General features: G+C 66.8%; 348 protein-coding genes, 3 tRNA genes, 7 pseudogenes and 1 other annotated feature. Of the genes and pseudogenes, 175 read left to right on the top strand and 183 right to left on the bottom strand.

What is annotated here, in order from left to right; all coding sequences use genetic code 11:
• Together ASG27_RS27070 and ASG27_RS24235 are read right to left on the bottom strand one after the other, a co-directional pair.
• Positions 1 to 93 (bottom strand): annotated as a pseudogene (locus tag ASG27_RS27070) (5-dehydro-4-deoxyglucarate dehydratase); the annotation flags it as partial.
• A gap of 50 nt (positions 94 to 143) precedes the next feature.
• The gene (locus tag ASG27_RS24235; protein ID WP_056417122.1) at positions 144 to 1,115 is read right to left on the bottom strand and encodes a Bug family tripartite tricarboxylate transporter substrate binding protein; all 972 of its coding nucleotides are present in this window, start codon (positions 1,113 to 1,115) and stop codon (positions 144 to 146) included.
• A 335-nt stretch (positions 1,116 to 1,450) separates the two neighbouring features.
• On the opposite strand from ASG27_RS24235, the gene ASG27_RS24230 reads away from it, so the two are divergent.
• The 3 genes from ASG27_RS24230 to ASG27_RS24220 all read left to right on the top strand — a co-directional run bounded on the left by ASG27_RS24230 (position 1,451) and on the right by ASG27_RS24220 (position 4,809).
• On the top strand, positions 1,451 to 2,557 hold the full coding sequence (locus tag ASG27_RS24230; RefSeq protein ID WP_056417124.1) for a lactonase family protein: 1,107 nt from the start codon (positions 1,451 to 1,453) through the stop codon (positions 2,555 to 2,557).
• 154 nt (positions 2,558 to 2,711) lie between these two features.
• On the top strand, positions 2,712 to 3,731 hold the full coding sequence (locus tag ASG27_RS24225; protein ID WP_056417140.1) for an SMP-30/gluconolactonase/LRE family protein: 1,020 nt from the start codon (positions 2,712 to 2,714) through the stop codon (positions 3,729 to 3,731).
• Between the two features lie 85 nt (positions 3,732 to 3,816).
• Positions 3,817 to 4,809, top strand: a complete 993-nt coding sequence (locus ASG27_RS24220; protein WP_056417125.1) for a Bug family tripartite tricarboxylate transporter substrate binding protein — start codon at positions 3,817 to 3,819, stop codon at positions 4,807 to 4,809.
• A gap of 70 nt (positions 4,810 to 4,879) precedes the next feature.
• On the opposite strand, the gene ASG27_RS24215 is transcribed toward ASG27_RS24220, so the two are convergent.
• The 4 genes from ASG27_RS24215 to ASG27_RS24200 form a co-directional block, all read right to left on the bottom strand.
• Positions 4,880 to 5,188 carry a helix-turn-helix domain-containing protein gene (locus ASG27_RS24215; RefSeq protein ID WP_056417127.1) on the bottom strand — a complete coding sequence of 103 codons (309 nt, stop codon included), beginning with the start codon at positions 5,186 to 5,188 and terminating at the stop codon, positions 4,880 to 4,882.
• Between the two features lie 231 nt (positions 5,189 to 5,419).
• Entirely contained in the window at positions 5,420 to 7,249 is a 1,830-nt protein-coding gene (locus tag ASG27_RS24210) for an ABC transporter ATP-binding protein (protein WP_056417129.1), read from the bottom strand.
• A gap of 337 nt (positions 7,250 to 7,586) precedes the next feature.
• A complete protein-coding gene (locus ASG27_RS24205; protein WP_056417132.1) occupies positions 7,587 to 8,054 on the bottom strand; it encodes a CopD family protein in 468 nt (155 codons plus the stop codon).
• Between the two features lie 264 nt (positions 8,055 to 8,318).
• Positions 8,319 to 9,692, bottom strand: a complete 1,374-nt coding sequence (locus tag ASG27_RS24200) for a sensor domain-containing protein (protein ID WP_056417136.1) — start codon at positions 9,690 to 9,692, stop codon at positions 8,319 to 8,321.
• 1,146 nt (positions 9,693 to 10,838) lie between these two features.
• Between ASG27_RS24200 and ASG27_RS27065 the strand changes: the two are divergent.
• From ASG27_RS27065 to ASG27_RS24175, 7 genes and pseudogenes are all read left to right on the top strand, one after another.
• A pseudogene (locus ASG27_RS27065) lies at positions 10,839 to 14,786 on the top strand (Ig-like domain-containing protein); the annotation flags it as partial.
• A pseudogene (locus tag ASG27_RS27735) lies at positions 14,683 to 20,346 on the top strand (Ig-like domain-containing protein); the annotation flags it as partial. The pseudogenes ASG27_RS27065 and ASG27_RS27735, both read left to right, overlap by 104 nt.
• 28 nt (positions 20,347 to 20,374) lie before the next feature.
• Positions 20,375 to 20,878: pseudogene (locus ASG27_RS28055) on the top strand (Ig-like domain-containing protein); the annotation flags it as partial.
• A gap of 204 nt (positions 20,879 to 21,082) precedes the next feature.
• Positions 21,083 to 24,010, top strand: coding sequence for an Ig-like domain-containing protein (locus tag ASG27_RS27940; protein ID WP_442854370.1), 2,928 nt, complete (start codon positions 21,083 to 21,085; stop codon positions 24,008 to 24,010).
• A 170-nt stretch (positions 24,011 to 24,180) separates the two neighbouring features.
• Positions 24,181 to 25,482: a TolC family protein gene (locus ASG27_RS24185; RefSeq protein WP_156371491.1), complete on the top strand. Its 1,302-nt coding sequence runs from the start codon at positions 24,181 to 24,183 to the stop codon at positions 25,480 to 25,482.
• A 197-nt stretch (positions 25,483 to 25,679) separates the two neighbouring features.
• On the top strand, positions 25,680 to 27,812 hold the full coding sequence (locus ASG27_RS24180; RefSeq protein WP_082493107.1) for an ATP-binding cassette domain-containing protein: 2,133 nt from the start codon (positions 25,680 to 25,682) through the stop codon (positions 27,810 to 27,812).
• A gap of 14 nt (positions 27,813 to 27,826) precedes the next feature.
• On the top strand, positions 27,827 to 29,056 hold the full coding sequence (locus tag ASG27_RS24175) for an HlyD family type I secretion periplasmic adaptor subunit (protein WP_082486144.1): 1,230 nt from the start codon (positions 27,827 to 27,829) through the stop codon (positions 29,054 to 29,056).
• 246 nt (positions 29,057 to 29,302) lie between these two features.
• On the opposite strand, the gene ASG27_RS24170 is transcribed toward ASG27_RS24175, so the two are convergent.
• From ASG27_RS24170 to ASG27_RS24145, 6 genes are all read right to left on the bottom strand, one after another.
• Positions 29,303 to 30,166 (bottom strand): isocitrate lyase/PEP mutase family protein, encoded by an 864-nt coding sequence (locus ASG27_RS24170; protein WP_056412324.1) that lies wholly within the window; start codon positions 30,164 to 30,166, stop codon positions 29,303 to 29,305.
• A 9-nt stretch (positions 30,167 to 30,175) separates the two neighbouring features.
• Positions 30,176 to 31,366: a 2-methylaconitate cis-trans isomerase PrpF gene (gene prpF, locus ASG27_RS24165; RefSeq protein WP_056412321.1), complete on the bottom strand. Its 1,191-nt coding sequence runs from the start codon at positions 31,364 to 31,366 to the stop codon at positions 30,176 to 30,178.
• Between the two features lie 189 nt (positions 31,367 to 31,555).
• Entirely contained in the window at positions 31,556 to 31,939 is a 384-nt protein-coding gene (locus tag ASG27_RS24160; protein WP_056412319.1) for an endonuclease domain-containing protein, read from the bottom strand.
• Between the two features lie 134 nt (positions 31,940 to 32,073).
• Entirely contained in the window at positions 32,074 to 34,761 is a 2,688-nt protein-coding gene (gene acnD, locus ASG27_RS24155; RefSeq protein WP_082486152.1) for a Fe/S-dependent 2-methylisocitrate dehydratase AcnD, read from the bottom strand.
• A 104-nt stretch (positions 34,762 to 34,865) separates the two neighbouring features.
• The gene (prpC, locus tag ASG27_RS24150; RefSeq protein ID WP_056412316.1) at positions 34,866 to 36,029 is read right to left on the bottom strand and encodes a bifunctional 2-methylcitrate synthase/citrate synthase; all 1,164 of its coding nucleotides are present in this window, start codon (positions 36,027 to 36,029) and stop codon (positions 34,866 to 34,868) included.
• Positions 36,030 to 36,045: 16 nt separating this feature from the next.
• Positions 36,046 to 36,435, bottom strand: coding sequence for an acyl-CoA thioesterase (locus ASG27_RS24145; RefSeq protein ID WP_056165784.1), 390 nt, complete (start codon positions 36,433 to 36,435; stop codon positions 36,046 to 36,048).
• A gap of 117 nt (positions 36,436 to 36,552) precedes the next feature.
• Here ASG27_RS24145 and ASG27_RS24140 point away from each other — a divergent pair, with 117 nt between their 5' ends.
• The 7 genes from ASG27_RS24140 to ASG27_RS24110 all read left to right on the top strand — a co-directional run bounded on the left by ASG27_RS24140 (position 36,553) and on the right by ASG27_RS24110 (position 52,243).
• Positions 36,553 to 38,040, top strand: coding sequence for a short-chain fatty acyl-CoA regulator family protein (locus ASG27_RS24140; RefSeq protein WP_056412314.1), 1,488 nt, complete (start codon positions 36,553 to 36,555; stop codon positions 38,038 to 38,040).
• Between the two features lie 252 nt (positions 38,041 to 38,292).
• Positions 38,293 to 41,436 (top strand): bifunctional diguanylate cyclase/phosphodiesterase, encoded by a 3,144-nt coding sequence (locus tag ASG27_RS24135; protein ID WP_056412311.1) that lies wholly within the window; start codon positions 38,293 to 38,295, stop codon positions 41,434 to 41,436.
• 48 nt (positions 41,437 to 41,484) lie between these two features.
• Positions 41,485 to 42,567 carry a GGDEF domain-containing protein gene (locus ASG27_RS24130; RefSeq protein WP_056412308.1) on the top strand — a complete coding sequence of 361 codons (1,083 nt, stop codon included), beginning with the start codon at positions 41,485 to 41,487 and terminating at the stop codon, positions 42,565 to 42,567.
• Positions 42,568 to 42,853: 286 nt separating this feature from the next.
• Positions 42,854 to 46,378, top strand: coding sequence for a chromosome segregation protein SMC (gene smc / locus ASG27_RS24125; protein ID WP_056412305.1), 3,525 nt, complete (start codon positions 42,854 to 42,856; stop codon positions 46,376 to 46,378).
• 183 nt (positions 46,379 to 46,561) lie between these two features.
• Complete coding sequence (locus ASG27_RS24120) at positions 46,562 to 47,701, top strand: hypothetical protein (protein WP_056412302.1); 1,140 nt, start codon at positions 46,562 to 46,564, stop codon at positions 47,699 to 47,701.
• An 81-nt stretch (positions 47,702 to 47,782) separates the two neighbouring features.
• Positions 47,783 to 49,888 carry an NAD-dependent DNA ligase LigA gene (gene ligA, locus ASG27_RS24115; RefSeq protein ID WP_056412300.1) on the top strand — a complete coding sequence of 702 codons (2,106 nt, stop codon included), beginning with the start codon at positions 47,783 to 47,785 and terminating at the stop codon, positions 49,886 to 49,888.
• A 27-nt stretch (positions 49,889 to 49,915) separates the two neighbouring features.
• The gene (locus ASG27_RS24110; protein ID WP_056412296.1) at positions 49,916 to 52,243 is read left to right on the top strand and encodes a penicillin-binding protein 1A; all 2,328 of its coding nucleotides are present in this window, start codon (positions 49,916 to 49,918) and stop codon (positions 52,241 to 52,243) included.
• 67 nt (positions 52,244 to 52,310) lie between these two features.
• Here ASG27_RS24110 and ASG27_RS24105 read toward each other — a convergent pair whose 3' ends face one another.
• The 3 genes from ASG27_RS24105 to ASG27_RS24095 all read right to left on the bottom strand — a co-directional run bounded on the left by ASG27_RS24105 (position 52,311) and on the right by ASG27_RS24095 (position 54,003).
• Complete coding sequence (locus tag ASG27_RS24105; protein ID WP_056165809.1) at positions 52,311 to 52,535, bottom strand: DUF1737 domain-containing protein; 225 nt, start codon at positions 52,533 to 52,535, stop codon at positions 52,311 to 52,313.
• Positions 52,536 to 52,594: 59 nt separating this feature from the next.
• Positions 52,595 to 53,146 carry an NUDIX hydrolase gene (locus ASG27_RS24100; protein ID WP_056412293.1) on the bottom strand — a complete coding sequence of 184 codons (552 nt, stop codon included), beginning with the start codon at positions 53,144 to 53,146 and terminating at the stop codon, positions 52,595 to 52,597.
• Positions 53,147 to 53,307: 161 nt separating this feature from the next.
• Positions 53,308 to 54,003: a fumarylacetoacetate hydrolase family protein gene (locus tag ASG27_RS24095; protein ID WP_056165815.1), complete on the bottom strand. Its 696-nt coding sequence runs from the start codon at positions 54,001 to 54,003 to the stop codon at positions 53,308 to 53,310.
• Positions 54,004 to 54,197: 194 nt separating this feature from the next.
• Between ASG27_RS24095 and ASG27_RS24090 the strand changes: the two genes are divergently transcribed.
• From ASG27_RS24090 to ASG27_RS24080, 3 genes are all read left to right on the top strand, one after another.
• Complete coding sequence (locus tag ASG27_RS24090; RefSeq protein ID WP_056412289.1) at positions 54,198 to 54,653, top strand: MarR family winged helix-turn-helix transcriptional regulator; 456 nt, start codon at positions 54,198 to 54,200, stop codon at positions 54,651 to 54,653.
• Between the two features lie 88 nt (positions 54,654 to 54,741).
• On the top strand, positions 54,742 to 55,410 hold the full coding sequence (maiA, locus tag ASG27_RS24085) for a maleylacetoacetate isomerase (protein ID WP_056412285.1): 669 nt from the start codon (positions 54,742 to 54,744) through the stop codon (positions 55,408 to 55,410).
• On the top strand, positions 55,407 to 56,303 hold the full coding sequence (locus ASG27_RS24080) for a polyphenol oxidase family protein (RefSeq protein WP_056412282.1): 897 nt from the start codon (positions 55,407 to 55,409) through the stop codon (positions 56,301 to 56,303). The genes maiA and ASG27_RS24080 overlap by 4 nt, the downstream gene beginning before the upstream one ends.
• On the opposite strand, the gene ASG27_RS24075 is transcribed toward ASG27_RS24080, so the two are convergent.
• On the bottom strand, positions 56,223 to 56,588 hold the full coding sequence (locus ASG27_RS24075) for a hypothetical protein (RefSeq protein ID WP_056412278.1): 366 nt from the start codon (positions 56,586 to 56,588) through the stop codon (positions 56,223 to 56,225). The two genes, ASG27_RS24080 and ASG27_RS24075, sit on opposite strands and share 81 nt — an antisense overlap.
• 134 nt (positions 56,589 to 56,722) lie before the next feature.
• On the opposite strand from ASG27_RS24075, the gene ASG27_RS24070 reads away from it, so the two are divergent.
• From ASG27_RS24070 to phbB, 3 genes are all read left to right on the top strand, one after another.
• Positions 56,723 to 58,423: a PHA/PHB synthase family protein gene (locus ASG27_RS24070; protein WP_056412276.1), complete on the top strand. Its 1,701-nt coding sequence runs from the start codon at positions 56,723 to 56,725 to the stop codon at positions 58,421 to 58,423.
• A 119-nt stretch (positions 58,424 to 58,542) separates the two neighbouring features.
• Positions 58,543 to 59,721, top strand: a complete 1,179-nt coding sequence (locus tag ASG27_RS24065) for an acetyl-CoA C-acetyltransferase (protein WP_056412273.1) — start codon at positions 58,543 to 58,545, stop codon at positions 59,719 to 59,721.
• A gap of 289 nt (positions 59,722 to 60,010) precedes the next feature.
• On the top strand, positions 60,011 to 60,748 hold the full coding sequence (gene phbB / locus ASG27_RS24060) for an acetoacetyl-CoA reductase (protein ID WP_056412270.1): 738 nt from the start codon (positions 60,011 to 60,013) through the stop codon (positions 60,746 to 60,748).
• Positions 60,749 to 61,355: 607 nt separating this feature from the next.
• Here phbB and ASG27_RS24055 read toward each other — a convergent pair.
• The 7 genes from ASG27_RS24055 to dapC form a co-directional block, all read right to left on the bottom strand.
• A complete protein-coding gene (locus tag ASG27_RS24055) occupies positions 61,356 to 63,389 on the bottom strand; it encodes an ABC-F family ATP-binding cassette domain-containing protein (protein WP_056412268.1) in 2,034 nt (677 codons plus the stop codon).
• The gene (locus ASG27_RS24050; RefSeq protein WP_156370944.1) at positions 63,386 to 65,926 is read right to left on the bottom strand and encodes a DUF7657 domain-containing protein; all 2,541 of its coding nucleotides are present in this window, start codon (positions 65,924 to 65,926) and stop codon (positions 63,386 to 63,388) included. Before ASG27_RS24050 ends, ASG27_RS24055 begins: the two co-directional genes overlap by 4 nt.
• 132 nt (positions 65,927 to 66,058) lie before the next feature.
• The gene (gene prmB, locus ASG27_RS24045) at positions 66,059 to 66,928 is read right to left on the bottom strand and encodes a 50S ribosomal protein L3 N(5)-glutamine methyltransferase (RefSeq protein ID WP_056412263.1); all 870 of its coding nucleotides are present in this window, start codon (positions 66,926 to 66,928) and stop codon (positions 66,059 to 66,061) included.
• Positions 66,925 to 68,106: a succinyl-diaminopimelate desuccinylase gene (dapE, locus tag ASG27_RS24040; protein ID WP_056412259.1), complete on the bottom strand. Its 1,182-nt coding sequence runs from the start codon at positions 68,104 to 68,106 to the stop codon at positions 66,925 to 66,927. Before dapE ends, prmB begins: the two co-directional genes overlap by 4 nt.
• Before the next feature lie 20 nt (positions 68,107 to 68,126).
• Entirely contained in the window at positions 68,127 to 69,290 is a 1,164-nt protein-coding gene (locus ASG27_RS24035) for a PilT/PilU family type 4a pilus ATPase (RefSeq protein ID WP_056412256.1), read from the bottom strand.
• Positions 69,291 to 69,370: 80 nt separating this feature from the next.
• Positions 69,371 to 70,204 (bottom strand): 2,3,4,5-tetrahydropyridine-2,6-dicarboxylate N-succinyltransferase, encoded by an 834-nt coding sequence (gene dapD / locus ASG27_RS24030; RefSeq protein WP_056412253.1) that lies wholly within the window; start codon positions 70,202 to 70,204, stop codon positions 69,371 to 69,373.
• Between the two features lie 59 nt (positions 70,205 to 70,263).
• Positions 70,264 to 71,469: a succinyldiaminopimelate transaminase gene (gene dapC / locus ASG27_RS24025; protein WP_056412250.1), complete on the bottom strand. Its 1,206-nt coding sequence runs from the start codon at positions 71,467 to 71,469 to the stop codon at positions 70,264 to 70,266.
• Between the two features lie 150 nt (positions 71,470 to 71,619).
• Between dapC and ASG27_RS24020 the strand changes: the two genes are divergently transcribed.
• Positions 71,620 to 73,110 (top strand): methyl-accepting chemotaxis protein, encoded by a 1,491-nt coding sequence (locus ASG27_RS24020; RefSeq protein WP_056412375.1) that lies wholly within the window; start codon positions 71,620 to 71,622, stop codon positions 73,108 to 73,110.
• 67 nt (positions 73,111 to 73,177) lie between these two features.
• Here the strand turns inward: ASG27_RS24020 and rsxB are convergent, their stop codons facing one another.
• The 5 genes from rsxB to dusA all read right to left on the bottom strand — a co-directional run bounded on the left by rsxB (position 73,178) and on the right by dusA (position 78,724).
• Complete coding sequence (gene rsxB / locus ASG27_RS24015) at positions 73,178 to 73,903, bottom strand: electron transport complex subunit RsxB (protein ID WP_056412372.1); 726 nt, start codon at positions 73,901 to 73,903, stop codon at positions 73,178 to 73,180.
• Entirely contained in the window at positions 73,903 to 75,609 is a 1,707-nt protein-coding gene (locus ASG27_RS24010) for a polyhydroxyalkanoate depolymerase (RefSeq protein WP_056412248.1), read from the bottom strand. The genes rsxB and ASG27_RS24010 overlap by 1 nt, the downstream gene beginning before the upstream one ends.
• A gap of 207 nt (positions 75,610 to 75,816) precedes the next feature.
• Positions 75,817 to 76,923 (bottom strand): GTP pyrophosphokinase, encoded by a 1,107-nt coding sequence (locus ASG27_RS24005; RefSeq protein WP_056412244.1) that lies wholly within the window; start codon positions 76,921 to 76,923, stop codon positions 75,817 to 75,819.
• A gap of 193 nt (positions 76,924 to 77,116) precedes the next feature.
• Positions 77,117 to 77,641 (bottom strand): GNAT family N-acetyltransferase, encoded by a 525-nt coding sequence (locus ASG27_RS24000; RefSeq protein WP_235503913.1) that lies wholly within the window; start codon positions 77,639 to 77,641, stop codon positions 77,117 to 77,119.
• Between the two features lie 45 nt (positions 77,642 to 77,686).
• A complete protein-coding gene (gene dusA, locus ASG27_RS23995) occupies positions 77,687 to 78,724 on the bottom strand; it encodes a tRNA dihydrouridine(20/20a) synthase DusA (RefSeq protein WP_268751112.1) in 1,038 nt (345 codons plus the stop codon).
• 374 nt (positions 78,725 to 79,098) lie between these two features.
• Between dusA and ASG27_RS23990 the strand changes: the two genes are divergently transcribed.
• Entirely contained in the window at positions 79,099 to 79,686 is a 588-nt protein-coding gene (locus ASG27_RS23990; protein ID WP_056412238.1) for a lysophospholipid acyltransferase family protein, read from the top strand.
• A gap of 107 nt (positions 79,687 to 79,793) precedes the next feature.
• Here the strand turns inward: ASG27_RS23990 and ASG27_RS23985 are convergent, their stop codons facing one another.
• Positions 79,794 to 80,240, bottom strand: coding sequence for an Lrp/AsnC family transcriptional regulator (locus ASG27_RS23985; RefSeq protein ID WP_056412235.1), 447 nt, complete (start codon positions 80,238 to 80,240; stop codon positions 79,794 to 79,796).
• 178 nt (positions 80,241 to 80,418) lie between these two features.
• Between ASG27_RS23985 and ASG27_RS23980 the strand changes: the two genes are divergently transcribed.
• Both ASG27_RS23980 and ASG27_RS23975 read left to right on the top strand, forming a co-directional pair.
• The gene (locus ASG27_RS23980) at positions 80,419 to 81,585 is read left to right on the top strand and encodes a saccharopine dehydrogenase family protein (protein WP_056412232.1); all 1,167 of its coding nucleotides are present in this window, start codon (positions 80,419 to 80,421) and stop codon (positions 81,583 to 81,585) included.
• A 55-nt stretch (positions 81,586 to 81,640) separates the two neighbouring features.
• Positions 81,641 to 82,600 carry a GSU2403 family nucleotidyltransferase fold protein gene (locus ASG27_RS23975; protein WP_056412230.1) on the top strand — a complete coding sequence of 320 codons (960 nt, stop codon included), beginning with the start codon at positions 81,641 to 81,643 and terminating at the stop codon, positions 82,598 to 82,600.
• Here the strand turns inward: ASG27_RS23975 and ASG27_RS23970 are convergent.
• The gene (locus ASG27_RS23970; RefSeq protein WP_056412227.1) at positions 82,597 to 84,468 is read right to left on the bottom strand and encodes an AMP-dependent synthetase/ligase; all 1,872 of its coding nucleotides are present in this window, start codon (positions 84,466 to 84,468) and stop codon (positions 82,597 to 82,599) included. The two genes, ASG27_RS23975 and ASG27_RS23970, sit on opposite strands and share 4 nt — an antisense overlap.
• A gap of 441 nt (positions 84,469 to 84,909) precedes the next feature.
• Here ASG27_RS23970 and ASG27_RS23965 point away from each other — a divergent pair, with 441 nt between their 5' ends.
• Positions 84,910 to 86,073, top strand: a complete 1,164-nt coding sequence (locus ASG27_RS23965; protein ID WP_056412224.1) for a GGDEF domain-containing protein — start codon at positions 84,910 to 84,912, stop codon at positions 86,071 to 86,073.
• Positions 86,074 to 86,130: 57 nt separating this feature from the next.
• Here ASG27_RS23965 and ASG27_RS23960 read toward each other — a convergent pair whose 3' ends face one another.
• Positions 86,131 to 86,766 (bottom strand): GntR family transcriptional regulator, encoded by a 636-nt coding sequence (locus tag ASG27_RS23960; RefSeq protein WP_056412221.1) that lies wholly within the window; start codon positions 86,764 to 86,766, stop codon positions 86,131 to 86,133.
• A gap of 144 nt (positions 86,767 to 86,910) precedes the next feature.
• On the opposite strand from ASG27_RS23960, the gene scpA reads away from it, so the two are divergent.
• The 9 genes from scpA to ASG27_RS23915 all read left to right on the top strand — a co-directional run bounded on the left by scpA (position 86,911) and on the right by ASG27_RS23915 (position 96,571).
• On the top strand, positions 86,911 to 89,097 hold the full coding sequence (gene scpA, locus ASG27_RS23955) for a methylmalonyl-CoA mutase (protein ID WP_056412368.1): 2,187 nt from the start codon (positions 86,911 to 86,913) through the stop codon (positions 89,095 to 89,097).
• Positions 89,098 to 89,139: 42 nt separating this feature from the next.
• Entirely contained in the window at positions 89,140 to 89,610 is a 471-nt protein-coding gene (locus tag ASG27_RS23950; protein ID WP_056412219.1) for a GNAT family N-acetyltransferase, read from the top strand.
• On the top strand, positions 89,607 to 90,623 hold the full coding sequence (meaB, locus tag ASG27_RS23945) for a methylmalonyl Co-A mutase-associated GTPase MeaB (protein ID WP_056412216.1): 1,017 nt from the start codon (positions 89,607 to 89,609) through the stop codon (positions 90,621 to 90,623). Before ASG27_RS23950 ends, meaB begins: the two co-directional genes overlap by 4 nt.
• 52 nt (positions 90,624 to 90,675) lie before the next feature.
• Positions 90,676 to 92,208 (top strand): acyl-CoA carboxylase subunit beta, encoded by a 1,533-nt coding sequence (locus tag ASG27_RS23940; protein WP_056412213.1) that lies wholly within the window; start codon positions 90,676 to 90,678, stop codon positions 92,206 to 92,208.
• 24 nt (positions 92,209 to 92,232) lie between these two features.
• Positions 92,233 to 92,694, top strand: a complete 462-nt coding sequence (locus ASG27_RS23935; protein ID WP_056412211.1) for a PH domain-containing protein — start codon at positions 92,233 to 92,235, stop codon at positions 92,692 to 92,694.
• A 21-nt stretch (positions 92,695 to 92,715) separates the two neighbouring features.
• The gene (locus ASG27_RS23930; protein WP_056412209.1) at positions 92,716 to 94,764 is read left to right on the top strand and encodes an acetyl-CoA carboxylase biotin carboxylase subunit; all 2,049 of its coding nucleotides are present in this window, start codon (positions 92,716 to 92,718) and stop codon (positions 94,762 to 94,764) included.
• Positions 94,765 to 94,859: 95 nt separating this feature from the next.
• Positions 94,860 to 95,618: a YdcF family protein gene (locus tag ASG27_RS23925; RefSeq protein ID WP_235503912.1), complete on the top strand. Its 759-nt coding sequence runs from the start codon at positions 94,860 to 94,862 to the stop codon at positions 95,616 to 95,618.
• A gap of 37 nt (positions 95,619 to 95,655) precedes the next feature.
• Positions 95,656 to 96,126, top strand: a complete 471-nt coding sequence (locus tag ASG27_RS23920) for a VOC family protein (RefSeq protein WP_056412207.1) — start codon at positions 95,656 to 95,658, stop codon at positions 96,124 to 96,126.
• An 88-nt stretch (positions 96,127 to 96,214) separates the two neighbouring features.
• On the top strand, positions 96,215 to 96,571 hold the full coding sequence (locus ASG27_RS23915; protein WP_200912389.1) for a hypothetical protein: 357 nt from the start codon (positions 96,215 to 96,217) through the stop codon (positions 96,569 to 96,571).
• Between the two features lie 80 nt (positions 96,572 to 96,651).
• Here the strand turns inward: ASG27_RS23915 and ASG27_RS23910 are convergent, their stop codons facing one another.
• Positions 96,652 to 97,095 (bottom strand): hypothetical protein, encoded by a 444-nt coding sequence (locus tag ASG27_RS23910; protein ID WP_056412360.1) that lies wholly within the window; start codon positions 97,093 to 97,095, stop codon positions 96,652 to 96,654.
• 457 nt (positions 97,096 to 97,552) lie between these two features.
• Here ASG27_RS23910 and bioB point away from each other — a divergent pair, with 457 nt between their 5' ends.
• A complete protein-coding gene (gene bioB, locus ASG27_RS23905) occupies positions 97,553 to 98,617 on the top strand; it encodes a biotin synthase BioB (protein ID WP_056412204.1) in 1,065 nt (354 codons plus the stop codon).
• Between the two features lie 74 nt (positions 98,618 to 98,691).
• Here the strand turns inward: bioB and ASG27_RS23900 are convergent, their stop codons facing one another.
• Positions 98,692 to 100,386 carry a histidine kinase famiy protein gene (locus tag ASG27_RS23900; RefSeq protein ID WP_056412203.1) on the bottom strand — a complete coding sequence of 565 codons (1,695 nt, stop codon included), beginning with the start codon at positions 100,384 to 100,386 and terminating at the stop codon, positions 98,692 to 98,694.
• A gap of 264 nt (positions 100,387 to 100,650) precedes the next feature.
• On the opposite strand from ASG27_RS23900, the gene ASG27_RS23895 reads away from it, so the two are divergent.
• Genes ASG27_RS23895 through ASG27_RS23870 form a run of 6 tightly spaced genes read left to right on the top strand, consistent with a single transcriptional unit; the run spans position 100,651 to position 106,119 of the window.
• A complete protein-coding gene (locus ASG27_RS23895; RefSeq protein WP_056412199.1) occupies positions 100,651 to 101,499 on the top strand; it encodes an STAS domain-containing protein in 849 nt (282 codons plus the stop codon).
• Between the two features lie 17 nt (positions 101,500 to 101,516).
• Positions 101,517 to 101,891, top strand: a complete 375-nt coding sequence (locus ASG27_RS23890; RefSeq protein WP_056412195.1) for an STAS domain-containing protein — start codon at positions 101,517 to 101,519, stop codon at positions 101,889 to 101,891.
• On the top strand, positions 101,881 to 102,285 hold the full coding sequence (locus tag ASG27_RS23885) for an anti-sigma regulatory factor (RefSeq protein WP_056412191.1): 405 nt from the start codon (positions 101,881 to 101,883) through the stop codon (positions 102,283 to 102,285). The genes ASG27_RS23890 and ASG27_RS23885 overlap by 11 nt, the downstream gene beginning before the upstream one ends.
• Positions 102,286 to 102,314: 29 nt before the next feature.
• Positions 102,315 to 103,286 carry an ATP-binding protein gene (locus tag ASG27_RS23880; protein WP_056412189.1) on the top strand — a complete coding sequence of 324 codons (972 nt, stop codon included), beginning with the start codon at positions 102,315 to 102,317 and terminating at the stop codon, positions 103,284 to 103,286.
• A gap of 10 nt (positions 103,287 to 103,296) precedes the next feature.
• Complete coding sequence (locus ASG27_RS23875; protein WP_056412186.1) at positions 103,297 to 104,157, top strand: sensor histidine kinase; 861 nt, start codon at positions 103,297 to 103,299, stop codon at positions 104,155 to 104,157.
• 3 nt (positions 104,158 to 104,160) lie between these two features.
• Positions 104,161 to 106,119, top strand: a complete 1,959-nt coding sequence (locus ASG27_RS23870; RefSeq protein ID WP_056412183.1) for a hybrid sensor histidine kinase/response regulator — start codon at positions 104,161 to 104,163, stop codon at positions 106,117 to 106,119.
• A 184-nt stretch (positions 106,120 to 106,303) separates the two neighbouring features.
• Here ASG27_RS23870 and ASG27_RS23865 read toward each other — a convergent pair whose 3' ends face one another.
• On the bottom strand, positions 106,304 to 107,188 hold the full coding sequence (locus tag ASG27_RS23865; protein ID WP_056412181.1) for an MBL fold metallo-hydrolase: 885 nt from the start codon (positions 107,186 to 107,188) through the stop codon (positions 106,304 to 106,306).
• A gap of 74 nt (positions 107,189 to 107,262) precedes the next feature.
• On the opposite strand from ASG27_RS23865, the gene ASG27_RS23860 reads away from it, so the two are divergent.
• The 3 genes from ASG27_RS23860 to ASG27_RS23850 are packed head-to-tail and all read left to right on the top strand — an operon-like array spanning position 107,263 to position 108,468.
• Complete coding sequence (locus ASG27_RS23860) at positions 107,263 to 107,583, top strand: ArsR/SmtB family transcription factor (protein WP_056412178.1); 321 nt, start codon at positions 107,263 to 107,265, stop codon at positions 107,581 to 107,583.
• Between the two features lie 3 nt (positions 107,584 to 107,586).
• Positions 107,587 to 108,021, top strand: a complete 435-nt coding sequence (locus ASG27_RS23855) for a YeeE/YedE family protein (protein ID WP_056412175.1) — start codon at positions 107,587 to 107,589, stop codon at positions 108,019 to 108,021.
• 9 nt (positions 108,022 to 108,030) lie between these two features.
• Positions 108,031 to 108,468 carry a DUF6691 family protein gene (locus tag ASG27_RS23850; RefSeq protein WP_056412172.1) on the top strand — a complete coding sequence of 146 codons (438 nt, stop codon included), beginning with the start codon at positions 108,031 to 108,033 and terminating at the stop codon, positions 108,466 to 108,468.
• Positions 108,469 to 108,602: 134 nt separating this feature from the next.
• Here the strand turns inward: ASG27_RS23850 and ASG27_RS23845 are convergent, their stop codons facing one another.
• On the bottom strand, positions 108,603 to 109,202 hold the full coding sequence (locus tag ASG27_RS23845) for a hypothetical protein (RefSeq protein ID WP_056412169.1): 600 nt from the start codon (positions 109,200 to 109,202) through the stop codon (positions 108,603 to 108,605).
• A gap of 153 nt (positions 109,203 to 109,355) precedes the next feature.
• Here ASG27_RS23845 and ASG27_RS23840 point away from each other — a divergent pair, with 153 nt between their 5' ends.
• Complete coding sequence (locus tag ASG27_RS23840; protein WP_056412166.1) at positions 109,356 to 109,949, top strand: acyl-homoserine-lactone synthase; 594 nt, start codon at positions 109,356 to 109,358, stop codon at positions 109,947 to 109,949.
• Here the strand turns inward: ASG27_RS23840 and ASG27_RS23835 are convergent.
• The gene (locus ASG27_RS23835) at positions 109,912 to 110,313 is read right to left on the bottom strand and encodes a DUF4902 domain-containing protein (protein WP_056412162.1); all 402 of its coding nucleotides are present in this window, start codon (positions 110,311 to 110,313) and stop codon (positions 109,912 to 109,914) included. The two genes, ASG27_RS23840 and ASG27_RS23835, sit on opposite strands and share 38 nt — an antisense overlap.
• Before the next feature lie 33 nt (positions 110,314 to 110,346).
• Between ASG27_RS23835 and ASG27_RS23830 the strand changes: the two genes are divergently transcribed.
• Entirely contained in the window at positions 110,347 to 111,081 is a 735-nt protein-coding gene (locus tag ASG27_RS23830; RefSeq protein WP_082486142.1) for a LuxR family transcriptional regulator, read from the top strand.
• A 396-nt stretch (positions 111,082 to 111,477) separates the two neighbouring features.
• Here ASG27_RS23830 and ASG27_RS23825 read toward each other — a convergent pair whose 3' ends face one another.
• From ASG27_RS23825 to ASG27_RS23770, 12 genes are all read right to left on the bottom strand, one after another.
• Positions 111,478 to 112,059, bottom strand: coding sequence for a cytochrome b (locus tag ASG27_RS23825; protein ID WP_056412156.1), 582 nt, complete (start codon positions 112,057 to 112,059; stop codon positions 111,478 to 111,480).
• 59 nt (positions 112,060 to 112,118) lie between these two features.
• A complete protein-coding gene (locus tag ASG27_RS23820) occupies positions 112,119 to 112,682 on the bottom strand; it encodes a TetR/AcrR family transcriptional regulator (protein WP_082486141.1) in 564 nt (187 codons plus the stop codon).
• A 268-nt stretch (positions 112,683 to 112,950) separates the two neighbouring features.
• On the bottom strand, positions 112,951 to 113,514 hold the full coding sequence (locus ASG27_RS23815; protein ID WP_056412150.1) for a DUF6891 domain-containing protein: 564 nt from the start codon (positions 113,512 to 113,514) through the stop codon (positions 112,951 to 112,953).
• A 673-nt stretch (positions 113,515 to 114,187) separates the two neighbouring features.
• Positions 114,188 to 114,652: a helix-turn-helix domain-containing protein gene (locus tag ASG27_RS23810; protein ID WP_056412148.1), complete on the bottom strand. Its 465-nt coding sequence runs from the start codon at positions 114,650 to 114,652 to the stop codon at positions 114,188 to 114,190.
• An 85-nt stretch (positions 114,653 to 114,737) separates the two neighbouring features.
• Positions 114,738 to 116,072, bottom strand: coding sequence for an MmgE/PrpD family protein (locus tag ASG27_RS23805; protein ID WP_056412145.1), 1,335 nt, complete (start codon positions 116,070 to 116,072; stop codon positions 114,738 to 114,740).
• Positions 116,073 to 116,100: 28 nt separating this feature from the next.
• The gene (locus tag ASG27_RS23800) at positions 116,101 to 116,958 is read right to left on the bottom strand and encodes an alpha/beta fold hydrolase (RefSeq protein ID WP_235503910.1); all 858 of its coding nucleotides are present in this window, start codon (positions 116,956 to 116,958) and stop codon (positions 116,101 to 116,103) included.
• A complete protein-coding gene (locus ASG27_RS23795; RefSeq protein ID WP_056412139.1) occupies positions 116,955 to 117,932 on the bottom strand; it encodes a tripartite tricarboxylate transporter substrate binding protein in 978 nt (325 codons plus the stop codon). Before ASG27_RS23795 ends, ASG27_RS23800 begins: the two co-directional genes overlap by 4 nt.
• Positions 117,929 to 119,134: a 3-oxoadipyl-CoA thiolase gene (gene pcaF / locus ASG27_RS23790; protein ID WP_056412136.1), complete on the bottom strand. Its 1,206-nt coding sequence runs from the start codon at positions 119,132 to 119,134 to the stop codon at positions 117,929 to 117,931. Before pcaF ends, ASG27_RS23795 begins: the two co-directional genes overlap by 4 nt.
• A gap of 10 nt (positions 119,135 to 119,144) precedes the next feature.
• Positions 119,145 to 121,199 (bottom strand): 3-hydroxyacyl-CoA dehydrogenase NAD-binding domain-containing protein, encoded by a 2,055-nt coding sequence (locus tag ASG27_RS23785; RefSeq protein ID WP_056412133.1) that lies wholly within the window; start codon positions 121,197 to 121,199, stop codon positions 119,145 to 119,147.
• Positions 121,199 to 123,283: an acetate--CoA ligase family protein gene (locus tag ASG27_RS23780; RefSeq protein WP_056412130.1), complete on the bottom strand. Its 2,085-nt coding sequence runs from the start codon at positions 123,281 to 123,283 to the stop codon at positions 121,199 to 121,201. Before ASG27_RS23780 ends, ASG27_RS23785 begins: the two co-directional genes overlap by 1 nt.
• The gene (locus ASG27_RS23775) at positions 123,280 to 124,092 is read right to left on the bottom strand and encodes an enoyl-CoA hydratase/isomerase family protein (RefSeq protein ID WP_056412126.1); all 813 of its coding nucleotides are present in this window, start codon (positions 124,090 to 124,092) and stop codon (positions 123,280 to 123,282) included. The genes ASG27_RS23780 and ASG27_RS23775 overlap by 4 nt, the downstream gene beginning before the upstream one ends.
• A 24-nt stretch (positions 124,093 to 124,116) precedes the next feature.
• Positions 124,117 to 125,100 carry a tripartite tricarboxylate transporter substrate binding protein gene (locus tag ASG27_RS23770; RefSeq protein ID WP_056412123.1) on the bottom strand — a complete coding sequence of 328 codons (984 nt, stop codon included), beginning with the start codon at positions 125,098 to 125,100 and terminating at the stop codon, positions 124,117 to 124,119.
• A gap of 132 nt (positions 125,101 to 125,232) precedes the next feature.
• On the opposite strand from ASG27_RS23770, the gene ASG27_RS23765 reads away from it, so the two are divergent.
• A complete protein-coding gene (locus tag ASG27_RS23765) occupies positions 125,233 to 126,054 on the top strand; it encodes an IclR family transcriptional regulator (protein WP_056412120.1) in 822 nt (273 codons plus the stop codon).
• Positions 126,055 to 126,139: 85 nt separating this feature from the next.
• Here the strand turns inward: ASG27_RS23765 and ASG27_RS23760 are convergent, their stop codons facing one another.
• Both ASG27_RS23760 and ASG27_RS23755 read right to left on the bottom strand, forming a co-directional pair.
• Positions 126,140 to 126,955 (bottom strand): DJ-1/PfpI family protein, encoded by an 816-nt coding sequence (locus tag ASG27_RS23760; protein WP_235503909.1) that lies wholly within the window; start codon positions 126,953 to 126,955, stop codon positions 126,140 to 126,142.
• Between the two features lie 111 nt (positions 126,956 to 127,066).
• Positions 127,067 to 127,468 carry a hypothetical protein gene (locus tag ASG27_RS23755; protein WP_235503908.1) on the bottom strand — a complete coding sequence of 134 codons (402 nt, stop codon included), beginning with the start codon at positions 127,466 to 127,468 and terminating at the stop codon, positions 127,067 to 127,069.
• 180 nt (positions 127,469 to 127,648) lie between these two features.
• Here ASG27_RS23755 and ASG27_RS23750 point away from each other — a divergent pair, with 180 nt between their 5' ends.
• The gene (locus ASG27_RS23750) at positions 127,649 to 129,913 is read left to right on the top strand and encodes an ATP-binding protein (RefSeq protein ID WP_235503907.1); all 2,265 of its coding nucleotides are present in this window, start codon (positions 127,649 to 127,651) and stop codon (positions 129,911 to 129,913) included.
• A gap of 386 nt (positions 129,914 to 130,299) precedes the next feature.
• Here the strand turns inward: ASG27_RS23750 and ASG27_RS27060 are convergent, their stop codons facing one another.
• On the bottom strand, positions 130,300 to 130,557 hold the full coding sequence (locus tag ASG27_RS27060; RefSeq protein ID WP_156371489.1) for a hypothetical protein: 258 nt from the start codon (positions 130,555 to 130,557) through the stop codon (positions 130,300 to 130,302).
• 74 nt (positions 130,558 to 130,631) lie between these two features.
• On the opposite strand from ASG27_RS27060, the gene ASG27_RS26315 reads away from it, so the two are divergent.
• The 3 genes from ASG27_RS26315 to ASG27_RS23740 all read left to right on the top strand — a co-directional run bounded on the left by ASG27_RS26315 (position 130,632) and on the right by ASG27_RS23740 (position 133,030).
• On the top strand, positions 130,632 to 131,099 hold the full coding sequence (locus ASG27_RS26315) for a helix-turn-helix domain-containing protein (protein ID WP_082493104.1): 468 nt from the start codon (positions 130,632 to 130,634) through the stop codon (positions 131,097 to 131,099).
• Between the two features lie 309 nt (positions 131,100 to 131,408).
• On the top strand, positions 131,409 to 131,570 hold the full coding sequence (locus tag ASG27_RS23745; RefSeq protein WP_200912387.1) for a hypothetical protein: 162 nt from the start codon (positions 131,409 to 131,411) through the stop codon (positions 131,568 to 131,570).
• A 653-nt stretch (positions 131,571 to 132,223) separates the two neighbouring features.
• Positions 132,224 to 133,030, top strand: a complete 807-nt coding sequence (locus ASG27_RS23740; protein WP_056412110.1) for an SDR family NAD(P)-dependent oxidoreductase — start codon at positions 132,224 to 132,226, stop codon at positions 133,028 to 133,030.
• A gap of 127 nt (positions 133,031 to 133,157) precedes the next feature.
• Here the strand turns inward: ASG27_RS23740 and ASG27_RS23735 are convergent, their stop codons facing one another.
• The 4 genes from ASG27_RS23735 to ASG27_RS23720 are packed head-to-tail and all read right to left on the bottom strand — an operon-like array spanning position 133,158 to position 136,920.
• Positions 133,158 to 134,591, bottom strand: coding sequence for an MATE family efflux transporter (locus ASG27_RS23735; protein WP_056412107.1), 1,434 nt, complete (start codon positions 134,589 to 134,591; stop codon positions 133,158 to 133,160).
• Positions 134,588 to 135,112, bottom strand: a complete 525-nt coding sequence (locus ASG27_RS23730; RefSeq protein ID WP_082486139.1) for a MaoC family dehydratase — start codon at positions 135,110 to 135,112, stop codon at positions 134,588 to 134,590. Before ASG27_RS23730 ends, ASG27_RS23735 begins: the two co-directional genes overlap by 4 nt.
• A gap of 55 nt (positions 135,113 to 135,167) precedes the next feature.
• Positions 135,168 to 136,448 (bottom strand): MFS transporter, encoded by a 1,281-nt coding sequence (locus tag ASG27_RS23725; RefSeq protein WP_056412100.1) that lies wholly within the window; start codon positions 136,446 to 136,448, stop codon positions 135,168 to 135,170.
• On the bottom strand, positions 136,438 to 136,920 hold the full coding sequence (locus tag ASG27_RS23720) for a MarR family winged helix-turn-helix transcriptional regulator (protein WP_056412097.1): 483 nt from the start codon (positions 136,918 to 136,920) through the stop codon (positions 136,438 to 136,440). Before ASG27_RS23720 ends, ASG27_RS23725 begins: the two co-directional genes overlap by 11 nt.
• A 78-nt stretch (positions 136,921 to 136,998) precedes the next feature.
• Between ASG27_RS23720 and ASG27_RS23715 the strand changes: the two genes are divergently transcribed.
• Positions 136,999 to 137,550, top strand: coding sequence for a PaaI family thioesterase (locus ASG27_RS23715; protein WP_056412095.1), 552 nt, complete (start codon positions 136,999 to 137,001; stop codon positions 137,548 to 137,550).
• On the top strand, positions 137,547 to 137,960 hold the full coding sequence (gloA, locus tag ASG27_RS23710) for a lactoylglutathione lyase (RefSeq protein ID WP_056412092.1): 414 nt from the start codon (positions 137,547 to 137,549) through the stop codon (positions 137,958 to 137,960). The genes ASG27_RS23715 and gloA overlap by 4 nt, the downstream gene beginning before the upstream one ends.
• Before the next feature lie 150 nt (positions 137,961 to 138,110).
• Here the strand turns inward: gloA and ASG27_RS23705 are convergent, their stop codons facing one another.
• Positions 138,111 to 138,662, bottom strand: coding sequence for an OmpA family protein (locus tag ASG27_RS23705; protein WP_056412089.1), 552 nt, complete (start codon positions 138,660 to 138,662; stop codon positions 138,111 to 138,113).
• A 129-nt stretch (positions 138,663 to 138,791) separates the two neighbouring features.
• Between ASG27_RS23705 and ASG27_RS23700 the strand changes: the two genes are divergently transcribed.
• Together ASG27_RS23700 and ASG27_RS23695 are read left to right on the top strand one after the other, a co-directional pair.
• Positions 138,792 to 139,385: a gamma-glutamylcyclotransferase gene (locus ASG27_RS23700; protein WP_056412085.1), complete on the top strand. Its 594-nt coding sequence runs from the start codon at positions 138,792 to 138,794 to the stop codon at positions 139,383 to 139,385.
• A gap of 119 nt (positions 139,386 to 139,504) precedes the next feature.
• On the top strand, positions 139,505 to 140,032 hold the full coding sequence (locus ASG27_RS23695) for a superoxide dismutase family protein (protein ID WP_056412083.1): 528 nt from the start codon (positions 139,505 to 139,507) through the stop codon (positions 140,030 to 140,032).
• 131 nt (positions 140,033 to 140,163) lie between these two features.
• On the opposite strand, the gene ASG27_RS23690 is transcribed toward ASG27_RS23695, so the two are convergent.
• Together ASG27_RS23690 and ASG27_RS26310 are read right to left on the bottom strand one after the other, a co-directional pair.
• Positions 140,164 to 140,718, bottom strand: a complete 555-nt coding sequence (locus ASG27_RS23690) for a nucleotidyltransferase family protein (protein ID WP_056412079.1) — start codon at positions 140,716 to 140,718, stop codon at positions 140,164 to 140,166.
• A 225-nt stretch (positions 140,719 to 140,943) separates the two neighbouring features.
• Positions 140,944 to 142,491, bottom strand: coding sequence for a CSLREA domain-containing protein (locus ASG27_RS26310; RefSeq protein ID WP_162240457.1), 1,548 nt, complete (start codon positions 142,489 to 142,491; stop codon positions 140,944 to 140,946).
• Between the two features lie 85 nt (positions 142,492 to 142,576).
• On the opposite strand from ASG27_RS26310, the gene ASG27_RS26305 reads away from it, so the two are divergent.
• Complete coding sequence (locus tag ASG27_RS26305) at positions 142,577 to 145,564, top strand: TIGR03032 family protein (RefSeq protein WP_082486137.1); 2,988 nt, start codon at positions 142,577 to 142,579, stop codon at positions 145,562 to 145,564.
• A 175-nt stretch (positions 145,565 to 145,739) separates the two neighbouring features.
• On the opposite strand, the gene ASG27_RS23675 is transcribed toward ASG27_RS26305, so the two are convergent.
• The 3 genes from ASG27_RS23675 to ASG27_RS23665 all read right to left on the bottom strand — a co-directional run bounded on the left by ASG27_RS23675 (position 145,740) and on the right by ASG27_RS23665 (position 149,275).
• Positions 145,740 to 148,028 carry a xanthine dehydrogenase family protein molybdopterin-binding subunit gene (locus ASG27_RS23675; protein WP_056412074.1) on the bottom strand — a complete coding sequence of 763 codons (2,289 nt, stop codon included), beginning with the start codon at positions 148,026 to 148,028 and terminating at the stop codon, positions 145,740 to 145,742.
• A 23-nt stretch (positions 148,029 to 148,051) separates the two neighbouring features.
• Positions 148,052 to 148,513, bottom strand: coding sequence for a (2Fe-2S)-binding protein (locus tag ASG27_RS23670; RefSeq protein WP_056166251.1), 462 nt, complete (start codon positions 148,511 to 148,513; stop codon positions 148,052 to 148,054).
• A gap of 189 nt (positions 148,514 to 148,702) precedes the next feature.
• The gene (locus ASG27_RS23665; RefSeq protein ID WP_056166258.1) at positions 148,703 to 149,275 is read right to left on the bottom strand and encodes a TetR/AcrR family transcriptional regulator; all 573 of its coding nucleotides are present in this window, start codon (positions 149,273 to 149,275) and stop codon (positions 148,703 to 148,705) included.
• Positions 149,276 to 149,390: 115 nt separating this feature from the next.
• Here ASG27_RS23665 and pdxH point away from each other — a divergent pair, with 115 nt between their 5' ends.
• Together pdxH and ASG27_RS23655 are read left to right on the top strand one after the other, a co-directional pair.
• Positions 149,391 to 150,032: a pyridoxamine 5'-phosphate oxidase gene (pdxH, locus tag ASG27_RS23660; RefSeq protein WP_056412071.1), complete on the top strand. Its 642-nt coding sequence runs from the start codon at positions 149,391 to 149,393 to the stop codon at positions 150,030 to 150,032.
• Positions 150,033 to 150,242: 210 nt separating this feature from the next.
• A complete protein-coding gene (locus ASG27_RS23655; RefSeq protein ID WP_056412070.1) occupies positions 150,243 to 150,803 on the top strand; it encodes a hypothetical protein in 561 nt (186 codons plus the stop codon).
• Between the two features lie 66 nt (positions 150,804 to 150,869).
• Here the strand turns inward: ASG27_RS23655 and ASG27_RS23650 are convergent, their stop codons facing one another.
• Positions 150,870 to 151,826 (bottom strand): AEC family transporter, encoded by a 957-nt coding sequence (locus ASG27_RS23650; protein ID WP_056166555.1) that lies wholly within the window; start codon positions 151,824 to 151,826, stop codon positions 150,870 to 150,872.
• A 307-nt stretch (positions 151,827 to 152,133) separates the two neighbouring features.
• On the opposite strand from ASG27_RS23650, the gene ASG27_RS23645 reads away from it, so the two are divergent.
• Complete coding sequence (locus ASG27_RS23645; protein WP_056166272.1) at positions 152,134 to 152,676, top strand: DUF1697 domain-containing protein; 543 nt, start codon at positions 152,134 to 152,136, stop codon at positions 152,674 to 152,676.
• A 410-nt stretch (positions 152,677 to 153,086) separates the two neighbouring features.
• Here the strand turns inward: ASG27_RS23645 and ASG27_RS23640 are convergent, their stop codons facing one another.
• The 15 genes from ASG27_RS23640 to ASG27_RS23570 form a co-directional block, all read right to left on the bottom strand.
• Positions 153,087 to 153,773 (bottom strand): HAD family hydrolase, encoded by a 687-nt coding sequence (locus ASG27_RS23640; RefSeq protein WP_056412066.1) that lies wholly within the window; start codon positions 153,771 to 153,773, stop codon positions 153,087 to 153,089.
• A 31-nt stretch (positions 153,774 to 153,804) separates the two neighbouring features.
• Positions 153,805 to 154,902: an ABC transporter ATP-binding protein gene (locus tag ASG27_RS23635; RefSeq protein WP_056412064.1), complete on the bottom strand. Its 1,098-nt coding sequence runs from the start codon at positions 154,900 to 154,902 to the stop codon at positions 153,805 to 153,807.
• A gap of 13 nt (positions 154,903 to 154,915) precedes the next feature.
• The gene (locus ASG27_RS23630; RefSeq protein WP_082493101.1) at positions 154,916 to 156,406 is read right to left on the bottom strand and encodes a sensor histidine kinase; all 1,491 of its coding nucleotides are present in this window, start codon (positions 156,404 to 156,406) and stop codon (positions 154,916 to 154,918) included.
• 5 nt (positions 156,407 to 156,411) lie between these two features.
• Complete coding sequence (locus ASG27_RS23625; protein ID WP_056412063.1) at positions 156,412 to 157,113, bottom strand: response regulator transcription factor; 702 nt, start codon at positions 157,111 to 157,113, stop codon at positions 156,412 to 156,414.
• Between the two features lie 230 nt (positions 157,114 to 157,343).
• On the bottom strand, positions 157,344 to 157,577 hold the full coding sequence (locus ASG27_RS27055; RefSeq protein WP_156370942.1) for a hypothetical protein: 234 nt from the start codon (positions 157,575 to 157,577) through the stop codon (positions 157,344 to 157,346).
• On the bottom strand, positions 157,574 to 157,969 hold the full coding sequence (locus ASG27_RS23615) for an MAPEG family protein (protein ID WP_200912386.1): 396 nt from the start codon (positions 157,967 to 157,969) through the stop codon (positions 157,574 to 157,576). The genes ASG27_RS27055 and ASG27_RS23615 overlap by 4 nt, the downstream gene beginning before the upstream one ends.
• Before the next feature lie 296 nt (positions 157,970 to 158,265).
• Positions 158,266 to 159,702 (bottom strand): SMI1/KNR4 family protein, encoded by a 1,437-nt coding sequence (locus tag ASG27_RS23610; protein WP_056412054.1) that lies wholly within the window; start codon positions 159,700 to 159,702, stop codon positions 158,266 to 158,268.
• 293 nt (positions 159,703 to 159,995) lie between these two features.
• Positions 159,996 to 160,358, bottom strand: coding sequence for a hypothetical protein (locus ASG27_RS28050; RefSeq protein WP_056412345.1), 363 nt, complete (start codon positions 160,356 to 160,358; stop codon positions 159,996 to 159,998).
• A gap of 871 nt (positions 160,359 to 161,229) precedes the next feature.
• Positions 161,230 to 163,371: a TonB-dependent receptor domain-containing protein gene (locus tag ASG27_RS23600; protein WP_056412342.1), complete on the bottom strand. Its 2,142-nt coding sequence runs from the start codon at positions 163,369 to 163,371 to the stop codon at positions 161,230 to 161,232.
• Between the two features lie 321 nt (positions 163,372 to 163,692).
• The gene (locus ASG27_RS23595; protein WP_235503906.1) at positions 163,693 to 164,241 is read right to left on the bottom strand and encodes a hypothetical protein; all 549 of its coding nucleotides are present in this window, start codon (positions 164,239 to 164,241) and stop codon (positions 163,693 to 163,695) included.
• A 74-nt stretch (positions 164,242 to 164,315) separates the two neighbouring features.
• On the bottom strand, positions 164,316 to 164,912 hold the full coding sequence (locus ASG27_RS23590) for a DUF3299 domain-containing protein (RefSeq protein WP_056412049.1): 597 nt from the start codon (positions 164,910 to 164,912) through the stop codon (positions 164,316 to 164,318).
• Positions 164,913 to 165,131: 219 nt separating this feature from the next.
• Positions 165,132 to 165,389, bottom strand: a complete 258-nt coding sequence (locus tag ASG27_RS23585) for a hypothetical protein (protein ID WP_056412046.1) — start codon at positions 165,387 to 165,389, stop codon at positions 165,132 to 165,134.
• 57 nt (positions 165,390 to 165,446) lie between these two features.
• Positions 165,447 to 166,682, bottom strand: a complete 1,236-nt coding sequence (locus tag ASG27_RS23580; protein ID WP_056412043.1) for an ABC transporter permease — start codon at positions 166,680 to 166,682, stop codon at positions 165,447 to 165,449.
• On the bottom strand, positions 166,679 to 167,359 hold the full coding sequence (locus ASG27_RS23575) for an ABC transporter ATP-binding protein (protein ID WP_056412039.1): 681 nt from the start codon (positions 167,357 to 167,359) through the stop codon (positions 166,679 to 166,681). Before ASG27_RS23575 ends, ASG27_RS23580 begins: the two co-directional genes overlap by 4 nt.
• The gene (locus ASG27_RS23570) at positions 167,356 to 167,781 is read right to left on the bottom strand and encodes a Fur family transcriptional regulator (protein WP_056412339.1); all 426 of its coding nucleotides are present in this window, start codon (positions 167,779 to 167,781) and stop codon (positions 167,356 to 167,358) included. Before ASG27_RS23570 ends, ASG27_RS23575 begins: the two co-directional genes overlap by 4 nt.
• 161 nt (positions 167,782 to 167,942) lie before the next feature.
• On the opposite strand from ASG27_RS23570, the gene ASG27_RS23565 reads away from it, so the two are divergent.
• Positions 167,943 to 168,197 carry a hypothetical protein gene (locus tag ASG27_RS23565; protein ID WP_156370940.1) on the top strand — a complete coding sequence of 85 codons (255 nt, stop codon included), beginning with the start codon at positions 167,943 to 167,945 and terminating at the stop codon, positions 168,195 to 168,197.
• A gap of 95 nt (positions 168,198 to 168,292) precedes the next feature.
• Here ASG27_RS23565 and msrA read toward each other — a convergent pair whose 3' ends face one another.
• The 15 genes from msrA to ASG27_RS23490 all read right to left on the bottom strand — a co-directional run bounded on the left by msrA (position 168,293) and on the right by ASG27_RS23490 (position 183,840).
• A complete protein-coding gene (gene msrA, locus ASG27_RS23560) occupies positions 168,293 to 168,835 on the bottom strand; it encodes a peptide-methionine (S)-S-oxide reductase MsrA (protein ID WP_156370938.1) in 543 nt (180 codons plus the stop codon).
• A 93-nt stretch (positions 168,836 to 168,928) separates the two neighbouring features.
• Entirely contained in the window at positions 168,929 to 169,792 is an 864-nt protein-coding gene (locus ASG27_RS23555) for an isocitrate lyase/PEP mutase family protein (RefSeq protein WP_056412333.1), read from the bottom strand.
• Positions 169,793 to 169,797: 5 nt separating this feature from the next.
• A complete protein-coding gene (locus tag ASG27_RS23550; RefSeq protein ID WP_056412028.1) occupies positions 169,798 to 171,204 on the bottom strand; it encodes an FAD-dependent oxidoreductase in 1,407 nt (468 codons plus the stop codon).
• Positions 171,201 to 171,839 (bottom strand): cysteine hydrolase family protein, encoded by a 639-nt coding sequence (locus ASG27_RS23545; protein WP_056412027.1) that lies wholly within the window; start codon positions 171,837 to 171,839, stop codon positions 171,201 to 171,203. The genes ASG27_RS23550 and ASG27_RS23545 overlap by 4 nt, the downstream gene beginning before the upstream one ends.
• A complete protein-coding gene (locus ASG27_RS23540) occupies positions 171,836 to 173,878 on the bottom strand; it encodes a hydantoinase/oxoprolinase family protein (RefSeq protein WP_056412024.1) in 2,043 nt (680 codons plus the stop codon). Before ASG27_RS23540 ends, ASG27_RS23545 begins: the two co-directional genes overlap by 4 nt.
• Positions 173,875 to 175,590: a hydantoinase B/oxoprolinase family protein gene (locus ASG27_RS23535; RefSeq protein ID WP_056412021.1), complete on the bottom strand. Its 1,716-nt coding sequence runs from the start codon at positions 175,588 to 175,590 to the stop codon at positions 173,875 to 173,877. The genes ASG27_RS23540 and ASG27_RS23535 overlap by 4 nt, the downstream gene beginning before the upstream one ends.
• The gene (locus ASG27_RS23530; protein WP_056412017.1) at positions 175,583 to 176,086 is read right to left on the bottom strand and encodes a LeuD/DmdB family oxidoreductase small subunit; all 504 of its coding nucleotides are present in this window, start codon (positions 176,084 to 176,086) and stop codon (positions 175,583 to 175,585) included. The genes ASG27_RS23535 and ASG27_RS23530 overlap by 8 nt, the downstream gene beginning before the upstream one ends.
• Positions 176,083 to 177,360 (bottom strand): 3-isopropylmalate dehydratase large subunit, encoded by a 1,278-nt coding sequence (locus ASG27_RS23525; protein WP_056412014.1) that lies wholly within the window; start codon positions 177,358 to 177,360, stop codon positions 176,083 to 176,085. The genes ASG27_RS23530 and ASG27_RS23525 overlap by 4 nt, the downstream gene beginning before the upstream one ends.
• A complete protein-coding gene (locus ASG27_RS23520) occupies positions 177,357 to 178,316 on the bottom strand; it encodes a tripartite tricarboxylate transporter substrate binding protein (protein WP_056412012.1) in 960 nt (319 codons plus the stop codon). Before ASG27_RS23520 ends, ASG27_RS23525 begins: the two co-directional genes overlap by 4 nt.
• A 15-nt stretch (positions 178,317 to 178,331) precedes the next feature.
• The gene (locus ASG27_RS23515; protein ID WP_235503905.1) at positions 178,332 to 179,099 is read right to left on the bottom strand and encodes an ABC transporter ATP-binding protein; all 768 of its coding nucleotides are present in this window, start codon (positions 179,097 to 179,099) and stop codon (positions 178,332 to 178,334) included.
• Entirely contained in the window at positions 179,096 to 179,857 is a 762-nt protein-coding gene (locus ASG27_RS23510) for an ABC transporter ATP-binding protein (RefSeq protein WP_056412006.1), read from the bottom strand. The genes ASG27_RS23515 and ASG27_RS23510 overlap by 4 nt, the downstream gene beginning before the upstream one ends.
• The gene (locus ASG27_RS23505; protein WP_056412005.1) at positions 179,847 to 180,818 is read right to left on the bottom strand and encodes a branched-chain amino acid ABC transporter permease; all 972 of its coding nucleotides are present in this window, start codon (positions 180,816 to 180,818) and stop codon (positions 179,847 to 179,849) included. The genes ASG27_RS23510 and ASG27_RS23505 overlap by 11 nt, the downstream gene beginning before the upstream one ends.
• Positions 180,815 to 181,687 (bottom strand): branched-chain amino acid ABC transporter permease, encoded by an 873-nt coding sequence (locus tag ASG27_RS23500; protein WP_056412002.1) that lies wholly within the window; start codon positions 181,685 to 181,687, stop codon positions 180,815 to 180,817. The genes ASG27_RS23505 and ASG27_RS23500 overlap by 4 nt, the downstream gene beginning before the upstream one ends.
• 98 nt (positions 181,688 to 181,785) lie before the next feature.
• Entirely contained in the window at positions 181,786 to 182,988 is a 1,203-nt protein-coding gene (locus ASG27_RS23495; protein ID WP_056166363.1) for an ABC transporter substrate-binding protein, read from the bottom strand.
• Positions 182,989 to 183,030: 42 nt separating this feature from the next.
• Positions 183,031 to 183,840, bottom strand: a complete 810-nt coding sequence (locus ASG27_RS23490) for a GntR family transcriptional regulator (RefSeq protein WP_235503914.1) — start codon at positions 183,838 to 183,840, stop codon at positions 183,031 to 183,033.
• Positions 183,841 to 184,178: 338 nt separating this feature from the next.
• Between ASG27_RS23490 and ASG27_RS23485 the strand changes: the two genes are divergently transcribed.
• The 6 genes from ASG27_RS23485 (at position 184,179) to ASG27_RS23460 (ending at position 191,831) form a co-directional block, all read left to right on the top strand.
• Positions 184,179 to 184,877, top strand: a complete 699-nt coding sequence (locus ASG27_RS23485; protein ID WP_056411999.1) for a TetR/AcrR family transcriptional regulator — start codon at positions 184,179 to 184,181, stop codon at positions 184,875 to 184,877.
• Between the two features lie 2 nt (positions 184,878 to 184,879).
• Positions 184,880 to 186,055, top strand: coding sequence for an efflux RND transporter periplasmic adaptor subunit (locus tag ASG27_RS23480; RefSeq protein ID WP_056411994.1), 1,176 nt, complete (start codon positions 184,880 to 184,882; stop codon positions 186,053 to 186,055).
• A gap of 14 nt (positions 186,056 to 186,069) precedes the next feature.
• Positions 186,070 to 189,264: an efflux RND transporter permease subunit gene (locus ASG27_RS23475; protein ID WP_056411993.1), complete on the top strand. Its 3,195-nt coding sequence runs from the start codon at positions 186,070 to 186,072 to the stop codon at positions 189,262 to 189,264.
• 41 nt (positions 189,265 to 189,305) lie between these two features.
• Positions 189,306 to 190,019 (top strand): protein-L-isoaspartate O-methyltransferase family protein, encoded by a 714-nt coding sequence (locus ASG27_RS23470; RefSeq protein ID WP_056411990.1) that lies wholly within the window; start codon positions 189,306 to 189,308, stop codon positions 190,017 to 190,019.
• 36 nt (positions 190,020 to 190,055) lie between these two features.
• The gene (locus ASG27_RS23465) at positions 190,056 to 190,397 is read left to right on the top strand and encodes a rhodanese-like domain-containing protein (RefSeq protein ID WP_056411988.1); all 342 of its coding nucleotides are present in this window, start codon (positions 190,056 to 190,058) and stop codon (positions 190,395 to 190,397) included.
• Positions 190,398 to 190,481: 84 nt separating this feature from the next.
• Positions 190,482 to 191,831, top strand: coding sequence for a TolC family outer membrane protein (locus ASG27_RS23460; RefSeq protein WP_056411985.1), 1,350 nt, complete (start codon positions 190,482 to 190,484; stop codon positions 191,829 to 191,831).
• 86 nt (positions 191,832 to 191,917) lie between these two features.
• Here the strand turns inward: ASG27_RS23460 and ASG27_RS23455 are convergent, their stop codons facing one another.
• From ASG27_RS23455 to ASG27_RS23445, 3 genes are all read right to left on the bottom strand, one after another.
• Entirely contained in the window at positions 191,918 to 193,300 is a 1,383-nt protein-coding gene (locus tag ASG27_RS23455) for a 3-deoxy-D-manno-octulosonic acid transferase (protein WP_056411983.1), read from the bottom strand.
• Entirely contained in the window at positions 193,297 to 194,088 is a 792-nt protein-coding gene (locus ASG27_RS23450) for a carbon-nitrogen hydrolase family protein (protein WP_082486135.1), read from the bottom strand. Before ASG27_RS23450 ends, ASG27_RS23455 begins: the two co-directional genes overlap by 4 nt.
• Before the next feature lie 72 nt (positions 194,089 to 194,160).
• Positions 194,161 to 195,549: a phosphomannomutase/phosphoglucomutase gene (locus tag ASG27_RS23445; protein ID WP_056411976.1), complete on the bottom strand. Its 1,389-nt coding sequence runs from the start codon at positions 195,547 to 195,549 to the stop codon at positions 194,161 to 194,163.
• A gap of 158 nt (positions 195,550 to 195,707) precedes the next feature.
• Between ASG27_RS23445 and ASG27_RS23440 the strand changes: the two genes are divergently transcribed.
• The 4 genes from ASG27_RS23440 (at position 195,708) to ASG27_RS23425 (ending at position 202,926) form a co-directional block, all read left to right on the top strand.
• Positions 195,708 to 197,321, top strand: coding sequence for a DNA-3-methyladenine glycosylase 2 family protein (locus ASG27_RS23440; RefSeq protein WP_442854069.1), 1,614 nt, complete (start codon positions 195,708 to 195,710; stop codon positions 197,319 to 197,321).
• Positions 197,322 to 197,385: 64 nt separating this feature from the next.
• On the top strand, positions 197,386 to 197,985 hold the full coding sequence (locus ASG27_RS23435; RefSeq protein WP_082486134.1) for a methylated-DNA--[protein]-cysteine S-methyltransferase: 600 nt from the start codon (positions 197,386 to 197,388) through the stop codon (positions 197,983 to 197,985).
• On the top strand, positions 197,982 to 198,908 hold the full coding sequence (locus ASG27_RS23430) for a DMT family transporter (protein WP_056411970.1): 927 nt from the start codon (positions 197,982 to 197,984) through the stop codon (positions 198,906 to 198,908). The genes ASG27_RS23435 and ASG27_RS23430 overlap by 4 nt, the downstream gene beginning before the upstream one ends.
• Before the next feature lie 160 nt (positions 198,909 to 199,068).
• The gene (locus tag ASG27_RS23425; RefSeq protein ID WP_056411967.1) at positions 199,069 to 202,926 is read left to right on the top strand and encodes a sensor domain-containing protein; all 3,858 of its coding nucleotides are present in this window, start codon (positions 199,069 to 199,071) and stop codon (positions 202,924 to 202,926) included.
• A gap of 73 nt (positions 202,927 to 202,999) precedes the next feature.
• Here the strand turns inward: ASG27_RS23425 and ASG27_RS26300 are convergent, their stop codons facing one another.
• The 4 genes from ASG27_RS26300 to ASG27_RS23405 form a co-directional block, all read right to left on the bottom strand.
• A complete protein-coding gene (locus ASG27_RS26300) occupies positions 203,000 to 203,656 on the bottom strand; it encodes a MalM family protein (protein WP_082486133.1) in 657 nt (218 codons plus the stop codon).
• Entirely contained in the window at positions 203,653 to 204,369 is a 717-nt protein-coding gene (locus tag ASG27_RS27050; RefSeq protein ID WP_156370936.1) for a hypothetical protein, read from the bottom strand. Before ASG27_RS27050 ends, ASG27_RS26300 begins: the two co-directional genes overlap by 4 nt.
• Positions 204,370 to 204,453: 84 nt before the next feature.
• Positions 204,454 to 205,614 (bottom strand): pyridoxal phosphate-dependent aminotransferase, encoded by a 1,161-nt coding sequence (locus tag ASG27_RS23415; RefSeq protein ID WP_056411960.1) that lies wholly within the window; start codon positions 205,612 to 205,614, stop codon positions 204,454 to 204,456.
• Between the two features lie 1,055 nt (positions 205,615 to 206,669).
• A complete protein-coding gene (locus ASG27_RS23405) occupies positions 206,670 to 208,649 on the bottom strand; it encodes a propionate--CoA ligase (protein ID WP_156370934.1) in 1,980 nt (659 codons plus the stop codon).
• A gap of 460 nt (positions 208,650 to 209,109) precedes the next feature.
• Here ASG27_RS23405 and chrA point away from each other — a divergent pair, with 460 nt between their 5' ends.
• Positions 209,110 to 210,483 (top strand): chromate efflux transporter, encoded by a 1,374-nt coding sequence (gene chrA / locus ASG27_RS23400; protein ID WP_056421336.1) that lies wholly within the window; start codon positions 209,110 to 209,112, stop codon positions 210,481 to 210,483.
• Between the two features lie 274 nt (positions 210,484 to 210,757).
• Positions 210,758 to 211,951: a GAF domain-containing sensor histidine kinase gene (locus ASG27_RS23395; RefSeq protein ID WP_082486132.1), complete on the top strand. Its 1,194-nt coding sequence runs from the start codon at positions 210,758 to 210,760 to the stop codon at positions 211,949 to 211,951.
• A gap of 15 nt (positions 211,952 to 211,966) precedes the next feature.
• Here the strand turns inward: ASG27_RS23395 and ASG27_RS23390 are convergent, their stop codons facing one another.
• Positions 211,967 to 212,428 (bottom strand): nuclear transport factor 2 family protein, encoded by a 462-nt coding sequence (locus tag ASG27_RS23390; protein WP_056421337.1) that lies wholly within the window; start codon positions 212,426 to 212,428, stop codon positions 211,967 to 211,969.
• 112 nt (positions 212,429 to 212,540) lie between these two features.
• Between ASG27_RS23390 and ASG27_RS23385 the strand changes: the two genes are divergently transcribed.
• Positions 212,541 to 213,362 carry a helix-turn-helix domain-containing protein gene (locus ASG27_RS23385; protein WP_056421338.1) on the top strand — a complete coding sequence of 274 codons (822 nt, stop codon included), beginning with the start codon at positions 212,541 to 212,543 and terminating at the stop codon, positions 213,360 to 213,362.
• 250 nt (positions 213,363 to 213,612) lie between these two features.
• On the opposite strand, the gene ASG27_RS23380 is transcribed toward ASG27_RS23385, so the two are convergent.
• Both ASG27_RS23380 and ASG27_RS23375 read right to left on the bottom strand, forming a co-directional pair.
• The gene (locus ASG27_RS23380) at positions 213,613 to 214,215 is read right to left on the bottom strand and encodes an isochorismatase family protein (RefSeq protein WP_056421339.1); all 603 of its coding nucleotides are present in this window, start codon (positions 214,213 to 214,215) and stop codon (positions 213,613 to 213,615) included.
• Between the two features lie 89 nt (positions 214,216 to 214,304).
• A complete protein-coding gene (locus ASG27_RS23375; RefSeq protein ID WP_082486131.1) occupies positions 214,305 to 215,456 on the bottom strand; it encodes a PQQ-dependent sugar dehydrogenase in 1,152 nt (383 codons plus the stop codon).
• A gap of 227 nt (positions 215,457 to 215,683) precedes the next feature.
• Here ASG27_RS23375 and ASG27_RS23370 point away from each other — a divergent pair, with 227 nt between their 5' ends.
• Positions 215,684 to 216,253 (top strand): C40 family peptidase, encoded by a 570-nt coding sequence (locus ASG27_RS23370; RefSeq protein WP_056421341.1) that lies wholly within the window; start codon positions 215,684 to 215,686, stop codon positions 216,251 to 216,253.
• A 56-nt stretch (positions 216,254 to 216,309) separates the two neighbouring features.
• On the opposite strand, the gene ASG27_RS23365 is transcribed toward ASG27_RS23370, so the two are convergent.
• Positions 216,310 to 216,699, bottom strand: coding sequence for a hypothetical protein (locus ASG27_RS23365; RefSeq protein ID WP_056421342.1), 390 nt, complete (start codon positions 216,697 to 216,699; stop codon positions 216,310 to 216,312).
• A gap of 104 nt (positions 216,700 to 216,803) precedes the next feature.
• Here ASG27_RS23365 and ASG27_RS23360 point away from each other — a divergent pair, with 104 nt between their 5' ends.
• From ASG27_RS23360 to ASG27_RS23350, 3 genes are all read left to right on the top strand, one after another.
• On the top strand, positions 216,804 to 217,472 hold the full coding sequence (locus ASG27_RS23360; protein ID WP_056421343.1) for an adenylate/guanylate cyclase domain-containing protein: 669 nt from the start codon (positions 216,804 to 216,806) through the stop codon (positions 217,470 to 217,472).
• Between the two features lie 152 nt (positions 217,473 to 217,624).
• Positions 217,625 to 217,876 (top strand): GlsB/YeaQ/YmgE family stress response membrane protein, encoded by a 252-nt coding sequence (locus ASG27_RS23355; RefSeq protein WP_056421481.1) that lies wholly within the window; start codon positions 217,625 to 217,627, stop codon positions 217,874 to 217,876.
• Between the two features lie 98 nt (positions 217,877 to 217,974).
• Positions 217,975 to 218,487, top strand: coding sequence for a hypothetical protein (locus tag ASG27_RS23350; RefSeq protein WP_056421344.1), 513 nt, complete (start codon positions 217,975 to 217,977; stop codon positions 218,485 to 218,487).
• Between the two features lie 18 nt (positions 218,488 to 218,505).
• Here the strand turns inward: ASG27_RS23350 and ASG27_RS23345 are convergent, their stop codons facing one another.
• The 3 genes from ASG27_RS23345 to ASG27_RS23335 form a co-directional block, all read right to left on the bottom strand.
• The gene (locus ASG27_RS23345) at positions 218,506 to 220,218 is read right to left on the bottom strand and encodes a DUF6351 family protein (RefSeq protein WP_056421345.1); all 1,713 of its coding nucleotides are present in this window, start codon (positions 220,216 to 220,218) and stop codon (positions 218,506 to 218,508) included.
• A 255-nt stretch (positions 220,219 to 220,473) separates the two neighbouring features.
• A complete protein-coding gene (locus ASG27_RS23340; RefSeq protein ID WP_056421482.1) occupies positions 220,474 to 221,496 on the bottom strand; it encodes a Bug family tripartite tricarboxylate transporter substrate binding protein in 1,023 nt (340 codons plus the stop codon).
• A gap of 87 nt (positions 221,497 to 221,583) precedes the next feature.
• On the bottom strand, positions 221,584 to 222,060 hold the full coding sequence (locus tag ASG27_RS23335) for a DUF3237 domain-containing protein (RefSeq protein ID WP_056169004.1): 477 nt from the start codon (positions 222,058 to 222,060) through the stop codon (positions 221,584 to 221,586).
• Between the two features lie 148 nt (positions 222,061 to 222,208).
• Here ASG27_RS23335 and ASG27_RS23330 point away from each other — a divergent pair, with 148 nt between their 5' ends.
• Together ASG27_RS23330 and ASG27_RS23325 are read left to right on the top strand one after the other, a co-directional pair.
• Positions 222,209 to 223,147 carry a helix-turn-helix transcriptional regulator gene (locus ASG27_RS23330; RefSeq protein WP_200912478.1) on the top strand — a complete coding sequence of 313 codons (939 nt, stop codon included), beginning with the start codon at positions 222,209 to 222,211 and terminating at the stop codon, positions 223,145 to 223,147.
• Between the two features lie 152 nt (positions 223,148 to 223,299).
• Positions 223,300 to 226,134 (top strand): DEAD/DEAH box helicase, encoded by a 2,835-nt coding sequence (locus ASG27_RS23325; protein WP_056421346.1) that lies wholly within the window; start codon positions 223,300 to 223,302, stop codon positions 226,132 to 226,134.
• Between the two features lie 104 nt (positions 226,135 to 226,238).
• Here the strand turns inward: ASG27_RS23325 and ASG27_RS27195 are convergent, their stop codons facing one another.
• Positions 226,239 to 226,751 carry a DUF3592 domain-containing protein gene (locus ASG27_RS27195; RefSeq protein ID WP_056421347.1) on the bottom strand — a complete coding sequence of 171 codons (513 nt, stop codon included), beginning with the start codon at positions 226,749 to 226,751 and terminating at the stop codon, positions 226,239 to 226,241.
• A 399-nt stretch (positions 226,752 to 227,150) separates the two neighbouring features.
• Between ASG27_RS27195 and ada the strand changes: the two genes are divergently transcribed.
• The 3 genes from ada (at position 227,151) to alkB (ending at position 229,852) form a co-directional block, all read left to right on the top strand.
• Positions 227,151 to 228,287, top strand: coding sequence for a bifunctional DNA-binding transcriptional regulator/O6-methylguanine-DNA methyltransferase Ada (gene ada / locus ASG27_RS23315; RefSeq protein WP_056421484.1), 1,137 nt, complete (start codon positions 227,151 to 227,153; stop codon positions 228,285 to 228,287).
• Positions 228,284 to 229,039, top strand: coding sequence for a 2OG-Fe(II) oxygenase (locus ASG27_RS23310; RefSeq protein ID WP_056421348.1), 756 nt, complete (start codon positions 228,284 to 228,286; stop codon positions 229,037 to 229,039). Before ada ends, ASG27_RS23310 begins: the two co-directional genes overlap by 4 nt.
• A 162-nt stretch (positions 229,040 to 229,201) precedes the next feature.
• Positions 229,202 to 229,852 (top strand): DNA oxidative demethylase AlkB, encoded by a 651-nt coding sequence (gene alkB, locus ASG27_RS23305; RefSeq protein ID WP_056421349.1) that lies wholly within the window; start codon positions 229,202 to 229,204, stop codon positions 229,850 to 229,852.
• Between the two features lie 34 nt (positions 229,853 to 229,886).
• Here alkB and ASG27_RS27045 read toward each other — a convergent pair whose 3' ends face one another.
• The gene (locus ASG27_RS27045) at positions 229,887 to 230,060 is read right to left on the bottom strand and encodes a hypothetical protein (RefSeq protein ID WP_156370930.1); all 174 of its coding nucleotides are present in this window, start codon (positions 230,058 to 230,060) and stop codon (positions 229,887 to 229,889) included.
• Between the two features lie 159 nt (positions 230,061 to 230,219).
• On the opposite strand from ASG27_RS27045, the gene ASG27_RS27040 reads away from it, so the two are divergent.
• The 3 genes from ASG27_RS27040 to ASG27_RS23300 all read left to right on the top strand — a co-directional run bounded on the left by ASG27_RS27040 (position 230,220) and on the right by ASG27_RS23300 (position 232,696).
• Complete coding sequence (locus tag ASG27_RS27040) at positions 230,220 to 231,116, top strand: hypothetical protein (RefSeq protein WP_156370928.1); 897 nt, start codon at positions 230,220 to 230,222, stop codon at positions 231,114 to 231,116.
• Entirely contained in the window at positions 231,113 to 231,907 is a 795-nt protein-coding gene (locus ASG27_RS27035) for an ankyrin repeat domain-containing protein (RefSeq protein WP_156370926.1), read from the top strand. The genes ASG27_RS27040 and ASG27_RS27035 overlap by 4 nt, the downstream gene beginning before the upstream one ends.
• A gap of 291 nt (positions 231,908 to 232,198) precedes the next feature.
• A complete protein-coding gene (locus ASG27_RS23300) occupies positions 232,199 to 232,696 on the top strand; it encodes an EVE domain-containing protein (RefSeq protein WP_056421350.1) in 498 nt (165 codons plus the stop codon).
• Between the two features lie 109 nt (positions 232,697 to 232,805).
• Here the strand turns inward: ASG27_RS23300 and ASG27_RS23295 are convergent, their stop codons facing one another.
• Positions 232,806 to 233,231, bottom strand: a complete 426-nt coding sequence (locus ASG27_RS23295; protein ID WP_056421351.1) for a helix-turn-helix domain-containing protein — start codon at positions 233,229 to 233,231, stop codon at positions 232,806 to 232,808.
• Between the two features lie 87 nt (positions 233,232 to 233,318).
• Between ASG27_RS23295 and ASG27_RS23290 the strand changes: the two genes are divergently transcribed.
• The 3 genes from ASG27_RS23290 to ASG27_RS23280 are packed head-to-tail and all read left to right on the top strand — an operon-like array spanning position 233,319 to position 234,699.
• Entirely contained in the window at positions 233,319 to 233,819 is a 501-nt protein-coding gene (locus ASG27_RS23290; protein WP_056421352.1) for a DUF2938 domain-containing protein, read from the top strand.
• Between the two features lie 41 nt (positions 233,820 to 233,860).
• Positions 233,861 to 234,442: a flavodoxin family protein gene (locus tag ASG27_RS23285; RefSeq protein ID WP_056421353.1), complete on the top strand. Its 582-nt coding sequence runs from the start codon at positions 233,861 to 233,863 to the stop codon at positions 234,440 to 234,442.
• Between the two features lie 32 nt (positions 234,443 to 234,474).
• A complete protein-coding gene (locus ASG27_RS23280; protein WP_056421354.1) occupies positions 234,475 to 234,699 on the top strand; it encodes a DUF2798 domain-containing protein in 225 nt (74 codons plus the stop codon).
• Here the strand turns inward: ASG27_RS23280 and ASG27_RS23275 are convergent.
• Positions 234,686 to 235,672 (bottom strand): class I SAM-dependent methyltransferase, encoded by a 987-nt coding sequence (locus ASG27_RS23275; protein WP_056421355.1) that lies wholly within the window; start codon positions 235,670 to 235,672, stop codon positions 234,686 to 234,688. The genes ASG27_RS23280 and ASG27_RS23275 overlap by 14 nt on opposite strands.
• 336 nt (positions 235,673 to 236,008) lie before the next feature.
• Here ASG27_RS23275 and ASG27_RS23270 point away from each other — a divergent pair, with 336 nt between their 5' ends.
• Positions 236,009 to 236,260, top strand: a complete 252-nt coding sequence (locus ASG27_RS23270; RefSeq protein WP_056168968.1) for a GlsB/YeaQ/YmgE family stress response membrane protein — start codon at positions 236,009 to 236,011, stop codon at positions 236,258 to 236,260.
• Between the two features lie 111 nt (positions 236,261 to 236,371).
• On the opposite strand, the gene ASG27_RS23265 is transcribed toward ASG27_RS23270, so the two are convergent.
• On the bottom strand, positions 236,372 to 236,968 hold the full coding sequence (locus ASG27_RS23265) for an NUDIX domain-containing protein (protein WP_056421485.1): 597 nt from the start codon (positions 236,966 to 236,968) through the stop codon (positions 236,372 to 236,374).
• Between the two features lie 194 nt (positions 236,969 to 237,162).
• Here ASG27_RS23265 and ASG27_RS23260 point away from each other — a divergent pair, with 194 nt between their 5' ends.
• On the top strand, positions 237,163 to 237,924 hold the full coding sequence (locus tag ASG27_RS23260; protein ID WP_056421356.1) for a DeoR/GlpR family DNA-binding transcription regulator: 762 nt from the start codon (positions 237,163 to 237,165) through the stop codon (positions 237,922 to 237,924).
• Between the two features lie 45 nt (positions 237,925 to 237,969).
• Here the strand turns inward: ASG27_RS23260 and ASG27_RS23255 are convergent, their stop codons facing one another.
• Complete coding sequence (locus ASG27_RS23255; RefSeq protein ID WP_056421357.1) at positions 237,970 to 238,908, bottom strand: LysR family transcriptional regulator; 939 nt, start codon at positions 238,906 to 238,908, stop codon at positions 237,970 to 237,972.
• A gap of 154 nt (positions 238,909 to 239,062) precedes the next feature.
• Here ASG27_RS23255 and ASG27_RS23250 point away from each other — a divergent pair, with 154 nt between their 5' ends.
• Positions 239,063 to 239,488, top strand: a complete 426-nt coding sequence (locus ASG27_RS23250; protein ID WP_235504138.1) for a RidA family protein — start codon at positions 239,063 to 239,065, stop codon at positions 239,486 to 239,488.
• Between the two features lie 59 nt (positions 239,489 to 239,547).
• Here the strand turns inward: ASG27_RS23250 and ASG27_RS23245 are convergent, their stop codons facing one another.
• Complete coding sequence (locus ASG27_RS23245; RefSeq protein ID WP_056421358.1) at positions 239,548 to 240,438, bottom strand: LysR family transcriptional regulator; 891 nt, start codon at positions 240,436 to 240,438, stop codon at positions 239,548 to 239,550.
• Between the two features lie 176 nt (positions 240,439 to 240,614).
• On the opposite strand from ASG27_RS23245, the gene ASG27_RS23240 reads away from it, so the two are divergent.
• Entirely contained in the window at positions 240,615 to 241,598 is a 984-nt protein-coding gene (locus ASG27_RS23240) for a DMT family transporter (protein ID WP_056421359.1), read from the top strand.
• Positions 241,599 to 241,689: 91 nt separating this feature from the next.
• Here the strand turns inward: ASG27_RS23240 and ASG27_RS23235 are convergent, their stop codons facing one another.
• The gene (locus tag ASG27_RS23235; RefSeq protein WP_200912479.1) at positions 241,690 to 243,141 is read right to left on the bottom strand and encodes a sigma-54-dependent transcriptional regulator; all 1,452 of its coding nucleotides are present in this window, start codon (positions 243,139 to 243,141) and stop codon (positions 241,690 to 241,692) included.
• The gene (locus tag ASG27_RS23230) at positions 243,138 to 245,021 is read right to left on the bottom strand and encodes a sensor histidine kinase (protein ID WP_056421360.1); all 1,884 of its coding nucleotides are present in this window, start codon (positions 245,019 to 245,021) and stop codon (positions 243,138 to 243,140) included. Before ASG27_RS23230 ends, ASG27_RS23235 begins: the two co-directional genes overlap by 4 nt.
• Before the next feature lie 187 nt (positions 245,022 to 245,208).
• Between ASG27_RS23230 and ASG27_RS23225 the strand changes: the two genes are divergently transcribed.
• Both ASG27_RS23225 and ASG27_RS23220 read left to right on the top strand, forming a co-directional pair.
• Positions 245,209 to 245,943, top strand: a complete 735-nt coding sequence (locus ASG27_RS23225; RefSeq protein ID WP_056421361.1) for a DUF4166 domain-containing protein — start codon at positions 245,209 to 245,211, stop codon at positions 245,941 to 245,943.
• Between the two features lie 11 nt (positions 245,944 to 245,954).
• A complete protein-coding gene (locus tag ASG27_RS23220) occupies positions 245,955 to 247,442 on the top strand; it encodes a TIGR01777 family oxidoreductase (RefSeq protein ID WP_056421362.1) in 1,488 nt (495 codons plus the stop codon).
• A gap of 169 nt (positions 247,443 to 247,611) precedes the next feature.
• On the opposite strand, the gene ASG27_RS23215 is transcribed toward ASG27_RS23220, so the two are convergent.
• The 3 genes from ASG27_RS23215 to ASG27_RS23205 all read right to left on the bottom strand — a co-directional run bounded on the left by ASG27_RS23215 (position 247,612) and on the right by ASG27_RS23205 (position 250,422).
• Complete coding sequence (locus tag ASG27_RS23215; protein WP_162240456.1) at positions 247,612 to 249,213, bottom strand: SEL1-like repeat protein; 1,602 nt, start codon at positions 249,211 to 249,213, stop codon at positions 247,612 to 247,614.
• Between the two features lie 63 nt (positions 249,214 to 249,276).
• The gene (locus tag ASG27_RS23210; RefSeq protein ID WP_056421364.1) at positions 249,277 to 250,173 is read right to left on the bottom strand and encodes an RDD family protein; all 897 of its coding nucleotides are present in this window, start codon (positions 250,171 to 250,173) and stop codon (positions 249,277 to 249,279) included.
• Between the two features lie 3 nt (positions 250,174 to 250,176).
• Positions 250,177 to 250,422: a hypothetical protein gene (locus ASG27_RS23205; protein WP_156370924.1), complete on the bottom strand. Its 246-nt coding sequence runs from the start codon at positions 250,420 to 250,422 to the stop codon at positions 250,177 to 250,179.
• A 572-nt stretch (positions 250,423 to 250,994) separates the two neighbouring features.
• Here ASG27_RS23205 and ASG27_RS23200 point away from each other — a divergent pair.
• Positions 250,995 to 251,339 carry a hypothetical protein gene (locus ASG27_RS23200; protein WP_156370922.1) on the top strand — a complete coding sequence of 115 codons (345 nt, stop codon included), beginning with the start codon at positions 250,995 to 250,997 and terminating at the stop codon, positions 251,337 to 251,339.
• Here ASG27_RS23200 and ASG27_RS26295 read toward each other — a convergent pair.
• The 3 genes and pseudogenes from ASG27_RS26295 to ligD all read right to left on the bottom strand — a co-directional run bounded on the left by ASG27_RS26295 (position 251,315) and on the right by ligD (position 254,233).
• Positions 251,315 to 252,545: pseudogene (locus ASG27_RS26295) on the bottom strand (IS3 family transposase). The gene ASG27_RS23200 and the pseudogene ASG27_RS26295 sit on opposite strands and share 25 nt — an antisense overlap.
• Positions 252,151 to 252,267, bottom strand: a sequence feature (AL1L pseudoknot). It overlaps the preceding pseudogene by 117 nt.
• Positions 252,546 to 253,224: 679 nt before the next feature.
• Positions 253,225 to 253,566 (bottom strand): hypothetical protein, encoded by a 342-nt coding sequence (locus ASG27_RS23185; RefSeq protein ID WP_056423349.1) that lies wholly within the window; start codon positions 253,564 to 253,566, stop codon positions 253,225 to 253,227.
• Between the two features lie 416 nt (positions 253,567 to 253,982).
• Positions 253,983 to 254,233 (bottom strand): annotated as a pseudogene (gene ligD / locus ASG27_RS27930) (non-homologous end-joining DNA ligase LigD).
• 43 nt (positions 254,234 to 254,276) lie between these two features.
• Between ligD and ASG27_RS26280 the strand changes: the two are divergent.
• Positions 254,277 to 254,435 (top strand): annotated as a pseudogene (locus ASG27_RS26280) (DTW domain-containing protein); the annotation flags it as partial.
• Between the two features lie 21 nt (positions 254,436 to 254,456).
• Here the strand turns inward: ASG27_RS26280 and ASG27_RS23180 are convergent.
• Positions 254,457 to 255,749 (bottom strand): ankyrin repeat domain-containing protein, encoded by a 1,293-nt coding sequence (locus tag ASG27_RS23180; protein WP_082486125.1) that lies wholly within the window; start codon positions 255,747 to 255,749, stop codon positions 254,457 to 254,459.
• A gap of 524 nt (positions 255,750 to 256,273) precedes the next feature.
• Positions 256,274 to 257,341, bottom strand: coding sequence for a LacI family DNA-binding transcriptional regulator (locus ASG27_RS23175; RefSeq protein WP_056421488.1), 1,068 nt, complete (start codon positions 257,339 to 257,341; stop codon positions 256,274 to 256,276).
• 271 nt (positions 257,342 to 257,612) lie between these two features.
• Here ASG27_RS23175 and ASG27_RS23170 point away from each other — a divergent pair, with 271 nt between their 5' ends.
• The 7 genes from ASG27_RS23170 to ASG27_RS23140 all read left to right on the top strand — a co-directional run bounded on the left by ASG27_RS23170 (position 257,613) and on the right by ASG27_RS23140 (position 264,340).
• Positions 257,613 to 258,296 (top strand): amino acid ABC transporter permease, encoded by a 684-nt coding sequence (locus tag ASG27_RS23170; protein WP_056421370.1) that lies wholly within the window; start codon positions 257,613 to 257,615, stop codon positions 258,294 to 258,296.
• Positions 258,293 to 258,979, top strand: coding sequence for an amino acid ABC transporter permease (locus ASG27_RS23165; protein WP_056421371.1), 687 nt, complete (start codon positions 258,293 to 258,295; stop codon positions 258,977 to 258,979). The genes ASG27_RS23170 and ASG27_RS23165 overlap by 4 nt, the downstream gene beginning before the upstream one ends.
• 14 nt (positions 258,980 to 258,993) lie before the next feature.
• The gene (locus tag ASG27_RS23160) at positions 258,994 to 259,857 is read left to right on the top strand and encodes an amino acid ABC transporter ATP-binding protein (protein ID WP_442854108.1); all 864 of its coding nucleotides are present in this window, start codon (positions 258,994 to 258,996) and stop codon (positions 259,855 to 259,857) included.
• Positions 259,858 to 259,911: 54 nt separating this feature from the next.
• On the top strand, positions 259,912 to 260,706 hold the full coding sequence (locus ASG27_RS23155; protein ID WP_056421373.1) for a transporter substrate-binding domain-containing protein: 795 nt from the start codon (positions 259,912 to 259,914) through the stop codon (positions 260,704 to 260,706).
• Positions 260,707 to 260,851: 145 nt separating this feature from the next.
• Positions 260,852 to 261,394, top strand: coding sequence for a VOC family protein (locus tag ASG27_RS23150; RefSeq protein ID WP_056421374.1), 543 nt, complete (start codon positions 260,852 to 260,854; stop codon positions 261,392 to 261,394).
• Positions 261,395 to 261,700: 306 nt separating this feature from the next.
• On the top strand, positions 261,701 to 262,978 hold the full coding sequence (locus ASG27_RS23145) for a ribulose-bisphosphate carboxylase large subunit family protein (RefSeq protein WP_056421375.1): 1,278 nt from the start codon (positions 261,701 to 261,703) through the stop codon (positions 262,976 to 262,978).
• 3 nt (positions 262,979 to 262,981) lie between these two features.
• Positions 262,982 to 264,340: a four-carbon acid sugar kinase family protein gene (locus ASG27_RS23140; protein ID WP_056421376.1), complete on the top strand. Its 1,359-nt coding sequence runs from the start codon at positions 262,982 to 262,984 to the stop codon at positions 264,338 to 264,340.
• A 331-nt stretch (positions 264,341 to 264,671) separates the two neighbouring features.
• Here the strand turns inward: ASG27_RS23140 and ASG27_RS23135 are convergent, their stop codons facing one another.
• The gene (locus ASG27_RS23135) at positions 264,672 to 266,093 is read right to left on the bottom strand and encodes an aspartate kinase (RefSeq protein WP_056421489.1); all 1,422 of its coding nucleotides are present in this window, start codon (positions 266,091 to 266,093) and stop codon (positions 264,672 to 264,674) included.
• 380 nt (positions 266,094 to 266,473) lie between these two features.
• Between ASG27_RS23135 and ASG27_RS23130 the strand changes: the two genes are divergently transcribed.
• Positions 266,474 to 267,424: a hypothetical protein gene (locus tag ASG27_RS23130; RefSeq protein WP_056421377.1), complete on the top strand. Its 951-nt coding sequence runs from the start codon at positions 266,474 to 266,476 to the stop codon at positions 267,422 to 267,424.
• 125 nt (positions 267,425 to 267,549) lie between these two features.
• Here the strand turns inward: ASG27_RS23130 and lpdA are convergent, their stop codons facing one another.
• Genes lpdA through aceE form a run of 3 tightly spaced genes read right to left on the bottom strand, consistent with a single transcriptional unit; the run spans position 267,550 to position 273,876 of the window.
• Positions 267,550 to 269,415 carry a dihydrolipoyl dehydrogenase gene (gene lpdA, locus ASG27_RS23125; protein ID WP_056421378.1) on the bottom strand — a complete coding sequence of 622 codons (1,866 nt, stop codon included), beginning with the start codon at positions 269,413 to 269,415 and terminating at the stop codon, positions 267,550 to 267,552.
• Positions 269,416 to 269,430: 15 nt separating this feature from the next.
• The gene (gene aceF, locus ASG27_RS23120) at positions 269,431 to 271,140 is read right to left on the bottom strand and encodes a dihydrolipoyllysine-residue acetyltransferase (protein ID WP_056421379.1); all 1,710 of its coding nucleotides are present in this window, start codon (positions 271,138 to 271,140) and stop codon (positions 269,431 to 269,433) included.
• Between the two features lie 18 nt (positions 271,141 to 271,158).
• Positions 271,159 to 273,876, bottom strand: a complete 2,718-nt coding sequence (aceE, locus tag ASG27_RS23115) for a pyruvate dehydrogenase (acetyl-transferring), homodimeric type (protein WP_056421380.1) — start codon at positions 273,874 to 273,876, stop codon at positions 271,159 to 271,161.
• A gap of 166 nt (positions 273,877 to 274,042) precedes the next feature.
• Here aceE and ASG27_RS23110 point away from each other — a divergent pair, with 166 nt between their 5' ends.
• The 5 genes from ASG27_RS23110 to ASG27_RS26270 all read left to right on the top strand — a co-directional run bounded on the left by ASG27_RS23110 (position 274,043) and on the right by ASG27_RS26270 (position 281,051).
• A complete protein-coding gene (locus ASG27_RS23110) occupies positions 274,043 to 276,604 on the top strand; it encodes a PAS domain S-box protein (protein ID WP_056421381.1) in 2,562 nt (853 codons plus the stop codon).
• Entirely contained in the window at positions 276,601 to 277,227 is a 627-nt protein-coding gene (locus ASG27_RS23105) for a response regulator transcription factor (protein WP_056168907.1), read from the top strand. The genes ASG27_RS23110 and ASG27_RS23105 overlap by 4 nt, the downstream gene beginning before the upstream one ends.
• Before the next feature lie 88 nt (positions 277,228 to 277,315).
• Positions 277,316 to 278,170, top strand: a complete 855-nt coding sequence (gene folD / locus ASG27_RS23100; protein WP_056421382.1) for a bifunctional methylenetetrahydrofolate dehydrogenase/methenyltetrahydrofolate cyclohydrolase FolD — start codon at positions 277,316 to 277,318, stop codon at positions 278,168 to 278,170.
• Between the two features lie 90 nt (positions 278,171 to 278,260).
• Positions 278,261 to 280,306, top strand: coding sequence for a M3 family metallopeptidase (locus ASG27_RS23095; RefSeq protein WP_056421383.1), 2,046 nt, complete (start codon positions 278,261 to 278,263; stop codon positions 280,304 to 280,306).
• An 88-nt stretch (positions 280,307 to 280,394) separates the two neighbouring features.
• Complete coding sequence (locus ASG27_RS26270) at positions 280,395 to 281,051, top strand: glutaredoxin family protein (RefSeq protein ID WP_082486124.1); 657 nt, start codon at positions 280,395 to 280,397, stop codon at positions 281,049 to 281,051.
• A 111-nt stretch (positions 281,052 to 281,162) separates the two neighbouring features.
• Here ASG27_RS26270 and rpiA read toward each other — a convergent pair whose 3' ends face one another.
• Positions 281,163 to 281,852: a ribose-5-phosphate isomerase RpiA gene (gene rpiA / locus ASG27_RS23090; protein WP_056421384.1), complete on the bottom strand. Its 690-nt coding sequence runs from the start codon at positions 281,850 to 281,852 to the stop codon at positions 281,163 to 281,165.
• A 47-nt stretch (positions 281,853 to 281,899) separates the two neighbouring features.
• On the opposite strand from rpiA, the gene ASG27_RS23085 reads away from it, so the two are divergent.
• Positions 281,900 to 282,958, top strand: coding sequence for a quinone-dependent dihydroorotate dehydrogenase (locus ASG27_RS23085; RefSeq protein ID WP_056421385.1), 1,059 nt, complete (start codon positions 281,900 to 281,902; stop codon positions 282,956 to 282,958).
• A gap of 75 nt (positions 282,959 to 283,033) precedes the next feature.
• On the opposite strand, the gene ASG27_RS23080 is transcribed toward ASG27_RS23085, so the two are convergent.
• The 5 genes from ASG27_RS23080 to ASG27_RS23060 form a co-directional block, all read right to left on the bottom strand.
• A complete protein-coding gene (locus ASG27_RS23080) occupies positions 283,034 to 283,366 on the bottom strand; it encodes a hypothetical protein (RefSeq protein WP_056421386.1) in 333 nt (110 codons plus the stop codon).
• The gene (locus tag ASG27_RS23075; RefSeq protein WP_056421387.1) at positions 283,366 to 283,761 is read right to left on the bottom strand and encodes a phage holin family protein; all 396 of its coding nucleotides are present in this window, start codon (positions 283,759 to 283,761) and stop codon (positions 283,366 to 283,368) included. Before ASG27_RS23075 ends, ASG27_RS23080 begins: the two co-directional genes overlap by 1 nt.
• Before the next feature lie 42 nt (positions 283,762 to 283,803).
• Positions 283,804 to 284,109: a DUF883 family protein gene (locus tag ASG27_RS23070; protein ID WP_056421388.1), complete on the bottom strand. Its 306-nt coding sequence runs from the start codon at positions 284,107 to 284,109 to the stop codon at positions 283,804 to 283,806.
• A gap of 138 nt (positions 284,110 to 284,247) precedes the next feature.
• Complete coding sequence (locus tag ASG27_RS23065; protein WP_056421389.1) at positions 284,248 to 285,345, bottom strand: NAD(P)/FAD-dependent oxidoreductase; 1,098 nt, start codon at positions 285,343 to 285,345, stop codon at positions 284,248 to 284,250.
• A complete protein-coding gene (locus ASG27_RS23060; protein WP_056421390.1) occupies positions 285,342 to 286,388 on the bottom strand; it encodes a histone deacetylase family protein in 1,047 nt (348 codons plus the stop codon). Before ASG27_RS23060 ends, ASG27_RS23065 begins: the two co-directional genes overlap by 4 nt.
• Positions 286,389 to 286,754: 366 nt before the next feature.
• On the opposite strand from ASG27_RS23060, the gene atzF reads away from it, so the two are divergent.
• The 15 genes from atzF to ASG27_RS22985 all read left to right on the top strand — a co-directional run bounded on the left by atzF (position 286,755) and on the right by ASG27_RS22985 (position 301,430).
• Positions 286,755 to 288,497 carry an allophanate hydrolase gene (atzF, locus tag ASG27_RS23055; protein ID WP_156370920.1) on the top strand — a complete coding sequence of 581 codons (1,743 nt, stop codon included), beginning with the start codon at positions 286,755 to 286,757 and terminating at the stop codon, positions 288,495 to 288,497.
• Between the two features lie 42 nt (positions 288,498 to 288,539).
• Positions 288,540 to 289,547: an ABC transporter substrate-binding protein gene (locus tag ASG27_RS23050; RefSeq protein WP_056421392.1), complete on the top strand. Its 1,008-nt coding sequence runs from the start codon at positions 288,540 to 288,542 to the stop codon at positions 289,545 to 289,547.
• 11 nt (positions 289,548 to 289,558) lie between these two features.
• A complete protein-coding gene (locus ASG27_RS23045) occupies positions 289,559 to 290,389 on the top strand; it encodes an ABC transporter permease (RefSeq protein WP_056421393.1) in 831 nt (276 codons plus the stop codon).
• Positions 290,386 to 291,207, top strand: a complete 822-nt coding sequence (locus tag ASG27_RS23040; RefSeq protein WP_056421394.1) for an ABC transporter ATP-binding protein — start codon at positions 290,386 to 290,388, stop codon at positions 291,205 to 291,207. The genes ASG27_RS23045 and ASG27_RS23040 overlap by 4 nt, the downstream gene beginning before the upstream one ends.
• Positions 291,204 to 291,413 (top strand): DUF4089 domain-containing protein, encoded by a 210-nt coding sequence (locus tag ASG27_RS23035; protein WP_056421395.1) that lies wholly within the window; start codon positions 291,204 to 291,206, stop codon positions 291,411 to 291,413. Before ASG27_RS23040 ends, ASG27_RS23035 begins: the two co-directional genes overlap by 4 nt.
• A complete protein-coding gene (locus ASG27_RS23030) occupies positions 291,410 to 292,828 on the top strand; it encodes an AtzE family amidohydrolase (RefSeq protein WP_056421396.1) in 1,419 nt (472 codons plus the stop codon). Before ASG27_RS23035 ends, ASG27_RS23030 begins: the two co-directional genes overlap by 4 nt.
• 14 nt (positions 292,829 to 292,842) lie before the next feature.
• Positions 292,843 to 293,220: an oxalurate catabolism protein HpxZ gene (hpxZ, locus tag ASG27_RS23025; protein WP_056421490.1), complete on the top strand. Its 378-nt coding sequence runs from the start codon at positions 292,843 to 292,845 to the stop codon at positions 293,218 to 293,220.
• Between the two features lie 241 nt (positions 293,221 to 293,461).
• On the top strand, positions 293,462 to 294,583 hold the full coding sequence (locus tag ASG27_RS23020) for a BMP family ABC transporter substrate-binding protein (protein ID WP_056421491.1): 1,122 nt from the start codon (positions 293,462 to 293,464) through the stop codon (positions 294,581 to 294,583).
• Between the two features lie 13 nt (positions 294,584 to 294,596).
• Positions 294,597 to 295,697 carry an ABC transporter permease gene (locus ASG27_RS23015; RefSeq protein WP_056421397.1) on the top strand — a complete coding sequence of 367 codons (1,101 nt, stop codon included), beginning with the start codon at positions 294,597 to 294,599 and terminating at the stop codon, positions 295,695 to 295,697.
• On the top strand, positions 295,694 to 296,620 hold the full coding sequence (locus tag ASG27_RS23010) for an ABC transporter permease (RefSeq protein ID WP_056421398.1): 927 nt from the start codon (positions 295,694 to 295,696) through the stop codon (positions 296,618 to 296,620). The genes ASG27_RS23015 and ASG27_RS23010 overlap by 4 nt, the downstream gene beginning before the upstream one ends.
• A 12-nt stretch (positions 296,621 to 296,632) precedes the next feature.
• Positions 296,633 to 297,334 carry a biuret amidohydrolase gene (biuH, locus tag ASG27_RS23005; protein ID WP_056421399.1) on the top strand — a complete coding sequence of 234 codons (702 nt, stop codon included), beginning with the start codon at positions 296,633 to 296,635 and terminating at the stop codon, positions 297,332 to 297,334.
• A gap of 16 nt (positions 297,335 to 297,350) precedes the next feature.
• Positions 297,351 to 298,943: an ABC transporter ATP-binding protein gene (locus ASG27_RS23000; protein WP_056421400.1), complete on the top strand. Its 1,593-nt coding sequence runs from the start codon at positions 297,351 to 297,353 to the stop codon at positions 298,941 to 298,943.
• Positions 298,940 to 299,626: a cysteine hydrolase family protein gene (locus ASG27_RS22995; protein ID WP_056421401.1), complete on the top strand. Its 687-nt coding sequence runs from the start codon at positions 298,940 to 298,942 to the stop codon at positions 299,624 to 299,626. Before ASG27_RS23000 ends, ASG27_RS22995 begins: the two co-directional genes overlap by 4 nt.
• 16 nt (positions 299,627 to 299,642) lie before the next feature.
• Complete coding sequence (locus tag ASG27_RS22990) at positions 299,643 to 300,386, top strand: GntR family transcriptional regulator (RefSeq protein WP_056421402.1); 744 nt, start codon at positions 299,643 to 299,645, stop codon at positions 300,384 to 300,386.
• A gap of 72 nt (positions 300,387 to 300,458) precedes the next feature.
• Positions 300,459 to 301,430 (top strand): MBL fold metallo-hydrolase, encoded by a 972-nt coding sequence (locus tag ASG27_RS22985; RefSeq protein WP_056421403.1) that lies wholly within the window; start codon positions 300,459 to 300,461, stop codon positions 301,428 to 301,430.
• Positions 301,431 to 301,494: 64 nt separating this feature from the next.
• Here ASG27_RS22985 and ASG27_RS22980 read toward each other — a convergent pair.
• The 11 genes from ASG27_RS22980 to uvrB form a co-directional block, all read right to left on the bottom strand.
• Positions 301,495 to 301,569 (bottom strand) — tRNA-Val (locus ASG27_RS22980).
• A gap of 54 nt (positions 301,570 to 301,623) precedes the next feature.
• Positions 301,624 to 301,698, bottom strand: a tRNA-Val gene (locus ASG27_RS22975).
• A gap of 39 nt (positions 301,699 to 301,737) precedes the next feature.
• Entirely contained in the window at positions 301,738 to 302,451 is a 714-nt protein-coding gene (dnaQ, locus tag ASG27_RS22970) for a DNA polymerase III subunit epsilon (RefSeq protein WP_056421404.1), read from the bottom strand.
• Positions 302,452 to 302,536: 85 nt separating this feature from the next.
• Positions 302,537 to 302,875, bottom strand: coding sequence for an ISC system 2Fe-2S type ferredoxin (gene fdx / locus ASG27_RS22965; protein WP_056421405.1), 339 nt, complete (start codon positions 302,873 to 302,875; stop codon positions 302,537 to 302,539).
• Positions 302,876 to 302,956: 81 nt separating this feature from the next.
• Complete coding sequence (gene hscA / locus ASG27_RS22960) at positions 302,957 to 304,828, bottom strand: Fe-S protein assembly chaperone HscA (protein WP_056421406.1); 1,872 nt, start codon at positions 304,826 to 304,828, stop codon at positions 302,957 to 302,959.
• Between the two features lie 77 nt (positions 304,829 to 304,905).
• The gene (hscB, locus tag ASG27_RS22955; protein WP_056421407.1) at positions 304,906 to 305,424 is read right to left on the bottom strand and encodes a Fe-S protein assembly co-chaperone HscB; all 519 of its coding nucleotides are present in this window, start codon (positions 305,422 to 305,424) and stop codon (positions 304,906 to 304,908) included.
• 195 nt (positions 305,425 to 305,619) lie between these two features.
• A complete protein-coding gene (iscA, locus tag ASG27_RS22950) occupies positions 305,620 to 305,943 on the bottom strand; it encodes an iron-sulfur cluster assembly protein IscA (protein ID WP_056421408.1) in 324 nt (107 codons plus the stop codon).
• Between the two features lie 5 nt (positions 305,944 to 305,948).
• Positions 305,949 to 306,350, bottom strand: coding sequence for a Fe-S cluster assembly scaffold IscU (iscU, locus tag ASG27_RS22945; RefSeq protein WP_056421409.1), 402 nt, complete (start codon positions 306,348 to 306,350; stop codon positions 305,949 to 305,951).
• A gap of 34 nt (positions 306,351 to 306,384) precedes the next feature.
• Positions 306,385 to 307,605 carry an IscS subfamily cysteine desulfurase gene (locus ASG27_RS22940; RefSeq protein ID WP_056421410.1) on the bottom strand — a complete coding sequence of 407 codons (1,221 nt, stop codon included), beginning with the start codon at positions 307,603 to 307,605 and terminating at the stop codon, positions 306,385 to 306,387.
• 108 nt (positions 307,606 to 307,713) lie between these two features.
• A complete protein-coding gene (iscR, locus tag ASG27_RS22935; protein ID WP_007851285.1) occupies positions 307,714 to 308,250 on the bottom strand; it encodes a Fe-S cluster assembly transcriptional regulator IscR in 537 nt (178 codons plus the stop codon).
• A 253-nt stretch (positions 308,251 to 308,503) separates the two neighbouring features.
• On the bottom strand, positions 308,504 to 310,594 hold the full coding sequence (gene uvrB, locus ASG27_RS22930; RefSeq protein WP_056421411.1) for an excinuclease ABC subunit UvrB: 2,091 nt from the start codon (positions 310,592 to 310,594) through the stop codon (positions 308,504 to 308,506).
• 105 nt (positions 310,595 to 310,699) lie between these two features.
• Here uvrB and ASG27_RS22925 point away from each other — a divergent pair, with 105 nt between their 5' ends.
• A complete protein-coding gene (locus tag ASG27_RS22925) occupies positions 310,700 to 311,896 on the top strand; it encodes an amino acid aminotransferase (protein WP_056421412.1) in 1,197 nt (398 codons plus the stop codon).
• A gap of 1 nt (position 311,897) precedes the next feature.
• Entirely contained in the window at positions 311,898 to 312,518 is a 621-nt protein-coding gene (locus tag ASG27_RS22920; RefSeq protein WP_235504139.1) for a nucleotidyltransferase family protein, read from the top strand.
• A 31-nt stretch (positions 312,519 to 312,549) separates the two neighbouring features.
• On the opposite strand, the gene ASG27_RS22915 is transcribed toward ASG27_RS22920, so the two are convergent.
• On the bottom strand, positions 312,550 to 313,305 hold the full coding sequence (locus tag ASG27_RS22915; protein ID WP_082486122.1) for a CHASE3 domain-containing protein: 756 nt from the start codon (positions 313,303 to 313,305) through the stop codon (positions 312,550 to 312,552).
• A gap of 299 nt (positions 313,306 to 313,604) precedes the next feature.
• A complete protein-coding gene (gene ygiD / locus ASG27_RS22910; RefSeq protein ID WP_235504140.1) occupies positions 313,605 to 314,465 on the bottom strand; it encodes a 4,5-DOPA dioxygenase extradiol in 861 nt (286 codons plus the stop codon).
• 219 nt (positions 314,466 to 314,684) lie between these two features.
• Between ygiD and ASG27_RS22905 the strand changes: the two genes are divergently transcribed.
• The 4 genes from ASG27_RS22905 (at position 314,685) to ASG27_RS22890 (ending at position 319,801) form a co-directional block, all read left to right on the top strand.
• Positions 314,685 to 315,605: a CoA transferase gene (locus tag ASG27_RS22905; RefSeq protein ID WP_056421415.1), complete on the top strand. Its 921-nt coding sequence runs from the start codon at positions 314,685 to 314,687 to the stop codon at positions 315,603 to 315,605.
• A 14-nt stretch (positions 315,606 to 315,619) separates the two neighbouring features.
• Positions 315,620 to 316,327 (top strand): DUF1294 domain-containing protein, encoded by a 708-nt coding sequence (locus tag ASG27_RS22900; RefSeq protein ID WP_056421416.1) that lies wholly within the window; start codon positions 315,620 to 315,622, stop codon positions 316,325 to 316,327.
• A gap of 184 nt (positions 316,328 to 316,511) precedes the next feature.
• Complete coding sequence (locus ASG27_RS22895; protein WP_056421493.1) at positions 316,512 to 316,979, top strand: hypothetical protein; 468 nt, start codon at positions 316,512 to 316,514, stop codon at positions 316,977 to 316,979.
• Between the two features lie 323 nt (positions 316,980 to 317,302).
• Positions 317,303 to 319,801 carry an EAL domain-containing protein gene (locus ASG27_RS22890; protein WP_235504141.1) on the top strand — a complete coding sequence of 833 codons (2,499 nt, stop codon included), beginning with the start codon at positions 317,303 to 317,305 and terminating at the stop codon, positions 319,799 to 319,801.
• Here ASG27_RS22890 and ASG27_RS22885 read toward each other — a convergent pair.
• Positions 319,785 to 322,208, bottom strand: a complete 2,424-nt coding sequence (locus ASG27_RS22885) for a YgiQ family radical SAM protein (RefSeq protein WP_056421417.1) — start codon at positions 322,206 to 322,208, stop codon at positions 319,785 to 319,787. The genes ASG27_RS22890 and ASG27_RS22885 overlap by 17 nt on opposite strands.
• A gap of 191 nt (positions 322,209 to 322,399) precedes the next feature.
• Between ASG27_RS22885 and ASG27_RS22880 the strand changes: the two genes are divergently transcribed.
• Positions 322,400 to 323,383, top strand: a complete 984-nt coding sequence (locus ASG27_RS22880) for a bifunctional helix-turn-helix transcriptional regulator/GNAT family N-acetyltransferase (RefSeq protein ID WP_056421418.1) — start codon at positions 322,400 to 322,402, stop codon at positions 323,381 to 323,383.
• Positions 323,384 to 323,514: 131 nt separating this feature from the next.
• Positions 323,515 to 324,039: a GNAT family N-acetyltransferase gene (locus ASG27_RS22875; protein ID WP_056421419.1), complete on the top strand. Its 525-nt coding sequence runs from the start codon at positions 323,515 to 323,517 to the stop codon at positions 324,037 to 324,039.
• A gap of 49 nt (positions 324,040 to 324,088) precedes the next feature.
• Here ASG27_RS22875 and ASG27_RS22870 read toward each other — a convergent pair whose 3' ends face one another.
• The gene (locus ASG27_RS22870; protein WP_056421420.1) at positions 324,089 to 324,283 is read right to left on the bottom strand and encodes a hypothetical protein; all 195 of its coding nucleotides are present in this window, start codon (positions 324,281 to 324,283) and stop codon (positions 324,089 to 324,091) included.
• A 364-nt stretch (positions 324,284 to 324,647) separates the two neighbouring features.
• Between ASG27_RS22870 and ASG27_RS22865 the strand changes: the two genes are divergently transcribed.
• The 3 genes from ASG27_RS22865 (at position 324,648) to ASG27_RS22855 (ending at position 327,122) form a co-directional block, all read left to right on the top strand.
• Entirely contained in the window at positions 324,648 to 325,235 is a 588-nt protein-coding gene (locus ASG27_RS22865) for an IMPACT family protein (RefSeq protein WP_056421421.1), read from the top strand.
• Between the two features lie 87 nt (positions 325,236 to 325,322).
• Positions 325,323 to 326,738 carry a dihydrolipoyl dehydrogenase gene (locus tag ASG27_RS22860; RefSeq protein ID WP_056421422.1) on the top strand — a complete coding sequence of 472 codons (1,416 nt, stop codon included), beginning with the start codon at positions 325,323 to 325,325 and terminating at the stop codon, positions 326,736 to 326,738.
• A 168-nt stretch (positions 326,739 to 326,906) separates the two neighbouring features.
• Positions 326,907 to 327,122, top strand: a complete 216-nt coding sequence (locus tag ASG27_RS22855) for a YjfB family protein (RefSeq protein WP_056421423.1) — start codon at positions 326,907 to 326,909, stop codon at positions 327,120 to 327,122.
• A 145-nt stretch (positions 327,123 to 327,267) separates the two neighbouring features.
• Here the strand turns inward: ASG27_RS22855 and ASG27_RS22850 are convergent, their stop codons facing one another.
• The 4 genes from ASG27_RS22850 to ASG27_RS22835 form a co-directional block, all read right to left on the bottom strand.
• Positions 327,268 to 328,431, bottom strand: coding sequence for an NAD(P)/FAD-dependent oxidoreductase (locus ASG27_RS22850; protein WP_056421424.1), 1,164 nt, complete (start codon positions 328,429 to 328,431; stop codon positions 327,268 to 327,270).
• A 42-nt stretch (positions 328,432 to 328,473) separates the two neighbouring features.
• Positions 328,474 to 330,039 (bottom strand): amidase, encoded by a 1,566-nt coding sequence (locus ASG27_RS22845; protein ID WP_056421425.1) that lies wholly within the window; start codon positions 330,037 to 330,039, stop codon positions 328,474 to 328,476.
• A gap of 35 nt (positions 330,040 to 330,074) precedes the next feature.
• A complete protein-coding gene (locus tag ASG27_RS22840) occupies positions 330,075 to 331,058 on the bottom strand; it encodes a Bug family tripartite tricarboxylate transporter substrate binding protein (protein WP_056421426.1) in 984 nt (327 codons plus the stop codon).
• Positions 331,059 to 331,158: 100 nt separating this feature from the next.
• Positions 331,159 to 332,532, bottom strand: a complete 1,374-nt coding sequence (locus ASG27_RS22835; RefSeq protein ID WP_056421495.1) for a D-serine ammonia-lyase — start codon at positions 332,530 to 332,532, stop codon at positions 331,159 to 331,161.
• A gap of 153 nt (positions 332,533 to 332,685) precedes the next feature.
• Between ASG27_RS22835 and ASG27_RS22830 the strand changes: the two genes are divergently transcribed.
• The 8 genes from ASG27_RS22830 (at position 332,686) to ASG27_RS22795 (ending at position 340,097) form a co-directional block, all read left to right on the top strand.
• Entirely contained in the window at positions 332,686 to 333,663 is a 978-nt protein-coding gene (locus ASG27_RS22830) for a LysR substrate-binding domain-containing protein (protein ID WP_056421427.1), read from the top strand.
• A gap of 58 nt (positions 333,664 to 333,721) precedes the next feature.
• Positions 333,722 to 334,030, top strand: a complete 309-nt coding sequence (locus ASG27_RS22825; protein ID WP_056421428.1) for a helix-turn-helix transcriptional regulator — start codon at positions 333,722 to 333,724, stop codon at positions 334,028 to 334,030.
• A 49-nt stretch (positions 334,031 to 334,079) separates the two neighbouring features.
• Positions 334,080 to 335,444 carry a type II toxin-antitoxin system HipA family toxin gene (locus tag ASG27_RS22820; RefSeq protein WP_056421429.1) on the top strand — a complete coding sequence of 455 codons (1,365 nt, stop codon included), beginning with the start codon at positions 334,080 to 334,082 and terminating at the stop codon, positions 335,442 to 335,444.
• A gap of 220 nt (positions 335,445 to 335,664) precedes the next feature.
• On the top strand, positions 335,665 to 336,999 hold the full coding sequence (locus tag ASG27_RS22815) for a DUF2254 domain-containing protein (protein WP_082486147.1): 1,335 nt from the start codon (positions 335,665 to 335,667) through the stop codon (positions 336,997 to 336,999).
• 215 nt (positions 337,000 to 337,214) lie between these two features.
• Positions 337,215 to 337,499, top strand: coding sequence for a DUF6150 family protein (locus ASG27_RS22810; RefSeq protein WP_056421430.1), 285 nt, complete (start codon positions 337,215 to 337,217; stop codon positions 337,497 to 337,499).
• A 277-nt stretch (positions 337,500 to 337,776) separates the two neighbouring features.
• Complete coding sequence (locus tag ASG27_RS22805) at positions 337,777 to 338,382, top strand: chromate transporter (protein WP_056421431.1); 606 nt, start codon at positions 337,777 to 337,779, stop codon at positions 338,380 to 338,382.
• Complete coding sequence (locus ASG27_RS22800; protein ID WP_056421432.1) at positions 338,379 to 339,017, top strand: chromate transporter; 639 nt, start codon at positions 338,379 to 338,381, stop codon at positions 339,015 to 339,017. The genes ASG27_RS22805 and ASG27_RS22800 overlap by 4 nt, the downstream gene beginning before the upstream one ends.
• Positions 339,018 to 339,140: 123 nt before the next feature.
• The gene (locus ASG27_RS22795; RefSeq protein ID WP_056421433.1) at positions 339,141 to 340,097 is read left to right on the top strand and encodes an aldo/keto reductase; all 957 of its coding nucleotides are present in this window, start codon (positions 339,141 to 339,143) and stop codon (positions 340,095 to 340,097) included.
• Between the two features lie 138 nt (positions 340,098 to 340,235).
• Here ASG27_RS22795 and ASG27_RS22790 read toward each other — a convergent pair whose 3' ends face one another.
• The 5 genes from ASG27_RS22790 to ASG27_RS22775 all read right to left on the bottom strand — a co-directional run bounded on the left by ASG27_RS22790 (position 340,236) and on the right by ASG27_RS22775 (position 344,358).
• Positions 340,236 to 341,402, bottom strand: a complete 1,167-nt coding sequence (locus tag ASG27_RS22790; RefSeq protein ID WP_056421434.1) for an ABC transporter substrate-binding protein — start codon at positions 341,400 to 341,402, stop codon at positions 340,236 to 340,238.
• A gap of 385 nt (positions 341,403 to 341,787) precedes the next feature.
• Entirely contained in the window at positions 341,788 to 342,513 is a 726-nt protein-coding gene (locus tag ASG27_RS22785; protein ID WP_056421435.1) for an SIR2 family NAD-dependent protein deacylase, read from the bottom strand.
• A 159-nt stretch (positions 342,514 to 342,672) separates the two neighbouring features.
• Positions 342,673 to 343,419: a 23S rRNA (guanosine(2251)-2'-O)-methyltransferase RlmB gene (gene rlmB, locus ASG27_RS22780; RefSeq protein ID WP_056421436.1), complete on the bottom strand. Its 747-nt coding sequence runs from the start codon at positions 343,417 to 343,419 to the stop codon at positions 342,673 to 342,675.
• Between the two features lie 44 nt (positions 343,420 to 343,463).
• On the bottom strand, positions 343,464 to 343,616 hold the full coding sequence (locus ASG27_RS27030) for a hypothetical protein (protein WP_156370918.1): 153 nt from the start codon (positions 343,614 to 343,616) through the stop codon (positions 343,464 to 343,466).
• Between the two features lie 25 nt (positions 343,617 to 343,641).
• Positions 343,642 to 344,358 carry an ABC transporter ATP-binding protein gene (locus tag ASG27_RS22775; RefSeq protein ID WP_056421437.1) on the bottom strand — a complete coding sequence of 239 codons (717 nt, stop codon included), beginning with the start codon at positions 344,356 to 344,358 and terminating at the stop codon, positions 343,642 to 343,644.
• A gap of 15 nt (positions 344,359 to 344,373) precedes the next feature.
• On the opposite strand from ASG27_RS22775, the gene ASG27_RS22770 reads away from it, so the two are divergent.
• Positions 344,374 to 345,069 (top strand): arylesterase, encoded by a 696-nt coding sequence (locus tag ASG27_RS22770; RefSeq protein ID WP_056421438.1) that lies wholly within the window; start codon positions 344,374 to 344,376, stop codon positions 345,067 to 345,069.
• Between the two features lie 2 nt (positions 345,070 to 345,071).
• On the opposite strand, the gene ASG27_RS22765 is transcribed toward ASG27_RS22770, so the two are convergent.
• The 4 genes from ASG27_RS22765 to ASG27_RS22750 form a co-directional block, all read right to left on the bottom strand.
• Positions 345,072 to 345,260: a hypothetical protein gene (locus tag ASG27_RS22765; protein WP_056421439.1), complete on the bottom strand. Its 189-nt coding sequence runs from the start codon at positions 345,258 to 345,260 to the stop codon at positions 345,072 to 345,074.
• Between the two features lie 245 nt (positions 345,261 to 345,505).
• Positions 345,506 to 346,408 (bottom strand): DUF2189 domain-containing protein, encoded by a 903-nt coding sequence (locus tag ASG27_RS22760; RefSeq protein WP_082486120.1) that lies wholly within the window; start codon positions 346,406 to 346,408, stop codon positions 345,506 to 345,508.
• Between the two features lie 116 nt (positions 346,409 to 346,524).
• A complete protein-coding gene (locus ASG27_RS22755) occupies positions 346,525 to 347,754 on the bottom strand; it encodes a PLP-dependent transferase (RefSeq protein ID WP_056421440.1) in 1,230 nt (409 codons plus the stop codon).
• A gap of 86 nt (positions 347,755 to 347,840) precedes the next feature.
• Positions 347,841 to 348,332 (bottom strand): BON domain-containing protein, encoded by a 492-nt coding sequence (locus tag ASG27_RS22750; protein WP_056421441.1) that lies wholly within the window; start codon positions 348,330 to 348,332, stop codon positions 347,841 to 347,843.
• Positions 348,333 to 348,477: 145 nt separating this feature from the next.
• Here ASG27_RS22750 and ASG27_RS22745 point away from each other — a divergent pair, with 145 nt between their 5' ends.
• From ASG27_RS22745 to ASG27_RS22730, 4 genes are all read left to right on the top strand, one after another.
• On the top strand, positions 348,478 to 350,163 hold the full coding sequence (locus tag ASG27_RS22745; RefSeq protein ID WP_056421442.1) for a SulP family inorganic anion transporter: 1,686 nt from the start codon (positions 348,478 to 348,480) through the stop codon (positions 350,161 to 350,163).
• An 83-nt stretch (positions 350,164 to 350,246) separates the two neighbouring features.
• Positions 350,247 to 351,017 carry a GGDEF domain-containing protein gene (locus ASG27_RS22740; RefSeq protein WP_056421443.1) on the top strand — a complete coding sequence of 257 codons (771 nt, stop codon included), beginning with the start codon at positions 350,247 to 350,249 and terminating at the stop codon, positions 351,015 to 351,017.
• Between the two features lie 10 nt (positions 351,018 to 351,027).
• Positions 351,028 to 351,882 (top strand): MinD/ParA family protein, encoded by an 855-nt coding sequence (locus ASG27_RS22735; RefSeq protein ID WP_056421444.1) that lies wholly within the window; start codon positions 351,028 to 351,030, stop codon positions 351,880 to 351,882.
• 174 nt (positions 351,883 to 352,056) lie between these two features.
• Positions 352,057 to 352,899 carry a sulfurtransferase gene (locus tag ASG27_RS22730; protein WP_235504143.1) on the top strand — a complete coding sequence of 281 codons (843 nt, stop codon included), beginning with the start codon at positions 352,057 to 352,059 and terminating at the stop codon, positions 352,897 to 352,899.
• Between the two features lie 176 nt (positions 352,900 to 353,075).
• Here ASG27_RS22730 and ASG27_RS22725 read toward each other — a convergent pair whose 3' ends face one another.
• The 5 genes from ASG27_RS22725 to ASG27_RS22705 all read right to left on the bottom strand — a co-directional run bounded on the left by ASG27_RS22725 (position 353,076) and on the right by ASG27_RS22705 (position 356,425).
• Positions 353,076 to 353,966 carry a pirin family protein gene (locus ASG27_RS22725; RefSeq protein ID WP_056421445.1) on the bottom strand — a complete coding sequence of 297 codons (891 nt, stop codon included), beginning with the start codon at positions 353,964 to 353,966 and terminating at the stop codon, positions 353,076 to 353,078.
• A gap of 61 nt (positions 353,967 to 354,027) precedes the next feature.
• A complete protein-coding gene (locus tag ASG27_RS22720; protein WP_056421446.1) occupies positions 354,028 to 354,435 on the bottom strand; it encodes an OsmC family protein in 408 nt (135 codons plus the stop codon).
• Between the two features lie 86 nt (positions 354,436 to 354,521).
• Positions 354,522 to 355,076, bottom strand: a complete 555-nt coding sequence (locus ASG27_RS22715) for a flavodoxin family protein (protein ID WP_056421447.1) — start codon at positions 355,074 to 355,076, stop codon at positions 354,522 to 354,524.
• Between the two features lie 163 nt (positions 355,077 to 355,239).
• Positions 355,240 to 355,653: a DoxX family protein gene (locus tag ASG27_RS22710; RefSeq protein WP_056421448.1), complete on the bottom strand. Its 414-nt coding sequence runs from the start codon at positions 355,651 to 355,653 to the stop codon at positions 355,240 to 355,242.
• A gap of 70 nt (positions 355,654 to 355,723) precedes the next feature.
• On the bottom strand, positions 355,724 to 356,425 hold the full coding sequence (locus ASG27_RS22705) for a pirin family protein (RefSeq protein WP_056421449.1): 702 nt from the start codon (positions 356,423 to 356,425) through the stop codon (positions 355,724 to 355,726).
• Positions 356,426 to 356,530: 105 nt separating this feature from the next.
• Here ASG27_RS22705 and ASG27_RS22700 point away from each other — a divergent pair, with 105 nt between their 5' ends.
• The 5 genes from ASG27_RS22700 to ASG27_RS22680 all read left to right on the top strand — a co-directional run bounded on the left by ASG27_RS22700 (position 356,531) and on the right by ASG27_RS22680 (position 361,578).
• A complete protein-coding gene (locus ASG27_RS22700; protein ID WP_056421450.1) occupies positions 356,531 to 357,469 on the top strand; it encodes a LysR family transcriptional regulator in 939 nt (312 codons plus the stop codon).
• Positions 357,470 to 357,580: 111 nt separating this feature from the next.
• A complete protein-coding gene (locus ASG27_RS22695; RefSeq protein ID WP_156370916.1) occupies positions 357,581 to 358,723 on the top strand; it encodes an NAD(P)/FAD-dependent oxidoreductase in 1,143 nt (380 codons plus the stop codon).
• Complete coding sequence (gluQRS, locus tag ASG27_RS22690; protein ID WP_056421451.1) at positions 358,720 to 359,733, top strand: tRNA glutamyl-Q(34) synthetase GluQRS; 1,014 nt, start codon at positions 358,720 to 358,722, stop codon at positions 359,731 to 359,733. Before ASG27_RS22695 ends, gluQRS begins: the two co-directional genes overlap by 4 nt.
• Entirely contained in the window at positions 359,730 to 360,494 is a 765-nt protein-coding gene (gene trmB, locus ASG27_RS22685) for a tRNA (guanosine(46)-N7)-methyltransferase TrmB (RefSeq protein WP_056421452.1), read from the top strand. Before gluQRS ends, trmB begins: the two co-directional genes overlap by 4 nt.
• 34 nt (positions 360,495 to 360,528) lie before the next feature.
• Positions 360,529 to 361,578: a GGDEF domain-containing protein gene (locus ASG27_RS22680; protein ID WP_056421453.1), complete on the top strand. Its 1,050-nt coding sequence runs from the start codon at positions 360,529 to 360,531 to the stop codon at positions 361,576 to 361,578.
• Positions 361,579 to 361,655: 77 nt separating this feature from the next.
• On the opposite strand, the gene ASG27_RS22675 is transcribed toward ASG27_RS22680, so the two are convergent.
• Positions 361,656 to 364,655 (bottom strand): HD domain-containing phosphohydrolase, encoded by a 3,000-nt coding sequence (locus ASG27_RS22675; protein ID WP_082486118.1) that lies wholly within the window; start codon positions 364,653 to 364,655, stop codon positions 361,656 to 361,658.
• A gap of 420 nt (positions 364,656 to 365,075) precedes the next feature.
• Positions 365,076 to 367,703, bottom strand: coding sequence for an alanine--tRNA ligase (alaS, locus tag ASG27_RS22670; protein WP_056421454.1), 2,628 nt, complete (start codon positions 367,701 to 367,703; stop codon positions 365,076 to 365,078).
• Positions 367,704 to 368,048: 345 nt separating this feature from the next.
• On the opposite strand from alaS, the gene ASG27_RS22665 reads away from it, so the two are divergent.
• The 7 genes from ASG27_RS22665 to ASG27_RS22635 all read left to right on the top strand — a co-directional run bounded on the left by ASG27_RS22665 (position 368,049) and on the right by ASG27_RS22635 (position 375,250).
• Positions 368,049 to 368,966: a dihydrodipicolinate synthase family protein gene (locus ASG27_RS22665; RefSeq protein ID WP_056421455.1), complete on the top strand. Its 918-nt coding sequence runs from the start codon at positions 368,049 to 368,051 to the stop codon at positions 368,964 to 368,966.
• Between the two features lie 95 nt (positions 368,967 to 369,061).
• On the top strand, positions 369,062 to 370,210 hold the full coding sequence (locus ASG27_RS22660; RefSeq protein ID WP_056421456.1) for a branched-chain amino acid ABC transporter substrate-binding protein: 1,149 nt from the start codon (positions 369,062 to 369,064) through the stop codon (positions 370,208 to 370,210).
• Positions 370,211 to 370,435: 225 nt separating this feature from the next.
• Positions 370,436 to 371,392: a 4-hydroxyproline epimerase gene (locus ASG27_RS22655; protein WP_056421457.1), complete on the top strand. Its 957-nt coding sequence runs from the start codon at positions 370,436 to 370,438 to the stop codon at positions 371,390 to 371,392.
• A 175-nt stretch (positions 371,393 to 371,567) separates the two neighbouring features.
• Positions 371,568 to 372,689 (top strand): NAD(P)/FAD-dependent oxidoreductase, encoded by a 1,122-nt coding sequence (locus tag ASG27_RS22650; RefSeq protein ID WP_056421458.1) that lies wholly within the window; start codon positions 371,568 to 371,570, stop codon positions 372,687 to 372,689.
• A complete protein-coding gene (locus ASG27_RS22645) occupies positions 372,686 to 372,964 on the top strand; it encodes a 2Fe-2S iron-sulfur cluster-binding protein (RefSeq protein ID WP_056421459.1) in 279 nt (92 codons plus the stop codon). Before ASG27_RS22650 ends, ASG27_RS22645 begins: the two co-directional genes overlap by 4 nt.
• Positions 372,961 to 374,403, top strand: a complete 1,443-nt coding sequence (locus ASG27_RS22640; protein ID WP_056421460.1) for an NAD(P)/FAD-dependent oxidoreductase — start codon at positions 372,961 to 372,963, stop codon at positions 374,401 to 374,403. The genes ASG27_RS22645 and ASG27_RS22640 overlap by 4 nt, the downstream gene beginning before the upstream one ends.
• A gap of 172 nt (positions 374,404 to 374,575) precedes the next feature.
• Positions 374,576 to 375,250 carry a GntR family transcriptional regulator gene (locus tag ASG27_RS22635; protein WP_056421461.1) on the top strand — a complete coding sequence of 225 codons (675 nt, stop codon included), beginning with the start codon at positions 374,576 to 374,578 and terminating at the stop codon, positions 375,248 to 375,250.
• Positions 375,251 to 375,423: 173 nt separating this feature from the next.
• On the opposite strand, the gene ASG27_RS22630 is transcribed toward ASG27_RS22635, so the two are convergent.
• A complete protein-coding gene (locus ASG27_RS22630) occupies positions 375,424 to 376,842 on the bottom strand; it encodes an aminotransferase-like domain-containing protein (RefSeq protein WP_056421462.1) in 1,419 nt (472 codons plus the stop codon).
• A 200-nt stretch (positions 376,843 to 377,042) separates the two neighbouring features.
• On the opposite strand from ASG27_RS22630, the gene gabT reads away from it, so the two are divergent.
• The 6 genes from gabT to ASG27_RS22600 all read left to right on the top strand — a co-directional run bounded on the left by gabT (position 377,043) and on the right by ASG27_RS22600 (position 384,454).
• Positions 377,043 to 378,335 carry a 4-aminobutyrate--2-oxoglutarate transaminase gene (gene gabT / locus ASG27_RS22625; protein ID WP_056421463.1) on the top strand — a complete coding sequence of 431 codons (1,293 nt, stop codon included), beginning with the start codon at positions 377,043 to 377,045 and terminating at the stop codon, positions 378,333 to 378,335.
• Between the two features lie 44 nt (positions 378,336 to 378,379).
• Positions 378,380 to 379,483, top strand: coding sequence for an ABC transporter ATP-binding protein (locus tag ASG27_RS22620; protein ID WP_056421499.1), 1,104 nt, complete (start codon positions 378,380 to 378,382; stop codon positions 379,481 to 379,483).
• A gap of 104 nt (positions 379,484 to 379,587) precedes the next feature.
• Positions 379,588 to 380,631, top strand: coding sequence for an ABC transporter substrate-binding protein (locus ASG27_RS22615; protein WP_056421464.1), 1,044 nt, complete (start codon positions 379,588 to 379,590; stop codon positions 380,629 to 380,631).
• A 46-nt stretch (positions 380,632 to 380,677) separates the two neighbouring features.
• Positions 380,678 to 381,943 carry an ABC transporter permease gene (locus ASG27_RS22610; RefSeq protein WP_056421465.1) on the top strand — a complete coding sequence of 422 codons (1,266 nt, stop codon included), beginning with the start codon at positions 380,678 to 380,680 and terminating at the stop codon, positions 381,941 to 381,943.
• Between the two features lie 32 nt (positions 381,944 to 381,975).
• Positions 381,976 to 382,794, top strand: a complete 819-nt coding sequence (locus tag ASG27_RS22605; protein ID WP_056421466.1) for an ABC transporter permease — start codon at positions 381,976 to 381,978, stop codon at positions 382,792 to 382,794.
• A gap of 169 nt (positions 382,795 to 382,963) precedes the next feature.
• Positions 382,964 to 384,454 carry an NAD-dependent succinate-semialdehyde dehydrogenase gene (locus ASG27_RS22600; protein ID WP_056421467.1) on the top strand — a complete coding sequence of 497 codons (1,491 nt, stop codon included), beginning with the start codon at positions 382,964 to 382,966 and terminating at the stop codon, positions 384,452 to 384,454.
• Between the two features lie 107 nt (positions 384,455 to 384,561).
• Here ASG27_RS22600 and ASG27_RS22595 read toward each other — a convergent pair whose 3' ends face one another.
• The 3 genes from ASG27_RS22595 to ASG27_RS22585 all read right to left on the bottom strand — a co-directional run bounded on the left by ASG27_RS22595 (position 384,562) and on the right by ASG27_RS22585 (position 388,146).
• A complete protein-coding gene (locus ASG27_RS22595; protein WP_056421468.1) occupies positions 384,562 to 385,707 on the bottom strand; it encodes an ROK family protein in 1,146 nt (381 codons plus the stop codon).
• Between the two features lie 166 nt (positions 385,708 to 385,873).
• Positions 385,874 to 387,085 (bottom strand): YeeE/YedE family protein, encoded by a 1,212-nt coding sequence (locus ASG27_RS22590; RefSeq protein WP_056421469.1) that lies wholly within the window; start codon positions 387,083 to 387,085, stop codon positions 385,874 to 385,876.
• A gap of 167 nt (positions 387,086 to 387,252) precedes the next feature.
• Positions 387,253 to 388,146, bottom strand: coding sequence for a sulfurtransferase (locus ASG27_RS22585; protein WP_156370952.1), 894 nt, complete (start codon positions 388,144 to 388,146; stop codon positions 387,253 to 387,255).
• Positions 388,147 to 388,394: 248 nt separating this feature from the next.
• Between ASG27_RS22585 and ASG27_RS22580 the strand changes: the two genes are divergently transcribed.
• A tRNA-Gly gene (locus ASG27_RS22580) sits at positions 388,395 to 388,468 on the top strand.
• A 142-nt stretch (positions 388,469 to 388,610) separates the two neighbouring features.
• Here ASG27_RS22580 and ASG27_RS22575 read toward each other — a convergent pair.
• From ASG27_RS22575 to ASG27_RS22560, 4 genes are all read right to left on the bottom strand, one after another.
• Complete coding sequence (locus tag ASG27_RS22575; RefSeq protein WP_427244227.1) at positions 388,611 to 389,009, bottom strand: nucleotidyl transferase AbiEii/AbiGii toxin family protein; 399 nt, start codon at positions 389,007 to 389,009, stop codon at positions 388,611 to 388,613.
• Entirely contained in the window at positions 389,006 to 389,611 is a 606-nt protein-coding gene (locus tag ASG27_RS22570) for a type IV toxin-antitoxin system AbiEi family antitoxin domain-containing protein (RefSeq protein ID WP_056421471.1), read from the bottom strand. The genes ASG27_RS22575 and ASG27_RS22570 overlap by 4 nt, the downstream gene beginning before the upstream one ends.
• 135 nt (positions 389,612 to 389,746) lie before the next feature.
• Entirely contained in the window at positions 389,747 to 392,437 is a 2,691-nt protein-coding gene (locus ASG27_RS22565; protein ID WP_056421500.1) for an excinuclease ABC subunit UvrA, read from the bottom strand.
• 134 nt (positions 392,438 to 392,571) lie between these two features.
• Positions 392,572 to 393,303 (bottom strand): aspartate/glutamate racemase family protein, encoded by a 732-nt coding sequence (locus ASG27_RS22560; protein WP_056421501.1) that lies wholly within the window; start codon positions 393,301 to 393,303, stop codon positions 392,572 to 392,574.
• Between the two features lie 78 nt (positions 393,304 to 393,381).
• On the opposite strand from ASG27_RS22560, the gene ASG27_RS22555 reads away from it, so the two are divergent.
• Entirely contained in the window at positions 393,382 to 394,206 is an 825-nt protein-coding gene (locus tag ASG27_RS22555; protein ID WP_056421472.1) for a helix-turn-helix domain-containing protein, read from the top strand.
• 24 nt (positions 394,207 to 394,230) lie between these two features.
• Here ASG27_RS22555 and ASG27_RS22550 read toward each other — a convergent pair whose 3' ends face one another.
• Together ASG27_RS22550 and ASG27_RS22545 are read right to left on the bottom strand one after the other, a co-directional pair.
• Positions 394,231 to 396,249 carry a methyl-accepting chemotaxis protein gene (locus tag ASG27_RS22550; protein WP_056421473.1) on the bottom strand — a complete coding sequence of 673 codons (2,019 nt, stop codon included), beginning with the start codon at positions 396,247 to 396,249 and terminating at the stop codon, positions 394,231 to 394,233.
• A 227-nt stretch (positions 396,250 to 396,476) separates the two neighbouring features.
• Complete coding sequence (locus tag ASG27_RS22545) at positions 396,477 to 397,385, bottom strand: pseudouridine synthase (RefSeq protein ID WP_056421502.1); 909 nt, start codon at positions 397,383 to 397,385, stop codon at positions 396,477 to 396,479.
• A 216-nt stretch (positions 397,386 to 397,601) separates the two neighbouring features.
• Between ASG27_RS22545 and ASG27_RS22540 the strand changes: the two genes are divergently transcribed.
• On the top strand, positions 397,602 to 399,959 hold the full coding sequence (locus tag ASG27_RS22540; RefSeq protein ID WP_082486117.1) for an AsmA family protein: 2,358 nt from the start codon (positions 397,602 to 397,604) through the stop codon (positions 399,957 to 399,959).
• Positions 399,960 to 400,103: 144 nt separating this feature from the next.
• Entirely contained in the window at positions 400,104 to 400,619 is a 516-nt protein-coding gene (locus tag ASG27_RS22535; RefSeq protein ID WP_056421475.1) for a M23 family metallopeptidase, read from the top strand.
• Positions 400,620 to 400,644: 25 nt separating this feature from the next.
• Here ASG27_RS22535 and ASG27_RS22530 read toward each other — a convergent pair whose 3' ends face one another.
• The 5 genes from ASG27_RS22530 to ASG27_RS22510 all read right to left on the bottom strand — a co-directional run bounded on the left by ASG27_RS22530 (position 400,645) and on the right by ASG27_RS22510 (position 408,478).
• The gene (locus ASG27_RS22530; RefSeq protein ID WP_056421476.1) at positions 400,645 to 403,929 is read right to left on the bottom strand and encodes an error-prone DNA polymerase; all 3,285 of its coding nucleotides are present in this window, start codon (positions 403,927 to 403,929) and stop codon (positions 400,645 to 400,647) included.
• Positions 403,930 to 404,004: 75 nt separating this feature from the next.
• Complete coding sequence (locus ASG27_RS22525; protein ID WP_056421477.1) at positions 404,005 to 405,510, bottom strand: Y-family DNA polymerase; 1,506 nt, start codon at positions 405,508 to 405,510, stop codon at positions 404,005 to 404,007.
• The gene (gene imuA, locus ASG27_RS22520) at positions 405,470 to 406,360 is read right to left on the bottom strand and encodes a translesion DNA synthesis-associated protein ImuA (RefSeq protein WP_082486116.1); all 891 of its coding nucleotides are present in this window, start codon (positions 406,358 to 406,360) and stop codon (positions 405,470 to 405,472) included. Before imuA ends, ASG27_RS22525 begins: the two co-directional genes overlap by 41 nt.
• Before the next feature lie 197 nt (positions 406,361 to 406,557).
• Entirely contained in the window at positions 406,558 to 406,965 is a 408-nt protein-coding gene (locus ASG27_RS22515; protein WP_056421478.1) for a VOC family protein, read from the bottom strand.
• A 208-nt stretch (positions 406,966 to 407,173) separates the two neighbouring features.
• On the bottom strand, positions 407,174 to 408,478 hold the full coding sequence (locus tag ASG27_RS22510; protein ID WP_056421479.1) for an HD-GYP domain-containing protein: 1,305 nt from the start codon (positions 408,476 to 408,478) through the stop codon (positions 407,174 to 407,176).
• Positions 408,479 to 408,950: 472 nt separating this feature from the next.
• On the opposite strand from ASG27_RS22510, the gene ASG27_RS22505 reads away from it, so the two are divergent.
• The gene (locus ASG27_RS22505; protein ID WP_056168637.1) at positions 408,951 to 409,238 is read left to right on the top strand and encodes a hypothetical protein; all 288 of its coding nucleotides are present in this window, start codon (positions 408,951 to 408,953) and stop codon (positions 409,236 to 409,238) included.
• Positions 409,239 to 409,259: the final 21 nt, after the last annotated feature.

Below are 409,259 nucleotides of genomic sequence, written 5' to 3'. Positions count from 1 at the left end.
CTTGGGGCGGAATTCACCCTGCTCGTCGAAGTCGGTGATGGGGAACGACAGCAGGCCGGAGCCCATGATGGATTTGAGTTCTTGCGGGTTCATGGTCATTGCAACGAGGGGAGAAAGGTGGATGAAACAGATGTGTCAGGGGCTCAGTCGAGCTTGATGTTGGCGGCCTTGACCACGCTGGCCCAGCGCGCGCGCTCCTTGGCGAAGAACTGGTCTTGCTCGGTGGGCGTCATCGTGACGACTTCAGCACCCTGGCCGGCCAGGCGCGAGCGGATTTCCGGAGCGCGGATGGCGGTGATCAGTGCCTTGTTGAGCTTTTGCACCACGGCCTCGGGCGTGCCGCGCGGCACCAGGATGCCTTGCCATGTGCCCGACTCGTAGCCCGCCACGCCCTGCTCGGCGATGGTGGGCACGTCGCCGATCAGCGGCATGCGCGTGGCCTTGGAGACGCCCAGCACCTTGAGCTTGCCGTTCTGCACCTGGGGCAGGGTGGCCAGCATGCCGTTCATCAGCACCTGGGTCTGGCCGGCGACGGTGTCCTGGATGGCGGTCACGCCGCCCTTGTAGGGGATGTACTGCCAGCGCGCGCCGCTGGCGCGCTCCAGCGCCACACCGGCCAGGTGGGGGGCGCTGCCGGTGGCCGTGACGGCAAAGTTCAGGTCGTTCTTCTTGGAGTAGGCGACCAGCTCCTTGAGGTTGCTCACCGGCACGGAGGGGTGCACCACCAGCAGGTGGGGCGAGTAGGCCAGCATGGTTACGCCACGCAGGTCCTTCGAGGGGTCGAACGACAGCTTGGTGTAAACCGAGGGGCTGATGGCCAGCGCGCCCACGTCGCACAGCAGCACGGTGTAGCCGTCCGGTTCTGCCTTGGCGACGAAGTCGGCACCCAGGTTGCCATTGGCGCCGGGCTTGTTCTCCACGATCACGCTTTGCTTGAGCGCTTCGGACAGCGACTGGCTGATGGAGCGCGCAATGATGTCCGAGCTGCCGCCTGGAGGGTAGGGCACCACGATGCGCAGTGTCTTGGCAGGCCATTCAGCGGTCTGGGCCGTGGCGGATGCTGCGGCCAGGGCGGCAGTGCAGGCAAGAAGGATGGCGCGACGCTTCAAAGTCATGGAATGTCTCCGTTCGTTAGGTTGTTGTTAGTCATCGTACAACTAAGCCCAGCAAAGCGCAATGATCAATCCCTCAAACCACGGGTTTACCCGTAAAAAATCAGGGTAATCACTGATATTTCAGGGACGAATTTCCCTGTGCTGTCGAGGGAAAAGGCGCTGGATGGATCGCTGAAAACCTCGGGTAATCCCTTTGTCATGCCCAGCATGTGTGGGGCCACAATGGCGCCCATGTTGTATGACGACATATAACAAACCGACGCCGCATGCAAAGAACCGCGGCCGAACAACGCCTGGCCACGCCGGGACGCAAGCAACAACCAAAGGGGATAGGAATGATCGCAGCACTTCGTACCCACCGCCGTCCGGGACGGCTGGCGCAGCTGGCCTTTGCCGTGGGCGCCGCACTGGCCACCCCCGGTGCCTGGGCCGCCACCTGGGTCTATGTGTCCAATGCCGACAGCCAGGACGTGTCGGTCTATGAGCTGGACCGCAGCGCCGCGGCGCTCAAGCCCGTGGACACCACGGCGGTCGGCGGTATGGCCATGCCCATGTCTGTGAGCCCGGACAAGAGGGTGTTGTATGTGGCGCTGCGCTCGCAGCCTTTTCGCGTGGTGAGCCTGGCGATCGATCCCGCCAGCGGCAAGCTGCGCAAGCTGGGCGAAGCCCCGCTGGCCGACAGCATGGCCAATATCGACACCGATGCCACGGGGCGCTGGCTGTTTGCGGCGTCTTACCCCGGCCACAAGATCACGGTCAACAGCATTGGCAAGGACGGGGCGGTGGGGGCGGTGCAGCAGCTCATCCCGACGGCACCGAACGCCCACGCCATTCACGCCGACGCGACCAACCGCTTTGTGTTTGCCACCAGCCTGGGCGGCGACAACCTGTCGGCCTGGCGCTTCGATGCCGAAACCGGCAAGCTTTCTGCGAACGAGCCCGCCCTCACCACGGTGGCGCCTGAGAAATCGGGCCCGCGCCACTTCGTGTGGGACAAGGGCCAGCGCTTCATGTACGTGCTCAACGAACTGGACGCCGCCGTGCACGTGATGGCCTACGACGCTGCGCGCGGTGGCCTGCGCTCGGTGCAGCGCGCCAGTGCGCTGCCCGCCGGCTTTACCGGCAAGCCGTGGGCGGCCGACCTGCACCTGTCGCCCGATGGCCGCACGCTGTATGCGTCCGAGCGCACCTCCAGCACGCTCAGCAGCTTCCGGGTCGATGCGGCCACGGGCCAGTTGCAGCCGCTGGGCCAGGTGCCCACCGAAAAATCCCCGCGCGGCTTTGCGGTGGACTCGTCCGGCCGCTTCCTCATCGCCGCAGGGCAGGAGTCGCACCAGGTGTCGCTGCACCCCATCGACCCCGCCACCGGTATCCCCGGCGCGCCCACGCGCGCGCCCGCGGGCAAGAACCCCAACTGGGTCGAGATCGTCGACCTGCCCTGAGCCCCGGCGTCCGACAACGCACTGGCACCGAAGCGAACCCCATGACAACCCGAGGAGACACCGCCGCATGAGCCCGCAGCCACAGACCGACCAGGCCTCCAACCCCACAGCCTCAACGGCCCCCACCGCAGCGCCGGCCTCGCGCCGTGCCTTCATGGCCGGCGCCATCGCCGCCACCGCCGCCGCAGGCACCGGCGGCCTGGCGCAGGCCCAGTCCTTCGACTTCAAGCCCCACCAGCGCTACCCCGATCCGGCCGTGCAGGTGCTGGACCCGTCGTTTGCCAAGTACCGCCTGTTCAGCAGCAGCGTGGAGCAGATCGCCACCGGCTTTCGCTGGGTGGAGGGCCCTGTGTGGGTGGGCGACGGCCGCTACCTGCTGTTCTCTGACATCCCCAACAACCGCATCGTCCGCTGGGACGAGGCCACAGGCCAGACAGGCGTGTTCCGCCACCCGGCCAATTTCTCGAACGGCCTGGCGCGCGACCGGCAGGGCCGCCTGCTGGTGTGCGAGCACCTCACGCGCCGCGTGACCCGCACCGAATACGACGGCAGCATCACCGTGCTGTCCGACGGCTTCAACGGCAAGCGCCTGAACTCGCCCAACGACATCGTCTGCAAGAGCGACGGCTCGATCTGGTTCACCGACCCGCCGTTCGGCATCGGCGGCCATTGGGAGGGCGACAAGGCCGCGGCCGAGCTGCCGCATTCCGTCTACCGCATCGACCCGAGCAGCGGCAAGACCGAGCTGGTGCTGAATGACCTGGCCGGCCCCAACGGCCTGTGCTTCTCGCCCGACGAAAAACGCCTGTACATCGTCGAAGGCCGCGCGCAACCGAACCGCTTGGTCTGGGCGTTTGATGTGGGCACCGGCGCACGCCTTGCCAACAAGCGCGTGCACATCGACGCCGGTGGCCCGGGCGCGCTCGACGGCATCAAGTGCGACGAGGACGGCAACCTGTGGTGCGGCTGGGGCAGCAATGGCTCGCCCAGCGCCAGTGCGGCCGACCTCGACGGCGTGATGGTGTTCAACCCCGCGGGCAAGCCCATCGGCCACATCCGCCTGCCCGAGCGCTGCGCCAACCTGGTGTTCGGCGGGCCCAAGAAAAACCGCCTGTTCATGGCCAGCAGCCATTCCGTCTACGCGCTGTACGTGGAGACGCGGGGCGCCGTCTAGGCGCCATCGCGCGCCTGCCTGGCCCTGGGCCCAGCCCCTCATTCCACCCGTTTCATCCCATCATCCACAAACCAGGAGACTTTCCATGCAACGCAGAACCCTCATCCACACGGCCGCTCTGGCCGCCGCTGTGGGCCTCACCGCCATGCCGGCCGCGGCCCAGGGTACCTGGCCCACCGGCAAGACCATCAGCTACGTCGTGCCGTTTGCCGCAGGCGGCACCACCGACACGCTGGGCCGCCTGATCGGCCAGCAGCTGGGCACGGCCCTCGGGACCACCGTCGTGGTCGAGAACAAGGGCGGCGCGGCCGGCAGCATCGGCTCGGAAGCCGCGGCACGTGCCGCGCCCGACGGCTACACGCTGCTGGGCGGCACCGTGAGCTCGCACGCCATCAACGTGAGCCTGTACCCCAAGCTGGGCTACGACCCCATCAAGTCGTTCAGCCCCGTCACGCTGATCGGCACCAACCCGGTGGTGCTGGTGGTGTCGGCCAACAGCCCGCACAAGACGCTCAAGGACGTGCTGGCCGCGGCCAAGGGCAAGGAAGGCGGCCTGTCGTCCGCGTCTGCAGGCACCGGCAGCTCGCAGCATCTGGCCGTGGAACTGCTGGCCTACAAGTCGGGCGTGAAGTTCACGCACATCCCGTACAAGGGCAGCGGCCCGGCCATCCAGGACGTGATCAGCGGCCAGGTCGACATGATGTTCGACACCACCGTGGTCGCCGCCCCGCACATCCAGAGCGGCAAGCTGCGCGCCATCGCGGTGACCTCGCCCAAGCGCCTGGCGTCGATGCCCGACGTGCCCACGGTGGCAGAGTCGGGCGTGAACGGCCTGGCGGACTTTCAGGTGCAATCGTGGCAGGCGATCTTCGCGCCGGCCAACACCCCGGCGCCCATCGTCACGCGCCTGCATGACGAGATCCGCAAGATCCTGGCCCAGCCCGACATGCAGACCCGCCTGAAGGGCTTCGGCATGGAGCCTGCCGACATGACCACCGCCCAGATCGCCACGTTCCAGAAGGCCGAGGTAGACAAGTGGGCCCAGGTGATCAAGGCCGCCAACATCAAGGTGGACTGAGCCACCAGCACTTTTCAGCGATCTCCCTGTAAGTAGGTTGCGGAATGGTCTTCGGGCCATTCCGCTTTTTTTATGGCGCGTCTGCAGGGTGGGCCGCGCCGGCGCGCCGGGCCAGCACGTAGTCGGGGTGCTGCCCCGTGAGCAGCAGGAACATGGCGTACGCGGGCCCCTGCATGTTGCGCTCGTCGGTCGCGCTTTCGAGCGCCTGCCAGGTGCGCGACTGCACGCCGCCCCGGCTGCCGGTCTGCAGCGGGTAACCCATCAGTTCCGCGGCCTGCGCCTGGCTGAGCCCGGCGGCGGTGCGGCTGGCCTTGAGCTGGTCGCCGGTGGGGATGGGCATAGGCATGGCAAGGGGGATGATGGGGGTGGCAGACGTCATGGTGAAGATGGACGTGGGTAATGATTTGCTATGTTTTTGATAGCTGTTTGCGCTTGATGAGCAAGCGGTGACGGCCATTTTCATGCAGATTGCGGCCGCTGCGGGGCCATGTGGCCATGCTGTAGGTCCTGTGCGACAGGGAAGGGCGCCAGCAGGATGGACGCGCGTCGCACCTTTCCGCGCCACAGGTGCGACCCCCAGGTGGGGGAGGCGCTCAGCGCCTTGAGGGGCCTACTCCTCCTCGCCCAGGAACCCGCCGCTCTGGTGGCCCCACAGCCGCGCGTACACGCCGCCTTGCGCCAGCAGTTGCGCGTGGGTGCCTTCCTCCACGATGCGGCCGGCATCCAGCACGATGAGCCGGTCCATGGCCGCGATGGTGGACAGGCGGTGTGCAATGGCGATCACGGTCTTGCCTTGCATCAGGCCGTCCAGGCTTTGCTGGATGGCGGCTTCGACCTCGGAGTCGAGCGCGCTGGTGGCTTCGTCCAGCAGCAGTATGGGCGCGTCCTTGAGCATCACGCGCGCAATGGCCACGCGCTGGCGCTGCCCGCCCGACAGTTTCACGCCGCGCTCGCCCACCTGGGCGTCGTAACCGGAGCGCCCGTGCAGGTCGCTCAGGTTCTCGATGAACTCGGCGGCCTCGGCGCGTTGCGCTGCGGCATGCATGTCTTCTTCCGTCGCATCAGGACGGCCGTACAGGATGTTGTCGCGCATCGAGCGGTGTAGCAGCGACGTGTCCTGTGTGACCATGCCGATGTTGCGGCGCAGGCTGTCCTGCGTCACATGGGCGATGTCCTGGCCGTCGATCAGCACCCGGCCGGCGCGCACGTCATGAAAGCGCAGCAGCAGGTTCACCAGCGTGGACTTGCCCGCGCCGGACCGGCCGATGAGGCCGATCTTCTCGCCGGGCCGGATCGTGAGTTGAAGCTGGTCGATGACGGGGCGGCCGTTGCCGTAGGCAAAGCTCACATTGTCGAAGTGCACCTGGCCTTGGGTCACCTGCAGGGGCTGCGCGTCGGGTGCATCCACCACGGTGCGCGGCTTGGTCAGCGTGTTGATGCCGTCCTGGATGGTGCCGACGCTCTCGAACAGCGTGGTCATCTCCCACATCACCCAGTGGGCATGGCCGGAGACGCGCAGCGTCATGGCGATGACGGCGGCCACCGCGCCTGCGCCCACCTGGCCCTGCGTCCACAGCCACAATGCCGTGCCGCAAGCGCCCAGGATCATGGCTACCACCAGGGCCTGGTTCACGATCTCGAACCGGCTCACCAGGCGCATCTGCGCGTAGCCCGTGAGCTTGAAGGCATCCATGGCCGCACGTGCAAACTCCGACTCGCGCCGCGTGTGCGAGAAGAGCTTGACGGTGGCGATGTTGGTGTAGGCATCGGTGATGCGCCCGGTCATCACCGATCGCGCATCGGCCTGCGCCTTGCCGACCTTGCCCAGGCGGGGCACGAAGTACCAGCAGGCCAGGCCGTAGGCCACGATCCACACCGCGAAGGGCACGATCAGGCGCGCATCGAAACCTGCCAGCAGGATGAGGATGGTGGCCAGGTAGATGCCCATGCCGATCACCACATCGGTCGTGGTGAAGATCATGTCGCGCACCGCCAGCGCGGTCTGCATGATCTTGGTGGTGATGCGGCCTGCGAACTCATCGGCATAGAAGGCCATGCTCTGGCCCAGCATCAGGCGGTGGAAGTTCCAGCGCAGGCGCAGCGGGAAGTTGATGGCCAGCGCCTGGTGCTTGAGGCTGGTTTGCAGCGACACCAGCACCAGCGTGCCCATCAGCAGTGCGACGATGCCCAGGATGGCACCCTTGCGCTCGTCCCACAGCGCGGCCGGCGCCACGGTGGACAGCCAGTCGACCACGTGCCCGAGCACGGCGAACAGCAGCGCCTCGAACACGGCGATCGCCGCAGAGAGGGCCGCCATCGCCACGACGTAGCCGCGCACGCCGCGCGTGCCGTCCCACACGAAGGCCATGAAGTCCTTCGGGGGCAAATGGGGTTCAGCGGGAGGGTAGGGAGAAATTCGGCTTTCGAAATACTTGAACACGTAGCAGGGCTCCTTGGCACCCGTCGCGTGTCTTTTTGGCGATATCAGTCCGAACGTCGGGGCTGTGCGCTACGGGGCTGTGCGGCTTTGCGGCACCGTGTGCTGCATATCTGCGCGCCAGCGTGCATGCCACCGGGGCCGGTGCCCGCGCGGCTTCAAAAAGACAGGGATCAGGTTTGTGAATCCCCGATGGTAGAGGACCCGCAAGGCCGGGGTATGTCAGCAGAGAGCTTGTCCGCCACTTGTGTGGGTGAACCTTGGGGCCGCCTGGCAGCGCCCGCGTTTTTGTGCGCGCAGCCCCATGTCGCCCGCAGCGGACATGATGCCTGGTGCTGCGCTACAGCAGCACGGTGACGACCACGATCACCACGCCCAGCGCCAGGTTCACCCCCACCCACTGGCGGATGCTGGCCATGGCCTGGCCGCCCGCGGGCCAGTCGGACGCTGCCACCGCGCGTTGCAGGCGCTTGAACAGTGCGAAGCGGATGTGGCCGAAGATGGCCATCATCACGATGCCCAGCGTGGCCATGATCGTCCAGTCGAGCGGCATCGCAAAGGCGCCGCCGGACTGCACCGTCTGCTTGGCCACCCGGCCGATCATCCAGAGCCCGCTGGCGAGCGCCACCACGACCGCCACCGTCACGGCCGCCAGAAAGCGCTGCAGCACGTCGTGCATCAAGCGCAGTCGTTGCGGCGGCTCCAGCGATTGGGCAGCGGGGCGCAGGAAGAAATGGGCGAAGACCATGCCGCCGATCCACACGATGATGGACAGGATGTGAGCGAGCTTGAGGGCGTTGTAGAGCATGGTCGTGCGTGGTTGTGGGAGCTTGTGGGGATGCGCCGGCCCGGAGCCGGGGAGGGTGTGCGGACTTTCAGCCCGCTGCCGATTGTGCCGTGGGAGTGCCTTGCAGCCACCCTAGGCAGCGCAGGGCCATATGGATTCGGATGTCGACACCGGGAGGCGGCGGGCAACGTGGCGTGGCGGGGCCGGTAGTGCCAAGGGCTGGACCCCGTTTGCAGGCAGCGTCAATGGGCGCGCCACTGCGGGCGAGCCGGTGATTCACGCGGGTCACGGCGCGGCCATATGGTGCTGTACCGCGACGCACACCTGGTTGCCCCCGTTTTTCTTGGCCATGTACATGGCCTCGTCCGCATGGGTCAGCAGCAGGTGGGCGTCCGTGCCGTGCTTGGGGTAGACGGCTATGCCGATGCTCGGCTGCATGGCCACGCTGTGGCCGCCCAGGTCGAAGGCGTCACCAAACGCCGCCAGAATCTTGCCTGCCACGGCACTGGCGTGGTCGCTCGCGTGGCCGGACTCCAGCAGCACCACGAACTCGTCGCCGCCCAGGCGTGCCACGGTGTCGGAGCCGCGCACGCAGCCTTGCAGGCGCTGCGCCACCCGCTGCAGCAACAGGTCCCCCATCGCATGGCCCAGGGTGTCGTTGACGTCCTTGAAGCGGTCCAGGTCGATGAACAGCAGCGACAGCAGGCGGTCGTCCCGCCGCGCGCGGGCCAGTGCCGTGCCCAGGCGGTCCAGAAACAGCTGCCGGTTGGGCAACTGGGTGAGCTGGTCGTACTGCGCCATGCGTTCGAGACGCTCGTGCATCTGCTTGCGCTCGATGGCTGCCGCCACCTGGGTCGACACGAACTGCAGCAGCTCCTTGTCCTTGTGGGTGTACCGCCCTTGGTCGCTGTAGCTTTGCAGCACGAGCGCGCCCAGCACGCCGTTCTGGGTGGACAGCGGCACGGCCAGCCAGTAGAGCGGGGCGCCCGGCGCGGGTTGCGGCGTGGGGAGGACGCGGTGGGTATCGGGGGTGATGAGCAGGGTGGTGCCGGTGTGGATGACCTCGCGGCACAGCCGGATCTGCTCTTCGGACACGGGCGCCGGCGCCGCAGATGCGGGTGCGTCGCCGGGATGCACGTGGTATGGAAAGCTCAGCGTATCGCTGCCCGCGTCGTACAGCGCCACCGAAAAGTGCGCTGCATGCAGCAGCACGCCCACGATCTCGTGGATGCGCTGGAACAGCGACTCCAGCGTGCGCGCGGCATGCGCGGCTTCGGAGATTTCATAGATCGCCGATTGCATGGACTCGGTGAACTTGCGCTCCGTGATGTCGTGCGCCACCGCCAGGCGCACCTGCCGGTCGGGCAACCAGCGGGCCGTCCAGCGGATGTGGGCCACGCTGCCGTCCTTGCGCACGTAGCGGTTTTCGAACTGCAGCTGCAATTGGCCGTCCATCACACGCTGCGCCTGCTGGCTGGTGGTGGGCAGGTCCTCGGGGTGCACCAGGTCGAGCATGCGCAGCCCGACCGCTTCCTGCGGGGTGTAGCCGAAGATGCGCTCGAACGCCGGGCTCACGAAAACGATGGTGCTGTCCGGCTGGACGATGCAGACCGCGTCCAGCAACAGATCGACGACATTCACGGAGGAGATGCTTTGCATGCGCTGGGCGTTACTGGGTGTGCGAAGGGAGAACGCCCATTGTGCAGTGCTGCGCGGCGATTGCTGTCCCCTGTGTGCGCACAGCCCCCATGCGCTCCGGGCTGGACACTTGTTGAACAACACAAAGTGGTGCCAGATTGCGTGCGCCAGGACGGCTGCGTGCCATTCACTGCTGACGTTGTCCACGCCCTCGCGTGGGATGGCGCTGCCCTGCGCGCCGGCAGCAGTTCAACCGAGTTCCATCAGTGCTGGCACGGCTTGCTGGCGGAACGCTGCAATCACTCCTGCCGTGTGCCTGCATTTGGTAGAAGCTGCGGCGGCAGGGAGTCACGAACAACTGAAATCCTGTTGCGCGGTATTGCAAAACAATATGCCGTTGCACTTGGTTTATTCAGCTAAAAGTGTTTTTTCAAAAAAAATGCCTGTTGCAATCGTTCTCATCAGCACATTGTTGTGTTGATGGCGTCTTTTTGGAATTTGCGGCATCCGGTCCACAAAGATAATTCACTTTCTTGTTGAATCACGGTTGTTGAATCGCTCCATCCTTGACCGCCTCGTTGAATTTTCTGAACCTGCACGGCATGCAGTCATGGCCCATCCTGTCCGGGTGGCCTTGGCCATGTTGGAACGGCTCGCGTTTCATGATTTCGACCATTGCTTTCAGTCCCACGGGTGTGGCAAGTCGCCGTCAGTCACGTGCGGCGCGCCAGGCAGTTGGGTGGTTGATGGCCAGAGCAGATTCATCGTGCCGTAACGATAGCCCCCCCAAATCAGGGCAGGCTCCAACAATAACTGCAGTGCAAAGCCATGGGGCTCCATGCATCGTGAAATCAGCGTTCATGCAGTTTATTTTCAATGCTTCAAACCTCGATTCAACGGCTTTGACCATCTCTTGCGCAAAGCCTGCCGCCAGCGATTTGCAAATGCTTGGCAACTCTGGCGCATGGGGGTTTTAGCTATTTGGGCTGGTTTGTAATCGCGCGTACGAATGGAATGCCAAATAACAAGAACGATCCGTGTGGATCGTTTCATTTGATTTTCATTTTTGCGGCTTCATCAAATTTGTAGTATTGATTTATTTTCCTGCCGCTGCTTATGTCGGTTGGGCAATACTTTGTGCTTATTATATTACCTGATTGAAATAAAATGAACGCTGAAGTCTATGCATCCGTAGTAAAAATAGATAAATCCTCTGCATCTGGCGGGGTCAGCATCGAAAGATCACTGGCGCCGAAAACAGTGGCGACCCCAGGCCAAGGCGTGGCCAGAATCAGCGCACGGGGAGGCGTCACCATCGAACTCATGCAGGCGGACACGCAGAGAGCCCCTCAAGTAGTCAAGGTCCGTCGGGTCGGCACTGATCTGCAAGTGGACTTCCTGGAAGACGGCACCGGCAGTTCCGACCTGATCATCGAGGACTTTTATGACCAGGATGGGTCGCGGTTGGTGGGCTATGGCAAGGACGGTGTCGTCTATGACTACATGCCCCAGGCCGGTGGTGCCGACCAAGGGGTGGCTGGACTGATCGATGGTGGCGAAGGCGCCGTGCAGGTTCTGGGCGATTCGGCTGCGCTAGCCGGTGCGGGCGAGGGGTTCGCCGCCCTGCCGATGCTGCTGGTGGGTGGGGCAGCGCTGTCGACCGTGGCCATTGCCACGCAAAATACCAACCCGCCTCCGGCTGCGGCACCCGTACCCCCCAAGCCCGGCGCGCCCACCAGCTACAACGACAATTCCGCGCCCGTCGTCAATGCCCGCAGCACTTCGGCGGCCACCAACGACACCACGCCTGGGTTGAACATCGGCGCCGGCTTGATCAATCCAAAGCTGTATGTGAATGGCAAGGAGGTCGCAGCTACCTACGATGCGACCACCGGCACACTCACGCCCAACGTGCCCTTGCCTGAAGGCTCCTACAAGCTCACTTACACCTACGCCAACAGCGACGGCGTCTACAGCGAGCAAAGTCCCCCGCTGGAGTTCGTGGTGGACACCACGGCACCGGCCAAGCCGGCCGCGGCCACGGGCTACAACGACAACGTCGGCACAGCGCAAAACGCCAGCAGCACCGCCGCAACGACCGACGACAGCACCCCGGGTCTGAACATCGGCCTGGGCCATGCCGGGGCCAGACTGTACGTGGATGGCGTACAGGTGCCTGCAACCTACGATGCCGAAACTGGCACCCTGACGCCCAGCACCCCGCTGGCGGACGGCGCGCACAAAATCACTTACACCGTCAGCGATGAGGCTGGCAATGAGAGCGTCCAGAGCGATCCGATATCGGTCTCTGTCAACACCGTCACGGTGCCCAAGCCGGCCACGCCCACGGGCTACGACGACAATGCCGCACCCATCATCAATACCCAAAGCGCGGCATCCACCACCAACGACACCACGCCAGGGCTGAAAGTGGGCACGGGCCTGAGCAACCCGAAGCTGTATGTGGACGGCGCCGAGGTCTCCGCCACCTACGACGCAGCGACGGGCACGCTCACACCAACGTCGCCGTTGTCCGAAGGACGGCACAGCCTGACCTATGCCACCACCAACGCCTCGGGCACGTTGAGCGAGCGCAGCGACCCCCTGGTGCTGACGGTGGACACGACGCCCCCGGCCACGCCGACCGCGGCGCCTGTGGGCTATAAGGACGACGTGGGGTCCGTGCAAAGCGCCAGCAGCACCGCTGCCGCGACCGACGACACCAGGCCAGGCGTTCTGGTGGGCCAGAACCTGACGGATGCGCCCAAACTGTATGTGGACGGTGTGCAGGTCACCGCAGTGTACGATGCTGCCACAGGCACGCTCACGCCCAGCACGGCGCTGGCCGAGGGTGCGCACAGCATCACCTACACGCTGACCGACGCGGCCGGCAACGAAAGCGGCAAGAGCCCGGCGCTCAGCCTCACCGTCGACACCAGTGCGCCGGTGGCAGGCAGCGAAGGCACCTTGACGGTGACGGACGACGTGGGCGCTGTCCGGGGCGAAATTGCCCGCGGCGGAGTCACCGATGACGCAAAACCCACCTTCAAGGGCACGGGGACAGGGGCCGACGTGGTCAAGGTCAATGTGTATGACAGCAACACGCTGGTCGGCAGCGCCACGGGCAGCAATGGCAACTGGAGTTTCGAGCCCACGGTGCCGATGAGCAGCGGCGACCACACCCTGACGGCGCGCCCGGTGGACGCGGCAGGCAACGAAGGTCCTGCCAGCACCGGATGGAACTTCAAGGTGCAAGGGGACACGCCGCAGGCACCGTCCATCACGGGCGTGACCGACAACACAGGCAGCGTGACGGGGAGCCTTGCCAGAAACGCAACGACAGATGACACCACCCCCACGGTCACCGGCACCGCGACGGCAGGTGCCACCGTCAAGCTGTATGCCAACGGCCAGGAGGTAGGCTCCACCACGGTGGCGGCCGACGGCAGCTGGACAGTGACAAGCAGCGCGCTCACCGGCGACGGCACCAAGCTGCTGACGGCCAAGACCATCGATGGCGCCGGCCAGTCGAGTGCCGAGGCGGTCGCCTACCCGATCGTGCTGGACACGACCGCCCCGACCAAGCCAGTTGTGGCGGCTGCGACCGACGACCAGGGCGCAGTCGTCGGTACCATCGCCAACGGCGGTTCGACCGATGACACCACCCCGGCGTTGAGCGGCTCGGGCACGCCCGGCGACACCATCAAGGTGTACGACAACGGCACCTTGCTCGGCAGCACGCAGGTGCAGGGCAACGGCACCTGGAGCTTTGCGCCAGCCGCGCCGCTGAGTAACGGCGCGCACGCCATCACCAGCACGGCGACGGATGCCGCCGGCAATACCAGTGCTGCCAGCGACCCCCTGAACATCACGGTGGATACGACCGCGCCTGGGGCAGGTAGCGAGGGGAGCCTCACGCTGCTGGACGACGTCGGTGCCGTCAAGGGCGAGATCGCCCGCGGAAGCATGACCGACGACGCACGCCCCACCTTCAAGGGCATGGGGGCCGGTGCCGACGTGGCCAAGGTGAACGTGTATGACGGCGCCACGCTGCTGGGCAGCGCCACGGTGAGCAACGGCAGCTGGGCGTTCGAGCCCGCAACCCCGCTGGCCAGTGGAGACCACACCCTGACTGCGCGACCCGTGGACGCTGCGGGCAACGAAGGCCCGGCGAGCGCCGGGTGGAACTTCAAACTGCTGGGCGATGCACCGGCGCAGCCGGCCATCACCGGCGTGGGCGACAACGCGGGCGGTGTGCAGGGCAATATCGCCAAGGGCGCGACGACCGACGACGCGACCCCCACGGTCAGCGGGACCGGCACGGCCGGAACCACCGTCAAGCTGTACGCAGACGGCGTGGAAGTGGGCTCGACCACGGTGGCGCAGGACGGCACCTGGAGGGTGACCAGCAACACCCTGTCCGGCGACGGCACCAAGCTGTTCACGGCCAAGGCCATCGACGGTGCGGGCCAGTCCAGCGCCGAGACCGGTGCCTACCCCATCGTGCTCGACACCACGGCGCCCGCCAAGCCGGGCGTGGCCGCAGCGACCGATGACCAGGGAGCGGTGCAGGGCCCCGTGACGAGTGGCAGCACCACCGACGACGCCACCCCGACGCTCAGTGGCTCCGGCACGCCGGGCGACACCGTCAAGATCTACGACAACGGCACGCTGCTGGGCAGCGCCGTCGTGCAGGGCAACGGCAGCTGGAGCTTCACGCCGACGGCGCCACTGGGCAGTGGCGCACACGCCATCACCACCACGGCCACCGACGCGGCAGGCAATACCGGCACGGCCAGCGACCCGCTGAACTTCACGGTCGACACCAGCAACGTCACCGTATCGGTGGGCAAGGCGGTTGACGATGCGGGCAGCAAGCGGGGCGATCTGGCCAACGGCGCCAGCACGGACGACACCACCCCCACGCTGGTGGGTACCGCAGCTGCCGGCGCCACCGTCACCGTCAAGGAAGGCGGTGCCACGCTGGGCACGGCCACCGCCGACGCCAGCGGTGCATGGAGCTTCACGCTGCCAGTGCAGACGCAGGGCCAGCACAACTACACCATCGAGGCACGCAACGCGGCGGGCACCACCGGCAGCACCAGCTTCGCGCTCGCGGTCGACACCACGCCCCCTTCGGCACCAGCCATCGGTGGTGCCAGCCAGCACCGACGACACCACGCCCACGCTGTCGGGCTCGGGCGGAACGGCCGGCGACACCATCAAGGTCTACGACAACGGCTCGCTGCTGGGCACCACCACCGTGCAGGCCAACGGCAGCTGGAGCTTCACGCCGCTCACGCCGCTGACCGACGGCAGCCACCCGCTGACGGTGACTGCCACCGACTCTCAGGGCAACGAAAGCACGCCGAGCGCAGCCTACACGCTGAAGGTGGACACGGCGGCTCCGACAACCCCGGCGGCCGCACCCGCTGGCTACAAGGACGACGTGGGCGCGGTGCAAAGCGCCAACAGCACGGCGCCCGCCACGGATGACACGCGCCCCGGCATCCTGGTGGGCCAGAACCTCACCGATACGCCCAAGCTGTACGTGGACGGCGTGGCCGTGGCGGCCGCGTACGACCCCGCGACAGGCACCCTCACGCCCAGCACCGCACTGGCGGACGGCGCGCACACCTTCAGCTACACGCTGACCGATGCGGCGGGCAACGAAAGCGGCAAGAGCCCCGCACTGAGCCTCACGGTGGACACCAGTGCTCCTGCGGTGGGCAGCGAAGGCACCCTGACCCTCCTCGACGACGTGGGCGCGGTCCGGGGCGAAATCACACGCGGCAGCGTCACCGACGACGCACGCCCCACCTTCAAGGGCACGGGCGCCGGTGCCGATGTGGCCAAGGTCAACGTGTACGACGGCAGCACCCTGCTGGGCAGTGCCGTGGTCAGCAACGGCAACTGGATCTTCGAGCCGGCGACACCGCTGGCCAGCGGCGACCACACCCTGACCGCCCGCCCGGTGGATGCGGCCGGCAACGAGGGCCCGGCCAGCACCGGGTGGAACTTCAGGCTGCTGGGCGACGCGCCGGCAGCGCCAGCGATCACGGGGGTGAGCGACGACGCGGGCAGCGCCACCGGCAGCATCGCCAAGGGGGCGACGACCGATGACACCACCCCCACGGTCAGCGGCACGGGCACGGCGGGCACCACCGTCAAGCTGTACGCAGATGGCGTGGAAGTCGGCTCGACCACGGTGGCGCAGGACGGCACCTGGCGGGTCACGAGCACTGCGCTCGCAGGCGACGGCGCCAAGCAGCTGACGGCCAAGGCCATCGACGGCGCGGGCCAGGCCAGCCCGGAGACCGGCACCTACACGATCGTGCTGGACACCACGGCACCCGCCAAGCCGGGCGTGGCGGTGGCGACGGATGACCAGGGCTCCGTGCAGGGGCCGGTCACCAACGGCGGCACCACCGACGACGCCTACCCGACGCTGAGCGGCTCCGGCACGCCGGGCGACACGGTCAAGGTCTACGACAACAACGGCAGCGGCGCCACCTTGCTGGGCACTGCGCAGGTGCAGCCCAACGGCAGCTGGAGCTTCACCCCCACGGCTCCGCTGGGCGGCGGTGCGCATGCCATCACCACCACGGCGACCGACGCGGCAGGCAACACCAGCGCCACCAGCGACCCGCTGAATTTCACCGTGGACACCAGCAACGTGAGCGTGTCGGTCGGCAAGGCCACGGACAACGCGGGCAGCAAGCAGGGCGACCTGGCCAACGGCGCCAGCACCGACGACACCACGCCCACCCTGGTGGGCACCGCTGCGGCCAACGCCACAATCACCGTCAAGGAAGGCGCCACCACGCTGGGTACCGCCACGGCCGACGCGAACGGAGCCTGGAGCTTTACCCTGCCCACACAGGCGCAGGGTTTGCACAACTACACCGTCGAGGCGCGCAACGCCGCTGGCACCACCGGCAGCACCAGCTTCGGCTTGACGATCGACACCACGGCGCCCGCGGTGGCGTCCATCGGGGACGTTGCGGACGACGTGGGCACGGTGCAAGGTCCGGTCGCCAACGGCGCCAGCACCGACGACACCACGCCCACGCTCTCGGGCACCGGTGCCACGGCGGGCGACACCATCAAGGTCTATGACAATGGCGTGCTGCTGGGCAGCACACAAGTCAGGCCGGGTGGCGGCTGGAGCTTCACGCCGCAGACACCCTTGACCGACGGCAGCCACCCGCTGACGGTGACTGCGACCGACCCGCAGGGCAACGAAAGCACGCCGAGCGCGGCCTACACGGTCCGGGTGGATACGGCGGCTCCGACCACCCCGGCGGCCGCACCCGCTGGCTACAAGGACGACGTGGGAGCAGTGCAAAGTGCCAACAGCACGGCGCCCGCCACCGACGACACCCGCCCGGGCATCCTGGTGGGCCAGAACCTCACCGACACGCCCAGGCTGTACGTGGACGGCGTGCAGGTGGCCGCGGTCTACGACCCCGCCACGGGCACTCTCACCCCCAGCACAGCGCTGGCCGAAGGTGCGCACACCGTCAGCTACACGCTGACCGACGCGGCGGGCAACGAGAGTGGCAAGAGCCCGGCGCTGAACCTGACGGTCGACACCAGTGCACCGACCGCAGGCAGCGAAGGCACCTTGACCCTGCTGGACGACGTGGGCGCTGTCAAGGGCGAGATCACCCCGGGCAGCATGACCGACGACGCGAAGCCCACCTTCAAGGGCATGAACGCCGGCGCCGACGTGGCGAAGGTCAACATCTACGACGGCGCCACGTTGCTGGGCAGCGCGGTGGTGACCAACCGCAGCTGGAGCTTCGAGCCTTCCACCCCTCTGGCCAGTGGCGACCACAACTTCACGGCGCGCCCTGTCGACGCTGCAGGCAACGAAGGCCCCGCCAGCACCGGGTGGAACTTCAAGCTGCTGGGCGACGCCCCGCGGGAGCCCGCCATCACCGGCGTGAGCGACAACGCGGGCGGCGTGCAAGGCAATGTCGCCAAGGGCGCTGCCACCGACGACACCACGCCCACCGTCAGCGGAACGGGCGCCGCCGGCACCACCGTCAGGCTCTATGCCGACGGTGTGCAGGTGGGTTCGACCACCGTGGCGCAGGACGGCACCTGGCAGGTGACGAGCAGCGCGCTGGCAGGCGACGGCACCAAGCTGCTGACGGCCAAGGCCTTCGACGGCGCAGGCCAGTCGAGCACCGAAACCGGTGCCTACGCGATCGTGCTGGACACCACGGCACCGGCCAAGCCGGGCGTGCCCACGGCCAACGACGATCAGGGCGCTGTCCAGGGCCCCGTGGCCAGCGGCGGTACCACCGACGACGCCACCCCCACGCTGAGCGGATCGGGCACCCCCGGCGATACCGTCAAGGTGTTCGACAACGGCAACCTGCTGGGCAGTGCATCGGTGCAGGCCAACGGCAGCTGGAGCTTCACGCCCACATCGCAACTGGCCAGCGGCACGCACGCCATCACCACCACTGCCACCGATGCGGCGGGCAACACCAGTGCGGCCAGCGACCCGCTGAACTTCACGGTGGACACTGGCAATGTGAACGTTTCGGTCGGCAAGGCCACGGACAACGCAGGTACCAAGCAAGGTGATCTGGCCAACGGCGCGAGCACCGACGACACCACGCCCACGCTGGTGGGCACCGCGGCGGCCGGCGCCACGATCACCGTCAAGGAAGGCGGGACCACGCTGGGTACCGCCACCGCGGACGGCAGCGGGGCATGGTCGTTCACGCTGCCGCAGCAGGCGCAAGGCCCGCACAACTACACCGTGGAGGCGCGCAATGCGGCAGGCACCACCGGCAGTACCACCTTCGGCTTGACGATCGACACCACCCCCCCCACGGTGCCGTCCATCGGCGGCGTCACGGACGACGTGGGCACGGTGCAGGGCCCGGTGGCGAGCGGCGCCAGCACGGACGACACCACGCCGACGCTCACCGGCACGGCAGCCACGGCGGGAGACATCATCAAGGTCTACGACAACGGCGCACTGCTGGGCAGCACCACGGTGCAGTCCAACGGCAGCTGGAGCTTCACGCCCACCGCACCGCTGACCGAAGGCAGCCACCCGCTGACGGTGACCGCCACCGACCCGCAGGGCAACGAAAGCACCCCAAGCGCCGCCTACACGGTCCGGGTCGACACGACCGCACCGGCCGCGCCGGCCGCACCCGCGGCCTACAAGGACGACGTGGGCGCACTGCAAAGCGCCAACAGCACGGCACCGACCTCGGACGACACCCGCCCGGGCATCCAGGTCGGCGCCAACCTCACGGAGACGCCCAAGCTGTACGTGGACGGCGTGCAGGTGGCCGCAGCCTACGACCCGGCCACGGGTACGCTCACACCGTCAGCAGGGCTGGCGGACGGCGCACACACCTTCAGCTACACGCTGACCGATGCAGCCGGCAACGAAAGCGCCAAGAGCCCGGTGCTGAACATCACGGTGGACACGAGCGGCCCGGCCGCCGGCAGCGAAGGCACGCTCACGCTGCTGGACGACGTGGGCGCGGTCAAGGGCGAGATCGCCCGTGGCAGCATGACGGACGACGCGCGCCCCACCTTCAAGGGCACGGGTGTGGGTGCGGACGTGGCCAAGGTCAACGTCTACGACGGCTCCACGCTGCTGGGCAGCGCCGTGGTGACCAACGGCGCATGGAGCTTCGAGCCCGCCACCCCGCTGGCCAGCGGTGACCACAACCTGACCGCGCGGCCCGTGGACGCTGCGGGCAACGAAGGCCCCTCCAGTGCAGGCTGGAACTTCAAGCTGCTGGGCGACGCGCCAGCTCAGCCGGCCATCACCGGCGTGAGCGACAACGCAGGCAGCGTGACGGGACCGATCGCCAAGGGCGAAACGACGGACGACACCACGCCGACCGTCAGCGGGACGGGCACGGCCGGCACCACCATCAAGCTGTATGCGGATGGCCAGGAAGTAGGCTCCACCACCGTGGCGGCCAATGGCACCTGGACGGTGACGAGCAATGCCCTGGCCGGCGACGGCACCAAGCTGCTGACGGCCAAGGCCATCGACGGCGCGGGCCAGTCCAGTGCCGAGACGGGTGCCTATGCCATCGTGCTGGATACCACTGGTCCGGCCAAGCCGGGCGCGCCCACAGCCACAGACGACCAGGGCGCCGTGCAAGGCACCGTCGCCAACGGCAGCACAACCGACGACGCCACCCCGACCTTCAGCGGCTCGGGCACGCCAGGGGACACCGTCAAGGTCTACAACAACGGCACGCTGCTGGGCAGCGCCGCCGTGCAAAGCAACGGCAGCTGGAGCTTCACCCCCACCACGCAGCTGGCCAGCGGCGCGCACGCCATCACCGCCACGGCGACCGATGCGGCGGGCAACACCAGCGCCACGAGCGACCCGCTGAACTTCACGGTGGACACGAGCAACGTCACCGTGTCGGTGGGCAAGGCCACGGACAACGCCGGCAGCAAGCAGGGCGACCTGGCCAACGGCGCGAGCACCGACGACACCACGCCCACGCTGGTGGGCACGGCGGCGGCCAATGCGACCATCACCATCAAGGAAGGAGCGACCACCCTCGGTACGGCCACGGCCGACGCCAACGGTGCGTGGAACTTCACCCTGCCGGCGCAGGCGCAAGGCCCCCATAACTACACCGTGGAGGCGCGCAACGCCGCGGGCACGACCGGCAGCACGACCTTTGGCTTGACCATTGACACCACGGGCCAGCACCGACGACACCACGCCCACGCTGTCGGGCTCGGGCGGAACGGCCGGCGACACCATCAAGGTCTACGACAACGGCTCGCTGCTGGGCACCACTACCGTGCAGGCCAACGGCAGTTGGAGCTTCACGCCCACGGCACCGCTGACCGAAGGCAGCCACCCGCTGACGGTGACTGCCACCGACCCGCAGGGCAACGAAAGCACGCCCAGTGCGGCCTACACGGTCCGGGTCGACACGGCGGCACCGGCCACGCCCGCGTCCGCACCTGTGGGCTACAAGGACGATGTCGGCGCGGTGCAGAGCGCCAACAGCACGGCGCCGACCACGGACGACACCCGCCCCGGCATCCTGGTGGGCCAGAACCTGACGGACACCCCCAAGCTGTATGTCGATGGCGTGCCGGTGGCCGCAGCCTACGATCCGGCCACCGGCACGCTCACGCCCACGGCCGGGCTGGCGGACGGCGCACACACCTTCAGCTACACGCTGACCGATGCGGCGGGCAACGAAAGCGGCAAGAGCCCGGCACTGAGCATCACGGTGGACACCGGTGCCCCAGTGGCCGGAGCAGCGCCGACGAGCTACGACGACAATTCCGCGCCGGTCACCAATGCCAACAGCACGGCACCGGCCACCAACGACACCACTCCCGGCATCAACATCGGCACCGGCCTGACCAACCCCAAGCTGTACGTGAATGGCACGGCGGTGGCCGCGACCTACAACGCGGCGACGGGCACACTCACGCCCAACGTCGCGCTGGCCGACGGGACCTACAACCTGACCTACACGTCCGCCAACAGCGCCGGCACGGACAGTGCCCAGAGCGGCCCCCTGGTGCTCAAGGTGGACACTACGCCACCGGCGGCGCCCACGATTGCCTTGGACCAGGACACTGCAGGCACTCAGACGGGTTCGTCGAGCGACGCCTACACAAGGAACGGGAGCTACACCGCAAGCGGCGTTGAGCAAGGCGCGGTCGTCCAGTACAGCCAGGACGGTACCAACTGGAGTGCGAGCAAACCCACCGCGGTAGAGGGGGCCAACACGATTAGCGTTCGCCAGATCGATGCAGCGGGCAATGTGAGCGGCAGCAACTCGGTGTCATTCACTCTGGACACGAGCACCGCTGCGCCCAGTCAGACAACGGCGCAGAACGTCTTCGTTGGTACCACGCCGTCCTTTGTGCTGACTGGACAGCAGGTCAACACCACCACGGCGGGCGACCAGTCCGGTCCCGTCACGGTGAAGACCAGCAACGGCGGCTATTTCACAGCCTGGTACGACAACGCACTGAACGACCCTGCAGGCGCGGTGCACGGGCAGTATTACACCGCCAATGGCATCAAGATCGGCAATGAGCTGACTTTTGGTGGCGGCAACTGGCAGGTCAACGGCAATGGCTATGCCAACATGCCGATGCTGAGCGCCGTGGCGCTGGACAATGGCAAGGTGGTACTGTCGTGGCAGACCGAGGACTCCAACGGCGGTGTGGGTGGCGGCGGCTCCAACGCCACCAGCGAAGTGGCCTATGCAACGGCCACCCTGACAGGCAGCACGGCTTCGGCAGGTGCACCTACGTTGGCGAACACGACACTGGCTGGAAACCAGTCCGGCCCGGCCATGGTGGCCACCAAGGACGGCGGATTCTTCATGGCCTGGTACAACGCGGACGACGCGGACCCTCAAGGCGTAGTGCGTGGGCAGTTCTTTGACGCCAATGGAAGCAAGACCGGTGGGGAGCTCCAACTGGGTAGCTGGCAGGTCAATGGTGATTCCTGGGCTGTGGGTCAGCCACCGCTGAGCGCCGTGACACTCAGCAATGGCAGCATCGCTGTGGCATGGACGGCCGAAGGCGGCACAGCAGGCCCCAACACGGGATCGACCGAAGTAGCCCAGGTCGTGGTGTCCAGCTCGGGCACCGTGGGCCCGCAATCCGTGGCCAACACCACGACAGCAGGCAACCAGGGCGCGCCGGTGATGGTGGCGACCAGCGATGGCGGTTACTTCCTCGCCTGGTTCAACGACGACAGCAGCGTCAAAGGCGGCCAAGGCCAGATCAGCGGCCAGTACTTCAATGCCAGTGGCAGCAAGGTCGGTGGTGAAGTGGCCCTGGGTACCTGGGTGGTCAATGAAAACACCCAGGTCGACATGCCCTTCCTGACGGCCACCGCGCTCAAAGGTGGCAAGGTCGCTGTGGGCTGGCAAACCGAAGACAGTACCAACAACACCGGCCCCACGGATACCAACGAGGCAGCGATGGTGGTGGTGAGCAACAACGCTGGAGCGGTGACGGTGAGTGCCCAAACCATGATCAATACGACCACGGCAGGCAACCAGTCCCCACCGACCGTGGTGGGACTGGACACCGGCGGATTCTTTGCTGCCTGGTATGACGATTCCTGGGCTGACCCCGGAAATTCCGTGATCCGCGGTCAGTATTTCGATGCCCAGGGCGCGAAGGTCGGTAGCGAAATACTGGTGAGCAACTACCGGGCGGAACTCAGCGACGCCGGAGAGCAGCCACCGCTGCACGTCACCGCGTTGGTCGGTGGCAAGGTGGTGGTGTCCTGGAACACCGAGGCTGACGATGCCAGGGACGGCAGCGGTGCCGCTGTCTATCAGGCCATCATCGACATGCCAGCCACGACAGTGGTCAATGGCACGGCGGAACTGAACAGTACGGTGACGCTGAAGGACGGTGCCGGCACGGTCCTGGGTACGACGGTGACCGATGCGCAAGGACAGTGGCAGATCACGACGAGCGATGTGCAGGACAGCACCAAGCCGCTGTATGCGACCGTGGTCGACAAGGCTGGCAACAGCGTGACCAAGCCCATCAACTTCACGCCGCCCGTGGTGCTGGACCTGAACCACGATGGCCGCATCGAATACGGCCATGTGGTGATGGACGTGACCGGCGACGGCGTGGCCGAGCGCACCACCTGGACGGGCGCCCATGATGGCGTGCTGGTGTGGGACAAGCATGGCGACGGCCTGGTGCACGACAGCAGCCAGTACGCCTTCACGCAGTACGGCGGCAGCACCGACCTGCAGGGGCTGGCGGTGGGCTTCGACACCAACCAGGACGGCGTGTTCGATGCCCACGACCGGCAGTTCTCGCAGTTTGCGGTGTGGCGCGACGCCAACCAGAACGGCGTGAGCGATGCGGGCGAGGTCCGGTCGCTGGCCGACTGGGGCATCACCTCCATCGGCCTGACCAGCGATGGCCAGGTGCGGCACAGCGACGGTGTGATCGAGCTGGGCCGCACCTCCGCCACGATGGCGGACGGTTCGTCCATGTTGGTCGCGGATGCGATGTTCGCCCACGAAACGCTGGACTCCCTGCTGCACAACGCCATGGGCACCCAGGGCGCGGATGCGAGCAAGGGCGGGGCGGCGGCCAGCGCGACGGCGGTCACACCTTCGGAGGTCAATGCCTATGCCCTCAAGCCGCTGCTGGTGACGGTGGACGGCCACGATGCAGGGCGACTGGATGACGCTGGCGCGAAGAGCGGGGGTGCGACGGCCTCTGTGGACAACCCCACCCATGAGGCGTGGAACGGCACGTTGGCGCAACTGCTGGTCGACCAGCACGCCACGCTGCACCCGGTCCTCTGACGCTGGGTGCGACCGAAGCCACGGGCCACGAGGCCCGTGGCTGTTTCTCCTCTGTGCATCGAATGCCCGCCAACCCTGCTGTGGGCGCGGACGGGCGCGGCAGGCCAGCATGCAGGCATGTCAGTGAGCAATTGAGCCAGTGAGCAAGCAAGCAAGCAAGTGAGTGCGGATTGAAAAAGAGTAGTGCCTTGGTGGCCGTGGCCGCGGCCGCGCTGCGCGGATGCAGGGGCGTGGGCCTGGTCCTGTGCCTTCAGGTGGGCGGGGCGGCGCTCGCGCAGCCCACCGTCTCCCCGGTGTTGATGAACCTGATCCGGCAGACGGTGGAGTCGCATCCATCGGTGCGGATGGAGTCCGCCTTCGTGCGGGCCGCCAAGGAGGATGTGTCGGCAGCGGATTGGCAGCGTTTCCCCACGCTGGCCGCCCAGACGTCGTCCAACACCCCGCGGCTGTCCACCCAGCTCAGCCTGGAGCAGCCGCTGTGGACGGGCGGGCGCCTGGATGCGCAGCGGGACATGGCCCGGGCGCAAGAGGCTCTGCAGGCGGCCCAGAAGAGGGAGGTGCAGTACCAGCTTGCCTCCAAGGTCGTCGACTCCTGGGTCGCCATGGTGCAGGCGGATGAGCGCATTCGGGAGACCACCCGCACCATCGAGCAGCTCGACCGGTACAAGGCGCTGATACGCCGACGGGTGGAAGCCCAGGTGTCGCCGCAGATCGAGTTCACACTGCTCGAATGGCGCACCTTCCAGGCACGGGTGGACCTGCAGCAGACGCGCACGGCGCGCACGCTGTCCCGCAACCGCCTGCGCCAGCTGGTGGGGCGCGAGCCCGAGAGCGACACCGAGTGGGATGCCGAGCAGCCCCTGGCGGCGCTCGCGCTGGCTGCCTCCGACACCCGGCAGGCGCTGGGCCTGCAGATCGACGACGCCATCGACGTGCACCCCTCGGTGCGCAAGGCCCGGGAGCGGGCGCGGGTGGTGCAGTACCAGGCGGATATTCAGCGCGCCGGGCTCGGCCCCGAGGTGTACCTCAGGGCCCAGTACCGGGCGGGTGGCGCAGCGGTGCCGGGTGAGCGCAGCGTTTTCGTGGGCGTGCGCTACCAGCCGGGTGCGGGCTTGTCCTCGCTCGCGTTGAGCCGGGCAGCCTCGGAACGCGCCCAGGGGCAGGCCTTCGCGGCAGAGACAGTGCAGCGCGAGCTCAACGAGCAGATGCGCACCGATCTGGAGAACATGGCCAGCGCCCAGATGCGCGCCGAGGCCCTGGCCACGGCGGTGGAGTCGTCTGCGGCGGTGCTCGGCTCCAACGAAAAGCTGTTCGTCGCGGGCAAGCGCAGTTGGCAGGAAGTCCTCAACACCGTGCGGGAGGGCGGCGACAACCGCCTGGCGCTGGTCGATGCGCGTGCGGCGCTGCTGGCGGCGTCCTATCGGCTGCAGGTGGTGCGTGGCGACATGGATTGGCAGCGCAATGCCCCGTGATATCGCCATCGTCATCGCGGGTCCGGCGGGCCCCGCGGGCCCTGCAGACGCTCTGGGCCGATCTGGCCCTTCAAGTGCGACGGCACCCGCGCACCCGTCGCTGCTGCGTCTTCTTCGCCGACCTGTGTGGCCGCTTGTCAACCCCCTGGCTGCGCGCGCGATGCGTGTGAGGCCGTGTCCGGCTTGGTGCCTCTGCCATGAATAACAACAAGACCCAGGATTCCCTGGCGTGGGCGCTGGAGCGGCTGGCCCAACTGCAGGGCGTGAGCATCAATGTGATGCGCCTGCGCTCCGCCGTGGAGCGCCCGGCGCGCCTGGGTTCGGCGCCGGACGTGGCGGCGGTGTGCGCCAGCCTCGACCTGTCGGCACCCGTGGCGATGGACCACCCCGACCGCGTGATGCTGCCGCTGCTGTGCAAGACGCGCAGCGATGGCTGGGGCGTGGTCGTGGACCGCGACCCGCAGCAGCGGTGGGTGGTGGAGTTTGCCCACGGCACCCGCCCGGTGGAGGAGGCCGCGCTGAGCCAGACCGCCATGGTGGCGATGCGCCAGCGGGGCGCTGCCGCGCAGTCCGACACCTTCGAGGCGGTGCTCCAGCATGCGCTGCGCCAGTACCGGGGCGTGCTGGTCGAGGCCGCCCTCGCGTCGGTGTTCATGGGCCTGCTGGCGCTGGCGATCTCGCTGTTCTCGATGCAGGTCTACGACCGGGTGATCCCCACGCGCAGCGAGTACACCTTGATCATCCTGGGCCTGGGCGTGCTGCTGGCCATCCTGCTGGAGACGGCCATGAAGTTCGCGCGATCCCGGGTCATGGATTCGCTCACGGCGGGCCTGGACAGCCGGTTGTCGCGGGACATCTTCCAGCGCCTGCTCAGCATCCGCGTCGACCAGTTGCCTGGGTCGGTCGGCAGCCTGGCAGGGCAGATCCGCGGGTACGAGCAGGTGCGGGGGTTCTACACCGGCAGCACGCTGTTCGCGCTGGTGGACTTTCCGATGGCGCTGCTGTTCCTGGCGGTGCTGATGGTGATCGGGCACCCGCTGGTGGCCCTGGTGCCCCTGGTCTGCGGACTGCTGGCCTTGCTGGTCGGCGTGAGCCGGCACCGGCGGGTGAACGCCTTGGCCCAGCAGGGGCTGTCGGCCGCCAGCCGCAAGACCGGCCTGCTGGTCGAGGTGGTGGAGGGCGCCGAGACCATCAAGGCGGGCGTCGGCGGCTGGAAGTTCCTCTCGCGCTGGATCGGGGTGAACAGCGACACCATCCGGCAGGACCTGGACATGCGCCATGTGAGCGAGGGCGCGGGGTACTTGGCGGCCATGCTGCAGCAGTTCAGCTATGTGGGCATCGTGATGCTCGGCTCCTGGGTCATCATCAATGGGGGCATGACGATGGGCGCCCTGATCGCCTGCTCCATCATTGGTGGCCGCATCATGGCGCCGCTGGTGGCGCTGCCGGGCCTGATCGTGCAGCACGCCCACGCGCAGGCGGCGACGCGCTCGCTCGAGAAGCTCTATGCGCTGCAGGCCGACAACCACGGCGTGCCGCGCCCCTTGCTGCCCCACAAGCTGCACGGCCACTATGTGCTGCAGGAGGTGGCGTTCGCCTACGGCCAGAATGCCGGCCCGGCCGTCTCCATCCAGAGCCTGACGATCCAGCCCGGCGAGAAAGTCGCGGTGATCGGGCCCATCGGCTCCGGCAAGTCCTCGCTGCTCAAGCTGCTGGCGGGGCTGTACCGGCCCACCGCGGGCAGGGTGCTGATCGACAGCCTGGACATGGCCCAGGTGAGCCAGCAGGTCATCAGCCAGCACATCGGCTACCTGCAGCAGGAGCACCGCCTTTTTCAGGGCACCTTGCGCGAGAACCTGCTCATCGGCATGCCCGATCCGGGCGACGACGCCATGCAGGCGTCCTTGCAGCGCTCGGGCTTGATCCAGCTGGTGGCGGGCCACCCCCGTGGGCTGGACTTGCCCATCCACGAAGGCGGCAAAGGGCTGTCGGGCGGCCAGCGGCAGCTGGTGGCCTTCACCCGCCTGCTGCTGACGCGCCCGGCGGTGCTGCTGCTCGACGAACCCACGGCCAACATGGATTCGGCGCAGGAAAAGCGCTGCCTGTCGGTGCTGGCCGAGGAAGTGGGCCCGGACAAGACGCTGGTGGTCGTGACCCACAAGCCCTGCGTGCTGCCGCTGGTGGACCGCATCGTGGTCGTGTCCGGCCACAAGGTGGTGATGGATGGACCGCGTGATGCCGTGCTGATGCGCTTGAAGAAAGCCTCGGAGCCCGTACCGGTGCAGCGGCACGATGCAGTAGCACCCGGCGTGGAGACAGTGACCGCATGAGGATCGAACCCAGGATGGACTCCGAAGCAACCGCCCGCGGCCTGGCGGTGCAGCCGCACCGCCACGCTGCCCATGCCAGCGCCGATGCCGACATCGCCGACCTGCTCGCGCCGCAGCGCCGCTCCCGCTGGACGCTGCGCGTGGCCATGGTGGGCATCGTCGCCCTGGTCACATGGGCCGCGTTTTCCAAGATCGACCAGGTCACGCGCGCACAGGCGCAGGTGATCGCCAGTGCCCGCACGCAGGTCATCCAGGCCGTGGACCAGGGGGTGGTGAGCCGCCTGCACGTGCGCGAGGGCGATGACGTGAAGGCAGGCCAGTTGCTGGTGACGCTGGAAAAGGCCCGGGCCGAAGCCGCGGTGGACGACGCGCAGTCCAAGGTCGCCGCCCTGCGGTCCGCGCTGGTGCGCCTGCGCGCCGAGGTGTATGGCGAGCCCCTGAAGTTCGACGCGGAACTGCTGGCCTATCCCGAATATGTGCGCAACCAGCGCGCCCTGTACGAGCGGCGCAAGCAGGCCATCGACGAGGACGTGGCCTCGCTGCGCGGCGCCATGGACCTGGCCAAGCAGGAGCTCGACATGAACCAGAAGCTCGTGGCCACCGGCGACGTGAGCCTGGCGGACGTGCTGCGGCTCAAGCGCACGGTCGCCGAGATCCAGGCACAGATCGCCAACAAGCGGAACAAGTATTTCCAGGACTCCCAGGCGGAGATGACCAAGGCCCAGGAGGACCTGAACACCCAGATCGAAACCGTGCGGGACCGCAAGCAGGTGATGGAGCACACCGAGCTGTTTGCGCCGCTGAACGGCCAGGTCAAGAGCATCCAGCTCACCACCGTGGGCGCGGTGGTCAAGCCCGGCGACGTGATCATGGAAATCGTGCCGACGGGTGAGGACCTGATCGTGGAGGCCAAGATCAGCACGGCCGACATCGCGTTCGTCGAGGTCGGCCAGGTCGCCAGCGTCAAGCTCGATGCCTACGACTACTCGATCTTCGGCACCATGAAGGGCGAGGTCTTCTACGTGAGCCCCGACACGCTGGAGGAAAACCGCCAGGGCAAGATGGAGCCCTACTACCGGGTGCAGATCCGCATCCGGGGCAAGGAGTTCACCAAGGGCAGCGACGTCAAGATCAGGCCGGGCATGACGGCCTCCGTCGACATCAAGGCGATGGAGCGGACGGTGTTGAGCTACCTGACCAAGCCCCTGACCAAGACGTTGTCGCAATCGATGGGTGAGCGGTGAAGGTGACGGTGATGGCTCCCGCGGCTCCCGTCACCGGGGCGGGTTGCCGAGCGCTGCCTTTGGTGTGGCGCGCTGGCGCATTTAAGAGACTGCGGGCATGCGCCGCCACCGCGGCACCGCAGCACCGCGGCACAGCGGCACCGCGGCACCGCGCGAGAGGGCTTGCAGGCAGCGGCGGGGCTGGGCAGGGTTTGCTATCAAATGTGTAGCTGGTTGCGCTTGTTGGACAAGCGATAGCGCCCATTTTTATTCGTACTTCTTCTCCAGCGCATCCCACTGCGGCTTGCACACCAGCCGCTGGCGTTCGGCAAACGGCGCCACCATCGCAGGGTCCTCATCCACACGGCGCTCGTCGCGCAGCACGGTCAGCACCTTCTGCATGCCGGCCACTGCGCCCTGCAATGCCGCGTTGGCGTACAGCACCAGCCCATAGCCCAGGCCCGCCAGCTCGTCGGCGCTGAAGATGGGCGTCTTGCCGCCGATCACCATGTTCATGAGCTGGGGCCGGTCGGCCAGGCGCCGGGGCAGGGCGCGGATCTCGTCGGCCGTGGTGACGGCTTCCACGAACAGGATGTCGGCCCCCGCCTCGCCAAACCGCTGCGCGCGCTCGACCGCCGCCTCGAAACCCTGGGTCGCGCAGGCGTCGGTGCGCGCCATGATCAGGGTGCCCGGGTCGCGGCGCGCGTCCACGGCGGCCTTGATCTTGCCCAGCATCTCGTCGGTGGAGATCACCTCCTTGCCGTTGAAATGCCCGCAGCGCTTGGGCGAGACCTGGTCTTCCAGCTGGATGCAGTCGGCACCCGCGCGCTCCAGCGTGCGCACCGCGTGGTACGTGTTGAGCGCGTTGCCGAAGCCCGTGTCGGCATCGACGATGAGCGGCAGCTCCACCGCGTCGCGGATGCGTGCCGTGTGGTCGGCGATGTCGGTGAGGCCCATGAACGCCTGGTCGGGCAGGCCGAACCACATGTTGGTGACGCCTGCGCCAGTGACGTAGAGCGCCTCGAACCCCAGGTCGGCCACCACACGGGCGGACAGGGCATTGAACGCGCCGGGCACGATGACGCCACGGCGGGCTTCGGCCAGGGCCTTGAGTTGTTGTTTGGTGTTCATAAGGGTGTGTCAGAAGCAGTCGGCGGGGATGCGAATGCACCCTTCCATGAGAATGCGGGCGCTGCGGCTCATCAAGGCTTTGGTCACCGTCCATTGGCCACCGTGATGCGTGGCCTCGGCGCCCACGCGCAGCGTGCCCGAGGGGTGCCCGAAGCGCACCGCGTTGCGCGCCCCACCACCCGCGGCCAAGTTGACCAGCGTGCCAGGGATGGCGGCGGCTGTGCCGATGGCCACCGCGGCGGTCCCCATCATCGCGTGGTGCAGCTTGCCCATGGAGAGCGCACGCACCAGCAGATCGATGTCGTGTGCTTCGATGCGCTTGCCGCTGGAGGCGGTGTAGGCCGCGGGCGGCGCCACGAAAGCGATCTTGGGCGTGTGCTGGCGGGTGGCGGCATCCGCCAGTTCGCGGACCAGACCCATGCGCAGCGCGCCGTGGGCGCGGATGGCTTCGAAGCGTGCGAGAGCCGCGGCGTCACCGTTGATCGCGTCCTGCAGCTCGGTACCGGCGTAGCCCAGGTTGTGGGCATTGAGAAAAATGGTGGGAATGCCCGCGTCGATCAGCGTGGCGGGGAAGCTGCCGACACCTGGTACCTCCAGCGTGTCCACCACGTTGCCGGTAGGGAACATCGATCCCGCGCCTTCCGCACCGTCGGCGGGGTCCATGAATTCGAGTGGTATTTCGGCCGCTGCAAAGGTCACGCCGTCCAACTCGAAGTCCCCGGTCTCCTGCACCTGCCCGTTCGCGATCGGCACATGCGCCACGATGGTCTTGCCGATGTTGGCCTGCCAGATGCGCACGGCCAAGGCACCGTTGCTCGGGATGCGCGCTGCATCGATCAACCCCATGTGGATGGCGCAGGGGCCCACGGCGGCCGAGAGGTTGCCGCAGTTGCCGCTCCAGTCCACGAACGGCTGGTCGATGGACACCTGGCCGAAGAGGTAGTCCACATCATGCCCGGGCCGCAGGCTGCGCGACAGGATCACGGCCTTGCTGGTGCTGGACGAGGCATTGCCCAGGCCGTCGATCTGCTTGCCATACGGGTCCGGGCTGCCCAGAGCGCGCAGCAGGATGGCGTCGCGGGCGGCGCCGGGCTGGCGGGCCGGCGCGGGCAGGTCGTCCAGGCGGAAGAAGAGGCCTTTGCTGGTGCCGCCGCGCATGTAGGTGGCGGGGATTTTGAGTTGGGGTGAGGGGGGTGTCATGGGGTGGCGGGTCTACGTTTGCGGGAAGGGCGTGTGGGCTTTGCCAATGGGTTGGTGGTTGCGCTGAGGCCCCCTCTCCCCCGGCCCCTCTCCCGCGAGGGGAGAGGGGAGGGGTGCATGGCGCTGGTGTTGTTCGGGATGTTCTCTCGGATGATTGAAGTGGGCCCAGCCAATGATCGTCAGCCGTGCTTATCCCGGGAGGCCCCTCTTCCCTCGGGGGAAGAGGGGTTGGGGAGAGGGGGCGGCCCCGCGCAAGGCCGCATAGATGGCTTCAAGCACCGCCTCGGTACTCTGCAGGATGTCGTTGTTCCAAAAGCGCAGCACCGTATACCCCTGGCTCCGCAGCCAGGCGTCGCGGGCTGCATCGTGGTCTGATTCCACATGCTGCGCACCATCGGCCTCCACGATGACGCGACCGCTGAAGTGCACGAAGTCCACGATGTAGGGCCCCATGGGCTGCTGGCGGCGAAACTTCTGGCCGTCCAGGCGGTGGGCGCGCAAGTGCTTCCACAGCAGCTGCTCGGCATCGGTCATGTTCTGGCGCAGTGTCTTGGCGAAGTCGCGTGGGTGCATGTGATGCGGGCCCCCTCTCCCCCGGCCCCTCTCCCGCGAGGGGAGAGGGGAGGTAGGGATGATCTGGGTCGGTGAAAAACGGCTCGTTGGAATGCTAGACGGCTTTGTGCCTGCGGCGATAACCGAATCACGCGTCAAAACCGCAGTTCGCACGGGGAAGTCCCTCTCCCCTCGCAGGAGAGGGGTTGGGGAGAGGGGGCCGCTGCACCACCGCCACCCCGCTCCAGAAAATCCTGCGCAAACCTCTGCAGCACGCCCCCCGCTTCATACACCGACACCTCCTCCGCCGTGTCCAGCCGGCAGGCCACAGGCACCCGCAGCACCTCGCCGCTTCGGCGCCGCACCACCAGCGTCAAGTCAGCCCGCGCCGTGCACAGCCCCTGCACGTCATAGACTTCCGTGCCATCCAGGCCCAGCGTCAGCCGGTTCGTGCCGGGCTGGAACTCCACGGGCAGCACCCCCATGCCGATCAGGTTGGTGCGGTGGATGCGCTCGAAGCCCTCGGCCACCACCACTTCCACACCCGCCAGGCGCACGCCCTTGGCGGCCCAGTCGCGCGACGAGCCCTGGCCGTAGTCGGCGCCGGCGATGATGATCAAGGGCTGGCGGCGGTTCAGGTAGGTCTCCATGGCCTCCCACATGCGCAGGACCTGGCCTTCGGGCTCCACCCTGGCCAGCGACCCGGGCTGCACGCTGCCGTCGGGGTTGCGCACCATCTCGTTTCGGAGCGTGGGGTTGGCAAACGTGGCCCGCATGGCCGTCAGGTGGTCGCCGCGGTGCGTGGCGTAGGAGTTGAAATCTTCCTCGGGCACGCCCATGCGGTGCAGGTACTCGCCGGCTGCGCTGTCCCGCAGGATGGCGTTCGACGGCGAGAGGTGGTCGGTGGTGATGTTGTCCGGCAGGATGGCCAGCGGGCGCATGCCCTGGCGCGTGCGCGGGTGGGCCGCCAGGGCCCCCACGCCGTCGGTGTCCCAGTATGGCGGGCGGCGAATGTAGGTGGACTCCGGGCGCCAGCCGTACTGCGGGCTCACCGCGTCGCCAGTGTCGGCGCGGATCGCGAACATGGGCTCGTAGACGGCGCGGTACTGTGCGGGCTTGACGGCGGCTTTCACCACGGCGTCGATCTCTGCATCGCTCGGCCAGATGTCTTGGAGGCGGATCTCCCGGCCGTCCACCACCGCCAGCACGTCGTTTTCGATGTCGAAGCGCACCGTGCCCGCGATCGCATAGGCCACCACCAGCGGCGGCGAGGCCAGGAAGGCCTGGCTGGCGTACGGGTGGATGCGGCCGTCGAAGTTGCGGTTGCCCGACAGCACGGCGGTCGCGTACAGCTGGCGGTCGATGATCTCTTGCTCTATGGCGGGGTCGAGCGCGCCCGACATGCCGTTGCAGGTGGTGCAGGCAAAACCCACGATGCCGAAGCCGAGGTGTTCCAGGTCCTGCAGCAGGCCTGCTTCCTGCAGGTACAGCTCGACGGCCTTGGAGCCAGGGGCGAGCGATGTTTTCACCCAGGGCTTGCGCGCCAGGCGCAAGCGGTGGGCGTTGCGCGCCAGCAGCGCCGCCGCGATCACATTGCGCGGGTTGGAGGTGTTGGTGCAGCTTGTGATGGCGGCAATCACCACGGCGCCATCGGGCAGGGTGCCTTCGTGGGCCGCCGGCATCTGCCATGCGCGGGCGATGCCGCGGGCCGCCAGGTCGCTGGTGGCCACGCGCGCGTGCGGGTTGGACGGACCCGCCATGTTGCGCACGACGCTGGACAGATCGAAACTCAGCGTGCGCTCGTACACCGCATCGCTCAGCGTGTCGGACCACAGGCCTGCGGCCTTGGCATAGGTCTCCACCAGACGGACCTGGCCCGGCGTGCGGCCCGTGAGCGCCAGGTACTCGAGCGTCTGGTCGTCGATGCTGAACAGGGCCGCGGTCGCGCCGTACTCGGGGGCCATGTTCGAGATGGTCGCGCGGTCGCCGATGGTGAGCCTGGCGGCGCCCTCGCCGTAGAACTCCAGGTAGGCGCCGACCACCTTGGACCGGCGCAGGAACTCGGTCAGCGCCAGTACCACGTCGGTGGCGGTGATGCCGCTCTGGCGCTGGCCGGTGAGCTGCACGCCCACGATCTCCGGCAGCCGCATCCACGACGCGCGGCCCAGCATCACGTTCTCGGCCTCCAGGCCGCCGACGCCGATGGCAATGACGCCCAGCGCATCGATGTGCGGCGTGTGGCTGTCGGTGCCCACGCAGGTGTCGGGGTAGGCCACGCCGCTGTCGGCATGGACCACGGGCGACATCTTCTCCAGGTTGATCTGGTGCATGATCCCGTTGCCTGCGGGGATGACCTGCACATTGGAAAAGGCCTTTTTCGTCCACTCGATGAAGTGAAAGCGGTCTTCGTTGCGGCGGTCTTCGATGGCGCGGTTTCTTGCGAATGCACCGGGGTCGGACCCGCCGCATTCCACGGCCAGCGAATGGTCCACGACCAGCTGCACGGGCACCACGGGGTTCACCTGGGCGGGGTCCCCACCCGCGGCCGCGATGGCGTCGCGCAGGCCCGCCAGGTCCACCAGCGCGGTCTGGCCCAGGATGTCATGGCACACCACACGCGCCGGAAACCACGGAAAGTCGCGCTCGCGCCGGCGCCCGATCAGCTGGCGCAGGCAGTCGTCCACGATGGCCGGGTCGGCCCGGCGCACGATGTTCTCGGCGTGCACACGCGATGTGTAGGGCAGGGTGGCCCACGCGCCGGGCGTGAGGGCATCGACGGCCGCGCGGGCGTCGAAGTAGTCCAGTGCGGTGCCGGGCAAGGGCCGGCGATGTCGGGTGTTCATCATGGTGTTGTGTCGCTCGGCTTCAAATACCTGTCAGTTCGTCACTGTCTTTCGATTCCCCTCTCCCCTCGCGGGAGAGGGAGACGATGCAGCGCTCATGGCTGTCAAACACGGTCCTCGATCCGCACAAACGCCAGATTGTCCGGCCCGGTGTAATGCGCGCTGGGGCGAATGATCTTGTTGTCCAGGCGCTGCTCGATGATGTGCGCCGCCCAGCCGCTGGTGCGCGCGATCACGAACAGCGGCGTGAACATGGCGGTGGGCACGCCCATCATGTGGTAGCTCACCGCACTGAACCAGTCGAGGTTGGGGAACATGCTCTTGGCCTCCCACATCACCGACTCGAGCCGCTCGGCGATGTCGAACATCTTGGTGCGGCCCGCCTCCTCGGACAGGGACCGCGCCACGCCCTTGATGACGCCATTGCGCGGGTCGCTCACGGTGTAGACCGGGTGGCCGAAGCCGATCACGACCTCCTTGGCCTGCACGCGCCGGCGGACGTCGGCCTCTGCCTCGTCCGGGCTGTCGTAGCGCTTCTGGATCTCGAAGGCCACCTCGTTGGCCCCGCCATGCTTGGGGCCGCGCAGTGCTCCGATGGCGCCGGTGATGCACGAATACACATCGCTGCCCGTGCCCGCCACGACGCGCGCGGTGAAGGTCGATGCGTTGAACTCGTGCTCGGCATACAGGTTGAGCGAGGTGTGCATCGCGCGCTCCCAGGCCGCGCCGGGGCGGGCGCCATGCAGCAGGTGCAGGAAGTGGGCGCCGATGGAGTCGTCGTCCGTCTCGACGTCGATGCGCTTGCCCTGGGTACTCCAGTGGTACCAGTACAGCAGCATGGAGCCGAGCGAGGCGAGCAGCCGGTCGGCGATGTCCCTGGCGCCGGGCGTGTTGTGGTCGTCCTTTTCGGGCAGCACGCAGCCCAGGGCCGAGACGCCGGTGCGCATCACATCCATCGGGTGGCTGCTGGCAGGCAGCTTTTCCAGCGCGTCCTTCACGCTGGCCGGCAGGCCGCGCAGGGCCTTGAGTTTGGTTTTGTAGGCCTTGAGCTCGGCGCGCGTGGGCAGCTTGCCGTGCACCAGCAGGTGGGCGATCTCTTCGAATTCGCAGACCTCGGCGATATCGAGGATGTCATAGCCCCGGTAGTGCAGGTCGTTGCCCGTGCGGCCCACGGTGCACAGCGCAGTGCTGCCGGCAGTCACGCCCGACAGCGCGACGGATTTCTTGGGCTTGAAGCCTGCGGTAGGGGTCGTTGTTTCCATGGTCATGGGGTCTCCTGGGGTGTCACTGTGGTGCCAGATAGGCATGGGCGATGGGTGCGGGGCGGCCCTTGGCATCCACCGCCACCATCTCGAACACCCCCTGGAGCACCTCTTCGGCGGGCGAGCCCAGCGCCTGCGCGAAGCCGGCCACGCACACGGTGAGCGAGCTGCGCCCGAGCCGCGTCGCCCAGGCGCGCAGGGTGAGCACATGGCCCACGCCCACGGGCGCCACGAATCGCACGTCGCTCACGCCAGCCATCACCACGTTGCTGCCGGCCGCGCTGCGGGCGGCCAGAAACGCCGCCTTGGACATGAGCAGCAGCGCATGCCCGCCGAACAGGGTGCCGTAGTGGTTGGCGTGCTCGGGAAAGATGATTTCCGTGAGCTCCAGGGTGCCGTTGGGGGTTGTCATGCTTCGCAATCTACGCACAATAGCGGCCCTGCAGAAGGGCTGAATTGGCGAATGTTTGCGAATGAAATCCCCGCAGATTGCAAATTTTGCGAAATTATTTGTTGCCGAGGCCAATCGATGAAAAAGACGTTCATGGGCGTGCGCCTGCGCCGCCTGCGCGAGGAGCGGGGCATGACCCAGGTGGCGCTGGCGCGCGCGCTGGACCTGTCGGCGAGCTACCTCAACCAGCTCGAACAGAACCAGCGGCCGCTCACCGTGCCGGTGCTGCTCAAGATCAACGCGGTGTTCGGCGTGGATGTGCAGCGCTTTTCGGACGATGACGAGGCGCGCCTGATCACAGGCCTGCGCGAGGTGCTGTCCGACCTGCCCGCGGGCCTGGGCGGCGAGGGTGCGGGCGACGCCGTGTCGCTGGCCGAGATCCGCGAGCTGGCCGCCGGCATGCCGGCAGTGGCCCGCACGCTGCTGGCGCTGCACCAGCGGCACCGCCAGGCCCTGGAGCGGCTGGAGGCGCTGAGCGCCCAGAACGCCCAGTGGGGCCTGGGCGACGAGCGTGGCGCGGCGGCGGCGCCGCCGCTGGCGGGCGGCCACCTGCCCATGGCGTACGAAGAAGTACGCGACTTCTTCTTCGCGCGCCAGAACCACATCGCAGAGCTGGACGATGCGGCCGAGCGTTGCGCCGCCGAATGGGCCCTGCAGCCGGGCCGCGCGGGCGAGGCGCTGGCCCAGCGGCTGCTGCAGGCCCACGGGGTGCGGGTGGTGAGCGCGATCGATCTGCCGGGCCAGGCCCAGCGGGTGTTCGAGCCCGGCTCCGGCGTGTTGCAACTCGCGGCCGGGCTGGAGCCCGGGCAGCGCGCTTTCCAGATGGCAACGCAGCTGGCGTTTCTGGAAATGGGCCCGCCGCTGGCGCGGCTCGCGGACGCGGCAGGCTTGTCGAGCGACCAGGCGCGGGCGCTGGCGCGCATCGGCCTGGCCAACTACTTCGCCGGGGCGCTGGTGTTGCCCTACACCGCCTTCTTGCGCGCGGCCGAGGCGGTGCGCTACGACATCGACCGCTTGGGCCACCAGTTCGGCGTGGGTTTCGAGACGGTGTGCCATCGGCTGTCCACCCTGCAACGGCCCGGCGCGCGGGGTGTGCCGTTTTTCTTCATCCGGGTGGACCGAGCGGGCAACATCAGCAAGCGCCAGTCGGCCACCCACTTTCACTTCAGCAAGATCGGCGGCACCTGCCCGCTGTGGAACGTGTACGAGGCGTTCGCCCAGCCGGGCCGCATCGTGCCGCAAATCGCCCGCATGCCCGACGGGCGGGCCTACCTGTGGGTGGCGCGCACTGTGTCGCGCGGCGGCATGGGGTGGGGCTCGCCGGGCAAGGAGTTTTCCGTGGCGCTGGGCTGCGATGTGCGGCACGCGCCGCAGCTGGTCTATTCGCAAGGGCTCGACCTGGCCAACCCCGACGCCGCCGTCCCCATCGGCATGGGCTGCAAGGTGTGCGAGCGGCCGGCCTGCCCTCAGCGCGCCTTTCCGCCCATCGGCCGGGCGCTGGATGTGAACGAGAACCGCAGCCGGTTCGCGCCCTACCCGGTGGCTGCCACCGCGGGGGCAGGGTAGACCCTCGGGCTGGCGATGTACTGGTGCGGGGTCTATGCAGTTTGCTCATGAATTCATAGCGCCTTGCGCATGACCGTATTGCGGTGGACGCGCTTTTGTCTCAATAATGGGTGGTAACCAGTTGTTATCGCGCACCGGGCCCCAAAAGCCCGTTCGATTGCCGCTATCCTGCGCGTGAACACAGGGTTTGAGCCCCCCGATCCGGCCACCGCGACACCCTCGCCGAACACTGCCCGCCCAGCACGCCACGCCATGTCCTCCTTCACCTATTCAGGTAGCTACCGGCATTGGTTGTCCGGGATAGGTGTGGCCACGCTCGGCATCGCGCTGAGCCTGTGGCTGGCCTGGCAGCAGTCCCAGGCCGTGGCCCAGGTCGGGCAGGCGCGGTTCGTGCAGGAGGCCCGGTCGTTCGCCGATGCGCTGGGCCAGCGCATCGAGGGGCACACCGAGGTCGTCAACGGCCTGCGCGGGCTATTCACTGCCAACCCCCACCTCACGCGCGCCGAGTTCGAGCGCGCCGCCAGCGACCTGGAGGTGGGCCAGCGCTACGCCGGCGTGCGCAACCTGTCGTTCACCCGCTGGGTGCCGGGCTCCGAGCGCGCTGCCTACGAGGCCCGGGTGCGCGCCGACCGGTCCATCTCCGCCAATGGCTACCCCGACTTCGCCATCCGCCCGCCGGGGGACCGGGCCGAGTACTTCGTGGCCGAGTACCTCTGGCCCATGTCCGGCAACGAGAGCGTGCTGGGCCTCGACATCAGCGCGCAGCCCACCAACCTGGCGGCCATGCAGTACAGCCGGGACAGCGGCCACACCGTGGCGTCGGCGCCGTTCGATCTGCTGCAGGAAGAAACCCACCGCCCCGGCTTCGTGATCCGCGTGCCGGTGTTCGACTACACCGCGGGCACGCCGGAGCCGCGCTTTCTGGGTGCGGTGGCCTCCACCATTCGGGTGTACGACCTGGTCCAGGCGCTGGGCAGCCAGGGCCTGCTCAACGGCATCGCGGTATCGATGGCCGACCACGGCTCGGTGCGCGTGGGCACGACCGACACCACGGTGCGCACGCTGCTCACGCAGTCGTCCGCGGCGCTGCCGGGTTCGGTGCCCTTCGTGCGGGACCTGCCGGTGCACGACCGGCGCTGGCGGCTGACCTTTCTGCCCACGCGCTCGTTCCTGTCGGCTTCTGAGGCGAGGCTGCCCATCCTGGCCGGGGCGGGCGGGGTGCTGGTGTCGCTGCTGCTGGCATCCACCGTGGGGCTGCTGGTGCGCCAGCGCACGCTGGCCCTCGTGCGGGCCCAGGCGTCCGACGACGCGCGGCGCGAGAGCGAAGAACGCTTTCGCGCGCTGTTCAACCAGGCCAGCGTGGGCGTGGCCATGCTGGACAGCACCACCGGGCGGTTCCTGCGCGTGAACCAGCGCTATGCGGACATCGTGGGCTACACGCCCGACGAGATGCTCGCCCTGAATTTTCAGGCCATCACCCACCCGGGTGACCTGGCGGCGGACGTCCAGCAGCTCGAACGCCTGAAGGTCGGCGAGATCCCGGAGTACCGGCTCGAAAAGCGCTACCTGCACAAGGAAGGGCGCCTGGTCTGGGCGGACCTTACGGTGTCGCCCGGCGCCACGCCTGACAGCCACATCGCCGTGGTGCAGGACATCACCTCGCGCAAGCACATGGAAGACACGCTGCGCACCAACGAGCACCGGCTGCGCGGCATTCTGGAGCGGCTGCCCATGGGCCTGTGCCTGGTCCATCCGGACGGGCGCATCGGCTTTCGCAACCAGCGCTATGTGGAGATCTGCGGCTACACCGAGGCCGAGGTGCCCGACGTGGACACCTGGTGGCAGCGTGCCTTTCCCAATGTGGCCGAGCGCGAGGCCGTGCGCGACGGCTGGCGCGCTGCGGTCAAGCGCGCCGCGGGCGTGGACGGCGTGATCCCCGGTGCCGAATACCTCATCACCTGCCGCGACGGCACCAAGCGCCCGATCGAGGTCTCGGGCGTGCAGGTGGAAGGCGGGCACCTGGTCACCATGCAGGACCTGAGCCAGCGCAAGGCGGCCGAGGAGGAAATCAACAACCTGGCCTACTACGACCCGCTCACCAGCCTGCCCAACCGCCGCCTGCTCATGGACCGGCTGCAGCAGGCGCTGGCAGCGAGCACGCGCCACCACCGCAGCGGGGCCTTGCTGCTGCTGGACCTGGACAACTTCAAGACCCTGAACGAAACCCGCGGCCACGACAGCGGCGACCACCTGCTGCTGCAGGTGGCGCAGCGCCTGCGTGAATGCGTGCACGAGGACGACACCGTCGCCCGCCAGGGGGGCGACGAGTTCGTCGTGGTGCTGGAAGACCTGGGCGACAACCCCGAAGAAGCCGCCGCGCGCAGCGAGGAGGTGGGCCAGCGCATCCTGGCGGCGCTGCGCGCGCCCTACATGCTGCACGGCGCCGCGCACCACAGCTCGCTCAGCATGGGCGTCACCGTGTTCAGCGGCATGCGCGAGACGGTGGACGAACTCCTCAAGCGCGCTGATCTCGCGCTCTACCAGGCCAAGAGCGCAGGCCGCGACACGCTGCGCTACTACGACCCCAAGATGCAGGCCGCCGTGAGCGCGCGGGCCACGCTGGAGCGCGACATGCGCATCGGCCTGGCGCTGGGCCAGTTCGAGCTGTACTACCAGCCGCAGATCGACCGCGGCCGCATCACCGGGGCCGAGGCGCTGCTGCGCTGGCGCCACCCGCGCGACGGCTTTGTCTCGCCCGCGCACTTCATCCCGCTGGCCGAAGAGACGGGCCTCATCCTGCCCCTGGGCGAATGGGTGCTCAAGATGGCCTGCAGCCAGCTGTCGGCCTGGGCGGAACACCCCGAACTGGCGGCGCTGAGCCTGGCGGTGAATGTGAGCCCGCGCCAGTTCCACCAGCACAACTTCGTGGCCCAGGTGCTGCAGGCGCTGGCCAGCTCGGGCGCGCCGGGACACCAGCTCAAACTGGAGATGACCGAGGGCCTGCTGCTGCAGGATGTGGAAGACACCATCGAGAAGATGGGGCAGCTCAAGGGTTATGGACTGGGCTTTTCGCTGGATGACTTCGGCACCGGGTATTCTTCGCTCGCCTACCTCAAGCGGCTGCCACTGGACCAGCTCAAGATCGACCAGAGCTTTGTGCGCGACGTGCTCACCGACCCCAACGATGCCGCCATCGCGCGCACCGTGGTGGCGCTGGGTACCAGCCTGGGCCTGCGCGTGATCGCCGAGGGGGTGGAGACCGAAGCCCAGCGCGAGTTTCTGGAGCGCCACCAATGCCACGCCTGGCAGGGCTACCTGTTCAGCCCGCCGGTACCGGTGGCCGAGTTCGAGGCGCTGGTGCGCAGCACCAACGCCAGCGGGCTGCAGCATGCGTGATGGGCTGCGGCCCTCCGATTGCCACCGCCAGCCAGGGCCCCGACCACCATGTTCCTGTTGAAGAAAAAAGCGGCGGCCCCGCCCGCGGGCCCGTCGGCCACCGACACCGGCGAGTTCGACGCGCAGCGCGAAAAGTCCGCCATCGCCGAGATGCTGCTCAAGCGCTCCGCGCAGCTCATCCTGGGCCGTGGCGAGCTGGAGATCATCCGCGGCATCTGCCAGGCCATCGTCGAGATCACCCCCCACATCCGCCTGGCCTGGACGTGGTTCGGTCCGTCCGACACGCAGACCATCCGCCCGCAGGTGTTCGCCGGCCCGGCGTCAGCCTACGCCGAGTCGTTGTGCATCGAGCGCAACCTGCTCACCCGCATCGGCCCCGCGTTCTCGGCGCTGGACAGCGGCGCGCCGGCCGAGCCCTTCACGGTGTCGCAGTTCTCGCTGTTCGGCCCGTGGCGCGACGCGGCACGCCAGCACGGCATCCACCACGTGGTGGCCTTGCCCATCAGTTCCGCGTTCAACGGCTACAGCGGCATCTTCGTGCTGTACGCGGACCGCGACGGCTATTTCGACGAGGTGGGCGTGAGCCTGTTTGCCACGCTGGCCGAGCTGTTCGGCTCGCTGATGACGGTGGCGTCCGAGCGCAGCGAGCTGCAGCGCGCGGCCTACCACGATGCGCTCACCGGCCTGCTCAACCGCCATGCGCTCGACCTCATCGACCGGCGCGTGTACCGCACCTCGCTGTTCGAGCCGCCTTCGTCGCTGCTCATGCTGGACATGGACCGCTTCAAGAGCATCAACGACCAGCACGGGCATTCGGTGGGCGACCAGGCCCTGCAGGCGGTGGCGCGCACGCTGCAGCATGCCCTGCGGCGCGGCGACGAGGTAGTGCGCTGGGGCGGCGAGGAGTTCATGGTATGCCTGCCGCAGACGCCCCTGCAGGACGCACTGGTCGTGGCCGAGAAGCTGCGCAAGAGCGTGGCGGCCATCACCGACCCGGTGCCGCTCACGGTATCCATCGGCGTGAGCGAGATTCCCTGCCTGCAGCACCTGGCGGACGCCGTGGCCCGCGCCGACCAGGCATTGCTGCAGGCCAAGGCCGACGGGCGCAACCAGGTGTGCGTGCTGCCCTGATGGCCTGGTTGCGCGAGCCGGCATTCCGGGCAGCCACGCGGCACCGAGATGTTCAAAATTGATAGCAGCTGGCGCTTGCACCACAAGCGGTAGAGGCTGTTTTTGCCAAATATTTCCCAGGTGTTTGCTTTTGGAGCGTTGCCGGGGCCGGCCCGTGGGGGAGCCGCCCAGGCGGCGCGGTATCATTCCGGCCTTGCCGCAGCCTGTGCGCTCCTTGCCGGGAACGCCCCTGCGGCACCACTTTTTGCCACTGAAGTCCCGCCCCTCATTGCCCGCCCCCTGACCCGTGCGTCTTACCTCCATCAAGCTTTCCGGTTTCAAGTCGTTCGCTGAACCCACCAACTTCATGCTGCCCGGCCAACTGGTGGGCGTGGTGGGTCCGAACGGCTGCGGCAAGTCCAACATCATGGACGCGGTGCGCTGGGTGCTGGGCGAGAGCAAGGCCAGCGAGCTGCGCGGCGAGTCCATGCAGGACGTGATCTTCAGCGGCACCACCACCCGCAAGCAGGCCAGCCGCGCCAGCGTGGAGCTGGTGTTCGACAACTCCGACCACCGCGCTGGCGGCCAGTGGGGCCAGTACGGCGAAGTGGCCGTGCGCCGCGTGCTCACGCGCGACGGCACCAGCAGCTACTACCTGAACAACCAGCCCGTGCGCCGCCGCGACGTGCAGGACGTGTTCCTCGGCACGGGCCTGGGGCCCCGGGCCTACGCCATCATCGGCCAGGGCACCATCAGCCGCATCATCGAATCGCGCCCCGAAGAGCTGCGCCTGTTCCTCGAAGAGGCCGCGGGCGTCTCCAAGTACAAGGAGCGCCGCCGCGAGACCGAAAACCGCCTGTCGGACACGCGCGAGAACCTCACGCGGGTCGAAGACATCCTGCGCGAGCTCAACGCCAACCTCGAAAAGCTGGAAAAGCAGGCCGAAGTGGCCGCCAAGTACAACGCGCTGAACGCTGACGCCACGCTCAAGCAGCACCAGCTGTGGTTCTTGAAGCGCGCCGACGCGGAAGCCGACCAGACCAAGGTGCGCCTCGATGGCCTGCAGGCCGTGAACGACCTCGAGTCGCGGATGGCCGACCTGCGCGCGGTGGAGTCCGACCTCGAAACCATCCGCCAGGCCCACTATGCGGCCGGCGACCAGGTCAACCAGGCCCAGGGCCGGCTGTACGAAGCCACGGCCGAAGTCGGCAAGCTCGAAGCCGAGATCCGCTACGTGGTCGAAGGCCGCCAGCGCGTGGAGCAGCGGCTGGTCACGCTGGCCGAGCAGATTGCGCAGTGGCAGTCGCGCAGGGAAGAGGCCGACATCGAGCTTGAAAACCTGGCCGGTGCCGGTGTGGATGCCGAAGAGCGCGCCGAGATGCTGGCCGCCCAGGTCGAAGAGCAGGCGATGCAGCTGCCCGACCTGGAAGACGCTCTGCGCCAGGCCCAGAGCCGGGCCAGCGAGCAGCGCGGCAGCGTGGTGCAGGTGCAGCAGCAGATCGGCGTGCTGGCCGCCGAGCAGCGCAGCATCGACGAGCAAAGCCGCCAGCTCGACAGCCGCTTCGAGCGGCTGCGCACCGACCGCAACGCGCTGGCCGCCCCGGACGAGGCGCGCCTTGCCAACCTGCGCGAGCAACTGGAAGAAGCCCAGGAGATCGCCGAAACCACCGAAGCCCGCCTGCACGAGCTGCAGGAGTCCGTGCCCCAGCTCGACGACGACCGCCGCACGCGCCAGCAGGCCGTGAACACCGAAAGCGCGCGCCAGGCCGACCTGTCGGCCCGCATGGAGGCCCTGAAGGCGCTGCAGGAAAAGGTCAAGACCGACGGCAAGCTGCGCCCCTGGCTGGCCAAGCATGGCCTGGATGGCCTGCAGGGCCTGTGGAGCCGCATCCACATCGAAAAGGGCTGGGAAAACGCGCTGGAAGCCGCGTTGCGCGAACGCCTGGGCGCGCTCGAAGTCGGTCGCCTGGACATGGTGCGCGGCTTTCTCGGATCGGGCGGCACCGACGCCCCGCCCGCACGGCTGGCGTTCTACAGCGCGCCGTCAGCCGGCCAGCCCGATGCGCCATCGCAGCACCCGCGCCTGTCGGACCTGCTGCGCCTGAACGACGCCGGCCTGCGCGCCGTGCTGACCGACTGGCTGCAGGGCTGCACCACCGCCCCGACGCTGGACGAAGCCCTGAGCCGCCGCGCGAGCCTGCAGCCTGGCGAGGTCGTGTTCGTACCCACGGGGCACTCGGTCAGCGCCCACAGCGTGAGCTTCTACGCCCAGGATTCCGAGCAGTCGGGCCTGCTGGCGCGCGCGCAGGAGATCGAGCACCTGGAGAAAGAGCTGCGCGCCCAGGCCCTGATCGCCGAAGAATCCCGCGCCGCGCTGGTCCGCGCCGAGGCTGCCTATGCCGACGCCTCGCAGCGACTGGTGGCCGCCCGCCGCGAAGCCACCGAAACCCAGAGCCGCGCGCACGAGCTGCAGGTCGAGACCATGCGCCTTGCGCAACTGGCCGAGCAGACTCGGGCGCGCAGCCAGCAGATCGACGCCGACCTGGCCGAGGTGGAGGCCCAGCTGGCCGACCTGCAGGAGCGCCGCGTGGCGGCCGAGGCGCGCTTCGAAGAGCTGGACATGCAGCTGGCCGACAGCCAGGAGCGCGAAGCCCAACTGGGCGACAACGTGATCGAGGCCGAGCGCAAGCTGGCCGCCTGCCGCGAGCAGCAGCGCGCGCTGGAGCGCCAGGCGCAGGAGGCCACGTTCTCCCAGCGCAGCCTGGAGGCACGGCGCGGCGAACTCAACCGCTCCATCGAGACCGCCACCCAGCAGGCGACCGCGCTGGCCGACGAGCAGCAGCGCGCCCGCGACGAGCTGGCCCGCCTGTCCGACGCCGCCGCGCAGGGCGGGCTGCAGCAGGCCCTGGACGTGAAGATGGAGCGCGAGAAGGCGCTGGGCGCCCAGCGCAGCGAGTACGACGACCTCACCACCAAGCTGCGCGCGAGCGACGAACGCCGCATGCAGCTCGAACGGGCCCTGGACCCGCTGCGCGCCCGCATCACCGAATTCCAGCTCAAGGAGCAGGCCGCGCGCCTGGGCCTGGAGCAGTACACCACGCTGCTGACCGACGCACAGGCCGACCTGGACGCCATCGCCCAGTCGATCGGGGATGGCAATGTGCGCGTGACCGGTCTGCAGGGCGAAATCGACCGCCTGCACCGCGAGATCACCGCGCTGGGCGCGGTCAACCTGGCCGCGCTGGACGAACTCAAGCTGGCCAGCGAGCGCAAGATCTTCCTCGATGCGCAGACCGCCGACCTGACCGAAGCCATGAACACGCTGGAAGACGCGATCCGCAAGATCGACGGCGAAACGCGCCAGCTGCTGTCGGGCACCTTCGACACCGTGAACGCGCACTTTGGGCGCATGTTCCCCGAGCTCTTCGGCGGCGGGCAGGCCAAGCTCATCATCACCGGCGACGAAATCCTGGACTCCGGCGTGCAGGTGATGGCGCAGCCGCCCGGCAAGAAGAACCAGACCATCCACCTGCTTTCCGGCGGCGAAAAGGCCCTCACGGCCATCGCGCTGGTGTTTGCGATCTTCCAGCTCAACCCCGCGCCGTTCTGCCTGCTGGACGAGGTGGACGCGCCGCTCGACGATGCCAACACCGAGCGCTACGCGAAGCTGGTGTCCAGCATGTCCAAGGGCACGCAGTTCCTGTTCATCAGCCACAACAAGATCGCGATGGAGATGGCCGAGCAGCTCATCGGCGTGACCATGCAGGAGCAGGGCGTCTCGCGCATCGTGGCGGTGGACATGGAAAGCGCACTCTCGATGGCCGGGGCATGAGCGGAACCCGCATGATTCGCCGTGCACCTGCGCCCGGGCGGGGGTGCCGCCTACGGCCTGCCGGCCCAGCAGCGCCTAAAGTGGCGCGGGTCGGCCTGCGCCGGTGGTGCAACGCGGCGCGCGGGGCTCTCGAAGGTGGCTGGGTGGCACACCGGGCCATGGGATAGCTAGAAAAACATTTTTATGAGCACACTTCAACTCAGTCTGGCGATCATCGGTGGCCTGCTGCTGGCCGGTATCGTGGCCTACAACACCTGGACATCGCGCCGCAACGCCCCCAAGCGCGCGGTGCCCCAGGAGGCCGAGCGGGGCACGCCCGGCAGTGGCATGGCCGAGCCCGCGCTGCGCCAGGAGCCCGGCTTTGAGGGGGGCGGCGCGGTGGAGCTCACGCCCGACGAATTGCAGGCCCTGGACCGCGGCACGGACCCGTCGTCCGAACACGCGGTGGACCCGACCGATGCGCTGCAGATGCCTGTGCCCTCGTTCTCGGTGGAGCGCCGCCCGGGGCTGGATCCGCTCATCGATGTGATCGCGCCGCTGCAGCCTGAGCATGTCGTCTCGGGCGATGCCGCACTGGCGGCACTGCCACCCACGCGGCGCGCAGGCAGCAAGCCCTTTGCCATCGAAGGCTTGAACGAAGCCACCCAGCAGTGGGAGACGCCCGCGCCCGGCCAACGCTACCAGGCCTTCCAGGCGGGGGTTCAATTGGCCAACCGCATGGGCGCGCTCAATGAGATCGAATTCTCGGAGTTCGTGGTCAAGGTGCAGGCGTTTGCCGACGCGATCAATGCCGCGCCCGACTTCCCCGACATGCTGCAGGAGGTGGCCCGCGCCCGCGAGCTGGACCAGTTCGCCAGCGACCACGACGCGCAACTGGCCTTCATGCTGCGCGCCCGCCAGGCAGCCTGGAGCCCCGGCTATGTGCAGCAGAACGCCGGCCGCCTGGGCTTTGTGGCCGGTGCCATGCCCGGCCGGCTGGTGCTGCCCGCCACCAGCGCCGCGGGCCTGCCGCCCCTGCTCACGCTGGGATACGACACCGCCGCCGCACTGGCGGACGACCCGGACCAGTCCGCCATCCGCGACATCACCCTGAGCCTGGACGTTGCCCAGGTGCACCGCTCCGAGCAGCCCTTCGCCCGCCTGCGCGACGTGGGCAAGGCCCTGTGCGACGCCATGGACGGCGTGCTGTGCGACCAGAACGGCCACCCGCTGCCCGCGATGGCCATGGACCCGATCACGGCCGACCTGGAGCTGCTGTACGACCAGCTCGACGGGCGCGACCTGTCGGCAGGGTCGGTGCTGGCGCGCAGGCTGTTCAGCTAGTGCAAGACATGAGCGCAACGCTGGTCCGGCTGGCGCGCAAGGAACCGGGTGTTGCCCAGGAGAATCCCAGTGGGGCACCCCATGACTGAACAATCACAACTCTTTTCGTCTGCAGCGCAGACCAGCCCTGCGCAAGCAGCTATCAAAATAAAAGCACTGCGCGACCAGTTGCAGCGCTGGGCGCACCAGTACTACGTGCTGGACGAGCCCACCGTGCCCGATGCCGAGTACGACCGGGTCTTTCGTGAACTGCAGGCGCTGGAGACCGAGCACCCCGACCTCATCACCTCCGACTCGCCCACGCAACGCGTGATCGGGGCGGTGATGGAGGGCCTGACGCCGGTGCGCCATGCGGTGCCGATGCTGAGCATCCACACCGAAACCGACACCGAGGCGACGGGAGCCCAGGCTTTCGATGCCCGCGTGCGGCGCGAGCTGGGCCTGTCGGACGCCGACCCGGCCATCGAGTACGTGGCCGAGCCCAAGTTCGACGGCCTGGCCATGAACTTGCGCTACGAAAAAGGCCGTCTGGTGCAGGCCGCCACGCGCGGCGATGGCGAGGTGGGCGAGGACGTGACCCACAACATCCGCACCATCCGCCAGATCCCGCTGACGCTGCCCGACGGCGTGCCACCCTTGCTGGAAGTGCGCGGCGAGGTCTACATGCGCCGCGCCGACTTCGACGCGCTCAACGAGCGCCAGCGCGAGCAGGGTGGCAAGACGTTTGTGAACCCGCGCAATGCGGCGGCGGGCGCGGTGCGGCAGCTGGATTCGAACATCACGCTGCAGCGTCCCTTGAGCTTTTTTGCCTACGGCCTGGGCGCCATCACCCCGGCCGCGGAGGGCGGGCCGGTGTTCCGCACGCATTTCGAGCTGCTGCAGACGCTCAAATCCTGGGGTTTTCCGGTCGCAGCGCAGGTCCAGATTGCAACAGGCGCTACAGAATTGGTAGCGTACCACCAGCAGGTGGGCGCGGGCCGCGACGCCTTGCCCTACGACATCGACGGCGTGGTCTACAAGGTCAACGCGCTGCAGCTGCAGCGCGACCTGGGCTTCAAGACGCGCGAGCCGCGCTGGGCGGTGGCCCACAAATACCCCGCGCAGGAGATGGCCACCAAGGTGGAAGGCATCGACGTGCAGGTGGGCCGCACCGGCAAGATCACGCCCGTGGCGCGCCTGGCACCGGTGTTCGTGGGGGGCGTCACCGTGACCAATGCCACGCTGCACAACCTGTTCGAGATCCGCAAGAAGGGTGTGCGCGTGGGCGACACCGTCATCGTGCGGCGCGCCGGCGACGTGATCCCCGAAGTGGTGGGTGTGATGCCAGGCAACCGGGTCGGCTATGTGCCCAACTTCCACATGCCCAAGACCTGCCCGGTGTGCGGCAGCGATGTGATGCGGGTGAAGGGCGAGGCCAACCACCGCTGCACTGGCGGCCTGTTCTGCGCCGCGCAGCGCAAGGAAGCCATTTTGCACTTCGCCGCCCGCCGCGCGATGGACATCGAGGGCCTGGGGGACAAGCTGGTGGACCAGTTGGTCGAGTCCAACGTCATCCGCACGCTGCCCGACCTGTACCGCCTGGGCCTGTCGTCCCTGGTGGCGCTGGAGCGCATGGCCGAGAAGTCTGCGCAGAACGTGCTCGCCGCACTCGAAAAGTCCAAGCAGACCACGCTGCCGCGCTTTCTGTTCGGCCTGGGCATCCGCCAGGTGGGCGAATCCACCGCCAAGGACCTGGCCAAGCATTTCGGCACGCTCGACGCGCTGATGGGCGCAACGCAAGAGACCGCCGCCACCGTGGAGCAACTGCTGGAGGTGCCCGACGTGGGCCCCATCGTCGCGCAGAGCGTGCACACCTTCTTTCAGCAGCCACACAACCGCGAAGTGGTCGAGCAACTGCGCGCCTGCGGCGTGACCTGGTCCGAATCGGCCCGTGCCGACAAGGCACCGCAGGTGCTGGCCGGCAAGACCATCGTGCTCACGGGCACGCTGCCCACCCTGAGCCGTGACGAGGCCAAGGACATGCTGGAGGCCGCAGGCGCCAAGGTCTCGGGCTCCGTCAGCAAGAAGACGAGCTACGTCGTGGCTGGCGAAGAGGCGGGCAGCAAGCTGGCCAAGGCCGAAGAGCTGGGCGTGCCGGTGCTGGACGAAGCCGGCATGCTGGCTCTGCTGTCCGGCCCTGGTGCCTGAGGCACCTTTCATTTTTTCGAGTTTTTGATGCGCACATTGCTGCTTTCCTTCAAGGCCCGTGCCGCGGCGTTCTTCCGCTGGCTGGCGGGCCTGTTCGCCTGGATGCCCCGGCCGCTGCGCCTGGCACTGTTCTGGGGGGCGCTGTCGGTGCCCGCGGCGGTGCTGGTGTACACGCTGGCGCTGATCCCTTTCACGCCGTCCACCGCCGACATCCGCAAGGCCAAGAGCGAGCTGCCCGCGCAGCTCATGTCGGTGGACGGCAAGCTGCTGGCCGAGTACCGCTGGGCGAACCGCGAATGGGTCGAGCTCGACAAGATCTCGCCCCACGTGGTGGACGCGCTGATCGCCACCGAGGACCACCGTTTCTACAACCACTTCGGGCTCGACTGGCGCCGCACGGCGTCGTCGGTGGTTCATACGCTGCGGGGGGACCCGCAGGGCGGCTCCACCATCACGCAGCAGCTGGCGCGCAATCTGTTCCCGGACGAGATCGGCCGTTCACGGGTGTTTCCGCAGGCCTTGACGCGCAAGCTCAAGGAGGCGATCACGGCGGTGAAGATCGAGGCCTCGTACAGCAAGGACGAGGTGCTGGAGACGTACCTCAACACCGTACCGTTTCTGTACAACGCCTACGGCATCGAGATGGCGGCCCGCACGTACTTCGACAAGTCGGCCGACAAGCTCAGTGTGCTGGAAAGCGCCACGCTGATCGGCATGCTCAAGGGCACGGCCTACTACAACCCCGTGCTCAACCCCGAGCGCGCCCAGGCGCGGCGCAACACCGTGCTGTCGCAGATGGTCAAGCGCGGCAAGCTCGAGCAGGCGCAGTTCGACGACCTGCAAAAGCGGCCGCTGCGCGTCAACTTCGAGCGCCAGACCGAGGTCATGGGCCCGGCGCCGCACTTTGCGATGCAGCTGCGCAAGCAGCTCATCGACTGGGCCGACAGCCATGGCTACAACCTGTATGCCGATGGCCTGGTGATCCGCACCACCATCGACTCGCGGCTGCAGAACTTTGCCAACCAGGCCGTGGCCCGCCAGGGCAAGCAGCTGCAAACGGTGGCCGACGCCGCCTGGAGCAAGCGCGACGGCTGGGGGCCGGGCAACGAGCTGGTGCAGACGCTGGTGCGCGAAAGCGCCGAGTTCCGCGCGGCCGTGGACAAGGGCGAGACGCCCGAGGACGCCCAGAAGGCGCTGCTGGCGGACGAGGCCTTCCTGCAGAAGCTGCGCGCCGACAAGACGCGCGTGCAGGCCGGCTTTCTGGCGCAGGACCCTGTCACCGGCCACGTGCTGGCCTGGGTGGGCAGCCGCGACTTCGCGCAGGACCCGTTCGACCATGTGCAGGCAGCGCGCCGCCAGCCGGGCTCCACCTTCAAGCCCTTCGTCTACGGCGCCGCGTTTGCGCAGGGCGCCCAGCCCACCGACATGCTGATGGACGCCGCGGTAGAGATCCCGCTGGGTGGCGGCCGCGTGTGGCGCCCCACCGACGGCGGCCCGCCGAGCGACCAGCCGATGAGCCTGGCCGACGGCCTGGCGCTGTCCAAGAACACCATCACCGCCCAGGTGATGCACCAGGTGGGCCCGGCCCGCGTGGCCGAGGTGGCGCGGGCGCTGGGCGTGCGCCAGTCGCCGCTGGAAGAAGTGCCCTCGCTGGCACTCGGCACGAGCCCGGTGACGCTCAAGGAGATGATCTCGGCCTACAGCAGCATCGTGAACCTGGGCCGCTATGTGGAGCCGGTGCTCATCACCAGCATCGAGGACCGCCACGGCAAGGTGCTGGAGACCTTTGCCAAGCCCGTGCCCGAGGCCGTCTTCGACGCGCGCGCCGCCCAGGTGCTGCGCAACACCATGCGCGGTGCGGTGGACCGGGGCACGGCCACGGCGATCCGCTCGCGCTACGGCATCCAGGCCGACGTGGCGGGCAAGACGGGCACCACGCAGGACAACACGGACGGCTGGTTCATCCTGATGCAGCCCCACGTGGTGGCGGGCGCCTGGGCGGGCTTCAACGACGGCCGCATCACGCTGCGCAGCGACCACTGGGGTCAGGGCGCCCGCAGCGCGCTGCCCATGGTGGGCGACTTCATGCAGCAGGCCATCCGCACCAAGGTGATCGACGGCCAGGAGCGCTTCTTCGACGAGTTCGACACCACGCCGCCGCCGTCGCAGATGCCGCCTCCGGCCGATGCCCCGCTCGGCGCGATGCGCGACTGGATCCGTGGGTTGTTCGGCGGCGACCCGCAGTCGCAGCCCCAGATGCCGGGCCAAGGGCCCGGCGGGCTGCCACCGGTGACGCACGACCCACCGGGTTCGACGGCACCACCGGTGCCCGCCGAGGAACGCACGGGCGGTTAGCGGTCAGACATGCGCAGCGCTGGAGTCATCGCTCTGGTCGTGGCAGCGTTGCCTCGCCGATGCCTGCCTACAGCGTTGTGTGCCGAACGCCCGGCCAGATGACCGCCTGCGCCACGATCACGGTCTGGCCGTTGAACGTGGCTGCGGGCGAGCCGTGCAGCACGTAGCCCAGCGCCAGCGCATCGCTCACCCGGCGGCAGAACGCGGCATCGTCGGGGCCGGTGAGCAACCGGTAGCTGGGCATCCCGTCCGGTGGTGCCGCCGCAGTGGGTGGGGCAGAAGGCAAGGGCATGGTGGGTAGGGTGGGGTGGGGTGCGACCGCCAGCGTGTCGCTGTGCGGCTCGCGGCTCGCTACTCGATGTCGATGCAGTGCAGTCCGAAGCTGCCCGCCTTGCGGTCCGCGAAGTAGGCCTCCAGCGTTTCCTTGACCGTGCGAAAGGCGATCTCGTCCCACGGGATCTCGTCTTCGGTGAACAGGCGCGCCTCGATGGTCTCGAAACCCGGGTTGAACTGGTCGCTGAGCAAGTGGGCCCGGTAGAAGAAATGCACCTGCCCCACGCGGGGCACATTGAGCAGGCTGAACAGCGGGCCCATCTCGATCTGCGCACCGGCTTCCTCATCCGTCTCGCGCGCGGCGCCCTGGGCCGTGGTTTCTTCCAGCTCCATGAACCCGGCCGGCAGCGTCCACTTGCCCCGGCGCGGCTCGATGTTGCGCTTGCACAGCAGCACGCGCCCATCCGCCATGACGGGCACCGTGCCCACCACATTGAGCGGGTTTTCGTAGTGCACGGTGTTGCAGGCAGGGCAGACGGCACGCAGCTTGGTATCGCCGTCGTCGGGCAGGCGGTAGACCACGGCGGTGCCGCAGGCGCGGCAGTGTTGGATGGGGCTGCGGAAGGTCATGCGTGGTTTTTGGTTCAAATAGGCCGCTACCGCTTGTTCAGCATGCGCAAGCAGCTATGAAAAGCATAGTGTAGCGGGCGGCGCGGGCGCCAAGGCCTGTGCGCAGGGCCGGCCAATGCAAGGCCGTCCACAGCGGGCCACGGCGCACGCGCCGTCGGTGGTCACACCACGGTCAGGCGCAGCGTGCCCAGGCCTTCCACGCCACCTTCCAGCACATCACCGCGTACCACGGCGCCCACGCCCTCGGGGGTGCCCGTGTAGATCAGGTCGCCGGGCTGTAGCTCCCAGGCTGCGGACAGGTGCTCGATGGTCTCGGCGATGTTCCAGATCAACTGCGCCACGGTGCTGCGCTGCTTGTCGGCACCGTTGACCTGCAGCCAGATGCCGGCGTTGGCGACGTCGCCCGCCTGGGCTGCGGGCGTGATGGGGCCGATGGGTGCGCTGGCGTCAAAGCCCTTGCCGATGCACCAGGGGCGGCCTTGCTTCTTCATGTCGTTCTGCAGGTCGCGGCGCGTCATGTCCAGGCCCACGGCGTAGCCGTAGATGTGCGAGAGCGCGTCGGCGGCAGCGATGTTCTTGCCGCCCTTGCCAATGGCCACCACCAGCTCGATCTCGTGGTGCAGGTTGGCGGTGAGGGTGGGGTAGGGCAGCTGGCCCGTTTCGCCCGCGTTGACCACCACGATGGCATCGGCCGGCTTCATGAAGAAGAAGGGCGGCTCGCGGCCGGTGAAGCCCATCTCCTTGGCATGCTCTTCGTAGTTGCGGCCCACGCAGTAGATGCGGTGGACGGGAAAACGGTCGCCGCTGCCCACCACGGGCACGCTGGCCACCGGCGCGGGAGAAAACACGTAGCTCATGTCTGCCTTTCTTTTCTTGTGTCGCTCGATGATGTGAATGACGGGCCCGGCCGTTGTCCAGCCGCCACGGGCCGCAACGGGCCGTGACAAGCGCGGCGACGGGGTCTGTGGACCCAGGGGCACCGCAGCCAGCCCGAAAGTGGCAGTGTGCCATGGCTGCAAGGCCCGCGCTGCCAGAGGCTACACTCGCGCCCATGGCAAAGAGCTTCGATTTCCACAACACGCCAGGCCACCTGGTTCGCCGCGCACACCAGCGGACCGTGGCACTTTTCATGGAAGAGACGGCCGGGTTCGATGTGACGCCGGTGCAGTTCGCCATCCTGCACGAGCTGCTGGCCCAGCCGGGCGAGGACCAGGTCACCTTGGCATCGCGCGTCGCATTCGATGCGGCCACGTCGGGCTCGGTGATCGGCCGGCTCGAAAAGCGCGGCTGGATCCGCCGCGAACCCGACACCCGCGACCGCCGCCGCAAGCTGCTGTGGATCACCCCGGAGGGCGAAGTCGCGGCCCTGCAGATGCGCGACGCCGCACAGCGCGTGCAGGAGCGCCTGATGGCCCCGCTCGATGCGCAGGAGCGCAGCGACCTCATGGCCATGCTGACCAAGGTGGTCTACCACCACCAGGACCCCGCGGGCGCCTCGGGCGCCTGATTGCACCCGGCCCGGCGACACGCGCCGACGGCGCACCCCGCCCACCACCCCGGCGTGCAGTGCGCCGTACCCATCCCGAGACCTTCGCATGCAGCTCTACAACTACTTTCGCTCTTCCGCGTCCTACCGCGTGCGCATCGCGCTGGCGATCAAGGGCCTGGACTACGACTACCTGCCGGTGCACCTGGTCAAAGGCGAGCACCGGCAACCGGCCTACGTCAGCCGCGTGGGCGATGCGCTCTTGCCCACGCTGATAACCGACGATGGCGCAGCGCTGGTGCAGTCGATGGCCATCATCGAATACCTCGACGAAACGCATCCCACGCCCGCGCTGCTGCCCGCCGACCCGCTGGCACGAGCACGGGTGCGTGCGCTGGCACAGATGGTGGCGTGCGAGATCCATCCCATCAACAACCTGCGGGTGCTCAAGTACCTGGTGCATGAACTCAAGGTGGACGAGGACGCCAAGAACGCGTGGTACCACCACTGGGCCCGCAGCGGGCTGGAGGCGTTCGAGCGCCAGCTGGGCCTGCTGGCACAGGAGCGCGAGAGCCAGGGCCTGCCGCCGTCGCTGCTGTGCTGGGGCGACACGCCCACGCTGGCCGATTGTTGCCTGGTGCCGCAGATCTTCAATGCCCAGCGTTTCAAGGTGAACCTGGACGGCCTGCCGCTCACCATGGGCGTGCACGTGGCGTGCATGGCACTGCCTGCATTCCAGAAGGCCCAGCCTTCGGCCTGCCCGGACCACGAAGCTTGACCGGCCACACTGCTGCCCCAGGGGCCAGCGCCGACTGGCTGGTGCCCGACTGGCCTGCGCCACCGGGCGTGCATGCGCTGTGCACCACGCGCACCGGCGGGGTCAGCCAGCCGCCCTACGACAGCCTGAACCTGGGCACCCATGTGGGCGACGACCCCGCGGCCGTGCACACCAACCGCCTGCGCTTGCAGGCCCGTGTGCAGGCCGTGTCCGCCGGCGTGCGGCCCGTCTTTTTGAACCAGGTGCATGGCGACGGCGTGGTGCAGCTTGACCACGCCACGGCCGATGGCACCGATGCCGATGCCTGCGTGGCCACGGACACCGGCGTGGCCTGCACGATCATGGTGGCCGACTGCCTGCCGGTGCTGGTGGCACATCGATCAGGCACTGTGGTGGCTGCAGCGCATGCAGGGTGGCGCGGCTTGGCGGGGCAGGGCGGCCAAGGTGTGCTGGAGGCTGTGGTAGAGCGCTTTGGTGCTCTTGCGCTTGCCCATCAAGCGCCAGGCGCTATCAATATCGAAGCAAACGTCCTGGCAGCACCTGCGGGGGCGACCGCTGGTGCCGCACCGGACACCATGGCATGGCTAGGTCCTTGTATCGGGCCCACCGCATTCGAGGTCGGTGCCGAGGTGCGGGCCGCGTTCTGCGACGTGTCTGCGGCTGCGCAGGCCTGCTTCACGCCCCGCGCGGGCATGCCGGGCAAGTACCTGTGCGATCTGGCGGGGCTGGCGCGGCTGCGGTTGCAGGCGCTGGGCATCACCAGCATCTACGGCAATGACAGCAGCGCAGCCTGGTGCACGGTGACCAATGCCTCACGGTTCTTTTCGCACCGGCGCGACAGCGGCACCTTGGGGAGTAGCGGGCGCTTCGCCGCCTGCATCTGGCGCGACTGACCCTGGTGCAGGTGTCAGGTCAACCACATCGCCGTTGACGTCTGCATCCACTGATTTGGCTGCCGCTTGCTGTGCGTCGTACGCAGCCTGCTCGGCCGCCTGGCGCGCCTTGATCTTGCGTTTGCGGGACGGTGTTCCGAGGATGTACACCAGGATGCTCATGGGCAGCAGTCCATACAGCACGAAGGTGACGATGGCCCCCAGCACGGTGCCGACCGGGCTGGTGGCTTCGGCCACGGCCATCATGAGGGTGACGTAGGTCCAGACGATGACGATCAGGTACATTGGTTGCGGGTATTGAACAAGCGGTTGGATGCAAGAGTGGGGTGAAGCCGTTGCCTTGCACAAGCCGGTGGGCAACAATGAAGCCGAGACACACAGCCCAGCCGCTGCGAACGACCAACCACCGAGGAAAGAGCATGAATTCTGAATCACCCTGGGCCGATAGCGCCCAGCAGTTCCAACAGATTTTCGGGCAAAGCTGGTCGCAGGCACTGCAGTCGTTCCAAAAGATGGATCTGGGCGCATCCGCACCCACGGCCCCGCAGCTTCAATTTTCTCCCTCCAAGCTGCAGGCACTGCAGCAGCAGTACCTGGACGAAGCCAAGCAACTGTGGGCGCAGGGCCTGCAGGGCACGCCCGAGGTCAAGGACCGGCGGTTTTCCGGCGAAGGCTGGGCCAGCAACCCGGTGGCCGCATTTTCTGCCGCTGCCTACCTGCTCAACGCCCGCACCCTGATGGGCCTGGCCGACGCGGTGGAGTCCGACGAGAAGACCAAGGCGCGCATCCGCTTCGGCGTCGAGCAATGGATGGCCGCCATGGCGCCCAGCAACTTCCTGGCCTTCAACGCCGAAGCGCAGAAGAAGGCCATCGAAACCAAGGGCGAGAGCATCGCCAAGGGCATGCAGAACCTGCTGCACGACATCACGCAGGGCCATGTCTCCATGACGGACGAGAGCCTGTTCGAAGTGGGCCGCAACGTGGCCACCACCGAGGGCGCCGTGGTGTTCGAGAACGAACTGTTCCAGCTGCTCGAGTACAAGCCGCTCACCGCCAAGGTGTACGAGCGGCCCTTCCTGCTGGTGCCACCGTGCATCAACAAGTTCTACATCCTGGACCTGCAGCCCGAGAACTCGCTCATCCGCTATGCGGTGGAGCAGGGCCACCGCACCTTCGTCGTCAGCTGGCGCAACCCTGACGACACCCTGGCCCACAAGGCCTGGGACGACTATGTGGAAGACGGCGCGATGGCCGCCATCGATGTGGTGCAGAGCATCACCGGGGCCGAGCAGATCAATGCGCTGGGCTTTTGTGTGGGGGGCACCATCCTGAGCAACGCCCTGGCGGTGCTGGCGGCGCGGGGCGAAGAGCCTGTGGCCAGCGCCACCTTCCTCACCACGCTCATCGACTTTTCGGACACCGGCATTCTCGATGTGTTCATCGACGAAGCCTTCGTCAAGTTCCGCGAGATGCAGATGGGCCAGGGCGGGCTGATGAAGGGGCAGGACCTGGCATCGACATTCAGCTTTTTGCGGCCCAACGACCTGGTGTGGAACTACGTGGTGGGCAACTACCTCAAGGGCGAGACGCCACCCCCGTTCGACCTGCTGTACTGGAACAGCGACAGCACCAACCTGCCGGGCCCGTTCTATGCCTGGTACCTGCGCAATTTCTACCTGGAAAACAGGCTGGTGCAACCCGGCAAGCTCACCGTGTGCAGCGAGAAGATGGACCTGGGCCAGCTGACCTTGCCCGTGTACATCTACGGCTCGCGCGAAGACCATATCGTGCCAGCCACTGCCGCCTATGCCTCCACCCAGGTGCTGCCGGGCAAGAAGCGCTTCGTGATGGGCGCATCGGGCCACATCGCCGGCGTGATCAACCCACCCTCCAAAGGCAAGCGCAGCCACTGGATACGCGCCGACAGCAAGTTCCCGGCCACGCTGGACCAGTGGCTCGAAGGTGCCACCGAGCACCCTGGCAGCTGGTGGACCGACTGGTCGGGCTGGCTCAAGGGCCACGCAGGCAAGCAGATCGCCGCGCCCAAGGCGTATGGCAAGGGCACCAAATTCAAGGCCATCGAGCCCGCACCAGGCAGCTACGTTAAGCAAAAGTCCTGAAAAGTCCTGACTTGAAGGCCTGAGAGAATTACCTTACCCGGCGAGACCGCCGTTCACGCCAACCAGACAAGCCCGCCTGTGCGGGCACGCACCGACCCAACCACAAAGAAGGACATTCCATGGAAGACATCGTCATTGTTTCGGCCACCCGCACTGCAGTGGGCAAGTTTGGTGGCGCGCTGGCCAAGACCCCGGCCACCGAGCTGGGCTCTATCGTGATACGCGAAGCCATCGCCCGCGCGGGCCTGTCGTCCGACCAGATCGGCGAAGTCATCATGGGCCAGGTGCTGACCGCCGGCGTGGGGCAGAACGCCGCGCGCCAGGCCTCCATCAAGGCCGGTGTGGCCAAGGAAACCCCGGCGCTGACCATCAACGCCGTGTGCGGCTCCGGCCTCAAGGCCGTGATGCTGGCCGCCCAGGCCGTGGCCTGGGGCGACAGCGAGATCGTGGTGGCCGGCGGACAGGAGAGCATGAGCCTGGCCCCCCACGTGCTGCCCGGCTCGCGCGAAGGCCAGCGCATGGGCGATTGGAAACTCGTCGACACCATGATCGTCGACGGCCTGTGGGACGTCTACAACCAGTACCACATGGGCATCACCGCCGAGAACGTGGCCAAGCAATACGGCATCACCCGCGACATGCAGGACGCGCTGGCGCTGGGCAGCCAGCAAAAGGCGGCCGCCGCGCAGGATGCCGGCAAGTTCGTCGATGAGATCGTGGGCGTGAGCCTGGCGCAAAAGAAGGGCGATCCCATCCTCTTCAACGCCGACGAATACCTGAACCGCAAGACCAATGCAGAAGCCCTGGCCGGCCTGCGCCCCGCGTTCGACAAGGCGGGCAGCGTGACCGCTGGCAATGCCTCGGGCCTGAACGACGGCGCGGCCGCCGTGGTGGTGATGAGCGCCAAGAAGGCGGCGGCCCTGGGCCTCAAGCCCCTGGCCCGCATCGCGTCCTTTGGCACCACCGGCCTCGACCCCGCCACCATGGGCATGGGCCCTGTGTCGGCCACGCGCAGGGCGCTGGAGCGCGCTGGCTGGAACGCTGCCGACGTGGACCTGTTCGAACTGAACGAAGCCTTTGCCGCGCAAGCCTGCGCTGTGAACAAAGAACTGGCCATCGACCCCGCCAAGGTCAACGTGAATGGTGGTGCCATCGCCATCGGCCACCCCATCGGCGCATCCGGCTGCCGCATCCTGGTCACGCTGCTGCATGAAATGCAGCGCCGCGACGCGAAGAAAGGCGTCGCCGCGCTGTGCATTGGCGGCGGCATGGGCGTGTCGCTGGCGCTGGAGCGCTGATCGGGTACCGACCAGGCCACGGAGAAAGCCTCTGCGACCCGCATTGGCCCTGGTCCTGCCATGAGAAAGCCGCGCATTGCGCGGCTTTTTTTGTTTCCGGATGTCGCTATTGCGGGGCTGCCAAACGCACCAAAACAGTGATCAACCGCAGGAGACGGAGATAGGGCTCATGGCGGGCATATCAATATGTCGAAAACGAAAGGGGTTCAGTGTTTTCCTTCACGGCAGTGTCTGATTTCTTGGTTAGAGTGGCGGTGAGCGCTTTACACAACCAACAAGGAGAAATCACATGAGCCAGAAAGTCGCATACGTCACCGGCGGCATGGGCGGCATCGGAACCGCCATCTGCCAGCGCCTGCACAAGGAGGGCTTCAAGGTCATCGCAGGCTGCGGCCCGACCCGTGACCATGCCAAATGGCTGGCTGAACAAAAGGCCCAGGGCTTCACTTTCTACGCATCGGTGGGCAATGTCGGCGACTGGGATTCCACCGTGGAAGCATTTGGCAAGACCAAGGCCGAGCACGGCACCATCGACGTGCTGGTGAACAACGCCGGCATCACCCGCGACCGCATGTTCCTCAAGATGTCGCGCGAAGACTGGGATGCAGTGATCGAAACCAACCTCAACAGCATGTTCAACGTCACCAAGCAAGTGGTGGCGGACATGGTGGAAAAAGGCTGGGGCCGCATCATCAACATCAGCTCCGTCAACGGCGAAAAGGGCCAGGCAGGCCAGACCAACTATTCGGCCGCCAAGGCCGGCATGCACGGTTTTTCGATGGCGCTGGCCCAGGAACTCGCCACCAAGGGCGTGACCGTCAATACCGTGAGCCCTGGCTACATCGGGACGGACATGGTCAAGGCCATCCGCCCCGACGTGCTGGAGAAAATCGTCGCCACCGTGCCCGTCAAGCGTCTGGGTGAACCCAGCGAGATCGCGTCGATCATCGCCTGGCTCGCATCGGAAGAGGGCGGCTACGCCACGGGTGCCGATTTCTCCGTCAACGGCGGCCTGCACATGGGCTGACAGGCCATCGCGAGGACCCCGCTGCCCAGGCGCCCCAAGGCGGCGCGCAGCGGTGGGCCTCGGTTGATCTTGGGGTGGGAGGATGGGAGGCCAAGTGCGCCGCGCAAACCCAGCCTGCTTCCCCAAAAAGCAAAAACCCCGCAGTGCGGGGTTTTTTGTTGGGGGAGTGCATTCATGGATGCAGGGCATCAAAGCCGCTGCTGATGGATACGCCTCCTGGATGAAGCCAGACAGCTAGCCGCACCTGCGCACGAAATGCACGGTCTGCGAACAAGGCTCAGGGCTTGCATGGGTTGGAATCCTTGGATCGGGATTCAGGACAGAGGCCGGACGGCGGTCTTAGAAGCGGGCGGGAGCGCGCTTGCGGTCGCGTTCGTCTTCGGGCCAGGCGGACAAGATTGCGGTGGTATTCATACTGAAAAACTCCTGTGATGTACCAACAACGCGGGCCCATCCGGATGCGTTGACAGCGTTTCGCAAAAAAATGCAACCGCAACGCCCCTGTTCTTCAGCTTCCAAACCGCTACTCTATTTGTAGCAAAAAGTTGTTGCCCAGAAAGCGCTGGATGCCAAAATCATCCAGCATCTCTTACAGGGTTTTACATTTTTATCCGGCGACGGCCGCCTGAATTTCCTCCAGCAGCGAAGAAATTTCAAGCCATCTTTCTTCCAGCCGCGCCGTCTCGTCATGGCCGGCTTTCAGCCGTTTTCCGCAGTCTGCGATGTCTGCCGGGGCGAGCGATTCGGCCAGTTTGTGCTCCAGGGTGGCCCGTTCGGCCGAGAGCGCTGCCAGGCGTTTGTCGATTTGCTCCAGCTCTTTTTTCAGCGGCTTGGTCTTTTCGGCCTGCTGTTGCCGCGCCTGGGCATCGAGCTTGCGCTGTTCCCGTCCATCGCGAGCGAGGGATGGGGCAGCCACAGCAGTGCTCTGCACGGGGGCGGCTGCAGGGGCCGGTGGTGCAGCCGCGGGGGCGTCCGCACGCGCTGTGGACGTCTGCGCCTGATCGGCCAGCCGTGCCTCTTCGCGCAGACGCCGGGATTCATCGAGCAGGTAGCGCTGGTAGGCGTCCAGGTCCCCGTCAAAGGGCCCCACCACGCCGCGGCCCACCATCCAGAAGTCCTCGCAGACCGAGCGCAGCAGCGCGCGGTCATGGCTGACCAGCATGACGGTGCCGTCGAAGTCGTTGAGCGCCATGGCCAGGGCTTCGCGGGTGGCCAAGTCCAGGTGGTTGGTGGGCTCGTCCAGCAGCAGCAGGTTGGGGCGTTGCCAGACGATCATCGCCAGCACCAGGCGGGCTTTTTCCCCGCCGCTCATCGTGCCCACAGCCTGCTTGACCATGTCGCCCGTGAAGTTGAACGTGCCCAGGTAGCTGCGCAAGTCCTGTTCGCGGCTGGGTTGCTTGAGGTCTGGGCCCAGCTCCTTGGCCAGGCGGATCATGTGCTCCAGCGGGTTCTCCGCGGGGCGCAGCACATCGAGCTCTTGCTGCGCGAAGTAGCCGATGTTCAGGCCCTTGCCCTCGGTCACGCTGCCGCCCAGCGCCTTCATGGTGCGCGCGATGGTCTTCACCAGGGTCGACTTGCCCTGGCCGTTGGCACCCAGAATGCCGATCCGCTGGCCTGCCAGCACCGAGCGGTTCACGCCCGAGAGGATGGTGGTGGGCACGCCCTCGTCGTCCACATAGCCGAACGATGCATCGCTGATGGCCAGCATCGGGTTGGGCAGGTTGGCCGGTTCCTTGAACTCGAAGGTGAAGTCGGCCTCGGCCAGCACTGGAGCGATCTTCTCCATGCGGTCCAGCTGCTTGACGCGGCTTTGCGCCTGCTTGGCCTTGCTGGCCTTGGCCTTGAAGCGGTCGATGAATTTTTGCAGGTGGGCCATCTTCTCCTGCTGCTTGGAGAAGCTGGCCTGTTGCAGCTCCAGCTGCTGCGCGCGCAGCTCCTCGAACTTGCTGTAGTTGCCGCCGTAGCGGTTCAACTGACCGGCCTGGATCTGCAGGGTCACGTTGGTGATGGCATCCAGAAACTCGCGGTCATGGCTGATCACGATCATGGTGCCCGCATAGCGCTTGAGCCAGGCTTCCAGCCAGACCAGGGCGTCCAGGTCCAAGTGGTTGGTGGGCTCGTCGAGCAGCAGCAGGTCGCTGGGGCACATCAGCGCGCGCGCCAATTGCAGGCGCATGCGCCAGCCGCCCGAGAAGCTGTCGACCGGGTTGTCGAGTTCGCTGACCCGAAAACCCAGGCCCAGGATCAGCGCCTGCGCCCGCGCGACTGCGTCGTGCGCGCCAGCGTCGTGCAGGTCCGAGTAGGCGTGGGCGATGGCCATGCCATCGTCGCTGGCCTCGGCGTCCAGCAACTGCTGCTGCACTTCGGCGAGGCGCGTGTCACCCTCCAGGACGAAGTCCGTGGCCGACTGGTCGGTTTCGGGCATGTTCTGCGCGACTTCTGCCATGCGCCAGCTGCTGGGGATGTGAAAGTCCCCGCCGTCTTCGTGCAGCTTGCCGCTGAGCAGCGCAAACAGGCTGGACTTGCCCGCGCCATTGCGCCCCACCAAACCGACGTTCTCGCCGGGGTTGATGGTGGCAGACACGCTGTCGAGCACGACTTTGGCGCCGCGTCGCAGGGTAACGTTTTTAAGGGTAATCATTGAGGATGTACTGAAAACCACGCCCAACCGGCGTGCCTCCCGAGCACCCGCAGTTGAGGGTTGTTCATGAATTGATCGGCATCAGCTTCTTTGGTGAGTACCACTTGAGCGCCGGTCGCCTTGAAATCAAAGCGCGCGGCATCAATGGTCACGAACACCGTGTCCGATAGCTGTGAACGGGTACTTACGCGGTATGTGCTCGGAGGTTCGACCTCGCCAGGAGCGAAGAAAAGATGCTGGTAACGATTGACTACTAGGAGATCCGCTTGCGGCAGGTGCATCTCTGCCCACAGTGAAAACTGTGGATAGTAGAAAACACCGTTCACGATCGGGACACCTGCTGAAGCCAGCGACATGGCGGCACGCATGCCGTCATCTATGCCGACCGTTAACACGCGCTTCCATGGAGCGGATGTTCCTGGCTCCGCAATCTGCAGGAAAGGACGTACCGCCGGGTGCAATTGTATTTGACCTGCGCTTTGAGCGATCGGATTGAAGGTCATGGCTGCCATCACGTACAGCAACACGTTGAGCGACAACGCTGCGGAAATTTTGCCCAGGGACAGCCAGTAGGCCATCAAGAAGCCCGCAGCAGCCACCGTTGCCAAGAACAATGGACTGAGCGAGGGATACAGCACATCGGGCAGCGCCAGCAATGCAACCGTGATCAAGCCGGCACTTGCCGCAGCGATCACCAGTGATGAAAAGTGTGATGCCCCCCCATGCCTTTGGTCGCTGGCGGAACTCTTGGCCGGTACCAGTGCCAGCAAAACGGTGCAACCGAGCGCCAGGGCCAGGTCGACTCTGTGGGATGGTACGAAATGCCACATCAATGCCTTGGATAACCAGAGCGGCACGCCAAGAATGACAAATACCAAAGTCCAGGCGCTAAATACACTCCAAGCGATAGCCATCCATCGATGGCGACCCTTGGAGTCCGAGATCAGACGCCAAGCCAGTAGCGCCAATGGAACGGGAAGAAGAAAGTAGCTTCCGAACTCGCTGGCGTTCGTCTCGCTCACCCCCAGATGGCTCAACGAGTCCAGATTCGAGTATCCCCGCGTCAGCCAATACAGTGGAAACTCACCACCTTGTAAAGCTGCCCGTCCCCCCGGATAGACAGTGTTTTGCATGGTGGCTATCGCATCTTTCGCATCGAACCACCACGCTCCAAGCAACAGGCCAGCGATTGCCACCGATAGCAAAAACGCAGGAATCGCCGTCCGCACTGGTCGTGGGCGATGGTCCGCGCACCAAGCGAGCAGCAAGAGACCGCACAACAGAGCCAGGGGAATTTGCCAAGGCGGATACAACACCAGGGCAAATCCCGCTGCGAACAATCCCAACAGCACCGACAGCAGCCAGATGTGTAGCGCTTTGGACGCCTGCACAATCGAGATGACGGCCCACAGTGCTCCCACCGCGAAAAATGCGGTGTACAGAGGCCAGTAAGACCATCCTGTGGCATATGGCGCCAGGCAGAACAGCACTGACAGTGCCAAATTCCGGGTTGAGCGCGTGGGGACCAGTTTGTTGAGAAGTCCCCACAGCGCCAGCCAACAGGCAAACAAAGGGAAAAACCAGTACCAGGCCAACGCGTTGGCGAGGGGGAGTACGAAAAAGCCCCAGGTAGCAGGTCGTGCAATCACGGAAGGATGAAGCACCGGCACCCCGGTCATCCCGATGATCATCATGTTTTGACCATCGGTGCCCAGATGGTGGTTGACCACCGGAAAGGGGGGCTGATGGTGCACCTGGGCCAAGGCACTGGGGGTCACCACCAGCCATTCGTCCGAACGGATCGCGCGTGGGGCGAGCGCAATAGCACGCGTACCGCTTTCCGGCGCCAGAAAGGCGTGCGTTCCGGCCGTGTCGGTATCGCCTGTGAGCAGCTGCAAGGAAACGCCAGTCCATCCCGATGCCACCAACGTCCCGAACATTCCGACCACCAGCAATGCGATCAGGCGGGTGTTTTTCTGCACTGCGCAGTCCAGTTGCTCTACCCACACTGTCATTCGCGCAATGCGTGTGACCAGGAACAGCACCACCAAAAACGCTGTCAGGCATGCTGCGAACCACCAATGCCTTGCGGGGATGGCAACCCCCGAAAATGCTCGCGCTTTGTCTGAAGCGGGGGCCAGTTCTTGCTGGATATCGCCTGACTTGGCGATGACGGAGACTCGGTGGTGACTCCAGTTCAAATCTCTCGGCGTTTGCACGTCGAGAACGAATCCCGCCAAAGCTGGCGACGCGCCTGGAAAACTGGCGTTGACGTCATCGCGCGCGACCTGGTGCCTTGCTGTGATGGTGGCCTCGCGCCCGTCGATACGGACCTCGAAAGATGACGGGGGCTCGGCATTGGCGGCATTGAAACCCCAGCCCTGAATCTGAACCTTCCGCTGGTCGCGGTCATATCTCAGAGAGTCCACCGAGCCGCGAACGACACGCTCCGACGCTGTGGCGTCGCGCGACAACTCCTGCGCCTGCAGGGTAGGGAATGCAAAGAGGGTAAATACGGTGATGGACCATGGGCTCACGCACCATCGCATCAGCGCGTAAATCCACCAATGTACGAGGCTGGTCGCGGTGCGAGCAGGTGCAAATTTGGCCGGTTTCTGACCAGGCTGAGCTACCACGGGCAACACGGGCCCATTGCTATTGGCCACAGATCAGAGCTGCAAGAGGCTGGTTCTATGAATCAGCAGAACTTGGTCTTCCCCAGCGCTGGTATCAAGCCAGTATGCGGGAAGGCTAGGGAACGCTGCTTCAAAGTTTTCACGCTCGTTGCCGATCTCCAGCACGATCACAGCGTCTTCGCTCATGCACGCCGGCGCCGCCGCAAACAGCTGGCGGATGAAGTCCATGCCGTCGCTGCCGCCCGCCAGTGCGAGCTCTGGCTCCGCGCGGTACTCCGCGGGCAGTGCTGCCATGCTGGCTGCGTTCACATACGGTGGATTGCAAAGAATCAGGTCCCATGGGCCGGGCAGGGCGGCGAGGCCGTCGGACAGCTGGAGTTGAATGCGGTCTTGCAGCCCATGTTTATCGACGTTGATGCGCGCCACGGCCAAAGCGTCTGGCGAGATGTCGGCGCCGGTGACTGCGACCTCGGGCCAGGCCATGGCGGCCAGCACGGCCAGGCTGCCGTTGCCGGTGCACAGGTCGAGCACCCGGCGGGTGTTCTCGCTCAGGAATTCGTCCACGCTGCCATCGGCCAGCAGCTCGGCAATGAAGCTGCGCGGCACGATGGCGCGTTCGTCCACATAAAACGGTATGCCCTGCAGCCAAGCCTCTTGCGTCAGGTATGCGGCGGGTTTGCGGGTGGTGATGCGCTCGTTCAGCAGGGCCTCGACCTCGTCGCGCTGCTCGCCAGTGATGGGCATGCCTTCCACGCTATCGAGATCATCGAGCGGCAGCCCCAGCTGCCAGAGCACCAGCCAGGCGGCTTCATCGAACGCGTTGGTGGTACCGTGGCCGAAAGCCACCCCCGCGGCATCCAGGCGCGCGGCGACGGAGTCGATGAGCTCCTGCACGGTCGTCATGCAGCGGCCCTCGCCGCAGCGTCGAGGTTCTCCAGCGTGCGGCGGTAGATGTTCTTGAGTGGCTCGATGTCGGCCACGACGATGTGCTCGTCGATCTTGTGGATGGTGGCGTTGGGCGGCCCCATCTCGATGACCTGGGGGCAGACCTGGGCGATGAAGCGCCCGTCGCTGGTGCCGCCGGTGGTGGACAGCTCGGTTGTGAGGCCGGTTTCAGCGGTGATGGCCTGCTGCACCGCGCTGACCAGCTCGCCGGGCGTGGTGAGAAAAGGCTGGCCGCCCAGCGTCCAGCGCAGGTCGTACTCCAGGCCGTGGCGGTCGAGCAGGGCATGCACGCGCTCGCGCAGGCCTTCGGCCGTGGACTCCGTGGAGAAGCGGAAGTTGAAATCGATCACCACTTCGCCCGGGATCACATTGGTGGCACCGGTGCCACCGTGCATGTTGCTGATCTGCCAGCTGGTGGGCGGGAAGAAGGCGTTGCCCTGGTCCCATTCGGTAGCGGCCAGCTCAGCCAGTGCCGGCAGCGCCTGGTGGATGGGGTTGCGCGCCAGTTGCGGGTAGGCAATGTGGCCCTGAATGCCGCGCACGGTGAGCTTGCCGCTCAGGGTGCCGCGGCGGCCGTTCTTGATCATGTCGCCGGTTCGCTCCACCGATGTGGGTTCGCCCACGATGCAGTAGTGCAGGGGCTCGCCGCGTGCCTGCAGCTGCTCGACCACGACCTTGGTGCCGTCGACGGACGGGCCTTCTTCATCGCTGGTCAGCAGGAACGCCAGCGTGATCAGCGGCTCGGGCGTGGCGGCGAGGAATTCTTCGACCGCCACCACGAAGGCGGCGATCGAGGTCTTCATGTCGCTGGCGCCGCGGCCGAAGAGCTTGCCGTCCCGGTGCGTGGGCACAAAGGGGTCGCTGCTCCACTGTGTCAGCGGCCCGGTGGGAACGACATCGGTGTGGCCTGCAAATACTATGGTTTTGATAGCTGCTTGCGCACGCTCAGCGAGCGCTGCAGGCCTTTTTGCCCATAAATTGCTGACGCGGAAGTCTGCCGGGCCGCTGTCCAGGCGTTCGCACACGAAACCCAGGGGCGCCAGGCGGGCGGCCAGAAGATCCAGGCACCCGGCGTCCTCGGGGGTGATGGAGGGCAGGGCAATGAGCTGTTCGGCGAGGTGCAGTGTGCGGGACATCGGGGCGTGAAAAGTGTCGTTCAGGCGGCGGGCTTGACGTCCAGCACGATCTCGGTGAACGAGGGCTGGTCATCGGGCGCATCGCGCGCTTCCTTCTGGGCCTTGGCGGCGTTGGCCGCCAGGGAAAAGTCGTTTTGCAGGCGCCACATCAGGTTGGTGGGCGAGTCTGCGTAGGCAATGCCTTCCTTGCGGTCGATCTTGGCGTCCATGATGAGCTGGGCCAAGGCTTCTTCGAAGGTCTGGGAGCCTTCGGCCATGGACTTTTCCATGGCTTCCTTCACGCCGGAGAAGTCGCCCTTTTCGATCAGCTCGGAGACGAGCTTGGAATTGAGCATGACCTCCACGGCGGGCACGCGCGAGCCGTCGATCTTGCGCACCAGGCGCTGCGAGATCACGGCCTTGAGCGCGGAAGCGAGGTCGCCCAGCATGGTGGGGCGCACTTCCACCGGGTAGAAGCTCAGGATGCGGTTGAGCGCGTGGTAGCTGTTGTTGCCGTGCAGCGTGGCCAGGCACAGGTGGCCCGACTGCGCGTAGGCGATGGCGGCGGACATGGTCTCGCGGTCGCGGATTTCGCCGATCAGGATCACGTCGGGCGCCTGGCGCAGCGCGTTCTTCAGCGCTGTCTGCAACGACTGGGTGTCGCTGCCGATCTCGCGCTGGTTGACGATGGATTTCTTGTTGCGGAACTGGTACTCGACCGGGTCCTCGATGGTGAGGATGTGGCCGGTGAGCGACTCGTTGCGGGTGTCGATCATCGACGCCAGCGAAGTGCTCTTGCCCGAGCCCGTGGCGCCCACCATCAGGATGAGGCCGCGCTTTTCCATGATGAGCTCACGCAGCACGGGCGGCAGGCCCAGCGAGTCGAACTCGGGGATGTGCTGCGAGATGAAGCGGATCACCACCGCGTAGCTGCCACGCTGGCGCATGGCGCTGACCCGGAACCGGCCCACGCCGCTGAGCGGCACGCCCATGTTGAGCTCACCGGTCTCTTCCAGCTCTTCGATGCGGTCCGGGGGGACCACCTCGGAGAGCAGGTTGCGCGGCGCGTCGGCGGGCAGGATCTGGTTGTTGATCGGCACGCACTCGCCGTTGATCTTGATCAGCGCAGGCGCATTGGCCGACAGGTAGACGTCGGACGCCTTTTTCTCGGCCATCAGGCGAAGAATCCGTTCCATCGTGCTCATGGTGTGTCCCTCTGGTGTCGTTATCGTCTGTGGCGCTGATCGTGCCGCGCGGCGAGTGGTCCGGTCAACCGTTCGATGGCTCAGTCGCGCAGCAGGTCGTTGATGCTGGTCTTGGAGCGGGTCTGCGCATCCACCTGCTTGACGATGATGGCGGCGTACATGCTGTACGGCGCGCCGTTGGCGGCGGTCTTGGGCAGGTTGCCGCTCACCACCACCGAGCCCGAGGGCACGCGGCCGTAGCTGATCTCGCCCGTGGCGCGGTTGAAGATGGGGGTGCTCTGGCCCAGGTAGACGCCCATGCCCAGCACCGAGTGCTCTTCCACGACGACACCTTCGACGACTTCGGAGCGCGCGCCGATGAAGCAGTTGTCTTCGATGATGGTGGGGCCTGCCTGCAGCGGCTCCAGCACACCGCCGATGCCCACGCCGCCCGACAGGTGGACGTTGGCACCGATCTGCGCGCACGAGCCCACCGTGGCCCAGGTGTCGACCATGGTGCCTTCGCCCACGTAGGCGCCGATGTTCACGTACGACGGCATCAGGATCGCGCCCTTGGCGATGAAGCTGCCGCGGCGGGCCACGGCAGGCGGCACCACGCGCACGCCGATGGCCTTCATTTGTTCTTCGGACAGATGCGCGAACTTGGTGGGCACCTTGTCGTAGAAGCCCAGGTCGCCGGCCTTCACGAGTTCGTTGTCCTTCAGGCGGAACGACAGCAGCACGGCCTTCTTGATCCACTGGTGCACGGTCCACTGGCCCACGCCTTCACGGGTGGCCACGCGCAGCGTGCCGTTGTTCAGCTCGGCGATCACGTGCTCGACAGCGTCCTGGATTTCCTTGGGGGCGGCAGCGGGAGAGAGGCTGGCGCGGTTGTCCCAGGCGTTGTCGATGAGGGTTTGCAGTTGTTGTGTCATGGTTGTCGTCGTTCTATCGATCGGTCGGTAAGTCGGTCGTCTGTGGATCAGGGATCGGATCAGGCGGTACGGGATTGGATGAATTGCACGATGCGCAGCGCGGCTTCCACGCATTCTTCGGTTTCGGCCACCAGGGCCATGCGCACGCGTTGGGCGCCGGGGTTGCTGCCCTGGGCCTCGCGGGCCAGGTAGCTGCCGGGCAGCACCGTGACATTGTATTGAGCCAGAAGGGCCCGCGCGAACTCGGCGTCCGTCATGCCCAGGGCGTCGGGCACCTTGGCCCACAGGTAGAAACCTGCGTCGGGCAAGGCCACGTCCATCACGCCCGCCAGCAGGGGGGTGACCTGGGCGAACTTCTTGCGGTAGCGCGCGCGGTTTTCGACCACGTGCTGCTCGTCGCCCCAGGCCGCGATGCTGGCCGCCTGCACGATGGGGCTCATGGCGCTGCCGTGGTAGGTGCGGTACAGCAGGAAGGCCTTGATCAGGGCCGCGTCGCCTGCCACGAAACCGCTGCGCATGCCCGGCACATTGCTGCGCTTGGACAGGCTGGTGAACGAGATCAGATTCTTGAAATCGTGCCGGCCCAGCCGGTGGGCGGCCTGCAGTCCACCCAGGGGAGGCTCGTCGCGGAAGTAGATTTCGCTGTAGCACTCGTCCGAGGCGATGACGAAGCCATAGCGGTCGCTCAGGTCGAACAGCTTTTGCCATTCGGTGATCGGCATCACGGCGCCGGTGGGATTGCCGGGCGAGCACACGAACAGAAGCTGCGTCTGCTTCCAGACGGATTCCGGCACGGTGTCCCAGTTGACCGCGAAGTTGCGGGCCGGGTCGCTGGCCGCGTAGTAGGGCTGCGCCCCCGAGAGCAGGGCCGCGCCCTCGTAGATTTGATAGAAGGGGTTGGGGCAGACCACGAGCGCCTGGCCCCGGGACGGGTCGATCACCGTCTGGGCAAATGCGAACAGCGCCTCGCGCGAGCCGTTGACCGGCAGCACCTGGGTGGCAGGGTCGAGCTGGAGCGCATAGCGCTGTGCGATCCAGCCGGTGAACGCTTCGCGCAGCTTCAAATCCCCCGCGGTGGCCGGGTAGCTGGCCAGGCCATCGAGGTTGTTACTGAGTGCATCCCTGATGAACTGAGGGGTAGGATGGCGCGGCTCCCCCATGCCCAGGCTAATGGGGCCGTAGTTGGCGGGGGGCGTGACCCCGGCAAAGAGCTGCCGCAACCGCTCGAACGGGTAGGGCTGTAGATGGGAAAGCAGGGGATTCATGGGGCGTCATTATGGGCGATGGGTGCGGCCCGCCGTCCGAGGGCCCGGCGCGCGCATTGGTGCAAACCCGCAGCGACGCCCGCTGTCAATTCACAGTAAGTGCGTCCCCCTAGGATTTCGGCCACTGCCAGAAGGATAAGAGGAGACATGATGTCAGCATTTCTGCCGCTGAGGCCGGGACTGGGGTGGATGCGCAGGTGGCGCTTGCCAGGAAAGCTGCTGACGCTGGGCGTGCTGGTGGCGCTGGCACTCGCCGCCGCCGTGGCCGGCGCGCCCTGGTGGCTGCTGGCGCTGGCGGCCGCCGTGGTGCTGTATGCGCTGGTGGCGCTTTACGCCAGCCTGTCGGCCGACCTGAGCACCCTCGCGCAGGCCATCGAGCGCACGCAGGGAGGCGACCTGTGCGCACGTGCCGGTGCCAGCCATGGCAGGGACGAGGTGGCGCAGATGGCCCAATCGCTCGACCGCATGGTGATCACGCTGTCATCGATGGTGGCAGACATCCGCAGCAACGCGGCGCTGGTGGCCCATGCCGGGCAGAGCCTAGCCCAGGGCAACCGCTCGCTGGCCGACCGCACCGAGCAGCAGGCCGCGAACCTCGAGCAGACCGCGGCCAGCGTCGAACAGCTTTCGTCCGCCGTGCAGAACAACGCCCAGACGGCCCAGAGTGCCGACGCGCGCGCTGCCCAGGTGCGGCAGGCGGCCGACCAGGGCGCGCAGGCGATGGACCGCGCGGTGCAGTCGGTGGAGGCGATCCAGCAGGGCGCGCGCCGCATGACCGAGATCATCGGGGTCATCGACAGCATCGCATTCCAGACCAACATCCTGGCGCTCAACGCCGCGGTGGAGGCTGCGCGCGCTGGCGAGCAGGGCCGGGGCTTTGCAGTGGTGGCGGCCGAGGTGCGCACGCTGGCCAAGCGTTCGGGCGATGCAGCCCGCGAGATCCGCGAGTTGATCGGCGCGTCGGTGAGCCAGGTGGAAACCAGCGCCGGCCTGATCCGGTCCGCGGGCGAGGGCATTGCGGACATGGCCAGCGGGATCCGCAGCGTGGCGGCCAGCATGAGCGAGATATCGGGGTCCAGCACCGAGCAGAGCACCGGCCTGCGCGAGGTCAGCGCTGCCGTGCAGCAGCTCGACCAGATCACCCAGCACAACGCGCAGATGGTGGGCCAGGCGGTGCAGCAGGCCGAGGCGCTGGAAAGCCGCGCGTCCACGCTGTCGCGCGCGGTGTCGGCGTTTCGCCTGCAGCAGGGGACAGCCGAGGAGGCCGTGGCGCTGGTGCACCGGGCCGTGGCCTTGCACAAGAGCACCTCGCGCGAGCAGTTCCTGCGCAGCATCACGGACAAGAGCCAGCCCTACCACGACCGCGACATGTACGTGTTCGCGCTCGACACCGGCGGAACCTACCGGGCCTTCGGCGGCAACCCTGCCAAGGTGGGCACGCGGGTGCAGGACATTCCGGGCATTGCGGGTGACCAGCTGGTGAGCGATATCGTGGCGCAGGCCGACCATGCACCGGGCTGGGTGGAGTACGACATCGTCAACCCGGCCTCCGGCGCGGTGCAGACCAAGATGTCGTATGTGAGCCGCGTGGGCGACCTGTACCTGGGCTGCGGCGTGTACAAGAAGCTGGCCGCGCGCTGATCGCAACGGGGCGGGTCGAGCGAGTTGCCTGCATGCGCCGGCTGCCGCGGGCCAGCCCGTTCGCGTACTAGCGGGGCGCCTGCGCCCGGCGTTGCCGGGCACGTTCCATCGCGGCTGCGATGGCCGCCTTGCGCACTGCCTGGGCGTCGTCCACTGCGCCCATTGGTGCGGGCGCAGCAGCGTCCGTGGCATCGCTGCGCGAGGCCGACGGCGCGGCGGTCACGGCACCGTCTGCGGGCTCATCGTCCGCTATCGCGTCCAGCGGCAAGCGCTCGCGGTGTGCCGCGTAGCGTTGCTGCGCCTGCCGGGCCAGAGGGGCCGACCAGGCCGCCCAGCCAGTCGCAGTGCCTGTCACGTTCTCCAGCTGGATGCAATCGACCGGGCAGACCGGAATGCACAGCTCGCACCCCGTGCAGTAGGGCTCGATCACGGTGTGCATCACCTTGTTCGACCCCACGATGGCGTCGGTGGGGCAGGCCTTGATGCACAGCGTGCAACCGATGCACCAGGATTCATCAATGAAGGCCACAGCGCGCGGTGCTTCCTGGCCGTGCTCCGCGCTCAGGGGCGCTGCCGGCAGGCCGGTGATGGCCGCCAGCCGTGCGATGCCTTCGGCGCCCCCCGGTGGGCACTGGTTGATGGCGGCCAGGCCGTCAGCGATCGCCTGGGCGTATGCGCTGCAGTCCGGGTAGCCGCAGCGCGTGCACTGCGTCTGCGGCAGGGCCGCATTGATCCGCGCCGCGAGCGCGGCGGTGGCGGCAGGCGGCGTGGGTGGCGTGCGAAGCGCGGCGATCAAGCCTTGCGCGCCACGCCGCGGCGGGTGCGGGGCGTGGCCGCTGCGGTAACGGAGGCCTTGGCCGCTGCTTCGGGCGCATCGGCTGCGGCGGCTGCAGCAGCAGGGCTGGCAGCCCCGGTGGCCCCCGCCTTGGCGCGGCCTGCCGCGGCCGGGGTCACCCAGCGGGTGGCCACGGCAGGCGCTGCGGCCGACGATGCGGCAGCAGCGGCCGATGCGGCCTTGGCGGCTGGCTTGGACCCAGTCTTTGCGGCTGCTTTCGTGGCTTTGGCCGCAGGCTGGGGCGCTGTCTTGGTGGCTGCTTTGGCCGGTGCCGACTTGGTTGGAGCGGCTTTTGGCGCGGCCGCCTTGGCTGCGACGGCCGCTTTCGGGGCCGGCGCAGCGGGTGCGGGCGGGTTGTCGTCCGGCGTTTCGATCACGCGGGGAGCTGCCTTCTTCTGGGGCTTTTCGTGGCCGTGGATGAAGGCGCGCACTTGCGGATACACGACTTCGCGCCAGCGGCGGCCGCTGAAAATACCGTAGTGGCCTGCGCCCTTGGCTTCCAGGTGGCGCTGCTCCTTGTGCACGATGCCGCTGCACAGTCCGTGGGCTGCCTCGGTCTGGCCGGAGCCGGAGATGTCGTCAAGCTCACCCTCGACCGTGAACAGGGCGGTGGTCTTGATGTCTTCCGGACGCACGCGCTCGATCTTGCCGTCTGGCGAGCGCACGTCCCAGGTGCCGTGGACCAGCTTGTATTCCTGGAACACCGTCTCGATGGTTTCCAGGTAGTAGTCGGCGTCCATGTCCAGCACGGCGTTGTACTCGTCGTAGAACTTGCGGTGGGCTTCCGCGCTCGCGTCGTCACCCTTGATCAAGTCCTTGAAATAGTCGTAGTGGCTGGTGGCATGCCGGTCGGGGTTCATGGCCACGAAGCCGGTGTACTGCAGGAAGCCGGGGTACACGCGGCGGCCGGCCCCTGGGAAGTTGTCGGGCACGCGGTAGATCACGTTGTTCTCGAACCATTCGTAGCTGCGGTTCGTGGCCAGGTTGTTCACCGCCGTCGGCGACTTGCGCGCGTCGATGGGGCCACCCATCATGGTCATGGTCAGCGGCGTGGTCTCGCCGCGGCTGGCCATCAGGGACACGGCGGCCAGCACGGGCACCGTGGGCTGGCACACGCTGATCACGTGGCAGTTGCCGTAGATGCCTTGCAGGTGGCGGATGAACTCCTGCACGTAGTTCACGTAGTCGTCCAGGTGGAATTCGCCGTCCGACAGGGGCACCAGGCGCGCGTTCTTCCAGTCGGTGATGTAGACCTTGTGGTCCTTGAGCATGGTGCGCACCGTGTCGCGCAGCAGCGTGGCGTAGTGGCCCGACAGCGGAGCCACGATCAGCACCACGGGCTGGGCCTTGAGCTTGACCAGGGTCGCCGGGTCGTCCGAGAAGCGCTTGAAGCGGCGCAGCTCGCAAAACGGCTTGTCCAGCTCGATGCGTTCGTGCACTGCCACGCCAACGCCGTTCACGTCCACCGAGGGAATGTCGAACGATGGCTTTTCGTAGTCCTTGCCCAGCCGGTACAGCAGGTCGTAGCCAGCGGACATGCGCTGCGCCAGGGGGCTCTGGCTGAAGGGCGACAGAGGATTGCTGTAGAGCTTGGCAGCTGCTTGAGCGAAATCAGTGAAGGGCTCCATCAGAGAGCGCTGTGTCTCGTAGATGTGGTACAGCATGGTCGAAACTCCGTTATGTTGCAGTGCAATATAGCAGCACTTGGTAACAAGCGCATGGAGGAAAACCACCAGTCTCAAGTCGCCTATGCGACATGGCGTGCGGCCTGCAGTGTGCCGGCCTGCTCGGCCGCACTATCGTTGGTCGACTATCAAATCAATAGCACGTTGCGCTGAGCAGGCCAGCGCCACTGCATGTTTCGAGCGTGGTCAATGCGGTTTGGGCTCGCCCTGTTCCTGCATCCACGACTCGAAGGACTCCCGCGCCGAGTTGCGCAGGGCGGGGCGAAACGCTGCCTTGTTGCTCAGGTACAGGCAGTGCCGGATCACGGTGTAGGGGTTGAAGCTGGCTTTAGGGTTTTGCTCCTCAAAGTGCTGCTTGTAGCGCTTGACCACGCCCACCGTCTCCCGCATCAGCGCGTTGAAGCGTGCGCGGGTCATGCCGGGCGACCATGCCTGGATGTCGTCCACGAAGCCGTCCACCTTGGAGGGCTCGAATTCGAAGTCCTTGAAGAAGTGCGTGGCGATCTTCAGGAAGGTGAATGCGTTGAGCTCGCTGCTGGGCGCTGCCGCCTTGGCCGGTGCCTGGGCGCCATCGACATCGCCTTCCGTCGCAGCGTCATCGCCGGGCAAGGGCTCGGCAGTCTCGTCCGGCGCCTGCAAGAGCTCGGCGGCGGTGGCGTCGCGGATCTGGCGGAACTCGCGGTCGGCCAGCTCGAACAGCGCCGACAGCACGTTGATGCGCCGCTTGAGCTGGCCCGGGATCGACTTCTTGTACTTGATGCGGTGGTCCAGCACGCTCCAGGAGTCCTGGATGATGGTGCGCACCTGCAGCTCGAAGGGCAGGTGCGCATAGGCCGCATGCTCCGGAAACGAGCGCTCCGCGGCAGACAGGCGCAAGTCCAGGTGCAGGCCCTTGTAGCCGAACGATGCCTCGGTGCTCTCCACCGCGCTGACCTTGTCGGTCACGTCGATCACCGCAAAGTGCGCGCGCATGATCTGGGCGATCTTCTCCAGCTCGTCTTCGTACAGGCACACCACGCGCACGCCGATCAGGTCGGTGATGTAGCTCTGGATGTCGTACGGCGTGTTGCTTTCTTCCAGCGCCGGGCGGTACTTGCGGATGAACTTGCGGATGCACTCGTCCGCATCCTTCACCCGGCCCTCGACCTTGGTGATGTCCACCCCGCCAGCCTGCGTCACGGTGGCCGCGACCAGGCCGGTCAGTGCCGCACAGGCATCCTGCAGCGCGGCGGACTGTTGCGCGTAGAACGTGCGGAAGGCGGATTCCTCCAGGTCGAAATCAAGCGATGGCATGCCGTGTCTCGGATGTTGTTGTTGAATGGGTGAAGAGTGCAATCGCAGGCTTGGGTTCCGCGCCCACAGAGCATAGCTGTCAGCGTAGTGGTGGATCGCTTCCCCGAGTGTGTTCGCAAATGCAAAGGCGCCGTGCCGGACGATTGCCCATCATGGTGCGGACGGCCACCACTGCCACGGCCCGCCACAGCACTCAGTCCGCCAGAACAGCCCAGCGCTCATGGTCCCGCCAGTGTCCGTCGATTTTGAGGTAGCGCGGCGAGAACCCCTCCTGCACGAACCCGCAGGACCGTACCAGTGCGATGGAGCGCAGGTTGCCGGGCTGGATGTTGGCCTCCAGGCGGTGCAGCTTCAAGACCCCAAACGCGTGCAGCAGCACTTGCAGCAGGCCTGCGCGCATGCGCCCTTGCCGCTCATGGCCGGCGAACGCGTAGTACCCGAGATAACCACTGCAAAACGCTCCCATCACGATCTGGGTGATGTTGATCACGCCGGCCATCTCTTCGGCGCCGTCAGCGGAGCGCAGGCACACCAGAAAGCTGTGGTTGCTGCGCGAGTCCATTGTTGCCAGGAAGTCCGAGAACGCCTTTGTATCGCACGGTGCGGTGGTCCAGGGCGCGTGCAGCGCACGGCTTTGGCAGGCCAGCGCGATGAAGCGGGGCGCATCGGCCATCACCGGCGGGCGCACAAAGACTGCGGGCCGCGTGCCTGGCGTCACGGAAGGCTCGGATTCCAGCACCTTGCATCCCGCCAAAACGCCAGGTCAGGCCACGGCCTGCGCCAATGGTTCTGCAGCAGCGTCCGGCGCCGTATTGGCATAGGACGCCATGGCCAGCGCATGCACCTCGCGCGCAGGGCGGTCCTTGAGCAAATGGTTGCTCCACACCTGGCGCCAGATGCGCGCGCCGGGCAGGCTGTGGCGCAGGCCCAGCATGTGGCGGGCGATGTGGGGCCAGGGCGTGCCGTGTTGCGCGGCCTCGCGCTCCATGTACTCGACCATGGCCAGCTCCACCTCTTCGCGGGTCAGGGGGCAGGGCATACCACCCTGACTGCCGTAGTAGAGCTGGTCCCAGCGCGCCATCCACCAGGGGTTGTGGTACGCCTCGCGGCCGATCATCACGCCGTCCAGGTGCTCCAGCTGCTGCAGCACCACATCGTCGGTCTGGATGCCGCCGTTGATGGCGATGGTGAACTGCGGAAACTCGGCCTTGAGCTGGTGCACCACCTCGTAGCGCAGGGGCGGAATGTCGCGGTTTTCCTTCGGGCTCAGGCCCTGCAGCCACGCGTTGCGCGCGTGCACGATGAAAACGGTGCAGCCCGCCTCGGCCACGGTGCCGATGAAGTCGCGCACGAAGCCGTAGTCTTCGGCCTTGTCGATGCCGATGCGGTGCTTGACCGTCACCGGCACATCCACGACGTCCTTCATGGCCTTCACGCAGTCGGCCACCAGCTGTGGCGCCTTCATCAGGCTGGCGCCAAAGGCGCCGCGCTGCACCCGGTCGCTGGGGCAGCCGCAGTTCAGGTTGATCTCGTCGTAGCCCCATTCCTCGCCCAGCCGCGCGGCGTGGGCCAGCTTGTCGGGCTCGTTGCCGCCCAACTGCAGGGCCACCGGGTGCTCTTCGCTGTTGAAGCGCAGGTGGCGCTCGGTACCGCCGTGGATGATGGCGCCAGCGTTCACCATCTCGGTGTACAGCAGGGTCTGGCGCGTCAGCAGGCGGTGGAAGTACCGGCAGTGGCGGTCAGTCCAATCCATCATGGGCGCGACGGACATGCGCCAGGGGCTCAAAGCAGGGGATTCCACGGCAGTCAAAAAAGGCAAGGGAGATAGAAGCAAGACAAAAGAGAGGGCTGTAGCGGCGCACACCGGCAGGGCGCGCGCAAGGCTGCAGGGGTAAGGACGGCCCGATTATCCCACCCGCTTGCCGGCCGCGCCAGCCTGTGGATATGAGAAAAACTCGGTGCTACCGCTTGCTAGGCAAGCGCCAATAGCTATCAAAACAGTAGTGCTTGGCGTATGCACCGCCAGAATGACTCCAGCCCTTGTCCAGCCGCAAGGCAGGGCCAAGTCGGCATCGGCGATACTCGCGGCGCTTTTCTTCTGATGTACGACCTGTGATGTCTGCGGGACCGGTCGTGCCGCCGCGTCCTGCGGCCCTGCTTGCCGCTGTATTCCCCATGCACCACACGATTTTTGACACGCCCGTTGTCAACACCCTGCTGCGCGCCCTGTCGCGCGCCACCTTGCGCCTGACGGGTTGGCGGGTGGAGGGCGCCTTGCCCGCCCATGCTGCCAAAAGCGTGCTGATCGCCGCGCCGCACACCAGCAACTGGGACCTGCCGTACACGCTGATGCTGGCGTTTTCGCTGCGGCTGCGGGTGTACTGGATGGGCAAGCAGAGCCTGTTCAGGGCGCCGTTTGGCGGCGTGATGCGCTGGCTGGGCGGCATTCCGGTGAATCGGAATCAGGCGAACAACCTGGTGGCCAGCTCGGCCCAGGCCATGCGGGATGCGGACGGGCCCATGCAGCTCATCGTGCCGCCCGAGGGCACGCGCGGCAAGACGCGGCACTGGAAGACGGGCTTTTATTTCATTGCCCAGCAGGCCGGCGTGCCCATCGTGCTGGCTTTTGTGGACTACGGCCGCAAGGTGGGCGGACTGGGGCCGGTGTTCGAACCCACAGGCGATGTGGAGCGCGACATGGCGAGCATCAAGGCGTTTTACGCGCCCATCCAGGGCAAGAACCCCACGCAGTTCGATGCGTGAGTAAATTGAAGGTAAAAACCACCCCTGCCGCTTGATAGGCAAGCGCCAGACGCTACTGTATTTGTAGCAATTCAGATACCAGGCTGGAGGCGCGTCTGCGAGGGGTATCACCCCACGCTGCGCCGGTCGATCTTGCGGCTGAGCACGATGCTGGTCTGCGTCTGGTGCACCCCGTCGAGCTGGCCCAGTCGGTCGAGCAGCCTGTCGAGTTGCTCGTGGCTGGTGCAGCGCAGAAACACCAGGTAGTCGAACGGCCCGCTCACGGCCGAGACCTCTTCCACCTCGGGCATGGCCTGCAGCGCGCGCAGCACGGCCGGTGCGGTCCTGGGCAAGACGCTCAGGGAGCACCATGCCCGCACGGCCAGGGCCTCCAGCTGCGGCCCCAGGCGCACCCCATAGCCCGCCACCACGCCAGAGCGCTCCAGGCGGGCAATGCGCGCTACCACGGTGGTGCGCGCCAGGCCCAGCTTGCGCGCCAGGGTCGCCGTGCCCTCGCGGGCGTTGGTTTGCAGCAGGCTCAACAGCTGGCGGTCCGTGTCGTCCAAGGGGGTCATCCAGCGCCTTTGTCGGTCAAAAAATCATGATGGCGATGGTAATCGCCGATATGACCAATTGCACAGAGCTTTTCGACGTTTTGCCTGCTACACATTGTCAGTTGTCCCGCCTAGCATCACTGCATCTGCATTCGATGGCCCGGCATGCCGCCGGCAGCAATCCCACCAGGAGCACACCATGAAATCCACGTCTCTCCCAACACCCCGCCATCCGTCCGCAGGGCGTCTTGCCGTCACCATATTGGGCGCCGGTCACATCGGTTTTGCCATGGCATTGCTGTTGCAGCAGTCTGGGGACTACGACATTGAGGTGGCAGACCGCGACCCCGTGCGCCTGGCCGAGGTAGCCGCCCTCGGTATCGCTACGCGGCTGACTGCCGATGACGCCAGTCTGGAGGCCGCCATTGCAGGCCGCTTCGCGGTGCTGAACGCGCTGCCTTTTCACCGCGCCGTGACGGTGGCCACACTGTGCGTGGAGGCCGGGGTGCACTACTTCGACCTGACCGAAGACGTGCAGAGCACCCAGGCCATCCGCGCGCTGGCGGCTGCTGGCGCAGGCAGCGTACTCATGCCCCAGTGCGGCCTGGCGCCGGGGTTCATCGGCATCGTGGGCAACGACCTCGCCCGCCGCTTCGACACGCTGCACACCTTGCGCATGCGCGTGGGGGCACTGCCGCGCTATCCGCAGGGCGCCCTGCGCTACAACTTGACCTGGAGCACCGAAGGCCTGATCAACGAGTACTGCAACCCCTGCGAAGCCATTGTGGACGGCGTGCGCACCAGCGTGCCGGCGCTGGAAGGGTTGGAGACTTTTGCGCTGGATGGCGTCGAATACGAGGCGTTCAACACCTCGGGCGGCCTGGGTACGCTGACCGAAACCCTGGCGGGCCAGGCGCGCCAAGTGGACTACCAGTCCATCCGCTATCCCGGCCACTGCGCCATCCTGAAGCTGCTGCTCAACGACCTGCGCCTGCGCGAGCGGCGAGACCTCTTGAAAGACATCCTGGAAACGGCGGTGCCCACCACCGACCAGGATGTGATCGTCATCTTTGCCACGGCGGCAGGCACGCGCGGCGGGCGGCTGGTTCAGGACTCGTATTCGGCCCGCATCGTGGGCACGGAGGTGGCGGGGCACAGGTTGAGCGCGATCCAGCTCACCACGGCCGCGGGCATTTGCACGGCGCTGGATCTGGTGGCGCAGGGGCGGCTGCCGCAGCGCGGGTTTGTGGGGCAAGAGGCGGTGCGGCTGGGGGATTTCTTGGCGAATCGGTTCGGGATGGCGTATGCCGAAGGCGGGCTTTTGATGCTCCCTTCAGCAGTTTCTGCCGAATTGAATCATCAATAAACTATTGATTTAATTGAAAATTCGGTATATTTTGTGTTTTTGAAATTTATACCGAATGCGCGAAATCCGTCCTAACGTCGCCCGTCAGTACATCGACGCGGTTTCCGTGTTCGAAGCCTGGGAAGAGGCCGAGCGTGAAGCATCGCAAGTGCGTGGCGGCATGTACTGGCACAAGGGGCCGCCAGCGGCTCCGGAGGCTGTCTACCTGGTGCGAACCAGCCCCAAGGGCGCGGAAAAAAGCCTGGGGCCCAAAACACCCGAGACAGAGCGCGCCTATGCCCGCTTTCTGGAGCGCAAACAGCTGGCGCAAGACCGCCTGACCGCGCTGGCAGAAAAGCGCAAGGAGCACGAGCGCATGAATCGCGCTCTGCGGGTGGGCCGCGTGGACCCTATCGTGGTCAAGGTGCTCGACCGCATGGCTTCATCGGGGCTGAGCGAGTTCTTTCGGGTGGTGGGAACCCACGCCCTGTATGCCTACGAAGCGACTGCCGGCGTGGTCGTCGAGGACGATGCAGTGGCGACCCGAGACATAGATCTGCTGTGGGATGTGCGCAGGCGACTGCACTTTGCGACCGCTCTGGCGCGCGTGGACAGTTCGATGATCGGCCTGCTCCGAAAGGTGGACAAAACCTTTCGCCTCAAGGACCTGGACAAATACACCGCCGTCAACCAGGACGGCTTTGAAGTGGACATCTTGCGGCGTGAACAGCAGGGAGAAGATCCGCACCCCATCCGCATGAGCGACGATGAAGACGACTTCTGGGTGACCCAGGCCCGCAAGGCCCATGTGCTGATGGACGCGCCGCCGTTCAGCGCGGTGGTCGTTGCTTCCAGCGGAGCCATGGCTCGCATGAACACCCTGCATCCCCTGGCATTCGCGCGTTTCAAGCGATGGATGAGCGGGCAGGGCGATCGCGACCCGCTCAAGCGCCGACGCGATGCCCTGCAGGCCGAAGTGGTGGAGGCGATGGTGGCGCAATACCTGCCGCAATGGCAGGCCGGCGCTGCAGGCTAGCGCCCACCCGGCTTCTGGTACATCCCGTCAATCGCCTGCGCAAAATGCGCCATCAGGTTGTTGCGCTTGAGCTTGAGCGTGGGCGTCATGAAGGTGTTTTCGATCGTCCACGGCTCCAGCGTGCAGTGCACGGCGCGCGGCACGGCGTAGCGGGCAAAGCTGGCGGTGTTCTTCTCGATGCGGGCCAGCACCGCGCGGTGCACGCTGGGGTGGTTCAGGCTGTCGGCATCTTGCGAGGACAGGCCCAGGTCCGCGGCCAGCCGCTGCCATTCGCCCGCATTGAGCACCGCCACGCAGGCGATGAACGGGCGGTTTTCACCCACGACAAAGGCCTGCTCCAGCAGCGGATCGGCCAGCAGGGCCAGTTCCAGGTCGCCGGGCGGCACCTTTTCGCCGGTGGAGGTGACGATGATCTCCTTGATGCGGCCCTTGATGTAGATGCGTCCGCCCACGATGTCGGCCTGGTCGCCCGTGCCCAGCCAGCCGTCGGCGCTCAGGATGCGGGCGGTGTCTTCGGGCCGCTTCCAGTAGCCCTTCATCACGATGGGGCCGCGCACCTGCAACTCGCGGTTGTCGCCGATGCGCACTTCCACGCCCGGCAGGGCCTTGCCTACGCAGGCCGGGTCGTTGTCATCGAGCGAGTTCACCGACACCACGGGCGCGGTCTCGGTCATGCCGTAGCCCTGGATGAGCGGCAGGCCCAGGCCCAGAAAGCACTTGGCAATGGTGGGTGACAGCGGCGCGCCGCCGCTCACGGCCACGCGCACGCGCCCGCCGAACTGCGCGAGCAGCGGCTTGGCCACCAGCATCTGCAGCAGCGGCCAGGGCAGGGCGGCCATCCAGCCGGCGGCCCGGCCCTCGTCGGCCGCCGGCGTGGCCAGGGCCTGCGTGGCGCAAAACTGCGTCCAGCCCTTGTGCTGGGCGGCCTCGTACAGCTGCATCTTCCAGGGCGATGGCGACAGCTTTTCGAGCAGCTTGGCGTGGATGCGCTCGTAGATGCGCGGCACCGACACCAGCACCGTGGGGCGCACGGTCTTGAGGTCTTCGCCCAACTGCCCCACCGACCGCGAATAGGCCACGCAGCTGCCTGCGGCAATCGGCAGGTAGTAGCCGCCCGTGCGTTCGAAGGTGTGCGACAGCGGAAGGAACGACAAAAACACATCGTCCACCGTGGGCGCGATGCGCTCGAGCACGGCCTTCACGTCGCTCACCACATTGCGGTGGGTCAGCATCACGCCCTTGGGCTTGCCGGTGGTGCCGGAGGTGTAGACGATGGCGGCCAGGTCGTCCTCTGCGGGCGGCACATACGTGGCCGGTGTCGCAGCCGACGTGGCGGCGTGCTGCGCACCCGCCAGCCACTGTGCCAGCGACCCCACGATGGGCCCGCCTTCCGTGGGTGGCAGGGCGGCGATGACCGCGGCATCGTCGTCGGCGATGACCACGGCGCGCAGCGCCGGAAACGGCGTGCCGACCGCCTGGACCTTGGCCCACTGTTCCGCCTGGCCCACGATCAGCATGGACGCTTCGCAGTCCGACAGGATGTAGGCGATGCTGCCGGGGTTGTCGATGGCGTGCAGGGGCACGGGCACGCAACCCGTGGCCAGCGTGGCCTGGTCTGCGCACATGGCGTTCAGGCCGTTGGGCAGCAGGATGGCCACGCGCGCAGCCGGGGGCAACTGCATGGCCGCCAGGGCCTGGGCCCACTGGTCGACGCGCCGGGCGGTGTCCGACCAGGACAGGCTGGTCCAGGCCTGGGTGGCACTGTCGAAGGCGCGGTAGGCCTCTTTGTCGGGGGTGCGCGCGGCGCGGTAGGCGAGAAGCTGCGGCAGCGTCTGGACGCTGGCGATATCGGAAGGAGTGGAAGCCATGGAACCTGCGGTGAAGGCCGTGCGCGCCGAAGGCGCACCGCCTCGGTGAAAACCCGCGGGATCATACCCACCACGCCCGGGCAAAACGCCTTGGCCGACCGCTCTTGTGTTGCAAATGGTGCGTTCCGATTCCCGGAATGATCGGCCGGGCCGGCCACAGCATGGCGTGCCGCCGCGCAGGGCCGGAACGGCCGAACCCGGGGTGCGGTACCCACGGCCCGCCTGCTGGCACCTGTGCATCTGGTCACAGTCAGGGTGGCCCCGCTGCGTGGCGGCATGGCACTCGGGCCGGAAGGGCAAGCGCAAATCCCCGGGGTGCCCCGGGCCCGGCTCAGCCACAATGCCCCACCTTGGACGCTCCGGCCACGGGCCGCAAGGCCGTTGGCCGCACGCCCATCGACCCTGACCCACCGCACCCTGCCCACATCCCCCGTCATTGCCATGGATCCCGTCACGATCTTCATTGTTGTCATGCTGATGATGCTGGCCAACGGGTGGGTGCTGGGCCTGATGCGCAAGGACTTTCCTGCGGCGCTGCGCCCGTGTACCGAGACCTGGCGCACCGCCACGCTGCTGCTGGCCGGCAGCGCAGTGCTGTACGCGTTCCAGTACCAGATGCCGCTGGGTGTGGCGTCGCCACTGGCCAACGGCCTGGTCATGCTGGGCTGCACGGGCTACCTGCGCGCATTGCGCCAGTTCTACGGCTTGCCCGACCCCCGCTGGCTGTTCGCCCCGGCCCTGGTCGGGTTCATCGGCATCCTGTGGTTCGCGGTGGTTGCGCCTGATACCCGCATGCGCGTGTTCATCCTGTCGGCCTGCTGCACCTTGCTGCTGCTCGCAAGCTTCATGCTGCTGGTCTCGCAGAAGGCACCCGAGGGCGCGCACAGCCGCCGCGTGGTGGCTGGGCTGTTTGCCATGGTGGCGGGGTTCATGGTGTTCCGGGCGGCGTATTTCGTGGGGCGCGGCGTCAGCCCGTCGTTCGACATCACCGGCGACGGGGCCTGGATCAACATCGCCAGCCCCATGGTCACGGCGCTGCTGCCCGTGGTGGGCACCACGGCCTTCTTGCTGATGTGCTCCGAACGCATCGGCCGCCAATGGGAGCTGGCCGCATCCACCGACTACCTCACCGGCCTGCCCAACCGGCGCACGCTGGTCACCGTGGGGGAGCGGCGGTTCGCCGAGCGGCAGCAGCCGCAGGGGCGCAGCCTGGCCCTGGCCGTGATCGATATCGACCACTTCAAGGCCATCAACGACCGGCACGGCCACGAACTGGGCGACGTGGCGCTGCGCCATGTGGCCGAGCACCTGCGCGCCGCGTGCCGCGGCAGCGACCTGGCGGCGCGCCATGGGGGCGAGGAGTTCGTGGTGCTGTGGGACGGGCTGGACGCTGCCGCCGCGCTGACCGCCGGCGAGCGCCTGCGCGCGCTGGTGGCCCGGGAGCCGCTGCACGCGGGCGGCGCGCTGATCCCGATGACCGTGTCGATGGGCGTGGCCGCTGCAGGCGAGGGCGACCGCAGCTTCAGCGACCTGCTGCGCCGCGCGGACGAGGCGCTCTACATCGCCAAGGCCGCGGGGCGCAATCGGGTGGAGATGGCGGCCTGATGCGACGCGGCCCATAGCCGGGGTTGCATCACCGGCAGGGCAGGAGGGCGGCTCAGTTCAGGTCGCGGCTTCCAGGCCGTGCGCAAAGTGGGCCTGCATGGCCTTCATCGTCGCCTTGGCATCGCGGGCCACCATGGCGGCCAGGATGGCGCGGTGCTCGTTCAGCGAATCCTCGATGCGCCCCTGCTTGAACAGCGAGTTATGGCGGTTGAGCTTCATCACCTTGCGCAGGTCGGCCACCATCTGGCTGCGCCAGCGGTTGTCGGCCAGCTCCAGCAGCAGCATGTGAAAACGCTCGTTCACCGCAAAGAAGCGCTCGCGCTCGCTCGCCGCGGCCTCCAGCTCGTCGTGCAGGTCCTGCAGCGCCTGCAGCTGGGCAGGGCTGGCCGTGGTGGCCACCACGCCGGCGGCATCGCTCTCCAGCAGGCTCAGCAGGTGGTACACGTCACGCAGGTCCTTCTCGCTCATCTCGGTCACATAGGCGCCACGGCGCACTTTCATCGTGACCAGGCCCTCGGCGGCCAGCACCTTCAGTGCCTCGCGCAGAGGGGTGCGACTGATGCCGAACTCCTCGGCGATCTTGAGCTCGTCGATCCAGCTGCCTGGCTCCAGCTCGCGCCGGAAGATGCGCTGGCGCAGCTGCTCAGCAACTTCTTCATAGAGGGCGCGGGGCGTGAGGGTGACAGCGGACATGGGCAGATTGTAAGCGGGGAGGAATATTTTGAATCAATAATTATGAATGATGTAAACTCGCCGCCACATCGGGGAGGCTCCCGGCGCAGCTTGCAGCGCATCGCCCGCCCCCAGCCCACTGCCATCTTCGGAGACCGCTTCGCCATGAGTGACACGCCCCACAACGCACCGTCCGCAACGCCGACGCCCGAGTTTGCACCCGCGTCGCTGCAGGCCTGGGCCAAGGCCGCAGCCAAGTCCGCCCCGGGTGGCAATGTCGAAGCGCTCAACTGGGTGACGCCCGACGGCATCACCATCAAGCCGCTGTACACCGCCGAAGACACCGCCGGCCTGCCGTACGCCAACACGCTGCCGGGCTTCGAGCCCTACCTGCGCGGCCCCCAGGCCACCATGTATGCGGTGCGGCCCTGGACGATTCGCCAATACGCCGGTTTTTCGACCGCGGAAGAGTCCAATGCCTTCTATCGCAAGGCACTGGCCGCGGGCGGGCAGGGCGTGTCGGTCGCTTTCGATCTGGCCACCCACCGGGGCTACGACAGCGACCATCCCCGTGTGACCGGCGACGTGGGCAAGGCCGGCGTGGCCATCGATTCGGTGGAGGACATGAAGATCCTGTTCGACCAGATTCCGCTGGACAAGGTGTCGGTGTCCATGACCATGAACGGCGCCGTGCTGCCCGTGCTGGCGGGCTACGTGGTGGCGGCGGAAGAGCAGGGCGTGTCGCAAGACCAGCTCTCGGGAACCATTCAGAACGACATTCTGAAAGAGTTCATGGTGCGCAACACCTACATCTACCCGCCCAAGCCCTCGATGCGCATCATCGGCGACATCATTGGCTACACGGCACGCAACATGCCCAAGTTCAACTCGATCTCGATCTCGGGCTACCACATGCAGGAGGCGGGCGCCAACCAGGCGCTGGAGCTGGCCTTTACCTTGGCCGACGGCAAGGAATACGTGAAGACGGCCATCGCCTCGGGCCTGGACGTGGACGAGTTCGCGGGGCGCCTGAGCTTCTTCTGGGCCATCGGCATGAACTTCTACCTGGAAGTCGCCAAGATGCGCGCCGCGCGCCTGCTGTGGTGCCGCATCATGAAGGAGACCGGTGCCAAGAACCCCAAGAGCCTGATGCTGCGCACGCACTGCCAGACCTCGGGCTGGTCGCTGACGGAGCAGGACCCGTACAACAACATCGTGCGTACCACCATCGAAGCCATGGCCGCGGTGTTTGGCGGCACGCAGAGCCTGCACACCAATGCGCTCGACGAGGCCATTGCGCTGCCCACCGAGTTCAGCTCGCGCATCGCGCGCAATACGCAGCTCATCATCCAGGAAGAGACGCACATCACCAATGTGGTGGACCCCTGGGCCGGCAGCTACATGATGGAAAAGCTCACCCAGGACATGATGGATGCCGCCTGGAAGATCATCGAAGAGGTCGAGGCGATGGGCGGCATGACACAGGCCGTGGACAGCGGCTGGGCCAAGCTCAAGATCGAGGCGGCTGCGGCTGAAAAGCAGGCACGCATCGACAGCGGTAAGGACGTGATCGTCGGCGTCAACAAGTACAAGCTGGCCAAGGAAGACCCGGTCGACATCCTGCAGATCGACAACGTGAAGGTGCGCGACGGGCAGATCGAGCGCCTGAAAAACATCAGGGCCAGCCGCGACCCAGCGCTGGTCCAGCAAGCGCTGGATGCTCTCACTTCTGCAGCAGAAGACGGCAGCGGCAACCTGCTGGACCTGGCGATCAAGGCGGTACGCCTGCGCGCCACGGTGGGCGAGGTGAGCGATGCGCTGGAGAAGGTCTTCGGCCGCCATCGTGCCGATACGCAAAAGGTGACCGGTGTGTACGCAGCCGCCTATGACTCGGCCGAAGGCTGGGACAAGCTCAAGGCTGAAATCAACGAATTTGCCGACACCGAGGGCCGCCGGCCCCGCGTCATGATCGCCAAGCTGGGCCAGGACGGCCACGACCGCGGCGCCAAGGTGGTGGCCACGGCCTTTGCCGACTTGGGCTTCGACGTGGACATGGGCCCGCTGTTCCAGACCCCCGAGGAGTGCGCGCGCCAGGCAATTGAAAACGACGTGCACGCCGTGGGCGTGAGCACGCTGGCTGCCGGCCACAAGACGCTGGTGCCCGCCATCATCCAGTCGCTCAAGGACCAGGGCGCCGACGACATCATCGTGTTCGTGGGCGGGGTGATCCCGGCGCAGGACTATGAGCATTTGTACGAAGCGGGCGTGAAGGGCATTTACGGCCCCGGCACGCCCATCCCGGCGAGCGCCAAGGATGTGCTGGAGCAGATCCGCAAGGCGGTGGCGGCGTGAGCCTGCGCGTGCCGTCCGAGTGTCTTGCCAGGGCCTGATGTGATGTTCAGTTTTGATCGCGTGCTCGACGCCGATTTCGACGCGATGGCCGACCTGCGTGCCGAGGCGCTGCGCGACGGCCTGGAGCACCTGGGCCGTTACGACCCGGTGCGCGTGCGGGAGCGTCTTCGCAGCGCGTTCGTGCCCGCGTGCATGCGGCACATCGTGGCAGGCGGCCAACGCATCGGCTACCTCACGCTGATCCCCGACCCCAATGCAGCGCAGATGCGCTTGCACCACCTCTACATCCTGCCCGGCCACCAGGGGAAGGGTGCGGGCGCATGGGCGCTGGACTGGGTCAAGCAACAAGCCAGCGAGCAGGCGCGGGATGTCACCCTGGGTGCATTGCGCGGCAGTCCTGCCAACCGTTTCTATCTGCGACACGGGTTTCGGTTGGTCGAAGAACAGGAGTTCGATCTGGAGTACCGCTGGAGCCCGGTGGCAGCCCACACGGCCGTGGAGGCATCGGCATGAACTTGTACCAGGGCGTGACCGGCGAGCCTGGCCCGGTGCAGCGCCGCGCCATGTCCAAGGCCATCACGCTGCTCGAATCCACCCGCGCCGACCACCGCGCGCAGGCGGACGAGCTGCTCACCGCGCTGCTCCCCCACACCGGCCAAGCCTTCCGCCTGGGCATCAGCGGCGTGCCCGGCGTGGGCAAGTCCACCTTCATCGAGGCCCTCGGCCTGTACCTCATCGGCCTGGGCCACCGCGTGGCCGTGCTCACCATCGACCCGTCCAGCACGGTGTCGGGCGGCTCCATTCTGGGCGACAAGACGCGCATGGAGCACCTGTCGGTGCACGACAAGGCCTACATCCGCCCCAGCCCATCGAGCGGCACCCTGGGCGGCGTGGCAGAGAAGACCCGCGAGGCCATGCTGGTCTGCGAGGCCGGGGGCTACGACGTGGCCATCGTCGAGACCGTGGGCGTGGGCCAGAGCGAGATCGCCGTGGCGGGCATGACGGACATGTTCGTGCTCATGCAGTTGCCCAACGCGGGCGACGACCTGCAAGCGATCAAGAAGGGCGTGATGGAGATCGCCGACCTGGTCGTCATCAACAAGGCCGACATCGACAAGAACGCCGCCACGCGGGCCGAGGCGCAGATCACCTCCAGCCTGCGCCTGCTCGGCATGCACGGCAACCCCGACCACGCGACGCACGGCGCGTTGTGGCAACCCCGCGTGCTGCAGATCAGCGCTTTGCTCGGGCAGGGGGTGGATGCCTTCTGGACCACCGTGGCGCTGTTTCGCGACATTCAATCGACCAATGGCCGCTTGGCAGCGCGGCGCGAAAAACAATCGCTCGCCTGGATGTGGGAGCGCATCGACGCGGGCCTCAAGCTCGCGTTCCGCCAGCACCCCGCCGTGCAAGAGCTGCTGCCCCAGATGCAGGCCGATGTGATCGCAGGGCGCATCGCTGCGTCCACTGCGGCCAGAAATTTGCTGCTTGCGCAATCCCCCCAAGCGCCACCAGCTATCAAATAAGTAGCAAACAGCTCCCCTGACCATTTCACCGAAATTTCACCAAAGGACGACCATGCAAGACATCCTGGATCAACTGGAGAAAAAGCGCGCCCAGGCACGCCTGGGTGGCGGGCAAAAGCGCATCGACGCGCAGCACGCCAAGGGCAAGCTCACCGCGCGCGAACGCATCGAGCTGCTGATGGACGACGGCACCTTCGAAGAATGGGACATGTTCGTCGAGCACCGCTGCACCGACTTCGGCATGGAAGACTCGCGTGTTCCGGGCGACGGCGTGGTCACAGGCTACGGCATGATCAACGGGCGCCTGGCGTTCGTCTTCAGCCAGGACTTCACCGTGTTCGGCGGTGCATTGTCTGAAACCCATGCCGAGAAGATCTGCAAGGTGATGGACCAGGCCATGAAGGTCGGCGCGCCGGTCATCGGGCTGAACGACTCCGGTGGCGCGCGCATCCAGGAAGGCGTGGCCAGCCTGGGCGGCTATGCCGACGTGTTCCAGAAGAACGTGCTGGCCAGCGGCGTGATCCCGCAGATCAGCATGATCATGGGCCCCTGCGCCGGCGGCGCCGTGTACTCCCCGGCCATGACCGACTTCATCTTCATGGTCAAGGACAGCTCGTACATGTTCGTCACCGGCCCCGAGGTGGTCAAGACCGTGACGCACGAAGAAGTCACGGCAGAGGAACTGGGCGGCGCCAGCACCCACACCACCAAGAGCGGCGTGGCCGACATGGCGTTCGAGAACGACGTGGAGGCGCTGATGATGCTGCGCCGCCTGTACAACTACCTGCCGCTGAACAACCGCGAAAAGCCGCCCGTGCGCCCGAGCAACGACCCGGCCGACCGCATGGACCGCAGCCTCGACACGCTGGTGCCCGAAAACGCCAACAAGCCCTACGACATGAAGGAGCTGATCACCAAGGTGGTGGACGACGGCGACTTCTTCGAGCTGCAGCCCGACTACGCCAAGAACATCGTCATCGGCCTGGCCCGCATGGAAGGCCAGACCGTGGGCATCGTGGCCAACCAGCCCCTGGTGCTGGCCGGCTGCCTGGACATCAAGTCCAGCATCAAGGCCGCGCGCTTCGTGCGCTTTTGCGATGCGTTCAACATCCCGGTGGTCACCTTTGTCGACGTGCCCGGCTTCATGCCCGGCACCAGCCAGGAATATGGCGGCATCATCAAGCACGGCGCCAAGCTGCTGTACGCGTACGCCGAGTGCACCGTGCCCAAGATCACCGTCATCACCCGCAAGGCCTACGGCGGCGCGTACGACGTGATGAGCTCCAAGCACCTGCGCGGCGACGTGAACCTGGCCTGGCCGCAGGCCGAAATCGCGGTGATGGGCGCCAAGGGCGCGGTGGAGATCATCTTCCGCGAAGACAAGAACGACCCCGTCAAGCTGGCCGCCCGCGAGTCGGAATACAAGGAACGCTTTGCCAACCCGTTCGTGGCGGGTGCGCGGGGCTTTATCGACGACGTGATCCTGCCGCACGAGACGCGCAAGCGCATCTGCCGTTCACTGGTCATGCTGCGCGACAAGAAGCTCGAGAACCCGTGGCGCAAGCACGGGAACATCCCGTTGTAAACGCTGGCCTCCACAAGTCAGGCCATGGCCCAGTCCCGCGCATTCTTCACTTCCGGGGTGGACTCCTGGCTACTGGCCATCGGTCCGCTGGCGGGCCTGTTTGCCATCACCTCGGTGGCGGTGACGGTGGTGCCGCTGGCGTTCAATGCCGGGGTGTTGCACGACAAGACAATGCTGAGTCTGATCGCCGTGGTGTTTGCTCTGACGCTGGTGTTGCCGCTGTGGTTGCTGCTGGACACCAGCTACACCTTGACCGCGGAGGAACTGCTGGTTCGCAGTGGCCCCTTGCGCTGGCGCATTGCGCTCGGCGACGTGCGCGAGGTGTTGCCGTCCCGCAGCTGGGCGTCTTCGCCCGCGCTGTCGCTGGACCGACTGCGCATCCGCTACGGCCAAGGCCGCAGCATTCTGATATCGCCGCGCGAGAAGCAACGCTTTATCGATGGTCTGCGCGAGCGCTGCCCATCTGTACTAGTTACTGGTTTTTGAATTTCTTTTGAGGAACTCGTCATGTTCACAAAAATCCTGATTGCGAATCGGGGCGAAATAGCGTGTAGGGTCATCGCTACGGCCAAGAAAATGGGCATCGCCACCGTCGCCGTCTACTCCGACGCCGACCGCGAGGCCCGCCACGTCAAGCTGGCCGACGAGGCCGTGCACATCGGCGCCGCACCCAGCCGCGAGTCGTACCTGCTGGCCGACAAGATCATCGCGGCCGCCAAAGAGACCGGCGCGCAGGCCATCCACCCCGGCTACGGTTTCCTGTCGGAGAACGAGGCCTTTGCCAAACGCTGCGAGGACGAGGGCATTGCCTTCATCGGCCCCAAGGCGCATTCGATCGCGGCCATGGGCGACAAGATCGCGTCCAAGAAGCTGGCCAACGAGGCCCAGGTCAACACCATCCCCGGCTACAACGACGCCATTGCTGGCCCCGAGCAGGCGGTGGAGATCGCCAAGGGCATCGGCTACCCCGTGATGATCAAGGCGTCGGCCGGCGGCGGCGGCAAGGGCCTGCGCGTGGCTTTCAACGACAAGGAAGCGTTCGAAGGCTTCACCAGCTGCCAGAACGAGGCCCGCAACAGCTTTGGCGATGACCGCATCTTCATCGAGAAGTTCGTGCAGGAGCCGCGCCACATCGAGATCCAGGTGCTGGGCGACAGCCACGGCAACGTGATCTACCTGAACGAGCGCGAATGCTCCATCCAGCGCCGCCACCAGAAGGTGATCGAAGAGGCACCATCGCCTTTCATCTCTGATGCCACGCGCAAGGCCATGGGCGAGCAGGCGGTGCAGTTGGCCAAGGCGGTCAAGTACCAGTCGGCCGGCACGGTGGAGTTCGTGGTCGGCAAGGACCAGGACTTCTACTTCCTCGAGATGAACACGCGCCTGCAGGTGGAGCACCCGGTGACGGAATGCATCACCGGCCTGGACCTGGTGGAGCTGATGATCCGCGTGGCTGCGGGTGAAAAACTGCCGTTGACCCAGGCCGACGTGAAACGCGACGGCTGGGCCATCGAGTGCCGCATCAACGCCGAAGACCCGTTCCGCAACTTCTTGCCTTCCACCGGCCGCCTGGTGCGCTTTCAGCCGCCCGAGGAGACCATGTTCCAGGGCGACACCGACAAGAAGCTCGGTGTGCGTGTGGACACGGGCGTGTACGAAGGCGGCGAGATCCCGATGTACTACGACTCGATGATCGCCAAGCTCATCGTGCACGGCACCGACCGCAACCACGCCATTGCCAAGATGCGCGCGGCGCTCAACGGCTTCGTGATCCGCGGCATCAGCAGCAACATCCCCTTTCAGGCCGCCCTGCTGGCCCACCCGAAATTCGTGACGGGCGAGTTCAACACCGGCTTCATCGCCGAGCACTACGGCAAGGGCTTTCATGCCGAAGACGTGCCGCACGAAGATCCGCTGTTCCTGGTGGCGCTGGCTGCGTTCATGAACCGCCGCTACCGCGCGCGGGCCTCCGGCATCAGCGGGCAACTGGCGGGGCACGAGGTGAAGGTGGGCGAGCAGTTCGTGGTGGTGGTGATGGGTGCCGAGGGCCAGAACGAACACCACGCGGTGTCGGTGACCGATTTTCAGGACAAATCCGGCTCCAGCGTCGTGGCAGTAAGCGGCAACAGCTATCAAATTAGTAGCGCCGCCACGCTGGGCCAGATCCGCGTGCAGGGCCAGTGCAACGGCGTGGGCTTCACTGCGCAGGTGGAGCGGGGCGCTGGCAAGAACCCGCTGGCGCTGCGCATTGCGCACAACGGCACGCAGATCGACGCCGTCGTGCTGTCGCCGCTGGGGGCACGCCTGCACCAGCTGATGCCCTTCAAGGCACCGCCGGATCTGTCCAAGTTTTTGCTGTCGCCCATGCCCGGCCTGCTGGTGGATGTGGCGGTGCAGCCCGGCCAGAAGGTACAGGCCGGCGAAAAGCTGGCGGTCATTGAAGCCATGAAGATGGAGAACATCCTGTTTGCCGCACAGGACGGAGTGGTGGGCAAGGTGATGGCCGGCAAGGGTGAGTCGCTGGCGGTGGACCAAGTCATTCTGGAGTTCGCTTGACCCAGGCGGCATCGACCACGCGGACCCCTTTAGGCCTGCACACGGGGCGTCTCACCGGCTCCCAGCGCCGCTGGCCTTGGGCGCGCGCAGCCAGCTTGCTGGCAGGTGTCGTGCTGCTGGCCGATGCGCTGGCGCTCATGGGCCAAGGCTTCTTCATGCTCGGGGTGACCTTGCCGGGCGTGCTGGGCCTGGCGCTGTGTGCGCTGGCGCTGTCGTGGCACCGGGTTCAGGCCTGGCTGTCAGGCAGGCGCTGGGGTCGGCTGATCTGGCGCGCAGGCTGGCTGCTGATGGCCGTGTGGGTCATCAGCGTAGCGGTGTTCTGGGCCTGGCTCGCGCAGCAGGTGCGCCAGTTCGAGGGCGCTGCCCATGCTGCGCCCTTGAAGGCGATCGTGGTACTGGGCAGCGGCACACCCCGTGCACAGCCGTCGCCCGCGCTGCGCGCGCGCCTGGACAAGGCGCGCGAACTGGCGACCCTGCATCCGCAGGCGTGGGTGGTGGTGTCCGGGGGCGTGGACTTTGGCGAGACCCTGAGTGAAGGTCAGGTCATGGGCAACTACCTGCGCGAGCAGGGCATGGCGCCGGGCCGCATCCTGCAAGAAGAGCGCAGCACCAGCACCGAGCTGAACCTGCAGTACAGCCTGCCGCTGATGCAGGCGCAGGGCGTGGGCCTGGACTCGGCCCTGGCCGTCGTGACCAGCGACTTCCACACCGTGCGCGCCCAGCGCATCGCCCGCAAGATGGGCTTCACGCAGGCCATTCCGGTGGCTGCACCCACACCGCTCTACATCCGCTACAACGCCTGGCTGCGCGAGTATTTCGCCATGGCCAGCAGCTGGTTGCTGCGCGAGGTGTGACACGTTTTCACAAGATTGCAAAGAGGTAGACCGGCCCATGACCATTTCCACACGCCCCTTCAAAGTGCTGGGCATCCAGCAAGTCGCCATCGGCGGTACCGACAAGCAGCGCATGAAAACCCTGTGGGTGGACATGCTCGGCCTGGAACAGACCGGCACCTTCCAGAGCGAACGCGAGAACGTCGACGAAGACATCCTGGCGATGGGGCAGGGGCCCTGGAAGGTGGAGGTGGACATCATGCAGCCGCTGGACATCGACAAGAAGCCGGCAGTGCACACCACGCCGCTCAACCACATCGGCCTGTGGATCGACGACCTGCCCCAGGCGGTGGAGTGGCTCACCGCCCAGGGAGTGCGGTTTGCACCAGGCGGAATTCGCAAGGGGGCGGCGGGCTACGACATCACCTTTTTGCACCCCAAGAGCAATGACGAGTTTCCGATTGCGGGCGAGGGTGTGCTCATCGAACTGGTGCAGGCACCCGCCGACGTGATCGCGGCCCTGGGCTGAACCATCCATGCAACCCATGGCGGTCAGATGCCCACCGCGATGGCGGCTGCCTGTGGGTACCACCCGCGCCTTGGGCAGCCTGCGAAAGGTGAAAAACCTCCCCGGCCTGGTCGCCATTGCGCTGGCCGCGGCTGTTGCCAGCGCATCCGGTCTGGCGGTGGCTGCGGGCGGCTCGGGCACTTATCCGTTGGAATGGGCACACTCGGGCGAGGTGCTGGAGTACCGGTCTTGCGGCTGCGCGGACAGCTGCTGGGTCGCCCGTGTGAGGAATGTCAGGACGCAGCAGACACTGGCGCAACTGCGGTGCGACTGCGAGAAAGCCTATGCGGTGGTGGGCGCCAGGGGGCGCGAACAGCTCTACGCCCCGAGCTGCAGTGCGTTTGAGGGCGACAACGACAAACCCCAGGCCATCCGCCAGGCATTGGAAGAGTTGGTGCGGCGCTGAGGCCGCAGTCCTGATGGGTGCGCTATGGACGGCGCACTCCGAGGGGCGTTCACTGCGCCGTTTTTGCGCGGCGCACGCAGTTACTTGGAAAGATCCTGCATTTTCTTTTCGTCCAGATGCTTGCCGAGACTTTCAAAACCGCGCGCCACTGCAGGATTGGTCATCATTGATCGCATCGCCACTTGCCCCAGCACCTGAAAACTCTGCTGCAGCGCTATGTTCCCTTCGTTCTTGAGGGCCTCCTTCGTCTGCTGGCGGCAGGTGACGGTGAGCAGTCTTTCCAGCAGCTTCGCCGCGTCCTGGTTCATGGCATCTCGCTGAGCTGACGTCACCGAGGCAATGGTCGCCAAATCGGGGTGCAGCGCAGTCGTTGCAAAGATCCAGCGTACGAGCATGGTGCGATCGGCATCGGTGGTGGAGGAGACAAGGCACTTGGCCATGTCGTCCGAGTAGATGCCCGCTTGGGACGGGAGGGCCGCAGCGAACAGCGCGAGGCCCAGGGTGGCAGCACGGATGAATTTCATGGGTTCGATCATAGCCACGGAGCCAGACCCACCGCGCCATCACAACCCAACGGTGAGCCGCCGGCTTGGATGCGATCACTCGGCAACTCCGTTCAATTTCAGCAGGTTCGTGGTCCGTATCCACGGCAGATCGCGTCAGAAGAGCGCACGTTACGCAGCGCCACGCGCATCAAGAAATTCCCTGCTTTCAACGCAGCTCAAATGCCGGGGATTTGCAGGCTACAGACGCCAACAGGATCTGCGCATTGGGCGGCGTTAGCGCACTCTCCGGGTTGGCACTTTTTGTGACCACAGGGGAATCATCCGCACCTTTTTCTCCTCCAGAATCCGCTCTCACTCGCAGCCCGATGGCCCGTCGACACCGTGGGCGTCAGGCTTGACCACCTTTTGCAGAAAAACCTGGGGTCACCCTTGTGCCACATGGTGTTCTGCGGACGTCCAGAAAGGAAACCACTCGATGTCTACCCTTGCCGCTACGCCGAAGTCGTCCTCGCACACCACGGTGCAGGTGCACCGTCGCACCCCGCCAGCCGCTCAGAAGGGCGTCTGGTCGCTCGAAGCCATCCAGGCGCTGCTCGACAAGCCGCTGATGGACCTGCTGTTCGAAGCGCAGACGGTGCACCGGCAGCATTGGCCCGCAGGCGATATCGAACTGGCCACGCTGCTGTCGGTCAAGACCGGCGGCTGCCCTGAGAACTGCGGCTATTGCCCGCAGGCGGCCGAGTTCGACACCGGCGTGAAGGCGCAAAAGCTCATGGAGGTGGACGAGGTGGTGCGCGCCGCGCAGGCCGCCAAGGATGCGGGCGCCACCCGTTTTTGCATGGGAGCGGCCTGGCGAGCGCCCAAGGACCGTGACATCGAGAAGATGAGCGAGCTGATCACGGCCGTGAAGGACCTGGGCCTGCAGACCTGCGCCACGCTGGGCATGCTGGAAGCCCACCAGGCGCACGCCCTGAAGGATGCCGGGCTCGACTACTACAACCACAACCTGGACACCGCACCCGAGTACTACACCGATGTCGTCAGCACCCGCGCCTACCAGGACCGGTTGGACACCCTGCAAAACGTGCGCGGCGCCGGCATCAGCGTGTGCTGCGGCGGCATTGTGGGGATGGGTGAAGCGCCCGTGCACCGTGCAGGCCTGATCGCGCAACTGGCCAACCTGAACCCGTACCCCGAGTCCGTGCCCATCAACAGCCTGGTGCGGGTGCCGGGCACGCCGCTGGCAGACAGCGAGCCCATCGACCCGCTGGACTTCGTGCGGATGATCGCCGTGGCGCGCATCACCATGCCCAAGGCGCGCGTGCGCCTGTCGGCGGGCCGCCAGCAGATGGGCGAGGCCGTGCAGGCGCTGTGCTTTCTGGCGGGTGCCAATTCCATCTTCTACGGCGACAAGCTGCTGGTCACCGGCAATCCGGACGTCGATGCCGACGTGCAGCTGCTGGCCAAGCTCGGACTCAACGGCCACCGCACCGCTGCTGCGCATGATGGGCATGGCGACCTCAGTCAGTCACATTGCTGATTTTTGCCGTGCCGACGCGAGCGGCCTGTGCGCGTCGCCGAGTCTTGGCCGGCTGCTGCAGGTCGGCTGTTCCTTTATTCCGTCGCCGGGCCCTCGTTGGCCGGGCGCACTCTGGGCGCCTGTGACTTCACCCGCGCACCGGTGTGGCCGTCCAACGTCAGCCGCACGCGCCGGGCCAGGTCTTTCATGCCGTAGGGCTTCTTCAGGATGTCGAACTCGACACCCTCGATGTCGTCCGTCATGTTCCCGTCGCCGGCATACCCTGTGGTGAGCAGGATGGCGATCTGGGGGTGGCGCCTGCGCAGTTCGCGCGCCAGCATGAAGCCGTTCATGCCCCCTGGCATCAACACGTCCGAGAACACCATGTCCGGCCTGGTGTCGCTGCCGGGCTCTCCGATCCACGCCAGCGCAGTGGCGGCATCGGTCTCGATGTGGACGCTGTAGCCCAGGCTCTCCAGCATGGCGCCCGCCAGGTCGGCGACCTCTCGGCGGTCGTCCACCACCAGGATTTTCTCGGAGCCGCCGCGCTCGGACGACTCGTCGTCGCGGCTTTCGCGGTAGCTGGATGCCTGGGTGGTGGCCGGAAAGTACAGCCGCACCGTCGTTCCGATGCCGACTTCTGAATAAAGGTTGACCGTGCCGCCGGACTGCTTGGCAAAGCCATACACCATCGACAACCCCAGGCCCGTGCCCTTGCCTTCGGGCTTGGTGGTGAAGAAGGGGTTGACCACCTGCTTGATGAGCTCGGGCGGGATGCCTTCCCCCGTGTCGGTGATGGTCATCGACACGTAGGCTCCGGGCCGCAGGCCTCCGAACGCGGTCACGTCGGCCCCGGTGACCTGCACATTGGAGGTGGACACGGACACCTGGCCGCCGTGCGGCATCGCATCGCGCGCGTTGGTGATGATGTTGAGGATGGCCAGTTCAAGTTGCGTGGGGTCCACCTGGCAGTTGGCCAGGTCAGGCGCCAGGTCCATCTGCAGCGCGATGCCGCCGTCCACGGTGTCCTCGATCAGGCTGCGGATGTTTTCGGCCGCCGTATTCAGGTTGATGGGCCGGCCCTCCAGGCGCTGCTTGCGCGCGAAAGCGAGCAGTTGCTGGGTCAACGTCGAGGCTTTCTTGACAGCCGCCACGGCGCTGTCGGCGCTTGCCAGCACTGCTTCGTCGCCTTTGTGGGTCTTCACACGGCGCTTGAGGATTTCCAGGTGGCCGGAGATCACCTGCAGCAGGTTGTTGAAGTCGTGCGATATGCCCCCCGTCAACTGCCCGAGGGCTTCCATCTTCTGCGCCTGGGCCAAGGCCTGCTCCGCGTCGCGGCGCCGGCTCACGTCCAGTTGCGATGCGAAGAAGTAGACGAGTTCCTTGTCCTTGTTGTAGACCGGCGATATGTACAGCGCATTCCAGAAGGAGGTGCCGTCCTTGCGGTAGTTCAGGATTTCCGTGGTGATCTCGGTGCGGTCCGCAATCGCTTGCCGCAGCGATGCCACCGTGGTGCGGTCGGTGCCGGGGCCCTGGAGAAAACGGCAGTTGGAGCCCACGATTTCTTCGCGCGAGTAGCCGCTCATCGACAGGAATGCGCGGTTGGCGAACACGATGGGGTTGTCGGGTTGCCGGGGGTCCGTCACGAGCATGGGCATGCGCGTGGTTTCGATGGCAGTGAAAAAGATGTCGCTGGAGTGGTCAGTGATGGTGTTCACATTCGACCCTATCAGCGACACCTCGGGCGCTGTGGATCCAGTGATGGGCGGCTTTTCTGGTTCGGAGCTCATGCGGTATTGGACCGAAAAAGGAATGGGCGGTTGTGCAGGACAAGTGCTTGAGACACACGATGCCGTGAGGGGGAGAGCGGATCACATGGCGACGGCGATGGTGACAGGAGTTCGGTGTTTTCAAGCGCATTCAGGCGTAGGACAACGCCTCGACATCGCGCGCATTGATTGCAAAAACCGTGCTTGCGCCCGCCGCCTCCTACAATGACTTACAAGGCTGTCAGGCGTGCTGGCTGGCCTGGCATTCATTTCAACGAGAACCCAATGAACAACTTGACGACCCAGATCTTGGATGCGCTGCAGGACAGCAAGCGGGCAGCGATCATTGCGGAGTGGATCCAAGAAGCCAGAACCCACAATGCGAGTCTCCCGCGGTCGGCGGTGGGCGATGCGGAGGAAATAGCCTCCTTGCTGGCTCGTGGTTTGGGCGAGGGTGCGCAGGCCGATTCCTTCAAGGACCCGAAGTGGTCTGCACTGCAACAGTTGCTGGTCAATCTCTCGCGCTCGGGGGCGGCGCAGGGGCAAAGCGCTGGCGATACCAGCGTTTTCATCCTGGCGCTGAAGAAGCCGCTGCTGTCAGCCCTGGCGCAAGGCAACGCTAACACCGGGGAGTTGCCAGCGTCGTTCTGGGGCCTTACAACGCTGGTGGACGGCATGGCGCAATTCACCGCCACCACCTTCCAGAGGGCACGCGAGGAAATCATCTCCCGCCAGCAGGAAGAGTTGCTGGAACTCTCCACCCCCGTGGTCAAGCTGTGGGAAGGTGTGCTCGCAGTGCCAATGATCGGCACGCTGGACAGCAACCGCACCCAGGTCGTGATGGAAACGCTGTTGCAGTCCATCGTGGACACCGGCTCGGAGCTGGCCATCATCGACATCACCGGCGTGCCCACCGTGGACACGCTGGTGGCCCAGCATCTGCTCAAGACCGTGACAGCCATCCGCCTCATGGGCGCGGACTGCATCATCAGCGGCATCCGCCCGCAGATCGCTCAGACCATCGTGCACCTGGGCATCGACCTGCAGGGCGTCAGCACCAAGGCCACGCTGGCCGATGCGCTGGCGCTCGCCCTGCAGCGCACGGGCTGGCGCATCGCCCGCCAGGTGGCCTGATCCGGACCGGCATATTTATGGAACGCATACCAATACTGCGCATGGGCTCGACCCTGCTGGTCACCATCCAGGTGGACATGCAGGACCAGACCGCATTGGCGCTGCAGGACGACCTGGCCGAGCGCATCGCCAAGACCGGCGCGAGCGGTGTGATGATCGACATTTCTGCACTGGAAATCGTCGACTCCTTCGTGGGCCGCATGCTGGCCAGCATTTCGGGCATCGCGCGCATCCTCTCGGCCACCACGGTGGTCGTGGGCATGCAGCCGGCGGTGGCGATCACGCTGGTGGAGCTGGGCTTGTCGCTCGATGGCGTGAAGACGGCCCTGAACGTGGAGCGCGGGCTGGCATTGCTCGACCGGGTGCGCAAGGAGGCTGGCTTTGTCAGTTGAACGCTCCGGCACGCTGCCCCTGGAGTCGGAGCAACACATCGTGGCCAGCCGCCAGACTGTGCGCTCGCTCTGCCAGTTGCTCAAGTTCTCCCTCGTCGAGCAGACCAAGATGATCACCGCGGCGAGCGAGCTGTCTCGCAACACGCTGATCCATGGCGGTGGTGGACGCATGCGCTGGGAGGTGCTCGAAGCGGGTGCCAAGACAGGCCTTGCGCTGCACTTCGAGGACGAAGGCCCCGGCATTGCCGACATGAAGCTGGCCATGACGGACGGCTGGACATCTGGCGGCGGCATGGGCCTGGGCCTGCCGGGCAGCAAACGGCTTGTCAGCGATTTCCTGGTGGACTCGGCCCCTGGCCAAGGCACACGCGTGAGCATTACCAAGTGGAAGTGAGCCGCGGGTGGAGCCACCGCCCCTTTCCCATGACCGATGGCAGCTGCGTCGGCGAGGCTCGGCGCTTTTGCGCGCGTACGGTGCAGGATTGGGGCTGGAGCGAGATCGACGCGGGGCGCCTGTCCATCGTGGTCACGGAGCTGGGGACCAACCTGGTCCGGCATGCGAAAGAGGGCCAGTTGTGGATTGCCTTGCTGCCGACCGGGCACGAGGTGGAAGTGATCGCGCTGGACAAGGGCCCCGGGATGGCGGACGTGCAACGCTCCAGCCAGGACGGCGTGTCCACCGGCGTGGGGTCGCCAGGCACGGGCCTGGGTGCCATACGTCGGTTGGCCAGCGATTTCGACATCCACTCCACCGCGCAAGGCACGGCCTGCCTGGTGCGCGTGCGCACGTCGGGGTCGCCAGCAGTGGCACAACGCCGCTGGGGCGCCATCAGCATTGCTGCGCCGGGCGAGACGGTATGCGGTGACGGCTGGGCTGTTGCGGTGGACGGCGACAAGCTGGCCGCCGTGGTGGCAGACGGCCTCGGCCATGGGCCGCATGCGGCGCAGGCCTCCGATGCTGCGCTGGATGTTTTCGCCGAAGCGCCATTTGCGTCGCTGGAAACCCTGGTGCAGGATGCACACGCCGGCCTACAGACGACGCGCGGTGCGGCACTGTTCGTCATGCGGATGGAAGCGCAGCGGCTGCAGTACACCGGTGCAGGCAACGTGATAGGGCGTGTGCTCTCGGGCGTGTTCGACCGGTCCATGCTCACCCAGCACGGCACCGTGGGCGTGCAGCTGCGCAAGACCGAGGTGGCGACGCAGGAGATGCCGGAACATGCATTGGCGGTGTTGCACAGCGACGGTATTGCCTCGCGGTGGAGGTCCGATGAAGTGGTGCCGCTGCTGCAACGCGACCCCACGCTGATCGCCGCCTCGCTGCTGTGGCGGCAGGCTAGGGGTCGTGATGACGCCACCGTGCTGGTGGTGAAACAGGGGAATGCGCTTGACTGAAGAATTGACAATGCGGCTGGAGCAAAGCCAGGCCGAAGTGCTGGCCTTGCAGGGCGAAGTTCAGGCCCTGCGGGAAGAGCTGGAAGAGACCAACCGTGGCGTGGTGGCGCTGTATGCAGAACTTGACGAGCAGGCCGATCAGTTGCGGCATGCCACCCAGCTCAAGAGCCGGTTCCTGTCGTACATGAGCCATGAGTTCCGCACGCCCATCGGCGCCACGCTGAGCATCGCTCGCCTGCTGCTCGACCATGTGGACGGGCCGCTCACTGCGGAGCAGGAGCGCCAGGTGCGGTTCATCCAGAGCACCTGCGAAGAGTTCTCGACGATGGTGGACGACCTGCTCGATCTGGCCAAGATCGAGGCAGGCCGGCTCGACGTATCGCCCGCATGGTTTGAAATGATGGACCTGTTCGCAGCGCTGCGCGGCATGTTCAAGCCGCTGCTGGACAACGACGAACTCCACTTGGTGTTCGAAGAGCCCATGGGCCTGCCGCGGCTGTTTACCGACGACCGCAAGCTGTCGCAGATCCTGCGCAACTTCGTGTCCAATGCGCTCAAGTTCACGGCGCGTGGCGAAGTGCGGGTGTCTGCCACATTGGAGGGCGGCGGCATGGTGCGCTTTTCGGTCTCCGATACCGGCATCGGCATCGCGCCCGAGCATCTGGAAAGTCTCTTCAGCGATTTCACGCAGGTGAATGCCCCCATTCAGAAGCGGCTGCGCGGCACCGGGCTTGGCCTGGCACTGTCCAAACAGCTGGCGGAGCTGCTGGGCGGCCATGTCAGCGTGCACAGCGTGGTCGGGGAGGGGTCGGTTTTTTCGGTCATCGTTCCTGTCCAGATGCCCTCTGGCAAGGACGGCACCACGAGCTAGAGCATGCCCACATCCGCCATGATTTCGCCGACCATCGACCGCAGCCTGCACACGGTGCTGGTGGTCGACGACAACCCGGTCACCCGGTATGCGACGGCGCGGGTGATCCGTGCCGCGGGGTTCCACACCGAAGAGGCGGACACCGGGTCAGCGGCGATCCTGGCTGCGCAGCGCGATGTTTCGGCCGTCGTGCTGGATGTGCACCTGCCGGACATGGACGGGTTTGAAGTCTGCCGGGTCTTGCGCGCTGGTGCAAAGACCGAGCTCACGCCCATCATCCACCTGTCTGCCACGTATGTGCAAAGCGAGCACAAGGTGGCCGGTCTCAATGCTGGTGCCGATGCGTACATGGTGCACCCGGCCGAGCCCGCGCTCATGGTGGCCACGCTGCAGGCGCTGATCCGTGCGCGCACCGCGGAAGAAAAACTGCGGCGCAGCGAAACACGGTTTCGTGCCATCTACGACCAGGCGCCGGTGGCCATGATGCTCATCGACGCCTTCGGGCGTTTTGCCGACCTGAATCCGGCAGCCGAGGCGCTGCTGCAGCGCCCCCGCAGCGATCTCATCGGCCAGGTGGTGACATCGCTTGCGCCTTCGGCATGGCAGGCTTTCGTTCAAAGCTGCATGGAGTCTGGTTCCGCGGTGGACTGGAAGGGCGAGTTCCCGCTCATCCGGGGCGACGGCAAGGAAGTGCTGCTCGACTGGAGCATGTCCGACCACGTGGAGCCGGGTTTGCGCATCGGCATCGCCACCGACCTGTCCGAGCGCATGGATTTCGAGCGCCGGCGCGAGGAACTGCTGGAGCGCGAGCAGGCAGCCCGGGTACTCGCCGAGCGCCACAGCCGCACAAAGGACGATTTCGTGGCGGTGCTGTCGCACGAGCTGCGTACCCCGCTCACCCTCATAACCGGCTGGGTGCACATGCTCAAGCGCCCCAACACCAAACCGGAGATGCTGGCACGCGGCATCGACGCGATCGAGCGGGGCGCCAAGGCGCAGGGGCGGATCATCTCGGACATCCTCGATGTCTCGCGCATAGCGTCTGGCAAGCTGCGCCTTCACCGCGAATGGGCCAACCCCGCTGAGCTGGTGCGCGTGTCCATCGACGCCCTGCGCGACGCGGCCCAGGCCCGGCAGATCAAACTGGAGGTGATCTGCGCCGACATGCAGGATCCTGTGTGGCTCGACGTCACGCGTTTCCAGCAGATCGTGTGGAACCTCGTGACCAACGCCATCAAGTTCTCCGAGCAAGGCGGCCTGGTCGAGGTGCGCCTGCACAGAACGGGGGACGAACTGACCCTGGTGGTGCAGGACCACGGCGCAGGCATTGATGCCGCCTTCGTGCCTTATCTCTTCCAGCGGTTCACGCAGAGCGGAGCGCCAGGCAACCGGGCCCACGGCGGCCTGGGCCTGGGCCTGTCCATCGTCAAGCACCTGGTAGACCTGCACGGCGGCACCATCTCCGCCGCGAGCCAGGGGCCGGGCCACGGGACGGCCATGACCGCGCGGCTGATGGTGGCGTACGAGGAGTCCCAGGCGGCATCCGAAGACGGCCATGGCGCACTGCCCATGCACGAATCCCGCATCTTGCAAGGCAAGGACGTCCTGGTGGTGGACGACAACGCCGACACCAGTGAGATGCTGAGCATCGTGCTGTCGGACGAAGGGGCCAGGGTGCGGGTGGCCGACAGCTACGAGGCTGCGATCGCCCAGTTCGAGCAGGCATGGCCCGACCTGTTCGTGAGCGACATTGGCCTGCCGGGCCGCGATGGGTACGAGCTCATTGCCAAGGTCCGGGAGCTGGAAGCGTCCGCCGGCCGGCCACGCCTGCGGTCCATCGCGCTCACGGCCTTTGCGCGGCCCCAGGACCGCGACCGGGCGCTGGCCGCAGGCTTCGACCTGCACTTGGGCAAACCACTGCAACCACACCTGCTCTTGCAGGCCTTGTCATCGCCCGCTTAGCGGTTGCACCTGCGCCGACTCAGCAAAATCTCTGCGGCAGCCGCTGATCCCGTTGCGCTGGTCCACGCGGAAAAGGGCTGCCAGAACATTCATGCAGCGGATTTCCTCCACCGAGAGCACTGCGCAGTGCTGCCCGCGGGAGGCAGGCAGTGTCTTGCGCAGAACGTACAGACCAGCATCACGATCACCGCTGCGGCTGTGCCTGCGGCAGGGCATTGAGCGGGATGCGCAGATAAGCGACCCCATTGTCTTCCGCCGGAGGCAGCAGGCCGGCCCGGATATTGACCTGCATGGACGGCAGGATGAGCGCAGGCACGTCCAGAGTGGCGTCGCGGGCGGTTCGCAAGGCCACGAATTCATCTTCGCTGATGCCATCGCGCACGTGGATGTTCGTGGCGCGCTGCTGCGCCACCGTGGTTTCCCATGCGGCCTCGCGTCCCTCTGGCGGATAGTCGTGGCAGACGAATACCCGGGTGTCGGGCGGCAGCCTCAGCAGGCGCTGAACAGACCGGTACAGCGTGCGCGCATCGCCTCCGGGAAAGTCTGCCCGCGCTGTACCGATGTCGGGCATGAACAGCGTGTCGCCCGTGAAAACCGCGCCGTCGATGGCGTACGCCAAATCCGCAGGCGTGTGGCCCGGCACCAGCAGGGCAGTGGCTTGAATCTGCCCGACATGAAAGACCTCGCCATCCGTGAACAGATGGTCGAACTGTGTGCCGTCGGGCAGGAATGAAGGCCCCAGGTTGTAGAGCTTCTTGAACGTGGACTGCACCTCGCGAATCCGCTCTCCGATGCCGATCTTGCCGCCCACCTGCTGCTGGATGTACCGCGCGCCGGAAAGGTGGTCGGCGTGGGCATGCGTTTCCAGAATCCAATCGACGGTGATGGCGTTCGCCTGTAGATGGTCGAGCAGGGCGTCGGCCGACTTTGTGCCTGTGCGGCCCGACTTGAAGTCGAAGTCCAGCACGGGATCAATGACGGCAGCGCGCCGGCTCGCCACGTCCGTTAACACGTACGAGACGGTGCCAGTCTCATTGTCGAAGAAGGCCTGGATGGAGATGCGGCTCATGCGGGATCCGTTTCAATATGTTGACATTGATTATATAATTCAATATATTGTTTGCAAGTTGAAAAATCAAGCGCATGGCACACAAGTCTTTGACCCTGGACCCCGAGGCATTGCGAAGTGCTGCTGGCCAGGCGGTCGCAACCCTCAAGGTCCTGGCCAATGAGGATCGGCTGCTTTTGCTGTGTCAGCTCTCCCAAGGCGAGATGTGCGTGAGCGAACTGGAGGAAGCCCTGGGCATCCGCCAGCCCACGTTGTCACAGCAACTGGGCGTGCTGCGCACCGAAGGCGTGGTCAACACGCGCCGCCAGGGCAAGAACATTTACTACAGCGTGGCCGACGCTGCGCTCCTTGAAATCCTGGCGGTGCTCTATCGCCTTTACTGCCCGAAAGACTGACCCATGACCATCGACTGGAATGCGTTCACCCCCTGGTCGTCGCTGGCGGGCGGTGTGCTGATCGGCATCGCCGCTGGCATCCTGGTGCTGCTGAATGGGCGCGTAGCCGGCATCAGCGGAATCCTGGGGGGCTTGCTTCAGCCCGTCAAAGGGGAGGTCGCCTGGCGCGCGGCTTTTGTCGCAGGCTTGCTCGTGGCGCCACTGATGTATACCTTGTGCCTGGACTTGCCCCAGCCCCAGATCGATGTGGGGACTGGCGCACTGGTGATGGCCGGCATTCTGGTGGGGGTGGGTACGCGCTACGGCTCTGGCTGCACCAGCGGCCACGGCGTGTGCGGGCTCTCCCGCCTGTCGCTGCGGTCGCTGGCCGCCACCGCAATCTTCATGGGCGCGGGGTTCGCGACCGTGTTCGTTGCCCGGCACATCGTCGGGACCTGAGGCATTCAGATGAAACTGTTCACCACTTTCGTGGCTGGCCTGGTGTTTGGCATCGGATTGATCGTCTCCGGCATGGCCGATCCGGCCAAGGTGCTTGGCTTTCTGGATCTGGCCGGCCGCTGGGACCCGTCGCTCGCGTTGGTGATGGCCGGGGCCATCAGTATCGGCCTCGTGGCCTTCTCCGTCGCCAAACGCCGCAGGGAGTCCTTCCTGGGTGCACAGATGAAGTTGCCTCAGACTCGCAGCATTGATCGCCGCCTGATCGGCGGAAGCCTGCTGTTTGGCGTGGGCTGGGGCGTTGCAGGGTTTTGCCCAGGGCCGGCGATGGTGGCGGTGGGAATGGGGCAGGCCAAGGCCATCATCTTTGCGATCGCGATGCTGGCGGGCATGGGCATCTTTGAACTGCTGGAGCGATGGAAAGCCTCGCGGGGGGAAGGTGCAGGCTAGGGGCGGGCGCCTGCTGAGCGATGCGGGAGCCGCGCCGTCGTCACCGTCATCGTCATCGTCTTTTCAGCGCCCGCAAGACCACCGAAGTCCACGCGTTCACACAGCCTGTATCGCGCGCTGTGCGCTGTGGCGGCTCAGCGCTTGCTGCCGCTGTAGCGCAACGTACCGAGCGCCATCGCAAAGCCGGGCTCGGCAGCCCGGGCGTTTTCGTCGGCCACCTGGGTCATGATGATGACGGTGGTTCCGCCCAGCGTCGCCTTGAAGAAACGCGCCTCGTGGGGCAGGTCCTGGCCAAGCAGGCTGACCACGAAGCGTTGGGACACACCCTTGGTGTCCTTGCCGCCCACTGGGCGGGCAATGGGTGCGGTGGTCGCAGGGCCCATTTTTACCTTCTGGGCGGTATTGGCCCGCGCCGCATCCTCGCGATTGCGGGCTGCAGTCGCTGCAAATTTCTCGATGTCCTGGCCGGCCAGCAGTGGGCTGAACATCAAGGTCACGACGGCTTCGTCGGGCCCCTCGATGTCGATGCTGCGCAAGCGGGTTTCATCCTGCGCGACCACGTCCTCGGTGACCTTCCATCCCTCGGGGTGCTCGAAGCTCACCCCATCCTTGCTGTAGCTGATGGCCGGTGCTGCGTGAACGGGCGCCAAGGCTGCGAGCCAAAGCAGCGCGAGGATGGTGAGAAAGGGGGCGAAGTAGGCGGTGGCGCGGCGGGGCAGGTGGATGGAGAACATGGTCGAAACAGCGAACGGCAAATCGCGATTGTCGACGAACAGCAGGCTTCGCAGCCTCAAGTTGAAGGAGGGCGCAAGCTACCTCTTCTGACAGTTTCTACGGCGTGCGCTGCTGGGTTCAATAGCTTTTCGGACCACTTCCGCAAAAGCCAGATGAACTACGACATCCAAATTTTCACACCCGCGCACATCGACCACGGCGACCTGCGAGCGATGTTCCAGCTTCGGTATGCTGTTTTCCACGAAAGGCTCGGTTGGGACGTGAAGGCGCAGGACGGAATGGAGAGAGACCATTTCGATGATCTGCCCGATGTGGCCTACGTTCTGGCCAAACATCCCAACGGGTCGGTGGACGCCTGCTGGAGACTGCTTCCCACGACAGGCTCCTACATGCTCAAGGACAGCTTTCCGGAGCTGCTTCATGGTCAGGCGGCACCTGCGAGTGACGACTGCTGGGAACTGAGCCGGTTCGCGGTAGCGACCGACCGCGTGGGGACTGCGAACGCCACCTTCGGTGAGATGCCGATGGCGTTGATGCGCCAGACCGCCCAGCATGCGATCGAGAACAACATTGCCCGGTACGTGACGGTGACCACCCCCGTCATGGAAAGAATGCTCCGCCACCAAGGGCTGAACGTGCACAGGATGGGTCCTTCCATCCGGATCGGAGTTGCGTCGGCAGTGGCGCTGATGATTGAAATTGATCACATCACACTCTCGGCCATCCAAGCTCAGCGTAGCCACTGAGACCGCGCATCACCCGTTCGCAGGTGCTGGACACTGCGGACTTCCAGTCGATCCGGTCGAGCAGCAGCAGCAGCTCTGCCTCGGTCCGGTCGATTCCCTGGTCAAAAGCATGGTCATTCAACAGCATGAGGTTGGACAGGACGATGCGCGGGTGAGGATGCACGATCGACCCGTCGTCCAGCCGTGTCCAATCCCAGCTCACCACCACCAAAGCGCTGTCACAGCGCGCAATCCACTCTGTGAACCCGCTTCGCGCCATGGCGCAGCTGGTCTCGGTGGAGTGGTGCTCGAGGCCGATGCGATGAATTTCACCCACCGGTATGCGCACATAGTAGTCGTGGTTTGCTCTGCTGACGCCTATCATGGAGTTGTTACCAACTGAGAGGTGGAGTATCCAATGTCGACAGGCGTTTCAATGCCCGGTTCGTTCGACCTGATGTCGAAGATATTTGACGCGTCGACTGATCAAGCGTTTTTTTCGGCCATGGAGACAATTTCTCGCGAGATCGGTTTTGAGCGATTCATGGTGGGCACGCAGTGGTTCGACGATAACGGGGCCCCTGTATACAAGATTGCGAGCGGGTACCCGCCCGGATGGCAACGTCTTTACGCCGAGCGGCAGTATGCCGCGCTCGATCCCACCGTGCATCATTGCCGGACGTCCACCGACGCGATTGTGTGGTCCGAAGACTTTTTTGCCCAGTCCGGGACGCTTCACTTCTTCGAAGAAGCTCGCTCGCACGGCCTGGGCTTCGGACTCAGTGTGCCGGTGCACGAGGCACGGGGTGTCAAAACCATGGTCAGCCTGGCCCGCGACCAGCCCATTTCGGACCCTCGGGAGCAGCAACAACTGCTGGCGGCGGGAAAGGTGCTTGCCAGCTGCGCTCATTTTGCGCACAGGGGGTTGATCGCCACGGAGGCAGCACTCGCAGGCAGACCCCCCATGTCGGCGCAGGAGTCCCAGTGCCTCAGCTGGGTCGCCCTGGGCAAGACATCCGCCGAGATCGGGCAGATCATGTCCATTGCAGAGCCTACCGTGGTGTTCCACATCAAGAATGTCATGGAGAAGCTGGACGTGAAAAACCGCTCCCAGGCAATTGCGGTCGCATTCCGACTGGGGTTGTTGACGTAGGTGAGTCGTGAGCGGCGACATCGCGGCAACTCTACGCACGCGGCGCCGCGGTGCCACCATCAGGAATGAGAGGGCTATCATTTCTACTAGCCATACCGTTGCCAATTAACATCGAAGCGATTGCTTATGGTTTGACAACCGACCGCCCTGCGTAGCTGTAGCGCAGTGCTGGCGCGGATGAATCAGTGCGATGGTGGTGGCCTGGGGCGTGCGAGGCAGGCCGATTGAAACAGGTCGTGCTGCGCCGTCCCCTGTGATCGAAAATTCTCGCCCGAGCCGGGGCCCGAGCCGGAGCCACGGAGCTGGTGATGACTACGGGCCACGTCATCACACGGCGGGAAACGCAATCCGCAGTGCATGCCCCAAGATGGTTGGTGTTGTTAAGCGCCTGGCGCCTCAGCCCTTGAAAGGCAGCATGCGCGTAAGTACGTCGTCCCGCCGTACCAAGTGGTGGATCAGTGCTGCCGCCACATGCAGCGCCACCACTACCCAGGCCACGAATTTCCCGAGAAAGTGATGCAGGGCATCAACCGGCGCCTCGAACGTGTCCCAGTCCGCACCCAAGGTTTTGCTGATCCAGCTGAACAGTTGCGTCTCGTTGAAACCTGGCACCGAAAACAGGCCCAGGTCGGTGGGAGCGCCGGTGCCGATGTAGCCGGTCAAGGGCATGGCGATCAGCAGGGCATACAGGCCGGCGTGCGCTGTGTAGGCCAGCACATGCTCCAGGGTTGTCCCTGGAGGCTGCTGCGGCTGCACGTCCCACAGGCGCCACAGCAAGCGCGGCAGCGTGACAAGCCCCACCAGCAGGCCCAGCGCCCAATGGACGTTGAGCACCGGCAGTGCTTCGGGGGTGGTGTCGTCCATGAACCAGATCACGTAATAGACGACGAGGTAGGCACCGATGAATGCGGCTGCGCTGGTCCAATGAAAGAGCTTGGCGAGCGCGCCGAAGCGGGCGGCGGAGTTGTGCCACTGCATAGGGATGATTCCGGCTGATCAAGAAAAACAGGAGAAGGGGGAGGCGGTTCGCGGCCCAGTCAGGCAAGCAATCCGCTGAGCAGGCGGTCCAGCCCGGCGAGCGCTTGGGCCAGGCGCTCGGGCTGATCGCCATCCGGTTCAGCGATCCAGAACGATGCCTCGGTGACAACGCCGTAGAGCATGCGGGCCATCGCACCGGCGTGGAGTGGCCTGATCGTTTGCTCGTCAACCATCCGCTGCAGGGCTGCCTGCAACGCGGAGATTCCCACGGACTGCGCGGCTTGCGGCACGTCCCCGAACACCGCGCGCGCATCCTGCAGGATGACCCGGCGGATCTCCGGCTCCAGCGCCAGCTCCAGGTAGGTGCGGCACCGGCTGCGAAAGCCCTCCCACAGATTGGGCGCTGCCGCAGACACAGCGTCCAGACGCAGACCGACCTCGGCTTCGATCTGCTCGATGACCGCGACGAGCAGACCCTGCTTGCTGCCAAAGTGGTGGTAGAGCGCGCCACGCGTCAGGCCGGCCTCGCTGGTGAAGTCGTCCATCGACGTCTGCGCGTAGCCCTGCTCGGCAAACGCCCGCCGTGCGGTAGCCACCAGTTTGGCCCGGGTCTCTTCGGCCATGTCGGCTCTGGTGCGGCGTTGGGGTTTGGGCAATGGATCTCTAGACATACGTGGCGTATGTTATTTCGCATACGCTACGTATGTCAAATACCATTGCTGGCGAGGGAGCACGTCCCGCTGACATTCCCATAGCCATGCAGGCACTTGCCTGGTCGCATGAGCGTGGCGTTACGCCGTGATGTCTCGATGAACCACTTTCGAGGTCTTCCAGGCCCTCAACCCGTACGCACGGCTGGGGCACTGCCTGACGCGGTTGAGAATGGGGGCGTCAGCGCCTTTTCCAGTCGAAGGCTGGCACATGAATGCGCTGCTGGAACGACCCATTCCACCGCACTTCAAACCCTGCACGGCGCAGCTCCTCAGCCACCAGTTCGCCAACACGCGGACCTTCGATGTCTTCCTTGCTGGCTTCCAGTGGCCCGAAGGCCAGAAAGAGCCCGCCGCCCTCGATTGCGCGCGCCAAGTCCTGTCCGTGAAAGAAGCAGTAGCCGAAAAAACGGTCCGGGTCCGCAGCTTCCTGGTGCTCGCTGATCACGTCGTCATAGCCATCGCTTTGCGTGTAGCCTGCATTCTGTAGCGCGATGATGCCGCGCTGGACGAGCGCATCAAATGTTGCGTCCAGCCGATCGCAGTCTGTGATTGCAGGCCAATCAATTTTGGACTCCTCGTGCGCCCGAATCGCCGCGTCCAATGCGTGTTCGAGCTCGGCGGCGTCGAGTTCGCCAGGTTCATACATCTCTTCGGTCAGGATTTCGATGATGCGATGTCGGTCCTCGAAGCCGCCGCGGATCAGGGCTTGAAGTTCTCGTTGTGCGTCTGGGTCGATGGGCATGGTAGATAACGCGAAGTGAAGGTGCAAGGAAGCAAGCCGCCTGGTGTGCGGACAGTCTGCGGATCACCCGCACACCAGGAACCTGCAACTCCCTCCCGTCAGTGTGGCGAATGATGGCAGACCGCGTGCAGCAAAGAAAGTGCCCCGCGTTTATGTCTGGCATAAGCGCGGGGCCGGTGTCATGCGATGCTGGAGCTGCGGCGGCACCATCGTTCGCAATGGGCGCCAGGGTAGCCGTTGTGACGACCCAAGAGAGCAGGGCGTTCGCGCCGCCACAGCCGGTGCTTCTCGGGGGGGGCACTCCGCCAGTGCAAGCCCTGAGCCAAGCCATGCTCGCAAGCCCAGCGCTTGTCACAGTGTCCTGGTGAGCGTGGCGATCACGCGCGATTTGTCCACGTGGCCAAGGACGGCCTTCTTGTTGGCGCCCACCACGGCAGCGCCGAAAAATCGCGCGTATGGAGTTCATCAAGATGGAACCCCAGGTCGTCAATTGGTCGATCAATCGACAACGCCTCCAAGCATTGATGGCTTTGAAAATCTGAGGCCCAGTGCCTGGGGGTTAAAAAGCAGTCTCTTGCGCAGATCCTTCATCTGCTGAAAACGTAACTGCAATGTGGATCCAGCGCGTACGCCGGGCGAGAGGGTTGATCCTCAGCGCACCGCGGCTCTGAACTCAGGCCTTCGCTGCTGCCCGGTGCATCTTCTTTCCTGCCTTGACCAGCCCCATCCTCACGACGTCCTCGATCTTCGCAAGCTGCTTGGTACGGGGCTGGGTTTGGCCCTTTTCCCATCTGGAGTACGACAGCGGGCTGACGGCCAACAGCGCTGCCATTTGGAGCTGAGTCGCGCCCAGCGCCTGGCGCATCCGTGCGAGCATCTCGGGCGCAAACTCGAACGTGTCGCTGGCGGCCTGTTTCGGGGCCTTGACAGAGTTGGACGGCTCAGCCGCTGCCGCGGCCTGGGTCTGGCGTTGCGCAGCCTTGAGTTGCGAGGTGAGGTTCTTCACATCCCGCTTCAAGGCCGCGATCTCGGAGCGATGGCTGGTGATCGCCTTGCGCATGCCTTGCAGCTCGGGCTTGAGCTCCTTGCGCGCCATGCGGACGACTTCAGCGCGAAAGGCGTTGGAAAATGTATTCATACGCCAATGGTAGCTTTTGTGGTCGCATGCCACCCATTCGGCAGATGTCAGCCCATGATCCGATAGGCCAGGATCGAAAACGGACTCAGTTCAAACCTCGCAGGTCCAAGGCTTGTTCGAGGCTCCAGATCCGCTGCAGCAGTTGCGCAGCCCGCTGCCCGCCGATCACCGGGGATGCCATTTCGAGTAACTTGCTCTCCAGTTCTGTGTCGGACAGCGGCAGCTCCGGGTCACCCTTGCGGTTGGGCTGCAAGTGCACCAACTTGTCGCCGCTGCAGGTCGTGATCTCGACGCGTGCGGCGCGTTGCCCAGGGAATGCAGCGTCGATTTCAGGGTCAACACGGGCTTCGATGCACGCCATGAGATCGCGTGTTTGCGGGTGCTCGAGTTGCTGCGGTTCGTAGGCGGCCAACCGAACACTGCCGCGTGCCAATGCGGTTGCCACCACATATCTCAGGCTGAAACGCGCTTCATTTGCGGTGCTGGGGCGTTCGTAGCATGCGATGTCCAGCGCAGGCTTGTAGGTGTCGATCTGGACGTGCGCAATGTCCTGCACCTGCAGGCTGTGCTGCTCTCTCAGTGCCAGTGCCGCGTCAATGGCCGCTAAAGTATGGCCGCACCCGATGTGATTCTTGAACGTCAGGCGCTTGATGTGGAAATCGCTGCCGAGACCGTCACCGACCTGCGACCAGTCCGGCCCATTGCTCATGGCGCGGCCCAGTCCGGCCTCGCCGTCGAGCACGTCCAGAGATCCTGTCACGCCCTTGGCGGCCAGCTGCGCGGCCAGCAGGCCCGCTTCGGCCGCCCGCCCGGCATGCAGCGGTTTGGACATGGAGTCCATGCGAAACGCCTGTTGGAGGCCCGCGGCAAACGTGGCGGCGGTGGCGAGTGCATGAGCGAAGGGTTGTGCCCCCAGCCCGAGTGCGCCACCAGCGGCAGCCGCGGCGCCAAAGCTGCCGATCGTGCCGGTGTTGTGCCAGAACCGGTAGTGAGGGCGGCCCATCACCACGCCGATGCGCGTCGAGACCTCGTAGCCCAGCACCAGCGAGCGCAGAAAAGCCAAGCCACTGGCGTTCACATCCTGGCTGGCCGCGAGGGCCGCCGCAATGGTGGCGGCGCCCGGGTGGTACATGGCGTCGCGAAAACTGTCGTCCACTTCGGCGGCGTGTGCCGCCGTACCGTTGTAAAGCGCGGCAGCCCGGGCCGTAGCGCTTCGGCCGTTTCCCAGGCGCGAGCGGCCATGGTCCAGGTCGTCGGCCAGCACCTGCTCCAGCTGCGTCAGCGGATCGGCCGCCAATCCTGGAAACAGAGATGCGTACCAATCGATGACAGCCCGCTTGGCGTGGTGGATGACATCGTCGTCGAGGACTGACTGTCGGTATTCTTCGGCGTAGCGGCCGAACACTTCGGTGGCATGCATGGTGATATGTTCTTTCAGAGATTGGATTTCATGCCAGCCAGTCGCGCAGCATCGCGTTGACTGCAGGCGCTGATTCGTATTGCACCCAGTGACCCGCGCTTGGCACGATCGCACATCCGACGTTTGGATGGCAGGCTGCAAGTTCGGGGGCCAGCACCTCGGGTGTCGCAGTGAGATCGTGCGCGCCCCAGGCCATCCTCACGGTTCCTCGAACCCTTCCTAGCAAAGCCTGGAGACCGCCGGCGCGCGAAATGCTCTTGCTGCGAAAGCGCGTGTGCAGGCAGGCATCGGTGTGGATGCGCAATGCCAGCGCGTCAACGTTGTCCGGTTCATGAAGCATGTGGGCCAGCAGGTTGTGGCGCATCACATGCCTGAGTGCAGCAGCATCGCCCACCACGTCGCGCCATGCGATCAAGGGGGCGGATGGGCGCCGAGCGCCGCCATGGCCCGCGGCACCGAGCAAAGCCAGGCGATCTACGCCGGACCGAACCGCGGCCAGATGGGCGGCCACCAGGCCGCCAAACGAAAAACCGGCAAGGTCAATCGGAGTCTGGGGGCCTAACAACCTGTCAAGGCTGCCGCCCAGGCGCTGTAGCAAGGATGCCAGTGTGGCGTCGGCCGGAGCATCCGACTCGCCGTAGCCGGGCATGTCGGGTACCCAGACGCTCCGTTGCTCAGCCAGAGCCTCGATATTGCGTGCCCAATGCAGCCAGCTGCCGTGGCCGCCGTGCAGCATGACCAGGGGTCGACCGGCACCCAGCATCCGCCACACGACGCGACCACCGTGGCTGTGAACAACGTGGCGTTGCGTCAAACGCCTCAATGCAGCGAGTTGCTCGTCGGTCGCTTGCTCATCGTTCTGTGCAGGCACAGGCATTTCACTCATTCGATTTTGATGGATTGGGCCTGGATTACACGCCGCCACTTGGACTCTTCGGCACGCACGATGCGGGCAGTCTCCTGGGGGCGGTCCATGGTCAGCACCAGGCCCTCCGCCGCAGCACGGCGCTGGAATGAATCGGTCTGGGCCGCACGCTGGACGGCGGCATACAGTTGATCAACGATACCTGCAGGCGTTGCGCCCGGCACGAACACCCCGTACCAGGCATCTGCTTCGTAGCCGGTCACACCCGACTCGGCAAAGGTGGGCACATCCGGAAGCAGTGGGGAGCGCTTGGCACTTGTGACTGCCAACGCCCGCAACTTGCCGCTGGTGAGCATCGGGGCCACGCTGGGCAGGGTGCCGAAAGCCAGGTCGATCTGTCCGGCCACCACATCGTTGATGACCGGTGCCGCGCCACGGTACGGCACATGGGTGACGAACAGTTTGGCCGTGCTTTTGAGCAGTTCTGCCGCCAGGTGTGTGGAGGTCCCGTTGCCGGCCGAGCCATAGGCCATCTTTCCCGGATGGGCTCGGGCCTGCGCGATGAAGTCTGCGGCGGACTTCATGGGACTGTCCATGCGCACGACCGCTACGTTGGGCGCGCGGCCCAGCAGCATGACCGGCGCGAAGGCCGTGTCCGCAGGGTAGGGCAGTTTGGGGTGAAGGCTGGGCACGATGGCGATCGCACTGGTATTGAGCAGCAAGCTGTGCCCATCTGGCGCACTCTTGGCCAAAGCGTCGTTGCCGATCACGGTGCCCGCGCCGGACCTGTTGTCGACGATCACGGACTGGCCCAGGTCGCGAGACAGCGCGTCACCGAGTGCTCTTGCCATGGCGTCCGTACCCCCGCCTGCAGGGAAGGGCACGATGAGCCGCAGGGGTTTGCTGGGGAACGCTTGCGCTGATACCCAGGGCGCCACAAGGGCACAAGCAGCACCAGCCAATAGGGCGCGACGATTCGCCATGCCGCGGTTCATACGCGCTCCAGTACCACGGCGATGCCCTGGCCGACGCCGATGCACATGGTGGCCAAGGCATAGCGGCCGCCACTGGCGTGCAGCTGGTTCACCGCCGTGGTGGCAAGCCGCGCCCCGGATGCACCCAGCGGATGGCCCAAGGCGATGGCTCCGCCATTGGGATTGACGCGAGGGTCGTCATCGTCCAGACCGAGATCGCGCAGCACGGCCAGGCCCTGCGCCGCAAATGCTTCGTTGAGCTCGATCACATCCATCTTCGCCAGCGTCAAACCGGCCAGCTCCAAGACCTTGCGCGTGGCAGGTGCGGGGCCCATGCCCATGATCCGGGGAGGCACGCCGGCCGTGGCTATCGCCACCACGCGGGCGCGTGGGCTGAGGCCATGCCGCGCAGCGCCGTCTTCACTGGCCAGCAGCAGAGCACAGGCGCCGTCATTGACACCAGATGCGTTGCCCGCCGTGACGGTGCCGTCCGCACGCACAACCCCTTTCAGTTTGGCAAGTGCCTCCGCGCTGGTCTCGCGCGGATGCTCATCGCGCGCCACGACAAAGGGGTCGCCTTTCTTTTGAGGTACCGCGACCGGCACGATTTCCGCGTCGAAGAACCCGCGCTGCTGCGCAGCGACAGCCTTGCGTTGAGACGCCAGTGCCATGCGATCCTGGTCCAGCCGGGAGATGCCGAAGTCGGCAGCGACGTTCTCTGCCGTTAGAGGCATGCTGTCCACACCGTGCAAGACCCTCATGCGTGGATTGACGAAGCGCCATCCAATCGTCGTGTCCTCGATCTGGGCGGCGCGCGAGAAAGCTGCCTCTGCCTTGGCCATCACAAAGGGTGCGCGGCTCATGCTCTCCACACCACCGGCCAGCATCAGGTGCGCCTCTCCAGACTTGATGGCGCGCGCCGCCGTGCCCAGCGCGTCAAGGCCCGAGCCGCACAGCCGGTTCACGGTGCTGCCCGGCAGGCTGACAGGAAGGCCGGCCAGCAGTGCGGACATGCGCGCGACGTTTCGGTTGTCCTCACCGGCCTGGTTGGCACAGCCGTAGACGATGTCGTTGACGGCGTCCCAGTCGAGTGTCGGATTGCGCGCCATCAAAGCGCGCAAGGGCACGGCGCCCAGGTCGTCCGCGCGCATGGTCGACAAGCTGCCGCCGTAGCGTCCAAAAGAAGTGCGAACTGCGTCGCAGATATAGGCATGAAAGGTCATGGGGACTGTCTCATTGGAATAATTGGTGAATGTCTCCGCGCACGAAGCCTGGCCCGCTGCAGTCCGCAAGCATGTCGAGATCCTTCGCGAGGGCGTCCTGGCCGCGCATCCGCGACCAGAACACCGGCCCGCCTTCCCAGCGTGGGAAACCATAGCCGTTGACCAGCGCGACATCGATATCCGTGGCATGGGCAGCGATGCCGTCGGTGAGCAACAACAGCGCCTCATTGACGAGCGCCAACAACGCGCGGCGCTGGATCTCTTCGTCGCTGATGGCGCGTGCCACGATGCCCTTGTCGGCGCGAGCGGCTGCGATCAGCGCCTGCGTGGCACCGTCCACCTCTGGTGTTCGGCCGTCGGGGTAGCGGTAGTAGCCTGCGCCTGTCTTGCGACCCCATCGGCCAGCCTCGCACAGCCGGTCGGCAATGTCCACATAGCGCCCTGCAAGACCGCGTGTGGCGGCCTGGGCTTGTCGCATTCGCCAAGCGATGTCGAGGCCCGACAGGTCGGCCACGGCGAAGGGGCCCATCGCAAAGCCAAAGCTTTGTAAGGCCGCATCCACCTGTTCGGGCCAGGCGCCTTCTTCGATCAGGAACTCACACTGGCGCCGATATGCGGCGTAAAGCCGATTGCCGACGAATCCGAAAGCATTGCCTGTCAACAGTGGCAACTTGCGGAGCTTGCGGGCGAACGCCAGCCCGGTGGCCAAGGCGTCTGGCGACGAGGCCTTTCCCCGTACGACTTCCACCAGTCGCATCACGTTGGCAGGACTGAAGAAGTGCAGCCCGATGACATCCTGAGGCCGGGTGGTCGCGCGGGCGATGGCATCCAGGTCCAGGTAGGACGTGTTGCTGGCCAGCACGGCACCGGGGCGGGCCAGTGCATCGATGCGCGCAAAGACCTGGCGCTTGACGTCCAGGCTTTCAAATACTGCCTCGATCACCAGATCGGCAGCAGAGAGGCCATCCCAGTCCAGCGTTGCGCGAAGCCTGCTTTGGCGATCCTGTGCGAGCGCGGGTGGCAACTTGCCAGCCTTCACGCGCCCCGAGTAGTGGTCGGAGATGCGGGTGCGGCCACGCTCCAGTGCCATGCCATCGTGCTCCAGCAGCAACACATCGAAGCCTGCATCCAGCACGGCGATGGCGATGCCTGTGCCCATGGTGCCGGCGCCAATGACCGCTGCGCAGCGCACGGCGCGGGGGGCGATGTGCGCCAGTGTCGAATGCTTTGCGCTTTCTCGTTCTGCGAAAAACTGATGGCGCAGCGCCGTAGCCTCTGGCGACAGCCGAAGTTGCTCAAATGCCGCGCGCTCACTGGCAAGAGCCACGTCGAAGTCCGGCTCGGCCGCTGCCTTCACGGCTGCGATGGCGGCGATGACTGCCGGCCGTCCTTTGCCTGCCTTCAGGGCCGCGGCCGCAGCGTCCGCCACCGCGTGCGGTGGAGCCGCCGGTACGACGCGGTCCCGCAGCCGTTGCTTGGTGCCCGCCAAGCTTCGTGCAAGCGCCACCGCCGCTTCCAGCAGATCGCCGTCGGTCAAGGCATCGACCAGTCCAGAGTCGAGCGCCGCGGCGCTTTGGATCCGCTCCCCAGCGCAGATCATCGATATGGCGCGAGGTATGCCGACCAGGCGAGGCAGCCTTTGCGTTCCACCCGCGCCGGGGATGATGCCGAGCGTGACTTCGGGCAGGCCCACGACCGTTCCCCGTGCCGCCAAGCGAGCGTCGCAGCCGAGTGCAAGCTCGAACCCACCTCCCAGCGCAGCACCATGCAGCGCGGCGACGAAGGGCTTGTGACAGGCTTCGATGGCAGAGATCACGGCGGGAAGCTGCGGATCGACCAGCGGTTGACCGAACTCGCGCAGGTCCGAGCCGGCGATGAACGTAGTGCCCGCTCCGATCAAAACAGCAGCGGTCAGATGGTCGTCGGATGCCACTTGAGCGACTGCGCGCATGAGGCCCGCACGTACGGCCGCCGAGCCGGCGTTGATCGGGGGGTTGTCGATCCAGATCACGCCCACGTCACCGTCGCGCTCCAGACGCACCTGGGCTGTGGAAAAAGCGCTCATCAGGCCAGCACCACGACACCGTCGGCTGCCCGTACACCTTGGCCTTGCGGCAGTACGAACACCGGGTTGATCTCCGCTTCCAGCAGCCGGTCGCCCAATTGCGCCGCCATCAGAGAGAAGGCCACCATGGCTGATACGAGTGCATCCACATCGGCTTTGGGCCTGCCGCGAAAGCCGTCCAGCAGAGGCCAGGTCTTGAGTTGCTGCGCCATCGACAGGGCCTCGTCCCGCGATAGACCACTGCCCGGTGGCAGCAGCCGCATGGCCGTGTCTTTGAAGAGTTCCGCTGTCACGCCCCCCATACCCAGCAGGATGGCTGTGCCCAGAGAGTCCCGGTGCATGCCCAGGATCAGTTCGGTTCCGCCGCCGACCATTTCCTGGACGAGGAAGCGATCGGGCCGCACGCCGGCCTTGGTCTGCACTTCGGCTGCCATGGCAGACATGCGCTCGCCCACCGTGTCGGCCGTCAGGTTTACTGCCACGCCACCCACATCGCTCTTGTGGGTGATCTCGGCGGAGAGAATCTTCAGCACCACGCGGCCACCCATTTCGCGTGCCGCAACCTGTGCTTCGGCTGGCGTTGCCACGATGCGCTCTCCCGCGCAGGGTATGCCGAAGCGTGTAAACAGCTGCTTGGCCTGGTATTCGTCGAGCGACCCGTTGGGCAGATCGTCCACCACGATGGCCTGGGGGAGAACGACGGCGTCGCGCTGCGGCTTGAGCTGCGCCACCTTGAACATCGCCTGCAGCGCCGCAGTGCAACTCTCGGCCGCCGCAAATGCCGGTACGCCACGCTTCGTCAGCAATGCGCCGACTTCGGGAGCATGCGGGCTGACGTACGCAATGACAGGCTTGTCAGAGTTTGGGAGGCAGTCCTGGATGGCTCCCACCAGCAACTCGGGCATGGCGAGGCTGGAGGAGCCGACGATGATGGTCAGCGCGTCATAGCTCGGGCTCTTGAGCAACACATTGATGGCACCGCGTAGCAGGTCTGGCTTCAGACCTGCCAGCGTTACGTCGATGGGGTTGCGGTCCAGCACCGCGTGGTCTCCGGTTTGCAAGGCGCGCAGCGCCTGCGCGGTGGCAGCATCCGGTGCGGGCGTGTCAAAGCCCGCCATGCCGAGGTCATCCGATACCAGTGTGCCTGCGCCGCCGGTGGAGGTGAGAATAGCCACCCGCTTGCCGTGCAGTTTGCGGCCTGTGGCCAGCGCTGCGGGAATGTCCAGCAGGTCTGAGAACGTCTGCGCACGGATCACCCCGATCTGCTGGAACAGTGCGTCGTACATGCGGTCGGCCCCGGCCAGGGCGCCGGTGTGCGAAACCGCCGCTTGCGCGCCGGCCTCGGAGCGGCCAATCTTGAAAGCCACCACCGGTTTTCCGTTGCGCGCTGCCTTCAGGCAGGCGTTGCGGAACTTGGCGGGATTGCGCACGGTTTCCACATACAGCGCGATCACCTTGGTGGCGTCGTCGTCGGCGAGGTGGTCGATGAAATCCGCGAGTTCAAGATCCACCTCGTTGCTGGTGGATATGAGCTTGGACAGGCCGATACCCCGGGCCGCAGCGCGCGACAACAGCGCGCCCAGGATGCCGCCGCTTTGCGATACCACGCCGATACCGCCAACGGGGAAGTGCTCCATTTCGAGCGCTCCGGTGGCCGACAGCACAATGCTGTCCGTCAGGTTCACGAGGCCGATGGTGTTGGGGCCGAGGATGCGCATGCTCCCGGCTGCCTCCACCAGTTGCTGTTGGCGGCGTGCGCCGTCCTCTCCAGTCTCGGTGTAGCCGCTGGCCAATACGATGGCCGCCGCGCAGCCGCGGGCAGACAGCTCTCGTACCGCCAGATGAGCGCGCTCGGCGCCCAGCAAGACAATGGCCACGTCAGGCACTGAAGGAAGAGAGGCGACGTCGCTGTAGCACGGCAGGTCGCCGATTCGGTCGGCCTTGGGGTTCACCGGGTAGATGTCGCCCGCGAAGCCATGCTTGACGAGGTAGGAGACCGGGCGGCCCGCGGTCTTGCTGGCATCGGCCGAAGCGCCGATCACTGCCACGCTGCGCGGATTGAGCAAGCGGGAAATAGCGTTCATGGTGCTTCATCCTTGGCGGCTGTCGCAACAGCGGATTTGGCGAGAAACGCCATCACCGATTCGCGGTGCTCCGTGCTCGTGTAGCAGATACCCTGGGCTTGGCTGCCCTGAGCAAAGACCTGCTGCGCGGACATCTCGAAGCTCTGGTTGAGGATGGTCTTGGTCAGCGCCAGCGCAGTGGCCGAACCCTGGCTCAACTCGGCGGCCCAGGCCTTTGCATCGGCCAGCAGCGAGTCGGCCGAGGTCTGGCGATCCACGATGCCCAGCGCCAGCGCTTCGTCCACCTTGACCGGCCGACCTGTGAAGATCAGTTCTTTCGCCTTGGGCAGCCCCACACGGCGTGGCAGGAAGTACATGCCGCCGCCATCTGGAATGATCCCGCGGTGGATGTACGACCAAGTGAAACTGGCCCATTCGCTCGCGATGATGAAGTCGCAAGCCAGCGCGGTGTCGGCGCCCAGCCCCGATGCCGCGCCGTTGACGGCGGCAATCACCGGCTTGGGCATGGTGTGCAGCAAAGCCTGGGTGTGATGCACACGTTGCTGGCGATGCCAGCCGTTGAAGCCCACGTCTCCGGCCGGTGCGTTCATGCGCTTTTCCATGCCGGCGATGTCTCCTCCAGCGCAAAAACCCTTACCGGCCCCGGTCAGCACCACGGCTTTGATGGCCTTGTCGGCAGAGACAAGTTCCAGCGCTTCGATGAACTCGCTGCGCATGGCATCGCTCATGGCGTTGCGCTTGTCGGGGCGGTTGAGGGTGATGGTCGCGATGCCGTCGGCGACCTCCAGGTGGATCAGAGCGAAGCTCATTGGCAGTTCTCCTCGATGTGGTGATCAGTCGGCTTTGATGCCGTTTTCTTTGACGATGCGAGCCCAGCGTGCTTCTTCGCCACGCACGTAGGTGTCGAGTTCAGCAGGATCGCCAGCGCTCACGGCAAGGCCCTCTTGCTCGACCTTGCGCGTGAAGTCCGGCGCGCGGGCCGCCTTGCGCGCAGCGGCGTTCAGGCGGGCAATGACGTCTTTGGACGTGCCTGCAGGTGCGTACAGGCCGTACCAGCTTTCCACCGCGTAGCCCGGAACGCTCTCTGCAATGATGGGAATGCCCTTGAAAGCAGGGGAGGGCTGGGCGCTGGTCACAGCGATGGCACGCAGTTGGCCACGTTCCACGAAAGGAGCGACGGCGGCAGCCGTACCGAAGAAGATGTCGACCTGCCCCCCCATCAAATCGGTCATTGCAGGACCCGCGCCCCGGTAAGGGATGTGCACGGTCTTCACGTTGGCCAGGTTGTCGAACATTTCACCGGCCAGATGGGCCGACGTGCCCGCACCTTGCGAGGCGTAGGTCAGCTTGCCCGGGCTGGCCTTGGCAGCGGCCAGAATGTCCTGCACCGTCTTGAACGGGCTCGCAGGCCGCACCACCAGAACGTTAGGGCCGCGGCCGACCAGAATGACCGGCGCAAACGCCTTGTCGTTGGCGAAAGGCAGCTTGGGCTGCAGGCTGGGGTTGACGGCATGCGCGAAGCTCGCCATGACCAGCGTGTATCCGTCAGGCGCGGCCTTCGCCACGGCGTCAGTGCCGATGACCGTGCCCGCGCCGGGCTTGTTTTCGATGATGACCGGCTGACCGAGGTCTTTGGACATCTCCTGGCCCAGCGTGCGCGCGATCAGGTCCGTGCCGCCTCCAGGCGAAAACGGCACCACGATGCGCACGGCCTTTTGCGGAAATGTGTTGGCGAATGCCGCGCCTGCCAAAAGCAAGGTGCTGATGAGCAGGGGCTTGGTGCAGGATCGCAAGAGGCGGAAGTTCAATGGGCGCATGTATTTGTCTCCGTAGTAGTCATGGCAGCAGGGCCTTGGCAGGTTGCGGCGTCGGCGTTCGAGCACCGTGCCCGTAGCTTAGGAAAGCAGGCCGGAAAAGTAACCCTGCCAATTCCACAGAGTGGAACTAAAATGGTTGCCAGCCAATGGAGAAGCCTTGTGGAAGTACGAAGAAACGGGATCGCCGACGACAAGCCAGGGATGTCGCCGGCCAATCGTTCCCTTGAGCGAGGCATCGAGCTGTTGCGAGCCTTCAGGCAAGGCTCCGAGCTGCTGGGCAATGGCGACCTGGCGGAACGTACGGGCCTGTCCAAGTCCACGGTCAGCCGGTTGACCCAGACTCTTGTGGGCACGGGCATGCTGCAGCTGGATGCGCCGAGCCGGGCCTATCGATTGGCCCCTGCTGTGCTGAGCCTGGGGCACGCCATGCGATCGGGCTCTCGCGTTCTGGCGGTTGCGGCTCCGAGGATGCGGGCTCTGGCAGAAGGGCGGCGCATCAACGTCGGCCTGGCCGCACCCGACCGCGACGAGATGGTGTACCTGGAATCCATCCGCTACGCCCGGCGGGCAGCGCTGCGCCATGTGGTGTCGGGTCAGCGCGTGCCCATGGAGCTGACATCGCTCGGGCGTGCCTATTTGGCCGTCGCTCCGGAGCTTCGACGCAATGCGCTGATGCATGTCTTCCGCAGCCGGCGTGCAGAGGCCTGGCCAACGCTGAAGGCAGCCATTGAACAGGCACGGGTTGATGTCGCCGAGAAGGGCTACTGCGCGGCATCGTGGCAGCCCGAAGTTGTTGCGCTGGCCGCTCCGCTGGAGGTGGCGGGCGCTCAGTACGTGATTAACGTGAGCCTATCGACTGCAGAGCCCATGGATGAGGTGGCGAAGGAGCTGTCGCCAGCGTTGCTCGATCTGATCGCGAAAGTTCTTCACGATGCAGCGAGAGCGTCGTTGTAGGGCGGGCCAGGGCCCTGGGCGCGTGCGGCCAGCAGCACGCGCCGTCAGACGGCATCCCACCCGTGCTGTGGTTGTGCTCACCCGTTCAATTGGGCCAGCGGTCGCGGGCTTTCTGCGCTGCCTGGCGGGCGGTTTCGATGGCGGTGCCCCGTCGCTCGCGGACTGTGGTCGTCAGGGCCTGGCCGGCCAGCTCGGGCGTGCCTGACGGATAGGGCGGCTGGGGGTCGTACTCGAAGAGCAGCGTCTGGAGACGCGCATGTGCCTCGCCGCGCAGCAGCGCGGAAAGCGTCAATGCCATGTCCATGCCCGCGGTCACGCCGCCGCCGGTTACCCGATTGCGGTCGACCACCACGCGCTGCGCCACGGGAGTCGCGTCAAAGATCGGCAACAGGTCCCGCACATACCAGTGGGCCGTGGCGCGGTGTCCCCGCAGCAGGCCGGCCGCGCCGAGCAGCAGCACCCCGGTGCACACGCCGGTGACCCAGCGCGCGGCTTTGCCACGCTCGCGCAGGAAGCGCAACGTGTCTTCGTCCTTCAGCAACGCAGTCGTGCCCTTGAGCCCGCCGGGCACGAAGAGGATGTCAGGCGTCGCAGGCGCATCGGCGAAAGTCGTGCTCGGCAAGAGCTTCAAGCCGCTGTCGGTCGTGACCGGGGACAGGTCTTTCCAGACCAGGTGTGTGTCGGCATCGCCCATGGTTGCGAAGACGAGCTGGGGGGCGACCAGATCGAGGGCGGTCATGTCAGGGTGCACGACCATCACGATCTGCAGCCGGGGGCGCGAGTTGGCGTTGGGCAGTGGCAGTGCTGGGGCGATGGTGTCGGTCGCCGCTGAAGCGTGGAGGGACGCCAGTGCGGACAACGCACTGAGGGCGGACAAGGCGTGACGTCGATGGGGGTTCATGGAATGAATGGCTCTCTGGCGCCCACGGCGGGCGCCGACTCGATGCGAAAACGCGCGGCGCGAAGCGCGCCCGAAGGCGGCATCACGCGCGGACGAACGGAAGAAGAAGCGTCAGAAGAGCGAGGGGGAGGGCGGCCCGCGCGCCGGCATGGGAGCCGCGGCAGCCGCCATGAGGTGCGTGGCTGCGATTGCCCACACCCCGTAGGCAAGCGCCAAGGGCGAGGGCAGTCCGACGGCTGTGGTGGCGGGCGGCGTGACCGCCTGCACGCACAGCGGGCAGTCCATGTGGGCGGCCCCGAGTTCCTGCACGCCGTCATCGGTGTGCACGATGACCTTGACCAGACCGGCCCCAGAGCAGACCAGCTCCAGGGTTTGCGCATGGACCATCGGTGAGGCAATGGCCGAGCCGATAGACAGCGCGAACCACAGCAGCACCCATCGAATCAGGCTGGCTGCAGGACGCCGCTTCCCCGATGTCGGCGCATGCGTGCGGATTGCGGCGGTTCTGCTCATGGGGGCGGATTATCGGCCAGCGGGTTCGCGAACAGGTCCTAGCGTTCCTCGGCCTCGGGCACGACGACAATCGGGGGCAGAGTCCACGCAGTGCCGCCGGCTCCGGCGAAATCAGAGGATCGGGAAGTTTTTTGAAGCGCCCTGTCTAGCCATGTCGCTCGGCACCGCTACCATCCAGTCTTGCGCTTCGCATGCGCCGCATCCCGTGCCAGTGTACGGCAGGACCGATTCGGCAATGTCGAGCGCCTGAGCGCATCCACAAAGCACAGTCCGCTGGTGTTGCCGGTGTCCAGTGGATGCGTTCCCATTGCCATTCTCGACAATCTGCTGCTGCACAAAGTTCTCAAATCAGGTATGCGCCATGACGCCCCGATCCCCTTCCTCTCCGGTGGCGGCCGCGCCACGGAACTGATCCTGAGCCGTGACTGGTCGAACCATCCTCTGGGGCAGCCGGAAGAATGGCCGGAGGGACTCAAGGTATCGCTCAGTCTGGTCCTGAACTCGCCCGAGTCCATGATCCTGTGCTGGGGACCCCAGCTGCACTTCTTCTTCAACGAAACCTATATCCCATTGCTCGGCCCCCGCGTGGAGTGGGCCATGGGGGCTTTGTTCGACGAGGTCTGGTCGGACGCGCTCGAGCAGGCCCATCCCATCATTGCCGACGCGATGTCCGGCAAAAGCCAGCGCTTCAATGACCTTTACTGGAAGCTGGCCACCGATCGCGGCATGGCGGATACCTGGTGGACCTTTTCCTACTCACGCATCCTTGGCGCCGATGGCGAAGTAGCGGGGCTTTTCATCTTCACCAACGAAACGACGGCCAAGGTCCTGGCAGACAAGGCCCTGCGCGAAAGCACCGAGCGCCAGCGTCAGACTCTGCAGCAGATGCCTGGATTCGTCAGCATCCTGAGCGGACCGGAGCACAGGTTCGAGTACGTGAACGACGCGTATGTCGAGATATCCGGAGCCCGCGATTTCCTGGGGCGCACGGTGCGCGAGGTGTTTCCGGAACTGCATAACCAGGGGTTCTATGAATTGCTCGACAAGGTCTATGCCACGGGAGAGTCCTATTCCGCGCAGGCCATGCCGATCCACCTCGACAACCGGGCCGCAGACCAGGCAGACCGGTACATCGACCTGCGGTATGAGCCCGTCCGCGACCCGGGTGGCGCCGTCAGCGGCATCTTCGTCGGTGGCTATGACGTGACCGAGCAGGTCAGGGCCCAGCGTGCCTTGGCCGAAGCCAACCAGAACCTGGCGCAGCGGGTGAACACCACGGTGCGCGAGTTGATGGCCACCGAGGATGCTCTGCGCCAAGCCCAGAAAATGGAAGCAGTCGGCCAGCTCACCGGCGGCCTGGCCCACGACTTCAACAACCTGCTAGCAGCCATCACGGGATCGCTGGAGCTGATGCAACGGCAGATCGCACAGGGCCGCACCACCGAAATCGGCCGCTACGTGACGGTGGCCCAGGGCGCGGCGCGCCGCGCAGCGGCCTTGACCCATCGATTGCTGGCGTTCTCCCGTCGCCAGACGCTGGACCCCAAGGCCGTGGATGTGAACCAGTTGGTGGCCGGCATGGAAGAGCTGATTCGCCGCACAGTGGGCCCCGCCGTCCACATGGAGACGGTCGCAGCGGCCGACCTTTGGGCGACACTCGTCGACGCATCGCAGCTCGAAAGTGCGCTGCTCAACCTCTGCATCAATGCCCGCGACGCGATGCCGCACGGCGGCCGCATCACCGTGGAAACGGAGAACGTCTGGATGGACGACCGTGCGGCGCGAGCGCAGGGCCTGGGTGCCGGACACTACGTGACGCTCAGCGTGACGGACACCGGCGCCGGCATGACGCCGGAAGTCCAGGCGAAGGCATTCGACCCGTTCTTCACCACCAAGCCCATGGGCCAGGGAACCGGCCTGGGCCTGTCCATGATCTACGGCTTTGCCCAGCAGTCGGGCGGCCAGGTACGCATTCGTTCGGAGGTGGGCGTCGGCACCACGATGTGCATCTATCTGCCGCGCCATACCGGCGCCAAGGACGACGGCCCCTCATCGGAAAAACAGCCCGTGCCGCTGGGCCCGCAAAATGGCACGGTGCTGGTCGTGGACGACGAATCCGCCGTGCGCATGCTGATGGGCGAGGTGCTGCAGCAGCAGGGCTACACCGTGCTGGAAGCCAGCGATGGAAGCACCGGCCTGCGTACGCTGCTGTCCGATGCCGCCATCGACCTGCTGGTTACCGACGTCGGATTGCCCGGCGGCATGAATGGCCGCCAACTCGCCGACGCAGCCCGCACGGCGCGCCCGCAGCTGAAAGTCCTGTTCGTCACCGGCTATGCCGAGAATGCACTCGTCGGCAACGGCCACCTGGAGCCGGGCATGGCGGTGATGACCAAGCCTTTCTCCATCGACGATTTCAGCATGCGCGTTCGCGAGATGATCTAGCGCTGCACCGGCGGTGTGGATGGATGGGTGTGCGGATACAGGTGCGATGTCCGTCGCATTCGTGCCGAGGGCTGCGGCTTGCCTGCCTGCCTGCAGGACGTACCCAAAGCCTTTGGGGACGCACGCCGACCGGTGACTTGATTGCCGTTATGACGGGTGAGAAGATTGGGTCCTCAAATCGCTCTGAAAATCAAAAAACCAATCAGGCATATGATTAACAGAATAAAACTCTTCACATCTGATTTGGACGAGTACACGGCCATAGTGTCACGCCATCACTCCGCAGGCTCCGCGAGAACCAGAAATTTGAGTGATTTCGAGATGCGGTCTGACGTAATACTGACTGGCGGGCTGTGTTTTTCCCGGACATTCTGGAAGTCCGATGTTCAAATTAAATTTGAAGAAGCGTACGACGGATACGGAATTTCTTTTTCGGACGGTGGAATGCTGGAGGCGGTGCGTTTCGGAGGAGAGGCAAACGAAACAAGCGGGTCGTGCGGCTTGGTCTTGGACTCATCACTGACCAAAATTGCGAATATTTCTCCACGAACCACACTGCATCGGGTTTCGGTCGAAAAAGAAGCAATCCACAAACGACTGTCCGATTTGATAGAGCGGCCTGCAACCCAAAGGATATTGTTCAATCCCGTTCTTGACACCAACAGCTATGAATCTCATGTCATCAAGTCGATGATGAACATGGTACACCAAGAAAAGGATGGCACAACGCCCCTTTTCCAGATATCCGGCTGCGCTGACCAGCATGAACGAATACGTAATCAATGTCATTCTGGAAGGCGTGTATCACAGCTACACAGACATGATGAAAAACTCTGGGCCGATGCCCAGCCCGGGAAGTGTCAAGCGCGCAATAGACTATATGGTCGAGAATGCATCGCGACCTATGAGGGTGGTAGACATTGCGGAAGCGTCTGGCGTCGGTGTTCGCGCGCTTCAAATGGGTTTCATGAACTTCAAGTCCATGACTCCCATGGCATATCTGAGGCTGGTCAGATTGAACGGTGTGAGAGCGGAGTTGTTGAATGGGGCGTTGGGAAAATCCGTTTCTCATGTGGCCATGTCATGGGGCTTTCCCCACATGTCATCATTCTCAGCGCAATACACAAAAAAATTTGGCGAAACGCCGTCAATGACTTTGAGACGATCCATTGCGCACACGAGCTGAAGAGTACGTATTGCTTTGGTCAAAGCTGTGTTTTTCAAAGGGCCGCTCGCACTTGGATCCATCGAATTTCAACTGTTTTTATCATTTTATTTTGTGCGAATAATATAAAAGTTCGCAAATTTGTTTTTTGCTGCGCTTTTTTGCTACCGGAAGTTGACTGGAGATGCCAAGTGTTGAATAGTTGGGTACGTGGGCAATATATGTTGAAAGCGCTAGAACTGCGAAGGGCGCGATCTTGATAGTCATCGCATTGAGGCGCTAGGTATGCCGGATAGAAATGGGAGCCTCACTCCCCGTGATAGAAAAGAAATGAATGCTTTTTTAGGCCGGGTGCTCGACAGCTACAAAGTTCGAGAAATCACGAAAGATGAGGCCGTTGGAACCCTCGCGTATGTCATGACCGCGTTGGAAACGGGCAACAGCTCCGAGGCGATGAACTGGATCAACCAGTGGTGCAAACGCGTTGCGTGATTACGGTCGAGCCGCAACTTCCACAGAGCTCCGCTGACGCACATGGCACTGGCTTGTGTGCTGGAGCAGGGCGCGAGACCTGCAACACTGGCCAATCAGTGGAGAGCACCATGACGCGGCCAACGTTCAAAGGAACCGGTTCTACGCTGAAATATGCCGCCACCGAGCATCATTCCCAATCCGGCAAGTTTTGTCGCCTGGCGTGGCATGGCCCCGTGCACAACCCGCATCTCGCCGAGCGCGCAAGGTGAGCCAGAGAGCTTTTGGGGCACAGGCCTACCGTTGACAGGTCGACTGGGTGAGATCGCCATGCACATGGCCGATAGCTCAGCAGCTCAACTGGGTGACGCACGTGAGCAGCAGCGTAGTGGCTGTGAATGCCCGTCACCCGCTGAGAAGATTGCTGTCTGTACGCGATGATGGTTGATATCGAATGCAAGGTAGCGGCTCGGCTCTCGAAGCCTGAAGTGCACGAAATGGGCCTGTGCCGATCACGACGATCTGCACGGCGTGCCTAGGTAACCATGACGTTCACACTTTGAGTCATTTTACATAATATACATCGTATAAAGTCATAGAGCCGCTGTAGAGGCAGCTCCAGGCAGCCTCCGTCTAGCTCACCAGACCCCACTATCACCGCTACCATCAGGCCCATGACCCTCACAGCACCACCATCTCCTACAACACGCCCATCCACCATCCACTTCGGCCACCAGGGCCGCGTGTGCGTCGTCACCGGCGGCGCGCAAGGCATCGGCGAAGCTTGCGTGCGGCGGCTTGCGGCCGATGGTGCCAAGCCGGTCATCGTGGATGTGGACGACTCGCGCGGCCAGGCGCTGGCGCAGGAATTGGGCGCGCTGTACGTGCGCTGCGACGTGGGCGACAAGGCGCAGGTCGATGCCCTGGTGGCTCAAGTGCTGGCCGCGCATGGGCGCATCGACGTGCTGGTGAACAACGCCGGCATATTCCGAGCTGCGGACTTTCTCGATGTGACCGAGGCAGATTTCGACGCTGTGCTGCGGGTCAACCTCAAAGGCTCGTTTCTGGTGGGCCAGGCCGTGGCGCGGGCCATGGTGGCGTCTGGCGGCGGGTCCATCGTCAACATGAGTTCGGTCAACGGCGTGCTGACCATCCCGAGCATTTCCAGCTACAACGTGAGCAAGGGCGGCGTGAACCAGCTCACCCGCGTCATGGCGCTGGCTTTGGCCGACAAGAACATCCGCGTGAACGCCGTCGCGCCCGGCACCATCGCCACCGAGCTGGCCGCCAAGGCTGTGCTCACCAGCGACGAGGCCAAGCAAAAGATCATGAGCCGCACGCCGATGAAGCGGCTGGGCGAGCCGTCGGAAATCGCCGATGTGGTGGCCTGGCTGGCGAGTGACGCGGCCAGTTATGTCACGGGTGAGATCGTGACCGTGGATGGAGGGCGTATGACGCTGAACTACACCGTGCCGGTGTGACGCTAAGAGCCGCAGCGCCAGTAGCTATAAAATCAATAGCTGCTAGCGCAAGCCCAGTGAGCGGTAGGGCCTGTTTTAAGCCCAATTCAGCACCACCCGGACCCTGCGCAGCGCTGTTCAAACCGGCTCAACCCTGCGGCACGCGGCTGAGCAGGCCCGCCATGCTGCGCGGCCAGCCCACCCGGCCGAACCAGGCTCCGCCAGCAATGGCCCATGCATTGACCAGTCCGTAGAGGACCAGCGCCACGCCCTGCGCGGCGAACACGGCGGTCAGCCCGCCGCCCCAGCGCAGGGCCAGCCAGCCACCCGTCACGGCCACCGCCAACCGGGCGATGTTGCCGATCACGGGCCACAACAGGCGCCCTGCCCCTTGCGATGCAAAGTACAGCACCAGGCCCAGGCCGAAGAATCCATACACGGGGCCCACGGTGCGCAGGTACAGCGCGCCAGCCTCCAGCATGGCCGGGTCGCTGTTGAAAAGACGCAGCCATGTGCCCGGAAAGGCGGCCGCCCACAGTCCGATGGCTTCGGCCATGGCAAACGCGATGGCCGCGCCGATCCAGGTGGCGCGCAGGGCCCGCTCGCGCTGGCCGGCGCCGATGCAGGTGCCGACCATGGCCACCAGCGGTGCGCCCAGGCCGAACACGAGCGGCACCAGCAAATACTCGAGCCGCGACGCGGTGCCATACCCCGCAATGGCCGCCGTGCCAAAGCCGCCCACCAGCGCAGTCGTCACGCCAATCGCCACGTTGGTGGCCACGGTGGACACCGTGCCCACCAGGCCCACCCGCAAGATGTCCTTGAACAGCTTCCAGCGAAACTGAATGTGCGTCAGCGACGGCCGCAGCAGACTGCGCGGCGACCACAGATACGCCGCCAACACGGCGCTGCCGACTGCGTAGTACGCCATCAGCGCCAGGGCGCCGCCTGCAATGCCCAGGCCCGGCACCGGGCCCCAGCCAAAGATGAGCAGCGGCGACAGCGGCACCAGCACAAACGCACCCAGCACGGTGACGTAGGCAGGCACCGCCATATTGCCGGTGCCGCGGATCACGGCCAAGAGCGTGTTGAACAGCCAGACCAGAAACGCCCCCGCGAAAACCCAGTTGGAGTAGATCAGCGCAGCCTCCAGCGCGCCCCCGGTACCACCCATGCGGGTGTACAGCCAGCGCCCTCCTCCCACCACCGCCACGGTGAACACCAGCGCAAACACCGCCGCAATGGCCAGCGCGTGCATCACCAGCGCATCGGCATCGTCACGCCGGCGCGCCCCCAGCGCCCGCGCAATGGCCGACGCAATGCCCCCGCCCATGGCGCCTGCCGACGTCATCTGCATCAGCATGACCACGGGGAAGACCAGCGCCATGCCCGCCAGCGCATCGGTGCCCAGTTGACCCACGAAATAGGTTTCGATCAGACCCACACCCGCCTGCGCCAGCATCACCAGCACATTGGGCATGGCCAGGCGCAGCAAGGTGGGCGCAATGGGCGCTTCCAGCAGCATGCGGGTGCGTGCGTCGAGCGGCGCGGGCGCGGCTGGCGCCGTGGCTGCGCTGCTCATGAAGCCGCCCCCGGGGTCGCTGCCACCTGCCTGCGCGGCACCACGATGCGCACGGTGGACAGCTGGAGCACATCGCCCTGCTGGTTGCGGGTTTCGCTGCGCACGGTGACCATGCCGCGGTAGGGCTTGGACTTGGACGGCTGGATCTCCAGCACCTCGCTCACCACGTGCAGCACGTCAGTGGCGCGGGTGGGCCGTGGCCAGCTGATTTCTGCCCCGGCGCCGATGATGCCGCCGGCAATCGGCAGGCCCGTGGTCACCTGCAGGCGCATGGTGATGGCCGCTGTGTGCCAGCCGCTGGCGGCCAGGCCGCCGAACAGCGTGGCGCGGCCGGCGGCCTCGTCCAGGTGAAAAGGCTGCGGGTCGAATTGGGTTGCAAACGCCTTGATCTGGGCTTCGTCCATGGCGTGTTCACCGCTGGTGAAGCGGTCGCCCACGGCCAGGTCGTCCAGGTACAGCGGTTGGGGTTGGGGTTGTGTGGGGTCGGGCAATGCGGCGGCTGCCGCCAGGGTGGTTGTCATGGCAGTTTGCTTTCAGCTAAGGATCAACGGGTGGAGTGGCTTGGCTCGGCTTGGCTCAGGCCGCAGCAGCTGCAGGGCTGCGCGCCAGCGGGGCCTCGCGGATGGGCAGATTCACCAGCGCCGCACCTGCAGCCAGAGCGATGTCGATGTACCAGACCCAGTCGTAGCTGCCGGTGGCCTGGAAGACGCTGCCGCCCAGGTACGCGCCCAAAAATCCGCCGATCTGGTGCGAGAGCATCACCACGCCAAACAGCATCGCCATGTTGGCGGTGCCGAACATCTTGGCCACCAGGCCCGCCGTGGGCGGCACGGTGGAGAGGAAGGTCACGCCCATCACCGCCGCAAAAATCAGGACCACCGGCGTTGTCTTGGGCGCGAAGAGAAACACCAGCACCGCCAGGCCGCGCACGGCGTACAGCAGCGACAACAGCGACTTCATGCGCCAGCGCCCCACGGCCCAGCCCATGGCCAGGCTGCCCACGATGTTGAAGAGGCCGATCACGGCCAAGGCCCAGCCGCCCACTTGCGGCGGCAACCCGCACGCCGCAATCACCCCGGGCAGGTGGGTGGCCAGGAAGGCCACATGAAAGCCGCACACCAAGAACCCGATGGCCAGGTAGCGGTAGCTCGGCGTGGCCAGCGCCTGGACCACGGCCTCGCGGGCGGTCAATGCCTTTTGGCCCGACGCGGCAGCGGCCTGCGCCGCGAGCGCGTTGGAATTGCCCTTGAGCACCCACACCGCTGGCAGCGCCAGCAGCACCAGCACGCCCATCCACTGCATGGCGCTGGCCCAGCCCAGTGCGGCGGTCAGGCTCATAGCGATGGGCGCCATGATGAACTGGCCGAAAGAGCCGCCCGCGTTCACGATGCCGGTGGCCAGGCCACGCTGGTGGGCCGGCACCAGGCGCGAGGTGGCGGCCATCAGCACCGACGGCCCCGCCATCCCTGCCCCGCCCGCGGCCAGCACGCCAATGGCGAAGATAAGGCCGGCGGTCGTGGTCATGTAGGGCGTGATGAAAGTGCCCAGCGCCACCAGTGCCACGCCCAGCAGGATCACGCGGCCGGTACCGATGCGGTCGGCCACCGCACCCGCAAAGGGCTGGGTCAGCCCCCACCACAGTTGGCCGAACGCAAACGCCAGGCTGATGCTGCCAATGCCCAGCGCGGTGGAGGTGTTGAGCGCCGACAGGAACAGGCCCATCGTCTGGCGCGTGCCCATGGTCAGTGCAAAGGCACCCGCTGCGGCCAGCAGCACCAGCCACAGGGACAAGGGCAGCGCGGGCGCAGCAGCGCGTGCGGGCCCTGCGGGGGCGGTGTTACGGGTGTCATTGGTCATCGCCGGGCTCCTGGGCGCTGGCCAGCAGGGCCAGGGAATCGTCGACCAAGGCGTGCAGCGCGTTCACCCGCCCTGCCCCCAGGGTGTCGTTGAGCGCCAGTTGCGCGGCCTTCCAGTGGCGCTGGGCCTCGGCGCGCTTATCGCGCCCGGCATCGGTGATGTGCACCAGCCGGCTGCGCGCATCGGCCCCGGCTTCGAGCGTGACCCAGCCGGCATCGACCAGCGGGCGCAGGTTGCGGGTCAGCGTCGAGGCGTCCATCTTCATGGCCGCGGCCAAGTCCCCCGGGCGAATGGGCCCCAGCTTGAGCACATGCGACAGCAGCGAATACTGCGTGGTCTTGAGGCCGCACCGTGCCATCTCGGTGTCGTAGTGCTGCGCCACCCGCCGCATCAGCTGGCGCAGTTTGAAGTTGGTGCAGCCCTGGGGAAGCGCACCGGCGACAGCTTCGGGTGGAGTGATTTCAGCTTGCATGCTATAAATTGTATCTGCAATAATTGCATATGCAAGTTATTCGTTTGGCTTTCACCCCACTCCCATCCAAGGCACCACATGACGCAAAACAACCAGCTTGAACAATGGCTCGCCCAGGAACGCGAGATCGCCGCCCGGCTGGAGGCCGGCGTGGGACCGGGCGTCTCGCGCCCCGACCAGGTGGCGGGCTTGACGGGTTTGCAGATGATGCAGGCCATGCTGCGCGGAGAGCTGCCCTACCCGCCCATCGCCCGCACGCTCGACTTCCAGTTGATGGAGGTGGACGAAGGGCTGGCCGTCTTCCAGGGCACGCCGGGGCCGGCCCACCTGAACCCCATGGGCACCGTGCACGGCGGCTGGTTTGCCACCCTGCTGGACTCGGCCCTGGGCTGCGCCGTGCACACCCGCATGCTGCCCGGCCGCGGCTACACCACTGCCGAGCTGGGCGTGAACCTGGTCAAGGCCCTGACACCCAAGGTGCAACGCGTGCGCGCCGAAGGCCGCGTGATCCACTGCGGCCGCCAACTGGCCACGGCCGAAGCCCGCCTGGTGGGCCCGGACGGCACGCTGTACGCCCACGCCACCACCACCTGCTTGGTCTTTGATCTGCCGGCACAATCGAAGGCATGAGATTCCTCCACACGATGCTGCGCGTTGGCAACCTTCAACGCTCGATTGACTTCTACACCCAGGTGCTGGGCATGCAACTGCTGCGCCAGTCCGAAAACCCCGAGTACAAATACTCGCTGGCCTTTCTGGGCTTTGACGGCGGCAACCCCGGCCAGTCCGAGATCGAGCTGACCTACAACTGGGGCACCGAAAGCTATGACCTGGGCACGGCCTACGGCCACATCGCCCTGGGCGTGCCAGACGCTTATGCGGCGTGCGAGAAGATCAAGGCATCGGGCGGCAACGTGACGCGCGAAGCGGGCCCGGTCAAGGGCGGCACCACGGTCATCGCCTTCGTCACGGACCCGGACGGGTACAAGATTGAATTGATACAAAGGGCCGAGGGTTCGGCAGGCGGTGGTCTGCGTTGATTTGGCGATTGCTATTGAATTGATAGCTTGTAGCGCTTACCAGACAAGCGGTAGAGCCAGTTTTTATTCAATTCATCGGCCCATTGAGCGCCCGTAAAAAAGCCCGGCATTGCCGGGCTTTTCATTGGTCCGCGGTGGACTGCCGCTGAATTACTGCGCGCTCAGTGCCACTTCCACACGGCGGGCTTCGGCGTTGTTGCCGCTGGCCGTGGTTTCTTCGGGCTTCTTCAGCTCGATCTTGTCGTCGGCCACGCCCAGGCCCTTGAGGGCGTCACGCACCGCAAAGGCGCGTTGCTTGGCCAGTTCGGCGTTCAGCGCGGCGTCGCCCGTGGCGTCGTGAAAGCCCGACACGACAGCCTTCTTGCCCTCGGCCACGCCCTTGACCACGTCGGCCAGTGCCTCGTTGGCACCGGCGGCCAGGTCGGCCTTGGCGCTGGCAAAGTAGAACTTCACCACGCCGTTGTCCACCCGCACGCTGGCCGCATCGTCAGCGACCAGGGCCGCTGGCGCGTTGCTTGCAACAGCGGGTGCGGCAGGTGCAGCCGAAGTTGCTGCTGCCACCGCCACCGGCTTGGCGGCACCGGCAGCGCCCACGCGCTTGACCACCACGGTGCCGACCACGGCGGAGATCACCAGCGCGATGAGCGCAAACAGGAAACCCAAGGCAAAACGTTCTTGGCTATCGTCGTCGGAACTGGACATGAAAACTCCCGTAGTCGTGATGTTGATTGAGGTAGAAAAAGGTCTGGCGTGCCCATGCCGCTGCACTGTTTGTGGCGGGCACAAGACCCTGGCACGCCGCACCAAAGCCTTCAATTGTAAAGTGCTCCCATGACGAATCTTCCCGCGCCCCTTCGCGACCCGGCTCCCATGCTGGAGCGTGCACTGGATGAATGGGGCGGCCACAGTGACCTGTGGGTGTTCGGCTATGGCTCGCTGATCTGGCGGCCGGACTTTGACTACACCGAGCGGCGCCCCGCCACCGTGCACGGCTGGCACCGGGCGCTCAAGATGTGGAGCCGCATCAACCGCGGCACGCCCGAGTGCCCGGGGCTGGTGTTCGGCATGCTGTCCGGCGGCAGCTGCCGGGGGATGGTGTTCCGGGTGGACAAGGCGCAGGCGCGGCAGGTGCTCATCAACCTGTGGCAGCGCGAGATGGTCACCGCCGTGTACGACCCGCGCTGGTTGCCCTGCCGCACGCCGCAGGGCACCGTGCAGGCGCTGGCGTTCACCCTGTCGCGCAAAAGTCCCAACCACACGGGCGAGCTGCCCGACGAAGAGTACTGCCGCATCTTCGAGCAGGCCTGCGGGCGCTTCGGTACCACGCGGGACTACGCCCAGGCCACCTACGATGAGCTGCGCAGGCACGGTATCCATGACCGCGCCTTGGCCAAGCTGATTGCACTGGCCCGCAAAGAGGCTTAGACGCTCTGGAGCACGGTGCGTCGGCGGCCGGTGCGGACGGCGCCGTGTCCTGCGGTGCAGCACGGCGCGGCGGGTGCACAATGCGGCGGTCTCTCACCCTCAGCCAAGGAGCCTGACCCATGAAAAATGTTCGTTCAGCCGGTGTTCTGTCCCTCATCGCCGCTGCCGCCCTGGTGGGCTGCGCCGGTTATTCCTCCGGCCCCACGGCCAGCGCCACGCTGGAGCCCACGCGCGGCAGCACCACCACCGGTACGGTGAAGTTCGTGCAAGCCGGCGATGTGGTCAAGGTGTCCGGCGAAATCCGTGGCCTCAAGGCGGGTGCCGAGCACGGCTTTCACATCCATGAAAAAGGCGACTGCTCCAGCGGCGACGGCATGAGCGCCGGCGGCCACTTCAACCCCGGCGGCAAGCCCCACGGCCACCACGGCGCGGGCGAGCACCACACGGGCGACCTGCCCAGCCTCAAGGCAGACGCCAACGGCGTGGCCACCTTCAGCTTCGAGTCGCGCACCATTCGCTTGGGCAGCACCGCCAACGACATCGTGGGCAAGGGCCTGATCGTGCACCGCGACCCCGACGACTACAAGACCCAGCCCACGGGCAACGCCGGCCCCCGTCTGGCCTGTGCCGTGATCGCCGCCAAGTAACGGTCGCACGCAGGTAGGGCGCTGAAGCCGCACCGATCCGCCCGCCTGCCTGCAAAGCTTTTGCCCGCCGTTGCGCTGGCCATAACCCGCCCCGCTGCATCGGCGGGCGGGTTTGCTTTTTTGGGGAGCCCTCAGCTCCGGCGCGCCGCCAACAGGGCTTCGGCGCGCGCCAGATCCTGCACGGTGTCGATGTCCGTCACCGTGCCTGCGTCTTCCACTTCCAGCCAACGCACTCTTTCTCGCTGCGCCTGTTGGCGCACCACCCTGGCAGCGCCCTGCTCTCCCGCCAGGGCCAGCAGTCCAGACAGGCATTCGGCGGCAAAGCCCACGGGGTGGCCGCGGTTGCCCTGGTGCACCGGCACCGCCACGGCGCAGTCCGCCAAGACGGCGGCGATGGAACTTAGCGTTTCGGGGAGCACCAGCGGCAAATCTCCGGGCAGTACCAGCCAACCCGGTGCCGTTGCCGTCGCGCGCACCGCCGCTGCAATCGAATCGCCCATGCCGGGGTGGCCCTCGTCCTCCACATGCCAAGGCAAACCACTGGCCCGCACGGCAGCCAGGGTGTGCTCCAGCACGGTAGTGCTACCCAAGGGCGCGCGCAGCTTGTGTACCGCGCCGCCCGATGCGGTAAACCGTTCGCCCCGGCCGGAGGCGAGGATCAGGACCGTGGGAAGCTGGTGTCGCATGGACGCAATTGCCTGTGGGATTTGAAAAAGATGTTCTCGCCAGTTTCCCGTACGGCAGAAAATGCGAAGCAACGCCGCAATGCATGGCCCATCGCTTGCGAGCGCCAGTGATCTACGCACGCTTGGTCAATTCAGGCTTCGGCCGCAATGGCCTGCTTGATTTTCTCAACTTTCCCCAAGGCACGCCACCGTAAGCGCCGCCCGCCAATGCGCCTGAGTGGCCTTTTAGACCTTTGGATAACGGCGGATACCCAACCACGCCAGCAAGGTCGCCAGCAGCACCAAAGCCCATTGCGATAAAGTAGGAATCTTGCTGGCAGTATCGGTTGGTACAAAGGGTTGAATCTCCACCGCACCCATATCGATGGTGCCGCCCACGATGCGCGTCAATCCTCGCTGGTCGGTTGAAGCCACGGTCACGAACGTGTTTGAGCCTGCATTGCGTGCCGGGCTCGTACTGGCAACCAAGCGTGTGAGCGTGGCGCCACCATTGTTGGCCAGCGATCCTAATTGGGGGTCTACGTTACCGATATTATTGCCACCCACCACCACAGCGGCCGATGTGCTTTGCAGCAGCGAGTAGTTCATGTTGATGGTGGCGTTTCCCGTGTTGATATCGGGGCCCGTCGGCGCGGTGCCACCAGCGAAGATGGAATTCGTGATGTTGATGGTGTTGGCGCTGTTCCCTCCGTCGAGATTACCCCCCGATGTGCTCGCCGTATTGGATGCCAGCGTAGACGAACGTATGTCGGTCAACTGGGTACCGCCAAAAGAACCCCTCAAATAAATGCCGCCACCCTTTCCCGCATTGGCGGCGTTACCCGATATGGTGGTATTTTCCAGACGCAACGTGGAGTTGGTTTTGTAAAAAAAGAAACCGCCCCCTTGGCCTGCAGTGTTACCACTGATCGTCGAGCGATCAACGGTCAGTGTGCCGGGCGCAGACGACTTATAAAAGAACACGCCACCACCACGACCATTGCCGGTGCTATTGCCCGAAATCGTAGTATCACTGATCGTCAATGGCGCATTAACTTTATACAAAAAGATGCCGCCGCCCCGAGATCCGCCGGAATTTCCTGAAATCGTGGAACTGGTGATGCTGCTGGAGCCAGCTACGTTATACAAAAACAACCCTGCTCCACCGGAACTTGCGGTGTTATTGCTGACCCTGGTGTTGCTGATGTTGACCCCGCCTGCATTGGATCTGAAAAACAGCGCGCCACCTTTGCTGGTCGACACATTGCCCGTGATGACGGACTGGTCGATCGTCAAGCTTCCCGATTGCTCGAAACGAATAGCAGCGCCACTGCTATTTCTACCCGCCGTCAGCGTCAGACGGCTGATGGTGACGTTTACACCGGCACTTCTGACATAAAAAATGCGGGAAGTGCTATTGCCATTGATGCTCAGTGTCCCTGTCGTGGGTCCTTGCACCGTGACCGAATCGGTAAGACGCAGATGGGTACCACCCAATGTGATGGTGCCGGTCAATGCAGACAGGTCAATGGTGTCGGTGCCCGCGCCTGCAACGCAATCTCCCCCGGTGGTGTCGCTGTCGGTGTTGGCATTGTTCACCGCCTCGCGCAGCGTGCACAAGTTGTCGCCTGCCGTGACATCGTCAGCCAGAGAATCCACTTCGATGACCGCTGCCGATGCTTGCCCGCCCATGGCTGCGAGCGCCGCGCCCGCAGCCAGTACCGCGCTTTTTCCTGTCCGTTTTGCATCGGACTTACGATCCCATGCACCACCCTGTGTCAGGTATACCGCCATATCCCTCATCCTTTAGTGATGCTAACTTTGCTGTTGGCCAGATTCTACGAACAATGGGCACGAAAGTAACCGGTGCCTGACCCTTATGCGCCTGAACACAGAATTCATCCGACTCCCCCTGGCCTTCGATGCGGCCTGTTTGGCCAGCGAGATCCGCGCCCTGCCCGAAGTGGCGTGGCAGCCACACCCCGAAGGGCACGCCGGCAATGCGGCCTTGCCGCTGATGGCGGTGGGGGGCGACCCCCTGAACAACGGTGTCAAAGGGGTGATGCAACCCACGCCGCAACTGCACGATTGCCCGTACCTGCAACAAGTGATGTCGGTACTGCAAGCCCCCATCGGCCGCACCCGCCTGATGCGCATTGATGGCCGGGCCGAAGCCAGCTTGCATGTGGATGTCAATTACTACTGGCAGCAGCACATGCGCGTGCATGTGCCCATCGTGACCGATCCTGCGGTGCAATTTATCTGCGGCGGCCAAGCGCTGCACATGGCAGCCGGTCAAGCCTGGGTGTTCGATACCTGGCGCGAGCACAACGTCATCAATCCCACCCACTTGCAGCGCATCCACCTGGTGATAGACACCACGGGTTCGGCGGCACTGTCGGCACTGCTCGCGCAAGGCGGCCGCCCCACGGATCCGCAAGCGCCAGCCATGGGCCCGGTCCGCACGGTGGCCTTCGAGCCCGGCGCCCGGCCGAAAATTTGGCATGAGGTGGACAATTTTCCTGTGGTGATGTCGCCAGCAGAGCAGCAAACGCTGTTTGCAAACATCCAGGCCGTGCTGCCCAGCACCAATTCGGGCGAAGCCCTGCGTGCCGAAGTGGCCGGTTTTTTCGACCAATGGCGGCAGCTCTGGGACCGGCACCAGTCAGCCCCTTCGGGTTGGCGCGCCTATGCCGATCTGCTGGAAAGTACCGGCGACAGGATGGGCCGACTGCGCAGCAGCGTGACGCTTTCCAACGGGGTGGACGGCGCGTTCGCGGTGCAGCAGATATTATTGGCACCCGCCCTCAACACCGATCTGGCCGAGCGGGTGGTGCCGTCGGTGCGCGGCGCACAGACGCGATTCGACCGGCCCGTTTTCATCGTTTCGTCTCCGCGCTCAGGGTCGTCGCTGCTGTTTGAGACGCTGAGCCAGGCGAAGGACGTGTTCTCCATCGGCGGTGAGAGCCATGCACTGATCGAGGGCATCGAGGCGCTGCATCCCGCCGCCCACCAATGGCACTCCAACCAACTGGGCAGTGCAGATGCCACCCCCGAGGTGATGCAGGAGCTTGCATCCCGATTTGCCACCGCTGCCCATGACCGCGAAGGGCGGCCCACGGCGGACCGGGATAGCTTTCGGTTTCTGGAAAAAACCCCGAAAAACAGCCTGCGCATTCCTTTTTTGCGCGCCATGTTTCCGGATGCCATGTTCATCTACCTGTACCGCGATGAACGCGCCACCATCAGCAGCATGCTGGATGCCTGGCGCTCCGGGCACTTTGTCACCTACGACTTGCCTGGCTGGCGCGGCACACCTTGGTCGCTGGCCTTGGTACAAGGATGGCGTGACATGGCTGGCATGTCCACGGCAGAGGTTGCCGTGCGCCAATGGGAGTCCATTACCCGCACCGTGCTGGATGACCTGCAGACGGTGCCACCCGACAGCTGGTGCGTGGCCAGCTACGACCAACTGGTGGCTCACCCGGAGCAAGAAGTGCGCAGGCTCAGCCAGTTCGTTGGCTTGCCGTGGGATCGCAACTTGACCGCACCGCTGCCGCCTTCGCGGCATACCCTCACGCCAGCCAACCCAGACAAATGGCGAGCCAACGCCACCGAAATCGAGCCTCTGATGCACCTGGTCTCGGCCACTGCCGAGCGCGCCCGGGCACTGTTTGCCCACGAGCCCCTGCGCCGCCCCCCTACGCCGGTGGCGCCCGTCGCTCCCGCTCCCATGCCTGCCGCCGGCCCCCACCCGGCCACTGTCCACCCCATGCCAACGCCCGCCCCCAGCGCCGCCCCCGCCCAGCCGCACGACCACCAGGACTTTCGCAGCGTTCACACCACATCCTTGCCGCAACTGCTCAATGAGTTGGGCGCATCGCTGCTGGTGACCACCTACCAAAGCGGCCGCCTCATCACCCTGCGTGCAGATGGCCCGAAGCTCAACACCCACCTGACCTACTTTCCCAGTCCCATGGGCATGGCCTATGACGGCAACCGCTTGGCCATCGGCACGCTGCAAGCAGTCTGGGACTACCGAAACATGCCCGACGTCGCCTCCCGTCTGCACCCCAACAAGCACGACGGCTGCTTCATACCGCGCAACATGCACGTCACTGGCGACATCAGAGTGCATGAGCTGGCTTTTGATGCGGGTGGCGAACTATGGGTGGTCAACACCCGGTTTTCGGCGCTGTGCACGCTCGACCGCGACCACAGCTTTGTGCCACGTTGGCGACCATCGTTTGTCACCGCGCTGGCGGCCGAAGACCGATGCCACCTCAATGGCCTGGGGATGCGCGACGGCACCCCCACCTTGGTCACGGCCCTGGGCAGCACCAACACCCCCGAAGGCTGGCGGCACCACAAAGCCCAAGGCGGCATCGTCATGGACATCGCCAGCAACGAAATCGTCACCCAAGGCCTTGGCATGCCGCATTCCCCGCGCTGGCACAACGGCCAATGGTGGTTGCTCGAGAGCGCCAAAGGCACGCTCATCACGTTCGATCCGGCCACCGGAAAAACACAAACCGTCGCCCACATGCCCGGCTTTACCCGCGGCCTGGCCATGCATGGTTCGTTGGCCTTCGTGGGACTGTCCCAGGTGCGCGAGAGCGTGTTCGACGGCATTGCCTTGAGCCAGCGCCTCAAGCCTGAAGAGCGTAGCTGTGGCGTCTGGGTCATTGACCTGAATACCGGCAATACGGTGGGCTTTATCCGTTTCGAGGGCATCGTGCAGGAGATCTTCGACATCCAGATACTGCCCGACCTGCGCTACCCCGAGGTGCTGGAGCCCGATGCCGATGTCATTGGCGGCTCGTTCGTCCTGTCGGACGAGGCCATGAAGGATGTGGTGAGGGACTGAGATGGCGAACGCGCACGGGGCAGGCGGCTGAATCCAGCCGCGGGGGCGGCGGTGTGTCCCTCCGTCTGTCCAGCGTGCGCACCTTGGACAAAGGGTGGCGCGCCGGGCGCGCGGCCACCTGACGCCCGAAAGACTCGGCCGCCTATTCGCTCCCGGCCCGGCGCTTGGACCCCTCTCACGCCAACTGAAACGGCAACGCCCTCGGTGTCTTCCCCGTCAACCGCGCTACCGCGTTGGCGAACGCCGGCGCCAGCGGCGGCAGGCCCGGCTCGCCCATGCCCGTGGGCGGCTCGGCGCTCGGCACGATGTGCACGGCCACCTGGGGCATGTCGGTGATGCGCGGCACGGCGAAGTCGCCGAAGTTGCTCTGCTCCACCACGCCATCCTTGAGCGTGATGGCCGCGCCCGGCAGGCACATCGACAGGCCCATCAGCGCCCCGCCCTGCACCTGCGCTTCCACGCTTTTCGGATTCACCACCAGGTTGCAGTGCACGCCGGCCGTCACGCTGTGCAGCTTGGGCGTACCGTCTTTGACCGACGCCTCGACCACATAGGCCACGACCGACTGGAACGACTCGTGCACCGCCACGCCCCAGGCGCGGCCCGCCGCGAGCTTCCTCTTGCCGTAGCCCGACTGCGCCACGGCCAGCTGCAGCGCCGCCTTGTGGCGCGGGTGCTTGTCGCCCATCAGAGCCAGGCGGTAGGCCACCGGGTCCTGGTTGGTGGTGCGGGCCACTTCGTCGATCAGCGTTTCCATGGCGTAGGCGGTGTGGGTGGAGCCCACGCTGCGCCACCAGAGCACCGGCACGTTCACCTCGGGGTGGTGCACCGACAGCTTCATGGGCACGTTGTAGGGCTCTTTCATGCCCTCGATGGCGGTGGCGTCGATGCCGTTCTTGACCATGAAGGCCTCGAACGGTGAGCCCTTGGTGATGGACTGCCCGACGATGGTGTGGTCCCACGCCAGGATCTTGCCCTGCGCATCGAAACCGATCTCGGCGCGGTGCACGTGCATGGGGCGGTAGTAGCCGCCCTTGATGTCGTCCTCGCGGCTCCACAGCGTGCGCACCGGGGTGGTGATGCCCGCCGTGCGCGCGGCCTTGGCCACGCCGCAGGCTTCCACCACGTAGTCGCTGGTGGGGATGGCGCGGCGGCCGAAGCCGCCACCGGCCATCTGGGTGTGGACCTTGACGTTCTGCGGCTCAATGCCCAGCGTCTTGGCAGCGGCCATGGCGTCCAGGCCCGGCATCTGCGTGCCCATCCAGAGTTCGGCCTTGTCGCCTTCGAGCTTGACGGTGCAGTTCAGCGGCTCCATGGGCGCATGCGCCAGGTACGGGAAGACGTACTCGGCGCTGATCTTGTGCGGTGCGCCGGCCAGCGGCGCCGTGTCGGCCTGCATGGCGACCAGGCCGGGCTTGGCGGCCAGATCGCGGTACTGCGCCAGTTGCTGCGCGGAGTCGGTGGGCTTGACGCCGCTGTTGTCCCATTCCGCCTTCAGGGCATCGCGCCCCTGCTTGGCAGCCCAGTAGCCATCGGCCACCACCGCCACGCCTTCGCCGCCCCGGTCGGTGGGCACGCGCAGCACGGCTTTGACGCCCTTGACGGCCTTGGCCGCCGAGTCGTCCAGCGTCTTGAGCTTGGCGCCGAACACCGGTGGGCGCGCCACCACGGCGGTGAGCATGCCGGGCAAGCGCACGTCGATGCCGTAGTCCTGCCGGCCGCTCGACTTGGCCTTGGCGTCGAGCCGGCCCGTGGGCTTGCCGATCAGGCGGAACTGCTTGGGGTCCTTGAGCACCACTTTCTCGGGCACGGGCTGCTTCATCGCGGCCTCGGCCAGCGCGCCGTAGCCCAGCTTCTTGCCGCCCGGGCCGACCACAAAGCCGTTGCTGGTGCGCAGCGCCGATGCGTCCACGCCCCACTGCGCGGCAGCGGCCCCGACCAGCATGGCCCGGGTGCGCGCGCCCAGTTCGCGGTACTGGGTGTACGAGTTCTTGATGGAGCCGGAGCCGCCGGTGATGTGCATGCCGAAAGCCGGGTCCACATAGGCCGGGTTGGCGTCTCCATGCACGCTGCGCACCTTGGACCAGTCCGCGTCCAGCTCTTCGGCCAGGATCATGGGCAGGCCGGTCTGCACGCCCTGGCCGAAGTCCAGGCGGTTGATGGTGACGGTGACGATGCCGTCGGCATCGATGCGCACGAAGGCCGAGGGTTGCTCGAAGGGCTTGAGTACGGCGGGTGCCGCTGCGGCCGCACCCTGTGCGGTGGCTGCCAGCGGGAAGGCGCCCAGCGCAAACCCAGAGGCTGCGGTGACTTTGAGGAAGGTGCGGCGTGCAAAGCCGCCGGCACCGTCGATGGCGTCGTCTGCTCCTGAATCAGTAGCGCCTTGCGCCCTGTCCATGAGCGCCAGAAGGTTCTTGGGCATGCTGCTGCGCGCTGCCTCTACCACTTGAGGGTCGAAATGCATGGTGTTCTCCTTCGGTGCTTGGGTCAGGCCAGCGTCTTGGCGGCGTCGTGGATGGCGGCGCGGATGCGCACATAGGTTCCGCAGCGGCACACGTTGCCGGCCATGGCGGAGTCGATGTCGGCGTCGCTCGGTTTCTTCTTGCCCTTGAGCAGTGCGGTGGCGCTCATGATCTGGCCGCTCTGGCAGTAGCCGCACTGGGCCACGTCGTGCTTGACCCAGGCCGCGTGCACGGCCTTGCCCACCTTGTCGCTCTCCGTGACGGCCTCGATGGTGGTGATCTTCTGCCCCGCCGCCGCCGAGATCGGCGTGATGCACGAGCGGATCGGCGCGCCGTTCAGGTGCACCGTGCAGGCACCGCACAAGGCCTGGCCGCAGCCGAACTTGGTGCCGGTCATGCCCAGCGTGTCGCGCAGGGCCCAGAGAATGGGGGTGGATTCGTCGGCGTCGACGGGCGTGTCTTTGCCATTGATGTTCAGGGTGGGCATCGTGGGACTCCAGGGGTGAAGGTCAGCGCCTGCAAAAGACGGCGCAATCAGGTGCGGCTGTATCGCCGCTTGGTTTTCTCGTTCTTTTAAGAGAATATTTATTCGATTAAATCCGAAATTCTGAGTTTGTGCTGGCGGTCAGGCTGTCGGGGCGGTGTCGCGCATTGCATTCACGGGCGGCCAGGGCCTTCATGCCTTGAGCGCATCCCAGCACAGGCCAAACGCCATCTGGTGCACGGCGTCATCGTCGGGCAGCGTCTTCGATCGGATCAGACTGGCCGTCTCGCGCACCGAACCGACAAAGCTGGCCGTGAGCAGCGGCACCGGCACGGCCTTGAGGATCTCTTGCTGCTGCCCTTCGGCCATCAGGGCAAAAAAACCGGCCATCAGCCGCGTGGAGAATTCGCGGTTGCCGTCGGTGAACCAGGGCGAGTTGTAGTACTGCTCCTGGAACACCACCTCGGCATACTGGTCCAGCCGGTGGCGCAGCAGGTTGCACCAGCTGCGGCGCACGCGGGCGCGGTAGGGCATGTCGGGCAGCACGCCCTCCATGAGGCGCGTGGCCGTCACGGTCTTGGCGTCCTGGTAGAGCTGGCTGATGAGTTCGTCCTTGGACGGGTGGTACACGTAGAGCGTGCTGGTGGCAATGCCCGCGGCCCGCGCGATCTCGGCCATGGTCAGGCCGCTCAGGCCCGTGCGGGCCACCAGGTCGAAGGTGGCCTGCGCAATGGCGCGCTGTTTCTCATCGTCCTTGGGTTTCATGGCGGGGCGACTATAAGCGAATAATCATTCGGCCACAACCAGCGGGTGCCGAGCCCGGCGCAAACGCCTGCCGTAGCGCAAGGCGTGATGGTACGGGCGATGCACAATCGCTGCCATGACCACGCACTCCATCGCCGACCTGCGCAAGAGCTACGAGCGCGCAGAACTCAACGAAGACGCCTCGCACGCCGCGCCGCTGCAGCAGTTCGACCAGTGGCTGCAAGAGGCCATCAAGGCCGAGATCCCCGAGCCCAACGCCATGACGCTGGCCACCGTGGGCAGCGACCTGCGCCCCAGCACCCGCATCGTGCTCATCAAGGGCTACGACGAGCGCGGCATCGTCTGGTTCACCAACTACGACAGCCGCAAGGGCCGCCAGATCGGTGGCAACCCGTTCGCCGCGCTGCAGTTCCATTGGGTGGAGCTCGAGCGCGTGGTGCGCATCGAAGGAACGGTCGAGAAGGTCAGCGACGAGGAAAGCGACGCGTACTTTCACAGCCGCCCGCTCGACTCGCGCATCGGCGCCTGGGCCAGCCCGCAGAGCCAGGTCATCTCGGGCCGCAGCGTGCTGGTGGCCAATGCCGCCAAGTACGGCGCGCAGTTCCTGCTCAAGCCGCCGCGCCCGCCGCACTGGGGCGGCTACCGCCTCCAGCCCGAGCAATGGGAGTTCTGGCAGGGCCGCAAGAGTCGCCTGCACGACCGCCTGCGCTACCGCCTGGACCAGGGCGAGTGGGTGCGGGAGCGCCTTGCTCCCTGAGCGAGGCCTGGCCGCCCCACCCGGGGCGCGTCAAACGAGCCCACAGGAGCGCACAGGAACCCAAAGGCGGTGGGGGCCCTGTTCATCTTCCGTTCATGTCCCGTTTCGTCGCGGTTCATGGGCTCATCACGTTCTGTCCACCCCTGCCCGGTTCAATGGGAACCGCTGACTTCGCAGTCGGCGTCAACAACTCACAACCATTGAACTTCCATGAAAATCAACCGCCTGGCACTGGCCGCTCTCCTCGTCACCGCCGCTTCTTTGCAAGCCCACGCCAAGACACCCGTGGTCAACCACGCGATCAATGAGGCCGAAGTGCTGACCGCGCAGCAGAACTGGTGCAAGGCGCTGCTCGACATCAGTGCCGTCCACCAGCGCGACGGCGTCGCTGCCGCCACTGCGCTCGCGGCCAAGGTGATCGACAGCGCCTACGGCTACCAGTTCGGCGCCGTGCTGTTCAAGCCCACGCTCACGGTGGCGCCGCAGACCTTCCGCACCGACCGCGCCGGCGCGCTGGCGTACTTTGTGGGCGGCAACCCCAGCTACCCCAACGACACCGGCTTTGCGCTCAAGGGCTGGAAGAAGTGCGATGTCGACAATGCTGCGGTCTACATCTCTGGCGACGTGGCCATGACCATGGGCAACGTGCGCTTCAGCGGGCCGGACGGCACGGTCACCACGGTGGACAAGACCTGGAGCTTCGCCAAGGACGATGCGGGCCAGCTGCGCATCGTAGTGCACCACTCGTCGCTGCCCTACGCGGCCCGGTAAGGCGCAACGCACCGGCCCGGCCGGTTGGCCTTGCTGCCGACAGGCAGCCATTGCGCCGGCCGCGCCTTACACGGCGAAGAACTTCGTCACCCCGAGGATCACCACCGGCATGGTGATGAGCGCCAGCGCCGTGGACACCGCCACGCTGGCGGTCACCTCGTCCTCGGCCACCTGGTAGCGCTGGGCGAACAGGAACACATTGGCTCCCACCGGCAGCGACGCCGCCACGATCATCACCGCCAGCGGCATGCCCGACAGGCCCAGCGCCCAGGCGAGCGCCACCAGCACCAGCGGGTGCACCACGCACTTGACCACCGCGATGCGCAGGGCCGCCTTGAAATGGTGGCCTACCTTGGTGAACGCCAGCGTCACGCCCACCAGCAGCAGCGAGATGGGCCCGAGCGCCTGGCCCAGCAGCAGCATGGGCTTGTCCACCACGGCCGGGATGGCGAGGCCCGTCTGCGCAAACAGCAGGCCCGCGATGATGGGCAGCGGCACCGGGTGCACGATGCCGTTGCGCACCGCCTGCAGCACGGTGCGCCACATGGCCTGCTGCGTGCCCCCGGCGCGGCCCGCATGCTCGCGCGCAGAGGCCAGCTCGAACACCACGGTGGCCGCGGTCAGCAGGATGAGTGCGTGCACCGAGATCAGGGTGAACAGCGTCACCAGCCCGGCCTCGCCAAACACCAGGCTTACCAGCGGCACGCCGATCATGATGGTGTTGCTGAAGGTGTTGGCCAGCGCGCGCGCCGCCGCCAGGCTGGAGAAGCCCAGCACCGCCATGGTGACGCCAAAGACGAGCATCGCCGCTGCGAAGTAGATGGCGATGGGCCCGAAGTCCAGGTCCTGCACATGCACCGAGCTCATGGTGCGAAACAGCAGCGCAGGGGTGAGCACCATGAACACGAGGTTGGCCAGGTCCTTCACGGCCTCGGCCCGTATCCACCCGCGCCGCCCCGTGTAGAAGCCGATGACGATGAACAGGATGACGGGGAGCAGCGAGGTGACGACGGGCGAGTTCACGGTGGGCGGCACGGCGCGCTGGGGCGGCCGGCAAAGGGGTGGACGACAGCGCGGCCTGTGGTGGCCGCGGCCGGTATTGTGGCCTCTGCCGCAGGTGCATCACAGCCTTTGCTATGAATTGAATAGCTGCTCCCGCAATCCCATCAAGCGGTAGGTGCCATTTTTCTTCAGTTTTTGGCATTCACCCGGGCATGCAGCCACCCACAGGCCAGCATGCGCCGCCCGCTGAAGGGGCCGGCGCCACGGGTGCAACACGCTTTGGAGCGCCCTATAGTGCCAGCCAGCATCCGCCACAGCGTGCATCGACATGAAGTTCGCCGCCTTCTTTCGCAACCTCAACCTGGGCCACGGCGCCGCGCCGTCGCGCGCTGAACTCGAGAGCATCTTCACGCGGGCCGGCGCGGGCGAGGCGGCATCGTTCCAGACCAACGGCACGGTGGCCTTCACCGCACGCGGTGTGCGACCCGCACGCCAGGTCCTGCGGGCGGTGCAGGCGATGCTGGTGCACGAGCGCGGGTTCGACGAGCCCGTCTTTCTGCGCGACATGCCCGGCCTGCTGTCCCTGCGCTTCCGCGACCCGTTTACCGGCCTGAGCAAGAGCCCGCCCGTGTACGACTTCTACGTGACCTTTCTGCACGACGACGCGCAGGTGGTGCCCGGCCTGCCGCAGAGCAACGCCCGCGGCGATGTGCAGGTGCTGCTGTACACCGACACCGCGTTGCTGTCGGTGAGCCACGCGCACGGCCTGACCATGGGCAGCCCGAATGTGTGGGCCGAAAAGCTCTTCGGCCTGCCCGCCACCACCCGCACCTGGGGCACGCTGTGCCGGCTGCTGGAGCGCCATGCGTGACCGCCCGTGGAACGAACTGCCCGGGGTTTGCCTGTCTCCTTGGCCGTTTGCCCTGCGCGCAGGCTGGCAAGCTGGCGGGGCTGACTGGGCGCCTGCCGCGGCCCGCCCCCTGGGCGCCTCGGCACCGCCACAAGCCAGCGCGCACAGGGCGCCCTTCCCTGCCCCCGTTGGTGACGGGCGGTGGAGCCGGGCGTACACCACGACATCCGGAGGGCTCCATGCTGTACACAGAACTTGAAATCCACGCGGCCGTGAAGCGGCTGATCCGCGAAGGCTACGCGGCGCTGACCCGGCGCCAGCAGCACATCGTGGACTCGCTCTCGGCCATCTGCTGACGCTGCTGACGCTGCTGACGCTGCTGACGCTGCTGACGCTGCGGCCAGCGCGGCCCGGCCGGTAGCGCCCAGCCGTTACTGCGGTGCCGGCGCCGCCGACAACAGCCGCGCCACCCCTTCCAGACCCATGACCTGGTGGTCGGCCCCGTCCCAGGGGCTGACGCCGGGCCGCACGGTCTGCACCGTCACCATGCCCAGCGCGCGCCCCGCGCCCAGCTCGGACAGCGGGTTGTCGCCCACCACCAGCACCTGCCGGGGTGCACACCCTTCCTGCGCCAGGATGTCCGCAAAGATGCGGCCCTTGCCGTGCGGCCCGTGCTCGTCGATCGCGTCGATCACCACGCGCTCGAACCAGGGCGCAATGCCCAGCGCGTCGATCTTGCTCTGCTGCAGCCGCCGAAACCCGCTGGTCACCAGGTACTTGCGCACCGGCAAACCGGGCAACAGGCCGATGTCGGCGTAGCCCGACAGCGGCGGGCGCATCTCCATGCGGCAAAACTCCTGCCAGCCCGCGTCGCGCATCGCGTCGCTGAAGCCGAAGCGCTCGGCCACCAGGTCGAAGGCCGTGTACCAGCACTCGCCAATGGCTTCTTCCAGCACCTCGGGCGACAGGGTGCCCTGGTTGGCCTGGCGGATGGCCACAAAGGCCGACTCGAACAGCGTGCCCATGGCGCGGGCGTCCAGCAGGCAGTTGTCCAGATCAAAAATCGCCACGGTGCAGGGCGCGCGGTGGGCGGGCACGAGGGGGATGGGCTCAGTCATTGCAGGGTTCGTTGTTGCAGTTCATGCGGGTCTAGCCAGCCACCACGGACACGCCGTGGTCCGCCAGCGTCAGGCTCACCGGCGCGCCCACATCCAGCGGCGCCTTGACCAGGGGCGAGACGACGAAGATCTCGCCCAGCGCGCTGGCAAACGTGTATTCCATGATGCTGCCCAGATAGGTGCGCTTGGTCAGCCGGGCGGCCAGGCCCGCCGTTGTGGCCGGGCCGATGATCCAGGCCTCGGGGCGCACGGCTATCTTCACCGGGCCGGAGGCCAGCGAGGGCGGCGACGGCACGCGCAGCGGGCCCAGGTCGGCATGGCCCGGGGCGCCGCCGGGGGGCTGGCTGGCTTGGTTGGTGCCCTCGAACAGCATGGCCTCGCCCATGAAGCCGGCCACGAACTCCGACGCGGGCTGCTCGTACAGCTCGCTGGGCGCGCCGCGCTGGGCGATGGCGCCCTTGTTCATCACGATGATCTGGTCGCTGACCGCCAGGGCCTCGCTCTGGTCGTGCGTCACGTACGCCACCGTGAGCGACAGCCGCTGCTGCAGCGTGCGGATCTCTTCGCGCATCGCGCGGCGCAGGCGGGCGTCCAGGTTGGACAGCGGCTCGTCGAACAGCAGCACCGCCGGCTCCAGCGCCAGCGCCCGGGCCAGCGCCACCCGCTGCTGCTGGCCGCCCGACAGCTCCGCGGGCCGGCGCTGGTCCAGCCCGTGCAGGCCCACGGTGTCCAGCATGGCGCGCGCCTTCTCGCGCACCTGGGCCTTGCCCAGGCCCGACATGCGCAGGCCATAGCACACGTTGTCGATCACGTTCATGTGCGGAAACAGCGCATAGCTCTGGAACACCAGGCTCACATTGCGCTGGGCCGGGCCCAGCGTGGTCACGTCGTGGCCGTCGATGAAAATGCGCCCGGCCGTGGGCGACTCCAGCCCGGCGATCATGCGCAGCGTGGTGGTCTTGCCGCAGCCCGACGGCCCGAGGATGGTGGTGAGCGTGCCCCGGGGCACGGCAAAGCTGATGTGGTCCACCACCAGCGGGTCGCTGTCGGCGGTGCCAAAGCGCTTGCACACGCCCTGGAACTCGATGCCATGGGACGCCAGGGGCGGAGGGAATGATGACAGGGTCATAGCAGTGGTTTCCTCAGGCAGGCGCGGCGCCTGGCGCTGCGGACAGGCCGTCCGGGGCCAGCGTGGCGCCCGTGTCCCCCGACGCCGCCGACGGCCCCCAGGTCACGAGTGCATCCACGCCCACCACCCGCCCCGCGTCCTGCCGGTTGAACAGGGTCACCTCGGCGCCCATCGACTCGGCGATCTGCTTGCAGATCGACAGGCCCAGGCCCACGCCGCCCTTGCCCGCAGAAAACGGCTGGAACAGGCGCTGGCGCACCCCGTCCTCGATGCCGGGGCCTTCGTCCCACACCAGCATTTCGCGCCAGCCGGTGCTGTCGCGCAGCAGCACGCCCAGCCGCCCGTGCGCCGGTGTGTGGTGGATGGCATTGGCCAGCAGGTTGCGCATCAGCTCGCCCAGCAAGGCAGCGTCGCCGGGCACCGAGAGGTCAGGCCCCTCCAGCGCAAAGTCCAGGCGCTTGGCGGCGATCAGCGGTGCCAGCTCCATCACCGCCTCGCGCGCCACGGCGTTCAGGTCCACGCAGGGCAGCTCGCCCATGCGCTTGAGCTGCTCCACCTTGCTCAGGCTGAGCAACTGGTTGGCCAGGCCCGAGGCCCTGTCCACCGTGTGCAGCATCTGCTGCAAGGCGTCGGCCGGCAACACGTCGCCATGGATGGCCGACTGCAGCTGCGTGCGCAGCACCGCCATGGGGGTGCGCAGCTGGTGCGTGGCGTCGGCCAGAAAGCGCCGCTGCTCCTCGATCCAGCGGCTTTGCCCCGCCTGCAGCGTGCGCAGGTGCACCACGGCAGGCGCCAGCTCCGACGGCCCTTCGTACGGCGCCACGGCCGCGCCCGCCGGCCGCTCCAGCGACGCATCCGCGCGGCGCAGCCAGGCGGACGCCACATGCGCCAGCGCCACCGACACGGCGCTCATCGCCAGCGCCAGGGCGTAGACGGCGCGCAAGACCGGGTTGTCCAGCATCTGCCCCAGGGTGGGCAGGCGCTCGTTCCAGCGGCGCGCCACCTGCCGCACGACGGGCTCGCCGCCAGCGGCAACCCCTGCGGGCTGGTACAGCGTGGCGCCCACGCGGGCCAGTTGGCCGTCGATCTCCGCCAGGTAGAAGTGCACCTGCCCGGGCGCGCCGAGTTCGTGCACCGACAGCAAGGGCGGCACCGCCGCGCTGCCGGCCAGGCGCTCGCCGCCCAGCCGGGTCTCGCGCAACCACTGCGGCCGGACGGATGGCGTGGCGTAGGCTGGCGCACCGGTATCGGCGTCGTTGTCGTTGTCGTTGTCGTTGTCGTTGTCGGTGCCTTGCCCCGCCGGCCAGGCCAGCAGGGCCACGCGCAGGGTGTTGTCCTGCCAGTCGGCATTGGTGCGCATCTGCTGCACCGCATGTGCGCCAGTGAACAGCGCCACCAGGCCCCACAGCGCCGCCAGCGGCCACACCACCAGCAGCCGCCGCAGCGAGCCGCCGCGCGGCTGCCAGCGCCGCGGCCCGTGCCACGCACCCCACCGACGCCGCATTGGCGTCACCGGGGTGCCCCGCCCTTTTGCGCGGCCATGCTGTCGCCGTCGCACAGCAGGTAGCCCACGCCGCGCAGGGTCACGATCTCGGCATTGGTGCCCACCAGCTTCTTGCGCAGGCGGTGCACGACCACCTCTACCGCGTCGGCCTGCACCTGCTGCTCGCCCGTGTCGGCAAACACCTGTGTGCGCAGCTCTTCCTTGCTCACCACCCGGTCCACGCGGGACATCAGCAGCCGCAGCAGCTCGGCCTCGCGCTGCGACAAATCCAGCGGCAACGCATCGTTGTAGAACACCCCGCTGCCCGGCTCGCGGTACAGCGTGCCGCAGCGCAACTGCCCGTCGCGCCCCACCCGCCGCGTGAGCGCCCGCAGGCGCGCCACCAGCTCGTCCAGGTCGAACGGCTTGGCCAGGTAGTCATCGGCGCCCGCCTCCAGCCCCGCGATCCGGTCCGTCACCGCCGCGCGGGCCGTGAGCGCCAGCACGGGCGTGGTGCTGCCGCCATCCCGCAGGCGGCGCAGCACCTCCAGGCCGTCCAGCCCGGGCAGCGACAAATCGAGCGTGATCACGTCGAACACGGTGCGGCGGGCGGCCGCCAGCGCCTCCTTGCCGTCCGCACAACACAGCACCTCGAAGCCGCGCGCCGCCAGGCTGCGGCTCAGGGCGCCGGCCAGATCAAAATCGTCTTCGACCAGGAGGAGTTTCATAAGCAGGGGATCATGCCGCGTGCGCACAGGGGCTGCCATTGTGCTTTCACCAAGGGTGGGTGAAAGCAAGTCGAAAGCGGGTGGATGCAGGGCGACGGCAGGCCTGCTGTCGTGACAGACGACGCGCTGGCTGTCCCTGCCCGGCTCACCGACCTGACCCCGCCGCGCCCACGGTGGCAAGCCGCGCCTCGACCAGAGCGATTTCATCCGCCAGCAGCCCGCGCAAGCGCTCAGCACTGAACGGCGCCGTGATCAGTACGGTGTTGTTGTTGTCCGATGAGGCGCACAGCTGGATGCGCGCAGCCTGCGCCGCAGTGCCCGCCAGCACGCGCCACCCGGGTGCTTCGCTGCGGATGCCACTGCACCTCGCGGATGAAGTACGTGCGCGATACGCCGTTGTCGATGGGCTCGGGCACCAGCCCGAAGTGGCCCGCCAACAGTTCGTGAAGCTCGGTGTGCGTCATCCCACCCGCCCCGCCCATCCCCACTGCCCCGCGACCAGCCAGCCCCACATGCCCAGCACGGCCAGAAAATTGACCATGAAAACGACGCCACGCAACCGCACATTGGACGTGAACACCTGCACCAGGCTGTGCGCCACGCGGCCTGCGATGAATGTCCAGGCCAGCGCGACCTGCACGGTATCCACCGCCTGCAGTTGCCACAGCAGCAGGCACACCACGTAGAAGAACAGCGGCCATTCGAACTGGTTGGACAAATTGGCGCTCACCCGCCGCTCCATGGCCGCCCACGGGTTGGAGCCATCGGGATTGCAGCCGATACCCCAGACTGTGGGGGCGCGCACTGCAGTGAGCAAGGCATACAGGAGAGCGGCCAGTGCGACGTGCAATGCCATGGGGTAGAGCAGTAAGTTGGGCATGGTGGGCTGGCGCCGGCAAGCAACGCGTGGATGTGGGTGGATAGGGATGGGCGCGTGTGCGCTGGGCGCCCGTCAGGCCTGCCTCGCGCGTGGCCCCGAGGTCACGTCATACGGCCTCCATGCCAAGTATGACTAGGGGCAAGTGGCATCGCGGTCGGTACTGATGTCTGTGCAGCAGCGAGGTGAAGGTTCATAGGTCAGTGGCGAGCAGACGTCCTGCTGCAGCGCCGTCACGGCGCCTCGGCGTCATGGACATCGACCAGCCACGTGGGTCACAAAGAAAACGTGTACCCCGACTCTGCCTGTGCGCGCAGCCACGCGAACAACTGCTCTGCGCCTGCCACGATGGGATTGAAAAGGGCAGATTCTTCGTGCGACCAGAAGTACACCGCACCGACGTCCGGCCCCGCGGTGCGCAGCAAGAAGCAGTCGCTCGAGTTCTCGTCGCCCACGATGGGCAGCATGCTCAGCGGGTCGATCCCCTCGTTGGCGATGGCCTGGCGGATCTCGGCGGCCAACTCGGGCGAGCTGTCGTCGTGCAGGCCGAGCCAATCCATGATTTCTGCGTGCTTCTCCAGCGCCTGCGGGATGCTGAACAGCTGGTAGGACTGGCGGTACTCGCCATCGACCACCGTCAGTTGGTGCGACTGGTCGGGGGCGCTGATCCAGTGCACATATGCCGCGCAGGATGCGTTGTCCAGCACTGCGGGGAAGTGCTCGCGCAGCAGATCGAGCTGTGCCGCTGTGGCGCTCTCTCCTTGGGCATATTCGAATCGCAGCGCACCGATGCGTTGGCGCTCGGTGTCGTTGGCCTGCGCGGCTTCGCGCTGGATGTAGTTCTGGTAGACGGGGTCGTCAAGCACGTCAGGCATGCGCAAGCTCCATTTGCGGTGGCACGCGTGAGCCTCGGCGGTGCGTCCCAGCTGGAGCAGAGCTGTCACACGAAACTGCTGTATCTGCGTTGTGCCGCTGCTGGTGCTGTCGGCCAAGGCAATGGCCTGCAGTGCCTGCTCGGGCTCGTTGGCAATGCACAGCGCGTACTCGGCCATCGTCTGCGCGGCAGCGGCAAGTTGCGCCGGTGCACCCGCATAGCTGTCGCCGAAGTAATAGCTGCTGCTGCCGGTGTGCATGTAAAACGGGCCGGTGTTTTGTTGCTCGGCACTGGTGATGATGGCGATGCAGTGGTTCAAAGCGGCGGCCCAGTCGTCATCGTCAGCGTCATCGGCAGCTGCGTCCGGGTTCGCGCGTGCGCGGTTGGCGTGCGCACGCCGCGCTGCCGTATGCCAGAACCACGCACCCTCGCTGTGCTGGCACTGCTGCAGCAGCTCAAGCGCGCCATCGTTGTCGCCGCATTCGGTGTGCAGCGCCGCCAGATCCATCAGGCACTCGTCGCGGGTCTTGGGACGGTGGCCGGCAATGCTGGCAGGCCCATAGACCCTGTCCGGTGCCACCACTTCTTCAAAGCCGCTGCCCGCCAACGTTGCGCGCAAGGCGACGAATCGCTGCAGCACCGCCTGCGGCCCGCCCTCTGCGGGAAAGACGAGGTCTTCCACCATCTTGAAACGCTCGGCCGACGTGCGCGCCTCCTGCCGCTTCCAATACGCTTGTCCGTCATAGCCGTTGGGATGGAGCGTGAGCTGTATGAGCAACGGCGCGCTGTTCTTGCGCTGGGGGGCCGTTTCGATCCAGTGGCAGGTGTAGGCAGTCATGGCGTGCTGGGCGCAGGGGGAAACAATAGTGGTCAGGAGACACTGGTGCCCGCGAAGGCTGACGCAGTGCGCATGGCCTGTGGCCGCCTAGGACTATAGCCAGCCCTGCCGGATTTTCTTGTGCATCGTCGGCGTGGTGTTGGCCTTGCTGTCGGAGACCGGCCTGATCATCCGGTTGAAAAAGCCCGTGGCACGCAGACGCTCACCCGGAGTGGCGCTGCAGACAATCTAGCCGGATAGAGGACGGGCCCAACCGTGCCAACCGTCCGTCTCCAAGGTCACAGGTTGTGATCTCAAACCTTCAGCGACCGCTCCAGGTCGGTCAGCCGGTAGCGGGCCAGTGCCAGGTTGCCCTTGCTGCGGTCGAGCACCAGGTACAGGAACAGCCCTTCGTTGTTGGGGATCAGGCGGATCAGGTGATATTGCTCGGCCAGCGTGATCAGGATGTCTTCGATGCCGCGGCGGATGCCCAGGGATTCCATGGTCTTGAGCTTGGCCTGCACGACCTGCGTGTTGCCCGCGGCGGCAAGATCCAGGTTCATGCCGCTGCCGGCCTGCGCCAGGCACATGCCGCTGCGGTAGTCCACCAGCGCCACGGCCAGTGCGCCGTCGATCGTCATGGCTGCGTCCATGGAACTCTTCAGATTCGAACTCATACCGTCTGTGCCTTTTTTCTCTTCGTTGAAATACTCATTGACCGTCTTGACCTTGCCCACCTGCTCCATCAGCACGAACCACAGCGTCTGCGGGTCGCTGTTGGGCAACTGGTATTTGTGAACCCCTGCGCGCGGGTGGGTGCGCAGGAACTTGGCGATCTCCATGTCTTCCATCACGGCGTTGGGCAGCAGGAAGAACCACACCGCCCGCGCGTCCAGCAGCGGCTGCAGCGCCAGCACTGCCGGCAGCATGGTGAAGGCGCCGGGGCCCACCAGGATGGCCACGGCGTCGGGCTGGGCTGGCAGTTGGGACAGATCCGGCACGTTGGCAGGCCGGTACCAGCTGATCTCCGGAGACCCCGCCACACCGCCCAGTGGCATCTTTTCCCAGGCGCCGTGGCCGGTGGTGCCGGTCACACCGAGCTGGGCCAGCGCGTAGCCGCCAATGCGTGAAGTCAGGTCCAGGACGGCAATTTCGGGTACGGGCATCGACGGTCGGCTCGGTAATAAAGGGGGAAAGTGGCTGATCTGGACATCGGGGTTGGTGGACGGGGACCTATCCCCTAGCCCCATGTGGCAGTGCCGGATGTCGGCGGACAGACCCCCACGAAGCTTAGTCAGCGGCGCGGGTGGGTGTCCGGATGGCCCGATCCCCCAACGCCCGGCGCGGGACGCCGTGGGGACGATCGGTTTTTGATCAGGTGCTGGGTCTCAAACCAGGGTTTTCACCGAGGATTTTATGACTTGTATCCAGTTATTGCAAACAGTTGAATTTTGTTAACAATTGGAATGAACTGGCGAGACTTCCCGTCCATTCCTAGTCACGGCCCGGGCGCGGGCTGCCAACTCGCATGGCGCCCGGGCCCGTCCATCAAAACGCTACCTTCACCCCCACCGTCACATTGCGCCCCATCAGCGGCGCCGCGTTCTTGATGAACGAGGTGTGCGCATACGCCAGGCGGTCGGTCAGGTTGTTCGCCTTCACATACACCTGCCACGGTGTGCCGCCGCTGAACTGGCCGCTGTAGCTCACGCCCACATTCAACATGCCGTACCCGGGCGTGGCGGTTTCGAACTCCGCCACACGACCCTGGCGGGCCACCTGCACCCATTCGACCTGGCCTTCCCAGGCGTTCCAGTTGCCGTCCAGGCGCAGGCCGGCGCGGGTGGCGGGGATGCGGGGCAGCAGGCCGCCGCCGGCCAGGCGCGCGCGCACGGTGTCGCCGAACAGGGTGATGCCGAAGTGGCGGTTCAGGCGCTGGCGCACCTGACCTTCGATGCCGGTGAAGGTGGCGTCGGCCTGGCTGTACTGCAGCAGTTGCAGGCCGTCGACCTCGTCCAGCGTGCGGCCGTAGATGTAGTTGCTGATGCGGTTGCGGAACACGCTCACGCCGAAGGTGGTGTCGCCGCTGGTCTTCTTCAGGCTGATGTCGATGTTCTGCGAGATCTCGGAGCGCAGGTCGGGGTTGCCGCGCTCGTACGTGCTGGTGGCCATGTGCAGGCCCTGGGCGTACAGCTCTTCGGCCGACGGAGCCCGGCTGGCGCGGGTGAACGAGGTGCCCACCTGGTAGCCGGGCGTGAACTTCCACACCGCGCCCAGCGACGCGGACGTGCCGTTGTGGCTGCGCTCGATGCCGCTGGTCTGCGCCTCGGCCGTCTGGCGGTCGTGGCGCAGGGCGGCTTCGAAGCGCCAGTCGCCCAGGCGGTATTCCTCCAGCGCGAAGAAGCCGAGCTTGCGGGTGATGGTGGGCTCCACATACGCCTCTTCGCCCTCGGCGCTGAACTTGCGCTGCGAGGTCTGCAGGCCGATCAGACCTTTGAAGCCGGCGATGGGTTCGTGCTGCAGCTCGATGCGGGTGTCGTAGGCCTTGTTCTTGAAGGTGGTGCTGATGGCGCCGTCCTCGACCTCGTCGTGCACGTAGTCGGTGACGCCGGCGCGCAGGCGCAGCGCCGAGAAGCCGGCAAAGGGGTTGCGCAGCTCACCGCGGATGTCGAAGCGTTCGCTGCGCAGGTCCACCACCGGCACGTCACCGGCCTCCGCGCCGTGGTCATGGTCGTGGCCCTCCTCACCTTCGTCGGCATGGGCACCGCAGTGCAGGTGGTCGCCGTGGGTGTGGCACCCCTCAAAGCTGTGGTTGTGCCCTGGCAGCCCGTACTTGGCAGTCTGGCGGGTGTAGGCCGCGCCCAGGTAGCCCCGGTCGCCCACCCACGACAGGCCGACGCTGCCGGTGTCGGTGCGGTTGAAGCTGCCCAGCACCTTGCGGGCGGGCTCGCCGTTGGGCGCCCAGCCTTTGCCCACGCGGTAGTCGCTGGCGTCGCGCGAGACGCCTTCCACGTGCACGGCCAGGTTGCCAGTGCCGCCCGTGAGCGAGAAGGCCCCTGCCCCTTCGCGCGCGCCGGTGTTGGCGCGCAGCTCGGCGCTGCCTTCGTAGCCCTTCTCCGGCACGGCGGTGGGGATCTTGCCGTCCAGCACGTTGACCACGCCGCCCACCGCTCCGTTGCCGTAGACCAGGGCCGACGGGCCGCGCAGCACCTCGATCTGCGTGGCCAGCAAGGGCTCGGACACCACGGCGTGGTCGGGGCTGATGGTGGAGGCGTCGTGCAGCTCGGCCCCATCCGACAGCACCTTGACGCGCGGGCCGTCCATGCCGCGGATGATGGGGCGGCTCGCGCCCGCGCCGAAGTGGCTGCTGGTGATGCCGGGCTCGCTGTTGAGCGTCTCGCCCAGCGTGGCCTCGCGGCGGCGCACGAGCTCGTCGCCTTCGAGCACCGTGGCGGGCGTGGTCATCTCCGTCGCGCCCAGTTGCAGGCCGCTGGCAGACACGGTGACGGACGGCAGGCTGGGCGCGGTATCGGCCGACACCGGCGCCGATGGGGCCACAGCAACAGGCGAGGCCTGCGCGTGCGCGATGCCGGTACCCGACAGCGCCAACATGGCCGCGAAGGCCACGGGACGAAGGGCTGGGCGGCTGCGGTGGGCGGCAAAACGGGGGGCGAGGAAGGTGTGTGTCATGGTGGTGCTTGCTGGCAACGGGCAGGTGCGCACCGCGATGGCAAAGCCAGGCGTGCGGCGCGCGGCTGCACACCAATAGACGTGCAGCCATGAATAAAAATGGCCTCCAGCGCTTGATGGTCAAGCGCTGGCAGCTATGAAATCAGGAGTGAGCTAGAGGTGGAAGCACAGATGGCCGCGGCGAACGGCGGGCCCTCGGCCGCCCCAGCGGCTGCACGGCGATCCAATCCAATTCGATCAAGTGCGGTGCAGTGCTGTCAGGCGACAAGGCTCAGGCGCTGGATAGGCCAGACGCCAAAAAGCCCAGGGGCGTGGTGCTTCTCAGCCCCGAGGCGGGCCGCGCGCCTGGAACAGCGCGACATGCGCAGCGGCGGTGCGCAGCGCATGGTCGGCAGGCGGTGCGTGCGCAGGCACCGCGTCGGGCAGCGCCAGGGTGGCACTGTGCAGGGCATCGCCCAGCGCAAGCTGGTCGAGCAAAAGGCAATCGACGGGCGCGTGCTGTCCCAGGAGGAGCGACAGAAGCCCGTGGCTGTGGGCCGCAGCGGGCAGCGCGGCATCTGCGGAGCGGGTGCCCGTAGCTGCCGATGCAAAAGGCAATGAAGGCGCTACACCCGCGCTGTGCGTCAGCGCCTGACCGGCATGCACCCGGCCCAGCGCGCCGAAGTGCGCCAATTGGTGCAGCCGCCCCAGCGTAGGCACCACCACCAGGGCCAGCAGCAGCCACGCCAGCGCCAGCCGCACCATGGCCTGCGTCTGCAGGCGGCTTGCCCACTGGCCCACACCGCCCCACATGCGCCAAGGCGCGCCCTGCCCGGTACTGCGGTGGGCAGGCGTCGGCTGGTGCCGGTGTGGGCGGGATGGGGAAGTCACGAAAAGATGCAGTGCAAAACGAAAGGGAACCAGTGAGGACAGGCGCACGGCGCGGAACGCCGGCGCCCCTGCGATTATTTCACCGGCACGGCCTCCACCACGCGGTAATACAGGCCGTACTGGTCATTGTGGAGCACGGTGAACTTGCCCTCGACCACCACGGGCTCCATCGAATAGCGCACGGGGGTCTTCGCCTTCACCTCGACCATGCTCTCGGGCCCCCCCGGAAGGCAGAACGAGCAGGTCAGCGGCACCGAAGTGAGCAGAAAATGCGTCTGCGTGGCCTTGGCATCCAGCGGCATCATGAAGCCCTGGATGCGCTGCGTGGTCTTGTCCATGCCCTTTTGCGCATCGCTGAACACGGGCAGGATGCCATCCTTGGTAGTCTTCTTGGTCAGGTCGGTCAGCACCGACCAAGGAATCACATCCGTGCGCTGGGGCAGCGGCGCGATCGGGCTGTTCGGGCTGTGATACCCCGCCCCCGAGCCCGACGGCACACCCGCCACCGGCGCCCCACCCGCGCCGGCTGGCAACGGCGAACTGAGCACAAGCGCTGCGGAAGGCTTGGCTTGTGCCAGCGCGGTACCAGAAACACCGAGACCCAACGCCAGCGCCAAAGGCAGAGCGATAGAGCGCCCGGTCACAAACCGAGGCAACCAACGATGGTGCATAAAAATCCCCTCCGTAAACGCCCCGTGCGCACAGGGCCAGCTATTCCATATGTGTAACAGCGCCGTCGACAAACGGGCCGATTCCACCTGAACTCCGTTGCGCCCGCGCCCTGCAAAACCGGCGCGCCCCAATCCCAGCGCCCCCGTGGAACCGGCTCCGCCGGGCCACCGGGGGCGTCCCCCTCAGGGGGGAAGGCGCGCAGCGCCTCAGGGGGAGCCTTAATGACCGTGGCGCATGCCGCAATACTTGCCAATCCCCAGACCCTTGCATGCGGTCTGGAGTTCCTTCTGGCAGGTGTCGTGGTCTTTGCCAGACTCCAGGCACTTGGCCGCGGCCTCGTGCGCGGCGGCCATGGCGCGGTGGCGCTCCACATCGGCCTTGGTTTCCTTGTCGGAATGCGCGCCCTGCGCATGGGCCACGGCACCGGCCAGCAGCATCAAGGGCACCAGGGCCACGGTGGTGAACAGCTTTTTCATGGAGAACCTTTCGAAAGATGAGGAGTGAAGATTGAAGTGAAATGAAGAACAGGAAGCTCAGGGCTGGCTCAGCAGGTCCGCCACCTCGGTGCGGTAGGCCTGCATGGCTGGCAACAGCGCCGCCAGCGCCGCCACCGCACCGGCCAGCAGCGGCACGCCCGCCTCGGCCGGCAGCCACACCAGGCCGCTCACCGGCAGCAGGCCTTGAGACTGCAGCACCCAGCCCAGCGTGTGCGCCAAGGTGTGGCCCATCAGCAAGCCCAGGGCCGACGCCATGGCGGCCAGCCACAGCGCCTCCCACAGCACCAGCCCGGCCACGCGGCCCGGGGGCGCGCCCAGCATGCGCAGCATGGCCAGGTCGGCCCGGCGCTCGCGCACCGCGTTCCACAGCGCGATGAACACGCTGAGCGCCGCCACCGCCAGCAGCACGCCGCCAAACGCGCGCAGCACATCGGCTCCCACACCTAGCAGGCGCAGCAGGCGCGTCACCTCGATGGCGGGCGCGGCGGCCTGCAAGGCAGTGTCGGCATTGATCTGGCGCGGCAGCGTGACGGCGGCCAGGGGCGTGCGGTAGCGCAGCAGTGCCACGGTCACTTCGCGCTCTTCCTTCAATATCTCCAGATCCTCAGGCTCGGTGGCCGTGGCGGTCTCGTGCACCATCCAGACGGATTCGGTGCGGGTCAGCACAAGGCGGTCGAGCACGCAGCCGCAAGGCGCCAGCACGCCGCTCACGCGGTAGGGGTGGTCGCCGTGCGCGTGCCCTCCCCCGCCCAGGCCGTGGCTGCCGATGAAGGTGGCGCCCACCAGCGGCGCACCGCCGTGGTCGGGCTTGACAATGCCGCGCGCCACGCTGGCGCCCAGCACGGCGTCCATGGGCTGCTGCCACAGGGCGCCTTCCGCCAGCGTGGCGCTGTAGTGCGATACATAGTCCGGCGTGGTGCCCACGATGCGGTAGCCCTGGTAGCTGTCGCCCAGGCTCAGCGGGATGACCTGCGCCACCAGCGGGTTCTTCTGCAGGGCCTGCACCTCCTGCAGCGGGATGTTGCCGGTGGGCACGTCGATGTGGAACACGCCCGCCAGGATCAGTTGCAGCGGGCTGCCCTTGGCGCCCACCACCAGGTCGATGCCATCCAGGTCCCGCTCGAAAGCCTTGTCGAGCTGCGTGGCCACCAGCAGCACCAGCGTGATGGCGGCCAGGCCCAGCGTGAGCACCAGCAGGTTGAGCACGGCGGCCAGCGGACGGGACCACAGGTAGCGCCAGGACAGGGATGCGAGCTTTACTATGTTTTTCATAGCTGGTTGCGCCCGTCCAGAGCGCGGTAGGCCGCTGTTTCATTCAAATCCAGCTGCTGCACGCCGGCCAGTGCCTGCACCACGCGCTGGTCGTGCGTGGCGATGACCAGGCTGGCGCCACACGCGGCGGCGCTGCGCTGCAGCAGGGACAGCGCGTCGGCGGCGGCTTCGTCGTCCAGGCTGGCGGTGGGTTCGTCGGCCAGCAGCAGCTCGGGCGCCAGCAGCACCGCCCGCGCCAGCGCCACGCGCTGCGCCTGCCCGCCCGAGATCTGGTGCGGCTTGCGCGCGGCCAGCTCTGCCACACCCAGTTGCGCCAGCGCGCGGGCTATTGCAGAGTCGTCGCGCGGCAGCCCGGCTGCAAAGTAGACCAGGCCCAGGTTGTCCGCCACGGTGAGTGCGCTGGACAGGTGCAGCTTTTGTGGCAAGAACCCGATGCTGCGCGCGCGCCAGGCATCGAGCTCCGCGCCGCGCTGCGTGCCCAGCTGCAGGCCGCCCACGAACAGGTCACCGCCGCTCGCGCCGCGCAGGCCGGCAATGAGCGACAGCCAGGTGGACTTGCCCGTGCCCGAACGGCCGCGCAGCAGCAGCGTGCCGCCCTGGTTCAGGTCCACATCCGGAAAGCGCAGCGGCGCATCGCCCGTGGGGTAGGTGTAGGCAAGGCCTCGGGTCCGGATCATGCCGCCGCGCCCCCAGCAGGGTGCGCGCAGCCCGCGCAGCGGCCCCGCACGGCAATGTCCACCGCCAGGCTCTCGTGCCCTGCGGTGGCCAGCGCCTGCAGCACCTGCTTCAACGCTGTCTGCACCTTGGCAGAGCCCTGCGACAGGCGGAACTGGCGGTGGCAGTCGTCGCATTCAAAGCGCGGCGCGGCGCCCTCCTCGCCTTGGGGTGCGAGCGCATACCGCGTCACGCGGGCGGCATCCACCTGCTTGTGCAGCAGCCCGGCCGCGGCGAAGCGGTCGAGCATGCGATAGACGGTGACTTTGTTGACCGGGGCGCCGGCACTGGCCAGGGCAGCCTCGACTTCGGGTTCGGAGAAGGCTGCGTCTGGGCGGGCTGCGTACAGCGCAGCCAGTGCGCGTGTGGCACGGGTCGCACGCATGCCTGCGGGCATCGCCCAGCCTGGGCGATGATGAGGGCTCGGGCGGGAGGGCTTGGGAGCGGTGGACATGGCTGCAGGCTGGCAGGTGGAGTAACGCAATTGGGTTGCATTATGCCGCCGCAGCAACCCTTCGCTAACATGGGCCATTTGAAAGGGCCCCTTTGGGATACGAATACACGTTAAAGGTGCCGCAGGAGGCCATGGCTCGCGTGTCGGACGAGGCTGCGGCAGAAATCTCCAGGCTCCTTGAAAGCCTGGGGCCTGACGCCAGCCGCCATGTCGCCATCACCCTGATTCCTGAAGGCCTGCTGTTGTGCGACCACCTGTCTGACCGGGTGGTGGCCGCTCTGGCCTTTCACAAAGCCATTCAATGGTTGCTGCGCTTCTCGCTCAACGTGGTGGTCGAGGATGCCTGAAATGACAGCGACGGCTGCAGCGCGCATCGCTGACGCATGCCCAGCCACCGTAGGCCCGGCGTGCGCGGCATGTCCAGTGCGGGGGCTGTGCGCGGCTATGCCTTCACATACCGCGCAAACGTCTTCCTGAACTTCTCCACCTTCGGCCCCACCACAAACGCGCAGTAACCCGCATTCGGGTTCCGCGCAAAGTAGTCCTGGTGGTAGGCCTCGGCCGTGCTGTAGTTCTGCAGCGGCTTGACCTCGGTGGTGATGGGCGCGCCGAACAGCTTGTCCTGCGACATCTGGCGGATCATCGCGTTGGCTGCCTCGCCATCCTCGGGCTTGTCGAAGTAGATGCCGCTGCGGTACTGCGTGCCCACGTCGTTACCCTGGCGGTTGAGGGTGGTCGGGTCGTGGGTGTGGAAGAAGATTTCCAGCACTTCTTCCAGGCTGATCTCGTCGGCGTCGTACGTCAGCCGCACCACCTCGGCGTGGCCGGTGTCGCCCTGGCAGATCTGCTCGTAGGTGGGGTTGATGGTCTGGCCGTTGGTGTAGCCGCTTTCCACGTCGGTGATGCCGCGCACGCGGTCGAACACGGCCTCGGTGCACCAGAAGCAGCCGCCGCCCAGGGTGATGGTTTGAAGGTTCTGTGCCATGTGGGTCTCCATGCGATGAATGGTTTCAGAGGCATGGTACGCGGCAGCCGGTAACGCAGTGCGGGCGGGGGCATTGGGCCGCCCGCTGGTTCGTCATTCGTACTGTCTGCCCTGCTCCATCAGCTCGGGCGTGCCGATCAGCGCGTTGAGCCCGTCGAAGTCCAGCATGCGCTCCTTGAAAGGCGCCGTGGTCTGGTGCGTGTGCAGGCTGGCGTAGTAGCCCTGCAGGGTGTGGGCCACCGCCCGCGCCGTGCCGCCAGGGAAGATGGCGATGCGAAAACCGCGCTGGCCCAGCTCCTGCGCGCTTTGCACCGGGGTCTTGCCGCCCTCGACCATGTTGGCCAGCAAGGGGATGCGGTGGGCAAAACGCTGGCAGGCGGCGTCCATCTGTTCGGGCGTGCGCAGGGCTTCGATGAAGAGCGCATCCACACCGCACTCCAGGTAGCGCTCGGCCCGGTCGAACGCGGCCTCGATGCCCTCGACCGCCAGCGCGTCCGTGCGCGCCAGGATCAGGATGCTGGCGTCGCGGCGGGCGTCGAGCGCGGCGCGCAGCTTGCCGCACATCTCGGCGGCGGGCACCACGGTCTTGCCGTCCAGGTGGCCGCAGCGTTTGGGAAAGCCCTGGTCCTCGATCTGCACCATGGCCGCGCCCGCACGCTCGAAGCCGCGCACCGTGCGCTGCACGTTCAGCGCGTTGCCAAAGCCGGTGTCGGCATCCACGATGACGGGCTTGCGCACCCGCTCGGTGATGCGCGCCAGGGTGTCTTCCACCTCGGTGTAGGTGGTCAGGCCCACGTCGGAGCGGCCCAGCCGTGTGTAGGCGATGGAGGCGCCGGAGAGGTACAGCGCCTCGAAGCCGGCCTGCTCGGCCACCAGGGCGCTCAACGCGTCGTAGATGCCTGGGGCCAGAAGGATGTTCGGCTGCTGCAGCCGTTCGTGCAGGGTCATGGCAGTCATGGCGGTCATGGTTTGGAACCCGTAGGGGGACGAAGCAGATGGGCGGCGGTGTAGGCCGCCAGGTAGCCGCCGGCCACGGCGCTCAGCAGGCCGTTGCCCGAGAGGTAACCCCAGACGGCATCGCCCGAGACACCACGCGCCGCGCCGCCTGCGGCCAGCAGGTTGGGAAACGGGCGGCCCTGGGTGTCGAGCACGCGGCACTGCGCGTCGATGTCGAGCCCGCCCTGGGTATGGAACAACGCGCCGGTGACCTTGACGGCGCAAAACGGCGCCTGCAGCGCTCGCGTGCCCGGGCGGGGGTACGGGCCCTGCCCTGCCAGCGTGGCCGCCAGCGCGGTGTCGTCGCAGCCTATCAACGCCGCCAGCGCCTGCACGCTGTCGCAGTGCTTCACCGCGCCCGCGGCTTCGGCGTCGACGAAGTCCGGAAAGCCGCGCGCCAGGGCCAGAATGGGCGCGTCGAACACGTTCCAGGCCACGCCGCCCGGCTGGGCCAGCACATGCACCGAGGCCTCGGAGTAGCCCTGTGTCTCGTCATGAAAGCGACGGCCCTGCGCGTTGACCTGCATGCCGCCTTCCATCATCAGCGCCCACGAGATCAGCGCGCCCTGCGGTATGGCCCACGAGCCGTGGCCCTGGTAGCCACCCAGGTCCGCCAGGCACGCGCCCAGTGCGCGGCCCCAGGCGATGGCGCTGCCGTCGTTGCCGGTGTGGCCGGCGAACAGGGCGTCGCGCATTTCGGGCAACAGTTCGCGCACCATGGCGGCGTTGCCGCCGAAGCCGTTGCAGGCCAGGATGACGGTGTCGCACGACAGGTGCTCCAGTGTGCCGTCCGGCCGCTCGTAGCCCACGCCCAGCAGCAGGCCGGTGTCGTCGGCCCACAGCTCGCGCACGGCGGCGTCGGTGACCAGGGGAATGTCGGCGGCCGCCACCGCGTTGGCCAGCCGGCCCATCAGGCCCACGCCGGTTTTCTCGGGCACGGCGTGCATGCGCCGCACGCTGTGGCCGGGGTACAAGAATCCATCGAGCACCTGCCACTCCAGGCCGTGGCGGTCCTGCAGCGCATCGAGCGCGGGGCCGATGGCGCGGGCGTAGGCCTGCACCAGTTGCGGCGCTGCCCTGCCCTTGGCCTTGGCGGTGATGTCGGCGGCAAAACGTTCGGCGCTGTCCGCAATGCTCAGGTCCTTTTGCACTTGCGTGCCCGGTGCCGGGATGAAGCCTGAGGACAGCGCTGATGAGCCCGTGGGAGTGCCGTCGCGCTCCAGCACGGCGCAGTCCACACCCAGGTCGTGCAGCATCAGCGCCGCGGTCAGGCCGCAGGCGCCACCGCCCACGATGGCGACAGGCACATGGTTGTCCCGCGCGGCCGCCGGCATGCTGTCGGCGCGGCGGATGGTCGGCAGCGTGCTGCTCATGGCGTGCCTGCAGCCAATGCGGCGGTGAAGTCGTTGCAGGTCAGCACCTGCGCCACGGTAGCCATGTCCGCCAGCGCGGTGTCGTGCACCTCCTGGCGGAAGGCGGCACAACCGTCGGACAGCACCAGGGTGCGGTAGTCGCGCATGTGGGCGTCGCGCACCGTGCTGGCCACGCCGCCGTTGGTGACGATGCCGCACACCGCCACGGTGTCGATGCCCGCGCGGCGCAGCACCCAGTCGAGCTGGGTGTTGAAGAAAGCCGAATACGCCACCTTGCACACCGCCACATCGACCCAGGGCGCAATGTCGGACACCATGGCCTGGCCCGCGCTGCCCGGCGCGAAGTCGCCGCGCCGCAGGAACGGGCGCAGGGTCTTGAGGTGGGGCGAGATCATGGGTTCGCCCTGCGCATCGGGCCACAGGGTGAACTGGCTGCCCACCACCATGCCGCCCGCGGCCTTCAGCGCCTGGGCTACGGCGGCCACGCGCGGCGGCAGGGCCTGGGCGGCAGCGCTCACCGCACCGCCCCGGGCATAGGCGCCCTCGGGTGCGAGGAAGTCGTCCTGCAGGTCGATGATGACCAGTGCCGTGCGGCGCAGGTTCAGCGGGGACAACGTTGTGGCGCTGCTGCTCATGCTGCACGCACCAGCAGGTTGCCCAGCGTGTCCACCGTGGCATGAAAGCCCGGCTCCAGCCACACCGTGGTGTCGGGCTGCTCCAGGATGGCGGGGCCATCGATGCGGGCGCCCACCGGCAGGTCCAGCCGCGCGTGGCGCGCCGCGTCCCACCACTGGCCGGCATGGAACACGCGCTGCACACCCAGCGAGGTGTTCAGCGTGGTCGACTGCGGTGCCAGCACCGTGAGGTCGAACTTGGGCCGCACGCCCACGCGGGCGTAGCGCAGGTTCATCACCCGCACGGCAATGCCGTCGAGCACCCGGCCGAAGGCAGCGCGGTAGGCGGCCTCGAAAGCGGCCTGGATGCCTTCGCGGCTCAGTGCCTGCGCCGCCAGCGGCACCTGCACGGTGTGCGTCTGCCCGGCGTAGAGCATGTCCAGCGCAATGATTTCCTGCACCTGCACGAACTGCACGCCCGCCGAGTCCAGGCGCTGCTGGCAGGCGGCCGACAGGGCCTGCACGCGCTCGCGCAGGTCGGCCACGTCCAGCTCGGCCAGGGGTTTGTTCAGGGTCTGCACCGCGTCGTGGCGCATGTCGGCCATCACGCAGCCCAGGGCCGAGGTGACGCCGGGGTAGCGCGGCACGATGCCGGTGCCCACGCCCACCTCGCGCATCATGGCGCACACGTGCAAAGCGCCGCCACCGCCGAACGGCATGTAGGCGAACTGGCGCGGGTCGTGCCCGCGCTCGATGGAGACCACCCGCACGGCGCCGGCCATCTTGGCGTTGGCCACCGTCAGGATGGCTTCGGCTGCGGCCATCACGTCCAGGCCCAGGGGCTGGGCCACGTGGGTGTCGATGGCGTCGCGGGACTTGGCCGCATCCATGGCGGCCAGCAGCCCGCCGCCCAGCGGCCGGTCGGCCGCGATGCGGCCCAGCAGCACGTTGGCATCGGTCACCGTGGGGCGGGTGTTGCCGCGCCCGTAACACGCGGGGCCGGGCACGCTGCCGGCCGACTCGGGGCCCACCTGCAGCATGCCGCTGGCGTCCACCGACGCAATGGAGCCGCCGCCCGCGCCGATGGTCTCGATCTGGATCATGGGCGAGCGCACGACCATGCCGAACTCGATGGCGGTCTGAGCGGCCAGGGCCGCCTCGCCACCCGCCACCAGCGACACGTCGAACGAGGTGCCGCCCATGTCGCCGGTGATCGCATCGGGGAACCCCGCCGCCCGAGCGATGGCCGCGCAGGCGATCACGCCCGCCGCCGGGCCCGACAGTGCGGTGCGCACCGGCACGTCGCACGCCGTCTGGCGCGACATCACGCCGCCATTGCTCTGCACGATGAGCAGCTCGCCGCCAAAGCCTTGGGTGCGCAGGTCGCCCTCCAGCCGCTCCAGGTAGCTGCCCACCACAGGCTGCAGGGCGGCATTCAGCGTGGCGGTGGAGCAGCGCTCGAACTCGCGGATCTCGGGCAGCACCTCGCTGGCCGCGGTCACGTGCGGGTTGGGCCAGAGGCTGCGCACGGCAGCCACGGCCGCCTGCTCGTTGGCCGGGTTGGCGTAGGTGTTGATGAAGAACACGCAGACCGCCTCGCAGCCTGCGTCCAGCAAGGCCTTGGCCTGGGCTTTCACCTGGTCCAGATCGACCGGGGTGTGCACCGATCCATCGGCCAGCACGCGCTCGTCCACCTCCAAGCGCAGGTCGCGCGGCACGATGGGCTCGAAGCTGCCGCGCAGGCCCCAGGTCTGCGGGCGGTCGCGGCGGCGCATCTCCAGCACATCGCGAAAGCCGCGCGTGGTGATGATGCCGGTGCGAGCCACCTTGCGCTCCAGCAGCGCATTGGTGCCCACGGTGGTGCCGTGCACGATGGTGGCGATGGCCGAGGCCGAATCCGCCACCCGCGCCACGCCGTTCATGAAGCCGCGTGCTTCTTCCCCCCGGGTCGAGGGCACCTTGACGATGCGAGCACTGCCGTCGGACTCGTCCAGCACAAAAAGGTCAGTGAACGTACCACCCACGTCCACACCCACCACAAAGGAAGCCTTGCCGCTCATGCTGCGCCTTTCATTGCTGCTGCGCTGTTGTCCGCCACCACATAACCCATCGCCTCGTCGCTCTGGCGCGCTGCTGCGGCCCGCGCCGACGGGGCCCCGTAGCCGCCGCCGCCGGGCGTTTCCAGCCGCACACGCTCGCCTTTTTTCAGCTGGATGCCGATCATCTTGGAGCGCATGGTCGGCGTCTTCCACTCGCCCGCGTTCTCGTAGCTGAAGACGTTCATCGCGGCCTCTTCGCCTCCGGCGATGCCCTGCGGTGCGGCCTTGCCGCGCTCGCCGAAGATGAAGACTTCGGCGTCTTGCTCCAGCAGCTCGATCTCGTAGATGGCGCCCAGGCCACCGCGGTGCTGGCCGTCGCCGCCAGAGCCGGGGCGCAGCGCCCACTGTGTGAAGCGCACGGGGTAGGCAGCCTCCAGTATTTCGAGCGGCGGGATGGTCGCCGTGGAGATGGGTGCATTGCCGTGGCTCATGCCGTCGCCATCGGAATGCCCGCCGTGGCCGCCGCCGAAGAAGCTGAACATCACCCAGCGTTGGCCTTTGCGCGCGGGGTCCGTGCGGTGTCCGGCGATGGACAGCGCATTGATGGTGCCGTAGGCCTGGGCCATGGCGCGCTCGGGCGCGGCCAGGGCCGTGGCGCTGAAGATCACGTCGATCATGCGCAAAATGGTCTCGGTGTAGCCACCCACCGGGCGTGGGCGTGCGGCGCTGATCACCAGGCCGTCCGGCAGCACGAAGTCCACCGCATCCAGCACGCCGGCATTGGCGGGCACGTCCGGGAACAGGTGCTTCAAGGCCACGTAGCAGGCCGCGATGGCCGTGGCCCGCGAGATGTTCACCGGCCCGGCGCACTGCGGCGAGGTGCGCGAAAAATCGAGCGTGAGGCGGTCGCCTGCCACCGTCATGTCCAGGGCGATGGTCAGCGCCTCGTCCTTCACGCCGTCGTTGTCCAGCATGTCGCTGAAGCTGTAGCGCCCATCGGGCAGCGCCGCGATGTGCGAGCGCATGAGCTTGACGGCACGCGTGCGCAGCTCGCCCATGGCCTGCAGCACCACGGCATCGCCATACTGGTCCAGCAGGTCGTTCAGGCGGCGCTCGCCCAGGTCCAGCGCGGAGAGCTGTCCGTTCAGGTCGCCCCACAGGCTGTCGGGCAGGCGGGTGTTGGCTTTCAGGATGGCCAGCACGTCCTCGTCCAGCGCACCGCCGCGCACGATGCGCACGGGCGGAATCTGCACGGCCTCCTGCCAGCACTCGGTGGCGGCGGGGTTGTAGTTGCCGGGCACATTGCCGCCCACGTCGTGCCAGTGCGCTGCAGACGCCAAAAAGCAGTACAGCTGGCCGTTGCGAAAGAACGGCCGCACCAGCTTGAAGTCGTTGGCGTGCGTGCCGCCCTCGTACGGGTCGTTGAACAGCCAGGTGTCGCCCTGCGCCATGCCGCCACGCTCTGCGGCGATGCGCATGGCCGCGCGCACCGCAAAGGCCATGGCGCCCACGAACACCGGCAGGCCCGACTTGCCCTGCACCAGGGTGTCGCCGCTGACCGCGTCGTACAGGCCATGGCAGGCGTCGTGCGCCTCGGCGATGATGGGGTTGAATGCGCTGCGGTACAGCGTGGCATCCATTTCATCGGCCACCTGCTCCAGCCGCCCGCGCAGCACGGCCAGGGTGACCGGGTCCATCGATGATGTTGCTGTCGCTACCTTGTTGTCAGCCATTGACGGCCTCCTTGCCAAATCGGGCGCGCAGCTGGTTCAGCAAACCGCCGGCGCGCACCATGTCCATGAGAAACGGGGGAATCGGATCGCACGCCAGGCGCGTGCCATCCGCAGTGATCACGGCGGGGGCCTGCCAGTCCAGGGCGACCTGCTCACCCTCGGCCATCTTGTCCGCCTCGGGGCAAGTCAGCAGCAGCAACCCCAGGTTGAAGGCGTTGCGAAAGTACAGGCCGCTGAACGACGGTGCAATGACCGCCACAACACCCAGCCGCACCAGCACGGCAGCCGCCTGCTCGCGCGACGAACCGATGCCGAAGTTGGGGCCGGCCACGATCACATCGCCCTGGCGCACGCCGCCCACGAAGTCCAGGCGTACGGATTCGAGGCAGTGGCGGGCCAGCACGTCGATACCGTGCTTCATCGCGTGGCCGGGGGCCAGCACATCCGTGTCGGTGTCGGCGCCCAGCTTCCAGACCCTGTGTTGTGCGGCGCTCATGCCAGCACCTCGCGCGGGTCGGCAATGTGCCCCTGCAAGGCCGAAGCGGCCACGGTGTAGGGCGAGGCCAGGTACACCTGCGCCGTGGCCGAGCCCATGCGGCCCTTGAAGTTGCGCGCCGTGCTGGAGATGACGGTGGTGCCGTCGCCCACCGTATCGCCATAGCCGGCGCAGGCGCCGCAGGTGGTGGGGAACAGCTCGGCCCCCGCGTCCTCCAGCACCTGCAGCACGCCTTCGGCGCGGGCTGCGGCCTGGTCCTGCTGGCTGGCCGGGGCCACCATCAGGCGCACGCCGCGGGCCACGCGGTGGCCGCGCAGCACGCTGGCGGCGGCGCGCAGGTCGTCGAGTTTGGCGCCGGTACACGCGCCGATGTAGGCCACGTCGATGCGCGTGCCGGCATGCTGGTCCACGGCGGCCGTGTTGGCCGGGCTGTGGGGCGCCGCCACCTGGGGCGCCAGGGTGTCGGCATTGAAATCGTGGCGGGTGAGCGGCGCGCCGGGGTCGGTCACCCAGGCGTCCAGGCCTTGCAGGTCGGCCTCGGGCACGCCGTGGACGGCCAGCCAGTCGTGCGTGGTCGCGTCGGGGGCGATCAGGCCGGCCTGCGCGCCCAGCTCGGCGCTCATGTTGGACAGGGTCATGCGCTCCTGCATCGACAGGGCCTGTACTGCAGGCCCGGCAAACTCCACAGCCTGGTACTGGCCGCCGTTCATGCCGAAGCGCCCGACCATGTGCAGCATCATGTCCTTGGCGGTGACGCCAGCGGCCAGCCGCCCGGTCCAGTGCATCTGCAGGGTGTGGGGCACGCGCAGCCAGATCTCGCCGGTGACCACCACGCCCAGCATCTCGGTGCTGCCGATGCCGAACATGTAGGCACCGAACGCCCCGCCCGTGGGCGAGTGCGAGTCGCCCCCCACGCAGAACATGCCCGGGCGGATGTGGCCGTGCTGCGGCACCACCACGTGGCAGATGCCCTGGCCGTCGTAGACGTGGGGCAGCGCCTGCTCCTTGGCCCATTCGCGGGCGATGCGGACAATGCGGCGCGATTCGTCATCGCGCTCGGGCAGGTAGTGGTCCATGACCAGCACCACGCGCGACTTGTCCCAGATGCTCGCGCCCAGCTCGTCGAGCATGGGCTTGAGCCGGCGGGGGCCGGACGAGTCGTGGAACATGGCCAGGTCGACCTGGCAGTTGACGATCTCCCCGGGCGTGACGGCGGTGTGGCCGCTGGCGCGGGCCACCAGCTTTTGCGCCAGGGTACTGGGGGCGGTGGTCATTCGGGCTTGGCTCCGGCAAAACGCACGACCTTGGCCCAGCGCGGGATCTCGGCCTGCACGAAGCGCGCGAATTCCTCAGGGCTGTTGCCTACGGGCACGGCGCCTTCGGTCTCCAGGCGTTTTTTGACCTCGGGCGTGGCAATCGCCTGGCGGGCCGCGTCGCTCAACTTCTTGGCGAGCTCTGGGTTCATGTTGCCGGGGCCGAACAAGCCGAACCAGGCGCTCGACTCGTAGCCGGGCAGCACCTCGGCGATGGCCGGCACGTCCGGAAAGGCCGGCAGCCGCTTGGCGCTGGTCACGCCCAGCGCCTTGAGCTTGCCTGCGCGGATCTGCGCCTGGGCGTTGCCCACGGCGGCGAACATCAGCTCCACCTGCCCGGCCAGCACGTCCTGCAGCGCGGGCGCGGTGCCGCGGTACGGGATGTTGACGATGTACGCGCCCGACTGCATCTTGAAAGCGTCGCCTGCCAGGTGCAGCGACGAGCCCACGGCGCCGATGGCGAAGTTGAGCTGGCCCGGCCTGGCCTTGGCCAGTGCGATCAGCTCGCGCACATCCTTGGCCGGCACCGCGGGGTTGGCCACCAGGATGGACGGCGAGGTCGCCACGCAGGTCAGCGGCGTGAAGTCCTTGATGGGGTCGAACGGCAGCGACGGGTACAGGCTGGCATTGATCGCGTGGCTCGTGAAGCTCATCAGCAGCGTGTTGCCGTCCGGCGCGGCCTTGGCCACCGCGTCTGCCGCGATGTTGCCGCCCGCGCCCGGGCGGTTTTCCACCACCACGGTGCGGCCGAGCTGGCGACCCATCTCGGTGGCCAAGTTGCGCGCCAGCGTGTCGGTGGAGCCACCGGCAGGCGCGCCCACCAGGATGCGGATGGGGGCATTGCCCTGGGCCAGGGCCCGCCCGAGCGGAAGCACGGCGGGCAACGCCAGCAGCAGTTTTCGGCGTGGAATGGTCATGTGGTTGTCTCCTTCTCAAAGGCCCAGATAGGCCCGGCGCAGTTCGTCGCTGCGCAGCAGTTCGTCGGGCGCGCCGGAAAAGCGGATGCTCCCGTTTTCCATCACGTAGGCACGGTCGGCGATCTCCAGCGACTGGCCCACGTTCTGTTCGACCAGCAGCACCGCCAGGCCCGTGGAGCGCAACTGGCGGATCAGGCCGAACATCTCTTCGACCAGCAGGGGCGACAGGCCCAGCGAGGGCTCGTCCAGGATCAACAGGCGCGGCTCGGCCATCAGGCCGCGGCCGATGGCCAGCATCTGCTGCTCGCCCCCGCTCATGGTGCCGGCCAGCTGTGCGGTGCGCTCCTTCAGCCGCGGGAAGGTGGCGAACACCTTGTCGATGTTCTCGGCGCGGCGCTCCCGGGCGCGCGAGAAGCTGCCGAGCGACAGGTTTTCCAGCACGCTCAGGTTCGGGAAGATCTTGCGCCCCTCGGGCACCTGGATCAGCCCGGCCTTGACGACCTCGGTGTAGTGCGCACCGCTCAGGTCGGCGCCGCCAAAGGCCACGCGCCCGGCCCAGGCCGGGTAGATGCCGCAGACCACGTTGTTGAGCGTGGACTTGCCCGCGCCGTTGCTGCCCAGCAAGGCCACGGTTTCTCCCGGGTTCACCTGCAGGTCCACCCCGCGCAGCACTTCCACACGGCCATAACCGCCGCGCAGGCCGGCAATGTCGAGCAACGGTGCGGCTGCGGATGGCGTGGGCGATGGAGTGGACGGTGGCGAAGAAGAAACGGCGGTGCTCATGCGGCCTCCTTCGCAGCAGCCGCGCGCAGGCGGGCTGCGGCGCCGTGGCCGAGATACGCCTCGATCACGCGCTCATCGGACGTCACCACGCCCGGGCTGCCCTCGGCGATCAACTGGCCCTGCGCCAGCACCCACACGTGCTCGGCCAGGTTCATCACGGCCTGCATCACGTGCTCGATCATCAGCACCGTCACGCCGCCCTGGGCAATGCCACGCACCACGGGAATCATCTCGGCAATCTCCTGGGGGTTGAGGCCGGCCAGCACTTCGTCCAGCAGCAAAAGGCGCGGCCGGGTGGCCAGCGCCCGCGCCAGCTCCAACCGCTTGCGCCCGGCCACGGTCAGGTCGGATGCGGGTTTGTCCAACTGCGCCGTCAAGCCCACGCGCGCCGCCACCTCGGTGGCCAGCGCCAGCGCCGCCGCGCGGCGCGGCTCGTGCAGATGGGCGCCCACGGCGATGTTCTCGCGCACGGTCTGGGCGGCAAAGGGCTGCACGATCTGGAAGGTGCGCGCCATGCCCAGCCGGGCATTGAGGTGCGGCGCCTGGCCGGTGATGTCGCGCCCGGCGAACTGCACCGTGCCCGCGTCAGGCTTCACGAAGCCGGTCATCAGCGCGAACAACGTGGTCTTGCCGGCGCCATTGGGGCCGATCAGCGCGGTGAGCGAGCCTTCGGGTACGGTGAGGCTCACGTTCTGCACGGCCTTCAGGCCGCCGAAGGACTTGCCCAGCCCCGTCAGAGTCAGCAGGTCATTGGCCATGGCGGCCTCCCGAACGTTTCCACAGATGCACCACCGACTGTCCCAGGCCTGCGATGCCGCGCGGCAGGAACATGACGATGACCACCAGCACCACCCCGTAGATCACCATGTTGATGCCGGGCAGTTGGCCGAACAGGTTGCGCGTGAGGTCGGCCAGCACGTGCAGCACCAAGGCGCCCAGCACTGGCCCCCAGATGGTGCCGATGCCGCCCACGATGGCCGCCACCAGGGCTTCCACCGAGGTCACCGAGCCGTAGGCGATGCCCGGGTCGATGTACTGGAACACCTGCACATAGAACGCCCCTGCCGCCCCCATGAAGCCGCCCGACAGCGCGATGGCGCCCATCTTCACGGTGAACGGATTGACGCCGATGGCGCGGGCCGCGTCTTCGTTGTCGCGCACAGCCTGCAGCCAGGCACCGAAGCGAGAGTTCTTGAGCCACCAGCTGGCCAGCAGCGCCAGCGTGACCAGCGACAGGATCAGGAAGACATAGCCTTTGCGCGAGCCGAACTGCATGTTGGCCACCGATTCCTTGAGCGGCAGCATCAGGCCCACGCCCGCGCCGGTGAAGGGCACCGACAGCGCCAGGATGCGAAACACCTCGGCAAAAGCCAGGGTGACCAGCGCGAAGTACGATCCCTTGAGCCCGTAGCGGAACGACAGCCCGCCCACGAACAGCCCCACCAGCGCGCTGCCGCCCACGGCCATGGGCAGCGCCACCCAGGCGTTGATGCCGCCCTGCATCTGCGCAATGGCCTGGATGTAGGCGCCCGTGCCGAAGAACAGCGCATGGCCGAACGAGAACTGCCCGCCGAAGCCGCCCAGGATGTTCCAGGCCTGCGCCAGCAAGGCGGCATACAGGGCCATCATGATGAAGTTCAGCAGCACGCCGGAGTCGGACGCGAAGGTGATGGCCGACACGGCCAGCGCGAAGAGCGCGATGGATGCGAGCTGCTTCATTGACGGGCTCCAAACAGGCCCTGCGGGCGAAACAGCAGCACGGCGATAAAGATGGCGAAGATGCCGATCTGCCCCAGCGATTCGCCCAGGTACAGGCCGCCCAGCGACTCCACCACGCCGATCAGCAGCCCGCCGACCAGCGCGCCCGCAAAACTGCCCATGCCGCCGAGCACCACGATGGTGAAGGCCACCAGCACGAAGCCGCTGCCCACCTGCGGGTTGACGTAGTAGGCCGGCAGCAGAAAGCACGCGGCCGCGCCCAGGCAGGCCAGGCCGATCCCGAAGCTCATGGCGTAGACATGGTCCACATGGATGCCCATGAGCTTGGCGCCGTGCTTCTCGCGCGCCACCGCGCGGATGGCCCGGCCCAGGTCGGTGCGCCCCACGATCCACAGCAGCAGGCCCGATACGACCAGCGCGCCAGCAAAGGACACGAGCTTGGGCAGCGCGATCATCGCCGGGCCGATGGCCACGGTGGTGAGGGTGTAGCTGGTCTCGATGGTGCGCGTGTCCGACTTGAAGAACAGCAGCGCCAGGTTCTCCATGACGATGGAGATGCCCAGCGTGACGAGCAGGATGTTCTCGTCCTTGCCGTGGCTGGCGCGGTTGATGACCACGCGCTGCAGCACGTAGCCCAGGGCGAACATGCCCGGCACCACGATGGGCAGCGCCAGATAGGGGTCGATCCCCCAGTGCTGCTTGAGCAGGTAGACGGCGTACAGCGCCAACATCAGCGACGCGCCGTGCGCGAAGTTGATGATGTGCAGCACGCCGTAGATCAGTGTCAGGCCCAGGGCGATCAGCGCGTAGACCGCGCCGGTCGTCAGGCCGTTCAGGACCGAGGGGAAGAGGATGCTGAGATCGAACATGGGTGTGGTGTGTCCGGCTGTTCAGGCAAAGGCGCGGCCTGGCACCAGGTGCTCTGGCGCCGCGCTGGCGGTTGCAGGCATGGCCGGAGGTGGGTTTCTCAGGCCTTCAAGGGGAAGAGCGGGTCTGCTTCGCGGTAGTCGCGCGGGATGATGACCTTGATGTCCTTGTTCAGCACCTGGGTCATGAGTGGCTGGGCTCCCTGGTTCTGTCCGGCGACGAACTTGGTGGGGCCGTACGGCATGATGTGGTCGGCAAACGTGCTCTTTTCCAGCGCGTCGATCAGGGCGGCGCGGTCCATCGATTTGGCGCGCTCCAGCGCGTCGGCCAGCAGCCACATGGACGTGTAGGTCATGAACAGTTCGTAGCTGAAGAACAGGCCCTTGGCCTCCACCCGCTTCTTGAGGTCCTGCGCGCGCTTGTCCTTGGGGTTGAACCAGTGGTTGCAGTCGATGATGCCGTTGGCTGCGTCCGGAAACTCCTTGACGAACTTGTAGCTCGATGCGGCGCCGCCCAGCACCGAGTAGATGGCCTTGGGCGTGACCTTTTGCTGCTGCATGGTGCGCACCAGCAGCGCGTACTCGTTGTAGTAGTTGGCGGGGATCACGATGTCGGGGTTGACCGCCTTCATGCGCAGCACGATATTGTTGAAGTCGCGCGTGGGGTTGGCGTGCTTGACGACTTCCTTGACCTCGTAGCCGTAGCCCGGCAGCTCGCGCGACAGCAATTGGGCCGTACCGGAGCCGAACAGCGATTCCTCGTGGATGATCATCACCGTCTTGGCTGGCTTGCCGGCGGCGGTGTTGAGCACGTGCAGGTTGGCCATGGCCGTCTCGGTGCACTTCTTGTAGCCGGGGCCGAAGCGGAAGGTGTTCTTGAGGCCCCGCTCCACGATCTGGTCGGCCACGCCCACGTCCACGATGTGCGGCAGGTTGTACTTGGCGGCGGCCTGTGTGGTGGCCAGGCAGATGGCCGACGCGAAGGCGCCGACCACGGCGGACACGCCCGCCTCGTTCATCTTCTCGACCTCGGCCGCGCCGGCCTGGGGCTGCGACTGCGCGTCGCCCAGCAAGGCCTCGAGCTTGGCGCCGCCCAGGGACTTGATGCCGCCGGCCTTGTTGATGTCCTCGATGGCCATCATCGCGCCCTCGCGGCACTGCTGGCCCGAGTACGCCAGCGCGCCCGTCACCGGGTGCAGCACACCCACCTTGATGGCCTTGGCCTGGGCCCCGCCCACCAGGGGGAAGGCCAGGGCCGATGCGGCGGCAGCCGACTGGGATAGGAAATGGCGGCGGTTACTCATGGGCGTTCTCCTTGGGGGGGGGTCGGGGGGCGGTCGTTGTGATCAGTGGAACTGGGCGGACAGCTCTTTGCTGACCCAGACCTTGGCGTCGATGCTGCCGACGCGCGACAGCTGCATCTCGTATTCGTAGCGGTCCGGCCGGTACAGGCCATGCAGCCATTGCACCGGCCGCTCCTGGTCGTCCAGGATCAGGCGGCGCACCGCCAGCAGGGCCGAGCCCACGGCCACATCCAGGTGGCGGGCGACGACGGCATCGGCCAGCTTGGCGGAAATCGTCTGGTGGGCGCGGCCCACCTTCACGCCGGATTCCTCCAGCAACACCAGGATGGGCTTGCGGGCCAGCTCGCGCCGGCCGAACTGGCGGGCGATGTCGGCGGGCACGTAGGTGGTGATGTGCGACAGAGGGCCTTCACGCGTGCTGCGCACCCGCACTGCCTTCTGCACCGAGTCGCCCACGGCGATCTGCAGCGCACCGGCCACGGCGCGAGAGGCCGTCACCGTCTCCACATCGAGCACCTTGACCGAGGTGCGCAGACCCATGCTGACCAGATTTTCGAGCAGGCCCGTCAGTTGCGCGCGGTTGCTGTGGGGGGAGCCATCCGCACTGCCCTGCCCTGCGTCGGGCTGCAGCACGGGCCGGGTGCCGCGGCCGGGTTGGCGCGAGATCAGGCCTTCGCCCTGCAGCAGCTCCAGCGCGCGGCGCACGGTGACGCGGGCCACGGAGAACTGCTCCATCAGCGCCAGCTCGCCCGGCAGGCCCGCGGCGAAGTGGCCTTCCTGCAATTGCTCGCGCAGCACCAGGTAGATCTGGTGGTACTTGGGCAGTGGCAGCTTGGGCGACATGGGGTTCATCGTCAAGCATCGGTAATGTCCTGTCAATAAGACATTTAGGGTCGTTTGGTCCTGTTTTAAGGACATTTGCGCCAGAGAGCCAAAGCCCGCAAGGCGCTCCCTTTTTTGGAGCACGCTTTTGCACAAAGACGGGGCCTGCAGCAGCACGGCGCACCACCACGGGGCGTCGATGAACGCCCCTGCCAGGGTGCCTTCGCGGCCCAAAATCCGCACGCTCGGGGTTTACCCGCGGGTGTCGCCTGCGTGCCGGTTTTGCGGTCTGCCGGGCACCAACGAATTGACGCCAGCACACACCCTTGCTACATTACTAACCAGTCAGTCATTAACTAAACACCCCTTTGACCTCAGCCTCCCCACCCCCTTCAGCCGGAACCAAACGCGAGCGCCGCAAGGAAGCCCGCCCCGGCGAATTGCTGGAGGCAGCGCTGGACCTTTTTGTCGAAAAAGGCTTTGCGGCCACGCGTGTGGACGAGGTCGCCGCGCGGGCCGGAGTGTCCAAGGGCACGCTGTTCCTGTACTTCCCCAGCAAGGAAGAACTCTTCAAGGCCGTGGTGCGCCAGAACATCGCGGGCCGCTTCGAAGAGTGGACGCAGGAGCTCGAAACCTTCGAGGGCAGCACCACCGAGCTGCTGCGCTACTGCTACCAGGTCTGGTGGGAGCGCATCGGCTCCACCAAGGCGTCGGGCATCACCAAGCTGATGTTCAGCGAGGCGCAGAACTTCCCGGAAATCATGCAGTTCTACCGGCAGGAGGTGATCCTGCCCGGCCAGGGGCTGGTGCGCCGCATCATCGAGCGCGGCATCGAGCGCGGCGAGTTCCGCCCCGTGTCGCTCGATTACATCGTGCACGTGGTGCTTGCACCGATGATCTTCCTCATGATGTGGAAGCACTCGGTGTCGGTGTGCATTCCCGAAGGCATGGACCTGGACCCCGAGAAATTCATCGAGGCGCAGATCGACAACGTGCTCCATGGTCTGCTGGTGCGGGCCGATGGCCCGGCCACCGCCGCCCACTCCCCTTCCTCACGCGGCACCTGACCATGAAACGCTGGATTCCCTGGATGGCAGCAGCCGTCGTCGTCGTGTTGGTCGGCGGGGGCGCCTGGCGCGGCATGGCGGCCCGCCAGGCCCAGCAAAAAGCGCTGGCCGAAGCGTCGGCCCAGAAGGCGCAGGCACCGCTGCAGTTGGCGGCCGACGAGATCATCCTGGTGCGGCGCCAGAACCTGACGCTCGGGGTGCCGGTGTCCGGCTCGCTGCGTGCGGTCGAATCGGCCATGGTCAAGGCGCGCGTGGGCGGCGAGCTGCAAGGCCTGACGCTGCGCGAGGGCGACAGCGTCAAGGCCGGGCAGGAAGTGGCCCGCATCGACCCCACCGAGGCCCGGGCGCGCCTGCGACAGGCGCAGCAGCAGGCCGACGCGGCCAAGTCGCAGGTGGACATCAACCAGCGCCAGTACACCAACAACCGCGCGCTGGTGGACCAGGGCTTCATCTCGCCCACCGCGCTCGTCACGTCGCAGGCCAGCCTCGAATCCGCGCAGTCGAGCTACCAGGCCGCCGTGTCGGCCGCCGACGTGGCGCGCAAGTCGCTGGACGACACCGTGCTCAAGAGTCCCATCACCGGCCTGGTGGCACAGCGCCTGGCCCAGCCGGGCGAGCGCGTGGCCGTGGACGCCCGCATCATCGAAGTGGTGGACCTGTCGCGGCTGGAACTGGAAGCACTGCTCACCCCGGCCGATTCGCTGGCCGTGCGCGTGGGCCAGAAGGCGCTGCTGACCGTCGACGGCACAGCGACCCCGGTGCCTGCCACCGTGGCGCGCATCAACCCCAGCGCGCAGGCCGGCAGCCGCACCGTGCCGGTCTACCTGCGGGTGGACCAGGCCCAGGGCGACACGCCGCTGCGCCAGGGCCTGTTCGTGCAGGGCACGCTCGACACCGGCCGTGCCGAGGTGCTGACCGTGCCGCTGGACGCCGTGCGCACCGACAAGCCCGCGCCCTACCTGCAGACGGTCAAGGACGGCCGCATCGCGTACGCCGAGGTCAAGACCGGCGCGCGCTCGGTGGTCAACGGCCAGACCTGGGTCGCCGTCCAGGGCGTGGCAGAAGGCACGCCGGTGATCGACGGGCGCATCGGGCAACTGCGTGAAGGCACGGCGGTGGCCGCTGCCGCAGCGGCCCCGGCGGGCGCGTCCGCATCGGCGCCCCGCGCTGCCCCCTGACCGGCCCGCACCCCATGTGGTTCACCCAAGTCAGCCTCAAGAACCCGGTGTTCGCCACCATGGTGATGCTCGCCATCGTGGTGCTGGGTTTGTTTTCGTACCAGCGCCTGAAGGTCGACCAGTTCCCCAACATCGACTTTCCGGTGGTCGTGGTCACCGTGGACTACCCCGGTGCATCGCCCGAAATCGTGGAGAGCGAGGTCACCAAGAAGATCGAGGAAGGCGTCAACTCGATCGCCGGCATCAACGCCCTGACCTCGCGCAGCTACGAAGGCACTGCGGTGGTCATCATCGAGTTCCAGCTGCACATCGACGGCCGCAAGGCCGCCGAGGACGTGCGCGAGAAGGTGGCCACCGTGCGCCCCCTGCTGCGCACCGAGGTCAAGGAGCCGCGCGTGCTGCGCTTCGACCCCGCCAGCCGCGCCGTGTGGTCGCTGGCCGTGCTGCCGGATGACAAGGCGGGCGGCACGCAGCGCAGCGCGGTGGAGCTGACCACCTGGTCCGAGCAGGTGCTGAAAAAGCGCCTGGAGAACGTGCGCGGCGTGGGTGCCGTGAACCTGGTGGGTGCCACCAAGCGCGAGATCAACATCTACCTGAACCCGCAGGCGCTCGAAGCCTTCGGCGTGACGCCCGACCAGGTGGCCCAGGCCGTGCGCAACGAGAACCAGGACCTGCCCGTCGGCTCCATCCGGTCGCTGGCGCAAGACCGCGTGGTGCAGATCGACGCGCGCATGGAGCGGCCGGAGGACTTTGGCAAGATCATCGTCGCCCGCAAGAACGGTGCCCCCGTGCGGCTGGACCAGGTCGCCCGGGTCAACGATGGCGCCCAGGAAGTGGAAAGCCTGGCCCTGTACAACGGCCAGCGCACGCTGCTGCTGTCGGTGCAGAAGTCGCAGGGCGAGAACACCATCGAGGTGGTGGACGGCCTCACCGCGGCCGTGGCAGAGCTCAAGAACCAGTTGCCCCCCGGCGTGCGCCTGGAGACCATCGGCGACAGCGCCCGACCCATCCGCGTGGCGGTGAACAACGTGCGCCAGACGCTGATCGAGGGCGCCATCCTCACGGTGCTGATCGTCTTTCTGTTCCTGAACTCCTGGCGCTCCACCGTGATCACCGGGCTCACGCTGCCGATCGCGCTGATCGGCACGTTCCTGTTCATGAACATGTTCGGCTTCACCATCAACATGATCACGCTGATGGCGCTCTCCCTGTGCGTGGGCCTGTTGATCGACGACGCCATCGTGGTGCGCGAGAACATCGTGCGGCACGTGCAGATGGGCAAGTCGGCCTACAACGCGGCCATGGACGGCACGCAGGAGATTGGCCTGGCGGTGCTGGCCACCACGCTGTCCATCGTGGCGGTGTTCATGCCCATCGGGTTCATGGGCGGCATCATTGGCAAGTTTTTTCACGAGTTCGGCATCACCATCGTCGCGGCGGTGATGATCTCGATGTTCGTGAGCTTCACGCTCGACCCGATGCTGTCGAGCATCTGGCACGACCCCAGCATCCACGGGCATGGCCACAAGACCGGGCCCGTCACCTTCTACGACGAGACCATCGGCCGCGTCACCGGCTGGTTCGACCGTGCCACCGAGGCGCTGGCCGAGGGTTACCAGCGCATCCTGCGCTGGTCGCTGGTGCACAAGGTGGCGACGATGGCCATAGCGCTGGCCGTCTTCGTGCTGAGCATCTTCATGGTGCCGCTGCTGGGCACCGAGTTCGTGCCCAAGGCCGATTTCTCCGAAACCTCGCTCAACTTCTACACGCCCGTCGGCTCGTCGCTGGAAGCCACCGAGGCCAAGGCACGGCAGGTGGAAGGCATCCTGCGCGAGATGCCCGAGGTGCGCTACACGCTCTCTACCATCAACACCGGCAGCGCGCAGGGCAAGATCTACGCCAACATCTACGTGCGCCTGGTGGACCGCAAGGACCGCAGCCGCAGCGTGGACCAGATGTCCGACGTGCTGCGCGAGCGCCTGAAGACTGTGCCCGGCATCACCATCACCCACGTGGGCCTGCTGGACGCCGTGGGCGGCCAAAAGCAGGTGGAGTTCTCGCTGCAGGGCCCGGACCTGCAGGAGCTGGAGCGCCTGACCAAGGTGGTGACCGAGAAGATCCGCGGCATCCCCGGCCTGGTGGACCTGGACACCAGCGCCAAGCCCAACAAGCCGGTCATCGCGCTCGACGTGCGGCGCGATGCGGCGTCGGACCTGGGCCTGTCGGTGTCGCAGATGGCCGCATCGCTGCGCACCCTGGTGGCCGGCACCACCGTGGGCAACTGGCGCGCGCCGGACGACCAGACCTACGACGTGAACGTGCGCCTGGCCCCCGAGGCCCGCACCGCCCCGCAAGACCTGGAGCGCCTGCCGTTCGCCCTGGCCAACGCCGACGGCACCACGCGCATCGTGCGCCTGAACCAGGTGGCCAGCGTGACCGAGTCCACCGGCGCCAACCAGATCAACCGGCGCGACCTGACCCGCGAGGTGGCGGTGAACGCCAACGTGTCGCAGCGCTCGGCCGGAGAGGTGTCGAACGACATCAAGAAGGCGCTGGAGGGCGTGAGCTTTCCGCCGGGCTACCGCTACCAGTTCGGCGGCTCCACCAAGAACATGGCCGAATCGTTCGGCTACGCCATCTCGGCCCTGGCCATGGCGATCATCTTCATCTACATGATTCTGGCGAGCCAGTTCAAGAGCTTTTTGCAGCCGCTGGCGCTCATGACCTCGCTGCCGCTCACGCTGATCGGCGTGGTCCTGGCGCTCCTGATGTTCCGCTCCACGCTGTCGATGTTCTCCATCATCGGCGTGGTGATGCTGATGGGCCTGGTGACCAAGAACGCCATCCTGCTGGTGGACTTTGCGATCCGTGCCCGCGAGGAACACGTGAACGACGAGGGCCGCACCGTGCCTGGCCTGCCCCGCGCGGACGCCCTGCTGCTGGCCGCGCGCGTGCGGCTGCGCCCCATCCTCATGACCACGCTGGCCATGATCTTCGGCATGGTGCCGCTGGCGTTTGCGCTGTCCGAGGGCTCCGAGCAGCGTGCCCCCATGGGCCAGGCGGTGATCGGCGGCGTCATCACCTCATCGCTGCTCACGCTGGTGGTGGTGCCGGTGGTTTATTGCTACATGGACGACCTGGCAGGCTGGGCCCGCCGCAAATTCGGCAGCGCCCGCGCAACGCCCCCTAAAATCGAGGGTTTGTCCTGATCGTTCCGATCGGCCCTGCACCCGCCCCACGGAGAAATCCCATGAACATGCCCCTGAACTCCTCTGCCAACATCAGCGACCCCGTCGCCCAGGCCCGCTACAACATGATCGAGCAGCAGATCCGTCCGTGGAACGTGCTCGACTTCGACGTGCTGGAACTGCTGGCCGTGGTACGCCGCGAACAGTTCGTGCCGCCGGCCTACAGCAGCATGGCGTTCATGGACATCGAAGTGCCGCTGCTGGGCGGCGACGCCGAAGAGGCCGTGCGCCTGGGCCACAGCATGCTGCAGCCGCGCGTGGAAGCTCGCATCCTGCAGGACCTGCAGATCAAGCCCACCGACCGCGTGCTGGAGATCGGCGCGGGTTCGGGCTACATGGCGGCCCTGCTGGCCCACCGCGCCGAGCGCGTGGTGTCGCTCGAAATCAACGCAGAGCTGGCCGAGATGGCCCGCGAGAACCTGCGTGACGCTGGCATCCAGAACGCCGACGTGCGCCAGGCCGACGGCGCGCGCGATGCGATCCCCGATGGTCCCTTCGATGTGATCGTGCTCAGCGGCTCCGTGGCCGAAGTGCCCGCCGCCCTGCTCTCCCAGCTGCGCGACGGCGGCCGCCTGGGCGCCATCGTGGGCAGCGAGCCCGTGATGCGCTTCACCCTGACGCGCCGCACCGGCGACCGCTTCGAGACCACGTCGCCCTGGGACACCATCGCGCCGCGTCTCGTCGGCTTCCCCGAGCCATCCGGCTTCACGTTCTGATTTTCAGCGTCTGATTTTTTCCTTTCGGAGTTCTGCATGATCGACCACGTCCGCCCCGCCCAGCTGTCTGCCTGGTTCGCCTCGGCCCCGGAAGGCAGCCAGCCCCTGGTGCTGGACGTGCGCGAGCCCTGGGAGCTGCAAACCGCGAGCGTGCGCGCCGACGGTTTCGAGCTGGTCGCCATCCCCATGGGTGAGCTGACCGGACGCCTGAACGAACTCGACCCCACGCGCCCCATTGCCTGCCTGTGCCACCACGGCGCCCGCAGCCTGCGCGTGGCGGCCTTTCTGGAGCACCACGGGTTCGAGCGCCTGGCCAACATCACGGGCGGCATCGACGTGTGGTCGCATGAGAACGACCCGGCCGTGCCCCGGTACTGAAGCCCGCTGCCGCCGCCCCGACGTTCCCAGCCTGTTCTTTCTGTCTCCCACCCTCCGATCCGCAGACTTCTCCGAAGGACTTTCATGACGACCCCGCTCCGGCCACATCCTTTGTCACCCCTGTCCCTGGCACTGGGGACCTTGCTGGCCACGGCGCTGTGTGCACCCGTGCACGCCCAGAGCCTGCTGGAAGTGGTGGAATCGGCCCGCACCTACGACACGGCCTGGCAGTCGGCCCGTGCGCAACTGGATGCGGCGGCGCGCCGTGCCGACCAGGCCCGTGCCGGCCTGCTGCCCACCGCCGGGTTGACAGCCGGCCTGAGCCGGGCCAATGTGGAACTGAGCCGACCTCCGGTCGAGAACACCGGCACGCAGCAGACCGTGGGCGTGCAGGCGTCGCAGCCCTTGTTCCGCCCCGCCAACCGCATCAACCTGGAGCAGAGCCAGCGCGGCATCGACGTGGCGCAGGCGCAGCTCGACGCCGCCACGCAGGACCTGCTGGTGCGCGTGAGCCAGGCGTACTTCGACGTGCTGGCCGCACAGGACACGCTGACCTTCGTGCAGGCGCAAAAAGCCGCCGTGTCCGAGCAGCTGGCGTCGGCCAAGCGCAATTTCGAGGTGGGCACCACCACCGTCACCGATTCGCGCGAAGCCCAGGCCCGCTACGACCTGGTGATCGCGCAGGAGATCGCGGCCGAGAACGACCTGCGTGTGAAGCGCCTGGCGCTCGACCAGCTGGTCGGCATCACCGGCACGACCCCCAAGCCGCTCGCCCTGCCCGTGCCGCTGCCCACCGTGCAGCCCGACAATGTGGCCCTGTGGGTGGACACCGCCCGCGACCAGCAGCCCGGCGTGCGCCAGGCGGTCATCGCGCTCGACATCGCGCGGCTGGAGACCAAGAAGGCCGAAACCGGCCACCTGCCCACGGTGGACCTGCAGGCGGGCTACAACATCACGCGCAACCCCCACGGCACCGTCACATCCCCGGGCGTGAACAGCCGCACCAACAGCGCCAGCGTTGGCGTGGCTTTGAATCTGCCCCTGTTTGCCGGCTTCTCGGTGCAAAACCGCATCCGTGAAACCCTGGCGCTGGAAGACAAGGCCGCCGCCGACCTGGAAACCACCCGGCGCAACGTGGCCCAGGCCACGCGCGCCGCGTTCTTCGGCGTGCAGTCCGGCCAGGGCCAGGTGCAGGCGCTCGAGGCGGCCGAAGCCTCCAGCCAGAGCGCGCTGGACGCCAACAAGCTCGGCTACCAGGTGGGTGTGCGCATCAACATCGACGTGCTGAACGCCCAGAGCCAGCTGTTCCAGACCAAGCGCGACCTGGCCCAGGCCCGCTACAACGTGCTGCTGGGCACGCTGAAGCTGCGCCAGGCGGCCGGCACGCTGACGCAGCAGGATGTCGAGGCGATCAACGCGTTGCTGACCCGGTAACCAGGTCGCCGCGCTGACCCGCGCAGTCGGGTCTTCAGCGCCCCCGCCACACCGGCGGCGGTGCGTCGTCAGTCGCCGGGGTCGTCTCAGCGGCCCGCGGGCTGTGACCTGGCGGGCAACACGATGCCCAGCACGGCCTGCGCCGTGGCCAGCGCCCCGCCCCGGTGGTCGTCGGCAAAGCGGCTGGCGCGTTCGCTGGCGCTGCGCTGCAGGTCAGCGTCACCCGCCAGACCCACCGCCTGCGCCATGCCTGCCGCCATGTCGGTCACACGCCGCGCAGCGCCTGCCGCGCAGGCCAGTTCTGCCGCGTCCGCAAAATTGAAGGTGTGCGGGCCCAGCACCACCGGGCAGCCGCACGCAGCCGCCTCGATGAGGTTCTGGCCGCCCAGCGGCGCGAAGCTGCCGCCCAGCATCGCCACATGGGCCAGGCCGTAGTACAGCGCCATCTCGCCCAGCGAGTCGCCCAGCCAGACATCGGCCGCGTCGGGCGCAGCCGCCCAGGTGCTGCGGCGCGACACGGTCAGGCCGGCGTGCAGCAGCAACTGGTGCACTTCGTCGAAGCGCTGTGGGTGTCGCGGCACGATGAGCCACTGCACGCTGCGAGCGCTGGCGGCATTTTCGCCCGATGCTTCACTATTGATAGCGCCTTGCGCTTGCCCAGCAAGCGGTAGCGCCGTTTTTTCCTTGAAATTCTCCAGCCACATCGCCTCCTCGCCTTCGCGGCTGCTGGCCAGCATGACGACCGGCCGCGCGGCCTGATCGCGCCAGGCGCGGCCTTGCGAGAGCTGCTGGGCGTCGGGCACCACGTCGAACTTCAGGTTGCCGAACACGCCGCGCACCTTGGCGCCGATGGCGCGCAGCCGGCTGGCGTCGCCCTCGGTCTGGGCCCACACGGCCGTCAGTCCGCCATAGGCGGGGCGCGCCAGCGGGGCCAGGCGCTGGGCATTGCGCAGCGATTTGGCGTTCAGCCGGGCATTGGCCAGTACCAGCGGCACGTTGCGCCGGCGGCAGCCCGCCACCAGGTTGGGCCAGACCTCCGTTTCCATGAGGATGCCGATGGCCGGGCGGAACTTGCGCAGAAAGCGCGCCACCGCGCCGGGCGTGTCCCAGGGCTGCCACACCTGCACGTCGCCGGGCAGCAGCAGCTTTTCGCCCTCGGCCCGGCCGGTGGCAGTGCCGTGCGTGAGCAGCAGGCGCATGCCGGGCAGCTCCTGGCGCAGCGCGGCCAGCAGGATGGCGGCGGCGCGGGTCTCGCCCAGCGACACGGCGTGGATCCACACGAACCGGCCCAGCGGGTCCGAGCTGCTGTGCGGCATGAGGCTGTCGATGGGCGCCGGGTAGCGACCAAAGCGCTCGCCGATCGCGTGGCCGTAGCCGGGCTCGGCCTGGGCGCGGCGGCGCAGCTTGCGGCGCAGCAGCGGCTGTGCGCCCCAGGTGACCACCGAATAGAGCGCGCGGGCGGGGTTCATGCCGCGGCGAGGTGCAGGTCGACCGACACCACACCGCCGCTCCAGCCGCTGTCGCCGCGCGCCGCCCACACGATGCAGGGCACGTCGCCATCGGCCGCCACCACGCAGCGGCCACCCGCCTCCCAGAAGGCACTGCCGCCGGCGCTGACGTAGCCGCCGGACGGCCCGCTGTAGTTGGCCAGCAGCACGGCCATGCCGTGGTCGCGTGCATAGCCCTGCAGCAGCTCGGATTCAGGGCCGTAGCCCTGGTGGCTGACCAGCGCTCCGGCGGCGTACAGCGTGGCACCGGCCGCGTGCGCGGCACGGGCATGCTCGGGGTGCGTGATGTCGGCGCACACCGCCATGCCCGTGGGCTCGCCCGCCAGCAGGTGCACCTGCGCGTCGTCGGTGCCCGGGCTGGCAAAGGACTCTTCGCTGGCATGCAGGTGGCGCTTGCGGTACAGCGCGGCGCTGCCGTCGCCATGGAGCACCCAGGCGCCGATGGCGGGCAGTGCGCCGTCCTGCACCGGCGCGGCGGGGCCGCCCACCACCAGGGCCATGCCATGGTCGCGCGCAGCCTGGCGCAGAGGCGCCAGCGCCGCGTGGTCGGCATGCAGCACGTTGGCGGCCAGCACGGACGGCTCGTAGCCGGTGAGCGAGAGCTCCGGGAACACCAGCACCTGCACCCCCTGGCTCGCCGCCACCCGCACATAGGCCAGGTGGGTCTGCACGTTGCGCGCCACATCTCCCGGGACGGAGGGCGACTGTGCGGCGGCAACGCGCAAGGGGGTCGAAAACTGTGGGTTCACGCAGGCAACTCGCTCAAAATCAACGGTGAAAGAAGGTGGCAACGACAGTCAAAGCCAGGGCCAGGGCGCCCATCAATGGCTGGCAGCGCCCACATGGGCGTCGGGCTTGACCTTGTGCAGCAGCGCCAGCATGGCCGCCTCGATGCGCGCCAGCGCCTCGGGGGTGTGGCCTTCGAAGCGCAGCACCAGCACGGGCGTGGTGTTGCTGGCGCGGATCAGGCCGAAGCCGTCCGGCCAGTCGACCCGCAGGCCGTCGATCGTGCTCACGGTGGCGGGCGCCGAGAAGGTGCCGGCGGCCAGGCCCTGCAGCTCGGCCGTCAGGCGGTGCGGCTCGCCCTCGGCGCACGAGACATTGAGCTCGGGCGTGGAGAAGCTGGTGGGCAGGGCGTTGAGCACGGCGCTCGGGTCTTGCGACCGGCTCAGAATCTCCAGCAGGCGGCAGCCCGCGTAGGTGCCGTCGTCGAAGCCGTACCAGCGCTCCTTGAAGAAGATGTGGCCGCTCATCTCGCCGCCCAGCGGAGAATTCGTCTCCTTCATGCGGGCCTTGATGAGCGAGTGGCCGGTCTTGAACATCACCGGCACGCCGCCGGCCGCCGCAATGGCGGGCGCCAGGCGCTGGGTGCACTTCACGTCGAAGATGATCTCGCCGCCGGGTACGCGCGAGAGCACGTCCTGGGCGAACAGCATCATCTGGCGGTCGGGGAAGATGTTGGTGCCGTCCTTGGTCACGATGCCCAGACGGTCGCCGTCGCCGTCGAAGGCCAGGCCCAGTTCGGCGTCGCTGGTCTTCAGGGCCTCGATCAGGTCGCGCAGGTTCTCGGGCTTGCTCGGGTCGGGGTGGTGGTTGGGGAAGTTGCCGTCCACCTCGGAGAACAGCTCGACCACCTCGCAGCCCAGCGCCCGGAAGATGCCGGGTGCCGACGCACCGGCGATGCCGTTGCCGCAGTCCACCACCACCTTGAGCGGGCGGGCGAGTTGGATGTCGCCCACGATGCGCTCGGTGTACGCCGGCAGCACGTCCACATGCCGCACCGAGCCGCCGGCCTGCAGCCGCCAGCTTTCCTGCTCCATGGTGCGGCGCAGGCCCTGGATCTCTTCGCCATAGATGGCGCGGCCGTTGAGCACCATCTTGAAGCCGTTGTAGTCCTTGGGGTTGTGGCTGCCCGTGACCTGGATGCCGCTGTGGCACAGCGTGCTGGCCGCAAAATACAGCATGGGCGTGGTCACCAGGCCCACATCGATCACCTCGATGCCCGCTTCCACCAGCCCCTGGATCAGCGCCGCCGACATGGCCGGGCCCGACAGGCGCCCGTCGCGGCCCACGGCCACCGTGGTCTGGCCTTCGGCGCGGGCGGCGGTGCCAAAGGCCCGGCCCAGGCCCAGGGCCACGTCTTCATTCAGGGTGGACGGCACGATGCCGCGGATGTCGTAGGCTTTGAAAATGGCGGGCGTGGGTTGCACGTAGGGGCCTTTCGAGAAGGGATGAGAGGGAGTCCGACACATTGTAGGCGGGGCATTCCGTACCCCAGGGCAATCACCCCGCGGCCCGAAAACCGCCCAGGGAGGCACATGTCCGAAAACGGCCAGTGCGCACGCGCTCACTGCCTATGATCGGGCCCATGACCTCCCCTTCCCCGCCCTCTGCCGCCGCTGCCGATACCGCCCTGGATGACGGCCGCTACCTGGCGGTGATGGCGCGGGATGCGCGTTTCGACGGGCATTTCTTCACCGGCGTGACCTCCACCGGCATCTACTGCCGCCCCGTGTGCGCGGTGCGCACGCCGCGGCGCGAGAACTGCCGCTTTTTCGCCCTGGCCGCCCAGGCGGAACACGCGGGCTTTCGCCCGTGCCTGCGCTGCCGGCCCGAGCTGGCGCCCCAGGCCCTGGTGTGGTCGGTGCAGGATGCGAGCAGCATCCTGGTGCAGCAGGCGGTGCGGCTGCTGGATGCTCCGGACCTCTGGCCTGCCCAGGCCGCCCCCGCCGACAGCGGCGCCACGGTGGCCCGCCTGGCCGAGCGGCTGGGCGTGAGCGACCGGCACCTGCGCCGCATCTTTGAGGCCGCCCTGGGCGTGTCGCCCCTGCAGTACCTGCAGACACGCCGCCTGCTGACCGCCAAGCAGCTGCTCACCGACACCTGCATGCCCGTGACCCAGGTGGCGCTGGCCAGCGGCTTTGCCAGCGTGCGCCGCTTCAATGCGGCCTTTGTGGGGCACTACGGGCTCAACCCCACCCAGCTGCGGCGCAGCGGCATACCGGCCAGCAAGGGAGGCACAACCGGGTCACACGACACCGGCAGCACACTGCGCCTGGCCTGGCGCCCGCCGTTCGATGTGGGCGCGCTGCTGGCGTTCTTCGAGCGGCGGCAGTTCCACGGCGTCGAATGGGTGCTGCCGCACGAAGCCACGCTGCGGCGCACCGTGCGGCTGCCGGCCGCCTGCACCGGCATGGCGCAGGAGACCACCGGCTGGTTCAGCGCACGCTTCGACGTGGCCGGCCACCAGGTGCTGCTGCAGACCAGCGACAGCCTGTACCCGGTGCTGCCGCTCGTCATCCGCCGCGTGCGCGCCATGCTGGACCTGGACGCAGACCCCGCCGCCATCAACGCCGTGCTGCACCCGTACTTCCCGGACGGAGACGGCCTGCGCGTGCCCGGCGCGTTCGACGGCTTCGAGCTGGCGGTGCGCGCGGTGCTGGGCCAGCAGATCACCGTGGCCGCGGCGCGCACGCTGGGGCAGCGCCTGGTGGAGCGGCTGGGCGAGCCCATCGACACCCCCTGGCCTGCGCTCAACCGGCTGTTCCCCACCGCCGCCACGCTCGCCATGGCCGATGGCGACACCCTGGGCCAACTGGGCATCGTGCGCCAGCGGCAGGCCGCCATCGTGGCGCTGGCCCGCGCGGTGGACGGCGGGAGCCTGGCGCTGCAGGCGGGCGCCGACGTTGCCGCCACCACCGCCGCGCTGTGCGCCCTGCCCGGCATCGGCGACTGGACCGCGCAGTACATCGCCATGCGCGTGCTGCGCTGGCCCGATGCCTTCCCGGCGGGCGACGTGGCCCTGCACAAGGCGCTGCAGGTGCAGGGCGAGAAGAACCCGGCCCGCGCGGCGACGGAGGCCTCACAGGCGTGGCGCCCCTGGCGCAGCTATGCGGTGCTGCGGGCCTGGGCTGCGGGTACCACCGCCGTGGCGCAACCCGCTCCCACCAGCCCACTTCATGAAAAGCTATCAAAAATATAGCTGCTAGCGCTTTCCTATCAAGCGGTAGAGGGCATTTTTATTCATCAATCGACAGGATTCACCCATGTTCTTCCACCCCCACACCGTGCAGACGGGCGCCAGCACAGTCCTGGGCCCCGTGCGCCTGGCCGCGTCGCCCGCGGGCCTGTGCGGTGTCTGGTTCGAGGGCCAGCGGCACGAGCCCGTCCACCTGCTGCACGGCGATCGCGCCTGGGCCGAGGCGGCCGGCCACACCCTGCTGCAAGAGGCCGCAGGCCAGCTGCAGCAGTACCTGCGGGGCGAGCGGCATGGTTTCGATGTGCCGCTGGACCTGTCGGGCGGCACGGCGTTTCAGCAGGACGTATGGCGCGCGCTGCTGGCCATCGGCCGCGGTGGCACCACCAGCTATGGGCGCCTCGGCCAGCAACTGGGCCGGCCGCTGGCGGTGCGCGCCGTGGGCGCGGCCGTGGGGCGCAATCCGGTCAGCGTGATCGTGCCGTGCCACCGCGTGCTCGGTGCAGACGGCAGCCTGACCGGTTACGCTGGAGGGCTGGACCGCAAAACGGCGCTGCTGGCGCTGGAACATGCGCCGCACCGGCACGACCACCCGCAGCCACCGCACCTGCGGCAGCAGCCTTGGCTGCCGGACGACCACGACATTCAAACCCTGAAAGAGCACGCATGAACAGCCCGGGAACCCAACCCGTCACCGCCTGGATCGGCGAATTCACTCTGCTGGCGGCGCTGTGGGGATCATCCTTCCTCTTCATGCGCCTGGGCGCCTCGGAGTTCGGCCCGCTGCCCACCGCCGGGCTGCGCGTGGCGCTGGCCACGGTGTTCCTGTGGCCCATCATGCTGCGCCAGGGCCACTGGCCCGCCTTCCGCCAGCACTGGCGGCCCATCATGTTCGCGGGCGTCATCAACTCGGCGATCCCGTTCGCGCTGTTCTCCTGGGCGGTGCTGCACATCGCCACCGGGCTGTCGTCCATCCTGAACGCCACGGTGCCGCTGTTCGGCGCGTTGATCGCCTGGGCCTGGCTGGGTGACCGCATCAACCGGCTGCGATGGGCGGGCCTGGCGCTCGGCTTCCTGGGCGTTGCGCTGCTGGCCTGGCGCGCGCCGGCGGGCACGGGCTTCAAGACCGACAGCGCTGAATGGGCCATTGCCGCCTGCCTGCTGGCGTCGTGCTTCTATGGGGTGTCGGCCAGCTTCGCGCGGCGCCACCTCACCGGCATTCCGCCGCTGGCCACGGCCACCGGCAGCCAGCTGGGCGCGGCGCTGGGCCTGGCGCTGCCCACGCTCTGGCTGTGGCCGGCGCAAATGCCGGGCCTGCGCGCCTGGGGCGCCATCGTGGCCATGGCGGTGCTGTGCACCGGCATTGCGTACATCCTGTACTTCCGCCTCATCGCGAGTGCAGGCCCCAGCCGGGCGCTGGCGGTAACCTTCATCGCGCCGGTGTTCGCCGTGCTGTACGGCTCCGTCTTCCTGGGCGAGCGCATCACGCCGTGGATGGTGGGCTGCGCGCTGGTGATCGTTTGCGGCACGCTGCTGTCAACGGGGCTTATCAGGACGCTGCGCCCCGGGCGCGCCCAGCCGGAACAGCCATAAACTCGGGGAATGGTTTTTCCCCTGGGCTGCTGCGACCGGATGCTTGTGCTTGACGACAGCACAGGATGCGGTGCCGGCGCAGTTTGCGCCCGGCCCAAGGCGCTGACAGCCGCCACGGCCATCAGCCCCTGGCAGGTCTGCCACCGCTTCGCACACCGCCATGGGTAACAACACCCTGATGGCGGGCACGGTGCTGATGCTGCTCCTGCTGGTGCTGGAGTGGCTGCCGCCGCACGAAGCGCTGCGCCCGTCCCGGCGCACGCGCTGGCTGCTGGGCGCCGCGGGCGGCCTGGTGTCGGCGACAGCTTTCACCGCCCTGCACTGGAACGCGCCCGAGCTGGGCATCGTGGCCTACCCCACCGTCGTCGCGTTCATGGGCCTGTATTTCGGCGGACTGCCGGCGGCCGTCACCGCCCTGGCTGCGCTGCTGGCCGTGGTGTTCATGGCCCCGTCCGCCACGCCCCCCGCCGTGATGGTGCTGGGGGCCACCTGGCTGCTGGCCTGGCTGTGGCGGCGCGCATCACGGCGCCTGCCTTTGCGGTCGGCAGCGTGGATCGCCCTCGCGGGCCTGACGGTGACCCTGCCGCTGACCGTGTCGGCCTGCCTGTGGCTGGCCAACCAGGTGCCCGGCACCCTGGGACCCTGGCCCACCACGCTGCCCTGGCACCACGGCGCAGGCTTTTTGATGCTGGGCGTGGGCCGCCTGCTGCTGGCCGGCAAGGCCCGCGCAGAGATGGCGCGCACCAGCACCCAGGAGGCGCTGGTGCAGCGCGAGCAGCAACTGCAACTGGCCATGGACGCACTGGGCGGTGGCCGGTGGGAATGGGATGTGGTCGAACGCCAGTTCCGCTGCCACGGTAAGTTCTACGAGGCCTTCGGCGTGAGCTGCGAAGAGGCCGATGCGAAAGGCCTGTGGGAGCGCTGGTACGGGCGCCGCCACCCGCTGGACGCCGAGCGCAATGCCGCCCGGCTCGAGCGCGCCATGGACGGGCTGGACGAAACCTACGAAGCCGAGTTCCGCGTGCTGGACACCGATGGCCGCTGGCGCTGGCTGATGTCGCGCGGCACCGTGGCCCGGCGCGACGCCCAGGGCCGACCCACCGCCCTCATCGGCATGGACGTGGACATCACCGCCCATCGCGAGGTGGAAGATGCGCTGCGCTCGTCCGAGGCCAAGTACACGACCTTCTACCAGACGCTGCCCGACCCGGCGGGCATCTCGCGCATCTCGGACGGGCGCTACATCGACGTGAACCCGGCCTTTTGCGAGGTGCTGGGCCGCCCGCGCGAGGAGGTGATCGGCCGCACGTCCACCGAGCTCGACATCTGGGCGTCGGAGCAGGAACGCGCCCGGCTGGTCGAGACCTTCCGGCGCGATGGCCGGGTGGACCGCCTGCCGCTGGTGGCGCAGGGCCGGGGTGTGCGCATCCCGGGCCTCATGTCGGCACGCTCCGTGCTTGTGGACGGCGAGAACTGCTTTGTTTTCATCTTCCACGACATGACCGAAGCCCATCGCACCAGCGACGAGCTGCGGGCCCTCAACAGCCTGCTGCAGCAGGCCGGCCGCATGGCGCGCCTGGGCGCCTGGGAGGACGAACGCGGGCGCGGCCTGGTGTACTGGTCGGACGTGTGCTTCGACATCCACGGCCTGCCCCCGGGCTCGCCGCTGCCCCACGACTACATCGACCGCCTGGTGGCACCGGACTACCGCGAGCCATTGCGCGAGCGCATCCGCCAGAGCATCCGCGAACGCACCGAGTGGAGCATGGAGATGGAGGTGCTGCACGCCGATGGGCGCCAGGTGTGGGTGCGCGCACGGGGCGAGCCCGTGGTCGACAACGGCCGCGTCACCCGCGTGCGTGGCGTGATGCAGGACATCGACGAGGCCAAGCGCTCGGACCAGCGCCTGCGCCATTCCGAGGAACGGTTCTCGCGCATCTTTCACCTCATGCCCTTCCCCATGGGCCTGTCACACCGCAACGACGGGCGGTATGTGGACATCAACCCCGCGTGGGTGGAACTGCTGGGCATACCGCGCGAGCAGGCGATTGGCCGCACCGCCATCGAACTGGGCATCTTCACCGAGGAAGACCGCGCGCGCCTGCTGGAGGCCGAGGGCGGCACGGGGCACCTGGGCAGCTACGAAATCACGCTGAACGTGCGCGGCGGACCGCCCCGCACGGTGCTGCAGTCCATGCGCGCCACCCAGTTCGACGGGGAGCCCTGCTGGCTGTTCTCGGTGCACGACATCACCGACCGCAAGAGAAGCGAAGAGCAGGTGCGCGAACGCGAAGAACTGCTCTCGCTCACCATCTCGGCCGCGTCGCTGGGCCTGTGGGACTGGAACCTGCAGACCGGCGCCGTGAGCGGCGATACCCGCTGGCGCACCATGCGCGGGCTGTCACCGCTCGAATCCCCCGAAGCGGCGCCCGCGACCATCCAGTGGACGAGCGGCATCGCCCCCGACGACATCGACCGCATCACGGCCGAGATGGCGCGCCACATCTCCCATCCCGGCACTCCGTTCGACGCCACCTGGCGGGTGAACCAGGCCGGAGACGCCGTGCGCTGGGTGCGCAGCCTGGGCAAGATCGTCGGCGCCGACGCGCATGGCCGCGCCCAACGCATGCTGGGCGTGGCCATCGATGTGACCCCCCAGCGCGAGCAGGAGGTCCTGCTGCAGCGGCTGGCACTGTTCGACGCGCTCACTGGCCTGCCCAACCGCGTGCTGCTGGCGCGCAAGCTGCAGGACTCCATGGCGCAGGCGCGCAAGCGCGGCACTCCGTTGGGCGTGGCCTACCTGGACCTGGACGGCTTCAAGCCCGTGAACGACCGCCTGGGCCATGGAGCCGGCGACCGCCTGCTGGTGGTGGTGGCCGGCCGGCTGACCCGCGCCCTGCGCCCGCTCGACACCGTGGCCCGCCTGGGCGGCGACGAGTTCGTGATCCTGCTGCCCGAGCTGGAATCCGTGCACGACTGCGAGCGCATGCTGCACCGGGTGATGGAGAGCATCTCAGCCCCCTACACGCTGGACACCGAGCGCGTGGTCGTCACGGCCAGCATCGGCTACACCGTGTTCCCGCAGGACGATGCCGACGCAGACACCCTGCTGCGCCATGCCGACCAGGCCATGTACGCCGCCAAGCAGGCCGGGCGCAACCGATTCCACCAATTCGACGCGGCCCAGGAGCGCGCGCTGCAGTTGCTGCGCGAACAGGGGCGCCACCTGCAAGGCGCGCTGGCGGACGCACAGTTCACGCTGTACCTGCAGCCCAAGGTCGACATGAAAAGCGGCACCGTGGTGGGTGCCGAAGCGCTCACCCGGTGGCAGCACCCCCAACGCGGCGTGGTCTCGCCCGGCGAGTTCCTGCCCATGCTGGAAGGCACCGAGCTTGAGATCGGCTTTGGGGAATGGGTCATCGAAGCCGCCTTCCAGGTGCTCGAACAGATGCAGGCCCGCAAGAACCCGCCAGGCCTGCCCATCAGCGTGAACATCGCCGCACAGCACCTGCAGCACCCGCGGTTTGCGGACTGGATGGCCGAATGCCTGGAGCGCCACCCCAGCGTGCCCGGCCGCCTGGTCGAGATCGAAATCACCGAAAGCGCCGCGCTGTACGACCTGGCCGCCGTGGCGCACACCCTGCACGCAGTGCGCGCCCTGGGGATGGCAGTGTCGCTCGACGACTTCGGCACCGGCTACTCGTCCCTCACCTACCTGCGCCGCCTGCCCATGGACACGCTCAAGATCGACCAGAGCTTCGTGCACGGCATGATGGGCGACCCCGGCGACCTGGCCATCGTACAAGGCGTGATCGGCCTGGCCCGCTCCTTCGGCTACCGCGTGATCGCCGAAGGCGTGGAAACCGTCGAGCAGGGACAGATGCTGCTGCAGCTGGGCTGCACGCAGGCCCAGGGGTATTGCATTGCCCGGCCGATGCCGCTCGGGGACTTTCTCAGCTGGTCATCGGAGTGGCAGCCGCCGCCGGGGTGGCAGCGGCATCGTCTCGTCCAACCCTGACGCGCCGCGCGCAGGTAACCCAGCCGCCTCATCGCTTCTTGCCAAGCGGCTGGGACGGACTGGAGTTTGCCGCTCATTTTTTCTGGGGCTTGTCGAGCCCTGAAACCTCTATATGCAGGCTTCCAGTGGGCGAAGAGCGTAGCGTTGATTTTCCATCACGACCGCCAACGACATTGAACATGATCGTCCCGACAACGACGGTGTTGTAGGTGACTTCGGAGTATGGTCGTTCGATGGAGGCAGAAAGATCTGATCCATAAATGGCGATGTATCGTTCGGCGTTGTTCTGCGGATTGATGAAAATGGTTCGCTCCAAATCATTACCTCGATTGCGCAGACTTTTTTCGTCAAAGCTTCGAGTCGCAGCGAATTCAGAGTCGTATACCTTCACTCGGGGGATAAAAAGTGCATTGTCGTTGACCACGCCTTTTGCACTGCTTGTCAGTGTGATGGCATAGGGCTTTTCATAAACTGGAAGTTCCAGAAGTACGAAAAAGGCTTTGGTGCCATCGAACTTGTGGGCCTGCGCTTTTGCATCCACAGCAATATCCGTGGGCAATAGCGAAAGCGGAATACGCTTGGCTTCACTCAGATCGGAACAACACAACGGCGTTTTGTCCAAGGCGGCAACGCCATCGCTCACAATTTTTTCGCCGGTCTGCATGGTCTGGCAGCCCACCAGAGACAACGCAATTCCGATGGTTACCAGGCGACTTTTCTTGTGTATCACGGCCGCTTCAGATCCAGGGAGATTTGTGTTGCCAGCACATCAAGCCCTGCGATAAGACCTTGCCGCGTTTTTTGGGGATCGCTGATCAAAGTATCGATGTTTGAGAACCGATACTGTTCGTCCGAAGTGAAATGAATCGCCTTGGATTGGGGCGCAGTGTAGCCATAGCTGAAGGTATCGGCATAAAGCTCTTTATCGAGTTGATCGGAGAGGACAACCTTCACACCTACAGATGGAAAATAATCAGAAGTGGGTCCCGCAGCCACATATCCTCCATTCAAGCGAAAACACAAAACAGCATCTGCTTGAACGCCCATTTTCCGTGCTGTGGCCAGCATATCCTCTTCTTTTACGTCTTTCGGCAAGACCAAACGTGCAGTGGTGTAGCCCTGTGCCTGCAGTTTTTCAGCCAGAACCTTTTCGAAACGATCTCTGAGGGTTGTCTTGTTGACGTCGATCGCTTCAGTCAATCGTGAACCTTTCGCATGCATGTCCGCCGTGGCGACCAGTGCGCCGATCAGGCCGAAGCCCGCACCTGGGTGGCCAATCATGACTGCTTCATACCGGTCTTGATCAGGATCGCGAACAATAAGGACCGTCTTCAAATTGGTGGCCATTGCCTGATTAAAAGCCGTCTTTTTTGGCGCCTGAATACAACCTGTTAATAACATGGCTACCAAAACCAAACCTGCTACGCTGATTTTTCTGAACACGCGAACCCCTCTCTTATTTGAAACCAAATAATTATTGTATTGCAAATTGCAAGCATAAAATGCCGATTCAGGTGCATCAACAAGTCACGTTTGGGACTGAAGCCAACCCTGCAAGCGCTGTACACCGGCCTCCAGTCGCGCCGGTTCTTTGGACGCAAAACACCAGCGCAGCCAACCCTGGGCCTCTGGCGCGAAAGCGTTGCCCGGAGCCAGGCCCAGCCCGGCCTCGCTGACCAGCCGCTGCGCCACGGCCAGCGAATCATCAAACCCATGCAGGCGGAAAAACGCGTACATCCCGCCCAGCGGGCTCGCCACCTCCACCTGGGGCACCGCCGCCAGCCGGGGCAGCAGCGTGTCGCGGCAGCGGCGCATGTGGGCCACCAGGGGCGGCGTGATCTCGCCCGCGTGCTCCAGTGCCGCCAAGCCCGCGCGCTGGGTGAACACGCTGGAGCAGGAGGTGTTGAACTCGATCAGCTTGCCCACGGCATCCACCAGCGCAGGTGGCAGCACCAGCCAGCCCAGGCGCCAGCCGGTCATGAGGAAGCTTTTGGAAAAGCTCTGCACCACGATGAGCCGGTCTTCGGCGTCAGAAATGTCCAGAAAGCTCGGCGCGCAGCCGTTGGGTGTCGCACCGTAGTACAGGCGCTCGTAGACCTCGTCGGCCAGGATCCAGGTGCCGGTGCGGCGGCAGTGCTCCAGGATGGCCTGCTGCTCCGCCCGCGTGAGGGTCCAGCCCGTGGGGTTGTTGGGCGCGTTGACGATGAGGAGGCGCGTGGCGGGGGTAATGGCGTCGAGCAGCGCCTGCAGATCCAGCGTCCACGCCCCGCCTTCGGCCCGCAGCGGCACGCAGTGCACACGCGCACCCAGCACGGCGGGCTGGGCCGTGAGGTTGGGCCACACGGGCGTGACGGCCACCACATCGTCGCCCGCATCGAGCAATGCCTGCATCGCGATCATCAGCGCGCTGACTCCGCCCGAGGTCACTGCGATACGGTCTGCGCTGATGGGGCCATGCAGGGCGCTGGCGTAGCTGGCGATGGCCTGGCGCAGATCGGGCAGGCCGAGGTTGTGGGAGTAGAAGGTTTCGCCGCGTTGCAGGGATTCGATGGCGGCCTGGCGGATGGGCTCGGGGGTGATTTCGTCGCTCTCGCCGAACCAGAAGGCCAGGACATCGGCGCGGCCCATGCCGGCGTTGGCGACTTCGCGGATTTTGGAGGCTTCTAGGTTTTCTACGGCTAGGCGCATGGGAGGGGTCCTTGGGCGGTCTGGGGGAAGGAGGATGGTTGAGCATAGCTGCAGGTGCGATGGCAATGGCACTCGGGCGCCTGCCGAGCCCAACCGTTCAGGTTGAGTTTGCCGAAACCTGGGCGCATCGGCCCATCGCCGTTCGGGTTGAGCTTGTCGAAACCTGGGCGCTGCTCGCAGGCTCGCTGATGGGCAGCATGCCTTTGTTGAGGGCGGAGGCCGGGAGTCGCCCGGCGTGCGAGTAACTTTCTTTCCGTGGGGTGCGCTGCGGAACTCGCTGCGCGCTGCCGCGCTACGCTCAAACATCCGCAGCGAGTCAGTTCACGATGCGTGTGTCCTTCGGCACACGCTCACCCCAAGCCCTGCGCTCCTCGGCGCATCCTGAAGGGCGGGGGGAGAGGACATCCACACGGGCCATTGCTTCGCTCGGCCTCGCTTGCGCAGCGCGTGGCGCTTGCGCCCGCGCGTTCGGGGTCGAGCAACGCGATGGCCCGTGTGGCTGTTCGGATGTTCGGCTGTCCACCCCCTGCTGGCTGCGCCTGCGGCGGGGGGTTGCGGGGTGGCATGCGCGTCGCAGCGCGCATGCTTCGTGCTCTAGCTCGCCGTGGTTGTCTGAACGTAGCGCGCAGCGCGCAGTGAGCTCTGCGGCGCACCCCGCAACCGCCCCGACGCAGGTTTGCCCCTTCGCAACGCGAAGGGGTCGCAGACTGGGGGTCGCCTTTCTTTTGGGTACTTTTCTTTGGCGAAGCAAAGAACAAGTACCTCGCCCGCCGGGGCGAACTCCCGGCNGCGAAGGGGTCGCAGACTGGGGGTCGCCTTTCTTTTGGGTACTTTTCTTTGGCGAAGCAAAGAACAAGTACCTCGCCCGCCGGGGCGAACTCCCGGCCTCCGCCCTCCACACAGGCTCACCTCTCAAAGCAGCGAGCTCGCGAGCAGCGCCCCGGTTTCGACAAGCTCAACCCGAACGGACAGAGGGCGACTTATAGGCACAGGCTTCACCAAGCTCAGCCCGAACGGCTGAAAAGAAACAGGCCAAGGCCAAGGCAATCAGCCACTCACTCCCCCACCAACGCCCTCACCTGCTGCAACGCCGCCGGATCCTCCATCGTCGTCAAATCCCCCGGGTCCCTCCGCTCCGCCACCGCCTGCAACGCCCGCCGCAGCAACTTGCCACTGCGCGTCTTGGGCAGCACCGTCACAAAATACACGCGCGCCGGCCGCGCCACCGCGCCCAGTTGGCCGTCCACCTGTTTCATCACCTCGCCCTCCAGCCTCAGCCGCGCAGCGTCGTCGACCAACCCGGACGCATCCCGCGGCACTGCAAAAGCGATCGCCACCTGCCCCTTGAGCGCATCGGCAATGCCCACCACCGCCACCTCCGCGATGTTGGGGTGCGCAGAAATGCTCTCCTCGATCTCCCGCGTACCCAGGCGGTGCCCCGCCACGTTGATCACGTCATCCGTACGGCCCAGGATGAAGTGGTAGCCGTCGGCGTCCCGAATGCCCCAGTCGAAGGTGCTGTAGATCAGCCGGCCCGGGATGCTCTTCCAGTAGGTATTGACGAAACGCGCGTCGTCGCGCCACACGGTCTGCATGCAGCCAGGGGGCAAGGGGCCCTCGATGGCGACCACGCCTTTCTGGTTGGGCCCCGTCAGCTCCTGGCCCGTGGACTCGTCGATGAGCTTCACGTCGTAGCCATACATCGCCTTGCCCGGGCTGCCGAAACGGGTGGTCTGCGGCTCCACGCCGTTGGCCAGGGTCAGGATGGGCCAGCCGGTCTCGGTCTGCCAGTAGTTGTCGATGATGGGCACCTGCAGGGCATCGCTGATCCACTGCGCCGTGGGCTCATCCAGCGGCTCGCCGGCCAGCCACAGGGCCTTGAGGCTTTTGACGTTGTACCGGGCCAGGTAGGCCGGGTCCTGCTTCTTGAGCACCCGCACGGCCGTGGGGGCCGAGAACATGTGCGTGACCTGGTACTTCTCGACGATGCTCCACCACACGCCCGCGTCGGGCCGCGTGGGCAGGCCCTCGTACATGATGGTGGTCATGCCGGCGATGAGCGGGCCATAGACGATGTAGCTGTGCCCCACCACCCAGCCGATGTCGCTGGTCGCGAAAAAGACTCCCACGCTCTGCCGCTCGCGCGGGTCGCTGCCCCCCAAGGGCGCCGCGTTGTCACCTTGGGGCGGCCCGGCGGTGAGAACCTCATCCCCCGCCTTGGCATCGAAGATGTGCTTCATGCTCGCGGCCAGTGCCACTGCGTACCCGCCGGTGTCGCGCTGCACGCCCTTGGGCTTGCCGGTGGTGCCGCTGGTGTACAGGGTGTAGCTGGGGTGCGTGGCGTCCACCCATTCGCAAGGCACGACTGTGCCCAGGTGCTGGGTGCGCAGGGCTGTCCAGTCATGGTCACGGCCGGGCTGCAGGTGCATGGGGGCCAGGCCCCGGTTCACCATCAGCACGGCAGCGGGTTTGTGCTTCGACAGCGCGATGGCCTCGTCCAGCAGCGGTTTGTACGGCACCACCTTGCCGCCGCGCGACCCGGCATCGGCACTGACCACCGCCACGGGTTCGGCATCTTCGATGCGCGAGGCCAGCGACCCCGAGGCAAAGCCGCCGAACACCACCGAATGCAGTGCGCCGATGCGCGCGCACGCCAGCATGGCGAACGCGGCCTCCGCGATCATGGGCATGTAGATGAGCACGCGGTCGCCCTTCTTCACGCCCAGCGTCTGCAGCACCGCTGCCATGCGCTGCACCTCGGCGTGCAGCTCGGCAAATGTGTAGCTGCGCTCGGTGTCGGTTTCGGTGGAGATCGCCACCAGCGCAGGCTGGGTGGCCCGCTCGGCAAGGTGGCGGTCCACTGCGTTGTGGCACAGGTTGGTGGTGCCGTCCACGAACCACTTGGCAAATGGAGGGTTGCTGTAGTCGCACACCTGCTGCGGCGGGGTCTGCCAGTCGATCAGTTGCGCCTGTTCACTCCAAAAAGCGTCGCGATGGTCGATGGATTGGCGGTAGAAGTCGGTGTAGCGGCTCATGGTGGTGTGTCTCCTCGGCATCTCGGTGTGCCCGCCTGATGGCTGGTTTTGAATTCATAATTATTCATGACGGGCTTGCGGCAAACTGACGCTGGGATAGTCAAGGTGCCCCTGGGCCTACCTCTGCGAAAAGCTGCGATCAGCCCCTTGGGGGCGGGCTCAGGTGCGCTGCCGACAGAAGCCACTTGCTTTCCGAATGGCCTGTGGCCTGTCGCCCAGCTCTTGTGCTGCATACGCCTCTCCCCAGGCCGCGCGCTGTAAGCCATGGCGTGCAGTTCGGTGGGGCATGTGTGGCGCTTGCACCCTTGCACCGCGTGCATGTAGATAGTTGGAATGAAAACATGCCTCGCGGCCATCACCTCCCCTACAGTCACAGGGGCCGTGCCCGCCCGGCCAGCCAGCCAGCCAGCACCACCGCACCCGACCCGCCCCACCCCGACCTATTCGTCGGCGCACCACCATGAGCCCACCTCCCATCGCCGCAGAAGCCTCCGCCCCAGAGCGCCCTGCCCCTGTCAGCTTTGCCGAGGCCTTCCGGTTCTGGCTCAAGCTCGGCTTCATCAGCTTCGGCGGGCCTGCCGGGCAGATCGCGATCATGCATGCCGAGCTGGTGGAGCGCCGCCGCTGGATCAGCGAAACGCGGTTTCTGCACGCCCTCAACTACTGCATGCTGCTGCCCGGCCCCGAGGCCCAGCAGTTGGCCACGTACATCGGCTGGTTGCTGCACCGCACCTGGGGCGGGATCGTGGCAGGCGCGCTGTTCGTGCTGCCGTCGCTGTTCATCCTGATCGGTCTGTCCTGGGTGTACCTGCGCTTTGGCGACGTGCCGGTGGTGGCGGGCATCTTCTACGGTATCAAGCCCGCCGTGACGGCGCTGGTGCTGCATGCGGCGCACCGCATCGGCACGCGGGCGCTCAAGAACCGCTGGATGTGGGGCATCGCCGCAGCGTCGTTCGTTGCAATCTTCGCTTTCGACGCGCCCTTTCCGGCCATTGTGCTGGCCGCGGGGGTGGTCGGCTATCTGGGTGCACAGCGCTGGCCAGGTGTGTTCGCGCTGGGGGGCGGGAATGCCGCCGCGCGCACGAGCTATGGCCCGGCGCTCATTGACGACGACACGCCCACACCCGCGCATGCGCGGTTTTCGCGCCGCCACCTGGCGCTGGTGCTCGGGGCAGGCCTGGCGCTGTGGCTCGGCGCGATGGCGCTGCTGGTGGCCACGCAGGGGTGGCACGGCACGCTCACCCAGATGGGCTGGTTCTTCACCAAGGCGGCCATGCTGACCTTTGGCGGTGCCTATGCGGTGCTGCCGTATGTGTACCAGGGCGCAGTGGAGCATTACCAGTGGCTCAGCGGCCCGCAGATGATGGACGGGCTGGCGCTGGGGGAGACCACCCCGGGCCCGCTGATCATGGTCGTGGCTTTCGTGGGATTCGTGGGCGCCTGGCTGCAGCAAGTGTGGGGCCCCGACGCACTGTTCGCTGGCGCCGCTGCCGGCGCGGTGGTGGTGACGTTCGTGACCTTTCTGCCGTCCTTCATCTTCATTCTGGCGGGTGGCCCGGTGGTGGAGGCCACGCACGGCAAGCTGGGGTTCACCGCGCCGCTCTCGGCCATCACGGCTGCGGTGGTGGGCGTGATCCTGAACCTGGCGCTGTTCTTTGCCTACCACCTGCTGTGGCCCCAGGGCTTCGCCGGCCGGTTCGATGCCTTCTCTGCGGTGATCACGGTGGTGGCCGGCGTGGCGCTGTTCCGCTTCAAGACCGGTGTGCTGACCCTGCTGGGCGCGTGTGGTGCGGCCGGGCTGGCAGTGGTGCTGCTCAGGCCGTGGTTCGCCTGAGCCATCGAGCCGGGAAATCTAGCCGAGCAATCTAGCCGGGAAATGCAGCCGAGTTACGGTCTCGATGCGGCCAGGTGACCGGCGTTGTACCCGCCTGCTGGTCCGGCAGCGCGGCCTGGGGCACTGCGTCTTTTGACATACACAGTCTGCTCGATAATGCGGGTATACCCCGCAGCCACCCCTTGGCTGGCGGCTGTCATTGCCCCACGGGCAGCGGCAGCAGACAGATCAAATTTTCTACCGATGTGGTAGATGGCCACAGGAGCCGAGAGCGATGGCGCTGCATATCGAAGACATTGGCAAACAACTGGAAGTGGTCGCCAAGATCCCCGGCATTCCGGCGATCTTGAAACTGCTGCGCGACCAGACCGGCATGCGTTTCGTCGGTCTGGCACGGGTGACGCCGGACCGGTGGATCACCTGCGCGGTCCTGGACGAAGGCGGATTCGGCCTGGTGCCTGGCGACGAGCTGGATGTGAACACCACCATCTGCAAGGCGCAACTGGGCGAGCCTCAGACGGTCGTGTTCGACGATGCGGACGCCGATCCCCTCTACTGCAAGCACCCGGCGCCACAGCTGTACGGGTTTCGAAGCCACATGTCGGCGGCCATCCACCTGGCGGACGGCAGCTACTTCGGCTCGCTGTGCGTGCTCGACCCCGACCCGGTGGTCGTCAACAACGAACGCAATATCGGCATGCTGGAAGGCATGGCCGCGCTGATCGGGCGGCTGCTGGACGAGAGCTTCGCGCACGGCGCCACCTTGCAGGCACTGAACGAGGAAAAAGCCGCGGGCTTCTCGCGCGAGCAGTTTCTGGCGGTGGTGGCGCACGACCTTCGCAACCCCCTGGCGACCATGCACGTGGCCAGCGAGCTCCTGACGCGCAGCCCCGATGCCGCCATGGGCCGCATCGGAAGGCGCCTGCGCAGCAGTGCCGCCCGCATGACGGGGCTGGTCGACGACCTCGTGGACTTTGCGCGCGGGAGGGCGGGCTCAGCCATGCCCATCCGCATGTCGGCCTGCCAGGACCTCGACGCCATCCTCGAACATGCGGTGCAGGAGATCAGGGACATCCACCCCACCCGGGACATCCGCTCGGACCTTCAGATGGGCGGCCCGGTGTGGTGCGATCCGGCGCGGCTTCAGCAACTGGTGTCCAACCTGCTCGGGAACGCCGTGACCTACAGTGCTGCGGACTCGCAGATCGTGGTGCAGGGCACCGTGCAGGACGGCGAAGCCATGGTGGCCGTGACCAACTGGGGCAACACCATCGCCCCGGACCGCATCGACTGCATTTTTGCGGCCTACACCCGCGACAGCCCCCTGTGCGAGGACACCAGCTTGGGCCTGGGGCTGCACATCTGCCAGCTGATCGCGTCGGCACATGGCGGCACGCTCAGCGCCAGCTCGGATGCATCTGCCGGAACCCGGTTTGCGATGCGCTGGCCGTCGAGCGCCGGCCGCTGACCGCTGACCTTCACGTCAAGCCGCCACGCTACCCGTAGGCGCACCGGCCTGGGCCATGCGCTGCTGCACCGCTTGCGCCAGCCAGGCCAGCGCGGGCAGCGGCCTGATGAAAACCTCCACGGCAATGACGCGGCCCTGCGCATCGAACTGCAGGCGGTCGATGCCCCTCACGGCATGCGGCCCCAGGTCGCCGTCGAAGCTCAAGGCGAGTTCCTGGCCGTTATCGCTCCACAACGCGTTGCCATAGGCAAAGCGGCCATACAGGCTGAACGCGAGGCCCAGCACCATGCCCACGGCGGCCGCGCCGCACAGCGGCTGGTCGTCCAGCGGCGACCGCAGCACCACGTCCGGGTGCAGCAGGCGGGGCATCGCAGCAAAGTCACCCGCAGCGAACAGGGCGCGCCACGCGGCCAGGGTACGGGCTGCGTCGGCGTGCGCGGGGGTGTCGCAGGACGGGGGAGAAGAAGGTTCTTGCATGGCGGGTCTTCATAAGTTGGAAAGAAGCCCGCATGCTCAGGTCGGCGCGTCATTGGCGCAATCACCTCCGAGGTCATAGAACCCCGGCCGACTTGTGCCACCATCCGTCGCCATGTCTTTTGCCGACCCTTCCCGCACCAGCCACCCGCCGCCCCGCATCGGCCCGCTGCTGCGGGCGCTTCGCGTGCGCCGGGGGCACAGCCAACTGGCGCTGGCATTGCACACGGGCGTGTCGCAGCGGCACCTGAGCTGCCTGGAAACCGGCAAGGCCCAGCCGAGCCAGGCCATGCTGCTGGCGCTGTTGGATGCGCTGGGGGTACCGCTGGAAGAACGCAACCAGGCCCTGATGGCCGCGGGCTTCGCCCCCCACTACCCGCGCAGCGACTGGGACGCCCAGGCGCTGCTGCAGGTGCGAGATGCCCTGCGCCGCCTGCTGAAGGTCCACGAGCCAGCGCCCGCAATGCTGCTGGATGCCCAATGGAACCTGCTGGAGACCAACGCCGCCGTGCCCGCGCTGATGCGGCTCATCGGCTTTGTGCCGGGCCCTGCGACACCGGGCGAGCCCCTGAATTTGCTCGACCTCTTGCTGCGGTCCGACGGCCTGCAGCGCTGGCTGATCGACGCACCGCGTGTGGCGCAGGCCGTGCGGCAGCGCGCCGAAGCGGAAGCACCTTTCAATCCGACCCTGGCCGCGCGTCTGCAAGCCATGCCTTCAGCCAGACACCGGGCAGCCGCCACCCTGGCGGTGGCGCCCCCGCCCCATTCGCCGGTGCTGCTGCTTCAGCTGCAGTCTGGTGCGGGTGTGCTCAGCTTCATGTCGGCCTACACCACGCTGGGCTCGCCGATGGACGTGACGCTGGATTCACTGCGCATCGACCACCTGCTGCCGGCAGACGCCAGCACCCGAGAGGCGCTGGAGCGCGAACTGGGATAGCAGTCGGCCATTCGCAGTCTGTGGTTTGCAACTGCCGTTTGCTATATTTTCAGTAGCTGGACGCGCCCGACCATCAAGCGCGAGGGCAGAAAACAACTCGACATGCCAAAGCGGTGATGGTCCCTAGGGCCAACATGGAAACGCAACTGCCAAATGTCACGAACAGGCAGTGCGCTTTGCACAGCCCTCGGCGCCGAGCACTGCCGCCCTTGGCTTGGTGCGGCGCCCTCCTCCTCAACGACTGCGCGGACTACTTGATGAGCGCCAGCACGTCCTTGAAGGCCGGGTGTTCGCAGCTGCCCAGCCACTCGAAAGCCACCATCTCGGTCGTCACCAGTTCGGCACCGGCGCCTGCCAGCCGGTCGAAGGCCGCGTCGCGGTTGCGCTCGGTGCGGGAGCCGCAGGCATCGGTCACCACCCAGACGTCGAACTCGTCCTCGATGAGTTGCAACGCCGTCTGCAGCAGGCACACATGCGCTTCGCAGCCCGCGATGACGATGGTGCCGCGCTCGGGCGCCTGCTGGGCGGGCTTTTGCAGGTGCTTGGGCAGGCTGCGTGCGTTGCCGCCCTGGGGCCGGGCGGGCGGACGCAGCCACTCGCCCAGGCCTTCTTCGGTGGCACTGAAATTCATCTTGGCCAGCGTCTTCTGGCACAGGGCGCGCAGCGCGGGGTCGTTGGCGCCCAGGCGCGATGGGTTCTGCTCGGTGCCCCACACGGGAACGTCCAGCATCGCCGCGATCTGTGCCAGACGGCGGGCGTTGGCCAGCACGGCGGGGCCCTCGAAAATGGCAGGCATCAGGCGTTCCTGGTAGTCGACCAGGACGAGTTGGGATTCTGTGGCGTCAAGCAGCATGGGTGTGGGCCATTCGGAGTGGCCGGTTCTCGGAAGATGGCCGCATTGTCGCAGCCCTGCCTGGCCGGGGGCGCCAACCGCCCCGGGGATCAGGATGGCTGCAGGCGCACCAGCCGGCCCTGCGGGCTGTCGGTCAGCAGGTACAGCAGGCCGTCGGGTCCCTGGCGCACGTCGCGGATGCGCTCACCATTGCCTTGCAGCAGCTTTTCTTCGCGCTGCACCTTGCCCTGCGCCACCTCCAGCCGGTGCAGCGTGCCGAACTTGAGCGAGCCGACAAAGAGGCTGCCCTTCCAGGCGTCGCCATAGCGCGTGCTGGTCAGAAACGCCATGCCCGACGGCGCAATGGAAGGCACCCAGTAGTGCAGCGGCTGCTCCATGCCGGCCTTGGCCGTGCCCTCGCCCATCTTGCCGCCGCCGTAGTTCTCGCCGTAGGTGATGACCGGCCAGCCGTAGTTGCGGCCCGGTTGCGGCACGTTGATCTCATCACCCCCCTGGGGTCCGTGCTCGTGCATCCACAAGCTTCCATCGGGCGCCAGCGCGGCCCCTTGCGGGTTGCGATGCCCGTAGCTCCAGATCTCGGGCAAGGCCCCCTGGCGCTGGCGGAAAGGGTTGTCGGCCGGCACCGCGCCGTCGGGCGTGATGCGCACGATCTTGCCGTGGTGGTTGTCGAGCTTTTGCGCGTCGTCCTTGCGCTGGTAGCGCTCGCCCAGCGCCAGAAACAGGTTGCCGTCGGCCGCCTGTACGATGCGGCAGCCGAAGTGCAAAGCGCTGTCCACCTTGGGCCGCTGGCTGAAGATCACTTTCACGTCCTGCAGACTGCGCGCGTCGGCCGACAGCGTCGCACGCGCCAGCGCCGTGCTGTTGCCGGATGCGCCCGCGGCCGCCGGTTCCGAGAAGCAAAAGAAGATGCGGCGGTTGCGCGCGAAGTTCGCGTCGGTGACCACATCCAGCAACCCACCCTGCCCGCCGGCCGCAACCAGAGGCACACCCGCAAGCGCCGGGCCGACCTGCCCTGTCGCCTGCACGACACGCATGCGGCCTGGCCGCTCGGTCACCAGAAATTGCCCGTCGGGCAAGAAGGCCACCGCCCAGGGGTTGAACAGGCCGGTGGCTACCGGAGTCAGCGTCACCGCAGGGGCACTGGGCTGCGCGCCCGCGCTTCCCACGCCACCCGCTATCAAAAAAATAGCTGCATACGCCTTTGCAGCGAGCGCTACCAGCCCATGTCGATTGCGATCCATCCCGCGACGCTCCTTGAATGCTGTCAACTTCACCATGTGCCCATCATCGGGCAAATGTTACAAATAACCACAAATTTCAGTCGGACTTTAAGCCGGGCGCACGCAGGCGAGCACCACGCGCGAATGCACGCTCCTACAGGGAAAAGTTTGATTTACATGAACCAAATCAACAGCTTGCAGGGTTGATTATTTCTCATCACTAAGCGTACGTGTTACCCTCCGTCCCCATGTCCAGATGGCTTTGCATCCTCCTGGTGGCCTGCGCCACCTCCGCCCAGGCGGCGCCCCAAGGGGCCAACTCTGACGAGATGGACCGCTTCATTGCGGACAAAGGCCTGCTCACGCGGCTTGAAGACGTCAGTCAGCGTGTCGCAGACAAGGCCCACACGGTGGCGGACAACGCCTCCAACCTGGCCATCCACGCCATGGGTTTCCTCGGTGTGCCCTACAAGCGTGGCGGCAACAGCGCTGAAACCGGTTTTGACTGCAGCGGCTTCGTGCGCGCCATGTACGAACAAACGGTAGGCCTTTTGCTGCCGCGCCGTGCCGACCAGCAGGCTGCGGCCACCCAGGTCATCGACAAAAAAGACCTGCAACCCGGCGACCTGGTGTTCTTCAACACCATGCGCCGCAATTTCAGCCACGTGGGCATTTACGTGGGCGACAACAAATTCATCCACTCACCCCGCAGCGGCAGCGAAGTACGCGTCGAAGACATGGGTGTCACGTACTGGGCCCGCCGCTTCAATGGCGCGCGCCGCGTCGCCACGGACAAGGACGTCGCCTCTTCCAAGTGAATCCGCGTGCAGCCGGGCATCTGTTCGTTACCGTGCACCACACTGGGTCCCACGCCCTACGGCTTGATCTGGTACGTCGTTTCCGTACTGCGGATCGGCCCGCCCACCACATTCACCGGTCCCGCTGACGGATCACCCCGCAAGATGGCTTTGGCCTTGGCCATGTCCGCCTGATAGCGGGCGCGTGCCTGGGACTCGCAGCTCTTGCGGTCCGCAGCGCCCATGCTGCGGCACTCTTCCAGGCTCACCTTCAAACCGCCGCCCGCTTCGCGGATAGCGGTTTGATAGTGCTGCTGCCGTGTGGTGTCCGGCACTGCGCCACGTGCCAACGAGGCATCATCGCCGCTTTGTGCCAGCGCCGTGCTGGGCGCAATCGCCGCGGCGCCCAAGGCCAGCGCGGCAACAAACACCAGAGGCAAAGATCGGGTCTTGAAGATGGTGGTCATGGCCTTCCTTTTGCTGTGCATGCCGGTCAATGTAGGCCGGGCAGGCAGCCATTGCCGCCAGCACCTGCCGCGCTACCATGTGGGACACCTCCCACAGGCCCGCCATGAACTCCCCTGCCCCCTTGCCCCTGGCCGCAGACACGCCGCACGACAAGAAATACCTGCACCGCCTGCTGTCGCAGCGCAACCAGCAACCCCAGGACGTGCGCGAGGTGGATGCCGCCATAGAGGCGGCCTTCGTGCGCGACGTGGCGATTCTGGTGCTGGACATGTGCGGCTTCTCGCGCATCACCGCCCGCCACGGAATCATCCATTTCCTGGCCATGATCCACCAGATGGAGCAGGCCGCACGGCCTGCCATCGAGGGTAACGGGGGCCAGGTGATCAAGCAGGAGGCCGACAACCTCTTCGCGGTGTTCTCCAGCGCCGAACACGCGCTGGAGGCGGCCCTGGACACGCTGCGCGCGCTCGAGGCGATGAATGCCGTCCTGCCGCCTGAGCGCGCCCTTGCGGTCAGCGCGGGCATCGGCTATGGGCCTACCCTGGTCATCGCCCATGAAGACCTCTTCGGCCCGGAGATGAACTGCGCCTGCAAGCTGGGTGAGGACATCGCCGGCCCGAGCGAGATCCTGCTGACCGAGGCGGCCCATGCGGCCTTGCCAGCGGAACGCTACGCCTTTGCAGCCAGCCAGCACGAGATCTCTGGCGTGACCCTGTCATCCCGCCGCTTCGAGCGCTGCCTGTACGAGCGGCCTCTGGGCGGCGAGCAATGACGCGCGGCTGAGCCAGCACGCTCTGCCCAGCGCCGGTTACGCCAGCCACCGTGACCCCGCGGGGACTGGCACAGGGCATCTTGTCCGACAGGTGCCGGGCCATGCTGTCCCTAAATTCCCAGACAACCGTTCATAACAAAAAGGGAATGATCATGATGGCTCTCATAGGCACTTTATTGGTCGGTCTGGTCGTCGGGTTGCTGGCACGCGCCTTCAAGCCCGGCAAGGACCAGTTGGGGTGGATCATGACGGCACTGCTGGGCGTTGCCGGGGCCTTCCTGGCCACCTACCTGGGCCTGGCCATGGGGTGGTACCAGCATGGCGAAGCGGCCGGCTGGATCGCCTCGGTGATCGGCGCAATGGTGCTGCTGGCCCTGTTCGGGCTCGTCCGCAGCAAGCCCTGACAGCGCGCATGCCATTGCAATCGCTCAGCGCACGGCTCCACTTAACATTTGAAGGCGTCCGGCAGCATCTGCGCGGCGCCCAACACACGCACCACACCATGCCCACTTCCTTCCAGATGGCCGCCGGCAACCCGGCACTCCAGGCGGCGGTCCAGCGCAGCCGCAAGCTGCTCCACCGCCGCGCCCTGGTGGCGGCAGCGGCCAGTGCCATGCCGATTCCGGGGCTGGACTGGGCGGTGGACGCCGCCCTGCTCTCGCGCCTGCTGCCACAGATCAACACCGAGTTCGGCCTGTCTGCCCAGCAGATAGACCAGCTGGACCCGCACAAACGTGAACAGGTCCAGAAGGCCGTGAGCCTGGTGGGGTCGGTGCTGATCGGCAAACTGGTCACGCGCGAGCTGGTGCTGCGAGCCACCCAGAGCGTGGGCGTGCGCCTGACGACCAAGCAGGCCGCCAAATACGTGCCGCTGGCAGGCCAGGCAGTGGCCGCGGGCATCGGCTACGCCACGCTGCGCTACCTGGGCGAGCAGCACCTGCGCGACTGCGTGCGGGTGGTGCAGGAGGCAGACCTGCAGTTGCCCGCCCCCGCGGCCACCCCCCGCCGCAAATAGCCCGCGCGGGCGCCAGCCTTACTCCGCCGCGCAGACGAAGCTGCTCGCATCCTCCACATTGCCCGACCCCTTGTACTTGGCGAATTGGGGGTAGGCACACAGCGGACGGGTGCGGTTGGGCATGTCGGTGTTGGTGGGCAAGGCCTTGGCCGCGATGGTGTCCGGCGCCACGCCCTTCTCCACCCAGTCCACCATGGCCTGGATCGAATCGAAATTGTCCGTGGCGGGGCCACCGGAGCAATGGTTCATGCCCGGTACCAGGAAGGTGCGCGCAAAGCCCTTTGTCGCTGCGATGCCGCCGTTGTTGGCCGCCAGGCGTTCGTAGTAGTCCATCGTGTCCTTCGCCGAGAAGATCGGGTCTGACATGCCGTGGATGAACAGCATCTTGCCGCCGCGCTGCTTGAAGGCCGCGAGCTTGTCGTCCCGGTAGGTATCGTAGATGGCCGAGTACGCTTCCATGCGGGCCGGGTCGGTGTCGAAGTTGAACGTCAGCGGGTTGAACGTGAGGTCCGGCGGGGTGAAGAACTCGTTGACCAGGGCGTCCACCATCAGCGTGATGTAGCGCGCATCCGGTGTGGCAGTGGTGGAGCTGCCCAGCGTCCAGGCGCGCCAGCCGGGGGCGGCAAGGCCTGGGTCCCACGGCTGGCCGGCATACAGCGCCTGGCCTGCCGAGTTGCGCGGGCCAGCGAACACGCTCTTGAGCGCACCCACCTGGGCGCTGCTCAGGCAGTCGGCACCCTTGGCGCCGCTGCACTGCAGCACGGCCGGGTCGAACTGGCAGGCCTTGACGTTGCTCACCAGGCCATCGGCCGCACCGTCCGCGGCATCGCACGACGCTTTGACGCCGTTGGCCACCAGTTGGAGGTCCGCATTGCTGAAGGCTTGCGACAGGATGCGCTTGCCTGCGCCGTCCTGCGGGGCGATGGCGTTGAACTGGATGGTGTTCCACATCGCCGCCACCGTCGCGCCGCTCGATACCCGCATGGCCGGTGCGCCTGCGGTGATGGCGTCGAAATAGTCCGGGAACCGCTGCGAGAACATCATGCCCTGCCGCCCGCCGCCGGAGCAGCCCGAAAAGTACGAGTGGTCGGGCTTGCGTCCGTAGCGCGTGGCGATCAGCGACTTGGCGGCCACGGCCGTCTTGTCGTAGGAGTTGTAGGCATGGTCGATGCGGGCCTGCGGGTCGGCGCCGAAGCTGGCAGACGTGCCGCTGTGGCCCGCATCGGTGGACACCACCGCGAACCCCTGGCCCAGTGGCGACGGCGTGCCTACCGAAATGCTGGAGCTGAGCGAGGTGTCGCGCAGGATGCCGTCGTTGCCGCCACCGCCGATGAATAGGAAGCGCCCGTTCCAGTTGTCCGGCATGCTCAGCTGAAAACCGATGGCGTAGTTCTTGCCATCCACGCCCACACGCGGGTTGATGGCCCCCGTGACCACGCAGTGGCCCGGCAAAAAGCTGCCGGTGGCGGCACCGCCGGGGCGCTTGGTGTCTGCGGCCACGTAGCTGGTGCTGAGCGAGGTGGCGGCCAGGCCGGCCTTGGCCGGCAGTTCGGCGCAGGCCGCGGCCGGCGTGGCCTGCTGCGCCGACGCATCGCCGTTGCCGCCGCCGCAGGCGGCCATCAGCAAGGGCATGGCCAGCGCTGCCGGGACGACCTGGCGGCGCAGCCGGGATGAACGGCGCGCGGTGTTCGCAGCGGGTGGCTGGGCCCGAAAGACATGGACAAAAGGCATGGCGTGTGTCTCCTCAAGTTGTCGTGGTGGTGATGGTTTGGGTGCTGCGAGGCCGCTGGCCTCAAGGGGCGCGTCGGCTCACGGAGCGTGCTGCGCCCAGGCTCCCGCCCGCCTGCGTTCGCACGCGCAGGTCTCTGGACGTGATGGAAGGTGGCGCGGAGCGCCACCCACCGGGCGGCTACTGAGCTGATGAGCTGATGAGCTGCTCAGCCGCTCAGCCGTTCAGCCGCTGAAAACGCGCCGTCAGCAGCGCATTCAGTCGGCCTTGAAGCCGGTGGCAGTCACTGCCTTGCCCCAGGTCACGGTGTCGGCCGCGATGGTGCGGGCAAAGTCCTGCTGGCTGGTGCCCGTCACACGAAAGCCGGCCTCTTCCATCTTGGCCTTGCCTTCGGGCGACTGCACCGCCTTGACGATGTCGGCATTGAGCTTGGCAATGATCTCCGGCGGCGTCTTGGCCGGCGCCACGATGCCGAACCACGACGAGAACTCCAGGTTGGCGTAGCCCTGCTCCTTGATGGTGGGTACGTCCGGCAGCGTGTTGGTGCGGGTGGCGCCGGTGGTGCCCAGCGCGGCCAGCTTGCCGGCCTTCACGTTGGGGGCGGCCAGGCCCACGCTGGCGAACACGCCCTGCACGTCGCCGCTGAACAGGCCGCCCAATGCATCGGCCGTGTTCTTGTAGTGCACCGGCTCGGGCTTGAGCTTGACCGCATCGCCGAACATGAAGGCGCCAAAGTGCCCGGGCGTGCCCGCGCCGAAGGTGGCCAGGAACAGGCCCTTTTGCTGCTTGGTCCAGTCGACGAACTCCTTCACGTTGCGCGCCGGCACCTTTTGCGGGTTGACCAGCAGCACAAAGTCGGAGGTGACCACCTGGCTCACGGCCGTGAAGTCCTTGGCCGGGTCGTAGGGCAGCTTGTTGTAGCTGCTGGGGGCGATGCTGAGCTGGCCCGTTTCGCCCAGCATCAGCGTGTAGCCGTCGGGCGCGGCGCGCGCGGCTTCGCTGGCGGCGATCAGGCCGCCGGCGCCGGGCTTGTTGTCCACGATCACGCCGGCATTGCCCCAGCCTTCGGACAGCTTTTGCGCCAGCAGGCGCGCCACGATGTCCGGCCCGGTGCCGGCCGGAAAGCCCACGATGATGCGCACCGGCTTGTTCGGGTACGTGGCGGCACTCTGCGCATGGGCGCCGGCCCAGGGCATGAGCCCGGCCAGCAAGGCGGCGGCCACGAGGGCGCGGCGGGGTGTGGTGGTCAGGGAGGAACGAGGCTGGGCGGTGGTCTTCATGGTTGTCTCCAGAAATTCTTGTGGGTCGGTCAGGGTCAAAAAACGCAAAGGCAAACGGTGGGTGGGGTCAACACGGGCAGCCGCCCGCTACCGCAGCTCGAAAAAACGCATCGCCACGGCGTCCGGGTAGCGCGCGCCGGTGCCGACGAACATGCGCTCGGCGATCCAGGCCAGCGCCGGGGACGCGGTCTCGAAGCTCGGGCTGCAGCGGAAATAGATCTGCGCCGGGTCCACCGGCTCGCCGCGCACCAGGCGAGCGATCAGCTCGGCCGGGCCGGAGCGCACCGCCCGGTTCTGCACATAGATGAGATCGCCGCCATCGGTCTCCAGCACGTAGCGGGCGTCCAGCTCGGACAGCCGGTCATTCACGATGAGCTGAAAATCCGCGCCACCGGGCAGCACCCGGGCGCTCCAGCCGTCGCCGGTGGCACTGCCGCCCAGAATGGGGATCAGCCGGCGCAGCCCGTGCACGGTGTGGCCCACCTCCTGCGGGGTGCCGACCTCCACGCGCAGGTCGGCAAAAAATCGGAATTGCGGGTCGGGCAAGGGGATGAGGTCAGACATGGGCCCTAGCGTAAGTCCCGTTGCCAAGCATGCCTGTCATCCCAGAGGATGACGGGATAACCCGACTGTCCGGCGGCGGCTGGCCCGGCGGTTTTGACGCACACTTCCCGATTTCCGCCAGCATCACCTCCCCCATTCAGACTTTCCCATGCGGCAGTGGCTCCCCCCTTCCTCGCAGACAGCGCCCGGCCGGCAGGTGCTGCACAGTGCCGCGAGCCAGACGCTCGCCGGCATGGTGCACCGCCTGGGCGACAACGGCTTTGCACCGGGCCTGCTGCAGGACCTGGAGCCCGTGCTGCCTGCGGCGTCCTGGTCGGTGTACCGCACGGGCCACCGCTGCAAGCCCACGCTCTTCATGTCGGCCAGCCGGGGCGTACCGGACACCACGCAGGACTGCTGGTGGGCGTACCTGTCGGGCCCGTACCGCAGCGACCGCACCTGGGGACGCTCGTTCGACGAGGCGCCGTTCGCCCAGCCCGAAACCCGCCTGTGCCATGTGACCGCCACCGAGGTCGAGGGCGAGCACCGCGCCCGTGTGTACGAGGCCCATGGCGTGGCCGAGCGCGTATCGGTGGTCGAATACGAAAGCGATGGCTCGGTGTTCGCCGTCAACTTCTACCGCCACCAGCACCAGCGCGCGTTCAGCGACCGCCAGATCGCCGCCTTCGAGTCCGTCGCACCCGTGCTGCTGGCGCTCACCCGCAAACACATCCTGCTGTCGCACGCCTGTACGCCCTCTTCGCCCATGCTGTGGCTGGAGGGGCCGGGCGGCAGCCCGCTGGCCCCTGGGCACGATCAGCCCGGCCCGCACGCCGCCCCGGCCCTGCTGGCGGCCGACGCGCCGCTCGGTCCGCTGGCTGCAGACGCGCTGCCAGCGCTGCGCATGCGCCTGATGCGGCTGCAGGCCGAGCTGACCGACCGCGAGCTCGATGTCTGCGCCCGGCTGCTGCAGGGCATGACGCACGAGGGCATCGCGAGCGACCTGGGCCTGAGCGTGCCCACCGTCAAGACCTACCGCAACCGCGCCTTCGCACGCCTGGGCATCCACTTTCGCAACGAGCTGTTCGCGCGGGTGCTGGGCGGCTGAAGCGCCAGACCGGCGCGGTGGTCGCACGCCGATGGTTTACACCTTCACGATGAACGGGCAGGACCACCGGCCCGCCGCCACGCCAGCCGGCACCACCACGCGCCCGGCCTGAGTCCACCCGGCAGGGCACGGCACGGCACAATCGGCGGCCTATGCCCGCCGCAGGCCCAGACGCCGCCCACCCCGAACCGCCCCGCTCCAACCGCGACGCCCTGATCGCCGCCTGGGCCCGCGCGCTGCGCCAGCGCGCCGATGCCGCCACGCTGCAGGCACTGGCCCCGCTGACCGATGCCGAGGCCGCGCGCGTGATGGCACTGCTGCGCGAGGGAACTGCAGACGGAGCCCCTCCAGCCGCCGCGGCCGCCGCCCCGTCCGCGCCCACCCCGCCGGCATCGGGCCTGGTGCCGGGGCACTTTCGTCCGCGCATCACCCTCATGACACTGGGCCGGGGCGACGGACTGCTGGGCATGGCGCCCCAGGGCAAACTGGGCCCGCGTGGCGAGAACGTGACCCTGGCGCAGATCGACTGGACCTACCGCACCGACAGCGGGGCCCGCTGGGAGACTGCGGCGCCCACCTCGGTGCTCAACGCCCGCCCTGCCCCCGTGCAGGACCTGTACGACACCGGCGGCCCCGTGGTGCGCATGCAGCGCAGCCTGGCGGCCGAGGCCGACGCCGTGGACCGGGTGTGGGACCTGGGCCTGGTGCCCGTGGACCCCAAGCACCTGCAATGGCGCCACCGCGAAGCCGCCGCCACGCTGGGCCCCGTGTGGACCCTGCCGCAGGAGGCGCGCTTCGGCGACTTCTGGGCCGACCAGATCCCGCAGCTGCGCGCCGAAGGCTGGAGCGTGGTGGTGCGCCCCGGCTTCGTGCACGAAAGCGTGCCCGTGCAGCGCTGGAAGCTCGTCATCGCCCCGGACACCGGCGAGCTGCTGGCCCGGGAAGTGGACGGCCCGCTGGGCCCACGCGAGCGCCCGGTGCAAAAGCTGCACCTGCCCGAACGCGAAGGCGCCTGGCTGCTGAGCCTGGGGATCGAGATCGACGGCGTCATGCTGGACCTGGCGCCCATGCTGGCCGACCTGCTGCGCCGCGATGTGCGCTGGCTCAACGCCCGCCAGATGGCGGCCATCGACGACATCGCCGTCATCTCGCTGCGCGCGCCCGGCGGGCGGCGCATCGACGCGCCCGCCGGCCCGCTCAAGGCCATCGTGGGCGCCATGGTGGACCTGCTCACCGACCCCACGCGCAAACAACTGCAGGACGGCGACCCGCTGCGCCTGGGCGCCTGGGAGACACGCCGCATCGAGGCGCTGCGCGCAGGGCTGGTGCAGGCGCACCGCGTGGGCATGGTCAACGGGTGGGACAACAGCTGGCAACTGCAGGGCGACCTGGGCCTGGCGCACCTGGCCCGGCGGCTGCGCCGCATCGGTGCGCCGCAGCCCGTGGACGCCCCCGCCGGGCTGCAGATACAGCTGCGCCCCTACCAGCTTGAAGGCCTGGCGTGGCTGCAGTACCTGCGGGCCCAGGGCCTGGGCGGCATCCTGGCGGACGACATGGGGCTGGGCAAGACGGCGCAAGCCCTGGCCCACGTGCTGGCCGAAAAAGATGCCGGCCGACTCGTCCGCCCCGCCCTGGTGGTGGTGCCCACGTCGCTGCTCTTCAACTGGCAGGCCGAAGCCGCGCGCATGGCGCCCAACCTGCGCGTGCTGAGCCTGCACGGGCCTGACCGGGGCCGGCGATTCCTGCAGATCGCCCAGCACGACCTGGTGCTGACCACGTATCCCCTGCTCTGGCGCGACGTCGATGCCCTCGCGGCCGAGCCGTTTCATCTGCTCATCCTGGACGAAGCCCAGATGGTCAAGAACGCCGGCAGCCGCAGCGCCCGGGCGCTGCGCAAGCTGCAGGCGCCGCACCTGCTGTGCCTGACGGGCACCCCGCTGGAAAACCACCTGGGCGAACTGTGGGCGCAGTTCGACTTTCTGATGCCCGGCTTTCTGGGCGATGTGCGCAGCTTCAACGCCCGCTGGCGCAAACCCATCGAAGAGAACGGCGAAACCCTGCGCGCCCAGTTGCTGGCCCAGCGCGTGCGGCCCTTCATCCTGCGCCGGCGCAAGCAGGACGTGGCCACCGAGCTGCCGCCGCGCACCGAGGTCATCCAGCGCGTGCAACTGCAGGGCAAACAGCGCGAGCTATACGAAGCCGTGCGCACCACGGTCGACAAGCAGGTGCGCCGCGCGCTGGAGCGCCAGAGCTTCGAAGGCTCGCAGATCACCATCCTGGATGCGCTGCTGAAGCTGCGCCAGGTGTGCTGCGACCCGCACCTGGTCAAAGGCGCCACCGTCCACCCCGGCACCGAACGCGCCAAGCTCGACCTGCTGGCCGACATGCTGCCCGCGCTGGTCGATGAAGGCCGCCGCGTGCTGGTGTTCTCCCAGTTCACCGAACTGCTGATGCTGGCCGCCGAACGTCTGGATGCGCTGGCCCTGCCCTACGCCACCCTCACCGGGCAAACGCCGCCCGGGCAGCGCGGCGCCGTGGTCCAGCGCTTTCAGGCCCAGGACGCGGCGAGTGCGCCCATCCTGCTGGTCAGCCTCAAGGCGGGCGGAACGGGCCTGAACCTCACCGCGGCAGACACCGTCATCCACTTCGACCCCTGGTGGAACCCTGCCGTGGAAGAACAGGCCACCGCCCGGGCCCACCGCATCGGGCAGGACCAGCCGGTGTTCGTCTACAAGTTGGTGGTGGAAGGCAGTATCGAAGAGCGCATGCTGGAGCTGCAGGCCCGCAAAGCGGCCCTGGCCGACGGCGTGCTGGGGCATGACGAAGCCGGCGCGGTGAAATTCAGCGAGGCCGACCTGACGGCACTGCTGGCGCCGCTGGCCGAGCCGGCCAACAACCCGCTGGCCATTCCGGGTGAGGATGCGCGGCGGTGGGGCGGCACGGGCAAGCGCCGGCCCAGGCCCCTGCAGCCGCCTGAAAACGAATAAAAAATGCCTCTACCGCTTGATAGGAAAGCGCTAGCAGCTATCAAATAAGTAGCACATCTCCGCAGTACACCCCCAACACACCGCAGCACCCGGCGCCAGGCGGTCTATAGCTTTCGCAACCTGCGCCCTCGCCGGATCGTGCTGACCGACAAGCGCAGCAACAGCAGCCCGCCGGCACCGGTGAACACCACCGTCACCAGGTCCCACAGCAGCGAACCCACGCGCAGGCTGCGGTCTGCCACCGATTCCGCCGGTTTTTCAGGGTTGACCCATACCTGTATCGGCGCCCCCGTGCGCTGCGCGGCCTGCCACTGCGCCACCAGCTGCTCGTGATAGCGGCGCCCGCCGTCGCCAGCGGTGTCGATCACCGCGCGCTGGCCGGTGTAGTGCGTGCCGTCCACGACGTAGTGGTGGCGCACCAGGGCCTGGTAGTAGGTGCCGCCACGCGCCGTGCCACCCTGGTGCAACCGCGCGGACTCCACCTGCGCAGGCACCGCTTGCCAGTGGCGCATGCGAGACCAGTCCACCAGCGTGGGGCCCACGCCGAAGAACAGCAAGCCCAGGCTGGTGGCCAGCAGCATCAAGGCGGCCACCGCCAGCGCGACCTGCGACCACATCCCCGAACCGACGGGGCGCGCGGTGCTGCCACCGGGCGGTGTGTCGCGTCGGCGCTGCCGTCTGCGCGTGCTGGACTTGCCCACTACGCAGTGACCCTGGCAGCATCGCTGCGCGATACGGTCGGCGGCGCGGTGGCAATGGAAACAACAAGGCGGACAAACGCGGTGCGAGGTGGCATGGGTGACTGTTGCCCGCCAGCGTGTGACAGGCTGTGGACGGTGACGATGGAAACGGAAAGACGGCATGAAGTCTAGAACCATCCGCCGCAGTGGCGCAGAATTCAAAAGCAGACTTCGGAGTGCGCCCCGCACACCCCGTCCCTAGAGTGCATGGCATCGCAACCAATTTGTGAGCCACCCACCATGCAGATGAACACCCTAGCCACCCACCGCCCCGCCATGACCCGCACCCCGACCTCTCGCCAGGCAGACCAGGCCGCACACGCAGCGGCCACCCAGGCCGACCGGCGCTGGGCAGCGGTGGTGGCGCGCGACGCCCAGGCCGACGGCAGTTTCTGGTACTCGGTGCAGACCACCGGCGTGTATTGCCGCCCCAGCTGTGCAGCGCGCACGCCCCGGCCCGAGAACGTGCGGTTCCATGCCAGCTGTGCCGACGCGGAAGGCGCCGGGTTTCGCCCCTGCCAGCGCTGCAGGCCCCGGCAGCCTACGGCGCTGGCCCACCATGCGGCGCTCGTGACCGACGCCTGCCGCACCATCGACAACGCCGCAGCCGACGGTGCGCCCTCTGTGGATGCGCTGGCAGCCAGCGCGGGCCTGAGCCCATCGCACTTTCACCGCATCTTCAAGCAGGCCACGGGCCTCACGCCCAAGGCCTATGCCGCCGCCCGGCGCGAGCAGCGCGTGCGCAGCGCGCTGGAGCAACCGGCCGACTCGGTCACCGACGCCATCTACAGCGCGGGCTACCAGTCCAGCAGCCGCTTCTACGAAAAGTCGCACCAGGTGCTGGGCATGACACCCACGCACTATCGAGCGGGCGGAGCCACGCAGCGCATCCGCTTTGCGGTGGCGCAGTGCTCGCTGGGCGCAATCGTGGTGGCGCACAGCGGCCAGGGTCTGTGCGCCATCCTGCTCGGCGACGACCCCGACGCCCTGGTCCGCGACCTGCAGGACCGCTTCGCCCAAGCCCAGCTGGTGGGCGGCGATGCCGACTTCGAAGCACTGGTCGCCCAGGTGGTGGCCTTTGTCGAGGCCCCCGGCGTCGGCCTGGCCTTGCCGCTGGACGTGCAGGGCACCGCCTTCCAGCAGCGGGTGTGGCAGGCGCTGCGCACCATCCCGGCCGGGCAAACCGCCAGCTATGCCGAGATCGCCCAGCGCATCGGCGCGCCCACCGCCACGCGCGCCGTGGCCCAGGCCTGCGGCGCCAATGCGCTGGCCGTGGCCATCCCCTGCCACCGGGTGGTGCGGAGCGACGGCGCACTGTCGGGCTACCGCTGGGGCGTGGAGCGCAAGCGCGTGCTGCTGGAACGCGAGGCCGAGGCCGCAGCCCCAGCAGCCACAAAGAAGGCAGCAGCATGAGCGCACTGCCCCGCACCCCGACGACAAGCCCGAGCCAGGGCACCTGGCCTGGTCGCATCGCTGCCATCGACTGGGCCCAGGCCACCGACGACCTGCACACCCAGGGCCACGCGGTGCTGCAGCAACTGCTCGGCCCCGATGAGTGCATGGCGCTGGCCGGGCTGTACCGCCAGGCCGGCCCGCCCGTGTTCCGCAGCCGCGTGGTCATGCAGCGCCACGGTTTCGGCCTGGGCGAATACCAGTACTTCAGCTACCCGCTGCCGGACGTGGTGGCCGGGCTGCGCGATGCGCTGTACCCGCACCTGCAGCCCATCGCCAACCACTGGAACGCCGCCATGGGCATCGAGGTGCGCTACCCCGCGCGGCATGCCGATTTCATTGCGCGCTGCCATGCGGCCGGCCAGTTGCGCCCCACACCGCTGCTGCTGCAGTACGCGCCGGGCGACTACAACTGCCTGCACCAGGATCTGTACGGCGAGCATGTGTTTCTGCTGCAGGTCGCCATCCTGCTGTCCGAGCCCGGCCGGGACTTCACCGGGGGCGAGTTCGTGCTGACCGAACAGCGCCCCCGCATGCAGTCGCGCGCCGAGGTGGTGCCCCTGCGCCAGGGCGATGCGGTGGCGTTCGCCGTGCACCACCGGCCGGTACAGGGCACGCGGGGCGTGTACCGCGTGAACCTGCGGCACGGTGTGAGCCGTGTGCGGTCAGGGCAGCGGCACACGGCGGGGATCATTTTTCATGATGGTGAATAAACTTTCTCCCCCTGAGTCGCCTGCGGCGCCTTCCCCCTCTCTCGCTGCGCGGGAGGGGGACGCACCCGGTGGCCTGGCAGAGCCAGTTCCACGGGCGCACTGGCCTTGGCCGCGCCAGTTGCTGCGACAGCGTGTTGGCGCAACGGCAGGGATTTGCACACGATGACACTGGATCTGTTCGAACATTTGCCAACACCCCACGAGCCCGAATTGCTGGAGCCGGGTGCCGTGGTGCTGCGCGGCTTTGCCCTGGCGCAAGCGGCCGAGCTGCTGCAGGCCGTCGAAGTCACTGCTGCCAGCGCGCCCTTCAGGCACCTCATCACGCCCGGCGGCAAGCGCATGTCGGTCGCCATGACCAATTGCGGACCTTTGGGGTGGATCAGCGATCGCAGCGGGTACCGGTATGGCCCTGTGGACCCGGACACCTGCAAGCGCTGGCCGCCCATGCCCGCTGCATTTCGGCAATTGGCCCTCAATGCCGCCGATGCAGCGGGCTACCCCGGCTTTACGCCGGACGCCTGCCTCATCAACCGCTACGAGCCCGGCACGCGGCTGTCGCTGCACCAGGACCGCGACGAGGGCAACTACGACCACCCCATCGTGTCCGTCTCGCTTGGCATTGCGGCGGTCTTCCTGTGGGGCGGCGCAGCGCGCGCCGACAAGGCCCGGCGCGTGGGCCTGCGGCATGGCGACGTGGTGGTGTGGGGCGGGCCGGCGCGGCTGCGGTTCCATGGCGTACTGCCGCTGGCCTTGGGGGAGCATGCGATGACGGGGGCGGTGCGCATCAACCTCACCTTTCGCAAGGCCGGCTGACAGACCACAGATTGCGCTCGCCCCGCCGGTGCGGTCATCGCTCCATCCAAGCATCCCATAGACCAGCACAGCCAAACTCTGCGAGATCGATGTTTTGGGCGATGGTCTGGTGCTCACCCAGATCGGCAATCTTGCGTTTGTACAAGCGCACGGCGCCTCTAAACAGCATATTTCTGTGCTCAGCATCCCCTGCGAAGAATAAATGCATAGTTTAAATTTGAATTATGAACGAATCTATATAGTTTCTGTTCGTTGCAGCTGGTCAAAATTATTCTCGCTATAGTTCCCAATCGTCTCTTGATGATAGCAATATCGAAGTCGAGATACCGCCTTTTCATCAACATGAAATAGCTTGGGAAACCAATAAATGATGTACTTCTACAAAGATAAAAATGGGCATCCAGTCTATTCAGACCGAATGCCATCTCCAAACGAAACAACTTCACCGGTGACCGTCACATTGAACGGTATCGTGGTAAAAACAGAGTCTGCACCCAAAAGCCCGCATGATGAAGCCAAGGGATACATTGCCGATGCACGCAAGCATATTCCAAAAACAATTGCCTACATTGACTACGTAGAGTACTTAAGAAAAAATAATCCCGTACGCCATCATCAATATATGATGGACATTAAAAAGAATGACCCAAAAACCTTTGTCAAGTTGACGCAAGCCCGTATTTTTCAGCCCCTTCAGCCACACCAGCGGCTCTCCAATATGCTGGATGCTGGTACGTCAGTTTTGGGTGATCTGTTTGCAGGCCGCTCCAGCACAGGCACGGCTGCTACGTACGCCGAAAAAACCCTGACAGACTACATGAAGAAAGATGGCTTCATTCCTGGCAGCGTCTTGGGCAACAAGGCAACAACCTTGCCTGAAAAGATACCCACTTACAGCAATACGCGCCTGGGGCAATGGTCACAAAAAGAGAGTGAGAGACTCGCAAAGGCGTCCAAGGCAGCGCAGACGGCTGTTTCTGGGCGGCCTGTGTTAACTTCTGCAGGTATGGCTGCCACACGAGTTGGGGGATCCGTATTGGACGCGATGATTGGTGCGCTGGAGCCCTCTGCATACGCCGGTTTCTCAGCGCTTCTCGGTACTGCAGCCATAGAAAAAGATCTTCAAAAAAAAGGGATAATTCTTTGGCCCGAGGAAAAGTATTATTTAACGCGACATTTGGCTGGCAAAGATTGGGAAGCCGCCAGAAATATTATCAAGGAAGCTGCAGTCCGCCGACAAAGCGAATTAACGGGACAAAAATGAAAAAGAGAAAACTAGTTTACTTATTATTTTGCTTATTTTTTTCGTTGAATTTCTCATCTTATGCAAAAGAATTTTCACCAGAAATGAAGTCTTTGTGTAAGGCAGCGGAAACTACACCCTTTGTGCCGCTGCCCACATCAACAGCATCTCCCAATCCGCACCCCCTTTACCACGCCATTGAAATGGGCGCAGATGCTTCAACAATAGCGTCAATCCTGTCAGGCAATGATCCGGACAAGATCGTAGTTCCACCTGGCATCACGCCCCTCATCGCAGCCTCGGCTGTCGGCAATTGGCCTGCTGCAAAATTCTTGATAGATATCGGATCAAAAATAAATATCAGAAGGGCAGATATTTCAATTACTCCACTGGAGGCAGCCCTCATCACCTCAAAGTACTCCATTGCATGCAAATTGATTCAAAATCATGCAAAGTTTCCCACCTCAAAAACAGATAGAGATAGAATATTCAGTACTGCTCAGCTATCTACATTCTCTCCACAGGAGGATGCGGCTATTTTTGTCGAATACATGATTGAAAATGGATTTGATGTAAACAGCATGGGCAATCCTTTGGCAACCCCTCTGATGGGGGCAGTTTCTCTTTCAAACATACCCGTCATTAAAGTGCTTTTAAAACACGGCGCACGTCTTGATATTTCAAAAAAAAATGGCTTGACAGTTTGGGATATGGCAAAAAAGAAAAACAATCCCGAAGTTATTGAACTATTGACGGCAGCGAAGGAAAAACAGAATTCCACAAAAGCAAGAAATGGGAAAACTCGGAAATAAAGAATTGCTTTGGGTTATTGATATTTCATACCATATCACTGCATTGATTTAAAGCGCTATCCACTCATCATGGCCGGAGCGGTTCTTCAAGAGTTTTTGCTGCTAATGCTCAGCGGGGCAATGAAGTCGTCACGTTCGCGCGCTGGCTCTTTATCTGGCTATTTTTGTGCTCTACCGCTGGATGGACAAGCGCCAGCAGCTATGCATTCAATAGCCCTCAGGCGTCCACGCCGCCTCGGGGCCAGAAGCGCACCGGGCCCCATGCGGCTCGGGCTTTGCCAAAATGCCGCCATGACCACGCCCACCGCCCCACTTGGCCGCACGCCGCACTACTGGCTCATGAAGTCCGAGCCCGAAGAATGCTCCATCGACGACGCCCTGGCCGCCCCGGCCGCCACCGTGCCGTGGACCGGCGTGCGCAACTACCAGGCCCGCAACTTCATGCGTGACGACATGCAGGTGGGCGACGGCGTGCTGTTCTACCACTCGAGCTGCCCCGAACCCGGCATCGTCGGCATCGCGCGCGTGGCCTCTGGCACGCGGCCGGACCCGACCCAGTTCGACCCCGCATCGCCTTACCACGACCCCAAGTCACCCACAGACAAGCCGCGCTGGCTGCTGCTGGACGTGCAGGCGCTGAAGAAGACGCGCCTGATACCCCTGGCTGAAATGCGGGAGCACCCCGCCTTGACCGAGATGCGCGTGCTGCAAAAGGGAAGCCGCCTGTCCATCACGCCCGTCGCCCCGGCCGAGTGGGCGGCCATCGTCAGCGCCTTGCAGGCGGGCTGACGGGGCTCATCGCTTTCGCAATACTGCCGCATCGCTGCGGTATCGCTCTCCAGGGCAGCCATACCGCAGCAACGGCCACCGCCCCACGGCCCGGTCGCGGCCCACGCACTCACCCCCGCCGCCGGGGCATGAGCTCTCGCGGCGCCATGTCGCCCGACGCTGCGGACTGCAGCAGCTTGCGAAACGACGGGCACTCCATGTGGCTCGGCGCCGGGCACACGGCGGCATGGCGCAGGCTGGCGCTCATGGCCTCCAGGCGCCGCACCATTTCATCGATCTGGTCCGCCTTGGCCGTCAGCATGCCGCGGTCGATGTCGGGCTGGCCGTCGCTTGCGAACATGGTGGCGATCTCGTCCAGCGAGAAGCCCGCCACGCGCCCCAGCGCGATCAACGCGAGCTGATCGAGCACCCGCGCGTCGAACAGCCGCCGCAGGCCGTGGCGGCCGGTGGAGGCGATCAAGCCTTTTTCCTCGTAGTACCGCAGGGTGGACGCGGCCACGCCCGAGCGCCTGGCGACCTCGCCGATGTCGATCACAAAAAACCCCTTGACTTCAAGTTGACTTGAATTCGTACAGTACCCAGACACCGGTGCTCAGTCAACTGTGAAAGAAACGAGGAACCTATGAATGAATGGACCCACGAGGCGCTGCGCGTGCTGTGGATCGGCGTCGGCGCCACGGCGGTGATGGACGTGTGGCTGACTGCGCTGCGGCGGCTGGGCGTGCCCACGCAGCCGTTTGCGCTCATCGGGCGCTGGGCGGGGCATCTGCTGCGGGGACGGTGGTTTCACACCGCCATCGCCCAGTCCACGCCGGTGCGTGGCGAGCGCGTGGCGGGCTGGACCGTGCACTACGCCGTCGGCATCGGATTTGCGGCCCTGGCGGTGCTGGTGAATGGCCGCGGCTGGGCTGCAGAGCCCACGCCGCTGCCGGCGCTGGCCATCGGCATTGCCACCGTGGTGGCGCCCTGGTTCGTGATGCAGCCCGCCATGGGCAGCGGCATCGCGGCGTCCCGCACCGCCACGCCGTGGCGCAACCGGCTGCGCAGCCTGGCCAACCACGCGGTGTTCGGCCTGGGCCTGTACCTCGCCGCCTGGGCGTGGAGCCGCTGCGTTGCGGCCTGACCCTTTTTCGCCTATCCCTGTTTTTGAATGGAGCTTTTGACATGACGACAAGCAAGAAGATCGCGGTGGTGTTCCACAGCGCCCACGGCCACACCGAGCACATCGCCCAGCACGTCGCGCACGGCGCGCGCAACGTGGGCGGCACACAGGTGCAATTGATCGAAGCCGCCAGCCTGACCCCGGCGCCTGATGTGCTGCAAGAATTCGACGGCCTGGTGTGGGGGTCGCCCACCTACCTGGGCGGGGTGTCGGGCGTGTTCAAGACCTTCATGGACGCGACCGGCGGCCTGTGGCGCCGACAGCAACTGCAAGGGCGGCTGGCGGCGGGTTTCACCGTGTCGTCGCTGCCTGCGGGCGACAAGCAGTCCACGCTGCAGTCGATGTTCGTGTTCTCCATGCAGCACGGGATGGTCTGGGTGGGCAACCCCATCCTGCCCGAGCAGCACAGCGGCACGCCCTATGACGAGGCGGCCAACCGCCTGGGTTCGTGGTCGGGCCTGATGGCGCAGGCGGGGCATGCGTCTGCACCCGATGCGTTTGCGCCCGGCGACATCAGGACGGCCCACCTGTTCGGGCAGAACTTTGCGCGCAAGGTGCACGGCTTTGCGCCACACACCGTGTAGGGCATGGTGGCTGACCCAGCCGAGGCCGCAGCATGATTCCGCAGCGCTTTGCGCCGGTGCTGTTCGGCTTCATCCTGTCGGGCCTGATGTCGCTGCTGGTGTCGGGCATCTCCACGCTGCACGCGCGCGGCTGGTCGGCCGAATTCGTCGGCGTGTGGGCTGGGGCCTGGCTCACGGCCTGGGCTTTTGCGTTCCCTTGCGTGCTGGTGGCGGCCCCGCTGGCGCGGCGCTGGGTGGCGCGGCTTACGTCGCCGTAGCGCTGGCGGGGTCCGGGGCCATCAGGTCAGGCGCGCGGTACACCAGCACCTTGAGCGACCGATCTGCATCGGCGTCGGCGAACACGGCCGGGTTGGCCACGCGCTCCACGAAGGCGAGCTCCGGCGCCAACTCGCGCATCTGGTCCTGCAGAAAAGCGGCGCCCAGCTCCGGCGCATTCAGGCACAGCAGCGCGTGGCCGCCCGGCGCCAGCAGATCGGGCAGGCGGCGCATCAGGCGCGCATAGTCCTTGGTGGCCACGAAGCTGCCCTTCTGGTAACTGGGCGGGTCCACGATGACCAGGCCATAGGGCCCACCGCGCGTGATCTTGCCCCAGCTGCTGAAGATGTCGTGCGGCAAAAACGCGGCGCCGGTGGTGATGCCGTTGAGCTGGTGGTTCTGCTGCCCGATGCCGATGGCGCCGTGGCTCATGTCCACATTGACCACCTGCCGGGCGCCCGCCTGCAGCGCCACCACCGAAAACGCGCAGGTGTACGCAAACAGGTTGAGCACCTTGAGCCCGTAGCGGTCGGCGCTGCGGGCGGCTGCGTAGTCGCGCACCCACCGGCGGCCTGCGGCCATGTCGAGGAACAGGCCGTGGTTCTGCCCGCGCAGCACGTGCACGCGGTAACGAGCGCCGGCTTCGGTCACCGTGTGCGGGTCGGGCACGGCGCCGGCCATCAGGCGGGTCTCGCTGCGGCCCTCGATGCGCAGCGACTCGCCCCGGTGCTGGAATACCCAGTTGAGCGGCTCGCCAGCCAGGGCGATCTGCGCCCAGCGTGCCTGCAGGGCCGCGCCGATGGCAGCCAGCTCTTCTTCCGTCGCGGGCGCAAAGCTGGTCAGCACGAAGACCGGCGGGTAGGCATCCAGCGCCCATTGTTCGCAGCCGGGGTGCAGACCCCCGCGGCCATGAAAGACGCGTCCGGCTTCGGTCGGCAGGGGCATGGAGGCAATGGCGTCGAGCAGGGCTTGCATGGGAGCGTTGAGGTGAAGAACAACCGGGGAGATGATAAAAAACAGCCGCTACCGCTGGATGGATGAGCGCGGGCAGCTACGGAATCAATAGCACCGGATTATCGCGCGCGGGGCGGTGGTACAGGCGTGCACTCGGCGGTTTGCCTTCACTCGCGATTCAGCATCCACCTACAGCCACTTTCATCGACCAGTGCAAAGATGTGCGGCCGTGACGAAAGCGCAGACCAATGAGCTATCGATCGCCCCTTCAAGGCCTGACAGGCAATGCCATTACATTCGCTGCCAGGGCATGGCCACGGCCTCAACTTCAGCCAAAGACTTCAACCAAGGAACCTCATGTTTTCCATCATCGGAACCATCATCGTCGGCTTCATCGTGGGACTGATCGCGCGGGCCCTGAAGCCGGGCGACGACAAGCTGGGCTTGATCATGACCACGTTGCTGGGCATCGCAGGTGCGTTTGTCGCGCGCTATGTGGGCGTGGCGATGGGCTGGTACGCACCCGAAGCGCCCGTGGGCTGGATCGCATCGATCATCGGCGCCATCGTGCTGCTGGTGATCTACGGGCTGATCAAGAAGAAGGCCTGACCCTCGGCGGGGCTGTGGGCCGCGATGGGTGGGCGGTGCCCTGAAAGCGGAGCACGGCGACCCCACCGCGACCCCACCGCGAGTCTCCGCACCTGATTCCCTTGCGCGGCCCTACCCCGCCGCGCCCTGCAGCATCAACGCCACATGCTGCAACAGCATCACCGTCTTGCCGTCCTCGATGGCGCCGCTGCCGATGCCCGCCAGGGCTTGGGCCAGCGGCATCTCGATGACCTCGATGTCCTCCCCTTCGTCGGCCAACCCGCCCCCGCTGCGGATGCGGTCCGCTGGCTCGTATTCGGCCACGAAGAAGTGGAGCTTTTCAGTGACGGAGCCCGGGCTCATGTACGCCTCGAACACCTTGCGCGGCTGGCGCACGCGGTAGCCGGTTTCTTCCTCTGCCTCGCGGCGGATGCAGGTTTCAGGGTCGTCGCCGTCGAGCAGCCCCGCGCAGGTCTCGACCAACATGCCGTCCGCGCTGCCGTTCAGAAACGCCGGCAGGCGGAACTGGCGCGTCAGCACCACCATCCGCCGGCGCGGGTCGAACAGCAGCAGCGCCGCGCCGTTGCCCCGGTCATACGCTTCGCGGCTCAAGGTCTGCCACTGGCCGTCGCGGCGGCGCAGGTCGAAGGTGACCTTGCGCAGCGTGTACCAGTGGTCGGAAAGCACATCCACCGCCAGCAGCTTGACCTGATCGGTGCTGGCCGGCACAGGCGCGGGCAAGGGGCGGCTCACAGGCTTGGCCCTTCGGCCGGCACGGCGGGGGTGCGCTGGTGCAGCGGGAGGTCGTGGTCAATGGAGGTGGACATGGTTTTGCACCATCGTGATTCGTGCAATATCATGCACAAACACGCGAATTCACGCAACCCGGGTACCGTACCGTTTGCCCACGCCACGTTACTCCCATGTTGACCACCCACCGCAAGCAACTTATCCTGGAACGCCTTCGGCAGCACGGCCAGGTCGTGGCCAAAGCCCTGAGCGAAGAACTCGGCATCTCCGAAGACACGGTGCGCCGCGACCTGCGCGAGCTGGCGGCCGACGGTCTGCTGCAGCGCGTGCACGGCGGCGCCCTGCCCGCCTCCGCCGCCGTGGGCAGCCTGCAGGTGCGCGAGCAACTGGCTCCCGAAGACAAGCGCGCCCTGGGCCGCGCCGGGGCGGCGCTGGTGCAGCCCGGGCAGGTGGTGATCCTGGACGGCGGCACCACGTCGCTGCAGGTGGTGCAGCACCTGCCGCTGCAACTGCGCGCCACCATCGTCACGCACAGCCCGGCCGTGGCCGTCGCGCTGGCGGGGCATACGGAGGTGGAGGTGCTGGTGCTGGGGGGCCGCCTGTTCCGCCACTCGATGGTGAACGTGGGCGCCAGCGTGGTCGAAGCTGCGGCCCAGCTGCGCGCGGACCTGTACCTGATGGGCGTGACCGGGGTGCATGCGGACGCGGGCCTGACCACGGGCGACTTCGAGGAGGCCGCCGTCAAACGCGCCCTGCTCCAGCGCGCGGCCGAGACGGTGGTGCTGGCCTCTGCCGACAAGCTGGGGGCCGCATCGGCCTTCACGGTGGCGCCGCTCAAGGCCCTGGCAGGCCTGGTGGTGCCTGCCGACACGCCCGCACGCGTGCGCAATGCGCTGAAGGCGGCCGGAGCGCCCGTGACCCTGGCACCCGCCTGATCCTGGGTGGACCTGGGGGGCCGGTGCAGACCCGCAGGCGCTGCCTCAGGGCCGGGGCAAGCCGCCGCCCGGCCCCACCAGCGGGGCATGCTGCGCCATCAGGGCCGCCACCCAGTCGATGAACACCCGCGCCTTGGCGCTCACGTGGCGGTTGGGTGGGTAGGCCACGTACAGCGGCATGGTGTCCAGCGCCCAGTCCTGGAACAAAGGCACCAGCTCGCCAGTGCCCAGGTGCGGCTGGGCGATGTAATGCGGCAACCACAGGATGCCCATGCCCGCCAGCCCCGCGGCCTGGTAGGCATTGCCGTCGTCCACCGCCAGCACATAGCGGCCCTGCACCTGCACGTCCTCTGCGCCGCGCCGCATCGCATAAGGAAAGGTCTTGCCCGAGCGCGACCACAGGAATCCCACCACGCGGTGGTGCGTGTCCTCCAGGTCCTTCGGGTGCGCTGGCATCCCGGCGCGCTCCAGGTACGCAGGGGCCGCGTACACGCCCAGCTGCAAATCGCCCACCCGCCGCGCGATGAGCGACTGGTCCTGGATCTCGCCCCCGCGCACCACGCAATCCACGTTGTCGCCGATGAGGTCGACCATGCGGTCGCTCACGCCCATGTCGAGCTGGATGTCGGGGTACTGCGCATGGAACTGCGGCAGGGCCGGCACCAGGATCAGCCGGGCCAGCGGGCTGGGCACATCCACCCGCAGCCGTCCCCGGGGCGCGGCCGATGCGCTCGACAGGCTGGTTTCCGCATCGTCCAGGTCGGCCAGCAGCCGCACCGCGCGCTCGTAGTACGCAGCGCCATCGGCGGTGACCTGCACCCTGCGCGTGGTGCGGTGCAGCAGCTTCACCCGCAGCCGCGCCTCCAGCTGCTGCACCAGCTGCGTGACGGTGGTCTTGCTGACGTGCAGGGTGTCCGCCGCCTTGGTGAAGCTGCCCGATTCGACCACCCGCACGAAGGCCTGCATTGCATCGAACCGGTCCATAGCGCTCCTGTCTTGCCCAAGATTGGCCAACGATTGTTTGGAGTTTACAAACAGTGATGGACAGGCTGGCCTGTTTATCCCCGGCGGGCGCGCCGATAAATTGCAGGGCATCGACAACCCGGGCCGACACGGCCCACCGAAAAGGAATATTCCCATGCCCTCGACCATGCCCTCGACGTCTCCCCGCGACGTGGTCTTTCCGCCCGGCCGCCAGGCGCTCTACGAAAAGAACCGCTACTCGCCCGCCATCCGGTCCAACGGCTTTCTGTTCGTCTCCGGCCAGGTCGGCAGCCGCCCCGACGGCTCGCCCGAGCCCGACTACCAGGCCCAGGTGCGGCGGGCCTTCGAGAACCTGAATGCCATCCTGCAGGCCGCTGGCTGCACCTTCGACGACGTGATCGATGTGACGGTGTTCATGGTGGACCCGGAAACCCATTTCGAGGCCGCGTGGGAGGTGGTGGGAGAGTACTGGGGCAACGCGCCGCACCCCACGCTCACGGGCATCGGGGTGACGTGGCTGTATGGCTTTCAGTTCGAGATCAAGGTGATCGCCAAGCTACCCGCAGCTGCGGACCGCTGAACGCTGAACGCCCGCTGCAGCAGGTTCTGTCGGTGTGATGCCGTCCGAGCCACGCCGAATCAGTGCGACCCGGCGCGCAGCGCATCCACCAGCGCCTGCGCAAAGCCCGACAGCTCCACACCGCGGCGCACGCAGATCTGCAGGTCGCGCTGCGCCCAGGGCTCGTCCATCTCGACCACCACGGGCGGCTCGCTCAGGCCCGCCGCCGGCACCGCACCACGCGGCACCAGGCCAATGCCCACGCCCGCCCCGACCATGCGGCACACCGCCTCGAAGCTGCGCACCTGAATGCGCACATCCAGGTGCCGGCCCAGGGCAGCCGCTGCATTCATGGTGAAGGTGTGGATGGCCGAGCCGGCGTGCAGCATGACGAACGCGTGGTCCAGCACTTCGGCAAACCCCACCTCGGCGCGCGCAGCCAGTGCGTGGCCTGCGGGGACGATGAGCACCAGGCGGTCCTGCCGGTAGGGGGCCAGCTCCACCCCCGCGCCCGTGCCGCTGTCGGCCAGCACCCCCACCTCGATCTCGCCACCGGCCACCGCGACCACGATCTCTGCGCTGGTGCGCTCCTCCAGGCTCACACTGACCTGCGGGTGCCGCTTCAGGAACCCCGCCAGGTCATCCGGCAGAAAAGTGTGGGTGGCGTGCGTGTTGGCCCACAGGCTCACATGGCCACGGATGCCGGTGGCAAAGGGCGACAGGTTGGCGTGCATCTGCTCGATGCTGGCCAGCACCTGCCGCGCATTGCGCAGCAGCGCCTCGCCCGCGCGCGTGAGCGCCAGGCCGCGCGTCTGGCGCTCGAACAGCGTGGTGTTCAGCGCCTCTTCCAGCCGCCGCAGCCGGTGGCTGGCGGACGACGGCGCCAGATAGGCGCGTGCGGCGCCGCGTGTGAGGTTGCGCTCCTCGGCCATGGCAACGAAGAGGCGCAGATCGGTGAGGTCGTAGTTCAAGGGCGGCCTGGCATCGTTCGTCTGCAACGAACGCAGGGTTGTGGGATGGGCAATTGTGCATGACTGCTTGCCAGAGCACCATGCAACCCCTCATCACTCCATGCCGATGCAAAGCACACACAGCGTTCGAAGATTTCACACGATCTGAACGCACTGCCTTGCCGCACAAATCCCCCATGCCCTGGAAGAACTGGTCCGCCGAACGCCTTGGTCTTGCCCTCGCCATCCTGGCTGCACTGGGCTTTTCGTTCAAGGCCATCTTTGTGAAGCTGGCCTACGCCGTGCCGCAGGCCGTCCCCGTGGATTCGGTCACCTTGCTGTGCCTGCGCATGGCCTTTTCCGTCCCGGTGTTCGCCTGGGTCGGCTGGCGTGCCAGCCGGCAGCTCGCGCCCCTGAGCGGGCGCGACTGGCTGGCCATCGTCGCGCTGGGGCTGCTGGGCTACTACGGCGCCAGCATCCTCGACTTCATCGGCCTGCAGTACATCACTGCCAGCCTGGAGCGGCTGATCCTGTTCACCTACCCCACGCTCACCATCGTGATCGGTGTGCTCTTCATGGGCAAGCGGGCATCCCGCCGCGAGATGGGGGCGCTGCTGCTGTCCTACGCCGGCATCGGCCTGGCCTTTGCGCACGACCTGCAGATCGCGGGCGACACCCGCGCCGTGTTCCTGGGCGCAGGCTTCGTGTTCGGCTCGGCGGTGTCGTACGCGTTCTACCAGGCCGGCAGCGAGCCCGCCATCCGCAGGCTGGGCGCGGGGCGCTTCACCGCGCTGGCCATGCTGGTCTCCACCGGCGCGACGCTGCTGCACTTCATGGTGTCGCAACCGATGGGCGCCCTGGTGCAACCGGCACCGGTCTACCTGCACGCGCTCGGCATGGCGGTGTTTTCCACCGTGCTGCCGGTGTTCATGACATCCGCAGCCATCCGCCGCATCGGCGCAGCCCAAACCGCGCTGGTGGGTACGCTGGGTCCCATCCTCACGATCTTCTTCGGTTGCTGGCTGCTGGACGAGCCGCTGTCCTGGCCGCAGATGGCGGGGGCTGCGCTGGTGCTGGCGGGGGTGCTGCTCATCAGCAAGCGCGGCAGCACGGCGGCGCCCCGCGCGCCGGACGGAGCGACGTCGCCCGCATCCGCCGAACCCGCCGCCAGGTCAACCTGACCCCGCGCGCGGTGGGCGCCCAAGGAGGGGCGTTGGCCTCCCGCCCGTCCGTGCCCAGGCCGCACCAGTGCCTGTGGCCAGGCTCGCGGGCTCACTTCAAACCCAGCCGCGTCAGCTTCTTGATCAGGCCCACCCGCGAAATCCCCAGCCGCCGCGCTGCTTCCGACTGATTGCCCGACACTGCCGCCATGGTGTCGCGCAGCATGCGCACTTCCAGCTCCATCAGCGCTGCGTCCAGCGGCCCGGTGCCGCCGTGCGGGGCCTGCGGGCTGGCGGGGAGGTTTGCTGCGGTGTCCGTCATGTCGGGGATATCGCCGCTGGCCAGTTGCAGCAGCGCTGCATCCACCTCGCGCTGCTCGGGCATCAGCAGTGCCCCGGCGGACTCCACCACGGCCTTGAGCTCGCGCACATTGCCCGGCCACTCGCGCGCCATCAGCCATGCCAGGGCACTGGCCGACAGGCTGGCGCGGTGCGCCACACGGTGCAGAAACCGCGTGGCCAGCAGCGGGATGTCGGCGCGCCGCTCCGCCAGCGACGGCGTGCGCAAGACCACCCCTTTGAGGCGGTAGAACAGGTCCTCGCGGAAGGACCCGTCGCGCACCATGGCCTCCAGATCGCGGTGGGTGGCGGCCACCACGCGGGTGTCGGCACGTTTTGGCACACGGCCGCCCACGGGCACGAAGGACCCCTCTTGCAAAAAGCGCAGCAGCTTGACCTGCATGGGCGGCGGCATCTCGCCCACCTCGTCCAGAAACAGCGTGCCGCCGTGCGCAGCCTCCACCAGGCCGGGCTGGTCGCGGTAGGCGCCGGTGAAGCTGCCCTTCATGTGGCCGAAAAGCTCACTCTCCAGCAACTCTGCCGACAAGGCGCCGCAGTGGATGGCGACGAAGGGCTCGTTGCGGCGCGCGCTGCAGGCGTGCAAGGCACGGGCCACCAGTTCCTTGCCGGTGCCTGTGGGGCCCAGCACCAGCACGCTGACGTGGGTGGGCGCCACGCGGCGCACCAGGGCGCGCAATTGCGCCGTGGCGGCCGCCTGCCCCACCATGCCCAGATCGTCCAGCGACTGCCCTGCACGCAGTGCGGCCAGTTCGGCATCCAGCCTGGCCTTGCGCAGCCCGCGCGTCACCACGAACCGCAGCATGTCCGGGTCGATGGGTTTGGTCAGAAAGTCCCAGGCGCCCAGCTCGGTGGCGCGCAGGGCCAGCGCGTGGTCGCCGTGGCCGGTCAACACCACCACCGGCACGCGCGCAAAACGCGGGATCAGTTCCAGCCCGATCTCCGGGTCCATGTGCGGCGGCATGGCCAGGTCCAGCAGCACCAGCTCGGGCTGCTGTTTGGCAAACGCCGCCAGGGCCTGGTCGCCATCGCCCGCCAACGTGACGGTGTGGCCCAGGTTGCGCAAGAAGGCGCCACCCAGCCGCTGAAAAGCCGCTTCGTCGTCCACCAGAAGCACATGGCCGTTTTGCGGCTCGTCGGCCGGCGTGGCGCCTTGCTCCGCCTGCGGCTGGGCGTCGGCTGCGTTGTCTGTGGTGTGGGATGTCATGGCAGGCGTTGCGTCGTCGTCAAGGGAAAGCGCAGCGTGAAGCAGGTGCTCCACGGAGGCCGCTCGGTCAGAGCCACCGAGCCACCGTGCGCAGCCATGATGCGGGCCACGATGGCCAGGCCCAGCCCGGTGCCGCCGGGGCTGCGCGATGCAAAAGGCTCGAACAGGCGGCTGCGGATTTCGTCGGGCACGCCGGGGCCGGCGTCGCAGATGTGCAGCAGCACGGCGTTGTCGGTGGTTTCTGCGTCGATGTGCACGGGGCTGTGTGTTGCTGGCGCCGATTCAACGCCATCGGCCTCGGACTCCATCGCGATGCGCGCGTTCTCCAGCAAATTGGTCAGCACCTGGTCCACACGCCGGGGGTCCGCCTGCAGCACCAGCGGCTGGGCCAGGCCCGCGCCCAGGCTCACCTGGGGCAATCGCTGGGCTGCATTGCGCACGTGGGCGGCCAGGTCGAGCTCGCGGGGCGCCAGCTTCCAGGGCTTGGCAAAGTCCAGCAGGTCGTGCGTCAGGTTGGCAATGCGCGCCACCTGGTCGGCCACCTCGCGCCGGGTCTCGCCGGGCGCAGCAGCCACGGCCATCGAGATGATGTTGAGAGGGTTGCGGATGTCGTGCGCCACCGTGGCGGCCAGTGCGCCCAACTCGGCCAGCCGCGCCTGCAACTGGCGCTCGCGTTCGCGGGCCGCAAACTGCTGGGCCTGCTCGACGCGCGCGGCCGCCTCGGCCACCACCGTGCCGAACAGCTCGGCCACATGGCGCGGCCCGGGGGGTGCCGCGTCCCAGCCCTGCAGCGTGGTCTGCCAGCCTTGCTCTGCGGGGCTGCACACCAGCTGCGGGGTGCTGCCGGGGGGCGTTGATGGTGCCGTTGACGCCGTTGGCGATGTGGAAGTGGGCGAAGTGCCAACCTGCACCTCCACCTGCGTGCCAATGCGCGTGCTCAGCAGCGTGGCCGCCTGCTGCGCCAGCGCCTGGGGCGTCTCGGCCGACAGCAGTGCGCTGCGCCAGGCGCCCAGGTCGGCCACCGACACCTCGCCCCCTGGGTAGACCAGCCGCTCGGCCACGCGGCGCACCGGGCCGTTGAGCGCCAGCACACTGGCCGCCACCGCCAGACCGCCCAGCCAGCGCGACTCGAACGGCAGCAGTGGCGTGAGCGCCAGCACCACCGCCCCCAGCGCCAACAGCAGCGCCCACACCAGCGCGCGCCGTGCCCAGGCGTTGGCCACAAACACACCGTAACGCAAGATGCCGTAGACCAGAATCAACGAGTACAGCGGCAGGCCCAGCAGCGGAAACGGATAGATCGGCCAATCCAGCACCGCAATGCCGTAGCCCGCCAGGCACAGCAGGCCCCACAGGCACGACGCGGTGACGGCGGCAATCTGCCGAAACTTCTGCCCGTCGCCCGACCGGCGCGCGCGCAGCAAGGCCAGCAGCAGCACCGCCACACCGCCCATGCCCAGAATGACCCAGGCCATGCTGGCGATGGTGCCCACGGGGTCGGCCACGGCAATGAAGCCGATGTCGCGGTGCTCGATCAGGTGGCCCGGCACCAGGATGACGGAGACCACCGTGGCGCCACCACCCAGCGCATAGGCCGCCGCAACGCCCCAGCGCCCCAGGTCCACCCGGCAAAACACCGTGCAGAAATGAAAAAACAGCGCGGAGGTAAATGGCGCCGTGGCCAGCAAGCGCATCGCCACCGGTTCGGTCTCGGGCCCCAGCCAGTTGGGAAGCTCGTTGCCCACCATCCACAGCGAGATGCCGATCAAGAACGCCGCCAGCAACCGCGCTCCCGCCACACGGTCGGCCCAGGCCAGCAGCAAGGCGGCCAACACCAGCGTTTCAAGTACCGAAAACCCGAGGACGGCGTGGATCAGCATGCGCGGACGATGGTGGGGATCATGGTGTGACCTGTTCCTGGCGTTGACGGTGGGGGCTGCGTGCACTGTAAACCAAGTATGCAGGTCGCACATCAAATTTCAATGAAATCAAGCACTTGCAGCGGCCGCCGAGGCTGGCCCGGGTTTCGCAATAGAGAGTGCAACCGCCACTCTTGCAAAGCCTGCCATGTTTGCCCTGTTCACCCCAGCGCCCCGCCACTGCGCCACCACCCCTGCCCACCCTGCCCCGGTGCTCGACCTGCAAGCCCTGGCCGGCGCTGCCGCCTGGGCACGCCTGCCCGCCGCCGTGCAACGCCGCTTTGGCACCGCCCACGCCGACGTGAGCTACCACGGCCACCTGGACCTGCGCTGCTCGCTCATCGGCCACATCTACGCCGCGCTGACCCGGCCCTGGGGCGGCCCGCTGACCCACATCCACACCACCGCCCTGCCCGCCACCGTGCACGTCAGCCACAACGGGCGCGGCGGTGTGGTGTGGGAGCGGTGCTTTCACACCGGCACGGGCGCCACCAACGACAACGGCACACACACCGGCGCAGACCGCACGGTGCGGTCCACCAAGGAGCTGGGCGCCGACGGCACCCTGCTGGAGCGCACCGACGGCGGCCTGGCCATGTCGCTGGACGTGCTGGAAGAAGACGGCGCGCTGGTGTTCCGCAGCCGCCGCTTCTGGTGGGTGGTGGCGGGCCTGCGCATCCCCGTGCCGACCCTGCTCACGCCTGGCACGTGCCGCGTGGCCCACACTGACCTGGGCGGGGGCCAGTTCCGCTTCACGCTGAGCATGGTGCACCCCCTGTGGGGCGAGACCTTCCACCAGTCCGGCGTGTTCACCGACCCCGTGGTCGACACCACGACCGAGTACTCCACCACACCCGTCGGCATCGATTCATCGTCACACTGAAGGCAAACACCATGACCGCCATGAACACCATCTTTTCGCTGCTCTCCATCCAGGCCGCGCTGGGAGCCTTCGACAACCTGTGGCACCACGAACTGCAGGCCCGGCTGCCGCAGCGCACCTCGGCACGGTATGAACTGGCGCTGCACGCCGCACGCGAGGCCATCTACGGCGTCGTCTTTGTCGGTCTGGCCTGGTTTGAATGGCGCGGCGCCTTTGCCGCCGTGCTGGCGGCCCTGCTGCTGGTCGAGCTGGGCATCACCCTGGCCGACTTTCTGGAAGAAGACCGCACCCGGCGCCTGCCGCCGTTCGAGCGCGTGCTGCACACCGTGCTGACCATCAGCTACGGCCTCTTCCTGGGCCTGGTCGCCCCCGTGCTCTGGGCCTGGGTGCAGCAACCCACCGGCATGGTGCTGGCGCCGCACGGCTGGGTGTCGTGGCTGTTCACGGCCTATGCCATCGGCGTGTGGGCCTGGAGCGTGCGCAACGTGCTGGCGGCCATCAAGCTCTACCGCACAGCACCGCCAACACCACAGCCCAGTGCCGTACACCCCCATGGCATGCAATCCCAGCCAGCCACGCTGGTGACCGGTGCCACCGGATTCGTGGGCAGCGCCCTGGTGGCCGACCTGGTGCGCGACGGCCAGCGGGTGATCGTGTTGACCCGCGATGCCCTGCAAGCCCGCGCCAGCTTTGGCCCCGGCGTGTGGGTGGCGGACACCCTGGACGCCATACCGCCCGAAACGAACATCGACGCCGTGGTCAACCTGGCGGGCGCCCGCGTGCTGGGCATGCCATGGACCCAGGCACGCAGACGCCAACTGCTGGCCAGCCGTGTCGACACCACCGTGGCAGTCGTTAGCCTGATGCGCCGCCTGCACAAGGCCCCGCGCGTGCTGGTCAGCGCGTCGGCCGTGGGCTTCTACGGCGCATCACCCAATGCGTCGATGGAGCCCTTGGACGAAACCGCCCCACCCCGCCCCGGCGAATTCCAGTCTGATTTGTGCGCCGCCATCGAACACGAGGCGCGCCGCGCCGAAGCGCTGGGCGTGCGGGTGGTACGCATGCGGTTGGGGGTGGTGCTGGGGCATGGTGGTGGCGCGTATCCGATGCAAGCGCTGGCCGCACGCCTGGGCCTGGGCGCCGTGCTGGGGCATGGCCGCCAACCTGCGCCGTGGGTGCACCTGGCCGATGCGGTGGGGCTGGTGCGGTTTGCGATGGCGCACAACACCCTGCAAGGCCCCGTCAATGCTGTGGCGCCTGATGCGGTGACGCAAGCCACGTTTGCGCACGCGCTGGCTGCATCGTTTGGGCGGCGTGCCTGGCTACGCACGCCGGGGTTGCCGTTGCGGGTCTTGCTGGGGGAAATGTCCACCCTGTTGCTGGACGGGCAGAACGCCGTGCCGCGTGCCGCGCTGGCGCAGGGATACCGGTTCGTGCACCCGTTGCTCGGTGGCGCCCTGGCTCACCTGGCTCACCTGGCGAAGGGTCAAAAGGCCTGACCGCCAGGGATCCTCTGCACGCATCGAGCTGCCAAGTGTGCGCTGCGGATCGGGATGGAGTGCAAGGCGCAAGACGCAGCCATATCCGTAGCTATTGCGAGTATTTGCAACGCCGCAGGCCGCCCGAGACCGCAGATGCCCACGGCGCGATGATTCGTGCAGAGGGTCCCTAGGCGAACAGCTTTCCCGCCCAGTTCTTGATGCTGGCGCCCAGGCCGATGCGCTCGCGGGCCGACTCGTACATATCCGGGCTCAGCGCCTTCAGGCGGTGCAGCAACTGCTTGGCAGCGCCTCGGTCCTGCGGCGTGCCCCGGCCGAACCACAGGCAACCAATCCAGTCGCGCATGGCATAGACGTTGTCTCCATCGGCCGCGATCTCCAGGTGGTAGGCAGCGCTTTCCAGGTCTTGCGCTACGCCGTCGCCGGTGAGCAGCGCCTTGCCCAGGCGCTCGTGGGATGACAGATGACCCAGCGCAGCCGACCGTGCCCAGTACTGCATGGCCAAAGCCTTGTTCAACGGCTGGCCCTCTTCGCCGTCGAAGTGCGCGATGCCCAGGTTGAACATGGCACCGCTGTGTCCCCATCGCGCGGCTTCGCGCCACCAGTCGTACGCGCGCAACTTGGCGGCATCGTCGCCGCGCTGAAAGAACTCGATGGCACCCATCACGAACATGGTTCTGGGCGAAAACTGCTGCATGCCGTAGGTGGCCACCCGCCCAAGCTGCTCTTCGATCGCGGGGCGCTGGTCGGCGGCTGCATCCTTAAGCTGGTCGCTCAGCCAATTCGCCACGGAGCCCGCCGCGCTACCGCTGCCCCACAGCATGGCCTCTTCAAAATACGCCATGGCGACGTCTTGTTGGCCCAGCTCTTCGTAGTAGTCGCCAAGCCGGTCGAACCGGTCCGCCTCCGGCGCCAGGCGCACGGCGCGCAGCAGGTGGTCGACGGCCAGCTGCATCTGGTCTTTGTAGTGGTATTGCCTGGCCAGCTGGGAGTGCGCGTCGTCAAAGTCAGGCGCTTCGTGCAGGATGCCATTGAGCAAGGCGATGACGCGGTCCGAATCACCGTTGCAGGCCTCGATGTCCGCCAGTTCGGACCGGTGGGTGGCGTGCACGCGTTTGCGCTCCTCGTCAGGCCACGAGGTGCTCCACTGCTGCGCGGAGCGGAACAACGCGTCGACCTCTGCCAGCGACCCGCCCCACTTGGGGTTCAGCGCCCACATCAGGCGGCCATACAGCACTGGGCTGTGCGGCAAGTGGGGCTGGGCCAGCGCGATGTAGTCATGGTCAGGATCATCACTGCCGGCACGCGCCATCGTGATCCCGACTGCGATAGCGAGTGTGGGCCGCGCGGCCGCCGCCAGGGCGCGGTGCAGGTACGGAAACGCCGCATCGAAATGCTGCTGCATCACCGCAAACTGCTTTTCACTGGTGTTGTTGCTCGTGGCAGTGCCACGCGCTTGCCAGGCCACGGTGCAGTGCAACTGCGCCGCGAACAGCAGGGCCGCAAAGCTGTGGGGGTACGCCTGCACCCACGCCTGGGCGGGCTCGATCAGATCGGCCCGCTGCAAGCCCATGTGTGACCAGGCGCGCGACAAGCCCAGGTCAGACATCGCACCCGACTCGAACGCCGCCCAGCTGGGCGCCAGCAGCGCCTCGAGCGCGTCGAACTGCCGGGTCTTGAGCAGGTCCATCACCTTCAAGGCAAATTGCCGTTGGGGGTGGTTGAGAACGGCAGGGTCGAGAAGGTGTTGGTGCTGGGACAAAGCAGTCATCATCATCGTCAGTAGTGTCTGGGTGCGATCGGTGCCGCGCTGAAATGGCGGCCACCAACCAATTCAAGGGGCGGTGGGCGCCGCGCTCAGCGTGGCCTTGCAGCCGGTGGGCAGCTGGGCCCGCTCGATGTCAGGGCTGCCGCAGGTCCATTTTTTGATGGCCTTCTTGCTGAAGTTGTACTCCGGCGCCAGCACGATGTGTTTGCCCGCCACCGGCCCGCTCTTGATCTGCAGCGTGACGGGCCCGCGGGGCTGCGTATTAATGCTGGTGAACACGGCACCCATCTCTGCCTCCAGCGCTGCCAAGGCTGGGTCGCTCCAGTCGAGCTCCAGGCTTTGGCCTTGTTCAAATCGCTGGCTGAGCAGGTGCGTGAGCTTTTTGTTGGCGGCCTTGGCGTCTGACACGGCGGACATGGTGGGGTCCTGAGACTCCTGGTACAGAGACCACACCGCCGGTACGAAGAACCACAGCAACGCACCCGCAATGCACCACGCCAGCAGGCTCTTGAACGTATCGAACGCCCTGGACGCCCGTGTGACTTGCTGCCTGGCGTTCTTCACATCGGCCCGCACCGGGGCCTGTGGCGCTGCGCCGGCCTGCACGCCCTGGGCCTGCGCGATCAACGCTTCATGAAGCAGCTCCGGCGCGGCGCGGGCCGCACGGGCACTGGCAGGCAAGCGCTCGATCACCGTGGTGCCCGCCCACACATCGTGCAGGTGCCGCCCGCCGGTCAGCCATGGCTCGATCAGCTTCCACACAATGGGCATAGCGATGTGCAGGACGTACTTGATGAAGTGCCGCCAGATGCTGATGGCGAGCGACGGCTTTTCACCACGTGTCGTCACCACCTGAATCTTCAGGCACCGGTTGCCCAGCGACCCAGGTCCGGCGTCGAGCAACGCCGGCAGAAAAAACAGCACCACGGCACCCAGCAGCTTGAGCCAGATGGAACAGGACATGTCTCACACCACCACCAGCCACACCGCGGCTGAGACGAGCATCTGGAGGCCATCGATCACGGTGGCGAAGGTGCGGCTCAAGTCGGTGGCCAGTAGGACGGCGACCGGTGTGGCCGCTGCGGCGGGTGCAGGTTGGTGTGCGAAGGCTGAGGTGAAGTCAGGCTCACCGCCGCCGGCCAGTGGGGTTCGGCACATCACGCAGTGGGTCGCTTCGCCGGGGTTGTGCCACTGGCATGTTGGACATTTCATGGGGAGGGAAAGGCAGGGAAAACGGGGGGCGCAGAGGGATGGAGTGCCAACACTTCCCGGCTCTGGGGTTATCAACACATCGCTTCTAGGCTGACTGAGAGATTTTCCCATCATGCCGCCGTACGAAAAGGGGCTAGGATGGTTTTCTCTACGCATCAGCAGTACATCCGTAGTACCTAGAAATCGCTCAGCAGCGTCAGGAGGTCCAGAGCCCGCACATGTACTCCTACAGCCGGCGAGACAGCAGAATCCTTCATCTCGTCAGCCACCGCCGTATCCTTTGAGCCAGCTTGCTACCGGCCGGGCAGAACGCTGTGCCCAGTAGTGCGATCACTCGGAACTACCGCTTTTTGCGCCCGCGACTGGGTGGCGCGCTGGCTGAACTTGTAGGGACGCAAAGCTTCGCAAGGAGGCACGGTAAAAAAATAACAAAAACGCTCTAGCGCTGATCAATAAAGCGGCAATAGCTACAAATACAGTAGCAACTACGAAACGCTATTTCCGCTCTGGAGCTGCTGGAGTCATTCGCTCTTCCGCGTCGAACGCGTACTATCGGCCATAAGCTGACAATCATGAGACCTACCATTCCTCTCGCAGACTGGACGTTGGCTATCAATCTTGAGCAGACCGAGCTTGTACAAGTCAGCAAGGATGCCCCCGCCTTCAAGTGCTCTTGTAAGCAATGCACTATGTGGCGTCTGCATTTGGAACAGTTGCTCCCCGCGCAGATTCTGGGGCAATTGCGCCGCCTGAAGATCGATGTCAGGCATCCGTTTGATGCCTATGAGTACGGACGCTCCGATCAAGGCGTCCAGCTAAGAGTCATCTTCACTGCTGTAGGCAAGATTCTGTCTGAATCGCCCCGGGTTTCGCGGAGGCTGTTTGGTTTAAGTCAGCCCACTTCCACCGTGGCCTGACTGGCGAGTTGCCGGTAGTAGTTTGCCTCAGCCTCAGCAGGCGGGATGTACCCGATGGGTTCGAGCAGGCGATGGTGGTTGAACCACGATATCCATTCGAGCGTGGCGAACTCGACTGCTTCCTTGGTTTTCCATGGAGCCCGGCGGTGAATCAGTTCGGCCTTGTACAGGCCGTTGATGGTCTCGGCCAGGGCGTTGTCGTAGCTGTCGCCCTTGCTGCCCACCGAAGGCTCGATGCCAGCTTCCGCCAGTCGCTCGGTGTAGCGAATGCTGACGTATTGCGAGCCTCTATCGGAGTGACAAACCAAACTGCCATCGCGCTCAGGCTGACGGGCATAGAGGGCTTGCTCCAGGGCGTCGAGAACAAAGTCCGTGCGCATTGAACTGCTCACCCGCCACCCGACGATGCGCCTGGCAAACACGTCGATGACGAAGGCTACGTACAGCCAGCCTTGCCAAGTCGAAACGTAAGTGAAGTCGCTCACCCACAACTGGTTCGGCCTCTCGGCCCGGAACTGCCGGTTGACCCGGTCCAATGGACATGGTGCTTTGCCATCACTGACGGCGGTTCGTACGGCCTTGCCGCGCATCACACCACGCAGTCCCATGCTGCGCATCAGACGCTCTACCGTGCAGCGGGCCACGGTCACGCCTTCGCGCGCTAGTTGTCGCCATACCTTGTCGGCGCCATAAACCTGCATGTTGGCCTGCCAGACTCGTTGAATCTGCGGCATCAGCAATTCGTCGCGTTTCGCTCTGGCGCAGCGTTTGGGAGCTCGCGCACCAGCGCGGCGTGGCGCCGATACGCTGACGGGGCAACCTGCAAGACCTTGCAGAGCGGCTCGACCCCGAAAGCATTGCGCTGCTGGTCGATAAAGGCCCTCAAGACTTGAGCCGGCGGTCGAGCTCCGCCTGGGCGAAAAACGCGCTGGCCAGCTTCAAAATCTCGTTGGCTCGGCGCAATTCTTTGACCTCGCGCTCCAGCTCCTTGACCCGCTGGGCTTCGGCTGTGGTGACGCCTTCTCGCGTGCCTGCATCAACTTCGGCACGCTTGACCCACTCGTTCAGGGTCTGCGGCACGCAGCCAATCTTGGGGGCAATGGATTCGATGGCAGCCCACAGGGATGGGTACTCCCCGCGCTGCTCCTGCACCATTCTCACTGCGCGCTCACGCACCTCGGGCGAGAACTTGTTCGTCTTCTTCATGGCTCAATCCTCTCAGAGTGTTGAGCCTCCTCAAAAACCGGGGCGATTCAGTCTGGTCCCGCATCTTCAATCGTAGGGCCTGACGGCTTAGGAATGAACTACGTGGCACTTCGCGCTGATCCATTTGTCAGTTTACGTGTGGTCACCGGTACTGACGCGCACAACGTGCCATCGCAGACAACTGTTTCGGAGAACAATCATTTAATCGAGATCGACTTAAGGCTGCATGTGCCTGCCAGGATCTTGAAAACAGAACAGCGCAAAACGTCGGTTGGACTCTTGTGACCCGGCTTTCTCCTTTGGGCCCGCTACCGCCCTCGCCGTCGGGCAGAATTCGGCAGAAGCGCTCTTAGGCGAAGCCCAGCAAGACGTCTTCGAATATCCAATCTTCATATGATCTACCTTGCAATAACCTCAGAGGGCCTAGCTCAAGCGCTGCATGTGGCAGGGAGCGGTGACGCGGTATGGTGTGGTGCCGATGCGATTTCAGAGGAAGCATGTGCCGCGCTACCCCCGCCTAGATGCACTCGTTTTATCTATGAGTTAAGGGATCGGTTTCTGCTGGATGACGCTGTAAGCACTATCGAAGAGCATCACCCCGGGCAGACAATTTGGGTCGAAGGTACATCTCCTGCATGACCAATTAACGGCCAGAAGCAGCCGGTGGAGACGGGGTGCTTCAATCCCTCAGGCCTTCTGGCATCAGGCTCGGGTGTTCAGCGTAAATTGGGTCTAGCAACTCATGCGACAGCTTGCCAACATGTACGCCGATCAGCCGCCTGAAAGACTCATAACCGCGCTCATCCAAGCGAGCCTCAGCTTCCGATAGAGCCTTCGAAAGTTGGCCAATAGCGGCCTCCAAGGGTGCCGCTATTGCTGCAGCGTCGCGTTGATTCATGTTAAGCCCAAGGTTTGACGTGTGGAGCGGTAGCGCGGAGACTGCGAGCAAACCGGCCTGCACAAATTGTTGGCGATACTCGCCGACGACGATTTCGGGTTTCGAGTATGCGAGGTTGTCCATCAATCACCCTTGGAGTCACCGGCTGCTTTGGGCCCAAAGCGGTCGTACACACCAATTCATTGGCGACGCACTTCCACACTAGAAGCCATCTACCCAGTCCTGCAAATCCATGTGCTTGATGAAGTCATCGAGGCGCGCACTCTCGATTCGCAGCGACACGCGATGACCACCCTTGTGGTGACCATCAACACTATCAACGGAAACCAAACCGGGCGCACTAATCAAAGACGCCAGAAGTGCGGCCCTCTCCGCAACGCGGTCAGGGAAGGGCTTGCCTTTGTAGACGTATCGAGGTCCTAGATTCATTGGGAAACGTGGCCGCTTCTGGCCGGATTCTGCCTCACGCACCGGGGCGCCGAGCGCCCAAATTGTCTGTAAACCTCGCTCCAAAGCGGACAGTCGCCAGATTTGCGCTGTTATACGTCGCCGTCTGTCGTGAGCTTAGAAATCGCTGTCAGAGGTACCACCACATGCACCCCCTTGCCACCGCTGGTCTTAAGCCAGCTCGCAAGCCCCAGTTCTGTGAGCATTACGCGCGTGAGCTCCGCCGCCTCCTGCAGCATCTTCCACGACACGCCTTCCCCGGGTCCTGATCCACGATGAAACGGTCTGGCTGGTTGACCTTGGTCGTATTGCCATTCTGGGCGTGGAACTCAATCACGTTCATTTGACCCGCAGAGATCAGCGGCTCAGCAGTATGGACCACCACGCTGCGCTTGGCCGTGATCGACGGCACCTGGCGCAAGAGCCGCAAGATGCTCTACGCCAACCCCGCGCTGCGGTCCCTGCCCGCCTCGCACTACCGCATCCGCAAGGCCCATGCAGGCCACCAGCTCTCCACGCTGGAAGCCATCTGCGCAGCCCTGGCACTGCCTGAGGCGTCAGCCGCCCTATGCTTCGTCTGCTGCCAGATCGGCAGGCGTTCTGCCGGCGGCATTGCGGGCGTTGTCATCGGCGCCATGCTGGCGCAGCAGTTCGACGACCTGCGCGTTCTCTTCACCCGCAAACCACATCGCGTCGGTGTCGCCTGCTATCCACGTTTGGCCGCTGCAGTAATGCAGGGCCGTGTTCCCATACACGTCCACCGCGTGCACATCGGCACCAGCCGACAACAGGTAGCCCATCACCGCCAGGTCGTCGGTCAGCGCTGCAGCCATCAGGGGGGTGCCCTGGCGGCGCACGCGGCCTTGCATCGACCACATCGACAGGTTCGTGCGGGCGTTCACATCACCGTGCAGATGCTCCACAAGGTACTTCACCATCTCCAACTTGTGGGGCCTGTCGCTAGAGGAGGTACAGGCGACCAAAACCAGGTTCGGCGCGGCAAGATGGGCATGGCGGTCGGCCAGAGTGCGTACCACATCGATGGCAAGGCCTTCGACCGCAGCCGCAAAGGTGCCTGCGTTGACCTGCGCGCCATGTGACAGCAGCAGATCGATGAACTCGGCGCTCCCTGACGCAGCCGCATAGCCCATGGCGTCGCTACCATCTCTGGCACGGGCGGCCACGTCCGGGTGACGGCGCAACACGGCTTGCAGGTTGAACATGTGCATCGCAAGCTCTTCTTCGGCCTCAGCCAAGTCTTGTGCCCGCTCCTGTGCGCGGTCTTCCGCGCTGCGTTCCCCATCCTCGTCATCTTCCTCGCTATCGTCTTCCTGGGTAGCGTAGAAATGGTTCTCGATCGCCCAGCGGTAGCTTTCGCACGCCGTGATGAGCGGAGTGCAGCCGTCCGAATCACGAAAATCCACGGTGCCTTCGCTTGCGATCAGGGCATCAAGCTCTTCTTCGTTCAGCCGCTCCCGCTTCATTTGCGACATGAAACGATCGAACTTGTACCGCTCTTCTTCGTCTTCTTGGTCTTCTTGGTCTTCTTGGTCTTCTTGGTCTTCCGCGCCGTGCGGTGCCGTACCCATCTCCTCGACGAACTCCTCGATCAGACTCCAGATGCCGTGCGTCTGGTCGCGCTCATCGTTCGACAGCGCCACGAACAACAGGTCTTCACCGTCTAGTTCACACTCCGTTCCCAGCAGCTCGAACGCCCGAGCCAGATAGTGCGTGCTAGCGAACTCCCCGGGGTTCTGGAGATAGCCAGATGTGATCAGGTGTCCGGGAATCCCGCGCTGCAATTGCTTCAGAGCGATGTCCTGATTGGACTGGCGGATACGGTAACGTGCGTTTGGCATGAGGTCCTTGTGTTGTAGGGGACAGGGGGCGAAGAAGCTGCGCCCGATGATAGGGGCGGCTGGGCTCCCCTCACTGGACAGTTTGTCGAGTGGCTCGCTTAGGGGAGTTCCCCATAGACCAGCGAGCGCCGTGCATCTGTTGCGCTACAGGGTGCGCACAGCCCTGCTGTCGGACGCATGACCCATGCACGCTCTCCGCACCGCGCGCCACACGCTGCAAAGCCGCCGCAGATCACTCTGCAGCGGCTTATGGTCTGGGGGGCCTTTTGCTTTGCCGAGCGAGTGTCCTGCTCTGAGAACTCTTTCTGAGGGGGCGCCTGAACCGTGCGTATGACTGCTCACTAGCGAGTTCGCATCCGATTAGCGAGCGACTGCTTCTGGCCGATAGTACTCATTCGCCATCGGGCGCTGTAGGTCCGTAACCATCCTTGAGCGGTCAATGAGCCAGCTCAGCATAGGTATTCCCAATACAGAGCACGCATTCGCCCGCCTGTAGGCCTGCCTCCAACGCGGCGCAGCACCCCCTACGGCAAATTCTCCCGAAAAATCACCTGACTCCGCGTCGTCTCCACCCCACTCGTCGGCTCCCTTCCATCCCGCAGATTCGCAAAAATCCGCACGCAGTTCATCACCGCCCCTTGCGGGTTCTGCGTGATCACCGCGTCCATCGTCCCGTCAATCAGCAGCGCACGCGTATCCGGCGTGAGCCCATGGCCGATGAACACGATCTTGCGGTCCGCGCCCGCCTCTTTCAGCGCCCGGCCGATGCCTTCGGCCCCGCCGCCGATGTTGTAGATGCCCGCCAGGTCGTCGTGCTGCTCCAGCAGCGCGCGGGCCTGGCGGTAGTTGCGTTCGGCGTCGTCCTGGCCTTCGCGCACGCCCACCACCTGCACCAGGGGGAACTGTTCTTCAAACAGGTGCAAAAAGCCCGCCTCGCGCTCCTCATGGGCGCGGTAGCGCAGTGATCCCACAATCATCGCCACGTGCGCCTTGCGGCTGTGGGCCAGGGGGCCCATGAAGCGGGCGATCAGATAGGCGGCGGTGCGGCCAGCGGCGCGGTTGTCCAGGCCCACGTAGGCCACGCGGCGCGAGTTGGACAAGTCCGAGATCAGCGTGACGGTGGGCACGCCCTGCTCTGCCAGCTGGGCCACGGCCTCGCGCACCACGGGGTGCTCCAGCGCCATAAAGGCGATGCCGTCGCAGCGTTTGCCGTAGTGCAGCAGCGCTTTGGCCAAGGCGTCGGGATTAAAGCTTTCGATGTACGCCGCCTGGCAGCGCACGTTGAACGGAGCCCAGTGGTCTTGCGCGTAGCCGATCACGTCGCCCAGCATTTGCAGAAAGCGGTTGCTGCCCTCGGGGATCAGCACCATCAGGCGCAGGGGCTGCGGCTGCAGTGCGGCGTGCAGCTCGGCCTGCGGCAGGTAGCCCAGGGTGGCGGCGGCCTGCAGCACCCGCTGCGCGGTGGCGTTGCGCACGCCCGACCGCTGGTTCAGCACCCGGTCCACCGTGGCGGTGGAGACGCCGGACAGCTGGGCGATGTCGGGGATGCGCGGGCTGCGTTGGTTGCTGGGGTGGGGCGGGGTTTGGGCCATGTGCGATTCAATCAAAAACCATCATCCAGCTTGCTGGTATTTGATGGATTCTGCGGATACTATCACTCGGCGTTCGATGCTCAAAGGCATCAGAAACCATCAGTACAAACCCTATGTTGTGACGGCTGGCAGCTTGCCAGGCCGATCACGCAGGAGACAAAGACATGCCTGGTATTTCCGCTCACGCTCGCCTGCGCCCACAGGGCAAGCCGCCAGCTTTTGGCCGCCGCGCCAGCACACTCGCTGATTGACGCGCACGGCTGCCCTACCCATGACGTACGAGTTCGACTTTGCCAGCGTGCTGGCCAACTGGCCCCAGTTTCTGGCGGGGGCGTGGATGACTATCTTGCTGTCCTTCCCGGCCACCGTGATCGGGTTTGTGGCTGGCACGCTGCTGGCCGTGGGCCGGCGCAGCGACCAGCGCTGGCTGGTCAAGGCCTGCGGAGCCTATGTGGAGGTGCTGCGCAACACGCCGCTGCTGGTGCAGGTGTTTTTAGTGTTCTTCGGGTTGGCCAGCCTGGGCTTCAAGGTGTCGGCGTTTGCTGCGGCGTTGCTGACGCTGGTGATCAACGTGGCGGCCTACACCTGCGAAATCATGCGGGCGGGCATGGATTCGATACACAAGGGCCAGATCGAGGCGGCCGAGTGCCTGGGCCTGACGCGCCGGCAGGTGTACTGGCACGTGGTGCTGCGCCCGGCGATGGAGAAGGTGTACCCCGCGCTCACCAGCCAGTTCGTGCTGTTGATGCTGGCGTCGTCCATCACCTCGCAGATCTCGGTGGAGGAGCTCACCGCCGTGGCGGCGCGGGTGCAGTCCGAGACCTTCCGCCCGTTCGAGGCTTACATCCTGGTGGCGGTGGCGTACCTGGCGCTGTCGCTGCTGATGCGGCTGGGGCTGTGGGTGTTCGGGCAGATCGTGTTCACGCGCCAACGCAAATTGGGGAGCGCCAAATGATTGACGGTGGACTGAACTCGTACCACCTGCAGTACCTGCTGTGGGGCGCGCTGTGGACCGTCGGCCTGTCGCTGATTGCGTTTGTGGGCGGTGGTCTGGCCGGGGGCGTGATTGCGCTGTGCCGCGTCAGCCCGATCAAGGCGGTGCGCTGGGCAACCATTGCGTGGATTCAGATCATCCAGGGCACGCCGCTGCTGGTGGTGCTGTTCCTGTGCTACTTCGGCCTGTCCATCGCTGGGCTGGAGCTGCCGGCCATCGTGGCGGCCAGCATTGCGATGATTGTTTACGTCAGCGCGTATCTGGGCGAGATCTGGCGCGGGTGCATCGAGTCGGTGCCGCGCACGCAGTGGGAGGCGGCCGAGTGCCTGGCCCTGTCGCGCACCCAGCGCATGCGGCTGGTGGTGCTGCCGCAGGCCGTGCGCATTGCCACGCCGCCCACGGTGGGCTTCATGGTGCAGATCGTGAAGAACACTTCGCTCGCGTCCATCGTGGGGTTTATCGAGCTGGTGCGTGCAGGCCAGCTCATCAACAACTCGATCTTTCAGCCCTTCACCGTGTACCTGCTGATCGCCATCGTCTACTTTGCGATGTGCTACCCGCTGTCGGTCTGGAGCCGCAAGCTGGAGCAGCGCCAGCAGTTTGGAAACCGTGGCCCAGCCACTGTGCCTGTGACCACCGCATGAAACGAGACGACACCATGAACCTGGCCCAAGACGCTGCCATGCAAGCTTCTGCGCAAGCTGCCCTGTCTGCACAACCACCGCTTCAACAACAGCCACAACCACAGTCACAGTCACAGTCACAGTCACAGTCACAGTCACAATCACAATCACAAAAGCCCGTGGTGGAACTGAAAGACGTCCACAAAAGCTTTGGCAGCAACCGGGTGCTCAAGGGCGTGTCGTTTGCCATTCCCCGGGGCCAGGTGGTGGCCATCATCGGCAAGAGCGGCTCGGGCAAGAGCACGGCGCTGCGCTGCATCGACCGGCTGGAGATCATCGACAGCGGAACGATCAACGTCTGCGGCCACGCGGTGCACGACCCGGCCATCGACCTGCGCCAGCTGCGCCAGGACGTGGGCATCGTTTTCCAGAGCTACAACCTGTTTCCGCACCTGACGGTGGAGCAGAACATCACGCTGGCCCCCAAGGCCGTGAAGAACATGCCCACGGCCAAAACGCGCGAGATTGCCGCCCGCACGCTGCAGCAGGTAGGCCTGGCGGACAAGGCGCAGGCCTACCCCGAGCAACTGTCCGGCGGACAGCAGCAGCGCGTGGCCATTGCCCGGTCGCTGGCGATGGAGCCGCAGGTGATGCTGTTCGACGAAGTGACCTCTGCCCTGGACCCGCAGCTCACCGGCGAGGTGCTGCGCGTGATCGAGGCCCTGGCCCAGGGCGGCATGACCATGGTGCTGGTCACCCACGAGATGGAGTTTGCCGCCCGCGTGGCCGACACCATCATCTACATGCACGAAGGCAAGGTGTGGGAGACGGGCCCGGGCGCGATGCTCAAGAACCCGCAGACCGCCGAGCTGCGCGATTTTCTGTCCCATGGGCTGTGACTGAATCCCTGCCCTTTTCGATTGCCTATTCAAAAACCACCAGGAGACAACACCATGACCACTTCCCTCATCCTCCGCCGCACCCTGCTGGCCGTCAGCATCGCCGCCCTGTGCGTGCCCGCCATGGCCGAACTGGCCGACATCAAGTCCGCCGGCAAGCTGCGTGTGGGCATCGACTTTGGCGCGCCGTTCTATGGCTACGTGGACGACAAGATGAAGCCCGTGGGCTCGGACGTGGAGGCGGCCGAGCTGCTGGCCAAGGACCTGGGCCTGACTCTGGAGATCGTGAACACGACCAACTCGTCGCGCATCCCCAACCTGCTGTCCAACAAGGTGGACCTGATCATCTCGTCGCTGTCGATCACGCCCGAGCGCCAGAAGGCGGTGGACTTCTCCATCCCGTACGGCGCCATCCAGGCGGCTGTGGGCGCGCCCAAGGGCCTCAAGCTCACCAGCATTGAAGACCTGGCCGGCAAGACCGTGGCCGTGACGCGCGGTGGCCCGCAGGACAAGCTCGTGACCGAGCGCGCACCGCAGGCCAAGGTGGTGCGGTTCGACGACGAGTCTGCCTCCATCACCGCGGCCGCCACCGGCCAGGCCGACATCGTGGCCATCACGCCGCCGATCATTGCGGCCATCGCCAAGAAGAACCCCTCGCGCGACTTCGAGACCAAGTTCATCCTGCAGTCGTACCAGCTGGGCGTGGCCATGCGCAAGGGCCAACCCGAGCTGATGGCCGCCGTCAACGGCTGGATCAAGACCAACCTGGCCAACGGCAAGCTCAACGACATCCACCTGAAGTACGCGGGCGTGCCGATCCCCAAAGAAATCATCGACGGCGCGAAGTAAGCAAGCAAGCAGCCAACAAGACCAGCCAAGCCAAGCCTGCGACGGGGCGGCACGTAATGGGCGGTGGGTAAAGCCACCCCGCCCGGCAGCGCCCTGCCCCGACCTGGCTCGATCCGATCCGACCGTTACCACCAAAGGAAATTTTATGAGTCGTCATTTCGGCGCCATCCGCCAACTTGGCTATGTGGTCCACGACATCGAAGCCGCCATGGACTATTGGAGCAAGACCCTGGGCGTGGGCCCGTGGTTCTACAACCCCAAGGTTCCGATCAAGAACTACGTGTACCAGGGCGAGTCGTACGAGCCGCACAACTCGGTGGCGCTGGCCAACTCGGGCTATGTGCAGGTCGAGCTGATCCAGACGCGCAACGACGTGCCGTCGATGTACCGCGACTTTCTGCGGGCCGGACGCACCGGGCTGCAGCACGTGGCGTACTGGACGAGCGACTACGACGCCGACCTGGCGCGCCTGACGGCCCAGGGCTTCAAGACGGTGATGAGTGGCGAGGTGGGCGAGAAAGGCCGCTTTGTCTACTTCGACACCGAGTACCACCCCGGCACGGTGATCGAGCTGTCGGAAGTGGCCGGCCCCAAGGGGCGCATGTTCGACCTGATCCGTGCGGAGTCGGAAACCTGGGATGGGACGACGGACCCTGTACGGCCTTTTCCTGATCTGTCTAAGATCTGAAGAAGGTCTGATCTGTACGTCGATGGGGTCTGGTGAGTTGCGCATCTCAGATGGGGCCATCAGCCTGTGCACGCGCATCGGCACCCGCAGCGGCGCCCGGGTTTGACCCCCTCTCCCCTCGCGGGAGAGGGTTGGGGAGAGGGGGCCTGCACCTGCGCCGCGCCGGTTGCACCCCCTCTCCCCGGCCCTCTCCCGCAAGGGGAGAGGGAGTGAGGGCCAGCCGAGATCGATAACCATCAGTCAAATTGGCCTCTACCGCTTGCTCCATAAGCGCTAGCAGCTATCAAAACAGTAGTAAAGCTAACCATGTCCCCAGACCGCTTTGAAGCCACCTACCTGATCGAAACCCCGCTAGACCCCGCCCACGTGGCCGAAGTGCTGGCGGGCGAGCAGTCGTGCGGCACCTTCACCCGGGTGGAGGGCGAAACCGACGCGCTGCGCGAACGTGCGCGCGCCACGGTCGAGTCGGTCGAGCTGCTGGACGTGGCGCCCGCCCCTTCGCTGCCCAACGGCTGGATGCAGCGGCGCGGCATGTTCGACACGCCGCAGACCTGGCAGCGGGCCCGGCTGCGCGTGAGCTTCCCGTGCGACAACATCGGCCCCAACCTGCCGACGCTGGCCGCGACGGTGTCGGGCAATCTGTACGACCTGGGCGAGGTCACCGGGCTGCGCCTGGAGTCGATGAAGCTGCCGAGCAGCTACCGCGCCCAGTTCGACATGCCCCGCCACGGCATCGCCGGCACCCGCGCGCTGACCGGTGTGCAGGGCCGCCCGCTGATCGGCACCATCATCAAACCCAACGTGGGCTTGTCGGCCGAAGAAACCGGCGACCTGGCAGGTCGCCTGTGCGCTGCCGGGGTGGACTTCATCAAGGACGACGAGGTCTGCGCCAACCCGGTTCACGCGCCGCTGGCCGACCGCGTCAAGGCCGTGATGCGCCGGGTGCGCGCCCACCAGGACAAGACCGGCAAGCTGGTGATGGTGGCCTTCAACATCACCGACGAGACCGACGCCATGCGCCGCCACGCCGACCTGATTGCGGCCGAAGGTGGCAGCTGTGTGATGGTGAGTCTGAACTGGTGCGGCTACTCGGCCGTGCAAACCCTGCGCCGCCACAGCCCGCTGGCGCTGCATGGCCACCGCAATGGCTACGGCGCGCTGTCGCGCCACCCGCTGCTGGGCTTTTCGTTCAACGCCTGGCAAACACTGTGGCGCCTGGCGGGCGTGGACCACATGCATGTGCACGGCCTGCAGGGCAAGTTCTCGCAGACCGATGAAGAAGTCATCGAGTCGGCCCACGACACGCTGGCCCCGCTGTGCGAAGGCCTGGACGACCGCGTGCTGCCCGCGTTCTCCAACGGCCAATGGGCCGGCACCGTGCCCGCCACGTGGGACAGCATCCAGTCCAACGACCTGCTGTTCATGTCCGGCGGCGGCATTCTGGCCCACCCGGACGGCCCCGCTGCCGGCGTGGCCAGCCTGCAGCAGGCCTGGGACGCAGTGCAAAAGGGCGAGACCCTGGCACAGCGCGCCACCCAGGCCTCCGAGCTGCGCCGTGCGATCGAATTCTTCGGCAAGAAATAAACAATGACGACGAGTGCCCCCCTGTACGGCTGGTACGGCGACGACTTCACCGGCGCCACGGACACCCTGGCCGTGCTGGCCCAGGCCGGCCTGCGCTCGATGCTGTTCATGGGCGTGCCCGGCGCCGAGGCCCTGGCCGCTGCCGGGCCGCTCGATGCGGTGGGCATCGCGGGCGCCGCGCGCGCCATGCCGCCAGAGGCGATGCGGGCCGAAATGTCGGCTGTCGGCCGCTTCTTCGACAAGCTGGCACCGCCGGTGCTGCACTACAAGGTGTGCTCCACCTTCGACAGCGCCCCGCATGTCGGCAACATCGCTTGCGGCATTCAGACCCTGCACCCGTTCGTGAGCAACCGCTGGGTGCCCATCGTGGGCGGGCAGCCCAGCCTGGGGCGCTACTGCGCGTTCAGCAACCTGTTCGCTGCGGCGGGCACCGGCGGCGCCGTGCACCGCATCGACCGGCACCCCACCATGCGCCAGCACCCGGTCACGCCCATGGGCGAGGCCGACCTCCGGCTCCATCTGGCGCGCCAGGGGCTGGATGGCATCACCGCCCTGCACTATCCGCTGTACGGCACCACCAACACCACCACCGACGCCGCCACTACCGACGCCCTGGACGCCGCCCTGCAGGCCCTGCTGGCACATGGCGCAGCGTCCCACGCCATGGCGCCCACCTTGCTGGACCTGACCGCGCCCGGCCAGTTGGCCACCGTGGGCCGCCTGCTGTGGCAGCAGTCGCAACACGCCAGGTTGCTGGCCGTGGGCTCCAGCGCCGTGGCCCAGGCGCTGGTCGCCCACTGGGGCAAGCCGGCGTCTACGGCCGCTGCACCGCTGGCGCCCGCCGACGGGCCGGTGTTGGCCTGGGCGGGCAGCTTGTCCCCCCTGACCGCGGTGCAGGTGCAGGCCGCCACCACGTACCACCGCATCGCCGTGGACGCCCAGCGGCTGTGCGGCGACACGGCCTACGCGCAGGGCCTGCAGGACGCTATCTGCGCCGGGCTGCAGAGCGGACAGAACGTGCTGGCCTTCACCGGCCCCACGGACGGCGCGCCGCTGGCCGCTGCGGCGTCGTCCACCGACATCGCCCAGGCCAGCGCCCATCTGATCGCCCGCGTGGTGCAAGCCCGCGCAGAACACGGCGCGCCCCTGCGCCGCATCGGCATCGCCGGCGGTGACACGTCCAGCCACGCAGTGCAGGCGCTGCAGTTGTGGGGGCTGTCGTACAAGACCACGGTCTGCCCGGGCGTTACGCTGAGCAGCGCGCACAGCGCAGACCCGTCACGCCACGGGCTGGAGTTGATGCTCAAGGGCGGGCAGATGGGGGGAGCGGATCTGTTCGAAAGGCTGCTCGGCCATGGCTAACGCCAGCAACGCCCACGTGTTCTCCAGACCAGCAAACCGTTCACGCTGAGCCTGTCGAAGCGCGGCACAACTCTTCGAACCACCTCCCCTGAGCACCTCGCAGGGCCCAGCCCAAACCGTCTGGGAACGGCCTGGCACACCACGAGACTGAACGCAAACCCGTGGGGCGGACACCCTCAAATTTGCCCACACCCGTTCACGTCCACCCAGACGACAAAAAGCCCGCGCAAGGCGGGCTCTCGGTCATCCATCGCAGGCTTCCTGCATCGGATCTCTGCATCTGCTTTTATGCACCGACATCACGGCAGGCGATACCCCTGCCGCCACGTCGTCACACGCGCGGCACCGGCGCGCCGGAGTTCACGCACAGCGCCAGGTTCAGCGCCTTGACCGCCGTCTTGTAGTCTTCGCGTTCGATCACGAACTGCATGTTCACCTGGCGCAGCGTCTGCGACACGCAGTTGACGTTGACCTCTGCATCGGCCAGCGCCTGCGCCGCCTTGGCCAGCACGCCGGGAATGCTGATGTTGGAGCCGATGGCGCACACGATGGCGCTGGGCTTGATCGTCACGATCTGATAGTCCCGCTGCAGCTCGGCCACCATGGCGGGCGTGAGCTGGTTGTCCCACACCAGGTGGGCGATCGAGTTGGCGTTGGTTGCCTTCAGGATGTAGCTCACGCCGTGCTTGCAGAACACGTTCATCAGGCCGGCATCGAAGCCCACCGTGCCCACCATGCTGGGGTCGTGGATCTCGATCAGCGTGACCTTGTCGGTGCCGGTGACGATCTCCACGCGGGCGCGCTCGCCCACGAAGTCCTTGGTGATCAGCGTGCCGGGATGGTCGGGCTCAAAGGTGTTCTTCAGGCGTATCGGAATGCCGGCCAGCTCCATGGGCTTGGCGGCCTTGGGGTGGATGGCCTCCATGCCGACGTCGGCCAGCTGGTCGGCCACGTCGTAGTTGGTGGCGCCGACCACGATGGCGTTCTCCAGGCCGACCAGGTTGGGGTCGGCAGACGACAGATGGAATTCCTTGTGGATCACCGCCTCGGCCGGGCGCACTTCCACCGCGATCTTGCTGAACGTGACCTCGGAATAGCCGCGGTCGAACTCGCGCATGATGCCTTCGGTGCCCTTGGTGTAGCCGGTGGCCACGACCACCTTGTCGCTCAGGTTGAGGCCCTTGAAGCTTTGCGCAATGCGCTCGTCAATCGTCCAGGCTTCGTTGTCTTCAAAGCCGGCCAGATCCATCAGGATGGCATTCACGCCGTTGGCCTTGAGGATCTCGACCGAGTTGAAGGCGCTGTGCGACTCGCCGATGGAGGCCAGCACTTCGCGCGCAGCCAGCAGGACGTCGTGGCGGCTCAGGTAGCCGCTGGCCAGCACGTGCTGCATGGCGCCCAGGTACTCGCGCGCCTGGCCGATGCGCTGGTCGATGAAGGCATCCGCCACATCGAGCGGCAGGCCAATGTCGGCGTAACCTGCGTTGAGCTTTTTCAGGCTGACGGCCAGCTGGGTCAAGGCATCTTGGTAACCCTTGCCTTCGGCAAACAGTGCATAGATGCCGCGCTCGCCCGTCTTCTTGTGCTCCAGCAGCTGGTTGGTCACGCCCGAGTACGCGGAGACCACGTAGATCCGGCCGTTGATGCGCTTGGGATCGTGCAGCACGATGTGGCGCAGCACATCGCCAAAGGCGGTCATGGAAGTGCCGCCGATCTTCTCGACAGAGATCTTGGAGTTTTGAACGTCTTGCATGGACAGGCTCAAGGGAGCAAACAAGTAAAAAAACCGGACCGCAGCGCTGCCCGAAAGGCATGCGGCAGCAAACCCGGTATTTTCCACCACTTTTGGCGCGGCACTCTGGCGCGTCCATGTGTCGGGGCCGCATGTCGGGGCCAGGCACACGCCACAAGGGCTTTGCGGCAACGGAAGGCGCGCGGGCGCGGCGACAAACACCGGCACAAATTGCGAGACCATTTTCGAGGTTCAGTGACATACTTTGCCGGCGCGCGCTTGCCTGAGTCCTTTGCAAGGCATCCACCGCTTTTTTTCATCCACAACAACCGGTACGAAGCACCATGGCACTACCCAATTTGCATGTCCGTTTTGATGGAATCGAGCAGGCGACGCCTGACATGCCCTGTTACGACCCCGCACAGCCGTGGTTTGCCCACGTGACCGTGCTCAATGCCAACTACCGCACCGACCTGAGCCCACCGGACGCCTTCCTCGACCCCAAGAGTCCGACGGGGGAAACCGGGCTGTTCTATGTGCGGTTCGAGGTATTTGCCGGGCCGACTCAAGCGGATGGCCCCATGTACGCGGTGGGCCACGACATCGACAAGCTGGGCGGGTATCCGGGCAGCGGGGACTGCATGATCGGCTTCTCGATGCAGTTGCCCAAGAACATCACCAAGGATCAGTTCGGATCGAAGCATGGTTTCCGGATCACCGCCGACGGTTATGGCGACGTGATCGAATCGAACGAGAACGACAACGTGGTGTTGTGGGAAAAGGCGCAAGTGCCCCCGTTGGCGCCGAAGTGGAAAGAAGGCGACCCCAGCCCGTTTTCCAACCTGAAGTTCATCGACTTCAAGGCGGTGCCGGGCAGCAAGCGTCAGCTCGACGTTCTGGTCAAGAACCAGGGCACCGAACAATCGCTGCAACTGGAGTTGCGCCTGACCGTGATGGGCCCGCCCTCCCCGGCCAGCCCTCTTGGCACGGCGGCAGAAATTGTCAGCGTCAACTCCACAGCGATTCCCCCCGGCGGCCAGACCTGGGTGCGCTTCAGCGCGCGCAGCGCCTTCGTGCAGCCGCTGGCGGACCTTTCATTGCGCGAGCGCCGGGGCCTGGCACAGGGGGCCAACCGCCGGTTTCGGCAGGTGCAATCGGGAGCGTCGGGCTTTGCCGATATCGGCCCTTTGTCACGGTACCTGGTGGTGGAAAAGAACTTCGATTTTGTGCCGCTCAAGCCCTTCTTCATCGCACTGATGAACTCGGAGCGCAGCGAGAAGGTCGCTTTCGGAGAGAACAAGCCGGTGACCAAACCGCCGCGCAAACGCCCTATTGCGATTCCGCACAAGTGACAGGGGCGGTTTGCATCGGGCTCCGGTACTGATCAGGCTGACAACAGCCCAGCAACCCCTTGGGCAGACAAAAAAAAGCCCAGGCAGAGAACTGCCTGGGCTTTTTTGCGCTATGGCTGACGCGATTACTTCTTCTGCGGTGGCACGTCCGTGCAGCTGCCGTGGGCAATCTCCGCCGCCATGCCGATGCTTTCGCCCAGCGTCGGGTGCGGATGGATGGTCTTGCCGATGTCGACTGCGTCCGCGCCCATCTCGATGGCCAAAGCGATCTCGCCGATCATGTCGCCAGCGTGGGTGCCCACGATGCCGCCGCCCAGGATCTTGCCGTGGCCGAGGGCCTCTGGCGAGTCGTCGAACAGCAGCTTGGTCACGCCCTCGTCGCGGCCGTTGGCGATGGCGCGGCCGGAGGCGTTCCAGGGGAACAGGCCCTTCTTGACCTTGATGCCCTGGGCCTTGGCCTGGTCTTCGGTCAGGCCCACCCATGCCACTTCGGGGTCGGTGTAGGCCACGCTCGGGATCACGCGGGCGTTGAAGGCGGCGCTGGCCAGTTCCTTGTTGCCTTGCAGTTCACCAGCGATGACTTCGGCTGCCACGTGCGCTTCATGCACCGCCTTGTGCGCCAGCATGGGCTGGCCCACGATGTCGCCGATGGCGAAGATGTGCGGCACGTTGGTGCGCATCTGGATGTCGACGTTGATGAAGCCGCGGTCCGTCACGGCCACGCCGGCCTTGTCGGCGGCGATCTTCTTGCCGTTGGGCGTGCGGCCCACGGCCTGCAGGACCAGGTCGTAAGTCTGCGGCGCGGGCGCGGTGCCGCCCTCTTCCGCTGCGGCGAACGTCACCTCGATGCCTTCGGGCGTGGCCTTGGCCCCCACCGTCTTGGTCTTGAGCATGATGTTGTCGAAGCGCGGCGCGTTCATCTTCTGCCAGATCTTGACGAGGTCGCGGTCGGCGCCCTGCATCAGGCCGTCCATCATTTCGACCACGTCCAGGCGTGCGCCCAGCGTGCTGTACACAGTGCCCATTTCCAGGCCGATGATGCCGCCGCCCAGGATGAGCATGCGCTTGGGGACTTCCTTGAGCGCCAGGGCGCCGGTAGAGTCGACCACGCGTGGATCGTCGGGCATGAAAGGCAGGCGCACGGCCTGGCTGCCGGCGGCGATGATGGCCTTCTTGAAGGCGATGACCTTCTTGGTGCCCGTCTTCTCCTGCGCGGTGCCGCTGGTCTCTTCCACTTCGAGGTGGTTGGCGCCGACGAAGCTGCCGTAGCCGCGCACGGTGGTCACCTTGCGCATCTTGGCCATGGCGGCAAGGCCGCCGGTGAGCTTGCCGATGACCTTGTCCTTGTGGCCGCGCAGCGTGTCGATGTTGACCTGCGGTGCGCCGAAGTCGATGCCGGCCGCCTTGAGGTGGCTGACTTCATCGATCACGGCGGCCACGTGCAGCAGCGCCTTGGAGGGGATGCAGCCCACGTTCAGGCACACGCCGCCCAGGGTGGCGTAACGCTCGACGATAACGACCTTGAGGCCCAGGTCGGCCGCGCGGAAGGCGGCGCTGTAGCCGCCGGGGCCGCCACCGAGCACGACAACGTCGCAGTCCAGGTCGGCCGTGCCGCCGAAGCTGGATGCTTCGATTTTAGGAGCATCTGGCGCTTGTGCCGCGGGCGCTGGAGCAGCTTTTTGCTCAGAACTTGCGGGTGCAGATGCCGCGGCTGGAGCAGCCGCAGGCGCTGGCGCCGGTGCAGCTGCCGCATCCGACGTTTCGAGCGTGAGCACCACCGAGCCTTCGGCGATCTTGTCGCCGAGCTTGACCTTCAGCTCCTTGACCACACCGGCGTGGCTGGAGGGGATCTCCATGGAGGCCTTGTCGGACTCCACGGTGACCAGGCTCTGTTCGGCCTTGATGGTGTCGCCGGGCTTGACCAGCACTTCGATGATCGCCACTTCGGCGAAGTCGCCGATGTCCGGAACCTTGATATCAATGATTGCCATACCAGGGTCTCCTTGTTACAGCAGGATGCGGCGGTAGTCCGCCAGCACCTGGCCCAGATAGGCGTTGAAGCGCGCAGCCGATGCACCGTCGATGACGCGGTGGTCGTACGACAGCGACAGCGGCAGCACCAGGCGCGGCACGAACTGCTTGCCGTCCCACACGGGCTTGGTCTGGCCCTTGGACAGGCCCAGGATGGCCACTTCGGGTGCGTTGATGATGGGGGTGAAGTGCGTGCCGCCGATGCCGCCCAGCGAGCTGATGGACATGCAGCCGCCCTGCATGTCGGCAGCGCCGAGCTTGCCGTCGCGGGCCTTCTTGGCCAGCTCACCCATCTCCTGGCTGATCTGGATGATGCCCTTCTTGTCGGCGTCCTTGAGCACGGGCACCACGAGGCCGTTGGGCGTGTCGGCCGCAAAGCCGATGTGGTAGTACTGCTTGTAGACGAGTGTGTCGCCGTCCAGGCTGGTGTTGAACTCAGGGAATTTCTTGAGCGCGGCCACCACGGCCTTGATCACGAAGGCGAGCATGGTCACCTTGACGCCGCTCTTCTCGTTCTCCTTGTTGGTGGAGACGCGGAAGGCTTCGAGTTCGGTGATGTCGGCCTCGTCGTTGTTGGTGACGTGGGGGATCATCACCCAGTTGCGGTGCAGGTTGGCGCCGCTGATCTTCTTGATGCGCGACAGGTCCTTGCGCTCCACCGTGCCGAACTTGGTGAAGTCGACCTTGGGCCAGGGCAGCAGATCGAGGCCTGCGCCGGAGCCACCGCTGCCGCCCGCGGGCGCCTTGGCGGCCTGGGCCTTGGTCTGGGTGGCGCCGCTCATCACCAGCTTGGTGAAAGCCTGCACGTCGTCCTGGCTGATGCGGCCCTTGGGCCCGGTGCCCTTGACCTCGTCGAGCGGCACGCCGAGTTCGCGGGCGAACTTGCGCACGGAGGGAGATGCGTGCGGCAGGCCGGGGGTGGGCGTGCCGGGCTGGTGGGCGGGCACGGCCGCCGCTGCCGGGGCAGGTGCTGCCGCAGCGGCCTGGGCCGGAGCCGGTGCTGGGGCGGCTGCCTGGGCTGCAGGCGCAGCAGCAGCAGCAGCAACCGGGGCGGCTGCAGGTGCCGGCGCAGATGCCGCAGGCGCGGCTGCACCTTCCAGCACAGCGACCAGGTCGCCGATGTTCACGGTGTCGCCGATCTTGACCTTGAGTTCCTTGAGTACGCCAGCGGCGGGCGAAGGGATCTCCATGGAGGCCTTGTCGGACTCCACGGTGAAGAGCGACTGCTCGACCTTGACCGTGTCGCCGACCTTGACCAGCATCTCGATGATGGCCACGTCCTTGAAGTCACCGATGTCGGGGACGCGCACTTCCACCGGGCCCGATGCAGCGGCCGGCGCCGCTGCAGGAGCGGGAGCCGGTGCTGCGGCCTGGGGTGCTGCAGCGGGTGCGGGTGCAGATGCCGGCGCGGGTGCTGCAGCCGGAGCGGCCGCAGGAGCGCCAGCGTCTGCCGCTTCAAGCACGACGATGACGGAGCCCTGCTTGACCTTGTCGCCGACGGCGGTCTTGATCTCCTTGATCACGCCCGCGTGGCTCGACGGGATTTCCATCGATGCCTTGTCCGATTCCACCGTGATGAGCGACTGCTCTGCCTTGACGGTATCGCCAGGCTTGACGAGCAGCTCGATCACGCCGACTTCGTCGAAGTCGCCGATGTCCGGGACTTGAATGTTGACCAATGCCATTGTTGTCTCCGGTTCGATTTATGCGTAGAGCGGGTTGACCTTGTCGGCCTGGATGTTGTACTTGGCGATGGCTTCTGCCACCTTGGCCGCAGGCACCTTGCCTTCTTCGGACAGCGCCTTGAGGGCCGCCACAACGATGTAGTGGCGGTTGATCTCGAAGTGCTCACGCAGCTTGCTGCGGAAGTCGCTGCGCCCAAAGCCGTCGGTGCCCAGCACCTTGTAGGTACGGCCGGCCGGGATGAACGAGCGGATCTGGTCCGCATAGTTCTTCATGTAGTCGGTGGATGCGACCACGGGGCCCGTGGTCTTGCCCAGTTGCTCGGCCACGAAGGACGTGCGTGGGGTTTCCGTGGGGTGCAGCAGGTTCCAGCGCTCCACGTCCTGGCCGTCGCGGGCCAGTTCGTTGAAGCTGGGGCAGCTCCAGATGCTGGCGGCCACGCCCCATTCCTTTTCGAGCAGTTCCTGGGCGAAGAAGGATTCGCGCAGGATGGTGCCGCTGCCCAGCAGTTGCACGGTGGGTGCGTCTGCCGCCAAGGCGGGCGCCTGCTTGCACAGGTACATGCCCTTGATGATCTGCTCTTCCGTGCCGGGCTGCAGGCCGGGCATGGGGTAGTTTTCGTTGAGCAGCGTCAGGTAGTAGAAGACGTTTTCCTGGCGCTCGACCATGCGCTTCAGACCGTGGTGCATGATCACGCCGACTTCGTGGGCGAAGGTCGGGTCGTAGCTCACGCAGTTGGGGATGGTGCCGGCCAGGATGTGGCTGTGGCCGTCTTCGTGCTGCAGGCCTTCGCCATTGAGCGTGGTGCGTCCGGACGTGCCGCCCAGCAGGAAGCCGCGGGCCTGCATGTCACCGGCCGCCCAGGCCAGGTCGCCGATGCGCTGGAAGCCGAACATCGAGTAGTACACGTAGAACGGGATCATGATCCGGTTGTTCGTGCTGTAGCTGGTGGCAGCGGCGATCCAGCTGGCCATGCCGCCGGCTTCGTTGATGCCTTCCTGCAGGATCTGGCCGGCCTTGTCTTCCTTGTAGTACATCACTTGGTCGCGGTCGACCGGGGTGTACAGCTGGCCCTTGGGGTTGTAGATGCCGATCTGGCGGAACAGGCCTTCCATGCCGAAGGTGCGGGCCTCGTCCACCAGGATGGGCACGACGCGCGGGCCCAGGGCCTGGTCGCGCAGCAGCTGCGTCAAGAAGCGCACATACGCCTGGGTGGTGGAGATTTCACGGCCTTCGGCGGTGGGCTCCAGCACAGCCTTGAAGGTGTCGAGCGAGGGCACGGTGAAGCTCTCTTCGGCCTTGGGCAGGCGCTTGGGCAGGTAGCCGCCCAGGGCCTTGCGGCGCTCTTGCAGGTACTGCATTTCCGGCGTGTCGTCGGCCGGCTTGTAGTAGGGGATGTCGGCCAGCTGGCTGTCCGGAATCGGGATGTTGAAGCGGTCGCGGATGTACTTGATGTCTTCGTCCGACAGCTTCTTGGTCTGGTGCACGGTGTTCTTGCCTTCACCGGCCTTGCCCATGCCATAACCCTTGACGGTCTTGACCAGCAGCACCGTGGGCTGGTTCTTGTGCTCGTTGGCGGCGTGGAACGCGGCGTACACCTTGGCGGGCTCGTGGCCACCGCGGCGCAGCTCGAAGATCTCTTCGTCGCTCATGTGCTCGACCAGCTTGGCCGTTTCGGGGTACTTGCCGAAGAAGTTCTTGCGCACGAAGGCGCCGTCGTTGGCCTTCATGGCCTGGTAGTCGCCGTCCAGCGTCTCCATCATCAGCTGCTTGAGCTTGCCGGTCTTGTCGCGCGCCAGCAGGGTGTCCCAGCCATTGCCCCACAGGAGCTTGATGACGTTCCAGCCGCTGCCGCGGAACTCGCTTTCGAGCTCTTGCACGATCTTGCCGTTACCGCGCACCGGGCCGTCCAGGCGCTGTAGGTTGCAGTTGACGACGAAGACCAGGTTGTCCAGGTTTTCACGCGCGGCCAGGCCGATGGCGCCCAGCGATTCGGGCTCGTCCATTTCACCGTCGCCGCAGAAGACCCAGACCTTGCGCTTGGCCGTGTCGGCAATGCCGCGGGCGTGCAGGTACTTGAGAAAGCGCGCCTGGTAGATGGCCATCAGCGGGCCCAGGCCCATCGACACCGTGGGGAACTGCCAGAACTCGGGCATGAGCTTGGGGTGCGGGTAGCTCGAGAGGCCCTTGCCATCCACTTCCTGGCGGAAGCTGTCGAGCTGCTCTTCGGTCAGGCGGCCTTCGAGGTAGGCGCGGGCGTAGATGCCGGGCGAGCTGTGGCCCTGGATGTACAGCAGGTCGCCACCGTGGTCTTCACTGGCAGCGTGCCAGAAGTGGTTGAAGCCGGCGCCGAACATGCTGGCGACGGACGCGAACGAGCCGATGTGGCCACCCAGATCGCCACCGTCGGCAGGATTCAGGCGATTGGCCCGCACGACCATGGCCATGGCGTTCCAGCGCATGTAGGCGCGCAGGCGCTTTTCGATCGCGATATTGCCAGGGCAATGGGCTTCCTGGTCGGCTTCGATGGTGTTGACGTAGCCCGTATTGGCGGAGAACGGCATGTCGATGCTGCTCTGGCGGGCGTGTTCGAGAAGTTGCTCGAGCAGGAAATGGGCGCGCTCAGGGCCCTCCTTGTCGATGACGGCGGACAGGGCGTCCATCCATTCACGGGTTTCCTGCTGATCGGCGTCCGTGCCGATGCCGAAACCGGCCTCTTGGTCGGGCTGAGCTGACATGTTTGTCTCCTGTAGATGTGGCAGCAAATTTAGGTCGTTGGCTCTAGTTTCGCATATTTTTTACCAATTTCAAATGGTGCTTTTGCATTTCACATTGCAAGAAAATGCTGCAAACGCACAAAATACCGGGGCCAGCAGGGCCACACGCCTCACCTACACTCGGAGGATGGACCCGCTGCCGACCACCTCCCCTCCCACGGCCTCCCCCGTGGCCGCCCCGATCCGCTGGTGGCGCAAGTGGTGGCGGGGGCTGTCGCCCACCCGGCAGGACCGGTTTGCCGCCCTGGCGCCGCTGGCTGCGGTGCTGATGTTTCTGGCGGCCATCGTGGCGGCGTTCTGGTATTTGAGGGCCGAAGAGGCCGAACGCGAACAGGAAGCCCTGCGCCGTGATGTGGAATACGCCCAGCAGCGCGTGCGGCTGCGGCTGCTGGAGCGCCAGGAGCAGCTCATGCGCATTGCGCGCGACCTGTCGAACCAGGAGCTCGAGCGCTCCGAATTCGTGAGCCGCGCCGAGACCCTGATCAGCCAGTACCCCGAGCTGCAGGCCATCACCTGGATCGACGAGCGCCGCCGCATCCGCGCCAGCCACGCCGCCCCCACACTGGCCAGCAGCGAGCTGCGCATCGCGGGCGAAGTGCTCAAGCCCGGCGACACGGCGGACACTTTCGGCCTGGCACGCGACCTGCAGCAACCCGTGTATGCCCAGCCGGCCGTGACGGCGGGCGACACCACGCCGTTGCTGCAACTGCAGGTGCCCCTGAACAACCAGGGCAAGTTCAGCGGCGTGGTGCTGGGCGAATATTCCATCGACAGCCTGCTGCGCTACGGCACCCCCACCGAGGTGCTGGCACGGTATGCCGTGACGCTGCTGGACGGCAAGAACCAGGTGCTGGCCGGCACGCCGCTGGGGCCGCGCAATACCGCCACGCAGTTTCTGCCGTGGGCATCGCGTGCCAACGAATATGAAGTGCCCGTATCGCCGGTGGGTAACGGCCTGGTGCTGAAGGCACAGGCCTACCGCACGTCCCTGGGCGTGGTGGGCAGCGGGCTGTTCTGGCTGGTGGGCACGCTCTCGGCCATGACCGCGTGGATGCTGATCGCCACCTGGCGCCACACGCGCCGGCGCATGCAGGCGCAACAGGCCCTGGTGGCCGAGACCAACTTCCGCCGCGCGATGGAGAACTCCATCCTGACCGGCATGCGTGCGCTGGACATGGAAGGCCGCATCACCTACGTGAACGCCGCTTTCTGCCAGATGACGGGCTGGAGCGAGGCCGAGCTGGTGGGCCTGAAGGCGCCCTTCCCCTACTGGCCTGATTCCGACCACGAAGCGCTGCACGCCAAGCTGCGCGACGAGCTCTCGGGCAAGACCATCGTGGGTGGCTTTCAGGTACGGGTGCGGCGCAAGAGCGGCACCCTGTTCGATGCGCGGCTGTACGTGTCGCCGCTGATCGACGCGCGCGGCCACCAGACCGGCTGGATGACGTCGATGACCGACATCACCGAGCCCAACCGCATCCGCGAGCAGTTGTCGGCCTCGCACGAGCGCTTCACCATCGTGCTGGAGTCGCTGGACGCCTCGGTGTCGGTGGCGCCGCTGGGCAGCGAGGAGCTGCTGTTCGCCAACAAGCTCTACCGCCAGTGGTTCGGCTCGCAGACCGGCGGGCACCTGCAGCTGGTGGCGCAGGCCGGCGTGGTGCCCGTGGCCGGCAACAACCCCACGGGCATGGACGACGAGGACGGGCTGATGGGCCTGCCGACCGACCCGCTCACCAGCGCCCGCACCGAGAACGCCGAGATCTATTTGCCCGACCTGGGCAAGTGGCTGGAAGTGCGCTCGCGCTACCTGAACTGGGTGGACGGGCGCCTGGCGCAGATGGTGATTGCCACCGACATCACGCCGCGCCGCCAGGCCGAAGAGCAGGCCTCGCGCCAGGCCGAGCGCGCCCAGTCGGTCAGCCGCCTGATCACCATGGGCGAGATGGCGTCGAGCGTGGCGCACGAGCTGAACCAGCCGCTCACGGCCATCAACAACTACTGCAGCGGCATGGTCTCGCGCATCCAGAGCGGGCAGTTGACCGAAGAGGCCCTGCTGACCGCGCTGCAGAAGACGGCGCACCAGGCGCAGCGTGCGGGCCAGATCATCCAGCGCATCCGCGCCTTCGTGAAGAAGAGCGAACCCAACCGCACGCTGGCCGATGTGCATTCGATGGTGAACGAGGCCGTGGAGCTGGCCGACATCGAACTGCGCCGCCACAACGTGCGCCTGACGCACTACGTGGCTGCGCGCCTGCCGCCGGTGATGGCGGACACCATCCTGATCGAGCAGGTGCTGGTGAACCTGATGAAGAACGGCGCCGAATCCATCCAGCATGCCGACCGCCCGGTGGCTGGCCGCAGCGTGGAGCTGCGGGTCGTGCCCAAGACCATCGAAGACCGGCAGGGCGTGGAGTTCTCGGTGCAGGACACCGGCAAGGGTCTCGCGCCCGAGGTGCTGGAGCGGCTGTTCGAGGCGTTCTTCTCCACCAAGGCCGAAGGCATGGGCATGGGGCTGAACCTGTGCCGCAGCATCGTCGAGTCGCACCAGGGCCGGATGCAGGCGGAGAACCTCTACAATGGAACAGAGGTCATTGGCTGCAGGTTCTTCTTCTGGCTGCCGCTTGCCAAACCTGCGGATGCCACTACAAATTCTGTAGCAAACGTACAAAACCCAAGGACAATTGCATGAGCTTGATTCCGAAAAAAGGCACCGTCTATGTGGTGGATGACGACGAGGCGGTTCGCGATTCCCTGCAGTGGCTGCTGGAAGGCAAGGACTACCGGGTGCGCTGCTTTGATTCGGCCGAGACCTTTTTGTCGCGCTACGACCCGCGCGAGGTGGCCTGCCTGATCGTCGACATCCGCATGGGCGGCATGACCGGCCTGGAGCTGCAGGACCGCCTGATCGAGCGCAAGTCCCCCCTGCCCATCGTCTTCATCACCGGCCACGGCGACGTGCCCATGGCGGTGAACACCATGAAGAAGGGCGCGCTGGATTTCATCCAGAAGCCGTTCAACGAAGAAGAACTGGTCGGCCTGGTCGAGCGCATGCTGGACCACGCCCGCGAAGCCTTCGCCGGCTACCAGCAGGCCGCCAGCCGCGACGCCCTGCTCTCCAAGCTCACCAGCCGCGAAGCCCAGGTGCTCGAACGCATCGTCGCCGGCCGCCTGAACAAGCAGATCGCCGACGACCTGGGCATCAGCATCAAGACGGTGGAAGCGCACCGCGCCAACATCATGGAAAAGCTCAACGCCAACACCGTAGCCGACCTGCTCAAGATCGCCCTCGGACAGAACGCACCCAAGGGCTGAGCTGAACCAATAGCATTGCTCACATTTTCATAGCTGCTTGCGCTCTACAGACCAGCGGCAGCGGCCATTTTGATCCGGTATTTTTGACATGACAGCACAGCTCATCGACGGCAACGCCCTCTCCCGACAATTGCGCGCCGACGTGGCGCAGCGCGCAGCCGCTCTCACCGCACGCGGCCACCAACCGGGCCTGGCGGTGATCCTGGTCGGCGAAGATCCGGCCTCGGCGGTGTACGTGCGCAACAAGATCAAGGCTTGCGAGGACAGCGGCGTGCGTTCGGTCTTCGAAAAGTACGACGCCGATCTGACCGAAGCTAAGCTGCTCGATCGCATCGCTGCACTCAATGCCGACCCGGCAGTGCACGGCATCCTGGTGCAGATGCCGCTGCCCAAGCACATCGACCCGCACAAGGTGATCGAGGCCATCGCAACGGCCAAGGACGTCGACGGGTACTCCGTGCTGTCGGCCGGTGAGCTCATGGCGGGCCTGGACGGGTTTCGCCCCTGCACGCCTTACGGCAGCATGAAGCTGATCGAATCCACGGGGCAGTCGATCAAGGGCAAGCACGCGGTCGTCATCGGCCGCAGCAACACCGTGGGCAAGCCCATGGCGTTGCTCCTGCTGCAGGCCAACGCCACCGTGACCGTCACCCACAGCGGCACGCCGGACCTGGGCTATCACACCCGCCAGGCAGACATCGTCGTGGCGGCCGTAGGCCGGGCCAACACGCTGACTGCCGACATGGTCAAGCCCGGCGCCATCGTCATCGACGTCGGCATCAACCGGAAGGCGGACGGCAAGCTCTGCGGCGACGTGGACTTCGACGGCGTCAAGGAAGTCGCCGGCTGGATCACCCCCGTTCCTGGCGGGGTCGGCCCCATGACCATTACCATGCTGCTGGTGAACACCATCGAGGCAGCCGAGCGCACTGCGGCCCGCTGAGCGCGGGCCGAAAGCCCAGACGACCACCGGCGACATGCGCTGGCTGCCTTGCAACTTGAACCTACGCCCCTCGGCGTCATCTACCTTCGCATGAGCAACGCCCTTCTCGACTTCACCGGCCTCCCCCCCTTTGACAGCATCCGTCCCGACGACGTGGCGCCCGCCATGGATGTGCTGCTCGAACGGGCCAGTGCGGCCCTGGAAACCGTCACGGCACCCGACTTCCCGGCCCGCTGGGATGCGATCGCCAAGGTCCTGGACGTGGCGACCGAGCGGCTGGGCATGGCCTGGGGCGCGGTCAGCCACCTCAACAGCGTGGCGGACACCCCCGAGTTGCGCGCCGCATACAACGCCGCCCTGCCCCGCGTGACCGAGTTCTGGACGCGGCTGGGCGCCGACGAACGCCTGTTCGCCAAGTACAAGGCCATCGACCCCGCCACGCTCACGGACGAGCAGCGCCAGGCGCACCGCAACGCCGTGCGCAACTTCGTGCTCAGCGGCGCTGAGCTGACGGGTGCCGCCAAGGAGCGCTTCGCCCAGATCCAGGAGCGCCAGGCCGAGCTGTCCCAGAAGTTCAGCGAGAACGCGCTGGATGCCACCGACGCCTACGCCTACTACGCCACGGCCGACGAGCTGGACGGCATCCCGTCCGATGTGCAGCAGGCCGCGCTCGCAGCCGCGCAGGCCGACGGCAAGGACGGCTACAAGCTCACCCTGAAGATGCCGTGCTATCTGCCGGTGATGCAGTTCGCCACGCGCAGCGACCTGCGCGAGAAGCTGTACCACGCGTACGTCACCCGCGCCTCCGACCAGGCCCAAGGCGATGCGCGCAAGTTCGACAACACGGCGCTGATCGGCGAGATCCTCGGGCTGCGCCGTGAAGAGGCCCAGCTGCTGGGCTACGCCAATTTTGGCGAAGTCTCCGTGGTGCCCAAGATGGCGCAGTCGCCCGCACAGGTCGTCGGATTCCTGCGCGACCTGGCCCGCCGCGCGCGCCCCTATGCCGAAAAAGATGTGGCAGACCTGCGCGCCTTTGCGGCAGAAAAGCTTTCGCTCTCCAATCCACAGGCCTGGGACTGGCCCTATGTCTCCGAAAAGCTCAAGGAAGCGCGTTATGCCTTCAGCGAGCAGGAGGTCAAGGAGTACTTCACGGCGCCCAAGGTGCTGGCGGGCCTTTTCAAGATCATCGAGACCCTGTTCGAGGTGTCCATCCGCCGCGACAGCGCGCCGGTGTGGAACCCCGCGGTGGAGTTCTATCGCATCGAGCGTGGCAGCACATTGGTCGGCCAGTTCTACCTGGACCAGCCGGCCCGCACCGGCAAGCGTGGCGGCGCCTGGATGGACGACGTGCGCGCCCGCTGGCTGCGCCCCGATACCGGCGTGCTGCAGACCCCGGTGGCGCACCTGGTCTGCAACTTCGCCAGTGGTGTGGATGGCAAGCCGCCGCTGCTCACGCACGACGACGTGATCACGCTGTTCCACGAGTTCGGCCATGGCCTGCACCACATGCTGACCCAGGTGAATGAACGCGACGTCTCGGGCATCGGCGGCGTGGAGTGGGATGCGGTGGAACTGCCCAGCCAGTTCATGGAAAACTTCTGCTGGGAATGGGATGTGCTCAAGCACATGACGGCCCATGTGGACACCGGCGCACCGCTGCCCCGCGCGCTGTTCGACAAGATGATTGCGGCCAAGAACTTCCAGAGCGGCATGCAGACGCTGCGCCAGATCGAGTTCTCGCTGTTCGACATGCTGCTGCACACCGAACACGACCCGGCAAAGGACTTCATGCCCCTGCTGGCCCAGGTGCGCGACGAGGTCTCGGTGCTCACGCCACCTGCCTTCAGCCGCACGGCCCACACCTTCAGCCATATCTTTGCCGGCGGCTACGCGGCAGGCTACTACAGCTACAAGTGGGCCGAGGTGCTGAGCGCCGACGCCTACGCCGCCTTCGAAGAGACCGCCGGAAGCGATGGCCTGCCCAGCACTGAGACAGGGCGCCGCTACCGCGAGGCCATCCTGGAGGCTGGCGGCAGCCGCCCTGCCATGGAGTCGTTCAAGGCGTTCCGGGGCCGCGAGCCCAATCTGGACGCCTTGCTGCGCCACCAGGGCATGGCGCAAGCGCCAGCCGCGTGAACAAGACATGGAGCCCGAAGCATGTGCGGTGTTTGTTATGCATCCCGTGCCGACGGACCAGCCCCCGAATGAGTGAGGAGAATCGAGCATGCACAAGCCCCTGACCGCCCCTTTGCTGGCATCTTTGCTGATGACACTGGCCTGTGCCGGCGCCCATGCGCAAGGCGTCTATCGCATCGTCGGTCCCGACGGCAAGGTGACGTTTTCGGACCGCCCGCCCGCGGAAGGAAACGCACAACCGGCGCGCATGACGGGCACGGCACCGGCTTCTGCCAACGACAATCTGCCGGCCTCGCTGCGCCAGGTCGCCGGTCGATTTCCCGTCACGCTCTACACAGGCAATGACTGCACACCGTGTACGTCGGCGCGTACCTTCCTGACATCGCGGGGCATTCCGTTCACGGAGCGCACGGTCACGAGCAATGAAGATATCGCGGCGCTTCAAAAATTGAGCAACAACACCAGCCTGCCGTTTGGCACGATCGGGAGTCAGCATCTCATAGGCTTCTCGGAAGGCGAGTGGTCCCAGTACCTGGACACGGCAGGGTATCCCCAGCAATCTCAACTCCCACGCAACTATCGGGCTCCGACGCCGACGCCCCTGGTGGCAGTCAAGGCGGCAGAACCAGCTGCTTCGCCTGCATCAGCGTCTGCACCGCCGGCAGCCACCAATTCACGGGTGCGGCCCCCGGCTCCTGTCAATGAAGGACCCAGTCCCAGCAACCCCGCCGGTATCCGTTTCTGATATCCACCCATTCCGCGGGTCGCAGGTGCCGACGCACTGGCGCCGCGGAGCTCCAAACACAAAGGGCCGTCACTACGGCCCTTTGTGTTTTCTGCGTGGCTCCGGAGCCGTTCAATAAGCCAAGGTTTTGACACCCTGGGCGGTACCCAGCAGGCACACCGACGCCTTCTGGTGCGCGAATACCCCCACCGTCACCACACCGGGCCACTGGTTGATCTCGGACTCGAATGCGAGCGGGTCCTGGATGGAGAGGCCCGTGACATCCAGGATGTGCTGACCGTTGTCAGTGACCAGGGGTTGGCCGTCCTTGAGGCGCAGGCTGGCGGTGCCGCCCATCGCGGCGAACCGGCGCGTGATGTGCTGGGCGGCCATCGGGATGACCTCCACCGGCAGCGGGAACTTGCCCAACGCGGCCACGAGCTTGGATTCGTCGGCGATGCACACAAACCGGCTCGCCAATGCCGCCACGATCTTTTCGCGGGTGAGCGCAGCGCCGCCGCCCTTGACCATGTGGCCTTTGCCATCGATCTCGTCGGCGCCGTCGATGTAGACCGCCAGCGATTCGACCTCGTTCGCATCGAACACCGGGATGCCCAGGGCCTTGAGGCGCTCGGTGCTGGCCACCGAGCTGGAGACCGCACCCTTGATCTCGTCCTTCATGCCGGCCAGCGCATCGATGAACTTGTTCACCGTGGAGCCTGTGCCCACCCCCACTATCTCGCCGCGCACCACGTATTGCAACGCGGCTTGGCCTACCAGGGTCTTGAGTTCGTCTTGGGAGAGGGAGGTGGAGGTCGTCATGAGAGAAAATCGGAGGTTATTGCGCAATTATCCCCCGCCACACCTCCATGTCCCTGATCCCCTACGCCCTGACCCGCCCTTTCCTCTTCGGCCTGGATGCCGAAGCTGCGCATGAACTCACCATGGACATGCTGGCCCGCGGTCAGCGCACCCCCCTGCAGTGGGCCTGGTGCAACGAGACGGTGGACGACCCCGTGCAACTGGCCGGGCTGACCTTTCCGAACCGCGTCGGCATGGCGGCAGGCCTGGACAAGAACGCCCGCTGCATCGATGCGCTGGGCGCCATGGGGTTTGGTTTTGTAGAGGTGGGCACCGTCACCCCGAAGGCGCAGCCTGGCAACCCCAAGCCACGCATGTTCCGCCTGCCCGAAGCCCGTGCGCTCATCAACCGCCTGGGGTTCAACAATGAGGGGCTGGATGCCTTTTTGCACAACGTGCAGCAGGCACGTTTTCGCACCACGCAAGCCCGACGCCACCCCCTGCTGCTGGGCCTGAACATCGGCAAGAACGCCACCACCCCCATCGAGAACGCCACCAGCGACTACCTGACCTGCCTGGAGGGCGTGTATCCCCATGCCGACTACGTCACGGTCAACATCAGCTCGCCGAACACGCAGAACCTGCGCGCCCTCCAGAGCGATGCGGCGCTGGACGCCTTGTTGGGGGCCATCGCGGAGCGCCGCGAAGTCCTGGCCACGCGCCATGCCCGGCGCGTGCCCGTGTTCGTGAAGATTGCGCCGGACCTGGATGAAGCGCAGGTCGCCGTGATTGCAGCCACCCTGACACGCCATGGCATGGACGGCGTGATCGCCACCAATACCACCATCGTGCGCACTGCCGTGCAAGGCCTGCGGCACGCCGAGGAAACGGGGGGGCTGAGCGGCGCACCCGTGCTGGAGGCCAGCAACCAGGTGATCCGGCAGCTGCGTGCAGCGCTGGGGCCGCAGTTTCCCATCATCGGCGTCGGTGGCGTGATGAGCGCGCAAGACGCTGTGAGCAAGATCCGCGCGGGAGCGGACGTGGTGCAGATCTACACCGGCCTCATTTATGAAGGCCCGGGTCTGGTGGTCAAAGCGGCCAAGGCCATCAAGGCCATGGCGCGATAAACACCCTTCTCGCCGGCCGGAAGGCAAAAAAAAGCCGCTGTACGACAGCGGCCTTGGGATGCACTCGCGCAGCGCTCAGCGGCGCAGCCGCATCAACAGCGGCAACACCACGCCAGCCCAACGGATCAGACGACGAGGCCCCGCCACCAGGCCCACACCCGCCATCGCGACCATGGCCACGGGATGTTCGCGGGCAAAACCTGCCAGGCGCAGTGCCATGGATTCATCGATCCCGCCCGCGCCCTCACGTTGCCGTGACAGCGCCAGGGACTGGGCCCGCGCAACCCGGCGCGCACGCAGGCGCGCGCGCTGGGTGGCAATGCGGTCAATGACCTTTTGCTGCGCATCCGTGGGGGGCGGAAGGTCCGCCACGTCAGGGACGGCAGTGGTTGGAGATGCGGCGGCCATTACAAACGCTCCTTGATGTCACGCCAGTCTTGCGCCAGTTCTCGGCGGGTCAATGCAAAGCCATCACTGGCCCGCTTGGCCACCGAAACGAGCGACAGCAATGTTGCGCCCCATCCGGCCACCCAGACACCTGCAACGATCCAGGCCACCAGCGTACGCTGTGGCGTGTCCCAAAAATGCACGAGGACGGCCAGAGAGAGCATGATCAGCGCCACCACCGTGAGGCCTGCAACCAGAATGGTCAGCACCAGCATCTGCTGCAAGCGCTGCTTCTGATCCTGCCACTCCAGGCGCGCCAGATCCATGCGGTCTTCGGTCGCGATGGCAGCCTCGATGACGTTGGCACGCCACCGCGACACCAAGCTTTCCAGCCCCAGAATGGACAACCAGTTCATGGACGGTCTCCGAACCTTTGCTTCATAGGGCGCGGCACCAGGTTAGCGGCGGGCCAGCACGAAGCCCACGAGGGCGCCCACGGCCAGAGCGGCACCGGCCACACGCCATGGCTCATCGTGCGCATAGCGGTCTGCGGCGAGGGCAGCGTCCTTGGCCTGGCGTGCTGCGTCCTGCGCGGCACGGACGGCGGATTCACGGGCGTTGTGAAGGCCATCGTCCAGGCGTTGGCGCAGCACTTTGATGTCGGGCACGGCGTCCAGGTCCTTGCTGGCCAGCAGCCCGCGCAGGTCGGACACCAGTTTTTCCAGTTCGCCCTGGGTCGTGGTGATGGTGTCGGAAACAGTCATACAAGCCTTTCTTGAGAGCAACAAAAAATGTTGGACCTCCACACAGGAGGTCTTGGGTTTCATCTTAGCCACGTGCCCGAAGCCCCTTCGTAGGACGGGGACCCAAGAGGTTACGGTGTGCAAGCAGCTTGCGCCAGATCAAGCCAGCGCCGCCACATGCTCCCCAATCGCGAGGGCACTTGTCAACCCGGGCGATTCGATGCCGAACAGGTTGACCACCCCTGCGATCCCGTGCACCGATGGCCCCTGGATCACGAAATCCGCCGCCGCGGCGTCGGGACCGTGGATCTTGGGGCGCATGCCCGCATAGCCGGGCACGAGCGCGCCATCGCGCAACCCGGGCCAGTAACGGCGGACCTCGGCATAGAACGCATCGCCACGGGATGGGTCTACCGCCAGATCGTCGGGTGAGTCGACCCACTGCACGTCCGGCCCGAACTTCGCCTGCCCGCCCAGGTCCAGCGTCAGGTGCACACCGAGGCCTGCGGCCTCCGGCACGGGGTAGATCAGCCGGCTGAAGGGCGCCTTGCCAGACAGGGTGAAGTAGTTGCCCTTGGCGTAGTGGGCGACAGGCACATGCGCGGCGCCGAGGCCCGCAAATCGTGCGGCCAGCGCAGGGGCGTGCAGGCCGGCGGCATTGACCACGGAACGCGCCACCAGGCGTGTACCGTCAACCGCTACCAATTCAATAGCATTTGGCGCGCACTCAGCGTGCGCCAGGGGCGAATTCAATACCACCATCCCACCCGCGTGCTCCAGGTCTCCCTGCAGCGCGAGCATCAGCGCATGGCTGTCGACGATGCCTGTGCTCGGCGAAAGCAGGGCGGCCACGCACTGCAGCGCAGGCTCCAGCGCCTGCGCGGCCTCTGCATCGAGCCATTGCAGATCGCCAACGCCGTTGGCACGCGCGCGCGCTTCGATGCCCTGCAGCGCCGGAATCTGTTCCGGGGACGTGGCCACGATCAGCTTGCCGCAGCGCCGGTGCGGCACGCCGCGCTCGGCGCAGTACGCGTAGAGCAGCTCGCGGCCTTGCACGCACAGCCGCGCCTTGAGCGAGCCCGTGGCGTAGTACAGCCCGGCATGGATGACCTCGCTGTTGCGCGAGCTGGTGCCGGTGCCGACGGCATCGGCCGCCTCCAGCACCATGACCTCGCGCCCCTGCAGCGCCAGCGCGCGGGCCACGGCCAGGCCGACCACGCCAGCACCGACCACCACGCAGTCGACAGCTTCGCTCATCGCGGGGCCGCCTGCTCGAAACCATCGAGCACGTTCACGGCGTTGTGGCCCAGTTCGGCAGCCGCGTAGCCGCCTTCGAGCACGAACACCGTGGGCAGCCCCAGGGCGGCCAGCCGCTCGCCCAGGCGGGTGAAGTCCGAGGTCTTGAGCGCGAATTTCGAGATGGGGTCGTCCTCGAAGGCGTCGAGCCCCAGCGATACCACCAGCGTGTCCGCCTGGTACTGCGCAATGCGCACGCAGGCCTGCTCCAGCGCGGCGAACCATTGCGTGGCGGTGGTGCCCGCGGGCAGCGGCAGGTTGAGGTTGAAACCTGCGCCCTCGCCTTCGCCGGTTTCGTCGGCATGGCCCAGGTAGAACGGGTATTCGGTGCGTGGATCGCCATGCAGGCTGATGAACAGCACGTCGGCACGGTCGTAGAAGATGCTCTGCGTGCCGTTGCCGTGGTGATAGTCCACGTCCAGCAGGGCTACGCGCCCGGACCCGTGGTTGCGCAGCCACTGCGCCGCCACGGCAGCGTTGTTGACAAAGCAGTAGCCGCCCATGAAGTCGGGCCCTGCATGGTGGCCCGGCGGGCGTGTACAGCAGAACGCGGCACGCGCGCCCTGGGCCACGCGGGCCGCTGCGCTGGCAGCGGCATCGGCCCCTGCCTTCACGGCCTCCCAGGTGCCCGCGGCCATGGGCGTGCCGTTGTCCATGGAGTACAGACCCAGTTTCGCCACGAAGTTGTCCGGCTCCACGTCGCTGCGCAGGCTGCGCACCGGCCACACCGACGGGAATGGCTGGACCGAAGCGTTGGCCGCGTCCAGTGCCAGCCACTGTTGCCATGCGCTCTGCAAAAAAGCCAGGTAGCGCGGCGCATGGATCTGGGCCAGCACCGGCGTGCTGTCCACATCAGGCGCCAGCAGCCCATGGCCACGCTCCAGCAGGGCGTCCTCCACATATTGGGCACGGACCGGTTTCTCGAAGCACGGCACGCGCTCTCCCCGGTAGAACTCATGGACCGGCGCATGCCGGTGGTGCAAGGGGTTGTGGAAAGAAATCATGCGGATACAGAAAGGAAATGGTTTTGCCCGCGTCCGTCGATGCATCCCACGGAGGCAGGCAGGGCTCACCACTTTAGCGCGTCCCACACCGCTGGAAACGCTGCCCATGCACCACACCGCAGCGAAAACTGGCACCAGGCAGGGCTGGCAGCACAGGCAGGCACCCAGCCGCACGTGCCGCGCTTCATGTGCCGGTACCAGACATCGTCCGGGCCCCAAAGCCACGAGCTTCCCTCTAAGCGCAATGCAGTTCTTGCGGGACTTCCTGCCTCTTGGAGCACATCGATCTTGTCGATCCGCTGCGAACTCAGCGGGCCTGGCACAGCGCTTGCATCTCTTCTTGTATCCAAGATTGAATTCTTCAAAATGGTGCAAGCAACAAACTCCCTGGTGGCCGAATTTCCTCCTGTGCCTGACGGTTCACCGCGCCTCCCATTGGCCCAGCAGGCCTGGTTGGTGCGCTGCGAGCCCGCGGTCGCCGGCAGGCCTGGCGGCCCGCTCAGCGGCCTCCGCTTTGCGGTCAAGGACAACATCGACGTGGCCGGCTACCCCACATCCGCCGCCTGCCCTGGCTTTGCCTACACGGCCACGGCCCATGCAGCGGTGGTGCAGCGCCTGCTCGACGCCGGGGCAACGCTGGTGGGCAAGACCAACCTGGACCAGTTCGCCTGCGGGCTCAACGGCACCCGCTCGCCGCATGGCGCGGTCCCCAACGCGCTCAACCCCGCCTACGTCTCCGGTGGCTCCAGTTCAGGCTCTGCCTATGTGGTGGCTACCGACCAGGTGGACTTCGCGCTGGGGACCGACACGGCCGGCTCGGGCCGCGTGCCCGCAGGGCTGAACAACATCGTGGGCATCAAGCCAACCAAGGGTCTCGTCAGTGCACGGGGCGTGGTGCCGGCCGCGCAGAGCGCCGACTGTGTCTCGATCTTCGCGCGCACGGTGGACGTGGCGGCCTGCGTGCTGCAGGTCGCACAGGGCTATGACGGGCAAGACCCCTATGGGCGGCAGCTCACCCTGGCCACCAAGCCATTGCCCGCCAGCTTCCGTTTCGGCGTGCCCGATGTGCTCGAGTTCTTCGGCGATGCAGCGGCCGAGGCGGCATTCGCCGAGGCCGTGGCCCGCCTTCAGGCGCTGGGCGGCACGCCGGTGTCCATACCCTACGCGCCGCTGGCCCAGGCCGCGGCCCTGCTTTACGAAAGCGCCCTGGTGGCAGAGCGATATGCCGCCGTACGCAGCTTCTTCGACCAACACGAGGACCAGGTGGTGGAGCCGGTGCGCAGCATCCTGGCCAGCGGGCGCAGCTACAGCGCGGCCGACCTGTGTGACGCCCAGACCCGGCTGCGCGCCCTGGGCCAGCAGGTGGCACCGATGTGGCAGGGCCCCGAGGCCATCGACGTGCTGCTGGTGCCCACGGCCCCCACGCACTACACGATCGCCGCCATACAGGCCGACCCGGTGGTGCTCAACCGCAACCTGGGCGCCTACACCAACTTCGTCAACCTGCTGGACTACGCCGCCATTGCGGTACCCAGCAGCCTGCGCGCTGACGGTCTGCCCTTCGGCATCACGCTCATCGGCCCCTGCGGCAGCGACTGGCAGCTGGCGGAGCTGGGCCAGCGCTACCACCACGCCACCGGCCTGCCCCAGGCCGCCGGCAGCACGCCCTTGCCCGTGCCCCAGCCCATCGCCGGGCTGCAGGCGCCCGCCACAGTACGGGTCGCCGTGGTCGGTGCCCACCTGAGCGGCATGCCGCTGAACGGCCAGCTCACAGACCGCGGCGCCAAGCTGGAGCTGGTGACCGAGACAGCCGCCGACTACCAGCTATACGCCCTGCCCGGCTCCGTGCCGCCCAAGCCCGGCCTGCTGCGTGTGGCGCCAGGCCAGGGCACGCGGATCGCCATCGAGGTGTGGCGCATGCCCGCCGCGAACTACGGCAGCTTCGTCGCGTTGATCCCGCAGCCGCTGGGCATAGGCACGCTCACCCTGGCCGACGGCAGCAGCGTGCAGGGCTTCATCTGCGAGCCGCTGGCGCTGGCCGGTGCGCACGACATCAGCCACTTTGGCGGCTGGCGGGCGTACATCGCGTCGCGCAGGGCCGGCACCTGATTCCCTGTTTGTTCCCCTCCAACCCTGCTGCAGGAGCCTTCCATGACATCCCACAGTTCCATCACGTCCACGGGCGCATCGCGCCGCCGCATCTTGCAGGCCTCGGCCGCAACCCTGGGTGTGCTGGCAGCACCCGCGCTGGTGCGCGCCCAGGCGGCGCCCAAGATCCGCATCGGCTTCTGGCCCGTGGCGGCCGGGCTGCCTTTCTTCGCTGCGGTGGAGAAAGGCTATTTCAAGGAGGCAGGCCTGGACGTAGAGCCGCTCAAGTTCGCGGGCGCCCAGCAGGTGATGGAGGCCATGCTCTCGGGCCGCTCCGACGGCAGCTCCAACGGCACGGGATCGGCCAACCTGGCCATCGGCGAGATCGCCCAGCCCGGCCTGTTCAAGATCTTCGCGACCAACCCGAGCAACGCGAAATTCGTGCTCGACCAATTCATCACCGGCAAGGACAGCGCCATCAAGACCATGGCCGACCTCAAGGGCAAGAAGGTCGCGTCCGGCCCCGGCATCCAGAACATGACCCTGTGCAAGACCATGCTGGAGCGCGCCGGCGCCAGCGGCGTCACGGTGACCGAGCTGCCCATCGGCCAGCACATCGCCGCCATCGTCGCCGGCCAGGTGGATGCCTGCTACACGCTGGAGCCCACGGGCACCATCGGCCGCATGAACGGCACCACGCGGATCATCGAGTCCGGGGTTGTGGCCAGGTACATCCTGGGCGATGCGATGGCGCCCTGGCACGGCGGCGCAGCCAGCCTGACCAGCGAGTTCATCAAGAAGAACCCCGAGGTGGCCAAAAAGTTCATCGCCGCCTACGCCCGCGGTATCGAGCTGGTGCGCAGCAAACCCGACGAGGCCCGGCAGTTCATGAAGGGCTACACCGCCATCGAAGGCGCGCTCACGGCCGAGGTGCCGCTGGCCTCATACATGCTCTACAACGAGTTCAAGCCCAGTGACCTGGCGTACTTCCAGAAGTTCTACGACCTGTTCACCGAGAAGGGCATCTTCGAGAAGAAGGTCGTGGTCGACAGCCTGATCTACAAGGCCTGAAGGGGCGCGCCATGGCCGAAACCACCTCCACCATTGCCGGCGCCTGGTCGCCGCCCGCGAGCACGGCGGCATCCGCTGTGCCCAAGACGCCCGCCTGGGACAGGCTGCTTCCCTTCGTCGGCCCCCTGGCCCTGTTCGTCCTTTGGGACCTGGTGGTGCGCCTGGGCTTCATCAAGCCCATCCTGCTGCCCCCGCCCGGCGCCACCGTGCTCACACTGGTCACCGGCCTGGCCGGCGGGCCGCTGCTGCTCGACTTCGCGGTGACCGTCTGGCGCACGGTGCAGGCCTTTTTGATCGCGGCCGTGGTCGGCGTGCCCCTGGGCGTGCTGCTGGGCAGCAACGAGCGCGCGTACCGCAGCGTGGAGTTTCTGATCGACTTCTTCCGCTCCACCCCCTCGTCGGCGCTGATCCCGCTGTTCCTGTTGATCTTCGGCGTGTCGGATGTGAACAAGGTGGCCATCGCCGCGTTCGGCGCCTTCCTGATCGTGATCTTCAACAGCGCCTATGGCGTCATCAACGCCCGCAAGCAGCGCGTCATGGCGGCGCGCGTGATGGGCGCATCGCGCTGGCAGATCTTCAAGGACGTGCTGATCTGGGAAAGCCTGCAGCCCACCTTCGTCGGCCTGCGCTCGGCCGTGTCGATGGCGCTGGTCATCGTCATCGTGGCCGAGATGTTCATCGGCTCGGACAACGGCCTGGGCCACCGCATCATCGATGCGCAGCAGGTGCTCAACGTCAAGAGCATGTACGCCGCCATCCTGGCAGCAGGCGCCCTGGGCTATGCCCTGAACATTCTCTTTCTGATCGCCGAACGCAGGATCGTGCACTGGAGCGGCCGATGAACACCGTCGTCAATGGCGCCGTGTATGCCGATGTGCCCCAGCGTGTCTTCACGCCCGGCCCGGCCGGCACCCACATCACCATCCGTGGGCTGACCAAGTACTTCGCGGGCTGGCCGCTGTACGAGGACTTCGACCTCGACATCCCCAAGCACAAGATCGTCTCGGTCTTCGGCCCCAATGGCTGCGGCAAGAGCACGCTGATCAACATGATCGCGGGCCTCGTGCCCATCGACAGCGGCGAGATCCTGTTCGATGGCAAGAGCCTCAAGGACACGAAGATCGGCTACGTCTTCCAGAACTACCGCGAGGCGATGTTTCCGTGGATGCGCACCATCGACAACATCGCCTACCCGCTCAAGCTCGAAGGCAAGAGCAAGGCCGAGGTGGACCGCCGCATGGCCGAACTGGTGGCCTCGTTCGACGTGAAGTTCGACCTCAACCGCTACCCCTACGAACTCTCGGGCGGGCAGCAGCAGACGGCGTCCATCATGCGCGCGCTGGCGCCCAACCCCGAGGTGCTGTTCCTCGACGAGCCCTTCTCGGCACTCGACTTCGAGATGACGCTGTTCATCCGCGAGAAGCTGCAGGAGGTGTTCATGCAGACCGGCACGACCATGCTGCTGGTGTCGCACGACCTGGAAGAAGCCGTCTACCTGGCCGACGAGGTGCTGCTGCTGACCAAGCGCCCGACCAAGGTGGCCGAGATCCTGCGCTACGAGGACGCGCGCCCGCGCACCCTGGCCACGCTGAGCGAACCGAGCTTCGTGGCGATGAAAAAGCTCAGCCTGGAGATCTTCCAGCGCGAGGTGCGCCGATGAACGCCACCGAGCTGGAACGCTACCTCGACGCGGCCTCGGCCGCCATCGGCCTGCCCATCGCGCCCGAACACCGCGCGGCCGTGCTCGGCTACCTGGCGCTGGCCAGCGATTTTGCCGACACCGTCAACGCCGTGCCGCTGGCCACGACGGACGAGCCCGCCATGGCCTTCGTCCCGGTGGTGCCGCCTGAGGGAGGCCGCGCATGACCGCGCCCTGGTGGCAACAGGACGCCGCCGGCATGGCACAGGCCGTGGCGGCGCGCGACGTATCGGCCACGGCGCTGGTGACGGCCTGCCTGGACCGCATCGAGCAGACCGACGCCCGCGTCAACGCCTTCACCGCCGTGCTGCGGGCACGTGCCCTGGCGCGCGCTGCACGCATCGATGCCGGCCTGGCTGCGGGGACACAGGCCGCCCTGCCCCTGCTGGGCGTGCCCTTTGCCGTGAAGAACCTGTTCGACGTGGCGGGCCTCACCACGCTGGCCGGCTCCAAGATCGAGCGCGACCGCCCTCCCGCCCGGGCCGACGGTCTGCTGGTGCAGCGCCTGGAGGCCGCAGGCGCCATTCTGGTGGGGGCGCTCAACATGGACGAGTACGCCTACGGCTTCACCACCGAGAACAGCCACGAGGGCGCCTGCCACAACCCGCACGACCTGGCGCGCATCGCCGGTGGTTCGTCGGGCGGCTCCGGCGCGGCCGTGGCTGCGGGCCAGGTGCCCATCACGCTCGGGTCGGACACCAATGGTTCGATCCGTGTGCCGTCTTCGCTGTGCGGCGTGTTCGGACTCAAACCCACCTTCGGGCGGCTGCCGCGCACGGGCAGCTTTCCCTTCATCTCCAGCCTGGACCACCTGGGCCCCATGGCGCGCAGCGTGCGCGACCTGGCGCTGGCCTACGACGCCATGCAGGGCCCGGAGGCTGCGGCTGCGCACACCGATGCAGGCTGCGCACAGCGGCCCGCAGAACCGGTGGCCCACGACCTGGAGACGGGAATCACCGGTCTGCGCATCGGCGTACTGGGCGGCTACTTTGCCGACAACGCCCTGCCCGAGGCACGCGCCGCCGTGGCCCGGGTGGCACAGGCGCTGGGCGCAGAGGCCGAGCCGGTGGAGCTGCCACTGGTGGAGGCCGGCCGCGCGGCGGCCTTCCTCATCACCAATGCGGAGGCGGGTGCCCTGCACCTCGACAACCTGCGCACGCGCGCGGCCGACTTCGAGCCGCTGTCACGCGATCGCTTCCTGGCAGGCGCGCTGATCCCTGCCGCTTGGGTGGCACGCGCCCAGCGCGTGCGCAGCCGCTATGCCCACGAAGCCGCACGGGTGCTCTCGCGCTACGACCTGCTGCTGGCCCCTGCCACGCCCTGCGCGGCCACGCCCATCGGCACCGAGCGTTTCAACCTGAACGGTCGCGACCTGCCGCTGCGCCCCAACATGGGCCTGCTGACCCAGCCCCTCTCATGCATCGGCCTGCCGGTGTGCGCCGTGCCGGTGTGGGGCGCGCACGCAAGCCTTCCCATCGGCGTGCAGATCATCGCGGCGCCCTGGCGCGAAGACCTGGCGCTGCGTGCCGCCACCGTGCTGGAGGCTGCGGGCATCTGCCGCGCGCCCATCGCCATTTTGTGAAAGCCATCTTCTTCATGCCCTACACCATCAACCAGCCCGAGGTGCTCGCCGAGGTCGAGGACGTGTTCGCCCGCTACGAAGATGCCCTGGTGCACAACAAGGTGGAGGTGCTCGACGAGCTCTTCTGGGACAGCCCCCACACCCTGCGCTACGGCGCCACCGAGAACCTGTACGGCTACGCGCAGATACAGGCCTTTCGCGCCGCGCGCCCGGCCCAGGGGCCGCAGCGGCGCCTGCTCAAGACCGTGATCACCACCTACGGCCGCGACTTCGCCACCGCCAATGTCGAATTCCAGCGCGAGGGCAGCGCCCGCACCGGCCGCCAAAGCCAGACCTGGCTGCGCACGCCAGCCGGCTGGCGCGTGGTGGCCGCCCACGTGAGTCTTCTATGAAGCACCCCCTGAGTCGCTACGCGCCTTCCCCCTCTCTCGTCTCGCTGCGCGAGTCGGGAGGGGGACGCCCCCAGCGCGGCGGGGCGGCCCTTGCGCGCGGGCACTGGCCTTGGCCGCGCCAGTGGCACCGGCTTCAGGCATAGCGCGGCCAGAGGCCAGAGTAATGCACCTCTCTCGATTTCTTTCTGTTCCCCTTTATCCAACCCCTGCCGAAAGGACCGCCATGAAACCCGAGAAACCCATGTCCCGCCTTGCCCACCCGAACCGCCGCGAATCCCTCCAAGCCCTTGCGGCGCTGGGCGCTGCAAGCACCCTGGGCGGCTGGGCAATGCAGGCCAACGCACAGGCCCCGCTCACCGTGGGCGTGATCTATGTGGGCCCGCGCGACGACTACGGCTACAACCAGGCCCATGCCCAGGCTGCGGCCGAGCTCAAGAAGATGCCCGGCATCAAGGTGGTGGAAGAGGAGAACGTGCCCGAGACCGCCGCCGTGCAAAAGACCATGACCGGCATGATCGCGCAGGACGGCGCCAAGCTGTTGTTCCCCACATCGTTCGGCTACTTCGATCCGCACCTGCTGGCCCTGGCCGCCAAGTACCCGGACGTGCGCTTTTCGCACTGCGGCGGCATGTGGACCGAGGGCAAGCACCCCAAGAACGCGGGCAGCTTCTTCGGCTACATCGACGAGTGCCAGTACCTCAACGGCGTGGTGGCCGGCCACATGAGCAAGAGCGGCAAGATCGCCTTCATCGCGGCCAAGCCCATCCCGCAGGTGCTGCGCAACATCAACGCCTTCACGCTGGGCGCGCGCTCGGTCAAGCCGGGCATCACCTGCAGCGTGATCTTCACGGGCGACTGGTCCATGGCCGTCAAGGAGGCCGAGGCCACCAACAGCCTGGCCGACCAGGGCTGCGACGTGTTCACCATGCACGTGGATGGGCCCAAGGTCATTGTCGAAACCGCGGCCAAGCGCGGCAAGATGGTCTGCGGCTACCACGCCAGCCAGGCCAAGCTGGCGCCCCAGGCCTACCTGACGGGCGCCGAATGGAACTGGCTCACGGCCTACACCACCATCATCGAGGCGGCCCGCACCGGCAAGCCGCACCCCAACTTCCTGCGCGGGGGCTTGAAGGAAGGCTTCGTGAAGATGTCTGCCTACGGCCCTGCCGTGAGCGACGCGGCCAAGAAACAGGCCGACGACACCAAGGCGAAAATGATCGCGGGCAGCTTCGACATCTTCAAGGGCCCGCTCAAGAACAACAAGGGCAAGGAGGTCATCGCCAGCGGCAAGTCGTTCAAGCAGACCGACCTGGAGCTGGAAAAGATGGACTACCTGGTCGAAGGCGTCCTGGGTTCGTTCTAAGCAAGGGACTGCCATGCACTCGGCCGCCAAGGACGTCCTCTTGCCCATCGCCGCCATCGGGCTGGCGCTGCTGCTGTTCGGCGGCTTCGTCGGCTTGGCGGGCGTAAACCCAGTGGACATGTGGCTCACGCTGTTCAAGGGCGCGTTCGGCGACTGGTTCTCGTGGCAGAACACTCTGCAGCGTTCTGCGCCATTGATGCTCACGGCCCTGTGCGTGGCATTGCCTGCGCGGGCGGGGCTGACCATCATCGGCGGCGAGGGCGCGCTGGTGCTCGGCGGCCTGGCCGCCGCGGCGCTGCCCATGGCCGTGGCCTTGCCCGGCCATGTGGCGGGCACGGCGCTGGCCTGCGCCGCTGGCGCCGTGGCCGGCGCGCTGTGGATCATGCTGGCGGGCTGGCTGCGCCAGTACCGCGGCATCAACGAGACCATCAGCAGTTTGCTGCTGTCGTACGTGGCGATCGGCCTGTTCAAGCACTTCGTGGAGGGCCCCCTGCGCGACCCGGCCAGCCTGAACAAGCCGGCCACACCCAGCCTCGCCCCAGACCTGCTGATCGGCGGCATCGCCGGCTCGGACGTGCACTGGGGCCTGGTGCTGGGCGTGCTGGCCTGCGTGGCGCTGGGCCTGTGGCTGCATTTCACCGCCTCGGGCTTCTCGATCCGCGTGGTGGGCGGGAACCCGCGTGCCGCGCAATTGGTGGGCCTGCCGGCCACCCGCCTGATCCTGGTGGCCTGTGCCCTGGGCGGCGCGGCGGCAGGCCTGGCCGGTGCCGTGGAGGTGGCGGCGGTTCACACCAATGCCAATGGCGCGCTGATCGCGGGCTACGGCTATGCCGGCATCCTCGTGGCCTTCATTGCGCGGCACCACCCCATCGCGATCATCCCCGTGGCCATCGTGTTCGGCGGCTTCGGCGCGGCCGGCAGCCTGCTGCAGCGCCGCCTGGGCCTGCCCGACGCCTCGGTGATGGTGCTCCAGGGCATTGCCTTCGTGCTGATCCTGGCCAGCGAGGCGCTGCGCGACGTGGACTGGCGGGCCCTGTGGGCCCAGCGGCGCAGCCGGCCCGCCGAGGCAACGACGCCAAGCGCCCCGCCCACCGGGAATGTGGAGGCGATATGACCGCAGACCAATGGATTGCACTGATTGCGGGCATCGTGGGCGGGGCCCTGCGCGTGGGCGTACCCTTCCTCTTCGTGAGCCTGGGCGAGTGCCTCACCGAGAAGTCGGGCCGCATCAATCTCGGTCTGGAGGGTGTGCTGGTGCTCTCGGCCATGACCGCCTTCGGCGGCGCCTACCTCACCGGATCGCCCTGGCTCGGGGTGCTGGCCGGTGCCACCGCTGGCGCCGTGCTGGCCACGCTGCACGGCGTGCTGTGTTCGCTTCCGCGCGTGAACGATGTGGCCACCGGCATCGCGCTGATGCTGCTGGGCACGGGCCTCGCCTTCTACCTGGGCAAGCCGCTGATCCAGCCGCAGGCCCCGCAGATCCCCGCCCTGCCCCTGGGCGGCTGGAGCGATTCGCCCGTGGTGCAGTCGGCCCTGCAGGTCAATGCCCTGCTGCCACTGGGCATCGTGCTGGCTGTGTTCCTGTGGTGGGCCTTTGCGCGCACGCGCTGGGGCCTGCTGGTGCGGGTGGCAGGCGACTCGGCCAACGCCACGCGGGCGTTGGGCTATTCGGTGCCGGGCATCCGCATCGCGGCCACGGCGGCCGGCGGCTTCATCGCCGGGCTGGGCGGGGCCTCGCTCACCCTGTTCTACCCCGGCAGCTGGAACGAGGGCATCTCCAGCGGCCAGGGCCTGATCGCCGTCGCACTGGTGATCTTCGCGCGCTGGAACCCGCTGCGCTGCCTGGTTGCCGCCATGCTTTTCGGCGGTGCCGGCGCCATCGGCCCGGCGCTGCAGTCGGTGGGTGTGGGCTGGGGCTACCACCTGTTCAACACCGTGCCCTATGTGCTGACCCTGCTGATCCTGGTCGTGACCTGCAAGCCCGGCAGTGTCGCCACCGGCAGCCCCGGTGAACTCTCTTCCACCAAACAGTCTTGAAGGACCTCCCACGTGACCACAGCGACCACCCGGCACGTCCAGGCCAATCCCTACGCCTGGCCCTACAACGGCGACCTGCGCCCGGACAACACAGCGCTGCTCGTGATCGATATGCAGACCGACTTCTGCGGCATCGGCGGCTATGTGGACGTGATGGGCTACGACATCGCCCTCACGCGCGCGCCCATCGCGCCGCTGCAGCGCCTGCTGCCGGGGATGCGTGCACAGGGCTTTCGCGTCATCCACACCCGCGAGGGGCACCGCCCAGACCTGGCCGACCTGCCGGCCAACAAGCGCTGGCGCTCACGCCAGATCGGCAAGGAGGGCCTGGGCATCGGCGATGCCGGGCCCTGCGGGCGCATCCTGGTGCGCGGCGAGCCGGGTTGGGAGCTGATCCCCGAACTCGCGCCGCTGCCCGGCGAGGTGGTGATCGACAAGCCGGGCAAGGGCTCGTTCTACGCCACCGACCTGGACATGGTGCTGCAGCTTGCGGGCGTGCAGAACCTGATCCTCGCGGGCATCACCACCGATGTCTGCGTGCACACCACCATGCGCGAGGCCAATGACCGGGGCTATGAATGCCTGCTGCTGTCCGACTGCACGGCGGCCACCGACCCCGCCAACCACCAGGCTGCGTTGAACATGGTGACCATGCAGGGCGGCGTGTTCGGTGCGCATGCCACGTCTGGCGCACTACTGGCCGCATTGGCTTGAAGGAAAAGGAAGTCCCATGCCCGACCAACCCATAGGCGCGCTGCCCACAGGCACCGGTGCATTGGCGCTGGAGACCTGGAACCTGACCAAGCGCTTTGGCAGCTTCACCGCCATGGACCGCGTGAACATGCGCGTGGAGCCCGGCAGCGTGCACGCCCTGCTGGGCGAGAACGGCGCGGGCAAGAGCACGCTGGTCAAGTGCGTGGCGGGCTTCCAGAGGGCCGAGGAAGGCGCCATTCTGCTGGACGGGCGCGAGCAGGCCATCGCAAACCCCATTGTCGCGCGCAGCCTGGGCATCGGCATGGTCTACCAGCACTTCACACTGGCGCCGGGGATGACGGTAGCCGAGAACCTGCTGCTGGCCGGTGGCCAGACGCCGGCGGTGATCGACTGGTGCGCCCAGCGGGCCGAGCTGCAGGCCTTTCTGGCCACCACGCCCTTCCGGCTGGACCTGGATGCCCGCCCGTCGGAACTGGCAGCCGGCGAAAAGCAGAAGCTCGAACTGCTCAAGCAGCTGTACCTGCGCCCGCGCCTGTTGATCCTGGACGAACCCACCTCGGTGCTGACCCCGCAGGAGGCCGACGAGGTGCTGGGCCATGTGCGCACCTTTGCACGCACCGGCCAGTGCAGCGTCATCATCATCACGCACAAGTTCCGTGAAGTGATGGCCTATGCCGATGCGGTGACCGTGCTGCGCCGCGGCCAGGCTGTGCACCACGGCCGGGTGGCCGACACCGGCCCTCAGGCGCTGGCCCAGGCCATGATGGGCGATGCCGCCAACGCCTCGCCACCCGCAGCCAGCGCGGCAGCGACTGCAGATACGGACAACCCGCCGGGCGAGGTCGCGCTGCAGGTGGAAGGCCTTCAAGCCCTCGGCGACCGTGGCACCCTCGCCCTGCATGGCCTCGATCTGTCGGTGCGCAGGGGCGAGGTGCTGGGCGTGGCCGGCGTATCGGGCAACGGCCAACGCGAGCTGGTCGAGGCGCTGGTGGGCCAGCGCCCGCGCCTGGCCGGCAAAGTGCAGGTGCTGGGCCGGGACTACACGGCCACGCGCGCGCAGAACCGTGAACTCAGGGTACGCAGCCTGCCCGAGGAGCCGCTGCGCAATGCCTGCGTGGGCGACCTGTCGGTGGCCGAGAACATGGCCCTGCGCGACTTCGACCAACCGCCGTTGTCAACGGGCGGCGTGCTGCGTTTTGCCACCTGGCGCAGCCGGGCACGCGAGTGGATCGCTGGCTACGGCGTCAAGACCCAGGGAGAAGGCGCCCCCATCCGCAGCCTGTCGGGCGGCAACGTGCAGCGCGCGGTGCTGGCACGCGAGCTGGCGGGCGAGATCAATGTGCTGATCGCCGCCAACCCGGTGTTCGGGCTGGACTTTGCGGCCGTGGCAGAGATCCATGCTCGCATCCTGGGCGTGCGCGAGCGCGGTGGCGCCGTGCTGCTCATCAGCGAAGACCTGGACGAGCTGCTGGAGCTGGCCGACCGCATCGTGGTCATGAGCGAAGGCCGCATCGTGCACGAAACCCCCTCCGCCATCGCCGAGCGCCATGTGCTGGGCGCCTACATGGGCGGCGGACACGATCACACACCCCACCAGGAAGCGGCATGAGCCTGACGACCATCCACGCCCACCCTTTCGACTACCGCTTCTCGCTGCCGCACACCGCGCTGGTGATCATCGACATGCAGCGCGACTTCATCGAGCCCGGCGGCTTTGGCGAGACGCTGGGCAACGACGTGTCTTTGCTCGAAGCCATCGTGCCGGCCTGCCAGGCCGTGCTGCTGGCCTGGCGCGCCGCGGGCGGCCTGGTCGTGCACACGCGCGAATCGCACCGGCCCGACCTGTCCGACTGCCCGCCCGCCAAGCGCCTGCGCGGCAACCCGCAATTGCGCATCGGCGACGCGGGGCCCATGGGCCGCATCCTGGTGGCGGGAGAGCCGGGCAACCAGATCATCCCCGCGCTGGCGCCGGTGGTGGGCGAGATCGTCGTCGACAAGCCCGGCAAGGGCATGTTCTACGCCACGGGCCTGCACGAAACGCTGCAAGCGCGCGGCATCACCCACCTCGTCTTCATGGGCGTGACCACCGAGGTCTGCGTGCAGACCAGCATGCGCGAGGCCAATGACCGCGGGTATGATGGCCTGCTGCTCGAAGACTGCACCGAGAGCTACTTCCCCCATTTCAAGGCAGCCGCCATCGAGATGCTGCGCGCCCAGGGCGCCATCGTCGGCTGGACCGCTCCGTCGGCCGCGTTGCTGCCGCGATTGGCCGACGCGTTGCTGGCCCCGTAGTTGCTAAAGTCGCCCTGTGCAGCCCCCCCGCCCCGCCTCCCCTCCTTCCAAGACGAAACCGGTGCGCAACTCGCGCGCCGACGATGTGTACGCCCAGCTCAAGCGCGACGTGGGTGAGTTCAAGCTGGTGCCGGGCGACCGCTTCACCGAGAACGAGATCTGCGAACGGCTGGGCGTCTCGCGCACGCCCGTGCGCCAGGCCCTGGTGCGCCTGCAGCAGGAGGGCTACGTGGAGGTGCTGTTTCGCAGCGGCTGGCGCGTGCTGCCTTTCGACTTCGACCAGTTCGAGCAGCTCTACGACCTGCGCATGGTGCTGGAGACCACGGCCGTGCACCGCCTGTGCGACGAAGGCACGGGTGCTCTCAAGTCCATCCAGGTCGACCACCGGTTGCTCGACGAACTCAACAACATCTGGCTCGTGCCGCCGGACCAGCGCAGCACCGACACCCTGCAGGTGGCAGCCTGGGACGAGGCATTCCACTGCGCGCTGGTGCGCGCCGCCGGCAATGCCGAGATGACGCGCGTGCACCGCGACGTGACCGAGCGCATCCGCATCATCCGCCGGCTCGACTTCACGCAGCAGGCGCGCATCGATGCCACGTACGATGAGCACGCCACCATCCTCAAGGCCATCCGCGCGCACCGCGGCGACCAGGCCGCCATGCTGCTGCGCGCCCACATCCAGACCAGCCAGGCCGAAGTGCGCAAGATCACCCTGCACCAGGTGCACATGGCGCGTCTGGGGTCCAGTGCCGGTTAAATGACACAATCTGCGGGTTGCGGGCTAGGGCAGCAGTCGCAGCCCCGCCCACCCACCGAATGAGGAGATGCCATGCGCTTGAAGTGCTCTGCCGCGGCCCTCTTCCTGGTCGCCGCTTTGTCGGCCCAGGCCCAGAACGTGAAGGTGACGCCGTTGGGCGGCATCGAGGGTGAGCTGTGCCCGCAGGACCGGGCCCTGGTCTTCGAGGACCCCAACGGCACGCGCGTGCTGTACGACCCGGGCCGCACGGTGGCCGGCGCCAGTGACCCGCGCCTGGGCAAGATCGACATCATCCTCGTGAGCCACATGCATGGTGACCATGTGGGCAACGCGCACAACGCGGCGCCCAATTCGGGGACCTGTGCCAGCCCCGACATGTCGGTCTCGGCCCTGCCCAACTCCAACGCGGTGAACATCGCGCTGGCCAAAAAGTCCAAGATCGTGACCGGCAGCGAGATGCCGCCCTTCTTCGCGGCCAAGCTCAAGGCCAACGGCGGCGACCCGGCCAACTCGATGCTGGCGCGCTTCGGCGGCAGCGTCACGGTCGCCGGCGTGCGCATCGCCACGGTGACCGCCATGCACAGCAACGGCGTCGACCCGGACTACATCGGAGGCCAGCTGGGCGATGCAATGAAGGCGGCCGGCATAGCCGGTGACGTTGGCCTGGCAACCGGATACGTGCTGACTTTCAGCAACGGGCTGGTAGCCTACCTGTCGGGCGATACGGGCATCACCGCCGACCAGGAACGCGTGGTGCGTGACTACTACAAGGCCAAGCTCGCGGTGATGAACATCGGCGACGGCTTCAGCACCGGCCCTGCGGAAGCCGCCTTCGTGATCAACGAACTGGTCAAGCCGGCATCGGTGATCGCCTCACATGTCAACGAGGTCGGCACGGTGGACGGGGTGGTGCGCCCGGGCAGCAAGACGGAAGCCTTCATCAAGGCATCGCGCGTTCCGGTCATCGTGCCTCTGTCGGGGCGGACCATGGAGTTCGCGGCCTCGGGCCTGTGCGCCGCTGGCTGCGGCAAGGCCAGCAACTGAGCGGGCTTGTACGCGCCGCAACGAAAAAATCCTTGCAAGCCCTAAGCCTGCAAGGATTTTGAATTGGTGGGAGATGCAAGTTTCGAACTTGCGACCCCTGCAGTGTGAATGCAGTGCTCTACCCCTGAGCTAATCTCCCGCAGCTCCGTCCTTCGAAAAAGGGACTTTGCCGTGGCTTGTCTGCGAGCGTGCTTGGTGGGAGATGCAAGTTTCGAACTTGCGACCCCTGCAGTGTGAATGCAGTGCTCTACCCCTGAGCTAATCTCCCGTCGTCGCTCCGACAAGCCTTCGATTATGGCACAACTTTTTAGGCGTTTTCAAATTTTCGCCAGATTGTCTTGCTGCCGCTGGCCTTGTCGATCTGTGCCAGCACCTCTTCGTGCGCCACATTCTCGGCCTCGCTGGCACTCAGGACCGGCAAGCTGAAAGTGCGCAGATCCACCGCGACGATCGGCAGTCCGTCCGCGCCCTCGTCGCCATCGTCGGCAATCAGCAGCGCGTCCTGGCCCCGCGTGAGATTGATGTACACATCGGCCAGCAGCTCGGCGTCCAGCAGCGCGCCGTGCAGGGTGCGGCTGGAGTTGTCCACGCCCAGGCGGTCGCACAGAGCATCCAGCGAATTGCGCTTGCCGGGGTACATCTCCTTGGCCATGGCCAGCGTGTCGGTGACGCTTTCCACGTAGGTGCGAAACGCGGGCCGTCCGATCAGCTCCAGCTCCTTGTTCAGGAAGCCGACGTCGAACGCGGCGTTGTGGATGATGATTTCAGCGCCCTGCAGGTACTGCAGGATCTCATCGGCCACTTCCGCAAACTTGGGCTTGTCCTTCAGGAACTCGTTGCTGATGCCGTGCACTTTCAAAGCATCTTCATGGCTGTCGCGGCCCGGGTTGAAGTACAGGTGCAGGTTGTTGCCCGTGAGCTTGCGGTTCAGAAGCTCGACGCAACCGAGCTCGATGATGCGGTCGCCGCTGTCGGCCGACAGGCCGGTGGTTTCGGTGTCGAGAACGATCTGGCGGGTCATGCGCGCCCCCAGGCTTGGCATGCCGTGTCCACGCAGCCCCCCAAGGAGGCGCAACCTTGCTGGGTGTGGCCCGTCGCTGCGCGCATCAGTGGTTCTCCTTGGCGTGGTTGATGGTGTATTTGGGAATCTCCACCACAACGTCCTGCTGCGCCAGGATGGCCTGGCACGACAGGCGCGATTGGGGCTCCAGGCCCCAGGCACGGTCGAGCAGGTCTTCCTCTTCTTCTTCGGCCTCGTTGAGCGAGTGCAGACCCTGGCGCACGATGACATGGCAGGTGGTGCAGGCGCAGCTCATGTCGCAGGCGTGCTCGATGTTGATGTGGTTCTCGAGCAGCGCCTCGCAGATCGATGTGCCCGCAGCCGCGGTGATCTCCGTGCCTGCAGGGCAGTATTCGGGATGGGGAAGGATCTTGATGACGGGCATGGGGTCGTTTCTTCTTGTCGTCTGGACGGGTCGTCTCGGTCGTCTTTTCGGGTTTTGTCGGGGGCTGATGTCGAGTCGGCGTCAGAGCGCCTGAACGTTCTTGCCCGCCAGCGCCTGCTGGATGCCACGGTTCATGCGCTGAGCCGCAAAGGCTTCGGTGCCTTTGGCCAGGGCCTCGGTCGCGGCTTCGATCACGGCGGCATCGTCCACCTCGCGCTGCCCGCGCAAGGAGGCCATCAAGGCCTCGATGCGTGTGCGCTCTTCCGCCATGAGCACGTCGCCATCTGCATCCAGTGCGCTTTGCGTGGCGATGAGCATGCGGTCGGCATCCACCCGGGCTTCGACCACGGCGCGCGCCTTCATGTCCTGCGCGGCCGTCGCAAAGCCATCCTGCAGCATGCGGGCGATCTCGTCGTCCGAGAGGCCGTACGACGGCTTCACGTCGATGCGCGCCTCCACGCCACTGCCCTGCTCCTTGGCGCTCACGCTCAACAGGCCATCCGCGTCGACCGTGAAGGTCACGCGGATGCGGGCGGCGCCTGCCGCCATGGGCGGAATGCCGCGCAACTCGAAGCGCGCCAGGCTGCGGCAGTCCTGCACCAGGTCGCGCTCGCCTTGCACCACGTGGATGGCCAGCGCGGTCTGGCCGTCCTTGTAGGTGGTGAAGTCCTGCGCCTTGGCGGTGGGGATGGTTTCGTTGCGGGCCACGATGCGCTCCACCAGCCCGCCCATGGTTTCGATGCCCAGCGACAGCGGTGTCACGTCCAGCAGCAGCAGGTCCCCAGCGGTGTCGTTGCCCGCCAGCTGGTTGGCCTGCACCGACGCGCCCAGGGCCACCACCTCGTCAGGGTTCAGGTTGTTCAGCGGCTGCTTGCCAAAGAATTCGGCCACGGCACGCTGCACCTGCGGCATGCGGGTGGAGCCCCCCACCATCACCACGCCCTGCACTTCGTCGCGGGCCAGGTGCGCATCGCGCAAGGCGCGGCGCACAGCGGCCATCGAGCGGGCGGTCAGGTCGGCGGTTGCGGCTTCAAAATCGGATTTCTTGACGTCGAAATGCACGCTACCGCCCGATAGGTGAGCGCTGAATGCTATCAAATCAGTAGTGGTCAGCGCTTCCTTGCAGGCCCGTGCGGCCATCCGCACGGCCGCCTTGTCGGCAGGGGTCGTCACCTGCAGGTTCAACTGCGCCAGCACCCAGTCTGCCAAGGCTGCGTCGTAGTCGTCACCGCCCAGGGCAGAGTCGCCACCGGTGGCAATCACCTCGAACACGCCCTGCGTGAGCCGCAGGATGGAGATGTCGAAGGTGCCGCCGCCCAGGTCGTACACGGCGTACACACCCTCGCTCGCGTTGTCCAGACCATAAGCGATGGCCGCGGCCGTCGGCTCGTTGATGAGGCGCAGCAGATGGATGCCGGCCAGCTTGGCGGCGTCTTTGGTGGCCTGGCGCTGCGCGTCGTCGAAGTAGGCAGGCACGGTGATGACCGCGCCGTAAAGGTCGTCGTTGAAAGTGTCTTCCGCGCGGTAGCGCAGCGTGGCCAGGATCTCGGCACTGACCTCCACTGGCGACTTGACGCCATCGGCTGTGTCCAGGCTCACCATGCCTTCGGACTGCGGCCCATTGCCCGATACGAAGTCGTACGGAAGCTTGTCGGCATCGGCCACATCGCGCAGGCCACGGCCCATGAAGCGCTTGACGGACGCAATGGTGTTGCGCGCATCCTGCGTCTGGGCTGTCACCGCGTCGTAGCCGATCTGGCGGCCGCCGTTGCCCAGGTAGCGCACCACCGAGGGCAGCAGCACCCTGCCCTGCGCGTCGGGCAGGCATTCGGCAACGCCATTGCGCACGGCCGCGACCAGAGAATGCGTGGTGCCCAAATCAATGCCCACGGCAATGCGCCGCTGATGGGGGTCGGGGGACTGGCCGGGCTCGGAAATCTGCAAAAGCGCCATGGAATTCGGTATCTCTAACGAGGAAGGCAGGCCACGGTCACGGCCTGCTTCTAAAGGGGAAACACAAGAAACGGGGGCTATTGTCCCAGTTGCTCTCGCCGGCGCTCGATGTCGTCGGCAAATCGCGCAATGAACATGAGGGCTCTGACCTGCTGGGAAGCACCCGCATAGTCGTGCTGGCTATCGATCAGCGCTTCGCATTCGGCAAGCGCCTCTCGGCGGGCTTGCGCCACGGTGTCGTCCAGCGCATCCAGTTCGGGCTCCGCCTCGGCCTCTTCCAGGGCCTCACGCCATTCCATCTGCTGCATGAGGAACGCGACAGGCATTGCCGTGTTGTCCTCGGCACGGATGGGCGCACCGTGGAGCTCGCACAGGTAGGACGCCCTGCGCATGGGGTCCTTCAGGCGCTGGTAGGCCTCGTTGATGCGCACAGACCACTGCATGGCCACGCGCTGGGCGGCAGCGCCCTGGGCGGCGAACTTGTCCGGGTGCGCCTCGCGCTGCAGCTCTTTCCAGCGCGCATCGATGGCGCTGCGATCCTGCGCAAAGCGGCGATCCAGGCCGAAGAGTTCAAAGTCGTCAGATTGCAGGTTCATAGGCCAAGAAAAAACCGCCAACGGGGGCGGTTTGTCAGGTGGTTGTCCATCGCGCTAAGCACTGCCCACAGCCCATGAAACCGATACGGCTGCCACCAGTGCCACCGCAGTGCTCAATCTGCCGAGCCCCGTTGGGCGCCCCACTCCCACGGGAGAGGGGCAAGGCGCTACGCAACTCACGGGGCGGTTCATACCTCAGACGCGGAAGCTCTCTCCGCAGCCGCAACGATCCCGCTCATTGGGGTTGTTGAACTTGAAGCCCTCGTTGAGGCCTTCACGCACGAAGTCGAGCTCGGTACCGTCGATGTACGCCAGGCTCTTGGGGTCGATCAGCACCTTGACGCCGTGGTTCTCGAACACGATGTCTTCGGGCTGGGTGTCATCCACATATTCCAGCTTGTAGGCCAGGCCAGAGCACCCCGTCGTCTTGACGCCCAGGCGCACGCCCAGCCCCTTGCCCCTGCGGGACAGGTACCGGTTCACATGCCGGGCAGCGGCTTCAGTCAGCGTAATGGCCATGGCAATCAGGCAGCGGTGGCAGTGGCTGCGTGTTTGGTCTTGTAGTCCAGCACGGCGGCCTTGATGGCGTCTTCCGCGAGGATCGAGCAGTGCACCTTGACCGGCGGCAGCGCCAGCTCTTCGGCGATTTCGCTGTTCTTGAGCGCCGCGGCTTCATCCAGCGTCTTGCCCTTGACCCATTCGGTCACGAGCGACGACGAAGCAATGGCAGAGCCACAGCCGTAGGTCTTGAAGCGCGCGTCTTCGATCACGCCGGTGGCAGGATTGACCTTGATCTGCAGCTTCATCACGTCGCCGCAGGCTGGCGCCCCCACCATGCCGGTGCCTACCGAATCATCACCCTTGTCGAACGAACCCACGTTGCGGGGGTTCTCGTAGTGGTCTACCACTTTGTCTGAGTAAGCCATGATGTGTACCTCTTGAATCTTCGGAAATTGGGGATCAGTGCGCAGCCCACTGGATGGTGCTGATGTCGATGCCGTCCTTGTACATCTCCCACAGCGGGCTCAGCTCGCGCAGGCGGGCGACGTTCTCGCGGATGGTGGAGATCGCGTAGTCGATCTCTTCTTCCGTGGTGAAGCGGCCGATGGTCATGCGCAGGCTGCTGTGCGCCAGCTCGTCGCTGCGGCCCAGGGCACGCAGCACGTAGCTGGGCTCCAGGCTGGCAGACGTGCAGGCGGAGCCGGACGACACTGCCAGACCCTTGATGCCCATGATGAGCGACTCGCCTTCGACGTAGTTGAAACTCATGTTCAGGTTCTGCGGCACGCGGCGTTCCATGCTGCCGTTGATGAACACCTGCTCGATGTCCTTCAGGCCGTCCAGCAGGCGCTGCTGCAGCGCATGGGCCTTGGCATTGCTTTCGGCCATTTCTTCCTTGGCGATGCGGAAGGCCTCGCCCATGCCCACGATCTGGTGTGTGGGCAAGGTGCCCGAGCGCATGCCGCGCTCGTGGCCGCCGCCGTGCATCTGGGCTTCCAGGCGCACGCGGGGCTTGCGGCGCACGAACAGTGCGCCGATGCCCTTGGGGCCGTAGGTCTTGTGCGCCGTCATGCTCATCAGGTCGACGGGCAGCGTGGCCATGTCGATCGCCACACGGCCGGTGGCCTGGGCCGCGTCGACGTGGAACAAGATGCCCTTCTCACGGCACAGTGCGCCGATGGCCGGAATGTCCTGGATCACGCCGATTTCGTTGTTCACGAACAGTACGCTGATGAGGATGGTGTCAGGGCGGATGGCCGCCTTGAGGGCGTCCATGTTGACCAGACCGTCTTCCTGCACGTCGAGGTAGGTGACCTCGAAGCCCTGTCGCTCCAGCTCGCGCATGGTGTCCAGCACGGCCTTGTGCTCGGTCTTGAGCGTGATGAGATGCTTGCCCTTGCCTTTGTAGAACTGGGCGGCACCCTTCAGAGCCAGGTTGATCGATTCGGTGGCGCCGCTGGTCCAGACGATTTCGCGCGGGTCGGCGCCGATCAGGTCGGCCACCTGGCCGCGGGCATTCTCTACCGCTTCTTCCGCCTCCCAGCCCCAGGCGTGGCTGCGCGAGGCCGCGTTGCCGAAATGCTCGCGCAGCCAGGGAATCATGGCGTCCACCACGCGCGGGTCCACCGGAGTGGTGGCGCCGTAGTCGAGATAGATGGGGAAGTGCGGGGTCATGTCCATGGCTGGCTCAGTAGAGGTTTCTGGCTGGCAGATTTGCTGGAAGAAGGTCGATGTTCAAATAACGTTCAGGGCGGTGCCGACCCCAGGGCCAGCACGGCGCACCGAGGCTCAAGACTTCGCGAAGACGTTGCCCAGGGCAAAGACGGAGTTCGGGGCATTCACGCGGATGGGCTTGACCACCGGCGTCGTGGAGATCGCGCGGCGCACCACGGGCTTGTCCTCGATCTGCACACCCTTGGCAAGCTGCTCTTCCACCAGCTTTTGCAGCGTGACGGAGTCCAGAAACTCCACCATGCGCTGGTTCAGCGAAGCCCACAGTTCATGCGTCATGCAGCGACCGGCTTCGCCCAGGCAGTTTTCCTTGCCGCCGCACTGGGTCGCGTCGATGGGTTCGTCCACCGACACGATGATGTCCGCCACGGTGATGTCGCCCGCCTTGCGGGCCAGGGTGTAGCCGCCACCGGGGCCGCGGGTCGATTCGACCAGTTCATGGCGGCGCAGTTTGCCGAACAGCTGCTCGAGGTACGACAGCGAGATCTGCTGGCGCTGGCTGATCGCGGCCAGCGTGACAGGGCCATTGTTCTGGCGCAGGGCCAAATCGATCATGGCGGTGACCGCAAAACGGCCTTTGGTTGTGAGACGCATCGCAAGCTCCTTGTGCTAAGGCTTGTTCGTTGTAGAAACCGCCGCCACTGGCTGATGGCCAGTGAGGCACCGTCTCCGCCCCTTCTCCGTGCGATCACCTGCAAAGGCGTGCAAGGAGCCCTTCATCGCTGGGCTGTTTTCTTGAGTGTTTTGTGCAAGTATAACACAAATCCCTATCGAATTGGTCGGGATAAAAAACCAACTGGTCGCAATTTGATCAGCAATGTCTTAACCCGACACTTCCAACGCCCATTCACAAGGCCACCGAATCATTTCCGTGCGCACCGAACGCCTGGTCCTTGAGCCTCGTCAGCTGGTCCCGCACGCGGGCAGCCTGCTCGAATTCCAGGTTGCGCGCGTGCTCCAGCATGAGCTTTTCCAGCCGCTTGATCTCGCGCGCCACGTCCTTCTCGGACATGTCCTCCACCTGGGCGCGCCGCATGGCTTCCTGCTCCAGACGTTCGGCGTCCTTCCCGGCCTTTTCGCTGTACACACCGTCAATCAGGTCTCTTACCCGCTTGACAATGCTGCGCGGCGTGATTCCGTGTTCCTCGTTGTGTGCGATCTGCTTGATGCGGCGTCGTTCCGTCTCGCCCATGGCTTTTTTCATGGAGTCGGTGATCCGGTCGGCGTACAGGATGGCGCGGCCGTTCAGGTTGCGCGCTGCGCGGCCGATGGTCTGGATCAGGCTGCGCTCGGCACGCAGGAAACCCTCCTTGTCCGCATCCAGAATGGCCACCAGCGATACCTCGGGAATATCGAGCCCCTCCCGCAGCAGGTTGATCCCCACCAGCACATCGAAAGCACCCAGGCGCAGGTCGCGGATGATCTCCACCCGCTCGACCGTGTCCACGTCGCTGTGCAGGTAGCGGACCTTGACGCCGTTGTCGGTCAGGTAGTCGGTCAGTTGCTCGGCCATGCGCTTTGTCAGCGTGGTAATGAGTACGCGCTCGTGCTTTTCGACCCGAATGCGTATCTCCTGCAGCACATCATCCACCTGATGGGTGGCGGGGCGCACCTCGACCTGTGGGTCCACCAGCCCCGTCGGACGCACCACCTGGTCCACGATCTGCCCGGAATGCGTGCGTTCGTACTCTGCAGGGGTCGCGGTGACGAAGATCGCCTGGCGCATGCGCTGCTCGAACTCCTCGAACTTGAGCGGGCGGTTGTCCAGCGCCGACGGCAGCCGAAAGCCGTACTCCACCAGCGTCGTCTTGCGCGACCGGTCGCCGCTGTACATGGCGTTGAGCTGGCCGATCATCTGGTGGCTCTCGTCCAGGAACATCAACGCATCCTTGGGCATGTAGTCCGTCAGCGTGCTGGGCGGGTCGCCCGGCGCAGCGCCGGACAGGTGGCGCGTGTAGTTCTCGATGCCCTTGCAGTGCCCTACTTCGCTGAGCATCTCCAGATCGAACCGGGTACGCTGCTCCAGCCGCTGCGCCTCCACCAGCTTGCCGTCGGCCAACAGTTGCTGCAGGCGTTCGGCCAGCTCCAGCTTGATGGTCTCCACAGCGGTGAGCACCTTGTCGCGTGGTGTGACGTAGTGGCTGCTGGGATACACCGTGAAGCGCGGTATCTTTTGCTTGACGCGCCCGGTGAGGGGGTCGAACAGCTGCAGGCTCTCCACTTCGTCGTCAAAAAGCTCGATCCGGATCGCCAGCTCGGAGTGCTCGGCTGGAAACACGTCGATCGTGTCCCCCCGTACGCGGAACTTGCCGCGTGAAAAATCTGCCTCGTTGCGCTGGTACTGCATGCGGATCAGCTGCGCGATCACGTCGCGCTGGCCCAGCTTGTCGCCCACGCGCAGCGTCATCACCATGCGGTGGTAGCTCTCGGGCTCGCCGATGCCGTAGATGGCCGACACGGTGGCCACGATGACCACATCGCGCCGCTCCATCAGGCTCTTGGTGCAAGACAGCCGCATCTGCTCGATGTGCTCGTTGATCGCGCTGTCCTTTTCAATGAACAGGTCCCGTTGCGGCACATAGGCCTCGGGCTGGTAGTAGTCGTAGTAGCTCACGAAGTACTCCACGGCGTTCTTGGGGAAGAACTCGCGGAACTCGCTGTACAACTGCGCGGCCAGCGTCTTGTTGGGCGCGAAGATGATGGCCGGGCGACCCATGCGGGCGATGACGTTGGCCATGGTGAAGGTCTTGCCCGAGCCCGTCACGCCCAGCAGGGTCTGGAAGGCTTCGCCATCGTTCAGGCCCTCCACCAGCTTGGCAATGGCCTCGGGCTGGTCGCCCGCAGGCGGGTACGGCTGGAACAGCTCGAAGGGTGAATCGGGGAAACTGACGAATTCGCCGTCTTGCTTTTCCGTTATGACCTGTGTGATATCCGGCATGGGTGCAGTCAACGAGTGGTGTGGGCAGGCCGTTAAAATCGGCGGAACCCGGCACAGTACACCACGCCTGGATTCTTCGCTACTGACAACCTTTCAAGGATTTTCATGTCTCTGTTCACCGCCGTCGAAATGGCCCCCCGCGACCCCATCCTGGGCCTCAACGAGCAATTCAACGCTGACACCAACCCCAACAAGGTCAACCTGGGCGTCGGCGTTTATTTCGACGACAACGGCAAGCTGCCCCTGCTGCAGTGCGTGCAGGCCGCAGAAAAGACCATGATGTCCGCCCCGACCGCCCGCGGCTACCTGCCCATCGACGGCATCGTGGCGTATGACAACGCCGTCAAGAGCCTGGTGTTCGGCGCCGACAGCGAACCCGTCACGTCCGGCCGCGTGGCCACCGTGCAGGCCATCGGCGGCACCGGCGGCCTGAAGATCGGCGCCGACTTCCTCAAGAAGGTCAGCCCCAACGCCAAGGTCTTGATCTCCGACCCCAGCTGGGAAAACCACCGCGCCCTGTTCACCAACGCCGGCTTCGAAGTCGACACCTACGCCTACTATGACGCAGCCAAGCGCGGCGTGAACTTCGAAGGCTTCCTGGCCAGCCTGAACGCAGCCGCTGCCGGCACCATCGTCGTGCTGCACGCCTGCTGCCACAACCCCACCGGCTACGACATCACTCCCGAGCAATGGGACCAGGTGGTGGCCACCGTCAAGGCCAAGGGCCTGACACCCTTCCTCGACATGGCCTACCAGGGCTTTGGCCACGGCATCGCCGAAGACGGTGCCGTGATCCAGAAGTTCGTGGCCGCTGGCCTCACGTTCTTCGTGTCCACCTCGTTCTCCAAGAGCTTCAGCCTGTATGGCGAGCGCGTGGGCGGCCTGTCGGTGCTGTGCACGGACAAGGAAGAAGCCTCCCGCGTGCTGAGCCAGCTCAAGATCGTGATCCGCACCAACTACTCCAACCCGCCCATCCACGGTGGTGCGGTGGTGGCTGCGGTGCTGAACAACCCCGAGCTGCGCGCTCTGTGGGAAAAGGAGCTGTCCGAAATGCGCGTGCGCATCAAGGCCATGCGCCAGAAACTGGTCGATGGCCTCAAGGCTGCCGGCGTGAAGCAGGACATGAGCTTCATCACCACCCAGATCGGCATGTTCAGCTACTCGGGCCTGACCAAGGACCAGATGGTGCGCCTGCGCAATGAATTCGGCGTGTACGGCACGGACACCGGCCGCATGTGCGTGGCTGCGCTCAACAGCAAGAACATCGACTACGTGTGCCAGTCGATTGCCAAGGTGGTCTGACTTGGATGCTGAAGTGGCGCTCGAGCGCCGCTTTGTGACCGAAGCGCTCCAGAACCCGCACAACGCGGCCATTCTGGAGCGTTTGCCACTTCTGGGCCTGCCCGATGCCTGGCTGGTGGCCGGCTGCCTGTTCCAGACGGTGTGGAACCTGCGCTCCGGGTGGGCACCCACGGCGCACATCAAGGACTACGACCTGTTCTACTTCGACGCCGCTGACGTGTCGCAAGCCGCAGAGCACGCAGTGCAGGGCCGCGTCGCCGCCCTCTTCGCCGATCTGCCGATCACTGTGGAAGCCAAGAACCAGGCCCGGGTGCACTTGTGGTACGAGCAGTGGTTCGGCTTTCCTTACGACGCACTGCAGTCAGCCCGCAATGGCATCGAACGCTTTCTGGTGCCCTGCACCTGCGTGGGCTTGCAGCCGGGCGCGGCGGCCGGGGCACCCACGCTGTACGCGCCGTATGGCTTGGCAGAGTTGTATGCGGGCATCCTGCGGCCCAACCCGCAGTGCCCTCATCTGCCCCTGTTTCAGGCCAAGGCTGCGAGCTACCGCCATCGCTGGAGCTGGCTGCAGATTCAAGACGCTCAAGACACCAAGACACAGCGGGCCAGCCTGTCGCCCTGAGCGACGGAGCCAGGCGACTGATACGGCGGTCTCATCCGTTCAGCAGACGGCGCTTGCGCAGCTGGACCAGTGTGGCGGCCAGCACGATGCGCATCACGATGGAGAGCGCCGCCACATACATGCCCACCTTCATCAACTCACGCTCGCGCAATTTGGCAACGTCCTGCCGCTGGTTCAACAGCGACTTTTCGGTTCGCACCACTTCTTGCACCTCAGCGCGCACAGCGTCCATCAGTTGCTTGCCCTGGCCGGTGGCGATCTTCGCCCCTGCAGCGGAAAACCCATCCCTGCGCCGCAGCAAGATCACTTCCCGCAGCTCATCCAGCTTGCTGTCGATCAGGGACTCCAGCCTGTCCATCTGCGAATTCTGAATGGCGCTGCCTACCAACAGCGCGCGCAGCCGCTCGAACGCCGGCCCGGTGGCGCCCACCGCCTGCCGGTAAGGGTCCAGATAGCTGTCGTCACCGGTGATGACGAACCCGCGCTGCCCGGTCTCGGCGTCCTGCAGCAGGATGAAAAGCTGGTTGACCTCTCCCAGGACCCGATGGGTGTAGTCCACCTGCGAGCGGCTTTGCACCAGCTGTTCATGAAAATGGTAGGACAAGTAGGTCCCCAGCAGCACGACCATCGTCATCGGCAGCGCCGAGAAAACCGACCACACCATCACACGCCGCGGAGGCGCCTTGAACCGCCGGCTGCGCAGGCTGCGCAAGGGTTTTGTGACGAAACGGAACACTGAGCGTGCCCGACCTGGCACGGCTGGAGACCGGGGCAGCTGAAAATTCATGGCGTTGAACGGTAGGGAGGTACGCTAAAAGATGGGGGACGCCATGTGCACCGCATGCGGTGGATGCAGCAAGCACAACACTGCTCGCCGCCAAGATATGGCGACCCAAGGGCCCCCTCAGTCGGCAGGAAACCTGACAGGCTGTAGTCCGCGCGGCGGGCGCCCACGGAGGCCGCCACTGGCACCCAGGCGCTGCATCAACAACAGAGCGCAGCTGCATTGCGACAACGCAGTCGCAGGCCCAAGAGTGCCCGCCCCGTGCAGACGGGATCAACCTGCACGCGTGCCCAAAGAGTCGCTCAACCCCACAGCACCGACCGCATCGAGATCGACGCCGACTGGTAGCCCGTGTTGAAGAACCGCGGCATTTCGCTGGGCGCCACCGCGCCTGCAGCGTATAGCAGCGGCAGGTAATGCTCGTGCGTGGGGTGCGCCTGCTGCGCCACGGCGCCCAGTTTTTGAAAGTCCTGCAGGGCGCCAAGCTGGCCCTTCTTGATCTGGTCTTGCACCACCGTGTCGAACTCGGTGGCCCAGTCGTAGGCCTCGTTGGCGGCAGAGCCGCGGCGCGATGCGCGCAGGTTGTGCACGATGTTGCCGCTGCCGACAATCAACACGCCGCGGTCGCGCAGGCCCTTGAGCTGCTGGCCCAGCGCGTAGTGCTCGGCCGGGGCGCGGCTGTAGTCCATGGACAGCTGCAGCACCGGGATGTCCGCCTTGGGGAACATGGGCTTGAGCACCGACCAGGTACCGTGGTCCAGCCCCCACTCGCCTTCGTCCACCCCCAACGCGCCGCCCGTGGCAGGTGACTTCAACTCCTTGGCCAGGCTGCGCGCCACCGCCGGCGCGCCCGGTGCGGGGTACTGCTGGTCGAACAGCGCCTGCGGAAAGCCGCCGAAATCATGGATCGTCTTGGGCTGCGCCATGCCGGTGACCTGCCAGCCTCCCCGCGTGAGCCAGTGGGCCGACACGCACAGAATGAGCTGCGGCTGTACCGCGCGCGCCATCAACTCCGTGCCGGTGGCCTGCCAACTGCGGCGCCATGCGTTGTCCTCGATCGCGTTCATGGGACTTCCGTGGCCGACGAACAGCACCGGCATGCGGGGCGACGGCTTCAACGCCTGCAAGGGCGGCAAGCCGGCGGCGTGGCTCAAGGAAGTCATGGAGAAAGGTCCCGGAAAGGTGGCCAAGCCCGCCAGGGCCGCCAAAGAGGTTCTGCGTTGCATGGGGTCTGGGAGCGTAACAAATTATGTATAACGCAGAGAGGGAGCGCCCGCCCCCGCCAAAAGTTCCAGCCAGTGGCGGTGCCGATTCACACCTGTTGCGCCATCTCCGCCGTCTCCGCTAGCTCCCAGCCAAACCCCCAGCCAACGCCACGCCCCATGTCCGCTCGCACCGCCCACCTCGCAACCACCGATCAGCCTCAACCTCAGCCCCTGCGCAGCACCCGCATCTTGAGCCTGGCGCTCAACCTGCCCGGCCCTGCCGCACTGATGCGCTGCGCACGCCTGGGCGCGGAGTGCACCAAGCTCGAGCCGCCCCCGGCGACAGGCCACCCCAGTGCCGACCCGATGGGCATCTACAGCCCGGCGGCTTACGCCACGCTGCACGCTGGCGTGCGGGTGGTGCATGCGCACCTCAAGACCCCTGAAGGCCAGGCAGTACTGCATGAGGAACTGGCGCGCACGGATGTCCTGATCACGTCCTTTCGTCCATCGGCGCTGGGCAAGCTGGGCCTGGCGTGGGATGCACTGCAGGCGCGCTACCCGCGCCTGTCGCTGGTGCGCATCGTGGGCGCCGCGGCCGAACGGGCCGAGGAGCCTGGCCACGACCTTACCTACCTGGCCGACGCGGGCCTGGTGACCGGCACCGAGATGCCCCCGACGCTCTACGCCGACATGGGCGGTGCGCTGATGGCCAGCGAAGCCGTATTGCAGGCGCTGCTGGAGCGCGCCCGTACCGGCCACGGCGTGTGCATCGAGGTCGCACTGGCCGACGCTGCGGCATGGCTGGCCCAGCCCCGCGACTGGGGGCTCACCACCCCCGACGGCGATGTGGGCGGCCAGCATGCGGGCTACCGCATCTACCCCTGCGCCGACGGCCGCGTGGCCGTGGCCGCGCTGGAGCCGCACTTTGCCGCGCGTTTGTGCACCGCCGCAGGCCTGCCCGCGAGCGGTGATGCCGACGTACTGCGCGCACCCGCCACCCACCTGGCGGTGGCCGCGTTCCTGCGCACCCAGACACGGGCACAGCTCGATGCCCTGGCGGTGGCCCAGGACATTCCCCTGCACACCCTGGCCTGACGCACCCGAGACCGATGCAAAAACAAGGCACCGTCATCCGCTGGGACGCCACGCGCGCTTTCGGCTTCATCCGCAGCCCCGGCACGTCGGCCGATGTGTTCTTTCATCTGCGCGACTTTCGCGGGAGCGCGCCGCCCCGCGAAGGGCTGGCCGTCAACTACGAAGAAATCCATGTCGGTGACAAAGGGCCGAGGGCCATGGCCGTCGAGCCCGCGGGGCTGGCCCCCCGCAGCACAGACATGTCGCGCAACCCTCCAGCCCGGGACGCAGCGCGCCCCAGACCAGACCGCGGCAACCGCAATGCACCCCGCTCGAACCCGAGCCCAAGGGCCGCGCGCACCCGGGGCAGGCGCGGAGGTGGCCAGTCCGCATCGGCTGGCTTGGCACTGGCACTCACGTTCGGCTGGGTGTTGATGCTGGGGTGGGGCATCTCTGCACACCAGCTGCCGCTCGGCTGGACGCTGACTGCAGCCGTGGCGGTGAACGTGGTTACCTTCTGTGCCTATGCCGCCGACAAGAGCGCCGCCATGCATGGCCGCTGGCGCACGCAGGAAAAGCACCTGCACCTCCTCGGCCTGGCTGGCGGCTGGCCGGCCGCGTGGCTGGCCCAGCAGGTGCTGCGGCACAAATCGAGCAAGCCGGAGTTTCGCGCGGTCTACTGGCTGACCGTGGTGGTGCACTGCGCGGCGCTGGCGGCGTGGATCACGGGCCTGGGCCGTTGACCACGGCATCGCGCCGCCGGGCAATTGCTACTGTATTGATAGCTGATGGCGCTTATCCACTGAGCGTCTGGGGCCATTCAGGCACGACTGCGCTGCCTGACGGCAAAAAGGCCAGACGACCTACACGGCCGGATCCCGCCGCACGGTTCAATCCAGGCAGTTGAACCACTACCGGGAGATGGCCATGAAGCCCTTGATTCTTGATTCGTCCATGACCAACATGGGCGGCACCTTCTACCCCACCGGCCACGTTTTCGCGCTGTTCCCGGACGAAGACTGCGTGCGCCAGGCCGCCGCGTCCCTGCAGGCGGCTGGACATGAGGGCGACGCGGCCTACGCCAGCCCCGAGGTCATCATGCAGGACATCGTGCGCACGCTCGGCACGGCCGATGCCCCCCTGCCCTCCGTCGGCGCCGAAGGCGACATGGTCCGGCGCATTGCGGACCTGGCCGGGGCGGGACACCACGGCATGCTGGTGAAGATGGCGGACAAGGACAACGCCGATGCACTCGTGTCCGCCATCACCCCCGAAGGCGCAGTCGCCGCCTTCTACTACCGCACCTTCATCATCGAAGACCTGATCACCCCAGCCATCCCGGACGACCAGCAGTCCGTGACGGTAGGCACGCGCGCAGCGTCACCGGCGCCCTAACGCTAACTTCCAGCGCCCAGCGCCCGGGGCATCGAAGGCTTCGCCTTCGCCCCAGCGACCGGCCCATGGCAGCATGTCTGCCGCGGGCCGTTTCTCTTTGGGCTTGCACGGCAAGCACGCCAAGGGCCCAGGCGGCCGAGGGTCGGGGTTGCGCAAGCTTTGGTGCATTCGCCGCACGATCGCTATATAGTGCGTCGAGACCTTCCGTCAAGGCCCCCACGGCGCCCTGCAACCTGCGGAAGGCACAGCCAGCAAGGCCTGGTCAGCTTTTCGGGGCGCAGCACTGCAGGCCTCGGACCTGGGCCACGGCGGGAGATCAATCCATGGATGCGTCGCAGCCGATTGAGCGGAGCCCCCTGCAGCTGACATTGCGGCTGACCTGGCCATTCATTGCCATGGTGCTGCTGCTGGCCGCCTGCGCCACGGCCAGCCTCTATGTGCTGTCCAGCGTCCGCGCCTTCGTGGCCGGCGAGAGCGTGTGGACCAAAGGGCAAAAGGACGCCATCTACTACCTGGGCCAGTATGCGGCCAATGGCTCGCCCCAGGCATTCGAACGGTTCACGCAGGCCATGCAGATCCCGCTCGGGGATCGATCGGCGCGCCTGGCGCTGCAACCCGGACAAGTGCAGGTCGCGCTGGCGCGCGAGGGCTTTGCGCACGGCGGCAACCACCCGGACGACATCGACAGCCTCATCTGGCTGCTGCGCTACTTCCACCGCTTCGAGATAGTGCAAAAGCCGATGGAGTTCTGGCTGGTGGGCGACGAATACATCAACGCGCTGCGTGACCTGTCGCACGAGATCCGCCATGACACCGAGCTGGGCCAGGTGGACGAGATCACACGCGTGCACTGGCAGGCCACGATCCGCGACATCAATGCCGGCGTGACGCCTGTGGCCCGCAGTTTCAGCGAGGCACTGGGCGACAGCTCGCGCCGCATCGTGCAGATGCTGATGTGGCTCAACGGCGGCATGGCCGCCACCCTGATCCTGCTGACGCTGTGGCACACGCACACCTTGCTCGCACAGCGCCGCCGCGCCGAGCAGGCGCTGAGCGCCGAGCGTGAACAGGCCCGCACCACGCTCACCGCCATCGGCGATGCAGTGATCACCACCGACATCCGCGGCCAGATCGTCTACATGAACCCGGCGGCCGAAGTTCTGCTGGACCATGCTGCAGCGCCGTCAACAGGGCAGCCGCTCGCGGACATCCTGAAGTTCGACGGTGACGGCGGCCAGGTACCCACGGCCGCAGCTCTGGTGACCGACATCCTGCAGGCCGGTGCGGGCGGCCACAGCGGCAGCGTTTCGGCGGGCCCGGTGCACGCACCCTCCCACCGCACCATCGTGCGGCCCGACCAGACCGCCGTGCCCGTCAAGCTGATGGGCTCGGCACTGCGCCACCACGGCACGGTGACGGGTGCGGTGCTGGTGCTGCACGACGTCACGCGCGAGCAGCACTATGTCGAGCAGCTCTCCTGGCAGGCCAGCCACGATGCACTCACGGGCCTCGTCAACCGGCGCGAGTTCGAGCTGCGGCTCGACGCCCTGCTGCGCCGCCCGCGGCAGCCGGGCCGCGAAGGGTCCCTGCTCTACCTGGACCTGGACCAGTTCAAGCTCATCAACGACACCTGCGGCCACCAGGCCGGCGACGAGATGCTGCGGGAGGTCTGCCGCATGCTGCAAGCCCATCTGCGCGAAGGCGACACGCTGGCCCGGCTGGGCGGCGACGAGTTCGGCATCCTGCTCACGGACTGTCCCGCGGGGCCCTCGGCGCGCATTGCCGAACAGCTGCGCCAGGCCGGGCAGGACCTGCGGCTGGACTGGGAAGGCCAGCAGCTGACCACCGGCCTGTCCATCGGCATGGTGCAGCTCATCCCGGCCCTGAACTCCATCCAGGAGGCCATGCGCGTCGCCGACATGGCCTGCTACCGCGCCAAGGAAGGCGGGCGCAACCGGGTGTTCATCTACCAGCCCGAAGACATCGAGATGACCCGGCGCGAAGGCGACATGGACTGGGTGCGGCGCCTGCGCCTGGCGCTGGAGCATGGGCAATTCCAGTTGCACGCCCAGGCCATCCGCGCACTGCACACGCCCGGCGACGAAGGACTGCACATGGAGGTGCTGCTGCGCCTGTGCGATGAAGAGGGCGCGCTGGTGGCGCCCGGCGCCTTCATCCCCGCAGCCGAACACTACGGAATGATGCCCTCCATCGACCGCTGGGTGATCCACAACACGCTCAAGGCATTGGCACAGCACCAACGCACGCCGGGCGCGATGGCAGTGCACACCTGCGCCATCAACCTCTCGGGCACCAGCCTGGGGGACGACAGCCTGCTTAAGTACATCCGCACGGTCCTCACCGAATCAGGGGTGGAGCCTGCACTGCTGTGCTTCGAGATCACCGAGACCAGCGCGATATCGCACCTGCCCAACGCGGTGCGCCTGATGAAGGAACTGCAGCAACTGGGCTGCCGGTTTGCGCTGGACGACTTCGGCGCCGGGATGTCTTCCTTCACCTATCTCAAGCACCTGCCCGTGCACTATCTCAAGATCGACGGCGCCTTCGTGAAAGACCTGCTGCACGACCCGACCAGCCAGGCCATGGTGGAGATGGTGCACCGCATCGGCCATGTGATGGGCAAGCAGACCATTGCAGAGTTCGCGGAGTCTGACGCCATCGTGGACGCATTGCGGCTCATCGGCGTGGACTACGCGCAGGGGTATGCGGTGGCAAGGCCCGTGCCGCTGGCGCAACTGCTGCAGCTTCAGGGCACACCGGGCACATCGGGCACAAAGCAGCCGCCTAACGAGCTTTCTTGAATGGCTTGCCGCTGCCCTTGCCTGCGCCTGCGGCCGCAGGCCGGCCTGCGGGCGCCGTGCCAGAGCCCGTCACGCGCGGCGGCAAGCCCGTGTGCTGCGTCAGGATGCGGCCCTTGGTGGGCTGCTGCACGCTGCGCGATGCGGGCACCACGGCAGCCTTGGCGCCGGTGGGGGTCGAATTCTTGCGGCGGGCGCTCTGGTAGCCGCCATCGGTCAGCGGCTGGAAGGTCGGGATCAGGTGGTGCTTGCCATTGCCGATCAGGTCGGCCCGGCCCATGGCCTTGAGCGCATCGCGCAGCAGGGGCCAGTTGTTCGGGTCGTGGTAGCGCAAAAAGGCCTTGTGCAGGCGGCGGCGCTTGTCGCCGCGCACGATGTCCACCGCCTCGCTGTCGCGCGTGATCTTGCGCAGCGGGTTCTTGTTGCTGTGGTACATGGCCGTGGCCGTGGCCATAGGGCTCGGGTAGAAGGTCTGCACCTGGTCGGCACGGAAACCGTTCTTCTTGAGCCAGATGGCGAGGTTCATCATGTCCTCGTCGCTGGTGCCCGGGTGCGCGGCGATGAAGTACGGGATCAGGAACTGCTTCTTGCCCGCCTCTTCGCTGAACTTCTCGAACATCTGCTTGAACTTGTCATAGCTGCCGATGCCCGGCTTCATCATCTTGGTGAGCGGGCCCTGCTCGGTGTGCTCGGGCGCGATCTTGAGGTAGCCGCCCACGTGGTGCTGCACCAGCTCCTTCACGTATTCGGGGCTCTTCACCGCCAGGTCGTAGCGCAGGCCCGAGCCGATCAGGATCTTCTTGATGCCCTTCAAGGCACGGCCGCGGCGGTAGATCTTGATCAGCGGGTCGTGGTTGGTGCCCAGGTTGGAGCAGATGCCGGGGTACACGCAGCTGGGCTTGCGGCAGGCGGCCTCGATCTCGGGGCTCTTGCAGCCCAGGCGGTACATGTTGGCCGTGGGGCCGCCCAGGTCGCTGATGGTGCCGGTGAAGCCGCTCACCTTGTCGCGGATGTCCTCTATCTCCTGGATGATGGAATCCTCGGAGCGGCTCTGGATGATGCGGCCTTCGTGCTCGGTGATGGAGCAGAAGGTGCAGCCGCCAAAGCAGCCGCGCATGATGTTCACGCTGAAGCGGATCATCTCCCACGCGGGGATCTTGGTGCCGTGGTCGTGGCTGCCGTTCTCGTCGGCGTAGCTCGGGTGCGGGCCGCGCGCGTAGTGCAGGTCGAACACATAGTCCATCTCGGCCGTGGTCAGCGGAATGGGCGGCGGGTTGATCCAGACGTCGCGGGCGGTCACGCCCTCGCCGTGGGCCTGCACCAGCGCGCGGGCGTTGCCGGGGTTGGTCTCCAGGTGCAGCACGCGGTTGGCGTGGGCGTACAGCACCGGGTCGCTCTTGACCTGCTCGTAGCTGGGCAGGCGGATCACGCTCTTGTCGCGCGGCGGCACCTTGAGCTTGGCCTTGAGTGCCGGGTTGGCGACGAACTGGATGGGCTGGATCGCAGGGTTGGGGCTGTTTTGGCCGCTACCGCTTGCTGCGCCTGCGCCAGCAGCTATCGAATCAGGAGCATCGTCCTTGCTGCAGGTGCTGCCCTGCGCGGCGGCCTGCTCGCTGGTCGTCATGTAGGGGTTGACGTGCGCCTCCACGCGGCCGGGTTCGTCCACGCTGGTGGAGTCGATCTCGAACCAGCCCTTACCGCTCTCGTCGTCGGGCCGGCGCACGAAGGCGGTGCCGCGCACGTCGGTGATCTTCTCGACCGGCTCGCGCGCCGCGATGCGGTGCGCCACCTCGACCAGGGCACGCTCGGCGTTGCCGTACAGCAGCAGGTCGCACTTGGCGTCCACCACGATGGAGCGGCGCACCTTGTCGCTCCAGTAGTCGTAGTGGGCGATACGGCGCAGGCTGCCTTCGATGCCGCCCAGGATGATGGGCACGTCCTTGTAGGCCTCGCGGCAGCGCTGGCTGTAGACGATGGCGGCGCGGTCGGGGCGCTTGCCGCCGATGTCGCCGGGGGTGTAGGCGTCGTCGCTGCGGATCTTCCGGTCGGCGGTGTACCGGTTGATCATCGAATCCATGTTGCCCGCCGTCACGCCCCAGAACAGGTTGGGCTTGCCCAGCACCTTGAAGGGCTCGGCGCTCTGCCAATCAGGCTGGGCGATGATGCCCACGCGAAAGCCCTGGGCCTCCAGCGTGCGGCCGATGACGGACATGCCGAAGCTCGGGTGGTCGACATACGCGTCGCCGGTGACGAGGATGATGTCGCAGCTGTCCCAGCCCAGCTTGTCCATCTCGGCGCGGCTCATCGGCAAGAACGGGGCCGTGCCAAAGCGCTTGGCCCAGTACGGGCGGTAGCTGGTCAATGGCTTTGCGGCACGCGCAAAAAAGGAGACGTCGACGGGGGCGTTCATTCGGATGGGGAGCGCGGCCGGCCCATATGCGGATGGGGCCTCGTGGGGCGCGGCTGTGGTGGGTAACCCGCGATTTTACGTGAGTGGGCACTTTTTGTCGCCCCACAAACACTTCCCCCTCGTAATGGCAGGCTTGATGAAGGTTCGGCATATACTTGCTTTTGTCAATTAATTACATGACAAAGGCAATCATGGAGACCCCTACTTCCAACGCCAGCAGCTCGACCAGCGACCCACCGAACGCGCCTCCTGTCGCGCCGGAGGCTGTGAAGGCCGTGCGCCGGTTCAACCGTTTCTTCACCCGCCGCGTGGGCGTGCTCGACCCGTACCTGGGCAGCGACCTGTCATTGACCGACGTGCGCGTGCTCTATGAACTGGCCCACCGCGACATGCCGGTGGCCAGCGAGCTGGCGCGCGACCTGGGCCTGGATGGCGGCTACCTGAGCCGCATCCTGCGCCGCTTCGAAGCCACGGGCTGGATCAGCCGCAGCGCCAGCACCCGGGACGCGCGCCAGAGCGTGCTGACCCTGACCGCCGCCGGGCGCGCGGCGTTCGAGCCGCTGCAGCAGCGCTCGCGCGACGAAGCCGCCGCCCTGCTCGCCCCCCTGCCCCCGGCCCGGCGCCAGGAGGTGGTGGACGCCATGCAGCGCATCGAGGCATTGCTCGCCCCGGCATCCACACCGCAAGGCCCCGCCAAGGTAGCCGTGCTGCGCGACCCTGTACCGGGCGACATGGGCTGGGTGGTACAGCAGCATGGCGAGACCTACTGGCGCGAGTACGGCTGGGACGCCCGCTTCGAGGCCCTGGTGGCCGACATCGCCGCGCAGTTCGTGACGAAATTCCAGCCACAGTGGGAGCGCTGCTGGATCGCGGAGCTTGACGGCGAGCGCGTGGGTGCCGTGTTCGTGGTGCGCAAGTCCCCTACTGTGGCGCAGCTGCGCATGCTGATCCTGTCGCCCAAGGCCCGGGGGCTGGGTCTGGGCGCGCGCCTGACCGACGAATGCATCGCCTTTGCCCGCGCCAAGGGCTACAAGAAAATGGTGCTGTGGACCAACAGCTGCCTGGCTGCGGCGCGTGGCATCTATGCCAAACGCGGCTTCCAGTTGGCCCAGTCGGAGCCGTACGAAGGGTTTGGGCAGCAACTGGTGGGAGAGCACTGGGAACTCAAACTCTGAACCGGTGAAGCGTTCTGACGCTTCTAGCCGGTGGACTGCAGTGCCATCCGGGCTTTGGCGGCGCACGGCCGGCGTGGCGATGGCCGCGCACGCATGCCATCATGGCGTCCCACTGCCTTGCCATCGCACCCATGACGACCGCCAGCCCCACCACCTTGATCCGACCCGTCAGCGCCGGCGATGACCTGCAGCGGCTGACCCACCTCATACACACGGCCTACGCGCCCCATGCGGCGCGGGGCCTGCGGTACTGGGGAACCCACCAGTCGGTGGAGGACACGGCCAAGCGATTCGCATCCGGGACCGGGCTCGTGATGCTGGAGGGCGATGAATACGTCGGGACCATCACGCTGCGGCCACCCCAGCCTGCCTCCCCGGTGGCCCTGTACCGGGAGCCCGGCGTGTGGACCTTCTGCCAGTTCTGCATCTCGCCCGATGCCAAGGGTCGGGGGTACGGCGGCCAGCTGCATGCACATGCCACTGCGTTTGCACGGCAGGCGGGCGCCCAGGTCATGGGTCTGGATACCGCCCAGCCCGCGTCCACGCTGATTGCGATGTACGAGTCTTGGGGCTATCGGGTGGTGGGGGAGTGCGACTGGCGGCCCTTGACCAACTACACCAGCGTGGTCATGTCACGCCAGCTGGTGGGCGGCTGAACGCCCCGCAGCGCGCCAAAAAGGCTGCAGCCGCAAAAGGCAGGCCTGCCTACCACTCGCCCGTTTCGCGCACACGCTGCGCCAGGTCCGGCACCGCGTCGTCCACTGCGGCATCGCTCATTGCCAGCGGCGACACGGCGGCCTCTGCGCCCGCGGCGGGTGCTGCAGAGCGGGACATGAACCTGCCGAACACGTGGCTGGTCAGGGTTTCGTGCAAAGGCGCGATGAGAGGAATGGCGAACATGGCGGTTCCTTTGTGCCTTCGCTAGGCCGAGTGCCGGCAACCTGGCCGACACCACCGCTTATCGCAAGCAACGCAGAGAGATCGAATGAACTGAAAAATGAAGCGAAGAAGGTCTTCAACACGCTTCAAAAAACGTAGCGCGAGCTTAGACCGCAGCCACAAAAATCCAGTGTAGGAACAGATGCCATCTGCGAGTGTGACCAAACGCACACTCTGAGACGCCATGTGAACAGCGGTGAAAAACAGGCGCGCGCCTGTGGCATTCGCCCCACACCCTGCCGATGCCGCACGCTCAGCCCATGCGCACGGGGCGCATCGGCCAGCGCACGGCCGGCAGCGTGACGCGCCGTAAACTCACCGCCCCATGCCCTACACACTGGCTGCGCCCGCGCACAGCGATATCACCATCAAGAAAAGCCGCTTCATCGGCTGCGTGCAGCCGATGCCCGACCGGGCCAGCGCGCAGGCGGCGGTCGACGCGCTGTGGCAGCAGCACCCCGGCGCGGCGCACATCTGCTGGGCGCTGCTGGCGGGCGGGCAGTCTGCGGCGGTGGATGACGGCGAGCCGGGCGGCACCGCCGGGCGCCCCATGCTCGACGTGCTGCGCCACCAGGACCTGGAAGGCGTGCTCGCCACCGTGGTGCGCTACTTCGGTGGCGTGAAGCTGGGCGCGGGTGGCCTGGTGCGCGCCTACACCGACGCGGTGGCGCAAGCCCTGCTCACCGCGCCCAAGGTGACGCTGCAGCGCATGGCCACGCTGCAGTGCCAGGTGCCCTACTCGCTCGAAGGGCTTCTGCGCCGCGAGATCGAGGCGGCCGGGGCCGAGCTGGGCGAGGTCGGACACGGCTCCCTGGTCACCCTGCAGCTGCGCCTGCCCGAGACGCAGGCAGCCGGCTTCGTGCGGCGCATCAACGACATCGGTCAGGGCCGCGTCGGCTGGACCGAACCCTGAGAGCCAGAAATGCCTGTGCGCCTACACCGCACCGGCCGGGGCCTGCCGCACACTCCTCGCACCAAGGTTTGCCTAGGAGCCCACCCCATGAGCGAACCGCTCGACACCATCATCATCGGCGCCGGCACCGCCGGCCTGGCTGCCCTGCGCGAGGTGCGCAAGCGCACCAGCCGCTACCTCATCGTCAATGACGGTCCCTGGGGCACCACGTGTGCCCGCGTGGGGTGCATGCCGTCCAAGACCCTCATCGAAGCCGCCAATGCCTTCCACCGCCGCCATGCGTTCGAAGAATTCGGGATACGCGGTGGCGATGCGCTGAGCGCCGACATCCCCGCCGTATTGCAGCGTGTGCGCGCCCTGCGCGACGATTTCGTGGCCGGCGTGATGAAAGCCACCGACAACCTGGGCCACGCTAGCATCTCGGGCCGCGCCACACTGCTGGGGCCCGGCACGGTGGACATCGACGGCAAGGTCTACCAGGCCAACAGCATCGTCATCGCCACCGGATCGCGCCCCAAGGTGCCCGAGGAATGGCTCGCCTTTGGCGACCGCATGCTGACCACCGACACGCTGTTCGAGCAAGCCTCATTGGGCCCGCGGATCGCCGTGGTCGGCATGGGCGCCATTGGCGTAGAGCTGTCGCAGGCGCTGGCGCGTCTGGGCCTGCAGGTGGCCGCATTCAGCACCGGCGACACCCTGGCGGGGCTGAGCGACCCCGGCCTCAACGAAGAACTGGCCGCGCTGCTCAAGCAAGACATGGTGCTGCACACCGGCGAACCCGCCGAGCTGCGCGAAGTGGCCGGTGGCATCGAGGTCTCCAGCGGACCGAACCGGGTGGTGGTGGACCAGGTGATCGCCGCCATGGGCCGCACACCCAACATCGAACACCTGGGGCTGGAGACCCTGGGGGTGCCGCTGGACAAGCGCGGCCTGCCGCAGGTGGACCCGAAAACGCTGCAGGTCGGCAACCTGCGGGTGTTCATGCCCGGCGACGCCAACACGCAGGTTCCGCTGCTGCACGAGGCCGCGGACGAAGGCCACATCGCCGGCATGAACGCCATGGCCGACACGCCCACGCGGTTCCAGCGCCGCACGCCGCTGGCCATCGTGTTCTGCGACCCTAACATTGCCACTGTGGGCCAGCGCCTGGAAGACCTCGACCCAACCCACACCGTGACGGGCACCGTGAGCTTTGCCGACCAGGGCCGCGCCCGGGCCGCCATGCACAACCACGGGCAGCTACTCGTCCACGTCGACAAGGCCACGGGCCGTCTGCTGGGCGCGGAGCTGTGCGCACCCGATGGCGAGCACTTGGCCCACCTGCTGGCGCTCGCCATCCATCGGGAGCTCACCGTGCAGTGCCTACTGGGGATGCCTTTCTATCACCCCACGCTGGAGGAAGGCCTGCGCACGGCACTGCGGGAGGTGGCGCGCCAGTTGCCGGACGGATCGGCGTCCGACCTGGCCACATGTGGCGGTCTGGGCGTGCCTGCGCTCGACTGAGAGCGGCTCACAAAACTCTTACTGCCTGCGACCCGGCGCATGGCCAGAATCGCTTTGCCGAGTTTTGCTGTCCGCTCCCAGCCGCGGGGCCAGGGTGTCACACAAGGTAACAGGCCTCAAGTCTCGGCCTGACCTGCCGATACGGAACCATCAACCCAAGGAACCGCCATGGACGTCGCACTCGCCAACAGCATCGTCAGCACCGCCACCTCCCTGGCCAGCGCCAAGACATCGGACGCCCTGAACATGGTGGTGCTGAAGAAAGCGCTGGACATACAGGCCGTGTCCGCCTCCACCCTGCTGGACGCCATGCAGCAATCGATGCCTCAGCCAGCGCTGGCCACATCGGGCACGCTGGGCACCCAAGTCAACACCTTCGCCTGAGCACGGATGTCGGCTGAGATTCAGCCAGGCAAACCTGCGTATTCCCAGAGCACATCGCAGCGCTGAGCCGATGCGCATAGCGCTCAGCCCACATTGCCCAGTTGCTTAAACCCCTACAGCAGGCGTTCGCAACTCCATCCCCGCTCTACCGCAGCCGCGCGGGCGACAGCGCCTCCGGTACCACCCCCTCTCGCACCAGGTCATCGCCCAGCGGCTCGCCACGCAGCAACTGGCACGCCAGCAGCGATGCGCCCGCCGCGCTCTGAATGCCGTAACCGCCCTGCCCCGCCAGCCAGAAAAAGCGGGGCACGTGATTGTCCCAGCCGATCACCATGTCGCCGTCCGGCACGAACGAGCGCAAGCCCGCCCAGGTGTGCGATGGGCGGCGAATCTGGAACCGTGTCATTTCTTCGATGTGATAGATGCCGGTGGCGACGTCCAGCTCTTCGGGCACCACATCGTGCGGGTGCGTGGGGTCGGCATTGGCAGGCGAGCCCAGCAGTTGGCCGGCGTCGGGCTTGAAGTAAAAGCTTTCGTCGATACCGATCACCGCAGGCCAGCTGCTGGCGTCCATGCCCTCTGGCACGGCAAAGGTGAAAGCCGTGCGGCGGCGCGGCTCCAGGCCGATGGGCGGCACGCCCGCCAGAGCGGCCACCACGTCGGCCCAGGCCCCGGCGGCATTCACGAGGGTGCGGGCCTGCAGCGTGCGGCCATCGGCCAGGGTGATGTGCCATGTCTCCCCCGCCCAGGCCAGGGCCGTGACTTCGGCGCCCGTCAGCACCTGCCCGCCGCGCTGGCGCAGGCCGCGCAGGTAGCCCTGGTGCAGGGCGTGCACATCGATGTCGGCTGCTTCGGGCTCGCTCATGCCCGCCGCCACGGCGTCGGGCTTCAGGCACGGCAGCAGCGCCATCAACGCCGCGTGGTCCACCCACTCCACATTGGGCGACGCTGCGCGGGCGTCGTCGTAAGCCTGCTGCAGCAAGTCGAGCTGCCCGGGCCCCGCGACGTACACCACACCCCGTGGCGACAGGATGGGCGTGTCGCCAAACTCGGGCGGCGGCGCGTCGTAGAACCCGCGGCTCGCGCGGGTCAGCGCCTGGATGTTGGGCGTGCCGTACGTCGCCATGTACAGCGCGGCCGACCGCCCGGTGGTGTGGTAGCCGGGCTGCGATTCGCGCTCCAGCAGCAGCACGCGGGTGGCCGCGTCCGCATCGCCTGCACCGGTGGCCGCGGCCGCCAGTTGCCAGGCCACGGAGGCACCGGCAATGCCCGCACCGATCACCACATGGTCGTATGTCACAGAGTCCATGGCCTGTCCTTCGTTGCCTTCATGGTGGAGCACTGGCGCTGGTCACACCGCCGACACCGCGGCCTGTGACGCCACCCGGTCTTCGCGCGGCAGGCTGCGGGCGTCCCTTGGGTCGGGTGCACCGGTGACGATGGAGGTCAGTGCAGGCTCGGCCCGCGTGCCCTGCAGCTTGGCCAGGTCCGGGCGCGGTCGCGCCAGCCCCGGGATGCCCTTGAACGCCTGCTCCAGCGCATGCCCCACGCCCAACGTGTGCCGGTCGGCCCTGAAACGCCCGACGATCTGCAAGCCGAACGGCATGCCCGCATCATCCAGCCCGCACGGCAGGCTGAGCGCGGGGTGGGTGGTGAGCGTGGTGACGTACGTCAGCGCCAACCAGCGGTAGTAGTTGGCCTGCGGCTCGCCGTTGATGTGGCTGGCAAAAAGCTGCACCCACGGGAACGGCGACACCGGCGTGGTAGGCGCCAGAATCACATCGTAGTGCTCGTACAGCTTCTGGAACCGCGCCAGGATGCGCGTCTGCTCGGCCTGGGCCCAGGCGCTGTCGAGCAGCGTCATGGTGGCGCCCAGTTCGTAGTTGGCGCGGGTGTTGGGCCCCAGGCTGGCGGGGTCGCGCTCATACGCCTCGCGCGTGCTGGCCACGAAAGCCTCGGCGCGCAGCACGTCGAAGCAGCGGTGCACGTCGCCCAGGTCCACATCGATGGCGTCGCAGCTGCCAAACAAGTGCTTCATGGCCTGCACCTTGCGGCGGAACACGGCGCGAATGCCGTCGTCCACGGCGCAGGCGCCGAAGTCTTCGGTGTACGCCACGCGCAAGCCGCCCAGGTCCACGCCTTCAGGCAGCAGAAAGCTCATCGGGTCGAGCGGGTAGGTCAGCGGGTCGCCCGCCGACAGCCCTGCGGTGGCGGCCAGTTGCAGGCAGGCCTCTTCGACCGTGCGGCCCATGGGCCCCACCACCGAGATGGGCGTGAAGGCCAGCAGCTTGCGCGAGCTGGGCACCACGCCGGGCGATGGCCGAAAACCCACCACGCCGCATTTGGCGGCCGGAATGCGCAGCGAGCCCCCCGTGTCCGACCCTGTGCACACGGGCAGCATGTCGCAGGCCAGCGCCGCGGCCGAGCCGCCCGAGGAGCCGCCCGCGTTCAGGTTGGGGTTGAACGGGTTGCCCGTGGCGCCCCACACCGTGTTGCGCGAATTGGCGCCAGCACCCATTTCCGGGATGTTGGTCTTGCCGGTGACGATGGCGCCCGCCGCGCGCAGCCGGGCCACCAGCACGTTGTCTTCGGCCGGGATGTTGCTGCGGTAGATCTCCGAACCGTAGGTGGTCAGCAGCCCGGCCGTGGCCTCCAGGTCCTTCACACCCAGCGGCAGGCCGTGCAGCAGGCCCAGCGGCTCGCCGCGCAGCACGGCCTGCTCGGCGGCCTGGGCCTCGGTGCGGGCACGGTCGTAGCAGGTGGCGGTGATGGCGTTCACATGCGGGTTGATCGCCTCGATGCGTTCGATGCAGGCATCGAGCAGTTCGACGGGCGATACCTCGCGGGTGCCGATGCGGTGGCGCAGTTCGTTGGCTGTCAGCTCGACCAGGGTGCTCCGGTTGCTTTGTGTGCTCATGTCAGGCTTGTCTCCTCTGCTGGTTCGCGGGTGGCTCAGTCGGCGGTGATGCTGGCGCGCTGGGCAATGGCGCGCATCAGCGGCAGCTCCTTGTCGATCAGCTCGGCCACCGCCTTGGACGAAGCATAGGCGGGTTCAAACCCCACCGCGATCATCTTGTCGCGGGTGTCCGGGTCCGACACCACCTGGGCCAGGGTCAGCTCCAGCCGCGACTTGACGGCGGGCGGCAAACCGCGCGGCGCCACCATGGCCAGCCAGGTGTCCATCTCCAGGCCCGGGTAGCCGCTCTCGGCCAGCGTCGGCACCTTGGGCAACAGGGCCGACCGCTTGCCGGCCGTCACGGCAATGGCCTTGATCTTGCCGTCCTTGAGTTGCGGCAGCGCGGCGGACACCGTATCGACCGTGAACGGGATCTGCCCGCCCATCAGGTCCGTCATGGCCGGTGCACTGCCCTTGTAGGGCACATGCTGGATCTTGAGCGCCGCCGCGTGGAAGAACATCTCGCCCGCAAACTGCGACGTGGTGCCTGCGCCGAACGAGCCATACGAATACTTGTCGGGCGCGGCCTTGACCAGCGCCACGAACTGCTTCACGTCTGCCGCGGGCACGTCCTTGTTGGCCAGCAGGATCAGGCTGGTGCGCCCGGCGATGCCGATGGGCTCGAAGCTCTTGACCGGGTCGTACGGCAGTTTGGGGCGCACCGCGGGGTTCACGGTGAAGGTGGTGCCCGAACTCATCAGCAGCGTGTAGCCATCGGGCGCCGCCTTGGCCACGGCACTGGCACCGATGGTGGTGCCCGCCCCGGCGCGGTTGTCGATGACCACGCTTTGCCCCAGCAGGTCGCCCATCTTCTTGCCGATCAGCCGGCCCAGCACGTCGGTGGCGCCACCCGGCGGAAACGGGATCACGAGCGTGATCGGCTTGGCAGGGAAAGGACCGTCCTGCGCCATGGCGGGGGCCCACGCAGCGGCCCCCAGGGCACAGATCACGGCAGACAAAAGCAGCTTCTTGCGGTTCATGGCGTTCTCTTCAAAGGTCTAGGGATTCAAGGGGTTGTCGGGACGGATTCGGTGGGCCGCGAAGGCGGAATGCCGGTGCAATGGACGGGCGTCGGCAGCGTCAGCCACGGGCCGCCAGCAGGGCCCGCCCACGCTGCACAAAACCCTCGTACTGCGCATCGGGCACCAGCAGCCCGCCCGTGGTCCACACCAGATGGGTGGCGTTGGGCAGCGCTGCGCCCACCCCCTCGCGGTGCAGCCAGGCCTGGCCCGCATCGGTGCCTGTCAACATGCCCGGGCCACTGAAACCCGCTGCCGCCGAGGGCTCGATGCGCTCGCCCAGTGCGTCCAGCACCTGCACCAGGTGGGCAAACAAGGTGTCGTCTGCCACGGTGAACACGCCCGACAGCAGCGGCCCCATCAACTGCGCCGCCAGCAGCGACGCGCGCGGGACGGCCAGGCCGTCGGCCTCGGTCTGGTTGGTGAGGCCCCAGTCGTAGACCGAGGGGTGCGCCTGGCCACCACCCGACTGCGTGGCCTGATCCCCCAGCATCTGCACCATGAAGCACGGCGACTGCACCGGCTCGGCAAAGAAACAATGCACATGCGGCCCCAGCACCTGCCGCAGGCCAAACGCAATCCCTGCAGGAGCGCCGCCCACGCCGCAAGGCAGGTACACGATGAGCGGGTGCTCGGCGTCCACCACGATGCCCTGCTCTGCCAGCTGCGCGGGCAGGTGCAGGGCCGCTGCGCTGTAGCCCAGCAGCAGCGAGAAAGATTGCTCGTCGTCGACAAAGTGGCACAGCGGGTCGCTGCCCGCCTGCGCACGGCCGGCAGCCACGGCGCGCTCGTAGTCGCCGGCATGCTCCACCACCTGCACGCCACGTTGGCGCAGGCGCTCTTTCTTCCATTCCTTGGCATCGGCCGACATGTGCACCGCGGCCCTGAAGCCCAAGGCCGACGCCACCACGCCGATGCTCAGCCCCAGGTTGCCGGTGGAGCCCACCGCCACCTGGTAGCGGCCCAGCACCGCGCGCGCCTGCGGGGTGGCCAGCGCGCGGTAGTCACCACCCGGCTGCACCAGGCCGTGCTGCAGCGCCAGCCCCTCCGCAAACTCCAGCACCTCATGCATGCCGCCCCGGGCCTTGATCGATCCGGCCACCGGCAAACTGTGGTCCGCCTTGATGAACAACCGACCTTGGCCAGGCCCCATGCCCAATGCTGGCTGCAGCGCTGCGGCAGGCAGCACGGCAGATTCAACGACCCCGCCCGTGCCTGCCAACTCGGGAAACACCTGCGCCAGCAAACCTTCGAAGCGATGGAACCGCGCCGCAGCCTCCCGCGTATCATTCAAACTAATGGTGCGACCCAGTGCCTGAAGGGATGCAGGCGCCTGCAACAGCCGCACCGGGTTGGTCCACAGGCAAGGCTGGGCCTGGCGCAGGTGGCTCGACAGCAGTGGATCGATTCCCTCTAGGACTGACGGTTCGACCATGTATTCGGTTTCGGACATAGATGTTTGGGCGGCAGTGGCACACAGTGGGCGGGCAGGTGCTTGTCGCACCCCGGGCCCACGCACTGCAGCATTCTTCGCCTGCCACTCGCTTGTCACAACGCATTTATAGTGACGAAGACATTAGCCAAAGTAATGGACATTCGACTTTCTCCCTCTCTGCTCGCGTGGCTGCGCAGCTTTGATGCGGCCGCCCGACACGGCAGCTTTACCAAGGCGGCGGCAGAGCTGTGCATCACCCAGGGCGCGGTGAGCCAGCAGGTCAAGCAGCTCGAAGACTGGCTGCGCCGCCCGCTGTTCCTGCGCACCCCGCGCGCCCTGGTGCCCACGCCCGAGGGGCAATGGCTGGCCGTGGTGCTGCGCGAGAGCTTCACCGCCATCGAAAGCACCCTGGCCCAGATGCGCCAGCCGCCCGAGTCCGCCACTGCCACCCTCAGCTGCTCGCCGTCGTTCGCCATGAGTTGGCTCACGCCCCGGCTGGGCGAGTTCTTTCGGCAGTACCCGAGCCTGGGCCTGCGCGTTTTCGGGGAGTTCCACACGCTGGACCGCACCCGCATGGTGCGAGACGGCATCGAGGCTGCCGTGCGCTTCGACCTGGGCGGCTACCGCGATCTGAGCGCCACCGTGTTTCTGGACGAATGGCTCATCCCGGTGGCCAGCCCCGCCTTCCTGGCCCGCCACCCGCCCATCACCACGCCAGGTGATCTGCAAGGCGACTGGCTGCTGCACGACGGCAGCGCCTGGGACGGCGCGGACACGTACGAGGAATGGCAGCACTGGTTCTCCCAAGTGCGCGCCACGCCGCCGTCCTGGGCGGGCGGGCAGCAGTTCAACCTGTCGCAACTGGCGCTGGGCGCGGCCCTGGCAGGCCAGGGCATCGCCATGGGCCGCGCAGCGCTGGTGCTGCAAGACGTGAAGGCCGGGCGCCTGGTGCCTGTCTTGGCGCACAGCGTGTTGTCGCGTGCGGCGTATTCGTTCGTGACCACCGCACACCCCAGCCCGGCGATGGACCAGGTGCGGGAATGGCTGGTGGACGAGGCGCAGCGGTTTTGCGAGGAGCGGCGGCAATTGCTGCCGGCGCCCGCGCAGCAACACACCTTGCTTGCCAAATAAATTCCGGAAAAAGATCACTATATTTATCTTTTTATCGAAAAAGAGTATAAATAAGATCATGAAAAATGATCTTATCCAGAGTTTGGCCGTGGCCCGAAAGTCCACCAAGCTCACCCAGGCAGAGCTGGCCGAGCGCGCCGGCCTCTCCCGCATGACCGTGCAACGCACCGAAGGCGGCGACCTGGACCCGCGCTATTCCACCCTGGCCGAGATGGCCCGTGTGCTGGGCATGGACATCATCGCCGTGCCCAGCAGCCTGCGGCCCAGCCTGGAGGCGTTCATCCAGTCCGGCGGCAAGTTCCTGGGCCAGCCCGAGGGTGTGGACGCACCGCCCTCCGTGGTGGACAGCCTGAGCCGCCCAGGCTGAACGCGCCAGCATCGCGCACAGCCACCACGGCCCCGCAGCCATCGACGCCATGAGCACCTCCATCCGCTACCTGCGCCTGTATCTGCACCGCCCCGTGCTACATGCGGCTGGCTCGTCGGGCCACGCAGGCACGCCCGGCACTGCAGACGCACGCGCCAGCCGCCGCGAGCCCATCGGCTATCTCTCGCAGTACGGCGACATCCTGCGCGTTTCGTTCGACGAGAGCTACATCCGCAACCCGCAGCGACCCACGCTGTCGCTCAGCTTTCAAGGCGCCGACGAGGCGGCCACGCAGCAGATCCTGGCGTCGGCGCGCGATGCGCGGCTGGTGCGCACCGACGGGCGCTGGCCGGTGTACTTTCAGAACCTGCTGCCCGAGGGCCACAACCGCGACCGCCTGGCGCGCGAGCGCGGCTGCAGCCCCGACGACGAGTTCGAACTGCTGGCCGCTGCGGGCCACGACCTGATGGGTGCTCTGGAGGTGGAACCCGTGCCTGCACAGGACGGCATTCCGGACGTGGTGCGGCACTGGCACACCACACAGGGCCTGGACGTGCTGGAGCCGGGGTTTGTCGAATACCCGGTGGAAGACGCGGCGTCCCTGCCCGGCGTGGTGACGAAGTTCAGTGCCGTGCAGGATGGCCGCCGCTACACCGTGCACCGCCGGGGCGCGGCCGGCAGCGTGATCTTGAAGTTACCCACCACGGCCCACCCCGACCTGGTGGCCAACGAGTACACGGGCTACCAGCTGTGCCAGGCGCTGGGCCTGCACTGTGCCGACGTGCGCGTCATCAGCCGCGCCGAGGCCGACCTGCCCGATGCCGTGCCCTTCGACGAGATCCTGGCGGTGCAGCGATTCGACCACCTGCCCGGCGGCGCGCGGGTGCACATGGAAGAGTTCAACCAGGTGCTGGGCTACACCCCGCGGCAAAAGTACGGCAAGGGCATCCTGCAGGACTGGGCCACCATGCTGCGCGTGCTCAACCGCCTGAGCAGCCAGCCGGTGCAGGACACGCGCGAATTCATGGCGCGCATGGTGGCGTTCATCCTGATGGGCAACACCGATGCGCACCTCAAGAACTGGGCGCTGGTCTACCCCGACGCCCGCGTGCCGCAGCTGGCGCCGCTGTACGACCCGGTGTGCGTGGCAGCGTTCTTCGACGGCGTGCCCGAGAGCCAGTACGCGGTGAACCGCGCCATCGACCGCACGCTGCGCGCGTTCAGCTGGAGCGACATGGAGGGCCTGATGAAGTCCGCCGGACTGCTGCGCGTGCCGCGCCATCTGGCACTGCTGCGCGATGTGGTGCAGCAGGCGAAGGCGCAGTGGCCCGCGCTGCTGCACACGGCCCCCCCGAACATGCGCGCCACGGTGATCGAGCGACTGGCGGGCGGCGTAGCGCTGGCTGCGGCGTAGCTGCACATGAGCAGGTCGGCAGGCATTCTGCCCGCGGTCTCTGCTCCACTTTCGATAGCACCCAGGGCAATATGGGTAAGCGTTAGAGCAGGTTACGGCGCATGCTGCGCCCCACCAGCCATGTCAGACACGGGCAAGCGCCCACCACCTTCACGGCGGCGGTCATCTGGCGGTGCCGTCCTTCATGCCGGCCTGCATCGGCACTCGGATACTGATGCGCATGTCTGAAAAACTTCGCTATCAATTGCTGCGGCTGACCCGCAAGACCTGGAGCCGTTGCGCGCTCTTCTCGCTGTTCGCGTTGATGGCGGTGGCGTCGTCCGCTCTGATCGGGCCCTACATACCAGAGAGCGTGGCGATCAAGCTGGGGTCGGATTCCATCGGCAGCCTGCTGGGCATCCTGGCCTCCAGCATGCTCACGGTGGCCATCTTCTCGGCCAGCACCATGGTGGGCTCTTTCAGCGCGGTGTCGAACAGCGCCACGCCCCGCGCTTCGCAGTTGCTGATCGAAGACTCCACGGTACAGAACACGCTGGCGGCGTTCATCGGGACGTTTTTGTACAGCGTGATCGCCTTGATCGGGCTGCATGCGCATTTGTATGGCGACGGAGGGCGGCTGGTGCTCTTCGGCTTCACGCTGGTCATTCTGGTGCTGGTCGTGGTGGTGCTGCTGCGCTGGATCGACTATCTGTCCGTGTTGGGCCGCCTCGGCGAGACCATCCGGCGGGTCGAAGCTGCCACCATGGCGGCCATGGCACAGCGCCTGCAGAAACCTTTTCTGGGCGGTCAACCGCAGCCACCCGGCGCCCAAGGAAGCCACGCGGTGCGTGCGCCCGCCACCGGCTTCGTGCAGCACATTTCGATGGACATCCTGCAGGCCCGGGCCGAGGCACTGGGCACGACGCTGCATCTGCACGTCCTGCCCGGCGCATTCGTCGAGCCTTCGGTGGTGCTGGCCAGCTGCGATGTCGACCTGACCGAAGAGGAACAGCAGGCCATTGCCGATGCCGTGCTGATCGGCGCCGGGCGCACCTTTGACCACGACCCGCGCTTCGGGATGGTGGTGATGGGCGAGATCGCGGCGCGCGCGATGTCGGCCTCGGTCAACGACCCGGGGACGGCCCTGGACGTGATCGCTGCGGCGGTGCGCACCCTCATCTTCTGGGTGGACACCGAGCGTCAGACCGCTGCGCAAGACGACGCCGCGGTGGAGTTCGACCGGGTCACCGCGCCGGGGTTGCGCGAGGCGGGCTTGCTGGAAGATGTGTGGACGCCCCTGGTGCGCTACGGTGCGCCCGCGGTCGAGGTGGGCATGGCACTTCAGCGCGCGCTGGCGTCATTGCGGCGGCTGGACCACCCCGGGTTCAATGCGGAGGTGGAAGACCTGTCGCGCTATGCGTTGGAGAAGGCGAGCCATTCCAACCTGATCGATCGGGAGATGGCGATGCTGCGCCGGGAGTCTGCAGCGTGCGGTAGCAGCAACAGCAACGGCACCAACGCGGAGGGCACCGGGTACAACCACCAACACGCCGCCACGCATGCATCTTCACAATGATGAGGGCTGAGGCACCGGGCACGGGACGCTACTGACACGACGGAGCATCGCACGACGCATGCACCTGGCGTTTGGCGTGTTGCACGGGCTGTTTTCTAACCCAGAGTCAATTCCCGCCCGCTGCTTCGCTCAGAGCGGGTTGAGGGCGACCTCTCCAAGCCCTGCCGATTTCCGTCAGACCCATCACAAGGACAAGGACAAGGACAAGGACACCCATGGCCAAGATCCTCGAAGTGAAATACGAGCACCAGGCCGACGCCTGCGTGTGCGAGGTGGCCCAGCAGAGCATGGCCGACCTGTGCTGGCATGAGGTGGCCTACCCCACGCAGGCCAGCGGCGACGCCATCTGGTTCTTCGTGCCCTATGCCAACCAGGCCAGCTTCAAGGTCTTCCGCGTCAAGCATGCGAGCCAGGCCGACATCAAGCTCTTCAAGGTCGCCACGCCCGACGATGCGGGGTGGCGCAACAAGGAGCACCTGCTGCGCGGCAAGCTGGGGTGAAGCCCACTGTTGCCTGCGGGGCGAACACACACGCCCCGCCCCGCCTGTCCGAGGGCCGCGGGCCGCGGGGTGTCCGCGCCGTGCACGCCAATCGCTCACCCAGCCTTGCCGCAACGCGACGCCAGCGCCCCGCGCCGAGCCGAGGCGGCGCCTGCGGCGCGCGTAACATGGCGCGTGGGCGCGACGCTCCGGGCCGCCCCTTCGCACCACTCCTGATTTGATAGCGGCTACCGCTCGCCAGATGCGCGGTAGCTGCCACTTTTACTGTGAATTAGTCATGGCCATCGCCACCGATCTGCCCTCCCCCGACCCCACCCCCGGCCTACCGCCGCGACCCCAGCCCCGCAACCCGTCCGATCTGTTCTGGTCCTTCACCTGGCTGGCCCTGCAGGGCTTTGGCGGCGTGCTGGCCGTGGTGCAGCGCGAGCTGGTCGAGAAAAAGCGCTGGATGACCAACGAGGAGTTCGTCGAGGACTGGGCCGTGGCGCAGATCATGCCGGGGCCCAACGTGGTCAACCTCAGCATCATGATCGGCGACCGCTACTTTGGCCTGCGCGGTGCGTTCGCGGCGCTGGCGGGCATGCTGACCTTTCCGCTGATGCTGGTGCTGGCGCTGGCCGTGATCTATGCGGAGTTCTCCAGCCACCCTGCCGTGGCCGGTGCACTGCGCGGCATGGGGGCCGTGGCGGCGGGGCTGATCGCCGGGGTGGGCATCAAGCTCTTCGTGTCCATCAAGAAGCACCCGCTGGGCCGCCCGCTGTGCGTGGCCTTCGTGATTTTGACCGTCATCACCATGGCGGTGCTGCGATGGCCGCTGCTGTGGATCCTGCCCGTGGTGGGCGGCGCGGCCTGCCTGCTGACGTGGAGAAAGCTCGCGCCATGACCACTGCCACCGCTGCTGCCACCACCCTCGCCACCGCCGTGACCGCCCCGCTGATCGCGCTCAGCCCTGCGGACTGGTTCAACCTCTTCCTGTACTACATGTCGCTGTCGCTGCTGGCGGTGGGCGGCGCCATTGCCACCGCGCCCGACATGCACCGGTTTCTGGTCGAGCGCAATGCCTGGCTCACCGACCCGCAGTTCAACGCGTCCATCGCCATCGCCCAAGCCGCGCCCGGCCCCAACGTGCTGTTCATCGCGCTGCTGGGCTGGAACGTGGGCATCAACGCCGGCGGCCCCGGCGTGGGCGGCTGGTTGCTGGGCGCCCTGGGCATGGCGGTGTGCATGCTGGGCGTGATGCTGCCCAGCAGCCTGCTGACCTGGATGGCCACGCGCTGGGGCCACCGCAACCGCGAACGCCGCGGCGTGCGCGCCTTCAAGCAGGGCATGGCCCCGGTGGTGATCGGCCTGCTGCTGGCCACCTCGTGGGTGCTGGCCCGTGCCCATGGCGGGCCGGCCACAGCCTGGCCGCTGTGGCTGCTGAGCGTGGTCACCGTGGTGCTGGTGTGGCGCACCAAGCTGCATTTGCTGTGGATGCTGGGCGCCGGCGCTCTGCTGGGCGCGCTGGGCTGGGTGTGAGCGACAGCCCATCTGTGCACCGCATGCACCACGCCCCATCGAGCCAGCGCTGTCAGACCACGCCTGAACTCCAGTGCATCCGTTGAACCCGAGCTTCCATCACCCTGCATTGAAAGGCTACCGATGAACCTCCGTCCCCTGGGCCGCTCCGGCCTGCAAGTGTCTCCCCTGTGCTTTGGCGGCAACGTGTTCGGCTGGACGGCCGACGAAGCCACCTCGTTCTCGCTGCTCGATGCCTGGTTCGACGCAGGCTTCAACTTCATCGACACGGCGGATGTGTATTCGCGCTGGGCGCCCGGGCACGCGGGCGGAGAGTCCGAAACCGTCATCGGCCAATGGCTGCGCGCCAGCGGTAAACGCGACCGCATCGTGCTGGCCACCAAGGTCGGCAAGGACATGGGCGACGGCAAGGTGGGCCTGCGGCCCGAGTACATCCGCCAGGCGGTGGAGGCATCGCTCAAGCGCCTGCAGACCGACCGCATCGACCTGTACCAGTCGCACGACGACGATGCCAGCGTGCCTCTGGCCGACACGCTGGGCGCGTACGCCGACCTGATCCGCGCGGGCAAGGTGCGGGCCATCGGCGCGTCGAACTTCAGCGCCGCCCGGCTGGCGGAGGCCCTGCAGACCAGCGAGCGCCTGCACCTGCCCCGCTACGAAAGCCTGCAGCCGCTGTTCAACCTGTACGACCGCGCGGTGTTCGAAGACGCGCTGCAGCCGTTGTGCCTGGAGCACGGCGTAGGCGTGATCAACTTCTATGCCTTGGCCGCAGGTTTCTTGACAGGCAAATACCGCACGGCGGCCGACGCGGCCAAAAGCGCCCGGGGTACCAACACGACTGCCAAGTACCTCAACGACCGGGGCCTGCGCATTCTGGCGGCGCTGGATGCGGTGGCACAGCGCTACGGTGCCACACCCGGGCAGGTAGCGGTGGCATGGCAGATGCGCCAGCCCGCCATCGTCGCGCCGATTGCCAGCGCCACGTCCCTGGGCCAGTTGCAGGAGCTGGTGAAGGCCGCGCAGCTCGTGCTGGACGACGCCACGTTGGCAGAGCTCAACGCGGCCAGCGCGCAGGGCTGATCGCTGCTGATCGCTGCTGGTCACTGCAGGTCACCCCTGAAAGGCGATGCTCCAGGGGGCGCCGCCCGCCATGGACAGCTCGTTGCTGAAGACTATTGATCAGTGATCACTGATCAGCGACGAGTGACCAGGGGCCGGTCAGCTGATGCGCCGGCCGTTCTCGGCGTACACCGCCAGGTAGATCGCGTCCGAGCCGATGTAGGGCGCCTTGTTGCCAAAGCCGACGTTGAAGTCGCCGAACGACAGCGCCCGAATGCCCGCCAGGCCCGCGCGCAGGCGGTCGCGCGTGAGGTCCTTGCCCGCGTTCTTCAGGCCCTCGATCATGATCTGGCCGTTGAACCAGCCTTCGAGCGCGCTGCCGCTGTTCAGGAACGCCGCATTGGCGCCCACGGCCTTCATGGTCGTCTGGAACTTGCGCACCGCCACCGATTTTTGCGAGTTGGCATCCGGAAACACCTGCACCAGCGCCAGGCCGCGTGTGGAGGCAGCGAGCTTGGGCATCTCGGACGCGATCACCGTGACCGACAGGCCCGCCAGCGGCACACCCTGGGCCTTGGCGCGAAACGCTTGCACAAACGCCGTGTTGGCGGTGCCCGTGGTGGCCAGCAGCACGGCGCCCGGGCGCTCGGCGGCGACCTTGTCGGCCAGCTCGGCGCCGTTCTTGCCATCCACCGCCAGTGCAAATTCACCACCGCGCTCGACCTTGATCTCGTCCAGTGCGGCAGACATGTCCTTGAGCACTTCCTTGCCGAAAGGGTTGTCCAAGTACACCACGGCAATGCGCTTGAGGCCCATGTCCACGATCTGCTTGACCAGGCGCTGCGTTTCTTCGCGGTAGGTGGGGCGCAGGAAGAACACGTGGCGGTTGCCAGCGGCGCGCAGCGAGGTGGCGCCGGTCACCGGCCCCACGGTCGGGATGCCCTTGGACTCGACCAGCGGCAGGATGGACGCGGTATTGGCCGTGCCCAGTGGCGAGATCAGCGCGAACACCGACTGGGCGTCCACCATCTCCGTCACGTTCTTCAGGGTGCGGGCGGCCACGTAGCCGTCGTCCTTCACCTCCATGCGAATCTCGCGGCCGTGCACGCCGCCTGCGGCGTTCACTTCGGCGAACGCGGCCTTCATGCCCGCCAGCTGCTCGATGCCGGCCTGGCCCAGCGGGCCGGTCAGCGCGATGGAACAGCCCAGCGTCACCGACTTGGCCGTGAGCGCCTCTTCAGCCGCCATCGCGGTGTGGGCCCATGCGGGAAGCCCGGTGGCAGCAGCGACCTGGGTGGCGCGCAGAAGAAAGTGACGACGGCTCATGGTGTGGAACGCCCCAAAGGTAACGGAAACAAAATGTGAAAGGTGGCGCAGGCTACAGGCTGTGCCCGCCCGGCCGGTGTCCGCTGTGCGACACGACGCCGCATTCCTGCAACGAAACCGCCAGGGATCCTCTGCACGCATCGAGCTGCCAAGTGTGCGCTGCGGATCGGGATGGCGTGCAAGGCGCAAAACGCAGCCATAGCCGTAGCTATTGCGAGTATTTGCAACGCCGCAGGCCGCCCGAGACCGCAGATGCACACGGCGCGATGATTCGTGCAGACCGGCCAGGCAGCCGAAAAGTGCGAAGGAGAACGAGGCCGTTGCGCGCTGTGCAGCGGTTCACGGCCTGTGGCCTGGAAGACAGACTGAGCGACCGTGGCGTGGGTCACACCGCCAGCAACTGCGGCAGCAAGCTGCCCGCCGCGCCGCGCAGTACGGCATGCGCAGCATCATCGAGCTCGCTCGGCGCCGGATTGAGCACCACCACCCGCGCCCCGGCAGACCGCGCCTGGCGCGCCAGCCCCGCGGCCGGGTACACGGCGCCTGCCGTGCCGATGACCAGCATCAACGCGCACTGGTGGACGGCCAACTGCGCAGCGGCGAAGGTGTCATGGGGCAAGGCTTCGCCGAACCACACCACGCCGGGCCGCACCAGGTTGCCACAGCGGTCGCAGTACGGTGGCTCGCCCTTGACCGCATCGGCGATGTGGCAGCACGCGCGCGGGGTGTCGAGCCATCGGTTCTCCAGGATGTCGCCGTGCAGGCACAGCACGCCGCTGCTGCCTGCCCGCTGGTGCAATCCGTCGACGTTCTGGGTGATCAGGGTGAGCCGGCCCGGGTGTTGCTGCTCGAAGTCGGCCAGTGCCCGGTGCGCCGCATTGGGCTGCACGCCGGCCAACAGGTCGCGGCGGAACTGGTACCAGTTCCACACGCGCTCCGGGTGGTTGCGAAAGCCCTCTTCCGTGGCCATCTCTTCGGCGCGAAACTGCGCCCAATAGCCGGTCTGCGCATCGCGGAAGGTGGGCACGCCCGACTCCGCACTCACGCCCGCCCCGGTCAGCACCGCAATGCGCTGCGCTTGCTGAACCCAGGATCGAGCGATGTCCAGCATGTCAGCAGCCCCGCGCTCTGCGCGCCACTGGTGGCATGCGATTGAGGGCGGTGTGCCGAAGCCCGCGTGCCCGAGGAATGCGACTCACCGTGCCACCGCATGCCGTCCCATGCCCTGCCATCGGCGGGGCGCCAGACGCACCGTGGCTCGGGTAGTGTTTCATGTCCGCTGGCGCAGCGCCTCGTACAGGCAGACACCGCTGGCCACCGAGACGTTCAGGCTCTCGACCGCGCCTTTCATGGGGATGCTGACCAGCTCGTCGCAGTTCTTGCGGGTGAGCTGGCGCATGCCGTCGCCCTCGGCGCCCAGCACCAGGGCCACGGGGCCTTTGAGGTCCACCTGGTAGATGGTCTTGGGCGCATCGTCGCTGGTGCCGATGCACCAGATGTTGCGCTCCTTGAGCTCGTTCAGCGTGCGCGACAGGTTGGTCACCATGAAGTACGGCATGGTCTCGGCCGCACCGCTGGCCACCTTGGCCACGGTGGCGTTGATGCCCACCGCGTGGTCCTTGGGGGCGATCACCGCGTGCGCGCCCGCGCCGTCGGCCACGCGCAGGCAGGCGCCCAGGTTGTGCGGGTCGGTCACGCCGTCGAGCACCAGCAGCAAGGGCTGCTCGACGCCCGCGGCCTCGAGGTTCTCAAGCAGTTCATCGAGCGAGGTGATCTGGGCTACCGGCTCGACCCGCGCGGCCACTCCTTGGTGGCCGTGGCTGCCGGCCAGCTTGGCGATGCGCTCGCTGTCGGCTTCGATCAGGCGGGCACCGGCCTCGCGGGCGCGGTCGAGGAACTGGCGCATGCGGGCATCGCGCCGCGTGACTTCGTAGTAAATCTCGATGACGGATTTCGGCGCGGTCTTCAAACGCACGCCCACGGCGTGAAAGCCGAAGAGAACTTTGGGGCTGGACATCGGGCGATTATCCGCTGGCAGCAGGGGTGCCCGTCACGTTGCTATCAATTAAATAGCTGCTCGCGCTTGTTGGAAGCGCGGGAGGTGCCGAAAAAGACCTGAATGCGGCGCGTGCGGACCCTGCGGGTACGGGCCGTGCACACGGTGTGCAGCCCTATCCTGCGCTCGGTGCGGTGCACGGCGAGGCGATTCGCCATGGCGCGTTGCGTTGCCGTGCGGTTCCTACACCACGCGGCCCGCTTCGATGGTGATGCGCCGCTCGCACTGCGCGGCGATGGCGCGGTCGTGCGTGACCAGCACCAGCGTCGTGCCCTGCTCGCGGTTCAGGTCGAACATCAGCTGCATGATGGTCTCGCCGGTGGCGAAGTCCAGGCTGCCCGTGGGCTCGTCGGCCAGCAGCACGGCGGGGTGCACCACGAAGGCCCGTGCCAGCGCCACACGCTGCTGCTCGCCGCCGGACAGCACCTTGGGGTAGTGGCCCAGGCGTTGGCCCAGGCCCACGCGCTGCAACATGTCGGCCGCGGCCTTGCGCGCATCGCGGCGGTTGGCCAGCTCCAGCGGCAGCATCACGTTTTCGAGCGCCGTGAGGTTGCCCATGAGCTGAAAGCTCTGGAACACGAAGCCGACCTTCTGCGCACGCAGCGCAGCGCGCGCATCCTCGTCCATCGCGAAGAGGTCATGCCCGTCCAGCCGCACCGTACCGCGGGTGGGCGTGTCCAGGCCCGCAATGATCGACAGCAGCGTGCTCTTGCCCGAACCCGATGCCCCCACGATCGCCGCCGTTTCCCTGGGCGCCAGACGGAAATCGATATCCCGCAGAATGTCGAGCGTGCCGGTGGAATCCGTCACCGACTTGAACACATGCTCGACGGCAATAATCGGCGTGGCAGATGCAGCGGCAGTGGCCGCCGCCACAGGGGATGAGAGGGATTCGGACATGAAAGGTTTTTTACTTTGATCGGATTGACGCACCGGCGCCACTTTATCCTGAGCGCCACTCTCGGCCTCGCGGTGGGGATTTGCGCCCCCGCTGCGCTGGCGCAGTCCTCGGCCAAGACACCCGTGGCCCCGGCCCCCACCAAGCCGCGCACGCAACCCCTGATCCTGGTGCTGGGCGACTCGCTCAGCGCCGAATATGGACTGGCCCGTGGCACCGGCTGGGTGGCCCTGCTGGAAAAACAGCTGGCCCAGGAAAAGCTCGCCGCCACCGTGGTGAACGCGAGCGTGAGCGGCGAGACCACTTCGGGCGGCCGCTCGCGCCTGATGGCGCTGCTGGCGCAGCACCAGCCCACGCACGTGGTGATCGAGCTGGGCGGCAACGACGCCCTGCGCGGGCTGCCGCTCAAGAATACGCAAGAAAATCTGACCGCCATGACGGAGGCTGCGCAAAAGGCTGGCGCCAAGGTCCTGCTGGTGGGCATGCAGGTGCCGCCCAACTATGGCACCGACTACGCCAACAAGTTCGCGGCCCTGTTCACCACGGTGGCGCAGGCCCGCAAGGCGGCGGTGGTGCCCTTCTTCCTGAAAGGTGTGGCGGATGGGCCGGACCCAACCCGCCTGTTCCAGCCCGACCGCATCCACCCGCGCGCCGAAGCGCACCCGCAGATGCTGGCCAACGTGTGGCCGGAGCTGAAGAAACTGCTGCGCTGAGGTCAGGCGCCGGCGCCGCCGGGCTGGCCGGGCGCTGGTGCATCCCCACCGGGCTGGCCGCCCTCGCCGGAGTTCTCCTCGGGCGGGTCTTCCGGCCGGCGCTGGGATTTGGCCCTCAGCTTTTCTTCCTTTTTCTGCTTTTTGGCGAGTTCGCGCTGGCGTTTTTCGTATCCGTAGTTGGGTGTTGCCAAGGTAGTTGCTTCCTGAAGTAATGGCCCACTGTAACAGCATGAACTGGGCGTGGATTCATGCCACCAAGAAGCTGCCCTGCGCCCTTTGGGCCCTTGCAAGTGCCCTGCCACCATTGGATGCCAGGCGTGGCCTGCAAACGGCAGATGGTGCTGGCCTCCAGGGCACCAAAGCCGTAAAAATCTTGCGGGCCGAGCGCAGGGTGGCGCACACGGGCGGGCGCCCCTGCAGGGCCCGCCGCAGCACCTCATGGCAGCGGTACCCCAACGCGATCGTCCCCAAGGCCCGGTGCAATGCCTGACAAGCCAGGCGGCGCTACCGACGCCCGGTAGGCGTGCCAGCTCGCGTGGCCGAGCAGCGGCCCTGCCAGCAGCAGGGGTACGCCCCAGAACCACAACGACAGCCCGACGATGGCCGTGATGAGCGCGCCCCACAGCAGCATGACCACCGTGTTCTCCAGCACCGCGCGCACGCTGGTGATGCCGGCCGTGAGCGCATCGGTGTCTCGGTCCAGAATCATCGGGATGGAGACGACGGAGGTTGAAAACACCAGCGCCGCGAACACGCCGCCCACCACCGCATAGACCGCCACGAAGCTCCAGTTCTGCGGGTTGAACACGGCATCGAGCACGCCGGTGGTCGATGGCATGCCGGTGTTGAAGAACACCGCAAACACCACGAGCGAGGCGCGGCCCCACAAAAGCTCCAGCACCACGAGCACCAGCACCAGCATGCCCATGCTGCCCATGTGGCTGTCCCAGCAGGTCAGCGATTCGCTCAGTTGCGGCCGCTGGCCGGCCTCGCGGCGGCGGCTGGTGTCGTACAGGCCCATCGCCAGGAAGGGGCCGATCAGCAGGCAGCCGCTGGCCAGGGACATGGTGTATTCAGGGCGGGTGCGGAACACCCAGCCCAGCAGCATCGCCATGCCCCAGAAGCACACGCCATAGAACACCGCGATGCCCGGCGCAGCGCGCATGTCGTGCAGGCCGCGCAGCAGCCAGCGAAAAGGGTCTGCCGCATGCAGCCGTCGCAGCGCAATGGGCGCAGCAGTGTCGTGCAGCGCCTGCCCCGCAATCGCCTCCGCGCACTGGGCCTGCGATGGCGCAGACGCGTCGGGCACGGGCACGGGCGTGGGAGATGAGGCAGTCATGCCGCCACACTAAGCCCGCCAGCGCCGGGGCGCCACTGAGGAAACTACCACCCCGCCCCTCGCCGCCGTACATCGCCCTCCGTCACCCTTCCCCGCCCTTCACGCGGCGCAAGGCATCACTGCGTGAACGCGCGCTCCATCGCCTGCTGCAGGTCGTTTTGCAGGTCTTGCACCGCCTCCAGCCCCACCGAGAAGCGCACCAGCGTGCCCTGCCGCAGGTGCTGCGTGCTCTGGCTGCGCATGCTGGGCAGCTCGTAGGGCACCACCAGGCTCATCGGCCCACCCCAGCTGTAGCCGAGCTTGAACCAGCGCAGGCCGTCGCAGAAAGCATCCACCTGCGCCTGGGTGTGGCGCGCGTCGAACAGCACGCTGAACAAACCGGCCGCCGCCCCCTGGCCGCCGTTGGCACTGCCGCACAGGGCCTTCCAGTGCGCGTGGCCGGGCGATCCTTCCAGGGCCGGGTGCAGCACCTGGGCCACCGCGGGCTGCTGCTGCATCCAGCGCGCCAGCTGGCGGGTCGCCTCGTCATGGGCGCGGTAGCGCAGGCCGATGCTGGGCAGCGCGCGCAGCACGGCCTCGGCATCATTGCCCGCTACCCCAAGGCCCAGGCGCATGTGGGTGAGCTTGAGCTTCATGTGCAGCCCCACGTCGCGGGTGATCACACTGCCCATGAGCACGTCGCCGCCGCCGCTGGGGTATTTGGTCAATGCGTGGGCCGAGATGTCCACGCCCAGGGTGCCGTCGCCCAGAAGATCGAACGGCGCAAACGCCAGGCCCGCGCCCCAGGTGTTGTCCAGCGCGGTGGTCACGCCACGCGCGCGGCAAATGCGCACCTGTTCGCACAGGTCCGGAAACTCCAGCGTCACCGAGCCCGCGGCCTCCAGCCACACCAGCTTGGTGGCGGGCGTGATGCGCGCGGCCAAGTCGGCCGGGTCGAGGGCGTCGTAGAAGGCATGGGTGATGCCGAAGCGGCGCAGTTCGCCGTTGGCAAGGTCTTTGTTGGGGCCGTAGGCGTTGTCAGGGATCAGCACCTCGTCGCCGGGCTTGAGCAGCGCCAGGGCGACATTGGCGATGGCCGCCAGTCCGCTCGGGACCAGCAGGCACTGCAGGCCGCCTTCGAGCGTGCACAAGCGCTCTTCCAGGATGAAGGTCGTGGGGGTGCCGTGCAGGCCGTAGGTGTAGCCGCTCTTGTCTTTCCATTCCCGCGACCGCATCGCAGCCACGTTGGGGAAGATGACGGTGGAAGCCTTGAAGACCCCCGGCTGGGGCGAGACGAAGTCGCCGGGAGGAAGGTAGTCGTGGTGGACGATGCGGGTCGCCAACTGCTCGGAATGTGCGTCTTTCATCCGGCCATGGTAGCGCGCCGCGCGGGGCCTCAAACCCCGCGCGGCGCGCGGTACCTTCAGTGGCGCTGGAGGGCGCCGTTGGTGGATCAGCTGGCGCTGACCACCAGCTGGTTGTTCACGGCGGTCACGCCGTCCACAGCCTTGGCGATGGTTTCGGCACGGTCGCGGGCCACGGTGGTGGGAGCGGGGCCGTTCAGGGTGACCTTGCCGTTGACGGTGTCGACGTTGATCTTGAGCGCGCTCAGATCGGGGTCCTTGGCCAGGTCAGCGTTGACCTTGGCGGTGATGGTGGCGTCATCGATGGCGCCCTTGGCGTTGTTGGCGGCCTGCTTGGCAGAGACTTCTGCGTTGGCGGCGCTTTGCTCCATCTTGTTTTCGGCGTTCTGCATCGCGGCTTCAGCCTTGACGCGGGCGTCAGCTGCGGCCTGCTCCGTCTTTTCGACGGCCGAATCCAGGCGCTGGCCCACGGTGGGCTCTTCGTTCTTGCCGCAGGCCGACAGGCCCAGGGCCAGTGCGCTCACAGCCAGGATGCTGGCGATGCGGTGTGCGGGACGGTGGGAAATCGCGGTGGTGTTCATGGTCAGACTCCTTGGGTTGGGATATGGATCGAACTGTAGGCAGCCCCCTTCACCCGCCGGGTCGGACGGCCCTGAACCCTCTGTAGGACACCCGCCCCTGCCTGCGCAGTCAAAACCGGCCTTCGCCAGGCGCGACAATCGCAGCATGTCGCGCATTTCCCTGGCCCGCTGGCTCCCGTTTCTCTCCTGGCCCCGTCCTGACCGCAGCCTGATCAAGGGGGAGTTCTGGGCCGGCATGACCGTCGGCCTGATGCTCGTGCCGCAGGGGGTGGCTTACGCCGCACTGGCCGGCATGCCGCTGATCACCGGCATCTACGCCTCGCTCATCCCTGCGCTGGTGGCCGTGCTGTTCAGTTCGTCGACCCGCCTGGGCGTGGGCCCCACGGCGCTCACCAGCTTGCTCATCGGCGCCTCGCTGACCGGCCTGGCGGAGCCGGGCAGCGCGCAGTGGGTGGCCATGGCGGCCTGGATGGCGCTGCTGTCCGGCCTGCTGCAGCTGGTGATGGGTCTGGCGCGCTTCGGCTGGCTGCTCAACCTCGTCACCTCGCCGGTTCTGAGCGGGTTCACGCAGGCGGCGGCGTTGCTGATCCTGGGCTCGCAGCTGGCGGCGCTCACGGGCCTGCGGGCCGACTGGGGGGCCTTGCTGTCCACCCCCTCGCCCGGGCTCTTCGATCTCACGGCGGCGGCCTTCGGGCTCGGCAGCCTGGCCTTGCTGATGCTGGCGCGCCGCTGGCGCCCCAACTTCCCCGCCGCCATCGTCGTGGTGGGGGCGGCGGGCGCGCTGAGCTGGGCGCTCGGGTATGCGGACGCGGGCGGCGCCGTGGTGGGCGCCCTGCCGTCCGGCCTGCCCGCGCCGTACTGGCCGGGCGCCCTGCCCTGGTCCGGCTTTGCCGCGCTGGTCATGCCGGTGCTGGTGGTCACGCTGGTGAGCTTTCTGGAGACCGCCTCCAGCGCCAAGGTCGAAAGCCAGCGTTCGGGCGAGCGCTGGAACGAGAACCAGGACCTGATCGGCCAGGGCCTGGCCAAGATCAGCAGCGGGCTGTGCGGCAGCTTTGCCACCAGCGCGTCGTTCTCGCGCTCGGCCATCAACCTGTATGCAGGCGCCAAGAGCGGCTGGGCGACGCTGTTCGCCATCGGCCTGGTGCTGGTGGTGCTGCTGTGGCTCACGCCGGCGCTGTACCACGTGCCGCAGTCGGTGCTGGCGGCGGTGGTGGTGACGGCGGTCACCAGCCTCATCAAGCCCCGCACTCTGCTGCGCCTGTGGCGCGTGTCCCGGGTGGAGGCGGTGATCGGCGGGGTGACCTTTGCCCTCACGCTGGCCACCGCGCCGCGCATGTACTGGGGTGTGCTGGTGGGGCTGCTGATGAACCTGAGCCACTTCCTGTACCAGCGGCTGCACCCGCGCATCATCGAGGTGGGCCTGCACCCGGACGGCAGCCTGCGCGACCGCCACCTGTGGCACCTGCCGCCCCTGGCGCCCCAGTTGCTGGCCCTGCGCATGGACGCAGAGCTGGATTTCGCGTCCGCCAGCGCCCTGGAGCGGTGGGTGAACGAGCACATGGCCGCCCACCCCGACGTCGTGCACCTGTGCCTGCTGGCCCAGCCCATCAACCGGGTCGACGTGACCGGTGTGGAGACCTTCGCGCAGCTGCTGGCGCTGATGCGTGCGCGCGGCGGCACGCTGCACGTGAGCGGCCTCAAGCTGCCCGCCGAGAAGGTGCTGCGCCAGGCGGGCCTGCTGGAGCCGGGTTCGGGCCTGGCGATGTACCGCACGGACACCGAAGCGCTGATGGCCTTGCAGCAGCTGTCCCGGCCTGCTGGCGCTGCGTGATGCGGGTTTAAACCTATGCCAGCGGCTGGCCCTCTTTTTGCTGGGGCGCTGGTACACTTCCCAAACTCTTTTTGCTCCGATTTGTGTCTGATTCTGCAGCCTCTCATCTTGTAGATCTGCGCGACCTCCGCCTGGATACTGCCCACGCGCTGGTGGCTCAGGCTGGCGGCAGCGAAGCTGCACTGCGCCAGGACGTGCCGGCGAGCTACCTGCAAAGCCTGATCGACGGGCTGTGCGAACTCTCCCTGAAAGATCCGCTCACAGGGCTGGCCAACCGCCGCCATTTCCGGGCGGTGCTCGAACGCGAGATCGACCGCGTGACGCGCTCCGGCGAAGCCGCGCTGCTGCTCATGCTGGACATCGACCACTTCAAGAAGGTGAACGACACGCACGGCCACCTGGCCGGCGACATCGTGCTGCAGTCGGTGGCCCGCACCCTGGACGCCTGCGTGCGCCCCATGGACACCCTGGCCCGCTACGGCGGCGAAGAATTCGCCGTGGTGCTGCCGGCCTGCCAGGCCGGCTTCGGCAGCGTGGTGGCCGAGCGCATTCGCCGTGCCGTGGCCAACACGCCGATCCGGGTCTCGGGTTCGGTCGAGCTCAACATCACCGTGAGCATCGGCGGCGCATTCGCCATGCAGTGGATCCGCTCCACCACGCTGCTGTGGACCGACCGCGCCGACCAGCAACTCTACGAAGCCAAGGCCGGGGGCCGCAACCGCATCAGCATCGAGGAGCAACCTGACAGCACCGTCAGTGCCGAAGAGAAAAGCCTGTTGTTCGGCCCGCTCTACACTCCCTCGGGCTGGGGCGACCTGCCCCCACTGGACCCACCAACAGGCAGCGCCTACTGAAAGTTAGAAGATGAGCGACGCGCTGTCCCCCCAACCCCCATCGCCGGCAGCCCCTGCCGGCCACGCCATGCCCCAGGCCCAGACGCCCGGCGGCGCCCGCATCATCGCCATCACCAGCGGCAAGGGCGGCGTGGGCAAGACCTTCGTATCGGCCAACCTGGCCGCCGCCCTCACCCGGCGCGGCCACCGTGTGCTGGTGCTCGACGCCGACCTCGGGCTGGCCAACCTGGACGTGGTGCTGAACCTGCACCCCAAGATCACGCTGCACGATGTCTTCACCGGCAAGGCCACGCTCGACCAGGCCGTCATACAGGCGCCCGGCGGCTTCAATGTGCTGCTGGCCGGCTCCGGCATGGTGGAATATTCGCGCCTGACGCCGGAGGTGCGCGGCCAGTTCCTGAGCGTCATCCAGGCGCTGACCCCGCAGTACGACGTGGTGCTGCTGGACACCGGTGCCGGCATTTCCGACGTGGTACTGTTCTCGATTTCGCTTGCCTCCGAGGTGCTGGTCGTGGCCACGCCCGAGCCCACCTCGCTGACCGACGCCTACGCCGCCATCAAGGTGCTGGCCATGCAGCAAAAGCGCCAGCACGTGCGCATGGTCATCAACCAGGCAGCGCGCGCCGGTGATGGCCGCGCCATTGCCAGCCAGCTGCAGCAGGTGCTGGACCGCTTCGTGAGCACCGAGTCGGGCCGCCCGATGCGGCTCATCCACATGGGCGACATCCCCGCCGACCCGTCCGTGCGCGATGCCGTGATGCGCCGCCAGTTGCTGCTGCTGCAAACCCCCGGTTGCCCGGCCGCCCTGGCGATTGCCCAGCTGGCCAACAAGATCGAAGGCGCCCTGCTGACGCCCGTGACCTGACGGCGCCGCGGGCCTGAACCTGCAGGTGGGCTGACGCCGAAGCACCGTGCGGTTATGCGGTGCCTGGGCATACAGGCCGCCGCCGTATCACCGCCGCCCAGGCCGCCGCACAGTCATACGTTTCGCAGTACGACAGGCCCTCCCCTTCAGCGCCGCTGCAATGCCCCATTTGCCGTGAACTCCACCGACACCATCCTCAACATCTCCTGCTACAAGTTCGTGCCCCTGCCCGATGCGGCAGCGCTGCGCGACCTGCTGCACGCCCGCGCCACCGCGGCCGGACTCAAAGGCACCATCCTGCTGGCAGAAGAAGGCATCAACTTCTTTCTGGCGGGGCCTGCCGACGCCGTGCGCGGCTTTGTCGATGCGCTGCGCACCGATGCGCGCTTTGCCGACCTGGACCCCAAGGAGAGCTGGTCTGCGGCGGTGCCGTTTCGCAAGATGCTGGTCAAGGTCAAGCGCGAGATCATCCGCATGGACCACCCGACCATCCAGCCCGCCGCGGGCCGCGCGCCGTCGGTGGACCCCGCCACGCTGCGCCGCTGGCTGGACCAGGGGCACGATGACGCGGGCCGCGAAGTGGTGACGCTGGACACGCGCAACGCCTTCGAGGTGGACCAGGGCACCTTCGACAACGCCATCGACTGGCGCATCGACAAGTTCACCGAGTTCCCCCCGGCCCTGCGGGCGCACAAGGACGACTTGCGGGACAAGACCGTGGTGAGCTTTTGCACCGGCGGCATCCGCTGCGAAAAGGCCGCCATCCTCATGCACGAGGAAGGCCTGCCGCACGTCTACCAGCTCGAAGGCGGCATCCTCAAGTACTTCGAGCTCACCGATGGCGCGCACTACCACGGCGGCTGCTTCGTGTTCGATGAACGGGCGGTGCTGACCAGTGACCTGTCGGCCGATGCGACCACCCCTGTGCGCGATATCGCCAGCAAGGCAGCAGGCACAGGTGCCAGTGACGCTGCCGCAGCGTCCACGGCACGGCCACCAGCCACCGGCACAGCCTGAAGCGGTCACAGTTCGGCGGGTGCCGTGGGCAGCACCACCACCGGTCAAACAAGACTGCTATTGAAAAATGAGCACCCAGCGCCCTGCCAGCGGGCGGCAGGGGTTGTTTTGACCGGATGCCCGCCGACGGATGCCGGGTGCCTGTGGTTCCCGGCACCCGCCCGCGCCGCGCCCTGTCAGGGCTTGAAGCGGCGCTCGGGCAGCGGAATCCACTCCACGTCGCCCGGTACCTGGCCCATGCTCTGGGCCTCCCAGTCGGCTGCCGCCTGCACGATGCGCTCCTTGCGGCTGGAGACGAAGTTCCACCACATGTGGCGCGGGGCCTCCAGCGCGTCGCCGCCGATCACCATGAGGCGCGCGGCCGCCTCGCCGGGCGCGGACAGATGCATGGCCTGGCCTGCATCCATCACCGCGAGCCGCTGGGCACCCACGGCCTCGCCGTTGAGCTGCACCGGGCTGTCCACGGTGTACACCGCCATCTCCTGCGCCAGCGCGGGTATCTCCAGCGTGGCCCCGGCGGGCAATTGCACGTCCAGGTACACCGTGGGCGAATACGTCGCCACGGGCGACGCCTGGCCGAATGCGCTGCCGATCAGCACGCGCACCGTCGCATCGCCCACCCGCACTTCCGGGATGTCTGCCGACGGCGTGTGCACGAACGATGGCTCGGCTTCTTCGTGCGCCACGGGCAGCGCGGTCCACAGCTGGATGCCGTGGTTCACATAGGTCTTGTCCACCAGGCTTTCGGGGCGGCGCTCGGAATGCACGATGCCGCGGCCGGCGGTCATCCAGTTGATGGCGCCCGGCTCGATCTGCTGCACATAGCCCAGGCTGTCGCGGTGCATGATCGCGCCCGAGAACAGGTACGTGACCGTCGCCAGCCCGATGTGCGGGTGGGGGCGCACGTCGTGGCTGTCGCCCGGCACCACGGTCACGGGGCCGAAGTGGTCGAAGAACAAGAACGGCCCGACCGCCTGGCGTTGCACCGCCGGCAGCAAGCGGCGCACGGTGAAGCCGCCGCCCAGGTCCTTGGCCTGGCCCTTCAGTTGCAGGATGGCATCACTCATGGGTACATCTCCGTGCAGCGCACTGCGGTGCGGGTGGGTGTCAGGCGGCGGGGCACGGCGCTCATGCCATGCGCTCCACCGTGGTGTCGATCTCGGTGGTGACCGTGGTCATGAGCTTGTGCACCGGGCACTTGTGCGCCACGGTTTCCAGCTCGGCGATCTGTGCGTCGGTCAGGTCGCCGCTGATCTGCAGGCGTGCGGTCAGGCGGTAGGTGCCCGCGCGCTCGGCCGAGGCGTCGCGCTCGATCACGGTCTTCACGTCTTCCACCGGCAGGCCCTTGCGCCGCGCGTACCACAGCACGGTGAGCGCCTTGCACGCACCCAGTGCCGCGTCGTACAGGTCGTGCGGGCTGGGGCCGCCATCGGCCCCGCCCTCTTCCACGCTGGCATCCGCCACGAACTCGTGGCTGCGGATGTGAACGGCCTGGGCCATGGGCGCGCCGGGAATGCGCTGCAGTTCGATTGCCATAGGTTCCTTGTGCGCCTTGGTAGTTTTTCAGGTCGCTGGCACTGTAGCGCCATCCGGCGCAGGTTCAGTGCCTTCGCGGTGCGGGCTCAGCGCGCCCAGCGCTGCGCCGCGGCGGCCACGCGCTGGCCGAACTGACGGCCGGTTTCCAGGTCGCCCGGGAACATCTCGGCGGCCGACGCATCGGAGGGCGACTGCGACATCGCGCCGCTGAAGGAGCCCATCCAGTTCACGTCGTCGCGCGTCGCGGCCTTGGAGTTGGCCGGCATCATGCCGTTGCCCACCCACAGGCCGCCGTGCTGCATGGCCAGGTGGTACAGGTAGTCCAGCGTGATCTGCTTGTCGCCGTTCATGCTGGCACTGTTGGTGAAGCCGGCAAACAGCTTGTCCTTCCAGGCCTGGCCGAACCAGGGCTTGGACGATGCGTCGGCAAACTTCTTGAACTGCCAGCTCGGGCCGGCCATGTAGGTGGGCGTGCCGAAGATGATGGCGCTGGCAGCGGCCAGCGTCTCCCAGCCGCCTTCGGGCAGGTTGCCATCGGCATCGATGGCGATGAGCTCGGCGCCTGCGCCGTCCGCCACGGCCTGGGCCAGGCGCTGGGTGTGGCCGTAGCCAGAGTGGTAAACAACTGCGATCTGTGCCATGGAGAAACTCCTCAAAGGGGTTTGAAAACGAAAGGAAATGCCAGCCCGTCAGGCCGGCGAAAGGGCCGAGCGAAGCACGATACCTTCGCTCACCCCGCCTCAGCGCTCCCTTCACCGCAGCCGCGCCGACTGCGCGCGGCCAAGGCAAGGGGGTTGCTTCGCATCAGCGTTCGCCGCGGCGTGCGTCCAGGCTCCAGCCACCGGCGCCAAAGGCCACCAGGGCCAGCAGGCCACCGCTCACCGCCACGTTCTTGAAGAACATGAGCTGCTGCATCATTTGCTTGTCGGCCGGCAGGCTCCAGTAGGCGTGGAAGAAGAAGCTCGCCACCAGGGTGAACACCGCCAGCGCCAGGGCCGCAAAGCGCGTGCCGAAGCCGAAGATCAGCGCCAGGCTGCCCAGCACCTCGACCGCGGCGGCCACGGCGGCCGCCACCGTCGGCATGGGCAGGCCCACGGACGTGATGTAGCCGACCGTGCCGGCAAAGCCGGTGATCTTGCTGATGCCCGCAGGCAGGAACAGTGCCGCCAGCAGGAAGCGGGACGCCAGGGCGAAGGGGTTTTGCAGGTTGGCGAGCATGGTGGACTCCTCAGGTGGATGGTGTGGATGAAAAGAAAAAGAACGGTGCGAACACCGGGTGGGCGAAGCTTCAGGCGGCCAGGTCAAACACCAGCACCTCGGCGTCGTGGCCATGGGTCAACGACAAGGCGGTTTCGTTTTCCATCAGCGCGGCATCGCCGCCCGACAGGGGTTGTCCGTTGACCTTGAGCGCACCGCGGATCAGGTGCACATAGGTCTTGCGTGCGGGGTTCAGCGCCAGTGTGACGGCCTCTTGCGCGTCGAGCAAGCCCGCGTACACCGCAGCGTCGGCATGGATGCGCACGGAGTCCTGCGCGCCATCGGGCGACGCCACCAGCCGCAGCGCGCCGCGCTTGCCGGACTCTGCAAAGCTCTTTTGGGCATAGCTCGGCGCAATGCCGCGCACGTTGGGCTCGATCCAGATCTGCAGGAAGTGCGTGCTCTGGCCTTCGGCATGGTTGAACTCGCTGTGCGTCACGCCCGAGCCCGCGCTCATCAACTGCACGTCGCCGGGCGGTATGCCCACGATGTTGCCCATGCTGTCCTTGTGGGCCAGCTCGCCCGACAGCACGTAGCTGATGATCTCCATGTCGCGGTGGCCGTGCGTGCCGAAGCCCGTGCCGGCGGCAATGCGGTCTTCGTTGATCACGCGCAGGTTGCCAAAGCCCATGTGCTCGGGGTCGTAGTAGCCCGCGAACGAAAAGCTGTGGAACGACTGGAGCCAGCCATGGTCGGCATGGCCGCGGTCCTGGGATTTGCGAACAGTCAGCATGGTGCGTGCCCCTTTCAAGCCCTCACTGTAGGGCGGCGTGCGCCGTGGCAGGCGCTGCCGGATTGATGGCAATATTCAAAAAAATTGAATTACCATGGGGCAACCATGCAAAACGCACGCGATGTTCTCACCCCCGATGCGCTCGCCATGCTGCAGGTGATCGCCGAGGCCGGCAGCTTTGCCGCGGCGGCGCGGCAGCTGGGGCTGGTGCCCAGCGCCCTCACCTACCGGGTGCGGCAGATCGAGGATGCGCTGGATGTGCTGCTCTTTGACCGCAGCGCACGCCAGGCCAAGCCCACCGAGGCGGGCGTGGAGCTTTTGCGCGAAGGTGCGCGGCTGCTGCAGGACATCGACGCGGTGGCCCACCGCGTGCGCCGCGTGGCCACGGGCTGGGAGCCGCAGCTCACCATCTCGGTCGACGGCATCATCTCGCCCCACACCATGCTGGAGCTGGTGGATGCGTTCTACGCCATGGCCCCGCCCACGCGCCTGAAGCTGCGCGACGGCATCATGACCGGCACGCTGGAGGCACTGACATCGGGCCGCGCGGACCTGGCCATCGGGGTGTCGGTGTCCGGCGCCAGCATCGCGGGCCTGCAGCAGGCACCGCTGGGCGACGTGCTCTTCATCTACGTCGTGGCGCCGCACCACCCGCTGGCCGCTGTGCCCGAACCGATCACCGACGCCACCTTGCTGCAGCACCGCGCCGTGGCCGTGGCCGACTCGGCCACGCGCGGCGGCGCCACCATGGGCCTGCTGGGCGGGCAGGACGTGCTCACCGTGGACACCATGCAGGCCAAGGTGCGCGTGCAACTGCGCGGCCTGGGCGGCGGGTTTCTGCCCGAGCCCATGGTGCGCCCGTACGTGGAGGCCGGCCGCCTGGTCGCCCGCCAGGTGGCGCGCCCCGAACGCAACGTGCGCGTGCACTACGCCTGGGGCGGCCCCGGCTTCACCGCGCCGGGCCGCGCGCTGCAGTGGTGGCTGACCCAGCTGCAAAGCGCCGCCACCCGCCGCGCCCTGCTGGAAAACCACCATCACTTCTGACCCCGATCAGGCGCCAGGCGGGCAGCGCCGCGTGTAGAGTGGTTCCTGTTGGTTTTGTCCTGTTGGTTTTGCATTGCATTTCACCTGTCGACCGTCACCGAAAGGCCTTCCATGAGCAAACCTGATCCCCTCCCCGCCAAACGGCTCCGACGCACCAGCGCCCCCGCTTCCACCCCGCAGGCAGCCCCTGCAGCCCCCACCACCGCATCCGGCAAACCCCAGCGCCATTTCGCCATCATCGGCGCGGGCATGGCCGGCATCGCCTGCGCACGCACCCTGGTGCAGGCCGGCCACCGCGTGACGGTATTCGAGAAATCTTCCCGCGCCGGGGGCCGTACCGCCACCATCGACAGCCCCTTCGGCAACTTTGACGCGGGCGCGCAGTACTTCACCGTGCGCGACCCGCGCTTTGCGCGCGCCATCGACACCGTGCCCGGCGTGTGCAAGCGCTGGAGCGCCAACTCCGTGCAGGTGCTTGACGCCGCAGGCCGCGTGGCCGCCGTCGGTCTGCCGCACCGCGAGGCGCACTGGGTGGCCAGCCCCGGCATGCAGTCTCTGGTGGCCACCTGGGCCGAGCCGCTGCGCCTGGCGGGCCAGCTGATCACCGACACCCGCGTTTCGCGCATCGAGCGCGACGCCGTCAACCCTTCCGGCTGGCAGTTGCGCACCGAAGGCGCCGGTGGTACGCAGCACGTCTATGCCGGTTTCGACGCCGTGCTGCTGGCCCAGCCGGCCGTGCCCGCGCAGGCCCTGCTGGCCAGCTCCGCCATCGACACGCCCCTGTCCGACCCGCTGTCCACCGTCGCCATCGCCCCCTGCTGGACGCTGATGCTGGCCTACCCGCAGGCCGTGCGACCGGGCCTCACGACGCTCGGCCCGCAGTGGAACGCCGCACGCAGCACCCACCACCGCATCGCCTGGCTGGCCCGCGAATCCTCCAAGCCCGGCCGCAACGTGGTGGAGCGCTGGACGGTGCAGGCCAGCCCCGCCTGGTCGGCCGAACACCTGGAAGACGACGAAGCCCGCGTGCAGGCCAAGCTCCTCAAGGCCTTTTCCGAAGTGACCGGCATCCGCGCGCAGCCTGCGCATGCGGACACGCGCCGCTGGCGCTATGCCCAGACCACCCACCCCCTGGGCAAGACCCATCTGTGGGACTCCGGCATGGGCCTGGGTGCCTGCGGCGACTGGTGCCTGGGGCACCGCGTGGAAGACGCCTTCGTGTCGGGCCTGGAGCTGGCACTCGCCGTGGCATGACGGCTGGCCCGCCCCCGGGGGGGCTGCACCTCGGCGGCCATGTCGGCCGCAACATCGGCGGCTATATCGGCCGCTTTGCGCCGTCGCCCACCGGCCCGCTGCATGCGGGCTCGCTGGTGGCGGCGCTGGCCAGCTGGCTGGACGCACGGGCGCACGGTGGGCAGTGGCTGGTGCGCATCGAAGATGTGGACACCCCCCGCTGCATCCCCGGCGCCGACACCTTCATCCTGCAGCAGTTGGCGTCCTGCGGCCTGGTGCCCGACGCACCGCCGGTGTGGCAGTCTGCGCGCGGCGATCTCTTCCAGAAGGCATTGGACCAGCTGATCGCCCAAGGCGACGCCTACCCCTGCGCCTGCTCCCGCAAGGACATCGAAGACACCCAGGCGGCCCTGGGCCATGCGCGCGAGCGCCACGCCGCGCTGCCCTACCCCGGCACCTGCCGCCATGGCCTGGGCGGCCGCACAGCGCGTTCGTGGCGGTTCAATGCGCACGATTTAGAGCAAAAAAGGCCTCTACCGCTGGATAGGCAAGCGCAAGCAGCTACCAATTCAATAGCAACCAACGTGTTGCACTGGCAAGACCGCCGCCTGGGGCCCCAGCAGCAGAACGTCGCCGACACCGTGGGCGACTTCGTGCTGCGCCGCGCCGACGGCCTGTGGGCCTACCAGCTGGCCGTGGTGGTCGACGATGCCGCGCAAGGCATCACCGACATCGTGCGTGGCGAAGACCTGGCCGACAACACCCCGCGCCAGATACTGCTGCAGCAGGCCCTGGGCGCCGCCACGCCCCGCTACCTGCACACGGCCCTGGTGTGTGGCGAGAACGGCGAAAAACTGTCCAAGCAAAACGGCGCGCAGGCGCTGGACCTGGACCACCCGCTGCGCGCGCTGGCGCAGGCCGCCGGGGTACTGAAACTGCCCCCCGTGGCCGATGCAAACACTGGTTGCATTTCAGACGCGTTACAAGCGTGGGTTTCAGCGTGGCGACGAAACTACAATGGCGCACCGTGATTGAACAGAACAACGCCTTAGCCCCCGCCGACGCAGCCGCCGATGCTGCGGTTGCCCCCGCCGCCACCGGAGGCATTCCCGCCGGTGTGACCCACCCCAAGACCATCAAGAGCTTCGTGCGCCGCGCCGGCCGCACGACCACCGGCCAGGCCAAGGCCTTTGAAGATCTCGGCCCGCGCTTCGTGCTGCCCTATACCGCAGCCCCCATCGACGCCACCGCCACCTTCGGCCGCAGCGCCCCCCTGGTGCTGGAGATCGGCTTCGGCATGGGCGAGGCCACGGCCCACATCGCCCGGGTGCGGCCTGGCGACAACTTCCTGTGCTGCGAAGTGCACGAGCCTGGCGTGGGCGCGTTGCTCAAGCGCATCGGCGAGCAGGAGCTGACCAACATCCGCATCCTGCAGCACGACGCGGTCGAAGTCATCGACCACATGCTGCCCGAAGGCAGCCTCGACGGCGTGCACATCTTCTTTCCGGACCCCTGGCACAAGACCAAGCACAACAAGCGGCGCCTGATCCAGCCGCCGCTGGTGGCCAAGCTGGCCGCGCGCCTCAAGCCCGGCGGCTACCTGCATTGCGCCACCGACTGGCAGCCCTATGCCGAGCAGATGCTGCAGGTGCTCAGTGCCGAAGCGCTGCTGCAAAACACTGCCGAAGGCTTTGCCCCACAGCCCGACTACCGCCCCCTCACCAAGTTCGAGAACCGCGGATTGCGTCTCGGGCACGGTGTGTGGGATGTTGTGTTCAACAGACGCCATTGACAACGTGTCCTCGCTGGCCCAACGTACATCCCCGATGAAGCCCATTCTCCAGAATCTGGTTGAGATGACCGGCCACCGCGATCACTTGCGGTTGGAAGTGTCGGTGTTGTCCACGTTGCAAAAGCTCAGCAGCATCGTCGAGGTGAGGGCCCTGGAGCTTTTCACCCACGCCGGCGTGCCGCACGTGCGGCCCCGCACCTGGGTCGACAACGGCAACCTGGTGTCCACCGACTCGGAAGCCGCCGCCGACCCCCGGCGCGAAGCCCTCGACCAGTACCCCGCCCTGCGCGAATGCGTGGCCAGCCACGGCGACAGCGCACTGGCATCGCCCCGCCGGGGCCGGTACGTGCTGTGGCTGCCGGTGTGGATGCAGGACAAGGTCAGCACGTGCCTTGAGATCACCCAGTCCCGCCCGTTCTCGGCCCACAAGCTCGATGTGCTCAAGGGCGTGTTCCAGGTCTACCAGAACTACCAGAGCCTGCTGGACTACAGCGAGCGCGACGCGCTGACCGGCCTGTTCAACCGCAAGACCTTCGACGAGCAGTTCTCCCGCCATGCCAGCGCACTGGCCAGCAGCAACGCAGCGGCCATCAGCGAATCGTTTGCCCCGGAAGACGGCCCGCTGCCCAGTGAACCCGTGCAGCAATGGCTGGCGGTGGTGGACATCGACCACTTCAAGCAGGTCAACGACCGCTTCGGCCACCTGTACGGCGACGAGGTGCTGATCCTGATCGCCAACATCCTGCGCAGCTCGTTCCGCAGCCACGACCGCATCTTCCGCTTCGGCGGCGAGGAGTTCGTGGTGCTGCTGCGCTCCACCACGCTCAGCACGGCGCACCGCGTGTTCAACCGCTTTCGCATGGCGGTGCAGGAGTACAACTTCCCGCAGGTAGGCACCGTGACGGTGAGCCTGGGGTTCGTGAGCACTTCGCAGGGCTCGCCGGTCGAGATTCTGGGCCAGGCGGACCAGGCGCTCTACTACGCCAAGGAACACGGCCGCAACCAGGTGTGCTTCTACGACGACCTGGTGTCCAGCGGACAGCTCGCGGCCAAGGTGGCCAACGACGACGTCGAGCTGTTTTGACCGCTGGGGCTGGTTGAAGGGATGCAAGCCCGTAACCGGGCTGCACCACCCGCAGCGCCCGGCTCGGTTTGCCACACTCACTCCAGCGACGCGAGGATCGCCTCCACATCCACTGCATCGCGCTGCGCCTCGGGCAGGAACTGCAGCGCATAGTCGCGCCACACGCCGCTTTGCAGGAAGAAGCGGAACACCTCCGGATCGATGTGCCGCTCGCGCACCATCTGGGCCATGATCTTGAGCGACTCGGACAGCGTCTTGGGCGGCTTGTAGGGCCTGTCGGCGGCGGTCAGGGCCTCGAAGATGTCGGCCAGCGTCATCACGCGGTCGGCCAGCGTGAGGTCGGCCGATGTCAAACGGCGGGGGTAGCCGGTGCCGTCGAGCTTTTCATGGTGCGACCCGGCAATGCTGGGCACGCGCGCCAGGTGCGGCGGAAACGGCAGGCCGCTGAGCATCACGATGGTCTGCACGATGTGGTCGTTGATCCTGAAACGGTCTTCCGCCGTGAGCGTGCCGCGCCGGATGGACAGGTTGTGCAGCTCGCCCAGGTGCGCCTGCTGCGCGGGCAGCGTCATGTCAAAGCCCCAGCGGTTGGCCGGGTTGCCCGCCTCGACCGGCGGACGCCTGTCACCCCAGGGCACGATGTGCTCCGGCCGGTCGGCCAGCAAGGGCTCGTTCGCCGGCAGGGGCCGCACCGGCACCTTGGCCAGGCGCGCCGCCTCGGCCTTCGACAGGCCCAGCCGGTCGTCGAAATGGCGCTGCCACACCTGCCGCGCAATGGCTGCCAGGCGATGCACATCGGCGTCGTCCATGAACTCGCCACCCACGTTGCACCGGGCCACAAACGCAAACTCCTCCTGCAGCCGGTCGCGCCGCTGCAAGAGCTCGCGCTGCAGTCGCACCGGGTCCACGCCCGCCACCTGTTGCTTCCAGTAATCCAGCTCTGCATCGCGCCACAGCACCTCGAAGCGCATGCGCACCTCGTGGATGCGGTTGTGCAGGGTTTCGAGCTTGGTGGCCTTGTCGATGATGTGCTCGGGGCTCGTGACTTTGCCGCAGTCGTGCAGCCAGGCTCCCAGGCGGAATTCATACCGCTCGGCATCGGTCATCGCCACAGGGGCAAACGGCCCCTCGGTCGCATCGCACAGGCGCTGCATCAGCGACTCGGCCAGCTGCGGCACCCGGTCGCAGTGGCCGCCGGTGTAGGGGCTCTTGGCATCGATGGCATCGGCCATCAGGCGGATGACGGCGTCGAACAGCTTCTTTTGCCCCTCGATCAGGCTGCGCGTCTCGATGGCCACCGACAGCGTGCCCGAGAGCTTCTCGACAAACGCCCGAAAATGCACGTCCTCTTCTTGCCCCTCTTCACGCCCCTGCGTCACCCGGTAGCGCAGCACCAGCAGGCCCAGCGGCTGCCCGTCGCGCGTGCGCAGCTGCACCCGCAGCACACGGTGGTGGCTGGCGGTCTCAGCATCGTCGTCTTCGTGCTCATCGCCGGGCTGCGGCTCGCCATGGTTGATGAAGTGGCCCATCGGCAGGTGGTCCGGGTAGCGCGACTGGTGGTCCGGGTCTTCGCAATAGCGGGCCGTGCGCAGCAACCCGGCGCGCTGCGGCTCCACCAGGTACACGGCCCCGGCGGTGCAGCTGGTGGCGCGCACCAGCTCGAACAGCACGCTCGACAGCATCAGGTCCAGCCGCGACTCAGCGCTGATGTGGTGGGTAATGTCCAGAAACTCCTGAATGGTCTCCGACATGCGGTCCATCACCTGGCCCAGCGCCCGCACCTCGCGCACGGGCGACCGGCGCACCGCCGCCCGGCGAAAGTCGAACCTTGCCAGCGCCTGGGCCTGAATGGCCAAGCCCGACAGGCTGCGCCCCACCCTGCGCCCAGCCAGCCATCCCAGCGGCAACATGAGCGCGATCAAGCCCAGCGACAGCCAGACCTGGCGGCGCAGGTTGTCGTTCACGCCCGAGAGCAATTCCCGGGTCGGGATCGCCATCAGGACCTGCAGGCCCTGCCAGCGGGGCGAGGTGAGTGGCAGCACCTTGGCCAGCCACTCCTCGCCGTCGGCCATGAAGCGGTGCGACGGCCCGGCCTTGAGCCCCATCGCCTGGATGGCCTGCAGGCTGGGCACGCCCAGCGCGCTGAGCGTGCGCAGCTCCAGCCGGGGCGAGCCAGCGTCTTCGCTGCGCACCAGCACGCGGGCCATGTCGGGGTAGGCCAGCACGCGCAAATCGGGGTCCACCACGGCGATTTCGGTGCGCGGCATCAGGCGCAGGCTGCCGATCTCGGTACCCAGGTCGGTCAGGGCCACGTCCAGACCGAGCACCGCCCGCCCATCGTCGGTGGGCTGGCTCAGGGTCACGCCCACCTCCTGGGTGGTGAAGAACACATAGGGGGCCGTGAGCACCTGCGCCTTCTGCAGCGCCGCGTCGGCATACCAGGGCCGGCTTCGCGGGTCGTACCGGTACTCGGGCCGCACGGCCGAATCGATCAGGCGCAGCTTCGCGTCGTAGTAGCTCCAGCGGCCCACGGTGCTGGCACCGCCGCGCTCCCGCGCCATCGACTGCAGCAGGTACGCGGCCTCGGCAGGGGCCTCCAGCCGTGCGCGCAGGGCCGCATTGCGGATGGGGCGCAGCAGCAGAAACTGCCCGTCGGGGTAGCCGATGAACACGGCGGACAAGAGCTTGTTCTGCTCCAGCAGGCTGGCCAGCACCGGCAGGCGCAGCAGGCGTGCGGGCAAACTGGCGGCCGCAGCGATGGGGTCGAAAGCCAGCAGGCGGATGGTGGCGTCCGCAGGGTCCACGATGCGGTGCACCCGCTCGCTGATCAACTGGCTGATGTGCTGCGCGTTCTCGTCGGACGCATCGATCATGGCCTGCCGCGCGCTGGTGCCCACCTGATACACCAGCAGCGCCGTGAGCAGCAGCATGGCCAGCACCACGACCGAGGCGATGAGCACCTCGAAAGGGACGGTGATGCGGCGCCACCAGGGCAATGCGTCCGCCGCCGTGGCGGCGCGGGCCAGGCGCGCACCGGTGCCCGGCGACAGCGGCTGGGACGGGCGCGAGGAGTCCATCCGCCGCAATGTAGGGCGAAAGGCTGTAGTGCGTCACTCTCTTTTTGGCGTGGGCAGCACCATGGCATGCGGCGAGATGTCCCCCGTCGCCGTCGAACCCACGCAGCGACAGCGACAGCAGAAGTGGCAGCCACGGTGAAGCGCGGCAGGGTGCCGTCGAGCGCGGTCAAATTCGTCCGAACCCGCTCGTCGTCAGTAGGACGCGGTGCGATGCGGTCGGGCCCTGGCGAGCATCGGCCAGGCGCAAAAAAAGGGGCAGCGCCCCTTTTTCCGTGATGTGCTCGGCCATCGCCTCAGCCCCACCGTTACCGACGTCGCGACTTCTTTCGCTGCGCCTGCACCTGAAGCAGTCCCTCTGGACCGCCTGAACCACCTTCGCCAGACGTCAGCCCGGCGACATGGTGGTCCAGAGCCAGTCGATCAGCCCAGCTGCTGCGTCACCCAGCCCGTCACCGATGCCAGCGCTGCGGGCAGCTTGGACGCATCCGTGCCGCCCGCCATGGCCATGTCAGGCTTGCCGCCGCCCTTGCCGCCCACTTGCTGGGCCACGAAGTTGACCAGTTCGCCGGCCTTGAGCTTGCCGATGCTGTCGGACGTCACGCCCGCGGCGATCTGCACCTTGTCACCGTCCACGGCCGCCAGCACGATGGCGGCGGTCTTGAGCTTGTCCTTGAGCTTGTCCATGGTGTCGCGCAGGGTCTTGGCATCGGCGCCCGGCAGCGCAGCGGCCAGGACCTTCAGGCCCTTGATCTCCACCGCCTGGTTCACCAGCTCGTCGCCCTGGCTGGAGGCCAGCTTGCCCTTCAAGGCCGCCACTTCCTTCTCCAGCGCCCGCACGTTGTCGAGCGCCTGGCCGATGCGGCCATTGAGCTCGGTCGCCGATGTCTTGAGCGTGCCGGCCGCCTGGTTGACGGTGCTTTCAAGCTGCTGCAGGTAGGCCAGCGCATTGATGCCGGTCACGGCCTCGATGCGGCGCACGCCCGCGGCCACGCCGCCTTCGGCCACGACCTTGAACAGGCCGATGTCGCCCGTGCGCTGCACGTGGGTGCCGCCGCACAGCTCGCGGCTGGAGCCGATGTCGAGCACGCGCACGGTCTCGCCGTACTTCTCGCCGAACAGCATCATCGCGCCGGTTTTCTGGGCCGATTCGATGTCCATCACGCGGGCCTGCGTGGGGTGGTTGGCCAGGATTTCCTCGTTCACCAGGCGCTCGATCTCGCGCACCTGCGCATCCGTCACCGGGGCGTTGTGTGCGAAGTCGAAGCGGGTGCGCTCGGCGTTCACCAGGCTGCCCTTTTGCTGCACGTGGCTGCCCAGCACTTCGCGCAGGGCCTTGTGCATGAGGTGGGTGGCCGAGTGGTTGCGCACCGTGGCGGCGCGCAGGGCCGTGTTCACCTCGGCCTGCACTGTGTCGCCCACGTTCAGCGTGCCTTCTTCCAGCGTGCCGTGGTGGCCGTACACGTCGGCCTTCACCTTGAGCGTGTCGCCCACCGCAAAACGTGCCGAGCCGCTGGTGATGGTGCCTTCGTCGCCCACCTGGCCGCCGCTTTCAGCATAGAAGGGGGTGGTGTCGAGCACCACCACGCCGGTCTGGCCGGTCTTGAGGGCCGCGGTGCTGGTACCGTCCACGTAGATGGCGACAATTTTTGCGGCTTCGGCCAGCTTGTCGTAGCCGGTGAACTGGTTGATGTCACCGGTGTACTCGAGCGCCTTGTCCATCTTGAACTTGCCGGCAGCGCGGGCCTGGGCCTTTTGCTTTTCCATGGCGGCCTTGAAGCCGGCCTCGTCCACTTCGACGTCACGCTCGCGGCACACGTCGTTGGTCAGGTCCAGCGGAAAGCCGTAGGTGTCGTGCAGCTTGAAGGCCACGTCGCCGGGCAGCACCTTGGCGCCGCCGGCCAGGGCGGCGTCCAGGATTTCCATGCCGTTGGCCAGCGTCTCGAAGAAGCGCTCTTCCTCGGCCTTGAGCACTTCGGTGATGCGCTGCTCCTGCTCGCGCAGCTTGGGGTAGGCATCGCCCATCAGGCGCACCAGTTCGGGCACCAGCTTGTGGAAGAAAGGCGTCTTCTTGCCCAGCTTGTAGCCGTGGCGGATGGCGCGGCGCACGATGCGGCGCTGCACGTAGCCGCGGCCTTCGTTGCTCGGGATCACGCCGTCGCTCACCAAAAAGGCGGTGGCGCGGATGTGGTCCGCGATCACGCGCAGGCTCTTGTTGTTCAGGTCGGCCACGCCGGTCTCGCGGCCCGCGGCCTTGATCAGCGCGTCGAACAGGTCGATCTCGTAGTTGCTGTGCACGTGCTGCAGGATGGCGGCCAGGCGCTCCAGGCCCATGCCCGTGTCCACGCAGGGCGCGGGCAGCGGCGTGACCGAGCCGTCTTCGGCCATGTCGAACTGCATGAACACGTTGTTCCAGATCTCGATGAAGCGGTCGCCGTCTTCGTCGGGGCTGCCGGGAGGGCCGCCGGGGATGTGCGGGCCGTGGTCGTAGAAGATTTCCGAGCAGGGGCCGCAGGGGCCGGTGTCGGCCATCATCCAGAAGTTGTCGGACTTGTAGCGGCCGCCCTTGTTGTCGCCGATGCGGATCACGCGCTCGGGCGGCAGCCCGATTTCCTTGGTCCAGATGTCATAGGCCTCGTCGTCTTCCTGGTAGACGGTGGCCAGCAGGCGCTCCTTGGGCAGCTTGTAGACCTCGGTCAGCAGCTCCCAGGCCCACTTGAGCGACTCGCGCTTGAAGTAGTCGCCGAACGACCAGTTGCCCAGCATCTCGAAGAAGGTGTGGTGGCGGGCGGTGTAGCCCACGTTCTCCAGGTCGTTGTGCTTGCCACCGGCCCGCAGGCAGGCCTGCACGGACACGGCCCGGTTGTACGGGCGCTTGTCGGTGCCCAGGAACACGTCCTTGAACTGCACCATGCCCGAGTTGGTGAACATCAGCGTGGGATCGTTGCCGGGCACCAGGGGGCTCGACGCCACGATGGTGTGGCCCTTGGAGGCAAAGAAGTCCAGGAAGGACTTGCGGATGTCTGCGACGGAAAAAGTGGGATTGCTCATGGTGTGTAGGAGTGGTTTCACACAGCAGGCCGCCCTGCAGGCCAATGCCTGCGGGCCGCCCATCGGGACCAACCTTTCATTATAGGTTTGCTCTCCCTGGGGGCCGTGGCTGGGCAGCGACAGGCGGGCGCCGTGTGCGGCCATGGTCGCAACCGCCCTCCGCACGCGACGATGGTTATGCGTCCGCACCGCCCCATTCACGGACCGCAGACGCCGGGCGCCCTGGTGCGGCCCGCCCTCCTCTACTGGTAAAAGTCCTGCTTGTGGATTTTAGATATGTTGTTAATATATTTATAAATCCACCGAAGCAGCAGCGCTTCACCCTCACCCCCCGAAGGAGCATCCGTGAATCCCCAACCCCGCTGGCAAGGCATCTTCCCCGCCATCACCACCAAGTTCCACGCCGACGAGTCCATCGACGCCGAGGGCACGGCCCGGCACATCGACTTTCAGATCCGCAACGGCATCCATGGCCTGGTGACCTGTGGCTCGCTGGGCGAAGCCAGCACGTTGAGCCTGGAAGAAAAACTGGAGGTCGCCAAGATCGCCCTGGACGCCGCCGACGGCCGCATCCCGGTGCTGGCCAACGTCTCCGAGACCAGCACCCGCGAGGCCCTGCGCTACATCGACGGTGCCAACAAGCTGGGCGTGGCCGGCTACATGGTCATGCCCTCGGTGATCTACGTCGCCGATGCGCGCGAGGCCATGGCCAACGTGCGCGCCATGGCGGGCGCCGCCCAGCGCCCCCTGATGGTCTACAACAACCCCGTGGCGTACCGCGTGGACCTCAAGCCCGAGCACATGGTCGAGCTGGCCGACTGCGAGTGGATCGCCGCCATCAAGGAAAGCACGGGCGACATCCGCCGCATCACCGACCTGCGCAACACCGTGGGCGACCGCTACCAGCTCTTTCTGGGCGTGGACGATCTGGCCTACGAAGGCCTGGCCCTGGGCTGCGACGGCCTGCTGGCCGGCGTGGGCTGCGCCTTCCCGCGCGAAACCGTGGCGCTGTACGACCTGATGAAGGCCGGCAAGTTTGCCGAGGCGCTGCGGCTGTACCAGTGGATGACGCCCATGCTGCACCTCGATGTATCGAACAAGCTGGTGCAGAACCTCAAGCTCATCGACGCACTCGTCGGCGTCGGCACCGAGCACATGCGCCGCCCTCGCCTGCCGCTGGTGGGCGAAGAGCGCGCGTTCGTCGAAAGCGTGGTGAAGAAGGCGCTCGACACCCGCCCCACCCAGTACCAGTCCGTAGCCTGAGCAGGCCCGACCTGCCAGACCGCGCCGCCGGGCCGCACCGCCGGGTCACAGACGACAGCGGCCCTTTCATTCACCTCACCCACCCAAGGCTTCCCATGACACGTGCTTTCGGATTTCGCGCCCTGACCCCTGCCGCCATCGCCGCGCTGATGCTGGCCGGCCACGCCCACCACGCCAGCGCCCAGGAGCAGGTGGTGAAGATCGGCCACAGCGGCCCGCTCTCGGGACCCAATGCCTTTGCAGGCAAGGACAACGAGAACGGCGTGCGCCTGGCCGTCGAGGAGCTCAATGCCAAAAAAATCACCGTCGAAGGCAAGGTGCTGAAGTTCGAGCTGGTGTCCGAGGACGATCAGTGCGACGCCCGCACCGGCGTCAGCGTGGCGCAAAAGCTGGTGGACAGCGGCGTGAAGTTCGTCATGGGCCCGTACTGCTCGGGCGTGGCCATCCCGGCGTCGCGCGTGTACAGCGACGGCGGGGCCATGGTGTCCACCGTGGGCACCAACCCCAAAGTGACAGAGAGTGGCTACAAGAACCTGTTTCGCATCATCGCCAGCGACACGCAGATCGGCTCCAACATGGCCGTGTACGCCGCGCAGGTGATGAAGGTCAAGCAGGTGGCCGTCATCGACGACCGCACCGCCTTCGGCCAGGGCGTGGCCGACCAGTTCACCAAGGAGGCCAAGAAGCAGGGCCTGACCGTGGTGGGCCAGGAGTTCACCACCGACAAGTCCACGGACTTCCTGTCCATCCTCACCAGCCTCAAGGGCAAGCAGCCGCAGGCCATCTTCTTTGGCGGCTACGCACCGCAGGCCGCCCCGATGGCGCGGCAGATGAAGCAGCTGGGCCTGACCGCCAAGCTGCTGGGCGGCGACACGCTGTGCAGCCCCGAGGTGGGCAAGCTGGGTGGCGACGCCGTCAACGACACCGTGTTCTGCGCGCAGGGCGGCACCATGCTCGACAAGGCGGCCAACGGCCCGGCCTTCAAGGCCAAGTACAAGGCGCGCTTCAAGCTCGATGCCGACGCGTATGCGGCGTCTTACTACGACCAGGTGATGTTCATCGGCGAGTCGATGCAAAAGGCCAACTCCACCCAGCCCGCGAAGGTGGGCGCGCAGATGTACAGCGCCAGCTACCAGGGCGTGGCCGGCACCTATGCCTACGATGACAAGGGCAACCTCAAGCAGGCGCCCATCACGGTGCTGACCTTCCGCAACGCCGCGCCCTTTCCCTTGGCGAGTTATTGAAGCTGAAGCCCCCTTGACGAATCTTTGAAGCGCCCCTGGTCCCCATTTCGTCAAAAATGCAAGAACCGTTCAGGCTGAGCTTGTCGAAGCGCTGCGCAAGGCTTCGACAGGCTCAGCCCGAACGGTGTTGAATGATGGATGGAAAGCACATCCGCATCAGCTGCCGGCGGCGCCTTCCCCCCGAATCGCCCAGACCATCTGCAACGCCCTGAACCACCTCACACCATGAAACGCATCCAGATCCTCGACTCCCACACCGGCGGCGAGCCCACGCGGCTTGTCGTCGGCGGCTTTCCCGACCTGGGTGCGGGCAGCATGGCCGAGCGCCGCGCGCTGCTGGCCAGCCAGCACGATGCATGGCGGGCCGCCACGGTGCTGGAGCCGCGCGGCAACGATGTGATCGTGGGGGCGCTGCTCTGCGCGCCGCAGGACCCTGCCAACGCGGCGGGCGTGATCTTCTTCAACAACACCGGCTACCTCGGCATGTGCGGCCACGGCACCATCGGCCTCGTCGCTTCGCTGGCCTACCTGGGCCGCATTAAGCCGGGCGAGCACCGCATCGAGACGCCCGTGGGCACCGTCACCACCACGCTGCACGATGACGGCTCGGTCAGCGTGCGCAATGTGCCCGCATATCGGCTGCACCACCAGTTGGCCGTCGACGTGCCGGGCTATGGGCGCGTGGTGGGCGACGTGGCCTGGGGCGGCAACTGGTTCTTTCTGGTGGCGGACCACGGCCAGCGCGTGGCCAGCGACAACCTCGACGCCCTGACGGCCTACACCTTCGCAGTCCAGCAGGCATTGAAGGACCAGGGCATCCGCGGCGACAACGGCGGCGAGATCGACCACATCGAACTCTTTGCCGACGACGACCGCACCGATGAACCGGCCGACAGCCGCAACTTCGTGCTGTGCCCCGGCAAGGCCTACGACCGCTCGCCCTGCGGCACCGGCACCAGCGCCAAGGTGGCGTGTCTCGCAGCCGACGGCAAGCTGCAGCCGGGCCAGGTGTGGCGCCAGGCCAGCATCATCGGCAGCGAGTTCGAGGCCAGCTACACGCTGGCCGGTGACGGCAGCGGCGGCAGGGTCATCCCCACCCTGCGCGGCCGTGCCCACATGAGCGCCGAGGCCACGCTGCTCATCGAAGACAACGACCCCTTCGGCTGGGGCATCAAGCTGTGAAGGCCCCCGGTGTCGCTGCGCGCCTTCCACCCAGGGGGACAACGGCCTGTGCTGCAGGGCGGCCGTTGCTGGCCGTCCACGCGCTCGGAGCGCGCCCTGTCCACCGGCAGTTGGCGACACGAAACGGCGTGAACGCCTGCGATCCATCCCTCAGCGCACTGCGTACTTTTCTGCCATGCAGCACACCGATGTCCTCGTGATCGGCGCCGGCATCATCGGCGCGGCCTGCGCGCACGCGCTGGTGCAGGCCGGGCTGTCGGTGCGCATCGTCGACGCGCGCCTGGGCGGCGCCACTGCGGCCGGTATGGGGCACCTGGTGCTGATGGACGACAACCCGGCGGAGCTCGCGCTCAGCCAGGCGTCGCTGAACCTCTGGCACACCTGGGCGCCGCGCATGGATGCCGGCTGCGCCTTCAGCGCCTGCGGCACGCTGTGGCTGGCCGCCAATGACGCCGAGCTGCAGGCCGCACAGGACAAGCGCGCCACGTTGCAGGCCCACGGCGTGGACTGCGAACTGCTGGACGCCGCCGGTCTGGCGCGCGCCGAGCCGGCACTGCGCCCCGGCATGGCCGGTGCGCTGCGCATCGCTGCCGACAGCGTGGTCTACGCCCCACGCGCCGCGCAGTGGCTGCTGGACGACGCCGCCCTGCACGGCGGCCCCGGCCGTCTGTGCATCGAAGAGGCCGAGGTCGTACACATCGACGGCCAGTGCGCCACGCTGCGGGACGGCAGCACGCGCCAGGCGGGCGCCATCGTGCTGGCCAGCGGCATCCACGCCGCCGCGCTGTGCCCCGGCCTGCCCCTGCGCCCCAAGAAGGGCCACCTGCTCATCACCGACCGCTACCCCGGCACCGTGCACCACCAGCTGGTGGAGCTGGGCTACATCACCAGCGCGCACCACAGCGACGGCACGTCGGTGGCCTTCAACGTGCAGCCGCGGCCCACGGGGCAGTTGCTGATCGGCTCGTCGCGCGAGTTCGACACCACCGACCCGGCGGTCAACGACGCCGTGCTGGCGCGCATGCTGCAGCGCGCGCTGGAGTACCTGCCGGGCCTGGCCGACCTGAACGCCATCCGCACCTGGACAGGCTTTCGCGCGGCCACGCCCGATGGCCTGCCCATCATCGGCGCGCACCCGCACCGCCCGCACCTCTGGCTGGCCGTGGGCCACGAGGGGCTGGGCGTGACCACCGCCCCGGCCACGGCGCAGCTGCTGGCTGCGCAGATCACGGGCACCCCGCTGCCGCTTGATGCTGCGCCCTTCGCAGCCCACCGTTTCGCATCGCTGCAGGCATGACCGACCCCGCCACCATCACCCTGTCGCTGGACGGCCATTCCGTGCAGGTGCGCCCCGGCACCACCGTGGCCGCGGCCCTGGCGCAAGCGCAGCCGCCGGGCGCCACGCGCCGCTCGGTGCGCGGCGAGGTGCGCGCCCCGCTGTGCGGCATGGGCATCTGCCACGAATGCCGCGTGCAGATCGACGGCGTGCGCCGCCTGGCCTGCCAGACGCTGTGTCGCGACGGCATGCAGGTGGCCACCGGCTTGCAGACCCCGAACAGCAGCCCACCATGACCACCGCCACTCCCACCGCTACTCCCACCGCATCCCCCGACGCCCCACCGTCCACCTGCGACCTGCTCATCGTGGGCGCAGGCCCTGCCGGGCTGGCCGCCGCGCTGGCGGCTGCGCCCAGCGGCGCACGCATCGTGCTGCTGGACGACAACCCTGCCCCTGGCGGCCAGATCTGGCGCGACGGCCCGGGCGTCACGCTGCCCCCCGCCGCCCGGCAGCAACGCGACGCGCTGGAGCGCCACGCCCATGTGCAGCTGCGCTGCGGCACGCGCGTGGTGGGCCTGGCCGAGCAGACGGCGCGCAGCGCGGGCCTGCATGCGCTGTGGCTCGAAGACGCACAGGGCGGCTGGGTGCAGCACGCCCGCCAGATCATCCTGTGCACCGGCGCGCGCGAACTGCTGCTGCCCTTCCCCGGCTGGACGCTGCCGGGCGTGACCGGCGCGGGTGGCCTGCAGGCGCTCATCAAGGGCGGCCTGCCGGTGGCCGGCCAGCGCATCGTGGTGGCGGGCAGCGGCCCACTGCTGCTGGCGGCTGCGCACACCGCCCGGCAGGCCGGCGCACAGGTCGTCGCCGTGGCCGAACAAGCCCCCTGGACTGCGCTGGCCCGATTCGGTGCCAGCCTGGCGCGCTGGCCGGGCAAGGCTGTACAGGCCGCAGCCTTGCTGCCCGCGGTGTACCGCGCCGGCAGCCATGTGGTGCGTGCCCACGGCGCCCATGGCGCCCACAGCCCACACGGCGCGGTGCAGTCGGTCACGCTCCGCCAGGGCGGGCAGGAGCGCGAGATCGCCTGCGACCGCCTGGCCTGCGGCTTTGGCCTGGTGCCCAACACCGAACTCGGCCAGATGCTCGGCGGGCGCGTGGGCGAGCGCCAGGGCCTGGCGGTCGATGCGGACCAGCGGCTGCTGCGCGGTGGCGCCGCCCACGGCCCCGGCGAACCACACCCCGCCGATGCTGTGCCGGGCCTGCTGGCCGCGGGGGAGTGCACCGGCTTTGGCGGCAGCGAGCGCTCGCGCGCCGAAGGTGCCATTGCCGGCCACATCGCCGTGGGCGACATCGCCGCGGCCCGCGCACTGCACGCCGAGCGCGCCCGCTGGCATGCCTTTGCGGACGCGCTGCACCGGCACTTTGCGCTGCAGCCCGCGCTGCGCCGGCTGGCCGAGCCGGACACGCTGGTGTGCCGCTGCGAAGACGTGCGCTACGCCGACCTTGCCGAGCGCTCCGGCTGGATCGACGCCAAGCTGCACACCCGCTGCGGCATGGGCGCCTGCCAGGGCCGCATCTGCGGCGCAGCCACGCACCACCTGCTGGGGTGGACGCCCGCCCCGCCGCGGCACCTGCTGGCGCCCGTGCGCATCGGCACGCTGGCCGCTGTGGCCGATGTAGCCGATGTAGCCGCAAGCAGCAGCCGTGCCGACGAGGCCCCGCGGCACACCGGTTGACGAGGCGCCACCACGTGGCGGCAGGCCCCCTTTCGCGCCGGCACTGCCACGGCGCAACATCAGTCGCCCCGCGCGCGCACGCGCTGCTTGCCGTGGCGCCCGCGGGGTCATACCCTGAGGCCACTAAGATTCCGCTCCAAACACAACACCTACAACACCGGACACGCCCTCCATGACCACCCGCAGCGCCCCCACCCAGCGAGACCCGGCCCTCAAGCGGCGCGCGGCCGACGTGGCCTACGACGCCATCGAGACCATGATCTCCACGCTGCAACTGCTGCCCGGCTCACCGGTAGTCGAGGCCGAGATCGTGGAACGCACCGGCCTGGGCCGCACCCCCGTGCGCGAGGCGCTGCTGCGCATGGTGTCCATCGGGCTGATTGCGCAGCAGCCCCGGCGCGGGCTGCTGGTGTCGCACATCGACCTGGCGGACCACCTGGACGTGATCCAGACCCGCCGTGTGCTGGAGCGCCTGATCGCCGCCTGCGCCGCCCGCCGCGCCACCGCGCCGCAGCGCCAGGCCATCGTGCTGTGCGCCGAGAAAATGGTGGATGCCGCGGCGCGGGGCCACCTGGACGACTACATGCAGGCCGACCACGCGCTGGACGTGGTCGTGCACCAGGCCTGCCAGAACCATTCCGCCGTCAAAAGCGTGCAGCCGCTCATCGTGCAGTGCCGGCGGTTCTGGTACGCCTACCAGCACGAGGGCGAGGTGTCGGAAGGTGCCCGGGCCCACATGCACCTGGCGCAGGGCATCGCCAGCGGTGACGAGGCGCACGCCGTGGCGGGTGCCGAGCAGTTGCTCGACTACCTGGAGCGGTTTGCGCGGCACATCATCGATCGGTGATGAGAAAGTGCCGATGTCCAGACGGGGCGACGAGCCGACAGGCCGACATGGCACACAGCCGGCGACGCGCGGCAGGAAAAGCTATCATTTTTATAGCTGCCAGCGCTTGACCATCAAGCGGTAGCGGCCAAAAACATTCAAAAGAACAGGCAGGTAGCCCGCGCTGCCCGCCCCTAGTCGCCCGCCTGCTGCCCGGCCGCGATGCGCTGCTCCAGAAAGCGCCACAGGCGCTCGTCCTGGCTGAACGACACGTTGAAGCGCAGCCAGCCCGTGGGGCGTGGCTCTACCAGGAACAGCTGGCCGGGGCCGAGCATGATGCCCGCGCCCGTGGCTTCCTTCGACAGCTCCGCGCTGTCGGGCAGGTCGGGGTGCCGCGCCCACAGGTACATGCCGGCCTCGGGCTCGTGGAACAGCTCGAAGCCCAGGCTCAGCAAACGCCGCCCCACGCTGCGGTGCGCCTCGGCCAAACGCTCGCGCAAGGACTTCAGGTGCTTGCGCCAGCGGCCGTCGGTGACCACGCCGAAGGTCACGCGCTCGGTGATCTCGGACGAGGTCAGGCCCGAGATCATCTTGATCTGCACCAGCTCGTCCAGCAGGTCGCGCCGCGCGGCCACATAGCCCGTGCGCAGGTTGGGCGAAATGGTCTTGGAAAAACTCCCGATGTAGATCACGCGGTTGAGCTGGTCCAGGCTCGCCAGCGACGGGCGCACGCCCGTGTCCATGTCGGCATAGATGTCGTTTTCGACCAGCAGGAATCCGTGCTGCTCGGCCAGTTGCAGCAGCCGGTGCAGGTGCGCCACCGACGCCACCGAACACGTGGGGCTTTGCAGCCGTGGCTGGGTGAAGTAGGCCGTGGGTTTGTGCTCGGCCAGCAGCGCCTCCAGCGCCGGCAGGTCGTAGCCGGTCGCGGTGCGCGGCACGCCCACCAGTTGCGCACCTGCAAAGCGCAGCATGAACAGCAGGTTGGGGTAGCCCGGGTCGTCCACCAGCACCACGTCGCCGGCCTTCACGATACGCCGCGCGATCAGGTCCAGCGCCTGGCTGGAGCCCTGCGTGAGCAGCACCTGGTCCGCATCCACTGCCAGGTGGTGCTCGGCCAGCGACTCGGCCACCACCATGCGCAGCGCCATGTGGCCATGCGGCAGGCCGTAGCCGTCGAGCTCCGGCCCGTCGGCCGACAGCTGGCGCATGCTGCGCCGCACCGCGTCGCCGAACAGCCAGTCGTGCGGCAGCCAGCCGCAGCCGGGTTTCATCGGCAGGTTTCGGTTTTCAAAAATTTGTTTGAGGTACCAGCGTGCATCGAAACGGGGCACCGGCCGCGCCAGTGCCCCAGCGCTGGGCGCGGCACCGTCGTTGTCGCGCCGCTTCACGAAGAAGCCCGCATTCGCCCGCGAGACCAGCCAGCCCTGCGCGACCAGGCGGTCGTAGGCCTCGACCACGGTGAACACGCTCACGCCGTGGGCGGCCGCGAAGGCGCGGATGGAGGGGAGCTTGCTGCCTGGCTTGAGCACCTGCCCCGTGATGAGCCCCCGCAGGCCGTCGACGATTTGGCTGACCAGGGGGGTCTGGAGATCCGGGCTGAGAGTGAGCATCAAGAGGGCCAAAAAGGGGGCGAATTGTGCACCGTCCTGGCGCACACCAGATCAGGGATTGCCTGTACAGGATTCTAGACCTGCACAGTGCGCGCCCGGCAGCGCTGCGGTGTACATGGACGGTCCGCGGCGCGGCTTCCAGAATTCGCCGCATTCCTTCCTTCATCCATTCATTGCCTCGTTCACACCACGCCACCGCCATGCAGCAAGACCGCCACTTCACCAACGCCGCCCTCCTCGCCCGCCGCCATGCCGCCGTGGCACGGGGCGTGGGCCAGGCCCACGAACTCTTCGTCCAGAAGGCCCGCAACGCCGAGCTGTGGGACGTGGAAGGCCGCCGCTTCATCGACTTCGCCGGCGGCATCGCGGTGCTCAACACCGGCCACCTGCATGCGGGCGTGATCGACGCCGTGAAGGCACAGCTGGATCTGTACACCCACACCTGCTTCCAGGTCGTGGCGTACGAGCCCTACGTGGAAGTGGCGGAGCGCCTGAACACGCTGGCCCCCGGTGCCTTCCCCAAGAAAAGCCTGCTCCTGACCACCGGCGCCGAAGCGGTGGAGAACGCCGTGAAGATCGCCCGCGCCTACACCCAGCGCCCCGGCGTCATCGCCTTCACGGGCGGCTACCACGGCCGCACCAACCTCACGCTGGGCCTCACCGGCAAGGTCGTGCCGTACAAGACGGGCTTCGGGCCCTTCCCCGGCGAGGTGTACCACGCCCTGTTCCCCAACGCGCTGCACGGCGTGGGCGTGGAGCAGGCGCTGCAGTCGGTGGAGCTGATCTTCAAGAACGACGTGGAGCCCGAGCGCGTGGCGGCGTTCATCGTGGAGCCGGTGCAGGGCGAAGGCGGCTTCTACGTGGCGCCGCCCGAGTTCATCGCCGGCCTGAAGGCGCTGGCCGACCGCCACGGCATCCTGCTCATTGCCGACGAAGTACAGACCGGCGCGGGCCGCACCGGCACCTGGTTTGCGTGCGAGCAGTGGCCCGTGGCGCCGGACCTCATCACCACCGCCAAGTCTCTGGCGGGCGGCTTTCCGCTAGCCGGCGTGGTGGGCCGGGCCGACGTGATGGACGCCCCCGCCCCCGGCGGCCTGGGCGGCACCTATGCCGGCAGCCCCGTGGCCTGCGCCGCGGCGCTGGCCGTGATCGAGGCGTTCGACAAAGAACAGCTCCTGGCCCGCAGCCAGGACATGGGCGCGCTGCTGGTGCGCAGCCTCAAGGACCTGGCGGCCAAGGTGCCAGCCATCGGCGATGTGCGCGGCCTGGGCGCCATGGTCGCCATCGAGCTGTTCGAAGCCGGGGACGTGCACCGCCCCGACGCAGCACTGACGAAGAAGGTGGTGGCCGAGGCCGCGCGGCGCGGGCTCATCCTGCTGTCGTGCGGCACCTACGGCAATGTGATCCGCATCCTGGTGCCGCTCACCGCCTCCAACGAACTGCTGGACGAAGGCCTGGCCATCCTGGCCGCCAGCTTCGCCGCCGTGGGCTGAGCCCCGGATTTTCATCTGCCCGCATTCAACCCATGGCCACCACGATGACCCCTGCAGAACCCCTGGTCCGCTTCAGCGGCGTGCAAAAGACCTACGACGGCGAACAGCTGGTCGTGCGCGCGCTGGACCTGGACATCGAGCGCGGCGAGTTCCTGAGCCTGCTGGGGCCCTCGGGCTCGGGCAAGACCACCACGCTGATGATGCTGGCGGGGTTCGAGTCACCCACGGCCGGCGACATCCTGCTGGACGGCAAGCAGATCACCCGCACCCCGCCGCACAAGCGCAACTTCGGCATGGTGTTCCAGAACTACGCGCTGTTCCCGCACCTCACGGTGGGCGAGAACGTGGCCTACCCGCTCACGGTGCGCAAGGTGCCCAAGGCCGAGCAGGCCACGCGCGTGAAGAAAGCGCTGGACATGGTGCGCCTGGCGGGCATGGCCGACCGCCTGCCCACGCGCCTGTCGGGCGGGCAGCAACAACGCGTGGCCCTGGCCCGCGCGCTGGTGTTCAACCCCGAGCTGGTGCTGATGGACGAACCTCTGGGCGCGCTGGACAAGCAGCTGCGCGAGCACATGCAGATCGAGCTGAAAGAGCTGCACCGCCAGCTGGGCGTGACCTTTGTCTACGTCACGCACGACCAGGGCGAGGCGCTGACGATGAGCGACCGCGTGGCCGTGTTCAACGAAGGCGTGATCCAGCAGCTGGCCGATGTGGAAACGCTGTACGAGGCGCCGTCCAACCGCTTCGTGGCCGGTTTCGTGGGCGACAGCACGGTGCTGACCGGCACGCTGCACGGCGCGGGCGGCGACGATGCCGCCATCCAGCTGCCCGGCGGCCATCTGCTGCCGGGCCGGAACGTGAACCACAGCGCACGCGGCGCCCGCGTGCAGGCCTGCGTGCGGCCCGAGCGCATCGTGCTGCACCCGCACACCGCCTACCCCAAGGTGTCGGCCGTGCCGGCCACGGTGGCCCGCACCATCTACCACGGCGACCACCTGCGCCTCATCTGCGACATGGGCCACGGCCAGGAGCAGGCCACCGTCAAGCGCGCGCTGGCCCAGGTGTCCGACGCCTTCCCGCCGCCACAGCCCGGCGATGCCGTGCTGCTGGAGTTTCCGCCCGAGGCCACGCGCATCTACGCGGCCTGAGCCGCAGGCCGGCCATCCACCACCACCCGTTTCGTTTCTGTTCTCGATTCCCGTCCCGTTCGCCGTCCCCCTTTCCCCTCTCACCACCCAAGGAAAACTGCACCATGAAAAACAAGAGCCTGATCGCCCTCGCATCCCTGGCCGCCTGCCTGGCACTGCCCGGCCTTGCGCAGCAGCCATCCACGCCGCTGACCGTCGTGAACTTCGGCGGCGCCAATGCCAACGCCCAGAAGAAGGCGTTCTACGAACCCTATGAAAAGGCCGGCAACAAGATCGTCGCCGTGGAATACAACGGCGAGCAGGCCAAGGTCAAGGCCATGGTGGAGGCCAAGAAGGTCACCTGGGACGTGGTCGAGGTCGAATCGCCCGACGCCGCGCGCGGCTGCGACGAGGGCCTGTACGAAAAGCTCGACTACAGCAAGATCGTGGACAAGTCGGTGCTGCTGCCCGCCGCCGTGAACGAATGCGCCGTGGGCATCTTCGTGTGGTCCACCGTCATGGCCTACAACGGCGACAAGCTCAAGACCGCCCCCACGAGCTGGGCCGACTTCTGGGACACCAAGAAGATCCCCGGCAAGCGCGGCATGCGCAAGGGCGCGCGCTACAACCTCGAATTCGCACTGCTGGCCGACGGCGTCAAGCCCGCCGACGTCTACAAGGTGCTGGCCACCAAGGACGGCGCCGACCGCGCCTTCAAGAAGCTGACCGAGCTCAAGCCCCACATCCAGTGGTGGGAAGCCGGCGCCCAGGCGCCGCAGTTCCTGGTGGCCGGCGACGTGGTGCTGACCACCGTGTTCAACGGCCGCATCGACGCAGCCAACCGCGAAGGCCGCAACCTCAAGATCTACTGGCCCGGCGGCATCTACGACCTGGACTACTGGGCCATCCCCAAGGGCACGCCCAACAAGGATGCGGCGGTGAAGTTCATTGCCTTCACCCTGCAGACCGCCAACCAGGCCGCCTACGCGCAGAACATCGCCTACGGCCCGGCCAACACCACGGCCCTGGCCAAGCTGGACAAGAAGGTGCTGGACGACCTGCCCACGTCGGCCGCCAACGCCAAGGAGGCCCTGCAGTTCGGCGTGGCCTTCTGGTCGGACCAGGGCGAGGCACTGGAAAAGCGCTTCGCCGCCTGGGCCACGCAGTAAATCGATCGCCACGCAACGAACGCCCCAGCGCAAACAAAGCTCTGCCATGCACGCTACTGCTGCCGCCGCCCCACTCGCCACTACCCCCAGCGCGCCGCCCGCGGGCACCCTGCGCCAGGCCCTGTCGCGCGCCGAGGCGCGGCGCAAGTGGCGGGCCTTCGCCCTCACGCTGCCGCTGCTGGTGTTCTTGCTGCTCACGCTGCTGGTGCCCATTGCGGCGCTGCTGCAGCGCGGGGTGGAAAACCCCGAGGTGGCCAATGCCCTGCCCACCACCGTGCAGGCGCTGCATGGCTGGGACCGGCAAGCGGCCCCCGGGCCCGCCGCCTACGCCGCGCTGATGAGCGACCTGGCGCGGTTGCCCGACAGCTCGGACGCAGGCGCGCTGGCGCGCCGGCTCAATTCGGACATGCCGGGTGCGCGGTCGCTGGTGATGGGCGCCTTCCGTGCGCTGCCGATGCAGGGCACGCCCGATGCGGTGCGCGAACAGCTCATCGCCAAGGACCCGCGCTGGGGCGAGCCGCTGCTGTGGCGCGCCATCGCCAAGAACGGCGCACGCTGGACGCCGGACTACCTGCTCGCCTCCGTCGACCTGCAGCGCGACGCGCTGGGCCACATCGAACGCATGCCCGAGGAGCAGCGCGCGTTCGGCGGCATCCTGCTGCGCACCTTCCACATCAGCCTGGTGGTCACGCTGGTCTGCCTGCTGCTGGGCTACCCGCTGGCCTGGTGGCTGGCCCAACTGCCGGCGCGCCAGGCCAACGTGCTGATGATCCTGGTGCTGGTGCCGTTCTGGACGTCCATCCTCGTGCGGGTGGCGGCGTGGATCGTGCTGCTGCAGTCCGAAGGGCTGGTCAACCGCGGACTGATGGGCCTGGGCATCATCGAGCAGCCACTGGCGCTGCTTTTCAACCGCACGGGGGTGGTGATCGCCATGGTGCACATCCTGCTGCCTTTCATGATCCTGCCGCTGTACAGCGTGATGAAAAGCGTGCCGCCCACCTACCTGCGCGCGGCCGTGTCGCTGGGCAGCGCGCCGCTGGCCGCGTTCTTTCGGGTGTACGTGCCGCAGACCTACCCGGGCATCGGCGCCGGGGTGCTGCTGGTGTTCATCCTGGCCATCGGCTACTACGTCACGCCCGCGCTGCTGGGCGGCGCGGACGACCAGATGCTCAGCTACTACATCGCCCGCTACACCAACGTGGAGGTGAACTGGGGCATGGCCTGTGCGCTGGGCGCCCTGCTGCTGGCCGCCACGCTGGTGCTGTATGGCGTCTACCGACGGTTCGGCAAGGCCGAATTGAGCCTGGGATGACCTTCACCTTCTGACGCAGAAAGCCGCTGATCATGCTTCGCCTTCCTCCATTTCCTCTCTACGCCACGCTGGCCGACAAGCTCGGCTGGTGGGCCGTGCGCGTGCTGTGCGTGGCGGTGCTGGTGTTCCTGCTGGCGCCCATCCTCGTGATGGTGCCGCTGTCGTTCTCCGAGAGTTCGTTCCTCGCCTACCCCATCCACGGCTGGTCGCTCAAGTGGTACCGGCACCTGTTCGAGTCACCCGAATGGGCACGGGCCACGCGCAACAGCTTCATCGTGGCGCCGGCGGCCACGCTGGTGGCCACGGTGCTGGGCACGCTGGCGGCGGTGGGCCTGTCGCGGGCGGACTTCCGCTTCAAGGGCCTGCTCATGGGCATCCTGATCGCGCCCATGGTGGTGCCCATCATCGTGGTGGGCGTGGCCACCTACCTGTACTTTGCGCCGCTGGGCCTGGCCGACAGCTATGCGGGCCTGATCATCGTGCACGCGGCGCTCGGCGCACCGTTCGTGCTGACCACCGTGCTGGCCACGCTGGCCGGCTTCAACCACAACCTGGTGCGCGCGTCACTCAGCCTGGGCGAGACGCCGCTCAACACCTTCTTTCGCATCACGCTGCCGGTGATCGCGCCGGGCGTGATCTCGGGAGCGCTGTTCGCTTTTGCCACATCGTTCGACGAGGTGGTGGTCACGCTCTTCCTGGCCGGCGCCGAGCAGGCCACGCTGCCGCGCCAGATGTTCACCGGCATCCGCGAGAACATCTCGCCCACCATCGCGGCCGTGGCCACGCTGCTCATCCTGTTCACCACTGGCCTGCTGCTGGTGCTGGAGTGGCTGCGGGGGCGGCGCGCGTGACTGGCATCCTCTGCTTCAACGCACCGTTGCCATTGCCACATTGGTGACAACCGCGACACCGCCCCGTGCTAGCCTTTGCCGATGCCATCGGTGGCTGCGGCGGGCGGCACCGCCCCCTGTAGATCACGACATCCTTCACCCCCCCCTTCACTCTTCCCGGAACACTCCCATGGACTTGAAGACCTCCCCCCTCGCCCAGCTCAACGACCCCACCTTGCTCAAGACCGACGGCCTCATCGACGGCCAGTGGGTGGCGGGCAGCAGCCGCTTCGACGTGAACGACCCTGCCACGGGCCTCAAGCTTGCCGACGTGGCCAACCTGGGTGCCACCGACGCCGAGGCGGCGATTGCCGCCGCCAACAAGGCCTGGGGCCCCTGGAAGCGCAAGACCGCCAAGGAGCGCAGCATCATCCTGCGCAAGTGGTTCGACCTGCTCATGGCGAACCAGGACGACCTGGGCCGCCTCATGACCGCCGAGCAAGGCAAGCCGCTCGCCGAGGCCAAGGGCGAAGTCGCCTATGGCGCGAGCTTTGTGGAATGGTTCGCCGAAGAGGCCAAGCGCGTGAACGGCGAGGTGCTGCCGCAGTTCGACAACAGCCGCCGCCTGCTGGTGCTCAAGCAGCCCATCGGCGTGTGCGCCGCGATCACGCCCTGGAACTTTCCGCTGGCCATGATCACCCGCAAGGTCGCGCCCGCGCTGGCCGCAGGCTGCCCCGTGGTCATCAAGCCGGCCGAGCTCACGCCACTGACTGCCCTGGCCGCGGCCGAGCTGGCCATCCGCGCGGGCATTCCGCCAGGCGTGTTCAACATCCTGCCCGCCGACAGCGACAACTCCATTGCCATCGGCAAGGTGCTGTGCGCGAGCGACGTGGTGCGCCACATCAGCTTCACCGGCAGCACGGAGGTGGGCCGCATCCTGATGGCGCAGTCCGCCCCCACGGTCAAGAAGATGTCGCTGGAGCTGGGTGGCAACGCGCCCTTCATCGTGTTCGACGATGCCGACATCGACAGCGCGGTCGAAGGCGCCTTCGCCAGCAAGTACCGCAACGCCGGCCAGACCTGCGTCTGCACCAACCGCTTTTACGTGCAGGAAGGCGTGTACGACGAGTTCGTGGCCAAGTTCGCGGCCAAGGTCAAAACCGCCAAGGTGGGCAACGGCTTCGAGGCCGGCGTGAACCAGGGCCCGCTGATCGAGGAAGCCGCGCTCGTGAAGGTGCAGCGCCACGTTCAGGATGCGCTGGCCAAGGGCGGCAAGGTGGTGGCCGGCGGCCAGCGCCTGCAAAGCCTGGGTTCGGGCCAGTTCTTCGAGCCCACCGTGGTGGCCGACGCCACGCCCGACATGCTGTGTGCACGCGAAGAGACCTTCGGCCCGTTTGCGCCGGTCTTCAAGTTCAAGACCGAGCAGGAGGCCATCGACGCCGCCAACAACACCGAGTTCGGCCTGGCCAGCTACTTCTACAGCCGCGACGTGAGCCGCATCTTCCGCGTGGGCGAGGCGCTGGAGTACGGCATGGTGGGCGTCAACGTGGGCCTGCTGGCCACCGAGCATGTGCCGTTCGGCGGCGTCAAGCAGTCCGGCCTGGGCCGTGAGGGCTCGCACCACGGCATGGACGACTACGTGGAGATCAAGTACCTGTGCCTGGGGGACATCCAGCAGTAACGCCGGCCGCGTCAGCGTAGGGCCGTGTGCCCTGCGCCGATCACTATCATTTCGATAGCTACTGCCGCTTGCGCACCGCGCGCGAGCGGCATTTCTTATTCAAATTTTCACTCATCACCGACCGGTGACCGGTTGGTGTAGCTTGCATTGCCCAGCCCCGTGCCCACGGTCAGCACCGCCCAGCGCCTCACGTCCTGCGTGAAGGGCAGTTGCGACAGGCCCTGCACCACCGCATCGTTGTGCAGGCACACCTGGGTGCGGCCGTGGCCGATGGTGGGCAGGCGTTCGCACAGGTCGCGCGGCAGGTGAAAGCGGGTGCTCTCCCAGTTGCCGGGCAGGTTCTGCGTGCCCCCGGCGATGGAGCCGTCTTCCACGATCAGGCCGGGGCAGGCCACGCCGATGTAGGGTGCGAGCGCGATCTTCTTTTTCTCGGCATGGGCGATCAGGTCTTCCAGCCGCTCGGCGATGCCTTCGACCAGTTCATCGCGCCGCGGGCTGTCGTCCTTGTGCGTCCATTTTTCGCGGCGCACCACCTCGGCCAGCGACATGTCGGGCGCGCGGTGCAGGTGGGTCTGCACGATGCCGCAGCGCACGTTGGTGCCACCGATGTCCACCGCCAGGATCGCGTCGTAGCTTTGCAGCAGCGCCGGTGGCGCCAGGTGCACCCAGCCGATCAGGCCGCCCTCGTCGGCGTGGTGGTGCAGCGTGTGCAGCTCCACCGGGGTCTTGTCGGCCTTGAGGATGTCGCGCACCCGGTCGATGGCGCGGCTGCCGAACTCGCTCTGGTGAAAGCCCCCGCCCAGGATGACGCGCTCCACATCGCGCCAGGTGGGCTGCTTCATGAAGCGCTGCACCACGCCGGCCAGCTGCAGTGCATAGTCTTCGGCGGCCTGCTCCAGGGCGTGCGCCGCGTCGTCGTTCTTGTCGGCCAGCTTGTCCAGCTGTTTCTTGGAGAAGTCGCGCGTGGCCTTGCTGCCGAAGGGGTCCTTGCCTGACATGGAGGTGACGAGCTTTCGCCAGGCATCGAGCATGTGGCGAAACGCGGTACCGCTGGCCACGTCGCCCACGAAGCCGTCGCTCTCGCGGTCGCGCAGCTCCAGGCTATAGCCGTTGATGATGACGGACGCCAGCCTCATGTCGCCGTGCGGGCCGAGGATGCCCAGCTCGCGCTGGGCCTTGGAGTCCTTGTCGTCCTGTTTTTCGCTCCCCTTGCCGGTGCGGGGTTCCTTGCCGTCAGTGTCCTTCGAAGCCATTCATGCCCTCTCGCGGTGGGCCCTCACGCGGGGCCGAGCAGGCATCGTGCCGCAGTGACCGGTATTCGCGCGTCAGCCAACGCCGTGACCGCGCACGGGACCGCAGGCCGCAATGGCCCTAGGAAGGCCATGGACTTAGGCCCTGAGAGGCCCTGGGCGAACAGGCTCAACGCGCGCCAAAGCCCCGCTGCCGGACCACGCGCCGGCCCCACAGCCCCGCCCACACCGCAAAGAACACCGCAGCGCCAAACACCCAGCCCGACAGCGCCCCCGCCATGCCGCCCGACAGCAAGGTGCCGATGGTGCAGCCCAGGCCCGTCATCGCACCCCACCCCAGCAGCACCCCGCCCGACAGGCCCCGCGCCGCATCGCGCCAGGTGGGCCAGCGCGGCGCGAACTGGCGGCTGGCCAGCGCCGCCACGAAGGCCCCGGCCACCAGCCCCGCCAGCAGCAGCGCATTGGGCGTGAGCCAGGTGGACGGCGGCAGCGTGGCGCAGCCCGCAAAGCCGTCGAGCCCGTCTAGCCGGTCCGGTATCCACCCCTGCCCTTGCGCCCATTGCCGTGCCGCACCGCCCAGCGTGGCCGTCACGCCCAGGGGCCGCATGCGCACGATGGCGAACGCACCGATCAGGCCCACGGCAAGCCCGCCCACCCAGTAGTGCCAGCGCCCCGTCCAAAGGCTGCGCCACACCTCGCGCAACGGAGGGACTCTGCCGGCACGTTCCCCGCCAGCCTCACGCGCAAAGCCGCGCCACAGCCACGCGGCGACCAGCGCGAGCACGCCCAGCTGCACCAGCAAGGCGCCGCCGTACCCCAGGTGCGCCGGCAGCCACACCACCGGCGCATCGGCCACGCTGGCGCTGTACAGGCCGGTCCAGGACTTGAAGCCAAGGATGAACCCAAGCACCGACCCCACCAACGCGAACGGAGACACCACGGACCCCTCGGCCAGCCGGTACCAGTGCGCACTGATGCACGAGCCCGACACCACCATGCCCGCGCCGAACGACAGCCCCGCCGCCAGCAGCACCCAGCTCACCGGGCCGATGTGCATGTCCGGCGGCAGCTTGCCGGGCTGCGGCACGGGCAGCCAGCTGCCCAGCACCACGGTGTAGCCCAACAGGCCCACAGCCAACGCCAGCACGATGGCGAGCATGCCTCGCGGGTTGCGGTCTTCGAACCAGTCGCGTGCGTGGCAGTAAAAGCAAAAGCGCGATCGCTGCAGCACGATGCCCAGCACCGCACCGCAGGCCAGTGCAAACACCAGGGTGCGCCCGCCCGCCTGGCCCTGCAGCCACTGAGCGACGGCGATCAGAGCGGCCAGCAGGGTCAAGGCCAGCCATGCTGTCGCAGAGGGAAATCGGAATGAAAAGCTCATAGATTGATGGATGGATCAGTGGGGCCGTTGAGACGACGTGGACAGATGCCGCACAGCGCGAAGTCCCAGGCAGAAAAAAAGCCCGCACGAAGCGGGCTGTAAAAGAGACCCCCTACCAAAAGCCGTGACTTTCGCTGTCTCTCGCTCGTCGCTTCAATCCGTCCACCTCACTTGGCCGCCCACACGGTGCCGGCCGGGTTGTTGATGGGCACGCCGACCGAATTGCCATATTCCGTCCAGGAGCCGTCGTAGTTCTTCACGTTGTAGCCCAGGATCTTGGACAGCGCGAACCAAGTGTGGCTGGAGCGCTCGCCGATGCGGCAGTACGTGATGATGGGCCGGCTGCCGTCCACGCCCGCGTTGGCGTAGAGCTTCTTGAGCTCGTCGGCAGACTTGAAGGTGCCGTCTTCCTTCACCGCCTGGCCCCAGGGCACGTTGGCCGCGCCGGGGATGTGGCCGGCGCGGATGCTCAGCTCCGGCACGCCGGCCGGCGCAAAGATCTTGCCGCTGTATTCGTCGGCCGAGCGGATGTCCACCAGCTTCGCGTTGGTCTTGCCCTCGGCAGCGGCCAGCGCGTCCGACAAGCGGGCCCGCAACTGCGTGTTGACTGCGCCCACCTTGTAGCTGGTGGCCGCGAACTCGGGCACGCGGTTGTTGAGCGGCTGGTTCTCGGCCTCCCACTTCTTGCGGCCCCCGTCGAGCAGCTTGACGTTCTTCACGCCGTAGATGTCGAACACCCACGCGCCCCAGGCGGCAAACCAGTTGTTGGTGTCGCCGTACAGCACCACGGTGGTGTCGGGCGAGACGCCCGCCTTGGACAGCAGGGCCTCGAAGCCCTCCTTGCTCACGATGTCGCGGCGCACGCGGTCGTTCAGGTCCTGGTGCCACGAGAAGTTGACGGCGCCGGGCACGTGGCCCCGCTCGTACAGGCCCGGGTTCACGCTCACCTCGACAATGCGCACCTGCTGGTTGTCCAGGTTCTGCGCCAGCCATTCGGTGCTGACCAACGGGCCGGCAGGGATGGGCGTGGCAGCCAGCACAGCCCCGCCCCATACCACCATGCTGCCCGCCACACAGGTGCGAAGCCAGGCGCTCCAGGTGGAACGTGTCGAAGGGTTGCGTGGGGCGGTCATGGGCGTCCTTTCCAAGTCTGTGAAGAGAACCTGCGCCGTGTGCAGCAGGTGAAAGGAATTTAGGGCGCACAGCCCATCGGCCCAACCAACAAGATCGGCTATGAATATGCGTTTTGCGCGCTTGGCGCAACCCGAGGCCGGGGCCTGCACGGATGCTGCCTATAATCGCAGCCGTCGCGGGTGTAGTTCAATGGTAGAACGGCAGCTTCCCAAGCTTCATACGAGGGTTCGATTCCCTTCACCCGCTCCAAACACAACCAGCTGCGGGCGCTCAGTCCCCTTGAGCAATCACAGTGCTATTCATGGTGCTGCTCTCTTCAGTGCTGGCACCAAAGTCTCTCGCAACCTCGCCACGATGGCAGTGAGCGGTTGCGGATCGAGATCGTTCTTCTTCAACGCGCCTTTGCCAGTTCGCCCGCAATGACCACCCGAACACCGCCGTAGCCTGTGTCCTTGCGGATTTCTTCGACCGCGACTGAGGCCGGATCGAACACGATGCCATCGTCCACAGTGACCGCAGCGATCTCGCGGAAAACCCGTGCGACAGACTCCAGATCGCTTGCACCGAAGCCCAGCAAGTCGGCATCACGGGTAGCCCGGTGCGGCATGTCGTACCAAAGCGTGAACAGCAGCGCGCCCTTCAACACAAAGCGATCCGCGTGCTTCGATCGCGTCAGGCGGTAGAGAATGCGCTCCAGCGCGAAACGCACCAACACCTGATTGAAGTCCGAGTTCTGCGTCTTGGCGATGTTGAGCAAACGGGCACGAACCGACGCCGCGATATCACTCATTCCAGGGCCTCCAGGTAGGGACGCATCACGTTGGCGACGCGGCACAGCTTTGCATAGCGCCAGAGGTCGTCCGCCGTGGCTCGGCGCTTGCTACGTACTTCCCTCAGTGCCTCCAGCGCCACATCCAGTCCGATCTTGTTGCGGTGCTTGAAGCAGTCGGCCACGGTCTTCGCCACGCAGTACACACGCAGATTCACACCGTCGCGCTCGACATTTTCGATACCCTCCAGGTAGACATCGCCCGTCATCTGCACCATTTTGATGGGGGGGTACTCGATGCGCGGAACGTGGCTGCCGCGCGGCATGGCGATCCAGACCTGCCGTGGAAGTTGGGTAGTCAGTTCATGGAATTGGAGTGCGGTCAGCAGGCAGAAAACGCCTTGCGGTACTTTGGTCGCGACCGCCGCGAGGCCTTCGTGCTCGGACCCCGAGTGGCTGGGCAGACGGTAAAGGCCTCGCCCCACCTTGTCGAGCAGGCCCGCAGCGGTCAAGCGCGTCAGGACGATGCGCGGTGCCTCGATAGCGACCAGATCGCTGGCGCGTAGCAGCCCCTTCTGTTGGGCCAGATCAAGGACGCGCTGGGAGTGGCTGTCAGCAAGCATGGCGGAAATTTGTTCCTTTTATTCGTCTTATACAGTATTTCAACGAAAAAAAGAAACACCCCATCTAAGGCCACCGAGGCATGCCGTTGGTAGCCATCAAGTGGCATCAGCGTCCCTGACCATGCGACATTCAAATCATCCCAAAGCCCTGGCCAGATAAGGTGCCGTCCGGCTGACCGCGTTCGACGCCACGGCCTGGGGAGTCCCCTGCGCCACGATGTGCCCGCCCTCGTCACCCGCACCGGGGCCCAGGTCGATCACCCAGTCGCAGGCGGCCACCACGCGCATCTCGTGCTCCACCAGGACGACCGTGTTGCCCGCTTCGACCAGGCCATCGAGCTGCGCGAGCAGGCGGTCCACGTCGGCCGGGTGCAGCCCGGTGGTGGGCTCGTCGAGCACGTACAGCGTTCCGCCGCGCTGCTGCTGGCGCTGCAGCTCCGTGGCCAGCTTGATGCGTTGCGCCTCGCCTCCGCTGAGTTCGGTGGCGGGCTGGCCCAGGCGCAGGTAGCCGAGGCCAATGTCGCGCAGCACGGCCAGGGGGCGCAGCACCTGCGGTTCTTGCGCAAACACGTCGCACGCCGCATCGACCGTGAGGCCCAGGACATCGGCGATGGACAGGCCGTTCCACAGGATCTCCAGCGTGGCGGCGTTGTACCGGGCGCCATGGCACGCCGGGCATGGGGCGTACACGCTGGGCATGAAGAGCAGTTCCACGCTCACGAAGCCCTCGCCCTCGCAGGTCTCGCAGCGCCCCTTGGCGACATTGAAGGAAAACCGCCCAGCGTCGTAGCGGCGCTTGCGCGCAGACGGTGTGGCTGCAAAAAGTTTGCGCACGGTGTCGAACAGGCCCGTGTAGGTCGCCAGGTTCGAGCGCGGCGTGCGTCCGATGGGCTTTTGGTCCACCTGCACCAGGCGTTTGATGCCCTCGCCGCCAGCGGCCAGGCGACCTGTTGCGGCTGTGGCGGCCATGGCGGTTGCCAGCGGGATGGAGCCAAAGCCTGCGCCTTCTCCAGCCGATGCGTCGGCAGCATCGCCGTCCGGGTCTGCCACCACCGGGCGCCCCAGGCGCGCAGACACCAGCTCCAGCAGGGCCTGGCTCACGAGGCTGGATTTTCCGCAGCCCGATACCCCCGTCACCGCCGTCATGCACTGCAGGGGGAAAGCCACATCCAGGTCTTGCAGGTTGTTGCGCGTGATGCCTTCCAGCTGCAACCAGCCCTGGGCCTGGCGCGGTGCGTGTACCGGGGCAGCGCCTCCGCCAAGACCTGCATGGCCGTCGCCAAACAGGTAGCGCCGGGTTTGCGACCGCTCGATCTTCGCCAAGCCGGCGGGCGGGCCGCTGTAGAGCACCTCGCCGCCGCCTTCGCCAGCGGCCGGGCCCACGTCCACCAGCCAGTCGGCGCGCTGCATGGTGGCCACGTCGTGCTCGACCACGAACAGCGAGTTGCCGGCGGCTTTGAGGTTTTGCAAGGCCGACAGCAGTGCCTCGCCGTCCGCAGGGTGCAGGCCGGCCGAGGGCTCGTCCAGCACGTAGACCACGCCGAACAGGTGGGACGACAGCTGCGACGCCAGCCGCAGCCGCTGCAGCTCGCCCGGCGACAGCGTGGGGGTGGACCGGTCCAGCGACAGGTAGCCCAGGCCGAGGTCGATCAGCGCCAGCACCCGCCGGTGCACCTCTGCAGCCAGGCGCTGCGCAGCCATCACTTTCTCTTCAGACAGCCAGTGCGTGCGGTGCACGTCGGGTGCCGCCGCGTGCGCATCGCCAGAGGCAGCCTGCTTTTTGCGTGCGCGGGTGGCGCGGCCGCTCAGCTCTGGCTCTCCCTCGCCCAACCTGCCTTCTGCGGCGGGCCGGAGCAGGTCGGCCAGCGCCTTGAGCGGCAGCTGTGCCAGCGCGGCGATGTCGTGACCGGCGAAGGTGACCGACAGCGCCTCGGTCTTGAGCCGCTTGCCATGGCACACCGGGCACAGCGTGCCCACCATGTACTGCGCCACCCGCTTTTTCATCAGCGCGCTCTGGCTGTGGGCGAAGGTGTGCATCACGTAGCGGCGCGCCCCGGTGAAGGTGCCCATGTAGCTGGGGGTGAGCTTGCGGCGGATCGCATCCTTGACTTCGGCCACGCTGAAGCCTGCGTACACCGGCACGGTGGGCTGCTCGTCGGTGAAGAGGATCCAGTGGCGCAGCTTCTTGGGCAGGTCGCGCCACGGCGTGTCCACGTCGTGGCCCAGGGTGGTCAGGATGTCGCGCAGGTTCTGCCCCTGCCACGCGGTGGGCCAGGCGGCCACGGCACGTTCGCGGATGGTCAGCGAATCGTCGGGCACCATCGATTGCTCGGTCACCTCGTACACGCGCCCCTGTCCATGGCAATGCGGGCAGGCGCCCTGCGGCGTGTTGGGCGAAAAGTCTTCCGCATACAGCATGGGCTGGCCTGCGGGGTAGCGGCCGGCGCGCGAGTACAGCATGCGCAGCGGGGTCGATATGCCGGTGACGCTGCCCACGGACGACCGCGTGCTGGGCGTGCCGCGCTGCTGCTGCAGCGCCACGGCGGGGGGCAGGCCCTCGATGCTGTCGACCTGCGGCACGCCGGCCTGCACGATCAGGCGGCGTGCGTAGGGCGCGACGGACTCCAGGTAGCGTCTCTGCGCCTCGGCGAACAGGGTGCCAAAGGCCAGCGACGACTTGCCCGAGCCTGACACGCCCGTGAACACCACGAGCGCATCGCGCGGGATGTCCACATCCACATCCTTGAGGTTGTGCTCGCGGGCTCCGCGCACGCGCACCATGCCGCGAGCAGAAGGGTCCGTTGCAATGGGCGAGGATTTGGGCATGGGGCGCTGCAGCACGAGGCTGTGGAAGGTGAATGAACCTCGGATCATTGCCTACGACACAGCCTCTTCGTGCAGGCATTCGCCGCATCTTCATGTGATGGGCACCCGGCCCCTGTGCGGATGGCGGTGATGGATCAGCGGCCCCCGAGCGCAAAGTCCACCGCCGCCTGCGAATGCAGGCGCGTGGTGTCCAGCACGGGCAGCACGCTGTCCTGCGGCTGGATGAGGAGCGTGATCTCGGTGCAGCCCAGCACCACGGCCTGCGCACCGCGCTGCGCCAGCGACTCGATGATGCGCTGGTAGGTCTTGCGGGATGCATCGCGGACCACGCCCGTGCAGAGCTCTTCGTAGATGATGCGGTGCACTTCGGCGCGGTCCGGCTCGTCCGGCACCAGCACCTGCAGGCCGTGGTCACGCGCCAGGCGATCGCGCATGAAGGGCTGCTCCATCGTGAAGCGCGTGCCCAGCAGGCCCAGCACTTGCGCCCCGGTGCGTGTGGCCTCGCGCCCCACCGGGTCGGCGATGTGCAAGAAGGGAATGGGCACCGCCGCCACGATACGGTCTGCCACCTTGTGCATGGTGTTGGTACACAGCACCACGCAGTCCGCGCCGCCGCGGTGCAAACGCCTGGCGGCGTCCTCCAGCATGCCGGCCAGGTCGTCCCAGCGGCCTGCGTGTTGCGCCTGCTCGATGGGCCCGAAGTCGACGCTGAACATCAGCAGGCTGGCCGAGCGCAGCGGCCCCAGGCGGCTGCGCACTTCCTGGTTGATGAGTTTGTAGTATTCGGCGCTGGATTCCCAGCTCATGCCGCCGATGAGGCCGATGGTGCGGGGGCTCTCGCTGCCCTGGTGTGCGGGGGTGTTCATGCCGGCAGTGTCCACGGGCATGTGGCGGGCGTATATCATGGAATTTCAGCCGCGCCACCCTGGCGCCCCGTCTCCGAGATGCCAGACCACCCCCTCTTTGTGGATGCCACCGCCCTGCAGGACCTGCAGGTGGCGCTGCTCAGCCGCAGGCCGTACAGCGCCAGCGACCCGGTGCGCACGCATTCCGTGGGCATGGCGCTGGAGCGCCAACGGGGCGTGCACGCGATCGGCTCCGACCGTCGGGAGGACTTCGACACCTGGCCCGGCACGCTGGCCTACACACCGCCCGGCGTGGATGTTTTTTCCGAGTCCGCGACGGGCGGCGAATACCTGGTGGTGCGCTGGAGTGGCGGCGGCATGGAGCCTGCCAGGCACTTGGGCGGCACGCAGCGCCGCGTTCACTGGATGGGCCATGCGCAGGCCTTAGCGGCAGCCCGGCATCTGCGCCGCCTTGCGCTGGCGCCCGCACCCGACGCGCTGGCCATCGAACAGGCGGCCTGGGGCTTTGTGGGTTGGGCAGGCCTGAGCGAGACCGCCAGCCACGCAACGCACGCCGACCGGCCGCTGCGCCCGCTCTACGCGCGTGTGCTGGACCGCATCGCCAGCGACTACGCCCAGCCCTTGACGATTGCGCAACTGGCGCTGGCCGAGGGCAAATCGCCGCTGCGTTTCCTGCGTGAATTCACGCGGCTCGTGGGTATGACGCCCCATGCCTTCATCGTCGAGACGCGCGTGCAGGCCGCCCGCGCCTTGCTGCGGCGCGGCACCGAGCCGCTGGCGTCCATCGCACTGGACTGCGGCTTCACCCACCTGTCGCACATGGGGACGGCGTTTCGCAAGGTGCTGGGGCAAACGCCCGGGCAATACGCGGCAGCCTCAAAGGCCACCGCCGTGCGGGGTTGACCCCGGGGTGGGGTCGGGCGCCGCTCAGCGCTGCGCCGGCGCGGACGACGGCAGCGACAGCGATGGCGAGCCGCCCGCATGCCCTGCCCCGCCCAGATTGAACTGCGCCACCGCCGACACCATGTGCTGCGCCTGCGTGCGCAGGCTGCTGGCGGCAGCGGCCATTTCTTCGACCAGGGCGGCGTTCTGCTGCGTGGTCTGGTCCAGCTGGGTCACCGCCTCGCCCACCTGCCCCACGCCCGCGGTCTGCTCGCGGCTGGCAGAGCTGATCTCGGCCACCATGTCGGCCACGCGGCGGATGGCGCCGACCACCTCCTGCATGGTGGTGCCCGCCTGGTCGGCCAGGGCAGAGCCCTGCTGCACCATGGCGCTGCTGGCGCCGATCAGTTCCTTGATCGACTTGGCCTCCGCCGCGGTGCGCTGGGCCAGGTTGCGCACTTCGGCAGCCACCACCGCAAAGCCCCGGCCCTGGTCACCGGCGCTGGCGGCTTCCACGGCGGCGTTCAGCGCCAGGATGTTGGTCTGGAAGGCGATGCCATCGATCACGCCGATGATGTCGCTGATGCGGTTGCTGCTGGCATGGATGTCCTGCATGGTGGACACCACTTGCGAGACGACCTCGCCGCCGCGCGTGGCCACCTGGCTGGCGCCCACCGCGAGCTGGTTGGCCTGGCTCGCGTTGTCTGCGTTGTGCCGGATGGTGGCGCCCAGCTGCTCCATGCTGGCGGCGGTCTGCTCCAGCGAGCTGGCCTGGCTTTCGGTGCGACCCGACAAGTCCTGGTTGCCCTGGGCGATTTCGGTGCTGGCGGCGGAGACACTGTCGGCGCTGGTGCGCACGGTGCTCAGGCTCTCGACCAGGCGCCGGCGAAAGCCCTCCATGGCCTCGGCCAGCGTACCGATCTCGTCGCGCGAGCGCACCGACACCGCATGCGACAAGTCGCCCTGGGCCAGGTAGCCCAGCGCGGTGCTCAGTTGCTGCACCGGAGCGCCCACCAGGCGCCGCGTGACGAACACCAGCACCACCGTGAGCAGCGCCAGCGCCACCAGCACACCCAGCCACAGCCAGGTGAGCACGGTGCGCGCCTCCTGCATCATTTCGGACAGCGGCGCTTCGGCCACGATGCCCAGGTTCCAGGGCTTGTAGCGCTCCACCGCCACGAAGCGCTGCGCGGTGTCGCCTGCGCCAGTGCGCCGGGGCGACCAGCTGGATTCGAACGAACCGGTCTGCTCGATGCCCTCGAGCGACGCCAGCCAGGCCTTGGCATCGCCGTCTTTCTCGTCGAGCTTGACCGGCGCACCTGCCAGGCCGAACACATTGCCCCGCGATGGCCCCGCCGCCAGGCTGACCGAGTAGACCGCGCCGGTGGCGTAGAGCTTTTGCCCGGCCATCACGGCATTGAGTTTGGCCAGGATGGGGCCCATGTCCGAGCCGGTGAACAAGATCCCGATGGTGCGGTTGCCGTCGCGGATGGGCTCGTACACCGTCATGTAGTCGCGGCCGAACAGGTTGGCGCGGCCGATGTAGGTCTTGCCTTCATTCATCAGCGCGTAGGCAGGGTGCTTGCGGTCCAGCAGCGTCTTGTAGGCGCGGTCTCCGTCCTGCTTCTTGAGCGAGGTCGTGACGCGGATGAAGTCGTCGCCCGAGCGCGCGAAGATGGTGGCCACGCCGCCCATGCTGTCCTTGGTGAATTTGTCCACCGCCTGGAAGTCGCCGTTCAAGGGTGCGCCTTCCAACGAGAGCACCGCTTCGGGCTTGCCGTCGGCGCCCGGTGTTTCGCTCACTTCGAATTTGCCCGAGAGGCTGGACTTGAACAGTCCGAAATCGCGCTTGGCCTGCTCTTGCGCCGTTTCATCGAACGACTGCACCAGCGTGCGCACCTGGGCCGCGTACTGCACGCCGTCGTCGCGCGACAGCCGCCCGAAATCCTTCCACAAGAGCACGCTGACAAAGCCCATGGTCACCAGCAACACCACGAGCAGGCTGAGCAAGGCTGTGAGCGACAGCTTGAAAGCCACGGAATGGCGAATGTCTGATGAAATCATCTTGTGCTTTTCTGTAATTTATGCAGTGATGTGCGTCTTGGTCGCTAAAAGTACCGCATCTACTGCTAATTACAAAACCACGCACGTGCAATGGCCATTGCAGACATAGGGAAAACCCTTGTATTGATCGCTGCAATGGGGCTGCCGACTGCCGGCCACACCCCATGGCCCCAGGGCATGCAAGACACACCACTGCCGTTCGGTGTCTCGGCAGGGCCTGACAGTGCTCAGCCCAGTGGCAGTGACTGGGTGGTCTCGAACCTGCGCATACCACCCGTGACAGGGTCCCGGAACTCGAGAGACCGTGCCAGCAACTGCAGAGGTTTTGAATAATCGCCCTCGGGCGGGTCATTGACGACGGGGTAGAACGGATCGTTGCGCAGCGGCAGCCCCAGCGCCGCCATGTGCACGCGCAACTGATGGCGTTTGCCGGTCACGGGGGACAGCCGGTAGCGCGCCCAGGGGCCGGCCACTTCCAGCACGTCGATGCGGGTCAGGCTGTTGGGCTCGCCCGGCACTTCCTGCATGCGAAAGAACTGCGGACTCTCTTCCAGGCGGCTGGCGTGTTCGAACGGGAAGGTCATGCCGGCGCGCCAGGGCGCGATGGCGTCGTAATCCTTGGTGATCTGCCGGTCCCTGAACAGCGCCTGGTAGGCCCCCCGCGTGCGCTGCTGCACCGACAGCAGCACCAGACCCGCCGTGTCGCGGTCGATGCGGTGCAGGGGGGAGAGCTCTTGCAGGCCCAGCCGGCGCTTCAGCCGCACCAGCAGCGTGCTGTGCAGGTAGCGGCCCGATGGAGTGACCGGCATGAAGTGCGGCTTGTCGGCGACCACCAAGTGCTCATCCTGGTACAGCACGGTCTCGGAAAACGGTGGCGCGGGCTCGTCGCCCAGGCTGCGGTAGTAGTACACCCGCAGGCCGCCCTCGAAGGGCCTGTCGGGCGCCACGGTCTGCCCGCGCTCATCCACCACATCGCCAGCGTCCAGGCGACGCAGCCATTCTTCGCGCGATACAGCCTGCAGCCGTTGCGCCAGAAAGTCGAGCATGCTGCCCGCGCCCTGGTTGGGCAGCACCACGCAGCTGGCACCCACACCGTCGCGCGGGGGCGGGGCGTAAGGGTGGCGGGGGTTGTGCATGGCGCGCATTCTAGGGGCGCAGGCGGTGCAACTGCCCCTGTAGGACAAGGGCGGCAGTTGCCATGCCGGGGACGCTGCACGGGGTGATGCGGTCTAGCATGGGGCATGGTGCAGCCCACGGGCGTCCGTCCCGCGCGGCCGGCGTGCGCAGCCGCCCCCAGTCCGCCCAGGGCGCATCACCCCTCAAGCAAAAAATTCCTCCACTACTTTCGCTGCATGCCCTCCGACTCCATCCATCCTTCTCCCGCCCGCCCGCCAGCTTCGGACACAGCTGCCCGGCGCATGGCGCGCGGCCCTTTGCAACGGGCGGCGGTCTGGGGCCTGTGGCTGCTGGGCTTGGTGCTCGCCGTGCTGGTGGTGCTGGCCATCGTGGTCGCAGTGATGGACTGGAACCGCGCCAAACCCTGGGTGAATGCGAAGGTGAGCGAAGCCACGGGGCGGAATTTTGCGATCGAAGGGGATCTGTCGGTCGACTGGCGCTGGCCTCAGCCGCTGGAGGACGGATGGCAGCGCTGGTTGCCCGGTGTCGCTGTCAAGGCAGACAACCTCGTGATGGACAACCCCGATGCCTTCGTTGCGCCCTTTCGGCGCGCCGATGGCAAGCCAGCGCCCGGCAAGGCCGGCCCGTCGAACAAGGACGCCGAAGCCCCGGCCCAGATGGCCCGCATCGGCAGCGCCACCGCGACGCTCAGTCTCTGGCCTCTGCTGGGCAAGCACGTGGCGATCGACACCGTGGACCTCACCGGTCCGGACATCGCACTGGCGCGCTCGGCCGACGGCAACAACAACTGGACCTTCCAGCGCAAGGATGGGCCACCGAGTGGCTGGTCGTTCGATGTGGACCGCCTGATCGTGCACCAGGGGGTCATCGGCTACGCGGACGGGATCAAAGACCTGGATGTGCGGGTCCGCCTGGACACCACCGCGCCCGAGCTGCCGCGGCAGCGCTCTGCCCCCGGCGGCCGGGCAGCCCCAGCCAACCCTGCCACGGCCAAGGCGTCGGCACCGGCCAGCGCGGCCTCGGGTACTGTCGCCCCATCGGTGGCTGCCGCATCCGCCCCGGCCAACGTGCCGTCGGGCAGCCACGCGCCCGTACCCTATGGCCTGCGGTTCGAGCTGGAAGGCCGCTACCTGAAGGCGCAGATCAAGGGCCAGGGGCGTGCAGGCCAGGTGATCAGCCTGCGCAACAAGGTGGTGAACTACCCGCTGCAGATCGACGCGAGCGCTGGCAGCGTGGTGCTGTCGGCCGAAGGCATCCTTGCCAATCCGGGCGCATTGTCGGGGCTGGACTTCCAGGTGCGGCTCAAGGCAGACAGCATGGCCGACCTGTACGAAGTGACCGGCCTGGTGCTGCCCAACACGCCGCCCTTCGAGACCGACGGACGCCTCACCGGCAGCCTGGAGCCCGAACGTGCGGTGTGGCAATACGACGGCTTCGACGGCAAGGTGGGCCAGAGCGATCTGCACGGTTCGCTCAAGTACACATCGGGCAAGCCGCGCCCGCGCCTGACCGGCACGATGACCTCCAACCAACTGCGGCTGGCGGACCTGGGCCCGACCATCGGCACCAGCAAGGCCGACAACGCCAACCGCGGCCGTGAACGGGTGGGCAAAGGCAAGGTGCTGCCGGATTCCAAGTTCGCGGCCGAGCGCTGGAACGCCATGGACATGGACATCGTGTTCAAGGGCCGCCACATCATCCGGCCCGAAAGCCTGCCGCTCGAAAACCTGAGCGTGCACGCCGTGATGGAAAACGCACAGCTCAAGCTCGCGCCGCTGACCTTCGGCGTGGCCGAGGGCAAGATCGAGTCGCAAGTGAGCATCGACGGCCGCACGCCCCCGCTCAAGGCCCAGATACGCGGCACCGTGCAGGGCCTGCAGTTGTCGGCCCTGTTCCCCAAGGTGCAGCTCATGAAAAAGAGCTTTGGCCGCATGGACGGTGCCATCGCGCTGGAGAGCACCGGCAACAGCGTGGCCGGGCTGCTGGGCCAAGGCACCGGCGAGATGCGGCTGTACGTGCGCGAGGGCACGTTGAGCAAGCAGATGCTGGACCTGGCCGCGCTGAACGTGGGCAGTATCGTCGTGGGCAAACTTTTTGGCGATACCAAAGAAGTGCACCTGCGCTGCGCGGTGGCCGACTTCACGGTGGTGGAGGGCCTGGCCACCACGCGCGTGGTGAAGATGAGCACCGACGACGCCATCATCGAGGCCACCGGCACGATCGACCTGGGCACCGAGGAGATGAACCTGCGCATCAAGCCCGAGTCGCTGGAGTGGAAGTTCTTCTCGCTGCGCTCGCCGCTGTACGTGAAGGGCACGTTCGGAAACCCCGACGTCGGCGTGGAAGCGGGCCCCCTGCTGCTGCGCGCAGGCGCTGCGGTGGTGGCAGCGGCCGTGGCCCCCGTCGCGCTGGCGCTGGTCCCGGTCACGGTGCCCGCGGCCGACGACGACACGCATTGCAAGCCGCTGCTGGACCTGGGCAAGCAGCCCGTGAAGCCTGGCCGCCAGGGCGCAGCGGGTACCGCATCGCAACCTGCGCGACAGGCGGCCAGCAAGGCGGCGCCCGCGCGCTGAGCCCACGTGCAGGCCGGGATAGGGGTTGCACGCACGGCCCTGCCCTGCGCTACAGCCACTCAACTCCTGCCCTGCTCCTGGCCAGTCTCCTGCCAGGCGGAATAATCGCGCTCTCGCGCCCAGGCGCTTACGCGTTGCCCGTTCATGAAAATTGCAAGAAACCTGTGCCTGGGGCTGCTGGCCATCATCGTGGTCGGACTGCTGCTCCCCGAGCGCATCCGCATCCCCGTCGCCGGAGCATCGGCCCGGGACTGGAACCCCCGATCCTTCTGGTTCGAGCCCTGGGGCACGTCGGGGGTGCACAAGGGGATCGACATCTTCGGCAAGGTGGGCACGCCCGTGCTGAGCACCACGGATGGCATTGTTCTGTACACGGGCGAGATCTCCAAAGGCGGCAAGGTCGTGCTGGTGCTGGGGCCCCGCTGGCGACTGCATTACTTTGCGCACCTGGATTCGATACAGACGGGGGCCTTGTCTGTGGTGGCATCCGGCAGCGCCATCGGTACGCTGGGCGCCAGCGGCAACGCGCAGGGCAAGCCGCCCCACCTGCACTATTCCATCGTGCGGATGCTGCCCGCGCCGTGGAAGGCCGATGGCTCCACGCAGGGCTACAAGAAGGCGTTTTTCATCGACCCGCACACCTACCTGCTGGAGCGATAAGTCCACGGGGCCACCCGAACGCGCTTCAATGAAAATCCCGGCTGCCCTGCAGGGCCTGGGCCATGCGCCCGAGCAGCGGGGTCATGTCCTTGAAGCGCTGGGCCACCAGGTGGCGCACCACCATCGGTGCCGGGCCCTGCGATGGCGATGATGAAGACGGGCCATGGCCCTGGCCTGGCGCACCACCTTCCGGCACGCTGCATTGCCACATCCCCTCCACCGCCAGCAGCTGTGAGCGCAGCAGCGCATTGCGCCAGGCGTCCACCAACGCAGGCCACACGATCACGTTGACCGGACCGGTCTCGTCTTCGAGGGTGACGAACATGGTGCCTTTGGCCGTGCCCGGGCGCTGGCGCACGGTGACGATACCGCAGGCCCGCACCTTGCGGCCGTGGGGCATGGCGTTCAGTTGCAGCGCACTCAGCAGCCGCCAGCGCACCAGGCGCGGGCGCAGCAGGGCCAGCGGATGGCGACGCAACGTAAGGCCGGTGGCGGCGTAGTCGAACAGTATCTCTTCGCCTTCCGGCGCAGCGGGCAACGCGAGCGGCGCCTCGTGCACCGGCACGTCGCGCAGCAGGGCCGGTGCCGCATGCTGGGCGGCGGCCTCCCACATCTGCTGGCGCCGGTGGCCCGACAGGCTGGCCAGTGCATCGGCCGCAGCCAGGGCCTGCAGGTCCTGCTGGCTCAGCTGCGCGCGCAGGGCCAGGTCTTCGGTGCTGGCAAAGGCGGGGCCCGCCAGGCGCGTCTGCACCAGTCGCTCGGCAGCATCCCCCTGCAGGCTGGCCACCAGGCGCAGGCCCAGTCGCACCGCGGGTTGTGGCAGGGGCGGCGCGGGCAGCCCCTTGTGGGGCTGCAGGTGCTCCAGGTCACCCTCCAGCGTGCAGTCGACCTCGCTGTGGGTCACATCGATGGGCAGCACCCGCACGCCGTGGCGGCGCGCGTCCTGCACCAGTTGCGACGCGGTGTAGAACCCCATGGGCAGCGAGTTGAGCAGGGCCGCCAGAAAGGCCGCGGGCTCGTGGCACTTGAGCCAGCTGCTGGCGTAGGCCAGCAGGGCAAAACTGTAGGCATGGCTCTCCGGAAAACCGTATTCGCCGAAGCCCAGCATCTGCTGGAAGATGGCCTGGGCGAACTCCGTGCGGTAGCCACGCGCCTCCATGCCGCCGACGAGCGGGCGCTCGAAGCGGTGCACCCCACCCCGGCGCTTCCATGCCGCCATGGATCGGCGCAGGTCGTCGGCCATGCCGGCGCTGAAGCCCGCGGCCACCATGGCGATCTGCATCACCTGCTCTTGAAAGATCGGCACGCCCAGCGTGCGCGCCAGGGCACTTTCCAGTTCGGGTTTTTCCAACTCCAGGGGCTCGCCACGGCGTCTGCGTTCCCGCGCCTTCAGGTACGGGTGCACCATGCCCCCCTGGATGGGGCCCGGCCGCACGATGGCGACCTCCACCACCAGGTCGTAGAACTCGCGCGGCTGCAGGCGCGGCAGCATGCTCATCTGCGCGCGGCTCTCGATCTGGAAGACGCCCACGGTGTCGGCCGCGCAGATCATGTCGTAGGTGGCCGGGTCGGCGTGTGGGATGTCCTTGAGTCCCCAGCGCTCGCCGCGCAGGGCGGCACGCAGGTTCAGGCAGCGGCGCAATGCGCTGAGCATGCCCAGGGCCAGCACATCGACCTTGAGCAGGCCCATGTCGTCGAGGTCGTCCTTGTCCCACTGGATGACCGAGCGATCCTCCATGCTCGCAGGCTCCACCGGCACCAGCCGCGTGAGCTTGCCCTGGGTGAGCACGAAGCCGCCCACGTGCTGGCTCAGGTGGCGCGGGAATCCCTTGAGCTGCGCCGACAGCTGCAGCCAGAGCAACGCGGTGTGCCGCTGCAGTGGTGCCCCCACACCGTGGGCCAGGTCCTGCAGTCGGTCGGCCGCGATCTCCTCGTCGAACCAGTGGTGGTCCTTGGCAAACGCATCCACCAGCACTGGCGCCACGCCCAGCGCCTTGCCCACGTCGCGCAGGGCGCTGCGGGTGCGGTAGGTGGTCACCACCGCCGCAATGGCGGCGCGGTCGCGGCCGTATTTGCCGTAGATGTACTGGATGACCTCTTCGCGCCGGTCGTGCTCGAAGTCCACATCGATGTCCGGCGGCTCCTTGCGCTCCTTGCTGATGAAGCGCTCGAACAGCAGGTTGGAGTTTTCCGGCGGCACGGCGGTGATGCCCAGCATGTAGCAGACCACCGAATTCGCCGCCGAGCCGCGCCCCTGGCACAGGATGTCTCGGCTGCGTGCATAGCGCACGATGTCGTGCACCGTGAGGAAGTACATCTCGTACTGGCAGAACGTGATCAGGTCCAGCTCCTTGCGGATCTGCGCCATCACGGCGTCGGGTGCGCCCTCCGGGTAATGACCTTGCACGCCCGACTCCACCAGCCAGGCCAGCGCCTGGCCCGGGGTCATGCCTTCGGGCACGGTCTCCAGCGGGTACTGGTACTTGATCTCGTTGAGGCTGAACGTGCAGCGCCCCGCCACGGTGAGCGTGGCCGCCAGCAGGTCCGGCGGATACAGGCCCGCCAGCCGCACGCGCCGGCGCAGGTGCCGTTCGGCGTTGGGCTGCAGCGCGAACCCGCATTCGCCCACGCTGAGGCCCAGGCGCACGGCGGTGATCACGTCCTGCAGCGGCTTGCGCGAGCGGCCATGCATGTGCACGTCGCCCGCAGCCACCAGCGGCAGACCCAGGGCCGCGCCCGCCTGCTGCAGCGTGGCCAGCCACAGCCCATCGTTGGCGGCCAGGTGCAGCTCGGCAGCCAGCCAGACGTGGCCTTCAAAACTGGCATCAAAATGTGCCCTTGCGCTTGCCAGGCAAGCGCTGACAGCTATCAAATCAGAAGCATCAAAACGTGAACGGATCGGCGCCAGCAGCAACTCGCAGCCTTGCAGCAGCGCAAAAGGGCTGCACGGGCCGACGTGGTATTGGCCCTTGGGTGCCGCCCTGCGCGCTGCCGTGATGAACTCGCACAGATTGCCCCAGCCCTCCACATCCCGCGCCAGGGCCACCAGCCGCACATCGCCCCACAGGAACTCGCTGCCGACGATGAGGTGCAGCCCCAACTCCTCGGCCGTCCCCTTCGCCCGCACCACGCCGGCCACCGAGCATTCGTCGGTCAGTGCCAGCGCCCGGTAGCCCAGCTTGACGGCATGCTCCACCAGTTCCTGCGGGTGCGATGCACCGCGCTGGAAGCTGAAGTTGGACAGGCAATGCAACTCGGCGTAGTCCGGCAAGCCCGCAGCGCGGGTGCTGGGGGTCGCAGGCGGTTTCATGCGCGTCTCCCCATGCAGGCTGCACTATTGCAGGATGGCGGCAAGCACACCACGGCCATGTCCCCTGCTGCCCCATCAACCGAAGATGCCATGCAGGAACCAGCGGTGCGGGCGCGCTGCGGCCTGCGCGTCATCGGGCACCGGTGCCAGGCGCTCGCGGAACACCCACACCAGCCCGGCCACGTCGTTGTGCGCCACGAAGTAGTCGCGCAGGGCGAGGCCCGCCTCCGGATGTGCAGGGTTTTGCTCTTGGTCGGCAGCGGACCACCACCCCGCCTCGAAGCGGTGAGGGCCATCGAGCAGCCGCAGCCGCCCGTGGTGGCAGGGCCGGTTGCCCTGCACCGCCAGACGCCGGGGCGGATTCAGCAGCCAGGTAGGTTGCAGCAGCGCGTCGGGCGTGGCGTCCAGCGACTCGTTCTGGGCCTGCAGCGCGGCGCCCCTGCCCGCAGCGCGGACTGCCGCCGTCGCCACGCGCAGTACCTCGGCCGCAGGGCGCCACTGCTGCATGCGCTCGGGGCGGTGGTCGGCCTGCAGCACCGGGGCCAGCACCCGCTCGGGCCCCAGGCGGGCGGACAGCCGCTCGAGCAACTGGTGCAGGGCCTCGGCCGACGCGCCCGCGGCATCGCTGCCGCCGCCGCTGCGGCCATCGGGCGGCAGCAGGCTGGCGCTGCGCTGCTGCAGCGGTGCGGAGTCGAGCAGGCGCAGCGTGATCTGGTTGGCCGGCGCCGCCATGGCGGTGCGCGCCAGGTTTTCGGACAGCAGCCGCCGCAGGTGGGCTGTGTCTTGCGTGGCCTGCGCCGTGCGCACCTGCAGAGCGCGCGTGGCAGGCACCGCCACCCCGTCGAGCCGGCGCAGGTCGTGCCGCCAGGCCAGCTCCAGACCCAGCGCGCCCTGCTGGCGCGCCTGCAGCCAGCCCTGCAGCACCGTCAGGCAGCGGCTGGCACTCCACAGCAAGGCATCGGCCGACTCGGCCAGCGCGGGCAGCTCGGCGGTCAGCACGAACGCCTCGGGCAGCTCCAGCCAGCTGTGGGCCTGGGGCGCGTGGCCCAGGGCCTGGTCCAGCACCTGCAGCACGGCCGCACCAAAGCGCCGCGCCACCCCTGCGCGCGGCAGCGCCTGCAAGGAGCCCCAGGTGCGGCAACCCATGCGCTCCAGGCTGGCCACGTGAGGGCGCAGGGCCGTCAAGGTGTGCAGCGGCAGGCCCTGCGGCATGCGGGCCGGCAAGGCACGCCCCGCCAGGGCCATCCGCAGCACCGCCTGCGCAAGCAGCGCGGTGGGGCCGCAGCCCCAGACGGGCGAAGGGCCAGGCGGCTGCGGAGCCGAAGAATCTTTCGCACCCGCACCTATAGCGGCAGCACCACCTGCCGCCAGCGACCACGCCTGGCCCACCTGCGCCATCAGCGCGTCCCGCCCACCCCACAGCCGCTCGGTGGTGGAGACTTCCAGCAGCAAGGCATCGCCGTCCACCAGCGCGACCCGGGGGGTGAAGCGCAGCGCCCACCAGCCCACGGCCGTGGCGTCTGCCAGGGTGGCGGGCGCATCAGCCTCCCACCGTGGCAACGGTAGTGCGATCCAGTGCACGCCCCCTCCCCTCTGGTCCGGCAAATGGGCGCGTTGCAGCCACGCCAGCACCGGGCACCACCACCGGAGCCTGGGGTTCCACCGCCGCCATGCCGTGCGCGGCCTCGTGGACGGCACGCTGGCGCGCGGCTTGCGCTGCAAGCTCCTGGGCCAGCCGGGGGTGGCATCCGGGCAGGCACAGGCCATGCATCAGCGGAGGCCCCCTGCGTTTGAGAATCTGCACCTGCATCGCAGGGAACGGGACGCCATCGCCCTGCGCAGCGTGCTCGCGCAAAACCTGCGGGGTGGGTGCCTGCACTTGCAGCCGCAGCAAGGCTGGCGACGCCTGCGGAGCCGCCGCCACGGGCCGAAAGACCCACAGAAGCTGCTGATGCTGGGCGGCCGCCAGCTGCAGCCTGCGCAACGCGGCTGGCTGCACCTGGGGCAGCCACGCCATCACGGCCATCACGTCGCGGCAGCGCAAGGCCTGCTCCGCAGCCCACAGCGCGGAAGCCCCCTCGGCCTGCACCAGGCACAGCCGCTGGGCCGTCAGCCCGCGTGCCTGCAGCACCGGGCCAAAGGGCTCGTACGGCGGCGCCACGCCCACCACAGCCCCGTCGCGTGAGGCCACGGCCTGGGCCAGTGCCGGCAGCACAAGCTGCCATTCATGCCAGCCGGGCGAGGGCTGCAGCACTTCGCTCAGCGCCCCCACCGGCCATCCACCCCCGGGCAGTTGCGCGTCGAGCAATGCATAACCCGACTGCTGCGTCAACTGCAAGCCCGCGCCCAGCGAATCCGCATGCCAGACGCCGGGGACGGCGGACGGCAGGTCGGATGCGGCCATCCGGCGGGGAATGCGCAGCGCAGACATGGGAAGGAGCGTCTTTCAACAACATCAATACTGTAAATATACACAGTATTTTGCCGCACCTCCCAAAATTTCAGCAGATTATTCCGAGCGCCTTGCCTCCATCAAGGGATTCAAGGGATTCAATGGCCTGCCCCCTGAACGGCTTGAAGCTGCTGATCGCCTGGCACCCCAAGGCGCCTGGACCCGCCCCACCCGCTTCAAGCTTTGTAGGCCACCGCAGGGGCTGCGCCATGAAAGACTGCCTCGATGTTGTAGCCATCCGGGTCCAGCACGAAGGCCGCGAAGTAGCGTGCGTGGTACTGGGGACGCAGGCCGGGCGCGCCGTTATCGCTGCCGCCCGCAAACAGCGCCGCCTGGTGGAAGGCAACCACCTGCGCCTCGCTGTGCGCACGAAAGGCGATGTGCGAACGCGGCGTGAATGGCGGCCCTGCAGAAATCCAGAAATCCCCTCCCGGATCATCTCCGGGCTGGAGCTCCCGGGCGCCAAAGCCCACGGCATCCTCCAGCGCCAGCCGCACGCCATAGCCCAGCGTGGACAGGACGGATTCATAGAACTGCCGGCTGCGGCCGAGCTCTGACACAGTGATGCCTGTGTGGTCGATCATTGCAAACCCCTCCATAAAAGCGGATCACGAAATTCAGCGAAGCGGCTCTGGCCAGGCGCCACGTCGCAGGCAGTACGGGTAGTCATACGGGTAACACGAACAGGGCGCGGCAACGGCGCCAAAAGAGTCTTGTCCGCCGCTCTCCGTGCATGACAAAAAACGGGCCTGCGCCAGTGTTGCCAAGGCCGCCCCCACCCGCTCCCACCTGCTACAGCCTGCGGATGGCCCAGTCGCACCAGTCGGCCACGGCGGTGTCGTGTGGCGTGGCACGGTCGGCCAGTTGGGGCCAGCGGCGGTGGCAGGCGTTCAGGATGCTTTCCAGTTGCCACAGCGCTTCGCGGCCCACCAGGGCCACCTCGGCCAGGCCGATGGCATCGCCGTCGAGCTGGGCCATGAGTTCGCTTTGCTGCTGGGGGTGGGAGCCGGATTCGAGCAGGGCCTTCTGCAGCGCCAGCAGGCGGGCGTCGGCAAATGCAAATGCGCTGCCGGGCAAGACCTTGGCACCGCCCGGCAGGGCCGCCTTAAGGCTGTCCCAGTAGGCAAAGGCCTCGGCCAGCAGCTCGATCTGGCGCGGAGCCTCGTGGCCCAAGGGCATCAGCGAGGATTCGCGCGCCACCTCTTCCTGCAGCAAGGGCAGGATGCAGGCCACCAGCGCCGCCGGAAACTTGCGGTGGTTGAGCCGGAGCACCAGCGACAGGCGCTGCGCGGGCATGTCATCGTACTTTTCGTAGAAGGCGGCCACCACCTCGGCCAGCAGCAGAATGCGCCCCAGCGGCGTGATGTCCGCACCCGCCAGGCCCCGCGGATAGCCGCTGCCGTCCATGCGCTCGTGGTGCTCCAGCACGGCCACCTCCGCGGCTTTGGGGTAGGCGCCGGTGTCACGGACCATGAGCATGGCGGTGATGGGGTGCGCCACCAGGTGCTTGCGCTGCACGCCCACCACCTTGTGGTCCGGATCGCTCCAGGCCGGGTCCATGTGCAACACCCCCAGGTCGTGCAGCAGGGCCGCAGCCGCCAGGGTGGCGCAATCGCGCTCGCCCAGGCCGGTCTTCAAGCCCAGGAACAGCGCCACGGTCATCATCTGCAGGCCATGCTGGAACAGCTCCGGGCGCTGCTCGCGCATGACCGTGAGCTTGCAGGCCATGGAGGGCGGCAGCGGCACCGAGCGCAGCGGCGAGAGCAGCCGCGCGCCCGAGCCCAGGGCCTGGGCCAGCATGTTGGGCAGGGGCTCCTGCTCGATCAAGGCCTGGCCCGCGGCCATCAAGGCGGCCACATCCACAGGGTTCTCCACGGACAGATGCCGGTCGATGGGCTCGCGCAGCTTGTGCTGAACGAGCCGGTCGTACAGGCGGCTGTCGATGCGCGCTCCCTTGTCCACCAGCTTGATGCCGTTGTCGGTGTAGATGGCGGCATCGGCCACCACGGTACGCCGGTCGGCCATCTCGGTCAGGGCGCGCAGGTAATGGGGGCTGTCTGCCGTATCGATATCGGCCGGTACGGAAATGTCGGTCATGCAAAGGACACAAATGGTGGCCTTCGAATATAAGACCTTCGCCCACCTGCACAGCCCGCAAGGGATACCCCAGCCCTGCCGGGGCTTGAGCTATATCAAGGGGGAATGGCGCAGTGGAAGACCGGGGTTTGCACAGGGCTTGCGCCGGTCGGCGCGGCACGGGTGCGGGATCTTCTGTACGATGGCACTGTCCCGAAATCGCATAAGGGGTTTCCAGCATAAAACCCCTGCAGAAGCCATCGCCAGCCCTATGGCATGGGTAAACCCTCAAAAGTTCCCGGTGGATTGTTTCCAATACTGGAACAGTTAGTTCGCGACTCGGTGGTTTTTCTTCCGCCTTCATCCGCGTACAGTTCAACCCATCGATGAGCCGAACCCGCAAGGCGACTCACCGAACCCGGCAGGAAGCACCGACCTGTTTGTCTTCCCTCCGGTTTTTTTGAGACGCTCATTTAATTCAAGGACTTTCATCATGAACAACACCGCACGTTTCCTCTCCATCGCCGCTGTCGCTGCCTTCGCTTCCTTTGGCGCCCAAGCCGACGAAGCCGACGCTTCGCAATATGTGTCCAAGTTCGAAACCAACCGCACCCGCGCCGAAGTGGCTGCAGAAGCTTCGAGCGTCGCCCAGACCCGCAGCATCGAGCCCGCTGGTTCGCGCGTCGTGACCTACAAGTCCACGGCCGACCGCGCTGCCGTGCGTGCCCAGGCTGCCGACGCTGTGCGCACCGGCCAGATCCCTTCGGGTGAGCAAGGCTGATCTGGATCCGACGGATTCAGC

This window comes from Acidovorax sp. Leaf191 (assembly GCF_001424425.1).
GTDB lineage: Bacteria > Pseudomonadota > Gammaproteobacteria > Burkholderiales > Burkholderiaceae_C > Acidovorax.
Note: the sequence above shows the minus strand (reverse complement) of the source record. Positions and strands in the feature narration are given on the sequence as shown.

Excerpts from the sequence above, each read along its gene's own strand:
- ASG27_RS22505 (WP_056168637.1), top strand. The coding sequence starts at position 408,951 with ATGAACAACACCGCACGTTTCCTCTCCATCGCCGCTGTCGCTGCCTTC.
- ASG27_RS22710 (WP_056421448.1), bottom strand. The coding sequence starts at position 355,653 with ATGCTCGCCAACCTGCAAAACCCCTTCGCCCTGGCGTCCCGCTTCCTG.
- ASG27_RS23000 (WP_056421400.1), top strand. The coding sequence starts at position 297,351 with ATGCCCGACCAACCCATAGGCGCGCTGCCCACAGGCACCGGTGCATTG.
- ASG27_RS22900 (WP_056421416.1), top strand. The coding sequence starts at position 315,620 with ATGCAAAAACAAGGCACCGTCATCCGCTGGGACGCCACGCGCGCTTTC.
- ASG27_RS23960 (WP_056412221.1), bottom strand. The coding sequence starts at position 86,766 with ATGTCCGCTGTCACCCTCACGCCCCGCGCCCTCTATGAAGAAGTTGCT.
- ASG27_RS22630 (WP_056421462.1), bottom strand. The coding sequence starts at position 376,842 with ATGCTCACTCTCAGCCCGGATCTCCAGACCCCCCTGGTCAGCCAAATC.
- ASG27_RS24010 (WP_056412248.1), bottom strand. The coding sequence starts at position 75,609 with ATGCTGTACCACATCTACGAGACACAGCGCTCTCTGATGGAGCCCTTC.
- ASG27_RS24105 (WP_056165809.1), bottom strand. The coding sequence starts at position 52,535 with ATGCCCTTGCCTTCTGCCCCACCCACTGCGGCGGCACCACCGGACGGG.
- ASG27_RS23250 (WP_235504138.1), top strand. The coding sequence starts at position 239,063 with ATGCCCTCGACCATGCCCTCGACGTCTCCCCGCGACGTGGTCTTTCCG.
- gloA (WP_056412092.1), top strand. The coding sequence starts at position 137,547 with ATGAGATTCCTCCACACGATGCTGCGCGTTGGCAACCTTCAACGCTCG.
- msrA (WP_156370938.1), bottom strand. The coding sequence starts at position 168,835 with ATGGCACAGAACCTTCAAACCATCACCCTGGGCGGCGGCTGCTTCTGG.
- ASG27_RS22820 (WP_056421429.1), top strand. The coding sequence starts at position 334,080 with ATGAGCACCTCCATCCGCTACCTGCGCCTGTATCTGCACCGCCCCGTG.
- ASG27_RS22600 (WP_056421467.1), top strand. The coding sequence starts at position 382,964 with ATGGACTTGAAGACCTCCCCCCTCGCCCAGCTCAACGACCCCACCTTG.
- ASG27_RS23850 (WP_056412172.1), top strand. The coding sequence starts at position 108,031 with ATGAAACTGTTCACCACTTTCGTGGCTGGCCTGGTGTTTGGCATCGGA.
- ASG27_RS22865 (WP_056421421.1), top strand. The coding sequence starts at position 324,648 with ATGCCCTACACACTGGCTGCGCCCGCGCACAGCGATATCACCATCAAG.
- ASG27_RS23480 (WP_056411994.1), top strand. The coding sequence starts at position 184,880 with ATGAAACGCTGGATTCCCTGGATGGCAGCAGCCGTCGTCGTCGTGTTG.
- ASG27_RS22535 (WP_056421475.1), top strand. The coding sequence starts at position 400,104 with ATGAAAATTGCAAGAAACCTGTGCCTGGGGCTGCTGGCCATCATCGTG.
- ASG27_RS24235 (WP_056417122.1), bottom strand. The coding sequence starts at position 1,115 with ATGACTTTGAAGCGTCGCGCCATCCTTCTTGCCTGCACTGCCGCCCTG.
- ASG27_RS23700 (WP_056412085.1), top strand. The coding sequence starts at position 138,792 with ATGACGAATCTTCCCGCGCCCCTTCGCGACCCGGCTCCCATGCTGGAG.
- prpC (WP_056412316.1), bottom strand. The coding sequence starts at position 36,029 with ATGACCATGGAAACAACGACCCCTACCGCAGGCTTCAAGCCCAAGAAA.
- ASG27_RS23285 (WP_056421353.1), top strand. The coding sequence starts at position 233,861 with ATGACGACAAGCAAGAAGATCGCGGTGGTGTTCCACAGCGCCCACGGC.
- ASG27_RS23500 (WP_056412002.1), bottom strand. The coding sequence starts at position 181,687 with ATGTTCGATCTCAGCATCCTCTTCCCCTCGGTCCTGAACGGCCTGACG.
- ASG27_RS22545 (WP_056421502.1), bottom strand. The coding sequence starts at position 397,385 with ATGCACAACCCCCGCCACCCTTACGCCCCGCCCCCGCGCGACGGTGTG.
- ASG27_RS22890 (WP_235504141.1), top strand. The coding sequence starts at position 317,303 with ATGGATGCGTCGCAGCCGATTGAGCGGAGCCCCCTGCAGCTGACATTG.
- ASG27_RS23860 (WP_056412178.1), top strand. The coding sequence starts at position 107,263 with ATGGCACACAAGTCTTTGACCCTGGACCCCGAGGCATTGCGAAGTGCT.
- ASG27_RS22825 (WP_056421428.1), top strand. The coding sequence starts at position 333,722 with ATGAAAAATGATCTTATCCAGAGTTTGGCCGTGGCCCGAAAGTCCACC.
- ASG27_RS23765 (WP_056412120.1), top strand. The coding sequence starts at position 125,233 with ATGGTTGCCAGCCAATGGAGAAGCCTTGTGGAAGTACGAAGAAACGGG.
- ASG27_RS24075 (WP_056412278.1), bottom strand. The coding sequence starts at position 56,588 with ATGTACCTGATCGTCATCGTCTGGACCTACGTCACCCTCATGATGGCC.
- ASG27_RS22560 (WP_056421501.1), bottom strand. The coding sequence starts at position 393,303 with ATGAACACCCCCGCACACCAGGGCAGCGAGAGCCCCCGCACCATCGGC.
- ASG27_RS24100 (WP_056412293.1), bottom strand. The coding sequence starts at position 53,146 with ATGACCTTCCGCAGCCCCATCCAACACTGCCGCGCCTGCGGCACCGCC.
- ASG27_RS23730 (WP_082486139.1), bottom strand. The coding sequence starts at position 135,112 with ATGACAACCACCCTGGCGGCAGCCGCCGCATTGCCCGACCCCACACAA.
- chrA (WP_056421336.1), top strand. The coding sequence starts at position 209,110 with ATGAGCCCACCTCCCATCGCCGCAGAAGCCTCCGCCCCAGAGCGCCCT.
- ASG27_RS23160 (WP_442854108.1), top strand. The coding sequence starts at position 258,994 with ATGAACCTGGCCCAAGACGCTGCCATGCAAGCTTCTGCGCAAGCTGCC.
- uvrB (WP_056421411.1), bottom strand. The coding sequence starts at position 310,594 with ATGCCGGATATCACACAGGTCATAACGGAAAAGCAAGACGGCGAATTC.
- ASG27_RS23325 (WP_056421346.1), top strand. The coding sequence starts at position 223,300 with ATGCCCGCCGCAGGCCCAGACGCCGCCCACCCCGAACCGCCCCGCTCC.
- ASG27_RS23900 (WP_056412203.1), bottom strand. The coding sequence starts at position 100,386 with ATGAGCTCCGAACCAGAAAAGCCGCCCATCACTGGATCCACAGCGCCC.
- dapC (WP_056412250.1), bottom strand. The coding sequence starts at position 71,469 with ATGAATCCCCTGCTTTCCCATCTACAGCCCTACCCGTTCGAGCGGTTG.
- ASG27_RS23470 (WP_056411990.1), top strand. The coding sequence starts at position 189,306 with ATGAACATGCCCCTGAACTCCTCTGCCAACATCAGCGACCCCGTCGCC.
- ASG27_RS24005 (WP_056412244.1), bottom strand. The coding sequence starts at position 76,923 with ATGCCATCGCTTGATTTCGACCTGGAGGAATCCGCCTTCCGCACGTTC.
- ASG27_RS24160 (WP_056412319.1), bottom strand. The coding sequence starts at position 31,939 with ATGCACCCACGCGACTTCGCCAAGACACTGCGCCAGAACATGACCGAT.
- ASG27_RS23510 (WP_056412006.1), bottom strand. The coding sequence starts at position 179,857 with ATGGCCAATGACCTGCTGACTCTGACGGGGCTGGGCAAGTCCTTCGGC.
- ASG27_RS22775 (WP_056421437.1), bottom strand. The coding sequence starts at position 344,358 with ATGTCCGAATCCCTCTCATCCCCTGTGGCGGCGGCCACTGCCGCTGCA.
- ASG27_RS23755 (WP_235503908.1), bottom strand. The coding sequence starts at position 127,468 with ATGAGCAGAACCGCCGCAATCCGCACGCATGCGCCGACATCGGGGAAG.
- ASG27_RS22860 (WP_056421422.1), top strand. The coding sequence starts at position 325,323 with ATGAGCGAACCGCTCGACACCATCATCATCGGCGCCGGCACCGCCGGC.
- ASG27_RS23385 (WP_056421338.1), top strand. The coding sequence starts at position 212,541 with ATGTCTTTTGCCGACCCTTCCCGCACCAGCCACCCGCCGCCCCGCATC.
- ASG27_RS23370 (WP_056421341.1), top strand. The coding sequence starts at position 215,684 with ATGTCCAGATGGCTTTGCATCCTCCTGGTGGCCTGCGCCACCTCCGCC.
- ASG27_RS22830 (WP_056421427.1), top strand. The coding sequence starts at position 332,686 with ATGGACATTCGACTTTCTCCCTCTCTGCTCGCGTGGCTGCGCAGCTTT.
- ASG27_RS23225 (WP_056421361.1), top strand. The coding sequence starts at position 245,209 with ATGTTTGCCCTGTTCACCCCAGCGCCCCGCCACTGCGCCACCACCCCT.
- ASG27_RS23990 (WP_056412238.1), top strand. The coding sequence starts at position 79,099 with ATGCACCACACGATTTTTGACACGCCCGTTGTCAACACCCTGCTGCGC.
- ASG27_RS23940 (WP_056412213.1), top strand. The coding sequence starts at position 90,676 with ATGCAAGACATCCTGGATCAACTGGAGAAAAAGCGCGCCCAGGCACGC.
- maiA (WP_056412285.1), top strand. The coding sequence starts at position 54,742 with ATGCAGCTCTACAACTACTTTCGCTCTTCCGCGTCCTACCGCGTGCGC.
- ASG27_RS24180 (WP_082493107.1), top strand. The coding sequence starts at position 25,680 with ATGAATAACAACAAGACCCAGGATTCCCTGGCGTGGGCGCTGGAGCGG.
- rlmB (WP_056421436.1), bottom strand. The coding sequence starts at position 343,419 with ATGTCCAGCCCCAAAGTTCTCTTCGGCTTTCACGCCGTGGGCGTGCGT.
- ASG27_RS23280 (WP_056421354.1), top strand. The coding sequence starts at position 234,475 with ATGATTCCGCAGCGCTTTGCGCCGGTGCTGTTCGGCTTCATCCTGTCG.
- ASG27_RS23930 (WP_056412209.1), top strand. The coding sequence starts at position 92,716 with ATGTTCACAAAAATCCTGATTGCGAATCGGGGCGAAATAGCGTGTAGG.
- ASG27_RS22615 (WP_056421464.1), top strand. The coding sequence starts at position 379,588 with ATGAAAAACAAGAGCCTGATCGCCCTCGCATCCCTGGCCGCCTGCCTG.
- ASG27_RS27195 (WP_056421347.1), bottom strand. The coding sequence starts at position 226,751 with ATGTGGTCGCAGGTCGCGCTGGCGGTGGCCGCCTTGATGCTGCTGGCC.
- ASG27_RS23345 (WP_056421345.1), bottom strand. The coding sequence starts at position 220,218 with ATGCCTTTTGTCCATGTCTTTCGGGCCCAGCCACCCGCTGCGAACACC.
- ASG27_RS23575 (WP_056412039.1), bottom strand. The coding sequence starts at position 167,359 with ATGATCCGGACCCGAGGCCTTGCCTACACCTACCCCACGGGCGATGCG.
- ASG27_RS24095 (WP_056165815.1), bottom strand. The coding sequence starts at position 54,003 with ATGAGCTACGTGTTTTCTCCCGCGCCGGTGGCCAGCGTGCCCGTGGTG.
- ASG27_RS23105 (WP_056168907.1), top strand. The coding sequence starts at position 276,601 with ATGAGCTTGATTCCGAAAAAAGGCACCGTCTATGTGGTGGATGACGAC.
- ASG27_RS22870 (WP_056421420.1), bottom strand. The coding sequence starts at position 324,283 with ATGTTCGCCATTCCTCTCATCGCGCCTTTGCACGAAACCCTGACCAGC.
- imuA (WP_082486116.1), bottom strand. The coding sequence starts at position 406,360 with ATGTCTGCGCTGCGCATTCCCCGCCGGATGGCCGCATCCGACCTGCCG.
- ASG27_RS24220 (WP_056417125.1), top strand. The coding sequence starts at position 3,817 with ATGCAACGCAGAACCCTCATCCACACGGCCGCTCTGGCCGCCGCTGTG.
- ASG27_RS22885 (WP_056421417.1), bottom strand. The coding sequence starts at position 322,208 with ATGAACGCCCCCGTCGACGTCTCCTTTTTTGCGCGTGCCGCAAAGCCA.
- ASG27_RS22540 (WP_082486117.1), top strand. The coding sequence starts at position 397,602 with ATGCCCTCCGACTCCATCCATCCTTCTCCCGCCCGCCCGCCAGCTTCG.
- ASG27_RS22590 (WP_056421469.1), bottom strand. The coding sequence starts at position 387,085 with ATGAGCTTTTCATTCCGATTTCCCTCTGCGACAGCATGGCTGGCCTTG.
- hscA (WP_056421406.1), bottom strand. The coding sequence starts at position 304,828 with ATGGCGCTTTTGCAGATTTCCGAGCCCGGCCAGTCCCCCGACCCCCAT.
- ASG27_RS23815 (WP_056412150.1), bottom strand. The coding sequence starts at position 113,514 with ATGCCCATCGACCCAGACGCACAACGAGAACTTCAAGCCCTGATCCGC.
- ASG27_RS24070 (WP_056412276.1), top strand. The coding sequence starts at position 56,723 with ATGAATTCTGAATCACCCTGGGCCGATAGCGCCCAGCAGTTCCAACAG.
- ASG27_RS23745 (WP_200912387.1), top strand. The coding sequence starts at position 131,409 with ATGAATGCTTTTTTAGGCCGGGTGCTCGACAGCTACAAAGTTCGAGAA.
- ASG27_RS23035 (WP_056421395.1), top strand. The coding sequence starts at position 291,204 with ATGAACGCCACCGAGCTGGAACGCTACCTCGACGCGGCCTCGGCCGCC.
- ASG27_RS22875 (WP_056421419.1), top strand. The coding sequence starts at position 323,515 with ATGACGACCGCCAGCCCCACCACCTTGATCCGACCCGTCAGCGCCGGC.
- ASG27_RS23455 (WP_056411983.1), bottom strand. The coding sequence starts at position 193,300 with ATGAACCCCGCCCGCGCGCTCTATTCGGTGGTCACCTGGGGCGCACAG.
- ASG27_RS23340 (WP_056421482.1), bottom strand. The coding sequence starts at position 221,496 with ATGAAGACCACCGCCCAGCCTCGTTCCTCCCTGACCACCACACCCCGC.
- ASG27_RS23405 (WP_156370934.1), bottom strand. The coding sequence starts at position 208,649 with ATGAGCCGCTACACCGACTTCTACCGCCAATCCATCGACCATCGCGAC.
- ASG27_RS23050 (WP_056421392.1), top strand. The coding sequence starts at position 288,540 with ATGACATCCCACAGTTCCATCACGTCCACGGGCGCATCGCGCCGCCGC.
- ASG27_RS22650 (WP_056421458.1), top strand. The coding sequence starts at position 371,568 with ATGCAGCACACCGATGTCCTCGTGATCGGCGCCGGCATCATCGGCGCG.
- ASG27_RS27030 (WP_156370918.1), bottom strand. The coding sequence starts at position 343,616 with ATGGCGAATCGCCTCGCCGTGCACCGCACCGAGCGCAGGATAGGGCTG.
- ASG27_RS23615 (WP_200912386.1), bottom strand. The coding sequence starts at position 157,969 with ATGGCATTGCACGTCGCACTGGCCGCTCTCCTGTATGCCTTGCTCACT.
- ASG27_RS26305 (WP_082486137.1), top strand. The coding sequence starts at position 142,577 with ATGCGCCTGAACACAGAATTCATCCGACTCCCCCTGGCCTTCGATGCG.
- prpF (WP_056412321.1), bottom strand. The coding sequence starts at position 31,366 with ATGACACCCCCCTCACCCCAACTCAAAATCCCCGCCACCTACATGCGC.
- ASG27_RS22810 (WP_056421430.1), top strand. The coding sequence starts at position 337,215 with ATGGCCAAGATCCTCGAAGTGAAATACGAGCACCAGGCCGACGCCTGC.
- ASG27_RS23075 (WP_056421387.1), bottom strand. The coding sequence starts at position 283,761 with ATGAACTGGTTGTCCATTCTGGGGCTGGAAAGCTTGGTGTCGCGGTGG.
- dnaQ (WP_056421404.1), bottom strand. The coding sequence starts at position 302,451 with ATGACCCGCCAGATCGTTCTCGACACCGAAACCACCGGCCTGTCGGCC.
- ASG27_RS23785 (WP_056412133.1), bottom strand. The coding sequence starts at position 121,199 with ATGAGCGCTTTTTCCACAGCCCAGGTGCGTCTGGAGCGCGACGGTGAC.
- ASG27_RS23040 (WP_056421394.1), top strand. The coding sequence starts at position 290,386 with ATGAACACCGTCGTCAATGGCGCCGTGTATGCCGATGTGCCCCAGCGT.
- iscR (WP_007851285.1), bottom strand. The coding sequence starts at position 308,250 with ATGCGTCTCACAACCAAAGGCCGTTTTGCGGTCACCGCCATGATCGAT.
- ASG27_RS23260 (WP_056421356.1), top strand. The coding sequence starts at position 237,163 with ATGTTGACCACCCACCGCAAGCAACTTATCCTGGAACGCCTTCGGCAG.
- ASG27_RS23330 (WP_200912478.1), top strand. The coding sequence starts at position 222,209 with ATGCGGCAGTGGCTCCCCCCTTCCTCGCAGACAGCGCCCGGCCGGCAG.
- ASG27_RS22715 (WP_056421447.1), bottom strand. The coding sequence starts at position 355,076 with ATGGCACAGATCGCAGTTGTTTACCACTCTGGCTACGGCCACACCCAG.
- ASG27_RS23435 (WP_082486134.1), top strand. The coding sequence starts at position 197,386 with ATGTTCTTCCACCCCCACACCGTGCAGACGGGCGCCAGCACAGTCCTG.
- ASG27_RS23535 (WP_056412021.1), bottom strand. The coding sequence starts at position 175,590 with ATGGCTGACAACAAGGTAGCGACAGCAACATCATCGATGGACCCGGTC.
- ASG27_RS23230 (WP_056421360.1), bottom strand. The coding sequence starts at position 245,021 with ATGCTGATCCACGCCGTCCTCGGGTTTTCGGTACTTGAAACGCTGGTG.
- ASG27_RS23070 (WP_056421388.1), bottom strand. The coding sequence starts at position 284,109 with ATGACTGTTTCCGACACCATCACCACGACCCAGGGCGAACTGGAAAAA.
- ASG27_RS23495 (WP_056166363.1), bottom strand. The coding sequence starts at position 182,988 with ATGAGTAACCGCCGCCATTTCCTATCCCAGTCGGCTGCCGCCGCATCG.
- ASG27_RS23395 (WP_082486132.1), top strand. The coding sequence starts at position 210,758 with ATGGCGCTGCATATCGAAGACATTGGCAAACAACTGGAAGTGGTCGCC.
- ASG27_RS23080 (WP_056421386.1), bottom strand. The coding sequence starts at position 283,366 with ATGGCCGCCGCATCTCCAACCACTGCCGTCCCTGACGTGGCGGACCTT.
- ASG27_RS23725 (WP_056412100.1), bottom strand. The coding sequence starts at position 136,448 with ATGACCAATGACACCCGTAACACCGCCCCCGCAGGGCCCGCACGCGCT.
- dapD (WP_056412253.1), bottom strand. The coding sequence starts at position 70,204 with ATGACACAACAACTGCAAACCCTCATCGACAACGCCTGGGACAACCGC.
- ASG27_RS22755 (WP_056421440.1), bottom strand. The coding sequence starts at position 347,754 with ATGAAAGACGCACATTCCGAGCAGTTGGCGACCCGCATCGTCCACCAC.
- ASG27_RS24175 (WP_082486144.1), top strand. The coding sequence starts at position 27,827 with ATGGACTCCGAAGCAACCGCCCGCGGCCTGGCGGTGCAGCCGCACCGC.
- ASG27_RS22510 (WP_056421479.1), bottom strand. The coding sequence starts at position 408,478 with ATGACCGACATTTCCGTACCGGCCGATATCGATACGGCAGACAGCCCC.
- ASG27_RS23165 (WP_056421371.1), top strand. The coding sequence starts at position 258,293 with ATGATTGACGGTGGACTGAACTCGTACCACCTGCAGTACCTGCTGTGG.
- ASG27_RS23950 (WP_056412219.1), top strand. The coding sequence starts at position 89,140 with ATGTTCAGTTTTGATCGCGTGCTCGACGCCGATTTCGACGCGATGGCC.
- ASG27_RS23545 (WP_056412027.1), bottom strand. The coding sequence starts at position 171,839 with ATGAGCAGCAGCGCCACAACGTTGTCCCCGCTGAACCTGCGCCGCACG.
- ASG27_RS22840 (WP_056421426.1), bottom strand. The coding sequence starts at position 331,058 with ATGAACCGCAAGAAGCTGCTTTTGTCTGCCGTGATCTGTGCCCTGGGG.
- ASG27_RS23585 (WP_056412046.1), bottom strand. The coding sequence starts at position 165,389 with ATGAAAAAGCTGTTCACCACCGTGGCCCTGGTGCCCTTGATGCTGCTG.
- alkB (WP_056421349.1), top strand. The coding sequence starts at position 229,202 with ATGACACTGGATCTGTTCGAACATTTGCCAACACCCCACGAGCCCGAA.
- ASG27_RS22620 (WP_056421499.1), top strand. The coding sequence starts at position 378,380 with ATGACCCCTGCAGAACCCCTGGTCCGCTTCAGCGGCGTGCAAAAGACC.
- ASG27_RS24145 (WP_056165784.1), bottom strand. The coding sequence starts at position 36,435 with ATGACAACCCCCAACGGCACCCTGGAGCTCACGGAAATCATCTTTCCC.
- ASG27_RS24035 (WP_056412256.1), bottom strand. The coding sequence starts at position 69,290 with ATGAGCACGATGGAACGGATTCTTCGCCTGATGGCCGAGAAAAAGGCG.
- ASG27_RS23610 (WP_056412054.1), bottom strand. The coding sequence starts at position 159,702 with ATGACTGCCTACACCTGCCACTGGATCGAAACGGCCCCCCAGCGCAAG.
- ASG27_RS23865 (WP_056412181.1), bottom strand. The coding sequence starts at position 107,188 with ATGAGCCGCATCTCCATCCAGGCCTTCTTCGACAATGAGACTGGCACC.
- ASG27_RS22850 (WP_056421424.1), bottom strand. The coding sequence starts at position 328,431 with ATGGACTCTGTGACATACGACCATGTGGTGATCGGTGCGGGCATTGCC.
- ASG27_RS23655 (WP_056412070.1), top strand. The coding sequence starts at position 150,243 with ATGAAAATCAACCGCCTGGCACTGGCCGCTCTCCTCGTCACCGCCGCT.
- aceE (WP_056421380.1), bottom strand. The coding sequence starts at position 273,876 with ATGTCAGCTCAGCCCGACCAAGAGGCCGGTTTCGGCATCGGCACGGAC.
- ASG27_RS23365 (WP_056421342.1), bottom strand. The coding sequence starts at position 216,699 with ATGACCACCATCTTCAAGACCCGATCTTTGCCTCTGGTGTTTGTTGCC.
- ASG27_RS23335 (WP_056169004.1), bottom strand. The coding sequence starts at position 222,060 with ATGTCTGACCTCATCCCCTTGCCCGACCCGCAATTCCGATTTTTTGCC.
- ASG27_RS22760 (WP_082486120.1), bottom strand. The coding sequence starts at position 346,408 with ATGACTGCCTCATCTCCCACGCCCGTGCCCGTGCCCGACGCGTCTGCG.
- ASG27_RS23590 (WP_056412049.1), bottom strand. The coding sequence starts at position 164,912 with ATGCACCATCGTTGGTTGCCTCGGTTTGTGACCGGGCGCTCTATCGCT.
- ASG27_RS23965 (WP_056412224.1), top strand. The coding sequence starts at position 84,910 with ATGGATCCCGTCACGATCTTCATTGTTGTCATGCTGATGATGCTGGCC.
- ASG27_RS23770 (WP_056412123.1), bottom strand. The coding sequence starts at position 125,100 with ATGCGCCCATTGAACTTCCGCCTCTTGCGATCCTGCACCAAGCCCCTG.
- ASG27_RS23155 (WP_056421373.1), top strand. The coding sequence starts at position 259,912 with ATGACCACTTCCCTCATCCTCCGCCGCACCCTGCTGGCCGTCAGCATC.
- ASG27_RS22785 (WP_056421435.1), bottom strand. The coding sequence starts at position 342,513 with ATGCTGGACATCGCTCGATCCTGGGTTCAGCAAGCGCAGCGCATTGCG.
- ASG27_RS23720 (WP_056412097.1), bottom strand. The coding sequence starts at position 136,920 with ATGCAAGCTGAAATCACTCCACCCGAAGCTGTCGCCGGTGCGCTTCCC.
- ASG27_RS22940 (WP_056421410.1), bottom strand. The coding sequence starts at position 307,605 with ATGGACATGACCCCGCACTTCCCCATCTATCTCGACTACGGCGCCACC.
- acnD (WP_082486152.1), bottom strand. The coding sequence starts at position 34,761 with ATGAACACCCGACATCGCCGGCCCTTGCCCGGCACCGCACTGGACTAC.
- dapE (WP_056412259.1), bottom strand. The coding sequence starts at position 68,106 with ATGTCCCGCACACTGCACCTCGCCGAACAGCTCATTGCCCTGCCCTCC.
- ASG27_RS23820 (WP_082486141.1), bottom strand. The coding sequence starts at position 112,682 with ATGGCCGAAGAGACCCGGGCCAAACTGGTGGCTACCGCACGGCGGGCG.
- ligA (WP_056412300.1), top strand. The coding sequence starts at position 47,783 with ATGACTGAACAATCACAACTCTTTTCGTCTGCAGCGCAGACCAGCCCT.
- ASG27_RS22985 (WP_056421403.1), top strand. The coding sequence starts at position 300,459 with ATGCGCTTGAAGTGCTCTGCCGCGGCCCTCTTCCTGGTCGCCGCTTTG.
- ASG27_RS23540 (WP_056412024.1), bottom strand. The coding sequence starts at position 173,878 with ATGAGCGGCAAGGCTTCCTTTGTGGTGGGTGTGGACGTGGGTGGTACG.
- ASG27_RS23555 (WP_056412333.1), bottom strand. The coding sequence starts at position 169,792 with ATGACTGCCATGACCCTGCACGAACGGCTGCAGCAGCCGAACATCCTT.
- ASG27_RS23270 (WP_056168968.1), top strand. The coding sequence starts at position 236,009 with ATGTTTTCCATCATCGGAACCATCATCGTCGGCTTCATCGTGGGACTG.
- ASG27_RS23235 (WP_200912479.1), bottom strand. The coding sequence starts at position 243,141 with ATGACATCCCACACCACAGACAACGCAGCCGACGCCCAGCCGCAGGCG.
- ASG27_RS24140 (WP_056412314.1), top strand. The coding sequence starts at position 36,553 with ATGAAAAAGACGTTCATGGGCGTGCGCCTGCGCCGCCTGCGCGAGGAG.
- ASG27_RS22705 (WP_056421449.1), bottom strand. The coding sequence starts at position 356,425 with ATGCTGACTGTTCGCAAATCCCAGGACCGCGGCCATGCCGACCATGGC.
- ASG27_RS22695 (WP_156370916.1), top strand. The coding sequence starts at position 357,581 with ATGAGCAAACCTGATCCCCTCCCCGCCAAACGGCTCCGACGCACCAGC.
- ASG27_RS22575 (WP_427244227.1), bottom strand. The coding sequence starts at position 389,009 with ATGAGTGATATCGCGGCGTCGGTTCGTGCCCGTTTGCTCAACATCGCC.
- ASG27_RS22515 (WP_056421478.1), bottom strand. The coding sequence starts at position 406,965 with ATGATCGACCACACAGGCATCACTGTGTCAGAGCTCGGCCGCAGCCGG.
- alaS (WP_056421454.1), bottom strand. The coding sequence starts at position 367,703 with ATGAGCAATCCCACTTTTTCCGTCGCAGACATCCGCAAGTCCTTCCTG.
- ASG27_RS22675 (WP_082486118.1), bottom strand. The coding sequence starts at position 364,655 with ATGGACTCCTCGCGCCCGTCCCAGCCGCTGTCGCCGGGCACCGGTGCG.
- ASG27_RS23210 (WP_056421364.1), bottom strand. The coding sequence starts at position 250,173 with ATGTCCTGTTCCATCTGGCTCAAGCTGCTGGGTGCCGTGGTGCTGTTT.
- ASG27_RS23895 (WP_056412199.1), top strand. The coding sequence starts at position 100,651 with ATGAACAACTTGACGACCCAGATCTTGGATGCGCTGCAGGACAGCAAG.
- ASG27_RS23600 (WP_056412342.1), bottom strand. The coding sequence starts at position 163,371 with ATGACACACACCTTCCTCGCCCCCCGTTTTGCCGCCCACCGCAGCCGC.
- ASG27_RS23425 (WP_056411967.1), top strand. The coding sequence starts at position 199,069 with ATGGGTAACAACACCCTGATGGCGGGCACGGTGCTGATGCTGCTCCTG.
- ASG27_RS22610 (WP_056421465.1), top strand. The coding sequence starts at position 380,678 with ATGCACGCTACTGCTGCCGCCGCCCCACTCGCCACTACCCCCAGCGCG.
- ASG27_RS23390 (WP_056421337.1), bottom strand. The coding sequence starts at position 212,428 with ATGCAAGAACCTTCTTCTCCCCCGTCCTGCGACACCCCCGCGCACGCC.
- ASG27_RS23890 (WP_056412195.1), top strand. The coding sequence starts at position 101,517 with ATGGAACGCATACCAATACTGCGCATGGGCTCGACCCTGCTGGTCACC.
- ASG27_RS23580 (WP_056412043.1), bottom strand. The coding sequence starts at position 166,682 with ATGAAAAACATAGTAAAGCTCGCATCCCTGTCCTGGCGCTACCTGTGG.
- ASG27_RS23640 (WP_056412066.1), bottom strand. The coding sequence starts at position 153,773 with ATGACTGAGCCCATCCCCCTCGTGCCCGCCCACCGCGCGCCCTGCACC.
- ASG27_RS22735 (WP_056421444.1), top strand. The coding sequence starts at position 351,028 with ATGAGCGACGCGCTGTCCCCCCAACCCCCATCGCCGGCAGCCCCTGCC.
- ASG27_RS26310 (WP_162240457.1), bottom strand. The coding sequence starts at position 142,491 with ATGGCGGTATACCTGACACAGGGTGGTGCATGGGATCGTAAGTCCGAT.
- ASG27_RS23505 (WP_056412005.1), bottom strand. The coding sequence starts at position 180,818 with ATGAAGCAGCTCGCATCCATCGCGCTCTTCGCGCTGGCCGTGTCGGCC.
- ASG27_RS22915 (WP_082486122.1), bottom strand. The coding sequence starts at position 313,305 with ATGAATTTTCAGCTGCCCCGGTCTCCAGCCGTGCCAGGTCGGGCACGC.
- ASG27_RS23735 (WP_056412107.1), bottom strand. The coding sequence starts at position 134,591 with ATGAGCAGCGCAGCCACGGCGCCAGCCGCGCCCGCGCCGCTCGACGCA.
- ASG27_RS22605 (WP_056421466.1), top strand. The coding sequence starts at position 381,976 with ATGCTTCGCCTTCCTCCATTTCCTCTCTACGCCACGCTGGCCGACAAG.
- ASG27_RS22655 (WP_056421457.1), top strand. The coding sequence starts at position 370,436 with ATGAAACGCATCCAGATCCTCGACTCCCACACCGGCGGCGAGCCCACG.
- ASG27_RS24230 (WP_056417124.1), top strand. The coding sequence starts at position 1,451 with ATGATCGCAGCACTTCGTACCCACCGCCGTCCGGGACGGCTGGCGCAG.
- prmB (WP_056412263.1), bottom strand. The coding sequence starts at position 66,928 with ATGACGACCGTGCAGGAGCTCATCGACTCCGTCGCCGCGCGCCTGGAT.
- ASG27_RS23970 (WP_056412227.1), bottom strand. The coding sequence starts at position 84,468 with ATGGCTTCCACTCCTTCCGATATCGCCAGCGTCCAGACGCTGCCGCAG.
- hpxZ (WP_056421490.1), top strand. The coding sequence starts at position 292,843 with ATGCCCTACACCATCAACCAGCCCGAGGTGCTCGCCGAGGTCGAGGAC.
- ASG27_RS23010 (WP_056421398.1), top strand. The coding sequence starts at position 295,694 with ATGACCGCAGACCAATGGATTGCACTGATTGCGGGCATCGTGGGCGGG.
- ASG27_RS22835 (WP_056421495.1), bottom strand. The coding sequence starts at position 332,532 with ATGGTCGAACCGTCAGTCCTAGAGGGAATCGATCCACTGCTGTCGAGC.
- ASG27_RS22585 (WP_156370952.1), bottom strand. The coding sequence starts at position 388,146 with ATGGTGGTATGGGGCGGGGCTGTGCTGGCTGCCACGCCCATCCCTGCC.
- ASG27_RS23310 (WP_056421348.1), top strand. The coding sequence starts at position 228,284 with ATGAGCGCACTGCCCCGCACCCCGACGACAAGCCCGAGCCAGGGCACC.
- ASG27_RS24055 (WP_056412268.1), bottom strand. The coding sequence starts at position 63,389 with ATGATTACCCTTAAAAACGTTACCCTGCGACGCGGCGCCAAAGTCGTG.
- phbB (WP_056412270.1), top strand. The coding sequence starts at position 60,011 with ATGAGCCAGAAAGTCGCATACGTCACCGGCGGCATGGGCGGCATCGGA.
- ASG27_RS24170 (WP_056412324.1), bottom strand. The coding sequence starts at position 30,166 with ATGAACACCAAACAACAACTCAAGGCCCTGGCCGAAGCCCGCCGTGGC.
- gluQRS (WP_056421451.1), top strand. The coding sequence starts at position 358,720 with ATGACGGCTGGCCCGCCCCCGGGGGGGCTGCACCTCGGCGGCCATGTC.
- ASG27_RS23670 (WP_056166251.1), bottom strand. The coding sequence starts at position 148,513 with ATGCCCACCCTGAACATCAATGGCAAAGACACGCCCGTCGACGCCGAC.
- ASG27_RS23145 (WP_056421375.1), top strand. The coding sequence starts at position 261,701 with ATGTCCCCAGACCGCTTTGAAGCCACCTACCTGATCGAAACCCCGCTA.
- ASG27_RS23200 (WP_156370922.1), top strand. The coding sequence starts at position 250,995 with ATGAGACCTACCATTCCTCTCGCAGACTGGACGTTGGCTATCAATCTT.
- bioB (WP_056412204.1), top strand. The coding sequence starts at position 97,553 with ATGTCTACCCTTGCCGCTACGCCGAAGTCGTCCTCGCACACCACGGTG.
- ASG27_RS23460 (WP_056411985.1), top strand. The coding sequence starts at position 190,482 with ATGACGACCCCGCTCCGGCCACATCCTTTGTCACCCCTGTCCCTGGCA.
- ada (WP_056421484.1), top strand. The coding sequence starts at position 227,151 with ATGACCCGCACCCCGACCTCTCGCCAGGCAGACCAGGCCGCACACGCA.
- ASG27_RS23875 (WP_056412186.1), top strand. The coding sequence starts at position 103,297 with ATGCGGCTGGAGCAAAGCCAGGCCGAAGTGCTGGCCTTGCAGGGCGAA.
- folD (WP_056421382.1), top strand. The coding sequence starts at position 277,316 with ATGACAGCACAGCTCATCGACGGCAACGCCCTCTCCCGACAATTGCGC.
- ASG27_RS23805 (WP_056412145.1), bottom strand. The coding sequence starts at position 116,072 with ATGCATGCCACCGAAGTGTTCGGCCGCTACGCCGAAGAATACCGACAG.
- ASG27_RS22635 (WP_056421461.1), top strand. The coding sequence starts at position 374,576 with ATGACCACCCGCAGCGCCCCCACCCAGCGAGACCCGGCCCTCAAGCGG.
- ASG27_RS23180 (WP_082486125.1), bottom strand. The coding sequence starts at position 255,749 with ATGCCAAACGCACGTTACCGTATCCGCCAGTCCAATCAGGACATCGCT.
- ASG27_RS24110 (WP_056412296.1), top strand. The coding sequence starts at position 49,916 with ATGCGCACATTGCTGCTTTCCTTCAAGGCCCGTGCCGCGGCGTTCTTC.
- iscU (WP_056421409.1), bottom strand. The coding sequence starts at position 306,350 with ATGGCTTACTCAGACAAAGTGGTAGACCACTACGAGAACCCCCGCAAC.
- ASG27_RS23015 (WP_056421397.1), top strand. The coding sequence starts at position 294,597 with ATGCACTCGGCCGCCAAGGACGTCCTCTTGCCCATCGCCGCCATCGGG.
- ASG27_RS27035 (WP_156370926.1), top strand. The coding sequence starts at position 231,113 with ATGAAAAAGAGAAAACTAGTTTACTTATTATTTTGCTTATTTTTTTCG.
- ASG27_RS23835 (WP_056412162.1), bottom strand. The coding sequence starts at position 110,313 with ATGATAGGCGTCAGCAGAGCAAACCACGACTACTATGTGCGCATACCG.
- ASG27_RS24090 (WP_056412289.1), top strand. The coding sequence starts at position 54,198 with ATGGCAAAGAGCTTCGATTTCCACAACACGCCAGGCCACCTGGTTCGC.
- ASG27_RS22880 (WP_056421418.1), top strand. The coding sequence starts at position 322,400 with ATGGAGACCCCTACTTCCAACGCCAGCAGCTCGACCAGCGACCCACCG.
- ASG27_RS23635 (WP_056412064.1), bottom strand. The coding sequence starts at position 154,902 with ATGACCCTGTCATCATTCCCTCCGCCCCTGGCGTCCCATGGCATCGAG.
- ASG27_RS23675 (WP_056412074.1), bottom strand. The coding sequence starts at position 148,028 with ATGCATTTCGACCCTCAAGTGGTAGAGGCAGCGCGCAGCAGCATGCCC.
- ASG27_RS23520 (WP_056412012.1), bottom strand. The coding sequence starts at position 178,316 with ATGACCATTCCACGCCGAAAACTGCTGCTGGCGTTGCCCGCCGTGCTT.
- ASG27_RS23375 (WP_082486131.1), bottom strand. The coding sequence starts at position 215,456 with ATGGATCGCAATCGACATGGGCTGGTAGCGCTCGCTGCAAAGGCGTAT.
- ygiD (WP_235504140.1), bottom strand. The coding sequence starts at position 314,465 with ATGACTTCCTTGAGCCACGCCGCCGGCTTGCCGCCCTTGCAGGCGTTG.
- ASG27_RS22725 (WP_056421445.1), bottom strand. The coding sequence starts at position 353,966 with ATGAGTGATGCCATCCTGCAACTGAAGGGCCAGGCCAAGGACCTGGGC.
- ASG27_RS23980 (WP_056412232.1), top strand. The coding sequence starts at position 80,419 with ATGAAATCCACGTCTCTCCCAACACCCCGCCATCCGTCCGCAGGGCGT.
- ASG27_RS23645 (WP_056166272.1), top strand. The coding sequence starts at position 152,134 with ATGAAGTTCGCCGCCTTCTTTCGCAACCTCAACCTGGGCCACGGCGCC.
- ASG27_RS23430 (WP_056411970.1), top strand. The coding sequence starts at position 197,982 with ATGAACAGCCCGGGAACCCAACCCGTCACCGCCTGGATCGGCGAATTC.
- ASG27_RS23380 (WP_056421339.1), bottom strand. The coding sequence starts at position 214,215 with ATGCTGCTTGACGCCACAGAATCCCAACTCGTCCTGGTCGACTACCAG.
- ASG27_RS23060 (WP_056421390.1), bottom strand. The coding sequence starts at position 286,388 with ATGATTTCTTTCCACAACCCCTTGCACCACCGGCATGCGCCGGTCCAT.
- ASG27_RS24135 (WP_056412311.1), top strand. The coding sequence starts at position 38,293 with ATGTCCTCCTTCACCTATTCAGGTAGCTACCGGCATTGGTTGTCCGGG.
- ASG27_RS23715 (WP_056412095.1), top strand. The coding sequence starts at position 136,999 with ATGACGCAAAACAACCAGCTTGAACAATGGCTCGCCCAGGAACGCGAG.
- ASG27_RS23515 (WP_235503905.1), bottom strand. The coding sequence starts at position 179,099 with ATGAGCACCGCCGTTTCTTCTTCGCCACCGTCCACTCCATCGCCCACG.
- ASG27_RS23465 (WP_056411988.1), top strand. The coding sequence starts at position 190,056 with ATGATCGACCACGTCCGCCCCGCCCAGCTGTCTGCCTGGTTCGCCTCG.
- ASG27_RS23360 (WP_056421343.1), top strand. The coding sequence starts at position 216,804 with ATGAACTCCCCTGCCCCCTTGCCCCTGGCCGCAGACACGCCGCACGAC.
- ASG27_RS22800 (WP_056421432.1), top strand. The coding sequence starts at position 338,379 with ATGACCACTGCCACCGCTGCTGCCACCACCCTCGCCACCGCCGTGACC.
- ASG27_RS23095 (WP_056421383.1), top strand. The coding sequence starts at position 278,261 with ATGAGCAACGCCCTTCTCGACTTCACCGGCCTCCCCCCCTTTGACAGC.
- atzF (WP_156370920.1), top strand. The coding sequence starts at position 286,755 with ATGGTGCAAGCAACAAACTCCCTGGTGGCCGAATTTCCTCCTGTGCCT.
- ASG27_RS23630 (WP_082493101.1), bottom strand. The coding sequence starts at position 156,406 with ATGCGGCGTCGGTGGGGTGCGTGGCACGGGCCGCGGCGCTGGCAGCCG.
- ASG27_RS23205 (WP_156370924.1), bottom strand. The coding sequence starts at position 250,422 with ATGAAATGTCCAACATGCCAGTGGCACAACCCCGGCGAAGCGACCCAC.
- ASG27_RS23855 (WP_056412175.1), top strand. The coding sequence starts at position 107,587 with ATGACCATCGACTGGAATGCGTTCACCCCCTGGTCGTCGCTGGCGGGC.
- ASG27_RS23415 (WP_056411960.1), bottom strand. The coding sequence starts at position 205,614 with ATGCGCCTAGCCGTAGAAAACCTAGAAGCCTCCAAAATCCGCGAAGTC.
- ASG27_RS26270 (WP_082486124.1), top strand. The coding sequence starts at position 280,395 with ATGCACAAGCCCCTGACCGCCCCTTTGCTGGCATCTTTGCTGATGACA.
- ASG27_RS23880 (WP_056412189.1), top strand. The coding sequence starts at position 102,315 with ATGACCGATGGCAGCTGCGTCGGCGAGGCTCGGCGCTTTTGCGCGCGT.
- ASG27_RS22555 (WP_056421472.1), top strand. The coding sequence starts at position 393,382 with ATGCCAGACCACCCCCTCTTTGTGGATGCCACCGCCCTGCAGGACCTG.
- ASG27_RS23840 (WP_056412166.1), top strand. The coding sequence starts at position 109,356 with ATGAACTACGACATCCAAATTTTCACACCCGCGCACATCGACCACGGC.
- ASG27_RS23350 (WP_056421344.1), top strand. The coding sequence starts at position 217,975 with ATGCCCACTTCCTTCCAGATGGCCGCCGGCAACCCGGCACTCCAGGCG.
- ASG27_RS27055 (WP_156370942.1), bottom strand. The coding sequence starts at position 157,577 with ATGACGCACACCGAGCTTCACGAACTGTTGGCGGGCCACTTCGGGCTG.
- ASG27_RS23775 (WP_056412126.1), bottom strand. The coding sequence starts at position 124,092 with ATGAGCTTCGCTCTGATCCACCTGGAGGTCGCCGACGGCATCGCGACC.
- ASG27_RS23490 (WP_235503914.1), bottom strand. The coding sequence starts at position 183,840 with ATGAACCCCATGTCGCCCAAGCTGCCACTGCCCAAGTACCACCAGATC.
- ASG27_RS23175 (WP_056421488.1), bottom strand. The coding sequence starts at position 257,341 with ATGGCCCAAACCCCGCCCCACCCCAGCAACCAACGCAGCCCGCGCATC.
- ASG27_RS22845 (WP_056421425.1), bottom strand. The coding sequence starts at position 330,039 with ATGAGCACACAAAGCAACCGGAGCACCCTGGTCGAGCTGACAGCCAAC.
- ASG27_RS23760 (WP_235503909.1), bottom strand. The coding sequence starts at position 126,955 with ATGAACCCCCATCGACGTCACGCCTTGTCCGCCCTCAGTGCGTTGTCC.
- ASG27_RS22720 (WP_056421446.1), bottom strand. The coding sequence starts at position 354,435 with ATGGCAATCGAACTGCAGCGCATTCCCGGCGCGCCCATGGCCCAGGCC.
- ASG27_RS23275 (WP_056421355.1), bottom strand. The coding sequence starts at position 235,672 with ATGCAAGCCCTGCTCGACGCCATTGCCTCCATGCCCCTGCCGACCGAA.
- ASG27_RS23550 (WP_056412028.1), bottom strand. The coding sequence starts at position 171,204 with ATGAGCAGCACGCTGCCGACCATCCGCCGCGCCGACAGCATGCCGGCG.
- ASG27_RS23030 (WP_056421396.1), top strand. The coding sequence starts at position 291,410 with ATGACCGCGCCCTGGTGGCAACAGGACGCCGCCGGCATGGCACAGGCC.
- ASG27_RS23140 (WP_056421376.1), top strand. The coding sequence starts at position 262,982 with ATGACGACGAGTGCCCCCCTGTACGGCTGGTACGGCGACGACTTCACC.
- ASG27_RS23240 (WP_056421359.1), top strand. The coding sequence starts at position 240,615 with ATGCCCTGGAAGAACTGGTCCGCCGAACGCCTTGGTCTTGCCCTCGCC.
- ASG27_RS23825 (WP_056412156.1), bottom strand. The coding sequence starts at position 112,059 with ATGCAGTGGCACAACTCCGCCGCCCGCTTCGGCGCGCTCGCCAAGCTC.
- ASG27_RS23740 (WP_056412110.1), top strand. The coding sequence starts at position 132,224 with ATGACCCTCACAGCACCACCATCTCCTACAACACGCCCATCCACCATC.
- iscA (WP_056421408.1), bottom strand. The coding sequence starts at position 305,943 with ATGGCCATTACGCTGACTGAAGCCGCTGCCCGGCATGTGAACCGGTAC.
- ASG27_RS23975 (WP_056412230.1), top strand. The coding sequence starts at position 81,641 with ATGCGCGAAATCCGTCCTAACGTCGCCCGTCAGTACATCGACGCGGTT.
- ASG27_RS23845 (WP_056412169.1), bottom strand. The coding sequence starts at position 109,202 with ATGTTCTCCATCCACCTGCCCCGCCGCGCCACCGCCTACTTCGCCCCC.
- ASG27_RS23525 (WP_056412014.1), bottom strand. The coding sequence starts at position 177,360 with ATGACCACCGCCCCCAGTACCCTGGCGCAAAAGCTGGTGGCCCGCGCC.
- ASG27_RS24200 (WP_056417136.1), bottom strand. The coding sequence starts at position 9,692 with ATGCAAAGCATCTCCTCCGTGAATGTCGTCGATCTGTTGCTGGACGCG.
- ASG27_RS23150 (WP_056421374.1), top strand. The coding sequence starts at position 260,852 with ATGAGTCGTCATTTCGGCGCCATCCGCCAACTTGGCTATGTGGTCCAC.
- ASG27_RS23085 (WP_056421385.1), top strand. The coding sequence starts at position 281,900 with ATGTCCCTGATCCCCTACGCCCTGACCCGCCCTTTCCTCTTCGGCCTG.
- ASG27_RS22550 (WP_056421473.1), bottom strand. The coding sequence starts at position 396,249 with ATGATTTCATCAGACATTCGCCATTCCGTGGCTTTCAAGCTGTCGCTC.
- ASG27_RS27040 (WP_156370928.1), top strand. The coding sequence starts at position 230,220 with ATGATGTACTTCTACAAAGATAAAAATGGGCATCCAGTCTATTCAGAC.
- ASG27_RS22995 (WP_056421401.1), top strand. The coding sequence starts at position 298,940 with ATGAGCCTGACGACCATCCACGCCCACCCTTTCGACTACCGCTTCTCG.
- ASG27_RS23800 (WP_235503910.1), bottom strand. The coding sequence starts at position 116,958 with ATGAGTGAAATGCCTGTGCCTGCACAGAACGATGAGCAAGCGACCGAC.
- ASG27_RS26315 (WP_082493104.1), top strand. The coding sequence starts at position 130,632 with ATGGCACAACGCCCCTTTTCCAGATATCCGGCTGCGCTGACCAGCATG.
- ASG27_RS23135 (WP_056421489.1), bottom strand. The coding sequence starts at position 266,093 with ATGCAAGACGTTCAAAACTCCAAGATCTCTGTCGAGAAGATCGGCGGC.
- ASG27_RS22895 (WP_056421493.1), top strand. The coding sequence starts at position 316,512 with ATGAAGCCCTTGATTCTTGATTCGTCCATGACCAACATGGGCGGCACC.
- ASG27_RS24225 (WP_056417140.1), top strand. The coding sequence starts at position 2,712 with ATGGCCGGCGCCATCGCCGCCACCGCCGCCGCAGGCACCGGCGGCCTG.
- ASG27_RS24065 (WP_056412273.1), top strand. The coding sequence starts at position 58,543 with ATGGAAGACATCGTCATTGTTTCGGCCACCCGCACTGCAGTGGGCAAG.
- scpA (WP_056412368.1), top strand. The coding sequence starts at position 86,911 with ATGAGTGACACGCCCCACAACGCACCGTCCGCAACGCCGACGCCCGAG.
- ASG27_RS24130 (WP_056412308.1), top strand. The coding sequence starts at position 41,485 with ATGTTCCTGTTGAAGAAAAAAGCGGCGGCCCCGCCCGCGGGCCCGTCG.
- ASG27_RS22570 (WP_056421471.1), bottom strand. The coding sequence starts at position 389,611 with ATGCTTGCTGACAGCCACTCCCAGCGCGTCCTTGATCTGGCCCAACAG.
- ASG27_RS28050 (WP_056412345.1), bottom strand. The coding sequence starts at position 160,358 with ATGAGTTCGAATCTGAAGAGTTCCATGGACGCAGCCATGACGATCGAC.
- ASG27_RS22565 (WP_056421500.1), bottom strand. The coding sequence starts at position 392,437 with ATGCCCAAATCCTCGCCCATTGCAACGGACCCTTCTGCTCGCGGCATG.
- ASG27_RS22855 (WP_056421423.1), top strand. The coding sequence starts at position 326,907 with ATGGACGTCGCACTCGCCAACAGCATCGTCAGCACCGCCACCTCCCTG.
- pcaF (WP_056412136.1), bottom strand. The coding sequence starts at position 119,134 with ATGACCTTTCATGCCTATATCTGCGACGCAGTTCGCACTTCTTTTGGA.
- ASG27_RS23695 (WP_056412083.1), top strand. The coding sequence starts at position 139,505 with ATGAAAAATGTTCGTTCAGCCGGTGTTCTGTCCCTCATCGCCGCTGCC.
- ASG27_RS22815 (WP_082486147.1), top strand. The coding sequence starts at position 335,665 with ATGTCTGAAAAACTTCGCTATCAATTGCTGCGGCTGACCCGCAAGACC.
- ASG27_RS22595 (WP_056421468.1), bottom strand. The coding sequence starts at position 385,707 with ATGGCTTCGAAGGACACTGACGGCAAGGAACCCCGCACCGGCAAGGGG.
- ASG27_RS23830 (WP_082486142.1), top strand. The coding sequence starts at position 110,347 with ATGTCGACAGGCGTTTCAATGCCCGGTTCGTTCGACCTGATGTCGAAG.
- ASG27_RS27045 (WP_156370930.1), bottom strand. The coding sequence starts at position 230,060 with ATGCATTTATTCTTCGCAGGGGATGCTGAGCACAGAAATATGCTGTTT.
- ASG27_RS23130 (WP_056421377.1), top strand. The coding sequence starts at position 266,474 with ATGCCCTGTTACGACCCCGCACAGCCGTGGTTTGCCCACGTGACCGTG.
- lpdA (WP_056421378.1), bottom strand. The coding sequence starts at position 269,415 with ATGGCAATCATTGATATCAAGGTTCCGGACATCGGCGACTTCGCCGAA.
- ASG27_RS23185 (WP_056423349.1), bottom strand. The coding sequence starts at position 253,566 with ATGGACAACCTCGCATACTCGAAACCCGAAATCGTCGTCGGCGAGTAT.
- ASG27_RS23215 (WP_162240456.1), bottom strand. The coding sequence starts at position 249,213 with ATGACTGCTTTGTCCCAGCACCAACACCTTCTCGACCCTGCCGTTCTC.
- gabT (WP_056421463.1), top strand. The coding sequence starts at position 377,043 with ATGCAGCAAGACCGCCACTTCACCAACGCCGCCCTCCTCGCCCGCCGC.
- ASG27_RS22660 (WP_056421456.1), top strand. The coding sequence starts at position 369,062 with ATGACACGTGCTTTCGGATTTCGCGCCCTGACCCCTGCCGCCATCGCC.
- ASG27_RS22905 (WP_056421415.1), top strand. The coding sequence starts at position 314,685 with ATGTCCGCTCGCACCGCCCACCTCGCAACCACCGATCAGCCTCAACCT.
- ASG27_RS22645 (WP_056421459.1), top strand. The coding sequence starts at position 372,686 with ATGACCGACCCCGCCACCATCACCCTGTCGCTGGACGGCCATTCCGTG.
- ASG27_RS22925 (WP_056421412.1), top strand. The coding sequence starts at position 310,700 with ATGTCTCTGTTCACCGCCGTCGAAATGGCCCCCCGCGACCCCATCCTG.
- ASG27_RS23705 (WP_056412089.1), bottom strand. The coding sequence starts at position 138,662 with ATGTCCAGTTCCGACGACGATAGCCAAGAACGTTTTGCCTTGGGTTTC.
- ASG27_RS23290 (WP_056421352.1), top strand. The coding sequence starts at position 233,319 with ATGAATGAATGGACCCACGAGGCGCTGCGCGTGCTGTGGATCGGCGTC.
- ASG27_RS24120 (WP_056412302.1), top strand. The coding sequence starts at position 46,562 with ATGAGCACACTTCAACTCAGTCTGGCGATCATCGGTGGCCTGCTGCTG.
- pdxH (WP_056412071.1), top strand. The coding sequence starts at position 149,391 with ATGACCACGCACTCCATCGCCGACCTGCGCAAGAGCTACGAGCGCGCA.
- ASG27_RS24215 (WP_056417127.1), bottom strand. The coding sequence starts at position 5,188 with ATGACGTCTGCCACCCCCATCATCCCCCTTGCCATGCCTATGCCCATC.
- ASG27_RS23810 (WP_056412148.1), bottom strand. The coding sequence starts at position 114,652 with ATGAATACATTTTCCAACGCCTTTCGCGCTGAAGTCGTCCGCATGGCG.
- ASG27_RS23045 (WP_056421393.1), top strand. The coding sequence starts at position 289,559 with ATGGCCGAAACCACCTCCACCATTGCCGGCGCCTGGTCGCCGCCCGCG.
- ASG27_RS24205 (WP_056417132.1), bottom strand. The coding sequence starts at position 8,054 with ATGCTCTACAACGCCCTCAAGCTCGCTCACATCCTGTCCATCATCGTG.
- fdx (WP_056421405.1), bottom strand. The coding sequence starts at position 302,875 with ATGCCCGTCATCAAGATCCTTCCCCATCCCGAATACTGCCCTGCAGGC.
- ASG27_RS24020 (WP_056412375.1), top strand. The coding sequence starts at position 71,620 with ATGTCAGCATTTCTGCCGCTGAGGCCGGGACTGGGGTGGATGCGCAGG.
- ASG27_RS23530 (WP_056412017.1), bottom strand. The coding sequence starts at position 176,086 with ATGAGCGCCGCACAACACAGGGTCTGGAAGCTGGGCGCCGACACCGAC.
- ASG27_RS23795 (WP_056412139.1), bottom strand. The coding sequence starts at position 117,932 with ATGAACCGCGGCATGGCGAATCGTCGCGCCCTATTGGCTGGTGCTGCT.
- rpiA (WP_056421384.1), bottom strand. The coding sequence starts at position 281,852 with ATGACGACCTCCACCTCCCTCTCCCAAGACGAACTCAAGACCCTGGTA.
- ASG27_RS23220 (WP_056421362.1), top strand. The coding sequence starts at position 245,955 with ATGACCGCCATGAACACCATCTTTTCGCTGCTCTCCATCCAGGCCGCG.
- ASG27_RS23625 (WP_056412063.1), bottom strand. The coding sequence starts at position 157,113 with ATGAAACTCCTCCTGGTCGAAGACGATTTTGATCTGGCCGGCGCCCTG.
- ASG27_RS23690 (WP_056412079.1), bottom strand. The coding sequence starts at position 140,718 with ATGCGACACCAGCTTCCCACGGTCCTGATCCTCGCCTCCGGCCGGGGC.
- ASG27_RS22680 (WP_056421453.1), top strand. The coding sequence starts at position 360,529 with ATGAAGCCCATTCTCCAGAATCTGGTTGAGATGACCGGCCACCGCGAT.
- ASG27_RS22805 (WP_056421431.1), top strand. The coding sequence starts at position 337,777 with ATGGCCATCGCCACCGATCTGCCCTCCCCCGACCCCACCCCCGGCCTA.
- ASG27_RS23065 (WP_056421389.1), bottom strand. The coding sequence starts at position 285,345 with ATGAGCGAAGCTGTCGACTGCGTGGTGGTCGGTGCTGGCGTGGTCGGC.
- ASG27_RS23020 (WP_056421491.1), top strand. The coding sequence starts at position 293,462 with ATGTCCCGCCTTGCCCACCCGAACCGCCGCGAATCCCTCCAAGCCCTT.
- ASG27_RS23870 (WP_056412183.1), top strand. The coding sequence starts at position 104,161 with ATGCCCACATCCGCCATGATTTCGCCGACCATCGACCGCAGCCTGCAC.
- ASG27_RS22640 (WP_056421460.1), top strand. The coding sequence starts at position 372,961 with ATGACCACCGCCACTCCCACCGCTACTCCCACCGCATCCCCCGACGCC.
- meaB (WP_056412216.1), top strand. The coding sequence starts at position 89,607 with ATGAACTTGTACCAGGGCGTGACCGGCGAGCCTGGCCCGGTGCAGCGC.
- ASG27_RS22790 (WP_056421434.1), bottom strand. The coding sequence starts at position 341,402 with ATGAGCCGTCGTCACTTTCTTCTGCGCGCCACCCAGGTCGCTGCTGCC.
- ASG27_RS23475 (WP_056411993.1), top strand. The coding sequence starts at position 186,070 with ATGTGGTTCACCCAAGTCAGCCTCAAGAACCCGGTGTTCGCCACCATG.
- ASG27_RS23920 (WP_056412207.1), top strand. The coding sequence starts at position 95,656 with ATGACCATTTCCACACGCCCCTTCAAAGTGCTGGGCATCCAGCAAGTC.
- ASG27_RS22795 (WP_056421433.1), top strand. The coding sequence starts at position 339,141 with ATGAACCTCCGTCCCCTGGGCCGCTCCGGCCTGCAAGTGTCTCCCCTG.
- ASG27_RS23780 (WP_056412130.1), bottom strand. The coding sequence starts at position 123,283 with ATGAACGCTATTTCCCGCTTGCTCAATCCGCGCAGCGTGGCAGTGATC.
- hscB (WP_056421407.1), bottom strand. The coding sequence starts at position 305,424 with ATGAACCTGCAATCTGACGACTTTGAACTCTTCGGCCTGGATCGCCGC.
- ASG27_RS23440 (WP_442854069.1), top strand. The coding sequence starts at position 195,708 with ATGACCTCCCCTTCCCCGCCCTCTGCCGCCGCTGCCGATACCGCCCTG.
- ASG27_RS22700 (WP_056421450.1), top strand. The coding sequence starts at position 356,531 with ATGCAAAACGCACGCGATGTTCTCACCCCCGATGCGCTCGCCATGCTG.
- ASG27_RS23665 (WP_056166258.1), bottom strand. The coding sequence starts at position 149,275 with ATGAAACCCAAGGACGATGAGAAACAGCGCGCCATTGCGCAGGCCACC.
- ASG27_RS23985 (WP_056412235.1), bottom strand. The coding sequence starts at position 80,240 with ATGACCCCCTTGGACGACACGGACCGCCAGCTGTTGAGCCTGCTGCAA.
- ASG27_RS23110 (WP_056421381.1), top strand. The coding sequence starts at position 274,043 with ATGGACCCGCTGCCGACCACCTCCCCTCCCACGGCCTCCCCCGTGGCC.
- ASG27_RS22745 (WP_056421442.1), top strand. The coding sequence starts at position 348,478 with ATGTCGCGCATTTCCCTGGCCCGCTGGCTCCCGTTTCTCTCCTGGCCC.
- ASG27_RS23170 (WP_056421370.1), top strand. The coding sequence starts at position 257,613 with ATGACGTACGAGTTCGACTTTGCCAGCGTGCTGGCCAACTGGCCCCAG.
- aceF (WP_056421379.1), bottom strand. The coding sequence starts at position 271,140 with ATGGCATTGGTCAACATTCAAGTCCCGGACATCGGCGACTTCGACGAA.
- ASG27_RS23255 (WP_056421357.1), bottom strand. The coding sequence starts at position 238,908 with ATGGACCGGTTCGATGCAATGCAGGCCTTCGTGCGGGTGGTCGAATCG.
- ASG27_RS23910 (WP_056412360.1), bottom strand. The coding sequence starts at position 97,095 with ATGAAATTCATCCGTGCTGCCACCCTGGGCCTCGCGCTGTTCGCTGCG.
- ASG27_RS23935 (WP_056412211.1), top strand. The coding sequence starts at position 92,233 with ATGGCCCAGTCCCGCGCATTCTTCACTTCCGGGGTGGACTCCTGGCTA.
- ASG27_RS22750 (WP_056421441.1), bottom strand. The coding sequence starts at position 348,332 with ATGAACACCACCGCGATTTCCCACCGTCCCGCACACCGCATCGCCAGC.
- ASG27_RS23300 (WP_056421350.1), top strand. The coding sequence starts at position 232,199 with ATGACCACGCCCACCGCCCCACTTGGCCGCACGCCGCACTACTGGCTC.
- ASG27_RS23355 (WP_056421481.1), top strand. The coding sequence starts at position 217,625 with ATGATGGCTCTCATAGGCACTTTATTGGTCGGTCTGGTCGTCGGGTTG.
- ASG27_RS23570 (WP_056412339.1), bottom strand. The coding sequence starts at position 167,781 with ATGCGTGCGACCCGTGCCACACGCGCACTGGCTGCGCTGTACGCAGCC.
- ASG27_RS22530 (WP_056421476.1), bottom strand. The coding sequence starts at position 403,929 with ATGAAACCGCCTGCGACCCCCAGCACCCGCGCTGCGGGCTTGCCGGAC.